Here is a 461,373-nt window from a genome sequence, read left to right on the forward strand (position 1 = left end):
CTCGGGGCCCGCGCGGGCGTCGGAGCGGGCGCGCGTCTTCGCGCCGACATCGGCTCCAAACGGCTCTCCGGCGGGCTCCGGACCAATATTGACTTAATGACCGGATTTGTCAAACTGGTCAGAGATGAATTTCGAGACCCTCGACGAGATCCGCGCGGTCCTCGTGGACGCGGTGGGTGACATCGACCCCGAGAGCAGCAAGGGCAAGAAGCGCCTGAAGATCGTCGAGGCCGCGATCGGCCTGTTCGTCGCCCACGGCTACCGCAAGACCAGCATCGACGACATCGCCCGCGCCGCCGGCATCGCCAAGGGCACCGTCTACCTCTACTTCGCGACCAAGCTCGACGTCCTCTACGTCGCCTGCGCCCACGAGAAGCTGCGGCTGTTCGCCCTGCTCGACGGCATCGACGCGCCGACGCTCGCCCCGCGCGAGCGCCTGCGCCAGTGGGTGCGCGCCTCGATCCTCATGGTCGCCGCCTCGCCGCTGCTCACCCGCGCCTCCGCCGGCGACCCCGACATGCTGGCCGCGCTGCTCGAGGCCATGCCCGAGCGCGTCGACCAGGCTCTGGCCGACGCCCGCAGCTTCATCGGCCACCTCCTCGACGCCGCCGTCGCGCCGGCGCAGTGGACCGACGAGGAGCGCCACGCCCGCTTCGTCGCCCTGCAAGCGCTCACCCGCTTCGCCCCGCTCGTGCGCGACGATCCGCTGCGCCAGGGCCTGACCATCGAGCAATTCGCCGACGTCGTCGCCGACATCTTCGTCGACGGCATGCGCGTCCCCGATCGCTCGCGCGCCTGAAGCTCACGCCCGGGGCGGCTCGTCCGTCCCCGCCGCGACCGCCGCGACCGCCGCGTCGGCGCGCCGACCGATCCGCCGCGCCTCGAACCCCAGCACGGCCAGGACCACCGCGAGCGTCGCCCCGAAGCCGCCGCCGAACACCCACACGACGATGCCGAACTCGCCGTAGTCCTTCAGGTCCTTGTCGAGCAACCCCGCGAGCGCGAACTGCAGCGTCAACCCGAACGCCGCCGCGCCGCTCCACAGAAACGGCTGGCTCTTGGGCCAGGCGAGACCGATCCGCAGCACCAGCAGCCACAACGTCAGCGTCGTCCCGCCGAACAGCCCCCAGAAGAGCGCCAGGCCGTCGAGCTTGGTCTTCGGCGCGGCCCACACCGCCAGCACGAACAACCCCGCGAACGTCACCCAGTGATGCTCTCGCCCGAACCGCAGCGCCGGGTCGGCGCGCGCCCACGGCCGGTACAGCGCGTAGACCACCGCCAGCCCGACGAGGTAGATGAACGGCGCGTGGAGCAGCGCCCCGGCCCAGACCCGCTCGTGATGCAGCCCGCAGCCCGCGAGCAGCAGTACCAGCGCGATCGCGTGGGGTCCCCGACGCATCGCCGGCGAGCCTACCACAGCTTCGCCGCCGATCCATCCGGGGCCCGGCTCCGCCGCACGACCGCCCTCGCGCGAGCAACCTGTCCTTCCGGACACTCACGGCCCGCCGTATCGACCTGTCCTCGCGGCCATCTCGACCGCCGGCCCGCTACATCGGGATCGGCACCAGCTCGGCCGCGAAGCGGAAGATCAGGTACTGGTGATCCGGGTTGCCCCCGCCGCCCGGCCACATGAACGGGCTCTGCGGCGGCTTCACGTTGGGCGGGTCCCAGTTGAACCACATCCACTTCGCCTCGGGCGGCATGTCCATCGGGCACACCAGCGGGAACTCGTTGCCGGCCATCGGCCCGCCGTTGTACGGCGTCGTGTTGTCTTCGCCGAACGCGACCGCCCCGTACGGCGTCCCGACGTCGTCGACCCAGCCGACGCTCGTCGTGTTGGGATCGAGCGCGCCTGCGTTGCACTTGCCGATGTGGTCGTTGATGACCTGCAGCGACGGCCCGCCGCTGCCCGGCTGGTAATCGACTCCGGTCGCGCACACCTCCCAGCCGTCGGTGCCGGTGAACACGTCCTCGCCGAAGTTGCCGCCCCCGTCCTTGCGGCGGAAACGGGCCAGCACCCCCTGGGTCGTCGACGAGTCGGCCCAGGCGATGATGTACAGGTAGCTGGCGTTGTCGGCCTCCTCGTAGGGCACCACGTACTTCTCCGGCCCCTCGCCGCAGTTGAAGATCTCCCCCGCCGTCGTGTTCTCGATCCCGCCCCAGTACATCGAGATGTTGTCGTCGGTGCCGTACGCGAACCCGTAGGCGTTGTCGGCGGTGATCACGATCTCGATGTCGCTGGCCGGCTCGCCGGTCGTCTCCGTCGTCTCGCCGGTCGTCGTCGTCGTCGACGTCGTCGTCGTCGACGTCGTGTCCTCGGTCGTGCTCGTCGACGTCTCCGGCTCGGTCGTGCTCGTCGTCGTCGTGTCCGAGGTCGTCGTGTCGACCCCCTGCGTCGTCGACGTCCCCTCGGTCGTCGTCGGCCCCGTCCCCTCGGTGCCGACCGTGCTCGTGCCGCCGGTCGGATCGTCGGTCGACTGCGTCGTCGACGTCGGATTCACGTTGCCGGTGGTCGGCGCGGTCGCCGTCGCCGTCGAGGTCGAAGTCTCGCTCGCCGACGCGCCGCTGGTGTCGCCCGAATCCGGGCACGCGGTGGTCAGCAGCGACAGCACCGCGATCGGGAGCGATGATCGAGCGAAATTCAAGGAACAGATTCTCAACATGGCGCCACCTTACCCGATCGCGGAAGGCGGCGGCGTTCGATCGACGAAGCCGGCCCGAGCGACCGTCACGCGAGCACGATCGCGCCGACTCGCGCCGGCCCGAGCGCCTCCGTGCCGCCCCGATTCGGGCGGTCCCCGGGGCCGTCGTCCTCTCCTGCGCCTGCGCGCCGCGCGGGTACATCCACGGGTCCGGCGACGAAAGCATCGCCGCCACCTCTCGCAGCGACGTCCACGAACAGCGAAGGATCGATCCGCGGTGCTGCGAATCGATCCTCCGTGTCACGTGGGGGCGGCCCCCGCTCGTCCGGCGCTGCTGTCGCCCGGCTCGAGCGGTGGGCCTCCCTTCGAGCAATCACGGGAGCGGCCGGCGTCCGGCCGCCTCACCCGTGTCGCCGCGTCGAGGCGGCTCGCGGGCCGCGCTCAGCGCCCGCCGCCGGCCGCCTGCATCAGCTGCTCGACCTCGCCGTAGTTGACCACGCCGGCCACCGTCGTGTTCTTCTTGGTCATCGGCCGCCACACGAAGTCGGGGTGGCGCCGCTTCGACCCGCCGATCCACTCGCCGCCGATGATACGGCCGACGCTGTCGAGCTCGAGGATGTAGTCGTAGCGCTCGGTGAACGTGAACGTCGCCACGTTGTCGACCAGCTGCTGGTTATAGCCGGGGCCCGCCTCGTTGATCCAGTACACCTCGGTGCGGACGCGCCGCAGCTCGGCGGCCTTCGGGTTGAAGCGGTACTTCGAGCCGCCGCGGCCGAGCATGCTGTTCGCGGTCGAGGCCGAGACCTGCTCGTCGCGCGTGACCTTGTAGCCGACCACCGGGTGGTTCCAGACCTCGCGGTCGTAGGTGCGGTCGAACACGAACGATTCGCCGCGGGAGCCGAGCAGGTTGGTCAGCGCGACGTGGAAGCTGCCGGCGTTGGTGTCCTTGCACGCCTGGCTGCCGGGCCAGCCGACCGAGTTGCAGCGCAGCGACATGAAGCGGACCGACAGGCCCTCGGTGTAGGCCAGGCTGATGAGCGCCTTGAGGTCGGAGATCTCGAAGCGCACCCCGTTGAAGGTGATGCCCTTCTTCGGCTCGCGCTCCATGATCGCCGCGGGCGCCCACGCGTGGCAGATGCCCATCCACGTCTCGATGCAGCGGCCCCGCGACTCCCCGCGCCGGCGGCCGCACATGCGCCCGCCCCCGCATTCGGAGTCGTACCGGCACCGCTTGGTGCCGCCGATGCTGCCGACGCCGAACCGGTTGGAGATCACCGTACCGACCCCCGAGCGGCCGAACGCCGCCCCGTACTTCTCGGCCGGCGAGCGGATGTTCGAGCCCGCCCAGCGGTAATTGATGCTGTCGTTGTAGGTCGGCCAGTAATAGCCCGGCCACGGCGTGCGGTCCGCCCAGCCCGAGCGCGGCAGCTCGTCGAGCTCGAAGTTGAAGTCCTTGCTGAGGAGTCGCGGGTCGTCCGCCTGCGACCAGCCCTCGCGGTACAGCAGCGCCTCCTCCTGCTCCTCGGTGAGCGCCGGCTCGTCTACTTCGTCGACGGCGACCTCGTCGATGTCGCTCTCGTCGAGCGGCTCGTCACAGCCGGGCAGCGCCGGGGCGAGCAGGCCGAGCAGCAGCGCGGCGCGGAGGGTGAGTCGGTCCGCGAGACGGCCCGCGGAGGATGAGGATGGAATCTTGAATGACATGAGACACCTCGAAAATGGTCTGACCGATTCGCACCTTCTCCCTCGTCGTCCGCGGCAGGATCGCCGCGGGGTCCTGGGGAGCAACATCGAGGCCAAGCGGTCGTCACGCAGCGTCGAGCGACAGCCTCGCATGATTCTCCTCTCGTCTCGTGGCGCCGGAGAGAGCCCGCCGGGGCGGCCTCCTGCGTGAGCGCGATTCACAGGACCGACGGATCGATCCCGACATTGACGGGCAGTGCGACGGTGACGAATCGGCTCACCGAGACGACAGGCGAGCGCGGCGCGGCGTGGGTCGCACGGAGGAGACCGGCGGGAGATCCATCGAGTCGAGGTCAGCGTGACGGTCGCCGGTTGGGTCTGGACGAACCGCGGGGAGGAGCCGTCGCGGGGTCGTCGCCGAGTCGGGGGGAGGGCCGCCCGATCTGCCGCTCGGGCGCTGCGCCGAGGTCGGCGCGGGGACTCGGTGGAATGGTCAGAGGTCCAGCGGCGAGGCGAGGGCCTCGCCGCTCGAAGCGGAGCGCTCGAGGGCCTCGAGCGCTCCGCCTCAGGCGGGCCGGCGGGCGCGATCCTCAGGCGATCGTCCGGCCGGCCCGCGTCGGCTCACTTGCCGACGTGCTTGCCGACGCCCTTGCCGACGCCCTGCTGCACGAGCATCGCGCACTCCGAGCCGACCACGTAGATCAGGTCCTGCTCGAACTGGCCCGGGGTGACCGGAGTCGGCTCCTTGCCGAAGCCCTGGTCCTTGCCGAAGCCCTGGTCCTTGCCGAAGCCCTTGCCCCAGCGCTTACCCCAGCTCGGCTTGCCGAACCCCGGCTTGCCGATGTCCTTGCCGATGCCCTGCTCCTTGCCGAAGCCCTGCTCCTTGCCGAAGCCCTGGTCGACGTCCTTGCCGTAGCCCTGGCCGTAGCCGTGCTGGCCGTAGCCCTGGCCGTAGCCCTGCTGGCCGTAGCCCTGCTGGCCGTAGCCCTGACCCCAGCGCTTGGTGAAGCCCGGCTTGCCGATCGTCTGCTCGAGCTCCTGCAGGATCTCCTGCTCGAGGTCCTGGTCGATGTTCTTGCCGACGTGCTTGCCGATCGTCTGGCCCAGCTCCTGCTCGATGTCCTGCAGGAGGTCCTGCTCGAGGTCCTGGCCGATGTTCTGGTCGAGGTCCTGGACGAGCTGCTGCACGAGCTCCTGCTCGACCGTCTTGCCGATGTTCTGCTCGAGGCCCTGCTCGAGCTGCTGCATGATGTCCTGCTCCAGGTCTTGCTCGAGCTTGCCGACGTTCTTGCCGATGTTCTTGCCGATGTCCTTGCCGATCGTCTGGTCGAGCTCCTGCAGCAGCTCCTCCTCGACCTTGCCGACGTCCTTGCCGAAGCCCTGGCCCATGTCGCCCTTGCCGAAGCCCTGGCCCATGTCGCCCTTGCCGAAGCCCTGGCCGGGGTTGAGGTCGATGCCCTGCCCGGTCGGTTTGCCCGGCATCACGCCCTGGTGCTGGCCGACGCCCTGGGTGCCGCCCCAGCGCTCGCAGACCGCCACGCCGGAATCGGCGCACGCGCTGCGGCACGAGCGGTTGGTGTCCTCGGAGTCTGCCGCCACGTCGCAGGCGGCGAGGCACTCGTCGGCGTCGAGGATCGTGCACGAACGGTTCTGGGTCAGCTGCTCCACCTCCGCCAGGCAGGTCTCGAGCTCGAGCAATTCGTTCTGACCATAGCCCTGATGGCTACCGCCCCAGCGAGCTTCCTCCGACGCCGTCGCCGTGACAGGCATCGAGAAGGCGAGCGCCGGGAACAACACAAGAATGGTACGCAACATGGGAGGGTTTCCTTTCTGTCTCGAAAGCAGCCGGCGGGTCAATCCCGCCTGAGCTCTTCCGGTCGAACTATTGGTTGGTAGTCCCGGGTAGGCAAAGCTACGGTGTGGTGAAGCGCAAACGATGACGCCGACCATCGCCGCGATACCCCCCTCCCAGAGCCGTTATAACCGCGAATTTCAGGGAATTGCCGGGTCCCCGCGGCCCCGGCGGGGCGCGCGGAGAACCGCTCGAACGGGCCTCGTTTCGGCCGCTGCGACCGCCTCGCCGACTCCTATCAATGTCGTCCGGTTGCCCGCGATCGTCGGCCGCGCCGGAGTCGCCCGCGCCAGCGCGATATCGTCGGTCGATCGGCGAATATGACAGTGTGTCGGCGCGGCGATGAATCTGACAGTCCCCTCCCATTCACGGCGCCGCCGCCCGCTCGCCCGCCACCGACCCAGCACCCAAAAGACATGTCCCCGACGACATGTCTCCTGAAAACATGCCCTCGAGGACATGACCCTTCGGCTGTGCCATCACGGCCCCGGCAGGCCGCGGCGCGAGAGCCGGTCCTCACGAAGGCCGCGGCCCGGGCTCCGCGACCGCCGTCGACGCGAGCGTCGCGCCCGCGCCAGCCACGGCAACGCCAGCAGCCAGGCCGCCCCGCCCGCGTTCGCGCTGCGGCAGCCGCAGCCCTCCGCCCCAGGGTCCTCCTGCGCCGCGGTCTCGCCCGCCGACGACCCGGCCTCGCCGCCCTCGTCCTCGCCGGACTCCCCTCCGTCGACGGCGCCTCCGGGCAGGTCGTCGGCGCCTCGCCCGAGCTCGCACCCGTCTCGCCCGTGCTCATGCCGGTCTCCCCGGACTCGCCCGTCGCGTCGGAGCTCTCCCCCGGATCCGGCTCCCCGGTCGTCCCGCCGCTGCCGTCGGTCTCCTCCCCCGGATCGAGCGCCTCCTCGACGTCGCTCGCGTACAGCCAGCCGTAAACGTCCTCGTCGGGTTGCCCCCCGATCACGGTGCTGACATACGCGGCTCGGCGAATACCAGCATGGGTTGGACGGTGGCATATCCGCCACGGGTCGAGGGTTTCCGAACGACACGACGCCAGGCGCGTGCCGTCGGCTCCGGCGAATGCGGTGCCCCTGGCGAGCTGTTCGACCCTCCATTCGCAGACCGAAGAGCGTTCCTGTACACCCATACTCGGCCCCGATCGAATTCCCGGTCGAACGCTGTGAGCGCATTAGCCTACGCGCCGATCGGGACGACCCACGAATTCGACTTCGGCTCCGTAGCTGCCACCTGCTTGCGGGGCCGTGCCGTCTCTTCGGGGTGCAAATCGGAGCGAGCCACCTCCGCAACTCCGTTCCGGCCTCCGAAGCGAAGGTTTCGACCGCGAGCGAAATCGACGAGTCATGGGCGAACGATTGCGTCGCTGCCCTCGGTCGACGCTTCTGCGGCCTCGAGTGAAGCAATGCCGAGTCCCCAGATTTCGAGCCGACGGCGCGAATCGGCGCGCCTCCGAACGCAGCGTTTACCCCTTGACAGGGCGTCGTCTCGCTATTCTTATGGCCATGGTTTGGCGGAGGGACGCTGCGACGCGAGTGCGCGCATCGGACCTCGCGCGCCGAGGATGAATGGGTAAAGAACATGAGTGAGACGTTGGATACGCTGCGGGTCAATTGGATGGGTCAGCTCTACGCAGAGGGTGACAAGTTCCTCCACCAGCTCACGATCCCCGGGACGCACGACTCCGGGACCTCGGGTCTACTCCGTGGAGGCGCCTCGAGGTGCCAGTCGATGACGATCCAGGAGCAGCTCGAGGCCGGGGTGCGCTTCCTCGACATCCGCCTCGTCCCCGAGGGCAACGACCTTCGGATCTGGCACGGTGATAGCAAGATCGGCAGCAAGACGAATGTCATGTTCTCGGAGGTCATCGATGTGTGCACGGGCTTTTTGGGCGCGCACGGCACCGAGTGCATCGTGATGTCGATCAAGAACGAGCACCACGTGTCTGCCGACGCGTTCGCAGCGGCCTTGCGACCTTTCTACGCCTCCGCGCTGAAGCAGGGCGGGACGGACCCGAATAACCCGGCGGACCGCCTGTTCTACACCGCCACTTCGATGCCCTCGCTCGGCCAGGTGCAAGGCCAAGTCGTCGTGTTCCGCCGCTACGGCTCCGTCGCCTCCGATCCCCCGTGCATCGACGGGGTGACCGGCTGGCCCAATGGCCCCGGCGGGGGCAAGACCTCGAACCCGACCCGCGGCGCGATCCCGCTGATGATCCAGGACCACTACAAGATCGGGATGGGCGACTGGAATAGCGTGAAGTGGCAGGAAGACATCCTTTCCTTTCTGACCCAGGCGCAGAACAACCCGCTCACCTTCGTCACGTGGTGGTTCAACTTCATCAGCGCCTCGGGCGGCGACCTCCCGTACAGATTCGCCGACGAGATCAACCCGCTGCTCACCGAATGGCTCGAGGCGGCGCTCGGCAACGCCACGGTGGTGAACCGGATCGGCACCATCCCGATGGACTTCCCGACCTCGCGCATGATCGACGCCCTGATCGCCACCAACTTCCCGCCCAGCGATCGCTTCATCGAGCTCAACGACCGCGACTTCGTGTTCTGCCTGGCAGGCAGCACCCGCTACCTCGCAGATTGCCACCAGACGCACGCCGGCGGCACCTACTACGGCTGGAGCGACGGCACCCCGTGCAATCACCGACTCACCACGCCCAGCGACCCCGCCGACCGGCTCCTCAGATCCGGCACGGTGGTCTGCATTCGGACCATGCAGGCGGACATGGGGGGCTACATGTACCTCGACGCCAGCTCGCAATTCAACCTGTACTACAATGACGACACCGGCGAGGACGAGCAGTGGGTCGTCGAACGGGCCGATCCCCAGGTCGAGGGTTACATCCAGCGGGGCGAGACGCTCCGCTTCCGGAGCGTGAAGCAGACGGCCAAGCAGGGCAAGTCGATGTACCTGTCGGCGGAGAGCGACGGTTACCTGGGCACCCGACCCGACCCGACCGACGGGGGCGACAAGAACCTCGGGATCGACTGGATCGTCAGTTGACTCGACGGTGCATGTCCTCAGGGACATGCGGGGAGCGCGGCGACGGAGCGCGCGCGGTCGTAGGCCCGACGCGGATTCGTCGCCGGCAAGGCCGAGCTCGCCCCGTCTCCGCTCGCGCGCAGCGCCGCCCATGAATATTCGGACATGCCTGAGAAGACATGCCCTGATCGCCATGTTATGATCATCCACCGAATCGGCGGATGACGCGAGGGCCGATTCGGGCGCCTCGACGGCTCGACGCGTCCGCCGGCCGCGGGGGTCGTGCTCGCGCACCGTCGGTGAGCGAAGTCCAGCCGAACCCTGCGCCTCGGCCGCTCGACTCGTTCACCGGCGGGTCGCAGTCGCGTCTCGCCGATGCGCGACAGGGGCCCCTCAACCCTCGTCCCCGCCGCGCCCCTCGTGCTCCCAGCGCACGATCGGCCGCCCGTGCAGCGGCAGCCGCGTCCCGGTGTTCCCGCACTGCGGGCAGCGGAGCGTCTCGAGCGTCGGCATCGGCGCGCACGCGCTGGCCCGGCCCGCGCTCACCTGCACTTCGGGACAGCCGCAGCGCGGGCACGCGAGCGCCTCGCTCACGACGACTCCGCGCGCTTGCGCAGGCGCTCGCGCAGCTCGACGGGCACCGACTCGTGGCGCCGCGGATCGGCCAGCGGCCGCACCAGGTCCTCGGGCGCGATCAGCCACGGTGGTTCGGGCGCCTCGTCGAGCTCGTAGAACCCGCCGCAGAAGCACGCGTGCGGGCACGACGCGCACACCGGCTTGCGGACCCGGCGCTCGGCCAGGTACTGCGCCAGGTTGACCGTCTCGTTGTTGACGAACGCCATGTGGCGCTCGAGCTTGCCGAGGTCGCCCTGCATCAGCGCCTCGTGGCCCGGCATGAAGCAGAACGGCAGGTTGATGACCTGCAGCTTCATCCGGCCCTGCCACGCCTCGATCACCGTCTGCAGGGTCGCCGCCGCGCGGGCGGTGTCGGGGGCCAGCATCGCCGTCGCCCGCCCGAACGGCGTCAGGAATTGATAGTTCACCCAGCGCAGGCCGAGCGACCACGCCAGCGCAGTGATCGCCTCCAGCTGCCCCTCGTTGTGCTTGGTGATCGTCAGGTTGAGGCCCAGCTCGACCCCGCGCGGGGCCAGGCGGACCGCGTTGCGCACCCCCGCGAGCGTCTGCTCGAAGGCCTCGGCGACCCCGACGTTCTGCGCGTGCGTGCGGGCGTCGGCCCCGTGCACGCTGAACAGCAGCGACGACAGCCCCGAGTTGACCAGGCGGGCCGCGAACGCCTCGTACGCGCACAGCCGGCCGTTCGTCGTCACGTTGATCGCGCGGTAGCCGAGCGCCCGCGCGTGGCGGATGAGACCCAGCAGGTCGGGGTGCAGAGTCGGCTCGCCGCCGTCGATGTCGAGCAGCTCGACCCCTTGCTTGCGGTAGTGGGCCAGCTGCTCGCGCAGGCGCTCCGCGTCGCCGTGCAGCTGCGTGCGCGTACCGACGGCGCAGAAGCTGCAGTGGTTGTTGCACGCGTAGGTCGCGTTCATCACCAGCTTGCGCGGCCCCTGCGACGCCCGCAGCCGCTGCTCGAACGTCCAGCGGAACTTCTCCAGCAGCGCCGCCGGCACCGTCGCCCCCGTCGGCGCCCGCTGGAACCGCGGCCCCCAGTCGTGATCCTCCGGCGGCGGCGCCAGCGGCAGCGAGCGAGCCAGGCGCGTGCCCGGCAGCGGGGTCGCGAACTGCACCGCCGGCCACGCCTTGAACCTGTCCCAGAGATCCAGCGCGAAGCTCAACGTCTGGTTGATCTCCGCCGCCGTCTCGCCCGGCTGACCGATGATGTAGTGGATCATCAGCGGCACCCCGGCCGCCGCCGCCGACTCGGCCGCGCGCACGATCGCCGCCAGCTCGAGCCGCTTGCCCACCACCTCGTCGACCACCCGCTGCACCCCGCTCTCGGCGCTCACGCTGAGCGTCGTCAGCCGCCCGCGCATCGCCTGCAGGTGGCGCGGCTCGAGGTAGTCCGCGCGCAGCCCGTTGGGCAGCTCGAAGCGCAGATCCAGCGCCCGGATGTCCTCGAGGACATGGTCGAAGTGATCCGGGTGGACGTTGATCAGCTCGTCGAGCACGAACACCCGCCCGGCCCCGTGCTCGCGCGCCAGCGCCGTCAGCAGCCGCGACAGCGCCGCCCGCGAGTGGCGCCGCTGCGTCTTCGGCCGGCCCGGCGCGACGTCGGGGTTCGAGCTGCAGTGCGCGCACTGGAACGGGCAGCCGCGGCTCGTCACCACCGGCAGCGTGCGCCCGTCGATCGGGAACGCCCAGCCGCCGCGGCCGAGCCCGCGGACCACCGCCGCGCGGAACTCGTGGTACGCCTCGAGGTCGACCTTCGACCATGCCGGAACGGGCAGGTCCTCGAGGACAGGTTGGTCCCCGCGGTGGAGCCCGCGCGGCGCCGGCCCGCCGTCCAGGTACCCCGCCAGCAGGGCCGGCACCGTCACCTCGGCCTCGAACTGCACGTACGCGTCGGCCTCCGGGTAGCTGGCGAGCAGCTGCGGCGCCGCCACGTAGTGCTGCCCCGACTGGTAGCAGTCGGCCAGCACGATCGGCACATCCGCCCCGAGGCGCGCCCGCAGGCCGGCGAGGAGCTCGCCGAGGAGGTCGTCGCGCGCCGGCGGCCGGTGGAACGGCGTGATCGCCACCACGATCGCCGCCGCGGACTGCGGACACGCGGCCAGCGTCGCCGCCACCGTCGCCCCCAGGTGCGCCCGCCCGTCGCTGCGCCAGTGCATCGCCGACGCCGCGTGCAGCACCTCGCCCGCGACCTCGCCGCCGGCGTCGTCGACCGCCGCCTCGCGCCTCGCCGGCAGCGCGTACGCATCGACCAGGTCGCACGCGATCCCACGCGCCTCGAGCACCGCCGCCAGCTGGACCGCCCCGAGATCGATGAAGTACGGGTAATCGATGAAGTCCCGCGCCACCGACACGGGCGGATGGACGACGAGGACGCGGCCGGGGCGCACGGCCGGCGACGTTAGCACGCTTGCGAGCGGCGCGGGGCGCCGGGTACATTGGCCCGGAATGGACGCTCTCCCCGCCACCGCGGTGCAGCACGAAGAGGCCGCGCACGAGCGGCGCAACTGGGTGCGGCTGACGTTCGACTGCAACGACCGCTGCGTGTTCTGCCTCGACGCGCACACCCACGACGGCACCAACCGCGACCGCGAGGAGATCAGGGCCCAGATCCTCGACGGCCGCCGGCGCGGCGCCACCCGCCTGATCCTCTCCGGCGGCGAGCCCACCATTCACCCCAACTTCGTCGACTTCGTGCGCCTCGGGCGGCGGGCCGGGTATCGCAAGATCCAGACCGTCACCAACGGCCGCATGTTCGCCTATCCCGCCTTCCTGCGGGCCGCCCTCGACGCCGGCCTCAGCGAGATCACGTTCTCGATCCACGGCCCCAACGCCCGCGTCCACGACGCCCTCGTCGGCACCCGGGGCGCCTTCGACGAGGAGGTCAAGGGCCTGCGGGGCGCGCTGGCCGACGGCCGGCCGGTCGTCAACATCGACGTCTGCGTCAACCGCGGCAACGTCAAGCAGCTGCCCGAGCTCATGGCCACCTTCACCGCCATGGGCGTGCGCGAGTTCGACCTCCTGCACGTCATCCCGTTCGGCCGCGCCTACAGCGAGGGCCGCGAGATCCTGTTCTACGACCTCGAGGCCATGCGGCCGTACCTGCTCGAGGCGTTCGCCTACGCCCGCAAGCCCGGCATCCACGTCTGGCTCAACCGGTTCCCGCCGCAGCACCTCGAGGGCTTCGAGGACCTGATCCAGGACCCCCACAAGCTCATCGAGGAGGTCCGCGGCCGCAAGGAAGAGTACGCGCTGCTGCTCGAGCACGACATCCCGCTCGACTGCCGCGCCCCCGAGCGCTGCAAGCACTGCTACCTGCAGCCCCTGTGCGATCGCCTCGACGAGGTCCGGGCCGCCCTCGCCGGGCAGACCTTCGAGGTCCTGCGCGTCGACGCCGCGGCCGACCACCACGCCCCCGTCGCCTACGGCGGCGACCCGGCCAGCCGCCAGCACGCGGCCGCCCGCCTGCGCCGGGTGCTGGCCGAGCGGGCCCTGGCGGCAGGTCTCTCGGGACATGTCCCCGAGGACAGCGAGGAGCCGCTCGACGGCACCGCCGACGAGGCCGCCGCCGGCATGGCCGAGGCCCGCGAGGCGCGCACGCGAGCCGACGAGCGGGTCGAGATCTCCGCCGACACCGGTGCTGCGGGACATGTCCCCGAGGACACCTCGCAGGACGACTCTGCAGGTCCCTCGGGACATGTCCCTCACGATATCTCGCCTACGCACCCCCCCGACGCCGACCGGCCGGCCGCCGCCTCGTCCATCCGCGACGCGGACCCCTCCGGGGTGACTGCAGCCACCAGTCTCTCGGGACATGTCCCTTCCGACCCGTCCACCAGCGGCCCCCGTAACACCTCGCGGCCGACCGCGGCCGCTCCGCGCCGCTTCCGCCTGCCCCTGCTCGGCGCCGGTCCCTCTGTCCCCGTCACCCCGTCGCGCCCGCGCCTCGACGCCCGCGCCCTCGCGGCCGCCGCCAGGCCGCGCGCGCTGTGGCTGGTCGCGCCCGACCTCGCCGCCGCCGAGGCGCTCGCCGCCGGCTTCCCCGACGTCCTCGAGCTCGAGCTCGAGCTCGCCGACCCGACCGCCCTGCTCGCCCGCCTTTCGGACATGTCCTCCACGCCCGGTCTCGAAGGCCAGCCGATCCTGCTCGCCAGCAAGCGGCTCACCCGCGTCGTCGTCGCCGACCCGACGGCCGCCGCCGCGCTCCTGGACCTCGCCCTCGACCTCGACGTCGTCCTCCTGCTGTCGCGCCCCGCCGAGGCCTGGCTGCTCGGCCTGGGCCACGCCCCTGCGCGCCTGGTCCTGCGTCAGCCCGCCCGCGAGCGCCTCACCGAGTCGGCCGAGCTCGACCTCGACCTGCCGGCCTTCTTCGCCGCCTTCCGCCTCCCCGTGCCCGTCGAGGCCGTCCCCGCCTGCGTCCTCGGCCGGTCCCCGCGCGAGCGCCCGCCCGTGTTCGACGCCGCCCAGCTCGGCCCCGACGGCGGCCTGGAGATCTTCCGCTACGCCCGCCGCTTCATCGACGACGGGTTCCACGTCAAGAGCCTGCGCTGCAAGACATGTTCGTTCGACCATGTCTGCAAGGGCATGCACATCAACTACGTGCGCGCCCACGGCTTCGCCGCGATGCGACCTGTCCCCTGAGCCATGCGCTCGCCGACCGCCCCACCCCGCTCCGTCCCGCGCGACAGGGCCGGCGCGCAGTCGACGATCGCCCAGCGCCGCCAGGCCCAGCGGTTCGCCGTCGATGCACGGACCGGCCGGCGAGAGCCGCGGCTGGTGACTCGCACCGTCGGACCTGCCTGGGTTCCGCCGAGCCGCCGACGAGTCGGCAGGAGCCGCCGCTCGTGACTCGCGCCGTCGGACCTGCCTGGGTTCCGCCGAGCCGCCGACGAGTCGGCAGGAGCCGCCGCTCGTGACTCGCACCGTCGGACCTGCCTGGGTTCCGCCGAGCCGCCGACGAGTCGGCAGGAGCCGCCGCTCGTGACGCGCGCCGCGAGCCCCGTGCTGGCCGCGCGTCTGCAAGCCGCCCTCGACGCCGGCGACCTCGACGCCGACGAGCCGCGCCTCGGGGCCCGCGGCACCCTCCTGCGCGCGGTGGCCCTCGCCCGCCATGGCCGCCTGGCGCGGGCCCGCGGCGCGGCCGAAGCTGCCCTCGAGGACAGGCCCGACGACGCCGCGGTGGCCCTCGCCGCCGCCGCCGTCCTGCGCGCCACCCACGACTATCAGCGCAGCCTCGACGCCCTCGCCACCGCCGCCCGGGCCGCCCCCGCGGCCACCCGCGCCGCGGCCACCCGCGCCGTCGGCTACGCCAGCGCGCTCGGCTGGGAGCGCGACGTCGCGGCCGCGATCGCCACCGGCCGCGCCGCCGACCCCACCGAGCCGCTCTGGGACGCCTTCGAGGCGCAGATGCACCTGCGCGGCGGCGACCTCGAGCTCGCGATCGCCGCCGCCCGCAGCGGCCTCCGGCGGGCCCCCGGATCGGCCAAGCTGCGCATGGAGCTGGCGGCCGCCCTGGCCCGCGCCGGCCACGATCACGACTGCGCCGTCGAGGTCGCCGAGGCCCTCCGCCTCGCCCCGCCCGACGACGCCGCCGCCTACCACCGCGCCGCCCTGTTCGCCCTGCTCGAGACCGGCGACCTCGCCGGCGCCGCCCGCCACGGCGAGGCCGCCCTGGGCCTCCAGCCCGCCGACCCGCCCGTCGCCCTCGCCCTCGCGGACATGTCCTTGTGGACAGGCGATCGCCGCGCCGCCCTGGCCCGCGCCGACGCCGTCACCGGCCCGCAGGGTCGCGCCGGCGCCCGGCGGATCCGCGGCCAGATCGCGCTCGCCGACGGCCACGTCGACCTCGCCCTCGAGGAGCTAGAGCTCGCCTGCCGTGTGCCCGATCCGTCCGCCGAGCTGTCGCGCGCCGAGGCCCTGATCCGCCGCGGCGCCTGGGATCCCGCGCACGCCGCCCTCACCCGCGCGACCGCGATCGGCGACGGCTACCTGTTCGCCGCCTGGATGCTCCGCTTCCTCGCCGCCGCCGGCGAACGCCCCGCCCCCGACGCCGCGGTCAACCCGCGCCAGATCGAGGAGTTCGCCGAGGCCCTCGCCGAGGTCTCGCCGCTCGGCCCCGCCGCCCTGGCCGACGATCGCCAGGGCCCGCTCGTCGAGGCCACGCGCGACGCTCTCGCGCGCATGGGCTGCAACCGCTCCGCGTTCGCCACCTATCACGACGGACATGTCCTGAAGCGCATGTCTACAAGGACAGGAGTTCGCCACGCCTCGCGCCAGGCCCTGCAGTCGATCCGCAGCGCCGACCCGGCCCGCGCCCTCGCCCTCCTCGACGCCGCCTGCGCCCGCTGGCCGCGCTCGTCCCTGCCGCTGGCCCACCGCGGCGAGCTGCGCCTGTGGCTCGGCGACGACGCCGGCGCCCGCGCCGACCTCGAGGCGTCGATCGCCATCAACCCGCGCACCCGCTGGGCCTACGTCGGCCTCACCCTCCTGGCCCATCGGACAGGTGACCCCGCCGGCGCCCTCGCAGCGTCGGCCGCGGGCATCACCCAGATGCGCGGCACCGTCGGCCCGGCCGTCTACGCCCACCGCGCCGGCGCCCGCGCGGCCACCGGCGACCTCGCGGGCGCGCTGGAGGACCTCGAGCACGCAGTCGCCAGTCACCCGGCCCGGATCGGCGCATGGGTCGAGCTCGGCCTCGTCCACGCCAGCGCCCGCGACCAGCCCGGCCTCGCCCGCGCCTTCGACCACCTGCGCGCCCACGCCCCCGGCCTGGTCTCCGACGCCGCCGCCGCCGTCGACCGACCTGCCTGGGGAGACATGTCCTTCACGCCATGCCCCGAGGACCAGACGGTCATCCTCGCCGAGGCCCTGGCGATGCTGCGCGGCAACCGCTCCTCGACCTGCGTCACCTACATCACCCGCGCCGGCCAGCTCCGCACCGTCCCCCACGGCCCCGCAGCCGCCCACCCGGCGACCCGCATCGACGCCGACCTCACCAGCGTCCGCGCCCTGCTCCTGCGCTCGCTCGGCGCCCGGTAGCGCGCGCGTCCGCGGATTCAGCCGTCGTCGGCTGCGATGGCGAATCGCGTCGAAGTCGATCCCTGCCGGATTGGAGCTGTGCGCTCGCGCCGGCGCGCGGGAGATAGAAATGGACGAAGCGCGAGGAGCCGAGCCGCCGATCGAGCTCGCCCGTGGTGCGACGAATCAGGCCGCCGCGCCGAGGCGCCAGATCGACCACGTGCCGGTCCGCGGAGACACATGATAGGCGAACGGGCGCGTGGGCGAGAAAGCGACCTGGCTGCCGCGGCGATCGCATGGATGTCCGAAAGAACATGTCACTACAATCCCCCGGCGGCTCGCCCTCCGCCGGGCACGCGCGTTCGCGCGCGGAGCGTCCCGGGAGCGAGCGACCTGCTATCCTCCCCCGGAGACATGCCGCGCTCTCGAACTCTGGTGCCCATGCTGGCCGCGGCAGTGCTGATCGGCTGCAAGGACCGTGAACCAACGCCTGCGCCGCTCGCCGCGGCCGCCCCCTCGTCGCCGGCACCCTCGTCGGCCGCACCGGCATCGGCCCCGCCTGCATCCGCACCCCCTGCTGCGCCTTCGTCCGCCGCGCTCCCGCCTCCGCCGGTCGAACCGGGGGTGCCCGATCCCTCGTCGACCTCCGAACCTCCCGTCGCGCCTCCCGGGACCGCCTCGGGACCCGAGCTCGAGGCGAGCGCGACCACCGGCGAAGCGTCGCCCGCCCACGAAGCCACGCCGGCCGGACTGATCGCCCCGTGGCCGACGGGCGCCTGCGACCCCTCCGGCACCTGGCGGGTCAAGCTCCACCCGCAGCGACCCTTCTGCGCCCCCGTGCCGCCGGAGACCTTCGACATCGCCATCGGCTTCGTCCGCAAGGGCGACCGCACCGTGCTCGCCGCCGTCGGTGAGCCCGTCGGCGAGCCGGGCAAGATCGGCGGGCGCATGCGGAGCATGCACGTCTCGCTGCTCGCCGGGCCCTACGTCGGCTGTGAAGTGCGGCTGCACTCGACGCTCGGGCGCGCCGACTGGGCCACTCATACCGAGCTCAAATTCAGGGTGTTCGAGCACAAGCTGGAGGGCGGCGGCGCGCAGTGGAACGCTCCGGCGCTGTGTAACGAGGTGTTTGCCCTGAGCGGCGAACGTACCGCGGCCGGGCCGGCCGAATGGGCGCAGCTCGGAGAACCGGCCCCGCCGCAAGTGCCCGCGCCTCCGCGTCCCGCGGACGAGGCGCTCGCGGCCGCCGTCGCCGGCATCTCCGCCGAGTCGCTCCTGGGGCCGGCCGTCAGCACCATCACCACCCTGGGGCTGTACGACGAGATCGAGGAGCGCGCTGCCCGTATCGCGCTGCGCGGCTCGATCGTCGAGTACGTCACCGCCGCCGTCGGCCAGGCGCGCGACATCTCGCTGCACGAGGTCCCGTGCAGCCTGCCCGACGCGGGCCGCTGCGTCGCCGTCGTCGGCGATCCATGCCGCCCGGAGTTCCTCGATCCCCAGGAGGATTGGGACTGCGAGGGCCTGTACCTGGTCGTGGTCGTCGACGTCGACCGCAAGCGCCTCGATCGTGCCAACACCGCCGGCTACCCCGTCCGCTCGCACGCCGACATCGCCGGCTGGGAGCTCATCGCCCCCTGAGCCAGGCGGCCGCGCCACGGCTCGCACATGTCCCCGGGGACATCTCCTCAATCTTCCCGGGGTCCGGCCGCATGTCCCCAAGGACAGGCGAATGTCTCGACCGCCGCCGCCGTCCTGCCTCTGGCCGTGCCCCTCGCCGCACGGGCCCCCGGGCCCTCGCGTCGGGGCGGAGCGTCCGCCCCGCCCCCTGCAGCCCGCGAATTCTCGCCCAGAACCCCGCCTCGCAGCAGCTTGCGCCATCCGCTGCCGGGCGGCGCGCGGGCGAGCGGCGGCGGGTTATAGTCGCGCCCGCATGCCGACCTCGCACCGCGTCTGCCTCCTCCTCCTCGCTGCTGCAGCTTGCGACGCCCCGCCGTCGAAGGACGCGCCCAAGGTCGCCACGATCCAGGCCAAGCGCGCCGAGTCGGGCAAGGCCGACGCTGCGGTCGCCGACGCCAAGGCTGCCGATGTCACCGCGCCCGCCACCAGGGCTGACGCCCCGCCCTCCGGCACCGTCCCGGGCGGTCCTGCGTCGGACAGCATCGTCACGATGCCCGACAGCTTGACGGCCGAGAACATCCCGCCGATCCCGCGGGAGATCGCCGACGGCGTCGGCACCTACTCGGAGACACGCTCGGCCGTCGCGCTCCAGTGGCACCCGCGCGATCATTCGCTGTTGATCCGCACGCGCTTCGCCGACACCGACCAGGTGCACGAGGTCAAGATGGCGGGCGGCGATCGGCGGCAGCTGACCTTCTTCAGCGATCGCGTCGGCGGCGCCGTCTATCCGCCGGTCGGCGACGGCGGCTTCCTCGTCCTCTCGAAGGACATCGGCGGCAACGAGTTCGCGCAGAACTGGCGCTTCGATCGCGCCGACGGCAAGCTCACCCTGCTCACCGACGGCGCCTCGAAGAACAGCCTCGGCCCGTGGACGCGCGCCGGCGACAAGTTCGCCTACACCTCGACCCGGCGTAACAAGAAGGACACCGACTTCTACGTCGTCGACCCGCGCGACCCGGGCACCGACAAGCTGATCGCCGAGGTCGACGGCGGCGGCTGGGCGCCCGAGGACTTCTCGGCCGACGGCAACCAGATCCTCGCGCAGCAGTACGTCTCGGTCAACGAGAGCTACCTGTGGCTGTTCGACCTGGTCACCGGCGATCGCACCAAGCTGACCGAAAAGACAGGTGATACCCCCGTCGCCTGGTCCGGCGCGTCCTTCACGGCCGACGGCAAGGGCGTCATCACCACCACCGACGGCGCCGGCGAGTTCCGTCAGCTCGTCACCCTCGACCTCGCCAGCAAGCAGACCAGCCCGCTCGGGCCGGCGGTGGACTGGGACGTCAGCGACTTCGCAGTCAGCCACGATCGCAAGCGCCTGGCCTCCGTCGTCAACGAGGGCGGCGTCGACCGGCTGCGGCTGCACGACCTGCCGAGCGGGCGCGAGCGACCGATCAAGACCCGCTTGCCGGCCGGCACGATCGGCGGCCTCCACTTCCACCCCGACGGCAAGCTGCTGGCCTTCACCCTGTCGTCGGCGCGCTCGCCCGCCGACACCTACGTGCTCGACGTCCAGTCCGGCGCGATCGAGCGCTGGACCGAGAGCGAGGTCGGCACCCTCAACCCCGCGACCTTCAGCGAGCCCGAGCTCGTCCAGTGGAAGAGCTTCGACGAGCGCGAGATCCCCGGGTTCTACTACCGCCCGCCGGCCCGCTTCACCGGCAAGCGCCCCGTCATCGTCATCGTCCACGGCGGGCCCGAGGGCCAGTCGCAGACCGGCTTCATCTACCGCAACAACTACTACCTCAACGAGCTCGGCGTCGCGGTCCTCTACCCCAACGTGCGCGGCTCCACCGGCTACGGCAAGACCTACGTGCGCCTCGACAACGGCGTCCAGCGCGAGGACTCCGTCAAGGACCTCGGCGCCGCGCTCGACTGGATCGCCAGCCGGCCCGAGCTCGACGCCGAGCGCGTCATGATCATGGGCGGCTCGTACGGCGGCTACATGACCCTCGCCGCCTCGGTCCACTTCGCCGACCGGATCCGCTGCGCCGTCGACATCGTCGGCATCAGCAACTTCGTCACCTTCCTCGAGAACACCGAGGCCTACCGCCGCGACCTCCGCCGCGCCGAGTACGGCGACGAGCGCGACCCCGAGATCCGCAAGAAGCTGCTCGAGATCTCGCCGCTCACCCGCGCCGCCGAGATCAAGAAGCCGCTGTTCGTCGTCCAGGGCAAGAACGACCCGCGCGTGCCCGCCAGCGAGGCGCACCAGATCGTCGCCAACCTCAAGGAGCGCGGCACGCCGGTGTGGTACCTCGAGGGCAAGGACGAGGGCCACGGCTTCTCCAAGAAGCGCAACCAGGACTACCAGATGTACGCCACCATCCTGTTCATGAAGAAGTTCTTGCTCGACGGGATGACCGAGTGACCGCCGACAACACCCTGATGATCGAGGACTGGAACGGCCGCGTCGGCGAGAGCTGGCGCGTCCACCAGGAGCGGCTCGACGACATGCTCGCCGCCTACGGCGAGGCCGTGCTGGGAGCCGCGGGCGCGCGCCCCGGCGAGCGCGTGCTCGACGTCGGCTGCGGCGCCGGGGCCACCTCGCTGGCCCTCGCCCGCGCGGTCCAGCCGGGCGGCGCGGTCGTCGGCGTCGACGTGTCCACGCCCTTGCTCGAGCGCGCGCGCGAGCGTGCCGCCGCCGCCGGCCTCGACGTCACGTTCCGCTGCGCCGACGCCGGCGCCGACGACCTCGGCCCCGGCGGCTACGACCTGCTCGTCTCGCGCTTCGGCGTGATGTTCTTCGCCGACCCCGTCGCCGCGTTCGTCCACGTGCGGGCCGCCGCGCGCCCCGGCGGGCGGCTCGCGTTCGTCTGCTGGCGCGCCGCGGTCGAGAACGAATGGGTCGTCTTGCCGCAGCGGGCGCTGCGAGACCTCGTGCCGGCGCCGCCGCCCCCCGATCCCGCCGCTCCCGGCCCGTTCTCGTTCGCCGCGCGCGAGCGGGTGCAGTCGATCCTCGACGGCGCCGGCTTCCGCGACGTCGCCATCACCCCGTTCGACGCCCCGCTCCGGTTCGGCCGCGGCGACACGCCCGAGGCCGCGCTCGACGACGCCCTCGCGCAGGCCGCCGACATCGGCCCCGTCTCGCGCCTGCTCGCCGGCCAGCCCGACGACGTGCGCGCGCGCGGCCTCGCGGCGGTGCGCGCCGCCTTCGCCGGGCGCGCCGGGCCCGACGGCGTGATCGTCCGCGGCGCCGCCTGGATCGTCACTGCCCGGGCCTGAGGAATGATGAGACATGTCCTCACGGACATGTCCAATCATTATCTCAGACGCACTGGTTGTTCTCGCAGTCCGACAGGTCCATGCAGTCCTTGGCGAACTCGCACGGGTCGAACTGGCTGCCGTCGTAGCACTTGCCGTACACGCAGTGCTTGGAGCCCTCGGCGCAGTCCGTGTCCGTGTTGCAGGGGTCGCCCTCGCTGCCGTCGTAGCAGACCATCATGATGCAGCGCTGCGCGGCGGGACTGCACTCGCCGTGGAACTCGCACGGGTCGCCCTCGCTGCCGTCGTGGCACTCGCCGAACACGCAGAACTGGACCGTGGCCGGGCAATCGTCCTTGAACTGGCACGCCTGCCCCTCGGTCTCCGCGGGCGGGGCGCCGGTGGTGGTCGTGCCGCTCGTCGTCTCCGGCGCGGTCGTACTCGCTTCGCCGCTGGTGGTCGTCGACGTCGTCGGCGCCGGGCTGGTCACCGACGGCGGGCCGTCGGTGGTCGTGGTCGTATCGGTGGTCGTGCCGGTCGTGTCCATGACCGGCACCATCGGCCCGGGGCCGGCGTCGGTGCCGGCCGCTCCTTGCTTCACCTTTTCACCGCAGGACGCCGTGAGCGCCACGGCGAGGTACAGAACGACGTTGGGACGCATGATCGGTTCGAAGCATGGCGACGGTCGGACGACCGGCACCTCAAAATCCATTGATGTGACTCGAACGACGTTCGTCCGGCAGGACCCGTCCAACAGCCATCGGCGCGTCATTTCGGGAAAATTCGGCCGGGGCGGCGAGCGGCGCCGCGCCGTGATCGCGGCCACCGACGCTGCCCACATTCTTCCTCAATGCATGCACTCGCCGCCGCCGCCCGCCCGCTGGCCACAACGTCCCCACGCCGCGCGCACCGGCGCGCCTCTCTGCCTCGGGGGGCGCATCGCGGCTCCAGGGGCGCGGAGCGCCGTGCACAGCGTGGGAGCTCGTCCCACTCGCTACGAGCCCGGTGCGGCCGCCGCGAGCTTCGCCGGTGCTGTCAGGATCCCGCCGAGGCAGTCAAAAGCGCCGGCACGGGCGCGACGCCACGGGCGCTCCCCAGGCGACGCCCAGCCGCCAATCGCCAGCTCCGGGTGCCACGCGAGGACCTCACGCGGTGCGGCCTCGTCGCCGCTCGAATCGCTCCGCCGCATGCGGCAAGCGCATCGCATCATTCGCGAGTCCGCCGTCCTCGCCGATCGCGCGTCGGTCGACTCGCCTGTCAGGATTCAGTCGGGCCGGGCAAGATCGCGGCTCGAAGCGCGAACCGCAGCGCCAGACCAGGCCCGGCGCTGCGGTCCGTCCCTGCGGACAGGCCCGCAGTCGCCGCGACGCACGATTGCGAGATCCGGGCGAATGCGATGGACACGACCTCACGCGGCGCCCGCCTCGGGACGGCTTGAATCGGGTCCCCTGCAGGAGCACCATCCTCGCATGATTGGATCGCGCGCGTGCCTGTGCGGGTTCTTGTTCGCCCTCGCCGCCTGCGGTTCCGAGTCGGCTGCGACGCCGACCGACGGCGACGCCGGCACCAGCAGCACCGCCACCGCTGCGGACAGCGGCAGCGAGACCGACGACAGCGAGACGCCACCCACGTCGACCACGGTCGACGGCTGCGGCGGCCCCCCCAGCACCACCGGCGGCGGCGATCCAACCCCGCTCACGACGGCGGCCGACACCGGCCTCGACGGCGAACCGTGCGTCCTCGCCGAGACCTTGCAAGACGTGCCGGAGCAGTGCCCGCCCGTCCGCTATCGCCGCGAGGAGTGCGGCCCCGAGACCTGGATCGAGGACGAGGCCGCTCTCGAGTGCGCCCTCACGGTCCTGCGCGAGCGGATCCCCGGACGCGTCGAGTTCGAGGACCACAGCTACGGTATTCCGACGCTCTATCGTCGGACAGTCATCAGCCTGGGCGACGGCGCCGCCCTCTCCGAATACTTCTACTCCTCGGGCGCCTGCAACGTGTTCGCGCCCACGGAGCACGTGCGCCTGAAGCCGCCGGGCTACTTCGTCGACTGCCTGGCCATGGCCGATCCGGGCGAGCGCTTCGAGTGCGCCTGGCTCTACGACGAGTCGACGCTCCTGGAGTGCACCGAGGGGAGCGAGGAGTGCTTCAACGTCTGAAGTTCTCTTGAATAAGATCTCGGGACCTATCCCTATCCACATGCTCGATGCGACATATCCTATAGAACATGGCGCATCGAGCATGCCCGAGCCGACGCGCCCCTGCCTCACTCGCCGGCGAAGTCCTCCGCCGAGCGCACGCACTCGACCGCCACCGCCGCGACCTGCGGCATCCCCGGCGGGCGCTTGGTCACCTTCACGCGCACCTGCACGCGCGGGTACAGGCGCACCACCTGGCGCGCGAGGTCGACCGCGAGCGCCTCGATGAGCGCGTAGCGGCGGCCCTGCACGTGGCGCTCGAGCTGCTGCACGACCACGAAGTAGTCGACCAGGCCGGTGAACTCGTCGCGCGCCGGGCCGCGGGTGAAGTCGCACGCGATCGCCAGGTCGACGACCACGGTCTGGTGGATGTCCAGCTCCGCCGCGTGGAAGCCGACGCCGACGGTCAACTGGAGCCCGTGACAGTAGACAGTGTCCTGCATGCTGCGCCCGGGCCGCCGCCCGCGGCGAAGCTACCACGCGTCGGCCGGGCGAGCTGCGGAGGCGCCAGGTCGCCGCGCGAACGTCGACCGCCGGCCGGCCCGCGCCCCTCCGCATCGGAGTGAGGGGTCGGCGCCGCCTCGCGGACAGAGGTCCGCCCCCGGCCGCGCCCTCTGTCCTCGAGGACAGCCTCCTCGTTCGCAGCCGCCCCCGCGGGCCTCCGACCACCTGCCCTGAAGGACAGGCTCAGCGCAATCGGTGCTCGAGCCGCTGGGCGGTGTCCTCGAGGACAGCCCGGTGCTCGGCCGGCACGAACTCGATCTGGCGGCGCAGGTACGGCAGCAGCTCCGAGTTGGGCAGCTCGCTGATGGCGGTGCTGGCGACCTTGACGAACGGCTGCTCGCCCTCGCGGAGGCGGTCGCACAGGAAGTCGAGCGCCTCGACGCTGCCTATCTTGCCGATGGCGGTCAGCGCCGCCTTGCGGGCGGCCTCGGGGTCGGGCAGGTCGCGGGCCTCGAAGATCCGGCGCAGCGGCTCGAACGCGTGCGGGAACACCAGCCGCTCGACCGAGGCCGCCGCGGCCTTGCGGACCGGCGCGCTCGGGTCACGCAGCGCCTGTGACACCAGGCCGAAGCTGCGCTTGAAGCGGAGGGCGCCCATGGCCGCGGCCACCGACTCGCGCAGCGACGCGTCGCCGTGGCGGTACATCGCCTCGAGGCCGGCGATCACCGGGTAGGCGCGGACGACCGCCAGGCTCTTGACGATCTCGAGCGGCGGCACCGACTGACCGCGGCGCTCGAGCTCGAGCACCAGCAGCAGCGCGTGGCGGCGCACGTAGTCGGGGAAGCGGCGGTCGGCCATCACGCCCGCGGCGACCAGCGCCGGATCGCCGCCGAGCTCCCACTCGGCCAGGTCGACGTACCAGACCTCCTCGTAGTCGGGCAGCTGGCGCAGGAACTCGGGCACGGGCATCGGCCGCGGCGCGTCCTGGGGCTGGTCGCCGAGGCGACGGATCAGCCGCAGCGCGCGCTCGCGGTTCTTGGCCGGCAGGTCGAGCGTGGTGATCTTGCGGTAGGCCTCGGCGACCTGGCGGAACGCCCGCACCGACGCGAACGCCTCGGCGGCGGCGAGGCAGGCGTTCTCGATGATCTGCGGCGGGTGGCCGGCCGCCAGCGCCTCGGTCGCCGCCTTGATCCACGCCTCGGCGCTGCGCCAGCGCAGGTCGTCGGCGTAGGGCAGGCCCGAGCGGGTGCAGTAGTCGGCGGCCTCGCGCAGGATCGACGCCACCGCGTGGAACTCGCCGGCCTCGCGGGCCATGGCGATGAACGTCTCGTACAGGCGCAGCGCGTCGAGCTTGAGCCCGTCGTCGCGGAGGATCCGGACGCTGTTGAGGTAGCCCTCGGCGACGTTCTCGAACGCCCGCGTCTCCGAGCCGAGGCGCGCGATCAGCTGGTAGCAGTCGAACGCGCGCTCGCGCAGGCCCTCGCTCTCGAACGCGTCGGCGACCTCCTCGACGCTGGTGGTCGCGTCGGCGATGGCCTGGCGGGCGCGCTCGTGGCCGAGGCGGCGCAGGCACAGCGCGTAGTTGATCTTCATCAGCGCGCGCTCGTAGTCGCGGTCGACCAGCGCGTCGCCGGCGAGCATGCGGGCCCACAGCTGCGAGGCCGCCGCGTCGTCGCCGGCGCGCTCGAGGGCGATCGCGCGGTGCACCGGCATCCCGCCGAGCTCGAACCACGAGGCCGCCGCGCGGTGCTGGCCGGCGCGCGACAGATAGATCGCGTACAGGCGCACGGTGCGGACCGCGTCGGCGTCGCCGGCCTGGGCCCGCTGCGCGTACAGCCGCATGATGTCGGGCCCCGGCATCTCGCGCGCGCCGAGGTACGACAGGCAGGCCATGCCCTCGCCCCAGTTGCCGGTCGCGCGCAGCGAGTCGACATAGGCGCGCAGCCACTCCTCGTACTCGAAGTCGATGCGGTCGACCACCTGGACCAGCTGGCGCAGGTAGATCTGGGCGTCGGCGTGGCGGCCGGCCCGCAGCGCCCCCTCGGCGCGGATCCACAGCACGTTGGTGTCGATCACCGCCGCCTCCGCGCCTGTCCCTTCAACCCTGTCCCGACGGACATGGTCTTCACGCCACCCGTCTTGCGCTTGATCGGCTGGGCCTGGCGCTGGCCGGCTTCGACGTCGCTGATGATCTGGCGGGCCCGCTGGGCCCGGCGGCCGTGGCTTATCGCCTGGTCGTCGATCACGTGCACGCGGTAGAACAGGTCGAGGTAGCCGAGGTCGAGCACGCCCGAGCTGGGCAGGATGAACACGCCGTAGATCGGCGCGCGCGCGGCCAGGGCGGCGACGTCGTCGGGCGGCAGCTGGCACTCGCCGTGGGTCAGCAGGTAGACCAGCACCTTGCCGCCGCCGCCGCCCGAGCGGCGCGGGGCCGACAGCTCGGCGTTGATCTGGCGGATCACGCGGGCGTAGTTGCGGCCGTGCTCGGCGCGGAACTGCAGCACGTAGGGCACCTCGGCGTGGCCCTGGGCGCCGACCTTGACGCCCTCGTACAGGCGGCTGTCGAAGAAGCGCAGGATCACGTGCTCGCCGAGCAGCGCCAGCCGCTTGCACAGCGCCAGCGCCAGGCCGCGGGCGAACACCTCCCGCACCCCGCGCATCGACGCCGAGCCGTCGACCAGCACGTAGTGGGTGCGGTGCTCGTTCTCCACCTGCTTCTCGTGGGTGAAGTAGAACAGCTCGTCGTCGATGAACTTCTGCTCGAAGATGTCCTCGTCGTAGGCCAGCTGCGACAGCTCGAGGTCGTCGACGCCGCCGAAGCGCTCGATGGACGCGTAGCCGTCGATCGAGAACACCTGCTGGCCGGCCTCGCGCTTGACCTCGAGGATCGACGGCAGGAGCTCCATCGAGAAGTCGATCACGTCGGCCAGCGCCGGGCTGACCATCACGTTGTAGAGGTCGGCCAGGTCGACGCCCGCGGCCGCCTCGCCGGGCCCGCCGCGGAACAGGCCGAACAGGCGCAGCGCGTCGACGTCGATCTGCTCGACCGCGAGCAGCGGCAAGAGCCGGTGCGTCGTCAGCGTCTGCAGCCACGCGATCGTCTGCCGCTGGTCGTAGCGGGTGTAGGCCGAGCTCGGCTCGACGCGCGCGTAGTGGATCGCGTCGACCGGCAGCTCGATCGGCCGCAGCACCCGCACGTCGTCGGGCAGCTGCGGGACCACCGGCGCGAACACCCGCGCCAGGACCACGCCGATCATCTGGTCGCGGTGCTTCCAGCCGGCCTGCGCGCGCACCAGGTCGCTCTCGCTGAGCTCGACCAGCAGGCCGCGCCACGCCTCGCACAGCTCCGACTCGGCGATGCCCTTGACCACCGGGCCCGGGCCGCCGAGGCCGGTGATCAAGCAGCCGAGGTCGTGCAGCACCACCAGCGGCGCGGCCACGCCGAGGCGCGCGAGGATCCCCTGCCACACCAGCGCGCGCATCATCGCCAGCGCGCCGGCGCCGTCGATCTGCGACAGCGCCAGGCTGCCGACCTGGCGCTCGAGCTCGGCCACGTTGGGCGTCACGCGCGGCGCCTGGGCCGGCGCGCCGGCGGCGGGCCGTGCGGTCCGCGGGGCCGGGGCCTGAGGCGGAGCGGCGCGCGGCGGGACCGGGGGCTTGCGGACGTCGGCCATGGAGGCGGGCACCTCTTACGCGAAGCGGCTCGAGGCGAACATCGTCTCGAGCAGCTTGTCGACCTCGCCGACCATGCGCTGGGCCGTCGGGCTGTCCTGCATGCGGAGGAGCGCCGCCTTGATGTCGCCGAGGTTGCGCAGCTGGCTGAACAGCTGCATGTCCGAGAGGACCTGGCTGCCGGTCAAGGTCTCGCGGATCACCCGCAGCTCCTCGAGCAGGTCCTGCAGGCTGGTGGGCGTGGCGCCGATCCGGCCGTGGTCGGGGTGCGACTCGTACCAGCGGTCGAGCACCGGGCCGACGATCTCTTGCAGAATCTCCTCCTGCTCCGGCGTGTTCCACACGTGGCGGAGGATGAACAGGTCGGCGTCGGTCACGTGGTCGCGGCCGTCGAACAGGGCCGAGCTGGCGAACAGCTTGAGCAGCTTGACCACGCGGCGGTCGGACAGGCCGATGCCCTCCGAGCGGATCTGGAACACCATGCCCTTGAAGGTGGTGAGGAACTCCTCGCTCATCTTCACGTGCGAGCCGAAGTCGCGCTGGACCGTCAGCAGCTCGGCCGCGGTCGCCACCTTGCGCCCGACCTGCACGTCGGCCATCTGCTGCACCTCGAGCTGGATGCCCTTCTGCAGCAGGCCGCGGAAGTGATAGCTGTCGAGGTAGTCGCAGCGGACGCGCAGGAGGAAGCGGTCGAAGATGGCCGACAGCGCCTCGTCGGTCGGCACCTCGTTGCTCGCGGCGAAGAGGCTGATGAGCGGCACCCGCACGGTGTTGGTGCCGTGGGTGAAGCGGCGCGCGTTGACCAGCGTGAGCAGGCTGTTCAAGATGGCGCTGTTGGCCTTGAAGATCTCGTCGAGGAACACGACCTCGGCCTCGGGCAGCATCTTCTCGATGCGCCGGCGGTACGAGCCCTGGCGGAACGCCTGGATGTCGACCGGGCCGAAGATCTCGTTGGGCTCGGTGAAGCGGGTCAGCAGGTAGTCGAAGAACCGGGCGTCGATCACCTGCGCGAACGCGCGGACGATCGCGCTCTTGGCGGTGCCCGGCGGCCCCACCATCACCATGTGTTCGCCGGCCAGGGCCGAGATGAAGAGGAGACGGATGATCTCCTCCTTGCCGAGGAACTGCTGCTCGAGCTGGCGCGCCCCGTCCTGCAGGCGGCGGGCGAGGTCGCTGATCGAGAAGGTGGCCGGGGTGGTGCTCATGGTTATGTTTCGGCTTTTACGACGCGCGGGACGAGCGTCGCCAGGAGATTTTCGACGACCGAGCGCGGGATGAGCTCGCCGAGGTGATCGATATACTCGATCCAGCGCCGCTCCACTTGCGCGTCGAAGCCGAGGCTGGCGGGCCCGCCGATCGGCGAGCCCAGCACCTCCCCCAGCGCGGGCAGCAGCAGCGGCAGCGCCAGGAACATCTGCACCGGCCGGTCGCGGCTGGTGGGCGCGACGCCGAGCCGGGCGCCGAGCTCGAGCACGCGGAGGAAGTGGACGTGGATGAGGGCCCCGACCAGGGCCGCGACGTCCTCGGGTCCGGCGCTGTCGACGGGGGCCGGCAGGGCCAGCATCGGCCGCGCGCCGGCGGTCTGCGCGCCCGCGGCGGTCGGGGTCGGACCCGACAGCGGGCGGCCCGTCAGCGAGAACAGCAGCGAGCCGAGGACCGTGCCGCCGATCTCGATCCAGTGCCGCGACGACGCCCACGCGTGGCAGACCGCGCGGGCGAACGCGCGGTGGCGCAGGAAGCCCGCGCCTTCGAGCGGGCTGTAGCCCGGCGGGGCCGACAGCGGGCGCAGGAGGCAGGTCACCGGGCTGGCCCAAAGGACATCTTGTTGCAGCGCCGAGACCTCGGCCACATGCGCGGCCGACCACCAGTTGAGGGTCTCCTCGCGGACCGACAGCGCGCCCGGCACCGTCCAGCGCAGGCGCCGGCGCGGGATCTCCTGGCCGACGAAGCGCAGCTCGCCCTCCGCCCCGCTCAGGATCTGATCGCGGCGCGACAGCTCCAAGAACGCCCCCACGGCCGCGTGGTTGGCCAGCGCCGCCGAGAAGCCCTCGGGCCGGCTGAACAGCAGCCAGTAGCGGGCCGCCGACTCGACCCGGCGCCAGGTCGCCTGGCGGGCCCACACGCGGCCGCGGTCGGGGTGGTCGAGCACGAGCAGGTTGTAGAGCGCGACCCACAGCGCCAGCTCCTCGGCGCCCGGGTCGTGCAGGTCGGGCTCGGCCACCAGCTGCTGCGCGCGCTGCAGGCGGAGCGCCGCCACCTCGCTGGTGCGCAGCGTCGCCAGCTCTCCGGACATCGCCCGGAAGTCGGCCGGACGCACCGGTGCGGTCACGTGCACCGTCCCGCCGCCGAGCAGGGGCGCCACGAAGCGCGCGCAGAACTCGCCGAGGTCCCGGGTCACGACTCTCGCCCCGGCGGCAGCTCCGGCGTCCCGCTCGCCTCCTCGACGGCCGGCCGACCCGCGCGCCCCGCCTCGCCGAAGCCCCACAGCGCGAAGCGACCGAGCCGCTCGTTGAGCAGCGTCGCCGGCCCCGACGGCGGCGAGTCCGACGGGCTCGCCTCGATCACCGCCAGCTCGAGCCGGCTCATCATCGCCGCGTCGAGCGGCGCCAGGTGGTCGGGCCGCAGGCGCAGCGGGCTCTGATCTGTCCCGAGGAACAGGGCGTGGTCGGCCGCCTCGAGCCCGAGCAGCTCGCGCACCAGCTGCGGCCGCACGTGCGGCCACAGCTCGAACCCGTCGGGCACCAGCACCCCGGGCGCGACCTCGACGATGCGCATCCCCAGCGGGATGATCGCCGCCGCGCCGACCCCGGCTGCCAGCCCGGCCGCGCCGCCGAGCGACGACCCGGTCAGCACCAGCATCCCCTGCGGCAGCACCGCCAGCCGCGCCGCCGCCAGCGCCATCGGCGGGATCAGATAAATCAATCGCCGCAGCAGGCCCGCCTGCTCCCACCGGATCAGCGCCCCGCGGGGCTCGCGGATCGACGCCGTCGGTCGCAGCCGCAGCTCGACCTTCAGCGCCTGCACCGCGGTGCCGCGGGCGTCGCCCGGGTCGTGGGCGCGCGCGGCCACGTCGCTGCGCACGAGGTGGGCCCCGTCGATGAACTGCGGCGCTCCGTCGAGCCGCTCGACCCGGCCGACGCGCCCGCGGAACAGGTACATCTCGTCGCCCGGCAGGCACGACGACGCCGACGCCAGGTGGATCGGGTGGCGGTACCCGATCTCGACCGCCGCCCGCTGCGACACCGGCGCGAGCAGCTCGACCCCCGGGATCCCGTGCAGCACGTCGAGCACCTGCCCGCTCGGCTGGCGCAGCCGCAGCAGCAGGCTGGCCCGCCGCTCGCCGGCCAGGGCCACGCGGACGCCCGCGAGCGGCACCTGGTTGCCCCACAAGTAACTCAGGATCCTGTCCGAAAGGCCAGGTGCCACCAGGACCAGGGCGATCTCGTGCAACCCGCACAGCTGCGGGTCGGTGGCGATGCCCGCGAGCGGCAGCGGGATCTGGCGCAGCGACAGCCGCTGGATCAGCTCGACCGGGTCGAGCCGATCGAGGGCGCGGTAGCGCGCGGCGATGTCGTGGTCGACCACCAGGACCTCTTCGGGGCTGGCCGCCGTGGCCGTCCCGCCGGCGAGGTCGTAGCCGAACGGGGCCATCCGGTCGCGGTAGCGGACGAACACGGTGCCGCTGCCGGTGAACAGCTGGCCGTGGACCGCCATCGAAAGCCGGCCCAGGCGGTCGAGCGCGTAGCTGTCGGCGCCGGCGCAGCGCATCAGCAGCGCATGGCCGCCGCCCTCGCGGCGGGCCCGCTCGATCGTCATCGTCGGGATCAGCTCGTCGAGGCTGCACTCCTCGCTGTACGCGCCGAGGAACGCCACCAGGCGGTCGAGCGAGGGGAAGGTCACCAGCGTCTCGCGCCCGCACGCCACCCCGCGAGCGTCCGGCGCCAGACCCTGGAGATGAAAGCGCGTCTGTCCGGCGGCGATCGGCTCGAGCAGGGCGGGCATCGGGACCGGGAGTGTAGCCGCTCCACTGCGGACCATCTACGGCGTCGTTTCGGCCGCCAGCCCGCGCACGCGGCGGGATCGCGCTCCCCGCCCGCGCGACGACCACCGCGACCACCGCGATCGCCGGGCCGCGCCCATCGCACCGCCGCCAGGCGCAACCCACGACCTCGAGGTCTCGCGGCCGATGGCGACGGATCGCCCTGGGTCCTCGCCGAGCGCCCGCTGCCCACGCGGCCCGCAACACCCGCGACGCGATCGCCACGTCCTGGCGTGGTTTCCTCGCAGCTGGACGCCCCGCCCCGTCCTCCTCGACACGCCGAGCGCCCGGCGTGTCCGCCTCGGGCGCCCCATCCGCGCGGTCCTCGTCGCCTCATCGCCTCGCCGAGCGTCCGACTCCCTGCCGGCGAAAGGGCGCGCCGATCGCCCGTGCGGCCGAAGCTCGCCATCCCGTGCCTCGGCCCCGCAGCGGCCGTCCCGCGGCGTCTCGGTCCCGCGGCGTGTTAGCATGGGCGCTGCTTGTCCCGCCCGAGCAAGCCGCGTCCGCCGCCGCCGCCGCCACCGCCTGCCTTGCGGCCGCCGGCAGCCGCGCTCGACACTCCGGCCCGTCCGGGCCCCGGCGACGGCCTCGCTCGCGCCCGGGCTCTCGAGCACACCGGCGACCACGCCCGGGCCGCCGCGCTGCGCCTCGAGTACGCCCACACCCTGTGCGGAACGGCCCAGCGGATCGCCCTCCTGCGCGAGGGCGCCGCGCGTCACTCCGGCGCCACCGAGGAGGGCCGCAGCCTCCACCAGGCGCTCGCCGAGACCCTCCTGCGCCACGCCGAATTCATGGAAGACGGCGCCCCGCGGCGGGCGATCCTCATGGAGGCCGCCCGCGCGCTCGAGGAGGCCGATCAGGGCGCCATCGCCGGCGAGATCTACGAGCGCCTCCACATGCTGCGGCGCGCCGCGGTCGCCTACGAGCGGGCCGGCGCCGTCACCCAGCTCGAGTACGTCCTCGGCCTCATCGATCGCATCGAGCACGCCGAGACCGTCCTGCAGCGGGCCAGCGACGAGATCGACGCCGCCCTGCGCGAGGGTCGGCGGTTCTTCGCCCACGGCCTGCTGCAGGAGCACTTGCAGGACGCGCGGACCACCCGCGGCCCGCTCGCGCACAGCGGCGCCCCGCTGCTGCGGGCCGCCCTCGCCCGCGTGCAGGCCGACCTCGGCGTCGCCCTCCCGCGCGGCCAGCGGGTCGACCTGCGCTGGGGGACAGGTCAGGTCACGCGCGTGGTCCTGCGCGCCGACCTGCGCCTCGGTCGCTCACCGGACGTCGAGCTCAGCCTCGGCGGCGCCAGCCTCTCGCGCGAGCACGCCGTCCTGCGGCTCGAGGCCATCGCCGCCGCGCTCGGCGGCGCCGGCACCGACGAGGTCGAGCTGGCCGTCGCCCTCGTCGATCTCGGCTCGCGCGCCGGCACCTTCTGGCGCGGCGAAGCCCTCGCGCCCGGCGAGCCCCTCGCCCTCGAGGGTCCCGGCGAGCTCGCCCTCGGCCTGTCCGCCGCCCGCCTCGAGGTCCATCCGCTCCCGCGCGAGCGCGGCGAGCTCGGCGCCCTCCTGCGCCCGCTCGGCCAGGGCCCCCCCGCCGCGCCGTGGACCCTCTACCTCCCCGGCGGCGGCCCGCTGTGGCTCGCGCCCGACCGCCCGATCCCCGCCGTCCTCGAGCTGCGCCCGCCCTTCATCGCCGTGCGGATCGCCGCCGGCGTGCGCGCCCAGCTCGGCCAGGAGCCGCTCGGCCCCGGCGCCAGCATCGAGCTCCTCCACGGCGACCGCCTCCACCTCGACCTGCCCGACGGCCGCCTGACGCTCGAGATCTCGATGAACTGACCCTTCGCACCTGCCCGATCGGCCCTGTCCCAACGCACCTGCCTCTTCGGCCCTGCCCCTTCGGCCCTGCCCCTTCGACCAGCCGATCCCGCTCCCGACCTGTCCTTTCGACCACCCCGGCGCGCCGTCCTCTGCCCGACGACCTCTCGATCACCTCCTCTCTCGACCAGCCCCCGGTTCGCCGTCCTCCGTCCCGCCTGTCCTCTCGACCACCCTGGCGCGCCGTCCTCTGCCCCCCCTGTCCTTTCGACCACTCCGGCGCCGTCTTCTGCCCGACGACCCTCTCGATCACCTGCCCTCTCGACCACCCGCCGGCTCGCCGTCCTCTGCCCGACCCTTCCCCTCGAGACTCGCCCGTCATGCCGATCGAGCCCCTCCGCGGCGACATCCGCGCCGATCCAGCCCTCGACCACCAGCTGCGGGCCGTGCTCGCGCGGCTGTCGGAGGGCGCCGAGCTGCCGCGGGAGCTGCCGGGGATCGCCGCGCTCGCCCGCCGGCTGGTCGAGGGCGCACCGGTCGCCGAGCTCGATCGCCTGATCCGCGACCTCAGCCACGCCGGCTACGTCCGCGGCGCGCTCGTCAGCGTCGCCGCGCACCTGCGCCTGCGGCCGCGGCCGGACCTCGTCCTCGTGCTCGCGCGCGAGCTGTGCGACGCCCTCGCCCCCGACCTCGGCGTCGAGCTCGCGCGGGCGGCACTCGCCTTGCCCGAGGTCGAGGACACCCGCTGGCAGCCGACCGGCCCGTACGCCGCCGCCAACCTCCTGCTCGGCGACACCCTGCTCGACCGCGGCGACCCGCTCGGCGCCCTGCGTCACTTCGAGGCCCTGCTCGCCGTCGACATCGACCACGCCCGCGCCCTCCGCGGCTGGAGCACCGCCCAGCGCCGCCTCGGCCGCGGGGGCGCCCACGCCAGCCGCGGCCTCGCCCTGCTCGAGGGACTCGACGCCACCGAGTTGGTCGCCGGCCTCGGCGTCGACCGCTACGAGCTCGGCCGCCCGCTCGGCCGCGGCCGCCACGCAGTCGTCTATCAGGCCTTCGACCGCCGCGTCGGCCGCGACGTCGCCATCAAGCGCCTGGTCGCCGAGGGCAGCGACGGCCGCCTCGTCAGCGCCCGCTTCTTCGCCGAGGCGCGCACCCTGGCCCGCGTCCGCAGCCCGCACGTGATCGCCCTGCTCGACGTCCAGCCGGCGCACCGCTTCGTCGCCCTGAGCCTGTGCCGCGGCGGCAACCTGCGCGTCGCCGTGCGCAAGCGCCTCTTGGGCCCGGCCGACCTGCCGCGGGTCGGCGTCCAGATCGTCAGCGCCCTGCGGGCCGTGCACGCCGCCGGCGCCGTCCACCGCGACATCAAGCCGGCCAACATCCTCGTCCGCGAGGCCCGCGAGGGCTCCGCGGTGGCCCTCGCCGACTTCGGCCTCGCCCTCGCCGACACGCGCTCCGGCAGCGGCCACGCCGGCACCCTGCGCTACCTCGCCCCCGAGCTGCGCAGCCCCGGCCCGGCCGCCCGCGCCACCCCGGCCTCCGACCTGTTCAGCGCCGGCGTCGTCCTGCTCGAGCTGGCCCTCCACCCGCAGCCGCTCCCCGCCGTGTTCGACCAGATCGGCGCCGCCGCCTTCGACCCCGAGGAACATGTCCCGAAGGACCTGCCGAGCGGCTGGACCGACCGCCTCGTCCGCATGCTCGGCCCCGACCCCGCCGCCCGCGGCTGATAGGGGCGCGATTGGCGTCCACCCGCTTTCCATCGTACCGTCCAGGCGCCCCATGACCGTCGACCGCAGTATCATCCGGCGCCTGATCGCGCAGTGCGACCCGCAGAAGCCGCTGGAAGCGGGTTCACCGCTCTACGTGCCGTTCGACAAGGATCCCTCGGTCCGCGGCGAGCAAGCCTGCATCGATTCGCTGCGGCGCACGATCTTCGACGCCGAATCGCCCACCTGCCAGCTCTTCACCGGCTTTCCCGGCACGGGCAAGACCTCCGAGCTCCTGCGTCTCGCCGGCCAGATCAACAACGCCCCCCCGCCCGACTGCGGGTACGTCCTCTATATCAACTGCGAGGAGTACATCCACCGCTTCTTCCCGGTCTCGGTGACCGACGTCCTCAGCGCCATCACCTACTGCGTCGCCCGTGAGGCCGACAGGCTCGAGAAGACCGCGACGCCGCCCGGTGAGACCTACCTGCGCCAGTTCTTCGACAGCATCCGCCGCTTCCTCCCGACCAGCGCGCATCTGCAGCCCAAGTTCGAGCTCTACGGCCTCAACCTCATGCTCGAGCTCCGCAACAACCGCACGATCCACGACGAGATCGAGGAGGCGCTGCGCAAGCGCTTCCAGGACTTCGTGCGCGAGTGCTACGAGGAGATCGGGCGCTCGCTGAAGCGGATCCGAAAAGCCATCGGCAGCCGCGCCGACCGTTTCATCGTCATCGCCGACGGCCTCGAGAAGATCGACGCGATGAACGAGTCGCAACGCGAATCGATCGAGAACTCGATCGAGGCGCTGTTCGTCGCGTACGGCGACTTTTTGCGCCTCCCGTCGTGTCACGTGATCTACACCTTCCCGGTCTGGCTGCGCTTCCGCACCGCTCAGCTCGGCTCGGTGTTCGCGCGCGAGCCCCTCACCTTGCCGATGGTCAAGATCCACGACCGCGACGGCAACGATTTCGCCGCCGGGCTCGACAAGATGTACAAGCTCGTCGCCTGTCGCCTGGAAGACCCCGAACGGATCTTCGGCAAGGATCCAGTCGCGGCCGTGCGCCCGATCCTCACCGCGACCGGCGGCTATCCCCGCGACGTGCTGCGGATCCTCCGCAACCTGCTGCAGAACGAGGAGCAGTTCCCGGTCGCTCCGGCCCGGATCGAGCGGGCGATCAAGAACGTCCGCCAGACCTATCACGACATCATCCTCCGTACCGACGCGGCGCTGCTGAAAGAGATCGCTGACACCCACCGTGTCCCGACCGCCGACCGCGACCGCCTGCGACAATTCGGCCAGCTCTTCGCCCGTTATTTGATCCTCGCCTACCGCAACGGCGACGAGTGGTTCGACCTCCATCCCATGGTCCGCGGAGCTCCAGCCCTGATGGACCAATTCGGAGACGCCGCCCCGTGACCGAGCTGGCGCCGGATCTGCCGCCGTGGGTCCACCCCTACGAGTCGGACTTCCGCGAGCTCCTGCGCCAGCTCGACCTCGTCCCCGGCTTCATCTTCCAGCCCGTCGTCCTCCCGAGCCCCGACCTCGCGCGCGCGCTCGCCGACTGGCTCGCCGGGCAGGGCGTCGAAGTGCGCGTCATCGACATGCGCCACGACCCCTGGGACGAGCTCGGCACCCGGCTCCGCACGCTGTCCTTCGATTCATCCTCCGAGCGCCGCGCCGTCGTCGTCATCACCCCGAGCCACCTCGACCGCGCTGCCGCCCGCGACGGCCTCGCCGCCTTCAACTTCTCGCGCGACAGCATCGCCAGCAACCTCCAGTGCCCTCTGCTCTGGTGCGGCGATGTCCACCTTCTGCGAACTACCGCCGAACTCGCCACCGACTTTTGGTCGATCGCGGCCACCGTCTACCGGATCCCGCTGCGCGCACTGTCGGATGTCCCGCGAGGTCCCATGCGATTGTTCTGGAGCGGGGCAACGCGAGAGAGCGCCGAAACTATAGCCTCCCGCCTCGAGCATTCGCGCCTGCGAGGAGACGTGCGAGCAATCGCCCAGGCCAGTCTCGATCTGGCTGAGGCACAACTCGCCGCTGGTCAGCGCAGTGAAGCCTCTAGAACGCTCGAGGCGGCCAGGGCAGTCGTCAAAGTCGACGTGCCCGCGCTGGAGCTTCGCCAGTGGTGTCTCGAGCGCACGCTTCGAGCGCCAGGCCTGGCAGAGGGCATTGACGACTTGCGGGCACAGCTCGCAGACGCGCACGCTCGGGGCGCCGTAACTTTCGAGGCGCTTCTTCATCAGAAGCTCGCGGAGCTGTACTCCAACGCAAACCGTCAGTCCGAGTCACTCGAGGCGCGTCTCGCCGCCCGAGCCCTCTATCTCGATACTGGTGATGATGCGGCAGCGATGGCTGTCGAATCGAATCTCGAACAATTCCTCGATCAACTCTCTCCCGACTTGACCAAGGAAATTCGGGCGCACGCTGAGCACATGATTAGCAAGGCTAATACGCCCGGCGTCCGCATAAATGCATGGTCGTTCCTCGCCGCCCTCGCATATCATCAGCAACGGTGGGATGAGGCTGAGGAGGCTGCCACGGCGATTCTACGCGAGACGCCCCCTAGCAATCCGTTTCGACTGCACGGACTGGTAACGCGTCAACAAGTCGCATTTGCCCGCGACGATTGGACGAGGGCTGTCGCTCATAGTTCCGAACTACGCGACTTCGCCTTGGCACACGATGCGCCACCGCTCGTATTCTTGGGCATGCAGGGTATGGGCTTGGCACAGATGATGCTCGGCGAGTACCGCTGCGCGGGCAAAAACCTCCTCTCGACTCTGGAATTGGCGGCAAAGCTCGGTATCCATGACGCCGAAGCTTCTCTCACTTTTCTGCTCGCTCTGGCTGCTGAGCATTTGGGAGCGCGCGAGATTTGCACAGCATTCCTCGCACGCTCTCTGGAGTCCACCCTTCGCGCTGGATTACCCGTACCTCTGCGCACTGCTGAAAGAACGCGCCAAACTGCCGATCGAGAGCTCATCGACATCTTGGATTCTCTCGCTGGCGAACCTGGTAATCGCAAACTTGCCCTCATGCGGCTCCATGCCCTCTCGGACGCCAAGGAGCGTGCCCTGCGTGGACAAGGCGTGGACATCTCCAACATCGATACATGGCAAGTCTCCGAGCCATCGCAATCAGGCTCAGAGTCGTGAGGGAAATGCGCCATTACCATCCGCGGAACCCCTCCCCGTCTCGTCTAACGACACTCCCTCAACCCATGCGCCGTCTCGCCGCCCTCGCCCTGTTCGTCCTCGCCTGCGAGGAGCTGCCGCGCACCTACAGCAGCGCCGGCCCGGCCCAGCTGCTGTTCGCCGACCGCTTCGACGGCCCCGAGCTCGGCCCCTCGTGGAAGTCGACCGGTCCGGGCGCGAAGGTCGAGAGCGGCGAGCTCGTGACCGAGGGCCTGCGCAACCACCCGCTGTGGCTGACCCTGCCGCTGCCCGACAACGTCCGGGTCGAGTTCGACGCCCGCGCCGCCACCGACGAGGGCGACATCAAGATCGAGCTCGCGGGCGACGGCAAGAGCTTCGCGCGCAGCGCCAGCTACACCGCCACCGGCTACGTCATCATCTTCGGCGGCTGGAACAACACCACCAGCGCGATCGTCCGCCGCGACGAGCACGGCGGCGATCGCAAGACCACCCAGTCGCTCAAGGTCGAGGCCGGCAAGCGCTACCACTTCGCCATCACCCGCCGCGACGGCGCGATCACCTGGGAGCTCGACGGCCAGGAGGCCCTCCGCTACGACGACCCCGAGCCGCTGACCGGCCCCGCCCAGCGCCACTTCGCCTTCGGCGGCTGGGAGGCCCGCGTCGCCTTCGACAACCTCGAGGTGTTCGCGCTGTGACGGACTCGCAGGTCACCGCGGCCGACCTCCTCGCCGACGGCGGCCACTTCGCCGAGCCCTACCCCGACGACCTCGACTGGGACGACCCCGAGGCGATGGAGCCGTGGGAGGACCAGGTCCACCACCGCTTCCTGTTCCACGACGGCGGCGCCCTCGAGTACCTCCATTACGCGACGAGCAACCATCACGCCGAGCTCGAGGTGTGGGGCGGGACCTATCGCCTCGACGGCGACCGCTTGCACCTCGTTCGCACGCACCTGTGGTCGTGGTCGTCTGGCGACTGGATGGACGAGAAGAGCTACGCGCGCATGGACTTCCACCCCAGGGCCATGTCCGTCACCCTCGCCCGCGACGGCGTCGGCCTCTACTTCGACTTCGACGGGTGCATCTTCCGCCCGCTCCGCGCCTGCCCCCATATCGAGCCGATGCTCGACGACGTGCGCTTCCGGATCGACGAATGCAAGGCCCGCGTGCGCTCGCACTTCGCCACGAGAACCGACGAATCGGCGTAGAACGCCCTCGCGTCCGGTCCTCGCGGCAGTCACCACTCGCGCTGCGAATCTCGACGACGCGAAGCTCGCCGCACCGGTCGTTTCGTCGATTCTACGTATTCGCGGACGGCCGAAAGCGCCCGGCGCTCCGGCCTCCGCGCTGTAGCGACGAACAGCGCCGCGGCCCGCCCGCGGAATCCCCGATCCCTCGGGAGGCCCCCGATTGTAGCGAAGATCACGGGCGGCGGCCCTGGCGTCCTCTACCGTCGAGGAGAGGTCATCATGGCGGTGTACACAATTCAATCGGCGGCGTTCAGTAACGTCTTCCTGCGAATGGACGGTCGAGGCGTCGTCCAGACCACGGCGTCTGGCGGCGGCGTCGTAAATTGTCAATATGGTGCCAGCGATTGGGAACGATTCAACCTCGTCGATCAGGGCGGCGGGCTGGTGGCGATCGGCTCGGTCGCCTTCTCCAACGTTTTTCTGCGCATGGACGGCAACGGGGTCACTCAGCCCGCGGCGGCGGGCGCCGGCGTGGTCAATTGTCAATACGGCGCCGACGCCTGGGAGCGATTCCGCGTCCTGCAACAGGGCGACGGTACCGTCACGGTCGCCTCGGCGCACTTCTCCAACGTATTTCTCAGGACGGACGGGCGAGGCGTCACGCAAAGCGTCGGCTCCGGCGCGGGTGTGGTCAATTGCCAGTACGGCGCCAGCACCTGGGAGCGTTTCAGGCTGTCCTTCGGCTGAGCGCCTTCGCCGGCGCCTCGCTCACGGCGATTCGAGCGCATGGCGAACCCCGCGTGGCCGGTTCTCCGCATCCCGGCGCAAACCGACCACGTCGACGCAGCCGCAGAATCACGACCTCGAGGTGTTTCGCCCCGGTTCCCTGCTCGGCCCGCGCGACCGCCGGCACCGCGCCCGGGTCCGCGCCGAGTCCGGCCCGGCCGCCGCGCCTGGTGCCTCCAAATCCCCCCAGGCCCGCTCTGCGTGCCTGCAGCCCTTGCCGATCCGGAACTCCGGCCGGCAAGCTTTGTCCGGTCCACATGCGTCCCCATCGCGCGCTTTTTGCCCTGGTCGCGACTTTCTCGGGTTTTCTCACCGCGGTCGAGTGCGCGCCGCCGCCGACCGAAACGACGCCCACGCCCCCGCCCCCCGTCGAACCTGCGCCACCTCCCGAAGCCGTCGAAGCCGCGCCGCCGCCGACGCCCTCCGACGCCCTCGAAGCCCCGCCTCCGCCGACACCCCCTGCCGAACCGGTGCCGACGCCCTCCGCCATCGAGGCCGCGCCGCCTGCTCTGCCCACCCCGGCGTCCGAGCCCTCGACCGAGCTCACCGTGATCGCCCGACTGGTCGAGCGGCACAGCGCCCCGGGTTGCGGGGTCCTGCACATCAAGCTCGTGATGCGCTACGAGATCCTCGAAGTGGTCGAAGGGACCTATACCGGGCGAGACCTGTACGTCGCGCACAGCTGCCCGGAGATGGGCGCGGACCGCTGCCGGGATGTGCCCGGCCAGGCCGTGCGTGGCTTCCGGAACGGCGATGTCCACCGAATGCGCGTGCAGCGGCGCAGGTGGGGATCGTACATGGACCTCTTCGCCGACAAGCAGTTGCCGCGATACTACGCCCGCTGCGCCAACCTCGTCCCGCCCGAATCGCCGTGATCGCGCGGCGGCCCGATCATCACACCCGGCGAAGCACCGGGCACGCCGAGCCCGGCCTCGCGACTTCGGCCGACTCGCATCGAGGCGCCCGGCCGTCGCCGCTCACCCCGCTTCGAAGCCGACCTCGTCGACGTAGCACCAGAACCACCGCTCGCCCGGCTCGAGCGAGCGCACGATCGCGTGCTGCGTCTCGTGAAAGTGGGCGGTCGCGTGCTTGTTCTTCGACGAGTCGCAGCAGCCGACCTTGCCGCAGGTCATGCACAGGCGCAGGTGGACCCATTCGTCGCCGAGCTTGAGGCACTCCTCGCAGCCGCGGGTGTGCGGGCGGACGTCGTGGATCTGATCGAGGTGGGAACAAATCTCTTTCGCCATGATCGAGCTCCTTCCTGGGATGCACGCGCTCATTCGGCCAGCGCGCGGTGGACCATCTGCACGCAGATCGAGCCCTCGCCGACGGCCGAGGCCACGCGCTTCACGTTCCCCGAGCGGACGTCGCCGACGGCGAACACGTTGGGCAGGCTCGTCTCGAGCAGGTACGGCGCGCGCCGCCACGGGCGCTGGGCCAGCTCCTCGGGCGTCAGGTCGGGGCCGGTCTTGACGAAGCCGGCCGGGTCGAGCGCCACACAGCCCTCGAGCCACGCGGTGTTGGGGCGCGCGCCGGCCATCGAGAACACGTGGCGGATCGGCCGCGTCTCGCTCGTCCCGTCCTTGCGGTTGACCCAGCGGACCTGCTCGAGGCTCGTCTCGCCGAGCATCTCGACGATCTCCGTGTACGGCCGCAGCGTGATCTTCTGGTGCTCCTCGATCCGGCGGATCAGGTAGCGCGACATGCTGTCGGCCAGGCCGCTCGAGCGGACCAGGATGTGCACGTGGCGGACCGACTCGGCCAGGAACACCGCCGCCTGGCCGGCCGAGTTGCCGCCGCCGACGACGATCACCTCCTCGCCGGAGCACAGCTGCGCCTCCATCTGCGTCGCCCCGTAGTAGACCCCGTCGCCCTCGAAGCGGTGCAGGTTCGGCAGCCCGAGCCGGCGGTACTCCGCCCCCGTGGCGAGGATGATCGACCGCGCGTGCACCGACCCCTGCGCCCCCAGCTCGATCACGTACGGCGTGCGCGAGCAGTCGAGCCGCGCCGCCGACATCGCCACCGCCACGTGGGCGCCGAACTTCTGCGCCTGCGTCAGCGCGCGGCCGGCCAACGCCTGTCCCGAGATACCTGTCGGAAAGCCCAGGTAGTTCTCGATCTTCGACGACGACCCGGCCTGCCCGCCGGGCGCGTTGCGCTCGATCACCAGCACGTCGAGCCCCTCCGACGCCGCGTACACGGCGGCCGCCAGCCCGGCCGGGCCGGCGCCGATGACCACCACGTCGCGCACCACGCTGCGGTCGACGTCGGCGTTGAAGCCGAGGCAGCGGGCGACCTCCTCGGTGGTCGGGTTGCGCAGCACCACGTTGCCGCGGCAGATGATCACCGGCACCTCGTCGACCTCGACCTGGAACTGCTCGAGCAGCCCGCAGACGCAGGAGTCGCGCTCGACGTCGATGTACGAGAACGGGTGGCCGTTGCGGGTCAGGAACTCCTTCAAGCGCAGCGTCGCCGGCGAGTGGACCGAGCCGACCAGGACCGCGTCGCTGGCGTTGTGGGCGATCAGGCTGACGCGGCGGAGGATGAACGCCCGCATGAGCAGCTCGCCGACCTCGGCCTCGACCTGGACGATGTGACGCAGCCCCTCGCGGTCGATCTCCAGCAGCTCGCCGGGCTCGCCGACCCGCCCGCGCACCAGGCTCGGGCGGCCGGACAGCATGTTGATCTCGCCGGTGAACTGGCCCGACTCGTGGATCACCACCGGGTGCTCGACGCCGTCGAAGCCGGGCTGCACCACCTCGAGCGTGCCCGACAGGACGATGAAGAAGTTCGTGTTCGTCTCGCCGTGCTCGAACACGACCTCGCCGGCATGCGTCGGCCGGCGCCGGCCGTAGCGGCACAGCCGGGCCTGCTGCGCCGGCGTGAGCCGCGGGAAGGTCGCCTCGCGCCGCTGCGCCGACGGATCGTTGGGGAGGGTCGTCATGCGTCGCGGAGTCTACCGCGAACGCGCGCGCTCGCCCGGACCGCGCGCGGTCGTTGCACCCGCACGCCGGACCCGACTTTGGTCGGGCCGCCGCGCCCGGCCCGCGACCGGGCGCATCGCCGATTCAGCGGCCTGCGCCGGCCTGCGCGGCCGGTGGTTGAAAGCCCCCGCTCCCCGCACTAGCCTGCCGGCGCCCGCATGAAGCTCTGGGCCCTCAGCGATCTCCACGTCGGTCACCGACGCAACCGCGAGCTCCTCGCCGACCTGTCCCCACGGACAGGTGACTGGCTGATCGTCGGCGGCGACGTCGGCGAGACCGGCGATCACCTGCAGTGGGCCTTCGACCTGCTGCAGCCCCGCTTCGCGCGGCTGTTGTGGGTGCCCGGCAACCACGAGCTGTGGACCTCCGAGGAGCGAGGCGTCCGCCTCGGCGGCGCCGACAAGCTGGCCGCGCTGTGCGAGCTGTGCCGCGCGCGCGGCGTCGTCAGCGTCGACGATCCGTGGCCGGTGTGGCCAGGAGACGGCGGCCCGCACACCCTCGCGCTGCTCGCCCTCCTCTACGACTACACCTTCGCCCCTGCCGGCCTCGATCGCGCGGGCGCGATCGCCTGGGCCGCCGACGACGGCGTCGTCGCCGCCGACGAGTCGCGCCTCGATCCGCACCCGTTCGCCGACATCGTCGCCTGGTCCGCCGACCGCGTGCGCGCCGCCGCGGCGCGCCTCGATCGCGAGCGGGCGCACCCGAAGATCCTCGTCAACCACTGGCCGCTGCGCGACGACTTGATCTTCATCCCCCGCGTGCCGCGGTACCGCCCGTGGTGCGGCACGCGAGCGACCCACGACTGGCACCGCCGTTACGACGCGCGCGTGGTCGTCAGCGGGCACCTTCACACGCGGCGCACCGACTGGATCGACGGCGTGCGCTTCGAGGAGGCCTCGCTCGGTTATCCGCGCGAGCAACGGCCCGGCATGACCGCCGACGCCTACCTGCGCCAGATCTTGCCGGAGCCGACGGCTTGCACTACCGCGCAGCGGTGAAACACGTCGCGACGCGGACGAGCGCCCGCAACCCGGCGCGCTCGCGCGAGCGTTGCCGCGGCCGCGCGGCGCGGGGTATCCTGCGCGCATGAGCCAGGCCGAGGTCTACGCCGAGTTCTTGCGCGCCGAGGGCTTCCGGCCCATCGTCGACGACGCCGGCGACCTCGTGTTCAAGTGCGAGGGTCGCTACTACTGCGTCACCGTCGACGACGACGACCCGCTGTACTTCCGCCTCGTGTTCCCCAACTTCTGGGGCCTCGAGAGCGAGGCGGAGCGCCACTGGGCGCGGATCGCCGCCGCCGAGGTGACTGCCGAGTTTAAGGTCGTCAAGCTCTACCCGCAGCACGACGACATGCAGGCCGCCACCGAGCTGTTCCTCGCCGCCGAGGGCGACTTCCGCCTGGTGTTCGAGCGCTGCATCGCCGCCCTCCAGGGCGCCGTCCGCCGCTTCTGCGAGCTGATGGAGCGCGGCCCCAGGCTGCGCCTGGTCGAAGAGACATAACGCATCCCGCCGCGCCGGCGTGTCCCTGCCGCGCCGCGCCGCCGTCCTCGCAACGCTCACCTCTTCGCCGGCCGCGAGCGCCTGCCCGCCGGCTCGCCCACGCCCCCCCGCACCCTGGCGCGCGCAGCTCCGCGTCCTGGTACCCTCGGCGCCACCCGTGACGCTCTTCGATCGCCTCCGCCGCCTCCGCGACGACCGCCGCTGGCGCCAGCAGTACCCCGACTTCGAACCTGGCTTTCGGGCCATCCACGACCGGGCCCGGCCGTACACCATGACCTCGACCGAGCGGATGTACGCGCTCTACCAGGCCGTGCGTCACGTCCACCGGGCCGGCATCGCCGGCGCCTTCGTCGAGTGCGGCGTGTGGAAGGGCGGCAGCGCCATGGTCGCCGCGCTGACCTTCCAGGAGCTCGGCGAGCGCGCGCGCGACCTCTACCTGTTCGACACCTACGAGGGCATGAGCGAGCCGACCGCGCGCGACGTCTCGTACAAGGACCAGGCCCCGCTCGGCGAGTGGGACAAGATCAAGGGCACCGACCACAAGGTCTTCTGCGCCAACAGCCTCGCCGACGCCACCGCCAGCCTCGCCACCACCGGCTACCCGCGCGAGCGCCTGCACTTCGTCAAGGGCAAGGTCGAGGACACCATCCCCGCCACCCTCCCCGACGCGATCGCCATCCTCCGCCTCGACACCGACTGGTTCGAGTCCACCCGCCACGAGCTCGTCCACCTCTACCCCCGCCTCGCCCCCGGCGGCGTCCTCATCGTCGACGACTACGGCCACTGGCGCGGCGCCCGCGAGGCCGTCGACGGCTACTTCGCCGAGCACGGCGGCGCCCCGCTGCTCCACCGCATCGACTACACCGGCCGGATCGCCGTCAAGCCGTGACGACATGGCCCTGACGACATGTCCGTGACGACATGTCCGTGACGACATGCCGCGGCGGCCATGTCCGATCGAGCCCGGGCCGCGGGGCCGGGGTCCCCGGTGGAGAACGTCGGCCCCGCCGACCGCAAGCGGCCTGCTCATGGGTGAGTGATGGTCATGCTGCCGCTCTTGGACTCGAAGAGGTCGCCGACGGCCTCGTCGAACTCGAGCGGGACACCGTCGATCGTCACCATCACCGTGATGTTCGCCTGTCGGAACTTGCCGTGGGTCTGCATGCGGATGATCGTGCCGCCGGAGTCGAACATGGTCTTGAACCGGTCGGGCAGGATGTCGCCGACGCCTGTCCACTCGACGGAGATCTGAACCTCCACCGGCTCGCTCACGCCGCCGCCGAACCGCTGCGCCTCGAACGTAATCGCGGCTGCGGCCCCGTCGAGCGACATCGAAAACCCCTCCACGGGCAATGACGCATTGCCGTCGATCTGGATGCCAGTGCACTGATTTTCGACGTGAATCTGGGCGACGAGGAAGGAGCCGTCGCTCGCGCCTTCACCGGGCACCTGCGTCCGGTTCTCGAAGGCGTTGAAGAGAAATGAGCGGGCCTCGCACTCGTCGTCGCCGACCCCGTCCGAATGAGCCAGACCGTCCCGGAAATGAAATACCTCCTTCTCGGGAGGGGCCGCCGTGGCGACACTCGCCGCGCCCGCGATTGCGAGCGCATTCGCCAGAATCATGATTGTCTTCTTCATGGCTTCTCCTGGCGACCGTTCTGACCCGGGCCGATCGAACCACGTGTGCGTCCCGCCACGAGTGTTTCGTGGCTGGTGTCCTCCTGCTCCCAATCGCCATACCTACGGCGATGCGGGCTGCACCGGGAGGGAACGACCTGCCCGCGCATTCTCCGCGCAGGCGCTCAGCCGCTCAAGGCCCGGACATCCCGCCTGCACGTCCGCTCACCGCCGGCAAATCCAGGCCAGCACAACGGAGGCGCCATGATGGACCTGCGGCGTCGCGCTCACCGCCGCCAGCGCAGCTGCAGCTCGAGCTCTTCCTCGTCGCCGGAGACCTCGTGCTCGATCGACAGCGCCGCGTCGCGCGGCACGCCGAAGCGGGCCCCCGCCACCTGGATTCGGAACGTCTCGCCGCGCTCGATCGCGTCCGCCAGGCGGCGCAGGGTCTCGACGAAGGACTCGGGGCTGCAATTGCGTTCGACGTCGCGGTCGGGCATCCCCGCCACCTTAGACCATCTCGCGGCCGCGATGACACCGCCCGCGCCCAACCGCCCACGCCTCCACGTGACGAATCACTGCCGACCGCCGGACCAGCTCCGAGGCCGTCCAGCCATAAAAACAGGTCGACCGCGCCAGTCGGCCGTGAACGACGGATGTTCGCTGGCCTTCGGGATCCCTTCGGAGCCCGGTCGACGCAGCGGGTGGAAGCGTGACGGCTCGCCGGCCGAGCCGGCGGCGTACCGTCGAGCCCTCGCGTCCGCGCCCCGCTATCATGGAGCGGTGGGACGCTTCGCCGTGGCTCTGACCGCCGCTCTTGCGACGACGCTCGTGCTCGGCGCCGCATCGACGTCCGCGGCCCCCGCGACCGCGCCTGGGCCTGCGACCGAGGGGGCTCCGCTCGCCGCCCGCCGCGAGACGATCGCCGCCCTCGTGGCCAGGCTCGGCGACGGTCAGCGCCCGGTCCTGCGGCGCGCGTGCAAGACCAACAGCGAGGGCGTGTGCGTGTACCAGCACCGCGCCCCGAGGCGTGAACAGCCGCTCCCCCTGACGGACGACGAGCGCGCCTTGCTCGCGGCCTACGAAGCGTTTCTCGCCGACGACGCCGGGGCGGCCGCGCCCGAGGCCGCCGCCTATCGCTACCACCTCGCGTGCCTCCTCGACCAGGTCAGCGAGACAGCCCTCGCTCGCCCTCACCTCGAGCACCTGACCTCCGGGGGCGACGCCGACCCGCGGACGATCTGGGCCGCGACCCTCCTCCTCGACGGTCACGTCCGCGAGTGGACCGCGGCGGGCAAGACGGACGCGGAGCGGTACGCGGCCGGCTTCGAGCTGAAGCGCCAGCTCGCGCGCCTGCGAGCGCTCCCGCTCTGGCGCGCGGACGCGGCGCAAGAGCTCCGTGCCACCGCGCTGACCATCGAGGCCGGGCTCCGCTGGGCGACGGCTGTCCACCATCGCGAACGCGGTCGCGTCGCCGCCGACCCGGACGCCGCGGCCGCCGCATTCGCCGCCTGTGGGCGCGAGTTCCAGGCGCTCTTCGCCGACTACGGCGCTCGCCACGACCGCGCCAGCACCCTCCTCTGGAACGCGGCGATGTGCTTCGAAGCGGCCCGCGATGTCGACGCGGCCCTCGCCCTTCGTGTCACCCTCGTCGACACCTTTCCGGCGAGCGAGCACTTCGCAGACGCGCACTTCGAGATCGCCCTGCTCCACGACAGCCTCGGACGATACGAGGAGGCGGCCGCGTGGTACGAGCGCTCCGCCGCGACCGCCTGGCGCGACCACCACGCCGTCAACGCCCTCGCCCGCGCCGTCGAACTCCGCCTGGCCCTCGGCCCCCGCGCTCGCCTCGTCGCCACCCTGGGCGCCTACGAGGAACTTTACAGGGGCCGCGATACGCCGCGCGCCGCCGAGATCCGGTGGACCGGCTACGCCGTCGTCCCGCAGGACGACCGGGCGCGGCGCGCCTACGCCGGGGCCTACCTCCGCGACTACGGGATGAAGGGCCCCCCGACCCGCGAGCTGGAGGCCAGCGTCGAACTCGCCCGCCTCCTCCTGCGATCGACATGTCCCCAGGGACATGTCATGGAAATGCTCTGCCTCGACCGTGTGGCCCTCGACCGCGCCCCGCGGAACCGTCACTCTCCGCCGGCGAGCGCGCGCTGGGCAGTCTCCCGCCGCCCCGGGGCCGACCACGACGAGGCGCTTCGCCTCGCCGCTCGGGCCCGCTCGCGGGCCAGGTATACGCGCTTGGAGATCCACATCGATTACCGGCAGGCGTTCGCGGACGCGGTCGCCACGGCCGCGCTGCTCGAGGCCGACGCCGCCTTCGAGGCGCTCCTCGACGATCGCCCGACGTCCCGCCCTCGCGTCCCCGTCCCCGGCCGTGCGCCGCGCCGCCTCTCGCCGGAGGAGCTCCCCCCGCGCGACCTGTCGGCGCCCACGCCCGTGCTCGCGCCGCTGGCCGCCATCGCCCCCGCCTTGACGGACGACATCGTCGCGCTCGACGATGCCTATGCGGCGATCGCCGAGCTCGTCCCGGACAGTCCCAGCGCGCTGCAGGCCCGCGGCCGGCAGGGCCTCCTCCGCGAGTGGCTCGCCGATCGTGCCGCGGCACCGGCCGCCGGCCTCCCACCGTCGAGCGATCGTTCACGCATCGACGCCCTCCGGGCCGCGGCGCTCGACGCCTATCGCCAGTGCCTCGCACCGACGGCCGCCGCCCTCGCCGCCGCCGAGAGCGTCCGCGCCTGCGAACGCCGCGTCGCAGCCCTCGCGCCCGGAGACTCGCGGGTCGTTCAAGAAATGTTCGGCCCCGTCGACCCCGCCGAATTCGGACACCCTGCCAGCCGACCCGACGTCGTGCCAGTGATCGCCGACGTCGAGGAGGCCCTCCGAATCGGCGCCCGACTGGTGCGAGCGGAGGCTCCGGACGCCGCCGCGTCGCAACCGTCAGGCCATTGAGGCGGCAAACCATGCGTGATGAGCGCATTCGCCCATCGCTGATTGTTTAAACGCATGGCGAGCCCGCCCACGAATAGCGAGATGATGTCGCATCAATTCCCCTGATTGCGACAGGGACCCACATTATGGATTGGAACCTCTCGGCCTATTGGGCGCTCCCTCGGCGATACTGCACCTCGTGGCTCGCCTCGGCCTTGAAACACCTGCATATGCAGAAAAGTCGACCGGTCCGGTCAAGCTGACGAAACTTCGTTCATGGAAAACGTAATATGCATGTACTGTCCGGGGTTGATGTCTCGCGGTGACACGGATATCCAGGGAAGATGCAAGGCGCTCATCCTGGACCTCGAGGCCGTGCCCGCCGAGAGAAATTGCATGCGTTGCTCTGCAATCTCCTGACCGAGCGGGACTTCCGCGAGCTGGCGCGCAATCTGGGCGAAAGCGGCGGTGACGAGCACATGGTCCATTCGCTCGGGCCCGGCAGCAGGAGCGAGATGGCCTATCAGCTCATCGAGCTGATCGAGTCGCGCGGCTTGATGCTCGAACTCTTCGCCGAACTCCTGCGGTTGCGACCGCGTCAGCGCGAACGGATAGCCCTCGTCGCCCGGCAATTCGACATGCCGCGCGCGGCCGTCCGTTCGCTATTCCCGGCGGCCAAGCCGCCACGAGCCCGCGGATGGGTCCCGCTGGTGATGCTCTCGCCGCTCCTGGCGCTGATCCGTTGCCCGACGGGCCAGCGAGACCAGCTCCCGCCGATCCAGACGGCGCGAGCCGACGTGCCCGCGACGGCACCAGTGGATGTGGAGCAACCGCCGGATTGCCCGCCCGTCGAGCCTCCCGTCGCCACCAAGACCCCGTGCCCCCACCCCGAGCTCCACGACGCACCGCCCGAGACCGCGCTCGAGCTTCTCATCGTATCGAACGAGTTCCCGAGTCACTCGGAGAGGGTCACCTATGACGCCTCGCTCGACGCTGGCGTCGCGGCCAAGCACTTCTTCCTGTACCACCTTCTCGCCATGAACGAGAAGCAGGCCGCAGTGTTCGACAAGCGCTCGTTCGAGCTCTGCGGCGCGAACGGATGTGCAGCCAAGGGAACACCGCTTTCGGCGGTGGTCTTCCACGGCGGCGCCGCTGCATCGGTCCGCGGCGTGCAGCGACCGAGATCGGCGTCCGCGACTCCTTCCACCCCCTCGCAATCCAGAGGCATGTCGGCTCCACCTGATGCGTCGACCTCCAAATTCAATCCGTCGATCCCCACCTTCAAGGCCCCTGAAATCGGCTTCGTGCGCCTCGACGGGTTCCTCTACTTCCGCTCGCTCGCGCCTGTCGCATTGCATTCGTGCGAGGAGTGGACTTCCTCATGCGCCGAGACCGTCGCACTGCCACGAGAGCTCGGGCGCGACGAATTCACCTTCGTGATCAACCTGCGCCTCGCCGCGGCCCCGCCGGCAGGGCTGAGCGCGGTCGAGCCGTACTCGGACGATTGCTGGTGGAGTGGAGAGCACCCACTCCTCGCGGCGCATGCCGACGAGTGCGATGAAACCGGCCGCTTTGCGCTGCTCCTCACCCAGGAGGCAGAGCTGCGCTGGCTCGTCGACGACGGCGCGGAGGTCGGTTTCGGAGGAGCGTGGTCGCTCGCCGTCGCCGGCGCAGGGCCGCGTGGGCTCGTCGACGCGAACTGGCACAGCATCGCGCTCGTCCGCCGCTTCCTCCCCGATGGCGACGCCCAGCTCGAGATCTGGCTCGACGGTGAGCTCGGAGCGCTCGAGACCTCGGATTCGCGGATGGATCTGCGGCCGCGATGGATGGATCGGGACGGACGACTCACGGAACCATGGGTGTGGTCTCTCCACGGCGATATCGGCAGCGGATACGTGTGGGATCAGGCGTTGACGAGCGAGGAGCTCGAGTCCCTCGCTCCCCGACAGATCGTCCGCGCGTCGCAATGATCCCGCATCGATGCGCACTGCCGCCAGACCTCGCCGCACCTTGCGGACAGAAATCGGGATCACGGTGTCGCCGCGCCGCGAGAAGCCCTCGCCATTCAGGCGCGGCCGGGCCCCGGATCTCGGCTCCGCCGACCCTCACCGCCCCAAGAAAGCTCCCGTGGACGGGGGCCGGGGCGCCCTGGGACCGAGTTGCGCAGACCGAGGAAACTCTCGCCGTGAAGCGCTGCAGGCCTCACGAAGGTCGAGCACCTGTTTGAGGGCACAGGGCGCCCCGGACACCGGCCTCGCGACCTTCGCCGCGTCTCATCCGGGGCCCGGCCGCGCCGTGCGACGTCCCATGCGCACATCGGTCGTCGCGCTGCGAGCCCGCGAGTTTCAGGCCTCGACTCAATCGACCCGCACCGGCAGCGCCTCGAGCCCGCGCAGCACCGACGTCTTCCGCCACTTCAGCTGCTCGCGCGGCACCGCCAGCCGCAGCCGCGGGAACCGCTGCAGCAACGCATCGAGCGCGATGCGTCCCTCGAGCCTCGCCAGCGGCGCCCCCACGCAGTAGTGCACCCCGTGGCCGAACGCCACGTGGCGGTTGGGAGTGCGCCGCAGGTCGAGCTCGTCCGCGCGCGGGAACGCCTCCTCGTCGCGGTTCGCCGACCCGATCAGCGCCGTCACGCGGGCCCCGCGGGGGATCGTCCGGCCGTGCAGCGTGATGTCTTCGCCGGCGAACCGCGGGCTCGGCATCTGCACCGGATTCGTGAACCGCAGCAATTCCTCCACCGCCGACGGCCCCAGCTCCGGCTGCGCGCGCAGCAGCGCCAGCTGTTCCGGGTGCTCGAGCAGCGCCAGCGTCCCGTTGCCGATCAGGTTCACCGTCGTCTCGTGGCCCGCGAGCAGCAGCACGAACAGCATCGCCGTCAGCTCGGCGTCGCTCAGCTTGTCGTCTTTCTCGCGCGCCCCGATCAGCGCCGTCGTCAGGTTGTCGCGCGGAGACAGCTTGTGCATCGCCACCAGCTTGTTGAAAAAGCGCGCCAGCTGGATCATCTCCGGCAGCTGCTTCAGCACGTTCACCGGCGACGGATCGCCGCCCTCGAGGATCCCCGCGATCCAGCCGTGGAAGCGGTGGCGGTCGCGGTCGTCGGGCACCCCCATCATCTCCGAGATGATCGTCAGCGGCAGCGGCAGCGCGAAGTCGGCGATCAGGTCGAACTGGCCGCGGGCCGCCGCGCGGGTCAGCAGCTCGTCGACCAGCTGTTCCACGCGGCGCGTCAGGTTCTCGACCATGCGGGGCGTGAACGCCTTGTGGACCAGCCCGCGCAGGCGGCGGTGGCCCTCGTCGTCCTGGCTCAGCATCGTCTCGCCGAACGCGCGCATGATCTTCGGCACGTACCAGCGATCCATGTCGGACTTGCCGCTCGCGGTGCGTTGATTGCAGAGCAGCCGCGGGTCACGGAGCCATTCGCTCACGTCCGAATAACGCGACACCGCCCACACCTCGCCGCCGAACGCGTCGACCGCCCGGGCCAGCGGCCGCTCGCGGCGCAGGCGCGCGTACGTCGGATATGGGTCCGCGCGGAACGCCGGCGACGTCAGGTCCACCTCGATCTCGAGGGGCTTCGCTCTCCACGACAGGCGCATGACGAATCGACTCCTCGCGATATGAAATCAGCTCAATCGAGCCCGCGCTTGCCCGGCGACCAGTAGGCCTTCACCTTTTGGCGGGCGTGCGGCGCGGGTGCGGCCTTGAGCGCCGCCCGCAGCGACTGGATCGACCGCGCATTCCCGCATAGCACCAGATCGGCGCCCGCGTGGCGGCCCAGGGCCGCTCGCAGCTCGCGCTCGACCTCGAGCAGGTGGCCCTCCCCGCGCCGCACCAGCGTCCGCGGCCCGACCTCGAGCTCCGCCAGCACCGCCTCCGACTCGGCCGGATCGGTCACCTCGAACACGAACGACAGCGGCGCCGCCGGCCCGCGCAGCTCCCGGAGCGCGCGCGCGGCCGCGAACGACGTCTCGTCGCCGAACAGCACCACCGGCCCCGTCAGCGACGGGAACGGCAGCGACCCGCGCGGCCCGAACACCCGCACCCGGTCGCCCACCGCCGCCTCGCGGCCCCACTGCGCCCCCGGCTCCTCGCCGTGCAGATACACCAGCAGCGACACCGCCGCGCGCTCCGGCTCGTGCGCGAAGGGCGTATACGTGCGCGGCCCGGCGCCCGAGATCATCACCTGCACCTTGTCGCCCGCGCCGTACTGCTTGCGCAGCGCCTCGCCGGTCAGCTCGATCCGGCGGAAATGCGGCGACACCTGCCGCGCCGCCGCGATCGTCCATTCGGGGAACAACAACTTCGCGACCGCCTCGCCGAGGACCGCCTTCACGGATGCCATGATTCACGTCCTTCCATGGTTCGCCCGCAGCTGCGCCGACGGATCGTCGCCGCGCCTCGCCGCAGCAGGCGTCGAGCCGAGTTCCTCGGCGAGCTCTTGGCGACGGACGACATCGCGGCAGACCGCAACTGCGAGTTGCAATATGGAAGACCGCCTCGCCCCGCGCAATCCATGTTTCCGCACGCTCCCGGCGCGATAATGCCCGACCGAGGCCCGCCGAGACCTGACCTTTCAGCCAGATCTGCCGCACGACCTCACGCGCCTCCGCAGTGAGCGGCAGGGTCGTGCTCGGGCCCCGCCGCCACGATGCAGCCTGCGGTCCGCGGGCCGCGTCCGTGGACCTGCGCCGCCCCGTGGCGCCCGCGCCTGCGCCCGCGCTACCGTCCTGCCATGCACGCCCGCCTCGCGCTCGTCGTCCTGCCCCTCGTCGCCTGCTCCACCGCCGCCGACGACAGCGCCCTGACCGACGGCAGCGCCACGCATGTCTCCACGGACATGTCCACGAGCACAGGTCCCAAAGACCCGACCACCACCGACGGCCCCGCCACCACCACCGACGAGCCGCCCGTCACCACCGGCCTCACCCCCGGCACCACCACCGACGAGCCGCCGGTCACCACCTCCCCGCCCGCAGGCCCGTGCGGCCAGCCGCCGCCGTTCACCGGCGTCATGGCGCAGACCCTCGACGTCGCCGGCGTGCAGCGCGACTACGACCTCGTCATCCCCGCCGACTACGACCCCGACACCGCCTATCCGCTGGTGTTCGCCTGGCACGGCCGCGGCGGCAACGGCGAGCTCGCGCGGCTGTACTTCAAGGTCGAGGAGGCCAGCGCCGGCCAGGCGATCTTCGTCTATCCGGACGGCCTCCCGCTCGCCGACATGGGCGGCCAGACCGGCTGGGACCTCGACCCCGCCAACGAAGACGTCGCCCTCTTCGACGCCATCCTCGCCGACGTCTCGGGCCGGCTCTGCATCGACGCCGCGCGCGTCTTCAGCACCGGCCACAGCTTCGGCGGCTACATGTCGAACACGCTCGGCTGCGCCCGCGGCGGCATCGTCCGCGCGATCGCCCCCGTCGCCGGCGGCGGCCCGTTCGGCGCATGCACCGGCCAGGTCGCCGCCTGGCTCGCCCACGGCACCGGCGACACCACAGTCCCCTTCTCGCAGGGCGAGGGCGCGCGCGACCACTGGTCGTCCGCCAATTCCTGCGGTGACACCAGCGCCCCCGTCGACCCCGCCCCCTGCGTCGCCTATGACGATTGCGAGGCCGGCTTCCCCGTGCATTGGTGCCAGCACGACGAGCCCGACCTCGGCGGCCACGGCTGGCCCGACTGGGCCGGGGGCGCGATCTGGAGCTTCTTCGCCGCGCTGTGACGGCGGGCGTCGGCGAGCCGCACATCGCCCGGGCAGTCGGCGGAGGAACGACCACACGGGCTCCCATTCCCATCGGCGTCTGCCCGCTCGCACCATCGCGGAGTCGCCACCTCGCCGTGGTAGCCTGGTGCGGTGCTCACTCTCGGCGTCGATCTCGCCAGCCAGCCGCCCAAGACCGGCGTCGCGCGGATCGTCTGGGACGCCGGCAAGGCCGTCGTCGCGGACGTGCGCCGCGGCGCCGACGACGACGAGATCGTCGCGCTCGCGGCAGAGGCCGGCGCGCTCGGCATCGACGCGCCGTTCGGCTGGCCGCGCCGCTTCCTCGAGTTCGTGGCGGCCCATCACGGCAGCGGGGTGCCGCCGACCCGGTGGTCCGACCCGCACCGCGACGCCCTGCGCTTCCGCCTCACCGATCATCACGTACGGGCCCGCACCGGTCGCTGGCCGCTGTCGGTCTCGTCGGACCTGATCGGCGTCCCGGCCATGCGCTGCGCCGCGCTGCTGACCCGCCTCGGCGTCCGCGACCGCGCCGGCGACGGCCGTGTCTACGAGGTCTACCCTGCGGCGGCCCTGCCGGGCTGGGGCCTGCCGGTCGCCAGCTACAAGGGCGATCGCCTGCCGACCCGCCTCGCCCTGCTGGACGCGCTGAAGCGCGCCGCTCCGTGGCTCGATCTCCCGGCCCCGCTGCGCGCCCGCTGCGAGGCCAGCGACGATTGCCTCGACGCCTTGCTCGCCGCCCTGGTCGCCCGTGCCGCCGCTCTCGGCCTGACTGCGCGCCCGCGCGACGAGGACCTGCCGCAGGCGCGCGAGGAGGGCTGGATCGCCCTGCCCGGACCGGGCTCGCTGGACCGCCTGCTCACCGGCGGATCGCCGGCATGAACGTCGCCTCTGGCATGTCGCCTCGGACATGCTCTCGAAGCCATGTTCTATAAAACATGCCCATATTGACATGTCCCATCAGCCATCCATACCGCCAGCAGGCCCCCGCCGGCACCACCAGCCCCGCCGCGTGCGACCGCAGCTCCAACGCGGCCGGACCTGCCTCTTCGGCCAGGGACGCCGCCACGCGCTCCATCCACGGCCTGAGCAGCCGCGGCCGCAGCGATGGCCGCTCCCGGGGGAGCCCCGCGTCCGCGGGCGCGAATTGTCTAAATCTTTAGCTGCGAGGCGAAGCGGCGTGTCTACCCTGAGTACGCTGAGGATGGGTGTGTCCGCGCCGAGCGGACCCGACAGTCATCTGCGGCAGGCGGGGAGAGGGCCCGGGCCCCGCCTCCTCCTGGACCTCGACGCATGAGTACGGGCATGCGAGCAAGGCCTTCGATGAGCGCCGTGAGAGGCTACGCGCTCCGCGAGAAGATCGAGGAAACGGCCACGTTCACCGTCTATCGTGCGCGCCGCGACAGCGACGGCGCGGCGGTCTTGCTGAAGTTCTTGCGCACGGAGGGCTCGACCGGCGCCGAGGTCGCGCGCTTCAAGCACGAGTACGAGCGCATCGCTCGCCTCGCCTCGCCTCGCCTCGTCGCAGCGTACGGCGTCGAGGAGCTCGCCGGCGCCTCGATCGTCGTCCTCGAGGACTTCTCGGGCACCGATCTGGCCCAGCTCCTCGCCGCGCGCCCGTCCCACCGCTTGTCCCTCCTCGAGGCCCTCGATCTGGCCGTCGCCCTCGCCGAGGGCCTCGCCGCCGTGCACGCGGCGGGGCTCATCCACCGCGACCTGCGCCCGCAGAACGTCCTCGTCGGCGCCCGCGGCGCGGTGAAGATCACGGGCTTCGGCGTCGACGCCGAGCTCACCCGCGCCCACGAGCAGCTCTACGCCCCGGCGGTGCTCGGCGACGTCCTGCCCTACGTCTCGCCCGAGCAGACCGGCCGCATGAACCGCGGCGTCGACTACCGGACCGACTTCTACGCGCTCGGCGTCCTCGTCTACCAGGCGCTCACCGGCAGGCGCCCCTTCGAGGCGCTGGACCCGATGGAGCTCATCCACGCCCACCTCGCCCTCGCCCCCACGCCGCTGACTCGGGTCGATTCGACGATCCCCGAGGCCGTCTCCGGCATCGTTCTCAAGCTGCTCGCCAAGAACGCCGAGGACCGCTATCAGAGCGCCGAGGGCTTGCTCGCCGACCTCGAGCGCTGCCGCGACGCGCTGCGCAGCACGGGGACGATCGAGCCCTTCGTCGCCGGCCAGCGCGATCGCCAGGATCTGTTCCGGATCCACCCGAAGCTCTACGGCCGCGAGCACGACATCGAGGCGCTCACCGCCGCCTTCGAGCGCTCGCTCGCGGGCAGCCGCGAGCTCGTCCTCGTCTCCGGCTACTCGGGGATCGGCAAGTCCGCGCTCGTGCACGAGGTCTTGAAGCCGCTCGCGCGCCAGAAGGGCTACTTCACCGGCGGCAAGTACGACCAACACCACCGCGACATGCCCTACAGCGGGGTGATCCAGGCCTTCGACGACCTCGTGCGGCAGATCCTCGCCGAGAGCGAGGCCCGCGTCCTCGGCTGGCGCCGCGCGATCCTCGAGGCGCTCGGCGCCAACGCGCAGGTCGTCTGCGACGTCGTCCCGTCGCTCTCGCACGTGATCGGCGCCCAGCCGCCGGTCCCCGCGCTCGGCCCGATCGAGGCGCAGAACCGCCTGAAGCGGTGCTTCCTGCGCTTCGTCGCCGTGTTCGCCCGCCGCGCTCACCCGCTCGTGCTGTTCCTCGACGACCTGCAGTGGATCGACGCCGCCAGCCTCGGCCTGCTGCGCGACCTCCTCGCCGACGACTCGCTCGAGGCGCTGTTCTTCTGCGGCGCGTATCGCGACAACGAGGTCTCGCCCGGGCACCCGTTCCTCCTGGCGCTGCGGGACGTCGGGGTCTGCGTGCGCAACATCGTCCTCGCCCCGCTCGCGCGCCCGCAGCTGATCGAGATGCTCTCGGACAGCCTGAGGCGCAGCGACGTCGGCCCGCTCGCCGACGCGGTGCTGACCCGGACCGGCGGCAACCCGTTCTTCGTCCAGGAGTTCGTCCGCTCGCTGTACGACCACGGCGTCCTCGCCTACGCCGCCGGCTCGGGCTGGCGCTGGGACCTCGCCGCCATCGACGCGCTCGGGTACACCGACAACGTCGTCGACCTCATGGTCCGCACCATCGCGCGCCTGCCCCCGGCGACGGTCCAGGCGCTCGAGCTCGCCGCGGCGATCGGCCACCGCTTCGACCTCGACGTGCTCGCCGCGGTCAGCGAGTGCTCGCCGGCGGACGCGTGCGCCCGCCTCGATCCCGCCGTCGGCGAGGGCCTCGTGATCGCCGGCCGCGACGGCTACCGCTTCGCCCACGACAAGGTCCAGGAGGGCGCCTACGCGATGGTCCCGGAGGCGGACCGACCCGGCTTCCACCTCCGGATCGGCCGGCTGCTCGCGGACAAGCTCGACCTCTCGGACAGCCAGAGCCTGTTCGACGTCGTCGGCCACCTGAACAGCGCCGGCGACCTCGTGTCGGACCCCGCCGAGCGCCTGCTCCTGGCGCGCAGGAGCCTCGAGGCCGCGCGCCGGGCCGAGGACGCCGCCGCCTTCGGCGCCGCCCTGCGCTACCTGCAGTCCGGCCTCCTGCGCCTCCCGCCCGACGCCTGGACCTCCCAGCACCCGCTCCGCCTCGAGTACGCCAAGCGGACCGCGCTCATGCTCTCGCTCTGCGGCCGGCACGACGACGCCCTCGCCGTCCTCTCGGATTCTCTCGAGCGGACCGCGAGCCGGCTCGAGCGCACCGACGTCCTGCGGCTCAAGATGAAGGTGCAGGTCCTCAAGAACGACCTGCCCGCCGCGCTCGCCGAGGGGCTCGCCGCCCTGCGCCCGTTCGGCATCGACCTGCCGCCGTTCCCCGACCAGGCCGCGCTCGACGCCCAGGTCGGCGCGACGATGGATCTGGTCCGCGAGCGGACGATCGAGGCGCTGCTGGGCCTGCCGCCGCTGCGGGACCCCGAGGTCGGCGCCCTCCAGGACGTCCTGCAGGAGCTGTTCGTCCCCTGCTACTTCCTGGCCACCCGCAACTTCGGCATCACCGTCGCCAAGGCGCTCGAGAACACGCTCCGCCACGGCCTGTCGCAGACAGCCCTCCACGCCTGCGTGTTCTTCGGGATGCTGCTGTGCGCGCGCGGGGACATCGAGCTCGGCGTCCGCGTCGGACGCACGGCCGTCGCCCTCCCCGAGCGCTACCCGGACAAGGGCTCCGAGTCGATGCTCTGCAACATGTGGGGCGCCTTCATCCAGCCGTGGCAGGAGGGCTACGCCGCCTGCAGGGAGCCGCTGCTGGTCGGCATGCACGCCGGCCTCGAGACCGGCCAGTACATCTGGGCCTTCTACAACACGGTCAACCTGATCACGAACAGCCTCCTGCGCGGCCTCCCGCTGTCCGACCTGATCGCCGAGGCGAGGAGCCTGCAGTCGGTCTGCAAGCTCGACGAGTTCAACACCATCACCTGGATCGTCGGCGCCGTCGGACAGCTCGCGCATCAGCTCTCGGTCGCGACCGCGTGCCCCGCCGCGCTCAAGGGCGAGTGGATCGACATCGACGAGGTCGTGGAGGAGGCGCGCCGGATCGACAACCAGGCGTCCCTCGTCTTCGCCCGCTTCTACATCGTGGTCCTCGACGTCTTCCAGGGCGCCTTCGAGGCCGCGGCCCGCATCGCGCTCGCGCTCAACCTCGAGATCCCGGCGGTGGCGGCCTGGCACGGCAACCCCGGGTTCCACTTCTACGGCGGCGTCGCGCTCACCCAGGCCGCGGACGTGGTCGCCCCGGACGAGCGCGCCCGCTTCCTCGCCCGCGCCGAGGCGTTCGCCGCCAGCCTCGCGCGCTGGGCCGAGCTCTGCCCGGACAACCTGGCGCACCGCAGCGCCCTGCTGAGCGCCGAGCTGCTGCGCGTCCGCGGCGACGCGCGCGCCGCGGGCGATCGCTACGACGAGGCCATCGCCCTCGCCCAGCGCGGCGGCTACCTCCACGACGAGGCGCTGGCCAACGAGCTCGCCGGCCTGTCCTTCCGCGCCCTCGGCAAGACCACCATCGCCCGCGCCTACCTCACCGAGGCCCACCGCGCCTACGGGCGCTGGGGCGCGACCGAGGCGATGCGCCGCCTCGAACGCTCGTACCCCGACCTCATCCCCGGCGAGCCCCTCGCCGCGCCCGCCCTCGACATCGGCTCGGTGCTCAAGGCCTCGCAGGCCATCTCCGGCGAGATCGTCCTCGACCGCCTGCTCGACGCCCTCATGCGGATCCTGGTCGAGAACGCCGGCGCGCGACGCGGCGTGCTGCTGCTGTCGCGCGACGAACGGCTCGTCGTCGAGGCCGAGCATCGCATCGGCGAGGCGGCCGTCCACGTCCTCGGCGCCGCGCCCCTCGACGGTCGCCCGGACCTGCCGCGCAGCGTCCTCACCTACGTGGCGCGGACCCGCGAGACCGTCCTCCTCGACGATCGCGCCATCGACGGGCCCTTCGGGCGCGACCCCTGCTTCGCCCGCGCCGCGCCGCGCTCCTCGCTCGCCGCCCCGATCGTCTGCAAGGGCCGCCTTATCGGCGTCCTCTACCTCGAGAACGACCTCGCCCGCTCCGCCTTCACCCCCGACCGCGTCGAGCTGCTCCGCCTGCTCTCGGCCCAGGCGGCCATCTCCATCGAGAACGCGCGCCTCTACGCCGACCTGCAGCAGGAGAACGCGGAGCGCCGGCACGCGGAGGCGGTCTTGCGCGACAACCAGGCGCTCCTCCAGTCCATCGTCGACAACACCACCGCCGTCGTGTTCGCCAAGGACCGGGCCGGCCGCTACATGCTCGTCAACCGCGGCTTCGAGGAGCTGTTCCACCTCCGCCGCAGGGATGTGATCGGCAAGACCGACCACGAGCTCTTCCCGCGCGTGCACGCCGACGTCTATCGCGCCAACGATCTGCGGGTGATGGCGCAGAACCGGCTGATGGAGATCGAGGAGGTCGCGCCGCGGGACGACGGCGTACGCACGTACATCTCCCTCAAGTTCCCGCTCCGCGATCCCACCGGCAAGCCCGACGGCGTCTGCGGGATCTCGACCGACGTCACCGCCCGCAAGCGCGCCGAGGAGGTCCTGCGCCGCTCCTACTCGCTCCTCGAGGCCACGCTCGAATCGACCGCGGACGGCATCCTCGTCGTCGACCCCTCGCAACGCATCATCCGCTACAACCGCAGGTTCGCGGAGATGTGGCACCTCCCCGCCGAGCTCCTCGCCACCGGCTCCGCCGAGGCGTGCCGCAAGTACGTCTGCGATCAGCTGTGCGATCCGGCGGGCTTCTTGCGCAGCTCCGAGGCCCTCTACACCACGCCCGAGGAGACCTGTATCACCAGCATCTCGTTCACCGACGGGCGGGTCTTCGAGCGTTACTCGCAGCCGCAGCGCCTCGGCGAGCGCGTGGTCGGGCGGGTCTGGAGCTTCCGCGACGTCACCGCGCGCGTGCACGCCGAGCGGCAGCGCGATCAACTCCTCATGGACGAGCGGCGCGCGCGGGCGGCGGCGGAGGAGGCCGTCCGCCAGCGGGACGACTTCATCTCGATCGCCTCGCACGAGCTCCGCACCCCGCTCACCAGCCTGCAGCTCGCCGTCGAATCACTGGAGAAGCGGCTCGCGCGGGGCCTCGACGTCGAGCGCGTCCGTTCGGTCGTCGTCCTCTCCAGCCGCCAGATCCAGCGCCTCGCCGACCTCGTCGACATGCTCCTCGACGTCTCGCGGATCCAGGCCGGGAGGCTCGAGCTGAACCGCGTGCCCGTCGATCTGCGCCAGCTCGTCGCCGAGACCGCCGCCCAGTTCGACGATCAGTTCGCGCAGTCGGGCAGCACCCTCATCATGCGCGCGGAGCAGCCGGTCGTCGGCCAGTGGGACCCGTACCGCCTGGAGCAGGTCGTCACCAACCTCATCGCCAACGCGCTCAAGTTCGGGGAACAGCGGCCGATCGAGATCGCGGTCAGCGCGGAAGCCGGGGTCGCCCGGCTGTCCGTCACGGACCACGGGATCGGCATCTCGACCGAGGTGCAGGCCCAGCTCTTCGAGCGATTCCGCCGCGGCGTCTCGTCGCGGCACTACGGGGGGCTCGGCCTCGGCCTCTACATCACGCGCTCGATCGTCGAGGCGCACGGCGGGCGCGTCCGCCTGTCGAGCGAGGTCGGTCGGGGCTCGACGTTCTGCGTCGAGCTGCCGCTCTCGACCGAAGACGCGGTGGCCGGCAACGCCCCGCCCTGTCCAGCCCCGAGCTCCACCGCGCCGCCGCTGTAGCGCCGCGGAGCGCGAGCGCCTCGCGCTGCGGACCGGCGCCCCTCATTCCTTATCGAACGAGGACCGCCCATTTCTTTCACGGCTCGCACGGTCGACGAGAACCCCGCCGGAGACTCGTCCTCGCGCACGCGCTCGCTCCCGTCCGCGCTGCCAACGGCTTGAACGCCCACCGGCGGCCCCGTTATCGTCGCCGCCGTGGATCGTCGCGCGCACCTCGTCCTGCTCGCCGCGCTGCTGCCGGCCTGCAGCGATCGCCGGGACGAGCCCCCGCGCCCCGTCGCCGCCGCCTGGCTCCCGCGCGAGGACGAGTGCGCCGCCTGCCACGTCGAGATCGCCGACGCCTGGGCGCGCTCGCGTCACCACGCCGCCTTCACCAACTCCGACTTCCAGCACGCCTACGAACGCGAGCCGACCCCGTTCTGCCGCGAGTGTCACGCCCCCGAGCACGCCCGCTTGCCCGCCGGTGAGGCCGAGGCGCTCGGCGTCGGCTGTCTCGCCTGTCACGGCGGTCCTGCGACCCTCGTCACCGCGGCGAGCCGCACCGGCAGCGACGCCCCGCACCTGCTCCGGCGCGACCCGGCCTTCGCCACCCGCACCTGCGCGCGCTGCCACGAGTTCGACTTCCCCGCCGACAGCGGCCGCGTCCCCGGCACCATGATGCAGACCACCCTGCGAGAGCACCGCGCCTCCGCGCACGCCGATCGCAGCTGCGCTGACTGTCACATGCCGGCGGCGGCCCACGACTTCGCCTCCACCCGCGATCCTTCGGCCATGCAGCGGGCCCTCGCAGTCGTCGCCCGCCGCGACGGCGACGCCCTCGAGCTCGAGCTGCGCACCCGCGACGTCGGCCACGCCTTCCCGACCGGCGATCTCTTCCGCCGCCTCGCGGTCCACGCCGAGCTCGTCGACGTCGACGGCCGCGAGCTCGCCCGCGGCGTCCGCTACCTCGCGCGCCACTTCGTCCCGCGGCATCACCCCGACGGCCGCCTGCGCCACGCCGCCACCCTCCCCGTCGTCGACGACCGCGTCCACGGGGCCGCCCGCGTGCGCCTCGACCTGCGTTCCGACGCGCCTGCCCCCGCCGCCGAGCTGGTGTGGCGAGTCGACCTCGAACGCGTCGACGCGCGCGATCCCGACCGCCCCGAAGCCTCGACGATCGCTGATACCATTCGCCTCGCCGAGGGGCGCCTGCCACCAATCACGCCTGCGAGCCGATGATGATCACGACCTACCGTGCCTCCATTCTCCTCGCGTGTCTCGCCGCCGCGTGCACCGCCAATCCTCCCACCGCCGCGCGCCCCACCGCCGAGGCCGCCCCCGCGCCCGCAGCCCCACCGACCGCTCCTGCGGCCCCGCCCGCGCCCGCGACCGCCACGCCTGCGCCCGCCGCTCCGCCCGCGCCCGCGACCCCGTCCGAGCCCGCGACGCCCCCGGTGGCCGCCGCCGAGCCGACGCCTCCGACCGACCCTGCCCTGCCCTCGCTCGCCGATCCCGATCCGGACGCCCCCGCCGCCGATCCTGCGCTCGATCCATCCGCCGCGCCGGCACCCACCGCCCCGATCGCCCTCGTCGCCGCCCCGATCGTCGCGGCCGAGCACACCGCCAATTGGCGCGACGTCGTCACCCTGTCCGCCGGCACCGTCGCCGGCGGCTTCCAGTACTTCGCCACCGGCGTGCTCGCCGGCGAGGCCCCGAATTTCTTCACCCTCGACGCCGGCGGCGCGTGGGGTCCCGTCGCCGTCCCTGCCCCGCCTGGCAAGCCGAGCGGTCACTGGCCCGACGAGACCTGGGCCGTAGAGACCGGCCATACCCGCGACCGCGCCGCAATACCGCGACTGCGACTGCATCGATTGCGCGGCCAGAGCCGGTGGGTCCCGCAATCACTCGGCGCCGATCAATGGGTCGAGACCGACCACCTCGGCCCCCTGCGCAAGAGCTGGAACGTCGGCTTCCTCGCCGTCCTCGACGGCAGCCTCGTGCGCGTCGCCGGCAACGGCACCCCCGATCCCGCCCTGCCCGTCGTGCGCGGCTCGATCTCCGACTTCGTCGAGAGCAAGGCCGGCGACCTCTACGTCCTCTCGAACGACGGCGCCTATCACGTCCAGATCGCCTGCGCCGACGAGGCCTGCGTCCAGACCAACTCGATCCCGCTGCCGCAGGGCGGCTGGGAATGGCAGCAGAGCATCCCGCGCCAGAAGCACAGCGTCTCGATCGGCCTGCACGACGCTACCAACAATCTCACCAACCACTTGCTGCATTACGAGACCGGCGGCTGGAAGCTCGAGGTCCTGCCCGCGGGCGGGCGCCTCGTCGCCCTCTGGCCGACCGCCGACGGCGGCATGTGGGCCCAGACCGAGACTGGCCTGCTGCACCGCGATCCCGCCGGCGCCTGGCGCAGCGTCGCCCTCCCGGCCGATCTTCGGCCCAGCGGCCCGGTATTCGCGGCCATGACCGGCAACATGAGCGAGCTCGTGGTCGTCGGCGTCCGCGACGGCGCCCAGGTCGTGCTGGCCACCGCCGCCAAGACGCAGGCCGCCGGCTGATTCGTCGCCGCGTCAGCGCGGCCGCTTGAAGCAGACGATGCCCTGAGTCATCGTCACCAGCTCCCAGCCCTCGTTGCCGGCCTTCGTCACGTCGTCGTTGATCCCGCTGACCGACGAGCTGGGCCCCAAGCACATGTGCTCGAAGCGCGGCGCCTGGGCGGGATAATCGGCGAGCGCGCGGCCTGCGGCTCCGCCGGCGCAGCCGATGAGGATTCCGGACAATACGAGGGCGAGATTCTTCCAGGTCATTGCCGGGCAACCTAACACCGCCGTCCGCGCGCGCCGAATTTCCCGCCCCTCGGCCGCCACGCCCGACGCAATCACGAATGCCACGACGCTCGTGCACCCCGCGATGGCGACCCCCGAGCTGCGCGTACAGGGTCGGTGAATGACCACAGTCCAATGTCGCGGCCGCCGGCGTGAGCGCGGCGAAGCGAGCGACGTCCTGCACGACACCCCTCGCTCGAGCGGCGCCGACCTCGCATCCTCGTCGCGCCCCTCGCTCGCCGTCCGTCCTCGTCGCGCACCCTGTCGCCGGCGCCCGCAGCCGGCGCGTGTCGGCGCTCACGACCTGCCCGTCCCGCCGCGAGCCCGCCGCGGCCCTGTATCGCCGTTTGCGCCGCGCCCGGCCGTATCTGGCGCGCGCCCGCCCGGCGTGCTAGGAGGCCCCGCCATGAGCGAGGAGCGCCGGCGCGTCCTGAACAACCTCGACCGCATCGAGGACCGCCTGCGCGACGCCCCCGACGGTCTGCACGACGCCGGCGCCCCGGCCAGCGAGCGCGACCTCGCCGCGTCGGGCCTCGATCCGGACGTGGCCCTGCTGTGGGGCACCTACGACGGCTTCGACCTCGGCGGCGGCGAGGCCCGCGTCTATCCCCTGGACGAGCACGCCGGCGCCACCGAGGCCGCCGAGGCCGACGGCCGGCTGCGCCCCGGCGACCGCGTCATCGGCGAGCGCGGGCGCGACCTGCTCGTCCTGGCCGCCGACCCGCACGCCGAGGGCGCCGACGTCGTCCTCGTCGAGGAGGACGGCGAGCGCCTGCCGTGCGCCTCCTCGGTCGACCGCATGGTCCTGGCCCTGCTCGGCGAGTTCTCGGTCCTGTTCGACGAGGACGGCGAGTACCAGGCCGACCTGTTCGGCGACGACGGCGAGCTCACCTCCGCGGCCGAACGACGGATCCTGCGGCGTCACCTCGACCTCGACCCCGACGCCCCGCTGGCCCGCTTCCGCCTGGCCCAGTCGCTGCGCCGCGCCGGCGAGCTGCGCGGCGCGGCCCAGGAGCTGCGCCAGCTGCTGCGCCGCGCCCCCGACTTCGTGTGGGGCCACCTCGAGCTCGGCCGCGTGCGCCTCGGCGAGGCCAAGCCGAACGACGCGGTCGCCGCCTTCCGCAAGGCCGCCGAGCTGGCCGCCGACCCCGGCCTGCGCGCCCACTGCCTGGCGCTCGCCTGCTTGGCCCTCTCGAACATGTCCGAGAAGCCAGGTCCTTCGGCGCAGGGCGCCAAGGCCATGCCCGAGAAGACAGGTCCTTCGGCACAGGGCTCCAAGGCCATGCCCGAAAAGACGGGCGCTTCCGCCCGGGACTCCGAGCGCGCCGCCCTGGCCGCCGCCGTCCTGGCCGCCAACCCGCAGTTCACCGCCGCCCAGGAGGCCGCGGTGCGCGACGCCCTCGAGCGCGGCGACGCGGCCGCGGCCGACGAGCAGCTCGCGCTCGGCCTCGCGGTCGTGCCGGGCCACCTCGGCCTGCTCAGCCTGCGCCCCGCGCTGGCCGAGCTGAAGGCCCAGCCGACCGACGAGGCCGACGACGAGGACGACGATCCCGACGCCGACGTCGACCCGGCCCTGCGCGACGACGACGCCGAGCGCGTGGCAGCCCGCGCCAGGCCGAAGCCGCCCCCGGCTAAAGCGGCCCGAGCGCCTGATACTGGCTCGGCGTCATCCCCATATGGCGGGCGAAAGCCCGCGAAAAGCTCGGGTGGTCGGCAAAGCCGGCGCCCAGCGCGATCTCGAGGATAGAGCGCCGCGACGACCGCAGCTCGCGGGCCGCCTGGCACAGCCGGAGCGTGCGCAGATAGGCCCCCGGCGTCATCCCGACCACCTGCGCGAACTGGCGCAGGAAGTGGTACTTCGACAGCTCAGCCACGCTCGCCAGCTCGTCGAGCGACAGCGTGGTCGGGTCGATGCGCGGGTCGAGGCTGCGGATGTAATCGACCACGCGGGCGATCTTGCGGTGGGCGATCCGGTTGGTCGAGCGGCGCAGCGGCTCGCGCAGGTTGGAGAACTCGGTGAAGGCGTGGCTGACGACGTTGTGCAGCGCGGCCTCGACCTCGAGCGTGCGCCCGGGCGCGCTGTCGCTGCGGACCAGGTCGTGCAGCGCAGTGATCGCCGACACCAGCTCGACGCGGCCGGCCACGCGCACGCTGGTGAACTCGGGCGCGCAGCGGGGCCCGGCGACGTCTTCGACCAGGCCGAGCGCCAGCCGGCGGTCGACGTAGAGCGTGATGTAATCGACGTCGCTGCTGCCGCGGGCGTTGCCGGTGTGGACCTGCTGCGGGTTCATCAGCACCACGTCGCCGGGCTCGAAGCTGAACAGCCGCCCGGCCACGTGGCACTCCTCGTGCCCGGCCAGCTGCGCGCAGATCAGGTACTCGTCGTGGAAGTGCGGCGTGAGCGGGCGGCTGCCGTGGGCGCCGGTGGCGTGGTAGAGCGTGAAGCCTCGTCCGCCGAAGAACGCCGTGTGAAGATCGGCCCGGGCCATGGAGCGAGCCTACCCCCGCGCCGACGTGCGGTCCACCACCTCGACCCGCGCCGGCCCGCGCCTGCGCGTGAATCGGCCCACGCGTGAGCGCGGCCTCCCCGCCCACCGCACGGACAGCACAGCGAGCATGCGACCTCGGCGATACACTTCGACACGTGTCTATTGAACCGGATTCAGGCCGTGATCTCGATCTCAACGCCCGGCTCGACGCCCTCGAGTCCAGTCAACGGGCCGAGGCGCCGCGCCCGCGGGCGATCTTCGAGCGCGAGACCCGGCGCGTACGGATCCCGCCGGGCGGCGAGCTGCCGGAGTCTGCCGCGCTGCTCGAGCGCTTCTACGGCGGCGGCTTCACCGTCCGCGAGAAGAAGCCGATGGTCGTCGACACCCGCCGCAGCTCGGGCCCCTACATGGTCTCGATCGACGCGCGGCCGCTCACCTTGCTGGACGCGTGCTCACAGATCGCCACCCTGACGCACGGCTTCTATCACCCGGGCATCGTCAAGGCGCTCTACACCGGCCGCTTCGAGCACTGCCTGTGGAGCAACCCCGACACCACGGTGCACCACGTGCCCGAGCTCGCCGCCTACGAGGAGGCGCTCGAGCGGCTCGCTCCGCCCGCGCTCGACCACGTCAGCTTCGTCTGCGCCGGGGGCGCCGAGGCCAACGAGAAGGCGCTGCGGATCGCCCGCCTGCACGCGCCGCCGCCGGTGAACGGCCCGCGCCGGCGCGTGCTCGCCTTCCGCGACGGCTTCCACGGCCGCACCCTCGCCACGCTCGCCGCCACCTGGAACCCGGAGAAGCGCGCGCCCTTCGAGTTCGCCGGCTACGAGGCCGTGTTCAGCCACGCCGAGCTCGGCGAGGTCGAGCGCCTGCTCGACGAACGCGGCCACGAGGTCTACGCCATCATCGTCGAGCCGATGCAGGCCGAGGGCGGCGACGTCTACCTGCGCCGCGAGTTCTTGCTCGGCCTGTGCAAGCTGGCCCGCGCCCGCAAGCTGCCGCTCATCGTCGACGAGGTGCAGACCGGCTTCGCCACCGGCGGCCCGTTCTTCTGGTGGACGCGGCTCGGCCTCGGCGGCGACGAGGCCACCGCGCCCGACATCCTGACCTGCGCCAAGAAGGCCAGCCTCGGCGTCGTCCTGTCGCGCTGGCCCGACCCCGAGAGCAACCAGGTCCACGTCGCCTCGGCCCTGCGCGGCCTCATCCAGCTCGAGACCTCGCGCGACCAGGCCACCCTCGAGCAGCTGCTGCGCCCGCGCGCCGAGGCCCTCGCAGAGGCCTTCCCCGGCCTCGTCGGCGACGTGCGCCTGGCCGGCACCGCCCTCGCCTTCGACCTGCCCGACACCGCCGCCCAGACCGCCTTCATCGACCAGCGCTACCAGCGGGGCCTGATGACCTACCCCGCGGGCGAGCGCACGATCCGCTTCCGCTTCAGCGCCGGCTGGGACGAGCGCGTCATCGACGACCTGTTCAAGCGGATCCACGAGTCGCTCGCGCGCCTGTCCGATAAGACAGCCAAGGACTGGGCCCCCGAGGGCCAGTCGGCCGACAGCGACCCGGCAGTGATCGTGCGGCCGATCGAGGAGCGCGACTGGCCGCAGATCATGGTCATCGAGAACGCCAGCTACGAGCCCGCCCGGCGCGACAGCGAGGCCTACCTGCGCCGCGCCGCCGCCACCGGCCTCGGCCTGTGCGCCGTCGACACCGCCACCGGCTCGATCCTCGGCTTCTGCTTCGGCGGCCCGCTCGAGGACTTCCGCGGCGTCTCGGGCGCCAGCCAGGACGAGCGCCTCGGCCTCGGCGACACCTTCTACTCGGCCGACGTCACCGTCGCCGAGGCCGCGCGGGCCCGCGGCGTCGGTCGCCTGCTCAAGCGCGCCCAGGTCCAGTGGGCCAAGGTCCACGGCTTCTCGTACGTCTCGGGCCGCAACCGCGTCGGCACCACCGACGCCATGGCCGCCCTCAACCGCTCGTACGGCGCCTTCCCGGTCGTCCGCCTGACGCACCAGTACGAGGGCAACGCGCTGGCCGACTACTACCGGATCCCGCTGGTCCCGCCGCCGGCCCCGCGCACCCCGCCGGACGAGGGCATCCTCGACCTCGCCAGCGGCCTGCAGCAGCCGTTCGGGGCCGCGCCCGCCTTCATGGCCGGCCACGAGCTCGTCGGCCCCACCGCCAGCCGGATCAACCTCAGCAACTACGCCACCATCGACACCGTCCACTACACCGAGCACCTGCGCCTGCTCGCCCCGCGCGGCACCGGCCACATGTACTTCACCTCGTCGCGCGACGAGACCGTCGACAAGGCGCTCCGCTGCCTCCGCCTCGGCCGCCCCGCGGGCCAGCTCGCCGTCGGCCTGGAGGGCGGCTACCTCGGCCACGTCACCGCCGCCGCCCGCAGCCTGTCCGACCCGGCCGGCTTCGGCGACGGCCTGGCGCTGTTCGACTTCCCGCGCCTGCCGCACCCCGCGGCCGACCTGGCCGGCTTCGAAGCTGGCCTCAAGGACCTGGTCGAACGGGAAGGTGCCAACAAGATCCTCGGCCTGTTCGTCGAGGTCGTCGGCGAGCGCTCGGGCCGGGTCCTCGCCGGCGAGCCCGCGCGGGCGCTCGCGGCCGCCTGCCGCGCCCACGACATCCCGCTCGTCCTCGTCGAGACCGCCAGCGGCGGCTACCGCGGCGGCGCCGCGGCCTGGGGCGTCGACGCCTTGCCGGCCGACGTCGTGCCCGACATGGTGCTCTGGTACCCGGGCGGCCAGATCGGCCACATCTTCGTCGGCGACCGCTACTTCATCAAGAAGCCGCTGGTCCTGATCTCCACCTGGGACGGCGACGAGCTGTCGGCGATCCGGGCCCACGAGCACCTGCGGGCCGCGCGGCGGCTCGACCTCGGCGAGGCCATCGCCGCCCTCGACGAGCTCCTGGAGCGCGACGTCCTGCCGGCCTGCCCCGGCGCGCGGCTCGGCGGCGCCGGCCTCTACCGCACCATCACCTTCCCCAGCCGGGAGCTGGCCGAGGCGGTCGACCAGGCCTGCCTGCACCGCGGCCTCTACCTCGGCAACGGCCTGCCGGACACCCTCGTGTTCGCCCCGCCGCTCACCATCTCGCCCGCGACCATCACCGGCGACCTGCGCCGGCGCGTGCTGGCCGCGATCGACGAGGCCCGGAGCCCCGCGTGACCGACTCATCCTCCAGCTTCGACGCCTTCCTGTTCGAGCAGGACGACCCGGCCCGCCGCGGCGAGGCCCACGGCGAGCAGTGGCGGGCCGAGATCCGCGAGCTCGCCGAGATCCGGTCCGAGCTCGCGCTCAAGAAGGGCTCGTTCACGGGTCGCGCCCAGCTCGACGCGGTCGCCCGCCTGCACCTGCCGCTGCTCGACAACTTCTCCGCGCCGCTGGCCGCCGAGCTGCGGGGCATCGCCCGCGGCGCCGGCGTCCCGCCCGAGGCGGTGGTCGTCCTCAACCACTACACCGACCTGCGCGACGTCCCGCCGAGCGTGCTCGAAGGGCCATGTCCGGAAGACCCTGTCGTTTCGGACAGCTTCCACGCCCTCAACACCAACGCCGACGACCCGGGCGGCTGCACCGCCGTGTACTTGCCGGGCCTCGACGCCCCGGTGCTCGGCCAGACCTGGGACATGCACGGCACCGCCGAGCCGTTCGTGCGGGCGATCCGCATCAAGCCGCGCGGCGGCGACGACGAGGTCGTCTGCTTCACCCTGACCGGCTGCCTCGGCATGACCGGCGTCAGCGCGCGCGGCGTGGCGGTCACCATCAACAACCTCTCGAGCACCGACGGCCAGGTCGGCGTGGTCTGGCCGGCGCTCGTGCGGGCCATGCTCGCCTGCGCCAGCGCCCGCGAGGCCCGCGACCTGCTGCTGCGCACCCGCCTGTCCTCCGGCCATCACTACATGATCGCCGACGGCCGCGAGTTCTACGGCGTCGAGACCTCCGGCAAGCTCAAGGTCGTCACCCAGACCGGCGCCCGCGCGGCCCACCTGCACACCAACCACTGCTTCGACCCGGTCCTGCGCCGCCACGAAGCTGTCCCGAAGGCCAGCACATCGTTCCGCCGCATGGAGCTGGCCACCACCCTCTACGTCCAGCAGCGCCCGCAGGACGCGCGCGCGCTGTGGACCATGCTCTCGAGCCACGACGGCTACCCGCGCTCGGTCTGCTCGCACATCGACGACGCCGGCGGCGACCCCTCGGCCTCGAAGACCTGCGGCCGCATGATCGTCGACCTCACCCGCGGCGAGGTCCTGGTCGGCCGCGGCTGCGGCCAGATCGAGCCGCCCACCGTCGTCAAGCTCGATCGCTGGCGCGGAGGACATGTCCCATGAGCCACATCTTCTACACCTGGTCCGCTCAGCGCCACGCCCACCCGCTCACCGTCGACGCCGCCGAGGGCGCCCGCTTCCGCACCCGCGAGCACGGCTGGCTGTGGGACCTCGAGAGCCAGACCTACAACGTCAACGCCGGCCACGGGGTGAAGCACATCCAGGAGCGGATGATCGCCCAGATCCGCGAGCTCCCGGTCGCCGGGCCCAACATGCGCCTCGACGTCCGCGAGGAGCTGACGGCCGCGCTGGCCGAGCGCACCGGCCTGGAGCGGGCCTTCCTCGCCTCCGGCGGCGCCGAGGCGGTCGAGAACGCGATCAAGATCGCCAGGCTCGTCACCGGCCGCAGCAAGATCGTCACCCGCCGCCGCAGCTACCACGGCGCCACTCTGGCCACCCTCGGCATCGGCGGCGACCCGCGCCGCGCCCCCTTCGCCGCCGACCTCCCGCCCGCGATCCACATCGACGACCCGTACCCCGTGCCCGCGGGCGAGCCCTCCGCGTGGGTGAAGAGCCTGCTCGAGGTCGTCGAGCGCGAGGGCCCCGAGACCATCGCCGCCATCGTCCTCGAGGGCTTCACCGGCACCAACGGCATGCAGCACCCGCCGCCCGACTTCTGGCCGGCGGTGCGGGCCGTCTGCGATCGCCACGGCATCCTGCTCGTCGACGACGAGATCTTCAGCGGCTTCGGCCGCACCGGCCGGTGGTTCGCGCGCGAGCACTGGGGCGTCACGCCCGACCTCATGGTCCTGGGCAAGGGCCTCACCAGCGGCTACGCCCCGCTGTCGGCCGTCATGGTCTCGGCGGCGGTCGCCGCTCACTTCGACGACCACAAGCTGTGGTGCGGCGTCACCCACTACGCCCACCCGGTCGGCTGCGCCGCCGCTCTCGGCGCCCTCGAGGTCTACGCCGCCGAGCGGCTGCCCGAGCGGGCCGACCAGGTCGGCGCGGTGCTCGCCGAGCGCTTTCAGGACATGTCCCAAAAGCCAGCCTTGCGCGGCGCCGTCCGCGACGCCCGCGGCCTCGGCCTGATGCGCTGCCTCGAGCTCGACCGCCCCGCCGCCCCGCTGGCCGCCCGCCTGCTCGAGCGCGGCGCCTACGTCCCGTACCGCGACAACCTCCTGTTCATCTGCCCGCCGCTGTGCCTCACGGCGGAAGAGGCCCACATCGTCGCCGACCTCATCGCCGACGTCGTTGCAGAAAGCAGCACTTTCCCGCGTGCCTGAGCGCCTCGCGGGGCCCGGTTTCACGCCGTGGCGCCCGCAGGAGGTGAGCTCGCCGTTCAGTTCGCACTGATCCGTCGCCCCCGAATTGGTAGCTACCCGATCGTGGTCACCCCACGGACCGCGCGGCGCGTCGAGCTCGCGCCCGCGCCGAGGTGACCGCCCCGCGAGTCATCCACGGCCGCGCGACGTGTTCGCGCCTCGCCGTGGCGAATCGCAACACATGTCCTTTCGGACATCCCCGGATCGGAACCACTACCATGGCCGCCACCGTCTCCCTCGCCCTCTCCGTCCTCCTCGCCGCCCAGCCCGCGGCGCCCGCTCCCCAGGCCGAGGGCCCCGCGCCTGCGCCCGCCGCCGACAGCAGCATCCCGGCCCCGACCTCCGCGCGCCCGCCCGAGCCGCGCTGGCGCGGCACCGGCCTGCTCGCCACCGCCGGCGTCCTCGGCGGCATCGGCTTCGGCGCCAACCTCGGCCGGGTGATCGCCGCCAGCCGCCTGTGCCGCGACCTCAGCTACGACAACGAGACCGGGAGCGCCGCCGGCTTCGAGGACTGCGCCTACGGCAGCGCCGCGCTCGGGATCCTCGCGCCCATCGGCCTCCTCTCCAACACCGCCGCCTTCGCCTTCGCCGCCGGCGGCGGCAGCATGCGCGGCCGCTGGGACGCCCACCGCACCGCCTTCTCCGGCGAACGCAAGCAGAACGCCGGCCTCCAGATCGGCCTCGGCGCCGGCCTCATGACCGCCGGCATCGTCACCTACCTCGGCGTCCGGATCGCCTCGTTCGCCGACGTCCTCGGCTTCGCCACCTGCAACGAGCGCAGCCCGATCCTCGCCATGAACGGCAGCGACCTCGGGGGCCCCGAGGTCGTCGAGGGCAACGTCCCCGAGTTCCGCCAGTGCATGGGCCGGCGCATGAGCGGCTACCTCGCGGGCATCGGCATCGGCCAGGCGATGAGCGTCGTCGGCGTCGGCCTGCTCACCCACGGCGCCGCCTACAACCGCAACCTCAAGCTGATGCGCTACATCACCCACAACCAGCTCCGGCTGCAGCCGACCCTGAGCTTCAATTATGCCGGCCTGACGCTGTCCGGCCGCTTCTGAGCGACCCCGACTCCCGCCGTCCGAGTCGCAGCGCCGATCGCGGATCCACTGCCCATTGGACCGACGATCGCGGCAGCGAGTGGCCCTGGTGATCGTCCTCCCACTGCGCGGCGGGCACTCGAGGCCCTGGACCTCGAGACGCTGAAGCGTCCCCGCCTGCACCAACGATCCCCGAGTCATCCAGGCGCAGCGTCCACGACCTCGGCGGTCCAGGTCGCCCAGGTCGACGAGACCCATGAGGAGGTGCTGCGGCCCTCGAACTCGGGGCAGCAAGCGTCGGCAAACTGCGCTGCACGCGGGTACTCGGGCGGTGCTAGGGTGCGTGGCGCACGGGGCTCGGCCCCGAGGGAATCGATCATGAAGCTCCTCGTCACCGGCAGCGCGGGTCATCTCGGAGAGGCGCTGGTGCGGACGCTCCGCGGCGACGGCCACGAGGTCGTCGGCCTCGACCGCCTCGCCTCGGCCTTCACCGACGTGGTGGGCTCGATCGTCGACCGCACCACGGTCGCGCGCGCGACCGCCGGCGTCGACGCGGTCGTGCATGCGGCGACGCTGCACAAGCCGCACGTCGCCACCCACACGCGCCGCGAATTCGTCGACACCAACATCACCGGCACCCTCAACCTGCTCGAGGCGGCGGCGGCGGCGGGGGTGCGGGCGTTCGTCTTCACCAGCACCACCAGCGCGTTCGGCCGCGCCCTCACGCCGCCCCCGGGCGCCCCGGCGGCGTGGATCACCGAGGCGGTCACGCCCGTGCCGCGCAACATCTACGGCGCCACCAAGGTCGCCGCCGAGGACCTGTGCGAGCTCGTGCACCGCGACACCGGCTTGCCGTGCCTGATCCTCCGCACCTCGCGCTTCTTCCCGGAGGAGGACGACGACGCGGCCACGCGGAGCGACTACCCCGGCGACAACGCCAAGACCAACGAGTACCTGTTCCGCCGCGTCGAGCTCGAGGACGTCGTCTCGGCCCACCTGCGGGCGCTCGAGCGGGCCCCGGCGATCGGCTTCGGCCGCTACATCGTCAGCGCGACGACCCCGTTCACCCCCGACGACCTCGCGGCCCTGCGCGAGGACGCTGCGGGCGTGGTCGGCCGGCTCTTCCCCGAATACGAGGCCGAGTACGCGCGCCGCGGCTGGCGGATGTTCCCCACCATCGATCGCGTCTACGTCAATCAGCGCGCGCGCGACGAGCTCGGCTGGCGGCCGCGGCACGACTTCGGCGCAGTCCTGAGCCGCCTGCGCGCCAACGAGGACCCCCGCAGCGCGCTCGCTCGCGCCGTCGGCTCCAAGGGCTACCACGAGCGCAGCTTCGCCGAGGGACCCTACCCCGTGCTGCCCCAGCGGCGCCCCGCCGCCGGCGAGTGAGCCTCGATCCGTCGCCTCGTCACGACGCAGCTCGTCGGACGCTCACCCCTGCGGAGTCACGGCGCCTCCGCGGGACGCGCTCGTGACTCCTCTCGTCATGCCTGACACTCTTCGAGCGCCGGCGGCTCCGCATGTGGCTCTCCTCGTGACACTGACGCGAAGGCGTCCGTGATCCGGGGCGGCCACGGCACGCGAGCCGGCCCGTGGCGATCTCGGCATGAAGATCCTCCTCGCGCGACCCTCGGCGATCGCCGCGACTCGTGCGCGTCGTCTGGCCGCTTCTCACCCCGCGCCTGCCCTCGCGTCGGCTTGAGAGACCTGCGCTTCGACCCTGCGCCTCGCCGACGTCCCGGTCGCGGCAACGACGGCCGGCGGCACGCCGATCCCCGCCGGGCGGCCGTGAGATCCGGCCTGCAGCGGTGCTACGTTTCGGGCATGCGAGCCGTTCAGTTCTCACGCTTCGGCGAACCCGGCGAGGTCGCCGAGGTCATCGACCTCCCCGCACCTCCACCGCCCGGCCCCGGGCAGGCCGCCGTCGATCTTCTGGCCGCGCCGATCAACCCGGCCGACCTGCTCAACCTGCGCGGTCAGTACGGCATCGTCCCGACGTTGCCGGCGATCGCCGGCCTCGAGGGCGTCGGGGTCGTCACTGCCATCGGCCCTGGCGTCGATCACGTCCGCGTCGGCGACCGCGTCCTCCTCGGCGGCGGCACCTGGCGTGAGCGCCAGGTCGTCTCGGCCGCCGGCCTGTTCGCCCTCCCGCCGGGGCTGCCGAGCGAGCAGCTGGCGATGCTCACAGTCAACCCGCTGACCGCCCGCGCCCTCATCCACGACGCTCAGCTGCAGCCGGGCCAGTGGGTCATCAAGAACGCCGCCAACTCGGGCGTCGGCCGGGCCTTCTTCACCCTGGCCAAGAAGGCCGGCGCGCGCGGGATCGCCGTCGTCCGTCGACCTGGCCTCGAGGACCTGTTGAAGAGCTGGGGCGCCGAGGTCGTGCTCGTCGACGGTCCCGACCTCGCCGAGCGCGTCAAGGCCGTCGTCGGCGACGGCACCCTGCGCTACGCCGTCGACGCCATCGGCGGCAGCGCCACCGCGCGCCTGGCCGCCACGCTCAGCCCGGGCGGCGTCGTCGTCAACTACGGCCTCCTGTCGGGCGAGGCCTGCCAGGTCTCCGGCGTCGACCTGGTGTTCCGCAACATCGTCCTGCGCGGCTTCTGGCTGGTGAACTGGTTCCAGCACACCCCGCGCGAGGGCGTCGCCAAGGCCTTCGGCGAGCTGATCGGCCTGCTCGCAGCCGGCGAGCTGACCACCCCGATCGAGGCCACCTACCCGCTCGAGCGCGTCGGCGAGGCCCTGCGCCACGCCGAGAAGCAGCACCGCGAGGGCAAGGTCCTGATCGTCATCGGCTCCTGACTCTTCTAATTAAGAACAGATGTCCCATCCGCCATGTCTCGAGTGACATGTCGGATGGGACATGCCAGCCGGGACAACTCCACGGCCTCGATCTGCCCGCGCCCCGCCCGGCCTGCGGCGTCGCTCGCTCGTCGACGAGGCCTTGCGCGTCCTCGGCTCCCGCGCGCTCTCCGGCCGTGCTCATCGCCATGTCCCGACAAACATGTCTGATTCGACATGGGTGATGCGTCGAGCCGCCGCCCGTGCACCCGCACGCCCCGCGCCGCTCGCTCGCCGCACCCCGCGAGCGACCAGCCGCGCGGCCGCGGCACCGCCCGGGTCGCTTGCCGCGCGCCGACCTCGGGGGACACTGAATCCACCGAGGAGGTGGAAATGCGTCGTCTCGTCATCGTCACCGCGGCCCTCGCCTGCGCCTGCAACGAGCCCGCAGGGCGCCCGGCCGGGGTCCTCCCCACCGGCACGACCGCCGCCGGCGCCGAGGGAGACGAGGGCACCACCGGCCCCGCCGAGACCGGCGACGAGGCCACGGCAGGTTCCCTCGCCACCGAGGGCACCACCGGCCCCGTCCAGACCGAAACCTGCATGGAGCTGACGCCGATCCGCGAGGAAGAGTTCGCCGCCCGCTTCGCCCACGCCGTGTGCGGCCAGAAGGCCGCCTGCGGCTGCGCCCTCCCCCCCGACTGCGTCGATCGCTTCGCCCGCCAGTTCGAGGCCGTGCGGACCTACGCCCGGATCCACGCCCCGCACTACGACGGCGCCTGCGCTGCGGCCGTGCTCGCCGACACGGTCGAGACGCGCGGCTGCAACGTCAAGTCGCAGTTCTACCAGCACGACTGGTGTCAGCTCGGCTGCGAGGTCTTCCGCGGCGACGTCCCGCACGGGCGCGGCTGCGGCGAGTCCGTATCGACCGACCTCGCCGCCTTCATCGACGTCTGCGCCGACCCCGGCGACGCCTGCGGCATCCTCGGCACCCGCACCTGCGAATCGCTCGACGCCATCCCCACAGTCGGCCGCGGCGACGAGTGCCTGTCCTCCGATAGCGCGACCCTCTCCAACTGCGAGGAGGGCCTGTGGTGCAACTACGACAGCCGCGTGTGCGTCCCCGAGGTCGGCATCGGCGAGAATTGCGGCGACTTCGCCGAATGCACCTACGACGCCTGGTGCGACGCCCAGGCGGTCTGCCAGCCAGCCCTCGCCCACGGCGAGCCCTGCGACGGCAATCGCCAGTGCCTCTCGCTCACCTGCACCGGCGGCCGCTGCGACGATTACGTGATCCTCTGCCGCGTCGACAGCCCCTCCGACCTGCTGTTCCCGTTCACGCTGTGAAGCCGGCGCGGCGCGCCGAGCGGCCCCCCACGGCATCGAGCCGCCCCGCCCCGCCCGCCGGGCGCCCCGTCATTCCTGACAGATCGTGACCTTCGAAGGTCGGCGCGTAGTAGCACGTGACGAGATAGTAAGAGCCGTCGCCGTTGACGACGTTGCCGACCCAATGCCGGCGAGACGCGCCGTTCGGCGCGCACAGCCAGAAGCCGTTCGAATGGAAGACCGTCCCGATCGAATAGTAGCCGGACAGGCAGCTGTCCCAGTGCCGCAGAGCGCGTCGAAACAGGGGAGAGCGCCGAAGCGTCGATTTCACAAGTACAACGTCGGGGAGCCGACCAGATTCGGCAGACATCGAGAGAAGAGGTTCGACTCCTGCCGCGGCTCCGCCGGCGTCGAACCGGCTCCGACCTCGCCGACCCGGTCGTGCTCGCGGAAGTCCGATCGGGCCTCGGCGGGGTGCAGCATCCCCTCCCTGCGAACGAGTACACCCTCGCAGGGAACTCTTCACCCCGGTCGAGCCCAGGACTTCTGCGCCGACGTGCGAGCAACAGCCATGGCGAGCTGCCGGGCGCGATCCGCCCTGGCCTCCACGTCGAAGTCGGGCGCCCCGAATCGAGTCATCACCTTCGACGGCTCGCCCGCGGGGTCACTCGCCAGCTGAGACCTCACCGCAGCCGCGGCCCGCCGCCCCGGAACCGGCCTCCGACGCCCCTGGAGCCCCCTGCAAGACCGTTGCGCGCCGCCGCGCCTCGTGTTACCCGGCATGCGCATGATCGCCTTCGATAGTACCGGTCGCAACCTCGTGCTCGCCGACGACGCCGAGTTCCTCGTCCACGACGGTCCGAGCGAGGGCCCGCGCTGGCGGCGGGACTGCAAGTCTCCGCTCATCGCGGTGGGTGCCACCGCCGACGCGGTCATCAGCGTCGACGAGGACGGCCAGGCCGTGTGGCACGATCCGCAGCGCGACGTCCAGCGAGCCACCGCCGAGGCCGGTGACCTCGCCCGCGCCGCCGCGATCTCGCCTTCGGGACATGTCCTCGTGGCCACCTCGGACGGCGCCGTCGAGCTGACCCCGAGCGGCCCGGGCCGGCGGCACGCCTGGCCCGACGCGACCGTGGTCGCCTGGGGCGTCGGCGGGCAGATCCTCGTCGCCGACCAGCAGGGCAAGGTCGGCGTGTTCGGCCCCGCCGGCCTCGTGCTCGAGGTCCAGCTCGAAGCGCCGCCGGTCGCAGCCACCTGGAACGCGCGCGGCTTCTGGATCGTCGCCACCGCCCGCAAGCTGCTGCGCATCGAGGGCGGCGCACTCCACCACCTCACCGGCGGCCCGGCCGACATGCCGATCCGCGCCGTCGCCAGCTCGCTCGGCGGCGACGCGATCGCCATGGTCCTCGGCGAGAGCCTCGTCATCGTGCTCTCGTGGCCGGGGCGCGACAACATCGGCCAGCTCCGCTACCTCGACCGCGTCGTCGACGGCGTGCAGTTCGGCCCCGAGCCGTGGCTGGCGGTCGGCCTCGACGGCGGCGACGGCAACAAGTTCGACCTCGGCAACGGCAACCTGAACCGCACCGACACCCACCCCGGCCGCGAGCATCGCCGCTGGATGGTCAGCGTCTCCGTCAACCCGCCCCAGCCCGCCGAGCCGTCCGCGCCGCCCCAGCCCGCCGCCGAGGCCCAGCCCGCCGCCAAGCCCAAGGCCTCGCTCCTCCTGTTCACCGTCGTCGCGCTCATCGTCCTCTACACGATCGTCCGCTTCGGCTCGTGAGCCCCGCCCGCCGGACGCGAACCACCGGGCCGAATCGACCGGTACGACGATAGGCCCATGGGACATGTCCTCTTCGACGTGTCCCATAAGCAAGAGGCGCGACTCACTGCGACTCGAAGCGCGTCGTGATGCGCTCGCCGTTCGACAGCTGGCACTCGCCCGTGCCGCCGCCCTTGATCCCGCGATCGGGGTCGTCGAGCGTGAAGCGACAGCGCATCTTCGTCCCGCGGTCGCCCTGGAGCGTGGCCACCACCTTGCCGGTGTTGTTGGTGATGAACTCCTCGACCGTATCGTAGTAGGGCCAGCTGCCGCCCCAGTACCAGCTCGGGCCCATCCACGGGTCGGCGTACCACGCGTTGTAGAAATCACCGTACTCGTCCACCGTCGCGGTCCTGGAGATCTCGTGGTACTTGCCCGTGAACGACTCCCCGTCGGGAAGCTTGGTCTTGATCCGGCCCGACAGCGAATCGTCGCCGGACGTCCAGTGGAACACCACATTCTCGTGCTTGACCGCCGGCGCGGCCGCGCCGGTCTGGGCGCCGCTCGTCTTGCCGGCCGGCTCGGGCGCGGCGGTGTCGGGGTTCGTCACCTCGCCCCCGAAGCTCCCGCGGGAGCAGGCGGATACCAGGAGCAGCAGGAGCCATTGTGGGGCGCGCGAGGTCGCAGCGCGGCGGAGTTCTCGTCGGTTCATGGGCGCGAGAAGTTGCCCGATCCGCCCTGCATGCAGCCGCCCGGCCTCGGCCGCGCCGCCAACGCCGGCCCCAGGCCCGGTTTCGCGCCGTTTTGCCCGCGCGCGCTGTGACCCGCGGCACCTTCATGATCGCGGCCGCCCGCTCCGGCGCGTCTTCCGCCTGTCCCTCCGGCCAGCTCGATGCAATCGTCGGACGCGCCCGCTCGACCCGACGGCGCCGCATTCACCGCACCATTCACCGCCGCAGCCCCGACCGCGCCTCGCTGGCCCATGGCATTCGCCCGACGCGCCCGCTCAACCCGACGGCGCTGCATTCACCGCACCATTCACCGCCGCAACCTCCGACCGCTCCGCCGAGCGCGCCTCGCAGGCGGTCACCATCGTCGCCAGCACCAGCGCCGCACCCACCAACCGCGGCACGCCCCAGCCCAGCGGGCCGGGCGCACCGCTGCGGATCCGCCGAACATCGAGCACCCCTCGCACGCGCGCGCGCAGGCCGTCGGCCGCGACCCGCCCGGCCCGCTCGAGCTGCGCGCGGGCCACTGCCACCAATTGCGCCGCGTAGCTCGAGCACGGGATCCCCGTGTGCAGCGCCGCGTCGTCGGCCGCGTCCTCCGCGTGAGCCCGCAGCCGCCGCAGCGCCCACCAGGCCAGCGGATTCGGCCAGTAGAGGGCTCGGGCCAGCCCGCCGGCCAGCAGCAGCAGGCCGTCCGCGCGGGCGACGTGCGCCAGCTCGTGAGCCAGCAGCGCCCGTCGTTCGGCCGGCGGCGCAGCGAGCATCCCCGTCGGCACCAGGACCACCGGCCGCAGCCACCCCACCACCATCGGCGTCCGCGCCGACCCGCACGCGCGCAGCTCCACCCGCGGACCCGCCGCGAGCTCGCCTGCGGTCTCGCGCCACGGACCTGCCGCGATCGACGTCGCCCGCCGCACCCGCCGGCGCGCCAGCACCTGGCCGCGGACCAGCCGCGCCAGCAGCCACGCCGTCCCGCTCGCCCACGCCGCCAGCAGCCCCACCGCCAGCGCCCCCGGCAGCCGCGACTCCGACGTCACCAGCGCCAGCCGCGGCAGCGGCAGCACCAGCGCCACCGCGATCGCCAGCGCCCAGATCTGCCGCCGCACCGCCGCGCTGCGCCCCCGCGCGCACATGTCCAAAAGGCCAGCCGATGCGAACACCAGCGCGCCCACCAGCTCGAGCGAGCCGAGCCACAGCGCCGCCGTCGACGCCTCGTTCACCTCAGCGGCCCTCCTTGCGCGCCTGCTCGATCATCGCCCCTAGCTCGTCGAGCTCGTCGCGCGACAGCTCGCGCCCGTCGAGGTCGAGCAACGCCGCCACCGCGTCGCTCGCCGAGCCGCCGAAGAACGTGTCGACCACGTGCGCCAGCGCGGACGTGGCCACGCGATCGCGCGGGCGCGTCGGCGAGTACACGTACGTCGGCCCGTCCTGCTTGTGGCGCAGGTGGCCCTTGTCCTCGAGCACCTTCACCAGCGCGCGCACGGCCGAGTACGTCGGCGGATCGGGCAGCTCGTCGAGCACCTCGCGGATGGTCGCCTGCCCGCGCCGGTAGACGATGTCCATGATCTGCCGCTCACGCCGGCTCAGCGGATCGAGGTCGGACTTGCGTCGCGTCATCCCGTGTGCTGTTTTTCTAGCACGATGCTAAAAAACCAGCAAGTCCCCGCCAGCCCGCGTCTGTGGGCTGTGCTCGCCCTCTCTGCCGCCGGCGCGCTCGCGCTCGACCTGGGGACCAAGCAGTGGGTCTGGGACCACTTGCGCCCGACCGGCCGGGCCGTCGTCCTGTGGGATCCGCTGCTCGAGCTCGCCTTCGCCTACAACCGGGGCAGCGCCTTCGGCCTCGTGCGGCGGCTCGACTACCCGCTCGTCCTGCTCGCCCTCACCCTGGCGATGATCGCCTGGATCGTCCTCACCACCCGCGCCGCGCACGGCACCCGCCTGCGCTTCATCGCCGGCGGCCTCATCGCCGGCGGCGCGCTCGGCAACCTCTACGACCGCCTCTTCCGCGTCGACCCGCTCGGCCACCGCGGCGTCGTCGACTTCATCAAGTTCAACTACCCCTGGGGCGGCAGCTGGCCGAGCTTCAACATCGCCGACGCCGCCCTGGTCGTCGGCGTCGTCCTCCTGATCTGGGACCTGCGCGCCCGCAAACCCGCCCCCGCATGAACGTGAGCCGCACCGCGGGCCTCGCTCTTCCGACCGGTCGTTCAACCTCCCTCGGCCAGCAACCTGTCCCTTCGACCAGCCCGCCGCGCGGCCTCGCCTCGACCTGTCCCTTCGACCAGCTCGTTCACTGCCGCGCCAGGAACGCCGCCGCTCGCGCCGCCGCGTTCGCCCGCAGATCCATCCAGAACAGCCCGTACTCGATCGCGTGATAGTTCCCCGCCCCGAGCGCGTGGTCGAGCAGTCGGCTCATGAAGTCGCGGGGCACCGGCCCGGACAGCTCCACGCGCAGCGTCCCTGCCTCGCAGCGCGCCCTCACGAAGTCCGCCTGCGGCCTCGGCCGAGCTCCGTGACTGTCCCAAAAGACAGCCCCGAGCCCCCCGCTCGCCGCCGCTTCATCGGCGCGCCAGGTCAGCGGATTCACGCACACCCGCCTCGGCGCCGGCGCATCCCTCGGCGGCGGCGGGTTCTCCACGAACTCGATCCCCTCGCTGTACTCCGGGCCGCGCGCGTTGAAGGCCACCACGCAACCCGTCTGTTCCGCCGACCCGCACACCGGCACCTCGCCGAGCCCCTCGAGCGTGATCGGCCCACCGATCAGGTACGCCGCCACCAGCCGCGCGCGCAGCGGTCCCGGCGCGATCACCTCGCGCAGCAGTCGCAGCCCCACGAACGACCCCTGGCTGTGGCCCGCGAGGATGAACGGCCGGCCCTGGTTGTCGTGCTCGAGGTAGTGGCGGAACGCCGCGATCACGTCGTCCCCGGCCAGCCCGATCGCCCCCGCCCCGTCGGCCGACGCCCTCGTGAAGGCGGTCATGTTGGCCTGGCGGTAGCGCGGCGCGAACACCCGGCAGCAGCCCGAGAACGCGCTCGCCTGGATCCGCGTCGACCCCAGGTCGGTCGCCTCGTTGACCGTCGCGTCGTCGAGCCGCGCGTTCCACGAGTCGCCGAGGAACGACGTAGGGTGGAGGTAAAACACATCGACCTCGGGGGCAGTCGCGACCGCCACGCCTTCCACCTCTGCATCCGCCGCGTCCGCCGTCTCGGGCCGGGCGCTCCACGCCGCGGGATCGTCGTAATTCGGCGCCGGCGGGGCATTCGCGCGATCGAACGGCACCCCCGGCGCCGCCATCGCCAGCACGATGTCGCCGAGGAACGCCCACCCGACCATCACGCACGCGACCAGCAGCGCCACGAACGCGAGCAGGGCCCATTGCAAACGGCGCCTCGTCACGCTCCCCGCCCCTCCGCGACCCGCTCCTCCTTGGATGCCCCAAAGGACAGGTTGCCCGTCTCCATCCCGACCCGACGTCTCGCGCCGGAGCCCGACCGCGCCGGCCGCCTCTGCGCATCGATGTCGGCCTCGAGTCGAGTCGTCACGAATGCTGGTTTTCTAGCACTATGCTAAAAAACCAGCAAGCCGCGGCCGGCGGAACCACGATCGGCGAGGTCGAATCAGCCCTCGCGGCTCGTATGCGCCACGGGCGGCGAGCTCGGTGAGCCTTGGAGACGCCCGCTCAAGCAGCTTGGGTTCGCTGCCGCTCCGTCGCTTCCTGGAATTCCCACCCGAACAGTGACAGCGACCCGATGGGCCGCACATTCAAGAGCAGGCCGCGGTCGACGTCCGCGACGCCTTGTTCACGCCCCTTGCGCCAGCGCCTGCGACAGCGCCTGCGCCAGAAGTTGCGGCGCCCCCGGTCGCACCAGCGTCGTCTCCGGATACAGGTCGCGCATCAGCTCCGGGATCCCGCCCACCGCGGTCGCCACCACCGGCAGCCCGTAGCGCTTCGCCTCCGCGATCACCAGCGGCGCCCCTTCGGACAGCCCCCCGATCTCGCGCGACGGCACGCACAGCAGGGCCGCCCGGCGGTACAGCGCCTCCTTCTGCGCCCCCTCGACGAACCCGTGGAAGCGCGCGTCGAGGCGCAGCCCCTCGGCCATCCCTTGCAGCCGGCGCCGCTCCGGCCCGTCGCCGGCGATCGCCAGGCGCGGGCGTCGGGGCATCAGCGCCGCCGCGCGCAGCAGGTCGTCGACCCCCTTCTGCTTGATCAGCCGGCCGAGGAACAGCACCTCGTCGGCTGCTCTCTCGGACATGTCTCTCACGACATGTCCTTCCGCACCTGCCCCTTCGGCCACGCTGCCGACCATCGTCTCGACCCGCAGCGGCGGCGGCCCCGGCCAGGCCGCGGCCACCCGGGCCAGCTTCTCGGCCGAGGGCAGCGCCACGCTCTCCGCCTGGCCCAACGCCGCCAGCGCCGCCTCGCGCAGCGGCCCGGGCAGGCGCAGCAGCAGGTCGACGTCGGTGCCGTGGCCGTACAGCTCGCACGGCACGCGGGCGGCGCGGGCCGCCTCGGCCGCCAGCCAGCCGCACGGCAGCAGCATGTGAGCGGCGACCTTGTCGGGCCGGAACGCCCGGATCTCGCGCTGCAGGGCCCGCTGCAGCGCGGCCACGAACGGCAGCACCAGCAGGGCGCGCCACGGCCGGTCGCGGATGTTCTCGAGGATCCCGAACTGCCCCGTCAGCGACGACATGCCGGCCGGCGCGTAGGCGAAGCGGACCACCTCGCACGGCGACGGCAGCGCGCCGCGGACCCACGCGGTCCGCGGGACCAGGAACCTGACCGTGTCGCCGGCCGTCGCGCGCGCCTCCCAGTGACGCAGGATGAAGCGACCACGCGGGTCGCCGGGCCACTGCGGGAAGGTCGTCGTGACGACCAGGACCCTCACAGCTTCTCCGCCACGAACACGTAGAACCCGGCCACCGCGGCCAGCGGGCTCTCCATCAGCGCCCACTCGACGCGGTCGTGGACCTTGCCGAGGACCGGCAGGCGGCAGATCACCGGGTGCGGCGTCGTGATGCGGATGCCCGCGCGGGCGACCACGCGGGTCCCGACCGGCAGCACACTCTCGGCCTCGGCCGGGCTGAGGAAGCGGGTCGAGATCGCCGCCTCGTCGTAGGTCTGCGACGTCTTGCGCGGGCCCCACAGCCGCTTGATGAGGTAGCGCAGCGAGTTGCGGTTGTAGATGTCGAAGATGATGTGGCCGCCCGGCCGGGTCACCCGCGCCATCTCCGCCAGGCAACGCTCCCAGCCCGGCACGTGGGCCAGCACCTTGAAGGAGTAGGTCACGTCGAAGCTGCCGTCGGCGAACGGCAGGTCGGTCGCGCTCGCCTCCTGCACGTCGAGCCCCCGGCTCCTGGCGTGCTCGAGCATCCCGGGCGACAGGTCGACGCCCTTGGCGCTGCGGGCCGCCGCCGCCACCCTCTGGAGGATCAGGCCGGTCCCGCAGCCGACCTCCAGCGCGTCCTTCCCCTGGGCGTAGCGGCTGACGATCGCCGCCGCCTGGTCGTCGATGAGCTTGTGGTATCCGCGATCGCGGCCGTCGTCGTAGCCGGCCGAGAAAGCGTCGTAATAGTTACGGTTCTGTGAAGAATCGGCGGTCGCCGCCATGGCCGGCACCATAGCCGCGGCCCTGGCGTGCGTCCAGGCACCCCCGGGGCGTTGACATTGAAAACCACTTTCAGTATCCCAGCCGAACGCCATCGCGCTTTTTGCCCTGGCGCGCCTCACGGACTGGAAGCCCACGCATGCGCCGCTCGCTCCTCGCCCTCTGCCTCCTCCCCGCCTGCACCAACTCCGCCGCCACCGGCTGGGACGACGAGTCCTTCCGCACCGAGGCGCAGAGCGTCGTCGATCGCTACGCCGAGCTCGTCTCCGCCGCCTACGAGAAGTCGAGCCGCGGCGCCGAGCAGATGGACAGCGCGCTGCAGGCGTTCGTCGCCGCCCCCTCGGCCGACACCCTCGAGGCCACCAAGACCGCGTGGCTCGGCGCGCGCGACGACTACGGCCTGACCGAGGTGTTCCGCTTCTACAACGGCCCGATCGACGCCGCGCCCGACGAGCTCGAGGGGCGGATCAACGCCTGGCCGATGGACGAGGCGTACATCGACTACGTCGAGGGCATGCCCGACGTCGGCATCATCAACGACCTCGCCGGCTACCCCGAGATCACGCGCGACGTGCTGATCGAGCGCAACGGCGCCGAGGGCGAGGACAGCATCTCGACCGGCTGGCACGCGATCGAGTTCCTGCTGTGGGGCCAGGACCTGAGCGCCACCGGCCCGGGCGAGCGGCCGTACACCGACTACGTCGACGCGCCGGACGGCACCGCCGCCAACCAGGACCGCCGCCGCCAGTACCTCACCCTGACGAGCGAGCTGCTGCTCGACGACCTCGCGCGCGTCGCCGACGCCTGGTCCGAAGGACAGGCCAACTACCGCGCCGACTTCGTCGCCCAGGACCCCAAGGACGCGATCGGCAAGATCCTGCTCGGCATGGCCAGCCTCAGCGGCGCCGAGCTCGCCGGCGAGCGCATGACCGTGGCCTACGACACGCGCGAGCAGGAGGACGAGCACTCCTGCTTCAGCGACAACACCCACAAGGACCTGCTGGCCAACATCCAGGGCATCGAGGACGTGTACCTCGGCCGCATCGGCGATCAGGCCGGCCCCAGCCTGTCGAGCCTGGTCGCCCGCATCGACGCCGACGTCGACGCCGTCGCCACCGCGAAGCTGCAGGCGGCCGTCGCCGCGGTCAAGGCCATCCCGGCGCCGTTCGACGCCGCCATCCAGGCGGCCGACGGCAGCCCGGAGCGCACCGCGGTCAAGGCCGCGATCGACAGCCTCAAGGAAGCGACCGACGCGCTGGTCGCGGTCGCCGACGCGCTCGAGATCGAGCTCAACCTGGAGTAGACTCGGACGTGCGCCGCCTGCCTGTCCTTTTGGTCCTGTTCCTCGGGTCATCTTGTGACGGTGACCCCGCGCCGGCGCTCGAGCCGGGCGAGGAGCTGGCCGGCGGCGACACCACGATCCGCGACGAGAGCCCCAACGCGTTCTCGTACAGCGCCCGCAACATGAGCTTCGAGCGGCGCCAGCGGTTCGTGGTCGGCAACTCGTTCTTCAACAAGAACTGGGTCATCGCCCCGGCCTCGACCACCGGGCGCGACGGCCTCGGGCCGACCTTCAACGCCCGCTCGTGCTCGGCCTGCCACTTCAAGGACGGCCGCGGCCGCCCGCCCGAGGGCGACGAGGCGTTCGCCAGCATGCTGATGCGCCTGTCGGTCCCGGGCGAGGGCCTGCACGGCGGCCCCCGCGACGTCCCCGGCTACGGCGACCAGCTGCAGCCGAACGGCATCGACGGGGTCCCCGGCGAAGCTGTCCCGAAGGTCACGTGGGTCGAGCAGCCGGGTTCCTTCGCCGACGGCGAGACGTACAGCCTGCGCGCCCCGACCTACACCCTCGAGGACCCGGCCTACGGCCCGCTCCCGCCCGACCTGCGGGTCTCGCCGCGGGTCGCCCCGGTGATGATCGGCATGGGCCTGCTCGAGGCCATCCCCGCGGCCGACATCCTCGCCCGCGAGGACCCGGACGACGCCGACGGCGACGGCGTCTCCGGCCGCGCCAACTATGTGTGGGACCTCGCCACCGACGCCGCGGTGCTCGGCCGCTTCGGCTGGAAGGCCAACCAGCCGACCGTCGCCCAGCAGACGGCCGGCGCCTTCCTCGGCGACATGGGCCTGACGACGGCGATGTTCCCGCTGGAGAACTGTCCCGAAGGCCAGCCGGACTGCGCCGCCGCCCCGAACGGCGGCGCGCCCGAGGTCGCCCCGGACCTGCTCGACGACGTCATCTTCTACGCCGCCACCCTCGCCGTGCCGGCCCGCCGCGACGCCGGCGCCCCCGAGGTCCTGCGCGGCAAGCAGGTGTTCGCCGACGCCGGCTGCGCCGACTGCCACGTGCCGCGCCACGTCACCGCCGAGGACGCCGCCATCGAGGAGGTCCGCGGCCAGACGATCTGGCCGTACACCGACCTCCTCCTGCACGACCTGGGCGACGCCCTCGCCGACGGCCGCCCCGACTACCTCGCCGACGGCAACGAGTGGCGCACCCCGCCGCTGTGGGGCATCGGCCTGGTCGAGACCGTCAACGGCCACACCACCTTCCTCCACGACGGCCGCGCCCGCTCGCTGATGGAGGCCGTCCTGTGGCACGGCGGCGAGGCCGAGCCGGCCCGCGAGGCCGTCCGCGCCCTCCCCCGCGACGAGCGCGACGCCCTGATCGCCTTCCTGGAGTCGCTGTGACCGCCACGGACACGGCGCCTGGCCGCTCGCACATGTTTCTTCAAACCGGTGCGAAAGGGCATGTCTTCCAGGACATGTCCCGAAGCGCGGCCGCGCCGACGCCTGAAGACGGCTCGCGCAACGACGAGCCCGCGCCGCCCGCATCCGCCCCGCCTCTCGCGCCGCCGTCGCTCGCGCCAACGCCCACTGAAAGGTCGCACGGCGACGAGCCCGCGCCGCGTGCGTCCGCGGCGGCGCACGCAGGCTCGTCCCGCGACGAGCCTGAACCCGCCGCCTCTCGCTCCGCCGTCCCGCCCCTCGAGGTCCCGATGATCCGCGCCGGTCTCTCTCGCCATGTCCTCACGGCCATGCTCTTCGGGGCAGGTGCCGGCACGCTCGTCGGCCTCGCCTGCGGCGGCGGCGGCGACGACTCACGCCCGGCAGTGCTCGAGCACGTCGCCCGCGAGGTCGCCGTGCCGGCCTTCACCGCCCTGCACGACCGGGCCGAGGAGATGGTCGCGACCATGGACTTCCTGTGCGCGGCCCCCGATCCCGGCGCCCTCGCGACCGCACAGACGGCCTGGTCGGCCGAGCGCGACGCGTGGTCGCGCGTGCTCCCGTTCGGCTTCGGGCCGCTGCCGGCCGAGCTCAACGCCCTCGACTTCTGGCCGGTGCGCATCGACACCATCGAGGACGCGGTCGCCGGCGCCCCCGAGGCGGCCGACGCCGCCTACCTCGGCACCCTGGGCGTCAGCGCCAAGGGCATGCCTGCGCTCGAGTACCTGTTGTGGGGCGAGACCTCGGGGGAAGCGCTCACGGCCCTCCAGGCCCCCGAGGGCGCCCGCCGCTGCGCCTACGCCCGCGCTCTCGCCGTCGACATCGCCGCCCGCACCGACGCCCTGGCGACCGCCTGGTCCGGCGGGTACGCCGACGAGCTGGCCTCCGCGGGCAGCGGCAGCACCGTCTACGGCTCGCTCAAGGCCGGCCTCGACGAGGTCGTCAACAAGTCGATCGACGCCTGCCTCACCATGGTCAAGGGCAAGCTCGACAACCCGCTCGGCAACCTCACCGGCGCCGCCGAAGATCCGTCCCTGATGGAGTCGCGCTTCTCCGGCCGCACCCGCGCCGACCTGCAGGCCAGCCTCGCCGGCGTGTGGGCCGTCTACCACGGCGCCGACCCGGACGCGCCCGCGGCCGGGATCTCGGTCCTCGTCCGCGAGCTCGACCCCAGCCTCGACGACCGCGTGCGAGCCCAGTACGCCCGCGCCGTCGAGGTCCTGGCCGCCGTCCCCGAGCCCATGACCTCCGCCCTCCTGGCCGATCGCACCGCCGTCCAGCTCGCGCGCGACGAGCTCGACACCTTCCGCCGCCTGCTCAAGCTCGACGTCGCCAGCACCCTCGGCGTCACCCTCGCCCTCAGCGACAACGACGGCGACTGACCCGAAGGACATGTCCGAGCAACGCCGCCCCGACCGCCGCCGGCCCGCTCCGGTCGCCGGGCCGGCCGATCCGCGTGCCCCGAACGACATGTCCTCGCGGACATCCGACCCGACCGCCGGGCTCTCGCATGCCCCTAACGACACGCCCTCACGGACATCCCCGGCCGACGACGACCTGTCCGCCACACCTACGCATGTCCCGAACGACATGCCCTCCCGGACAGCCTCGCCGACCTCCGCCGCCGACTCGTCATCGCATGTCCCTGGAGACATGTCTTCCAAGACCGCAACACCGACCTCCACCGCCGATCCCGCTCCCTCGTCTCAACAAGACCCGAGAGACATGTCCTCCAGGACATCCTCCCCTGCCGCGACCGCCGACCTCCCTGCGCCACCTGTCCCCGGCGCCCCGTCCTCGCGCCTCCTCCGCGCCCTCCTCGCCCCGGTCGACGCGGCCGGCCTGCACGCGTTCCGGATCGGCTTCGGCCTGCTGATGTTCGCCGGCACGATCCGCTTCGCCGCGCGCGGGTGGATCCACCAGCTCTACGTCGATCCGACCTGGCACTTCCACTACTGGGGCTTCGGCTGGCTCGCGCCCCTGCCCGAGGCCGGCATGATCGCAGTGTTTATCGCCCTCGGCGGCCTGTCGCTGCTGGTCGCCGCCGGCGTGTGGTACCGGCCGGCGATCGCCCTGTTCTTCGTCCTCTTCACCTACGTCGAGCTGCTCGACAAGGCCGCCTACCTCAACCACTACTACTTCGTCAGCGTCGTCGCCCTGCTGATGATCGCCCTGCCGCTGGACCGCCGCACGGCCGTCGCCCCCGCCTGGGCGCTGTGGGCCCTGCGGCTGCAGATCGGCCTCGTCTACTTCTTCGCCGGCCTGGCCAAGCTGCGCCCCGACTGGCTGCTCCACGCCCAGCCGCTCAAACTGTGGCTGGCCGCGCGGGCCGACTTCCCGCTGATCGGCCCGCTGCTGCGGCGACCCGAGGCCGCCCACCTCATGAGCTGGGGCGGCGCCGCCTTCGACCTCTCGGTCCCGTTCCTGCTGCTGCACCCGCGCACCCGCCCGTTCGCCTACGCCGGCGTGCTCGTGTTCCACGGCCTCACCGGCGCGCTGTTCCCCGCCATCGGCATGTTCCCGTGGCTGATGTCCGCCGCCGCCCTGGTGTTCTTCCCGCCCGACTGGCCGCGCCGGCTGCGGCGTCGCCTGTCTTCCAGGACATGTCTGATAAAACCTGTCCTTTCGAGCACGTCCTTCCCCGCCCGCCCGCTGCTGCTGGGCGCCCTCGGCCTCCACTTCGCCGTCCAGCTGACGCTGCCGCTGCGCCGCTTCGCCTACCCGGGCGACACCGCGTGGACCGAGGAGGGCTATCGGTTCGCCTGGCAGGTCATGCTGGTCGAGAAGGTCGGCAGCGTCGTCTATCGCGTGCGCGACCCGGCCGGCGGCCGCGAGCGCCTCGTCGATCCCGAGCCCGCCCTGACCGCCCAGCAGGCCAAACAGATGGCTTTCCAGCCCGACATGATCCTCGAGTACGCCCATCACCTGGCCGCCGAGAACCCCGGCGCCGAGGTCCGGGCCGACGTCTTCGTCACCTACAACGGCCGCCCCGCGGCCCGCCTCGTCGACCCCGACGTCGACCTCGCGCGCGAGCGCGACGGCCTCCGGCCCAAGCCGTGGATCTTGCCGGCCCCGCCGCGCCCGTGAGCGCGAGCGAACGGGCTCGCCCTCGCGGAGCCGCGGCCGTCGACCTCCTGCTCGTTCGACCCTCACCAGCGCGAGCGAGAGCGACTTTGGTCGCATCCCCGCTCGGCCTCGCGGAGCCTCCTCCTGACCATTCGACCAGCCTCTCGCATCACGCCCGCGAGCGAGAGCGACAGTGTTCGCAAGTGCGGCCCGATCACCCGCTCGGCCTCGCAACGCCGCCGCCCACCCAGCCCCTCCTGACCATTCGACCAGCCGCCGACATCACGCCCCGGAGCGCGAGGCGAGAGCGACTGTGCTCGCACGTGCGGCCCCATCCCCGCTCGGCCTCCCTCCTGACCTCCTGACCATTCGACCAGCCACCCGACATCACGCCCCTGTGCGCGAGCGACTGACCTATGGACCAGCCGCGCCCCGTCGCGCTCGATCGCCGGTCCGACGTGGTCTTTTCGCCAGATCCCGAGGCGCCCCAGGAGCCCTCCGCGAGCCCGCGCCACGACGTTCTGCGGCCTGCGAAGGCGGCGTCGGCCGCCCACCGACCTCGACGTCACCCACCACCACCGACCTCGGACCCGGCGACCCGCACGACCGACCGGACGCTCTCGTGCGCTTCTTCCGGCGTGGTCGGCCCGCGTAGTATCCTGGGCTCCGTGCCAGCCGTTCGTCTCCGCGCCGTCCTCACCGTCGCCGTCGCCGCCGGGTCCGCCTTCGCGTGTGACCGCTCTCCGCCCCGCGCGCCGGTGACGAACGAGCCCGCGCCCGTCTCGGACGACCCCGCGCTCCCGCCCGGCAGTCCCTCCTACAGCGCGCCGATCTGCAGCGCCGACCAGCTGCTCGCCGGCCTCGACCCGACCCACACCAACACCCGCTTCGAGCACGCCCTGCTGCGCGAGACGGTGCTGAAGCAGACCGACACCGGCCCGCGCCCGCAGCAGTCGCAGACCCTGGCCAGCGTCGGCCTCGCCTGTCAGACCGTCACCGACGTGCCCGCGTGCGCGCGCCTGCTGGCCAGCACCGTCGCCAGCACCTCGCTGTTCGCCGGCTCGAACCCCCAGGCGGTCCGCTACCTCGTGCTGCAGGCCGGCGCCAACGTGCGGCCCGTCGCCACCCGGTCCCAGCTGCTCACGCTGCTCGGCGCCATCGACACGCCCGGCGAGGCCCGCCTGCTCGCCGCCACCCTCGGCGTCCAGCCGCTGTGCGGCGAGGACAGCGTCCGCAACATCGACGGCGGCTACCGCGTGATCAGCAAGCGCAGCCACTCGCAGTGCACCAACCAGTACGAGGGCGTCGTGGTCGACGTCGTCCGCGGCCAGCCCACCGCGGTGTCCACCGCCGACCTCCGCGATCGCACCCTGACCTGCACGCCCCCCGCCGCCACCCCGTGAGCCGGTGCGAGGCAGGCAGGCCGTCCGCCACCTGCCCTTTGGGACATGCCCTGATGCACATGTCCTGAAGCGCCTTCCGCTGGCGCTCCCGCGCCGTCCGACGACCAACCGTGGGGGTCGTACACCGGCCGCGAGGTCGCATGTCGGCATCTTTGGACCGCCCGCCGCTCACCGGCCGACTAGCCACTGCAGCCGCGGACGCTCACCTGTCCGCGAGACCATCGCCTTCAGCGCCTGGTTGAGGGCAGCTGCCCTGCCCCGGCTCACCCGTCTCGCCACCTGGCCTCAAGGACATCCCGCCTGCCTGGCCGCCGCGCCGCGAATTCTCGCCTGTCCCGAAGGCCATCCCACCCCCGGACAGCGCCTCCCCGCGGATCGGTCGACCGCCGCCCGCGCATCGACCGCGCGCCGCTCGCCCGCCCGCCCGAATTCCTGCGAATTCGCCCCCTGCGGCCCTCCTCACGCCCGACGCGCGATAACGCACGGAGAGACTTGCAATCAGCAAGTCCGGTGCGTCAAGACAATTTGGGCTATTTTCGCCCCTGCATGGCCACCCGGAGCTACGGGAGTTACTGCGGGGTCGCCCGCGCGCTCGAGATCGTCGGCGAGCGGTGGGCCCTGCTCATCGTCCGCGACCTGCTCGTCGGCCCGCGGCGCTTCACCGACCTCCAGCGCGGCCTGCCGCGGATCCCCACCAACGTCCTCTCGACCCGGCTCAAGGAGCTCGAGCACGCCGACGTCGTCCGGCGGCGCCTCCTGCCGCGCCCGGGCGGCGCGATCGTCTACGAGCTCACCGATCGCGGCCGCGCGCTCGAGCCCGCGGTGCTGGCGCTCGGCCGCTGGGGCGCGCCGCTTTTGGGCGAGCCCGCCGCCGACGAGATCGTCACCGCCGACTCCCTGGTGATGGCGATCCGCACCACCTTCCACCCCGAGCTGGCGCGGGGCCTGCACCTCGGCTTCGAGCTGCGCGTGGGCGGCCTGGTGGTCCACGCCCGGATCGACGACGGGGCGCTCGCCACCGCCGCGGGCCCGCTCGCCGGCGCCGACCTGGTCCTCGAGACAGATCTGGCCCTGCGCGCGCTGATGGCCGGTGAGCTGGCCCCCGCCGACGCCGTTGCCGGCGGCGCGATCCGGATCCAGGGCGAGCCGGCGCTGCTGACGACGTTCGCCGCGCTGTTCCGGATCGAGCACGTACCCGCCGGCGCTACCTTCGAGGGATGACCCCTCGAAGGCTCCTCGCGGGCGCGCTCCTGCTGTGCGCCTGTCCGAACGAACAGATGAGCGGGGGCGCGACGGTCTCTGCCACCGACGCGACCACCACCGACGCGAACATCCCCGACGTACCGACCACCACCGCGACCACGACCTCGGGCAGCGCCACCGTCACCGCCTGCGAGAAGAAGGCCCTCGCCACCGAGGCGACAGCCGGGCTCCGCTGCCCCTGCGAGGTCGACCTCGGCGCGTACACCGACGTCGACGGCTGCATCGCCGACTTCATCGCCACCGCCAACGACCCGTGCCTGTGCGACATCGAGGAAGACCCTGCGCACGCGCCCTTCGTCGCCTGCCTGGCCGACGCCGCGGTCCAGTACCAGGGCTGCCTGGAGCCGCTCAAGTGCGCCGACCAGGACGCGTTCTACACCTGCAACGGCCGCTACGCCGACGCCATGGCCGCCTGCGAGGACGGCGCCAAGGCCAGCGTCGGCGCCATGGCGGTCGCGTGCAACGGCCAGCCCGCGTTCGCCTGCGACGGCGGCGGGCAGATCCTGGCCCAGTACGAGTGCGACGGAGAACCTGACTGCAAGGACATGTCCGACGAGGTCAAGGCGAACTGCACGTTCGTGTGCGACGACGGCCAGGAGATCCTCGTCTTCAACAAGTGCGACGGCGCCCCCGACTGCGACGACATGTCCGACGAGGCCACGGCCCTGTGCTACTTCTCGTGCGACGACGGCCTCGAGATCCCCAAGAGCTGGATCTGCGACGGCAACGAAGACTGCGCCGACAAGACCGACGAAGCCATGTGCCCGTGAGCCGGGCACGGCTCCCCGCCACGACGAGGACGAGCCGGAGACTCCGAGCCCGGCCGAGCGACTGCGGCCCCAGGCCGCGAGCGTTCGAGGTCGCCTCGTCGTCGCAGATGAGGCCGTTTCGTCGCCGGGGCGTCCCGTGCGCGTCGCCACGAACGGTCCTGCATCCCCGCACGAGAGACCGTCCTCGCGCGCAGCACCACGTGGCCCCCACACGCGCCGCGAACCGCCGACCCACTTCCGCCGCCGGCCTCGCCGGGCCATGCTCACGCCGTGCCTGACCCGCTCCCCTCGCGCCTCGCCCGCGCCGCGCGCGTGAGCTTCGGCGCCGGCCTGGCGATCGCTGTCTGTTCGGCCATGGCCTTGTGGACAGAGATGCCGTGGGTGTTCCCCTCGCTCGGGCCGACCGCCTTCCTCGCGTTCGTCGCCCCCGCGGCGCCGGCCAACCACCCGCGCCGCGTGCTCGTCGGCCACGCCATCGCCGTCGTGTCCGGGGCCGCGGCGGTGCGCCTGTTCGGCGTCGCCGACGTCCCGGCCGTGCTGGCCCAATTCGACCTCGCCCACCTCGGCGCCGTGACCTTCGCGATCGCGGCCACCGGCGGCCTCGCCGTCCTCCTCGACGCCGAGCACGCGCCCGCCGGCGCCACCACCTTGATCGTCGCCCTCGGCCTGATCCGCGACCCGCGCGACCTCGCCCTCATCGAGGCCGCAGTGCTCGTGCTCGTGCTCGTCTGCGCGGTCCTGCGGCGCCTCGGCCTCGGCCAGCCCCCGCCGCCCGCGACGGGTCCTTGAAAACATGTCCCATCGGACATATGAATCGCCGGCGGGGCCCTTGTCGGCGGCCGCGAGACCAGCCCATACTCGAGGCATGACATACGCCTCGCTCGTCCGCGCCGCCCTCGTCGCCGCCCTGCTCGCCGCCTGCTCGGAGCGGGACCCGCTCGACTCTGCCACCGACAGCGCCGGTCCGACCGGCGATCCGTCCGCCGGCCCGGGCAACATGTCTGAAGGGACAGACACGAGCACCGCCGAAAGCACCACCACCGACGACACCGCGCCGACCGGCACGCTCACCGACGCCACCGGTACCACCGACGCTCCCACCACCTTGCCGATGACGGTGCCGGCCACGGCGACCGGCACCACCGGCGCGGGGCTCAGCCACGCGGTCGACATCCAGCCGATCTGGGACGCCAACTGCGTCACGAGCTGTCACACCCCCGGAGGGACCTCCGCCGCGTGGTTCGTCATCTCCGAGGACGCCCTCGGAGCGCTCGTCGATCAGCCTGCCCTCGAGCTGCCGTCGATGATGCTGGTCGCCCCCGGCGATCCCGAGGGCAGCTACCTCTGGCACAAGATCAACAACAGCCACATCGACGTCGGCGGTAACGGCACCGCGATGCCGCCGCCTCCAGGGAGCCTCTCCGTGGGCGACATCGACACCATCGGCCAGTGGATCCTCGCCGGCTGCCCTCCGTGAGACCGGCCTCGGCCCGAGCGCCGAGGATGTCCCTGTCGCCCCTGGCGACTCGCCTGCGATGCGGCAGACAGGCCGCGGCGGCGTGGCCTCGACGCGGGGCCCCGGGCGTCGGGCGCGCTACGGGCCACCGCCCGTCCTCGGCCGCACGGCGCCGCGCGTGCGCAAGCGCTCGCTCCGCCCCCTGCCGCCGCGCCGCGCCCTTGTCTACACCTTCGGGGCCATGACCCGCGCCGCGCTCGTCCTCGGCCTCGTCCTGTGCGCCTGCAAGGAGCCCACGGGTTCGAACACGGGCGGGCTCGTGGTCGTGTCGGACACCTCGCCGACCGAGTTCGGTGACCCGCCCGAGTGCGGCACCACCGGCGGCGCGACCGACGGCACCGGCGGCGCGACCGACGGCACCGGCGACGCCGACCCGACCACGACTTCCGGACAGGTCCCCGAGGACATGTCCGAAGGGGAAGCCTTCTGCGCCGCCCTGACCTCGGCCCCGGCCTGCGACGGCGTCACCCACGGCGACGGCACCTGCCGCTGGCTCGACGTCGTCCCCGTCTACCCCGGCACCTGCGAGATCACCCAGCTGTTCCGCACCTGCGTGTTCGTGCCCGCCGAGAGCGAGTGCCCGGTCCCGACCTCGTGCGACCAGATCGGCCTCGGCGTGTACGGCCGCCGCGGCTGCGACGGCGCCGTCGAGCTGATCATGGCCGGCCCGAGCGAGGGCCTGTGCGGCACGCCCGTGGGCTGGCCGCTGTGCGCCGGCGACGACCCCCCGCCCGAGTGCACCTGCGCCTGCTCCTGAGCGGGGCCCGCCGCGGGGCGGCTCAGCACAACGCCACGGCTTCGTCAGGACCGTCAGCCTGTCCCATGGACCATGCCCTGGGGAACAGGCGGCTCCGCACGGCGCCGCGGCTTCGCCAGGGCTGTCCGCGCTTCCTGTCCCGCGGACCATGCCCTGCGGGACAGCCGGCTCAGGGCGACGGCGGCGCGGCCTCGGCGCCCTTCTTCGGCGCCTTCGCCGGCTTGGCCGGGGCCGTGGGGGCGCCCTTGTAGCGGGTCACCTTGATCGCGGTGCGGTTGTTCTTGGCCCGACCGGCGGCGGTCAGGTTGACCGCGACCGGGCTGTTGTCGCCGTAGCCGTTGGCGGTGACGCGCTCGGGGCTGACGCCCTTCGCCAGCAGCGCGCTGCGGACCGCGTCGGCGCGCTCGCTGCTGCGCTGCTTCGGGTTGCCGCGGTCGTCCGTGTGGACCCCGATCTCGATCTCCTCGTACTCGGGGTGCGTGTTGAGGAACGCCGCCAGCTGCTCGACGAGCGGCGCGCTCTTGTCGTCGACCCCGTTGGCCGAGGTGTACCTGATCGCCTTCTTGAGGCGCAGCTTCTTGCCCTTGCCGCTGACCAGCGGCGTCTCGACCGGCGTCGCCCGGCGCAGCGACTCCTTCACCGTCGTGAACTGCTCGCCCGGGGCCACCGTGAAGCGCAGCGACTTGTCCTCGAAGCCGGGCGCGCGGGCGATCGCGAAGTAATCGCCGGCCGGCAGCTCGAGGCGGATGAGGCCGCCCTCGGTGCTCGTGAACGGCTCGTCGACCCCGTTGCCCGAGACCGCCAGCGTGACCAGCACCGGCTGGCCCGCCTCGTCGGTGAACGCCCCGTCGAGGATCCCGACCGGCGGCGTGTTGGCGACGTCCATCGTGATCGTGATCTGCGTGTCCTCGCCGGCCTTGATGTCCGCGGTCGCGTCCTTGGTGGCCTTGTTGGCCAGCTCGACCTGGATCGCCACCTGGCCCTCGGGGAACCGGTAGCTGGTGAAGTTGCCCTGGTCGTCGGTGAGGATCGCGTTGCTGGCCGCGCCGGGGAACCGCACCTTGGCCCCGGGGACCGGCGCGCCGGTGCTGTCGAACACCTGGCCGACCACCCGACCCTCGACCACCGCGGGCGCGGGCAGCGGCTCGCTGGTGGCCGGAGCGGGCACCTCCTTGATCACCGGGTTGGGGTCGATCGACCAGCCGAGGCCGAGGATCACCTGCCACGGCGCCACCGGCGGGCCGTACTCGAAGTTGGGCGACACCATGCCGATGTCGACCGCCGCGTCGAGGTGCAGGCCGGCGATCACGTTGGCGCGCAGGCCGACGGTGCCCCACAGGCTCGAGCGCGGCAGCGGCGACGGCCTCGCGCCGGCCTGGAAGAACACCGGCATCTCGGCGGTGGCGACGTCCCACGCGAGCTCGACGATCGGGTCGAGGCCGAACTTGCCCTCCTTGCCGAGGCGGACCGGGAAGTCGAGGCCGTAGCGCATGCGCACGCGGCTCGGTGCCACGCCGAGGGCGAAGCGGGACACCTCGCGGCTGGTCGGGTCGGTGAACTTCTCGAAGTCGATCAGCTTGCTCGAGTTGTCGAGGATCCAGCCGATGTTGGTCGAGAACCGCACCGGCACCTGCTTCTTCGTCAGGTAGCGGACGTCGAGGGTGAACAGGAAGTCGATGTTGAAGTTGACCTTGTCGGTGAGCAGCCGGCTCGTGCCCGACAGCAGGCCGATGCCCATCTGACCGCCGAGGCCGATCGCGCCGCCCTTGACGAAGCGGTGCGCGCCCTTGATGCCGAAGTCGAGGTCGCCGAGCGCGAACTGGTTGACTTGATCCTGGCGGCCGGGCTGCGCGCGAGCGTTGCGCGAGGCCTGGCTGTGCACCGCCAGGTACACCTCGCCCCACTTGAACGGGCTGTAGCCGATGTTGACCGTGCCGCGCACGCGGCCCTGCTGGTCGGGCCCGTGCTCGTCGCTGTTGTAGATGAAACCTTCCTTGCGGAAGAAGTCAGTGTGAAGGCGGACGCGGACCGTGTGGCGCCCGCCGACGTCGGCCAGCGTGGTGTGATAGAGGCCGAGGCCGCCGCGCAGGCTGTTGACCGCCGGTTCGCGCCGCCCCTGGACATAGCCCGGCAGTTGCTCGCGGCTCAGCTCCTGCTTCGCGGCCGGGGCCGGCACCTCGACCTCGGGCCCGGGCGCCGGCGCCTCGGTCGTGGTGGTATTGGTACTTCCGGACAGGTCCCCGGAGACAGCCCCGCTCACCTCGCCACCGGCGGCCCCCTCGGCGCCTGCGGGCGGGGCGACGGCCCCTGGATCGCCGCTGGGCAACGTCGGCGGCGCGTCCCCTGGTGCGGCGGGCGGCGTCTCGCTGGCAGGTGGCGTCGTCGCGTCCGCGGGGAGCGGAGGCGGCTCCGCCGCGGAGGCGCGGAGGGGCAAGCCCAGGAAGATCCCCGAGAGCGCAAACAGCGAGGCGCGTCGCATACGAGAGAAGCGTCCTCCAAACGCGGCACACCTGTCAAACCTTTGTGGCGATCCGCCCCCGGGCGTGCGGACGCGAGCACGGGAGTTTGGCCGGTGCACCACCAACTATTTTCGGACCATGCCGCCAGACTGCGACGGAAAGCGACAAACGCGGCGATTGAAGACCGAGGCCCCACGGCGTGCGATCATGCAGTCATGTCGAACGCCTATCTCCCCGCCCGCGCGACGCGGCGCACGGCCCTGTGCCTTGGCCCCTGGCTCCTGATCGCCACCGCTTGCCCCTCGGACGGCACAACGACCACCGATTCGGCCACGAGCGATCCGACCACCACGACCTCGACCTCGGGCACGACCGAGCCGGACGCCACGACCACCACGACCTCGGACACGCCGACCGGAACCGACCCGACCAGCGAGCCCCCGACGTCGACGAGCACCGGCCCCGCTCCCGCCGTCTGCGGCGACGGCGTCGTCGCCGACAGCGAAGTCTGCGACGACGGCAACGACGAGCCCGACGACGGCTGCAACAAGAAGTGCGAGAAGACCGGCGCAGTCTTGTGGACCTATACCCACAACGGCGCGGCCGACGAGGACGACATCATGGGCGCAGTCGCCATCGACCCCACCGGCAAGATCATCATCGTCGGCAACGAGGGCGTCACGCCGGCCGACACGGACATGCTGCTCATCGCCCTCAACCCCGACGGCACCGAGCTGTGGAAGAAGACCTACCCGGACATGAACGGGCTGCCCAACTACTTCAACGCGGTGGTGCTCGGCGACGACGGCACCATCTACGCCGCCGGCGTCGAGCAGACGGTGAAGGACGTGGCGTCGCCCGTGGTGCGCTCGTTCGACCCCGACGGCAACGAGGGCTGGACGTTCATCGAGCCGCCCGCCGACATGCTCGACGCCTCGATCTCCGGCCTCTTGCTCGCCGACGGCGAGCTCTACTCTACCGGCGGCGAGGGCCTGACGGACAAGTCGGCGCAGCTGGTCGTGCGCCGCCACGACCTCGCCACCGGCGAGGCCGAGTGGAAGGCGGCGACGCAGGCCGGCTTCGCGTACGCGAACGGCAACGGCATCGTCAAGACGGCCGACGGCGTGCTCGTCGCCGGGCTCGTCCAGGACGACAAGTACCTGAGCCGGCCGCTGATCGTCGTCGTCGACGACGGGGGCACGATCGTCAGCGAGGAGGTCGAGGATCACCCCGGCGGCGCCTGGTTCGACGCCGAGGCCGTGGGCGCGGGCGGCGACATCGCCCTCGTCGGTCGCCGGATGCCGGAGGGCGTCACCGGCTACGACTTCGGCCTGCGGCGCGTCGGCCCCGACCTCACGGTGCAGTGGACCGACATCTACGACCACGAATTCCTCTACGGCACCGGCTTCGGCCTCGGCGTCGGCCCGGACGAGCGGATCTTCGCCGCCGGCTTCCACGTCGCCCCGGGGCAGTTCAACGACGTGTTCGGCGCCCTCTACGCCGGCGACGGCGCCCGGCTGTGGACCCACACCTACAACAACGACGACATCGACCTCTACGACGAGGGCCGCGACGCCGCCTGGGGCCCGGACTTCCTGATCCTCGCCGGCAACTCGGACGTCCTCGGCGAGGGCGCCAACCTCTGGGTCCGCGCCTTCAAGGCGGACTGATCTCGCTTTTTGCCGTATAATCTCGGCGACCCGACCGGTGGGCCGGGGCGCCGAATTTCCGGCCTTTCCACCGGCGCTTGTTCCGCCGCACATTGCCCGGGTAAAGTCACACCATGGCCAAAGAGCTCGTGTACAACGCCACTCTCGTCGAGCGCGAGGACCTCACCCCCGCCCTCGCGGTGTTCCGGATCCGCCCCGACGAAGCGCTGCCCGGTGAGGGTTCGTGGTTCGTGCCCGGGCAATATCTCACGATCGGCCTCAACAACACCGAGAAGCCCGAACTCGGCAGCGTGCGACGGCCGATGTCGATCGCCTCGGCCCCCGAGCGGCGCGACCTGGTCGAGTTCTACATCCGCTTCGTCGACAAGCCGGAGTCGGACAACCCGCTGACGCACCTGTTGTGGAAGACCCGCGTCGGCGACCGCATGTTCTTGCGCTCGCAGCCGGTCGGCAAGTTCACGGTCGAGGACACCATGGGCCACGACGCGCGGCTCAAGGTGTGCGTGGCCGCCGGCACCGGCCTGGCGCCATTCCTGTCGATGGTGCGCAGCAAGGTCAACCAGGACCCGGGCACGCGGCTCGACGACTGGGCGATCATCCACGGCGCCAGCTACAGCAAGGACCTCGGCTACCGCGACGAGCTCGAGCACCTGGCCGGCAAGCACGGCCTGCGCTACCTGCCCACCGTCAGCCGTCCGCGCGAGGAGACCCACTGGTCCGGCCACGTCGGCCGGGCCGAGGACTTCTTCCTGGCCGATCGCCTGCCTGGCCTCGAGGACAGCCTCGGCCTCGACCGCAACACCTTCCGCCCCGACCGCGTCGGCATCCTGATCTGCGGCCTCCAGGGCACCATCGGCGCCACCATCGAGCGCCTGCTCCACCGCGGCTTCGTGCCCGACAACCGCAAGATCCGCCGCGCCCTCGAGATCCCCGAGGACATGCGGGCGCACACCTTCTACGAGGCGTACGACACCATCCCGCCGATCGACCTCAACGACGTCCCGCGGGTCGCCGAGCTCAAGTCGACCTTCCACGGCGCCGGCCGCGGCTGAGCGCGCCGCGGCGCGGTGCCGACAATGGCCCGAAGGACAGGTTCCTTCGGGCCTCGTCGCTGCCCGCTCGCCGGGATCCGTCGCCCGAGAACGCCCCGGGCCGGCAGGACCAGTTGCCTTCGGGCCTTTTCGCTGCCCGCTCGCCGGGATCCGTCGCCCGAGAACGCCCCGGGCCCGCAGGACCAGTTGCCTTCGGGCCTTTTCGCTGCCCGCCTCGCCGGAATCCGTTGGCCGAGAACGTCTCGGGCCCGCAGGACCGGTTGCCTTCGGGCCTTTCGCTGCGCGCCTCGGCGTCGCCCCCGAGGCAGCCCTTCGGCCCGAAGGACGGGTCGCCTTGGTGCCTTTTCGCCGCGCGCATCGCTCGCGGTACCGGTCGCACCGGGCTCCGAGGACGGACGACCCGATTGGAGCGGCCCGGTCGCGGACGACGGGGCGCCGCGACCGCCGGGTCCGAGAAAGATCAATGGCCCGAAGGACATGTCCTTCGGGCCATTGAGCGGACCTCGCCGCGGCCGCCTATTCGCCGGTCACCGGCGCGACCGACGACGGGCGCCGGAGCGCGCGCAGCAGCGTCCACGGGATGGCGACGGTGAGGGCGGCCTGGACCAGGCCGAGCAGCGGGCTCAGCTCGGTGAACACGAACACGGACTGGTTGCGGAAGGCGAGCTCATCGCCGGAGCGGGCCCACACCGCCATCTCGCAGAACGCGACCGCCAGCATCGCCGTGCACACGCCGGCCCACAGGCGCGAGGCGAACGTCATCGGCGCCACCGCCACGCGCAGGGCCAGCAGCGCGGCGACGACCAGGAACCAGCCGGTGTAGAGCAGCGCGACGGGCTGCCACAGCAGCCACATGGACCCCTCGCGGAGCAGCATCGCGGCCAGCAGCAGGTAGAGGCCGGCCCAGCCGACGAACTCGCCGACCAGCGAGCCCACCGGCGTGCGGCGCATGGCCGGCGGGACGTCCCCGGTCGGGGCCCGCATCATCAGCAGGATCGCCAGCGGGATCGACAGCAGGCCGAGGTTGAGCAGGTAGAACTCCTCGGCGCGCCACGGGTGCGGCGGGTTGGCGGTGGTCACGAGCACCATCGCCACGACCGCCCCGACCAGCGCCTCGCCGCGGCGCAGCGACACCAGCGAGGTGTTGCCGACCCGGCGAGCCAGCGCGCGCAGGCCGAGGAGCGCCAGGGTCAGCATGCCGACGGCGCCGACGAGCACCGGCACGGTCGTGTCGTGCGCCAGGCCGAAGCCCCGGTCGCCGTCGCCGATCCCGAACGCCTGGGCCAGCGAGTGGCTGGCGGCCGCCTGCGGCAGCAGGGCCAGGGTGCCGGCTGTCCGTTCGGACAGCTCCGACGCGAGCGCCACGCCGACCCCGCCGAGGATGCCGAGGGTCGCCGCCAGCCCGCCGCCGACCAGCCCGGGCGAGCGGACCTTGCCGAGCGCGAGCCCGGCCAGCTGCCCGAGCATGACGAGGAACGCCCCGCCGGCCAGGACCACGGCGACCAGCGCCAGCGCGGCCCCGAGGTGACCGACCACCGCCGCCGCCCCCAGCAGGAGCAGCAGCTGCGGCGCCGCCAGCACCCCGACGATCGCCAGCGGCCCGGCGGTCAGCCCGAGCGCCAGCTCCTGGGCCCGCAGCGCGCTGCCGGCCAGCGGCTGCAGCGTGTTCTCGTGGGTCTCCTGGGCCATCTGCGTGCCCGCCAGCACCGGCGCGGCCAGCAGCAACAGCAGCAGCAGGGCCCCGCCGGCGAACACCCCCGTCAGGCGCAGCGCGTCGATCGGCGGCAGCGGCGAGGCGTACTGCTCGACCGCCGGCCGCATCCCTCGCATCACCACCGCCTGCAGCGCCGCGACCTCGTCGGCGTCGTACCAGTTGTACTCCGGCAGGCTGTGCTTGCTGAGCGGAGGGACATGCTCTTTCGACCATGTCTCGAGGGCCAGAATTGCATCGCCCTGGAGCTTGCGGTGGGCCCGCGGCGCCTCGCCGACGGCCGCCCGCTGCAGCCGCGACTCGGCCATGTCGATCGCGTTGCCGGCCCGGTAGCCGATTTCGTCGTAGCCCGGCGTCTGCCCGGTGAAGCGCCGCTCGAGCTCGCGGCGCAGCCCCGCGGCGTCCTCGGCCGAGTCGGCGATCAGGACGAAGCGCCGGTCCTCCTGGCGGTGGCGGCTCTCTTCGAGGTCGAAGCCGACCCGCAGCGCGCGCTCGAAATCACCTGTCCCGAGGGCCAGCCAGGTGCCGAGCACCGCCGACAGCGCGGCGAGCAGCACGGACAGCCCGAGCAGGCGGCGGCCGCGAGGGCCGCGGAGGGCCCGGGCGACGAAGGGCCGGGCGGCGGAGCGGATCGAGAGGGCACGAGGCATGGCGGGCTCCTGGCTAGTTGACGCGGTCTTCGGACAGGCGGTTATAGACGTCTTCGAGGCGGCTGCGGACGCGGCTGCAGGTGACCACGCGGACCCCTGCGCTCACCAGCGCGGCGAGGGCGTCGGCCATGCGGTCCTCGCCGCCGGGGATCTGGGCGGTGATGGTCTCGCAGCCGTCCTCGAACCCGCTGGCCTCGATCAGCGCCCGGTGCTGCACCAGCACCTCGCGCGCCCGCTCGCTGCCGGCCCCGTCCGCGCTCGTCGGCGGCAGCAGCCGCAGCTCGTAGACGAACCGGCGGACCTCGTAGCGCTCGATGATGTCGGCGACGTCGCCGGCGACCACCAGCTTGCCCTGCTGCAGGATCGCCAGCTGATCGCACAGGTCGTCGAGCTCGCGGAGGATGTGCGACGAGATCAGCACCGTCGCCCCGCGCTCGCGCGTGCGCTGCAGGATCGCCCGCAGCTCGCTGCGCCCGCGCGGGTCGAGGCCGTCGGCCGGCTCGTCGAGGATGAGCAGCCTCGGCCGGTGCAGCAGGCAGCGGGCGATCAGCAGCCGCTGGCGCATCCCCTTCGACAGCGAGCCCGCCGGCGCGTCGCGCTTGTCGACCAGGTCGAAGGTCACCAGCATGTCCTCGACCGCCGCGTCGAGCTCCTTGTCGGGCACGCGGAAGCACTCGCCGAAGAAGCGCAGGTACTCGGCCGGGCTCATGTGCTTGTAGAGCGGATTGCCGTCGCCGAGGAAGCCGATCGACCGCCGCAGCTCGGCGTCGTCGATCTCCGGGGCCCGGCCGTCGAACCGGATCTCGCCCTCGGTCGGCCGCATCACCGTCGCCAGCATGCGCAGGGTCGTCGACTTGCCGGCGCCGTTCGGACCGATGAGGCCGCAGATCGAGCCGCTGGGGACCGTCAGGTCGAGGCCGCGGATCGCCCAGCGGTCGCCGTCGTAGGTCTTGCCGAGGTTCCGCAGGTCGATCCGCATGCCGTTCGCGCGACGAACGCCGCCGCGCCCGCGATTATTTCACCGCATCCGTCCCCGCCCGTCGAGCGCCCGCGGCCGCGGGCACCTGTCCTTCGAGACATCTTCTCTCCAGGCCGCGGCCCTGCGGCCGGGCACCTCGGGCCCGCGCTCCCGTCGCCCGCCGGAGCCACCGCGGGATCCGGGCCGCGTCGCGCCCGATCGCCGGCCGCGGCCTTGCTCCGGCCCACCCCGGTCGGGTCCGCCCGCTCGCGGCGCGGACTTGCGTCACACGCTGCTGCGGCGCCCAGATGGCCTGGTATGCTGCGCCGCATGCGACGCCCGCTCATCGCCGCGCTCCTGCTCGCCGCCTGCGGTCCCTCCGCCCCAGCGCCCACCGAGGTCGCCAAGAGCGCTCCTGCCGAGGCCGCCAAGGCCCCCACCCCGAGCCCGGCGGCCGCGACCGCTTCCACCCCCACCCCCTCCCCCTCTCCCTCCCCCGCGCCCGGGCCCGTCCGCGCCGAGGAGAAGCTGGCGATCCCGAAAGAGCCGCCGCTCACTCCCGAAGAGATCGCGCTCATCGAGGCCGACCCGAAGACCCTCACCCCCGATCAGCGCCGCGCGCGGGCCCACGCCCTCCGCCGGAAGATCCTGCAGAACCCCGACAGTCCGCAGGCGCAGCAGCTCGAGAAGCTGCGCCGCGAGGTCGAGGCCGGCGTGGTCAAGCCGGAGCTCCCGCCCAAGTCCGGCGACTCCGGCAAGGGCCTCACCCTCCACGCCCCCGGCCCGGCCAACCCCGCGCCCGCGCCCGCACCCGCACCCGCGCCCGCGCCGTGAGCAGCGCCGGCGCTCGCCGCCAGCCCGTCTCCTCCGCCGCGCATGACTGTCCTCCGGACCAGGTGCCCGAGCGGTCGAGCCGGCGATGCACTCGCGCTCCGGACTGTCGCCCAGGCCCCGAGCACCTTCGCCTGTCCTTTCGACCAGGCAGACGAGACCGGCGGCCCACCTCTTCCTCCGAACGGACGCTCTCGTGGGGGAGACGGCATCCGACTGTCCCTTCGAGCAGACGCACTCGCCGAGACGCCGGCCGCCCGCCTGCCCTTTCGACCAGGTCACTCCCCCGCCCGCCTGACCTTTCGACCAGGTCGCTCCCCCGCCAGCGCACCCGCCTGCCCTTTCGACCAGGTCACTCCCCCGCCCGCATGTCCCCGCATGTCTCTTCGACCCGATCACACACCGGGGGCTGTCTCTTCGACCAGGCGTGATGGACACGGGCCGCGAGCCTCCGCCCATCCGCGCGTAGCTTCCCCATGACTGTCCTTTCGACCTCGCGCATGACCATCCTGTCGCTCCACCCCCTTCGCGCCGCCCCTCGCCCGCGCAGTTCGGCGCCGCACCTCTCCGGAGGTGCCCCGTGAGCGACGAGGGCCGCCTGATCGAGACCGTCCTGGCGCCGGGGCTCGTGCGCTGGACGATCAGCAACCCGCGCAAGCGCAACGCCCTCTCCCCCGTCATGCTCGCCGCCATCGAGGCCGGCGCGCGGGCGCTCCGCGGCGAGGTCGTCCTGCTCGACGCGGCCCCGGGGCCCTGCTTCTGCGCCGGCTTCGACCTCGACGCCTTGCCCGAAGGACAGGTCGACGCTCCGACCGCCGCGGCCCCCGACGCCCCGCTGATCACCGCCTCCGCTGCGCTGCAGGCCTGCGACGCCCTGGTCGTCGCCGTCGTCCACGGCGAGGTGTTCGGCGCCGGCGTCGAGCTGGTGGCGGCCTGCGACCTGCGCCTCGCCGCCCACGGCGTCCGCTTCACCGTCCCGGCCGCGCGCCTCGGCGTCGTCTACCACGCCGAGGGCGTCGCCCTGCTGCAGCGCGTGTTCGGCCCGGCGCTCGCGCGGCGGTTGCTGCTCGCGGCCGAGGCGATCGGCGCCGACGAGGCCCACCGCGCCGGGGCGCTGCTCGGCCTGCACCCGCCCGACGAGCTGGCCGGCGCCGCCGAGGCGTTCGCAGCCCGGCTGCGGCAGGGCGCCCCGCAGAGCCTCCGGGCCCACCGCGACCTGCTGCGCGCGCTCGACCGCGGCGGACCGACGGCCGAACAGCTCGCCGCCCACGAGCAGGCCCGCCGCCTCGCCTACACCAGCGAGGACTTCCGCGAGGGCCGGGCGGCCGCGCGGGAGCGCCGTGCCCCGCGCTTTCGCGGCAGCTGACGCACCTCCGGACCTGCTTCCCCACTCGGGGTTCGGCTCGCTCTGCTGCGAGCAAGGCTACGCCGCCTACCTCGCCGATCCCCGGGCAAGGGCCGCATGGGTCCGGGCTCCCGCTCACTCCGAGCGACGCCTGCATCGATGCGAGTTCGCACTTGGCCCTGCGCAAGCTGCATGGATGCGAGTCCGTGCCCGCTCCCGAGCACGTGGTTCGAGGACACCTCCGCGAACCATCGGTCCGCGCCCCGCGCCCCGCGCGTCGTGGTAGACGACCCCGCGTGGAGCCCCGAGCACACTGTCCGCAGTGCCGTCGCCCGCGGCAGGTGTGCTGGTGCGACGCTCTCGTGCCGGTGCCCAGCCGCACCCGGGTCGTGTTCCTGCAGCACCCGCGCGAGTTCAGGGTCGGCGTCGGCACCTGCCGCATGGCCCACCTCTCGCTGCCCGGCTCGCAGCTGCACGTCACCCACGATCCCGACCGCCAGCCTGCCCTCGCCGCGCTGCTCGCCGCGCCCGACACCCACCTGCTGTTCCCCTCGCCCGACGCCACCGACGTCGACGCCCTCACTCGCGCCCCGCGCACGCTCGTGGTCGTCGACGGCACGTGGGCCAACGCGCGCAAGCTCGTCGGCCGCAGCGCCCTGCTGCGCGCGCTCCCGCGGCTGTCCTTTCGCCCCGAGTTCGCCAGCAACTACCGGATCCGCCGCGAGCCCGAGGACCACTGTCTGTCCACCATCGAGGCCACCGCGCACGTGCTCGAGCGCCTCGAGCGGGCGCCCGGTCGTTACACCCCGATGCTGTCGGCCTTCGAGCGCATGGTCGACATGCAGCTCCAGTACGTCGCCACGCGCGCCGGCGCGGACCGCCACATCCGCCACAAGCCGCCGCCGAAGCCCCCGGTCGACCCGCTCGCCCCGCTGAAGGCCGCGCTGGACCGGCTGGTGCTGCTGCACGTCGAGCCCAACGCGTGGCCGTACGGCACCCCGGACTCGCCGCCCGTCGAGGCCATCGAGCTGCGGGCCCTGCGGATCGCCACCGGCGAGCGCTTCACCACCTTGCTGGCCCCGCGCCAGCGCCTGTCCCCGCGCGTCGCCCACAACCTCGACCTCCCGGAGGAAGCCATCCACGCCGGCGCCCCGCTGAGCGACACCCAGGCCGCGTGGCACCAGTTCCTCGGCCCCGACGCGGTGCTCGGCATCTGGGGCTACCACGCAGTGTCCCTCCTGCGCGGCGAGGCCGGCTGGATCCTCCCCCCCGTGCTCGACCTGCGGGCACTGTGGCAACGGGCGATCGGCCGGGCCGAGAATCTCCCTGACGGTCGCGGCCGTGCCCCGCGCCGCTTCGCCGCGATCGAGCAGTCCCTGCACGCGCTCATGACCGGCGCGTGCCAGTGACCCCGGCGGCGAAGGTCGACCCTCGCGTCCTCGGTGGCGCTCCAGTGTCGCCACGAGCGCGACGATCTTTCTTCGCAGCGTAACCTGCGCGGCCAGAGTTCGAGCCCAGCCTCAGGGCTTCGGGATATGCAGGGTCTTGCTGATCATCAGCGAGCCCGACAGCGCGAACATCAGGACCAGCGGGTGCAGCTGCCAGCCGAGGTCGATCACGCCGAACCACAGCGATTCGCCGAGGTGGCCCTGCCAGGCGGCGAGCGCCAGGACGACCACCAGCACGAGGCTGGTCGGAATCGGCGTCCCCTCGAAGTAGCGGACCTTGCCGTCGTCGCCCGAGAGCGACTCTGCGGTGACGTTGTAGCGGGCCAGGCGGCTCACGCCGCAGCACACGAAGTACGACAGGATGACCCAGTCCCAGCCGCCCTGCATGCCGCAGGCGTACGCCAACGCGGCCGGCGCCACGCCGAACGAGATCACGTCCGCGAGCGAGTCGAGCTCGCGGCCGAGCGCGGACGACTTGCGCCGCCAGCGGGCGATGCGTCCGTCGAGCGCGTCGAACAGGAACGCCAGGGGGATCAGGGCCATGCCGCGCAGCAGGCCGATCGGGCGCCCGTCCTGCAGGAAGCGCATCGCGGCGAAGACGGCCCCGGTGCCGCAGAAGGCGTTCGCCAGGGTGAACCAGTCGGCCAGGTGAAAGTCGCGGATCATGGAGAAGTGGCGCTTCATCGGGGTGCTCCTCGCGTGGTTCAGGGTGCCAAATGTCGGCGTGAATTGCAGAGCCGCCAGCGAGCTCGAGCGCAGAGGGTCACGAACGAGCCAGGGCCGGCGCGTCATCCTCCCGCGCCGGCCCCACGATCACGGGCAAGCTCGAGCCCACGTGGCGAGCTCCGCGGCCCTCACGGGCGTGCGCTGATTCGTCGAGGGGACCACGAGGTCGCTGCGCACTTCCGACGGCGCCGAGGCGAAAGCAGCGGCCCCAGTCGCGGCGACCTGCCTGCGCGCCCCGGTCGCTACTGTCGGCCGGCCGCGAAGAAAGCTCGTCGCGCTCCTGTAGGGTTCTCCTCGCCGGCGACACTGGATCGCAATGATTCGAGAATCGGCATTCACCGCGGTCTGGGCCCTCGCCTCCGCCCTCGGGTGCGCTCCGAAAGCCGGGCCTGCCCCGGCCGACCCGGCAGCGGCCCCGGGTCTCGCGTCGGCGGCATCTCCCGGGCCCCGCCCCGACACCACGCTCATCCCTCGCGCGGTGCTGTTCGGCAACCCCGAGCGCGAGGCCCCGGTGCTGAGCCCCGACGGCCAGCAGCTGCTGTATCTGGCGCCGGTGCAGGGCGTGCTCAACGTGTGGGTCGGCCCCGCCGATCGGCCGGACCAGGCCAGGCCGATCACGCGGGACGCGTCGCGGGGCATCCGGGTCGCGCTGTGGAGCGCCGGCGGCGAGCGCGTGCTCTACCTTCAGGACCGCGACGGCAAGGAGAACTGGCGGCTCTACGCCGTCGATCCGGCGACCGCGAAGGAGATCGATCTGTCGTCGGGCCCGAACGCGCGCACGCTCCCCGCGCAGCTCAGCTACCGCCGGCCGCACGAGGTCGTCGTCATCGCCAACGACCGCGACCCCGCGTGGCACGACGTCTACAGCATCGACGTGCGGACCGCGAAGCGCCGGCTGCTCTTCAAAAATGATCAGCGCCTGAGCTGGTTCCTGATCGACGACGACCTCGAGGTGAGAGGGGGCGTTCGCGGCACCGCCGACGGCGGCATGGAGATGCTCGCGCCGCGGGGCAAGCGATGGCAGCAGCTGCTCGCGGTCGGGCTCGTCGACGAGCGGACCACGGAGCCGGGGAGCATCGACGCCGACGGCCACACGCTGTACCTGAAGGACAGCCGCGGGCGCGAGACCGCGGCGCTGGTCGCCCGCGACCTCGAGACCGGCCAGGAGCGAGTGCTCGCCGAGCACCCGAAGGCCGGCATCAGCGACTGGATCGAGGACCACGAGACCCATCGTCCGCTGGCGGTCTCGTTCACGCATCTGCGGCAGGAGTGGCAGGCGCTCGACAAGACGATCGAGGCCGACCTGACGGAGCTGCGCGCGGTCGCCGACGGCGAGCTCGCGGTGGTCAGCCAGTCGCGGGACGGCAAGCGGTGGGTGGTGCAGTACCGCGTCGACGACGGGCCCGCCCGCTATTATTTGTACGATCGCAACGACCGGCGGGCGAAGCTGCTGTTCACCGCCGACGCCGAGCTGGCGGCGCACCAGCTGGCGAAGATGCGACCGGTGGTGATCCGCGCCCGCGACGGGCTCGAGCTGGTGTCGTACTACACCCTGCCCGTCGGGGCCGACCCGGACGGCGACGGCCTGCCGAACGCGCCGTTGCCGACGGTGCTGGTCGTGCACGGCGGGCCGTGGGAGCGCGACACCTGGGGCTTCTCGCCGCACCATCAATGGCTGGCGAGCCGCGGCTACGCGGTGCTGAGCGTCAACTTTCGCGGCTCGTCCGGGTTCACCAAGAGCTTCATCAACGCGGGCGACCACGAGATGGGCGGCAAGATGCACGACGACCTGCTCGACGCGGTCGCCTGGATGGTCGAGCAGCGGATCGCCGATCCCGAACGGGTGGCGATCATGGGCGGGAGCTACGGCGGCTACGCGACACTGGTCGGGCTGACTGTCACGCCGGAGACCTTCGCCTGCGGGGTCGACCTCGTCGGACCGTCGAACCTCGAGACGCTGCTCGCGTCGGTCCCGCCGTACTGGGTGGCGACCGGGTTGCGCTTCAAGGCGCGCTGGGGCGACCTCGACACCGAGGAGGGACGCGCCCTGCTGCGCGAGCGCTCGCCGCTGCACCGCGTCGAGGCGATCAAGCGGCCGCTGCTGATCGGCCAGGGGGCGAACGACCCCCGGGTCACGCAGCAGGAGTCGGACCAGATCGTCGCGGCGATGCAGGCCAGGGGCCTGCCTGTCACCTACGTGCTGTATCCCGACGAGGGCCACGGGTTCGGGCGGCCCGAGAACGCCATCTCGTTCAACGCGATCACCGAGGCGTTCCTGGCCCGCTGCCTCGGCGGGCCCTACCAGCCGATCGGCGACGACTTCAAGAACGCCAGCCTGATCGTCAAGACCGGGGCCGAGCACGTGCCGGGGCTCAACGACGCGCTGCGGGCCGCCGGCAAGCCGTGACGCGCGGACCGGCAGCGGCCCGGGGAAGCGCGGCGCCGAGTGGAGCGCCGGATGTCCTTTGCGACATCTCATGAGAACGCCGGAGGCGGCGGCGACGGACCGCCGACCACCGGCGGACCCCGGCGCGACGCGATCGCAGGAGCCCGGCGCATGCTCGCGGGCCTGGCTCCGCGCACCCCCGTACGGCCCCTTCGTGCCGGACGACCTCGACCGCGCCTCTTGCGCACCTGCGAGCGCGTGCGGACGCACTTTCGCCCCACCCTAACCTGGTGAAACCATTGGCTAACGTTGAGGCTGTCGACGATTGTTTGTTATCTTCCGCGGCCTCATGTCCGTCAAAGACCAGATCGAAGCCAAGCTCCGCGAGGCCCGCCTCGCCCGCGACGAGGCGACCAAGAACGTCATCGGCATGCTCAAGAGCAAGGTCCTGCTCGAGCTCAAGTCGGGCTCCGGCGCCGAGGACAACGACGCGCTGTGGCTCGACACCCTGAAGTCGTACGCCAAGCAGCTCAAGAAGACGATCGCCGAGTACGAGAACCTCGGCGAGCGCGGCCAGCAGCTGCTCGCCGAGTCCCAGTTCGAGCTCCGCTTCTGCGAGCAGTTCCTGCCGACCCGCCTCGACGAGGCCGCCACCGAGGTGCTCGTCCGCGAGGCCGCCGCGGCCAACAACATCACCGACCCCAAGCAGGTCGGCAAGCTCGTCGGCGCGGTGATGAAGAACCACAAGGACCAGGTCGACTCCGACCTGCTCAAGCAAGTCGCCACCCGCGTGCTCTCGGGCGGCTGACGCGGACGGGCGGGCGCCACCGCGAAGTCGCGGCATGCAGCGCCGCTCGTGTCACCGCGCGAGCGGGTGACAGGGCGACTCAACGGCCCGGCCGCGCCGCCTTGACCCGCGCGATCGCGGTGAGCAGCTGATCGAGCGTCGCCAGCCCCAACGTGCGCAACGCCACCGGCAGGTCGGCGCCGAGCCAGCGGACCTCGCGCTCGTACCACTGCAGCAGCGCCTCGCGCGACAGGCCGGTCTCCGACCACGCGACGTCCCCGGCCGCCGCCAGCTGCTCGCGCGCGCGTCCGAGTTCGCCGCGGCGCTGCAGCTCGAGCGTCACCAGGCTACGCACCGCCAGCGCGTGCTCGCGCCCGAGCGCGTCGACGATCGCCTCCGCCCGCAGCAGCGCCTGCGAGCCGGCCAGATCGAGGCCCTGTTCTTTGAGCCATGTGCTCATGGCCAGCTTGTCGCGCAGCCCCAGGGCGCGGCGGATCCGCTCGGCGGCCGCGCTCATCGCCGCCCCGTCGACCTCGAGCCCGCGCCGCTCGGCCTCGGCCAGCGCCAGCGCCAGCAGCAGCGCCCCGCGACCGCGCTCCTCGCCGCCGGGCGACAGCAACGCGTGCAGCGCCAGCGCCTCGTCGCGCGGCGCAGTCGCCTCGGCGCGCGAGGTCGTGGCGATCATCGCCTCCCAGAAGCTCGTCGCCTCGAACTCGAAGTTCGGCGCGTGCGGCGGCATCGCCTCGCCGCCGGCGTCGGTCATGGCCCGCAGCAGCGCGATCGCGTCGTCGCGCTTGCGGTTGGGCCGCACCCGGCCGACGAACGCCCGCAGCCCCGCCAGCTCGTCGTCGCCGACGCCGAGCCCCGGCGCGGCCCGAAACAGCGCCGGCCACGAGCGGTCGGCGTAGAAGGTGCCCTTGGCGTGCGCGAGCAGCCGGCCGGCCGTCGCCGCCGAGATCGAACCTGCCTTTTCGGCCATGTCGAGCCCGTGGCGGAGGTTGACCAGCGCCTCCGACAGCGGCCGATGGCCCGCCTCGGCCGCAGCGTGGGCCACCGCCACCTCGTCGTCGTCGGTCAGCTCGCCGCGCGCGAACGCCTCGAACACCGCGCCGACGCCTTCCATGCCGAACGGGTGCAGCTCCGCCGCCCGCAGCGCGCCCATGCTGGCCGCCCCGAACACCCGCACCCCGCGCGACAGCGCGAACAGGATCTCCTTGTGCCACACCGCCGGCACCGAGTTGAACAGCCCGTCGACGAGGCCGATCGCCCGCGCCCCCTGCCGCGTCACCGCGTCGTACACGTCGCCGAGCCGCGCCGGCGGCAGGAGGTTCGCCGTCGTGTGCAGCGACGCCTCGCCGCTCGTCAGCGTCGGCCCGAGGAACACCACCAGGCCGCTCATCCGAGCCTCCGCACCGAGGTCGAGCCGCCGCGAAGCATGGCCTCGAGAACATGTCCCATGCGACATGTCCCATCGCTCCACCATGCGACCCGCCCGGCTGTCGGGCCGGCGTGATACATGTCCCTTCGGACATGTCTTGATATGCCTGTCACTTCGCCCGCCGGCGCCCTCCGCTGCGCCGCGCCGACGTGGTGCATGTCCTTGCGGACATGCCTTGATATCCCTGTCACTTCGCTCACCGGCGCGCCGCGCCGCGCCGTGCCGGCGCTGCACATGTCCGTTCGGACATATCTTGATATCCCTGTCACTTCGCTCACCGGCGCCCTCCGCTGCGCCGCGCCGGCGCGATGCATGTCCCTGCGGACATGTCTTTGCCTCTCCGCCACACACGCAGGCTACCGCAAAACCGCGGCGAGCGGGGCGCTGGCGCTCGCTGCCGTCCCGGCCGCCGCAGCAGCCGTCGGCGACCTCGTGCCGCGGTCGAGACCCTGGCCCGCGGCGCTCCGAGCTCGGCCTGCTCGACGACAGTGCGACTCGCCCGCTCGGGCGTCACAGCGCCGCCGCCAGCGCCGCGATCCGCTCGCGCACCTCCTGCGGCGTCTCGCCGCCGAAGGCCGCCGCGCCGAGCAGCGTCCCCGGCCCGAGCGCGTCGCAGGCCCACATCGTGCCGTCGGCGGCGCGGCGGATCGGCGGGTTCGTCGACGCCCCGAGGTCCGGGTTCGGCGCCAGCGGCGACACCTCCCCTGCCCCGATGTCGATCATGAAGGGACCGCCCTGGAAGTCGACGCCGAGCGCCTCCGTCTCGCTGCGCATGGTGAACGACGCGAGCTCGGGCGCTGCGCTCCGGATCGTCGAGCGGCCGCCCTGGGCGACCAGCATCAGCGATTCGGAGCGATCGGTCACCGCCAGCCACGCGCCCGAGGGCGAGAACGCCAGCAGGTTGCGCGGCCGTCCCGGTCTGTCCTTCAGGACATGTCGTTCCAGCTCGCGCGGCGGCCCGGTCACGTCCCACCGCGTCAGCTCGAGCGAGCCCGCGAGCGGCTTCAGCACCGCCAGCTGGGCGCCGTCGCTGCTCCAGGCCAGCGCGACCGCCATCAGCTCGTCCTTCGCCAGGGGGCTCGCCTCGGCGACCACCGGCGTCACCGTGCCGCTGTCCAGCGCCAGCAGCTCGACGCCCATCTCGCTGCGCACCGCCAGCTGCGTCCCCGACGGGTTCGAGTGCAGCTCGATCACCCTACCCGCAGCGGTGAAGCGCTGCGCCCGCTGGTCCGGCCCCGTCCACACCTCGACCTCGGCCCCCTCGTACCGGGCCACGCCGCGCGGCAGCGCGGAGAACCAACCAGTCAGCGCCTGCGAGCCGAGGCGCGCCCCCTGTTGCTCGTCCCACCAGCAGTTGTAGCCGTCTTCCCCGATCACGGCGACTTGCCCCGCGTCGTCGACGAAGGTCGACAGGCCGTGGACCAGATAGGCGTTGGGCCCCGGCGTGGGGACGTTCGGGCAGCGGAGCGTCGTCGTCGTGTTCGTGGCCAGCTCGACGCGCGTGATCTCGCCGCTGGCCCAGTCATCCCGCGTCGACGCGGCCCAGCGGCCCGACGGCGCCAGCGCGCAGTACGGTCCGCGCCGGTTCGCAGTCACCGCCGCTGCTGCGGGCCGGTGGATCCGCAGCTCGTGGCGGTGCACCACCATCAGCTTCCCGTCGGCCGTCCACTGCGGGCTCCTGTCCTTCGGGACAGTCATGAACGATCGCAGCCCGCCCCGGCGCAGGTCGCCGACGGCCCAATCGTCGCCGAGCGGGATCACGAAGCGATCGCCGGCCGGCTCGACGATCACCCGCTCGTTGGTCGATCGGCCCGGGGCTCGCAGGGGCATCCGCCACAGGACCTCGCCGGTTGCCAGCGACTCGCGCCACAGCACGTAGGCCCCGTACTCCGGTCGTATGAACAGCGCGTCGCCCTCGCCGAGCGAGGTCGCCCAGTCGGCCTTGACCCGGCGGGACGCGCCCGTCGCGAGGTCGACCACGTCGATCCGCCCGTCGTCGTCGTCGTTCGGGGAGGCCAACGCGAACCGACCGTCGCGGGTCAGCGCGAACGGCCGGCCCGCGTACTTCAGCCGCGCCTCGCTGCCGTCGCCCGGCCGGATCACCCGCGTCCCGTCGCCGTCGGCGAACGCCACCAGCGACGCGTCGTCCGCCACCGCCGGCCACACTCCGCGCGGCAGCTGGATCGACCGCGGCGGCGCGTCCGGGCGCGACAGGTCCCACAGCCGCAACGAGAGGTTGCCCGAGCCGATCGAGGGCGGCCACGCGACCGCCACCAGAGTGCGCCCGTCGACCCCGAGCTGCCAGGCGTCGAGGCTCCCCTCCGACTCGCCGGGGAGGTCGATCGTCCGCGCCGCGCCGTCGCCGAACACCTGCACCGACGCCTCGCCGACGGCCGCCCACACGGGCGCGTCGCGGGCCGTCACCAGCGTCTTGGCCGCGCCCGGGGCGAGCACCTGCTCGCCTGTCCCATCGGACATATTCCAGCGCCACACCGCCCCGAGCTCGTCGCGAGCGATCAGCCCACCGTCCGCCAGCGGCAGCGCCTCGGACAGCGGCCGCTCGGCGCGCAGCACCTGCGACGGCAGCCCGCGCGCCAGCGCGGCCGCGGCGAAGAAGCGCGCCTCGTGCCACGTGCCCGGCTCGTCGCCGGACAGCTTCGCCAGCGCGCGGATCGTCTCCACCGGGTCGCGCGTCAACGCGGCGCGCGCCTCGGTCAAGCGGTTCGCGTCCTGCGTGCGCGTCACCTCGGCCCGCGCCGCGGCCACGTCCTCTTCCAGCGCCGCGGACGCGGGAGGCGGCGCGTTCGTCGACATGTAGAGCAGGCCGCCCATCAACAGCGCCGCCGTCGAGCCCACCGCCCACGCCCGCCGCCCGCGCAGCTCCGCCGGCTGCAGCGCCTGCAACAGCGCGTCCATCGACGGCCAGCGAGCAGCCGGATCGGGCTGCAGGCCGCGCAGCACCACGCGGTGGAGCCACGCCGGCACCTCCTGGCCCGACTTCGGCGGTCGCACCTGGCCGGTGGCCACCGCCGACGCCAGCGCCTGCACGTCCGCGCCGACGAACGGCCGCTGCCCGTACAGCGCCTCGTAGAGGGCCGCGCAGAAGCTGTACTGGTCCGTCTTCGCGTCGCCGCGCGCGCCCGCGAATTGCTCCGCCGCCATGTACGCCGGCGTCCCCAGCACCGCGCCGGTCTGCGTGAGCAGCACGTCGGTCACCTCGCCCGCCGACGGCAACGCCGGCGCCGCCTCGCTGTCGCTGTCGAAGTGCGCCAGGCCGAAGTCGACCACGCGCACGCGCCCGTCGTCGCCGAGGATCACGTTGGCCGGCTTGAAGTCGCGGTGCACCACGCCCTGGCGGTGGGCCGCCGCCAACCCCTCGCCGGCCTGGCGGAACACCGCCACCACCTCGCGCCACGACCGGGGCTGCGCCGCCAGCCACTCGCGCAGCGTCGGCCCGGTGAGGAACTCCATCGCCACGAACACCTCGTCGTCGACCTCGCCGACCTGGTACACGTGGACCACGTTGGGGTGCGACAGTCGGGCCAGCGCCCGGGCCTCGCGCAGCGTCCGCGCCCGCCCCTGCGGACGCGACAGCGCCGCCCCGCGCAGCAGCTTCAGCGCCACCTTGCGCTCGAGCTTGTCGTCGTAGGCCGCGTACACGACCCCCATCCCGCCCTCGCCGAGCAGCTTCAGCACCTGGTACGGCCCGATCGTCGGCGCCTCGCCCGATCCCTGGAACAGCGACGCCCGGATCATCGCCTTGGCCCGGCGCTGGGCCGCGTCGCCGAGCACCTCCGGACGCAGCCGCGGCGTCGCCTGCGTGTCGGCCTCGGCCGACAGGTCGGCCTCGCTCGGGTCGGGGTGGGTCTCGTCGACGTCGACGAGCTTCATGACGGACTCCTGGGACTGCGCGTGAACCATGCGAGGGCTCCTGCCCGCAGTGGTTCCACCCGGTCCGTTCTGGATCACTGCAATCGTCACTCCTTGCGCGGGCCCGCCGCCAGGCCCGCCCGGGCCCGCAGCGCGCCCGCCCACGTGTCGATCCCCAGCAGCGTGCTGGTCGCGAGGTCCGGGCTTCGGGCCAGCGCCTCGATCGCCTCGCGCAGCAGCGCGCGCCCGCGTCGCAGCCGTGACTTCACCGTGCCCTCGGGGATCTCGAGCACCGCCGCCATCTCGGCCGTGGTCAGCTGCTCCCAGTAGAGGAGCTCGAGCGCGACCTGGCAGTCGACGGGGATCCGTCGCAACCCGGCGAGCAGCAGCTTGAGCTCCTCGCCCTCGACCATGGCCTGGCTCGGCGACGGGTCCAGCGCCGCGACCGAGACCTCGGTGAAGTCGAGCCTGTCCCCCTTGCGGTCGCGGTAGTGCCGGCACAGCTGGCGGTAGGCGATGGCGAACACGAAGCTGCGGAAGCTGCCCTCGCCGCGGAACTTCGCCGCCCCCTCGACGCAGGCCAGAAATGTCTGCTGGATCAGCTCCGCCCCGGCGTCGGTCTTGTTGAAGAAGAAGCGCGCCACCGGCTCGTAGTAGCGCTCGAACAGCTGCTCCCCGGCCCGGCGCTCGCCCGCGCGCCAGGCCGCCAGCAGCTGCTCGTCGCTGCGCGTAGAGGTCACGACCGACAAGGTACCCGCTCCGCCGCTCGCGCGCACGCCCGAACCGCCGCGGCTCCGGAGCGTCGCCGGCGAACGCCGCGGATTTCGCTCTCGGCCGGCCCCCGTCGCCGCGGGCCTCCGCCCGGGTGGTTCCGACATGTCCCTTGAGACACCCGTGGACCGCCGCTCGCTCCGAGGATCACCCCCCCTCGGCCCCATCGCCGCGGGCTCGTCCCGACATGTCCCTTGAGACACTCTGTCGGGCTGCCGCTCGCTCCGACTCTCGCTCCATCGCCCGGCCTCATCGCCGCGGGGCCTCCGCCCGAGCGTCGTGCCGACATGTTCCTTGAGACACCTCGTCGACTGGCCGCTCGCTCCGAGGATCGCCCCCTCGCCTCAATCCCTAGCTGGAGCTTCGCTCCGACATGTCCCTCGAGACACTCGTCGACTCGTCGCTCGCTCGGAGGAGCGCCATCCGGTCCGAGCGCCTCGGCTCAGCCGGCCGCCAGCGCCCGCGGGCCCGGGGCCATGCCCGCAAACCTGCCCTCGAGGCCAGGTACTACCACCCGCGCCACCGGCACCCCGATCTCTTCGCGCGTCAGATCGACCACCACCGCGCTGCTGCACCCGGCCGCGCGCACCCGTGCGAGCAGCAGCTCGAGGTCCTCGTCGAAGCTGCCCGTCGCCAGGCTCGGGCCGAGCGCCCGCTGCGGCCGCGACCCGGCCAGCGCGGCGGCCTCGTCGGCGCCGGCCTGCGGATCGGTGAAGGCCTCGTATGTCTTCAGGGACAGGTCGTCGCGGCTGCCGGCGATCAGCGTCAAGCGGCTCTGCACCGCCTCGGTCAGCGCACGCAGCAGCGCCACCGCCGGGTCGAGGTGGGCCCCGTAGCCGCCGCAGCCCCCGCGCGCGGCCCAGCGCGGCGCGCCGGGGCGGTCGACGATCCGGCAGGCGTAGGTCGGCACCCCGAGATCGGACGTGATGTCGACGGCGCCGACCTCGATCTCCGCCGCGTGCAGCCGCGCGAGCACCTCGCGGCAGCTCGGGTCGCCGACCGCGGCGAGGTCGACGCGCCGCGCGTCGTCGACCTCGATCGGCGCCAGCGCGGTCGCGTCGCGCTCGATCAGCTCGCACAGCGCGTGGACCACCGCCTCGAGCAGGTGGTTGCCGGAGGCCAGCCCGCTCGTGCTCTCGATGAACGGCGGCAGCGGCTCGCGCGGGTCGCGGACGAAGTCGACGCTCACGCACGCGTGCGGCACCCACGTCGGTCGCCCGGCCAGCAGGTCCCAGCCGAGGCACCACAGCAGCGGCAGGTCGTCGCGCACCTCGGCGCCTTCGCGGCGCGGCAGCGCGTGCAGGTCGACGACCGCGTGGCCCTCGCGGCGCAGCGCCGCCGCCCGCTCCCAGCGAAGGGGCACCGCCACGCGCTCGCCGTGCCAGGCCTCGATCGCCTCCATCAACGCCGACGCGGCCGCGGCCTCGCGGTCGGCGCCCTTGCCCTGCGACACGCTGACCGAGCGCGCGTTCGGGCGGACCGCCTGGACCACCGGCACGCCGACGACGTCGAGCCCGGTGACGTCGGCGAGGCGGGTGATCCCGAGCCGCGGCATCAACGGGCGGTAGGCCGCCAGCGTCGCGGCCGGGCTGCGCGTGCGGTGCGTCCCGGCCGTGTGGCCCTTGGGCGCGGCGAGGTCGCGGTCGCCGATCCGTACGGGCATGTCCCCTGGTTCCTGTCCTTCGCGCCCTGTGCTTCGAGACCTGTCCGAACGGACACGGGCGACGGGCGCGCGGCCCGTCGCCCGGCGCGGCTCAGCCGGCGGCCTGGATCTCCCGGATCTTGTTGCCGAGCTCCGGGTGCTCCGGGTCCTCCTCGAGCCCGCGGCGGAGCATCGACAGCGCCTTCGACGTCTCCTTCAGCCCCAGGTGCGCGTTGGCGAGGCGGAGGTAGATGTCGCCGCGGCGGACCATGCCCGACTGGTCGACGTTCTGCAGCAGCATCGCGCGCGCCAGCTTGAGCGAGTCGTCCCACGAGTTCTGGTGGGCGTAGACGTCGGTGAGGAGCACCATGGTCTCGGCGTTGGTGGTGTCGATCTTGTAGGCGTCCTTGAGCTTGTCGAGGGCGGCCTTCATGTCGGGCGTCTCGCTGGCCAGGGCGATCCGGGCCATGCGAGTCAGGTAGTGCGCGAGCAGCTTGGTCTTCTTCGGCTGGGCCGAGGCGACCTGGACCAACCAGGCGTACATGCCGCCCGCGTCCTCGAAGCGGCCGCTGACGAACAGCGCGTCGGCGATCCGGCGGTTGATCTCGACGTCGTCCTGGACGACCTCGTAGACCGGGGCCAGCGCGCGCAGGGCCTCCTCGATGTCGCCGACCTTCTCGACCAGCAGGTCGACGCGCTCGATGATCAGCTTGCGCTGCTCGTCGCCGGCGGCGTAGCTGGCCAGGAGCGCCAGCAGGTACGCGACCTGCTCCCAGTAGCCCTCCTTGCGGCTGAGCTCGAGCAACGTCCGCGCCGCCTCGATGTTGGCCGGGTGCAGGTGGAGCGCCATCTCGAGGTGCTCGCGCTGCTTCTCCGGCGTCTCGGCCAGCCGCGCCAGGCGCAGCTGCAGGTCGGCGCCGACGGTCCCCTGCGGCTGCAGGGCCGCGGCGCGCTGCAGCAGCTCCTGCATCGCCGCGTCGTTGCCCTGCTGCTCCTCGACCGCGGCCAGGGCCATCAGCGCCGGGACCGAGTTGGGGTCGGTCTGCAGCAGCTCGTTCAGCAGCTCGCGCGCCTTCTCGGCCTCGCCGAGGCGCTCCGAGTACAGCTCGGCCAGCCGCAGGCCGACCTCGCGCCGCTGGTCGACGCCGCCGACCTCGCGCAGGACCGCCAGGAACTGCTCGAGCAGCTGCGAGAGGTCCTCCCACTTCTCGGCGCCCTCGTAGAGCCGCCACAAGGCGACCAGGCTCGGCGTGTGCCGCGGCGCCTCCAGCAACAGCCGGCGGTGACGCTCGATCGCCTCGTCGACGTCGTCGAGCTTCTCCTCCGACAGCACCGCCATCTCCTCGAGCACCGGCACGCGCTGGCCCGCCTGCAGCAGGTCGAGCTTGCGCTCGAGCACGTCCCGGACCTCGCGCCAGTTACCGAGCCGGCGCTGCAGGTTCTCGAGCTCCTGCATCGCCTGCAGGTCGTCGGGCCTGGCCCCGAGCATGTCGTTGTAGATGGTGACGGCCTCGTCGGTCTTGCCGACCTCGACCTGCAGGTGGGCCAGCTTGAGCCGCAGCGTGCGGCGCTCGGTGTCGTCGGCGGTGATGGTGATCCGCTGATCGAGCGCGGCGATCAGGCCGTCGACGTCCTGCGTCGCCTCGAGCAGCTGCAGCAGCCGCGTCCACGCCCACTCGTGGCTCTGGTCGAACTCGAGCAGCGCCCGCAGGTCTGCGATCGCCGTGATCGGCTCGGCCTGAGCCTCGGCGACGTTGGCCGCCTCCTGCAGCAGCGGGATCGACAGGTCCGGGTTGCTCGCCAGGCGGGCGTAGCGGACCAGCGAGTCGTGCAGCGTCGGCAGCTCGCCGGCCGCGCGCGAGGCCATGATCTGCAGCTCGAGCCCCTCGAGGCTGTCGGGGTTCTCGGCCAGCACCGGCGCCAGCGCGCGCAGGGCCGCGTTGTACTGGCGCAGGTCGCGGAGCAGGATCTTGGTCGTCTCGATGCAGAGCTGGCTGCACGAGCGCGAGTCCTCGCGGGCGGCGTCGATCGCCCCCGCCATGAACTGCACCGCCTTGATCAGCAGCTGCTTGTTGCCGGCCAGCGCGACCACCCGCTCGATCGCCAGCGGGTGCGCCGCGTCGAGCTGCAGCAGGTTGCCCCACGCCTCGAGCGCCTCGTCCGGCGACCCGCCGCCCTCGTCGACCAGGCGGCCGAGGTTCTCGAGCGCGGCGGCGCGGTCGGCCCCGGTCGCGCTCTGCAGGCGCAGCCGCGCCAGCTTGGCCAGGCCCGGCCGGTTGCCGGCCAGGTGGTACGAGTTCTCGAGCGGCTCGATGAGCGACGGACCGACCTCGGCGCCGGTCTTCTGCAGCCGGTCGAGCACGCGCTCGAGCCCGGCCACCGCGCCGGCGAAGCCGGGCCGCTCGTCGAGCGCGTCGCGGTAGGCCTCGGTCGCGCCGGTGAGCTCGCCGGTGTCGAACTCGGCGTCGCCGAGCCGCACCAGGATGTCGGCGCGGCCGGCTTGCCCGAGGGCCAGCTTGGCCGACTCGCGCAGGGCCCGGGCCAGCAGGCGCTTCTCGCCGCCGGCGCGGGCCAGGCGCTCGATGTGCCGCGCGGTCGCCTCGTCGGCGATCCCGGCGTCGAGCATCGCCGCCAGCAGGCCGAGCGCGCGCGCGCGGTCGCCGAGGATCTCCTCGGCCATGCCGGCCGCCGACTGGGCGACGAGCAGGCGCGCCGCCGGGTCGAGCGTCTCGACCGCGGCCCGCCGCGCCAGCGACTCGACGTGCTCCTCGGCCCTGTCCAAAAGGACAGACAGGCGCGCCGTGTACTCGAGGACAGGTCGCATCTCGTCGGCGGCGACGCGGTCGAGCAGCAGGTTGGAGGCCTCGAGGCTGCCCCGCGGATCGTTGAGCCGCTCGTAGCGGATCTTGGCCAGCTGGCGCAGCGCCTCGGCGGCCTCGGCCGGATCCTCGGTCAGCTCGGAGCGGGCCTTGTAGACCTCGGCGAGGTCGCCCCAGCGCCCGATCTGCTCGAGCTGCGGGATGACCAGCGCGGCCGCGGCGTCGGAGCTGGCCTTGTCGCGGACCAGCCGCATCAGGTCGCCGATCGCCTCGGAGTGCCCCGGCGTCACCTGGAACACCGACTCGTAGTGGGCCATCGCCCCGACCGAGTCGGCGATCGGGCCGATGTGCAGCCGCGCCACCTCGAGCAGCAGGCCGACCCGCCGCTCGCGGCTCGGCGCGATCGCGGCGCGCTCGAGGATCACGTCGCCGGCCTCGCGGTGGAGGTCCTGCGCCAGCAGGGCCGCGGCGAGCATCCCCAGCGCCTCGTCGTCCTCGGGCGCGTCGAGCAGCAGCTGCCGCAGCGCGTCGATCTCCGCCTCGCGGTCGGAGCGGGCCTCCCGATGGATCTTGGCCAGCTCCTTGCGCAGCGCGGTGCGGACCGCGGGGTCGTCGGCCGCGTCGATCTGGCGGCCGATGACCGCGATCAGCAGGTCGTAGGCGCCGCGGGCGGCGTACAGCCGGCGCAGGCGGTTCATCGCGTCGGTGCTGTTGGGCTCGATGTCGAGGATCCGCTGCCACACGCCCTCGGCGGCCTCCGGCTGGCCGAGGCCCTCCTCGACCAGGCGGGCCAGGCGGCGCAGCAGGACGATCCGGTCCTCGTCGTCCTCGGACACGGCGACGCGGCGCTCGAGCACCCCGCGCAGGCCCTCGAAGTCGGCCAGCCCGGCCAGCGCCTCGTCGAGGAGCGCGAGCACCTCTGGCTGATCGGGCATGACCTCGAGGGCATGTCGCAAAGTACCGGCGGCGCCGAAGTTGTCGCCGATGTCGATGGCGATCTGCGCGGCCTGCAGCTCGAGCGAGACCCGGCGGTCGGCGTCGGACTGCAGCGTCTCGGCCTCGGCGGCCATCAGCAGCGCCTGGCGCAGCTCGTCGAGCCAGCCGTGAGTGCGCGCGATCTGCTGGATCTCGGCGTCGAGCGACTCGAGCACCCCGGCCGGGCCGGGCTCGGCGAGCGCGCGCGCAAGGGTGCGGAACGCGTACGCCTGGCCCTGGTCGAGGCCGCCGTAGTAGGCCGCGATCTCGCGGTAGATCTGGTGGCGCTGCGCCGGGTCTTCGGTCTGCGTCAGCTGCCACTCGTCGACCGCGATGAGGCGCATCGTGTTGCCGGTCGCCTCGTAGATCGGGCGCAGGACCGCGAAGATCCGCACCCGCTGGGCGTCGTGGGCCTCGGCCATGCGCTCGAGCGCCCCGACCGCGCCGTAGTTGGCCGGCTGCTCGGTCAGCAGCGTCTCGACGGTGTCGAGCGCCGCGTCGACGCTGGCGAGCCGCCCCTCTTGCAGGTCGGCGATGTTGAGCAGGACCACCTCGCGCTCGCCGGGCGACTCGGTGCGGACCAGCCGCTCGCGCAGCAGCTCGATGAGGTCGTCCCAGCGCTCGCGCTCGGCGTAGACCCGCTCGAGCCGCGAGCGCGCGGCCTCGTGATCGGGCTGGGCCTCGAGCACGCGGCGGTAGGCGCGGATCGCCTGGTCCGCGTCGTCGAGGATCCCGAGCGACAGCTCGGCCAGGCGCTGCAGCACCTCGAGCTGCCGCTCCTCGTCGAGCGAGGTGTCGGCCTCGTGCCAGTAGGCAGTCGCCAGCTCGGGGTACATCTCGGCCTGCGTCAGCGCCACCTCGAGCGCCGGGAACACCGTGCGGTCGTCGGGGCGGGCCTCGATGAGGCGCTGGTACAGCGGCACCGCGCGGCGCGGCTGGCCGAGCGCCACCGACCACAGCTCGGCGGCCTCGCGCACGATCGCCAGCGTCTCGTCGCCCTCGTCGTCGGCGTTGTCCTCGGCGTACTTGGTGTAGAGCTGCGCCAGGTCCTCGACGCGGCCCAGCGCGTGGGCCAGGCGGTTCAGCAGCTCGCGGACGCTGCGGTCGGTCGGGGCCTCGGCGAAGGCGCGGCCGGCGGTGGTGAAGGCGCCCTCGAGGGCCTCGATCTGGTCCTCGTAGATCCGGGCGATCTTCAGGAGGATCGGGATCCGGGTGTGGAGGTCGTCGCCGGCCTCGAGCAGGCGCAGCTCCTGGATCTGGATCAGGCGCGGCCAGTCGCCGACGGCGGTAAACACCGGCTCGAGCTGAGCGATGACCTGCGGGCGGAGGTCTTCGTCGGCCATGTAGCGCCCCAGCTGCTCGGTGCCGACGACGTAGTCGGGGTCGGCCTTGAGCGCCTCGGCGAACTGCCGCAGGCCCTCGCTGAGGTCGCCGAGCTGCTCGCGGTAGAGCTGGGCCAGACGCAGGTGAGTGTCGACCAGCTCGCGCCCCGACAGACCCTCGAGCCGCCGGCGCAGGAACTCCGCCAGGTCGCCCCAGCGCTCGGTCTTCTCGTACAGCGGCCCGAGCACCGCCTGGACCTCGTCGCCGCGCTGCGCGGCGGCGGATGTCTTTTGGTACAGGTCGATCGCGTCCTCGAGGCGGTCGAGCTTGGTGCGGTGCAGCTCGGCCGCGCGGATCAGGAACGCGTCGCGCACCAGGTCGCTGTCGCTGCGGTCGGCCCGGCGGACCAGCAGCTCGGCCAGCGCGGAGAAGTCGCCCTCCTCGAGCAGCACCTGCTCGAGCGCCTCGGCCGCGGCGATGTCGGCCGGGCTGGCGTCGAACAGGCGCTCGTAGGCGCGGCGGGCCGAGTCGTTGCGGCCGAGCACGCGGGCGATGCGGCCGATCGAGCCGAGCATGCGGTGCGCGACCGTCGAGCTGCTGACGTTGTCGACGTGCTTGAGGTAGGCGTCATGGACCTCCTCGTGGCGGCCGAGCTCGTTGCCGAGGCGGTCGATGCGGTCGAGCACCTCGACGATCTCTTCCTGCTCGCCGGCCTCGGCCAGCGAGTCGACCAGCACCTCGAAGGACCGCCCGGGATCGCTGAGCCGCTCCTCGTGGGTGCGGGCGACCTGCAGCAGCGCGAGCATGCGGTTGCGACCGGCCGGCTGATGACGGGCCTGCCGCTCCTCGAGGTCGAGCAGCGCGCGCCAGTTCTGCTCCGACTCGTAGAGCGGATACAGCACCGCGATCACGCGGTCGCGGATCTCGTCGCGCGACAGGTACTCGGTCAGGGTGGCGCGGGCCCGCTGGTCGCGCGGGTCGAGGCGCAGCACCTCCTCGAGCAGGTCGGTGGCGTCGGCGTAGCGGCCGAGCTTCTCGCCGACGACCTCGGCGGCGCGGCCGAGCAGCTCGGCCTTGCGCTCGTCGTCGGTGGCGAGGGCGATCAGGCGGCGCAGGCCCTCCTCCGCGTCGGGCCAGCGCTCGAGCTCGATGTTGAGGCGGACGATCGCATCGAGCGCGGCCTGCGTCTCCTTCGGCGCGACGGCGAGGTCGACGATCCACTGGAACGCCTCGATCGCCTGGTGCGGATCGCTCAGGTGGTCGCGCTGGATCTCGCCGACCTTGCGCCACAGGCGGGCCTGCTCGAACGGGTCGTCGGTGCTCATCACGCGCTGGCGCAGCACGCGACACAGCGCCTCCCACTCGCCACCGTCGACGTAGATCCGCTCGAGGGCGTCGAGCGCCTGGAAGTTGCCGGGGTCGATGTCGAGGACCTCGACGTAGGTCGACGCGGCGCCCTTGAGGTCCTCGAGCTTGTCGGCGTGCAGCTCGGCGATCTCGAGCAGGATCCGGACCTGCTCGGCGTCCTTGTCGATGTAGCGCAGGAGGCCGCGCAGGCCCTCGACCAGCGCCTTCGCGTCGCCGGCCGCGCGGTGCAGCCGGGTCAGCGCCAGCGTGGCCCGCTTGGCCAGGTCGACGTCCGCCGGCTCGAGCGCGAGCAGGTCGGCGTAGGCCTTGCGCGCGCCGTCGCGGTCGTCGAGGTGAGCGTCGAGCACGACCGCGATCCGTGACAGCAGCTCGATCTTCGAGTTGTTGTCGGGCAGCTTGGCGAGCGCCTGCTGCCACACCTCGACGAGCTCGCGCTGCTTCTCGAGCTCGACGCCGAGGCGCTGCAGCTCGGTGCGCGCGTCGGCGCGGCGCGGGTCGAGCAAGTAGGCCTCGCGCACCGCCGCGAACGCGGCCTCGGCGTCGCCGAGCTCGTTCTCTTCGATGCGGGCGATCTCGAGGAGGTGCGCGGTGGCGGCGTCGGTCGAGCCGAGCGACTCGGCCTGGGCCCGGCGCACGCGCAGCACCCTCACCTGCGCGCCGTGGTCCTTGATCGCGGTGTAGATCGGCTCGAGCAGGTTGGCGACCTGGAGCTGGACCTCGGGGTGGTCGAGCAGGCGCTCGAGCAGCTTGCGCGCCGCCTCGTGGTTCGGGTCGGCGACGATCACTCCTTGCAGCAGATCGACCGCGCCGTAGGCGTCGCTCAGCTTGTCCATGCGCAGCCCGGCGCGCCGGGCGGCCAGGTCGTGGCGCTCGGCGTCGTCCTCGACGCGCTCGGCCCAGCGGCCGAGCAGCTCCTCGAGCGCGTAGTGGTCGTCCTGGCGCTCGCTGAACTCGTACATGCCGGCCACCGTCGCCATCGCGCCGAGGTCCTCGGGCACGAGGTCGAGCAGCTCCTCGGCGGTGCGGGTCGCGACCTCGCGGTCGTTCAGCACGTCGCGGGCGATGGCGATGATCTTCTCGAGCAGGCGCTTCTGCTCGGCGGCGTCGAGGACGATGTCGGCGCGGCGGCGGTAGAGCTTGAGCAGCTCGCCGTGGGCGCCGCGGCGGGTCAGCAGGTCGTCGAGCGCGTGGTAGGCCGTCTCGTGGCTCTCGTCGCGGTCGAGCAGCTCGGCGAACGCGGCCTCGGCCTCGTCGTACTGCTGGAGATCGTCGCGCAGGGCGACCGCGCGGGCCAGCAGCAGGTCCTTGTAGAGCGCCTGGTGCTCCTTCGACACCTGGCGCCCCTCGGCGTCGGCGGCCTCCTCGGCCCGGCGCATGTTCTGCAGGATCTGCCCGTACGCGCTGGCGACCAGGTCCATGCGCTGCAGCTCGCGGCCGGTCCGCTCGACCTCGCCGCGCAGCGCGGCGTCCTCGGGGTTCATCACGAACAGCTCGCGGCGGACCCGCAGCGCGTCGCCGCGGCGGCCCTCCATCTGGCCGTACAGCGTGGCCAGGCTGGCCAGCTGGTTCGCCCGCACGGCGGCGTCGGGCTCGGCCATGGTGATGACCTCCATCGCCTCGGCCTCGCGACCGTGGTCGTGGACGCTGCGGTAGTACGGCAGCAGGCCGCGCATGATGGCGAGCGCGCTCGACGGGTCGAAGCGGCGCAGCACCTCGAGGGCGTCGATCGTCGGCAAGTGATCGGGCTCGAAGTCGAGGATCTGCAGGAAGCCGGCGATCGCCTTCTGCGAGTTGAGCAGGCGGGTCGCGTGCAGCTGCGACAACTCGAACAGCACCGAGATCTGGTCGTTGCCGAGGTCGCCCGAGTCGAGCCGGCGCTGCAGCACCTCGGCCAGCTCGGCCCAGCGCCCGCGGGCGCGGTAGAGCCGGGTCAGCGCGTCGAGGGCCTCGTTGTCGCCGGCGGCGAGGCCGAGGATCTCGCGGTAGGTCTCGATCGCGGCGTCGAGGTCGCCGACCTTGTGCTCCTGCAGCGCGCCGACGCGGCGCAGCAGCGGCAGGCGCACGTTGTTCTCCTTGGTGACCGACAGCCGCGTGAGGAACACGCCGGCGAGGTCGGCCCAGCGCGAGGTCGCGGTGTAGATCTCCTCGAGCGCCGCGTGGGCCACCTTGTTGGCCGGATCGAGGTCGAGGATCTGGCGGAAGAACCGCTGCGCCTCGAGCGGCTCGCCCAGGCGCTCGCGGGCGATCGTCGCCAGCTTGTCGAGCAGCTCGAGCCGCTCGGCGTTGTCGCAGTCGGCCGCGGCGATCCGGCGCTCGTAGATCGCGCTCAGCTCGGACCAACCGTCGGCCCGCCCGGCCGCGGCCTCGAGCCCGGCGCGCAGCACCCCGTCGGTCGGGCGCAGCTCGTAGGCCCGCGCCGCCCACTGCAGCGCCTGCTTCGGGTCGTTCAGCTTCTGTAGGGCGATGTCGCGCATCACCGCGATCAGCTCGAGGCGGTCGTCGTCGTCGGCCGCGCCGGCCAGCAGCACCTCGTAGGCCGCCAGCATGCGGGTCCAGGCGCCCTGCTCGCGGTAGATCGGCAGCAGCTCGCGGGCCACCGCCAGGTCGGTCGGGCGCAGCGCGAGCACCCGCTCGAGCGCCGCGAGCCCGCGCTCGGGCGCGTTCAGGCGGTCGCGCGCGAGGCCGGCGATCCGCTGGTAGAGCGCGATCTTCGGCTCCTCGTCGGCGAGTTGGTCGGCCGCGGCGTAGAGCACGTCGAGCACCTCGCCGAGGCGGCCTTGCGCCTCGTACAGCGCCACCAGATCGTCCCAGCGGCCGGCGGACACGTAGGCCTCGCGCAGCGCGGTGCTGGCCTCGTGGTGGCTCGGGTCGAGGCGAGCGACCGCCGCCCAGGTCTCGATCGCCGCCTCGGGCTGGCCCAGCCGATCGGCCTGGAGATGCGCCAGACGGCCGAGCAGCTCGACCTTGCGGACCGGGGCCGCGGCGGCGTCGATCTGCCGCCGCAGGATGTCGGCCGCCTCGGACCACCGGCCCTCGCGCTCGTAGAGGTCGATCAGCGCGACGAAGGCCTCCTCGACGTCGCCGTGCTGCGCGAGCACCTCGCGCCAGCCTGCGATCGCCTCTGCGCGGTCGTTCAGCTTCTCCTCGGCGATCCGGGCCAGGGCGATCCGGAGCTCGCAGGCCCGCTCGCCGCTGGCGCTGGCCAGCTCGTCCTTCCGCAGGTCGATGAGCGCGCGCCAGTCCTTGCGCAGCTCGTGGATCCGGGCCAGCGCGTCGCGGGTCTCGCGGTCGTCCGGCGCGAGGCGCAGCGCCTCGTGCAGCGGCTCCATACCCTTGCTGGTGTTGTCGAGCTGGTCGACCCAGATGTTGGAGATCCGGCGCAGCATGTCGACCTGGCGCGGGACGTCCTTCTCGTTCCGCGCGGCGTCCAGCAGGCGGCCGTAGACGGTGAGCAGGTCGTTCCAGCGGCCGGACGCGCCGTAGGTGTCGGCCAGCGCCTTGATGGTGGCGGCGTGGCGCGGGTTGATCTCGAGGATCCGCTGCAGGGTCGCCAGCGCCATCGCGTCGAGGCGCAGCGCGTCGCGGTACAGCTCGGCGATCTCGAGCAGCCGCGTGATCCGCTCGTCGCGGTTCTCCGGCCGGTCGGCCACGCGGTCGAACTCTTCCTTCAGCAGCTCGACCAGCGCCGTCCACTTCTGGCCCTCGCGGTACAGCCGCTCGAGCGCCTTGGCGGCCCGCGGGTCGTAGCCGTCCTCCCGCAGCACCGAGCGCCAGACCTCGATCGCCCGGTCGATGCTGCCGAGCTTCTTCTCCGCGAGGTCGGCCATCTCGTGGGCCAGGGCGAAGCGCTGGTCGGTGTCTTCCTTCTTCAGCGAGCGACGCGCCTGTACCAGCACCTGCATGAGCTGGCTCGCGTCGGCGTCGGCCGAGAACATCTCGCGATAAAAGGCGAGGATCTGGGGGTTGGCGGGCTCGTTGCGGCGGACCCGGCGGAAGTAAGGCTCGGCCTGGGCCGACTGGCCGGACAGCCGCCACACCACCACGCCCGCGAGCAGGGCCACGTCGTTGCCCGCACCCTCGCGCGGAGCTTTCTGGGCCGCCAGCTTCGCGGCCTCGACGACCTCCTCGTTGCTGGCGCCGTCGAGGATCATGCGGCCCATCACCTTCGCGGCGGCGTCCCCGGAGCCGGGGTCCTGCTTGGCCTCGGCGCGCGCCGCCGCCAGGTCGACCGATGCCAGCGACGCGGCGAGTTCACTGCGCCGTGCCGGGTCAGACGGTTGGGTCAGGAACTGAAACAGGACGGAGCGGAGTTCGGACATAGAAAGCCTCAAGGGGCGACGCCACGGGGGGGCGTCCGCCGTGCGAGCGGCATGCGAAGGCTGCCATAGGGTGGCGAAGATTTGCGGCCTCCGCTAGGTCCTAATGCAGTCCCGCCGCGAGATCGCGGCGCGACTCGGACGCCCCCGGATTCACCCGCCGTCCCGCTCGATCGGGGTCTCGGCCGGAGCCGGCGTGCAGAGGGTCGCGAGCGCCACCGCGGCCGCAGCGGAGACGTTGAGCGACGCGACTCCGCCCGCGCCCGGGATGGTCGCAAGAAAATCACAGGAGTCGCGAGTCAACCGGCGCAGGCCCGCCCCCTCGCTGCCGAGCACGAGCACGAGTTGGTCCGGCATGCCGTCCGCGGCCAGGCGGCGCAGGTCCGCGCCGGCCTCGGCAACCGTGCCGACCACCCAGAAGCCGACCTCCTTCGCCCGCGCCAGCGCGCGCGCCAGGTTGGTCACCTGACACAGCGGCAACCTCTCGGTCGCCCCCGCCGACGCGCGCACCACCGTGGGCGTCACCGCCACCGACCGGTCGCGCGCCCAGAACACCCCGGTCGCCCCGAAGAATTCGGCGCTCCGGACGATCGCCCCGAGGTTGTGCGGATCCTGCACACCATCGAGCGCAACAATCAGTTGTTTCGCACCTTTGGGTGGTTTGACTTCGAGTAGTTCCTCAAGGTCCCAGGCGCGCGGCGGGCGGGCGATCGCCACCACCCCGCGCGCCAGCTCCGGCGAGATCACCGCGGCGATCGCGTCCGGTGTACAGACATCGATCGTGACGCCGGGCGAGATGTGCCGCCGCAGCTCGAGCTCGTGCCCCGGGAGCGCGAGGATCCGCCGGACCCGCCCAGGAGCGCCGCGCAAGAGCTCGACCACGGCTCGCTCACCCGGCACGAGGTAGTCGTCGCGGCTGACCGAAGGCCCGCGCCGGTCGCCGCCGGGCCCATCCCCTGCACGCGGCCCCCGCGAGCCCTCGCCGAGCCGCGCGTCGGCGTCCCGCGAGCCCGATGCACCCGTCGGACGACCCCCGGAGGCGCCTTCCGGGCGCCCGCCGCCTCGCTGTCGCGGCGACGAGCTTTGCGGGCCGCGCGGGCCTCGACCGGGCTCAGCCGGCGCGCCGTGGCGCCCGCGGGCCTCGCCGCCGCGCGAGGGCTCGGAACGGCCTGAAGAGCGCGCGTCAGCGGCCCTGGGGGCGCTCCGCGGGAGTGAGCGAGACGGCCGATTCGGTCGCGACAAAGCGACCGCTTTCTACCCTGAGCACGGCCGCCGCGGGAGGGGGCGCAGCCTCGGCGCCGGCCCAGGCCTGGGCGACGGCGCGGTAGACCAGCCAGGCCTGATCCGGCGGCGCCTCGCCTTCCATCGCCGTGTACGCCTCGGTGAACTCGGCCGCCTCCGGCGTCTCCCAGCCCACCGGCGCCACCAGGACGCCCTCCAGCACCTCGTGACCGGGGCCGATCGCCGCGGGCGAGCAGCCCTCCGCGGTCGACAGCACGGGCACGCCCGGTTGCTTGGGGCGGTCGATGACGACGCCGTCCCGGACCATCTGCCGCACCACCAGCTCGACCCGCCCGAGCTGATCGGGGATCAGGACGGCCGCGGTCTTGAGGCTCGAGCGGACCGGCTCCAGGACCTTGCTGAAGCTGGTCGTGTTGGCAGGATAATAGATTGTTTTCAACGATTTCACTCCCATTTTCGGAAGTGATTTCTCGAAGGCGGCCACGGCGCGTTTCCCGTACGCGTTGTCGGGTGCGAGGATCACCGCGGTGGTGCGGTTCGCGCGGCCCACCGCCTGGGCCAGCGCCGCGGCGCGGGCCTCGATCGTCGGCGCCACGCCGGAGACTTGGCCTGCGCCCTCGCCCGGGACTACCAGCCGGACCCGGCCGCCGCTGGCGGCGGCGACCTCGGCGGCGGCCTCGACGTTGCCGGGGCCGACCGGGCCGACCAGCACCGAGGCCCCGGACGCCAGCAGCGCCGCCGCCGCTTGCTTGGCCTCGGCCGGGCTCGAGCCGGCGTCCTCCCACGCCACCTGCAGGTTGCTGCCCGCCGGACCTGCGAGCACCCGCACCGCTGCGGTCGCGGCCGCCAGCTGGACATCGGCCAGCCCGGCGAACTTGCCCGAGCGCGGCAGGAGCAGCCCGATCCGCGGCGGCCCGCCGGTGCTCGCGACCTGGCAGCCGCTGACCCACGCCGGTGCACCCGCTGGCGCGCTCCGGCCCGCCCGCACGAGCAGGCACTGCGCGGCCGCGGTCCCGGCGGCCTTGCGCGCGGCCTCCTCGAGCGCGGTCGCGTCGAGGCCGCGCCACTGCTCGCGCATGCGGGCCTCGGCGAGAGCGGCGGCGGCGCTGCCGTCGGGCACGAGCTCGCGCCACTGCGCGTAGGCCAGCGTCGCGCCCGCCCGATCGCCGAGTCGCTCGCGCGCTCGCGCGGTGGCGGCGAGGAGATCTGGACCGCGGTCGCCCTTGGTCGCGGCGGAGATGGCCTGCAATGCGGCTTGAGGATCCCCGACCTCCGCTTCGGCGAGCGCACGCGTGCGGCCGAGGTCTTCGGCCAGCTCGCGCTCTGCCGGGGCGAGATCGATCCCCTGCGCGCGGGCCTTCGAGACATCGTCGAGGCCCGCGCGCGCCGACGCCAGCGCCGCCGCGTAGTCACCGCGCTCGAGGTTGGCGTTGGCCTTCAACTGTTGCGCGGCCAGGCGGAGGTTGAGCGGCGGATCGCGGGCGAGCAGACGATCGGCCGCTTCGACCACCGCGGGGCCGGACGGGTCTTTCTCGTGAGCGGCCTGCACGGCGTCCCACTCGCCCTGGAACGCCGGATCGACGCGGCCGGGATCGACGGCGCGGGTCGCCTGTCCCGCCGGACCGACGGCCTGCGATCCACGACAGGCGCCGAGCACGGCGACCACCACCGCAGTGTGAAGGAGCGCTCGCCCGAGCGGGCCTCCGAGCAACTTGTGGGGGCCAGGGCCCGGCGCACCCGGTCGCAATCGTGCGGGCAATCGGCTCATGGCTGGCGAGCATACGCCGGGCGCGTCGACGGGCCCAAGCAATCGGCCATGCGTCCGCGCCGAACTCGGCCGCGCGCGAGCGCCGTCCGAACCACGGCACGCCGTGCTATACGAAGCGGACCATGTCGATCGGCGACGGGGAAGACCTCGACGACTCCGGCTTCGGCGAGACCAGCCGTTACGCGGCCCACCTCGACCGCGGGTGGTCTCTGCTCGATCGCGCCGACTACGAGGCGGCGCGCCAGTCTGCGCTGCAGGCCCAGCGGATCCGCCCCGACGCCCCGGACGCCGCGGTGCTGCTCGGCGCGATCGCCCTCGCGGAGGGCGATCCCGTCGAGAGCCTGCGCTGGTACGACCAGGCCATCGAGCTCGATCCCGACTACTTCGAGCCGTACGCCGCCGCGGCCCAGATCGCCCTGTTCGACCTCGGCGACGCCGCCCGCGCGCTGCAGTTCTGCGACGACGGCCTCGGCGTCGAGGCGGTCAGCGCCATCGACGCCCTCGACCTCGAGCTGCTCGGCGCCGAGTGCCTGGTCTCGCTCGGGCGCGACGAGGAGGCGCGCGCGCGCCTCGACGCCCTGCGCGAGCACCCGCTGTTCGCCGCGATCCTGCGCGCCTCGATCGAGGCCGGCGACGCCGAACAGGGCGAAGAGGACATGTCCTTGAGTTCATCCGCGTCGCAGACCGAGACCGAGCTCGACGGCGGGGTCAAGCGTCGCCGCCGCCGGCCGACCGCGCGCGAGGACAGCGAGGAGCGCAACGACGCCGACGCGGACGCGGAGGAGACCGAGGCCGCGGAGGCCGCCGAGGCCGCCGAGGCCGCCGTCGCCGAGCTCGACGAGGACGAGGACGGCGAGCCGCTCGACGAGGAGGAGCGCAGCGCTCAGGTCCACCGGGTGCTGCAGTTCATCCTGCGCATGTGCCGGTTGTGGCTCGACCTCGGCGCGCCCGAGTCGGCGCTGCCGGCCCTGCGCGCCGCGGCCGAGCGCTTCCCCAACAACGGCGACGCCTGGCACCTGCTGAGCGAGGCCGAGTACGCCCGCGGCGACGCGCGCGCCGCCTGCCACGCGGCCTTGCGGGTGTACCGGCTCGACCAGCAGCACGCCCCGCCGAAGTGGTTGCCGAGCCCCGCGCAGCTCCACCGCAAGGTCGTGCAGATCCTCAGCAGCTGCCCCGACGAGACCCTGCGCGAGCTCGGTCAGCGGCGCGCCGCGCTGGTGCTCCTCGTCCACGAGGTGCCCTCGCTCGAGCTGGTGCTCGAGGGCGTCGATCCGCGGATCAGCGCGCTCAGCCTGGCGACCCGCGGCGGCGGCGACGACGAGCCGCCCGAGCTGACGGGCCTGGCGATCTACCGCCGCAACCTCGTGCGTCTGGCCCGCTCCGCCGAGCAGTTCGACCACGAGCTGCGCTTCGCCGTGCTCGAGGAGCTCGCCAACTTCTTCCAGCTCAGCGACGCCCGCCGCGAGCGCCTCGGCCTGCCCCCGCTCGCCAGCGACCTCGACTTCGCCGACGACGAACCGCCGCCACCGCCACCGCCCGCCGTCGAAGAGGACGAGCCCGCGGCCCCGCGTCGGCGCCGGCGCAAGAAGAAGCGCATGCACTCCTGAGCCCGCGTCGGCGCAAGGACGCGGCAGGCGCTCCTGAGCCCGCATCTGTGCGTGCTCTTGAGCCGGCGTCGGCCCATCGAGAACAGGCGCATGCAGCGACGCGGACGCTCGCCGCTCGCGTGGCGGTAGCGCCGGGCGCTGACAACGACATGTCCGTGAGGACATGTCCTGAGCACCAGCGGCGTCCCCACCATCCGTCACAAGGAAAGCGATCCCAGGACGTCGCTTGCGCGGTCTCCAGTCGCGGCGAGCCCTGCGAGCTCGCGCGTTCGGCGGAGGCCTCGTACCTGGCCGCGGGGCCAGGTCGATTGCTGCCCTGTCCCCTCCTCCCGCACTCCGCTCGCGCTGCGCGACCGCCCTCCCGCACTCGGGCATAAAGGTCCTCCCGCGCTCCGCTCGCGCTGCGCGACCGCCCTCCCGCACTCGGGCATAAAGGTCCTCCCGCGCTCCACTCGCTCTGCGCGACCGCCTCCCGCGCTCGGGCATAAAGGTCCTCCCGCACTCCGCTCGCGCTGCGCGACCGCCTCCCGCGCTCGGGCATAAAGATGCTCGGAGCTCCGAGCGGCGCGTCGATGTCGGGACTTGTCACGGGTCTCCAGTCGCGCCGAGTTCTGCTTACCGCATCACGCTCCATCTCGACGAAGGCCCATCAACATGGCCTCTCGGCCAGGTTGATGGCTCCGCCCCCCCTCGTCACCGCGCTCGCACTCTGCACGGCCGCCTCTCCCGAAGGCCCCCGCTGCAACCCGAAGTCTGCCCCGCCCGCTCGCAGTGCTCGCCGCAACTTCGACTGCTCGCACGTCACCGCCTCGCCACGCTCGTCGCAGCTTCGTCCGGCTCGTCCGCGATCCGTGAGATCCGGACCCTCGTCGCGTCGACGCACAACGCTCGATGCCAGCAGCACGAGCGCCCACGCAACGCACAGCTCACCCGCCAGACATCGAGCGAGCGAGCAGCAGGCTCAGGGCCCGCCGAACGCGTCGCTGAACTCGGCGATCGTCGACATCAGGCCGCGGGGCACGTCGACGCCGTCGCGAGCCATCTCTCGCAGCGTGCGCTCGTAGTCCTCGAGGCCGGTGCCGGGGATCCGGGTGATCCGATCGAGCGCGCCGCGGAGCTGCTCGATGATCTCGTCGGGCATGAGCCAGCCGTGGACGGCGTGCAGGCGGAACACGCGGTCGAGCCACACGCCCGAGGATGACTTTTGGGCCAGGGCGATCAGGCACACCACGCACGACTTCGCGGTGGGGTGGTCGACCGGCACGCTCGAGCCCATGAGCTGATTGGTCAGCGCGAGCGCGTAGCGCTCGGCCTCCTTGATCTTGCCCATGTTGAGGCTCTTCTGGACCAGCTGGCTGATCAGCGAGGGGAACTGGGTCTCCTCGTGCGGGCCGATGGTCTTGCGCAGGCTGTCCATCGGATCGTCGACCGGCGCCTGGCTGCCGTCGCTGATGATGGCGATGACCTCGCGGCCGATCTTGAGGTTGTCGCCGTGGACCAGCTGCGTCTTCACGCGACCCGGCAGGCGCTGGCCGTTGAGGAACGTGCCGTTGCTGCTGTCGAGATCCTCGACCTGCAGCTCGTTGGCGGACACGTGCAGGCGCGCGTGGTAGCGCGAGGTCAGGTCGTCGTCGAGCGTGAAGAAGCAGTCGCTCATGCGCCCGACCAGGTGGGACCCAGTGGGGAGGGACAAGGTGCGCCCCCCGAACTTGATCTTGAACTGCGGCACCGCGGCGCTGATGGTAACGCAAGTGCCGGGGCCCCCCCAAGCCTCACCGCGCTGCTGCATGCCCCCAGGCCCCGCCGGCCGAACGGCGGTACTCCCGCCCGGACGCGCCCGCGGGGACCGCCGGGCCGGCGTTCCTAGCGGACCAAGAACTTGACGTCGGGCTGAACCTGGCCGCCGGCGAGGGTCACGCGGACGACCTGCCCGCGGGTCGTGCCACCCGCGCTGTCGACCACGTACACGGTCGACAGCTCGGGCGCGTTTACGACCCGGGTCGGGCCGGTCAGCGTCACGCTGGCCGTGACCACGTTTGCGTCATAGGGCGCATACCCCGCCTTGGTCCCGAACGACTCACGGGCGCGGCCGGGGATCCGCGAGCGCTTGAACTCGGCGAACTCGGCCGGCCAGAGCGCGTCGTCGGTGCCCGGGATCGGCGCGGAGAGATCGAGCAGGCTCGTCAGGTCGAGCACCAGGCTCATCATCGGGTTGCTGTAGCGGATCGCCGGGACCGGGCGCTGGCCGTCGTCGGCCGGGCCGTACTTGAAGAAGTGGTAGATCGCGTTCGGCGTGTTGCTGTCCAGCGTGGCCGGCCGCTCGACGTCGATGAAGCAGGGGTTCGGCGCCGCCCCGTCCGGCTGCTCGCCGCCCGCGGGGCAGCTGGGGATCGGCCACAGCGAGTTCTGGCGCATGTCGGCCTCGTCCTCGCCGAGGCGGATCCGGCTCGTCAGCAGGTTCGAGACCTCCGGATCCTCGTAGCACTCGTTCGACTCCGGGTCGGCCTTCACCTTCTGCGGCAAGAAGTCGTACGGCCCGCGGACGATGAAGCTGTTGCGAGCCAGCACCTGGTAGCGGATGAGCTCGCGGAAGCACTCCGGCCCCGGCAACGCCGTCAGCCCGCAGTCCTCGTCGGGCCCGCACGGGCGCTTGCACAGGCCGTCGAGGCACAGCGGATAGTCGGGCGTCAGCGCCGCGCAGTCGGCGTGGGTGTTGCAGCCGTTGTCGGGCTGAGCTGGCCCGCAGGACAGGCGGCTCTCGCACTCGATGAAGCCGGGGTCGCCGATGAACCCGTAGTCCGGCGAGCAGCACGGGAGGGCCCCGTCCTGGCCGCAGTTCGGCTCCTCGGAGAGCCGCGCGCAGGTCGACTCGCCGTCGACGGTGCGACCCTCCACGTGGTCGCCGCGGCACAGCGCCTCGCGCTCCTCCTCGGTGACCGGCGACGACGCGCTCGTCCCCTCCGGCCGCATCATCACGTACGAGTCGACCGGTCGGTCGAGCACCTGCAGCCACAGCTCCTGCTGGAACGCCCGCGTGATCGCCCACTCGCGCCGCGCCGCGCCGCAGTCGTCGCGCAGGAATGGCCGGCAGATCTGCAGCAGCTCCTCGCGCGACGCGCCGTACGACACCTCGGACACGCACAGGCCGGGCGAGCCCGCCGGCGCCTGCGGATCGAGCAAGCAGTACTGGCCGGCGCCGCAGTCGGGGTCCTCGTTGCAGCCGAGGATGAACAGCTTGTCGCCGCCGAGCACGCCGCGCTCGCAGAACTGGGCCGTCTTGTCGACCAGGCGCGTGTCGCCGGCCGTGGTGCTGAGGCACGTGCCGCCGGCCCAGCCCGGCTCCTCGCACATCAGCTGACCGCTCGTGCTCGTGGTGCCGGGGATCTCGCCCTCCCAGAACAGATTCCAGGTGCCGCTCACCCAGGCCGCGTAGTCACGCACGACCGCGCGCACGACGTCGTTCTCGTAGAGGCCCGACGCCATGACGTCGTCGTCTTCTTCGGTCTTGGCCAGGCGGTCCTGCTCGCGCTCGGACACCGGTGGCGACAGGGCCGGGCCGATCTGCTCGCAGAAGCCGGAGTTCTCGCCCTCGCCCTTGAGGCAACGGACGTCGTCGCAGTCGTTGTCGTCGTCGCAGGCGACGCGCGTCTCGTAGGCGCGGTCGATCCGACGCAAGCTCGGCGACAGCGTGCGCGTCACCGTCGAGTCGGCGAGCCCGGTCGGCAGCAGGCGATCGGGGACCTTGTCCTCCATGCGCGGCAGCGACTCGATCGCGGTCGTCGGCAGCGTCGGGTCGACGTTCGGCCACAGCGAGTGCGGCGGCACGTAGGCGTCCATGATCCCGAGGAAGTCGTAGGTATCGCTGACGCCGCGACGGCCCTGGAACTGGTCGAACACGCCGAACACCAGGCGACCGAAGCTGGTCGACGCCACGCCGACCACGCCGGGGCCGGTGAACGGCGACGAGATCACGCGCCCCTCGGCCGACGCGTCGACGGTGTCGGCGCTGGCCGACGGGCAGCGATCGGCGCTGCCGCCGGCCGCGGTCACCTCGTTCGCCGAGTACCACTTCTGGAACGTCCAGTCGGTGATGAGCGAGCCGTTGGGCCCGCGGATCCCCGGCCCTCGCGCGAACGGCCGCCGGTCGGGCGGGTTCTCGCCGGGGAACTCCGCCGGATGGCACGCAGTGTTCGTCACCACCGTCGGGTCGACCTGCGTGTCGCACTCGCTGCCGAGCTCCGTGCGGTTGACGCTGAAGTCGCGCTGCACCACGCGGGTCGAGCCGTCGCCGGCGATCACGTAGAGGAACTGATACGGGTCGAACGTGTCCGGGCCGCTCGCCATCATCATCGGCGGCGTCGGGCGGATCGCCGAGATGCCCTGCGCGTCCGGCAACTCGAACTCGAGCGGGTCGTCGGTCCACGACTTGCCGTCGTAGCGGATCTCGTAAATGTTGTCGGACCCGAGCCCGCCGACGTACAGCGACACGTCCTGGATCTGCAGGTCGGCCTCGTCGACGCAGCCGGTCGCATCGCCGGGCGGGGTCACGAGCGCCATCGCCAGCGGGTACATGCCCTCCGGGTCGCCGGTGGGCGCGCTCGCCAGAGCGTCGGCGTAGTCGGGATCCTCGAACTGCTCGGCGCAGTCGATCGGGCACACCGGATCGGCGCCGGTGTCGACCACCGTGATCGCGTCGTTGTTCGGGTCGCGGACGAACTGACGGCTCTGGAGGATCCGCTGCGTCCGCAGGTCGACCTCCGCGATCAGCTGGCACGACGGGAACGTGACGTACACGCTGCCGGGGTTGGCCGGGTCGCAGCCCTGCCGCGGGTCGCCGCTGTTGCTCAGGTCGGGCGGCACCGACAGCACCTGGCCCGGTCGCGCCCCGAGCGGCGTGCCGTCGGCCCGGCGCGGAACCACCGTCGACACGTAGGCCGCCGGGTCGTCCTCGGGCGGCTCCTCGAACGCGTACGAGGCCAGGCCGGTGACGTCGAGCACGCTGAGGTCGCAGCTGCCGAGGTTGCCGGACACTGCGAAGCAGCCCGACTGCAGGCCGGTAGTCGCCGTCATGCTCGACGGCACCTCGCCGGCGCTGATGAGCTGCGGCCCCGGGGCGCCGATGTTCATGTCGATGACCGAGCCGGAGCAGCGGCTGAACATCGCAATGTCGTTGCGCTCCGAGTTGGCGACGAAGCCGACCAGCCGCAGGTCGCCGCACACCGACTCGGCCACCGCGTCGGAGCACTGCTCGAGCGACTGCGGGACGAGGTCCCCGTTGGTCTCCCTGCGGACGCACGCCAGCGCGACGTCCAGCGGACGGTCGAGCACGCGGTTGGGGATGACCTGGTTCTGGCGGTTGCCGCAGCTCGTCCCGCCCGCGGCGAGCACGACGAGCGCGGCGAGGGCCGTGAAGTTCACACGCGTGTGGGCGGGGCGGCGGGTCATCGAACTAGCGCTTGTAGGGCGTTTGCAGGCCGACGCGGGCGATCTCGGCGAAGCGCGTCGGGCGGTCGCGGGCGATGTCGATCACGCTGACGGTGGCGTCGAGGGTGTTGCCGACGTAGAGCAGCTGCCGCGCCCGGTCGACGACGACCGGGTGCGGGCCGGCGCCGGTGGCCACGTTGGCGACCACGCGGAAGCCGGACAGGTCGACGATGAACACCTCGCCCGGCGTCGGGCACGACACCGCCGCGTACTCGTTGGCGCCGTCCTCGAACAGCGCCATGCGACTCGGCCCGCTGCACAGCTCGACCAGACCGGCCGACTCGTCGCGCGTCTCGCCGCGCGCATCGACGCTGGTGTCGACGAACAGCAGCGCGCCCGGGCTGCTCTGCACCGCGAACAGCCGCCGGCCGTCGCGCGAGAAGGCGATGTCGCCCATCTGCCCCGAGCCCTGCGGCACCGTGAAGCCGACCGCCGACGTGAACCCGGCCGAGAAGATCTGCGGCGTGCACAGCAGCGCGCCCGGCTCGCCCTCCAGGACCGGCTCGGGCGCGTCGATGCGGTTGCCCTCGGCGTCGATCGGGTTGCCCTCGGCGTCGAGCCGCGGGTCGCCGATGCACACCTGGTCCTCGGTCGGCAGCGCCTCGTCCGGAGTGAGGCGGGCGAAGAACAGCCCGGTGCGGAAGCTGCTGTAGATCAGCGGGCGCCCGCAGTCGACCGGCTCGCCCTCGGCGTCGACCGGCACCTTCGTCACGTTCGGCACCTCCGCGCTGCCGGGCACACATGGCCTTTCGGCCATCCCCCAGCCGCCGCCGCCGAACGAGTCGCCGATCAGGAACACCGACCGCGCGTCGACGATCATCGGCTTCGTCCCCGGCGGCACCGGCTCGGGCTCGGGCGGCGCGCCGGTCGTCGACGTGCCGCTCGCGTCGGTCGTCGTCGCGTCCGTCGTCGTCGCGTCCGTCGTCGCGTCCGTCGTCGACGTGTCCCCGGTGCTCGACGTGCTCGACGTGCTCGACGTCGTCTCCTCGCCGCCGGTCGCGTCCGGGTTGGCCGGCAGCTGCCCGCCGACCGGGAACGCCAGGTCGATCAGCACCACCTCGGGCGTGGTCGCGAACGTCACGAACGCCCAGTGACGCAGCTTCGACACCAGGATGTTCGACGGCTCGGGCCCGATGCGGGCGTTGTCGCCGTCGTCGAAGGGGTAGCGCAGCGCGTGCGAGTCGTCGCCCGAGCGGGCGCAGCGGCCCGAGTCGAACAGGTCAGTGGTGCCCTGCCCGCACTCGAACGACAGGTCGGTCGGCGCCAGCGGTCGCTTCGGGTCGAACGGCTCGAGGCCGCCGCGCAGCTCGATCCACGTGACGCTCGGGTCGGCCTTGACCGTCGCCAGCAACAGCGCCTCCTTGGCGCTCCGGTTCCAGCCCGCCAGCGCCGTGATGAAGCTGCCCATGCGCACCGACAGCGGCTTGTCGGCCTCGTCGTCGCCGTCGACGTCGACGTGCGCGATCACCTGCGTGTCCTCGCACTCGATCACCTGCGGGCGGAACGCCGCGTGTCGACACGGCGTCTCGGCGTCGACGTCGGCGCCGATGTCCTGCACGCTGGCCCGGATCCCGCACGGATCCTCCTTGGCGGCCGCGCTGCACGTGCCGTCGTCGACCTTGTGCAGGCACAGCTTCGGGCAGTTCATCCACGCGTCGAAGAATCGGTCGAGATCGACGGCCACCAGCGAGCCGGCGTTGTAGGCCAGGTTGCTGTTGGCGTTGGCGACGAACAACCACCGCGCCGTCGCGTCCTCCGGGACCCGCGGGTCGAGCGTCAGCGCCGCCGGGAAGTAGATCCCGGCGTTCTCGGCCGAGATCCCCTGATTGCGCCGCTCACAAGCGCTCAGTGCGGCGAGCACCGCCAGCGCACACGCGAACGCAGACTTGGGGCGCGACATCGGCGGGACCCTAACACAGCCGCGCGGCACCTACACCCCCTCCGCGCCGGCGTCGCGCGGCAGCGCGGCGAAGAACGCCTGCGCGTGCAGCGGACGCCGCAGGTGTGAGCGGACGATCGACTGGATCGCGTCCCGCACCGCCCTGCGCAGCGACGCGGGGGCCGCGGCCAGAGCCGCCGGATCGCCGCCGGCCTCGAGGTGCTGGATCGCCGCCAACGCGCTCGTCGGCAGACGCGGCGCCCCGCGCTCGTGCTCCAGGCACAGCACCCCGCCGCGCGGCCCGTCGAACGCCGCGCTCTCGTCGCCCCCGACCTCCGAGCCGCACACGCAGCAGCACGTCAGCGCCGGCGACAGACCCAGGCAGCGCAGCAGCGCCAGCTCGTACTGGCGCAGGTGCAGCGCCTGCGGCGCCCCGCCGATGACCTGCTCGAGCGCCAGGCACAGGGCCGCGAACAGCTCCGGGTCGGGGTGCCGCGCGAGCACCAATTCGTCGGTCAGCTCGCACAGATAGGCCACATAGGCGAAGCGCGTCAGGTCGGCGCCCACCGGCGCGTGAGCGGCGGTCGCGTCGAAGCTCTCGAGCCGGAGCAGCGCCCCGCGCCCGCGGGCGATCGCCGCCACCCCGCGCATCCCCGGGGACAGCCCGCCGGCGAACCGCTTCTTCGAGTTCCGGGCCCGCGCCGCCGCCGTCTCGAGCTTGCCTTGCTCCGGCGTAAGCACGATCGCAATCAGGTCCGCCTCACCCAGCGGGCGCGTGCGGAGGATGACGGCGGGCGTGGACTGCGACTGCATGGCGCGGTGACGGGAGGACAACCACCTCGATCAGCCGGTGATTCCGAGCAGCACCGTCGCCAACCAGAAGTAGAAGAGGAGGCCCAGGATGTCGACCGACGTGGTCACGAACGGCCCCGTGGCCACCGCCGGGTCGATGTTGAGCCGGTTCATGAGCAGGGGCACGCTGGTGCCGACCGCGGCGGCGATCATCATGCTGCCCATCATCCCGAGGGTGATGACCGCGCCGAGGTGGACCGGGTCGCTGCTGGTCGCGCCGAGGAACGGCGCCGCGACCGCGATCCCGGTCCCGTAGAGCGCGCCGAGCGTCGCGCCGAGCGCCACCTCGCGGAGCACCAGCCTGCCGAGGCGATTGGTCTCGACGTACCCGACCGCGAGCCCGCGAACGACGATCGTCGAGCTCTGGGTGCCGACGTTGCCGCCCATGCCGGCCACCACCGGCATGAACAGCGCCAGCGCCGGCACCGCCTGCAGCGCCCCCTCGAAGCCCTGCAGCGACGCCGCCACCAGCAGCCCGCCGGCCGCGGCCGCCAGCAGCCAGGGCATGCGCGCGCGGAAGCTGGCCCCGAAGTTGCGGGTGTCGACGAGCATCTGTCCGGCGCCCGCCATCTTCAGGATGTCCTCGGTCGCCTCTTCGCGGACGACATCGAGGATGTCGTCGATGGTGACCACGCCGAGCAGCCGCCGCTGATCGTCGACCACCGGGATGCCGACCAGATCGTAGCGGCTGGCCAGCTCCGCCACTTTCTCCTGATCCGTCTCCGCCGTCACCGACACCAACTCGGTCGTCATGACCGCGTGGATCGGCATGTCCGGCTTGCTGCGCACCAGCTGCCGGAGCCCGATCACCCCGACCAGCCGATCATGTTCGTCGACCACATAGAGGTAGTGGACGTGCTGCGGCAGGTCGTCCGCGGTCTGCACCATCCGGGTCGCTTCCGCGATCGTAACGTCGTGGTGGATCGAGAAGACGTCGGGCGACATGATGCCGCCGGCGGTCCGCTCTCCGTACGCCAGCAGCTCCTCGAGCGCGTGCGCGTCCTCGACGTCGTAGTGGGCCAGGATCTCGCGCAGCCTGGCCTCGTCGACGCGACCCAGGATGTCGGCCGCGTCATCTTCCTGCAGGTCCCCGAGCAGCCCCGCCGCCTCTTCCGGCGCCCGCCGGCCGATCAGCTCCGCCGCCACCTCGTAGCGCATCGCCGCCAGCACCTGCGGCCGCCGCTCCGCCGGCAGCGCCTGGAACACCAGGTCCTGCTCGTGCGGCTCGAAGTTGTCGAGATACCCCGCGACCTGCACTGCATCGAGCCGCGCGAGCGCCCGTGCGACCCGCCGCGGATCACCCGCGTGGACCAGGCGCGCCAGATCGTTTTGGTTGAGCGCCGGCGTCATGCGGGCGCCACTATACGCGGCCGACCGCGAGCAGGCGCCAATCCGTGCCCAAACACCGCTCCGCAGCCCCCAACGTCGATTGTACCGTCATGTGCCGGAGTTCGCGCGACCCCCAGAGCCTCGTCCTCGTCTTCCTCTACTTCTTCTTCCTTTAAGAAGGAGGGCGCTCGAGGAGTTCGGGCCCGGAGTCGCGAGCTCCGAGCTTCAGGAGTGCGGTGGGGTCACCTGTCCGCCGGACAGCGCGAAGGCAGTCACCGCGATCACGGCGATCACCAGGCACACCGCGATCCACATCAGCGTGCGGCTCTGCGGGATCCGGTTGAGCGCGCGCAGCATGTCGAGCGACTGGGCGCCGACGCGATAGACCGCCTGCAACGCCGCGTTGGGGCTGGACTCCGCAGCCGCCGCCGGGGCCGCCGCCAGCGCCGCGGGCCGATTGACGGACTCGGTGGCCGGCTTCGACTTCGCCCCCTCCGCGCGAGCCGGCTTGCGCGGCCCGCCGACGGCCTGGACCGGCGCGGACGAGCGATTGGCCTGGTGTCCGCTCGGACGACGCGTCGCCCGCTGCGCGCCGGCCTTCTGGGCCTGAAGGTGGTCGTGGAGCAACCCTGCGACGGTGTCTGGATCAAGGCTCAACGAGCGCGCGCAGCAGCGGAAGAACCCGCGTACGAACACTGGACCGGGCAACGCGCTGAACCGATCTTCTTCGAGGGCCTCGAGGCTGGGGCGAGGGATCTTGGTCTCGAGCGCCAGTTGCTCGACGCTTATCCCCCGGCGCTGTCGCGCTTCCCGGATGTAACGGCCCGGCGACGGCGGTCCCTCATGCACCTCGGCCCCTTCGGTGGGTTGGGTGCTGACGATCCGGAGGCGGCCCGTGGGAACTCGCATGCGCGCACATTCTGAGATCAAGCCGCGTTCGGCGGCAACCCCCCGGGCAAGCATTTTCACACTGAGACCTACTTCCGAGCGATTTTCCGGCGCAATCGTCGCCAACAGCCCCAGCAGGCGAATTCGTGCCTATACGGGGCCGCGCCGGCCCATTCTCGCGGCGATTCAGGGTGTTTTTCCCGTCCACGACAGGCGATCTCGCCCTTGCCCCGCGTCACCCCGGCAGCGACCGAGCCGACGCTGCGAGAGTCCCCGCGGCGACCTCTGCAAAACCCTGCACGATCGCCCGTGCGCCGCCGATCGGCCTCTGCGCCGATTCATCTCCGCGCTCGCCGATGTGCTCGTGGTCCCGATGTGACGCGGACACATCGCCCTCGCACTGGTCGCCCCTCGCCCCCCTCGCTATGATCAGAACGTGGATAACGTAGCCCTGTTTGCGCTTGTGCACGGCAATGCGGACGGTCGTGGAGTCGCGGCGAATTGGCTGACCGGAGTGCTGTCGCGCTGCTGCGAAGGCCACGGCTTCGCGGCCGACGACGGGCCGCCGGTCGACCCGACGCTCGTCCGGGCGTGGAGCGTCGGCGGCGTGCAGGGCAGCGAGACCCTCGTACAGTCGCGCCCCGTCGTCCGCGAGCTGCGCGCCGACTTCATCGCCGATTTCTTGCGCGCGCCGAGCCAGACCACCCTCGCCGTCCACGCCGTCGCGCCTTCGGGACATGGCCAAGAGGACATCCCCGTGCCGCGGCTCGGCCTGGCCCGTTTCCAGCGCTGGCTGGGCGCGCGGGCCGAGGGCGCCCTGGCCGCCGACGACCGCGACGACGCCGTTCGGCAGCGCCTCAAGGCCGGCTTGCCCGACTTCCTGCAGCGGGCCCTCAGCCACTCCGGCGACCGCGAGTTGGTCGTGTTCGGCTTCCTCGCCGCCCTCCACGCCAACGGCGACCTCAACAAGCCGTACGTCGGTCCGGCCCAGATCCGCCGCGCCCTCGCCAGCCTCGACGAGATCCTCGGCCACCCCGCCCGGCTCAACCTGTTCGTCTGTGACGGCCGCACTCTCGGCGTGATCCACCGCGGCGGCCGCCTGCTCCTGGTCGACTCGCCCGCCCCCATCGGTTCGCGCCGAACCATGGCCCACGACCCCGAATCGCGGATCCAGGCGTCCTTGCTGATCCACGACGACGGCCCGGCGGACCTCCCGCCCGCCTTCGAGGGGGCCGAGTTGCGGCGGCTGCCCGAGGGGATCTTCACGCTCAGCGCGCGCCAGCCGGGCCAGGTCGAGCGCGACTAAAAGCCGCTTTGGAGACGGCGCCGGACGCCCCCGGTATAAGGACCGTCCGCATGGCGGTTCATATCCTCCATCACGGCTGGTGCTTCGACGGCGCCGCGTCGGCCGCCCTGTTCGCCGCCTTCGACCGCCAGCGCCACGGTCCCCGACCCTGCCGCCTGATCCCCAAGGACCACCGCCCCGGCGACCCCTACGATCCCGGGGACTTCGAGGCCGACGAGGTGGCCAGCGTCGACTTCCGCTACAGCCAGCACCCGCGCCTCGCCTGGTACTTCGACCACCACGCCAGCGCCTTCCAGCTGCCCGGCGACCGCGAACATTTCCTCGCCGACACCAGCGGCCAGAAGTTCCACGACCCGACCGCGAGCAGCTGCGCCGGCTACCTGGCGCGGATCCTCCGCGACCGGTTCGCCTGCGACCTCTCGGCCCACGGGGAGCTGATCCGCTGGGCCGAGATCATCGACAGCGCCGCCTTCCCCGACCCGCGCATGCCGGTCGAGCTGACCGAACCGGCGCTGCTGCTCATGACCTTCGTCGAGAACAACCACGACCGCGAGCTCGGCGAGCGCTTCATCCACGACCTCTTGACCTGCTCCCTCGCCGACCTCGCGGTCGCCGGCTACGTCCAGCGGCTGCTGCAGCCGCGCCTCGAGCAGAACCGCCACGACATCCGCCTGATCGGCGAGACCGCGATGGTCGAGGGCGACGTCCTTCATTACAGCCTGCTCGACCAGCCGGTCCGGGCTTACAACAAATTCATCCCCTACTATCACCACCCGAAGATCCGCTACGTCGTCGCCCTCACCCGCGGCCCCGACCGCCGGATCAAGCTCACCGCCGGCTACAACCCCTGGCTCCCGCGCGACGCTCGCGAGCACAGCATGGCCGCGCTGCTCGAGCCGCACGGCGGCGGCGGTCACCCGTACGTCGCCGGTTGCACCTTCGGCGCCGACGACGAGGACCGCGCAGTCGCCGTCCAGCGCGCCATCACCGCCGTCCTGCGCGGAAATCGGCCCGCCGGACCGTCCCTGGCCAGACGCACGCATTCCGACGCCTGAGCCCGCGGCGTCTGGTATCCCGTCGCCTGCGTGAGCGACCCCGACCGACCTGCCCTCGCGGCCATCCTCGTCCAGCTCCGCGGCCGCGTCGACGCCCACTTCGCCGCGGCCCAGGCCCGCACCCCGGATGCGTTCGCCTGTCGCGCGGGCTGCGACAGCTGCTGTCACCAGCGCTTCGGCGTCTACGCCGCCGAGGCCGAGCCGATCCGCCGCGCGCTCGCCGACCTGGCCGTCCGGACACCTGTCCTTCGCAACAGGATCCGAGAGCAAGCCGACGATCCGGCCCACCAGCACCACTGCGCCCTGCTCGTCGACGGCGCCTGCGCCGTCTACGCCGAGCGGCCGATGATCTGCCGCTCGCACGGCCTGCCGATCGCCGTCGCCGACCCCGCGCCGCGCGTCGATCACTGCCCACTGAACTTCACTTCAGGTCCGCCGCCGCGAGAGAGCGTCCTGCGCCTGGACGCCGTGAACCAGCCGCTGGCCGTCCTGGCGACCCTCTGGGACCGCGCCGAGGGCCAGGGAGATCGCTCTCCCGTCCGCGTCGACCTCGCCGACCTCGCCCGCGCGCCCGATCCGGCGAAAATCCGCTGATCTCGCGGCCGGAACCCCGCTCTCCCGCCCGGTCGCGCCTCGCGCCGCGCCCTCGTCGCTCCGTCGCCCCGAGAGAATCGTGCAGGGCCCTGCAGAATTTCGTTGACCCGCATTCGGGCCGGGAGTACAAGTCAGTCCCTCGCTGCGGGGTGGAGCAGCCAGGTAGCTCGCCGGGCTCATAACCCGGAGGTCATGGGTTCAAATCCCGTCCCCGCTACTCAAGAAGGGCCCGTTCGCAAGAACGGGCCCTTCGTTTTTTTACGCCTCGACGCCGCCGAACGCGACGCAGCGACGAAGCGCCGCGGCCTCGCGCAACGCTCGCGCCAGCTTGCACCGCGCGGCGCAGCCCGCTCGCGCGCTCGCGGCCGTGAAATTCGCAGCGCTCGCGCGGCGAGATTGGGCCACACTCGATCGGGCGTGGCGATCGAGTTCCTCACCGCGGCGCGGCAGATCGTCCTCGACGTGGCCGACATCGTCGCCGACGACGACGAGCTGCCGCCCACGCTGCTCGACGCAATACGCGCGGCCCGGTTGCCGATCGGTCAGAGCTGCCGTGGCGAGGGAGTCTGTCGCAGCTGCGCCGTCGACGTCGAGCTCGGGCTCGCGGCTCTGCCGCGGCCGACCCCCCTCGAGGCGCGATTCGGCTTCACGGGCTCGCGCCGGCTCGCGTGTCAGGTCGCGCTCCCTGCGGCCCAGGAGCTCGTCCGGCTCCATCATCCGGCCTGGGGCCGTCCGCCCGCGTCGTCCGGGGGCTCAACTTCTGCGCCGTCCTCCGGACCTGGTGGGGCTGCGGATGATAGGCTAGAGCCCTGAAACGTGGCCAGGGCCGGGGGAACGGGCAGCGCATGGCAGCGGGAGGCCGATCTCCTCGCTGACGGGCGGGTGCGCCTCGAACGGCTGTGCAACGCCCGGCGTTTCCGGCACCTCTTCCCTGGCGGACCGAGCCTCGCCCTCCTGCTCGACGCCTATCAAGATCTCCAGCGCCAGCGCCTCGTCGGGCGGATCGCCCCCGACGATCTGCGCGGGGCGCGCAGTTACCTGCGCAAGCAATTGCGGCGGCGGGTGCGGGAAGAGGCCGTCGAGCGGTCCTTGCGGCTCACCTACCGGATCCCCGTCGCCCGACCGCGGCCGCTGCGGGCCGAGCTGCCGCCGATCGTCGAGAAGGCGCTCGAGGCGGTCGACGACGACGTCGAGCCGCGGGTCCGCGCTCACGTCCTTGGGCGGGTCGACGGCGACATCCCCGGGCCCGACGTCGATCCGCGGCTGCACCACGGCTTCGGCCAGCTGCGCGAGGCCCTCGTCTTCCACGCGCTCGCGCACCCCGACGAGATCGGCGCGCTGCACCCCCAGATCCTGCGCTTCGCCGCCTCGCCGCAGCCGCTCCGGCGGCAGAACCCGCTGCTGCGGTTCCTCCTGATCAAGCTGCCGATCTCGTTCGTCCTCGGCTTCCTCGGCTTCTTCAGCGTCGTCTACGTCGTCGCCTACTTCTTCGTCAACGACGCCACTCTCGGCCGGATCCTGACCGTCGTCATCGACAAGCAGGTCAACGGCCGGCTCGAGCTCGGCAGCGTCCACTGGGGGCCCGACCTCATCATCGACCTCATCACCGGCCAGCCGCACCACGCCACGGTCACCGGCATCAAGCTGTGGGCCGGCTACATGAAGCAGGACAAGGCCGATCCCGACAGCCTCATCGCCGAGTGCGACGGCCCGGTCGACGCCGAGCTGATCCTGCACGAGATCATCCCGTGGAACCGCTTCCTCGTGCCGGCGGTGCTCGAGGTCCCGTGGGTCCTGCACTTCACCGACATCTGGACCGACGCGCCGATGCGGCTCAACGTGTCCGAGGTCAAGACCCGCTACGCCGACGGCACCGAGGCCTGGATCGTCGACCTCGTCGAGGCCTTCTCACCCGGCGTGGGCCCTTACCCGGAGCTCAGCACCCGCGCGCTGAGCATCCGCATCGACCACACCGACCTCGCCGACCTCGCGCTCGACCTCGACTTCCGCGGCCAGACCGGCTGGCAGACCGAGCTCGCGCTCAAGGATGTCGGCGCAGTCCTGGTGTTCGAGGGGCTTCATCCCAAGAAGCCGCCGCCGCTCAAGAAGCCGCTGCAGTTCGACCTCAACGCTCTGGCCACCACCGGCATCGCCCGGATCACCGCGCTCGGCTACGAGCTGCCGATCGAGAACCTCAAGCTCGAGGAGTTCGCGTCCGGCGGCGACGGCCCGCTGGGCGACATCCGGATCCGCGCGGAGGGCGAGATCGGCGGCTCGCACGGCATCCTGCGCGGCTGGTTGCGCGACATCTTCACCACCGGCAAGCGCAGCGTCGACGTCATCGCCCTGTTCGCCGACGCCGGCCCGATCGGTCGCCTGATCACCCGCGTGCACGGCCTCGCCGACCCGATGATCGACGCCTTCGGCGCGCCGGCGCAGCTGGCCTTCCGCGGCCCCTTCAACGACATCCGGATCGGCCTCGCCGCCTCCGGGGTGGGCCTCAACTTCTTCACCGACCCGAACGTCGACTGGGCGATCAAGGACGCCGCCATCGACGCCACCCTCGCCCGCGACCCAGTCCCCGACACCTGGTCGCAGTACATCCCGGCCGGCGAGGAGCGGTGGATCCTCGACATCGCCCGCTTCGAAGGACATGTCCTCGGGGGCAGGGTCCACCTGCGCGAGCACGAGGCCAGAAACCACCTCGTCCTCGGCGTCGGCCCCGAGCGGCGCATGCTGCTGGCCGCGCAGACCCAGCTGCAGGACATCGACCCGGGCGAGCTCGTGGCCGCCGGCGGCACCCGGGCCATGCTCGCCGGCACCGCCTCGGGCAAGCTCGACGTCCGCGAGTTCGCGCTCGACCTCGGCGCCCCCGCGCCGACGACCAGCGAGGAGGGACCTGTCCCTTCGGACACCCCGGCCGACGTCACCTACGCCCTGGCCCCCGAGTCACCGCCGGCGAAGAAGACCGGCAAGACGCGGCCGAAGACGCGGGGCGCCGCCGCCGAGCCGGTCGCCGACGTCCTGGCGGGCGCCGCCGAGGCCGCCGCGCCGCCCGAGGAGAAGTCGCCGCTCGATCGCATCGTCCTCGAGATCGGCGGCCTCAAGATCGAGCGCCGGCGCGGCAACGACGGCCTGCCGCGGCGGATCCGCCTCGACGGCGGCGTCGTCCTCGACCGCGACGACGGCCTCGACCTCGCCGACCTGCTCGTCACCGTCGACGGCGCCACCCTCAGCGTCGACGGCGGCCTCGACGCCAAGTTCGCCACCCTCAAGCCGACCGACATCAAGCTCAAGATCAGCGACGGCAAGGCCTTCTTCGCCAGCATCGGCCAGAGCCCGTTCGTCGAGCGGCTGCAGGCCGGCCTCACCGTCTACGGCCCGCTCGGGCGCCCGAGCGGCCGCAACGGCTCGCTGCAGCTGTCGGACGTCGGCCAGGGCCAGTTCGCGGTGCAGAACATCCGCGACGTCTCGCTCGGCCTGCACGACGGCGTGCTCAGCCTCAAGAGCCAGCGGGCCACGGTGCTCGGCGGCGCCGGCGTGCTCGACGTCGACGTCGGCCTGTTCGACGGCAAGGGCGTCAGCAGCGATCCGACCCTGCGCGCCACCATCGACCTCACCGGCGTCGAGCTCGACCGGATCGGCGGCGACAGCATCGGCGGCAAGGGCGACGTCCGGCTCGAGATCGGCGACGACGCCAAGCGGCCGGTCCCGCTGTCGAAGTTCCAGGCCCGCGGCGCGGTGTCGGTGCCCGAGCTCAAGGTCGGCCACGGCCAGCTGCGCGACACCGAGACCCGCTTCAGCCTCACCCGCGACGGCGTCAGCATCGACGAGTTCGTCGCCCGCCAGCACCGGCGCCCCAGCCCCTCGGCCGCGCCCGACCTCAGCATCCCGGTCGGCGACCTCAGCGGCAAGGGCTCGGTCAGCTTCGACAGCGACCCGCAGCTCGACCTGCGGATCACCGGCCGCCGCCTGCCGATCAGCACCTTCGCCGCGATCGCCGGCTTCACCGATCTGCCGGCCGGGGCGCAGATCGATCGCGGCACCGACCTCGAGATCACCGGCACCCTGTCGCGCCCGAGCATCCACGGCACCGTCGAGCTGACCGCCATCAACGCCGTCGGCATCCCGCTCGGCTCGGGCGAGCTGCAGCTCGACAGCAACGACCGCCCCGCCGGCGACGGCCTGGCCGCGCGGCGCGAGATCGTCGTCAAGGGTCGCTTCGGCGACGACGGCGGCCGAAGGCGGCGCGCCCCGTACGAGTGGGACGTCGACGCCGTCGTCGCCATCGGCGAGAAGCCGCGCGGCAGCAAGAGCCCGTCGTACGCCGCCGACCTCGCGGTCCACTTCGCCAACCTCCCGCTGCGCAACCTGCTCGGCGCCGCCGGCATCGAGCCCGGCGAGGGCCTGCACGGCCAGGCCGAGGGTCTCACGATCAGCGCGCGAACCTGTCCTCCGGGACAGCCGATGATCACCTCCTGCCTGTGGGGCGACGGCCAGGGCGACCGCGCGCTCCAGATCCTCGTCGAGCTCGATCGCCTGTGGGCCACCGGTCGGGCCCCGAGCTCGGGCGTCGGCGCCGGCAGCAACCAGCCCGGCGACCCCTGCCGCGACTCCGACTCGCTGTGCACCGCCAACCGCCTGGTCGCCACCCTGCAGGGCACGCGCCTCAGCCTGCGCGACGGCTGGGAGCTGCGCTCCGGCGGCAGCACCACCGGCAAGACCCTCACCGTCTCCGGCGACTTCGAGCTGTCGGGCTCGCCCGAGGCGCCGGTCAAGGACACCACCCGCGACTGCAGCGAGCCGCCCACCGCCGCGCGCACGCCCCCGCCCACCGGCGCCAGCGCGCGCGTGGCCGGCGAGCTCGACCTCGCCGGCCTCCACCCCTTCCTCGCCGGCACCGCCGTGTCCGGCATCGCCGGCAAGATCGGCCTCGACGTCAAGCTCGACGGCCACGTCGGCGACCCGATCATCACCGGCAGCTTCAGCGTCCCCGACCCGCGCCAGCCCGTCACCGCCAAGGCCGCGGGCACCACCTTCGCCGTGCCCAAGCTGTCGCTGCAGTGGGCCCAGGACGCCCTGCTCGCGTCCGGCGAGCTGTCGGTGCGCGGCCAGAACGTCCAGTTCGGCGACCTCAACGGTCACCGCACCTTCTACGTGCTCGGCGGCGAGTGCGGCGGCAGCTTCTCCGCCGCCGCGCGCGGCCGCCTCGACGGCCGCCTGTTCCGCGAGTTCCTGCCCGACACCTTCGCCTCCAGCTCGGGCGGCCTCCAGATCGCCGACGCGCACGTCGCCGGTCGCCTGGGGGACTCCCTCGATCTCAAGACCGTGCGCGCCCGGGTCACGCCCGCACCCGGCGGGCTGATGGTCGAGCTCGACGGCCTCGGCCTCGAGGCGATCGACGTCGATCAGGGCGTCATCGAGATCCAGCGCTGCAGCGAGTCCGACCCGTGCCCGGCCAGCAAGGACGGCTTCGGCGTGTTCGTCGGCGGCCGCTCGGCCTCGATCGACGAGCTCACCCCGCCCGAGGGCCACCTGCGGGCCCGCGTCGGCGATCGCGGCTCGCTCGTGTCGTGGGGCAACGTCGTGCTCGCGCCCGACTTCTCGCGCTTCGAGAGCAGCAGCCTGCGCGTCGACGTCGAAGACGTGCAGTACAAGATGTTCGACAACTCGGGCCGGCCGCAGCTGTACGCCGCGATCTCGGGCGAGAGCATCGTCCTCGAGGGGCGCGACGTGCAGACGCTGCGCGGCGACGTGCAGGTGGCCCGCGGCCGCTGGGTGCGCGACGCCCAGCAGGGCGTCAAGGTGCTATCCTTCGCCGATCCGTCCCCGGCGCCGTCGGCCCCGCCGCCCGAGATCCTGCGCGACATGAACCTCGACCTCCGGCTCCGCACGACCACGCCCTTCCGGGTCGACAACAACATCATGAAGGGCGTCGAGGGTCAGGTCTCGCTGGCGATCGGCGGCACGATCGCCGACCTCGAGATGTCGGGCCGCGTCGACGTCACCGCCGGCGTGCTCGACGTGGCGCTCCTCAACGGCGCCTACGACATCACCTTCGGCCGCGTCCTGCTCGAGAACAACCTGTCGTCGAGCAAGGTCGACGTCCGCGCCCAGCGGCAGGAGCCGGTCTACATCGACAACCAGCCGCGGCAGATGTCGCTGATCCTCGGCGGCACCCTCGACGCGATCACCTTCCGCTGCAGCGTCCTCGGCGACACGCGCGCGCGCAGCCGGACCCAGCGCGAGTGCGTCGACTACGCGATCCTCGGCAGCGGCAACCGCGAGGTCGCCGACGCCAACGTGCGCCGCTACGGCTCCGGCGGCCTGCTCGGCCGCCCGCTCGGCCTGGTCGGCAACCTCACCGAGATCAACCTCAACCGCTACGTCGAGAAGTCGGTCCCGCGCCTCGCCCCCTACCTGCCGCAGGTCGGCGCCCAGCTCGGCCAGCTCGGCGTCGAGGTCAACGCCGAGACCCCGCGCCCGTGGTTCCGCACCGACTGGGGCAACCTGACCATCGGCGCCGGCTACACCCGCGGCTACCCCGGCCTGCTCCTGCGCAACAGCTACGACTGGCGCGTCCGCTTCCGCCTGCTCGACTCCGCCGTCCTCGAGTTCCGCGACAACCGCCGCTCTTACTTCAACGAGCGCATCATCTTCGACCCTCTCCGCCAGCGTTCGCTCGAGCTGCGCCTTGAATACCAGCTTCCCAGCCTGCGCTGAGCGCCGCGCCGCGCGACTGCTCGCCGTCCTCGCGCTCGTGTGGGCGAGCGCCGCGCCGGCGTGGGCTGCCGCCCCTCCGGGGCCGCCGCCCGGCTCGCAAGCGCCGATCCCCGCACAACCTGCCCCGAAGGCCAGTACTCCTGCGCCAGGTCCCAAAGCACCTGCCCCTGGGGACAGCGCCCAAGAGCCAGGTCCCGAAGAACCTGCCCCCACGGACATCCAGACCCCGGTCGGCAAGCCCTCCGAGCCGAGCCTCAAGCCGCCGGCGAAGCCCGACCAGCCGGCCCCGCCGCCCGCGCCCGCCGGCATCACCGACGTGCCGGCCGCGGACGCCGAGCCGACCGAGCCGCCGGTCGAGGGCAGCGAGCTGGCCGCCCCGACCACCACCCAAGAGGCCCCCGAGGTCCCGCCCCCGAGCGTCGTCACCAGCGGCCCGACCTGCGCCCGCCTCGACGCCGGCGCCGACCCGTTCGGCCTCATCGACCGCGCCCTCGACAGCCTGCGCGACCGCGCCGGCTTCCAGGTCGGCGACCGCGAGCGCGGCACCACCCTGCGCGGCACCGCCTGCGTCGTCAGCCTCAGCGGCAAGGACTACGCCCTCCTCTACTACCAGCTCGAGCTCACCGCCGAGGAGGGCGGCTACATCATCGCCCTCGAGCCCAAGGCCGCCGGCGAGGTCGAGCTCAGCGTGCGCCCCGTGCTCGAGGGCGAGGACCCCGGCGTCGTGTTCGCCCGCATCGAGCGCGCCCGCGTCGTCGGCGACAAGTTCCTGCCCGGCGACGACGGCGTCCGCCTGCGCAAGATCCTCAACCTCGGCACCGGCTACCTGATCCCGGCCGCGATCTCGGCCCAGCTGCAGCAGCTCGGCTACCGCGCCCAGTTCGAGCCCGACGGGGCCAACCTGCTGACGATCCGCGTCGAGCCGGGCCAGAGCATCCGCCGCGTGCGGATCCGCGGCCACCTGCCGCTGTCGAAGACCGAGGTCCAGCGCGAGCTCAGCATCAACTCGCGCCCCGGCTCGCTGTCCCGCGGCGTGTGCGTCTCGCCGAAGAAGCTGCGCAAGGAGCGGCCGCAGGTGTGCGAGCCCGGCGACGCCGCCTGCACCAAGTGGGAGGCCGACGAGGTCGACCGCCTCAAGCGCTACCTCTACGACAAGGGCTACCTGCGCGGCAACGCCTCGCTCGGGCTCACCTGCGGGCGCGCCAGCGACGAGGTCGACCTGTGGGTGTTCCTCGAGAAGGGCCCCGCGTTCCGCGTGCCGATGCGCCAGGTGAAGGTCGTCGGCAAGGTCTCCGAGGACGACAAGGGGTGGATCCGGCGCGCCTTCTGGCCGCGCGTCAAGGCGACCCCGTTCCCGGCGCGGATCACCCGCGAGCGCGTCGAGGAGAGCCGCGAGCGCGTCGAGCGGCAGTTCGCCGAGCCGCGCGACGCCCTCATCCGCCGCACCGCGACCTCGCGGCTCGCCCTGCCCTACCCGCAGGTCCGCGTCGAGACCAGCTACGACGACCTCAAGCCCGAGGACATCCCGAAGACCGGCAGGCTCCCGCTCACCGTCAACGTCGACCTCGGCCCCGGCGTCAAGACGGCCTTCATCGGCCGCCGCAGCTACTCCGAGCAGCGCCTGCGCAACGAGCTGCAGCTGTTCTCCCGCCGCGAGGCCCCGAGCGAGCAGACGGCCCACCGCGAGGCCGCCAACCTGCGCTCCTTCTACCAGAGCAAGGGCTTCCTCCTGGCCCAGGTCGACGGCCGCTTCGACGACTACGGCAACGCCCCCGGCGCCCTCACCTTCCAGATCAAGGAGGGCCCGGTCGTGCGCATGAAGAAGCTCGACCTCGTGGTCGGCCGCGGCGTCCCTCGCGGCGTGCGCGAGCGGCTCGAGCGCGACTTCGCCGACGAGCGCGTCCTGCGGGCCCCCGGCACCTTCACCGAGGCCGCCGTCGTCGACCACCTCTCGGCCCTCCTCGCCAAGTTCGCCGAGGCCGGCTACCTGTGCGCCCAGGCCGGCGTGCGCGTCGCCTTCTGGCCCGACGGCCTCGACAAGAAGGGCGAGTACGCCGACGTCGACGTCGAGACCATCCTGCGCCGCGACTCCTTCCCCGCCTGGGCCGTCCGCGACCTCGACGCACGCGGCCTCGAGGCGCTGCGCAAGCAGTCGCGCGCCGAGCTCTACGTGCGCGTCACCGTCGAGCCGGGCCCGCGCGTGTTCACCTCGCGCAAGCCCGAGGTCGTCCGCTACCTCGACGGCCCGGTCCCCGGCGACCGCGAGGTCGAGGGCCAGCCGCACCACGAGCGCGGCGAGTGGGGCGCCACCCGCATGCTGCGCGGCACCTCCCTGCGCCACAAGGGCGACGACCGCCCCGGCAACATCCCGCTGACCACCTCGCTCGACCGCGACGCCGAGCAGGGCATCGTCGACAACTACCGCAACGACGGCTTCCCGGTCGCCGACGCCGAGCTGCGCTGGCTGTACACCGACCCGCGCACCAAGGAGGTCAAACCTGTCCCGAACGCCAGGCGCCTCATCGACCCCGAGATCGGTCTGTGCCAGGCCTACGCCAGCGGCAGCGCGGTCGAGGTCGACACCGAGATCAGCGTCTACGAGGGCCGCCCGGGCGTGTTCGGCGACACCGTCATCCGCGGCAACTTCAAGACCCACAACTGGATCTTGCGGCGCCAGTTCGCCCACAAGCCGGGCGGCGTGTACTCGCGGGCGCGGGCCGACGAGTCGCGGGCCAACGTCGACGGCCTCGACGTCGCCGAGAGCACCGAGCTCACCGCCTACCCGACCGGCTGCGACCTCGAGGACGACCCCAAGGAGCGCTGCACCGTCCACCAGGTGCTCGAGATGCGCGAGTCGAAGGACGTCTCGGTCAAGCTGCAGGGCGGCGTCGGCCTGGCCACGCTCGACCCGTTCTACGTGTTCCTCCACCCGATCTTCCCCAACCTGTTCGGCACCGCCTGGGACCTCGACGTCCTCGGCCACTACGGCTTCAACACCCAGCGGTTCTCCTCCAACGTGCCGTTCCTCGGCGACTGCGCCGGCCAGCCCTGCTACGAGCGCAGCGTCCGCGGCCGCCTGGCCCGCCCGCGGATCTTCGCCACCCCGCTGACGCTCGAGATCAACGGCCAGTACCAGCGCCGCGTCACCCCGGCGCGCGGCCCGATCGAGCTCGCCGTCGGCAACATCACCCTCAGCTACAGCCGCAGCCGCGCGCTCCAGCTCTACGTCGGCTACCTGATCCAGAAGAGCAACATCTCGCAGGACGTCGCCAAGCCGGCCTTCACCCCCGAGACCGAGCTCGGCCAGCCCAACGTCGTCAACCGCCGCGACGCCATCGTCTCCGACCGCACCGGCGCGCTGACTGCCGGCTTCACCTACAACAACACCGAGAACCCCTCGAACCCGGAGAAGGGCATCATCATCCAGGGCGACCTGCGCTTCGCCTCGCCCTACTTCGGCGGCCAGGACTGGTTCATCCGCACCGACCTCGCCTTCCAGCACTTCATCCCGATCCCGCGGACCGGTAACCGCCTCAACTTCCGCTACGCCCTGCGCTACGGCCACGCGATCCCGCTGCCGAACCTGCCGGGCGGCTCCGGGGCGGCCGGCGTGCCGGAGATCTGGCGCTACTGGGGCGGCGGCACGGCCGACCTCGGTCTGCGCGGCATCTTCCCCGAGACGATGCTCGTCGACATCGAGGAGATCGACACCGGCGACGGCTTCAAGCGCCTCCACTACACCGCCCAGGGCGGCCACATCCGCGCCCTCGCCAGCATCGCCCTCCAGGTCACCTCGCTGAACGACTTCCTCGGCGGCAAGATCCACCACTCGCTGTTCTTCGACCTCGGGATCCTGACCCAGCGCTGGTCGCAAGTGCAGCTCGCCCGCGACTTCCGCCGCAGCGTCGGCATCAACTTCATCAAGTGGGACATCAAGCTCGTCACCCTCGCCCTCGGCTACGCGATCCTGCTGCCCAACTCGATCGCCCCCGGCAACGTCAAGCCGATCGACGACCGCAACGGCCGCTTCATCTTCGACGTCGGCATCACATTCTGACCCGAGCGACATGTCCTCAGAGACATGCGCACGGCGGCGCACGCCCTGCCGATGCGCCCGGCGAACGCCTTTACATGACCCATGCGACATGTCCCTGAACACATACGCGTCGCGCTCCTGCTCGCCGTGACCGTCCCCGCCTGTCGGCCGCACGCGCCGCCGCCCGCGGCCGTCGAGCCCGCCTACGCCGCCGACCACGCCCGCTGGCACGCCGCGCGGATCGAGGCGCTGCGGGCCCCTCAGGGCTGGCTCGCGCTCGCCGGGCTCTACTGGCTGCGCGACGGCGAGTACCGGCTCGGCGCCGATCCCGGCGCCGACATCGTCTTCCCCGCGGGCGCGCCGCGAGACGTCGGGGTCCTCGCGCTCGCGGGCGGGCGCGTCCACCTGCGCCTCGCGCCCGGCGTGGACGCGCGGGTCCGCGGCGAGGCCGTCACCGACGTCGTCCTGCGCTCCGACGTCGATCCGGCCCAGCCGCCCGATCGCGTCGAGCTCGGCGACCGCTTCACCTTCCTCGTCATCGCCCGCGGCGAGCGCCTCGGCCTGCGCCTCTACGACACCCAGAGCAGCGAGCGGCGCGAGTTCACCGGCATCGCCACCTTCGCCCTCGATCCCGCGTGGGTGATCCGGGCCCGCTTCGAGCCGCTTGCGACCCCGCGGACCATCGAGCACCCCACCGTCCTCGGCACGGTCCAGCCGGCCCAGGTCCCCGGCACCGCCGTCTTCACCGTCGACGGCCAGGAGCACCGCCTGACCCCGATCCTCGAGCACGGCCCCGCCGGCGACTCCTTGCTGTTCGTCTTCGGCGATCGCACCAGCGGCCGCGAGACCTACCACGGCGGCCGCTTCCTCCTCGCCGACCTGCCACGCGACGGCGCCGTCCAGCTCGACTTCAACCGCGCCCACAACCCGCCGTGCGCCTTCACGGCCTACGCCACCTGCCCGATCCCGCTGGCCGAGAACCGCCTGCCGTTCGCGATCCCCGCCGGCGAAAAGACCCCGTAGCACCTCGCATCGACCGCTCGCCATCGCGGTCACTCGCGACGCCCCGATCGCTCGACCTCGCCTCGCACGCGCTCGAGCGCGACCCGGGCTCGCCGCGACCCTTGCGCGCGCCTGACCGCCCGCACGGGTGATGCACCGCGAGACCTGTCTGCGCCGCAACCTGTGAGTGACTGCATCCGTGGCCAAGCTCCGCGACGCACCGCGACGGAACGGCCGCGCTCTGGCGATCGCCCGCAGCGACGGAGCTTGCGCGCGCGCGTGCGGCGTTGCTCGCGGGCCCTGGTCACACGCCTCGCCCGGCGGGCTGCGGACGTGACGGGCGCTCTTCGTCCGGACTCGCTACCCTTGTCGCATGCCTCGCCTTGAACTCGCCCTATCCATGTTCGCCGTGATGGCGGTGGCCTGCGCCGACGACACCACCGCCGTCACGACCGGCAGCGAGACCTCCACCACGGCCACCACGGCCGGTCCGGACACCACCGGCCCCGACGACACTGCCGGCCCCGCCACCACCGTCACGCCGACCACCACGCCCGAGCCGACGGGCGCCAGCACGATCACCACCACCACGGGCACCACCGGCCCCGACACCGCCACCACCGTCGACCCCACCGCCACCGCGACGAGCACCACCGAGCCCGCGACCATCGGCACCACCGATCCGGAGACCACCAGCGGCGGCGGCATGTGCGGCGTCGAGGGCGACACGGTCGCCGCCGAGCTGGTGCAGATGGGCAAGCCCGCCCCGTGCGGCCCGCTCGAGTTCACCGGCACGCGGATCAGCGACCAGAAGGGCCCCGTGTGGCAGCTCGACGGCTGCGCCTGCGGCGACAGCTGCCTGATCCCCGACCCGTGGACCCTCACAGTCCAGGCGCCCGCCCCGTGGTTGCCGCTCCTGCCGGCCTGCCCGCGGATCGTCGTCGACCGCATCGAGGGCTTCGGCGGCTGTCAGTTCGCCGCCATCTCGGTGTGGGACCTCCAGGCGCCCGGCGAGCCCGCCGTCTACCACGCCGGCCACGGCCTCTCGCCCACCCAGGCCGGCGCGGCCGAGCTGTCGATCACCCCGCACACCGTCGAGAACTGCAACTGCATGGGCTGCTGTCAGCCCGCCGAGCTGTGGCACCTGGAATTCATGTTCGACGGCGCCGACCTCACCCTCGCCGAGGGCGAGAGCGCCCCGCTCGGCCAGCACAACGCCATCAACTTCGAGTCGCACCACAGCGGCCTGTGCGACGCCCCGCTCGACGCCCACTGGGCGATCCGCAAGCCGGCCTGATCGTCTGTCCTCCAGGACATTCTCCTCAGGACATGTCTCGAGGGACACCTTAAAGAGCGCCGCTCGTCCGCCCTCGTCTCGCCGTCTCGCCGCCGCTCGCGGACGAGTGGACAGCCGGCCGCGCACCCGCCTATCCTCGCGGCATGCTCGACGCCCTCGCCCTGGTCCTCGCCCTCTTCGCGCCCGCCGCAACCACCACGGGGGTCTTCCAGGACGAGGCCGAGCCGGCCTGGGGCACCTCGCCGACGATGGGACCGGTCACCGACACCGCCTCCTCGAGCACGACCGACGACACGACCGCCGGCGACTCCGCCGGCGACGCCACCGGTGACACCGCGACGATGCCCCCCGTCTACGAGGGGTGTGGTTGCAGCAGCGGGGGCGAGGCCGGCGGCTGGGCCGCCCTCGCCCTGCTGTTCACTGCGGGATCACTGTCCCGACGCCGGCGCCCCACCAGCTCACGCCCTTGTTGCCGAGCGGCGTGACCACCTTCGTCTGCGGGTCGACGCGGATCATCTGCCCGGTCGAGTCGAACGCCAGGATCAGGCCCTCCCAGCCGGCCAGGCCGTAGATCGTCGAGTACTGGGCGAGCGTCGCCAGCTCGCTCTGGACCGCGCCGGTGGCCGGGTCGACCTCGACGATCACCGTGCCGGCGACCCCGTTCTTGGTGACCGCGCCGTAGGTGCCGACGCCCTCGATCGAGAACGCGTCGCCGGTCGAGCTGTAGCCCGCGCCGTACTGACCGATCTGCTGGATGTTGAACATCCCGTTCTGCAGCGTCATCTTGTACCACTGGCCCGACTGGGCGATGCCGACCAGCGTGTCCTTGTTCGGGTCGAGGATGCCCTTCGGGATCATCGTCAGGCCGTTGAAGCTCTGCGGCAGCGTGCCGAGCTTGTACGCCTGCGCCGTCTGCGGGTTGACCACGTAGCCGCAGCCGAACGTGATCGCGTACAGCACGCCCCAGCGGTCGATCGCCACGTCGGTCACCGAGTGGTCGCAGGCGTCGTTGGAGAACTTGAAGTTGCTGACCATCGTCACCGCGTACGGGTCGGCGACGTCGACCGTGTACAGGTTGCCGGACGAGTGGGCGTAGATCTTGAAGGGCGTCGTCACCCCGGGCAGGTTGCCGTCGGTCGGGAACGGGTCGTCGGGGTTGGGGATTTCGTCGCCGTCGAGGTCGTCGTCGCAGGCGTCGCCCATCGCGTCCATGTCGGTGTTCTTCTGATCCTGGTTGGGGATCAGCGGGCAGTTGTCCATCTCGTCGGGGATGGTGTCGTCGTCGTCGTCCTCGTCGCAGGCGTCGCCCTGGCCGTCGCCGTCGGTGTCCTCCTGCATCGGGTTGGCGTCGGCCGGGCAGTTGTCGTCCGCGTCGGGCACCAGGTCGTCGTCGTCGTCGTCGTCGTCGACCGGATCGGTGGTCGACGTCGACGAGGTCTCCTCGAACGTGTCGCCCGCGGTCTCCGTTGCGTCGGAGGTCTCAGTGCTCGCGTCGGTCGAGGTCAGCGGCCCGGTCGTCTGGTCGGGCCCGCCGGTCGTCGTGTCGACGCCCATCGTCGCCTGGCTGGTGGTCCCGAGCGTGGTGCCGTCGTCCGTCGACGTGCCCGGGAACGTCTCGTTGGTGCTCCCCGTGGTGGTGGGCTGCGCGGTGTCGGAGCTCGGCTGACCGGTCGAGCCCGCCTCCGTCGTCGTGCTGCCGTCGGGCAGGCCGTCGGTCGACCCGCCCGTGCCGCTCGCGGCCGTCGAACAGCCGGCCAGCGCGAACACGATCGAACATGTACCAAGAGACAGGTGACGAAAGCCAGAGCGAAGGACCATGGCGCCACCCTATCCCATCGCCGACGGGAGCACCACTGCCGCCGGGGCGCCGACGGTGAGGACTTCCGCGTCCTGCACTCCAGCGCCGCCCGAGGGCCCCGGGCGGCGCCGGGTAGATCCCCCGCGGTCCGGCGCCCACGATCGCCGGCCGCCGGGTCAGGACCGGCCGCGGCGCGGAGGACATGTCCCGAAAGCCATCGCGCCGACGTTGACCTCAGCCGGCGGTGCAGCAGGCCGGGTGGCCCTCCGTGCCGCACAGGGGGTCGTCGAGCTCGTCGACGCACAGGCCGCAGCACTTCGGGTGGCCCTCCGTGCCGCACTGCGGATCGACCTCGAGCGGCACGCAGCCCTTGCAGTCCCAGCGCCAGTGATCGACGAGGGTCACGGTGGCCTTGCTGCTGTCGCCCATGTCCATGATGGCGAACGCGAACGTGAACGTCTCGCCTGGGACCACCTGGGCCTGGATCGTCACCCAGCCGGTGGTGCCGTGCGACTCGAAGCCGGTGCCGGCCAGCTCGGGCGCGTCGCCGACGTAGCCGGCGTTCTCCATCGCCTCGGCCAGCGACGTGACCGTGAACGGCTGGCCGTCGACGAACGTGACGTTGCCGGTGTACGCCTCGCTGGTCGACCAGCCGATGAACATGTCGTTGAACTTCTGGTCGACGAACTCCGGGTACTCCGACGAGAAGAACACCGCGTCGAACAGGAAGCCGTCGACGCCCGGCGGCACCTCGACCGCGAACGAGCCGAACAAGACGTCGTTGGGGTCGCCGTTGCCGAGCGTCCAGTTGGGCTCGATGCTGTCGGAGCAGTCGTTCGCGCCGTCGCACCCGGCGAACGGCGTCCCGCCCTGACCGCTGTTGGAACCGGCCAGGTGGCTCATCGGCGCCGGCAAGGCGTTCGGCATGTCGGGGTTGAAGTTGTTGTCGTTCTCGTACTGCGACTGCGTCTCGACCAGGTACCCCTCGCCGTCGAGGTTGGCGACCCGACCTGTACTCAAGACCAGGAACTTCTCGCCCTCGCGCGGGCGGAACAGCAGCTCGCCGGGCGCGTTCGGATCCTCGGCGGCGCCGAAGCCCCGCGCCGCCCGCCACGCGATCGGCTGCGACATGAACACCGGGTCGGTGATCGGGATGGTGTTCTCCTTGGCCCCCGGACAGCCGACACCGATCGCGTGGAACGGATCGACGTCGTCGTCCTTGTCGCACACCAGCAAGATGCCCGGCGCCCCGCACTCCTCCGTCCCGGTCGTCCCGGTGCTGTCGTTCGTCGTCGCCGTCGAGGTCGTCGTCGTCGACGACGTCGCGTCGGTCGTCTCGCCCGTCGACGTGCTCGTGGCGTCGGTCGGTGTCACCGGCTCGGTCGTCGTCGGCACCGAGGTCGACGTCGAGGTCGACGTCGACGACATCGAGGTCGACGTGGTCGTCGGTTCACCGCTCGTCGGCGCCGTCGTCGAGTCGTCGCTCGTCGACGTCGTCCCCGTCTCCGTCGCGAAGCCCGAGGCCCCGCCTTTCCCGTCGTCGCCGCACGCCCCCGATCCGGCAGCGACGAGCGACACGACCAACATGCGAGCGAGCGATAATGGAAGGCGCATGGCCAAGCTTCGCGAATTCACGGAGGCTCGCCCAGCCCCGCTTTTCGTGCGGCGCGGCGCGCGAGTATCGTCGACGACGATGGCTCGCTCGACCGCGCTCTTGCCTGTCCTCGCCGTCACGATCATGCTCGCTTGCGGCGAGTCCGCGGGACCCTCGGGGCTGTCGGCGGGGACGATCACGAGCGCGTCGCTCGCGACCAGCGAGAGCAGCGGCGCGAGCGATTCCGGCAGCACCGCCGGACCTACCACCAGCGACAGCGCGGCCACCGCTGCGCCGTGCGACGGGCTCACGCTGTGTCCGCCGACCACCGCGCCTGACGACTCCACGAGCAGCCACAGCAGCACCGACGCGACCACGCAGGGTCCGCTCACCACCGGCACGACGACGGATCCGAACACGCCTGCCGATCCGTGCGACGGCGCCGGCGACGGTGCGCACTGCGGCAGCGAGCTCGACGGTCTCGGCGAGCACAACAGCCTCTATCAATGCAGCGGCGGCCTGACCCAATCGGCGACGCCGTGCCCGGCGGGCTGCGAGGCCGGCGCGTGCAAGCCGATCGCGCAGGACCCGTGCGCCTCGGCGATGAGCGGCAACGGCCTCTACTGCGGCGGCACGCTGATGGGCGGCGACGCGACGGTCCTCTACAATTGCCAGGACGGCGTCACCGCGGCTCAGACCGTGTGCAACGCCGGCTGCAAGGTCAACCCGCCCGGCGTCGCCGACGCGTGCAACCCGGAGGTCGACCCGTGCCAGGGAGCGATGAGCGGCGACGGCCTCTACTGCGGCCAGAGCCTGCCCGCAGGTGACCCGAACGACCTGTATGATTGTGCAGGCGGCGAGACCGTCGGCAAGACCGTGTGCCCCGACGGCTGTCAGGTGAACCCGCCGGGCGTGCCCGACGCGTGCAAGGCGGTGCCGAACGGCGGCGAGTATTGCCTGCAGGTCCCGCCCGGCGTGGTCACGCAGGCCTTCTCCGCCTGCGGCAACGGCGGCTCGCACCACGGCATCGACTACGGCGTCGCGCTCGGCACCCCGATCTACGCCGGCATCGCCGGCACCGTGGTCGGCCAGCAGCTCGGCCTGCCCAACTGCTACGACAACGGCTGCAGCATGCAGTGCTGGAACGCCTTCAACTACGTCAAGCTGAAGTCCGACTGCGGCGATCCGAACGACCCGGCCAGCGACCTGTTCGTCTACTACCTGCACATCGACGGCCTCGGCCCGGGGATCCAGAACGGCAGCCACGTCGACCAGGGCCAGCTCGTCGCCTACAGCGGCAACTCCGGCTGCTCGTCGGGCCCGCACATCCACCTCGAGACCGTCCGCGTGCCCAAGGGCCAGAACGCCAGCCTCAACACCTGCAGCTCGGAGGACCCGCTCGGCGACTTCTGCCCGTGAGTGCGACCCGCCGCCGCAACCATGGTGGCCTGCGTGACGAGCATCGCCCTCGGCACGATCCTCGCGCCGACGGCCGCACGCGAGGTCTGGCTCGCAACGAACATCGCCCGCGAGTCACTCGGTCCGCCCTCGCACCGCCTGGGCGACGTGCCTCCACATCCTTTCGCCCGCGAGTCACTCGGTCCGCCTCGCGCCGCCTCCACGTGCCTCCACATCCTTCGCCCGCGAGTCACTCGGTCCGCCCTCGCACCGCCTGGGCGACGTGCCTCCACATCCTTTCGCCCGCGAGTCACTCGGTCCGCCCTCGCACCGCCTGGGCGATGTGCCTCCACATCGTTTCGCCCGCGAGCCACTCCTGTCCGTCCTCGCACCGCCTGGGCGATGTGCCTCCACATCCTTTCGCCCGCGAGTCACTCGGTCCGCCTCGCACCGCCTGGGCGATGTGCCTCCACATCCTTTCGCCCGCGAGTCACTCGGTCCGCCCTCGCACCGCCTGGGCGATGTGCCTCCACATCCTTTCGCCCGCGAGTCACTCGGTCCGCCCTCGCACCGCCTGGGCGATGTGCCTCCACATCCTTTCGCTCGCTAGCCACTCCTGTCCGTCCTCGCGCCACCTCCACGTGCCACCTGTCCGAGAAGCCAGAGAGCGCCGAACGGATCCTCGAGGCCCTGTCGAGGTACGTTCGAAGCACGACTTGCGCTCGGCGTTCGCGACCTCGGTAGCCGCTGCCCGGTTCACGACGGACCTCGCGGAGCACCCGAGCTGGTCGCTTCGCCTTGGTTTCGCCGACTGCCGCGAGCCCTGTTCGCGACAACATCCCCCGGATCGGTCCGCGTCCGCGAGCCGCCTCTCGAGCCCGGTTCGCGCCCGACCTCCTGTCGCGCCAGCCCGGTCGCCACCTCTACGAGCTCGTCGCGCCCTCGTGCCCGCGAGGGCGACGAGCACGCGCGTGAGACCTCCGGTGCGCTCGCGCCTGCGCGCCGCGGCATCCTCGCGGCGGCGCGGCGGCGCGCCCGACTTGTGACCTGTCCCACGAGCCAGCTGGTCGAGCGCGGCTCCGGACAGGTACACTGCGCGCGACGATGCTCGCGCTCCTCGTCCTCGCCGCCCTCGTGACCGCCGGTTCGCCGCTGCGGCGCGCGCTCGGCCTGTGCGTCGCCCTCCCGGCGTTCCTCGTCCCGTTCGACGCCGGCACCCCGTTCTGGCGGGCGCTCCTGGCCGCGGCGGCGTTCTGGGGCTTCGCCCGCCTCATCGACCTCGCCCGCGAGCCGCGCGAGTTCGGGCCGCTGCGCCGGGTCGTCCACGTGCTGGCGATCGTCGACAGCCGCCGCTGCGAGTGGGTGCCCCCGCGCTTCGACCTCGCGGTGTGGTCGCGGACCGCCGTCGCGGCTGCCTTCATGGTCATGTCCTTGTGGACAGCCGTGGTCCTGTCGCCGCACCACGGCGGGCTCCCGCTGCGCTGGCTGGCCGGCTGCGCCTTCCTCTACGGCTTCGCCGAGACCGCGGCCGGCCTGCTCGAGGGCGTCGGCCGCCTGCTCGGCGCCCGTGTCCCGCCGGTCCAGCGCCACCCGATCCTCGCCCGCAGCCTGCGCGACTTCTGGGGCGAGCGCTGGAACCTCGTCGTCAACCGCTGGCTGCGCCAGCACTGCTTCGTCCCGCTCGCCCGCCGCGGCCACCCCGGCGCCGGCCTCGCGCTCGCGTTCGCCGCCAGCGTCGCGCTGCACACGTGGATCGTCGCCGCCGCGCTCGACCTCGACATGGTCTTGCGGACAGCCGCCTTCTTCTCCTTGCAGGGCGTGCTGCTGGCGGTCGAGGGGCCGCTGGGTGTGCGTCGCTGGCCGCTGCCGCTGGCCCGCGCCTGGGCGCTCGGCGGCACGATCCTGCCGTCGCCGCTGTTCATCGAGCCGCTCCTGCGGATCTTCGCCGAGCTGGTGGCCTGAGCCTGCTCGCTGCGGTCGAGGACGCCACGCGGTCCCCGCGGCCGAGCCGGACCGCGGTCGCTCACGACGCGCCGTCGCGCCCGCGAAATGAGCCTCTCCAGCGAGCCCTGCCACACTCACGTACCAGTCGCGCGAGCTCATCGCACCGCCATCGCGGCTTCACGTCGGGGCGGCGCGCCCGCGATCGCCTGCGTCACTTGCCGCACCCGCCCTGCCGACCATGCTCCCGACGCCGAGCCCCGGACCGGGTGATGAACGCCCTGTCCCGAGGGACAGACACAGGAGACACAGCCATGACCAACCCGAATCAGAAGAATCCGCAGGACACTCGCCGCGATCGCGGCACGGGCCAGACGCAGGACGAGCGCCAGCGCAACCCGCAGCAGGGTGGCCGCCCGCAGCCCGACATGCCGGCCAGCACGCCGCGCACCGACCGTGACGTCCAGCAGGGCAACCCGAACCGCAACCGCACCGACATGGGCGATCGCCCCGACGTCGAGACCGAGCAACGCCGCGACGACCCGATGCGCAAGGGCGGCAAGCAGTCGCAGGATGTCTGAGCCCTGCGATGCGTGACGATGCCCGCGCCGGGCCGGCCTGTGCGAGGTCGGTCGCGGCGCGTCGTCGCGATCTGCGTCGGGGACGTTGCTGCACGGGGCGCCGCGGGACGTCGGCCGCGCATGAGAGGAAGATCGTCGGACTCGCGGCGGACAGCTTCGCCGTCCCATCCTCGACTGCATGAAGAGGGACGCTTGGCCGCACGAGGTCGTCACGGCCGTGCGGGACCCGAGTCCGCCGAATCAGGCACTCTCGAGGATCTCTGCCGCGACATCGCCCCTCTCTGAGACGCGCGCCGCGAAACACCGCATGTCCCCAAAGACATGTCGATGAAGCCTGCGGCGCGCGTGAACGGTGCGCTCAGAGGGTGTCGCCCTCGCCGCCGCCGTCGCCGGTGTCGCCCTCGCCCTTCGTGTCGCCCTCACCGCCGCCGTCGCCGGTGTCGCCCTCGCCCTTCGTGTCGCCCTCACCGCCGTCGCCGGTGTCGCCCTCGCCCTTCGTGTCGCCCTCATCGCCGCCGTCGCCGGTGTCGCCCTCGCCCTTCGTGTCGCCCTCACCGCCGCCGTCGCCTTGCGTGTCACCCTCGCCGCCGTCGCCTTGCGAGTCGCCCTGCGTGTCACCCTCGCCGCCGTCGCCTTGCGAGTCGCCCTGCGTGTCACCTTCGCCGCCGTCGCCTTGCGAGTCGCCCTGCGTGTCACCTTCGCCGCCGTCGCCTTGCGAGTCGCCCTGCGTGTCACCCTCGCCGCCGTCGCCTTGCGAGTCGCCCTGCGTGTCACCCTCGCCGCCGTCGCCTTGCGAGTCGCCCTGCGTGTCGCCCTCGCCCTCGCCGTCGCCCTGCGTGTCCTTCTCGCCGCCGTCGCCTTGCGAGTCGCCCTGCGTATCACCCTCGCCGTCGCCCTCGCCGCCGCCGTCGTCGTCGCCGTCGCCCTTACCACCGTCGTCACCGTTGCCGTCGCCCTCGCCGTCCTTCTCGTTGTCGGCCTGGTCGTCGGCGTTCTTGCCCTTCAACTCGATGTCACAGCCGAACAGGAACAGGGTCGTGGAAAAGGAAAGGAGGATCGCGGTGCCGAGGATGCGCATGAGTTTTGGTCTCCGCCCCCGAGTCCCCGGACCTGCGAGCTTGTTACAGGGTGTGGTCAAAAAATTTTTACCCCCTGACCGGGCGCGTTTTCGCACCGCATCGCGGGCTGTAACACCCCGGCTCGATCGGGTACCTGGGGGCTGAGTGGGTTCGATCCTGCAACTACTACGTCCGGGCTCGACGCCAAGCGCCTCCGAAGCGGAGGACCGCGAGGCCGAGCTCCTTCATCGCGCCCGCGGCGGCGACATCGAGGCCTGGTCGCGCCTCTATCAAGAGCACTTCGACCGGGTGTTCCGCCACGTCGCCTACCTCACCGGCGACACCGCGGCCGCCGAGGATCTGGTCCAGGAGACCTTCGCGCGGGCCTTCGTCGGCCTGGCGCAGTTCGAGGGCCGGGCCTCGTTCGCCGGGTGGCTGCGGGGGATCGCCGTCAACATCGTGCGCAAGCACTGGCGCTCGCGCTACCGTGGGGACCAAGCCATGGATCGCCTCGAGGTCGTCAGCGCCCAGCGCAGCGTCGGCACCGACGCCGACCCCGAGGGCGCGCACCTCCGGCAGCGCCGCGCCGAGGTCCTGCTCGCCGTGCTCGAGACCTTGCCGCCGCAGCTACGCGAGGCGTTCGTGCTGTGCGACCTGCAGGACATGCCGGTGCCCGCCGCCGCCGCCGAGCTCGGCATCTCGCCCGGCAACCTGCGCGTGCGCGCCACCCGGGCCCGCGCGCGGATCCGCAGCGAGCTCGTGCGCCTCGGCTGGCTCGCCGAAGACTCTCACGACAAGGAGCGCGACCATGACGACGCGTGACGACGACGGCCTCCCGCCCGAGCTGGCGCCGTTCGCCCGCGACGCCGCCGACCACCTCGATCGCCTGGTCGCCAGGGCCCGGCCCGCACCTGACTTTTCGGCCATGTTGGCTCGCGCCCGCGAGCTCGACCCGGACGCAGTCCCGGCCGACGCGGTCGCGCGCGCCGAGGCCCTGCCGCCGGTGGCCTCGCTCGCTCCGGGCGAGGGGCGCGGCGACGCCGAGGCCCTGGCGCCGTTCACCACCGCGCTGAAGGCCGAGCTCGACGGCAAGCTCGCCGAGCGCCGTCTGGCCGGCATCCCGCGGGCCCCGGTCCCCCGGCGTCGGCGCCTCGGCGTGGCCCTGGGCGTCGCCGTCGCCCTCGCCGCGGCCGTCCTGCTCGCCGTCGTCGGCCCCGACCTCATCTCGCAGCAGGCCGACCAGCGCGGCACCGCGGCGGCCCTCGAGGGCGCCGGCGGCCGGCACGACGAGGCGCGCTTCGGCGGCACCACCGAGGTCCACCTCGACGGCGTCGCCGAGCCGCGCTCGTCGGCTGTCCGCGAGGACATGCCCGAAAAATCATCCTCGAATGTCCTCGAGGACATGCCCGAGAAGCCAGAGTTGAATGTCCCCGAGGACATGCCCGAAGCGACAGGATCAGACGCGCCGGCGCCGGCCGTCGAAGCCCCGACGGAGGCGCGCCCGCGCAAGCCCGGCGCCAGGGACTCGCGCCGGCGCAGGCCCGACGAAGCCGCGCCCGCGCCGGCCGGCCCGTCGCTCGAGGACGAGGCGCAGCAGCTGTGGCAGCGCGGCGAGCTCGCGGCGGCCGAGCGCAAGTACCGGGAGATCCTCGCCCTCCCCGGCGCCGGCGCGCGCGCCGAGCTGGCCTACGGCGACCTGTTCGCGCTGACCCGCCAGCTGCGCGGAGGCGACGGCCAGGCCGCCGTGTGGCGCGAGTACCTCGATCGCTTCCCCGGCGGCCGCTTCGCCGACGACGCCCGCGCCGGCCTGTGCCGCCGCAGCCCGACCGCCGAGCGCGCCGCCTGCTGGCGCGACTACCTCGAACACCACCCGTCGGGGGCCCATCGCAAGCACGCCGAGGGCGCCCTCGCCGAGGCCGGCAGCGGGGAGGCGCCGTGACGCGCGAGGGCCTCGCCCTGGCCGCCGCGCTGGTCCTGGCGAGCGCCCCCGCGTGCCTGAAGGAGTACACGATCGGCGGCGCGGGCTCGACCGACGACAACAGCCACGACAGCGAGCACGACAGCGAGGACAGCGCGCACGAGTCCGAGACCTGCTCCGAGGGACAGTGCGACGACGCCGGCTCGACCTGCACGACCGCCTGCGGCGACCCGACCTGCCCCGAAGACCAGGTCTTCTGCGGCGGCGAATGCGTCGCCGAGGGCACCTGCTGCGACGGGGCCTGCGACCCGGCGCGGGAGCGCTGCGACGGCGGCGAGTGCCGCTGCCGCGACGGCCTGGTCCGCTGCGGCGAGGCGTGCGTCGACACCCGCAGCGATCCGCGCCACTGCGGCGAGTGCGACAACGACTGCGGCGATCAGGGCGTGTGCAACAACAGCAAGTGCGTCGAGGGCTGCGGCGACGGCCGCGTCGACTGCGACGGCGCCTGCGTCGTGCTCGCCGAGGACCCGCTGCACTGCGACGCCTGCGGCAGCCCGTGCGCCGGCGACCAGGTCTGTCTGGCCGGCGACTGCCGCCCCTACGCGTACGCCGGCGAGTGCCTGACCTGCCCCTGCCCGTCGGCGTGCACCGGCGACCTCGACGTCTGCTGCGACTCCGCCTACCTCGGCGCGGCCGTGTGCGTCGACTACGGCTGCGACTGAAACACGCTAGGCTCGCCCCGTGCTCCTCGCCTCGACATGCGCGCTGCTCGCCCTGCTGGTCGCCCCTGCGGCCGCCCCGGGTGTCGCATCGGACATGTCCCCAGGGACATACGACGCCCCGACCGGCGAGCCGCAGGAGTTCCGGGCCGCGCGGGCCGACATCACCGGCTTCGACGAGGCCGCGGTGCTGGCGGCCCTGCGCCTGCGCCTGCCGCGGCTGCCGATCGAGCGCCACGGCGGCCCCGTCCCGACCGAGACGCCGCACCTCTATCTCCAGCTCGGCCGCGCCGCCGACGAGCGCGGGACGATCCGCGTGATCACCTCCGACGGCCGCGCCTACGAGCGCAGCTTCGCGATCGAGATCGGGCAAGAGGTCCGCGTCGCCGCCAGCACCGCCGCCAACCTGATCTTCGCCGTCGAGCAGGGCGCCGTCGCCCCCGACCAGGAGGACGTGGCGATCCCGCCGCCCGTGGCCACCGCCGCGCCCGAGCCGACCCCGGCGCCCGAGCCCGCGCCCCCGCCCGTCGCGGAGCCCCCTCCGGACCGGACCGAAGCGACAGGCCCCAGCGAGCAGGTCCAAAAGGACATGTCCGACAAGCCACGCTGGGAGCTCGGCCTCGGCCTGCAGGCCGCGGTCGCGCTCGGCCTCGGCTCGCCCGCGTACGCCGGCCCGCTCGCGGGCGGCGGCGGCGGCCTCGGCCTCGAGGTCCGAAGCCCCCGAGGCTTCGCCGCGGCGCTCGAGACCCGCGCGATCGGCCAGACCGCGGCGGGCGTCGGCCTCGGCCGGCTGCGCGTGGCGATCGCGGCCGGCTACGCCCTGCGCCGCGGCCGCTTCGAGCTGCCGATCCTCGTCGGCCTGGCGATCGAGCCGTGGTGGATCACGCGCGAGGGCGAGCGGGCGCCGCTGTTCGCCGCCGGCGACGACGACAGGCTGGCCCGCCCGCCGCTGCTGGGCGGGTTCCTCCGCCTCTCGCCCGGCTTCCGCGCCCGGCCGTCGCCGTGGCTCGGCCTGCGTGTGGGCCCGCGGATCGAGCTCGGCGGCAGCTTCGTCGTCGACGACCACGACGGCGCGCGCGTGGTCGGCCTGGCCGACGTCGCCGGGGTCCCGCGCTTCCGCGTCGGCGGCCTCGAGCTCTCTCTCGGCCTGGAGCTGGCCCTGCAATTCGGCCTGCCGTCCCGCTGACGCGCTGCCCCGAAGGTCGCGAGCTCGCGCGCGCTGGCCCTCGCGGCGGCGATCGCGAGCTCGCGCGTCCCAGCGCTCGCCTTGCCGCCCCGCGGACGCCCGCTCCACGACCGCGGTCGCCGCTCTCGCCTCGCCACGCGGACGCCCGCCCCGCGACCGCGGTCGCCAGCTCTCGTCTCGCCGCGCCGCTCCGCCCCGCGGACGCCCGCCCCGCGACCGCGGTCGCCAGCTCTCGTCTCGCCACGCCGCTCCGCCCCGCGGGCGCCCGCCCCGCGACCGCGGTCGCCAGCTCTCGTCTCGCCGCGCCGCGGCTGCGCGAACGCCCGCCCCGCGACGGTGGTCGCCAGCTCTCGGCTTGCCGCGCCGCTCCGCCGCGCCGCCCGGCCCCGCTGACGCCGGGCCCGGGGCGGGTGTAAAACCGGCGGTGCCATGCGTCCCCTCGTCTCCCTGACCCTCGCGGCGGTCCTCCTCGGTTGCGCGCACAAGCCCGCCGGCGGCCCGATCTCCCTGCGCAGCGAGTCCGTCAAGGAGGACGCCGCCGACCTCCAGCTCGACCTCACCTACGAGCCCAAGGGTCCCCGCCAGGTCGAGCTCGTGCTCAAGATGCGCGTCGCAGGCATCGTCGAGACCAACAAGCTGGTCGCCGAGGTCTACATCCAGGGCTTCAACGTCGAGGGCGGCGCCACCCGCTGGGACGGCTTCGTCCCCCCGCGCACGCCGCAGACCTTCCGCGTCCTCCTGTCCGTCGCCGACGGCTTCGACGAGGCCACCGCCACCGTCATGCTCTCGCGCTCGCAGGACAGCAACCAGCTGCTGCGCGAGGAGCTGACGTTCACCGTCGACGACCAGGGCGTGGTCCACAAGCAGTAAGCGGAAGGACATGTCCCTTCGGGCATGTCCGCCATGACATCTCGCAGAAGACATGCCCCGAAGTGCATGTCCTCGAGACCATAGAGCTCGGCGCTCCGCAGCGCGCCGCGACCCGCTCCGGCCCGCGGAGCTCAGGTCTCGACGGTGATGGTCTGGATCCCGACCAGGTCGCCGTCGGCGGTCTCGCCGATCACGAACATGTCGATCGCGCCCGACAGCCAGTTGCCCGACTGCTCGCCGATCCGGAACATCTTGAGGTTGACGAGGTGGGCGTCGAGGGTGTCGTGGATCGCCTGGTACTGCTCCGCGCGCATGATCTCGTAGTCGGTCCACCAGTCCTGCGGCGTCGTCATCTTGTCGAAGATGTCCTCCCACGGCTCCTCTTCGATCGACTGGTCCTCGAGCGGCGCCTCGCCGTTCTCGACCACGACCAGCGGGCCGACCAGCTCCTTGAGGTTGTCGACGGTGACCGGCGCGGCGTCGGCCAGACCGAACACGATCCACGGGTAGTCCGACTCGCTCGGCCACAGCACGCCGTCGACCACCAGCTCGAGCGCGTCGATCGCCGCCTCGGCGTCGGGGCCGAGGCCCTCGTCGCCGGTGGTCTCGTCGCCGGTCGAGCTCGTGGTCGTGTCGCTCGTGGTCGTGTCGTCGCCGCTCGTCGTCGTCGTCTCGCCGGTCGTCGTCGTCTCGCCGGTCGTCGTCGTCGTCGTCTCGTCGCCGGTCGTCGTGTCGACGGGCGACGTGGTCGCGTCGGTCGTCGTGCTGTCGTCGCCGGTGGTCGCGTCGCTCGTGGTCGCGTCGCTCGTGGTCGCGTCGCTCGTGGTCGCGTCGGCCGTGGCGCTCGCGTCCCCGGTGGTCGGGGCGGTCGTGGTCGGCGTCGTCGTCGCGTCGGTCTCGCCGGTGCTGGTGGCGCCCGTCGACGCGTCGGTCGTGCCCGGGTCGCTGGGACTGCAGGCGAGGAGGACGGCGAAGGACATCAGGAGGTGCGCGGCAGGGCGTACGGACATGGCGGACCTCGTAGCGCGTCCTCTCGCCCGGGGGAAGCCCGCGCGGCATTTGCTGCAGTCGCGCGAGCGTTCCTCGCAACACGCGCGGCGCTCGAGGCAACCGCGCACGGGTCGGGTCCGCCCGCTCGTCGTCCTCGCGCGCGAGCTCGTGCCAGTCGCTCGCGCACGCTCCGCGGCGAACGTCGAGCTCGCTACCTCGCGGTGACGCACCCGTCACCCGCCCGACGCCTCGCTCGCGGCGCGCGGGAGCACCGCGGAGCGCCATCGCAGCGCGCGCACAAGGCGAGCGACGGCGAGGGGTGGCATGTGTCCTTCGAGAAATGTTCTGTTGGACATGTCTCGGAGGACATCTTTGCTTCGAGGGGTGACGCGGCGCTCCGCCTCGTCCCCCTCGACCAGGTCACGGACGCCGCGCCGAGCGACGCGAACGCGCGGCCCAGTCCTGGCCGATCACGCCCCGGCCCGACGTCGCCGGCTGGCGAGGACCAGCAGCGCGACGCTCACGAGCCCTGTCGGTGCTCGCTCGCCCGTCGCGCAGGCGCAGCCGTCGACGTCCTCGCTCGCGACCCCCTCCCCGTCCGCGCCCTCGGCCTCGCGGCTCGTGCTCTCGTCCTCCGGCGCGCCGGACGGCCACGGCGTGCAGCGCTCGAGGTCCCACGTCTTCACGGTCTGGCCGACCTCGACGACCTCGACGACCTCGCAGGTCTGGGCGGCGCCCGGGCACCACTCGCTCAGGGTCTCCAGCGGATCGATGTCGTGCGCGCCGAGGTCGGGGATGTCGACGCCGTGGCACAGGGTCTCGCTGGTCGCGGTGACGCCGGTGGCGAGGTTCTTCAGCACGACGCGCTGGCAGAACGACCTCGACTGGCGAGTCCGCACCTTCTCGTCCAGGGCGAGCGTGAACGGTCCGGGCTGGTCGTCGGTGACGACCTGGCGCGCGACCAGGGCTGCGGTCGCCGGCGGCAGGCCGTGCTGGACCGCGACCGCGACGTTGAGCAGCTTCGTCCCGAAGTACGGGGCGCAGTGGCCCGGGAACCACTCGACCTCGGCGGGCGCGCTGCCGTGCTCCGGCCGATCGACCGGCCGCGTGCCCTCGCAGCAGGCGATCGTGTCGAGCTCGAGCCACGGAGAGTCGTACGCACGCACGTCGGCGAGCAGCGCCGGCGGCACGAGCGGCGCCGACGGACCCGGCTCGACGATCATCGTGAACAGCCGCGTGAGCGTGTCCTCGGCGCAGGCCGCCGCGTCGGACTCCGGCGAATTGTCGAGGCTCGCCTCGACCACGTAATCCTCCCCGGGCTCGAGCGGTCCGGCCGGGCGCCACGCCAGCACGCCGGCGACGTCGGTGAGCTCCAGCGCGCCGGCGATCGCCGCGTCGTCGCGGCTCACCGCGAGGCTCGTGCGCGCGAGGGCGTCGGCGTCGCTGCCCTCCGTGTCCGAGTAGCCGCGCACCGAGAGCAGCAGGACGCCGTCGGTCGGCACGCCGTACGCGTTGCCCGGCTCGAGCCGCGTCCAGTGCTCGATGGCGTCGCACGGCCCGTCCGCGCGCGCCTCGCCCGCGAGCAAGAGCCCGAGCCCGAACGCCGCGACCCCGAGACCACGCACGCGACCATCCTCGCAGGAGACGCCCGCGGCCGGCAAGCGCGGCCCCGCGCGCTTGCCAGGCGTGACGCGCTCACGCTAACCTCGCGCGGCGAGGCGGCCACGTGGGCCCGGGCCATCAAAGTTGATCTCGGGAGAGATCACAGCCCAGTGCCGGACACACATCCGGTATACGGCGGTCGTAACTAAAACGGTCCTAAGGTAGAGAAGCTCGGGTCGGGCCCGCCTCGCTTTGCTCGCAGGAGGCCGACCGGACCCGCAGACGCCTGAAAGGTCCTGTCCTGCAGGACATTCAAATCTTGCTGCCCTCGAGGACATGTCCCCGAGGATAGCAAGCGACGAGGCGCCCTTCCGCTCGGCCGAGAAGGTCGGGGCGCCCGCCTCGCATTGCCCGCAGGAGATCGCCCGAGCCTGGAGATGCCTGAAGGGTCCTGTCCTGAAGGACATTCTTATCAATGTGTCCTCGAGGACATGCCCCCGAGGACAGCAATCTCCGGGGCCGCTGCGGCGCCCTTCCGCTCAGCCGTTGAGCTGCCGCATGCTGGCCGCTGCGTAGCGCTCGCCGGCCGCGGCCCCGCGCGGGGCGATGGCGTCGATCGCCTGCAGCTCCTCGGGAGTCAGCGCGATGTCGACGGCGCCGATGTTCTCGGCCAGGCGCTCCTCGCTGCGAGTGCCGGGGATCGGGACGACGTGAGGGGCGCGCGCGAGCAGCCAGGCGAGCGCGAGCTGGGCCGCGGTGACCTTGCGAGCGGCGGCGAGCCGCTCGATGTGGCCGACGAGGTCGAGGTTGCGCTGGAAGTTCTCGCCCTGGAAGCGCGGCGACGAGCGACGGAAGTCGTCGGCGGCGAGGTCGTCGATCGACTTGATCTGGCCGGTGAGGAAGCCGCGCCCGAGCGGGCTGTAGGCGACGAAGGTGATCCCGAGCTCGGCGCACAGGCCGAGCAGCTCGTCCTCGGGATCGCGGCTCCACAGCGAGTACTCGGTCTGCAGCGCGGCGATCGGGTGCACTTTGGTGGCGCGCCGGATCGTCGCCGGCGCGGCCTCGCTGAGCCCGAGGTGCCGCACCTTGCCCGCCTTCACCAGGTCGGCCATCGCCCCGACGGTCTCCTCGATCGGGACCTCGGGGTCGACGCGGTGCTGATAATAGAGGTCGATGACGTCGACGCCGAGCCGCTTCAGGCTGGCGTCGCAGGCCTCCTTGACGTACTCGGGCTTGCCCGAGACGCCGAGGAACTCGCCGTTCGGGCCGCGGCGAATGGCGAACTTGGTGGCCACGACGACGTCGCCGCGGCGCCCCTGGATCGCCTTGCCGACCAGCTGCTCGTTGCGGCCGGAGCCGTACATGTCGGCGGTGTCGAGGAAGTTGACGCCCTCGTCCAGCGCGCGGCGGATGACGGCGAGCGAGCGCTGCTCGTCGGCGGGGCCGTAGAAGTCGGACATGCCCATGCAGCCGAGGCCGATGGCGGACAGGTCGATGCCAGTGGTACCGAGCTTGCGTGTCTTCATGGCGTCTTCTTTAAGCGAGACCTCCGACGGAGGCCACGCCGGCCGCTGCGCTTCTCTTGCCCGATCCTGCGAGACCGTCGCCGACGGCCGCGACGGGCCCGTGGGACGAGGCCGGCGCGACCTGGCGGACGCTCGCTACGCGGTCTGCTGCGCCTCGGCGGGCCGGTCCGGCGCGGCGTGCAGGCGGCGGGCGTACTCGGCCGGCGGGACCCCGAAGTAACTCTTGAAGTCGCGGGTGAAGTGCGAGGCGCTGGCGTAGCCGACCTGACCCGCGACCTCGCCGGCCCGCGCGCCGCGGAGCAACAAGGTGCGCGCCTCATGCAGGCGGACGTGCTTGACGTAACGCATCGGGCTGACGCGCGCGACGGCGCGGAAGCGGTGGGCGTAGTGCGAGGGGCTCATGGCGGCGCGCCGCGCCAGATTCTCGACGGTGAGACGCTCGGCCGCGTGGGCGCGGATGAAGGCCATGGACTCCTGGATCCGCGCCTCGTCGCCGCGGCGAACCGCCCGCCGCAGCACGGCGGCGGCGTCCGAGCGCAGCAGGCGGAACACGATCTCCTCGACGATCAGCGGCGCCAGGACGGCCCGCTCGGCCGGATCGCCGACAGCCTCGAGCAGGCGGCACAGCGCGTCGACGATCGGTGCGTCGAGGCGCGAGACGTACGCCGGCGCCGGCTCGTCGACGCCGCCGAGGTCGCTGTCGGCCAGCGCGATCAAGGTGCGAGCGACGACGTCGGGCGGCACGCCGACGCTCATGGAGAGGTACGGCCGCTCGGCGCTGGCGTCGATGATGGTGCTCTCGTAGTCGGCCTCGCCGGTCAGCACGAGGTAATTGAAGGGATCGTAGGTGAAGGCGTGCTCGCCGAAGTTCACGGCCTTGCGCCCCTGGACGATCACGGCCAGCGACAGGGTCAACGCCTGCGACTTGCGCTTGGTGACCGGCTCGTCGCAGCGCCAGAACCACAGACCCGGGTACGGCGAGTCGGTCCGCCCCTTGACGTTGGCATGGCGGGCGACGAGGGCGAGCAGGTCGGCGTGTCCGCGCTTGGGCTGGTCCACGCGGGCCAGCATAGCGCAGCGGCCGGAGATCCTGACGGCGATCGCTCGCCGGCGGGCTTCGGCGCTCGGAGGGCCGAACGGTCGGGCGCGAGGAGCGTCGCACAGCGGCTCCCGGCCACGGATGGACCTGCAGGGAGGGTGTTCTTTTGAACATGTCTATCGAGACATGTTGAAGTTCTCGGCCGACGAGCTCGCGGCGGACTTCGGCGCGCGGAGGCTGGATTTCGGGCGCGAGGAGCGTCGCACGGCGGCTCCGGGCCCCGGATGGATCGGCGGCGAGGGTCGCGGGGCCGGTGTCCGGGGCGACCTGTCCCTCAGACAGGTGCTCGACCTTCGTGGCGACTGGCGTGCTTCACGGCGAAAATTGCCTCGGTCTGCGCAACTCGGTGCCAGGTCGCCCCGGCCCCTGTCCACGGGAGCTCTCTTGAAGGAGGAAAAAGTCGGCTCCGCCGAGATCCGGGGCCCGGAACCGCCTGAACGGCGGAGGTCGCAGCACGTCGAGCTTGGGCCGCGCGCACGACGAGCCTCGGCCGTGAGCGCAAATCGGCGCGCACGTGCCGCGCTCATGGCGTGTCGAGCTCGGCCGGGCGCGACGATCTCGGGCGTGAGCGCGTGCCGATCGAGCATGCCCCTCAGAACATGTCCGTTCGGACATGCTCGAAAGGGCCTGCTCTTGCGAGCAGGTCCGTCCGGACAGCTCAGCCGTGGTGGTAGGGGTGGCCGGCGAGCAGGCTCCCGGCGCGGTAGAGCTGCTCGAGCAGGATCAGGCGGACCAGGCGGTGCGGCAGGGTCAGGCGGGACACGGCGAGCAGGCGGTCGGCCTGGGTGCGGTCGGTGACCGTGAAGCCTTCGGCGTCGCCGATGTAGAGGGCGACGTCGCGGGCGTCGCGGCGCCAGCGGTCGATCCACTGCGCGAGCTCGCGGGTGGCGACCTGCTCGCCGCGCTCGTCGAGGAGGACGCGGGCGCCCTCGTGACGGGTCCAGTGGGCGCGGATGGCCGCGAGGTCGCGCACCTCGAGCATCTCGACGGTGACGAACGGCTGCACGCGCCGCAAATAGTCGGCGCACAACGCGACGAGCGCGGTGTCCTTGAGCTTGCCGGCGGCGACGACGCTGATCTTCACGGGCGAACGCTCACTTGCGCCGCGTGGGCGGCGGCGCCTCGGCGGGCACTGCCTCGTCGGCGCCGTCGTCGGCGACCAGGTCCTCGTCGTCCTCGTCGTCCTCGTCGCCGTAGGCGTAGTCGCCCTCGCCCTCGCCCTCCTCGGCGAAGTCGTCGGGCTCATCGTACTCGGCGACGTCCTCCTCGCCCTCGTCGAGGTCCTCGCCCTCGTCGTCGCCCTCGGGCAGCTCACCCGGCGCGCCCTCGAGCTCCTCCTCGCCCTCGAGCTCGCCAGGGAAGGCGCCGAAGCTACCGCCGCGGAACGGCGGCATGTCGACCGGCGGCGCCAGACCCTCGAGCGTCGAGGTGTCCATGACCTCCGCCGGCAGCCCGAGCTCGGCGCGCGGGGCGTCGCGCCACATGCTCTCGAGGTCGTAGTGCTTGCGCACCGGGTGATAAAACACGTGGACCAGGAAGTCGTCGTAATCGAGGAGGTCCCACAGGTGCTCCTCGAGGCCGTCGGAGCCGATCGGCGTGAGCTGGATGTCCTTCAGGCCAGCCATGATCGTCTCGGTGATACCGCCGACGTGGCGGTCCGACCGACCCGACACGACCAGCGCCCAGTCGGTATAGCCGGCCACGTCGGTGAGCTGGAGAACGACGGGCGCAGCGGCCTTGGCGTCGACCGCGAGGTCGAGGGCACGCTGGAGGGCGGGCGGCAGATCCGCGCGCGTAAGGGCAGGCTTCGTCACGCGTGGCCTTTTAGCGCGGGCGAGCGGCGCCGCAAAGGCCCCCGGCCCCCGCCCGGGCGCGTCAGCTCACGCGGAGGCGCTCGCTCGCCCGCTCCGGCGTCGACGATCGGCCCCCGCACGGGCGCCCGGGCTCGCTCCGCAGGGCCGCTTTGGGCTCCGCCGGAGTGCACTCGCGGCCGCAGGAGAGCGTGGCATCCTCGCAACCCGCTCCGCGCCCGCAGGCCTCCGCCGTGCCGGGGATCTGGAAGGCCACGAGACGCGCCATCCTGAGCCCCAGGGGCCGTGCACCGATCGACCCCCGTCGCAGCCGGACGCGGCCGATCGGGCCTCGCCCGTCGCAGCCGGCGCTCGTGCCCGCCTCTCGTAAGGTCGACCGGGACCAGGTCTGTCGAGGCCGAGCGACGGCCTCACCCATCGCCGCCGGCGAGGGTCCGGCCCGTCTCGTCGCCGCGAGGCCCGAGAGAGACGAGGCCCGTCGCGGCCGAGCTGCGGCCGATCCGGCCGCGCCGATCGCCGCCGCCGGTCCTCGGTCCGTGCGTCGGCACGGCACGACGCGGCCGGGATCGTCGCGGCCCCCGGCCGGCATCGATCGCAGTGCGGGGCCCGCTCAGGTGCCGGCGAGGCCGTCGAGCAGGCGCCGTCGCTCGCTCTCGTAGCGCACGCGCTCCGGCAGCGGCAGCACGTGCTCCGGCGCCTGGATCTGGAGCTCGGGGGCTCGCGCCGCGGTGCCGGTGAGGTGGGTCTCGCCGACCAGCGCCCGCTCGAGCTCGTCGCGCACGCCGTAACCGACGCGGATCTCCGCGGTCTGCCACAGGCCCGTGGCGCGCTCCAGGGTCAGCGTGCCCTCGACGGCCGTGATCTCGGCCTTCTCGCGCCACTCCCGGCCGGGCGCCGCGCTCGGGGTCACCGGCGTGCGCGCCGACGGATCGGCCAGCGACAGCGTCACCCGCACCGTGTCGCCCTCCTCGACGGCGGCCACGGCCAGCGCCGGCGCGGCCAGCTCGACCACGTCATGGACGCTGCGCTGGGCCTCGTCGAGCCAGCGCAGGTGGAGGTCGGCGTCGAGCGGGCGCACGTGCCAGCCGCGGTGCAGCATCCGCGTGTAGGCCTTCTCGTCGAGCACCATGACCTCGCGGCCGCGGTGCTGATCTGTATGTTGGGACAGGTAGAAACGGACAGGTTCTTCGGGACCGGCGGCCCACTGCAGCTCGAGCTCGTCGACGACCTTCTGCGCCAGCAGCACCGGCGCGTCGACCGCCGGGCGCACCGGCTCGACCGGCGTCAGGCTGAACTCGGCGGTGACCTTGAGGGTGTGGCGGCCGAGCAGCCCGCGGGCGACGAGGTGGCCCTGGCCGAGCACCGCCAGCAAGGTGGCCGGGCTGGGGGTCGCCAGCAGCGCGTCGACGCCGGCGCGGGCCGTCTCTTCCTGGCTCTGGCGGGCCGCCCCGGGACGGGGTGGCAGGGCGGCGGGCTCGGCGACCGGCAAATTGTCGTCGTCGTCGCCGCCGCAGGCGGGCCCGCCCGCGAGCACGAGCGCGAGGGCGAGGCCGCGGACCGGCCGGATCGAGGGCGCTGGCACGCGCGGAGGATAACAGGAACAAGCGCGGGCCGGATCGCGTAGGATCTGTCCGACCCGATGCTCGAGCCGCTGTTGACGCTCCAGGGCCCGGAAGCCCTCGAATTGGTCGAGACCAATCCGATCTTGGTAAAGGCCCTGATGGCCCCCTGGGCTCCCTGGCTGGCCTTTCTGTTCGGCACTCTGTGGGGCAGCTTCGCCAACGTGGCGATCTGGCGCCTGCCGCGCGGGCTGTCCGTCGTCCGTCCGGGCTCGGCGTGCCCCGCGTGCGAGACGCCGATCGCCTGGTACGACAACATCCCGGTCCTCTCGTACCTCCTGCTGCGCGGGCGCTGCCGCCGCTGCGGCGAGCCGTTCGCCCTGCGCTACCTCGTCGTCGAGCTGCTCGGCGGCGTGCTCAGCTTCACGCTGTACCTGCAGTTCGTGCTGCGGCCGATGGTCCAGGGCGGGCCGCCCGGCCTGCTCGAGTGGCTGCTGTGGTTCTGCTTCGGCCTCGGCCTGCTGATCGCCACTTACACCGACCTCGACCTGTGGCTGATCCCCGACGAGGTCGTCCTGCCGATCGCCGGCCTCGGCCTCGTGGCCGCCGCGGTCAGCCCGGCCACTCTCGGCGTCGGCGTCGTCGAGGCCGGGCTCGCGGCCGCGTGCGGTTACCTGCTGATCGCCGGCCTGCGCTGGGTCTACCTCCGCTACCGCGGCATCGAGGCGCTCGGCCTCGGCGACGGCAAGCTGCTCTGCATGATCGGCGCCTTCGGCGGCGCGCGCGGCCTGATGTGGACCCTCGCGGCCGGCGCGATCCAGGGCCTGCTCGTCGCGGTGCCGATGCTGCTCCTCGGCCGTCGCGTCGCCAACACCGCGCTCACCGAGGTCCACGGCGACGACCCCGAGCTCGGTGACGAGGATCCGGACGACGGCGTGCTCGGAGCGCGCGTCCCGTTCGGGCCCTTCCTGGCGCTCGCGGCCTTCGAGTATATGTTCCTCCGCGAGCACATCGAAGCCCTGTGGGCCGCGCTCGTTTCGCCGTGATCGAGATCCTGTCAGCCCCGATGGACGACGCGAGCTTCCCGTTGCCGCAGCTGCAATGGTTGGCGCTCGAGATCTTGCCCCGAGCCGCGCGCGGCTACGCCGACGTGGTGGCGGAGCTGGTGTTCGCGCTGCTGCTCGGGCTGCTGCTGCGGTTCGTGGTCTTGCCGCTGATGGTCCGCGCCAGCGCCAGCAACGACTGGGCGATCGACGACATCATCACCGCTCGCCTGCGCGACCGGGCCCTGCTCTGGTCGCTGCTCGCCGGCGTGGTCGCGGCGGTCCCCGACCTGCCGTGGAAGGCGCGCTCGATCGCCGTCGCCGAGAAGGTCGCCGCCGCGGCCCTGGCGCTGTCGGTGACGCTGACGCTGATGCGGATCGTGTCGGAGATCGTCGGCCGCAATCAATCGCCGGCCGGCGGCGGCACGACCCTCATCAAGTACATCATCAACTCGCTGCTGCTGCTGCTCGGCGGTGGCTCGATCCTCGGCCTGTTCGGGGTGTCGGTGTTCCCGGCCCTGACCGCCCTCGGCGTCGGCGGCCTCGCGGTCGCCCTGGCCTTCCAGGACACGCTGGCCAACGTGTTCGCCGGCGTCAACCTCAGCGCGTCGCGGCAGGTCCGCGTCGGCGACTTCATCAACGTCGACACCAAGATCGAGGGCTTCGTCACCGACATCGGCTGGCGCACCACCACCCTGCGCACCCTCGACGACCTCCTCATCTATATCCCCAACAAGCGCCTCGCCGAGGCGATGATGACCAACTTCAGCCGGCCCGACCCGACGATGTGGATCGAGGTGCCGATCCGGGTCGGGCTCGACGTCGACCCCGAGGTGCTCGAGGCGCTCCTGTTCGACGAGGTCCGGGTGGCGCGCGAGGTCGTGCCCGGCCTGCGCGACGCCCCCCCTGCCCTGCGCCTGCGCGTCGGCGAGTGGGCGCTCGAGGTCCGCCTGTTCGTGCCGATCCAGAACTTCGTCGACCGCAATCCCCTGACCACGACGATGGTCAAGCGCCTGCTGATCCGCCTGCGTCGCGAGGGCCTGGTGATCCCGCTGCCGCAGCGGGTGATCCACGTGCCCTCCGCGACCGCCGACACCTCCGCCGCGTCCGCAGAGTCACGCGACTGGCGGCCCTGATCGACCGCCCCGCCGACTGTCCGCACGATTGTCCGCGGCCGACGGCTGCATCACGCGCCGCGTCGCGCCGGTCGGACCCGACCGTCGGCCCGCAGGACCGCCCTGCGACCACGTCGGCGGCGATCCGGAGCGACGGCCGACGGCCTCGCGTAGACCCTGCGGCTGCAGATCGTAATTGCAGACCTGCGCCGGCGGAGCTCGCGTCGTCGACCGGCGCTGCGACGCGCCCTGAGCTGCAGCCGACGGCGTCGATCCGGAGCACTGCGCCATCGGGTCTGATCTGCAACACGGCGTGTCGTCGGCGAACTTGATTCGCGACGTCTTCGAGTCAGAATTGCGACAAGGCCCTCTGCACCCGTAATGGGGGCTTCGAGCGACATTTTGTTCGTGCAACTTCTTCGTGGCACGAACCCACGATCGTCGTGATCCGATCGACCCAGTGGCGTCGCTCACTGGACGACCCGGAGGATTGCTCGTGCCGAGACCCCAGCTCGCACACGGGAATGACCCCCTCCTGGCCATCGACCAACCGTAGACAAGTCGCCGGCGACTCCGGGCCCGGAGTCGCCGGTCTCGGGCGTCGGGCCGTAGACCGCCGGTCCGACGCCCGGGGCGGACCCAACTCCTGCACCCACGCCGGACCCTCCCTCCTCGCATGAAGTTCCCACGCGACGATCGATCACGGATGACGGCCGAGCTGGCGATCGAGGTGACGCTGCGTTATCCGCTGCCCTGGTTCTCACCCGGAGACCTCGGCCTGCAGGAGGTCCTGAGCCCGAGCCCGCGCCTGCTCGGAGCCACCGGCTTCCGCGGCCTGGCGGTGGCTCGCCTGGGCGGCTGGCCGAGCTTCGCCGCCGACCCGCAGCGCGCCACCACGGCCCTGCGATTTCTGACCTTCTGGGCGCTGCTCGGCGAGGACGGCGGCTTCTCCGAGGCCGACCTGCTGGCGGCGGTGCGCGGCAGCGAGGGTCTGCCCGAGAGCGTCCCCGCGGCCCTGCGCGCGTGGTGGGAGGTGGCCCGGCGCTGCCGGGCGGCGATGGGCCCGGCCTGGTGCGGCCGCCTGGCCGAGGACTTCGCCGACTGGCTCGACGCCAACCGCTGCGAGGCGCACTGGCGCGCCAAGATCGAGGCCGACGCCGCCTATCCGGCCCGCCAGGATCTGCTGCCGATCCGCGTCGCCAGCGTGGGGGTGGCCCCGGCGATCGACTTCCTCGAGTACGTCGGCGACTGCCCGCTGCCGCTGGCCGTGCGCAGCCACCCGGCCCACGCGGCGGTCCGCCGCTACGCCGCCCGCCTGGTCGCCGTCCAGGACGACCTCGTCGGCGTGGCCGAGGACCTCGCCTCGCACCGCCCCAACCTGCTCGGCTGCATGCTCCGCAACGAGGGCCTGAGCCCCGCCGCCGCCGCCGCCGAGGTCGAGGCGCTGCACGACGAGAGCCTGTGCGGCCTGACCGGCGCGTCGCAGCTGCTGCGCGCCGAATTCCCGCGCGTCGAGCCCGTGACCCGCTGGCTCCGCGCGGTCCAGACGCTCTGCCACGGCTTCGCCCGCTGGCACTCGACGTACCCGCTCGACCGCCACGTGACCCACCTGCCCTCGGGCCCGGGGCTGGCGATCGAGATCGAGTACGTGTGAGAGGATGCTTTCAAGGACATGTCCGCGAGGACATGCGCCGATGAGCATGCCATGACGGCCATGTCTTAATAAACATGTCTCATCGGCCACCCGTGATCGACCGAGACCGCGGAGCGGTCGCCGGCGAGCACGGGTCCTCCGGGCCGGCGCGTGCGCGGCCGCCCGACACGCCCGGTCGAACCCGCTCTCGAGCACGTCCTCGCGGGCTTCGTCGCGCCGCGTGAATGGGTCGCCGCCGCATCGCTCCGCCCCGGCTGCGAGCGCGCCGCGGCTCTCGCCTCGACGCCATTCATGCCCTTCTGGACATGCCCAATTCGACATGTCGCTCGGGGCATGTCCAGCCCGTCACGACGGCGGCCGCAGCCGTCGCGCCTGCATCCACTTCTCCAGCGTCGCGCGCTCCTCCTCCATGCGCTCGTCGCCGCGGATGTGCTCCCAGGCCTCGCGCAGCAGCGCGCGGGCGCGGGTGCGGTCGCGGCCGTCGTCGTACAGGGCGCGGGCCACGAGCGCGCGGGTCCAGGCGATCGTGCCCGGGTCGGCGTCGGGGCTCTGCAGCGCCAGCGACTGCTCGAGCAGCTCGGCCGAGCGGCCCGGGTGGCCGAGGCGGAACTCGATGTCGCCGAGGATCCGCAGCTCGTCGGCGCCGGCGTAGTCGTCGCCGCGGGCCTTGCGAATGATCGCCAGGCTCTCCGTGATCGATCGCCGGGCGTCCTCGAGGCGGCCGAGCTCGACCTCGAGCTCGCCGAGCCCGAACAGCGCGTCGCCGACCAGGTAGTGCCGGGGGCCGACGCGCTCGCGCAGGTTGGCGAGCACCCGGCGGAACATCGGCTCGGCCTCCGCGTACCGGCCGGCGCGCGACAGCGCCGACGCCAGCGCGGTGCGGATGTCGTCGGTCTTCGGGTGGTCCGGGCCGAGCTCGCGCTCGCTCAGGCTGGTCGCGCGGCGCAGGCGATCGATCGCGTCCTCGTCGCGCCCCTGCCACGCGTGCACCAGCGCGAGGTTGTGCAGCACCGTGGCGATCCGGTGGTGGTCGGGCCCGAGGTGGCGCTGCATCATCGCCAGGGCCCGCTCGTAGGCGGCCTCGGCCTCGTCGTAGCGGTGGACCGCGTACAGCGCCGCGCCCAGCGTCTCGACGGTGAACGCGACGTCCGGGTGGTCCTCGCCGAGGACCCGCTGCTGCCCGGCCAGCACCCGCTCGAGCAGCGGCAGCGCGCCCGCGCCGTCGGTCCGCTGCAGCGCGACGCCGGCGAGGAAGAACACGATCTCGAGCGTGCGCAGGTCGTCGGGGCCGAAGCGGCGCTCCACGATCGCCAGGGCGTTGCGCAGGTCGGCCTCGGCCGCGTCCAGCTCGCCGCGCTCGAGCGCGATCCGGCCGCGCATCGACAGGAAGGTCGCCTCGCGCGCGGGCGGGCGGCCGAGCCGCTCGAGCGCCGCGGTCAGCCGCGCCTCGAACACGGGCAGCTGATCGTAGCGGGCCTGCTCGAGCGCCGCGATCCACCACCAGTCGGTCAGCGCGTTGGCCATCGCCACGTCGTGGCGGCTGGCCTCCGCCTGCCACACCGCGGCCTCGAGCGAGCGGGCCGCGGCCTCGAACTCGCCGAGTTCGTCGGCCAGCACGCCCTCGAGGTGCAGCGCCTCGGCCACGAGCGGGCGGTAGCCCAGGGCCCGCGCCGCGGGGGTCAGGGTGCGCGCCTGGGCCAGCCCCTCGCGGTAGCGGCCGGCGTTCCAGAACGACTTGACCTCGGCGAGCCGGGCCCGCAGCGCCTCGACCTCGCGCCGGGTCTGCGGATCGGCGGGCGGCCGCACCGGGGCGGTGAGCGCCTCGACGTCGGCGCAGCTCGCCAGATCCGTCAGGCGATGCGCCGCGCGCACCGCCTGCTCCCCGGTCTCGCGATCGGCCGCCCGCAGGCGCTCGCCGAGGGCCTGCAGCTCGCGCAGGCGGGCGTCGAGGCACGAGGTCCGCAGGCCGAGCAGCGCCTCCGGCTGCTCGCCGTGGATCCACGTGGCCGCGCACGCCTCGGTGCGCATCGCCACCCACCGCGCGGCGTAGTCGTCGAGGGTCGCGGTGACCTCACGGACCGCCCCCGTCGACGCGCCTGCCTGCGTCAGCGCCAGAGTCACCTGCTCGCGCCGCTCGCCGTCCCACACCCCGGCCAGGTGCCGCGCCGCGCCGCGACACAGCCCGGGCTCGGCCGCGTAGGCATAGGCCGCCGTGCCCACCAGACCGGCGGCGATCACCGCCCCCGCCGCCGCGCGCAGGCGCCGGCCGGGCTCGCGCGCCAGGGCGACGAGCAGCGCGTCCATCGTCGGGAAGCGATCGGCGGGCGCGACCGACAGGCCGCGCAGCAGCGCCCGCCGGATGTGCCGCGGCACACGAGCGCCACGCGGCGGCGGCCGCAGCCGGCCCGCTCGCACCGCCGCCGCCAGCGACTCGACGGTGTCGCCGACGAACGGACGCGCGCCGTAGAGCGCGGCGTACAGCGCGACGCAGAAGCTGAATTGATCCGAGCGCGCCTCTGCCGGCCGCCCCGCGTGCTGCTCGGGCGCCATGTAGTTCGGCGTGCCGAGCACCGTCCCGGTCGCGGTCAGGTCGGCGAGCGCGGGCGTGCCGTCGCTCGAGATCGCGGTGCTCGCCAGCGGATCGTCGCCTGCCGCGCGCGCGAGCCCGAAGTCGACCACGCGGACCTGGCCGTCCTCGGTGACGAGCACGTTCTCCGGCTTGAAGTCGCGGTGCACCAGCCCGGCCGAGTGGGCCGCCGCCAGCCCGCGCCCCGCGAGCAGGAACCGCGCCAGGATCTCCCGCTGCGGCCGCGGCTCCGCCCGCAACCACGCCGCCAGAGTCTGGCCGCGGATGAACTCCATGGCGACGAAGATCCGGTCGCCGATCCGGCCGACGTCGTGGACCGCCGCGACGTTCGGGTGCATCAGCCGCGCCATCGCCTGGGCCTCGCGGAGCAGGCGCTCCTCGAGGTGGGGCCGGCGGCCGTACTGATGCGGCCGCAGCAGCTTGAGCGCCACCACGCGCCCGAGCTCCGGGTCGTGCGCCGCGTAGACCACCCCCATCGCCCCGGCCCCGAGCAGCGACGTGAGGACGTAGCGGCCCAGGCGCGCGCCGGGCTGCAGCGGGTCGTCGGCGCTCGTCCCCGGCTCCGGCTCACCGGGCGGGTCGGGCGTGCGCGCCAGCGCGCCGTCGCCGGACGGCACCTCGGTCGCGCCGCTCGCCAGCTCCGACAACAGCTCGCTGCAGGCCTCGCAGCGCGACGCGTGGGCCCAGGCGCGCTCGCGCGTGGCCGCAGTCGCCCGACCCTCGACCAGTTCGAGCAGCGTCTCCGTGCCCAGGCAGGGGCTCACCGGCGCAGACCGCATCGTTGCCCGTCCGTCTGGCTCACGATATCACCGCCGAGATGGCCACCGGGCGGGAAGGTCGAGACGAGAGCGCCGGCGCGAGCGACCTCGGCGATACGCGTCCGCACGACCCCCGCGGCGCAGTCGCTGGCGACGGTCCGCGTGGCAGCGACCCGCCCGACCCCGCCGAGGCTCGCCCCGCCACGACGGACCCTCGCGCTCCCGCTTCGCCTCGCACTCCCCCCGCGCTCGACCCTCGCACGTCCGCCGCGCCTGCCCCTCGCACTCCCGCCGCGAGCGACCCGCCCATCGCCGACCCTCGCAGCCCTGCCACCCTCGCCGCCGAGTTCGCGGCCGCGCGACCCGACCTCGCCGCGGGCGTCGACCTCGGCCGCGCGCTCGCCGACGCCCTCCTCGCCGCGGAACAGACCTGGCCGGGCGTCTCGCTGGCGCCGCGGCGCTTCTTCGCCTTCCTCGCCGACAAGGTGCAGCCCGGCCGGACCGTCGAAGCCGCCCTCGCCGAGCTCTGCGTCGCCGACCTGTGGCTCGCCTGCGCCTGCGTCGACCGCGACCCGCGGGCGCTGGCGGAGTTCGATCGCCTGCTCGTCCCGCTGGTCGAGCGCGCGGCCGGTCGTCGCGGCGCCACCGCGTCCGAGCGCGGCGACCTGCAGCAGATCGTCCGCGAGCGCCTGCTCATGCCGCGCACGAGCGAGCCGAGCGAGACGCGGATCGCCGAGTACTCCGGCCGCGGCAGCCTGCGCGCGTGGATCCGCGTGGTCGCCACGCGCGAGACCCTGCGCCTGCTGGCCCGCCCCCAGCGCGAGGTGGCGCTGGAGGACGACGCGGTCGAGGCGCTGATGCCCGCCGACGCCGGCCTCGAGGTCGAGCACCTCAAGCAGCTGTACCGCGAAGAATTCAGGCAGGCGTTCCGCGAGGCCGTCGCCGCCCTGACCGATCGCGAGCGCACGCTCCTGCGCCAGCACGCCCTCGACGGCCTCAGCATCGATCGCCTGGCCGACTTCTACGGCGTGCACCGGGCCACCACCGCCCGCTGGATCGACGCCGCCCGCAAGTCGATCCTCACGCGGACCCGCCGCGCCCTCGGCCAGCGCCTCCACGTGCCCGCCGCCGAGCTCGACAGCATCCTCCGCCTCATCGACAGCCGCCTCGACATCACCCTGCCGACCCTCCTGCGCGAGCCGGCCGGGGCCGAGCCGCCGCCCCGGCGCAAGTGAGCGCGAAGGACATGTCCCCCAGGACATGGCCGATCGCCGCCCGTCGCTCGTGACGTCTGTCCCCGGAGACATCTCGGCGCCGACCTCCTGCGCGAGCCGCCCCGTCGCAAGCGCTCGCGCAGGACATGTCCCCGAGGACATGGCCGATCGCCGCCGCGCGCCGCCCGGGGCGCCTGTCCCTGAAGACATCTCGACTCCGGCCGCCTGCGCGAGCCGCCCCGGCGCGAAAGACCGGGCAGGACATGTCCCCGCGGGCCCGTCGTCGCCCCTCGGCACTCCTCGTGACTCCTGTCCTTGAAGACGTGTCACGACCCGACCTCCGGCCGCGTGAGCTGCCCGGGCCCGTCGCGGGCCGTCCCCGACCCTCGTCGCGCCGCGCAATAAAATGTCCCGAGAGACAGGTTCATCCGAACCTCTGGCGACGGCGCGCACGCGCCCGTCTCTCGGGACAGACCTCGTGCCTGTCCCCGGGGCCACCTCGCTCCGCCCCTGCTCCATCGTGACGCCTGTCCCGGAAGACACCTCGAGCCGGACCTTCCGCGCGAGTCGCCCCGCGAAGGGCATGTCCACGAGGACCCGGCGTCGCCGCGCATCGCCCGTGGCACATGTCCCATGAGACATGCCACGACCCGACCTCCGGCTGCCTGAGCCGCCCGGGCCCGTCGCACGGCCGTGCTGGCCCTCGTCGCGCCGCACCAGGAAATGCTCACCCGAACTGCTGGCGACGGCGCGCACCCGCCTGTCTCTCGGGACAGACCTCGCGCACGTCCCCGGGGCCGTCCGTCCCCGCTCCGGCGAGCCGCCGGAGCTCGACCCTCCCGCCAGTGAGCGCATCGTCCCTCACCGCCTCCGCTTCGGCGGCCGCGGCGGCGGTCCCGGGCGCGGCGGCGGCGGCTGGGCGCGGGCGTCGGCGCGCAGGCGCAGGCCCGGGGGCAGCGCCGCGAACATCCGCGTCACGTCCTCGGCCCGCACCTCGCTGCGTCCGTTCCGCCCCCCGCTCTGCCCCTGGGGCCCGCCGCTGCCGCCGGGCCCGTCGGGTCCGGGAGGTGGCGTCTCGCACTTGCTGCACACGCTCGGCGGAGGCCCGCCCGGTCCGCCGTAGCCGCCGTCTCCGCCCGGCCCAGGAGGCCCGCCGGACACGTCGACCGCGACGACCCGCGCCAGCTCCGGGTAGCGCTCGTCGACCACCAGCAGCACCTCGCCCCCGGGTCCCCCCGGCCCGCCGGAGCCGCCGTTGCCGCCCGCGCCCCCCGCTCCGCGCGGATCGCTGCCCCGACCGCCCTGCCCGCCGGGACCGCCCGCGCCGCCCTCGCCGCCGCGAGCCACCACCGTCACGCCCTCGTCGAGGTCGAACAGGGTCATCGCCTCGTGATCGCCGGTCACCTTGATCAGCCCCGCCCGCTCGTACTTCGGCGTGCGCACGATCGTCACGAACGCGGTCAGCCGCGGCCCCGCCCCGCCGGGCCCGCCGGAGCCGCCGGCCCCGCCCGCGCCGCCGCGATCCTCGCCCCACTGGCCCTCCTGGCCGTGCGCGCCGACCTGTCCCGAGAGACCGACGGCGCGGATGCACGAGTACTCCGGATCGAAGTGACGCACCACCTCCTTGGTGCGGTCGAGGCGATAGGTCGCCTTGACGTCGAAGCCGAGCAGCGTGGCGAAGCTGTCCTCGCTGGCGCTGAACACCCCGTGCTCGATCGAGCCGCCGCGGGCCGCCATCGCGAACTCGGTCAGGTCCATCTTGCCGCGCGCCTCCCGGGCCTCGGCCGTCGGCGCCGCCGTCTCGAGCGTCAACGCCTCGTCGGGCTTCTTCTTGTCGATCGCCTCGGCGAGCACCTTGAACGGCCCGCTCTGGCCCGGGCACCACAGCTCGCCGGCGTCCGCGAACGCGAGGTCGATGCTGTGCACCTCGTACTTCTCCATGTTGACGGTGAAGGCCGACGCGTCGGCCCCGCCCGCGCTGGTCAGCCCGGCGAAGAACGCACAGCCGGTCGAGGACAGGCCGGCGAGCAACAACAACATGGCGCGGCGGATCACGGCTGCCCCTCCTCGTCCTGCTCGAGCACGCAGATCCGCCGGTCCGGGTCGCAGATCATGTTCGGGTACTCGACCTCGATCTTGGCCGCCGCGATCCCGCAGTCGGCATCGAAGTCCATCGGGTCGCACGCGCAGCCGAGCTGCTGGCCGCGGACGCAACCTGTCCCTTTGGGCAGGCACATCCCGGGTAGCTCGAGCGCCGCCTCCTCGGCAGTTTGCGCGCACTCCTGCGTGCGCCAGCAGTCCTCGGCGACCGCGCATGGTTCGCCGGCCAGCTGCTCGGACAGAGAGCAGCCGGCCAGGGCCAGCAGCGCCAGAGCGGAGCGGAAGAAGCTCGCGGGTCGCATCAGAACCTGACCTCCAGGTGCAGCCCTGCGCCGCCGCGCAGCGGCGCCGGGGCGAACGCCATCGACGTGCGCCGCTGCTCGCGCAGCTTCTTCAGGCGCGAGCGGGCGACCGCCGCAGTCACCACGCCGGCCACCAGCACCCCGATCCCGGCGGCCAGCACGAAGGTCGTCGCGTGGGCGTTGCGGATGATCTGCTGCCGCTTCGGATCGTCGACCGGTAGCGTGTAGTCGTTGTCCTGCTTGAGCTCCTTGAGCCGCTCGGGCGAGCCGAAGTAGAACAGGACGCCGCCGGCGATCGCGGTCGCTCCGCCGGCGATCGCCAGGCTCGCGCCGGCGATCGTGGTCGCGCCGGCGCGGCGGATCTTCTTGTTCACCGCCCGCGGGTCGGTCCCGCCGGCGCCGCCGCGCCCGCCTCCCTCGTGGTTCCACTCCGGCACCGGCGCCTCGGCCGTCAGCTCGGCGTCCCCGCCGGGCCCGGCCGCGACCGCCTGCCCCGGCAACCCCAGCGGCAGCACCGACGCGAGCAGCAGCGCGCGCCGGACCTTCGATCTCTGTCTCGACATGGCACCCCTTCCGCCCGGGGGACCCGCGCGCCCGGCCGGGGTCGCAGAAAAAATCGCGGCTGTTTTCGCGCGCGCCCGCTTCACGCGCGCCGGGGATTCACCTGCTCGTCGCCCGCGGGGCCCCGCCCGCCGCGCTCCGCAGGTTCACCCGGGCGCAGCCGGCCACCCGCGCCGGCTGGCATGTCCTCGTAAACATGCCCTTTTGAACATGCCCAAAGTCGCATGCCCTCAAGGACATGTCTTTTTAAACATACGCACTGGCGCCCCGCGCCGCCCTCACAGCCCGGCCGCGGCCGCCTTGGCCGCCGCGAGGTCGAGCAGGTCCTGCAGCGCGAAGTTGTAGTCGAGCACGTGCAGGCCGAGGAACCCGGGCGCGAACAGCGGCGCAGTGAAGTCGACCGGGTTGGTGCGGACGTCGTCCGCGTCGGGCTCGAGCGCGACCGCCAGGTAGTGCTCGCCGTCGACGTCGGCCTGGCACGACAGCCCGTAGAAGTCGCGCATGATCACGAACGGCGTGTCGATCGCCTGGCCGAAGTCGATCTTGGGGAACACCGCCTCCTGGTGCGTGAAGTTGGGAAAAAACGCCCCGCGGGCGCGGGCCGACCCGCCGCCGAGCGCGGCCGGGTTGGTGCACGCGACGTCGTTGCCGGCGATGTCGGGCGCCTGCGAGCCCGGCTCCGGCGGCAGCTCGGCCGCGTAGGTGCGGTAGGCCACCACGCAGCCGAGCTGTTCGGCGCTCTCGCACAGCGGGATCGTCGGCAGCGTCCCGCCGGCCTGCGTGTCGAACGGCACGCTGAACGACCCGCCGAGCAGGATCGCCGCCAGCAGCCGCTCGCGCAGGGCCGGGTCGGGCTCGACCACCTCCTGAAGCAGCCGCGTCGTCATGTACGTGCCCTGCGAGTGGCCGAAGATCAGCAGCGGCCGGCCGTCGGCGTGGCGCTCGAGGTAGCTCTCGAACGCGGCCAGCACGTCCTGGTACGCCGCGGTCAGCAGCGTCTCGAGCTCGGCGCTGCCGTAGGTCCCGATCGTCACCTGATGGTAGAGCGGCGCGAACATCCGGCACATCGAGGTGAAGCGGGCCGCCTGGTTGAGCAGCGGGTCGAGCTCTTGCTCGAGGTCGTCGAAGCTCTCTGTCTGGCCCGGCTGAAAGCGGATGTCGACCGTGGGATAGACGTAGAAGCAGTCGAACGCCGGCGCCGCGGCGATCGTGTGCTCGACGATCGCGGTGCCGCCGTCCGCCAGCAGCTCGGTCGCGGTCAGGTCGGCCGAGAGGCACGCGTCCGCCTCGACCGGCTTGTCCGGGTGACACAGCCACAGCGCCGGATCGTCGTAGCCCTCGAGCGGCGCCCCGGTCGTGCTCGCCTCGCCGCTCGTGCCGGTCGTCGGCGCGACCCCGGTCGTCGGGTCCGTCGTCCCGCTCGTCGTCGTGGTCGCCGCGCTCGCGGAGCCGTCGGTGCTGCCGGTCGAGGTCTCGCCGGCGGTGCCCCCACCGCCGCCGCCGCCGCAAGCGACGGCCGCGAGGAGGGCTACGACGACCAGGAGGCGAGAGGCGGAGGCGAGCATCGCCTCACGTAATGATCGGCGCGGGCCGCCTGTCAAGCGCCGCGGCAGGCGGGGCCGCGGGCCCTCGAGGCGCCCCGCGAGTCGACGAATCACCGCACTCGCCCCGCATTCACTGCACCCGCCCGCGGCCATTCACCGCAGCCCGCGAGCGGGCGCGGCCATCATTCGCACTTGCCGTGGATCAGCGGCGCCGCCTTCTTCTTGGTGACGATGTCCTGCGGATCACCGTCGGCCGAGTAATACCAATCCTTCGTCGGCTTGCCGGTGCCGAGATACGACGCCAGATCGCGGGCGACCTCCTCGGGCGTGGCCCACTGGGTGTTGTGGCCGATGTCGTCGACCTGCACCCCGTCGGGCCCGAGCGGGCGCTTGCCGTATTGCTTGAACCAGTACTCGAGCTTGCACTCGCCCACGGCCACGTCGAGCGCGGCGCGCAGCGCTTGCTGGTGCGGGTCGTCGTAGAAGAACCCGTCCTGGGTGGCCCACAGGATCAGCGTCGGTACGCCGAGGTCCTCCAGCCGCTGCGTATTGTCGGTCTGCAGCAGCGCCCGGGCCACGCCGATCCACGTGCCCATCCGCGTCGCCGCCGTCTCGGGCACGATCGAGGCCAGGAAGGCCGGATCGGCGGCAGGGTCGACCACCCACGCGCCCTCGATCCACGCCTGCGCGTCGGCGTCGGCGTCGAGCGGGCCGAGCGCGTAGACGTCGGCGGGGAACTGCAGGCCCTGGGCCTCGAAGCCGGCCTTCCACGCGCCCTCGACCGGCTCGGCGAGGATGTAGTCCTGCAGCACGACGTTGCCGACCACGCTCGCCGCCGTGCCGATCAGCACCAGCTTGTCGACGCGCTGCGGGTGCGACAGGCCCAGCTCCTGGGCGACGAAGCTGCCCATCGAGTGGCCGACGATCGACGCGCGGGTGATGCCCTTGGCGTCCATGAACGCGATCACGTCGTCGGCCATGTCGGCCGGCTCGAAGCAGTCGGCGGGGGCGGCCGCACATTCGGCCGCGGGCGGCATCGACGAGCCGCCGTGGCCGCGCTGGTCGAGCACGTACACGTGGTAGTCGTCGTCGAGCTGGTGGAACGCCAGCGCCGTCGGCATGAACGAGCGCGACGTATCGGTGTACCCGTGGAGGAAGATGACCACGTCGCCCTCGGGGTCCCCGAGCTCCTGGTAGGCCATGTCGATGCCGGTGGCCAGCGCGATCGTGTCCTGCTCGACCTTCGGCGGCTCGCCCCACGGATCGCAGCCCGCGGGAGCCACTGCCAGCGCTGCCAACAACGATGAATGACGAATCCCACGACGCATGAGCAGGTCCGGTCATAGGCCAGGACCGCAGGCCTCGCAACGGTGATTGCCCCGGCGTGAAATCAGGCCGATCGCGGCGACAACGTCCGGACAGCTGTGGCGAGCGCGACCCGCACGGCCTCGCGCGTGAACGGCTCGGCGAGTGCGGCCACGAAGCCCCGACTCGGCAACGCGTCGGCGATGGCGATGGCAACGGCGCCCTGCGGGACTTCGGCGTCCGCCTCGAGGATCCAGACATCGACGCGGACCCCGGCCGCCGTCGCGGTATCGCTCGCGCGCTCGACGGTGAGGCCGAGCTTCCGCAATGTAGCCACCAGTGCGTCGCGGGACGGAGAGCTCGCACCGACGATCCGCGCGTACAGGCCCGCGAACGGCGAGATCTCGGCCGCCGGCGCCTGCTCGACCAGCGGCAGCTCGAACCAGAACAGCGAGCCCTCGCCCTGCTCGCTGTGATAGCCGATCGAGCCGCCCATCAGCTCGACCAGCCGCTTGCACACGCTGAGCCCGAGGCCGGTGCCGCCGTGGCGGCGCGCGTAGGAGCCGTCGACCTGGGTGAACAGCTGGAACATCCGCTCGCGCGCCTGCTCGGGGATCCCGATCCCGGTGTCCTCGACCTCGACGCGCAGGCGCGACTCGCTCCGCCGCGCGCGCACCACCACGTCGCCGCGCGGGGTGAACTTGATCGCGTTGCCGACCAGGTTGAACAGCACCTGCCGCATGCGCCCCTGGTCGCCGACGATCGCCGCCGGCAGCCCCGGATCGACGACCACCGCCAGCCGGAGCCCGCGCGCCCGCGCCTGCGGCGTGAACAGCAGCACCACCGATTCGACCAGGCCCGCCGGGTCGAAGGGCGCCGTCGACAGCTCGATCTGCCCGGCCTCGATGCGCGACAGATCGAGGATGTCCTCGACGATTCGCAGCAGGTCGCGGCCGGCGCTGTCGATCGCGTCGGTGTAGCGGCGCTGCTCCGGATCGGCCACGTCCTCGCGCAGCAGCTCGTTCATGCCGATGACGATGTTGAGCGGCGTGCGCAGCTCGTGGCTCATCGTCGCCAGGAACTCCGACTTGAGCTGCGAGGCCCGCTGGGCCCCGTCGCGCGCGACCTCGGCCTCGTGATACGCGGCGCCGAGCTGGCGGCCCATCTCGACCACCGCGTGGGCGCTGGCGTCGAGCTCGGCGATCACGATCGGCGGCGGCTGGACCACGTACTCGCCGGCGCCGATCCGCCGCACCAGGCCGTCGATGGCGAGCAGCGGCGTGACGACCTCGGCGGAGATCTGGCGCGCGCGCCGGGCGATGAACCACAAGAACCCGCAATAGAACGCGACCAGGCCGAAGACCATCCAGCCGCCGATGCGGAACAGACGGTCGCCGAGGCTGGTGACCTGGGCGTAGATGTCGCGCTCGGGCGCGACGACGAGGAGCGTCCAGCCGGTCTGCGCCGCGGTGCCCCAGGCGACCACGTGCGGGCCCCGGAGGTCGAGCGCGGCCACGCCCTGCGGCGCGCCGCGGATCTTCTCGGCCAGCACCGCGAGGTCGGGGCGCTTGAACAGGTTGAAGTCGTCGGGCTTGAAGGTGTCCTGGGTGATCGCCTCGGTGTACGAGTGCTCGGTCAATTCATGCAGGCCCCAGTCGGCCTCGCCCGCCGGCGGCAATGCCAGCAGCGTGCCGTCCTTGCCGACCAGCACGCCGTAGCCGCTCCACGGCAGCTGCAGCTCGAGCACCTCGGCGATGATCGTCTTGGTCGTGATGTCGAGGCCGATCACGCCCTCGAGGAAGTCGCCGCGGTACACCGGGGCGATGCACGAGACCATCCAGCCCTGCCCCGCCGGATCGACGTACGCGTCGGTCCACACCGCCTCGCGCGCCGGGTTGTGCCTGGCGTCCGCCTCGTAATAAAAATTGTACGAGGGGATGTCCATCCGCGCGGCGTACTGCGCCAGGCTGTCGACCGCCGGCAGGATCCGGTTCAACGAGTCGAACGCGTTGAAGTACAGCTGGACGATCAGCGGATTGCTCGCCAGGATGTCGCGCATCACCGGATCGAGCTGGGCCGTGCGCGCGACCTTGTCGAGCTCGGCCGGCCCGATCGGCGTCGCCGCGCTGTAGTACACCGAGCTGCCGGGCGCGCCGGCCTCGGTGTAGAACACCCCGTCCGGCGAGGTCTTGTAGGTCGCGCGCTGCTCCGGCGTCAGCGCGTACGGCCGCGCCAGCGCCTCCTGCGTCTGCCGGGCGTAGAGCGTCGCCATCTGCCGCACGCCCGCGAGCTGGCCGTCGATGAGGGCCGCCTTGTGGACGGCGATCCGCGCCAGCTCGGCGTCGGCGATCTCGCGCACCGCCGCCAGGTTCTCGCGCGTGCCCGCGACGTTCGCCAGCAAGTAGACGGCGATCAGCGCGATCTCGACGAGCAACAACGGGAGCAGCGCGACCCGCAGGAAGGCGCGCCAGACGTGCTGTCGGAGCAGCAGTGGCGGGCGGACGGACAACTGCCCCTACGTATCACGAACCGACCGCCGCCGGGCCGTCCCGCGTGCGGGGCGCCAGGGCCGCCCCCGCAGGCTCGGAGCAGGCCCGATGAACCCGCGTGCGCCCGATTCACCGCAGGCGGGACGCCACGCCCGAGGACGGCCCGTGCGGCGATTGCGGGCGCCGCGGCGGACCGCGATCGATCGGCGCGGGTGCTGCCATTTCGGCCCACGGGGCCGGCGCGGACGCCTCCGCATCGGCGGTCCGCGTCATTTCGCGCGCGCCTCGCCGCGGCGGTCCCGCAGGGCCGCAGCCACGGCCTTGGCACCAGATGTCCCTTCGGACATCTCGCCACCGCCGCGCGCGGGCTACCATGACGACGGAGGAGACCATGGGCGTCCTGGCGATCTGGCGCTACCCCGTCAAGGCGATGCTCGGCGAGCCGCTCACCGAGGTCGAGGTCGATCACGCGGGCTGCACCGGCGATCGGCGCTACGTCGCCGTCGACGTCGACACCGGCGAGGCCATCGCCAACAAGCGCGGGCCGACGCACCCGGCGCTGCGGGCCTGCCGGGCCGCGCTGCTCGCCGATCGCGACGAGCCGGTGCCGCTGCGCGTGACCCTGCCCGACGGCGAGGTCGTCGAGGGCGCCGCGGTCGAGCCCGCCCTGTCGTCGCTGCTCGGCCGCCGCGTGCGCCTGCAGGCCGCCGGCGACGCCCCCGGCCGCTTCGCCGCGCCGGGCGGGCACCAGGACTTCGCCCCGGTGCACGTCCTCACCACCCGCACCCTCGCGCACCTGCGCGCGCTGCTGCCCGACGCGGCGTGGGACGTGCGCCGCTTCCGGCCCAACTTCCTGCTCGACGACGGCGACGAGCCGGGCGCCTTCTCCGAGGACGCGCTGCTCGGCCGTGACCTCCGCGGCCCCTCCGGCCTGGCGCTCGCGGTCGGCCTGCCCACCCCGCGCTGCGTCGTCGTCACGCGCGCGCACGAGGAGGTCCCCGCCGATCCACGCGTGCTGCGGACGATCGCCGACCACCACGAGTTCGACCTCGGCCCCTTCGGCCGCCACGCCTGCGCCGGCGCCTACGCCGAGACGCGCACGCCCGGCCGCGTCCGCGTCGGCGACGTCCTGGTCCCGACGGCCCCGCGACCTCCCCCGCGGCCGCGATCGCGGCCTCTCTGGCCCGCGTGCAGGCCCTGCTCGGCGCCGACGCGCCGTCCTGAGGGCTGGTCGTAGGGGCATGTCCTTCGAGACATGCCACGAAGTCCACCCTCACGGCGACCACCGACGCGAAGAGGTCGAGCTCGGCGGCCCTTCGCCAGAGCGAGGTCCGGCTTCCATGTCTTTTGAGACATGCCCTGACAGACATTCCCTAATAGACATTTTTATTCAGACATGTCCATCAAGACATCTGTATTGAATGACCGAAGCCCCTGCCGGCCCCAGCTCCCGCACCGCGCGGCCGGCCCGGGCGAACCACGTCAAGGCCGCGAGCGGCTCTCCGCGCGGCCGATGCAGTCCGCCAGGCGATTCAGGGCCGCGAGCGGCTCTCCGCGCGGCCGATGCAATCCGCCAGGCGATTCAAGGCCCCGAGCGGCTCTCCGCGCGGCCGATGCAATCCCCCAGGCGATTCAGGGCCGCGAGCGGCTCTCAGCGCGGCCGATGCAATCCGCCAGGCGATAGCCCGCCAGCGCCGCCCGGCGCATCGCCACCGCCCGCGAGGCCTGCAGATAGCGGCGGTCGAGCGCGATCGGGAACGCCGACGTCGCCCCTGCCGCGAGCGGGGCCAGCAGCGCGTCGCGCAGGCGGGCGTCGTACACGCTCGCGTCGGCGGCGCGGAAGCTCTCGTCGAGCCAGAGGTTCACCATCGCCTCCGCGCCCGTGGCGTCGGTCGACGCGGCCAGCTCCGCTTTCAGGATGCGGCGCGGGTTGGCGGCGACGATGCGGTTCTTGGCCGCCCGCTCGGTCTTCGGATCGTCGCCGAGCAGCTCGTCCCACACCGCGTGCAGCCGGGTCGGCGCGGCGCCGGGCGGCTGGACGAGGAAGGCGTTGCCGCCGAGGTCGCCCTGCGGCAGGTGTCGGGACGAGAACAGCGCCGCCGAGTGCAGCGGCTGGTGCGAGTCGCCGACCAGGTGGAGCACCCACGCCAGCGCGACCGCCCGCAGCTCGACCGGCAGGGTGCGATCGTCGAGCTCGCGCAGCGCGTTCGGCAGCGCCTGCTGCACCCCGACCGCGCGCATCGCCAGCGGCGGAGCCGCCGGCAGCGCATACGGGTCGATGTGGATCGGCTTGTTGTCGTAGTGCCACGTCGGGTTGTCGTGGCGCTTGACGTCGGCCAGGCGGCGCTCGAGCTCGGCCTTCTCCGGCCCGGCCGGCAGCGCCGCGCTCTGGTCCGCCAGCCGCTTCCCCTCGCCCTTCAGCAGGTCGGGCCAGGTCGCCGCGTGCATGAAGACCCACTGCTGCCGCGCGACGTCGTCGACCGGTCGGGCGGCGATCTCCGGCGGCATGCGGGCCGCGAAGTCCTCGGCGAAGCGAGGGTGACGGACGAGCAGCTCCGAGGCGTACACCTGCTGCGCCCGCGTCAGCTCGTCCCAGGCGATGCGCGCCACGATCCGGTGCCCGCTCTCGTTCCAGGCCCGCGCGGTGGCGGGCACGACGGCGATCGCCGCGGCGATCGCCCATCTCGCTGCAATCGCGTAGCGCATCCGTTCCTCCGAACATGAAGCGTACCGCAATTCCTTCAGGCTCTGCGCATTCCGTCGCGTCGGGATCCTCGCGATTCACCTGCGACCGTCGCTGCAGACGTCCCTCCATTCGCGGCTATCGTCGTTCTCCGCAGGCTCGACCGTTCGCCCGAGCGACGGGCGCAATGTCGCCCCACCACCCTTTCACGGTCGAGCGCGACGGGCATCGACCTGCACGGGTCCAGGGCGCAGCGCCCGCCTGCGCCCCGCGGGCTCGCTCAAGGACGGCCTCGCCCTGCGGCAGGCGTGGACCCGTGGTCGGCGGACGATCGCCGACTCGGCGCGACCGACCGTCGCGGACGTGGCCGCGGCCACGGGTCGCAGTAGAACCTGCGGATGACCGCCACGCCCCTGACCCCGTTCGCCGAAGGCCTCTGGCTGGACACCACGCCGGCGCGGATCCTCGGCATGCAGCTCACCGCCACCATGGCGGTGCTTCGTCTGGGTCAGGGCGAGCTGCTCCTCTACTCGCCGCTGGCGATGACCCGCGAGCGTCGAGCCGCCGTCGAGGCGCTCGGGCCCGTCGCCCACCTCTACGCCCCGAACACCTATCATCACCGCTGGATCGGCGAATGGGCGGCGGCCTTCCCCTTCGGCCCGGCTGCACGCCCCGAAGGGCCTGGCGAGCAAGCGCCGCGACCTCCGGATCGATCGCATCCACGGCGCGGAGCCCGAGCCGGCCTTCGTCGGCGTCGTCGACGAGGTGCCGATCGCGGGCTTCCGATTGGAGGAGAGCGTGCTCGTCTACCGGCCCGCACGCGCGCTGATCGTCGCCGACCTGGTCCACAACGTCGGCCGCCCGCCGGGCCGCTGGGCCGCCCTCTACACGCGAATGATGGGCTTTTACGATCGCGTCGCCCTGAGCCGCATGATCCGCTGGGCCTCCTTCCCCGACCGGGCCGGCGCGCGCGACAGCCTCGACCGATTGCTGGCGCTCCCGTTCGATCGCCTCGTCGTCGGCCACGGCGCCCCCCTCGCCGCGGGCGCGCACGAAGCCGTCGCTGCCGCCTATGCATGGTTGCCGGCCGTCGAGCGCTGAGGCGCCTGCACACCGCACGGTCCAGGTGACGGGCGCGGATCCCAGGAGCCCCTCACGGCGCGAGGGTCCTCGCCCCGCCGCGGGCCGGCTCGCGGCATCGCGATTGTATTAAGACAATTTTTGATCCTATCCTGGGACGCCGTGTCCGCCCGCCCCTGGACCCCCCGCCTGCGCCGCGCGAGCGGCCCGCTCTACGCCGCCATCGCCGACGCCATCGCCGCCGACATCACCCGCGGCAAGCTGCGCGCCGGCGAGCGCCTGCCGACGCACCGCGAGCTCGCAGAGGCCGTCGGCGCCTCGGTCGGGACCGTCACCCGCGCCTACGCCGAGGCCGAGCGGCGTGGCCTCGTGCGCGGTCAGGTCGGCAGCGGCACCTTCGTCCGCGACCTCACCGATCCGGCCTCGTACTCGCCGATGCTCGATCGCTCGCGCATCGATCTCGGCCCGACCGCGGCGCCGATCGTCGCCGGCGATCTCGGTCACTGCGCGCTGGCGGCCGCCCTCGCCGGCCTGGCCGCCCGCGCCGATCTCGGGGCCCTCGCCGGCTACCAGGCGCACGGCGGCAGCGAGGCCCAGCGGGCCGCCGGCGCGCGCTGGCTCGCCACCACCGGCGTCGACGCCGACCCCGACGAGATCACCGTGTGCAGCGGGGCCCAGCACGCCACCGTCCTCGCCCTGGCGGCCCTCGCCAGCCCGGCCGGCGTCCTGGTCGAGGAGCTCACCTACCCCGGCGCCCTCGCGGCCGCCGGATGGCTGCGCCTGCCGACCCACCCGGTCGCCCTGGACGAGCACGGCCTCGTGCCCGACGCGCTCGCGCGGGCCTGTCGAGACAGCGGCGCCAAGGTCCTCTACTGCACACCGACGCACCACAACCCGACCGCCGCGGTGATGCCGAAGGAGCGCCGCCTGGCGATCGTCGACATCTGCCGCGAGCACGGCGTCTCGATCGTCGAGAACGGCGCGCTCGCGCCGCTGGTCGCCGCTCCGCCGCCGCCCCTGGCCGCGCTCGCGCCCGAGCGCACCTATCACCTCTCCAGCCTGTCGAAGGCCACCATCCCCGCGCTCCGCGTCGGCTTCCTGCGCGCCCCCGCGGCGGCCCGGCGCGCGCTCGAGGTCGCCGCGGCGGCGACCGTGTGGTCGGGCTCGCCGCTGCTCGCCGAGATCGCCGCGCAGTGGATCACCGACGGCACCGCCGCCGCGATCCGCGACGCCCGGCGCGCCGAGGCGGCCGCGCGGCAGCAAGTCGCCGCCGCCCGGCTCGGACGCTGGCAGGTTCGATCGCACCCGACCGCGTACTTCCTGTGGCTCGAGCTCCCGCCGCAGCGCCGCGCCCTCGAGCTGGTCGAGCAGGCCCACGCGCGCGACCTGCTGATCGGCCCCTCGCACGTGTTCGCCGCCCGCCCCGGCAACGCCCCCAACGCGGTCCGCGTCTCGCTCGGCGCCGCCCGCTCGCGCGCCGAGCTCGATCGCGGCCTCACCATCCTCGCCGAGCTGCTCGACACCCCCGCCTGGAGCGCCCTGCAATGATTCACCGCGTCCTCGTCCTCGTCGCCGCGCTCGCCTCGATCGCCGCCTGCGACGCCCCCGCGCCCACGCGCCCCGAACCTGACGCGCCCGTCGCCGTCGAGCCGGTGGAGGCCCGCCTCGAGCGCGCCGAGCAATTCTTCCGCCTGCCCGAACTCGTCCGCGACAGCCTCAGCGGGCAGGTCTGGCTGCCGGACGACCGCTTCGTGCACTGGCCCGGCGTCGGTCCGAACCGCGGCACCTTCGAGGTCGTCGATCCGCGGGCCCGCACCACCACCCCGCTCCTGTCCCCCGCCGAGCTGCGCGCCGGACTGGCCGGCGTGGCGGTGCCCGAGGACTACCTGCGCTTCGCGCTCGCCCCGGACGGCACGCGGCTGGTGTTCCGGATCGGCGACAGGACCTTCGCGCTCGGCCTCGACGATCGCCGGATCGTCGCCCTCGCCGAGGACGACGTCGCGACCCACGTGCTCGCGCCCGACACGGTGCTCGCGGCCGATCGCGGCGCGCTCCTCGTCCGGCGCGGCGACGGCTTCGCGGTCCTGGCCGCCGACGGCCGCGTCCTCGTCGAACGCGACGGCCAGCCCGACGCGGCGTGGAAGCTCCAGCGGACCGCGTGGTCGCCCGACAGCCGGCACGTCGCGGTCTGGAGTCACGACGTCCACTCCGTCCACAAGGTCCCGCTCGTCGACTACACCAGCGCGATCGAGACGGTGACGCACGTGCCGTACGTGAAGACCGGCACGCCGCTGGTGCGCCGCGAGCTCCACCTCCTCGAGCCCGCGACCGGCCGCGTCGTGAAGGCCGCGCTCGGCGACGACGAATCGTACGACTGCCTGGCCGGCTGGCGCCCCGACGGCAGCGAGGCCCTCGTGCTGCGGCTCTCGCGGGACGGCAAGCGGCTCGATCTGCTCGCCGTCACGCCCGCGACCGGCGCCGCGCGCCTGCTCGTCCGCGAGGAGCGGCCCGAAAGTTTCGTCGCCGACGTCGGCTTCGACGAAGGCGGATGGCAACAGCAGGTCGTGCCGTTGCCGGACGGCCTGCTGTGGATCTCGGAGCGCGACGGCTGGCGCCACGTCTACCGCTATGATTACAGCGGCGAGCTCGCGGGCCGGATCACCCGCGGCGCGTTCCCTGTCCATCAGGTCCTCGCGGTCACGCCGCAGCGCGACGCGTTGCTCGTCGTCGCCTCCGCCGAGTCGGACGCGCCTTACGATCGCCTCGTCTATCGCGTGCCGATCGCCGGCGGCGACCTGACTCGCCTGTCCGCCGACGCCGGCCTGCATCGCCCGAGCCTCTCGCCGTCCCGCCGTTATTACGTCGACGGCCACTCCGCGCGCGCCCGGCCGCGCGCGTGGGACGTGATCGCGGTCGACGACGGCGCCGCGTTTCGCTACGCCGAGGCCGACGCGTCCGCCGTCGCCGCGCTCGGCTACCAGCCGCCCGAGGCGATCGTCGCCACCGCCGCCGACGGCGTCACTCGCCTTCACGGCGCCCTCTTCAAGCCCGCCGACTTCGATCCGCGCCGACGCTACGCGGTCCTCGACGTCATCTACGCCGGCCCGTTCGTCTCCGTCGTCCCGTGGTCCTACGTCGGCACCTCCGAGAGCCGGATCGCCGACGGCCTGGCCCAGATGGGCTTCGTCGTCATGGTCCTCGACGCGCGCGGCACCCCCGGGCGCGGCAAGGCGTTTCAGGACGCCACCTACGGCCGCCTCGGTCAGCTCGAGATCCCCGATCACCTCGCCGCCCTCGACCAGGCCGCCGCCACGCGCCCGTACATGGACCTCGAGCGGCTCGGCGTCTACGGCCACTCCTGGGGCGGCTACTTCGCGCTGCGGGCCATGCTCACCGCGCCCGATCGATTCGTCGCCGGCTACGCCGGCGCCCCCGGGGACCTCACCGAGGACGCCCTGTGCAACGAGCCCAACCTCGGCCTGCTCGCCGCCAATGCTGCCGGCTATCAGGCCGGTTCGAACCTCGCGCGCGCCGGCGACCTGCGCGGGGCCCTCAAGCTCATGCACGGCACCAGCGACGACCAGGCCCCGATGTCCACCACCATGCGCATGGCTGACGCCCTGATCCGCGCCGACAAGCGCTTCGAGCTCCTCATCATGCCCGGCACAGGCCACAACCCCGAGCCGCGCCGCTACTATTACGAAGACGTCCGGCGGTTCTTCGCCGACAAGCTCGGCCCGCCGCGGTAAGCTGACGGCGCGGCCCGGGGCCGCGCGCTGCACCCCACCTCGCCCACGAGCGCGTGAAATCACCGACAACCGCTCACGCACGCCGGCGATCGAGCCCTCGCGTGCACGCTGCATACGCTCGCCCGGGCGGACCTTTGCGACCATGAGAACCGTACGACGCGTCGTCGTTCACGCCCCCGATCCCGCCCGAGCCGCCGTCACCGACGCGGTCTGGCGCGCGGGCCTTGCCCCTTTGGACATGTCCTCCGGGACAGATCATCCTGCGGACGCGCTCGTCGTCCGCGTGGGCGGCGATCCGGGTCCGGCCGACCTGCGGCTCCCGGATGTCCCGCTCGCGGAGCTCGGCCCGGTCGCCTACGCCGAGCTGCGCCTGCTCGCCAGGCCCCCCGAGTCGACCTTCGACGACGTGGACGAGGACGATGAACCGGTCCCGGCCGCCCACGCGACCTCGTACGAGACGCCGACCCCGCCCGCGCCGCACCTCGTGCACCCGTACTTCCAGGCGAACGCCTTCGCCGGCCGCGACGCCGACCTCGCGGAGCTCGACGCCTGGCTCGCGCACGGCCAGCCCGCGCGGGTGATCACCGCGCCCGGCGGGCTCGGCAAGAGCGCGCTGGCGTGGGCGTGGGTCGAGCGGCGGCTCGCCGACGCGCCGCCGTGGGCCGGCTGCCTGTGGTTCAGCTTCTACGAGCGCGGCGCGGACTTCGACCAGCTGCTCCGTCGCCTCGCGGCCTACGCGGCCGGTGTGCCGCCCGCGGAGGCGTCCCACGCTCCGCGGGACGAGCTCGAGCGCCGGGTGCTCGCGGCCTTGCGGGCGCGACCGTTCCTGATCGTCGTCGACGGCCTCGAGCGGGCTCTGGTCGCGTACCACCGGCTCGGCGCGACCTCCCCGCCCGCCGAGGCCATCGACCTCCACGCGTGCACCGACCCGCGCGACGGCGAGTTCCTGCGCGCGCTCTGTCAGGCGAGCCCGTCGCGGCTGCTGGCGACCTCGCGGATCTTCCCGACCGACCTGCGCGACGGCGACGGCCTCGCCCCCGGCGTCGAGCTGCGCGCGCTCGAAGGCCTCGACCCCGCCGAGATCCCCACGCTGCTGCGCGAGCTCGGCCTCGAGCCGGACGTTCGATGGATCGGGCAAGCGACCCGGGCCATGGCGACGCTCGCTCACCACGCCTTGCTGTGGCGGCTGCTCGCAAGCTGCGGGCACGAAGGCCCCTGGCTCGTCGACGTCATCCTCCGCAGGGAGCCCGCCAGGTTGCGCGAGAGCATCCTCGAGGTCGCGTACGACGCCCTGCCGACTCGCGCCCGGCGCCTGCTGTCGCGGCTCGCCCCGCTGCACTACGCGGCCGAGCTCGACGACGTGCTCGGGCTCGTCGGCGCGCCGCTCGGACTGCGACGCCCGCCCCCGCCCCCGCGCGCCCGGCTGCGCGAGGTCGAGGGCAAGCTGGCCACCGAGCACTACTACGACCGACGGCGCAAGCTGCAGAATCGACGCGACGCGCTGCGTGACCGCTGCGCCGAGTGGGACATCTATCGCGCGCTCGCCGACACATACGAGCGCCACCCCGGGACTCGCGCCCACTACGCCGCCGTTCACGCCGACCTGTGCCTGCTCGAGACCCGCGGCTTCCTGGCGTGGGACCGCAGCAGCAACCGCTACGACCTCCATCCCGTCGTCCGCGCCTACGTGCTGGGGCGCCTCGACCGGGACGGCAACACCGCCCCGTCCCAGGCGATCGTCAACCACTTCGTCGAGGCCCCCCACGAGGTCGCCGAGGATGTCCGCTGCGTCGCCGACCTGCGGCGCTCGCTCGAGCTCTACCGCGCGTACGTCGGCATCGGCGACCTCGACGGCGCCTCGGAGGTCTACGAGGACCGCCTGAAGGACCCGCTCGACGCGCTCTCGGCGTACCCGGTGATGGTCGAGCTCCTGACCCCGCTGTTCCCGGACGGCCTGTTCGAGCCCCCGCACCTGGACAGCCATGACGCCAAGGTCCGGCGGATCTCCGACCTGGCGTACGCGCTCGGGCAGGTCGGGCGGGAACCCGACGCCGCGGCCATGCACGAGGTGGCGGTCCGCCTCGACCTCGAGCGCCGCCGAACCAGTCTGGTGCGCAGCCTCTGCGACCGCTCTCAGTCGCTCGCGGACGCCAACCGCACCCGCGCCGCGATGCACACCTTGAGCCTCGCCCGCCGATTGATGCTCGCCACGGACGGCAAGCAGACCGGCCCGCTCCACGACAACGTGACGCTGGCGACCGACCTCGGCCGCTGGGACGAGGCAGAGGCCGACATGGCGACCCTCGGCAAAGCACACGACACCGTCCGCCTCGACCTCTGCCGCGCCGCCATCGCGTTCGGCCGCGGCGAGGACCCGGCGCCGTTCCTCGCGGAAGCTTCGGTCTATCTCGGGAGAGACTGGTACGCGGAGATCGCCGCCGACTGGAATCTGCTCCACGGCCGCATCAAGGCCGCCAACGGCGAGTTCGCGGCGGCTCTGTCACACCTGTCGGAGGCGGTGCAGCTCGCCCACCGGATGGGCTCCGACAGCGCCCGCGCCCACGCCTGGCGCGCGGTCTGCCTCGCCAACCTCGACCGTCAGGCCGAGGCCCGCCAGGCGCTCGCCGACGCCCGCGCAGTCGCGACGCGCCGCGACAATCGCCTCGTCGCGGGCATCCTCGCGGCTGCCCACCTCGCGCTGGGCGAGCGCGACCTCGCCGGACCGCTGGCGCTCGCCGGCTACCGCGAGGCCTGGGCCGACGGCCCGCAGTTCTCGTGGTTCGACGACCTGCGCGTGTGCACCGGCGTGCTCGCCGAGCTCGGCCTGTCACCGCCCGAGCTGCCGAGCTTCGACCCGACCGGCGCGCCGCGGCTGTCCTTCGAGGACGAGATCGAGGCGCTCATCGCCGAGCTCGCGCCGCAACGCCCCGCCGGCGGCACCCCGCTCCTCCAGCTGGATCCGATGTTGTGCGAACCTCCCGCGAAGCCGGATCAGGGCCCGCCGCCCAGGCCCGGTCCGCCCGCGTTCGCGGTGAACGGGCGGGTGAAGATCGTCACCGACGCGCCGTGGCAAGCCGACGTGAACGACCAGGAAGGCGTCGTCTTCTGGCGCGAGCCGATGCAGGACCACACGGCCCGGGCCGAGACGCAGCGCTGGAAGTACGTCGTGTACGTGCCGGCGAAGAACGTGTACCGCACTGTGATCGAACGCCACCTCACCGCGCTCGAAGGCAGCGTCGAGCCCTCGTACTTTTTCGCCGAACGGGCCGAGATCTCGTTCGACGTCGTGGTGGACGACGACAGCTGGATCGCGGAGGGATGCCTGCGGCTCCCGGGCGAGACCTGGCGGACCTTCCACGCCGAGAAGGAGAACTACCTGCCCGAGGCCTGCCTAAAGACGTTCGACTGGGAGAACGGGATCCGCGGCCTGTCGCTGACGTTGCCCGGCGAGGTGACGATGAACAAGGCCGCGCTCGCGCAGGCGTTCGCCGCTCTCCTCGGTGTGGAGCAGATCGTCGAAGCCCCGGGCCCGGACTCGATGATGATGAGACCGTAGCGCGCTGGCACCCTTCGCGGTGCGTTCATTGTCCCGCGAGGAATTCGCCCCATCGGTCCGATTCGGCGATCTCGCGCAGCACCCGGTTGCGCTCGACCAGGAAGCCGCGCATGTAGCGGGTGAGGACCAGGGCGTCGGCGAGTCGACCGAGCGGGCCGAGCGGCGACGTGAAGTCGAAGCGGTCGCGCATGATCGTGCAGTCGCCGTCGGCCTCGAACAAATGATCGTGGTCGAAGCGGGCGAACGCGCCGCGCACCATCGAGTCGCGGAACCGACGCGGGCGCTCGAACAGCGTGATCCTGCTGGTGAGCGTCTGCCACACGCCGAAGTGACGGGCCCGCCAGGTGACCTCGTCGCCCGGGCCGAGGAGGCCGCGGACGACGCCGGCGACCGCTCGCTCGCCGGTCTCGCCCGCGCCGGCGAGGTGGACGTCCACGCTGCGGGCGAGGTCGAAGCAGCGCTCGATCGGGGCGCGGATGGGCGTGACGAGCTCGAGGATCGGCATCGGTGACGAACGCGTGGTTCACGGATCGAGCACGACGACGAAGCCGTCCCGGCCGCCCTTGGAGGCCCTGGCGCCCCCGCCGAGGTCGATCGCGCCGAGGAAGCCGCCGGTGACTGCGACGGTGCCCGCGGCGGAGCCGACGATGTCGCCGCTGAGTTGATCGTCGGCGCCTCCGAGGCTCCTGCTCCAGCCGTGCTCGCCCTTCGGGCTGAACTTGCCGACGAACACCTCGCCCTTGTCGAGCGCGACCAGCGGCGCGCCGCCGAGCTCGCACTGGTCCGCGTATTGGCCGGTGACGAGGATGTTGTCGAGGCCGTCGACCGCGACGTCCTGGCCCAGCGAGTAGACGAGGACGCAGAGCTTCCGGCTCCACAGGTGCGCGCCGTCGGCGTCGAACTGGGCCAGGTAGCTGAAGACCAGCGGCTCTTTGAGCAGGCCGCCGCCGAAGTCGACGCCGCCGTTGACCGCCCCCGTGATCGAGACGCGCCCCTTGCTGTCGACGGCCACTGCGTTGGCGCTCTGGCCGCCCACATCGCCGAAGCGCTTGCCCCACACGGTGCCGCCCGCGGGGTCGAGCTTGAACAGAAAGATGTCCTCGGAGCCGACTGCCATCAGCGGACCGCTGCCGGGGTCGATCGTGCCCCAGAACAGCCCCGTCACGTAGGCGTTGCCGGCCGCGTCGACGGCGATGCCGACGCCGTGCTGGGCCACCGAGTCGCCGATCGCCCGGCTCCACACGTGCGCGCCCGCGGCCGTGAACCGGGCGACGAAGATGTCGGCGTCGCCCTGCCCGTTCAGGGCCGCGTCGTCGAGATCCAACTTGCCGTAGAAGCCGCCGGTCAACAGGATGTCGCCGTTGTCCGCGATGGCCAGGTCCTGCACTGCGGTGTGCTCGCCGGCGTTGAACGACTTGCTCCACACGTGCGCGCCGTCGCCGTCCAGCTTGGCGAGGAAGATGTCGGCCGCCGGCGACGGGTTCTCCAGCGGACCGCCGCCGAAGTCGATCGCGCCGTGGAAGTAGCCGGCGAGCACGATGTCCCCGGCGGGCGTGACCGCGAACCCGAGCTCCGGCCCGCCCTGGTCGTCCGCGTCGCCGAAGCGCTCGCTCCACAGCAGCTCGCCGGTGGGCGAGAACTTGGCGAGGAACACATCGCGGCCGGCGTTGGTCAACACCCCGCCGCCGAAGTCGATCGGGCCGTTGCCCCACGCGGCGACCACGACGTTGCCGGCGCCGTCGAAGCCGACGCGCCGGCCCTGGTCGTCGCCGCCCTGGCCGAACGTCAGGCCCCACGCGAACGCGCCGTCGCCCACGCACGGGTCGTCGCCGTCGCAGTCCTCGTCGCCCGGTTCGTCGCAGGTCTCGGGCCCCGGCACGACCTCGCCGACGCACGGACCCCAGGTCTCGTCGGGGCCGCACTGCTGCTCGCCGGCCTGACACTGGCCGACCCCCTCGGTGCCGTCCGGGCCGCCGTAGCAGCTCCGCGAATCGCCCGCGACGCACTCGCCCAGACCGTCGGTCGTGCTCGTGACCGCGGTGGTGGCGCCCTGCGTCGCGCCGGAGGTCGTCGTGGTGCCGCTCGTCGTGGGGGCGTCCATCGTCGGGTCGACGCTCGTCGTGGTGCCCTGTGATTCGCTGGCCGCGGTCGTCGTCGTCGTCGCAGTCGTCGTGTCGGTCGCGGTCGGCTCGCCTGGAGTCCCGGAGCAGGCCGCGAGGAATGCAGAGAGCACAGCCCATGCGAGCCGTCGCGTGCGCCCCACGGCCATCCTCGACTTCGACTCGGGAGCGTTCACGCGACCAACCTCGGGGATCGAGTTCATGATGCGTCTTGCGCGCCGGCGATATTTCTCTTTAAAAAATCGTCGCGCGTGGTGACGATTTCTCTCATCGGCACCGAGCCAGCCGACCGCCTGAAGGGCAGAGTACCATGCACCCGGCCCTGCCCCGACAGCGCGCAGTGCGAAGCGCACGCCCGGCCGAGCGGCCGACCCGCGGCTCGGCGTCCGCGCGGCTCGCCTCCGTTCGTGGAAGTGCAGCTCGAGGCCTCGCGCAGCGAGGAATCCGTCGGGAGTCCTGGCCGCCTGCGACGGGTCCTTCCGCGGCAAGCGGTGAGACCGGCCAACTCCAGCCACGCCTGCAACTCGGCCGCCGGAAGGACCGCCGAGCATCCTCGGGACGCGCGTGACGCCCCGCTCCCGACGAGACGCCCGTCGGAACGCACGGCATCGGCGATACGTAGCTCCACCACCCTCAGGAAGATCCGTGTCGGAGCGGCTCGGCGTCGTGTCCTGTGATTCGCGACGATGCTCGACGGTCGAGCGACTCGCGCTCGAGCATCGGCATGGGTCTCGACGCAGCGCAGCGGGCGACGCCGCCGAGCGAGGCGGTCAAGCGCGGTCGCAGGTCACGACCGCGTTGCGCAGCTCGTAGCTCAGCAGCATCTCCGACCAGCCGACGTCGGGCGCGCGCTCGAGGCGGACCCCGGGGACGCGGAGCAGCGCGTCGAGGAACATGCGCGTCTCGTGCAGCGCGACCTGTTTGCCGGGGCAGTGATGCGCGCCGGCGCCGAAGCTGAGGAAGGCGCCGTTGGTGTTGAGCCGCTCGGCCCGATCGGGGTCGAGCGCGCGCGGGCACGGACCGACCGCGGCCTCGTCCTCGTGGATGGCCCGCAGGTCGAGCGCGTACTTCTCCGCGCGTGCGTCCGGCTGGTCGGCCTTGCGCCGGTAGAGCAGCGAGGCGATCGGCTCGAGCCGGAGGATCTCGTTCAAGATCGCGAACTGACGCGCCTCGTCGCCTGCGAGGAAATCTGCGCGCAGCTCCGGGCGATCGAACAGGTGCCAGGCGGCCATGACGATGAACTCGCGCGTCGTCACCATCCCGGCGGCGGCGTAGGTCATGCACTCGGTGAGGATCGCCCGCCGCGAGGCCCCCTTGGCGAGGAGCTCGGAGAGGAGGTCGTCCTGCGGCGATTGGCGGCGAACGCGGAGCGCCGGCGTGATGTCGTGGGCATAGAAGCTCAGCATCGCCTGCCCCTTCCGGAGGCCGGCGGACAGCCTGGCGAACAAGCTCTGCCGGTGGTGCCGGCCGGCCGACAGCATGACCGCCAGCCGCCGCGCCATCCGCGGGATGTCGCTGTCGGTGAGCCCGACGATGTTGGCCGCGACCGCCACGGTCAGCTCGAAGCTGATGACATCGAGCTGGGCCCGCCCGTCCCGCCGGAGCTGGGCGAGCAGCCGCGACGTCTCCCGCTCGATGATCGCGTGGTAGCGGCTGGTGATCGCCTTCGGGGTGAAGAAGCGGGCGATGCCCGTGCGCTTCTCCCGGTGCGGGGCGCCGTCGAGGAAGAACACCGGCGACTTGTCCGGATCGCTGGTGTCGACGTACTCCGCCCCGGCGCCCGCCTGCAGCAGCTCCTTGCTCAGCAAGATCTCCCGCGCCCGGTCGTACGCGCGGACGCGCTCGGCCCCGGGCTCGATCTTGAGCCGCTGCGCCACGACGGACGCGCTCTTGCTGTCGTCGCGGGTGGAGGTAAAAGGACATTTCGCCGCAGAATCCGCGCTCATCGCCGCCCAGCTCCCCGTCTCGGTCTATGAGACACTGTGTATCATAAATGGTCTCCGACCCCTCAGCAACCGACGCCCGGCAGGTGCGCACCCGCGCCAAGCTCCTGCGCGCGATGCTCACGCTGCTCGAGCAGGGGCCGTTCGAGGGCATCACGGTGCGCGCGCTCGCCGCGGAGGCGGGGGTCGGCTACGCGACCTTCTTCCGCCACTACCCGGACAAGGAGGCGCTGCTCGACGACCTCGCCGCCAACGAGATCGCCGGGCTGCTCGGCGAGGCGATGCCGCTGTTCTCCGCCGAGAACACGGGCCGGGCCTGCGTCGCGCTGTTCGAGTTCATCTCGCGGCGCCAGGCCCTGTGGCGCGCGCTGCTGACGGGCGGCGCGGCGCCGCGGCTGCGCGAGCAGTTCGTCGGCCAGGCGCGCAAACTGGCGGCAGGCTCCGTCACGACCCCCGCGTCCCTCTGCCCGATCGACCTGCGCGTCACCTTCGCGACGTCGGCGACGATCGAGATCATCGGCTGGTGGCTGAGAGAGCCCGAGGAGCTGCCGATCGAGACGATCGCGGGGATCCTCGATCGACTGGTGATCACGCCGACGGTCGCGGAGCGCTAGCAGTCGACGCGCGCGGCGAACCTGCCGCGGGTGCCGGTAACTCCGCCCCCACGACCCCTGTGCCGCACCTGCGAGGCGCTCGACGACATGTTCGGCGAGCGGCACAAGAACAACCCCAGTGGCGCGAATGGTGGCACCAGGCCTTCCGAACACTCGTTTCGCTGCAGCAAGCCCGGCCCTGGCGCTGTATGCCTACACACGATCCTGCTACGCCTCGAACATGCAGCTCCCGCTCGCCCAACTCCTCCGCGCCTACATCCGCGCTTTCTCGGCCCGACCCGACGTATCGATCATCGACGCCGCGTTCGCTCCCCCGCTCACCGCCGAGGAGCGGGCCGGTCTCCCGCTGCCTCCGGAGCTCGACGTGTTCGCGGAGACCCTCGGCGGCGTCGAGTTCACATGGAGGTTCGAGCAGGACCAGCACGACCCCGACCGGAGCAAGGGAGAAAACGGCGGACGCCTGGCGATCCCGTCGATCCGGAATTTCGCATGGCACCCGCGGCCGAGCGGTGTGCGCGGCAACTTCGCCGCGCGCGCTGTTCTCGACTCCATGACCCCCGAGGGCATCGGCTGGTGGATCCACCGCGCCAACGAGTCACCGAAGCAGGCCCGGACGGCCTTCGAGGACGCCAACGACTGCACGCTGAAGCCCATGGACTCGCTCCAGGCCTATCTCACCATGGGGGCCCGTTACGCCTTTGTATGGTACTGGCAAGCCGGGACCGGGGCAGGCCGGGGTTATTACGACCGCCTGCGCCGCGCGAGCGTCCCGTTGAACACGTCCACGGCCAAGATCGAGGCCCGCCTGGTCGCGGTCGGACTGCTACCGGAGGAGGCGGCCGGCCTCTACAAGTGGCTCGGCGCCAGCGTGGTGCTGCTCCTGCACCGCGAAGGCAGCCGAACGACGCCGAATACCACGTCGTCCTCCGAGAAGCCCCCGGCCGACACCGCCGAGAATTCGGCAGTGACCCACGCCGCCGCCGCGAAGGCGACCGGCGACAAGGCAGCCAAGAAACCCGCCGCCGCCACCAAGGCGACCGGCAAGAAGACAGCCAAGAAGCCCGCCGCCGGGAAGACTGGCAAGAAGACCGCGTGACGACGGGTGGCCCAGGTCCGGCACGTCCTCGCCGCCGCCCCCGCTCACCCACGAGCATCCTCGGATGAGACTGCACCCGGAGCGACTCGTCTGCTCAGGAACCGGCGCCCGCGCCCGGAGCCTGAATCATGGATTGGGCGAAGACCCCGTGAAGAAGACAGTGACCGGCTGCATTCCATGCATGGGAATGCCCCCAAGCTTCGGCCGAAGGCATTGTCTTCACTGCTCTTGAGTAGAGAGACTGACCGTGAGACCACTTGCTTGGTTCAGGTCCATATAGTTGGGCCTTCTCCTCGGGTGGCTTGACAGCCATTCCCCAGAGATTGGCGACCTCCGAGATTTCTTGGAATCGCAGGGGCCGCTCCGATCGCCCCATGGCATGAGGACCGCGCGAACCGACCCCGCGTCCCTGGACGATGCGCGAATTTTGACAGGCCTCCGACGGGAGCGCAATATCGCGCATGAAAGCGCTGCCGCAGCCCGATGATCGGGCCGGCGGATACGGACCACTCATCGAGCAGGGCTCGACGGGAGCAAGGGACAGTGCCGGACGTACTTGCCGCCAGATCTCGCCGTGACCCCAACTCGTCGTCCGAGGCCGAGCTCCGCGCGCAGCTCCACAAGTGCCTGCTCGTCGCCTTTCCGCCGGACGAGCTGCGCCGCGTGCTCGCGCCGGTGGTCCCGGCGCTGTTCTTTCACCATATCGATCCGGGCTCGCCGGCGTCCTTCACCGAACAGGTCATCCGGCGGCTCCACGAGGAGGGGCTGCTCCCGCACCACGCCGGCACGATCCTCGGCACGCTGCTCGCGGAGCGTCCGGCGCTGACGGAGCAGTTCCACGCGTTCGCGCGCATGTGGAACGTCGAGCTCCCGCACGCGGCGGCGGGTCCGACCCATGACAGCCCCGCCGATGTCTGCACGCTCGTCGAGCAGCTCGACCGCGACCTGCGTGCCCGCGAGAGCGCCGACCAGGCCGGGCTGCTGGCCCTAAACCGCCGCATTCATGGCCTGGCCGAGCAGATCCGGGCCCGCCTCGGCTTCCCGAAGATCGGCCAGCTGCGCGCCGGTTGCCGGCTCTTGCAGCCGATCGGCAGCGGCAGCTTCGGCAGCGTATGGCTGGCCGACGGCGGCAAGTTCCTGGCCGTCAAGGCGTTCCACCTCGACAAGCTCGAGACCGACGTGATGCTGTGCCGCTTCCTCCGCAGCATCACGGCGATGCGCCGCCTCCACGACGACCGACGGTGCCCCGATTCGATCATCCGGCTCCACGACGTCGACCTCTCGACCCTCTCCTTCGCGATGGAGCACGCCAGCCTCGGCACCCTCGAGGACCCGCGGGTGTTCCATTGGGGCTTCGACAAGAAGATCGACGTCGTCTACCGCCTGTGCCAGGCGATGGAGTTCGCGCACGGGCTCGGGGTGGTCCACCGCGATCTCAAGCCCAACAACATCCTGCTCGCCGATGGCGATCGGCCGATCATCACCGACTTCGACCTGGTCGCGTTCCGCCACAAGGACTCGACCGTCGGCGGCTCGTCGGCCGTGCTCGGCTCGCTGACCTTCGCGGCGCCCGAGCAGCTGCTCAACCCGCACGAGGCGACCGAGCAAGCCGACATCTACAGCCTCGGCCGGCTGATGTACTTCCTGCTGCTGAAGCGACTGCCGGCGCCTGCCCTGCGCGGTCCGACGGAGGTCGCAGAGATCGACGGGGTGCCGCGGCCGTACCTCGAGGTGATCCGCCGGGCGACGGAGCACGACATCCGCGATCGCTACCGCAGCGTCACGGAGATGCTGCTCGACATCCAGCGGGCGCAGACCGGCTGGGCGAAGATCACGACGATGTGGCGGCGGGGCGCCCGCTGGTCGCGGAACAACCGCGGTCCGCTGGGCTTCGCCTCGACGCTGGCGCTCGCCGGGCTCACGGTGGTCGGCATCCAGGAACACAACCGTCGGACCCTCGCGGAGCTCAACGTGCGCTTCGATCTCGCCAGCACGCAGATCGCGGAGACCCAGGGCCAGCGCGAGGCCAAGCTGCAGCAGCTGTTGGCGGAGAGGGAGGAGGTGTGCGCGCTCGACATCGAGATCGCCCGGATGACCGACAGCGACCCCGCGCTGCCGAGCAAGCTGACGCGCCGGCGCCAGCTCGACGAATCGCTCGCGCGCACCAGCCAGGAGCTGAGCGCGCTGAGCGAGGCGCTGCACGAGCAATGGGACCGGCTCGACGAGGTCCGCCGTGCGGCGCGCGAGCACGGCGGCCTCGCCGATGGGCCGCCCGCAGGCACGCTCGCCGTGATCGACCTCGACCTGTCCGTCGTGCCAGCGCGGCCCGAGCCCGCCCCGGCGCCGAGCATCTGCGACCCGATCGACGCACCGACCGCGCCCGCCGAACCGCCGACCCCGCCGGACAAGAAGCGGGTCCAGCCGAAGCCGCCGCCTGCGCCGAAGCTCCCGACCGAGAAGTCCGTCCACGGGGCGCTCGAGCTGGCGCTCGAGCGCGACTGCAGCGCCGATATCCAATTCCGACAGGACGTCACGTTGCAGCTGCGCCTGGTGGCGGGGCGCTTCCGGCTCGACAACCTCGAGACGCCGAATTCGCTGTGGCGCTGCATCTCCGGCGTCGTCGCGCGCTTCGAGGTGCCGTCGTTCGCCGGCAGCGAACGATATCGATCGACCGTGACGTTGCCGAGGATGACGCTCAATCACATCACCACGAGGTAATCATGCCGGTCCTATCGTTCATGCTATCGACGTTGCTCCTGCCGCCGCCCGAGGCGCCGCCGGTCACCGACCTGCCGGCCCTGCTCGACCGCGCCTACCGGGCCCAGGTCGCGGCTCAGGAGCGCGAGCGCGAGGCCGAGGGGCTCGCGTCGACCGACCCGCGGCGGGCCGCCGGGCTGCACGCGGCGATACGCCTTTGGGTGAGCTCCGCGGAAGACCTCGACCGCGCCGGCCGGGCCGCGACGCCGGAGACGGCGGGCTGGCGGTCCAAGCGGGCGAATCGCGCCATCGAGGCGACCCAGGTGATGTTCGAGGCGGAGCGGGTGCGGACGCTCATCTTCGACGCCCCGCAGTCGTGCCCGAGCCATCTGTCGAAGGCGAGGCAGGAATTCATAGCACCCGCGCTCGCCGCGGTCGGCGACGACGACGCCTCCACCGACCTGCGCGTCATGCTGGGGAACCTCGAGCGCCGTATCGCCGGCCGCTGCCCTGCGGAGCCGACGCCGCCCGAGCCGAAGGTCGCCGACGATGTGTTCCGCGCCTCGCGGGCGCGGCTCGCGGTGCTGGGGACCAGCGCGACCGCTGCCCTCGCCCTCGGGATCGTCGCCGTCGCGGAGTACGGCTGGATCCGCACCGACGGTCCGCTGCACCGGCAGATCCAGGCGGCGGCCCAGCAGACCGCGGGCTACGACCCCAATTCGCCCGATCTGTGCAAGGGCGACTGGGCCCGCGGCACCGCCGTCGAGCCCCTGTGCGAACGCCACCAGACCGGGCGGACCGCGATGCTCACCACCGCGGCGCTGTCCGGAGTGTTTCTGCTGACGACCGCCGTCGTCGCGGTCGTGCACGGGTGCGCGCGGCGGGGCGCGTGCGAGTCGAGGCGGTCGCAGCTGCGCGTCGCCGGCGAGTTCGCGCCCGGCGGCGCGCTCCTGCAGATCGGGGGACGATTCTGACTGCACTACGCCGGCCTTCGCGCCCTGCGAAGCGCCGCCCGACCCCGCCATGAATGGTTATCCTTCCTGCGATTCGGAGACGAGCATGTATATACCCCACATCGTGACAATGATGCTATCATCGACGCTGTTCACATTATCCGCGTGCAGCATCGCGCCCGCCGGCCACTGCTACCCCGAGGACCCCGCCGAGTGCGACTGGCCGCCCGACGACTCCGAGACGTCCGTCGAGAAAGCGGCGGAGGAGGCCGAGAAAGAGGCGGAGGAGGCCGAGTGCGGCGAAACACCGGGAATGGCCTGCGTCCCCGCCGGTGAATTCACGCGCGGCGGCCCGGGCTTCGACTGGAACTACCCGCAGCGAAAGGCGTGGATCAGCGAGTTCGAGATCGATGTCCGCGAGGTCTCGATCGCGGAGTACAAGCAGTGCGAGGCGGCCGGGGTGTGCGTCGCAGTCACGCAAGAGGCCCCCGACGATCGCCCGGTCGAAATCCAGTGGGGCCTGGCCGCGACGTACTGTGAGTGGCGACAGGCCCGTCTGCCGACCGAGGCCGAGTGGGAGAAGGCGGCCCGCGGCGCCCTCGACGTGCGCCACTACCCGTGGGGCGACGCGGAGCCCGATTGCGATCAGATGAATCATGCCCCGTGCCAGGACCCGCCCGCGCTGGTGGCGACGGGCGTGAACCCCGGCGGCGAGTCGCCGTACGGACTGCTCCACATGAGCGGGAACGCAGGAGAGTGGGTCGCCGATTGGACGACGGAATCGGGCCCGAGCCAGTTTCCCTACTATGATTATTACCTCACCGCGCCCTACGAGGACCCCCAGGGGCCCGCGTCCGGCGACCTGCGGGCCTGGAAAGGTGGAAGCTATCGGGACACCAGCCCCTTGGCCGGCCACATCGCCATGCACGCCCACGCGAATCCCCTCATCCGGGCCGGGTTCCGCTGCGCCCGCTCGCGCTGACGGACGGTGCGCGAGCGCCGGCCCGCCTCGGCCGGAGGTCCTCGCCCCGCGGCAGGGCGAGGTCGAGGGTTCAGGTTCCGATCGAGGACGCGCCCTCGCGCCGAGGAACCCTCGCCCGCTCGCGCCTCGAGGTGCCGGCGGAGGCGCCTGTGCTGCGTGAGCCAGGCGTCCACTTCGCGGAGCTCGCTCCGGGCTCCCCACCTTCGGGTTCGTGGGCGACGACCCTGCGCGGACGGCTCAGGGCGCGAGGAATTCGGCGATGTCCTGCTGGCGCTGTTCCACGTGGCCGAGCAGATCGTCGAGGGTCGCGGTGAACGCTGCCTCGGAGCCGATGAAGGTGTACCCCGGCTGCTCGCCTTCCGGGCCGACCACGTAGGGAGCGATCAACGCGTGCAAGCGCCAGGGTGCGCTGCTCGGAGGCGGCCGGGGCGCTGGCCGAGCTCGCCGCCGGCGCGGCGTCGGAGCAGGTGCACGCGGCGATCGACCAGTGCGAGACGGTCGCCGAGCGGCTCAAGCACCTGGCGGTGAAGCATGGCTGACGCGCTCGCGCTGGTGATCGTGGTGCTGGTCGTCGCGCTGCTCGTCCGCCGCCACCCGCGGCTGTTTCGCCGCCGACGAGCCCGACGTGGCCGTGACGCGGCTTGACCGGTAGCTCCCGAAGTCCTGAGGTCCCTCGCTCGGCGGTCTCCGGGCCCGAACAACTCCTGGCCGCACTTTCGGCGGATCGCGCGGCTTCGGCCTCGATCGGGTGACGGATCGTCGGGCCGAGCCCGCCGTCATGCATCGGGCCGCGCGCACCTCGCCTCGTGGAGATTCTCCAGGTCCCACGGCCGCGAGGTCGTCACTCTCCCTGGCCCCTCGGCCGTCACGCTCCCGTCACGCCCCCCCTCGTATAGACCCTCTTGCAAGGCAAATAACGCCTTGCACTTCTGGAAACTCTTACAGATGGCCGGGGCATGTCTCCGGTCGGCAAGGAACGATCATGCAGTCGAACAAGTACTCGGTGGGTGTGACATTCGGAGCGGGCCTGGTGGTGGCGCTGATCTCGATGGGGTGCGACGAGGCCCTGGAGCTGGAGGACACGGACAGCACGGGTGAGGAGCAGGCAGACCAGGTCGAGCCGCGGGCGATCTGCGAGACCTGCCCGCCTCCGACCGGCGGGGGTACGGGCGGCGGATCGCGCATCCAGTTCTGGGAGGGCAATAATGCGACCCAGGATGATCTGGGCTCCATCGGCGTGACGACGCAGAGTCATTTCTATGACCTGACGTCCGGCGGAAACCCGATCGACAACGACGAGGCCCGCTCGCTGACGCTTCACAACATCAAGAAGGGGACGACCATCATTCTGTGCGATGACCCGCACCCGTGGTTTCCACTGCCAGGCTATCAATGCGGGTACGACGACGACAAGGGCAACAGGGACGACGTCACGACCATCAACGTGAAACAGGACGTCCAGATGCGCACCATCGGGACCTTCGAGCAGAGCTCGAGCGACGCTTCCGTCGACGTGACCTGGGTGGGAGCACAGACCCCCTGCTATGACGGTCTCGACGGCAAGGTCTCGATGATCAAGATCTACCCGCCCGGCACGCAGCCGAACTGGGACTGCTCCGAGTAGCGGCCCCTGCCCGCCCGAGGAGCCGGGCCGATTCCCGCGGCGATCGCCGCGGGGTCATTCGCCCCGTCCCGGGTAGGGTCGGGCCTGCTTGATGTAGAGCGACGGCGGCGCCGACGGATCGGCGACGTCGTCGAACTTGAACTCGACGTCCATCGCGTACCAGCCGTGATTGCCGGCGGCGGGGCCGTAGGCCGGCGAGAAGCGGCGGTGGATGGCCGCGAGCGCCACCCCGAGCTGATGGACCTGCTGCAGCGAGAGGACCGCCTCGCCCGCGTCGATCAGGCTCGAGTGCGTGATGTACGACACCGGCTGGTTCGGCTGCGAGAAGAAGCAGAGGAACTGATCGCTGGTGACGCCTTTTCGCTTCCGGCAGGTCTAGCGGAGCGTGTGACCGAGGGGGTGTCGCGCTCGTGACGGGATTGTGTCGAAGTGTGTCGACCAACCTCCAGCCCTGTGCCCGCCGGCGAGGCCACGCTCCGGCCGGAGCGGCACGCGCCGAAACAGCGGACCCCGAGCGGCTCGCTCGCGCCGAGGTCCCTACGCGAGGACCGCCGCTGTCGCGACCCCGCAGGTCGAGGCGGCCGCCACGAGCGCGCCGCCCTCGTCTGCGAACGAGACGTCCTCGCCCCGGACCTCGATTATGAACATATCCCAAAGGACATGTCTATAGAAACATGTCCCTGGAAATCATCAGGGCGGGAGCTGGCTGCACTGGAAGGAGTCCTCGGCGATCGCCGTGCGGCCGAGCGCGTCGGTGAAGGTCGCCCGCACCCGCGCCTGCGTGTTCACCGTGCAGTTGCCGTAGGTCACCGCGGTGTTGGTGGCATAGGTCGGGTTGACCGCCGCGTTCTGCACGCCCTGCCACACGGCGGTCCACGGCCCGAGCCCGGTGTGCGACGGCAGGCACGAATAGCCGCCGCCGCCCGTCGACTCGCACGTGATCGACAGGGTGAGAGTCGACGCCTTCACCGCGCCGCTCGCGTTCAGCATGCCGGCGCCGCAGCCCACGCACGGGATGGCCTTCGCCGTCTTCACCAGGATCTTCTTGATCTGCGGCACCGTCAGCGAGGGGTTGCGGGCGCGCATCAGCCCGACCACGCCGCTCACGTGCGGCGCCGCCATCGACGTGCCGGCCCAGTGACGGTGGCACTGCGGCGTGGTCTGCCCGTACGGGATCCACGTGGACACGACGCCGTGGGTGCCGGTCTGGCTCGGATCGGGCGGGCAGCCGATGAGCGCCCCCTGGCCGGCCTGCCCGTTCACCGCCGAGCCGCCGGGCGCGGCGATCGTGATGCCGGCGTACTTGGCGACCGCGTTGTTCTGCAGGGCGTAGGGCTCGGCGTTCCCGAACTCGTCGACCGCGGTGACCACGATCAGGTCGGGGCTCTGGCACTTCGACCACAGGTAATGAGAAGCGTCGAAGTCGGGGCTCGGCGGCCAGGTGGTGCCCGAGTCGCCGTTCCCCGCCGCGGCCACCACCACGGTGCCGGCCGCCGAGGCCTCGTCGACGGCGTTGCGGAGATCGACCGGGCACGGCGACGGCAGGTTGCCGATGCTGATGTTGACGACATCGGCGCGCGAGCTCGCCTGCACGATCTGCCCGCGCCCGTTGTCGGTCGGCAGCCCGGCCGCGTAGCGGATCGCGCGGGCCAGCAGCGTCGACGTCGGCTCGTTCATCCCCGGGTCGCCGACCTGGGCGTTGCCCCCCGATTGCGCGACGCGGATCGGGCGGAGCTGGCAATTCCAGCAGATGCCCGCGCCGCCCACGCCGTTGTTGCCGATCGCCGCGATGGTGCCGGCCACGTGGATCCCGTGGTGGTAATCCCCCGGGTCGGTCGGGTCCGGATCTCCGGCGAAGAAGTCGTAGCCGCCCGCCCAGGTCAGCTCCGAATGCGGGAGCTTGCCGCTGTCGGCCACCGCGATGGTGACCGCCGGCGATCCGGTGGACAGCCACCACGCCTCGGGCAGGAGGATCGCGCCGTAGTGCCACTTCTGCCCCGACGTGTAGAGCGGATCGTTGGGCTCCAGAGTCAGCGACCGTACCTCGACCTCGTCGTCGGCCGGCGCTTCGAGCTCGTCGAGGTCGGCCTCGGATTCGCCGTCACAGGCCGCGCCGCACGCGACAATCAGCGGGAGCAGCAACGACCGCGCCTGCGTGGAGAGCGTCCAACGACCTCGACGGCGGCGCCGGAGGGTCGCGGAAGTCGAGGGGATGTCCGGAGCTCCGGGGGTGCAGGCGAGACCGAACCGGAGACGGGTGATCGAGCGCGTAGGAGAAGGCATGTCCGGGAGTTGCCCGGCCCGGCGGAATCCTGACAGACAGCGATCGGGCCCGTCGCACGCCGGCGACGGCCGGCGCGCCGGTGTTCGTCCGCGCGCGCACGGGGCGTCGCCCGGCGCGCGAGCGGGGCGATGCGGATGTCGCTCGCGAGCTCGCCTGGCGCGAGCGGACCTGGCCCGTCGCCGCGGACGCTGCTACGATTCATTCATCGATGACACGCTTCGATATCGTGCTCATGACCAGCATGGGGCTCCTCGGGCTGGTCACGGTCGGCCTCACGCTGTGGGTGCTCCGCCGCACGAGGGCGCTGCTCGTCACCGGCGAGCGAGTGCTCGGGCGGCCGGCCCGATCCCAGCACCGCGTGGGGACCGGTGACGGGGCGGCGCAATACGATGTGGTCGAATTCATGACGAAAGATGGGCAAAGCGGCCGGACGATGAGCCGGCTCGGTATGAAGTGGTCGACGCAGGACCTGTCGATCCCGGTGATCTACGACCCGTCGAACCCAAAGCACGCGGTCATCGATCACAAGTTCGAGCTGTGGGGCGCCCCGGTGCTGATGCTGTTCATGGGCGTAGTGGTGGTCCTGGTCCCTGTCGGCGTCGTGGTGACGTTGTACGCGATCGGTCGGATCCACTGACCGCTCGGCCGAGGTTGTTGCCTCGCCGAGCGCCGCGCACATCCCCTGGAGAACTTCGGAGCGGCCTAGGAGCCTGTCCAGGAAATCGCGCGCCCGAGGACGCGGGGCCGTGGGGATCTGGGTGACGGCGGGCACGGGGCGGCGGAGTGGGTCCCTCGCTCGACGGGACGAAGATCAAGGCGAACGCCGCGAAGCACAAGGCGATGAGCTACAAGATCCGCGCGGCGATGGCAGCGATCGAGACCGAGGCTGCCGCCGAAGCCGCTGCCCGTGAAGAAGACCGGCGCGCAGCCGATGAGGCCAGGGCGCGCGACGAGGCGCGTCCGGAGCCGACCGTACCGCGGCCTCGCCACATGGCTGATGGGACACCTGCCGACAAGGCTCAGCGCAATTTCACCGATCCGGAGAGCAAGCTGATGATGACAAAGGACGGCTTCGTGCAGGGCTACAACGCTCAGGCAGCCGTCGACAGCGCCTCGCAGGTGATCGTCGCCGAGATGGTGATGGCCGAGCAGAACGACGTGCAGACACTCGCGCCGATGCTCGCGCAGATCAAGGCGAACACGGGGCGCCTCGTCTGCACCGCTCACAACCTGCGCAAGCTGCTGTCCGCTGTCGGTCGCGCCGCACTCGCTGCCAGGCGGTGAACCTCGCACGGCGATTAGCGGGGCCGGCGACGCTCTCCGCAGGCGGGCACGGAGCGGCGGAGTGGGACGCAGGCGGGAGGGGCCGCAGGCAACCGCGCGCAGGCGCCATCGTCCGCGAAGCTCGAACGAACCTGTCCTCAACGATGGCTCACCATCGAAGCCCGAGGGCGCCGAGCACGTTGCCTGGGAGGGCCCCGCCGTAGCGAGGGACCCGCTCCGCCGCTCCGTGCCCGCCGTCACCCAGATCCCCATGGCCCCGCGCCTTCGGGCGCGCGTTTCTCAGGCAGGCTCCTAGCCGGGCGGCGGCGGCGGCGGGGTCTGCTCGAAGCAGACGCCGATCTCGAGGATCATGTAGAGCAGCACCAGCTCCTGCGGATTCAGGCCCGGGTGGTTGTCGCTCGAGTTCTCGAAGGTGCTGTACATCATCCGGCCGCAGCCGTACTGGCCGGTGATCGCCATCGGCCGCACCATCTGCGGGTTCGAGCAGCTCGCGCACGGGCCTTCGACCCACGTGTGGTGGCCGACGTCGACGTCCTTGCCCTCCATGTCCTGGACGATGACCGGCGAGATGACGTCGATGCCCGAGTAGTTGAGCCGCGTCAGGATGCCGGGCAGGTTGTTCAGCGTCGGGTTTCCGCCGCCGATGTCCTTGAGGGCAGGTGGCAGCGCCTGCAGCCAGGCCAGCATCTCGGGGTCGACCACGGTGCCGTTCGAGTCGTAGGCCGGCTGGATGTCCGGCATGGCCGGCGCGTGGAACTCCTGGTAGTCGGGGAACGGCTGTTCGATGTACTCGTTCGAGTGATCGGTGGCGTACCACTTGCCGCCGGCGGCGACGTAGGCCTTCACGTTCTCGCGGCGCGAGTCCGGGACGGTCGGCGCGCCCGGCCAGAACTTCGTCGTCGCGCAGGGCACGAAGATGATGTGGTACTTGTTCATCTCCGCCAGGTTCTCGAGGAACGCCGGCGTGTCGTCGCTGACGAGCGTGAAGTTCTCGGTCCCGCCGAGCAGGGCGCCGGTGCCGTCGACCTGGCCGAGGCCGAACTTGGCCAGCACGTTCTTCACCTTGTCGGGGTCGGTGTCGTAGACCGCGATGCGGGGGATCCACATCCCCGCGGCCGGATTCCACTGCCCCGGCAGATTCGTCTGGTCGGTGGGCAGCGCCGTCGGGCCGGGCGCGATCGAGAGGTCGACGACGCGCAGGAACTGCCCTTTCTGCACCACCAGCTTCTGGTTCGGGCCCGAGACCGCCGGCAGCGTGAAGCTCCCGTCCGGCCCCGTGAACGTGCTCGGCGTGTCGCAGTCCAGTTTGACGCACTCGGCGCAGTAGACCCCGTCGGCCGGCGGCTCCACGGGCCCGCTGGTGACGTAGACCAGCGCGCCGGAGATCGGCAGCTGGAGGTTCGGCGCGTAGACGGTGCCCGTGAGGTTGGCGTCGGGGCTGAAGTTGCAGCCGTCGGTGTCGCCGCCGCCGAGGTCCGCGCCGCCCACGTCGAACTTGGGGCCGGTGGGGTTCCCCGTCGTCGGCGCGTCGGTGGTGGTGAGCGTGTCCTCGCCGGTGCTGGTCGAGGAGGAGGACGTCGAGACGTCCGTCGAGGTACCTGTCGTGGGGCCCGTGGTGGTGCCATCCGACAGGGTACTCGGGAGGGCCGTCATGGTGCCCGGCGCGGTCGCCTGAGTCGCGGTCTGCCCCGTGCCGTCGTCGGAGCAGCCGGCGGACAGCGCCGAGACCAGCGAGAGCGCCGCCCAGACGGCCGCAGAACCCATGCGAAGCCGATCGTCACATCGATGCACGGCCCCACGGTACACCGCCCTGCGAGCTGCGAGAAGCGAAAACTGCGGGGCCGGGGGTCAGACGGACGCGGCCGTCTCTGGCCACCTCTGCGAGGAGCCTCGAGACCGGACGACGCCGACAATCGCCGCGTCCTCTCCAACGCGCCCCACGCGCCCACCGCCGTGAAGAGCCGTGGCGGGCCACGTCTCGGGCGAAGCTGAAAGCCGTGACCCGCAGCATCCTCGCGGGACGAACTCGTGCTCATCCGAACCGACATTCTCCGCGATCGGTCGCCCGACTCGCGCGATCACTCCAATCGACGAATTCGTCGCAGCGTCCCGGCTCCGCGGACATCGCCATTGAGCTCCGGATCCATCTCGCTGAATTCGGTGAAAGCTCGAGACCGCAGGTCGGCTCGACCTCCCCGCGACGCCCCGGCATCGGCGGCTCGAGCGACCGGGATCTTCGTCGACCTCGAGCGCCGCCCCGGAGCGGCATAGGACTGCCCCACGCGAGCACGAGCCACGCGTACGCCCGCGGGATCGACGGGGCCAGGACCGGCGGCGCTCGCCGAGCACGAGAGCTTCTCCGGCGTCGGCAGCGCTCGAGTCGCTCGCGGGTGCGGCCGTCGACGCTCGTCGCGGACCATGCCGGACGCCGGCACCGTCCGCAGCAGTCGCCTGTCGCCCCCGCGTGCCCGCGCCGGGCCGGCTCGCCGCCCGCACGCGTCCCCCCGGGCGACGAGGCGGGTGCCCTGGGTCGCGCGGGCCGGCGAGGCGCGGGCTCAGGGATCGCACGAGCGACGTGCGCTTCGCAGTGGACAAGGGAGGTTGCGCACCTTCGGCCGACGGGTGAAACCGCCGCCGGTCGCCGATCCTGCGCGCATGCACTTTGCGACGCGCGCCCTCATCCTCGCTCTCCTCGTCCCGGTCGCATGTGGCGACGACGCCACCGAGCCGACCGTCTCCGCGACGCAGGTGTCGACGGTGACCAACCCGACGACGACGCTCGGTACGACGGGCACGACGGACACGACCTCCGACGCGACGACCGACAACCCGACGACGGGGATGACCGGGACCTCGGCGTCGGGCACCGAGTCGACGACGACCAGCGCGACCACCACGGACGCGACCACCACCACGACCACCACCACCATGGGCCTGACGACCGACAGCGACACCGCCGTCGGCACCGACACCACCGACGGGAGCTGCGTGTGCCAGCCGGGCGAGACCCAGGGCTGCGACCCCGCCGGCCTCCTGACCTGCAAGGACGACTGCAGCGGCTTCGAGCCGGTGCCCTGTCCCCAAGGACAGTCGTGCGTCGGCGACCAGTGCACCTCGAAGCTGTGCAACCCCGGCCAGGTGGTGTGCGAGGGCCTCGAGGCCGAGAAGACCTGCAACGCCCAGGGCGACGGCTTCGAGCCGCCCGTCGCCTGCGGCGCGACGCAGGAGTGCTCGCTCGGCGGCTGCACCGAGCTGTGCGAGCTGATCAAGAGCGACCCGAGCAGCGTCGGCTGCGTGTTCCGCGGCAACAAGATGCAGAACTTCGCCGAGGAGCCGACCGCGATCGCCGTCGGCAACGTGTCGAAGACCAAGACCGCGACCGTGTCGATGTACTTCTTCTCCGGCGGCGCCGAGCAGATGGTCGCCGGCCCGATCCAGGTCCCGCCCGGCCAGAGCGCGAAGTTCGACCTGACGATGCCGCCGCAGCCGGGCACCGGCAGCATCCTCCGCGTCGACTCGACCTTCAAGGTCGTCAGCGACGTGCCGGTGGTCGCCTACCAGCACTCGCCGATCGAGGCCGAGGCGCACAACGACTCGTCGATGCTGCTGCCCGACCACGCGCAGCAGAAGAACTACATCATCGCCGCGTTCACCCCGAGCCTCGGCGCCGGCGAGCCGGCCTACTTCAACGTGGTCGGCGTCGAGGACGGCACTGTGGTGACGTGGACGCCGCCGGCCGCGACGCTGGCCGGCGGCGGCGTGCCGGCGGTCGCCGCCAACCAGACCGGGATGATCACCGTCAACGACTACGACCTGCTGCAGGTCAGCGGCGGCGCCAACGACGTGTCCGGCACGATCGTCACCCTGTCGAAGCCGGGCTGGGTGGTCGGCGCGGTCCAGTGCGTCAACATCCCGGCCAACGTGACGTACTGCGATCACATCGAGGAGCAGATGATCCCGATCGAGTACTGGGGCCTGAAGTACGTCGGCGCCCACGCGCCCAAGCGCGGCAGCGAGGACTACTGGTGGCGCGTGTACGCCAGCGAGGACAACACGACGATCACCACCGATCCGGTGCAGCCCGGCTTCCCGGTCACCCTCAACAAGGGCAAGTACCACCAATTCAGCACGCAGGCGAGCTTCATCTTCACCGGCGACAAGCCGTTCATGCCGGTGCAATACCTCGAGGGCCAGGACGGCGGCGCCGGCACCGGCGACCCGGCGTCGTATCAAATGGTGCCGGTCGAGCAGTTCCTCGACCGCTACGTGTTCGTCACCGGCATCGGCTACAACCCCAATTACGTGCAGGTGGTCCGCCCGGTCGGCGCGCCCGACGTGCTCGTCGACGGGGCGGCGGTGTCGGGCTATTACACGGTCGGCGACTACGAGGTGGCCGACTGGAAGATCGGCGAGGGCACCCACCTGGCCGAGAGCGACTCGCCGTTCGGCATCTACCAGGTCGGCTACACCGCGGTGACGTCCTACGCGTACCCCGGCGGGCTCCGCCTCAAGGTCATCAATCCGCAGTGACCGATCCGGCGCGGCCGCCCCGCGCCGCGCGTTCGTGCGACTGCACCCACGACGGCGCCCGCCCTCCTCGACAGGGGCCGGGCGCCGTCGTCCGCTCCGCGGTTCTTCGTGGCCTTCACGATTGCCACGACCTTCGACGGCGCGGCCTTTCGCGGCGACCCGGAGCGCCCGAGGGCGACGATCCCAATCACCACGATCGAGATTGATTCGCCGGCCTGCTGGCCTCGGTCGTCCGCGGACATGTCCTCGTCCACACCCGGGCCCGCCCGAGCGGCCGCGTCGCGGCTCACCCGTGCACTCGCCCTCGCACCGTTCCTCGCAGAGCCTGTTCCCGCCCGCGGCGGTCCTTCTAGCGCGCCGCCGCCTGCGGTACCCTGGGCCGCATGAAGGGGCACGCTCCCACTCTCCTCGCCGGCTGCCTCGCGCTCGTCGCCTGCGCCGGCGAGCTCCGCGAGCCGGGGCCAGCGGCGCCGCCAGCGAGCGCCGTCGCCACCGTCACCCCGGCCGCCTGCGAGCCGGCCCTCGCCCCCGCCCCCGCCCCCGCGCTCACCCCTCGCGAGCGACGTCGTCGCGAGCGCGGCCCGGTCGACGGCAACTTCGTGTTCTCGCACTTCAGCGCGGGCGTGTTCAGCACGATCCTCATCCAGCCCGCGACCTACTTCGTCGCCACCCGCGTCGGCGAGACCGGCCACGGCCTCGGCCCGGCGATCGGCGCCCTCGTGCTCGGCGCCTTCGTGCCGCCGATCCTCAACTACACGGTGCAGTGGGCGGTCGGGCGCTCGGTCGCCCCGGGCCGCGATCGCTTCTGGCCGGGCTTCCTCGTCAACCAGGTCTCGCACCTCGGGATCTTCATCGGCGCGGTCGTCGGCGGCGCCGACTTCCGCAACCTCGGCCACGCGACCGCGATCGTGCTCGGCGAGGCGTTCCTCAACAGCGGTCTGGCGACGATGACCGCCGAGCTGACCCGGCGGCCGCGCACCCCGGCGGCGGCCACTGCGACCACGGTGATCGTACCTGTCCTGGAGTTCAAGTTCTGATGCAGCGGCTGGTCCTGTCCTGTTGCACCGTCGCGTCCCTCCTCGCCGCCCGCGAGGCCGCCGCGGCCTGTCCGGCCGGCGTCCCCTGGCCCGCGGCCGACTGGCCCGAGGCGCTGATGAGCGGCCCGACCGTCGCCGCGGCGGACGAGTACCTGTTCACGCTGACCGGCCGCGACGAGGACCGCGAGGGCATCCGCACCGACGGCGTCGTCATGGTCCACCGCGGCCGCGTCGTCTACGAGCATTACGCCCGCGGCTACGCGCAGCACAACCGCCACCTCGCCTGGTCGGTGTCCAAGAGCTTCCTCAACGCGATGGTCGGCGTCGGCGTCGGCCGCGGCGCCCTCACCGTCGACGACTCGATCTGCGATCATTACGACGCCGGCGCCGAGCTGTGCGACGTGACCGTCGGCGACCTGCTCGACTGGGGCTCGGGGATCGACTGGAACGAGGGCTACGAGGACGAGCCCTATTATTTGTCGTCGGTGATCGCCATGCTGTACGGCATCGGCTCCGGCGACATGGCCGCATTCGTGGCCGCGCAGGGCCTCGCCGAGACCCCCGGCACGATCTATCGCTACAGCTCCGGCGACACCGTGCTGCTGTCCGCGGTGCTCGCCGGCGCCCTCGGCCCCGGCCTCGCCGCCGACTACCCGTGGGAGTTCATCTTCGACCCGATCGGCATGACGAGCGCGATGTTCGAGCGCGACCAGGCCGGCACCTACGTCGGCTCGTCCTACGTCTACGCGACCCCGCGCGACATGGCCCGCTTCGGCTACCTGTTCCTGCACGACGGTTGCTGGGACGGCGAGCAGATCGTCCCGGAGGGCTGGGTCGCCGCCAGCACGCAGCCGAACCCGTCGTTTCAGATGGGCAAGTCCTACGAACATTTCCTGCGCGACGGCGACGCAGTGCCCGGGCGCCACTGGTGGCTCAACCTGCCGGTCCCCGACCTGGCGCACGAGCGCCGGTGGCCCGCCGCGCCCCCCGACACCTTCGCCGGCCTCGGCCACTGGGGGCAGACGATCTTCGTCGTCCCCTCCGCCGACCTCGTCCTCGTCCGCGTCGCCGACGACCGCGAGTCGGGCTTCGACCAGAACCGCTACCTCGAATTGGCCCTCACCCTCGCCGCGGAGGACTCGCCGTGACCCGCCGCGCCCTGCCCGCCCTCCTCGCCCTCGCCCTCGCCGCCTGCAACGACGAGGCCTTCGACAACAACGACGCCGAGCTCGCCGTGCGCCAGAAGGCCAAGGAGATGTGCTCCTGCCTGTTCGTCATGGAGCTGACCGAGCAGGAGTGCGCCGCCTGGACCCGCGTGTCCCCCAACGTCGCCAGGGCGACGATCGACCGCGAGAACAAGCGCGTCCACGCGGTCGCCCTCGGCTTCTGGGCCGCCGACGCCCGCTTCGACGGCCGCCACGGCTGCGTCCACGACTGACTGCAGCGAGTGCCCCAGCCCGTCGAGGGTGAGCGCGCACCCGAGGGATGAAAATCTTCGGGCCCTTCGTACCGCCCGTCGCTTGCGCTACCGTCCGTGTCATGAGCTCCGTCGACCTGTCCGACGTCCTGTTCGCGGCCCTGTCGCAGGCGGCCGCGTTGCCGCAGCACCGCCTCGCCCCGTGGCCGCCCGCGAGCGCGCCCTCGCTCGACCGCGGCGAGCTCGCCGACGATCTCCGGCGCACGTGCAACCTCGGCCGCGGCTTCGAGCTGGCGATCGCCGCGCTGGCAGAGGCGGGCGACGACATCGACCCGGCGCTGCGGACCGAGCTCGCGGCGCACGTCCGCGACGAGTTCGCCGACATGTCCGAACGGCCAGGTAGCGTCGGCGCGGCGCTGCGGGGGCGGATGTTCGACGGCCTGCGCGTCGAGGACGGCACGCGAGCGCTGCAGGTCGACTGGCTCCGACCGCACGTCCGTCGCAGCGAGGGCCGGGTGTACTTCGCGCTGCGCCGCATCGACCGCGACGGCCTGCAGCGGGTGCGCGGAGAGGTCCGCCTGCCGTCCGCCGTCGCGCTCGCCCTCCCGCTCGCGCCCGACTGGCGCGCGCGGGCCGAGGCCGCGCTGCAGTCGGCGCTCGCCGAGTCGGAGGAGGGCTATCCCGCGGCGATCGTCGAGGCGCTCCTGCAGGCGCTGCTCCCCGAGACCGTCGGCGGGCGGGCCGGCTGGATGCTGACCCGCGGGCTCGAGCTGCTCGGCGCCGGCGGAGCTCCGCTCGCCGAGGCGAGCGCCGGCGACCGGCGCTACACGCTGCACCGGATGTCGGGTGAGCACGACGTCCGGGCCGCGTCGTACGGCACCCAGCGCTGGCTGCTGCGCGTCGTCACGTTCGCGGGCGACGAGGTGGTCGACATCCACGAGCGCGAGGTGTGGGCCGGCACGCTGGCGGCGGAGGACTACCTGGCACCCGCGCCGGCCGACGAGTCGGTCGCGCGCGCGGCCGTCGAGGCGTGGCGGACCGCCGCGCAGGAGTACCTCGAGCGCGACGACCTCGAGATCGACATCGAGTTCCTGTTCGGCGACTTCCTCGCCGCCTCGCGCCCGCTCGCCTTGCTCGCCACGTGGGTCGCCGAGGGCCCGCCGGGCTCGGCTCCCCTCCCGCCGCCGCGCGCGACGTTGACCGAGCAGCGCCTCGCCGCCGCCGCCGCGCGCGTACGCCTGCTCGACGAGGCCGAGGTCCACGAACTGCGCGAGCGCGTCGACGACCAGCTCCTCGCCGCGCTCGAGCTCGACGGCTGGACCGCGCTGTTCTGCCCGTGCCACCGCCCCGCGCCCGGCACCTTCCAGGAGGACCGGATCTCGCTGCGCCCGCCCGGCGGCGAGTTCCAGACGATCCTGATGAGCGACCCGTGGAACGGCCACGTGATGCCGATCGACGGCGACGCGGCGCTGTTCCGGATCGTCGCCCGCTTCTGGCGCGAGCTGCTCGACCGCAACGGCCTCGACGTCGCCTTCACACTCCCGCGCGACGCAGACGAGGACGAGGACGACGAGGACGAGGACGACGAGGACGAGGAGGACGAGGAGGACGAGGAGGACGACGCGAGCACCAGCCTGCGCGCGTGGCTCAAGTTCCCGCTGCCGCATTATGTCCCGCCGTTCCCCGCGATCGACTGGCGCGTCTACGACGGCGCCGGCGACTTCGTCGCCGACTTCACCTTCTGGGCCGACGGCCCGTTCGCCATGCCGCCTGAACTTCGAGCCAGGTACGAGACAGCGATCGCCACGCACTACCACGCCTACGTGCGCGCGCTGATCGACCCCGACCTCGGACCTCGCGTCGACACACCGAGCCGATGAGGCCGTAGCGACCCGAGAACCTCGACCAGGCCGGCGTCGAACACCGGTACCTCGCGGGGCTCGGCCACTGGGGACAGACGCTCTTCGTCGTCCCCTCCGGCGAAGCGACGCCGCGGATCGCCGCTGTCGCAGATGGAATGAACGCGGCCTGCTTTTCAGACAGGCGACAGCGCCGCCGCCGGCACCGGCGGCCTCCTGCGCGTGTTCTCGGCCGCGAATGACGACGTCACCGCTCTCATGCCTGGCCGAGCGCCGCCGCTCCGCCCGAGAGGATCAGCGGGAAGTCGCTCCACCAGAACCCCTCGCTCCCGACCGAGCGCAGCAGCACGAACTCGCCGGGGAAGTCGCCGTGGTTCCCCAGGCTGAATTCGTAGCGCAGATCGATCCACGGTTCGGGCTCATCGTCCTCGGGTTCGGCCGCGTCCGGCGGCTCCCCGTCGGCCTCGACGATCCATTCGCGATCGCGGACGCGGATGAGGTAATCGCCGGCCTCCTGCCATTCGAAAAAGAAGCGGAGCTCGCCCGAGCCGGACAGCCACTGGACCATCCCGGTGTGGTCGGGCCTGATGGTCCACACCTGGTTCATGATCATGGCGAACGTCCCGACCGCATGACTCCACACGCCGACCGGCGCGCTGCGGAAGCGCTGGCGGTACAGCTCCAGTCGGGTATCGCTCACCCGGCGACGATAGCGCCCGGCGGCCTCGACGTCGACCCCGCGGCGGCCGCTGGGCCGCCGTGGTGACGACGAGGGTCGCGTCGCGCCCCGGGGCCGGACACACCCGAGTGCGAGCGGTACGAGGATCGGGTGAACGAGCGGAGTCTCGGTAGGCACCGATGCTGTGTCGCCGGCGCGGCCTTCAAGGCCCGCGCCGATGGTGCGAGCGCGCGACCTGGCCCGCGCGACGAGCCTCGGGCTCCTCCGAATCACATGTCCCGAGAGGCAGCCCGCAAGGCGAGAACGCGCCGACCCAGCTGTGCTCGACGCCGTTCACCGGCGCGCCGGTCGAAAGGTTTCGTTCTCGCAGGGCATGTCGTCAGGGACACATCCATTGCAGCCATCGGTCTCTCACTCCTCGTCGCCGTGGAAGTACAGGTCAAAGCCCAACTCCGCCCCCGTCGCGGCGACCAGGTCGATCGCCGCCGGGCTCAGCCCGAACCCGCGATTCCATCCCCCGCTGTGCAACGCGACGAGCACACGCACCTGATACTTGGCGCGCAAGCGGGCCCAGAACTCGGGATCTCGCGGAAACCGGGCGAGGAGGGCGCGCAGCAGCCCGTCCGGTTCGGCCGGGCTTTCGCCCCGCAGTTCGAGGAACCACGCCCCGCCTACGTACGGCGGGCTGCGCGGGCCCCGTCGCTGCCCCTTGCGGTGGGTGCGGGTCGGCTCGCACCCGAGCTCGGCCGAGACGACGTCCGGCTCGAGGTCCTCGCCGAACAGCGCGAGCGCGACCCCCGTCTCGTCAGGGACGCCTCCGACCTCCGCGATGACGCGACCGGTGCGGAGCGGGAGCACGTTGTCGTCGTCGGCCATGCGGCGCTCGGTCCCGCTGTGAAAGATAACAGCGATCCGGCGTCGCCGACCCGACGACTGCGTCCGTCTCGACGGCACGACGGCGGGAGACCCGCGGCTCGTCCCCGGCGGGCCCCGACTGTCCAGAGCGTGCGTCCTGCAAGGACGGCCCAGCTCGACGCGCCCAAGATCACCGAACTCGCGGTCGGCGAGGCGCGAGCAGCTGCCGGCCTTTAACCTGTCCTTCGAGACACGTGACCCACACCATCAACCCGGCCAGGGCTGCTGCTTCCACGGGCTCTTCGCGTCGGTGAGCAGCCAATCGACGGCCTTGGCGAAGGCGGTGTCCGCCGGCGGGAGGCGCGAACGGTAACGAGCGCCGAAATCTTGCCAGTCGGCGAAGGCGAGGACGGCCGCGCCGCCGAGCGCGTCCATCTGCGCGTCGGCCGTCCGGGGGTCGAGGTATTGCGCGACGGCCGACCAGCGGACGAGGTTGGCGACTCTGGCGATGTCGAACGCCAGCGCGTCCGGCTCGGGCTGGCCGGAGGGCCCGTGGAGCAGCGCCTCGTCGACGGCGATCCCGAGCCCACGGAGCCGCTCCTGCGCCGTCTGCGGCGTCACCTGTCGGGCCGCGAGGTGCGCCCGGAGGTTCTCGCCCACCCTCGCCATGCCCTTTCGGATCGTCTCCGTCGCCGACGCGGCGTCGGTCACCCCCCACTCGCGCGCCAGCGAGGTCTTCAGGTTGCCGGGCGTCGAGGGCACCGCGTAGCCGAAGAAGATCTGTTCGGGCTTGACCGGGTTGCGAAGATCGACCTGGCCCGAGCGGGCCTCGACGCGGCCGTAGGGCGCCGTCAATGCCGAGGTGAAGCGCCGCCACGGATCGGTGGGCGCCGGGACCGAATAATGACCCGGGCCGTACGCGCCGGTGGCGATCTTGCGGCGACGGATGCGGGTGGCGACGATCAGGATCGTGACGCAAAAGACGAGGACCACGACGAAGGTCGTCACGACGATGGTTGTTTCCCGCGGACTCATGGCAGGCAGCATAGAGCCGTGGCACGTGCCTCACCATCGGTGACCGCGGATCCGAGGATCCGGGGCGACCCCGAGGCCTTCACGGCAATGCGGATCCCGTCATTGCTTGAACTCGCCGCCCGCCACGGGCCTCCCCATGACATTGGCCACACCCGATTCGGGCCCGTCCTTGACGGCCCGAGATCCTCGTCCATGGACGTTCACGGTCTCCGGAGCGAGACCCGAATTCGCCGCGCCGCCGCCGCTCGCCCGGCAGTTCAGCGGACGGCAGCGGCGCGCAGCCACCCGGAGCAGGCATCATGGCGACCAGGACTGTTGCGCATTTGTTCGTCGACACGCTCGTGGCGATGGGCGCGGCGAGGATCTTCGGGGTCGCCGGCGACTCCCTCAACGGGATCACGGACGCGATTCGGCCGCGCGACGACATCGAGTGGATCCCGGTGCGGCACGAAGAGACCGCCGCCTTCGCCGCCGGCGCCGAGGCGCACCTGACCGGGCGACTCGGCGTATGCGCGGGGAGCTGCGGGCCGGGCAACCTGCACCTCATCAACGGCCTGTACGATTGTCACCGAAGCCGCGTGCCGGTGCTGGCGCTCGCCGCGCAGATCTCGATCCGCGAGCTCGGCAGCGAATATTTCCAGGAGACCCACCCGGAGCTGCTGTTCCGCGAGTGCAGCCATTATTGCGGGCTCGTGTCCGAGGCGGAGCAGATGCCGCGGATCCTCGAGATCGCGGTGCAGACCGCCCTCTCTCGCCGCGGCGTCGCCGTCGTCGTGTTACCCGGAGACGTCGCCTTGCGGCCCGCGGCGCATGAATCGCCGCGCTCGCGTCGCCGCGCCCCCGAGCCGAGCATTCGGCCCTCCGACGCGGAGCTCGCCGAATTGGCGTCCATCCTGAACCGGGCAGCCAAGATCACGATCCTGGGCGGCGCCGGCTGTGCAGGGGCGCACGCGGAGCTGGTACGGACGGCCCAGGTGCTCGGGGCGCCGGTCGTCCACGCCCTGCGCGGAAAGGAGTTCATCGAGCACGACAATCCCCATGACGTGGGAATGACCGGCCTGCTCGGGTTCTCCTCGGGGTATCACGCCATGATGAACTGCGACACCCTGCTGATGCTCGGCACCGACTTTCCCTACCAGCAGTTCTACCCGCAGAAGGCGACCGTCCTCCAGGTCGACATCCGGGGCGAGCAGCTCGGCCGGCGGACGAAGGTCGATCTCGGGGTGGTCGGCGACGTGCGGGCGACCCTCTCGGCGTTGCTGCCCGCGCTCGCGCCGAAGACCGACCGCGACCACCTGGATCGCTGCCTCGAACATTATCGCCAGGCGCGTCGGGGCCTCGACGATCTCGCCGTCGGCGAGCCCGGGAAGAAGCCGATTCATCCGCAATACGTGGCGAAGCTGGTGAGCGAGGTCGCTGCCGAGGACGCCGTCTTCACCTGCGACGTCGGCACGCCGACCATCTGGGCCGCTCGCTACTTGAAGATGAACGGGCGACGGCGGCTGCTGGGCTCGTTCACCCATGGTTCGATGGCCAGCGCCTTGCCGCAGGCCATCGGCGCGCAGATCGCCGATCGGGGGCGCCAGGTGATCACGTTGTCCGGCGACGGCGGGCTGGCCATGCTCCTCGGCGACCTGCTGACGCTGCAGCAGCTCAGCCTGCCGGTGAAGCTCGTGATCTTCAACAACGGGGCGCTCGGGTTCGTCGAGCTGGAGATGAAGGCCGCCGGCTTCCTCGACTTCGCCACGGAGCTCCACAATCCGGACTTCGCGAAGATGGCCGAGGCCGCCGGCGTCCTGGGCCTCAGGGTCGAGACGCCGGAGCAGGTGCGCCCTGCCCTCGTGCGGGCCCTCGCGCACGACGGACCCGCGCTGCTCGATGTCGTGGTCGCCCGCCAGGAGCTGGCGATGCCGCCGTCTCTCGCGGCCGATCAGGTGCTCGGGTTCAGCCTCTTCATGGCCAAGGCCGTCCTCAACGGTCGAGCCGATCAGATCCTCGATCTGGCGAAGACCAACCTGCTGCGCTGAGCTCGCGTCCCTCGTCGCTCGGCAGCGCCGGATCGATCGACCTCTTGCGCGATTCGACTGTGGCGGTCGCGTGACCGCTGAATGGCGCCGACCGGATGCCGGCAGCGGTCGGGTGACGCGCGGCCCGTCGGCATCCCGGCGGAACCAGTCCGGGCTGTCCGGGCCTGGATTCGGGCGCGGCGAGCCGGCCCCTGGCACCCGCCCCGGCACTGTGCCAGGCCGTGCCGGCACGCTGCCGCGGGAGAACGGAGCGCGGCGGCCCATTGGCGGCGTCGCGACCTCGTGTGGCGCGCGGGAACGAATGCGACGGGGTGGCACGCGGATTGCTGAGTCTGCAGCAGGCGCGAGCGCCGGGATGGACCCGGCCGCGACCCCCGGAGTCTTTGCCATGACACTGTCCCGTCGTCTGATTTGTTTGTTCGTCCCCGCGGCCCTGCTCGGCGCTGCTGCCCCGCTGCAGGCGTTTCAGCTCGATCCGGGGACCAAGCTCTATTCCGTCTACGAGCTGACCTTCAGCGACGGGATCGTCAGTCACTCGGCGGCGACCCTGTCGGCGAAGACGGCCTTCTCGGGCTACCTCGGCGGCAAGGAGCACTGGAGCTTGCCCGCCGGCTTCATGGCCGCGATCGACGCCGCCTCACCGGGGGCGACGCTGCGGATCGACGGCTCGGCGGGCTCGCAGGAGCTGCCGTCGGGCGCGGTGCCGGGCTTCCCGGTGGCCGGGGCGCTGGCGGAGTTCACCATGCCGGCGCACCTCTCGAGCTGGATGTGGACGCCCGTCGACGCCGCGCCGCCCGCCGCCTTCTACCGCTCGAGCAGCGCCACCGACAACGTCGGCATCGCCTTCGACCTGTCGCCGCCGACCGGCACCCGGACCCACTGGACGGGGAGCATCACCTGGTACGTGCTGACCGGCTCGACGCCCTCGGGTTATCCGATCGCGGCCGGCTCCGACACCACCTTCACCCTGCGCAACGCCCCGGCGGCGGCGCGCGATCATGCGTGGTACAGCGTGACCCTGACGCCGACGACGCTGTGAGCATCACGGCCTTTCCCCTTCAATCCTGTGATTCGTCGAGCCGCCGGGCGAATGGCGGCGCGCGCGAATGTTCGCGCTCAAGATCCCCGCTGATCCGGCCATTGTCTCCGTGGAGACTCCAGAGATGAAACGATCCGTCCGCGCCCTGATTTCCGCGTCCTCCCTCGCCCTGCTGTTCGCCTGCAAGTCGCCCGGCGCCGACCCGACCACCACGACGACCGACGGCGACCCGAGCCCCGCCACGGGCACCACGAGCACGAGCACGAGCACGACGACCGCACAGCCGACGACGACCCCTGCCACCACCGACGCCACGAGCACCACCACCGGCGCCACCACCGACGTCCCGAGCACCACCACCGGCGCTCTGCCCGATCCCGGGTGCGCGTGCAGCGATCCGGCCATCGAGGAGTTCTCGTCGCTCGCCTGCGAGCCCGGCCCGTGCCCCGCAATCACCTCCCACTGTGAGAGCGCGGGCGACACCGGCGGTGTCCTCGGGCCCGACGATGCCCCGCGCGAGTTCATCGGCTGCATCTTCAACGAGTTCGTCCAGATCGACAGCCCCGACGCCCTCGCCTGCGCCCTCGAGCAACTGATCGCCGGCACGCCCGGCGTCATCACCTTCCAGCACGACCGCGACAGCCTCAACAAACTCGGCGGATTCATCGTCGTGCAGGCCGACCGCAAGGCGCTCGGCGAGACCTGGGAGCAGGTCGAGCCCGGGTTCGGCGAGCAGAGCGCAGCCATCGTCGCCGAGTTGCAGCCGCCCGCCTACTACCAAGCCTGCAAGGACGCCGGCGAAGGCGACGACCAACTGCGCTGCCTCTTCGAGTGGGCCGTCCCCGGCGATCCGCTGCAGGTGTGCAGCGACGGCGGGAATTGGTGATGCCTGTGCCGGCCGCCGTCCGGCGGTTCGGCCCGTGTCCTTCGCTTCGCCGAGCCCCCGGGGCGATGCGGTCAGGACGTTCGTTCCCGGCGCGGGATGGCTTTCACGAGCTCGCGATTGGATCGACCGCATCGGCGACCTCGCGTGCAGCCCCGGCCTCGCCCTCGCCGCGGCCGTGCGACGACGCGGCACCGATCGGCGGCGTATGAATCGCCCGAGGTCCGATCACGGGTCGACGAAGCGCCTGGGTTGTCCGGAGATCCGGGCGATCGCGTCCAGGATGTCGTCCTGCACGGGACGCTCGGCGCCCTGGATGGCCGCCTCGAGCAGCGGCAGCGCGTCGGCTGCAGCGGGGCCGAGGGTGGCCAGGCCATCGACCGCGGCCGTCCAGCGGCCGAACTCGGGATCGGGTTCGCTGCGGACGATCGCCAGCAGCTCGGAGAGCGCCTGCTCCATCGGCGCGGCTGCAGCCAGGCTGCGGGCGGCTATCGATTGAACGGCGCAGTCGCTGTCCTCCATCATGCGGCGGAGGAGCGGCAGCGCGGCGCTGCCGTACGCACGCAGCGCGTGAGCGACGACGTTGCGGACCTCGTGCTCACGGTCGTCGAGATGGGCAGACAACCAGTCGAACAGCCAGGGCAGCCGCGGCTCGACGCGGGTGAGCGCGAACAGTGCATGCCCACGCACGGCTCGAGCGCCGTGCTCGAGCGCGTGCCGGAGCTCCGGGACGAGGCTCCCCAGGTCGGCCGGGGCGGCGCTGTCCAGCACCCGTGCGACGGCGGAGCACGGGCCCTCTCCGCCGGCGCGCAAGACGTGGCCGAACGCCTCGAAGCCGGACGGGCCCATGCGCGCGAGGGCTGCTGCTACCGCGAGCCGGAGCTGATCGAGCGTACCGACCACGTGGAGCTCTTCGGACCACTCCTCCACCCACGCGCCGTCGTCGAGCAGCGCCGAGGACAGCGCGGGCACGGCCCACGCGGCGGCGTCGGGTCCGAGTTCGCCGATCCGCCCGGCGGCCCTCGCCCGCTGACAGGGCGGACCCCGGCGCAGGCCGTCCGTCAGGGTGTCGCGCGGATCGTCGGGTCGGTGCTCCTGCATCGTCGTCGCCAGTGTAAAGCGCCGCAGGCGTCCGCTCGAGGCCCGCGGTCGGCCAGGTGCCGTCTCGAGTCGTTCGCGGCGGCCGGTCGGCGGTTCGACGCCTCCTGCTCGCGGTCGACCACGGCCGCGAGTCTGCGCATTACGGCGGGACGGCGTCACCCACGACCGACTCGCCCGATTCATCTGCGGAAACAGATGGAGCGAGCGATGAAGGCTCACTCGTCGGAGGCGGCGGCGGACTCGCCGACGTCGATCGCGTGGTGGGCGATGAGCCGGCGCAGCTGGGTGCGGTGCAGGCCGAGCAGGCGGGCCGCGCCCGAGACGTTGCCGTTGCACTCGCGCAGGGCCGCCAGCAGGATCGGGCGGGCCTCCGGGGCGCGTGGGTCGGCGGGCAGCGGCGACGGGCGGGGGCTCGCCGGCTCGGGGCTCGCCGGCGAGGCCGGCGCGAAGGCCAGGCCGGCGCGCGGGCCGAGGTGGGGCGGGAGGACCTTCGTCGCCCCGGTGATCGCCGCCTCGTGGCCGGCGGCGCGGATCTCCGTGATCAGCTCGCGGATGTTGCCGGGCCACGGGCGGAGCAGGCAGGTCTCGACGAGCGACGGGTCGGGCCTGAGCCCGGGGCGCACGTGCTCCAGGGTCGCCGCGATCAGCCACGGCAGCTCCTCGAGGCGCTCGCGCAGCGGGGGGATGACGATCTCGGGCCGAGCGACGCGGAAGTACAGGTCCTCGCGCAGGCGACCGGCGGCGACCTGGGCCCGCAGATCCTTGTGCGTCGCCGAGCAGACGCGCAGCTCGACCGGGCGCGGCCGGGTGGCGCCGAGGGCCAGCACCTCCTTGCTCTCGAGCACGCGCAGCAGCTTGCCCTGGACCTGGAGGTCGAGGTCGCCGATCTCGTCGAGGAAGAGGGTGCCGCCGTGGGCGGCCTGCACGTAGCCCTCGGCGTCGCCGGCGGCCCCGGAGTAGGCGCCTCGCCGGGCGCCGAACAGCAGGCGCTCGGCGATGCCCTCGGGGATCGCGGCGCAGTTGACGGCGATGAAGGGGCCGCGCGCGTGCGGGCCGAGCTCGTGGAACGACCGCGCGGCGGCCTCCTTGCCGACGCCGCTCTCGCCCGAGATGTGCAAGGTGGCGCCGGCCTGGGCGGCGCGGCCGATCGCGGCGGCGATGGCCTGCGTGATCGGGCCCATCACGCGGCCGTCCGGAGTCTGCAGCACCTCGGCGCGGAGGAACGGCCGGACATCCGGGCTCACCAGGAACAGCGAGTCGCCGAGGCGCACGAGCCGGCGCGCAGGCACCCAGGTGCCCGGGCGCACCGGCTCGCCGTCGACCTGGCTGCCGTTGCGACTGCCGAGGTCCTGCACGCTGAAGCACTCGCCGTCGAAGCGCACCTCGGCGTGCTGGCGCGACATCCGGGCATCCGGGAGGGTGACCCCGAGCGAATCGCCGCGCCCGATCACCAGGCTGCCCGGAGCCAGCGGCAACGCGGCGAGCCGGGGCCGACGCTCGGAGAACACCAGCACGAGCCCGGGCAGCGGCTCTCCCGGCGCGTCGCCGGAGCCCCGGACCTCGCTGCGTTCGATCGTCGCGCCGTGGTGCACCCCGCGAGTATAAAATGCCGGCACCGGCGGTGGTCCGGCCCGCGATCGGTCCCTCGTGCGAGGCAGCGCTCATGGAGCGCCGCTCGCGCAAAGGCGTGAAGGCCCCGCTCGTGGCCATACAGCTGTGTTAGGGTGCGCCCCTGGTCGCGGCGGATGCTTTCGCCCTCGCAATTTTTCCGCGGCCTCCGGTTACTCCGGACCGCCGAATGACACCGCCATGCCGCCTGCCGAACTCGCTGGCACGATGATCCTGCACCGCTTCGAGCTCGAGACGCTCGCGGGCAGCGGCGGCATGGCGATGGTGTACCGCGCCCGCGACCACGCGACCGGCCGCACCGTCGCGCTGAAGCTGCTGCACGGCAGCGGCCGCGATCCGCGGGAGATGCAGCGGTTCGAGCGCGAGGGCCAGCTGCTGGCGGCGCTGCGTCACCCGGCGATCGTCGCTCACGTGGCGCACGGGCTCACGCCGGCGGGGCAGCCGTTCCTGGCGATGGAGTGGCTGCAGGGCGAGGACCTGGCGCGCCGCCTCGCCGCCGCGCCGCTCGGCCTGCGCGAGAGCCTGACGCTGGCGCATCGCGTCGCCGGGGCGCTGGCCGCGGCCCACCGGGCCGGGGTGATCCACCGCGACATCAAGCCGTCGAACCTGTTCCTCCGCGACGGCGACGTCGAGCGCGTGACGCTGCTCGACTTCGGGGTCGCGCACCTGTCGCTGTCGCCGCCGATGACGCGCACGGGCATCGCCATCGGCACGCCCGGCTACATGGCGCCCGAGCAGGCCCGCGGCGAGCGCGAGCTCGGGCCCGGCGCCGACGTCTTCTCGCTCGGCTGCGTGCTGTTCGAGTGCCTCACCGGCCAGCCGCCGTTCGTCGCCGACCACGTGGCCGCGCTGCTGGCCAAGATCCTGTTCGAGGACGCCCCCCTGCTGCGCACGCGGCGGCCCGAGCTGCCCGAGCCGCTCGAGGCGCTGCTGGCCCGCATGCTGGCCAAGGACCCGGCCCAGCGCCCCCGCGACGCCGCGCTGCTGGCGGTCGAGCTGGCCGAGCTGGCGGCCCTGCAGACCGCCGAGCCGAGGCCGGTCGAGCGCTCCCCCGCCGCGCCGGCGCTCGTCGGCGCGGAGCTGCAGTTCCTCAGCGTGGTCCTGGCCGTCTCCGACCACGCGCCGGTCGAGACGCAGGCCACCCTGACGGCCGAGCGCGCGCGCATCGACTACCTCGAGCTGCGCGCCGAGCTGCTGCCGCAAGGCTTCAAGATCGAGGGCCTGGCCGACGGCTCGATCGTCGCCACGCTGGCCCAGGTCGGCCACCGCACCGCGACCGATCAGGCGGTGCAGGCGGTCCGCTGCGCCCTGCTGATCAAGGAGCGCTGGCCGCACGCGATCATCGCCCTGGTGACCAGCCGCGGCACCCTGCGCGGCGCCCTGCCGGTCGGCGAGGCGCTGTCGCGCGCGGCCCGGCTGATCTCCGCGCCGCTGACGCCCGGCCCGGCCGCGCAGCTCGGCCTCCGCCTCGACGAGGTGACCGCCGGCCTGGTCGAGTCGGCCTACGCGATCGACCGGGTGGCGACCGGCTGCTACCTCCTGCTCGGCGAGCGCAGCAGCCTCGACGAGACCCGGCCGCTGCTCGGCAAGCCGACCCCGTGCGTGGGCCGCGAGCAGGAGCTGGCGCTGCTCGACATGCTGCTCGCCGGCTGCATCGAGGACCGGGCCGCGCGGGCGATGCTGATCACGGCGCCGCCCGGGGTCGGCAAGTCGCGCCTGCGCCACGAATTCCTGCGCCGGACGCGGATCCAGCGCCCGGAGCTGACGGTCCTGGTCGGCCGCGGCGACCCGATCAGCGCCGGCGCGCCGTACGGGCTGCTGGCCCGGGCCCTGCGCCAGCACTGCGACGTGCGCGACGGCCTGCCCGTCGAGGACAACCAGGCCCGACTGGAGCGCGGGCTCGGCCGCCACCTCCCGCCCGACGAGGCGCCGCGGGTGGTCCGCTTCCTCGGCGAGCTGTGCGGGGTGCCCTTCGCCGACCCCGACGACCTGCCGCTGCGCGCCGCCCGGCAGGCGCCCGAGCTGATGAGCGAGCAGATCCAGCGCGCCTTCCTCGACTTCCTGCGCGCCGAGTGTGCGGCGCAGCCGGTGGTGCTGGTGCTCGAGGACCTGCACTGGAGCGACCGCCTGACCGTGCGCCTGTGCGACGTGGCCCTGCGCGAGCTCGACGACCGGCCGCTGCTGGTGCTGGCGCTGGCGCGACCGGAGGTGCGCGAGCTGTTCCCGCGGCTGTGGGACGGCCGCGAGCGCCAGCAGCTCGAGCTCGGCGGTCTGCGCCGCCGCGCCTGCGAGCAGTTGATTCAGCGGGTGCTCGGCCCGGACGTGAGCCAGACCCTGCTGACCCGCGTGGTCGAGCAGGCCGGCGGCAACGCGCTGTTCCTCGAGGAGCTCATCCGCGCCGTCGCCGAGGACAAGGGCGAGGCGCTGCCCGAGACGGTGCTGGCGATGCTGCAGGTCCGCTTCCTCCGCCTCGACGCCGGCGCGCGCAGGGCCCTGCACGCGGCCAGCGTGTTCGGCGAGACGTTCTGGCGCGGCGGCGTGGCGGCGCTGGTCGGCGAGAGCGCGGCCGCCGAGCTCGACCATCAGCTCGCGGCGCTGCTCGACGCGGAGCTGCTCGAGCGGCGCAGCGACACCCGCCTGGCCGGCGAGGTCGAGTACGCGTTCCGCCACGCGCTGGTGCGCGACGCGGCCTACGCCCTCCTGACCGCGGAGGACCAGGTGCTCGGCCACCGCCTCGCCGCGAGCTACCTCGAGCGCGCCGGGGAGCGCGACCCGATGGTGATCGCCGAGCACTTCACCCGCGGGCACGACTCGGCGCGCGCGGGCCTCTACTACGTGCGCGCGGTCGAGCTGGCGCGCTACGCCGGCGACCCGGCGACCGCGATCGCCCTGGCGGAACGCGGCCTGCGCTGCGAGCTGCCCGACCCCGAGCGCGTGGCCCTGGAGGCGCTGATCGTCGAGGAGCACGGCTGGCGCGGCGACTTCGAGTCGGGGGCGATCGAACTGCTGGCCCGCTGCGTGCCGGGCAGCGTGGCCTGGACCGCGGCGCTGGCGTCCGGCTTCAGCGAGGCGCTGTTCGCCGGCGACCTCGAGCGGGCGCGGCAGCTCGGCGACCAGCTGGTGAGCGTCCGCGTCGAGCCGGCGGCGCTGGCCAACCTGTCGTTCACGATGATGGCGATCACGGTGCTGTTCACCTTCGCCGGCGAGCACCCGCGCGCGGCGCCGATCGTCCGCCGTCACGACGCGCTGCTCGAGCCGGTGGCCGCGGAAGAGCCACTGGCCGACGCCTGGCGCTGGCTGGCGCACGCGATCTTCGACGCCCACGACGTCGCCGGCCCGGAGACGGCCCTCGCCGCCGGTCGCCGCGCCGAGGCGGCGTTCGCCAGGATGCAGCACCGCCGCGGCGCCCTCGCCGGGCGGATCACCGTCGGCCTCAACCTGGTGTCGCTCGGCCAGTACGCCGCGGCCGAGCAGACCCTGCGCAGCACCTTCGTGGTCGGCGTCGACTACGGGCCCTACGCGGTCTACCGCACCGCGGCGGTGATCGCCGCGCGGGTCGGCCAGGGCGCGCTGGCCGAGGCGGTGCACGAGGCCGAGGCCTTCATCGCCCGCCGCGAGGGCGCCCACACGCTGGGGCCGATCGGGGCCGGCCTGCTGCGCCGCGAGCTCGCCGAGGCGCTGGCCCGCCAGGGCGACCTGGTCCGCGCCGAGGCCGAGGCCCGTGCCGCGTGCCACCTGCTGGCGTCGATGCCCGGCGACCGCCACCTCGCCGCCACCACCCTGGCCGCGATCCTCCTCCGCGCCGGACAGACCGCGGCGGCGCTCGAGCAGGTCGACGAGGTGCTGGCCGCCCGCGCCGCCCACGACCTGCGCCCGCCGCAGCAACCCGCCGCGCTGCTGGTCCGCGCCGAGGCCCTGCACGCGCTCGGCCGCGACGACGAGGCCCGCGCCGCGATCGCGGCGGCCCACGCCGACCTGTCCGCCCGCGCGGCCCGGATCGCCGCGCCCGAGCTGCGCGCGAGCTACCTGGCCGCGATCCCCGAGCACGCGCGGATCGCCGAGATCGCCGCCGCGTGGGCCGTGGTCGATCCATCGAATGCTCTCGGGGACAGGTCCTGAGGGACATGCCCTTCAGGACATTATCCATGGGACAGGCACTGCCTCGACGGCAGGCTCGCGGCGTCGGGGCGGCGAGCGACGAGTCCAATCATGCTTGTCCTCGCATTCGCCGCTCGCGGGCCGGCTCGACGCGACGTCACAGCGTCGTCGGCGTCAGGGTCACGCTGTACCAGGCATGATCGCGCGCCGCTGGCGGGGCGTTGCGCAGGGTGAAGGTCGTGTCGGAGCCGGCCGCGATCGGATAACCCGAGGGCGCCGAGCCGGTCAGCACGTACCAGGTGATGCTCCCCGTCCAGTGGGTCCGGGTGCCGGTCGGCGGCGACAGGTCGAAGGCGATGCCGACGTTGTCGGTGGTACTGCCGGAGCGGTAGAAGGCGGCGGGCGGCGCGGCGTTGACGGGCGCCCACGTCCAGCTCGAGAGGTAGGCCGGCATGGTGAACTCCGCCAGCGCCCCCGCCACCGGGAAGCCCGGCACCGCGCCCGACGGCAGCTCCTGCGAGCCCGCCGAGCCGTCGATCCGCAGCGTCGCCCCCGGTGAGGCGGCGTCGATCGCGGCGATGAAGCCGGCGGGCAAGCTCCAGTGCTCCTTGCCGCCGAGGTAGCCCGAGAAGGCGGTCTTCGCCGACAGGGTCGCCGCCGAGTGGCTGACGATCCCGTCGCTGACGGTCAGCTCGTAGACGGAATAGAGCTTGAACCCCGGATCGAGCTGAAACGCCTGCAGCGGGGCGGCAGCGGCGAGCAGGACCGCGGGGACGAACAAACAAACCAGACGGCGGGACAGTGTCATGGCAAAAGACTCCGAGGATCGCGGCCGGGTCCATCCCGTGCTCGCGCCTGCCCCCCACACCAGCAATCCGCGTGCCACTCGTCGGATTCGCTCGAGCGCGCGCCGCCCTCGATTTCTCGACGGCCACGAGGATGTCGCGAGCGCCGGTGCCGGCACGACGACGGCACCGTGCCGGCCCCGTGCCGGCCCAATCATCGGCCGCCTCACTCGCACGCGCTGGTCTCGAGCGCGGTGTCGGCATCGGCCTGCCGTACGTGTTCGGGCACCGCGATACGCGCCGAGAAGGTCGCTAACGGGCGCGTGGGCCCGAGTCGGTCATTACCCCGCGACGGAGACGCGGTCTCCGTGGCCCTCGGACTTGCGAGCGATCTCGTAGCGCAGCTCGAGGAACGGCAGGCCGAACACCATGAAGCGGTGGGAGGCCGCGATCGCGTCGCCTTCGACCTGCAGGCTCAGCTGTTCTTTCATCGTTCGCACCCAGCGGACCCACACTTCGCCGGGCTCGGCGAGCACGGTGAAGTAGAAGCCCGGATCGCCGAAGCGACGGCCGTCGCTGACGAGCGACAGCCCGGCGTTCGGGTCGACCCGTGGCCGCAGCACGATGATCGCGTTGCCGTTGGGCAGCGGAAAGACCACCTTGATGCACGGCCCCGCATGGCCGGGGATGGTCGTGGTGCCGTACTCGCCGACGAACGCGGGGCGGCCGGTCTCCACCGCCGTTCGTACCCACGCGGTGTGGCGCACCTGCCCCGTATCGTCGACGAGTCGCACGATCCGGCTCTCGAATCCGCCGCGGAGCTCGCGGTTCGACAGCGGCATGTTGAGCTGCGCGAGCCGGCGCGCGAACATCCGCGCGATCAACCAACCGACCGCGCGGAACGGACCCGACCAGCGGCTCTCGATCCGCAGGTCGTACGCCGCGGTATGGGTGTAGAAGTCGTGGATCTTCGGATCCACCGCCTGCGGATCGAAGCCTGGTCCCGCGAGCACGGCGAGCCCGTCGACGAGACCGTCGTCCGGACCGGGCGGCAGCACGCGCATGCCGTTCGACTCGCCCCATCGCGCGAAGAAGTCAGCGCCGATCCCGTTCACCGATCCCCACGGCCCCGCGAGCCACGGCGCGTCCGCGAGCGCGACGCGCCGCCCCGTGACTTGCACCCAGCGCTGGGTCACCCAGTCGACCAGGTCGCCGCGCCGCTCGCCGAGCCAGACCACGCGCCCACCTTAGCCGCCGACGGCGACGCTGTCACGAGGCGAGCCGCGCACTTGCCCGAGATTCGCGTCGCGCTACCGTGGGCCCATGGTCGTGCACACCTTCCACCTCGCGAAGCCGGGGCTCGTGACCACGGTGGCAGCCCTCGTCCGCCCGCCCACGTCGGCCACGGTCGCCGGGCTTCATCACGCCGAGTGCATGACGCCGATGCGCCTCGGCGCTCCGCTGTTCTCGCCCGCGAGGTGGCAGCTCCGTCGCCTTGCGATGATCGCCGCGTGGGAGGACGAGTCGGCGATCGACGAGTTCCTGCAGCGCACGCGCCTCGGTCGCGCGCTCGCGGCGGGCTGGCACGTACGCCTGCGGTTCCTCCGACGATGGGGTCACGTCGCCGCGTTCGACGACCTGCCCGCCGTCGCCGGCGAGACCGATCCCGACGCGCCGGTCGTCGCCGTGACCGTCGCGCGCATGAAGCTGCTGCAGGTCCCTCGCTTCATCCGCTGGGGCCTCCCGGTCGAGCGCCTGGTGCGGGATCACCCGGGGACCACGCTCGCGCTGGCGGCCACGCGACCGTGGCGGACGATCTCGACCTTCACCGTGTGGCACTCCGCGCGCGAGATGACCGACATGGTCCACGGCCGCGGCGCGATCGCGGCCCCCGAGCGCCACGCCACGGCGATGGTCGAGCGACGCCGCAAGGACTTCCACGTCGAGTTCACGACGCTGCGCTTCACCTGCATCGGCGAGTACGGCGCGTGGGAAGGCCGCACCTCGATCGTCCCGACAAAGGCGCGCGCCCCCACCGGGCACGCGTCGCGCTGATGGTGGCAGTTCGCTCGCATGAGTCGCCGCGCTCACCGGCTCACGGCACGAGCACCGCCCGGAACCGGGCGCGCCCCTCCATCATGCTGGCGAACGCCGCCTCCGCCTGCTCGAGCTTGTACGTCTCGACCCGCGGGCGCACGTTCGTCAGCGCGCTGAAGGCCATCGTATCCTCCGAGTCGATCGCGCTGCCGCTCGGCCAGCCCGCGATCGTCTTCCCGCTCAGCAGCCCCATCGCCGACACCTTCAACGGCTCGAACGCCGCCGCCACGATCAGCAGCTTGCCGCGCGGCTTGAGCCCGCCGACCGTGCCCTCCATCGCCGCGCTGCTCGGCGCGGTCGCCAGCACCAGGTCGGCCCCGCCGAGCTTCTGCAGCCCCTCCGCCGCGTCGACCGCCGCCGTATCGATGTACTCGTGCGCGCCCAGCTCGCGCGCCAGCGCGGCCTTGTCCGCGCCGCGCGAGATCGCCACGGTCCGAAAGCCCATGCGCGCCGCGTACTGGATCGCCAGGTGCCCGAGCCCGCCGATGCCCTGCACCGCCACCGTCGCCCCCGGACGCGCCCCGCTGTTGCGCAGCGAATTGTAGGTCGTCACCCCCGCGCACAGCAGCGGCCCCGCGTCGACCGCCGACAACTCCTCCGGGATGCGCGCCACCGACTCCGACGGCACCACCGCGTATTCCGCGTACCCGCCGTCGTGCGAGATGCCCGTGACCTTCGCCTTCACACAATTGATAAACAGCCCGCGCCGGCACGAATCGCACTCGAAGCAATGCCCGCCGTGCCAGCCCACCCCCACCCGGTCGCCGACCTTCCACGCAGTCACCTCGGCCCCGACCGCGTCGATCCGCCCCGCGATCTCGTGCCCCGGCACCCGCGGCAGCACCAGCCCCGGGTACCCCCCGCTGCGGGTGAACGCGTCGCTGTGGCACACACCGCACGCCTCGACCTTCACCCGGACCCAGCGCGGCCCCGGCGTCGGGATCTCCCGCTGCACGAGCTCGAGGGGACCGTTGGGCTTGCTGACCTGAAGGGCACGCATCGTCGACATGCCCGCGACGATCGTCGACCTCGCCGCTTCCCGCAAGGGGCGGGACATCCCCCGGCAGATCGTCCCGGACGCCCTCCGGCGCCCCCCGGATCCTCACCCGCCGCCGACGGGCCTCGCAAATCCTCGCGGATCGCCAGCCGCAGCGAGCCCAGCCTCTTGCTCGCGACGCGGCGGCTCGTTCGTCCGCCTGCGCGGCGTGCTCAGTGGTTCACGCGATACACCGTCTCGTTGGTGGCGAAGGCCACGATCAGGCGACCCTGGGGATCGATGCTGGTGTACGTGCCCGCCCACGACGACGGTTCGACGGCGTCCTCGAGCACGCTGGTCCAGCGCAGCGTGCCGTCGGCATGGACCGCGGTCACGACGTTCTGCTGGTCGCGGTGGGCGGCCACGTAGATCGTCCCGTCGCCGCCGATGACCGGCGCGTCCGTGCTGCTCGTCTCCAGCTCCCACGTCGCGTCGGGATCGTCGAGGTTCAGGCCGAACAGCGAGCCGACGTACGAGAAATGCACCCAGCCGTCCTTCGCCAGCGCAAACGCGCTCGGGGAGCATCCACCGCACATGACCGGGAACTTCGTGACCGGCGCGTACGCTCCGGTGGCGACGTCGACCTTGCCGATCTCGACGTAGCTGTAGTTCCCTTCCTGGATGCCTCGCCGGGTGACCAGGCGGCCGCCGGCCTCGTCGAGCGCCACCTCCGAGAACCTCTCCATCGTGCTCCACAGCGGCTCGTGCGTGGTCGCGTCGATGGCGAACAGCTGACCCAGGCGCGTGCGCACGTAGACCTCGTCGGTGCTCGAGGCGAGCAGCGAGCCGCGGTCGAGGATGTCGCCCGGACCGAACGAGTACGACCACACGTCGGCGCCGGTCGTCGGTTCGAGCGCCTGCAGCGCCAGATCGTCGGTCTCGCTGCGGTGGCCGAGAAACAGCAGGGTGCCGTCGGTGAGCACCATCGGCGGCCAGGGTGCGCCGGTCAGGTCGCGCATCCAGAGCACCGAGCCCTCCGGGTCGCGCGCGTGGACCTCGGGCATGGTGTCGTAGGTGCTTGTCAACGCGGTGTAGAACGTCCCGTCGGGCGCGACCACGGCGCTCACGTCGGTCTCCACGGTGAAGAGCTCGCTCCAATCCGGGGCGATGGCAGTGAGCCACACGTTGGTCACGTACGCGGTGCCGTCGGGCCCGAACACCGGCTGCGCCATCGCCGAGTCCGCCGCGAAGTCGGCGTCGATTCGCATGAGCTCGACGTCCTCGCCCGTCTGCGCGCTGAGCACGAGGCTACGGTTGGTGCGCGCGTTGCATCGTCCGAACGTGGTCCAGCTGCGGCCATCGCCGCCGACGCACGGCTCGTCCCCCTCCCCGAGCGTGCCGACCAGCGAGGGCTCCTCGGTTTCGCCCGACGACGAGCCGTCGCTCGAAGCGTCGCTGCTCGACGCGTCGCCGCTCGAAGCGTCGCCCGCCGACGAATCGGCGGTTCCGGTCGCGGTGCTCTCGGTGACGGCGCCGGTCTCGGTCGCGGCGTCGGTCTCGGTGGCAGTGACCGGGGTACCGGTGGTCGGTGATGTCTCGGTCGTCGTCCCGCCGTCCATGCCCATGCCCGTGGTCGACACATTCGTCGTCGTCGGCAGGCCATCGGTATCGCTGCCGTCCGGAGTGGCGGGACAGGCGGTCGTGCACAAGGTCGCCAAGATCGAGATCGCGTAGCGCATGAGCCTCCGAGGAGTCGCCGGCGGACGACGGCATCCGGTGCCTATTCACGAATCGGCGCGCCGCCTGCGTGCCGTGCCTCACTTCGCGGTGAACCGAGCTCGTCCATTGCCCGGGAGCGCCGATGGCCGGCCGAGCGGAAGCGACTCATGTCGACACCCATCTCCGCGATGATGGTCTGCGCGGCCTTCTGTCCAGGGATCGACGGACGCTGCGAGACCCCGGGGATACGCACAGGCTCGTCGTCGAGGCCGAGCCTGTCGAACCCAAGGACGCCAATGATAACACCGACGACCAGGACGATGGATTGATAGTACATGCTCCAAGAGACATGCAGCGAGCGCGCCTACTCCTCGCGCCCGGACCAGATCGCCAGCAACGCGAGAGCGACGGCCGGGACGAAAATCGTCAGCGCCAGGCGGGCCCCGGCGCGGACCCACACGAGCTCGCTGGACGCGCGGACCTCGAGCGTCTGCACGACCGCCGCGGCGATGACGAGGCCCGCGAACAGGAGCAGGCCGACGAGGCCGCGCCGGAACCGCGGGCGGCCCGACGTCGCGGTCAGGGTGGTGATCGCCGGCACGAACCACAGCGCCGCGAGGTACGACGCGCGACCGAGCGTGCTGCCGAGCCCCAGCACCCACGCGAGGCCGACGACCAGAGTCGTGACCGCCGCGCCTACCACCGCGATCGCACGCACGCGATTCACGAGCGTCGCGCCCCACAGCAGCGTCGCCGCCGCGCCGAGGCCGAGCGCGGTCGGACGGCCGAGGACCGGCGCGAAGGCCGGTGCGATCACGAACCGCTCCTCGACGGCGAGCGGCGCCGCGTGCTCCGCCAGCAGCGTGCGCGCGACCGCGTCGACGGTGGGCTCGTCGGTCAGCCCGGTGAAGCTCAGCCGGCAGCGATTGCCCGCCGTTTGCAGCTCGTACGCCAGGGCACCGTGCCGCGCCCGCATCACTGCGTCGACGGCTCGCGGATCGCAGCGGCCGTCGTCGTCGTTCGGCACCAACCCCAGCGTCGCGCCGCCCTCGAAGTCGAGCCCGATCGCGTAACCTCCGCGGGCGAGGCTGGCCAGCGCCGCCACGCTCAAGGTCAGCCACACGACCGCGGCGAGCCGGTGCACGTGTCTGGGACTCGGCGAGGAAGTCACGCTGCGGAGTATAGGCCGACCCGCCCGCCGGGCACCCGCTGCGAACGGGCACGCGGACCGACGCGGCTACGGCCGGCCTCCGCTCGCGCGCACCACCTCGCCGGTGACCGCAGTGTTCGCCGCGGAGCACAGGAACACGATCGTCGGCGCCACCTCTTCCGGCGGCAGAAGGCGCCCGACCGGGTACGCCTTCCCGCGCTGCTCCCGGACCTCGGGCGTCGTCAGGGCGCTCATCTTCTCCGTCACCGTGAACCCTGGCACGACCACGTTGATCAGCACCCCGTGCGGCCCGACTTCCCGCGCCAGGCAGGCCGTGAGGCCGTGGAACGCCGCCTTCGCCGCGCCGTAGGCCGCTGCGCCCACGACCCCGTCGAGCGCCACGCCGGACGACACGCTGACGATCCGGCCCCAGCCGCGTCCCCGCATCCCCGGCAGCACCGCCTGGATCGCCGCGATCGCCCCATCCACGTTCGCATGCACGATCCCCTGCCACTCGGCCTCGGCGACGTCCTCGAAGCGTGGCGCCTCCCACGGCAGCTTGTCGCTCCAGCGGACCGCGTTGTTGACCAGGATGTCGACGCTGCCGAACCGCTCGCGCGCGACGGCCACCGCCGCCCGCACCGAGTCGAGCGACGCCAGGTCCATCTCGATCGCCAGCGCCTCGCCGCCGGCCTGCTCGATCTCCCGCACCAACTGCTCCGCCCGCGCCCGCTCGCTGTGGAACGTCAGCGCCACCCGCACCCCCTCCGCTGCCAGCTGCAGCGCCACCGCCCGGCCGATCCCCTGCGAACCCCCGGTCACCAGCGCGACCCGTCGTGAAAGCCCCAGCTGCATGAGTCACCTCCGTCGCCGCTCAGGCTACTCGCGTTGGAATTTAATTCCACAATTATTGGAAAAAAATTCCACTCGATCCGGGACCTGGTCAAGCGCGGCCGGCTGGGCTACGACAGGGCCGCGATGGCCGTCACGCGACAGACCGGCGCGGCCCGCCGGGAGGCGCTGCTCGACGCGGCGCTGCGCTGCTTCGAGCAGCACGGCCTCATGCGCACGGGGATCGAGGACATCCGCAAGGCCGCCGGCGCCAGCCCTTCGAGCGTCTACCACCTGTTCAAGGATCTCCCGGCCCTGGTCGCGGCGCTGTTGGCCCGCACGTTCCAGCGCCTCCACGACTCGGTCGGTCCCCGCGTGCTCACGACTCGGACCCCGCGCACCGCCGTGCGGACGCTGGTCGAGGCGCACGTCGACTGGGTGCTGGGGCACGAGGCGGAGGCCCGGTTCATGTACCAGGCGCTCGCGCTCGAGCTGGACGGCGAGCACCGCGCGGCCCTCCGCGCCCACAAGGCCGCGCTCAAGGCCGACCTGACCGCCCACTTCACCGGGCTCGGCGTATTCCCCAGAGCGCGAGCTCCCGAGGTGATGCTCGACGTGGTCCTGCTCGGCCCGGTCCACCAGGCCTGTCGCCTCTACCTGTCGTCGCCCGGCAGCGTCGACCCCCGATGGATGCGCACCGCCCTCCCCGACCTCGCCTGGCGCAGCGTCCGCTGAGCACCGACCCGCAGTGACCGAGGGAGCCGCGGAGCGGGGTGGGTCGCTGCGATCGATCCCGGGTCAGCGCTCCGCGACGCGCTGTCGCTGCGCCCCGCGGATCTCTCGCATCCCCGCTCCTGCGGCAGCAGTGCAGAGAATCGCGAATGTCCTCAGTCCGCCTCCGGATAGCAGGCCATTTCGTCGCAGTCCCCGAGCAGCTCCGGCTCGGCCGGCTCCGGCCCGTCCTCCTGCTGATCCTTGGCCTTCTCCCCGACCACGTATTCCTTCGAGGGCCCCCAATATTTGGGGCGCTTGCGCTGGGCGTCGCTTTGATACCCCTCGTAGTCGAGTTGATGCATGTAGAGGCTGTAGAAGGTCAGGGTCGGCTTGGCGGGCGCGGCCGGCTGTGCGGGCGGAGGCGGCTTCTTCGCGGGGGCCGTGTTTTGTGCAGGCGGAGGCGGCTTGGCGGGGGCCTGGTTGGCGGGCGCGGGCGTGGGCGTGACGGGCCTGGGCGTGGGCGTGGGCGTGACGGGCGCGGAGGGCGGTGGGGCCTGGGCGGGGGTGGTCGTGGCAGGCGCGGTCGACTGGGCGGGCGGCGCCCCCGGACATTCGAGCTTGTGCCGGATCAACGTGAATCCGGACGAATACAGCGCCTTCTTGTCCTCCGCCGGGAACGCGATCTCCTTGTATTTCTGGTTGACGAGGTATGCGACGACCTCGCCGTCCTTGATGCAGCGGACGCCGTCGACCTGCTTGAGCTGGGTCCCCGTCCCGGCGTCGAAGTGGATCCCGCCGTGCCAGATGCCGCTCGCGCCGATCGGATAAAAGCCGTCGTCCGCCTTCGGGAGGGCCGCCGCGGTCAGCGACGGCGAGCCCATGTAGTAGCCGCCGTCCTGGACGTCCTTGCCTCCGTTGTCCGGGAACGGGAACACCCAGGCCGCGGTCGGGGCCGCGGCCTCCCCGTTCAACCAATCGCTGCGCGCGGTGATCCGCTGGTTGATGCTGCCGTCCTTCGCGTTCTTGAGGTTGGTGTTGTCCACCCAGTACTTGAGGTCCTGGATCACCGCGCGGAAGGCGGGGTAGTCGGCGGCGGTGATCGACGGCAACAGGCGGGGCTTGTGCCGATCGGAGAGGTCGCCGCGGAACCGCAGGTCGACCAGCACCTCTTTCATCTTCTGCGGGTAGGCGTCCCAGTTGCCGCCCCACGACTTGATGATGCTCTTCGTGTATCCGACGTACACCGGGTACACGTGGGTGAAGAGCGTCATCGACTGCTCGCGGGTCAGCAGCGGGACCTCGCTGGCGTGCGCGTTCACCCAGTCGCGGGCGTTCGTGCTGGTCTTGCCGGCGGCCCCCACGAGCTTGTCGATGCTGGTCTGCGGGAGGCCCGCGGCCTCGAGGTCCGCCCGGATCGACGCGGCGCTTCGCTGGCCCATGTCGTAGCCGGGGCCGATGGTCACGCCCGACACGCCTCCCGGCCAGTGCGCCTTGAGGACGGCCGCCGTCGGGCCGCCCTCGGTCCGGAATGTCAACTCGCAATAATCAGGGAACTCTTTGGTCGCCATCCCGCCACCCGCCGCCGATCGCTCGCGCCGCTCCGACGCGCGATCTCATGAGCGAGGATATCGACGCGCCCAGGGCGGCGCAAGGCGGCCGCTCCGTCGGCGGATGTCTCGCTCGACCCGCCGGACAGACGCCCGACGCTCGCGTGCGCACGCGCCCTGGCGACACGCACGGGAGCGAAGCGCACGACGTCCCACAACGATGACCTCGACCCCCGCACGAATCGACGTCGAGGGCGACGCACTCAGCGACGCATGGGCCTGCCCCGTAGAGCACCTCGCGGGCTGCGCCGGCGACGCCTCGCGCGCCCGCGAGCGAAGCAGTCGAGCCCGTCGACCCGACGTTCGTCAGCGCGAACTCTCGTTCGTCGGGCGTGCGCAGTCCGGTCGCGCGAGCGCCGAGGAGGTGATAGAAATGGAGGCTGACGCCCGGCAGCCATGCTCAAGTTCGTCAAGCAACAGATGTCCCAGCTCGCCGAGGCCGGCGCCCGTGACTTCCAGGCGACCATGGTACGGCGGCTGAGCGAGCAGCTCCCTTCCATCGCGGGCATGAACGGCGCGGAGCTCCTCGGCAAGGTCAAGGCGGGCATCGAGCGGGCGGCGGCGCATCAGATCACGTCCGAGAAAGACGTCAGCCGCTTCCTCGAGCTGGCCGCAGTGCTCGGCGACCAGTTCGACGTCGATCCGAAGCTCACGTGGGCCGCCGAGCTGCTCGCCAAGGTGAACTCCAAGAACGCCACCGAGGTGATGGATCGGCTGTGCGAGGAGGCCGCGGCGCAGGACTCCGGCGACGGCGAGAAGTCCCCTGCCCAGACGAAGGCGACCCCCGCGGCCGACGAGGAGTTCAGCAATCGAGCGCAGGTCGGCGACCCGATCGGGCGATGCCCGCGGGCCATCGCCCGCCGGCTCTACATGTTCTCGTCGTGAGCGCGGCGCCGGGTCGCTCCGCCGGACCTGGCCTTCAGGACATGGAATCGTCGTGAACGCGGCGCCCGCCGGACCTGGCCTTCGGGACATGCTCTTGTCGTGAGCGCGCCCGGATCGGTTCCCGGTCAGCGACCCGTGCGGCTCGTCGGACCTGCCCCTTGCGCCAGGTTCTCGTCGTGAGAACGGTGGCGGTCAGTTCCCGGTCAGCGACCAGTGCGGCTCGTCGGACTTGGACTTCGCGCCGTGGTAGGTCCAGTGGTAGACGCCGTAGGACGCGCCGACGTTGAGCAGGTCCTGCTTCGATTTGATCGCCACGGTCTTGCCGTTGGCGTCGACCACGCTCTTGCCGATGCCCCACCCCGGCGTGAAGCTGACGTCGATCGCCTGGCCCTTGTTGTGATTCGACCTGTAGGCCATGCCGATCGCGCCGGCGGCCCCGTACTTCGCGTCCATCTCCTTCGCCGCCTGCTTGGCGGCCGTGAGGTTCGGCTTGCCCGCGCTGTCGAGGTGCGCCCAGTCGATGTTGACCGGCGCGTCGCCGTCCTGGGGGACGAATGCGGGCACCTTGTCGGGCGCGATCCGCCCCGTCGAGACCTCGCGGGCGTAGTACATCAAATAGGAGCGCTGCGGCGGGCGCAGCGTCGTGTTGATGTTCCTCGCCACGCCCGCCGTGGCGAGGGCGTTGAAGAAGTTCGTGACGCTCGTGCGGAACGGATCCTTGAGGTCGGAGATGGCCGCGCTGGGCATGAAGCGGCTGACCCACTGCACGCCGCTCTTCTCCCGCGCCCCGCCGGTGTCCGTGCTGGCGGCGGTGCTGCTGGGCTGGGAGTAGAAGTTCTCGATGAGGCCGATCGGATGGATGTGGAAGGCCAGCGGGCTGCTCGGGAAGTCCTTCACCTTGGCGGCCACCTGCGGCCACCACCGCAGCCCCTTGATCCGCAGCTTCTCGGCCTGCCACTCCGGCTTGCCGTCGAGGACCAGCGGATCCAGGGCGTCCCACTTGGCGTCCTCGCCGCCCCACTCGCTCTCGTAGCGGCTGATGATCCGGCTCAGCGCCTGCGCCAGCAGCGGCTGCCGCATCGCCGCGCGCAGCTCGTGGGGCTCGAAGATCCAGTTCTTGTTGGTGTCGATCAGCTCGTAGAGCTTCTGCAGCAGCGCGCTCTTGTCGACCTTGTCGGCGCGCATCTTGAAGTCGGTCAGCTCCTCGTCGTTCGCCATGCCCATGCGGTAGAGCATCGTCGACCACTGATCGACCGGCTCGATCTCCCCCTCCTCGACGAATTCGAAGCCCGGCCAGGCCCACGGCGATTGCCACGACACCTTGTCGTGGCCCTTTTCACAGGCCCAGCCGACCGCCGTGGTGTTGCCGCTCGAGTCGGGGTCGCGCCGCGCCGAGACGCGCCACCAGCGGTTGCCGTCGGGGTCGGTGGCCCGTCCGTTCGCCGGCGTGCGCTCGAGCTCCGTCTTCGACATCACCCGGGTGAGGGTGACCGGCGGATCGCCGGCGTTGGCCACCCGCAGCGGATACTCGCTCCACGTCTTCAGCGGCACGCACGCCTTCGCGCGGGCGTCGAGCGCGGCGCGCTCCACCCACAGCGGCTGGCCCGACGGTATCATCACCTCGCGTCGCTGGTAGCCGAGGCGCTTCGACTCGGCCTCGTCCTGCGTCCGCTGGCCGTCCTGCGCGCCCACGAACCAGCCGGTGAAGACCGCGCCGCTCTTGTAGGTCTTGCTCGCGCTGTTGTAGTCGCCGAGCTTGCCGCGATCCATCACCTGGGTGGTCCCGCGCTTGACCTGCGCCCACGCGCCGGTGGCCTTGCTCTCGACCGGCACCACCCCGTCGTTCGCCCCGATCTCGCCGTTCGGCTGCGCGGGCTGGACCAGCTTCGCGCCCTTCTCGACGACGAACAGGGTCCCGCTGCCGGCCGGCAGCGTCTTCGCGTATTGCCGGCACTTCTCGATGAAGGCCGGGACGTCCTCGCCGGTGAAGACCTCGAGGTGGAGCAGCGGACGACGGCCACGGACCGGGGCCTGCAGCGCGTCGACGTGCTGTTGATATTCGCCGATGTATCCGACGAACTCGCCGGCCGACATCGCGACCGGCTTGGCCGGGGCGACGACCTCGTCGAACGCCTCGGGCTGGGCGGCGCCTTGATCGAGCTCGCCGATGAACACCCAGCCGGTGGCGGCCGCGGGATCGACGGCGCCGTTCTGCTGCACCGGGGCGATCTGGCCGGACACCACCTTCCCGATCCGCGCCCACTTGCCGTCCTTCGAGCGTTCGCCGAGCTCGATCCGTGCGCCGCGGGGCAGCAGGCCGAGCTTGGCGCTCCGGCCCGACGCCTCCTTGCGGATGTTCAACCCGATGACCTTTGCGGTGCTCAAGGTGGTCCCTCGCCTCGGTGGCCGCGCAGGAGCGGAAGCATCACCGAGTACACAGTGGCGCACTGTAACACGGTTGCCTCCGGCAAGGACGTCACGACGAGCCCGCGCGTCGCGTCGCCGGCGCGACCCCGGGGACGTTTGCGGCCGAACTGCCGTACGCGTGTCGGACGGCCGCTCGACGTCGGGGCGCCGCGTGAAACCCCTCGGATCGCCCGCGGGGCCCTCGCCTGCGCGCGGATCGAGGACTCATACGATTACCGACGCGTGGCCCGGCCCGCCCGGAGGCGCGGACGACGATGCACTGAACATAGCCGGTTCACGGGCCGGCATTCGTCCTTGCAGGCGTGTCACATCGCCCGGAGTCGCCGAGCGCTTGCGAGCATGCGCAGAGGTCCACGCAGCGACGCGCGAAGCCACTCGCCGGCGCCGCGCGCGGGGCGAGTCACGGGCGAGTCACCGCCTCATGTCGCGACGATCACGCCGACCAGGATGACCACTGCGAGCGCGACGTTGACGACGAGTAACTTGGTCCGAAGCGGCCATCCTGCGGCCGCGGCGAGCCGCGGTGCCTTCGGCGGGACGGGCTCCGGCGCGAGGATCATGGTCTGATCGTGCCGCGGCAGCTCCGGCTCGACCCGCGAGGGCAGCGGCTCCGCCTCGTCTTCAGGCGCGTCCGGCGGCCGCCAGATCACCGTGCGATCCGGCTCGCTCGGTCGCACGAGGAGCTCGGGCGCCTGCAGGATCATCGTCGAGTCGGCGACGGACCGCGGTCCGACGAATGTCGACATCGCGGGCGACGGGCTCGATCCACGCGCGGCCTGTTGGGTGACGCCATTCATGGCGGCCGGAGGCCGCGAGCTCGGCGGAGGCAGGGGTGAGCGCGCGACGACCGTCGAGTCGGTCGGCGGCTCGGCCGCGAACGACGGCTCCGGACGCGCGAGGGCCCGCTGCGACCCGGTGCCGGAGCGGGCGCCGGCGGCGGCGGCAGGGGCGCCGTTCACCGCTCGCCGCGAAGTCACTCCCGTCCTGTCGCTCGCTGCCGGGACGGGGGCCTGCGCGCCAGTCCTGTGCGTGCGCGCAGCCTGGGCCGCCTGCACGATCGAATCGAGCGCGACCACTTCGGTCCTGTCTCCCGCCGGGACGGGGACCTGCGCGCCCGTCCTCTGCTTGCGCGCTGCCGGTGCCTGCGCGACCGAATCGAGCGCGAGCACTTGCGTCCCGTCGCTCGCCGGAACAGCCACCTGCGCGCCCGTCTTCTGCTTGCGCGCTGCCGGGGCCTGCGCGACCGAATCGAGCGCGAGCACTTGCGTCCCGTCGCTCGCCGGAACAGGCACCTGCGCGCCCGTCTTCTGCTTGCGCCCTGCCGGGGCCGCCTGCGCGAGCGAATCGAGCGCGAGCACCTGCGTCCCGTCGCTCGCCGGAACAGGCACCTGCGCGCCCGTCCTGTGCGTGCGCCCGGCCGGTGCCTGCGCGAGCGAATCGAGCGCGAGCACTTGCGTCCCGTCGCTCGCCGGGACGGGCACCTGCGCGCCCGTCCTGTGCGTGCGCGCAGGTGCCTGCGCGACCGAATCGAGCGCGAGCACTTGCGTCCCCTCCAGTGGAGGCAGCAGGGGCGGCGGCGAGGCGGACGCAGGCATCGCTGAGCGAGGCGCAGGCGCCGACGGTGACGCGGGCGGCGGCATCGTCCGGCGCGCCGGCGGAGGCGCCGTGTCGCGCCGTACGTCGCGCTGCTTCGGCTCCGTCCCGCCGCCGTGCAACGGCGGCTCCGCGCCGGCGGGCGACGGGTCGACGCGCGCCGCCGCTTTCGGCGAACGCGAAGCCGGCGGCGCCGCGGGCTGGACCGCGACGTACTCGATCCCGAGCAGCCCGCACATCGCCGCCCGCATCGCCGCCAGATCGGCGTACCGCTGCCCAGGATCGGCGGCCAGCGCCTTGTGGACCAGGTCGCGGACGCCCTGGCGGAGGTCGGCGATCGCGTCCACCCGGGGCGGTTCATCGCCGGCGCGCTGGCCCGTGATCAGTTCACACAGCAACACCCCGATCGCCCAACCATCGCTCCGCAGATCGCCGCCGCCGCGCTGCTGCTCCGGTGCGCTGTACGGCGAGTCCTCGACGCCCGTCACCTCGATGACCCCGTAGTCGAGCACCCGCACCTCGTCGCGCCCGGTCACGACGCAGCGCCACGGCGTCAGCGCGCGGTGGGCCGCGCCCGTCGCCGCGTGCGCGCGCTCGACGATCGCCGCGACGCGCTCGCACAGGGTCAGCGCGCGCTCCCAGGGCGTGGGGCCGCGTTCGACCAGCCGCGCCAGGCTGGACGCGGCTTGCACGTCCGTCGCGCAATACGGCGGCACGGGGGCGGGCTCAGTCAAGCCTCGGGGCAACACCAGGCCCGGGATCTTGGCCGCGGCCGCCGCGCGGATCGCTCGAGCGAACGCGCTCCACGTGTCCGCCCGGACGCAGGCCGGGTCGAACAGCAGGAGCTCCACCTCGCGTCCGACCTGGTGATCGACGGCGAGGAACACCTGCGTCGGTCCGCCCTCGCGCAAGGGCGCCATCAGCTCGAAGCGTTCGCGGACGCGGTCACCGACGCGCGGGGAGAACGAACCGGACACGGCGTACCGGCCATCATGCCCGTGATGACCCGCGTCTGTCCATTGTCGCCGACGAAAGCGCGCACGCGCTCTCGTCGCGGGCGCATCCGCGGACCGCGGAACGCACGATGTGTCCCATGTCCACATCGCCGTTCGTATGTCGCCCTCCGCGTCTTCTGTTAGGCTGCCACGAACCCGCAGAAGTAGTTGCCATGCCCGAAGCTGCCCGGATCAGCGACTATCACAAGTGCCCGAAAGACGGGCCCGTCCCGCACGTCGGCGGGCCGATCTATTCGGGCAGCGCCGACGTGATCGTCGGCTTCCTCCCGGCGGCGCGGAAGGACGATCGCGTCGTGTGCTTCCCGGTCGGTCCGAGCGACAAGATCAAGCAGGGCTCGGCGACCGTGCTGATCAATCACCGCCAGGCCGCGCGCCGCACCGATCCCGCGGTGCACGCCTCCGGCGATTTGATCACGGCCGGCTGCCCGACCGTGATCATCGGCGACACCCCGCAGAGCTTCGCGCTCCGCGTCGCCGCCCGCCGCGGCACGCCCTTCTGCGAGGAGTGCGAGCGGCAACGCGTCGGCGTCGACACCTACGACGACTCCGCCGAGCCGGTCGCGTCCGAGCCGGGCAGCGCGACCCTCGACGACGACGAGCCGCCGCCCGGCGCCCGCAGCGGCCGCGACGCCTTCGCCGACCTCGACGTCTCGAAGCACGAGCTCGCCGGCCAGGAGGACGAGGGCGACGGCCTCGGGGAGCTGCGCGTGCAGGCCCGCTACGCCGTCGCCTATCAGTTCTACTCCGCGCACGCGCCCGCCAAGATCAAGCCGAGCCAGATCCTCTCGCACATCAAGGGCATCGATCTGAGCAAGCCCGTCTCGGTGCGCTCGTTCAGCAAGCAGACCCTGTTTCAACGCAGCATCCCGGGCGCCGGGACCGGCCAGTACTTCACGCTCGACCCGTCGATCACGCCCGAGGAGGTCGGCTGCTCGTCGACGGCCTATGCCCTCGTCGACGGTAAGCCGAGCCCGCCGCCCGTCGTCCGCGAGCCGCGCGAGGTCACGTTCGACGAGCCCGCCCTCGGCCTCCAGAGCACCGCCGCCGGCATCGTCGACGACTGGTCGCTCGCGGATCCCGTGTACTGCAAGGGCGGCGCCACGCAGGTCATGATCCCCAAGAGCTTTCACCCGCCGATGGGGGGCTGACGCGTGTCCGACCTGATGCGGATCACGTCCCGCGACGCCTTCGCGGAGGTGCTCGCCGAGGCCCGCGCCCACACCCGCGCGCTCGACCCATCGCGCTGGCCCGTGCTGCAGTCGATCGCCACCCAGCTCGAGTTCATGGCCCGGACCACCGCCCGCGGCCGCATCCCGCACCCCGACGATCGCACGCGCACCAACCTCGGTCCGCTCGGCCTCCGCGAGTTCGGCGAGCTCGACCCCGAATACGCCGACGCGCTCGGCGAGCTCGACTACACGTTCGCCCGCTATCACCTGCTCCCGCCCGGCCCCGCGGTGATGCGTCGCGGGATCTTGCAGGTGTGGTCGGGCCGCGAGAGCTACCACAAGCTGATCCTCGAGCCGGGAGTGCCGCGCACCGTGGGCACCGCGCGGGCCGACTTCGTGGTCTACGCCGATGCCGGCGGCTCGCCGCACTTCCAGATCGTGTGGGACGGCGTGTGCGCCCACGTGCAGGCCCTCGACCCGCACCGGATCACCGTCGACGGCGAGCCGTGCTTCGTCGGCGAGCTGGCCAACCGCGGGTGGATGACGGCCGGCCGCACGAGCTTCCGCTTCCTCGTCGAGGACTACACGCCGCCGCCCGGGCCGGTCACGCCGAGCGAGGCGGGCCTGGCCGCCCTCGCCCAGCTTCGCGTCCCGTGCGACGCGGGCACCCTCTACGCGGTCGTCGACGCCGCGCGCTCCGAGCGGGCTCTCCAGCTCATCGAGGAGAGCGTCGACCCCTACGCCTCGCTGTTCGACGGCGAACGCGGCCGCGCCTTCGACGACGTGGCGCCGTACCTGGTCCACCTGCGCAGCGACTCTCGACTGCTCGAGCGCGTCGTCCATGAGGGCTGGGGCGACGCGTGGGGCGTGTTCCTCGTCAGCAAGAAGCCGCTCGAGGCGGTGCGGCGCCACCTGCGACAGTTCTTGATGGTCGAGGTCGAGGGCGAGGCGGACCGCGTGTTCTTCCGCTTCTACGACCCCCGGGTCCTGAAGTCGCTCGAGCCGGTGTTCTCGCGCGAGCAGCGGGCCGCGCTGCTGCGGGCGCTCGACGCCGTCTACTACGAATCGTCGGACACGCTGGCCGTCCTCGCGGCTGGCTGATCGTCCATGTCCGAATAGACATGTGTCTCGCCTCGCCGGTCGCCACGATCACGGCGGGCGATCGCCGGTCAGCCGGGCTCGGGCGGATGCACGAAGTCGAGGCCCGCGTCGTGGCACCCGACGCAGCCGCGCTCGCCTGTCCCGGCGACCAGGGGCTTCGCGTCCGCGCCCGTCCCGAATTGCTCGTACCACAACCAGCCCTCGCCGCCCGGCCCCGACGCGCGCAGCTTGAGCATCACCGCGAAGCCGCGCAGCGTCGCCAGATCGGCCTCGTAGAGCTCGCGCACCGCCGCGGACCCGATCGGGTGCTCGCCCGCGCCCGCGCGCATCGACGCGGCCAGCACCTCGTTGAAGAACACCCGCGCGCCGCCGTGCTCGCTGGTCGCGTGCACGCCCGACTGCGCCGCCCAGCCGCGGTAGCCGGCCGCATGCAGCCAGCCGCCGATCGCGGCGGGCTCGGCCGGCACCTCCGCACGCCCGGGCTCGACGCGCTGCGCCGCCTCCACGTGCGCCGGCACGAGCTCTGCGCCGTCGCAAGCGAGCGCCGCGAGCCCGAGCGAGAGCGCCAGCCGCCTCACTCGAGCGCTCCCCCGGCGATCCAGTCGTGGACCAGCTGCGCGTCGGCCTCCCCGAGGCCCATCGAACCTGACGGCATCTTGGTCGCGCACATGTCGCCCTCGTCGAGGGCGATCGGCCGGACGCGGCGCCACAGGACGCTCTGCTCCGGCGCGCCGGGGACCACGCGCACGCTCAGGCCGCAGGCGGCCTGCGACGCCTCGACCTCGACCAGGTTGGCATACGCGGTGGCCTCGTCGGTCATCAACAGCTCGCCCGCCATGTTGCCGTGGCAGTACCCGGCGAGACAGCCGCTCGCCATGAAGATCGACTCGTAGACCTCGGTGAAGCTCGGCGCGGCGGCGCCGGTGTCCGTGGTGCTCGCGTCGGTGGTGGTGGAGGTCGGCGCGCCGGTCTCCGTGCTGTCCTGGCTCGACCCGCTCGTCGGTGCGCCCGTCCCCGTGGTGTCCTGGCTCGCTCCGCTCGTGGTCTGCCCGCCAGATTCGTCGGTCGACGAGCCCGGGGCCGCGGTCGAACTCTCGGTCGCGGTGGTGGACGGTTCGGGACTGTCACAGGCGAGCAGCCCGGTCACTGCGAGCGCGGCAGCCCGATGATATGCACGAAAGCGAAGGTTACCGAGATTCATCGTCAGTACTCCACCCGCGAGGGTAGAGTCCGCCCGCACTGCCGACAATTCGCCATTTCTTCACAGCGCTGGTTCGCCGGGCTGTACAATCGAGAACACCGAGAGACGCCGCTCGAGGTGTGCGCGTCCAGGCCGACGATCGCCAGCGACGGCGCGAACGGATCGTCGAGCTCGATGCGAGCGCGCGGCATGGCGGAGCTGTTCGCCCTCACGCAGATCGCCGCCCACGCCGGGTCGCGAGGACCGCGTGGGCCGAGCGGGCCCGAAGCCATGCGACTGGCGGGGATCGAGCGCGCTTTTGGCTCGTCGTCACGCTTGTGCGCGCGGCGCTCCGCGGCGACAATCCCGGGAGGTGGAGACGTCGGCGATCGAGCGGGCCGCGGCGGCTCGCAGCCGCGGCGAGCTCGCGGAGGCCGCCGAGGCTGCCGACGCCGCCGTCGCTGCAGCACCCGCCGATCCGCGCGCATGGGTGCTGTCGGGCTCGATCGACCACCTGCGCGGGGACCTCGAGCGCGCCGCTTCGCGTTACCGGCGAGCCCTGGCGCTCGCACCCCGCGACGCCGCGGCGCACGCGGCCCTGGCGGTCAACCTCGTGCAACGCGGGCAGCCGGCGGCCGCGCGCGCCCACTTCGCGGCAGCCACTGCCCCAGACGCCTCGCCGCCGCTCGACGACCTGCAGTGGCTGCAGGCGTTTCAGCAGGCGCGCGAGCTCGACGAGGCCGGAGCGGCCCTCTCGTGGTCGCGCTGCGCGACGCCGCTGCCGTCCCCGCGCACGCCCGTGGACCCGCCGAGGGGGCTCCCTCCCGCGTGCGGGCGCGTGACGTGGTCGATCGCGGAGCTGACCGCGGCGCTCCGCACGTCGTCGCGGATCGTCGCGCTGACCGGCGCCGGCATGTCGGCGGCGAGCGGGCTGCAGACCCGCAAGCAATTGTGGCAGCGATTCACGCGAGACGACGCGGTCAGCATCGCCCGCTTCCGCGAGGATCCAGCGACCCTGTGGGCGGTGATCCGCGCGTTCTGGGGCGACGACCCGCATCCCGCGAACGCCGGCCATCACGCGCTCGCGCGCCTCCCCGGCCTCGCCGCGATCGTCACGCAGAACGTCGACGACCTGCACCAGTCGGCGGCAGCCGCCGCCGGGCCGGCGACGCCGGTGATCGAGCTGCACGGGAGCCTGTCGCGGACGCGTTGCCTCGGCTGCGGGCGCGCGGGCGAGACGTCGCAGGCGCTCGCGGCCGCCGGCCGTCCCCTGCCCCCGCGCTGCGACTGCGGCGGCGTGTTCCGGCCGGAGGTCGTGCTGTTCGGCGAGCGCGTCCCGGCCGCGGCGATCGCAGCCGCGCGGGCGCAGGTGGCCGCGGCCGATCTGCTGCTCGTGATCGGCTGCGCCATGGACGTCTCACCGGCGCGCGAGCTGCCGCTCGTCGCCGCGCGGGCCGGGGCGCGGATCGTCGAGCTGAAGCGTCGACCGTCGCGCCTGGCCGCGGCCGTGCGCGTGCACCACGTCCCCGGCGCCGCGGAGGATCTCCTGCCGGAGGTCGCCCGGGCGCTCGAACCATCGGAGCGAGGACATGACGCAGGATCCTGAGGACCGACCGCTGCTCGTTCGCCTGCCCTCGCTCGAGCAAGACTCTTCGGGGCGGGTCCGCTTCCTCCGTCACACCGGCGACGTCGTCAAGGCCGATGAACCCATCCTCGAGGTCGAGCTCAGCAAGATCGTCGCCGAGCTGACCGTCCCCCGCGCCGGAGTGGTCGGGCGGCTGTTCGCGGCGGACGACGACGAGTTGCCGCCGGACGCGCCGCTGTACGAGCTGTGGCCGCTCCCGACGCCCGCATCGCAGCGCGACGCCCCGCAATTTCCGGCCTTCACCGGAGCGCAGCAGCCCTGCGACGTCGAGCACCTGCTCGCCCGCGCCCGCCGACTCGCCGAGGACCGCGCGGAGGTGCCTGCCGCCGAGATGGCGCTGCTGTGCGTCGCCGCCCTGCGCGCCCTGACCGCCACGCCGGCGCTGTTGGAGCGCACGCTCGCCCCCTTCCTCGCGGAGCCTGGCCTGCGGATCGCGTGCGGCGACGTCCAGGCTGGCGGCGTGCGCTGGGTGCAGATCGATGTCCCGCCCGACGCCTCGCCGGAGCAGGTCCTCGCCGCGCTGCGGACCGGAACGCGGATCGGCGACGGCGACGGCGCCCACGCGACGCTGCAGCTGGTCCGCATCGAGCCGCCCGCGCCGCCGCTCGTGCTGCCGGGCCCGCGCCTGCGTGCCGGGCTGACGATCTTCGCCGGCCCGCCGACGCCGCAGCCCTCGGTCGTCGGCGCCGCCGTGGCGGTGCGGCCGATCTCGACGCTGGCGATCACCGCAGACACGACCGTCGCTCTCGGCCCGCTGCTGCGCTTCTCGCACGTGCTCGCGGAGCAGGTCGGCGTGGTGTGATGACGGTCTCCGCGGCGATGCCGTCGTGATGCTCGCGCCGAAGCTCGAGCGGACCTGACAGCTCCGGAGCGAACCTCGCTGCGCGACGACCCGGAGACCGCACAGATCGCCGGCCCGGCGCGACCGGAACTGTGTCTGTGGCCGGCCGCGACCCGGTGGTAATTTTCCTGGCCGGGCGGTCGAATCGACATGAGTGACGTACAGATCATCGGTCGTAGCAGCTCACACTTCACCCGATTGACGCGGATCTTCGCGCACGAGCTCGGTGTCCCGTTCGAGCTGGTGCCGATCCACGACATGACAGTCGTCGACCCCGAGCTCTACGCCGGTAATCCTGCCCTGAAACTGCCGACGCTGCGCAGGGGCGGCTCGCTCGTCTTCGGCGCCGAGAACATCTGCCGCGCGCTCGCGGAGCTCGCCGACCCGGGCCGGCGCGTCGTGTGGCCCGAGGAGCTTCGCTCCGACCTCGCGCGCAACGCCCACGAGCTCGTCCGGCACTGCATGGCCGCGCAGGTGCAGCTCGTGTTCGGCCCTGTCGTGTGCGAGCTCCCGGTCGACAACCTCTACTTCACCAAGGCGCGGCAGGGCTTCGAGGGCGCGCTGCGCTGGCTCGACGACCGCCTGGCGATCGTTCTGGACGCGCTCCCCTCGCCGCGCGACCTGAGCCTGTTCGAGGCCTCGCTGTTCTGCGTCGTCGACCACCTCTCGTTCCGCAGCACCCTGCCCGTCGAGCCGTATCCCTCGCTCGCACGCTTCACGGAGGGCTTCGCGGCCCGGCCGTCCGCGCAGCGCACGGAGTATCGATTCGACGCTCCGCCGACATGACTCGCGAGCTCGTCGCGAGCCGCTCGCTACGACCTCACGACGCGCAACCCGTGGCCCACGCGTGCAGGCGGCGGAGCTGTCCCGGTCAGCAGGTGACCTCCCACAGGTGGCCGTTGGCGTCGTGGAAATAGAGGCGGCCCGCGCCGCCGAGGAGGTCGTCGGTCCTGTGGTTGTGGGTGTCGTCGTGATCGTTCCCGAACGCGACCCCACGCGCGCGCAGGCGGCCGACGATCGTTGCGAAGCGGGCCGCATCCACGCGGAACGCGACGTGTGAGAAGCGCGGCTCGCTCGCCGGCGAGAGCAGGACGAACACGCCGTGGTCGAGGTCGACGCGGTACATGTCGTCGTCCTCGCCCTCGGGCACCGGGTCCGCGAGGCCGAGGATGTCGGCCAGGAATCGCGCCGAGGCGGCGACGTCGCGCGCGTCGACGGCCAGGTGGTCGAGCTGAATCATCGCGGGGCTCCTTCTAATCGTTGGCGTCGTCGAGCTCGGTCAGCGCTCGAGCGAGCGCCGCGACGAGCTGCTTCTGGGTGGCAGGCGACAGCGCCGCCGCGCCGGCCGAGAACTCCTGCGAGCGGACCGCCTGCAGCTCGCGGAGGAACCGCCTGGCCTTCGGCGTGACCGCGATCGTCTTGCGGCGGCGGTCGGCGGGATCTTCGGTGCGCCGGAGCAGGCCGAGCCGCGCCAGCCGCTCGATCATCTGGCTGATCGAGGGCAGCGACAGGTTCATCCTCGCCGCCAGGCTGGTCGGGGTGCTGCCGGGCCAGGTCCGCGCGTGGTCCATGAGGATCGCCTGATCGACGGTGACCGACGACTTGTTCAAGAACGCCAGCGCGCGCCCGCGGGGATGGGCGACCCGGTTCATGAACGCCTCGAGCAGGGCACCCAGGCGGGCGTTGACGGGCTCCTCGGGGCTGGCCATGGTTTGCGTGAACACATGATTCACGCGCATGAACCATTTGTCAAGGTGACGCGCTCCCGGGCTGGTTCGACGCATCCTCGAACCCGGACCGGCCGGCGCGCTGTCTGCCCGCGCCCACGCGCCCGCCACGTGCTCGCGCTCGTCGTCTCGCCGCCGTTCGAGTTCGAGAGGCGCGCGCGCGGCCCGGGCCGACTGCCTCAGCGCGTCTCCACCGCGATGCCGCGGGCGAACAGGGCGGCGAGGACCATCGCGTTGTCGCCGAACGCCAGCGCGGACGGATTCGTGCCCTCGGCGAACGCCGTGCGCAGCAGCGCGAACGAGGTGAGCGCGGGCATGTCGAGCAGGGGCCGCAGATCGAGCGCCTGCGGATCGCCGTGGAGACGAAGCGTGGCCAGCTCCGGCAGCGCGCGCAGCGAGGCGAGGTCGCCGACGTTCTCGGCGTGCAGCAGCTCCAGCGTCCGCAGCCTGCACGCCGCGGCCAGCGTGGAGAGGTCGAGGGGCACACGGCAGTCCAGCGACGCTGCGGTCAGGTCGGCGCAACGCGCCACGACGGCGAGGTCGGCCTCGCGGCGGACCTCGACGAACAGCTCCGCGAGCGCGGGCAGGCGATCGAGGCCGGACAGATCGGTGACATCGAACTCGTCGCTCTCACCGTCGAAGTGCGGCCAGATCACGAACACGAGGTCCGCAGCCGGATCCGTGGGCAACCGCGTCACCTTCGCCAGCATCGCCTCGTCGACCGGCGTGCCGTCGATGTACGCCGCGATGTCCTCGTTGAATCGATGGCCGTACGCCGCCGAGTCGTCGTAGGGCTCGCCGCGCACCGCCGGGTACACCGCCTCGGCGGTGATCGGCTCGACCTCACCGGCGTCGATCAATTGCTGCAACACCATGAGGCGCAAGACCCGGTCGGGCATCCATTCGCGGAGCACGTTCGTCCCGGCGCGCCGGATCGACTCGGGTGGGGTCGTCATGGTCGGGATCTACCACGACGACTGGACCTCGCGGGGCGGCTCGGCAAGCGGTGGATGCAGGCGGGCGGGGGACCGACCGGGCCGTCGAAGGCGGCCGTGCGCTCGTCCTCGCCCGGGACTCGACGGCCTCGTCTCCGAATCGCCTGTCCTCGAGGACATGTCGATGATCGATTCGGCAGTACCCGAGGTCCTTCGCCCATGCGAGGAAGGCGGCGCGATGCATGCGCTGGCGAGCCTGTCGACCATGGCGAGACGAGGCGAAGCTGCGCGAGCTGCCCGTCACTCATCCGCGCGAGTGTGCCTCCGGTCGCGGAGGCGAGCCTGCAGCGCCTCGATCGCGTCGACCCGCCAGGCCAGGGCCGCGCCGCCGCGGCGGTAGAAGCTCTCGGCGCGGTCCGCGGCCGCACGGGCCTCGTCGCCCTGCCCCGCGGCCGCGAGCGCGCGCGCCAGCTCGTACGAGCGCTCGGCGGCGCCGAAGTCGAACGCGCGGCCCTCGTGGCCCTGCAGCGAGCGCGCCAGCAGCTCGCAGGCGGTCGTGATGTCGCCCCGGCGCAGCGCGAGCTCGCCGCGGAGGCCGAGCGACTCGAGCGCGGCCCTCTCGTCGCGGTCCACCCCCACGGCGCCGGCGCGCTCCAGGTGGCGCTCGGCGACGTCGAGCGCGCCGAGGTGGAGGGCCGCCTCGGCGAGCGCCAGCAAGGCCGGCCCGAGCTCCGGATGATCGGGGCCCAGCGACGACTCCTGGATCTTCAGCACGCGCTCGTGATACCGTCGCTGCCCCTCGAAGTCGCCGCGCAGCGCGGCCGCGTGGCCGAGGCCCGCCAGCGGCAGCACTGCCTGCGGGTGATCGCTCGCGGCCCGCTCGCTGATCGCCAGCGCGCGCGTGAACTGCCGCTCCGCCTCGTCGAGCTCGAGGCGGAACAGGTGCAGGCTGCCGAGGTTGGACAGCTCCACCACCAGTTCGGGATCGTCGGGGCCGAAGTGCCGCTCGTGCGTGGCGATCGCGCGACGCAGGTGCGGCTCGGCGGCGGCGAGGTCCTCGGGCCGCCCGCGGCTCAGCAGCGCCGCGGCGATGTTGCCGTGGGCCACGCCGACGTCGGGGTGGTCGGGCCCGTACGCGGCGCTCCAGGTCTCGAGCGCGCGCGAGAACCCGACCAGCGCCTCGTCCTCGCGCCCGACCTGGCGCAGGATCGCCGCGCGATTGTTGTGACACGTGGCGACGTTCGGGTGCGACGGCCCGAACACCGCGAGCTGGAGCTCGCAGAGCCGCTCGAGCTGCGCCAGCGAGGCCTCGGGCTCGCCGCGCTCCCAGAGCATCAGGGCGATCATGCCGCGCGCGAGCAGGGCCGGCTCGCTCCCCGGATCCATGTGCTGCTCGGCCTGCGCGAGGGCCCGCTCGTACCACGCTTGCGCCGCGGCGAACCGCCCCGCGTGGTGCTCCACGAGGCCGCTGGCGTACAGGGCCTCGAAGTGAGCGCGCCCGCCCGAGGCTGTCCTTTGGGTCATGCTGCGCCCCAGCCGGGCCAGGAGGCGCGCCTCGGACCAGCGGTCGCCCTGCAGCGCAACGACGTCGGCCAGCCCCCCCGCGACCCGGCCGAGGCGCTCGTCGTCGCCGATCTCGGCGGCGAGCCACAGCGCCCGCGTCAGCGCGGCCTCGGCCGCGGCCCGCTCCTCGCGCCGGCGGTGGAAGTTGCCGACGTGGTCGAGGGCCTGGGCGAGCAGCGGCGCGTGGCCGATCGCCTGGGCCCGCGCGAGCGCCTCCGCGGTGTGGCGCGTGGCGTCGTCGAGGCGCCCGAGCGACCACTCCGAGCGCGCCGCGTCGAGCTGAGACTGCACCGCCAGCACTGCCTGCGCCGTGGTCGGCTCGGCCGGCGGCGGGACCTCGGCCAGCAGGAGCTCGGCGTCGCGACAACGCGCGAGCTCCGGCAATCCCGGCACTGCGTCGGTCGCGCGCGCGAGCGCCCCGGCATCGATCGCCCCGAGCTGCGTCACGAGCCCTGCGAGCGCGCCGCGGTGGGTCGCGAGGCACAGCATGGTCCGATCGAACAGCGCGTCCGAGACGCGCCCGTCGCGATGCGCCTCGCAGGCGCTGCGATGGGTCGCGCGCCAGCCTTCGGCATAGGCCTCGAGCTGCGCCTCGACCTGCGCCGCGGTGTCGTCGGCGAACCCGAGGCCGGTGGCCGCGATGGCCGCGCGCACCTGCCGACGCTGCGACTCGCCCCACACCGCCTCGATCTGCGCCGCGCCGGCGTCACAGGTCGCCGCGCCGCCACCGGCCGCGAACCCGTAACCGACCCCTGCGAGCGCGCCGACCACGAGGCCGGCGGCCAGGCCCCAGCGCCAGCCTCGCGCGCCCAGCCGCGGCCTCGCGCACCGGGCCAGCTCGACGCGCAGCGCGGCCATCGAGGACCACCGTCGCTCCGGGTCGGGCTCGAGGCCGCGGGCGACGAGCCGGCCCAGCTCGGGCGGCGCGCCGGCGACCGCCAGCAGCGGCGGCGCCTGGCCCTGCAGCGAGCGCGCGCCGATCGGCGCCGCGCCGACGAAGGCGTCGAACTGCGCCGGCGCGAGCGCCTCGTAGAGCGCCGCGCAGAAGCCGTACTGGTCGCTGCGGGCGTCGGCGGCCCGCCCCGCGTGCTGCTCGGGCGCCATGTAGCGCGGCGTACCGCCGCCCATGCTGGTGCTCGTCGACGCGCCCTCGGAGCGGAGCTCCGGCGCGCGCACGCGTTCGACCGGCGAGGTCTCGAGCGCGTCGCTCTCGACGTGCACCAGGCCGAAGTCGCCGACGCGCGCGCGCCCGTCGCCGCCGATCAGCACGTTCTCGGGCTTGAAGTCGCAGTGCACGAGGCCGTGCGCGTGCGTCGCCGCCAGGCCGTCGGCGGCTTGCACGAACACCGCGACGATCTCTCGCCACGTACGCGGCGCCGCGGCGAGCCAGGCGCGCAGCGTCTGGCCGGCCACGAACTCCATGACCAGATAGACGTGGTCCTCGAGCTCGCCGACCTCGAACACCTGGACGACGTTGGGATGGGCGAGCCGCGCCATCGCTCGCGCCTCGCGGAGCAAGCGGCGACGCCCGCCGCCGGCCGTGGCCGCCGGGTGGAGCAGCTTGATGGCGACGCCGCGGTCGAGCTCCGGATCGTAGGCGTGATAGATGACCCCCATCCCGCCGGCGCCGACGCGGGCGAACACGACGAAGCGTCCGAGCCGGGCCAGCGACTGCGTCGTGCCCAGGAGCTCGAATTTGACGCGGCCCTCGTCGATGCGCTCGAGCAGGTTCAGCCGTTCGTCGGACACGTCGCGGAGCTCGAAGGGTACCGAGCGCGCGGACCTTCGTCCAGCGCCGCTCACACCGCGCGAGCGCGTCGAAGAGCGCCCGCGGGAGCGCGTCCTCGGGGACGTAGTGCGCCCCGGTGCCGCCTGGCGCCGCGAGCCGTGCGCGCTCCTGCAGCAGCTCGGGCCACCGCCACGCCGGAGCGCACGGCCTGGTCTCCGAGGATCGTTCACAGCACGTTCGTGCAATTCACGACAGTCAGCATTGTCGAGAATGCCTGGAGCACGAACCAATCAGCGCACTCTCACCGTCGTCCATGCAAAATGTCCGGTCCTTCCAATCCCGTAGCCGCGCTTGGGGATAGAAAGCTCGGCATGACTCACAAGCAGCATCCCATCGGCAGCGGGTTCAATGCAGCGTCGACTGCGGACGAGGTCCTCGCCGGCGTCGAGCTCGGCGGCAAGAACATCCTCGTCACGGGGGGCCACGCGGGGATCGGCCTCGAGACGACGCGCGCGCTGGCGAAGGCCGGCGCGTCCGTCACGGTGGGCGCGCGCGACCCGGAGCGGGCCGCCCGCGCGCTGGTGGGCCTCGAGCGGGTCGAGGTCCGCCAGCTCGACCTCGTCGATCCGGGGTCCATCGACGCCTTCACCAGCCGCTGGCTCGAGTCGCGCCGTCCGCTCCACGTCCTCGTGAACAATGCGGCGCCGCCGGCTCCCCGGACGATCCTCCGCGATTCGCGTGGCTACGAATTGCAGTTCGCCACCAGCCACCTCGGCCATTTCCAGCTCACGCGCGGGCTCTTGCCCGCCCTGCGGGCGGCGCAGGGCGCGAGGGTCGTCGTGGTGTCCTCCGGGGCGCAACGATTGGGCCAGATTCGCTGGGACGATCCCAACTTCTCGACGGGGTACGACTCTCGCCTCGCCTACGCGCAGGCGAAACTGGCCAACGTGCTGTTCGCGGTGGAGCTGGACCGGCGCTTCGCAAGGGACGGCATCCGCGGCTACGCGGTGCATCCCGGCGTCGTCGTCGGGACCAAGCTGAACAGCTCGGCGGGCGCGGACAAGCTGCGCGCGATGGGGCTCGTCGACGATTCGGGCCGACCCATCATCGATCCGGAGCGCGGGAAGAAGACGGTCCAGCAGGGCGCGAGCACGATCGTGTTCGCCGCGACGAGCCCTCTGCTCGCGGACATCGGCGGCGTCTACCTGAAGGACAACGACATCTCGCGCCTCGACGACGAACCGAGGCCGCTCACCGCCGACAGCATCCCGTCCGAGGTCGCGTCGCACTCCATCGATCCGGAGTCGGCGCGGCGACTCTGGGAGCTGAGCGAGCGATTGCTCGAGACCTGATCCCCGTCGTCGGTGCGCATGCGCTGGGCCAGGCGCGAGGTCGACTCGATCCTCGATCGGTCTCCGCCCCAACGCGATCGATCAGCCCGGCGATCGCGGGCCGTCAGCTTACTGAACACGTCGTCGAGCAACCTGTCGCCGGGCTCGTCCAGGAGGCTCGTGGAGCACCAAGCGGTCACCTTACGCCTCTTCAAGGTCGGCGCGGCGACCGCCACTTCCTGCGCGGCCAGAGCCACGGCCGAGCAGGATCCGCCGCGCCGCAATTTCTTCCGCCAGCACCTCCTGCTCGACGATCTTGCTCTCGAAGAGAAGGCGCTCTGCGAGCGCGACGGCGTCGACTGCGAGCTGTCGGAGTCGCGGGCTGAAGATGAAATTCCGGTAACCCGACGCGCATCACTTGCACCCTGAGCCGTGGTGCGGTACCTACGTGGTGCGCGGATGCTCATCCGCGTGAGGGTGTGGCGGAAGGGCCGTCACAGGTTCTGGAATGGTCGGGCCGCCATTCCGCAGATCGCAGGCGCGATCGCGGAAGACGATCCCGATGCAACCGAACCTGCTGGACTTCGTGTCCGCACCGACCCTCATCAACACTGTACTGGTTGAAGACGCGATCTGCCCGCTCGTGAAGCAGGCAGTCGTGATCCCCGTCTTTGTCGCGGTTCTGGCGCTCATCTTGCTCGCCGTGCGTGCGCGACACGGCGGCCGCCCTGTCTGGTTCGACAAGCTGGCAGTGGTGACGTTGCTCTTGTTGGCCGTGCTCACGAAGCCGGACCGCTCGCAGCATTTGACCGCGCTCCGCGAAGCTGACGCATTGAGCGACCCGGTGCTGATCCACGGGGACTACCTCTTCGTTTCGGCCACCACCGGGGACGCGACCGTCGCCGTCGGAGTATTCGGAAGAGTGTTCGTGTTTCAACTCGAACGAAGTCCGTGACGCTCTCGCCGAGAGGTGCCGGCGGTTCACGATCGACAAATCACATTACGGCTGCTGCAAGCGCCCATCAGCGGGCGCGCGGCTGTTCGTCCGAGCTGCGGGCCGGACGTGTCGCCGGAGGTCGCGATCGAGCAGGTGCCCGGCGGCCCGTGATGATGCGCGAGTTGAACCCTCGCCCGTCGGCGTTGTCGCGCGCGACGGCGACCAGGGCGACGGCACGGCTGGGGTCGGGAACTTCGTCCGCCGCGTTCGGTCCAGCCACGGATGCTCGCGCGCTTCTCCCCGCTCCTGCTGCTCCTCGGCTGCGCTGCAGCCCAACCGCCGGAGCTGCTCGCCCCCGCGACGACCCCCAGCGCCGCGTCCGCCGTACCGGCCGAGACCCCGCCGGCGCCTGCGGCCCCTCCCCCGGTCGAGGCTGCGTCCCCGCCCGCGACCGCGACCCCGCCGCCGAGCACTTGCGAGCTCCATCACAGCAACTGGGACAGCCCCACGGCGCGCACGCTCCGGAGCGCCTCGGGTCGCAGCTTCGGCGCCATCCGCAGCGCCGACGAGCTCCGATTCGTGGCCGACGGCGAGGCCACGGCCGAGTTCACCAGCTTCGGGCTGCGCCTGCGTACGACCCCCACGCCGGGCGATCTTCCGGTCTACACGCGCGGCGAGCTGGTGTTCGGCGGAGTGCTGCAGGCGGGCAACACGCCGCTGGTGTGGACGCCGATCGGCGGCCCGCGCCTGCGCGTCGCCCCGCCGACGGATCGGCGCGTCCGCTTCGTGGACGATCCGTCCGTCGACGTCGCCTGCGACGCGCTCGCGCTGGAAGAGAGCTACAGCGACCTCGCCGTGCCCGATCGCCGCCTGCGCCCGCGCGGCCCTGTCGCCGTGGCGGCGACGCCCGGCGGCCCTCCGGTCCTGCACCTCCACCTCAAGCGCGCTGCCCGAGTGAAGTGGCTCGCGGACGCCGGGTCGCAGGTGAAGATCGCCTGGCCGATCGCCGACGGGGCGCTCGTCGAATCCACGGTGAGCGGGTGGGTCGAGGCCCGTCTCGTCGAGCCCCTGAACAACTGGATCGCGGGCGAATTCCCGCCCGGCAGCTTCAGCCTCCAGGGCACCACCCACTGGGGCGGATGCAGCGCGGAGCACCCGCTGTACGTCGACACCGGCCGCGGAGCAGAGCCGGTGGGGGAGATCCTCGCGGGCACCCGCGTGCGCACGGGCCCGCGGCGCGGCGAGCTCGTCGTCGTCGAGGTCGAGGGGCCAGCAGTGCGCGAGTCGCCGCCGCCGCTGCGGCTGCGGCCGGAGGCGAGGTTCCTGCTCGCGCCCGCGGACGCCGCCGACTGCAGCGGATGATCGCGCGCAGCACTTCATGCATCCGCACCGGGCACCGACGCGGCCTGATGCGATTCGCGGAGCTGCGCATCGCGCCGCGGATGCGAGCGAATGTCGAGACCCGCCGCTCGACCGTGGGCTCTCTGGACTATGGACCCGGATCGTCATGCGCGCCGCGGCCGAGCAGATGCGCCGTCGAATGCCAGGCGTGATGCGCGATCCGGTCGAGCAGCCGGGCGGCATCGATTCGCGCGAACGCATCCGCGGCGGTCAGCTTTCCCGGCGCGACGGAGGCGAGGGTCGCGGCGCGATGCTCCCGCTGCAGGGCCTCGAGCCCCCGCGCTGCGCCCTCCACCTCGGCGAGCGCCGCAGCGACCTCGGACGAGACGCTCCAGCCGATGGGCGCCGCCTGCGGGCCCAGGGCCGATTCCGAGGTGATCGAGCCACCGACCACCTGCGCCGCGCGCATGGCCTGCGTGCACAGCCCGGCAGCGCGAGGGTCGTGGGGAGCTCCGCCCGGCTGCGCTCGGAGCCCACCCTCTGCCAGGGCTTCCACGAGCCGCGATGCATGCTCGAGCGCGTGCAACGTGCTCGTCATGCGGAGCCGCTCGGCCTCCGTCTCGGGCGGCTCCTTCAATTCGGACAGGAAATCCCGCACCGCCGCGAGCGCGGCGGCGGCCGACGCAATGTCCTGTGTCGCGGAGCCGGCCTCGCCCGCGAGCGCAGCCGAGACCGAGGCGGCGATTGTCGTGAGGACATCCGCCACGACGCGCCGGGCGGTCTCGACCGCGATCACCGGACTGGCGAGCGCGCTCGGATCGAGCGCGCGCTGCAGCGCCGTCTGCCTGGACGGCAGGAGCCGCTCCACGACGCGGGTGAACCACTGCGTGGCAGGGAGCAGCACCGCGACTCCCACGACGTTATAGGCCGTGTGGTAGGCGGCGAGGAGCGTCATCCCGTCGACCGACGCGGTGAGAGCTCGCATCAGCGGCGCCGTGAACGGAAAGGCGGCGATCGCGAGGAGCGCCGCGATCACCTTGACAGCACATACGCGAGCGCGAGGCGCTTGGCCGTCGCGCTGGCGCCGAGCGCCGCCAATGCCGAGCTCGTCGCCGTCCCGATGTTCTGGCCGATGATCAGCGCCGCTCCCTGCTCCAGACCCACCGCCCCGGCGTAGAACGCCGAAATGGTGACGGCAATGGCGGCCGTGGAGGACTGCATGACCGCGGTCATCACCAAGCCGACGACGATCAGGGTCATGAGCCCGACCAACCCTGAGACCCAGCCGACCCCCGGCGCGCCGAGCACCGCGGGCAGGTCCGAGGGACGCAGGCTCTCCGCGAGCCCTTCCATGCCCTGCTGGAGGGTCGTCAGCCCGTAGAGCACCAGCGCGAAGCCTGCGAGGGCGCTGCCCGCCGCGGCGATCCGTCCGCCCGCCAGCAACTTGGCCAGCGCGCCGACGAAGATCATCGGCAACGCGTAGGCCGACAGCGAGACGCGCACACCGATCCACGCCACGAGCCAGCCCGTGCCCGTCGTGCCGACATTGGCGCCGAACACGAGGCCGAGCCCCTGCGGAAAGGTCAGGAGCCCGGCGCTGACGAGGCCGATCGTCGTCATCGTCACCGCGCTCGACGACTGGACCAGCAGCGTGACGATCGCGCCCCAGAAGGCCCCCGAGAGCGGCGTGGCCGCCGCCTTGCCGAGGACGGTGCGCAAGGCGGAGCCCGCCAGCGCCTTCAGGCCGTCGGTCATGACGGCCATGCCGAGGAGAAACAGACCCACGCCGCCGAGAATGGCAATCGTTGTCGACATGGAGGTCTCCTCTCGCCTGCGCTCCGCCCTGAGCTTGAAGCTGGTCTTCGGGCTCGAGAAGTGAGCCGCACGACGCGCGTCTTCGGCGGCGGCGCCGGTCCCGAGTTCTCACCGGACGCCGGAGCGAGGCCGTCGCGGCGCGTCCGCACAGGACGCGCTCGCTACGACCGACCGAGCCGTCTCGACCGCTTCGCGGCGCCCATCGCCTCGTCCTCGTGGAACGCGTCGGCCGGCCGCCGGTCGATGGATCGTCGCCATGCTCCGGCGGGCTCGATCTCCCGCCCCGCGGGCAGATCCGCGCAGTGTGCCGGATCTTGTGTCGCCGCCTGTACCGGCCCAGCCGGCGGCCGTGGCCCGGACACGCCTCCGGGCAGCGATCGACGCGGCGCGCCTCGTCTTCTCGTTCGCACGCCACGTCCGCCTGCTCGACGTCGGCATCGAGTACCATGGCGACCGCGGCGGCGACTTCGACCTCGACGCGATCGCGGCGCTGCCTTCACCGCGAGGGCTGTCCTCACCGCAGCGCCCCATGACTCCGGCCGAGCGCAAAGTCGTCATCGCCTCCTCGCTCGGCACGCTGTTCGAGTGGTACGACTTCTTCCTGTACGGCGCGCTGGCGGCGGTCACCAGCAAGCACTTCTTCTCGGCGGTCAACGACACCGCCGCGCTGATCTTCGCCCTGCTCGCCTTCTCGGCCGGCTTCATCGTCCGACCGTTCGGGGCGATGGTGTTCGGGCGGTTGGGGGACCGTTCGGGGCGCAAGCGCACCTTCCTGATCACCATCGTCACCATGGGCCTGGCCACGGTGTTGGTCGGCTGCTTGCCTTCGTACGAGCAGATCGGGCTGGTCGCCCCCGTCTTGCTGATTCTGCTCCGCCTGCTTCAGGGCCTGGCGCTGGGCGGCGAATACGGCGGCGCCGCGATCTACGTCGCCGAGCACGCGCCGGCGGACCGCCGCGGCGAACACACCGGGTGGATCCAGACCATGGCGGCCGGCGGCCTGCTGCTGTCGCTCGGCGTGATCGTCACCACCCGCGCCTCGCTCGGTGAGGACGCCTTCGCCGAATGGGGCTGGCGCATCCCGTTTCTACTGTCGGCGCTACTCCTGGCGGTGTCGATCTGGGTGCGCATGTCGCTGGACGAGTCGCCGGTGTTCCGGCGCATGCAAGCCGAGGGTCGCCTGTCCAAGGCGCCGTTGCGCGAGGCTTACGGGCAATGGCGATACCTCAAGCTCGGCCTCGCCGCGCTGTTCGGGATCATCGCCGGCCAGGCCACGCTCTGGTACACGGGCCAGTTCTACACGCTGTACTTCCTCACCCAGACGCTCAAGGTCGACGGTCTCACCGCGAACCTCCTGGTCGGCGTGGCGGTGGCCGTGTCCGCGCCGTTCTACGTGCTGTTCGGCCGCCTGTCCGACCGCATCGGGCGCAAGCCGCTGATCGTCGGCGGCTGTCTGCTCGCCGCGCTGCTGTACCTGCCGCTCTTCAAGGCGATGACCCACCACGCCAACCCGGCGCTGGAAGCGGCACGCGACTCGGCGCCGGTGGAGGTGGTCGCCGACCCGGCGCGCTGCGCCTTCCAGTTCAACCCGATCGGCGCGGCGGACTTCATCAGCTCGTGCGACATCGCCAAGAGCGTGCTGGCGCGCAACGCGGCGAGCTACACCCTCGCGCCGGCTGCGTCCGGGAGCGTCGCCGTGGTGCGAATCGGGGACGTCGAGGTCCCCGCCTTCGAGGGCGACGGCATGGACAGGGCGGCGCGCGAGGCCGCGGTCGCCCGCTTCAACGCGCAGGTCGTCGCCGAATTGCGTGATGCGGGCTACCCCTCCGAAGCCGACCCGAAGTCGCTGAACCGGCCGATCGTGGTCCTGCTGCTGTTGGTCTTGAGCCTCCTCTCGGCGATGACCTACGCCCCGGTGGCAGCGACCCTGGTCGAGCTGTTCCCGGCGCGCATCCGCTACACCGCGATGTCGATCCCCTACCACGCCGGCAACGGCTGGATCGGCGGCCTGCTGCCGCCGATGGCCTTCGCGCTGGTGGCCGCGACCGGCGACCCGTACGCCGGCCTCTGGTATCCGCTCTTCTTCGCCGTGCTCACCGTCGTCGTCGGCGCCCTGCTGCTCCCCGAGACGCGGGGCGTCGACATCGACGCCGACCGTGACGCGGCGCCCGCCCCATCGATACCTCCCTGACGCGCCCGGCTCGCAACCCCGCGAGAGGTTCGCCGCAGGTCGCCAGGTTCATGGGTGCGTCGCCGCGGCGCGGGGGACGTAGACCAGGACGTCGAAGTCCGCGACGGGGACGACGCCCGTCCATCCGACCGGGAAGACCGCGAACGACGGCCGCCACGCGTACGTGAACGTGCGCGACCAGTGCTCGGCACGCAGGTAGTCGGCCAGGGGGCCCGCGCCGGCCGTCGCTTCGCCGACATCGAGAGCATAAGCCGTGGGCGCCCGCAGGGTCGCCTCGAGGGTGCCGCGGGGCGCCGAGCGGACGGAAAAGGCCCGCAGAGCGCGGGTCTTGAACTTCTCGGCGCCGACCCAGCCGAGGGTATGAAAGGCGAGGAACTCGCCGGCATCGAAGGTGCTGTAGACGACGGCGTAGTCGCTGCCGAGGCGGGCCGCCAGGTGTTCGCCCATCTGCGGGCTGTGCGACAGGCGGCCATTGGGCATGCGCGGGCGGGAGCGGCCGACGTGGCCGTTGTGGGCATGGAGGAGCACCCGTCCATGGTCCCCGAGTCGGTCGCGGATCCACGCGACCGTCTCGGCCATCGCCTGCTCGCGTTCGTGCGACACGGGGTTGTCGCCGCCCACGAGGGCGATGTCGACGCGGCGCTCGGCGAGCCACACGAGCCGCTGCACGAGCTCGTAGGTGTCGGATCCTTGCCGCTCGACGATGCGAGCGCGCCGCTCCACGAGCATGGTGCGGAGCTCGGCGAGGTCCTCGCGCGCGCGCGCGGCGAGGGCGGGCGAGCGGGTCCGTTCGAGATCGAAGCCCCGCAGCGGGACGACCAGGTCCCGCGCCCGCGGCTCGATGTCGGGATCGACGTCGCGGAGGTAGTCCACGATCTCGGCGCCACAGTGGAGGCTCATGCACACGTCGACGCCGAAGATCCGGATCTGCCGCTCCGGCGGGACTTCGCGGTTGAAGTCGCGGATCCAGGTGAAGAGCTCACGGCACTCTTGCACCGCGCCGAGCCAGTGGGTGCCGAGCAGCCTCGGATCGGAGAGGTCGCGCTCGCGGATCTCCGGGTCCGGGAACCAACCGTGGCCGGCCCAGGCGTCGAGCGCGAGCACCAGGTTGAACGGCAACTCGACTGCGAGCACCACCGGCTGCTGCTCGTGCGCCGCGTGGACGACGAGGCCGTGGAGCAGGCGCCGGAATTCGCGAGTACCGTGGGTACCCTCGCCGACACCGATCACGCGAGCATCGCGGACCATCGCCCACACGGGCGCGGCGCTCGGGACGTCGGCATCGAGCCCGGCGAGCGGGCGGGCGAGAGCCTCGAGCTCGCGGGTGATCGTGGGCTGCGCGGAGGCCCACGCGCGGGCGTCCGCTCGCCACGGCGCGCAGCCGGCGGTGAGCCCCAGGGCCGCGACGACCGCGGCGATCCGCATGCGCGGCGAAAACCGAGCCATCGGGCCGTTCATTGGTAGATCCTACTTTCCTTTCCGCGTGTAGCGGAAGCGTTGGGTAAGACCCCCGTTCAAACCGTGCGTGCGAATTTCCCGCACACGGCTTACCGGTGGTCTCTCGGGCCGCCGCATTACGCGGCCTCCGGGTACTGCACGGTCCCACGCAGACGGTGGAGACCGTGGTCATGGAAGAAGTCCTGCGTCCAGCGCTCGGCCTCGCCTGCGTGAAGGTTTCGACCTTTGCGTTTCACCATGAAACGCCGGAGACGCTCCTTCACGTAGCGATCGATCGCGTTGAACTTCACGGCGGCGTTCCCAGTGCGGAAGTAGTTGCCCCAGCCACGCAGCACCGGGTTGATGTCGCGGATGATCACCCGCACATCCTTGACCCCGTTGCGGCTGCTGCCGGTCAGCTCCTTCACGCGCTGCCGCACCCGCGTCATGCTGCGCTGTGAGGGCCAGCGCTGGAGGAAGTACACCCTTCGGCCTTCCTTCTCCCAGATCGGCCCGGACATGCGCTTGCGCAGGTGGCAGCCGAGGAAGTCGAAGCCTTGCCGTCCCCGGCTCAGCTCGACCCGCCTCGTCTTCTCGGGATGCAGATCCAACTTGAGCCGTCGCAGGATCTCGCGGACCCTGGCCTCGGCCGCCTCGCACGCCTTCGCGGTCCTGCAGAGGATCACGAAGTCATCGCAGTAGCGCACGAGCTCGCCCAGGTGGGCGTGTCGTCGCTGCCACAGCTTGTCGAGGACTGCGAGGTAGATGTTGGACAGCAGCGGTGAGATCACGCCGCCCTGGGGTGTCCCCGAGAGCATCGCCGTCACCTCTCCATCTTCCATCACACCGGCTTCGAGCCACTGCCGTACCAGCTTGAGGACCCGTCTGTCCGAGATCCGCATCTCGACGAGCTTCATCAGCCGCTCGTGATCGATGCTGCCGAAGTAGTCGCGGATGTCGGCGTCCAGCACGTGGTTTCCACCCCGCGCTCCCAGCACGCGCAAGCGCTCGAGCGCCTGCGTCGCGCTGCGCTTCGGCCGGAAACCGTACGAGCACGGAAGGAAGTCCGCCTCGAAGATCGGCTCCAGCACCAGCTTCGCCGCCATCTGCACCACTCGGTCCCGGACTGTCGGGATCCCCAGCGGCCGCTTCTTCCCGTCCGCCTTCGGGATGTACCGCCGCATGACCGCGCTCGGTCGGTACGTCCCGCCCTTGAGTTCGCCGGCGATCTCTTCGAGGAAGCGATCGACGCCGTACTGCTCCACCTCGGCCAGCGTCTGGGCGTCGACGCCCGCTGACCCCCTGTTCTTCTTCACCCGCCTCCATGCTTCCCTCAGGACGTCAGGCCTGAAGATGCGGTCGTACAGCGCATGGAAACGGCGACCCGGTTGCCGCTTGGCCGCGGCCCACAGTCGGCGTCGAAGTTCTCGCACTTTGTCACGCGGCCTGCGCCGCATGGGGTTGTTGGGACCTGTCCTGCAGGCCATGCCCTCGCGCTTACCTTCTTCTCCGACACGACCACCCCAGGGGCCCTTCCCTCCGGCGGCGTTGTTCTGCGCCGCCATCGCCGGTACTACGACCCCCTCGGACTCCCGCTGCACAGCGCTCGACTTCGCCTTCGGCTTATACGAGTCGCCTCGCCCCGACATGGGCCGTGCAGACGGGCCTCTCCTGTTCCGCATCGCTCCTTGAACGCGTGCTGCGCCCCATACCCCGGGTGGACCCGCCGCGCTTTCTGATCCGGACTCGTGCGCGGTGGACGTGGCCTTCGCCGTGACATGAGCGGCTCGGCTCCTCCATTGTTCATGTGTCGAGGCTGCAGGCTTCACTTGATGTTGCGGCCCGCGTTCTTGCTCCCTCCGTAGAGGCTCTTGACGCCCCGCTCGGGCTACGACGATCTCTCGCCGTACCTGGGGCCTGCTACCGGGCGCTCCGGCGCCTACCCGGACGGGACTCTCACCCGCTGGAACGGTGCAGCATGACGCGGCTCCGCCGCCCCCTTCGGGGTCGTGCTCATCCGCGCCTTCAGGACGCACCATGCCCCGCCATGATACCCGGCGCCGAAGGTCCGGACGAGCCGCCGTCGTCGACCGTCGATCGAGCCCTCGTCCGCGCGGTCGGCCTCACCGGCGCGACCCGGGCGTGAAGGCGATGGCGCGCCCGTCGCTCGACCACGCGGGCGATGCGTCGTCGCACGACCTCGCGTCCGTCCTCGGCGCGGGCAGTGAGTGTCCCATGAGACACCCCATGGGCGCATCGCCGACACGGCGCGCTGTCTCTCGGCGAGCGAGCGAGAACCACTGTCGAATCGAGGGTCCACGCCGCGGCACATCGCTTGCTCAAGCGACGGTCGTGACACGCGTCATCAACTCTCGTCATCCCGTGGCTGCTTTCCCCTCCTTCGTTCGCACGCTCTGCGCCTCCGCGCTGGTCCTCGGCGGCCTCACCGCCCCGCGGCCGGCGCTCGCCGATCCGTCTTGCCCCGGTTCTCCCGAACCGCCGGGGGTCCAGTGGGCGCTCGGCGACTACGACGACGTGGGCCTCGACCCCGGCCTCGAGAGCTCGCTGGACTTCCACCTCACGGACATCGTCACCCAATTGCCAGGAGAGGACTATCCTTCGATCACCCAGGGTGCGGTGCTCATGGTCGGCCGTTTCGGCAAGATCGTCTATCACAAGGCGATCGGCCTGCGGGACGGCGACACCGCCGCTGGCGGCGATCCCACCGCCCAGATGCACACGGACACGATCTTCGACCTCGAGTCGATGACCAAGCCGTTCACCGCCGCCGTGATCCTCGAGATGCACGCGCAGGGCGTGCTCGACATCGACGACCACGTCATCGACTACCTGCCCGATCTCGAGTTCATCCCCGACCTCAACAACCCGCCCGACTGGATCAGCGACCCCAACAAGGCCTCCCTCTCGATCCGCGACATGCTGCGCTACATGAGCGGCTTGCCCATCGACGGCGCCACCTCGGTCTGGGGCACCCTGGAGCCGTATTTGCGCATGCAGGCCGAGGTCTCGGCCGGCCCGCCGGGGCAGACCGTGATGTACAGCGACCTGACCTACCGCCTCCTCGGCCACCTCGCCGAGGTCGCCTACGCCGACGTCAACGTCACACCCAGGACCTTCCGCCAGTTGGTCTCGCATTACCTCACCGGCCCGCTCGGCATGACGGACACCGACTTCGAGCCGCTGCTCACCATGCCGGCCGACATCGGCCGCGTCGCCGGCACCAGCACCTTCGCTCATTACGGCGACCCGAACAGCCCCTTCGTCCCCGGCGGCTATCGCCACGGCGAGGTCCAGGACGACCAGGACTGGTGGACCCAGCGTCACAACACGATGTTCCCTTACGACGCCCCGGCCGGCACCGGCTGCGACGGCCTGTTCTCGACCGCGGCCGACCTCGCAGTGTTCGCCCAATTGCTGCTCGACGACGGCAAGTCGTGGGACCCCGTGAATTGTGAGTCGATCCAGTTCCTCGCGCCGGAGACCGTCGAGGGCTTGACCACCATCCAGACCCTCGACTCGAACGGCGACCCGGTCACCACGGTGGACCCACCGACCTTCACGGACCACCTGATCAGCGCCAACAAGGCGTTCGGCTTCGAGCTGATGAGCGGCTCCATGTCGGTCGGCGGCAGCCTGCTGTCCGGCGTGTTCAAGACCGGCGGGGCCGGCACCTTCCTGCTCATCGACCCGGCCAAGGAGCTGTTCATCATCGTCCTCACCAACCATGGCCTGCCGACGCCGGCGAACTTCGCCCCCGAGTTCGACGGCATGCTCGAGGAGATCGGGCCGCACCGGATCGCCGACTCGGTCGCGTCCGCGATCATTCCCTGATCCATGGCGGGACCACGCCGCGCGGCGTGGTCCCCCATTCGGGCTCGATGGCTTCCGCCGCGAGCCGCCCGGTGAGCGTGAACGCGCGCGCGTTCCTGTCGGCCCGGATGGACCTCCGGATCGTGTTCGAGCCAGGCAGCGGCTCGGCGTGCTCCCGGGCACGCCGAGCTCGGTCGCTACGGCGGTCCGGGAGCCGGTGAGAGCGAGAACCAGGAGGGTCGGAGGTTGGCGGGCAGGGTGTCCCTGAACGTCGTTGTACTGAAGCATCGACGCACCACAGAAGCGCTTCCGTGTCGCGTAGTCGCCCACTCGTCTCGTGGCGTACTCTACTCCTCGGACGACTTCCCCATGCAGACGGAACGACCTCCTCACCGAACACCGACCGTCTTCATCGCTCGCTCGATGTGCCTGCTGGCGTTCGCCGGTGTCAGCGTCGCCGCCACCGAGGCCTGGGCGAAGCCCACGGGCCCGCGTGCTTTCTGCGAGACCTACGCCGACGCGCCCGAGTGCATGGGTCGCAGCATCACGTGCAACAAGTGCCACCTGTCGACCCAGCCGGTCGCCTGGAACTCTTTCGGCGGCGCGCTGTTCGGCGCGCTGAACGGCGCCGCGTTCGACGACAACATCGCCTCGGCGCTCGCGTCGATCGAGGACGACGACAGCGACGGTGACGGCCTGAGCAACCGCGAGGAGATCGAGCTCGGCACCGATCCAGGCGATCCGCTGTCGCAATGGATGCCGCGGCCGACGCCCGAGGGGGCCGACAATCCGAGCTACGCGATCGGCGAGTACGATCCGAGCTACGCCCACAAGCGAGTGCGCCTGCTGTTCTGCGGCGCCTCCCCCTCGTACCAGGAGGCCAAGGCGTTCGCCGAGCTCGACGGCGGGGCCCAGATCGAGGCGATCCACGACGCGCTCGCCGAGTGCCTCGAGTCCGACTTCTGGATCGACGAAGCGCTCATGTCGCTCGCGCACCCGAAGATCCGCCCGGTCAAGGCCCTCGGCGCCGAAACCGACGTCCTCATCAGCGGCTACAAGATCACGCTCGCCGACTACCAGTGGGACTACCGCCTCTGGCAGTACCTCCTCTCCGGCGACCGCGACGCCCGCGAGCTGCTCACCGCGCAATACCACATCGGCCTCGACGACGCCGGCAACTGGAGGAAGATCGACGGCATCATCTCCAACCCGCCGATGGGGTTCGGCGGCGGCCAGCTGCTCGCGCCGGAGTATCGCGCCGGCATGCTGACGACCCAGTGGAACCTGCTGCTCAACATCATGTTCGCGGCGGTCCCCCGCGTCGCGGCCGGGCACGCCTACCGCGAATACCTCGGGCTCGACCTGTCGCTGAGCCAGGGCGTGAGGCCGGTCGCCGGCGAGCCGCTCGACATCGACGCCAAGGGTGTCGACGCCGCCGCTTGCGCGCAGTGTCACTCGACGCTCGACCCGCTCTCCTACGCCTTCGCCTACTACGAGGGCATCGACCTCAAGCACCTGAACCGCACCGGCCAGTACCTCCCCGAGCGCCCGAGCGAGCGGATCCCGGGGTGGGACGCGGCGCAGCCGGAGTTCGTCGTGCTCGATCGGAAGGTCGACAGCCTCGTCGAGCTCGCCCGAGAGATGTCCCAGTCGCGCGAGTTCCAGCGCAACCTCGCCCACATGTTCTTCGTCTACGCCGTCGGGCACGAGCCCCTGCCGGACGAGCTCGACGAATTCGACGCGATCTGGACCGCGATGCCCGCCGACGGCTACTCGGCCAACCGCCTACTGCACCGCCTCGTCGACACCGACGCCTTCGGGATCCCGTGAAAGGAGCACGACGATGATCATGCGCACTCTCCTTCGTTCCCTCCTGCCGGCGCTGGCGCTCGCGAGCGGCTGTCGCGACGGCGGCGCCGGCGGCACCGAGGACACCGGATCCGACGAGGTCCAACGCGCCCAGCGCGGCGAGCTGCAATGGAAGCGCAACGCGGCGCTCCAGCGGGACCTCATGCGCGCGCTCGAGCTCCCCGAGGACGGCGTGTGCAACGAGCTCGGCCGGGGCTCCTGCACCCGCGAGATCCATCATATCTCGCTCGGCGGCGCGGACCCGCTGCGCATCGGCCTCTACGAGCCCTTGCCCGACACCCTGGTGTCGACGCCGATCGTGCTCGAACGCGTGGTCATGAGCGCTTGCGTGAACCGGGCGAACCTCGATCGCGGCGGCTCCCCGGTCGTCTTCACCGAGCTCGACCTCGGCGCGGAGGCGCCGGCCCCCGACGACGAGGCCTTCACGGCCACGATCACGGCGCTGTATCGCCGCCTGCTGTCGCGCGACCCGGAGCCCCAGGAGCTGACGACCCTCGGCGGGCTCGCCGTCGATGACGCGGGCAAGCCGGTCTCGGCCCACGACTTCGCGGTGCTGACCTGCTTCGCCATCGGGACCTCGAGCGAATTCTTGTTCTTCTGAGTGACGGGAGTAAGGGCCATGATCAACAAAATCGGGCGACGACAGATGCTCCTGGCGATGGCCGGAGCGATGGGTACGACGGCCCTCGGCTCGGCCCTCGGCCGGGCCACGGAGCGCGAGGGCAGCACCGCCGACAAGGACCGCAAGCTGCTGTTCGTCCTGTGCGCCACGGGCGGGGCGAGCATCGTCGACAGCTTCCTCCCCGTGACCCGCACCGAGGTCGACGACGACGCGCTGGCCGACACCCTCAACGTCTACGACGACGCCAAGATCATCACCCCGACCGGGAGCAACATCCGCTGTCCCGGCTACGTCGAGCCGGCCGGACTGCTCGGGGGCCTCTACGAGCTGGGCTTCTCCCTCGACGGCTTCCTCGCCAAGCACTACCGATGGATGACGGTGCTGACGCAGGAGTGTACCAGCGTCAATCACAACGTCGGGCAGTACCGATCGGTGAACGGCGCCGGGATCAACCGCGGTCGGACGCTCATGGAGGCGATGGCGCTCCGCCACGGCGAGGATCTGATCATCCCGAACTGCAACATGGCCAACGACGGCTACATCCAGCCGGGCGTGGATCCCACGCTCCCCGCGTTCGCGCAGGCGGAGATCATCGCCTCGCCGCTCGGCTTCGCGGCGGCGATGGACGGCGTCAAGGGCGTGCTCGGGGCCCCCGACCGCGCGCTGGTGGAGCGCGCGCGTGGCCTCCGCGAGGAGCTCGACGACGCGTCGATGTTCGGCAAGACGTTCGCCGACAGCCCCCGCCGGCAGCGCTTCCTCACCAACCGTCGCGAGGTGCAGCCGCGCCTCGAGGCCGCGCAGATGATGGATCGGCTGACCCTCCTGCCGCCCGAGCTCCTCGACCCCAAGTACGGCGTGATGTCGAGCCCGCTGCTGCCGACGTTGACCGGCAAGTTCTCCAACTTGCTGGTCGATCCCTGGGAGTCCCAGGCGGCGCTGTCCGTGCTCCTGGCCTACTACGGCCTGTCGTGCGTCAGCACGATCGGCCTGCGCCAGGAGCCGACCTTCGGCAACGAGAAGTTGATCACCACCCCGATCGCCTTCGACTTCTCGCACAACGACCACCGCATGGCGCAGTACTTGATGTGGGGCCACGTCCTCAAGGCGGTCGACGCGCTGGTCGACCTCCTCCAGCAGCTCGACTACCTCGGCGATCCTGCGCTCGGGAAGATGTGGGACAGATCCATGATCTACGTCGCCACCGACTTCGGCCGCGACAAGACGCGACCCGCCGGCGCGGAGTCGTGGGGCACCGGCCATTCGCTCAACAACGGCACCCTGATCGTCTCGCCGCTGCTCAAGGGCAACCGCGTGTTCGGCGGCATCGATCCCATGACCTGCGAGACCTACGGCTTCGACGGCAGCACGGGTGACTCCGCCCCGAGCCTCAAGTGCTCCGAAGGCCACATCTACTCGGCGATCGCCCAGGCGCTCGACATCGAATTCCCCGAGCGCATCGACATGTCCGCGCTGCTCGCCTGATCTGCAGGGATCAGGGCCCGCTGTGCTCATCGCAGCGGGCCGTCGCGGTCGCACGCCGGGTGGACGGGCGTCGGCCGCGACACCTCGCGCCGTCGAGCCGCACTATGATCATAGGACTCCGGCCGCACACGCGCGCCCCCGCGCATGAGCGGCGCTCATGGTGGCATGGCCAGGAAGCGTTCGGCGAGCGCCCCGGCGTGCGTGTCATGTCGCCACCGCCGCGCCGCCGGGGCCGCGCGAGGACATGCACGTGACGCATGACCTCGCCGCGGCCGGGCGCGCGCGGCCACGAAAGTGGGCTTGTCATGCGCGTTCTTGCCCGTCACTCCCGTCCGCTCCTGCTCCTCTCCGCCCTGTTCGCCGCCTCGCTGACGACCGCCTGCGGCGACGACGTCGGCGACCGATGCGACGACGACCGCCGATCCCACGACCACCCCATCGACCACGACCGCGGCGACGACCGACGAGCCGACCACGGGGACCACCGGCGCGCCCGCCGACGGTCCGAGCGTGGTCTTCGCGTTCGACCCGCTGCAATTCCAGCTGCCCGAAGGGGCTCGACGTCCGCGACGGCCCCACCGGCGAATTACGGCCGGCGCGGACCGAGCGACGGCTCTTCCCGCCGGTCTTGACCGAGAGGGCCGTACACCGGTGAAGACGAGGCGCACATCGCCCCCACGGACGCCCGCGGGCGCCGATGGCGGGATCGCAGAAGCGATTGGCGGGATCGCAGAAGTCATTGCTGCGAGAGGCCTGCTACATTCACTGCAACGGGGAATCATCACAGCGCTCACGCGAGCCCCGTGATCGACGTGAGCGAGAAGTGCTCGCATTCATGAAGACCATTCGTACTGCTCTTGCCCTGATGCTCTCGGCCGCGTGTTTCACCGGCTGCGATTCGAACGCCGACATCGACGTCGAGGCCCTGCAGGCCGACCTCGACGACGAGGACATCGACAGCCTCGTCGCGGCCGAGGAGGCCCAGAGCGACGACGAGGACGGCGAAAGCGCCCCCTCCTTCGAGACCGAGATGGACCTGGTCGACAACAGCAGCCCCGCGCTGGCGCAAACCTGCTCGCAGTGGACCCCCACGCCGGCCCTGTGCAGCAAGGCCGATATCCTCTGTCTGGATTACGACGAGACGCCGTACTGGTGCACGGTCCTGACGCAATGCCTCAAGTGCAATGTGGAGTGGGGCGGCCTCGGTTAGGTCGACAAGCAGGCCTGAAGCTCGCTCCGAGACGAGCGACAACCGCCTCGTGGCCGGGGCGACCCGGACACGGGGCGTCTTGCGCTTCGAGAACCAAGCTCGAGCGAGGCCTTCGGGGTCCGCGGATCGGGCTCACGACGGCCGCAGCTTTTGCCCGTCTTGCATGGCCGGCGAATGGCCGCAGGCGCGGCGTCATGCGCCGCGTCCGCCGGCGCGGCCTCCGAGGCTGCCGACGCCTTCCATCAAGCCGGCACCTGCTTCGATTGCGCCCGCGGGCGCCGCTCTCGGGCCCGCGCCGGGGGCTCCGCGCAGGCGCCTTCGCCACTCGCTCGGCGCCTCGCCCGTCTGCCGCCGGTACATCGTGCTGAAGTTGGCGAGCGAGCTTGCCCCCACCTCGAGGGCGATCGTCGTCAGCGTCAGCGCGGGATCCCGCAGCAGCGCCTGCGCCGCACGCACCTGCGCTGCGGCGTGCTCCGCCTGGAAGCTCGTCCCCTCGTCTCGAAGCCGGCGCTGCAGCGTCCGCGTGGACAGTCCGAGCCGCCGCGCCGCGCTCTCCAACGTCACCTCGGACAGCGGCGGGACGAGCACCCGCCGCAGGCGCTGCACGGTCGTCCGCTCGCCCATGGCCGAGGCCACGATCTCTTCGAGCTCCTCGACCAGGTTCGACCGATCGCTGCGGCCGAGCCAGGCGAGCGCCTCGCCGAGGGACTCGTGGACCGCGAGCGGGTGTGAGAGGCGGGCGATCTTGTCGAAGCCAGCCACGATCGCGCACGTCACGAGCTCGCGGTAGAGCGGCGCACGCGCTTGCAGATAGTCGACGAACGCCACGAACGCCAGGGGATCGACGCTGTGGAGACGGCGCAGATCGACGAGCGAGGCGTGCGGCATGGCCTCCGGACGCACCTCCACGTCGAGGAACTGGCAGAGCCGCCGGATCTCCGGCTCGTCGGGGCGACCCCAGATGGCCATGCCGTGAAATCGAGGATCGGCGCACCAGACCACGAACGAGGTCGAGACCACGTACGAGCCGGTCGGTGAGCTTCGATACTCGGCGAGTCCCGTCGCTTGTTTCAAGCAGGCTTCCTTCCCGACCGGAGTCATACCCCGGCCATCTGTGAGAGTTTTCCTGCACTGCAATGCGTTGTTGCAGCGCGAGAGTCCCTATACGAAGGGGGGGGTGACGGGAGCGTGACGGCTGCGGGACGCGGGCCAGGGAGGCCGAAGGTGGTCAGGAGCGAATGGACAGCACGGGTGCTGGGGCTGGCGCGGCTGGAGGGCCCCGACCAGCAGCGAGCGAGGTTGGAGCGGCGGGCGGCGACGCTGCTGGCCTATCTGGGGCTGGAAGGGCCCTCGCCCAAGGCGTCCCTGACCAGCCTGCTGTGGCCCGACTCGCCCCACGCCACCGCCCGCAACAACATGCGCCAGCTCCTGCGCCGGCTGCGTCTGGCATGCGGAGGCACCGAGGTGGTGGAAGCGGACGCCGAACGTCTGGCGCTCGGCCCCTCGCTGCGGCTGGACGTCGCGCTCCTGAAGTCCGCCGCCCTGGCCCGCGACCACGCCCGGGCGCTCGCGGCCCTGCACCCCGATGGCGCGGGTCCCCTGCTGTCCGGCTTCGACTTCGATGACTGCCCCGAGCTGGCGCGGTGGCTGGACGGAGCCCGGGCCGCCGTGGAGGGCTGGGTACGCGAGGCCCGCGAGGCGGAGATCGAGCGACACACGACCCTGGGTGACTGGACGGCCGCCCTCACCCTGGCCCAGGCCTGGGTGCAGCAGGAGCCCGAGTCCGAGCAGGCCGGTCGTCACCTCATCCGCCTGCACTACCTCCAGGGCGATCGCGGCGCCGCCCTCACCGCCTTCGAGCGGCTGCGCTCGATCCTCTCCCGCGAGCTGGACGTCACCCCGATGGCCGAGACGCTCGCCCTGGTGCGGCAGATCGAGAAGGGCACCCAGCTCCCCGGTCCTCTGGCCGCGTCCCGCCCGTCCCTGCCCCTGTGCGTGCTACGGCCCTCGGTGCTCGTGGGCCGCGAGGCCACCTGGCGGCAGCTCGAGGACGGCTGGAAGGCGGGCCAGCTGCTCTTCATCACCGGCGATCCCGGCAGCGGCAAGTCCCGCCTCGCCGAGGAATTCGCGGCCTCCAAGGGGCCCTGGATGCGCATCGAGGGCCGCCTGGGCGACCAGGAGGTCCCCTTCGCCGCGCAGGCACGCGCCTACCGCAGCCACATGAGACAGAGGCCCGGCTTGACGCTGCCCGACTGGGTGCGCGCCGAGGTCTCACGCATCATGCCCGAGCTCGGCGACCCACGCGGGCTCCCTCCCCTCGTCTCCGAGGTCGACGAGCTGCGCTTCCAGGACGCGCAGGTGGAGGCGATGCGGCTGATGAACCTCGGGATGAGCGCGGTCGTGGTGGACGACGTGCAGTTCTGGGACAAGGCCAGCGCCAGGACCTTCACCTATGCATTCATGCGCATGCTGGACTCCCACACCGCCGACAGCCGGATGCCCTGCTACATCGACTGCTACCGCCGGGGAGAGCTCCCTCCCTACTCGGAGGTCCTCGTGCGGCGGCTCGTGGACTCGGGGTTGGCGCGCGTCATCGACATCGGTCCCCTCTCCCCCGAGGAGGTGCGCCAGATGGTCGCCAGCCTGGAGCTGCCCGGCGCGGAGAACCACGCCGACGCCCTGGCCCGCTACACCGGGGGCAACCCGCTCTACATCATCGAGACCCTCAAGCACCTCATCGAGACCGGCTCCCTCCACAAGGACTGGCCGCAGCGCCTGCCTCCCCCCGGCCGCGTCGGTCCCCTCATCCAGCGCCGCCTGGAGCGGCTCTCCCCGCTGGCCCTCCAGACCGCCCAGCTCGCCGCCCTGGCGGGGCCGCAATTCCGGGCCGCGCTCGTGCCCGGGGCGCTCGAGGTGACCACCACCGCCCTCCAGAGCGCCTTCGCCGAGCTCGAGGCCGCGCAAGTCCTGATCGGCGAGCGCTTCAGCCATGACCTGGTGCTGGAGGCGGTGCTGGCCAGCATCCCTCCCGCCGCCGCCCGGGTCCTGCACGTCCGCCTCGCCCACGCGCTCGAGCGGGACGGCGCCCCGCCCATCCACCTCGCCCACCACTGGATGGAGGCGGGCGAGGTGGAGCGCACACTGCCGTATCTGCTCGCGTCGGCGCAGGCGGATGAGCAGATGCTGCCGCCGGAGCAGGCGGCCGACCACTACGCGCGGGCGGCCGCCCTCATGGAGGCGACGGGCCGGCACGAGGAGGCCGCACGAGCGCGAGCGTCCGAGGCCCGGTGCCGCGCCCGGCAGCGGTGAGCCGGTGGTGGCGTATGCGGGCGCCCAGGACGCCCCGTCGTGCACCGACAGCGACGCCGAGAGCTCTCGCTACGTCGATTCGTCCTCGTCGGCGGGGAGGGCCGGCCGCGTGGGGTCGCGGGCGGCAGCGACGGCGACGATCTCGCTGAACACCCGGCGGAGCACCTCCTCGCGCGCGAGGGCGACGCGCTTCCAGGTCGCGCGGCCCACCAGCCAGCCGAGGATCGCGCCCATCAGCGCGAGCGGGCCCATGAGCAGCAGGAGCAACGATTTGGCGAGCAGCACCTTGAGCGGGACGAGGCTCATGAAGCCGAGGAAGCCGCCCAGAAAGGCGCCGACGCCGACAGTAGCCCCGGCGTCGACCGGCATGCGCTCCTCGACGCGCAGCGTCGTGCGGCCTGCGACCGGCACCACCGTGAAGTGGATGCGTCGCCCGCCCTCGCGGGTCGACCAGATCTGCGCCCCGCCCTCGCGCTCGAGCTTGCCGGGCTCGCCGAGGTGGCGGCGCAGCGCCTCGAGCATCCGGGTCAGCGTCGCCTCGTCGATCGTCCCCTCGACGACCTCCTCGAACATCAGGTCGGTCTTGCCGCCGAGGTGCCAGACCGAGCGATTGCGCAGGTCCTGCACCGAGAGCTCCGACACCGCCCGCGCCACGAGGGCCTTCGAGAACCCGAGCTCGCCGACCACCTGCTCGATCTCCGCCCGTGTCATCGCGCGCGCGTCGGCCCGGTCGCCCTCACCCGCCTGCAGCTCCGCGACCCGCTTGAGGATCAGCCCGACCTCGCGGTCGTCGTAGCGGCGGTCGTCGGCCACGGCGCACCTTACCACGCCCCTGCGACCCGGTCAGAACCCGCGCACGAGACCGCCGCAGCGGCCGCGCGTGCTCTCGACCCTCGGCCCGATCGCCTGCCCGCTGGCCTCGCACGCCGCGCTCCATGGGCGCACAGGACGGCGCCGACGGGGCGCCCGACCGGATCCTGGCGTCCTGACCTCGCGGTGCTCTGCGCCGGTTCGGCGCAGAGCCGGCGAGCCATCGCGTCCGCGGGCCACGGCCATTCAGGGCACTTCTCGACCGTGGTCGGGGAACGCGCGGCGCTGTTACCAGGCCGGGGAGTGAGCGGACCCCTCCACTTTTCAATACAATCAAAACGGGATGCATCGCCGCGCCGCAGGACCGGTCGCCTGGGTCGGGCCGTCGCTGACTCTCGCCGTGCTCGCCCACGCTTGCGCGCCCGGGGATGCTTGCGACAGTCCTGCGATCTGCCTCGCGGGGGACCAGGTCCGGGTCTGGGCCGGGTTCGTGCCCGACGTCCTGGTCGTCGAAGATCTCGACCGCGACGGCGCGCGCGACTTCATCGGCGCGAGCACCTCCGGCACTCTGACGGTCGTCTGGAGCGGCGCCGACGGCGTGGCGACCGATTACTCGACCTGGTCGATCGGCCAGGAAGCGACGGGGCTCGCGGTCGCCGACTTCGACGGAGACGGCCACCTCGATCTCGCCGCTGCGGTGCCGAGAGCCGACGCGGTCGCGGTGCTGCGAGGACGCGGAGCTCGCCGGTTCGCGGCGCCCGAGCACGCGCCCGTGGGCGTCAATCCGCGCGCGCTGCTGGCCGTCGACCTCGACGCCACCGCGCCGCCCGAGCTCGTGGTCGCCAACACCGGCGACGGCACCGTCACCGTCCTGCGCGGGCTCGTCGCCGCCCCGCCGGTCGTCGTCGGGCCCGAGCCGCGCGCGCTCGCGGCCGGCGATCTCGACGGCGACGGCGACGTCGACCTCGCGGCCGCGCTGGCCGACGCCGACGCGGTCCAGGTGTTGCTCGGCGACGGCGACGGCGGGCTGCGATCCGGCGAGCGCCACGCCGTCGGCCTCGCGCCGCACGCCCTCGTCGGCGCCGACTTCGACGCTGACGGCCGGCTCGACCTCGCCACCGCCGACGCGCTCGACGACACCGTCACGGTCCTGTGGGGCGACGGGCGCGGCGGGGTGCGCGAGCGGTCGACGTGGCCGACCGGCCCGCTGCCGCGCGTGCTGGCGCTGTTCGTCGGCCCCGGCGGGCTGCACGAGCTCGCGGTCCTGTCCGAGAGTACTTCTTCCGTGGAGCTGCTCGAGCCGCGCAAAGGATTGCGAGCGAGCGGCGCCCCCACGGTCTCGCCGCTCGCGCTCGCCGCCGATGGCGACGGCGCCCTGTATTACGCCGGCAGCGGGGCCGTCGGGGCGCTCCTGCACGACCAGGCGCTGACGCTGAAGCGGCTCGACCGGACGCCCGAGCTGTCGCGCTTCTGGGCCCTCGACCTCGAGGGCGACGGCCTCGACGAGATCGTCGCCATGCCGACCGGCGACGATTACGACCGGCTCGAGCTGTGGCGCGCGAAAAACCCGGACGACGGGTGGACGGGCCCGATCCCGACGGGGCTCGGATGGAACTTGCAGCACGTGGTCGCCGGCGATCTGGACGGCGACGGGCTCGGCGACCTCGTCGCCCACGAAAATGGCGAGTTGGCGGTCAGCATCCAGCAAGCCGACGAGACGTGGCCTGCCGCCGCGACTCACACCGAGCTCGGGCTCCACGACCTCGCGCTGGCCGACCTCGAAGGCGACGGGCGCGACGAGCTCCTGGCCGTCGCCGGCGATCGCCTGCTCGTGCTCGCGGGCGACAGCGAGGGCGCGCTCGAGCTGCGCGAGGAAGTGCCGCTCGATCCGCCGCGGTGGATGATTCGCGCCGTCGATCGCGGCGACGAGGCCGCCGGCCTGGTCCTGTCCGGCGACTCGTCCCTGCTGGTGTTCGAGCGCTTCGACCAACCTCCGCGCGAGGTCGAGGTCGGCGGCTCCGTCCGCGCCGTCCGCGTCGCCGAGCTCGACGCAGACGAGGGCCTCGACGCGATCGTCTGCGCCGCCGACCGCCTCGTCCTGGTCCCGGACGTGTTCGCGTCGACTCCCGGAGCGCCGCAGCTGCTCGACAAGACCGACTGCTGGGGCGTGGAGACGCTCGACATCGACGGCGACGACGCGCTCGACGTGCTGCTCGTCCAGTTCGCCGGCGACGGCCGGCGGATGGTCCCCTGGCTGCGGGAGGGCACGACCTGGTCGCCCCGCGGCGGCCAGCAGCGGACGGTCGACGAGGGCGAGCCCACGGTCCTCCGGCGTGCGGAGGGGAACTCTCTCCTCGCGTTGGCCCAGCACAACTTGCTCCGGTACGAGGTCGGCCTCGGCGAGGGGCTGAGCGATTCGCCGGTGGTGGCGCTCGACGCCGAGCCGGCGCTCGTGTTCGGGGACGTGGACGGCGACGGCGCGACCGACCTGCTCGCCGTCGGCGAGCAGCTGGCGATCGCGATGGCGGACGGTCGCGGCGGCCTCGGTCCGTTCGCGCGGCGCACGTTCGACTTCGAGGACGACCCGGACGTCTCCGAGATCCCGCGACGGGTCTGGCTCGCCGATTTCGACGACGACGGCGTCGACGAGTGGATCGTGGTGCGACGATTCGACGAGCACAGCGAGCTCCGCCTCGGGCGGCTGCGCGACGATCGCGTCGTCTCGGAATTGCTGGCGACGCTGCCGCAAGACCGCGTCGGCACGTACCCGGCCGACTTCGACGGCGACGGGGCGCTCGACCTGCTGGCGCTGTACTCGGACGAGGTCGTCCTGTTCTCGGGCCGCGGCGACGGCCGCTTCGCGGCGCCACGCAGCTCGACCGTCGAAGACAGCGCGTCGACCTCCGGGGTCTTCGACATGGACCGCGACGGCGCGCTCGACCTCCTCTCGCCCACCTTCGACGGCGTGCGCGTGAACCCCGGCCGGGGCGACGGCAGCTTCGACGCCGCGCGCGTGTGGACCGCGGTCGTGGCCATACAGCACGTGGCCGGCGACTTCGATCGCGACGGCCACCCCGACCTCGTCCTGCTCGACCTCGACAATGCCCTGCTCTTCGTGCCCGGCGACGGTCACGGGTACGGCGGCGCGCCGCGCCGGCTCGGCGAGAGCTTCACGGCGATCGCCGCCGGCGACCTCGATCACGACGCTCGTCCCGAGCTGCTGGCGGCCGAGAACCGCACGGGCGGCGCCAGCCTGCACGTCGGGCAGTCGATCGGCCAGGACCTGCGCCTCGTGCGGCACCCCTTGACGGCCGGGGCGACCGCGATCCAGGCCGTCGACCTCGGCGGCGACGCGCGCGGCGTGGCCGTGATCGACACCCTCGGCGCCGCGATCGTGAGGTTGGAACGATGAGGCGCGCGCTGCTGCTCGGGCTCCTGGCGGCGGCGTGCCGCGATCTCCCCGACGTCACGGCCGCAGGCGAACACGTCCTGATCGCGGCCGATCCCGAGCTCGAGATGTGCGGCGGGTCGATGGCCCACCTCGACGAGTTCATCGCCCGCCTGTGCGCGGAGTTCGGCATCGAGCCGCCGACCGGCGACGACCGGCCGCTCGGTTACTGGCTGCGAATCGAGGACTTCAAGGCGCGCACCCGTTGCGCGGAGGGGTCGGCCTGCATGCGCAACGGCACCTTCTACGCCTGGTGGATGCCGGCCACGCACGAGGTCGTGCACGCGGTCCTCTTCCCGTACGGGCGGACCTTGCCGCTGCTGGCCGAGGGGGTGGCCGTCGCCTATCAGGGCCTCGGTGCCGAGGTCGGCGAGGGCAACGTCAGCCTCGACCTCGACATCGCGCCGCTGATCGCTATCCGGCGCAGCCACGATCTCCTCCACACGAAAGACGGCTACATCCGCGCCGGCAACTACGTCGCGTTCCTCGTCGAGCGCTACGGGGCCGCCGCGGTGCTCCAGCTGATGACGCTCGTCGATCCGATGGCCGACGAAGCCGAGCTCGACCACGCGTTCCGCGTCGCCCTCGGGGTCTCGCTCGAGCAGACGATCGAGGGCTACCGCAGCCAACCGCGCTATTGCTCGCAGCTGTCGTACGACGCCAAGCTGATCGAGTGCGCCGCGCCCGAACTGACCTGGCAGGGCGGCCGGATCGCCGAGTACCGCGCGCTCGCCTGCGAGCAGGAGGACGTCGTCGGCCCCCTCGAAGGCGGCGCCGCCGCGGTGTTCCGGACCCTGCAGATCGACGAGGCGGGCTGGTACATCCTCGAGTTCTTCGGCGACGCGCCCTCGAACCGGCTCTCCTTGCGCCCGTGCGGCGGCTGCGACCACGAGGACGACATCGCGCTGCACGCCGGAGAGCCCGCTCGCAGAGAATGGCTCCCCGCCGGGGTCTACTCGGTGCGCTTGCTCGGTCCGACGAGCGCACGCACGAGCGTCGGCGTGCGCATCACACCAGACCCGTCCCAATAGCATCCATGTCCGATTGGACATGTCCTCGAGGACACTCACCATCGATCGGCGGGCGACCTGCCTTGTAGTCGCCCGTGCGTCGTTGCGCGTGAGTGATCGTGGCTCGGCCGGCGAGCTGGCGCGGCCGAGGTCTTCCACACGCGGCGGCTCCCGGCCTCTGCCATCGGCTGCGCCGAGCGCCGCGCGCGGATCGGCTCTACGCGCCGCTCTTCACGTACTGGAATTCCGGCACGCCGCCCGCGGCCCAGACCCCGACGATCTTCCTGGGGAGACTCCACATGCTCCCCAGATTCAGCGCATCGTCGCCCGCAAAGCCCTGCTCCAGAGCCGCGAGCAAGCTCGTGAAGCCGGTATTCAGCCGCTGCTGCGCGGCAGCGAGCCCGTCGCTGCCCGTCTGCGGGTAGATCTTCAGCGGCTCGCCGAACTTCAGCATCGCCTGGACCATGCGGAAGCGAGCGAAGTGGCTGAAGCGGTCCTCGAGATCCTTGAGGTCCTCCGGGCGCAGGTCCTGGTCGATGAACGGCCCCCTGCTGCCCTCGCCCTGGCCGATGATCGCCTGGATCATCTGGTCGGCGGTCTTCCGCGCCGACGCGCTGTCACCGGCGATCGTCGCGCTGAAGCCCGTGTAGTCGGCGCCCGGATACGCGGGGTCGGCGAACTCGCTCTTCTGCCGGTGGTCTGCCGCGGGGTCGTAGAGTCGGTCCCACAGCGCGTCGATCCCCTGCTCGATGGCCTTGTAGAACTGCCCGATCGAATCGTAGACCTGCTGCGGCCCGTTCGCCGGCCGATCGCTCTTCGGCTCGGGCGTCTCGATCGCGGCCAGCAGCCTCATCTGGGCGTCGTTCACCGGCCCGAGCTGCACGGGCACCGTCCCCGCGATCCACGGCGGGAACCCGTCGAAGCGCGGCGCCCACTCGCCCGTGAACTTCGGCGAGTACCCCTTGGCGGCGAACAGCGCGTTGAAGAGGTTCGAGGCCAGCTCGAGGTGCAGCATCTCCTGCATCGCGATCGAGTAGATGTTGTTGAACGCGAGCTGCTCGGGGCTGCGGTTGTTCGGGTTGCGCACCGACTCCAGCCCGGGGGGATTCATCGCGTCCGACCCCGGCACCTGCAGCGAGTAGGCCGCCGTCAGGTACAGCGGAATGGTCCACATCTCGAGGTACACGGCCTTCTGAAGGTGATCGGCGAGGGCTTCGGGCGTCCAATCCTGACTCTGCATACCCAGTCTCCACCGCTCGGCAATCGAGCGTCGAAGCCACGGATCTATCACGCTCGATCGCCGCGACCAAGCGCGATGATCGAGCATCTTTTTAAAGGATGCAATGCAATGCGCAGTCGGGCGCCCGCCCACCGCCCGCCCGGCGCCCGCTCCGCGACATCGAACATTCGACGCCAATCACACGACATTCTCTTAAAATGATATTCAATATCAACATGTATCATAAGACAGCTCGCGCATCGCCCGCGTCGCCGCCGCGCGGTAGCGAACCCGGGCCGCGCCGCGCTCACCCGTCGCGCCGGCGCGTCGGCCATTCGTCGTACAGCTCGTCGCGGGGCCCGCACTGCCGATCCTCGCGGCTCTGTTCGTGTTCGGCGCGAGTGCCCTCGCGGACGACCGGAAGCCCACCGGCACCGGGACCGCGGCGGCGAGCGGTCGTCGCAACCCGATCGTCGGTCGCTAGCGGGTCGCCAAGGTCGCCGACTTCTGGATCGCGGCCGGTGCCGCCCGAGGTGGCGCGCCCGATCGCGTCGCAGCACTGCGAGCCGGAGCTGTGCGTGCTCGCCGACGCGATGATGGTGTGACCTCAGGTCTCGACGCGGACGGTGAGCACGCCGACGTGCACGCCTGGGGCGCGACGGGCCAGGGTCAGCACGACCTTGCTGGCGCCGTCGTCGGTGCACAGCTGCACGCCGACGACGGGGCCGAGTGCGGCGAGCCGGTCGAGGGCGCGCGCGAGCGCCTGCTGGTCGTCCTCGACGATGTAGTCGCCGATCCGCAGCAGCTCGCCCTCGTTGAGGCGGGTGATCAGCGCGAGCGCGGGCCGGTCGCCCTCGCCGGCGCCGGCGCGCACGACCTCGAGTCTGGGGTTGTCCCAGCCGCTGACCTTCGCCCGCGCGTCGCGGGCGACGCCGAGCGCGGCGAAGAACTCGTCCCCGGTCGGATCGGGGCCGAGCAGCGCGCACGGGTAGTAGTCGCAGTCGACGTCGCTCGAGTGGACGACGCCCGCGAGCTCGCCGGCGACGGCGCACGCGGCCGCGAGGTCGCCGTCGTCGGCGGCGTCGACGAGCTCGGCGTAATCGGCGAGCGAGGCGAAGGTGTCCGGGAAGAACGCGGAGAGCTGGGTGCGGTGATCGGGGTGCAGGGAGAGGCGGGGGCGGCTCATCGGCGTCGGGCAACAACACCGGGCGGAGCGCGGCGCCAGCAGGTCCGGCGCGCGGCGCGTGGTACACGGTGTGCCGGGCTCCCCGAAGCCGCGGCGCGGACCGGATGTTCGAGCGGCTCGCCAGTCGTCCGGCGGCAATGACTTCATCGCCGCGTGATCGGCCGCGTGGTACCCGGCACGGAGCCCCGCCGCGGCACGTTCGTCCCGATCAGGAAGAACACCGCGAGCCGCGTGGCGTCGGCGCGTCGTGGCCCACGAGGCTCACCGAGCATCGCCGAAGCAGATATTCGTGGCCCCACCAGGTCGGAGCACGGGGTGTCCTCGAGCGAGTCGTGAGAATCCCGGCAGCTCAGCCCGTTCACGCAGGCGATCGGGCTCGCCGACGAATCGACGCAATCGTCGGTCGGGTCTTCGAAGACCGCGGCGCACCCGGCGACGCCCCCCGGAACGTCGAGATCCTCGGTCGCCGCGGATTGCAAGGACAGGACAACTCACAGTCTCACTCACTTCGCCGGTGAGCCCACGATCCGCCCGGACAGTCGCGTCGTGTTCGCCCCGGCTCGTCCTCACTCCGACGCACTACTTGAAGATCGACAGGGGCACCGCGTCGGCCATCGCCTGGTGACCGGCGTCGTTGGGATGCAGGTGATCGCCGCTGTCGAACGCGGCGAGGACCCTCGTGGGGTGCTCCGGGTCGCGCACGGCGGCCTCGAAATCGACCACGCCGTCGTATGCGTCGTTGTCGCGGATCCACGTGTTGACGGCCTGGCGAATCTCTTCGCCTTCGATCGTGTAATAAGGCGGAAAGGCGTCCTCGAACGGCATGATCGTGCCGACGAAGGCCTTGACCCCTTTCGCCCGCGCCTCGTCGGCGAGCGACTCGAGCCCGTCGATGAGCTCGTCCGCCGTCACTTTCTCGGAAGGCCCCGAGAATCCCGGCATTCCGATGTCGTTGATGCCGATCAGGACAATGGCGTGGGTGACTCCCGGCGTACCCAGGACATCACGCTCGAAGCGCGACAGCCCGCTCGGCCCGAGAGAGTCTCGCAGCAGCCTGTTGCCGCCGAGGCCGTGGTTCACGACCGCGACGGACCGGGTCTCCGGGTCCTCCTGCAAGCGCACGAACAGCCGATCGGGGTAGCTCTTGCGCGCGTCGACGGTCGAATTGGACCCGTCCGTGATCGAGTCGCCGAAGGTGACGACGACCCTGTCGGTCGCCGCCGACTCGACGTCGACGCCGGCGAGCCAGAAGCCGGACGAGAGCGAGCTCGGCCCCGTCAGGCTCTGGCTCGCCGCCTGGTTGCCCTTGGCGACGGCGTGCGTCGTGAACGAAAATGGGTGCCACGTGGCGAGCTCCGACGGCTCCGAGGCGTAGATGCTGACGATCAGGCGGTCGCCCGGGCTCACCTCGAGGTCCACGCCGTCGCTCAGGGCCTCTGCGGCCGCCGGGATCGTCGCGTCCAGCTTGCCGGCGAAGTGGACCGGGCGCTCGCTCTCCGGCGCCGTGACCTGGGGCTCGAGCTCCTTGGCCACCCGGACCTCGGCGAGCACGAGCGGCCGACTGCCGAAGAGGTTCGAGATCCGGAGCCGGACCCGATCGCCCGAGGCGGTGACGGTGATCGTCTGGCGCAGCGTCTCGTCGCTGAAACTGCGCGACTTCACCCCCTCGAGCACCTCCCCCGGCTCCATCATGCTCGTCCCCCAGGCGGCGACCCAGCGCGCGTCCGACCCGTCGCCCTCGTCGTCACCACCGTCGCAGCCGGCAGCGGCGAGCGTCAGAGCGAGCGCACCGATCGTCGCCCGGCGGTTGAATCGAGGCCCCATCGTTCCATACGTCATGAATTTCGCCATTGTCCGTGCTCCTGGTCGAGGAAGTGCCCTGGTTCCACCGACTCGTCGAACGACGGAGGGCCGGATCGACACGGCGAGCGGCGGATGGTCATTTTTCTCGGAAGCAGCGAGCGCAGCAGCGAATGGGCCGTCCGGGCGGGCAGACTCATCGGTCGTCCGCCGCCGCGTGGTCGCCGCGCAGGTGCGACCGATCCGGACCTCCGAGCCGAGCCGAGCCGAGCAGTTCGCAGCGGGCCCGACGGCAAGAGCACCCGGAAGGGCTCACCGACCGTGGAGGAGCCCAGGGCCGTGGCGAAGGACCCGGCGAGCAGCGCCTTCGCTCCCGGCCTACGTCTTCTTCGGTGCGGCCTTCTTCGACGCGGCCTTCTTCGACGCGGCCTTCTTCGACGCGGCCTTCTTCGACGCGGCCTTCTTCGACGCCGCCTTCTTCGACGCGGCCTTCTTCGGTGCGGGAGCCTGCGCCGCGTCCCTCTCGCGCATGCGGCGGCCGACGTCCGCCCAGAGGTCGAAGGGTGGCTTCACGGCGGCCGGCTTCTGGGCGGCCAGCCACTTGCGGAGCTGATCGGCGTCGGCGCTGGGCTGGGTGAGCTCGCAGAGCGTGGTGAGCGGTTTGATGAGCCGGCTCGGATCGCCGGCGGCCTGGATCGACAGCGCGAGATCGCGTAGCACCGCCTCGTGCTCGTCGAGCTCGCTGAAAGAGCGCTTCGAGTGGAGCACCGGACCCGCCGTGCTCTGCGACGAGCGCTCCGCGAGGAACAAGGCGTCGAGACCGGCCAGGGCCGACGTGATGTCACCACGACCAAGGCGCGCCGCGAGGCTCAGGCGCTCGGCGCGACGAGGGAAGGCGGGGTTGCGTTCGAACGGTCGCGCCTCCTCGGCCGTCACTTCCGCCTCGGCCCACAGGCCCTCCTCGAGGCAGCGCGCCGCGTGCACGAGGAGGGCGCGGTGCAGCAGCGCCGGATCGCCGTGTGCGCGCAGGTCGATCAGCAAGGCTCGCCCGTGCTCGACGACCTCCCAGACCGGCCGTCGCTCGATCGCGTCGAGGCGGGCAGAGAGGACCGCCGGGTCGTCGGCGGGCAACGAGATGAGGAGGCCGTTCCGGACCCAGGTCGTGAGGTGCTGCGCGGACCGCAGGCCCGAGTAGACGTACTCGGAGCGCATGCTGCTAGCGACATAGGCTGCTCGCTCCGACCACGCCGCCAGGTCGTCGCTCACCGCCACGAGCTCCTCGCAGAACGACGCGGGCGCCGCATCGCCGAGGACGCTCTTGGCGAGCCCCTCGAGCAGCGGCTCCCAGGCGGCCACCTCACCGTCCCACAGATCGTGCACCCGATCGAAGTCCGGGCTCAGCAGCTCCGGGTCGAAGAGATCCGCGCTGGCCACGTCGTGTTCCTTGACCAGCTGGCGGATCGTCTCGTCGACGAAGAACCCGTACACGAGATCCTGGTAGCTCGGCGACACGATCACACCCACCGCGCCCGACCGCATGCCCGCCACGATCGCGTCCCGCCCGGTGTTGTCGTTTTCGCCGTTGTCGACGAAGCGCGCCGCACCGGCACCATCGCCACCGAGCGCGGTCACGAACGCGCGCGCTTCTGCCTCTCGGGAGAGCGATGCGCCGCGGAAGTAGAGCACCACCGGACCGGCGCGCATCCGGTCAGGGAGGGAGCGAGGTGGGTGGCGATGCGGATCCGGCTTGATCATCTCGATGGCTCCGGCAGCGAGGGAGCATGATAACCGGGCCCGGTTGGAGCGACGAAGAGGTTTGAAGTGAGAATCTGGGCGCGAGGGTGAGGAGGAGTGGCCAGATGATCTGCGGAGAGCCCACGGGCTCGCTGCATAGCGAGGCGATACGTCTCGACTGGCTCCGCCTCGCCCGGGATTGCGCGTCGGCGCCGACGTGTGCGACGGCCGTGCAAGCCGCGAGGACGAAGTGCATCGATGGAGAACGTCGCGGTGCGAACACGGGGCGAGCATCCGCGAATCGCTGCGTCGTCGCGCTCCCGCCTCACGGACTTTGGTCGATCACGGGAATGGCCGACGCCGAGATCGCGCTCCCGCCGTCGGACACGTGACACCTTGTCCTCTGGAAGAGAAACCTGTCTCTCAGGCCAGACAAGCGGGCCGAAAAGTCGGTGCCTGGCGGTCGACGCAACCAGATCGTGCTGGCGACGCAAGGCGTTGCGTCTCCCGCGCCGGTGCCGTGCTCAGCGGTTGGTCATGCGCTGCAGGTGCTCCGGATAGCGGGCCCCCTGCACCGTCAGCTTCGCGGCGGCGCCGTCGATCTCGCGGAGATCGTCGGAGGTCAGCGTGACGTGGGCAGCACCGACGTTCTCCTCGAGGCGCGTCAGCTTGGTCGTCCCCGGGATCGGCACGATCCACGGCTTCTGCGCGAGCAGCCACGCGAGCGCGATCTGTGCCGGGCTCGCCCGCTTGCGCGCCGCGACCTCGCCGAGCAGGTCGACGAACGCCTGGTTCGCCTTGCGGGACTCCGGGGTGAAGCGCGGCAGGATGTTGCGGAAGTCGCTGCGGTCGAAGCTGGTGGTCTCGTCCATCTTGCCCGTCAAGAATCCCTTGCCCAGCGGGCTGAACGGCACGAAGCCGATGCCGAGCTCCTCGCACGTCGGCAGCACCTCCGCCTCCGGGTCCCGGGTCCACAGCGAGTATTCGCTCTGGACGGCCGCGACCGGCTGGACCGCGTGCGCCCGGCGGATAGTCCGTGCGCCCGCCTCCGAGAGGCCGAAGTGCTTGACCTTGCCCTGCTGGATCAGCTCCTTCACCGCGCCGGCGACGTCCTCGATCGGCACCTCCGGATCGACGCGGTGCTGGTAGAACAGGTCGATCGCGTCGACCTTGAGCCGCCGGAGCGAGGCCTCGGCGACCTCCTTGATGTGCTCGGGCCGGCTGTCGAGGAGGCTCCACCGCGCCTCCCCCTCGGCGGCGGGCCTGAACCCGAACTTGGTGGCGATCACCACCCGGCCGTGGAACGGCGCAAGCGCCTCGCCCACCAGCTCCTCGTTGACGAATGGACCGTAGACCTCGGCGGTGTCGAAGAAGGTGACGCCGAGCTCGACGGCCCGGCGCATCAGCCCGATCATCTCTCGCCTGTCCGCGGCCGGCCCGTAGCCGAAGCTCATGCCCATGCAGCCGAGCCCGATGGCCGACACCGCGAGGTCGCTGTTCCCGAGTCTTCGCGTCTGCATCTCGTACTCCTTCGCCAGGAAGCTCCCCGTCCTCGTGGGCCTGTCGGCGCGCGTTCGCCAGCGGGCGTGAGCACCGGCCGGTGCGCCCAACCCTTGCCGGAGCGCGAAGAATTATGCGCCCGGTGGTCGCCGCCGACCAGACCCCGCGCGGCTTACGGGCCGTCAAGCCATGCTTGACAGTCGGCCGGGGCTGCGAGCGGCCGGGCAGTGCGGGTCGTCCGCCGGGATGGCCGAGCGGGCAGCACAAGGCTGACCAGCAAACTCATGCCGAGAGCCCCCGAGAAGTTTCTCCGGCGGACGCCCATGGGCGTGCCGTGCGAGGCGTCGACACGCTTTGCATCGCGCACCCTGGTGCCGGTCACTCGACGGGGTCGAACGTCTCGACCGCGCCGACGACGTCGCGGTCGAATCGCACCTTCTCGTCGAACCATTCCAGCGTGTCCGTCAACACCGGTACGACGTGGGGGCCGAACTCGTGATCGACGTAGTGCGTCCCGAGCGTGAACTTCTGGTCCTCGGAGACCAGCGTATGGCAGCCCTCCCAGACGAACGCGTGGATCGTGCGCTGGGCGGCGAGCCGGTTCAGATGACCGTTGGCCTTCGAGCGGGTGCCGAACGCGTCCGCGAGCGCCGCGACGGTGACCGGGAGCATCGCCGTCACGCCCAGCTCGATCATCTCGTTCACGTGGCCGCGCAACATTCCGCCGGACACGATCTCGTCGACGTAGAGGAGGTGGTCGAAGCCCATCGGGCCGATGCACCAGTCGCGCAGCCGGCGGAGCTCGAGGATGTTGGCGTAGCGACCGCTGGCCCGACCGCAGCCCTTTCCGCGGATCTCGAGCGCGTCCGGGTACATCACGAAGCTCGACGTCACCGCGTGGTACTCGACCAGCCGCCCGGCGGGGATCTCGCGGAGGTACCGCTTCACGGCGCGCCAGATCGGCAGCGCCCCGCGGAGGGGCAGATAGACCAGACAGCGTCGGCTGCCCGCGATCGCGGTCTCGACCGCACGCGCGAGCTTCTCGGCGGCGGCGCGGTAGCTCTCGTGAATGGCGAGGTCGTAGGTGTAATGTCGCTCGTGCGGATGCGACCGCTTGTGGAGGTGGGGCCCCGCGAGCGGGATCCGGACGCCGGTCGGTTTCAGCACCGAGGTGATGATCCTGTCGCCGACTGCCTCGATCCTGGCCCTCCACTCGTCCTGGGAGCCGACCTCGAAGCAGTGGTCGAACTGGACGTGGTCGCGCCGGTCCCCCGGCTCCTGCGTGCGGATGTAGAGCTTCATGTCGACCCCTGCGCGGGAGAGTTCCAGGTCCGTTCGTTCACAGTTCGTGTCACCGCATCGCTCAGGGGCGAAGACGCCCGCCCTTGCAAGCCATCACCGCGGCTACGCACAGCACGATCGCCAAGGTCCCAGGGAGCGGCACGCCGATGACCCTACCTACCACATTCGCGGTCGCGGCTCCCGCCCGAAACCTCACTCGGCGCTCTGCCCATCGCCACTTCGTCCCCATGTCCGCCGGCTTCGAATGCGCGAACGAATGCGTCCGTGAGAGCCGACGCGCTCCTCGCCGGCGACTCCGCGATCCGGCCACGCAATCCCGACTCGCACACGGCGCCCCTGGCCTCAGCGCACCTTCGCCAGCAGCGCCGCGACCCAGTCGACGAACACCCGCAGCTTCGTGCTCAGGTGCTTGCTCGGCGGATACACGACGTAGATCGGCTGCGGCGCGCGCGGCCAGTCGCCGAGCACCCGCACCAGCGCCCGGCGGGTGATGTGCGGCCGGACCGTGAAGTCCAGCGTTTGAACCACCCCGAGCCCCGCCAGCGCCGCGGCCACGTGCGCGGTGTTCTCGTTGACGGTGACCTCCGGGCGCCGCTCGATCGTCACGGTCTCCTCGCCGCGCGTGAACACCAGCGACTGCGTGCGGCTCGTCCGCGCCGACGCGTACCCGACGATCGCGTGCTTCGCCTCGAGGTCGCGCGGATGCTCGACCTTTCCGCGGCGCCGCAGGTATCCGGGCGACGCGCAAGTCGTCCAGCCGACCGTCCCGACCTTGCGAGAGATCAGCGTCGAGTCCTCCGCGACGCCGCGCAGCGCACAGTCGACGTTCTCGCCGATCAGATCGACGATGCGGTCGGTGACCCCGAGGTCGATGTGCAGGTCCGGGTACCGCGCGCGAAACTCCGGCAGCGCGGGCAGCAAGATCCCGCTGGCGATCGCGCCGCCCGTGTCGATCCGCAGCCGCCCGCGCGGGCTCGCCTGGGCCCCGCGCAGCGTCGCGTCCAGCTCGGACAGCTCGGACATCAGCCGACTCGTGCGCTCGTAGTAGGCCGCACCGTCCGGCGTCACCGTCACGCGCCGGGTCGTGCGCAGCAGCAGCTTGACCTGCAGGTGCGCCTCGAGGCTCTGAACCAGCTTCGTCACCGTCGCCTTCGGCATCTGCAACGAGTCCGCCGCCCGCGTGAAGGTGCCCGCCTCGACGACCCGCGCGAACACTTTCATTGCCAGAAGTTGGTCCATCGCCCCGGCGCGCCTCCGCCCGGATTATTCCCCACGGTGAACAAAGAAGCCACCGGTCGCCCGCTTATCCACGGGCGTCCACGCCGTAGGTTGGCGGCCATGTCGACCCGCAACATTCACGCCACCAAACACGCCGGCAAAATCGCCCTGATCACCGGCGGCAGCACCGGCCTCGGCCTCGCCACTGCCCAGCGCTTCGTCGACGAGGGCGCCGCCCACGTCTATATCACCGGCCGCCGCCAGCCCGAGCTCGACGCCGCCGTCCGCCAGATCGGCCGCAACGTCACCGCGATCCGCGGCGACGTCAGCGTGCTCCCCGACCTCGATCGCGTGTTCGCCGAGATCAGCCGCGCGCACGGCCGCCTCGACATCCTGTTCGCCAACGCCGGCGGCGCCGCCTTCGAGCCGCTCGGCGCGGTCACCGAGGCCGTGTTCGACAAGTACTTCGGCATCAACGTCAAGGGCACCCTGTTCACCGTGCAGAAGGCCCTGCCGCTGATGTCCGCCGGCGCCGCGATCGTCGTCAACGGCTCGATGGTCTCACTCAAGGGCGTCGCCGCGTTCGGCGTGTACTCGGCGACCAAGGCGGCCCTGCGCTCGTTCGTCCGCACCTGGGCCGTCGACCTCGAGGGCCGCGGCATCCGCGTCAACGTCGTCGCCCCGGGCACCGTGGTCACGCCCGCCTACCGCTCCGAGCTCGGCATGAACGACGAACAGATCGAGCAGTTCGCCGCGCAGGCCGCCAAGGTCACCCCGCTCGGCCGCGTCGGCACCCCCGACGAGATCGCCAAGGCCGTGTCGTTCCTCGCGTCCGACGACGCCAGCTACATCACCGGCGTCGAGCTGTTCGTCGACGGCGGCCAGGCCCAGGTGTGAGCAGCGCGAACGACGGCTACGGCGTCGCAATTGGCAGGGCAGGTCCGGGCCGATTCCTTATCGTCCCTCGAACTCGAGCGACATCGCCTCGCCGTGGATGTTGACCACGAACGCGCGACCGTCGATGGCCAGCCCCGCGACGGCCGTACCGAACTCCGGTGGCAGCGGGGCAGAGGGAGTGGACCTCCCTCGTCGGAGGTCGACCACCTCGACCGTCTCGGCCAAGCCGCCGACGACGACGAGACGGCGGCGCGCGGGCAAGACGACGGCCACCGGTCCCAGGGAGCGCTCGTCGTGGAGCCGGCCCACGGTCGTCCATGCATTCGCCTGGGCGTCGAATCGTTCGATCTCGAGGATGCCCCACCCCTCGCGATAGTCGGCGTTTCCGCCGATCACGAGGCCGGTTGCGGCGAGGACCACCGCGACGTGCTCGTGCCGGGGCCGGACGTCGCCGGCGCGCCAGCGGTCCCGCCGTGGATCCCAGCGCTCGAAGCGAGAGACGAGGAATGCCTCGCCCGAGGTGTCGCGCCCGTCGCCGCCGTGCACGACGGCCCCCCCGCGCGTGAGCGGAAACGCGACGGCCCCGCGGCGAGCGTGCGTCAGATCGGCCGCCTGGGTCCAGCGGTCGGTGACCGGATCATAGACGTCGACGCGCGAGAGGGGGGCGCCCGTCGCGTCCACCCCGCCCGCGACGAGGACGCGGCCGTCCGCGAGGCGTGCGGTGGCTTGCTCGAGGCGGGCGACCGGCAGCGGAGCGGCGATGTCCCACGTGTCGCGGTCCGGATCGTAGCGCCAGGTCTCGCTCGTGCTCCGATCGTAGGTGCTGGCCTCGCCGCCACCCACGACGAGGATGTCGCCCCCAAGGAGGACGACGGCGTCGTAGCCGATCCGCGATCTCGGCAGGGAGGCGCGGGGCGCCCATGCGCCGGTCTCGGGATCGCGTTGCACGAGCCCTCGCGTCGTTTCGGTCGCCGCCAGCGCGAGGACGCGTTGCTTCGAGACGCGAACGAGCACGCCCGCCGCGTCGGCGCCGGGGCCCGGTTGTGACACCCAGGAAGCCTGCACGGCGAGAGCGGAGGCGGCGAGCAGGAGACGACCGACGAGGAGGAGAGAGAGCACAACTGGCATCCTGTCGAGTGACGGGGCGAGGCTTTCGGCCTATGGTACGAACCGTACCAAACCCGCCCCGCTCTCGCGCCCGTTCCACCGCTCTCTGCCCTCGTTCGACCTCCGATTCCGCGCGTCCTGGCCGTCCTGGCCGCCGACCGTCGCCGGCTCCCTGGAGAGCGTGACCATGTCCTCTCGCCGCCTCGTCACCGCTGTCGTCGTCCTGCTCGGCTGCGACCGTCACGAGCCCGCCGAGCTCGCGCACGCCGAGCTCATGTGCGCCGATCCCTCGCCCGCCTTCGGCTGCCCCGACCCTCGGGCTCAGCCTGTCGCTCCCTCGCCGATTGCGGCGCCCTCGTTCGCAGCGCCCGCCGCCCCCGCGGATCGACGCTGCGGTGAGGCCGGCGAGCTCCCGACCGAGCTTCCGCCCGACCTCGCCGCTGGCCGTACGCCCATCGGCAGCAGCATCCTGCACCCCGGAGACCAGCTCGACATCGGCGCGACCCACCTGCGCTACGACGCCTCGACGACGCACGGCACCCATCGCGTCAGCCGCCGCGGACCCGGCCTCCACATCGAGATCGACCGCGGCGAGGTCGGCCCGGACGCCCCCTGGGGCAACCTCGTGCCGCTCGACCCCGACGAGCGACAACCGGTCCGAGTCGGCCCCTATCGCTTCGACCTGAGCACATCCGCTGGCGATCCGCCCGCCGACCTCACCGTCACAGTCACCCGCGACCTCTGCCCTGCCACCGCCGTCGTCGAGCCCGCCGACGCCCCGCGCAGCCTGTGGCTCAGCACCGAGGGCATCCGCACCCATACCTACGACGTCTCGGGTCAGTTTCTCCAACTCGCCCTCCACGGTCACGGCGTCGCCCCGCACGTCTCCGTCACCGATCGCGGCTATTTCTACGGGCTCGAGCCCCGGCCCGGCGTCCCCCACCGGCTCCGCGTTGGCGCCCGCCTCGTCACCATCGAGCGCGTCGTCCCCGGCCCGAACACCCGCTTCGACGGCGCCTGGCAGGCCGACAACGACGCTCGCCTGCACGTCCGCGCCCGCATCGAGCCGCTTCCGCCCGGCCCCAAGATCGCACCCGCCGCGCCCACCGACCCCTGCACCCCGAGCGCCGAGCGCACCACCGTCCCCACCCAGCTCCAAACCGCGCCGAAGCTCCTCGCCGATCATCCCCTCGACCGCGGCAAGCACCTCGCCCTCGGCCCGTTCACCGTCGACTACGTCACCGTCGAGCTCCCCCCCCTCGGCGACGGCCCCTACCGCGAGAAGGCCCAAACCGTGTCCCACGTGCGGGTCCTCGCCGCCAAGCCCTACGAGTTCGTGCTCGACTTGCGCTCGGGCCCTCGATTCGTCCGCCACGGGGAGGACCTCGTGCGCATCGACCCGGACGACTCCGGCGACCGCGTCCGCGTCCGCCGGTTCGGCGCCGTCTGTCCCCACGAGCGCACGCTGCCCGCGTTCAAGGCTCCAACCTACGTGTGGCTCGGCACCTTCGGCCATACCGACGTCCGCGTCCCTGGTCGCGCCACGATCCCCCTGAGACTCGCGCTCCGCGTCGACATCGACGGCCCCAGGCTCGACCTCGGCAGCGCCGACGCCTCCTTCTCGTATCCCGTACGCCCCGACCAGATCGGCCTCGCCTTCACCCTCCGCGAGCACCTCGTCGAGATCGTCGACGTCGTCCCCGCCCTGGGCACCCGCCACGACGGCCAGCGCTGGCAGACCGACGGCGCCGTCCCCGTCGTCAACGTCCAGCTCGCCGTCACCCCGCTGCCGGCGCCCTGATTGCGCAGTGTCGTGCGGAGCATGTCGTGGCGACCGCCGGGGTTCGAGCCACGGGGTAGGCTGAGCCGGTCCGCACTCATGGGCTGGTTCAGGCCCTCGACGCGGTTGGCATCGGCGCGGGTCGCTCTCTGACGTCCCGGCGTCCGCGCCAGGGCCGCCGAGCACGAGCGCGTGAAGGCAATGCGCCAGCCGGAAGGCCCCGCCCAGCTCGGTCGACCTGTCCGGGCGGCCTCCGGCCACGGCGCTCGATCGGCGCTAGCGACCGCGCCGGCGCGCGAACCAGGCCGGGACCGTGGTGCCGGGCGGGACGTCGTCGCCGTCGAAGGCGAAGCGCCCGGCGAGGTCGTCGGGCGCGAACTCGGGGCTCGACCACGTCGCGCCGAAGTCGCTCGTGCGGTAGGTGTAGCGCCCGGGCGCGGTGCCGCTGATCGGCGCCGCCGGGTCGTCGTCCCAGCGCACGACCAGCGCGCCGCGGCCGGCGGCGTCCATCTGCAGCCCCTCGACGCCGGCCATGTAATACGGCTTGCGCACGTGGCCGCGGAGCCGCCAGCTGCGCCCGCCGTCCTCGCTGGTGACGATCGCCAGCGTCCACGACGGACCCTCGACGGCCGAGTCCGCGACCAGCCAGATCCGCCGGCGATCGTGCGATGTCTCGACGACGATCCACCGCGCCTGCGTGAGGTCGTCGACACGCTCGAGGTCGATCAGGTTCGGTCGCGCCTCGCTCGCCGGATCGAACCACACGATCGCGGGGCGGGTGGCGGTCGGCAGCGACGGGCCGTACGAGGCGAACACGACCCCGGGGAGCGTGTCCGTCGGTTGCAGCGAATCGACGGCGATCCACGGCTGCAGCTCCTCGACGCTCGCAGGACGGCTCGCCAGGGCGACGTCGGCGGCGACGAACCACGGCTCGACCTCGGGTGCTGGGGGAGTCGGCTGCGGCCGTCGCTCGGCGTCGACGGGAGGTTGCCCCGTACACGTCGCGAGGACGAGCGTCAGCAGGCATGCGCGCACGCGGGGACCGTATCGGGCCGCGCGTCGCCGGTCAAACCGCGAGGATCCGCGCACGCGCAGCCCTGGTACCCGCCTCGGGCGTCAGGTCCCGTGGACCGCAGGTCGGCTCGCAGAAGGCCGGCCCGCGGGTTGTTCGCCTCACTCCTCGTGGAGGGCCGTCCTGGCTAGCTCGCCCGTGGCTGGATCGACGACGGCGTAGTAGGTCCCCGGTCTCCGGCCCGCGACGGTCGGATCGACCTCGGTGACGACCGCCTCGCGGAGTACGCCGCGGACGATGACGGTGCGGTCGGAGAGCGCGTAGTCGCCATCGACGTCGACGCCGTGGACGGTCGGCTGCTTCGTGCGGGTCTGCGGGCCGATGATCGTGACCGTCTTGCCGACCGCGGCGGCCCGCTGCGAGCGATCGGTGATGACCGTCTCGCCGGGGTCCGTGGGCGCCGTCGGGGCCGCAGGCGGAGGGCTACCGGCCTGACCGCAGGCCGCGAGCAGGACGATCGGGAAGGCGAAGCTGCGCATGCGGGGATCTTAGTTCAACGGAGGGTGATCGTCGCCCGCTCGACCTCCGACTCGCCTGCCTGGAGAACACGCGCCCGGATCCGACTGCGCGCTGTAGAGCAGCGGCGCGGAGCAGCGGCGCGGCGATCGCCTCCCAGTCGCGACACCAGGAGGCGCGAGCACGAGCGGGAGCCGCACCCGCCGACCAGCCCGCCGACGAACGCGTCGCCGACCATCCCGCCAGCGTCGGCGTCCGAGCCCACCTCGAGCTCGCCGGGCACGGCGGTGCTTGCTGTGCTGCTCCTCGCCGTGCAGGCGACGGCCCACGCCGACCTCGCAGGCCGAGCACGAGGAGATGAGGACGGAGCTGGCGATCGCTGCGACTCGCGGCCCAGGCGTCGCCCGCCGTAGACAACCCGACGTCCGAGCGTCCCATGACGTGAGCGCGACCTCCATGCCGCGAGCGAATGGAGGTGGCTGTCATTCGCAGGCGACGCGCACGTCGACGACCTCGCCGGTGCGCTGCTGGCCGGCGGTGCGGTAGACGAAGCTGGCGCGCTCGAGGCCGCAGTTGCCGCGCGCGTCGCACTCGCGGCGGGTGGTGTAGCCGAGGTCGATCTCGACGATCTCGAAGCTCGCGAGCGGCAGCATCTCCCAGCCGCTCGAGCGCCGGTCGGCGTCGTGATCGGCCCACAGCACCAGCTCGCCCCAGCGCGCGTCCGCGGCGGTGATCTTGCCGTCGCGGTCGCTGTCGAGCTCGGCGAGGGCCCGGAAGCCGTTATGCACACCTGACCCGAAGGACAGGCGAGTGGCGGCGCCGAACAGCTCCTGGCCGCCGTCGATGCTGCCGTTGCCGTCGCGGTCGAGCGCGAGCCACGGGGTCGCGGCGGTCGGCCAGTCGGCGCGGGCGCAGCTGCCGGCGCCGCCGTGGATGTCGAAGTCGGCGGCCGAGGCGGAGGTCGGTGCGAACTCGATGGCGTCGCCGAAGCTCAGCACCAGCGGAGTGTTGCAGTCTTCCCAGTTCCACACGTGGCGGCCGGTCTCCTCGTCGACCATGCAGCCCATGTCGATGTCGAATTCGCCCTCGTCGAAGCCGCACGACTGCGACTCGCCCGGCTTGCACTCGTCGGCCTCGCCGCACTCGCCCCAGCGCGTCTCGCCGGTGTCGGGGGTCGCCTCGTAAGCGACGCAGTGCTGAGTGCCGCCCTCACAGGCACGCGAGTCGCCCTCCTCGGCGCACGTCTCCGTCAGACAGGCGGTCCAGATGTGGTTGTACTGATCGAGCGACCAGACGCAGAACTCGAGGCCGGCGACGCCGTCGATCTGACACTCGCTGGACAGCTGGGACTGGTCGCAGATCTCGCCCGCGCGGCCGAAATCCGCCTTGGGCTCCGGCTCGGGCTCGGGCTCGTCTTCGCCGACAATCTCGCCCTCGCTGTCGCCCTCGCCTGCTTCCGCGCCCTCGCTGTCGCCCTCGCCGGCCGAGGTGTCGCCGTCGTTCGCGTGGTGACCCTCGACCTTCGAGTCACACGCCGGCAGCGCGAGGAAGAGCGAGGACAAGGTGAGGAGGCGAGTCGTGGTCGTCATGCGGACGTGGCCTTAGCAGGGACCGTGCCAAGCCGCCCAGAGGACGTACAGGCGACGTGGGCGCCGTTTGGTGAAGCCCCTGCGACGAGGCTGGAGCCCACCGACGTCCTGGTCTGACGGGAGTGTCGTGCGATCTCGCCGGGGCGAGCCGCGCCAGCCGAGTCGGAGAACGGCCGGCGGGCGTCGCCCGGCATCGCGGCCGAGCGGGTCGAATCGCGGACGGGCGCGACCTCTTCGCGGGGCGACCTCTCCGTGCAGCGCTCGCCGAGCCGAGGGCGAGCGGGCACCAGCGCTGGCGACTTCGGGTTCTGCGCCCCCGTCCGCGGTCGGAGAGCCGGCCCCTGGCTGAGAGCGCGCAGGCGCCATCGAGCACCTCGCTCAGGTGCAAGTGCGCCTGCGCCGTATTAAAGCGCGGGCGCCGGAGCCCCTGCAGCCGCGCGCGACCTCGCCTTCATGCCCACCGCATCCTCGGGTCACTTGACCACGCTCCTCGTGCTCGCCTACCTCGGCTTTATCAGCCTCGGGCTGCCCGACGCGGTGCTCGGAGTGGCGTGGCCGTCGCTGCGCGCCGCCTTCTCGCTGCCCCAGGCGGCCCTCGGCGCGCCGCTGGCCGCTCTGGCGGTCTCGTACTTCCTCTCGGGGCTGGCGGCCGGCAGCCTCATGCGTCGCGTGGGGATCGGCGCGCTCCTGGCAGGCAGCACCGCGATCGTCACTCTGGCGGTCGCGGGGTTCGCTTCGGCGCCGAACCTCGGCGTCTTCCTCGCCGCTGCGTGCATCGGGGGCTTCGGCTCCGGCGCCATCGATGCCGCGCTCAACGCCTACGTCGCGCACAACTTCGGCGCGCGCCACATGACCTGGCTTCACGCGGCCTACAGCTTGGGCGCGGCGCTCGGGCCGGCGCTCATGACGGCAGTCCTCGCGCGCGAGGCGGGGTGGCGCACGGGATATGCGCTCCTCGCCGGGGCGCTCGGCGTGCTCGCGGTCGCCTTCACCCTCACCCGCCGGCGCTGGGACGAAGGCGCCGCCCCCACTGCCACGGACGCCGCGACCTCGGCCGCGAGCGCCGAGGAAGACGCCGGGCCCCACGTGCTGCGCCGCCCTCGCATGTGGCTGCAGCTCGGGTTCTTCTTCCTGTACGCGGGCCTCGAGATGTCCGCGGGTCAATGGGCCTTCACCGTGCTCACCGAGGCGCGGGGTCTCGACGAATTTCAGGCCGGTACCTGGGTCAGCCTCTACTGGGCGAGCCTGTTGGCCGGCCGCATCGTCCTCGGCTTCGTCGTCGAGCGCGTGGGCCCGGTGCTCCTCGTGCGCCTCGCCACCGCGCTCGCCGTGCTCGGCGCGATCGTGTTCGCTCGCCCCGGGCTGCCGCCGGTGGTGGCATTCGCCGGCCTCGCGCTCCTCGGCTTCGCCCTGGCCCCCATGTACCCGGTTCTGATGGCCGAGACGCCGCGCCGCATGGGGTCGCACGCGGCCCACGCCGTGGGCTTTCAGGTGAGCGCCGCGACCGCGGGCCTCGCCGCCATGCCCAGCCTCGCGGGTCTGCTCGGCCAACGGCTCGGGCTCGGCGCGATCCCGTGGTTCCTGGTGGGCAGCGCCGTGGGGCTCGCGCTCCTGCACGAGACGCTGGTGGCGACCGTGGACCGGCCAGGTCACCCTCGCTCGTCGCCTCGATGAGGGCCACGCGGCCGCGCAGCACGGCAGCGTGGGCGCGCTTCCTCGTGGCGCCCGCGCTCGAGCGCCGCCATCCCATCGCGACGCGCGCGCCCAATTCGGCGCCGGGGACGGTGCGGCCCAGGCGGGTGCCCCGTCGACGGCATCCTGGAGCGGACGAGGATCGCCTCGCTCTCGGGTCTAACGCGGCAGGACGGCGGCGACGTAGCCTCCGCTCATGTCGTGATGGACGAGAAGCCTCATGGACTCGAGGCGAGCCACGCGGGGATCACGGTGCGGAGCCTCTCCGCCTCGGCGAGATCGACTGGCATGCCGCCCTCGTGGTCCGCGCACAGCTCGACGAGGATGCCGTTCGGATCCCGGAGGTACACGGAATGACACCAGCCGTGGTCATGCTCCAGGACGACCTTGAGCTGCGCATCACGGGCCTTCGCCGCGAGTCGTTGCTGAGTCTCGCGGTCGACGCGGAACGCAACGTGGTTTACCCAGATCGGGTACCCGAGGTCGGTGGAGATCGCGGTCTTTTGCGGCGTGGGTTCGCCGACGTCGTGTAGCTCGAAGAATGCGATCGAGGAGTCGTTGCCGACATCGTAGAAGAAGTGGCGGAACCAACCCTTCCCGAATTGGCTGAGCTCAGTATGCACGAGGGGGAAGCCGAGCACTTCCGAGTAGAATCGATGCGTCGCCTCGGGATCGAGGCAGGCAAACGCCACGTGATGGATTCCTGAGGTCATGGTTGTTGGCCGTACGCTGCGCATCCTGCCGTGCTTGCCCCTTGCCGACGAGCCGCGTTGCTGCGGCGGAGCTCGGCATTGCGGGCGTCACTCTAGCGGAAGGAACCGTGCGACAGCACGCCCGGTGACACCAGTAGACGATTCCCGACGAGACGCGCTCGATGCGCCATGTCGAAACGTGAGCCGCGCGCTCACCGCCCCACGGTCCTCGTTTCCGTACACCGCGCAGGCGCCCTGTGGCGGCAAGTGCGGCCCATAGCTGCAGTTCGCGCTGGTGATGCGGGCCGTCGCCGCCTCGAGCCGGTACTTCGGGCTCGCGCAACGATCCGGGGAACCTCGGCCCGACTGAACACGGGGTTTGGAGAGGCCGAGGGAATTCCCACTTCGAACTTCATTACGCGCCCGGGAGCGGTCGTTCGCCGCGCGAGACGGCCGCGAGGTCGAGGCTGACCTTCAGGATAGGGTCGCCAGGGCCGAGCGCTCGAACACGCCGAGCTCGTCGTGGCGGCCGTCGCGGATCTTCCGGAGCCACTGCGGGTCGGCCAGCAGCGCGCGGCCCACGGCGACGAGGTCGAACTCCTCGGCCTCGAGCCGGCGGACCAATCCGTCGAGGGACGCCGGCCGCGACGACGCGCCGCCGAACGCGGCGATGAACTCGCCGTCGAGCCCGACCGAGCCGACGGTGATCGTCGGCTTGCCCGTGATCTTCTTGGCCCAGCCCGCGAAGTTGAGCTCCGAGTCGGCGAATTCGGGCTCCCAGAACCGCCGCTGCGAACAATGGAACACGTCGACCCCGGCCTCGGACAGCGGCGTCAACCACGCTTCGAGCTCGCGCGGGTTCGCGGCGTTCTTCACCTCGAAGTCCTGGGCCTTCCACTGCGACAGCCGGAGGATCACCGGGATGTCCTCGCCGACGCCGGCGCGCACCGCCCGAACCACCTCCGCGCCGAACGCCGCGCGCTCGCCGATGGTCGCGCCGCCCCAGCGGTCGGTCCGCACGTTGAGGCCGCCCCAGAAGAACTGGTCGATCAGATAACCGTGCGCTCCGTGGATCTCGACCGCGTCGAAGCCGAGCTCGCGCGCTGCCCGGGCCGAGCGTCCGAACGCCGCGATCGTGTCGGCGATGTCCTCCTCGGTCATCGGCTCGAGCACCCGCTTGCCCGGCGTGACCAGCCCCGACGGGCTGTCGACCCGACCCAACGGCCGCCAGTCCGCCCCTGTGCCGCGCGACGACCCGACGTGCCACAGCTGCGGCGCGATCCTCCCGCCCGCGGCGTGCACCTCGTCGGCCACGCGCTGCCACTGCGGCAGGGCGTCGCCGTGGAATACCGGCACGTTGGCGTCGTTGCGCGCCGCCGGGCGCTCGACCACCGTGCCCTCGGTGATGATGAGCCCGACCTCCCCCTGGGCGCGCCGGCGGTAGTACGCGGCGACCTCGGCCGTCGGGATGCCACCTGGCGAGAACGAGCGAGTCATGGGAGCCATGACGATGCGGTTGGGCAGGCGCAGCGAGCGGACCTGCAGCGGCCGGAACAGGGAGTCGATGCTCATGAGACCTCGTGGACAGCGACCGCGGTTTCGCGGTTCAGTGTACGGAAATTTAGTTCACTAGACTGGACGGTCAAGACGGCCCCGTTGCGGCCTCCTCGTGCGATAAATCCGAGCCAGGCCGGTCAGAACGCGGCCACTTTGTGCCACAGACCCGCGGCCCGCAGTCACCGGCCGAGTGGTCAGCTTCCCGCCACGGCAGAGTGATCAAAGAGGACCGCCCTGTTGATCTTCGCGGCCGGGTCCACCCGAGGTCGAGACCGGATGCTGGATTGGTACGACGAGCCGTATTGATACGACCCGTGACCAGCGACAACCTCGGCTTCATCGACTACTGCGTCGGGCAGGCCTGCGATATCACGATCGAGAATTTCGGCCTGCACTACGCGGAGTACACGGGCACCTTCTACGACGCGGTGGACGATCCGTACCCCTTCAGCGTGGACGGGATCTGGATCTCGCTCGCAGAGCCGGTCCGCGGCACGATGACTCCCTCCGTCTCCTCGCCCCCCGTCGTGTCCTTCCCCTCCGGGGTCTTCTGGGTCAGGCTCTCCACCGGCGCAGTCGCGCTCGATGGCACGCCGATCAGCACCTTCGGCTCGGCGACGGTGCCGGTCGATCAGGTGACCGGAATCTATGACGGAGGCGTACTGACGCTCTACATCGGCTACGAGACGGTGGACGCCACCACCATGAGTCTGACGCTCACCACGTTCTGAGAGGACGTGCAGCCTGGTGCCCGTCGCAGGCGGGGAAGTCGCCCTCCATCTCCCCCGCTTCAATTCCTTGCGCAGCCGGACGAGCTCGCCCCGCTCGTCCGTCGTCAGCGGTCCTCCCGGGCAGGGTTCTGCCCGCCTCGTCCAGTTCCTCGGCGCGCTCGGGCTCGCTTGGCCGCAGCACCGTCTCGATCCCCACCTTCGCCGTGGGAGCAACGGGGTGAGGGGCATCCTTGCGAGTCTACCCTGTCGGCGGTACTCTCGCGCAAATGCGACCCCTTCGGTATTCCATCAACGTCACACTGGACGGGTGCTGCGATCATCGTGGAATCCTCCCGGACGAGGAAATGCATCGCCACGCGGTCGAGAATCTCGACGCGGCCGATGCCCTCCTCTTTGGCCGGGTGACCTACGAAATGATGGAGACCGCGTTTCGGGCGCCGGTTCAGACGGGAGCGAGGCCAGGCTGGATGGACCCCTTCGCCCGGACGATCGATGCGGCCAAGAAGTACGTCGTGTCGAGCACCCTGGACCGGGTCGATTGGAACGCGGAGCTCGTGCGTGGAGATCTCGGGGAGGCCGTTCAGCAGCTCAAGCGAGAGTCGGGTAAGGGACTATTCGTGGGAGGCGTGAAGCTCCCGCTGGCGTTGGCGGAGTTGGGGTTGATCGACGAGTACGAGTTCGTGGTGCATCCAAGGCTGGCAGGCCATGGACCGACGTTGTTCGCGGGGCTGTCGAAGGCTATCGACTTGAGGCTCGTGAGCCGGCTGGAGTTCGGCTCGGGGGCGGTGGCGATGCGGTATGAGCCGAGAAGGTAGCCATCGGGCTTGTTCGCCCGAGTCGGCGCATCCGCGAGCAACTCGGGCCGCCTCCCTCCCCTGAAAGAAACAGGCTGACAGCCCCCCAGGGTGCGCGCAGGCTCGCGCTCGCGAGTTCACAGGACTTTTGGGACAGGTCGACGCGGCCTCCGCCTGCGAGCCCCGACGATCACGAGCAGCGCGAGGACCCCGTGCGGCCCCTCCGCGAGGCCGCAACCCGCACAGCCGGCCTTGTCGCCGCTGCCTCCGCCGCCCGTGTTGCTGCCCGCGCCGCCGCCCGTCGAGCTGCTCGTGCCGCTGCCCGTGGTCCCCGGCTGGCCACCGGTCGTCGGGGTCGCCTCGGTGCTGCCGTTGCTCGTGCTGGTGGTCGTACTGCTCGTGCTCCCGCTGGTCGTGCCACCGTTCGTGCTGCTCGTGCTCCCCGTGCTCGTGCTCCCCGTGCTCGTGCTCCCGCTGCTCGTGTCGCTGCCCGTGCTCCCGCCGCTCGTGCTACCGCTGCTCGTGCTGCCCGTGCTGCTGCCGGTGTCGCTCCCACCGGACGACGTCTCACCCGCCGGGAGGCACAGGTCGATGGTCTGGCAGGTCTCGCCGTCGCCGCGGCAGGTATCCTCGGGCGAGCACGCGCCGCCGTGGACGTGTTGTGGCTCTGGAAAACAATCGAGGACGCGGATGCACGCCTTCGCCGCCTGGCAGGTCGTGCCGTCGGGGCACTCGTCGTCGTTCGTACAGACCAGCGCGTAACACTCCGCGCCGCAATGGCCGGTGCCCCCCTCGCTGCCGGGCGGGCAGTCGTCCGGCGGCCGGCGAATGACATCGGCGCGCGCGGGGCCGGCGAGCAGCGCGAATGCGGCCGCGAGGGGCCAGACGAGGCGCACAGGGCGATACAGTTCCACGGTCTTCCTCATCGTCACGGTATCATCCGCCGATCGTGATGGACAGCCACCACCTCGCCGCGCTGCTGCTCGTGGCCGGCCTCGCGTGCGAGCCTCCGGCGCGGCCCTGTCCGGCGGGTACCGTCGCCCACGCCGAGCGCGCGCGTTCGCTGGTCGCCGCGGTCCGCGGATCGCGCGTCGAACCCGCGCTCGCTGGCGCGAGCCCGACGATCTGCTTCGGCGGCCATGCGCGCGGCACCGTGCGCCCAGACGGCGTCGTCGTGCTGGCGGACTCGCTCGACGACGCCGCCGCCACCGCCCGACTGGCGCACCAGTGGATGCACGTCGCCGACGGGCTGCACCACTTCCCCGCCTCCGACGTGCCGTGCGATCGTCAGCTCGCGGCGGCGCTGGCCGCCGAGGCGCGGGCGATCGTCGCCGAGATCGAGGTGTGCGACGAGCTCGCGTGCCCCGCGGCGCCCTTCACGTTCGCCGCCGAGGTGCGGGTCGCCGCGCCTGCCGAGCGTGCGGGCCTCGTCCTCGCGCGCTTACAGGCCGAACCCGAGGCCGACGGCCTCGCCGTGCTGGTCCGCGACTATCGCACGCGCTGCCCCGGCGGAAGTTGAACATTCGCGCTCGGCACCTGCGCCACCCAGTACAGCGAGATGATCGCGAACTCGGGCCCCAGCGACCAGGCGCAGCGGGTGAGGGAGAGAGGAAAGCATGGCCCTGGCGGTGCATGGCGCGCGACCGTTGCACGCGACGACGAACTTCCTCTACTGTCGCTGCCATGACGACCAGGTTGAAGACGCGCAAGGGGACCGAAGCCGATCTCGAGCGCATCAAGAACGAAGACATCGCCGACTGCGTGGACGAGGACGAGCTCCGCGTCGTCGAGGGTCCGGCCACCCTCGAAGGCTCGTACGATCCGTCCGGCAAGACCGTGCTGGTGCTCGGCGATCTGACCGTGAACGGCAACGTGAACATCGAAGAGACGGCGACGCTCGTCATTACCGGCACGTTGCGCTGCAGGAATCTGTACCTCGAAGGCAACCTCGAGGTTCAAGGTGCCACCGAGGTCGCGGAGACCATCTTCGGTTACTACGAGGGCGGCACCAGCGATCTGCGCGGCACGGTCACGACCAGGGTGCTCTTGATCGGCAATCACGATCTCGTCGTCAAGAAGAGCAAGCTCACCGCCCAGCATCGCTTCGAGTTCGACAACTTCCAGAAGCCGAAGCCGAAGAAGCTGCCCGAAGCCACCGTCCGCGAGGTCCTCTCCGACGACGCTTTCCGCCACCTCTCCGATCTGCTCGGCTTCACCGAGGACAAGAGCCCGGACATCGCGAAGGCGCAGCGACTGCTCTCCAGGCAAGGCTTCCTGCGCGCCGCGGGCTGAGCCCGGCAGCGGCGTCGAGGCGTCACACCTCGTCCGGCGTGGCCCACTGCGTATTGGGGCCCGATGCCGGCGATCTGCGCCCCGTCGGGGCCGAGCGGTCGCTTGCGATCCGCTCGGCCCCGACGTCGCTCGAGTCAACGTCACGGATCCGGCCCGCCATGCCGAACCGCGGCTCGCGAGCCGCGTCCCGAGCGCGATCCGCTCGCCCGTCCGTGGGCGATCACAGGCCGTTGGGGATCACGGTGAGCGTCGCGGAGCCCTTGTTGGTCAGGATGAGGTCGTCGTAGCCGTCGACGTTCAGGTCGGCGACGGCGATGGCGTTGAGGCCGGGCGAGACGCCGGTGGCGACGAGGGGGGCCGCGGTAAATTTGCCGGTGCCGGTGCCGGTCATGGGGAAGACTCCGCCGGCGGCCGTGGTGTACAGGATGTAGGCGTCGAGCTTGCCGTCGCCGTTGAAGTCGCTGGCCACGACCCCCAGCGCCGAGTTGGAGACCGGGTTCGCGCCGGTGGCGGTTTCCACGCCGCTCGCGAAGGTGCCGTCGCCGTTCCCCTTGAAGAAGAACAGGTAGGCGCCGGCGGCACCGTTGGCGAGGATGTCGAGCTTACCGTCGCCGTCGCCGTCGCCGAAGGCGAGGCCCGCGGTCTGGCCGTTTTTGGCGTTGGTGTAGCCGACCGGGGCAGCGAACGTGCCATCGCCTTGATTGACGAGGATCGACAGGCGCGCCGAGCTGGGGCTGGTCACCACGAGGTCGACGTCGGTGTCGCCGTCGACGTCGCGGCAGGCGATCGTCGACTGCACGCCGCCGGTCGCCAGGATGCCGATGAGTACGGGCGGGTCGAAGGTGCCGGTGCCGGTGCCGGGGATCACGCTCACCTGGTTCGAGGTCACGCTGGTGGTGGCGATGTCGATCGCGCCGTCCTTGTCGAAGTCGCCGGCGCAGAGGTGGACGGAGCCCGGGGCGCCGGTGGTGAACGGCGCCGGCGCTCCGAAGGTGCCGGGCATGTCCGGGCCGAGGTTGCGGTAGACGCTGAGGTTACCGTGGGTGGCGGGCAGGTTGGTCTGGCCGTCGACGGTGACTGCGTCGAGCCAGCCGTCGCCGTCGACGTCCGCCGCGACGACCGCGTTGCTCGACAGCGGCGCGCCGGGGTAGTGGACCTCCGCCTGCACTGTGGCGTCGCCGTTGCCGCGAAACACGGAGAGCGAGCCGGAGGGGGTCATCGCCGAGCCGGACTCGGCGTTGGCGACCAGGATGTCGAGCTTGCCGTCCTTGTCGATGTCGGCGACCGCGGGGGCCAGCGGGGTGTGCGTCGCGGCCACGTCGATCGGCACGCCGGGGACCTGGCCGTCCGGCGGCGGCTCACAGGCGGCGTTGGTGCAGATGTCGTTGTCCGTGCACGCGTTGCCGCAGGCGTTGCAGTGGTCGGCGCTGCTCTGGAGGTTGACCTCGCAGCCGTCGACCGGGTCCGCATTGCAGTCGGCGAGGGTGCCGGTGCAGGCGTCGCAGTTTTCGCCCGTGTAGGTGGGGGCGCACTCGCAGGTGTAGCCATTGATCGCGTCGGTGCAGACGCCGCCGTTCTGGCAGGGGTTCGGGGTGCAGTCGTCGATGTCGGTCTCGCAGGTCGGTCCGGTGAATCCAGGGGCGCACTCGCAGGTGAATCCGTCGACGGCGTCGGTGCAGGCGCCGCCGTTCTGGCAGGGCTCCGGGGCGCAGTCGTCGAAGTCGGTCTCGCAGTTCGGTCCGGTGAATCCGGGGGCGCACTCGCAGGTGTAACTGTCGACGCCTTCGATGCAGGCGCCGTCGTTGAGGCAGGGGTTCGGAGTGCAGACGTCGGTGCCGGTCTCGCTGGTGTCGTTCGAGTCCGTGACCATGGTCGTGCCGGTCGTCCCTGTCGTCGGGTCCACGGGCATGGTCGTGCTGGTGCTTTCACTCGAAGATGTGTCGTCGCTGCTGGACGTCGTCGGGCCGTCGCAGCCAGCGGTGCTGCAGGTGCTCGAGTCCGGTGCCGTGGATGAACCATCGGAGGTCTGCACGTCACCGGTGGTGGTCGTCGTGGCCCCCGTTTCGGTCTCGGTCAGAGAAGTGGCAGGGGTGTCGGCTCCGCAGGCCGCAGACCACAGGCCGAGCAGGAGGAGCAGGTGTTTGTCGAAGGCACGGCTTTTCGCTTCAATGCGACGCATGAGCTCGACAGGGTCACACCGGCGGTCTGCGGAGGATACGGGCAATCCCGCGCGACCGACGGAGTGAGGCCCCGACGGGCCGGCCGTCCGTCCGGCTCGGGTCCCTCACACGGACGACACGCGCGAGCAGATGCTCACCCAGCGCAATATGCACAAGGGTCGGCTGCAGGACTCGCCCAGGAAGGAATTCGGGGCAGTGCCGATCGCACCGGTGCTGATGCGGGCTCTGCGCGGGCTCTACGCTGAGTCGGATTCGCGGTGCCGCGTCGTCCTCTCGCGGTTCCGGGCCGATCGCTGGACGCACTGCAACGAGACCACGCTCGCCACCCGCGTCCAGGCGATCCAGCGACAGGCGGGGGTTGCGCCCAAGGCGCCCCTCCATGCACCGCACACGGCGCTTACACTGGCCGCGTGCGCTGGCGTTCCGCCGCTGGCGTTGCAGAAACTCGCGCGTCACTCCAGGCTGGAGACGACCATGCGCTCATACGTCCACATCCAGGACGTGGAAATGGCCGCGCTCGCCGTGGCTGCACTCGACCCCTCGCCCGCCGGCTCGCTTGAGCTGGCGACGTAGGCCCGAGCGAGAATTCCCATGAACACGCAGGACAAAGGCACGATCAAGGTCTTCACCTTCAAGGATGGTCTGCTCGCGCGGCTGGCCCACGACCTTCGGCTGTCGCTGGGCCGCTTCGAGATCCGGCGCGAGGGCACCGCGCTCAGCGGCCGCTTCTGGCCGGCCTCGCTGACGGTCGACGGCGTCGTCGGCAAGGACGGCCGGGTCGACCTCGAGGGCCTCGGCGCCGGCGACAAGGCCAAGATCCAGCGCAACATCACCGACGAGATCCTGCTGACCGCGCAGCACCCCGAGGTCACGTTCTCCGGCGCGCTGACCCCGGGCGGCGTGCTGGATGGCCGATTGGCCATGGCCGGAAGGACAGCCCCGGTGCGCGCCCCGGTGCGGGTCGAGGGCGACCGCCTGCGCGCCGAGTTCACCCTCGTGCCCTCCCAGTGGGGGATCGCGCCCTACAAGGCGCTGGCCGGGGCGATCAAGCTGCAGGACCGCGTGGTCGTCGCCCTGGACCTGCCCGCCGATCCGAACGCCGGCGGCGAGACCACGCCCGACCCGTGCACCTGGACGGCCCCCTGAGCGGGCCTTCGAGAGACACATACTTGAAAGGGCATGCCCTCTCGAGCATGCCCTCTCGAGCATGAAAAAAGGGACATGCTCCTGGGAGCATGTCCCTACGGACACCTGTGAAACTATCGCGTCACTGGGCGCGGGCCTTGCGGGCCGCCTCGCTGATCTTGCGCTGCTCCTCGGCGTCGATCACCCCGTCGGCCAGCGCCGCGTCGACCACCCCGCGGACCGCGGCAGCCGCGGCGCGGCCCGCCTCGGCCTTGTGACGGCCCTTCTCGGCGTGCCGCTCGGCCCGCTCACGCGCCCGCTCGGCCCGCTCGCGGTCCCGCTCGCTCCGCTCGCGCGCCCGGTCGGCCTGTTCGCGCACGCGGTCAGCCTGCTCCCGCACCCGGTCGGCGTGCTCCCGCGCCCGCTCCGCGCCGCGGAGCGAGGCCGCGACGCCGCGCTCGACGTCGGCCGCGATCTTGTCGAAGTCGATCCCCGCCAGCTCGCGCTCGATCTTCTCGTCGAGGCCCTCCAGCTCGCGCTCGACCTGGGCGGTGATCGCCTCGATCGCGTGCTCGTCGATCACCGGCACGTGGATCACGCGCGGGTGCACGGCCACGTTCGGGACCGCCATCGGCCGGACCATGACGTAATCGTCGTCGTCGTCGCAATCGTCGTCGTCGTCGTCGTCGTGATCGTGCGCCACCACCACCTTGTAGCTCGGCGGCGTCGGCGGGGTCGGAGGCGTCGGCGGCGTCGGCGGCGTCGGCGGCGTCACGTGCGACACGTGCGAGACCGGCACGTACACCGCGGCCGACGCCGGCACCGCGTAGAGCCCGCTCTTGGCCCGCAGCTTGGCCGCCTTGCGGGCGTGACGCTCGGCGCGACGCAGCAGCCGCTTCTGCTTGCGGGTCAGCCCCTGCGGCTGCTGCACGACGATGATGTCGTGACCGTGGCTCGCGTAGTGGTGCGGCCCGGTCACGGCCACCATCGGCGTCTCGGGCACGTGCACGAACGACAGGGTCGGCTGCGGCGCCGGCCCGTTGTCGGGCGAGGTCGGCCACTCCTGGGTCTCATGCGCCTCGGCCGCGATCGACAGCCCCGGCGCCCCGAAGGTCACCATCGCCAGCAGCGCCGCGCCCAGCGCGACCCGCCAGCGGCTGGCCCAGCGCCCGCGGTCGCGCAGCTGCACGTCGAGCAGGCGCTGCACCCGGCGCACCAGCTGCGAGGCGTGCCCCGCCATCGGGCTGGCGAACGCCGACATGTCCCGATGACCAGGCCACGCCGCGACCTCCTCCAGGCAGCGCGCCAGGTGCACCTCCGAGCCGGTGTTGCGCACCGCCCAGTCGTCGCACAGCTCCTCCGCCGCCTCCTGCATGCCCTTGCGGGCCACGCGGTTGAGCGGCTGGAAGAACAGCAGCGCCTCGATGAACGCCGCCAGCCGCTGCCACGCCGGATCGCGGCGCAGCACGTGGGCCAGCTCGTGGGCCAGCATCGCCTCCTGCTGCCGCGGCGCCAGCTCGCGCGCCAGCTCCGGCACCACGATCTCGCGGCCGGTCATGGCGATCGGCGAGCCGATGGCGTCCGACATGCTCAGGGCCACGCTCTCGCCCGGCAGCCGCGCCTGCGCCAGGAGCCGCGTCAGTCGCTCGCGCAGCGGCCCCGAGCCGAGCACCCGACGACCGCGGAGCCCGCGGCGCATGCGGGCGAGCGTCCCCCCGAGGCGACCCAGCGAGGCCGCGGCCCCGAACAGGAACAGCCCCGCGAACGCCCACACCGCCGCGCTCACGCCTCCGACCGGACCCGCAGTCGCGATCTGCATCGGCGCAGGCGGGGTCGTCGGCGCACCCAGTGGCGTCGGCACGACCGCCCACGTCGGCCCGTCGACGAACACCGGCGGCGAGGCGAACACCGCCGTGACGTCGTCGTCGCTGACCACCACCACGTGCGACTCGCAGCCGACGCACGCGCGGGTGAACGGCAGCATCAGCGTCGCCGGCTCCTCCGCGAGCGGCGGCGGCGGCGGGGCGGGCAGCGCCGGCGCCACCTCGACCGGCGAGGTCGCGGCCACGGTCACCCGACCGAACATCGGCTCCACGCCGAGCCCGGTCTGCAGCGTCGCCGTGAACAGCCCGCCGACCAGCGACATCTTCCACAGCAGGCTGCGGGTCAGCGCGTCGAGCGGCAGGAAGCGGCTGAACGCCCACACACCGCCGACCAGCACCGTGGAATGAACGAAGTAGGTGCCGAGCCAGCTCACGGTGGTGTGAGCGGCAGGCGCCGCGAGACCGGCGAGGCCGGCAGGATCGATCGCAAGATCAAGCATCGTCGTGTTCCTCAGCTCCGCCGGATCGTTCGGCCAATAGTTGTTGCAGGCGCGCGATGTCGTCCGGATCGACGTCGCGGCCCTCGACGAGGTGGCTGACCAGCGCCGACACGTCCCCGCCGAAGAAGTAATCGGTCACCCGACTCAGCATCGAGCGCCTCACGTCCACCTCGCGCACGAGCGCCCGGTAGATGAATTGCCGGCCCTCGGTGCGGTGGGTGATCGTCCCCTTCTTCTCCAGACGCGACAGCATCGTCGACACCGTCGTCGGCGCGAGCCCCCGATCCTGTTCGACCAGGACGGTGTGCACCTCGAGCGCCGTCGCCTCCTCGCGGTCCCACAAGATCCGCAGCAGGCCGAGCTGCAGATCGCTGAGCTGGAGTTCCTCACCCATGAACGACAAGCGTAGTACTACAGGTGTAGTAACCAGTCAAGCGAGAATTTCGCGTCCTGGCGGCCCTCCAGAGCATATGCGCGGATTCGCTCGGACCTGCACTTTCGACCAGGTCGAGAGCTGCATGCGCACGACGCGCCGACCGATTTTCCCCTTCCTTATAAGGCCCGGCCGTCGCTCTCATGCCTTAAAAGACAAGTTCAATCGAGCATGTTCTATTGCACATGCCTTTATCGACATGTCCCGAAGCTCATGCCGATTCCATCGCGCCGGGATTCACCTCGATCGGCTCACGCGCCGAACACTCGCGCGAACTTCTCGCGCTGCGCCGCGTCGTCGGGCGAGCGGCGCAGCAGCGCGAGCGCCTGCTCTCTCGCCTCCTCCGCGCGACCGAGTCGCAGCAGGCTGCCGACCAGCGCCCAGACGTATCGCGGCTCGTCCGGCGCGAGGGCGACCGATCGGGCCTCGTAGTCGGCCGCGGCCGCCACGTGACCGCAGCGGAACAGCGCCGCGCCGAGCGCGTGGGCGCGGGCGGCGGTCGGGGCCAGCGTGAACGCCTCCAGCAGCGCGTCCATCGCCTCGACCGGCTCGTCGTCGTGCAGCGCGAGCAAGCCGCCGACCTCCAGCGCGTGCGCCAGATCGGCCGGCGCCACCCGCTCCGCGGTGCCCACGATCACGCCATTGTTGTCCCGCACCACTCCGCCCGCCGCAAACGTCGCGCGGGCCGCGACGGTGGCCGTCGCCAGTCCGGCACGAGCCGCGGCGCGCTGCCCCAGTCGATCGCGCAGGACCGCCCGCGTGGCCGCGTACGTGACGCACGGATCGAGCTTCAGCGCCCGCTCGACGTCCTCCAGCGCCAGCGCCGGCTCGCCCGCGGCGGCTCTGCGGGTGGCCCGCTGGTGATACGCGCACGCCAGCGGCAGGGCCACGTACGCCGCGTTCTTGCGCGAGATCGACGGCAGCGTCGCCTCGCCGTCGCGGATGATCGCGTCCCAGTCGCGCTCGCGCTTCGGCACCGTGCGCACGACCGGCATCGCCTCGATCCGCGCCGCGCACTCGACCGGCTCGGCCACCAGCGGCAAGAACAGCCGCGCCAGCGCCGGCATGTCCGCGCACTCCGTCGCCTTGCGACGGATCCGCTCGAGCTCGTCCCTGCCCGCTCGCTCGTGCGGCCCGAGCAGCTCTGCGAACAGCTCGACCACGGCTCGCCGCGCGACCGTGATCGGCGAGTCCTCCGTCCTTCGCGGCGCGGGCCGTTTCTTCCCCGTGGGGTTGCGCGCGCGCTCGGCGAGCTGGCGGTCGAGCGAATCGAGGGCCCACTGCCCCGGCAGCAACCAGGCGATCCGCCACACCCCGTCGCGCTCGCTCAGGCGCAGGTGGCTCGGCCCGAAGTACGGCGCGGCCTCGCCGAGCGCGTGCATCTGCGCCACGACCTCGCACGCCTGCACCGCGCACGCGGCCGCGTCGGCCGCCCGCAGCTGCGGTCGTGGACGCGCCGGCGGCGGCTCGGCGTACACGATCCCCGGCCCCGCGTGCAGCACCGGGACGATGAACGGCGACCGCGACGCCATCACCGCGCGCGCCCGGACCTCGGTCTCCACGTTCGCCACCCACCCCACCGGATGGCCGCGCAGCGCGATCCACACCCGCTGCTTCGTCTCGATCTCGACGCCGTGCAGCCACAGCGACGCCTCCGGCACCGACCCCCGATCGAACGGCCCGATCTCCCACCGCGCCGCCTCTTGCTGCTGCGCGGCGCTTGCCGGGTCGCGTTCGACCGCGAACCGCTCCGCGTAGACGTGCGCGGCTCGCTTCATCCGCACACCTGCGCCGCCGGCTGGCGCAGACGCAGCGCCGAGGCCGTCGCCACCGCGACCGCCAGCAGCACCACGAGCGGCAGCGTCGGCAGCTCCTTCTCCGGCGGCGGCTCGGGCATCGGCGGCGGCGTCTCCTTCCACTCCGACGGTCGCCGCGGCTCAGGAATGATGTCGGCGCGCGCCTCCGCGGCCGTCAGCCCCAGCGCGCCGGCCATGACCACACGAATCAACCACCGCTCCGGGCGAGATCGAGGCATCACCCGGCGAGGATACTCGCCCGAGCCGCCCGCGCACAGACCCGCGGCTCCACGCGGTGCGCCGAGGCAGGCGCCAGCGAACGCGCGCGTGAAACCTTTTGGCCCCTTCGAAGCTCGGCACGCCTGGTTTCATCGCCCCACGCGCTCGGGCGACGCGTCCGTGTGCGGGTGTGCTCGCGTGACTCGGCGCCCCGCAGTGATCCGCTGCCCCGCCTCTCGCAGCTACTCCCTCGCGGCGCGGCGACGCGGACGGCCTTCGGGCCCGCGAATCGACGCACCGCGTAGGATTATCATGTCCACCCGAATCTTCGTATCCACCTTTGCGATGCTCCTGTTCACCGGCGCCTGCGGCGACGACGGCGACGGCCCGCAGGACACCACCGACGCGACCACGGACGCCTCGACCACCGACGCCTCGACCACCACCGACGCCGCGAGCACCACCGACGACACCGCGGAGCCGCCTCCCACCACCTCCAGCGCGAGCGCCACGGGCGACGGCGAGACCACCACGGCGGCGACCACCGGCGACCCGACCACCGACACCGGCGTCACCACCGACAAGCCCGAGCCCGATCCCGCCGTCCTCGCCGCCTGCCAGGCCTACTGCGAGCGCTGGGGCGAGTGCGGCTTCCAGCCCGACCTCGAGGGCTGCGTCGAGGGCTGCAACAGCAATCAATTCGGCCTCGTCGGCGAATGCAAGCAGGCCAACCTCGACCTCCTCGCCTGCACCGTCGCCCTGAGCTGCGAGGAGCTCCTGGCCTCGCTCGAGGAGGGCGGGGCGTGCGGCGAGCAGGAGGCCGCAGTGACCGACGCGTGTGCCGGGGACGAGTGCGCCCAGAGCGTGTTCGGGGGCGACGACGCGTGCGAGCTGCAGTTCGAGTGCCCCGACGCGCCGCTGCAGCAGATGATCTGCGACGGTCCGACCTGCACCTGCCTCGAGGGCGGCGAGAACATCGGCGAGTGCCCGGCCGAGGGCGTGTGCGCCTCCGGCGACGGCATCTTCGCCGCGGCCGCGCGCTGCTGCGGCTTCTGAGCCCTCGGGCCGCCAGCAGTCGCGCTCGGCGGGGCGCGTCCTCGCGCCGCACGACCGCTTGAGCCGCAGCTCGACCTCGCGTCACCATGGCGTCATGCCGACCGCCGACGCTGGCGTCCACCCGCATCGCCGACCTCCGTCGAGCCCGTCGTGCGCGCGCACGGGCTCGTACATCGCGGCGCTGCTGCTCGCCACGGCCTGTCCCGGCGGCGACGCGAGCACCACCGACGAACCGACGACCACCACCCTCGTCACGACCAGCCCCACGACGACCGCGACGCCCACCACCGACGCCGCACCGACGACCTCGACCTCCACCACCGACGCCGCTCCGACGACCTCGACCTCGACGACCTCCACCACCGGCGACGCTCCCACCACCACCGGTTTCGACCCGAGCACCACGCTCCCCGAAACATCTGCGAGCACCACCGGGGACGAGCCGCCGCCCAGCGTCGCGCTCGCGCTGATCACCGACGACAACCGCGCCTACGTCGAGATGCACGGCGGCTGGGGCCCGCACCTGCGCGGGCTCATGCGCGCGCCCGACGACAGCCTGTGGTTCCACGTCGACGCCGGCGAGGATGTCTACCACAACCGCACCATCCGCTACTTCCGCCGCGGCGCCGGCGAGCCCGCGTGGAGCCTCGTGGCCGAGCAGCCGCACACCGACGGCGTCCAGCAGAACGCCGCCAGCGTGCTGGTCGGCTCCACCATCCTCACCTACGGCGTCAACGTCCAGCAGCACTTCCTCGAGGAGTGCTACCTCGACACCGCCGATCCGTCGATTCACGCCTGCAACGCGGTGCTCGTCAGCGGCCAGGTCTACACCACCCCGCCCTCGTCGAATTACGTCGGCGCGGCCGTCCTCGGGCCCGGCGCGCGGGTCGTGTGGTTTACCGTCGTCGGCGACAACGGCGGCCCCGGTCAATGGCTGTACACCTACAACTTCGGCGGCGGCTGGAACGGCCCCGTCCAGGTCGACCTCGGCGGCGCCAACGACCTCGGCTACGTCCACGCCATGGCGACCCCCGGCGGCCAGCCGACGCTCGTCGGCCAGACCTTCACCGGCAAGTACCCCGACGGCACCTACGCCGCGGTGGTCGCCGATGTCACCCTGGGACAGGTCCCTGCGTTCCTGTCCCTCGAGCCACCCGATCCGGCCGCCCTGGTCCGCAGTGGCGCCGACCTGTACCACGACGCCGCCGGCGACACCCACGTCCTCGCGACCTTCGACGGCGCAGTCGCCTACTACCACCGCCCCGCGGGCGCCGGCTGGGCCGGCCACACCGCGCCGCTGCACGTGTTCGCCGACACCTACCGGGCCCGCTTCGCCCGGCCCGCCGGCGATCGCCTGTGGCTGATCCGCGGCAGCGCCGGCGGCCTGGGCGTCCAGCTGCTGCGCGCCCCTTCGCCGGACAGCGGGCCGGTCGACTGGGCCGCCGCCGAGGTAGTCGAGGTGCCGGAGGCCGGCCCGGGCTTCGGCGCGCCCTCGGCCATCTACGTCGAATCCCCGACCTACCAGGCCGGCCTCGCCGGCGCGCTCGAGTTCGCCATCTGCGGGTCGTACCAGGTCGGCGACCGGTCGATCTGGCACGGCCGACTCGAATGACATGTCCCTCCGGACATCTCTATAAAAAGATGCGCGATGCGATCGCGCCGACATCGAGCGGAGCCGCTCGAGGACCGGGTCGGTGACCGATCGATCTGGACACGGCCGCCTCGAATCACCCGTCTCGTCGGACATCTCCTCGAAATGGGCGCGAAGCAGCCCGCGCGACGCGAGCGGAGCCGCTCGGAGTCTCCGCAGGATGCACCGATGAGGCCGGTGGGGCTCGCTGGATCCGTCCATACCGACGATGGCGGCGAGCGCCTCACGGTGAACCCAGCGGGTCCCGCTCGCCCTCCCGCGACGCCTGTGCCGCAGCTCGCCGCCGCGAGTGTCGTGAGCTTTCGAGGCGGCCGACGATGGTTCTCCTGCAGGCGGACGAGCTGCGCCCTGGCCCGTGCCTTGCAAAATGCTCCTCGTGCGCACGCTCGGCCTCCTCGCAGCCCTCCTCTTCCTCGTCGACTGCGGTCCCAAGGCGCCCGGGGAGGACACCGGGGGCAGCGACACCGGCCCCTCGACGACGGTCGACGATCCGCCCGCGAGCACCAGCACGACCGCGACTTCCGGCACGGGCGTCACCACCGAGACGGGCCCCGACACGACCGGCGACACCTCCGTCGGAGGCCTGTGTTTCGGGCAAGAGGCCGGCCACGTCTGGACCTGCCAGTGCACCTCGGTGCTCGGGCCCTGGACCCCCTTCAACGACGCCTGCGACAAGTTCGAGGGCGGCGCCGTCGATTGGGCGGAGTGGCTCTGCGAGACCTACGCCGACGAAGAGCCGAGCACCGGCGCCGAGACGACCGATGGCACCACCGGGGGCGTCCTGCCCGACAACCCCACCACCGGCGATCCGACCGGCTCGCTCGGCTGCGATTGCACGTGCCGAATCACCGAAGAGTGCTGCGACGATTCGAAGCCCTGATCGCGCGATCGCGGCGCCCCGAAGGACGCACCCCGGCGCCGACCTGCCCGCACGACCGCGGCCGCTCGCGCAGCGGGCCTCGACCGAAGATTCACTCGCCGGCGCGAGAGCTCGCCACACGAAGTCCGGCGAATCGCCGATTGTGCAATCGGCCTGCCCGCCCCGCCGGCCCAATCGCGTTCGCGCGATGCCGACATACGACTCACCCGGATTGTGCAATCGGGCCCCGTCTCGCCGGCCCAATCGCGTTCGCGCGATGCCGAGATCCTGCTCGTACGGATCGTGCAATCGGTCTGCCGGCCCTGCCCAATCGCGTTCGCGCGATGCGGACACGGCTGCTCGCACGACGCGTCTCTGTCGGCTTCGCGCTCGCGGCTCGTCGCGATTCCCTCGCCCCGGCGCTCGTCGCCGGGGCGCAGGGTGGAAGTCCTCAACCGCCTCATCTCCGGCGCGGTCTCGAGCGCGGGTCCGACCGAGCTCGTCCTGCGCTCTTTCCCGACCCCCTCACGCCGGCCGCCCAGCCGTCCCCGCCTCACGGCCCTTCCGCGGCCCGTGGAGCGCCCCCGCGCTTGTCTCGATCGAGGGTTTCTGCTCTCATCTCGGGATGCGTGGTCCTACTCATCTTCGCCGAGATTTCAGCGCAATTACCCTCGCCATCGTCGCGGCGATTCACGGATGCGGCGACGCCGGCAGCGGCACGATGAGCGACGGCACGGCCACCCAGGGCACGAACCCGACCGGCACGGCAGGCACGATGACCGACCCCGGCACCGGCACCGCCACGCAGACCACGGACGAGCCGCCCACCGGCACCGGCACGCAGGGCGAGACGCAGGGCACCAGCACCACCGCGCCGACCACCACTGCGCCGACCACCACCACCACGCCGACCGGCACCACCACCGAGGGCGTCACCGCCACGGACGGCACCGCGAGCACCGACGGCACCGCGACGACTGCGACCACCACCACGACCGGCGGCATGAAGCTCGACATGGGCGGTCCGCCGGTCTGTCCGCCCGACGGTCAGGCCGTCACCTTCGATTACATTTGGATCGCCAACACCACCCAGGGCACCGTCTCGAAGATCAACACGATGACGGGCGTCGAGGAGGGCCGCTATTACACCAACCCGGTGCCCAACAGCGGCGAGCCCTCGCGCACCTCGGTCAATCAGTTCGGCGACGTCGCGGTCAGCAACCGCAACCCGGGCAGCGTCACCAAGGTCATGGCATTGCCGGAGAAGTGCGTCGACAACAACGGCAACGGCATGATCGACACCTCCACCGGGCCCAACGACATCCGCCCGTGGGGTCAAGACGAATGCGTGGTGTGGCACACCCCGCTGCCGCTGGCCGACGGCTATTACGGCGGCGCGCGGCCGACCGCGTGGGAGGGCGTGGCCCAGGACCCGGTCAGCTGCGAGACGCCGGTGCCGCGGCTGTGGGTCGGCTACAAGGACGTGACCGGCGTCGCCCACTTCGCCCGCCTCGCCGGCGACACCGGCGCGATCCTCGACGACGTCCAGCGCGCCGGCTGGACCACCAATTCGTTCGGCCCCTACGGCGGCGCGGTCAACTCCGCCGGCGACCTGTTCGTCATCGGCTACGACAACGAGGTCTCGATCCGCATCGACGCAGCCACCCTCGCCATCGAGGAGATCGGCCTCTCCCCCGGCCAGTACAAGTACGGCATGGGCGTCGACCAGAACGGCAACATGTGGGTCGGCAGCTTCTCCGGCACCGACCACATGTACTTCTACGACCCGGTCGCCAAGCAGTGGCAGGGCATGGGCAACGGCGGCAACAACGGCGGCGGCGCGCTCGGCATCGCCGTCGACGACGAGAACCGCGTCTGGGGCGCTGCCAACGGCCCCTGCCGCCTCATCGAGCTCGACGGCGACACCAAGACCTGGACCAATCAGAACATCGCCCTGCCCGACTGCGGCTCGCCCTGGGGCGTCAGCATCGACAACGAGGGCTACGTGTGGGTCGTCGACAAGGCCAACAAGGCCTACAAGGTCGACCCCGACACCTACGAGATCAAGCTGGTCGTCACCGGCCTCATCAACCCCTACACCTATTCGGACATGACCGGCCAGGGCCTCAAGCTGGTCCTCCCGCAGTGACGCGGGCCGCAGCCGAGCCCGGCTCGGGCGAGGCTCCTCGCCTCACGTCCGCGCGAGGATCCGTCGCGCCCTGCACTCGCTCACGCGCGAATCGCACGAGTTCGCGCGGCCTGGCGCGCGCGTGCGTGGCGGGGGCCGCGGTCGTACAGATGCGGACGGAAATGCTGATTCACGGCGAGGCGGTCTCGCCGTGATTTTGCCGCTCCAGGGCGCGCAGGCTCCTGTGCCCCGCGGGTGCGGTCCTACGAATTTTGGCGGCCCGCTGTGGAGCTCTTCGGCTTGGGCGGGACATTGTACGTCTTCGGGGTCTCTCCTCTCCGGAGAATGATCGGCGCGTCGTTTGCATCGTTCAAATAATAAATGTGAAGTTCTTCGCTCCCGACCGTCACGCTGCCGTACATCGGAAACCCGTCCGGGTAACCATATTCACGCGACCACGCCTCGAACGCACCGCCTCCGTCTGGACCCCTGTGCCAGTTTTTGCCGGGCTTCGCCTCGGGAAACGACTTGATGTTGAGCGCTTGAGCGATCTGCTCCGTGGTCACTGGAGAATCCTGGGCCGGCATTGTCATACGAAACCTCCTGAGGACATCGAATGGGTGGATCTTCGATTCGAGCGAATAGATCTTACCCAAAGACGCGACGAGTTCGTAGCGCCTTTCTCTTCGATTCAGCCGGAAATTTACGAGGGGAGGTCAGGCTCCGGGCGTCCACGGGAGTCTGCGCATTTCCGGCGAACGTCGTTTATGCGGGGAGAGCCATGGCCTGTATCAGCTCGTGCAGACGCCCTGTCGCCTCAATCCGCGCGGTAAAGTGCCTTGCGATTTCAGACCATGGTTAACAGGTGATCGCTGCGGCCGCCGGGCCCTCGACCGGTCGAGGACGCTCGGGACCTCGTATTCGTGACGCCCGGTCATCCGCAGTGACCCGGCCGCGGCGCGATTCCGCGTTCCGCGACGATCTTCGCCCAAATGCTTCGAGGTCGCGATTCGAGTCACGGCCGCGGCGCGAGCGTCTGTGCTCGCCCGTCGGCCTCGTGCCTCGCGGGCCGCGGCCCGCGGCCCCGCTCCCACGAAAGCGCTTCGCGGCGCGCAAGCACGAGGATCGGCCGCGGCCGCTCACCGGCGGCTCGCACGTGCTCGCGCGGTCGCACGCGCACGGTGGTAGCCGCGGCTGTACAGATCGGCCACGAGCGCGACCAGCTCGCCGTCGTGGTCCTCGCCCCACCATGCGCGACAGGGGCGGCCGTCGTGCGCCCTGAGCACCAGCAGCTCCGGACCGAGGTCGTCGTCGCCGAATCGCAGGACCTGGTCGGGCGCGCGCGCCGTCCGGTCGGCGGGGGCGCCCACCATGGCCTCCAGGACATCGCCTGGAAGGGCGTCCGCGTGCTCGCGGATCCACGTCCTCGCGTCCGCGTCGACGAGCGCTGCAAAGCCCCGGCACTCGTAGGCGAACGACTGTGTGGGCGGCGTGTTGAAGCGCGACGCGATCCGCAGATGATCCGCGGGGGCGACGCCGGCGACGCTCCAGCGCGCGACCGGTCGATCGGCGAAGCGCAGCTTCACCGCGCACACGTTCCCGGTGCCCCTGTCCACACATACCCACGACGGGTACAGGCCCGGTGCCACGGAGCGTTCGTAAGGCGCGTAGTCCTCGGCGAGAAACGCCGCGTTGGTCGGGTCGAAGCCGACGATCCGTCCGCTCGTCAGGCGCAGCGCGGGCCCCGGTCGGACCGTGACTGCGCCGGGTGGGCCGAAGACCGCGTCGGGCGAGGCGAACAGCAGCGCAGGGTCCCACGGCGGCATGGTCGCCCGGATCTGGACGGAGGGCGGCGGGGCTGGTTCGAGACCGAGGTGCACGCCGGACACCACGGTCTCGAAAGGCCGGTCGAGCATCACGATCCGCACGCGCCAGCCGTCCCCCTCCGGCGCGAGGAGCTCCGCCTCCATCCTTGCGAAGGGACCCCCCTGGACGACCCTTCGATCCTGCGGCCTGGCCATGAACGAGAAGCAGAGGAGCTGCATCTCCCGGGTATCACGGAGACAGGGAGCGCCGCAAGCCGAGCTCGCGGCGCTCCGGGCGTCCGCCCGCGCCTGGCGAATGCATCGACGAGCTCGGACACGTCGGCCAGCTGCGCCAGCAGTCGAGCACGTCGTCCATTCGAGCGACGTGCCCCTCGCCGAGGCTCACCACATTTTCTTGGCCGCCACGGCTCGAGCTCGTGCCATCGTGCCTCGCAGACCCGCTCAACGACGCGAGCGTCGCCGGCCGAGCCACGGCAGCAGCAGCGCCGCGAGGCCCCACCCGCTTTCCGCCGGCCCGGCCGCGCACGCGCAGCCGCCCTTGTCCGTATCCGTCCCGGCGGTGTCGGAGTCGCTGCCGCCGCCCTCGCTGCTCGCGCTGCTCTCGCTGCCCTCGCTGCTCGACGCGCTGCCGCCCGCGGACGAATCACTCTCGCCCGCCGAGCCCTCGCTGCCGGCGCTCGTCGTCGGCGCCGAGCCGTCCGGCCACGGCGTGCAGGCGTTCGGGTCCCAGCTCTCGTCGTTGTCGAGGAGCTCGCAGGTGTACGGCTGCCCGACGCAGGCCGCCAGCGCCGGCAGCGGATCGATCGCCTGCTCGCCCAACATGTCCTGAAGTTCCAGTCCGAAGCACACCTCGGATCCGACCGTCTCCTCCCCGGTCGCCAGCCGGGTCGCGCGCACCGTGCCGCAGATCGGCTGCGACGCAGTCACCGAGATCTGCGCCGTCCCGGCCGGGAAGGCGTAGTTGCCGGCGTCGGACTCGAAGGTGTAACCGACCTGGCCGCCCTCCGCCGCGACCGCGTCGGCGTCGAGCGTGAGCGTGGCCTCGAGCCAGCCGACGCCCGACAGCGAGGCGCAGATGCCCTCCGACCAGTCGAGGCCGATCCCGCAGTCGTCGACCATCGTCCAGGTCGGGAAGGCGCCGTCGCAGCAGACCAGAGTGTCGCCGCGGACGGAGTCGCTCACCCGCACGCTGGGCTCGCCCGTCAGCTCCGGCACCAGCAGCGGCGGCGCCGTCTCCGAGCCGGTCGCCACCGTGAACTGCCGGGTCAGCGTCGGCTCGAAGTCGCCGAAGCAGAACAGCTCGCTGTTGGCGAACGTGATCTCGACGTCGAAGCTCGTGTCCGCCGGCAGCGGCTCCGTCGGTCGCCACACGATCACCTCCACGCCCGCGACCCCGGACACCGTCCCCGGCACCTCGGGACCGCCGCCCATCGGCGTCACCACCACCGTCGTCACGCCGTCGGCCGTGAACGAGGCCGCCTCCGGAGTGACGAACACCGGCCGCCACACCAGGCCCCCGTCGAGCGGCAGCGGGCCCTCCGTCAACAGCTCGAGGTCGGCCAGACATTCGTCGAACACCGGGTCGCAGGCGCGCGCCTGCTTCGGCGCCAGCGCGCCGCCGATCAGCACCAACGAGGCGAGGCAAGTCGTAATCAAGGGGAAGAAGTGCTTGCGCGTCATGGGCCCGAGCTTCGCACGGATCGCCGCCCGCCACGTCGAGCCGATGCACGACCTCGCGTCGCGCACGACATCGAGCGGGGACCGCCCAGGACCCCCGCGAGGCCATCCCTCCGCGTCACCGCGGCAGCGAGGCCGACGCGCGTATCACTGCGGCCGCGAGCCCGGCGCGGTCGCGCTCGACGACCACCTGCCAGGCGCTCTCGCCTCGGCGGCGAGGCTCCGCCGCTCGGGACCCGGCCGCGAGCGCGCTACAATGGCGCGACACGCCGTCGGTCCCATGTCCACAGTCCGGTACTTCGACGAGCTCACTCCGTTCACCCGCCGGCGCGAACCCGTCGTCCTGGCCGACTGCGTGCTCGTGACCGGCGGCTGCAGCGTCGGGGCCGGGCGCGACATCCTGTTCTGCCTCGAGCGCACCAGCGGCAAGGTCCGCTGGGAGTATCCTCCTCCGTGGAAATATGCGCCGCGGCTGTCGCAGGCCGTGCACACGGGCGGGCTCGTGTTCGTGGTCGACAGCATCCACCGCGTTCACGCGCTCGACCTCGCGACCGGCGCGGTGCGCTGGCAGTCGGCGTATCGCGCCGAGCCCGGGTCCTTCGATCATTTTCTGGCCGGGGACCCCTGCGTCGTCGGCGACACCGTCGTGTTCGGCGATTCGCTCGGGTGGTTGCGCGCCTTCTGGCGGTACACCGGCGAGGCGCGGAAGGAGCAGCACTTCGACCGCTCGCTGCTCGCGGTCCAGCACGACCGCGACGACCTGTGGCTCTCGGGCCAGGAAGGGCTGGTCGCCGCCCTCGATCCGCACACCCTCGCGCCGCGCTGGCTGGCCCCGCTGCCGCGGCCGCTCGCGTGGCCCCTGGTGACCACGAGAGACCACGTCGTCGCCCGCTCGGAGGACCACGAGCTGTTCGCGCTGGCGCGGCGCGACGGCCGGCTCGCCTGGCGCCTCGATGCCATCGCCTGCACGGCGGAGCTGGCCTGGCGCGGCGCGTCCCTGTTCGCAGTGACGACCGCGGGCGAGCTGTGCCGGATCGACGCGGCGACCGGACAGCGCGAGATCTGTCTCCGAGGACAGATCCCGCAGATCGTCGGCAAGCCGGCGGTCGATGATGACTTCGTCTACGTCGAGACCGCGCAGGGACTGATGAAGCTCGCGCCGGCCGAGGCGCACGTGAGCCTGTGGCACCGCTGCTTTCCCACCCACAAGCCGGCGACGCTCGTCTGCGAGGGCGATGAACTCGTCGTCTACCGCGAGCGGGGCCTCCGGGGCTACTGCGCGCGGATCGTGCGCGGCCAGCAGGTGTGGGAAGCTCGAGTCGGCGACTACGGCCTCACGTGACAGGGCGGACGACGCCGCGGCCGCTCCTTCGTCGGCGTCGGCGCTTTGCACAATGAGGCCGACGACTATCGCCGGCCGCGAGGCTGGGCCGCTGCGATTCGTGAGCAGCGGCGCCCGTGGCGGTCTTGCGCGTGGCTCGGGCGCCTCGGCCCGGCTACTTTGACGGCGAGCGGTTCGCCGGGCTCATGTCGGGCCCGCCATCGCCGCTGTTTGGGAGTTACTCATGGCAAAGGACAAATGCTGCATCGAACCGGCCGACCTTCGGGTCCTCACCCTCGATACCGCGAGCGAGGGCGTGCACATCGTCTATACCGTGCCGGCCGGCAGGGTGTTCGTGGTGACGTCGTGGACGATGTCGCTCGACGGTCAGGCGACCGCCACCGCCCGCATGCTGCGATCGGGCTCGCGCGTCGCGGTCAACCGGATCTTCGAATCGCTGCGGCAGCTGCATCACCTCACCTTCCCGACCGGCATCGCCTTCGCCGCCGGCCAGGACATCGTGGTGCACAACACCTTCAACTGGGCCCAGCACACCCTCCACGGCTACGAAGTCGACGATTGAATCACCGCCCTCACCCGTCCGCCGGCGGCCCGCAGAAGCGGCTGACGAGCTGCAGCAGGTCGTCGATGTCGATCGGCTTGCTCAGCCCTTCCAGGCCCATCGCCATCGCCTTCTCGGCCACGCAGTGGTCGCCGGACACCACCACCACCGGCACCGCCGCGATCGCCGGGTCCTCGCGTTGTTCGTTGCGGAACTCGACCCCGTTCATCACCGGCATCATGAGGTCGAGCAGGACGAGGCACGGGCGGACCCCGCTGCGCAGCGTCTTCAGGGCCTCGCGGCCGTTGCCGGCGGCCGCCACGCGATAGCCCGACACCTCGAGCACCGTCTGCAGCGTCTCGCACACGTCCGGGTCGTCGTCCACGACCAGCACCAGACCGCAGGGCTTCTTCTCTGCAATCACGAGGAGCAACCTCCGTCATGGGTCTCGGCCGGCGTCGGCCGCGGGCACGGCAGCTCGACGGTGAAGGTCGAGCCCGCGCCCGGCGTGCTGGTGACGCGGATCGAGCCGCAGTGGCCCTCGACGATCCGGCGGGCGATGTAAAGGCCGAGGCCGAGCCCGCCGTAGTTCTGGGCCGAGACGCCGCGCTCGAAGCGGTCGAAGATCCGCGTCAGGCGGGCCGGATCGATGCCGATCCCGTGGTCCGTGATCGTCACTCGCGCGAGGTCGTCCGCGCGGCCGACCGCGATCTCGATCGGCGCTCCGGCGCCGAACTTGGCCGCGTTCGAGAGGATGTTGGACACCACCTGCTCGAGCCGCGACCGGTCCCAGCGGCCGACCACCGGGCCCTCGGCCGCGATCGACACGGAGCTGCCCGAGCGGGCCAGATCGGGCTGAAACCGGGCCACGACCTCGCGCACGAGCGCGGTCAGCTCGACCTCCGCGAGCGTGAGCGCGAGCTGCCAGGTCTCGATGCGCGACACGTCGAGCAGGTCGCCGATGAGGCGGTTCATCCGCCCCGACTGACGGATCGCCAGGTCGAGCAGCTTGCCGGCGATCTGCGGATCGAGCGGCTTGCCGCCCGGCGCCGCCTTGACGATCGTCTGCAGCGCCAGGGTCAGCGACGTCATCGGCGTGCGCAGCTCGTGCGAGGCGACCGACAGGAATTCGTCGCGCAGGCGCAGCGCGGCCTGGGCCTGGAGGTAGAGCCTGGCGTTGTCGATCGCGATGCCCGCGCGGCGAGCGAGCTCGACGAGCAGGTCGAGGTCGGCGGCCACGTAGCGGAACCCCGGCCGCCACGAGGCCAGCGTGATGGCGCCTAGGATCCGCGAGCCGGCCAGGAGCGGCGCCACGATCCCGGCCTCGGCCACGAGCGCGCGCAGCAGCCGGGCGTGGCCCTCGTCGACGGTGTAGCGGGCGACGTAGTCGTCGCTCATGTCGACGCGCAGCGGTGTGCCGGTCCGGATCACGTGGGCCGACGGGTGGTTCGAGTCCATGCGCGGGGGATAGCGCGTCCGCAGCTCCTCGAGCAGGGCCGCCTTCGTGGGATCGGGCGGCCTCGAGGTGAGGCGGCGGATCTCGCCGTCCTCGACGATGTCGATCGCGCACCAGTCGGCGAACGTGCGCACGCAGAGGTCGGCTAGGCGGTGCAGCACCTCCTCGTAGTCGAGCGACTCGCCGAGCAGCTTGCTCGCGTCGCCGAGGAACGCGGCGCGCCGGTGATCCTCCTCCGCGGCCTGGCGGGCCGCCTGCTCCTGGGCCAGCAGCGTCGCGTTCTCCAGCGAGATGGCCGCCTGCGACGCCAGCAGCTCGAGGACAGTCAGCTGCTCGCTGCGGAAGGCGCTCGTGACCAGGCTGTTCTCGAGGTAGAGGACGTCCTGCACCGCGCCGCGGCGACGGATCGGGACGCACAGCAGCGAGCGCGGGTGCACCGTGCGCACGTACTCGTCGAGCCCGAACCGGCCCGGGTCGGCGCGGGCGTCGTCGAGGAGGACGCGCTCGCCCGTGCGGTGCACGTATTGCACGATCGACGTCGGGACCAGCCGCGCCAGCGCCTCCGCGCCGCGCCGCTGCAGGTCCGCGCGCATCCCCGACTCGTCGAGCGTGGCGCTGGCCTCGAGCGACCATTCGCCGCCGCGGATCCGGATCAAGTGGGCCGTGTTCGCGCCGCTCTGCTCGAGCACCACGCCGAGCAGCCGGCGCAGGAGCTTCTCCTGCACGATCTCGCTCGAGATCGACTGCGAAGCCTTGGTCACCGCCAACAGATCGATGCGATCGGCCGTGACCGCGTCGGCCTCGTCGCCGGCGAGCGCCCTCCCCTCGCTCAGGCGCGGCTCGAGCTCGTCGAGCTGACGGACCTTGCCGTGCGCCCCCCATTGCACATAGCCGGCCCGCGCGGCCCGCAGGTGCGTCTCGGCCAGCATCAGGAGCCCCCGGTCGCGGTAGTAGCGGGCCAGGAGCTCGTCGGCGATCGCCTGATTTTGCCCGAAGCCGTGCTCGCGGGCCCCGCGGATCGCACGATCGTAATTGTGCAGCGCGTCGCGCTCGCGGCCCTCGAGGCGGGCGATCTCCGCCGAGACCAGCGCGTGCTTGTGGCTGAAGTTCTCCGGGCAGGTCGCCGCCCACTCCGCCAGCTTCGCCTGGTGCCGCGCCAGCACCCCGAGCGCCTCCAGCTGCCGCTCGGGCGGAGCGTGCGACACGTCGGCCGCCAGCGCGAGGGCATAATAATACCAGTACTCGGGCTCCTGAATGTGCGCCAGCGAGCACCACAAGATCGGCGCCGCCCGGTCGCCCGCGGCCAGCGCCGCCACGTAATCACCCGAGAGGAAGCGGGCCTGCAGCTTCATGATGTAATACCAGCACTTGACGACGGTCCACGGCGATTCGTCCATCTTCGCCTGATAAGCGGCGTCGTCGAAGCCGGCCTCGCTGAAGCTCGAGAAGCTCTCGGTCCGCCCCTGGAGGTTGCGGACCAGCCGCAGGATGCCGACGAGCACCTCGGAGGACCCGGCGAAGTTGGCGTTCCGGGTGAACTCCAGGCGGCTCTCCGTCTCCCGCTCGATCTGGTCGAGCGGCTCGCCGAGGACCAGCAGGTCGGCCACGTAATGATTGCAGCAGTAGCAGGCGAAGGTCAGATCGCCGGTCTGCAGCGCGGCCTGGAACGCGACCTCGAGGTAGCGCAGCGCGCCGCGGAGGTGCCTGGTCCAGAAGCAGATGCAATCGCCGAAGATGCAGTGCAGCTTCGCGCGATGGGCGATGAGCCCGCGCCGCTCGGCCAGATCGTAGCCGAGCTTGCCGAACTGATACCCCTCGCGATAGCGGCCGAACTGCGGCCCGAGCACCATCCCGAAGTACGCGTAGCCGAGCGCCGAGCCCTCGCCGTTGCCGTGGCGCAGGCTGATCTCGACCATGCGGCAGTAGCAGAGGAACGGCAGCTCGGGGTCGGTGTTGAGGGCCGGCGCGAACAGCACCGCGAGGATGCCGAGGGCGGCGCGCATGTCCGGCTCGGTGAGCGGGGGCAGATCGATGAGGTCCTCGATCCGCCGCCCCCCGACCTCGTCCCAGAGCGACTGCAGCTCGCGGCGCACCTCGGCCCGCGTCGGATGGGCCGACAGCTGGACGCCGAGCAGCCGCAGGCCGTCGATCCCGCGCTCCACCGCCGTGCTCAGCTCCTGCCGGCTCGTGAACAGGTCGACCTCCACCCGCCGGATCTCCGCCCGCTCGCGCCGGGTCTGCGCGTGCTCGAACAGCGCCGCGAATTGCGACTCCGACGCGTCGAAGTGGCCCTGCAAGTACTCGCATTCGGCCCGCCCGAACCCGAGCGAGAAGGCCAGCGAGTGCCGGGCCTCCCACACGTCGGGGCCGAGCAATCCGATCCCGGCCGAGAAGTACCGCGTCGCCGCGGCGTAGGCGGTCGAGGCCTTCGCCTTGCGCCCGGCCGCCAGGTGCAGCTCGGCGACCCGCACCTTCTCGTCCGCCCGCGCGAGCAGGTGCCCGCCCTGCTCGAAGTGGCTCGCCACCTCGAACACCCGCGCGTCCAGCTCCTCGCGCGACAGGCGGGCCAGCAACAGGCGACCGATCCGCAGGTGGACCTCCGCCTGCGCCTCCGCCGGGATGAGGGAGAACGCCGCCTCCTGCACGCGGTCGTGCGCGAACCTGTAGGCGTCGCCGTCGCGGAGCACCAGGCCCGAGCGGACCGCCGGACCCAGGTCCTGGTGCAGCTCCTCCTCGGGCCGGTCGGCGAGCGCCGCGAGCAGGCCGACCTCGGTGACGCCGCCGAGGCAGGCGGCGAGCTTGAGGGCCTCCCGCGCCGGTGTGGCCAATCGCCGCAAGGTCCGCACCATCAATTCGGCGACGTTGTTGGTCGACGCCTTGACGCGGATCCGCGGGATGTCCGCCGACCACCGCCCGGACGACACGTCGAGCGCGACGAGCCCCTCCTGGTGGAGCATGCTCAGGAACTGCAGGGCGAAGAACGGGTTGCCCGCGGTCTTGTCGTGGACGAGCCGGGCGAGCTGCCGCGCGTCCTGGACGCGGCCGCCGAAGGTCGCGGTCACGAGCGCCTCGACGTGCTCCTCGGACAGCGGCGCGAGCACGATGTCGCGGACCGACACCCCCGCCCTGCGCACCCGCGCGAGCGCCGACATCAACGGATGCGCCGCGCCCACCTCGTTGTCGCGGTACGCCCCGATCCACAAAAAGTGGTGGACGTCGGGGTGCGTGACCAGGTGAGCGAGCAATTCGAGGCTGGCGGGGTCCACCCATTGCAGGTCGTCGAGGAACAGCGCCACCGGGTGCTCGCGGGCCGCGAACACCCCGAGGAATTGACGAAACACCAGATGGAAGCGGCTCTGCGTCTCCGAGCCCGACAGCTCCGACACCGGCGGCTGCTCGCCGACGATGAGCGCCAGCTCGGGGATGACGTCGACGATCAGGCGCGCGTTGAGCCCGAGCGCCGCGGTCAGCCGCCCGCGCCACTCGGCGACCCGCGCCTCCGGCTCGGCCAGGATGTCGCGGACGAGCGCGCGGAACGCCTGCGAAATGGTGGCATAGGGGATCCCGCGCTGGTATTGATCGAACTTGCCGGAGAGGAAGAAGCCGCGCGCCTGGACGATCGGCCGCTGGAGCTTGTGGACCAGCGACGACTTGCCGACCCCCGAATAGCCGGACACCGCGACCACGCCCGGCGCGCCGGTCTCGACCACCGCGTCGAGGGCGGAGAGCAGCGCGGTCAGCTCGCGCTCGCGGCCGTAGAGCTCCTGCGGCACGCAGGGCCGCTCCGACAGGTCGTCCTCGCCGAGCGGAAACGACTCGATCCGGCCGCGGGTGCGCCAGGCCGCCAGGCACCGCTCGAGGTCGCAGCGGAGGCCCCGCGCGCTCTGGTAGCGGTCCTCCGCGACCTTGGCGAGCAGCTTGAGCACGATCGCCGAGAGCACCGCCGGCACCGACGGTCGCAACGATGCCGGCGGCGTGACGCGCCGCGCCACGTGACAGTGGATCCATTCGAGCGGGTCGCTGGCGCGAAACGGCAGGCGCCCGGTGAGCATGCGATAGAACGTGACGCCCAGCGAGTAGAGGTCGGTCCGGCAGTCGAGCGGGCGGTTCATCCGCCCGGTCTGCTCCGGCGACATGTACGGCAGCGAGCCCGCGTGGAACCACGGGGTCTCCGCGCTCCTCGGGTCGCGCTGCCGCTTCGAGGCGGCGCCGAGGTTGGCCAGCTTGACCTCGCTGCGGACGGGGTCGACGACGATGTTGTCCGGCTTGAGATCGCTGTGGACCAGGTCGCGCCGGTGGAGCTCCTCGACCGCGGCGGCGATGCCGATCGCCAGCGCGAGGAAGCGATCGATCGGCAGCGGCGTCGTGGTCAGCAGCTGCTCGAGGAACGTGCCGTCGAAATGCTCGAGCACCAGCGCGGGCATACCGCGATATGTGTCGAGCGCGAGCGGCTTGACCGTCCCCGGGATGTCGAGCGATCGCCCGAGCTCGTACTCCGCCCGCAATCGCTCGACCTCCCGCGCCGGACGCAGCCGCGGGTCCAGCGTCTTGATGACGACCGCGCGGTTGTCCTCCACCCGAATCGCGCGGTAGACGCCCGCGCCGGGGCTCTGACACAGCAGCCCGGTGGCGCGGTACTTGGCTGGGTCCGCTGTCCCTGCGTCGCCCACCGGATAACCGTGGCGTGCCCCACGGGCGAAATCCAAAAGGGTTGTCGTCCCCTCGGCTGCGCTCGGGCAGGCTCCTGCTACGGGTTTTTCCGCGTTCGTCCGCGTCACGCGCCGAACACGGAACACCGCGGGCGAGCCGGTCGCTTCATGGCGAGGCGCGCGCCGCTCGCCGCGACGTCCCCGGCGCTCATTCGCGGGCGCCGAACGCGTATGTCATCACCAGATTGGCCCAGCAATCTTCACTGCCGTGATTGACGTACGAATGCGGCACGTCGGCGACGAACGAGATCGCGTCGCCCTTGGCCAGCTCGTACCGCTCGCCGCCGATCTCGAGCTCGAGGCGACCCGCGGTGACGATCAGGATCTCCTTGGTGCCCGGCCGATGCGCCTCGGCGTCCTCGCGGCTGTGGGCGGCGAAGAACAGCTCGTAGAATTCGGCGGGGGTCTGCTCGTTGAGCGGATACAGGGCGCGCGACGAGAAGCGGCCGTCGGGGCTGACGAGCCGCCGCGCCTCGGCGCCGCGCATCACGCGAGTGATCGCCCGCTGCGGGCTGCTGAGCAGCGCGGAGAACGGCACGTCGAAGGCCTGGGCGATCTTCCACACCACGCCGACCGACGGCGAGACGCGGCCGTTCTCGATCTGCCCGAGCAGCGAGCGACCGAGGCCGGTCTGGCGCGCGAGCACGTCGAGCGAGAGGCCCTTGCGCGCCCGCAGCTCGCGCAGGTTGGCGCCGACGATCGCGTCGAGCGTCGGCTCGGGCACGCCGCAGCTCGAGCCCGCGTCGCCGTCTTCGGGCTCGTCCGCGGCCGCCGCGGGCTCGCGCGCCGGCGCCGGCGACCGCTCGATCGGCAGGCCCGCGTCGGCCCACGCGCTCGTCCCGCCGTCGAGCGAGTACACCTCGACGAGCCCCGCCTGCTCCGCCAGCTTCGCCGCGGTCAGGCTGCGCATGCCCCGGGCGCACACGAACAGCACGCGCTCGCCGCGGACCTTGTCGCGCGGCGCGTCGCGCAGCTCGGCCAGCGGCACCGAGCGCGCCCCGGGCACGTGACCCGAGACCCACTCGTCGGGCTCGCGGACATCGACGATGTCGAGGTCGCCAGCGGCGACGAGGGGCTCGGCGTCTCGGGGGGTCAGGATGCGCGGCACCGCCTCATTGTAGCGCAGCGGGCTGGCCGGGCCGACCGGACTGCAAGCGCCGGAGGGCGGCGACCAGCGCGTCGATGTCCTCGCAGGTGTTGTAGGGCGCCAGCGAGGCGCGCACCGTGGCCTCGACCCCGAAGCGGCGGAGGATCGGCTGCGCGCAGTGGTGGCCCGAGCGGACCGCGATCCCCTCGCGGTCGAGCAGGCCGCCGACCTCCTCCGTCTTCTGCCCGGCCAGCACGAACGACAGCACCCCGGCCTTGCCCGGCGCGGTGCCGATCATCGTCAGCCCCGGCACCGTCGCCAGTCGCTCGGTCGCGTAGACCAGCAGGTCGTGCTCGTGGCGCGCGACGTTGTCGAGGCCGACGGCGACGAGCCACTCGAGCGCGGCGCCGAGCCCGACGGCGTCGGCGATGTTGCCGGTGCCCGCCTCGAAGCGCGCCGGCGCCGGGTGATACGTGGTCCGCTCGAAGGTCACGTCCTGGATCATGTTGCCGCCGCCTTGCCACGGCGGCATCGCGTCGAGCAGCGCCTGCTTGCCGAACACCACGCCGATGCCGGTCGGCCCGAACACCTTGTGGCCGGAGAACACGTAGAAGTCGCAGTCCAGCTGTTGCACGTCGACGGCCATGTGCGAGACCGCCTGGGCCCCGTCGAGCAGGACCACCGCGCCGTGCCGGTGCGCCATCTCGATCATCGCCCGCGCCGGCGTCACCGTCCCGAGCGCGTTCGACACCTGCGGCAGCGCGACCAGCCGCGTCCGCGGGTTCAGCAGCTTCTCGTACTCCTCGAGGACGATCTGGCCGGTGTCGTCGACCGGCGCGACCCGCAGCCGCGCCCCTCGCTCGGCGCACAGCAGCTGCCACGGCACGATGTTGGCGTGGTGCTCGAGCCAGGTGATCACGACCTCGTCGCCGGCGCCGACGTTGCGCCGGCCCCAGCTCTGCGCCACCAGGTTGATGCCCTCGGACGCGCCGCGCACGAACACGACCTCGCGCGTCGACGACGCGTGGAGGAACCGCCGCACCGACTCGCGCGCGCTCTCGTAGGCGTCGGTCGCCCGCGCCGCGAGCGTGTGCGCCGCGCGGTGGATGTTCGAGTTCTCGCGCTCGTAGAAGCGCGCCAGGCGATCGATCACCGCCTGCGGCTTCTGCGTGGTCGCGGCGTTGTCGAGCCACACCAGCGGCTTGCCGTGGACCCGCTCCTGCAGGAGCGGGAACTCGCGGCGCAGCGCGTACGGATCGAACACCCCGGGCCCTCGCAGGGTCGGCCCCGCGAGCGGCGAGAACTCGTGCGCCTCGAAGCCGCCGAGATCGATCGCCGGCGCAGCCGCGGAGGTGGCGGGCAACCAGTAGAGCGCCGAGCCCTCGGGCGCGACCTCCGGGACCGCGACCACGCCGTCGAGCAGCGCCACCGATTCGAGCGCAGTCTCGGCCAGCGCCCCGAGCTCGACCTCGCCGAGCCCGTCGAAGCGCAGCGGCGCCGCGAACGGCGACTGCGACCACTCGCTCGGCGCCGCGTCGGCGAACGGCGATTGCGTCGCCGTCGGTGCGGACAATTGCGGCGACGGCGACAGGATCGGCGGTTGCGCCGACGCCGTCGATTGCGGCGACTTCGACGGCGCCTCCAGCGATTGCGCCGGGACCGGCGAGCTCGCCGGCCCTGCCGCGGGCACCGCAGCCGCCGGGCCGCGAGCGGCCGGCGCGGGCGTCGTCGTCGGCGCGCCCGGCAGCTCCGGGCTCGGCGGGTATTGGTGGTACTCGACGTCCGGACGCGCCCCCGGGCCGAGCTCGAGCTCGAGCTCGGCGGGAGCGGGCGGCGCGGCGAACATGTCGTTCGCCATCCGCCCGATCATCGTCGCCAGCGCGGCGGGATCGAAGTCCGGCACGGTCGGCGCCCCGGGCACGCGGGCGCCGGCGAGCGCGACGCCGGGGGTCGGCGCGGCGCTCGTGGGCGTCGCGGACGCGGTCGGCAGCAGCGACGTGAGGAGGCCCAGCTCCTTCGGATCAAGTGTAGTCATAGTAGTGATCGATGACGACGCCCTCGAGCATCCCCACCGCGTCGTGGGTCAGGATCGCGACGGAGCAGTACAGCGCCAGCAGGTAGTAGGCCGCGCCCGCCTGGTTGATCCCCATCAAACGCACCGACAGGCTCGGGCTGACCTCGCCGGGGATGCCGGGCTGGAACAGGCCGACCACGCCGCGCTTGCGCTCGCCGGTGCGCAGCAGCAGCATGTCCGTCTTGTTGCCCTTGATCGGCAGCTTGTCGCATGGCACGAGGGGCAGCCCGCGCCAGGTCATGAACTGCGACCCGAACAGCGTGACGATCGCCGGCGGCACGCCGCGGCGGGTGCACTCGCGGCCGAACGCGGCGATCGCCTTCGGGTGGGCGAGGAAGAACGCCGGCTCCTTCCACACCGTCGAGATCAGCTCGTCGAGGTCGTCCGGGGTCGGCCGGCCCTTGCGCGGCGCGATGCGCATGTCGGGATCGACGTTGTTGAGCAGGCCGTACGCGCGGTTGTTGAGCAGCTCGTTCTCCTGCTTCTCCTTGAGCTTCTCGACCGCGAGCGTCAACTGCTCCTTGACCTGATCCATCGGGCTGCGGAACAGGTCCGACACCCGCGTGTCGATCTCCACGGTGGTCGTGATCGACGTGAGCACGAACTCGCGGGGTTGCAGGTCGTAGTCGCTCAGCGCGCGCGGCAGCGGCTCACCGGACTCGGGGCTGCAACGGACCTCGAAGTCGTCGTCGAGCGCCTGATTGAGGCGATAGACGCCGGCCTCGACCGGCGTCCACGGCAACATCTGCGTCAGCCAACGCGGGGTCGCGCCGCGCCATTGCGGCGGAGTCTTGGTGGTGTTCGCGAGGTGCCGTGCGGCGCGCTCGCCGATCGAAGTTCGTCGTTCTGCCATGGTCGAGGGGCTCCGAGAGAGCGCCGCTCGCGAGCCGAAATGGGACGCTCACGCGGCGGCAGACCGCAGGCTAACAGAAAGGCCCGCTGCACAATCGCCATTCGTCGCTCGTGTCGCCGGGGCGACCCAATGCGTATAACGCCGTTCCTGCGGCGGAACGACGAGGGACCACCGAACCATCGCGTCTTTTGGGCGGCGCCGCGGTCGCCGTCGGCGTGCTCCGGAGATCTCGATCTCCAAATGCCCCGGAACCGCGTCCCGCCGCCGTCGACATTGTCGCGACGCCGTCACGAAATGCTTTTTGACGTCTAGAGCGCAACGACGCCGCGCCGGCCGTGCATTTTCGTCAGCCCCGCGGTCTGCGGGCGGATTCGAGCCTCCGGCGACCTTCGGGGGCGCGGGGCCTGGCCGCGCCGCACCTGCCGCGAACCACGACTCCCCACAATCTCGCGCCTGCGCTTCGCACTGCGATCAATCCTCGCGGTTCAGCGAACGGCCGATCGCAGCACGCGCCCACTGCGAGCATTCGCGACGCGGCCCACATTCGTCGCACTCGCCCCGTCCCCCTCGCCGAGCGCCGGGCGCCGCGGCCTCGTGCGCGACCGCCTCCGCCCGTCCGTGGTAGTCATGCGCATGGCGCTGACGGCCACGCTCTACCACCTGCAAGTCAACCTCTCCGACATCGACCGCGGCGTGTACGAGGACCTCGATCTGCGGATCGCCCGCCACCCGTCGGAGAGCCTGCGGTTCATGCTGACGCGCACGATCGCCTACTGCCTGAGCCACGCCGAGGGCATCGCCTTCAGCAAGGACGGCATCGCCTCGACCGACGACCCGCCGATCGCCGTGCGCGATCCGACCGGTCTCCTGCTCGAGTGGATCGACGTCGGCAGCCCCTCCTCCGAACGCCTGCACCGGGCCACCAAGGCCGCGCGACAGGTCTCGCTGTTCACCGCCACCTCGCTCACCCAGCTGCGCCGCGACGCCGCCGCCGGCGCCATCCACAAGGCCGACACCATCGCGGTGTGGCTGCTCGATCCCGCCTTCCTCGACGCCCTCGCCGACCGGCTCGACCGCAAGGTCCGGCTCGAGCTCGTGCGCACCGACGGGCGGCTCTACGTCACGATCGGCGGCGAGACCGTCGAGGGCCCGCTCACCCGCGACTCGCTGGTCGAGGCGTGAGCCTGCCCGTCAGCCGCCCACGCCGTGCAGGCGCAGGCGCAGGCGCACGAACCACGCGAACACCTTGAACCCGGGCGACCCCGGCGGCGGCACCGGCCGCACGCGCGTGTTGTGGAACGCGGCGATCGTCCAGCCCTCGCCCGCGCGGACCAGCACGTACGTCTGCCGCGACAGCCGGTCCGGCGGCAGCCCCTGCTGCCACGGCCACACCACCGCCCCGAGCGCGTGGGCGACCGCAGCGTCGGCGCCGACGAGGCGCACGTCCTCGACCTCCCCGCGCAGCGCGGTCGCCCGCAGCACCGTCGAGAACAGCGCGGCGTGGCCCCGCTCGACCTCCTCGCGCCCGCGGGCGATCGACCCGTCGAACGCCACGTAGTCGACCTCGGGCGCGAACAGGGCCGCGTAGGCCCGCGCGTCGCCGCGTCCCCACGCCTCCCAGGTCCGCAGCACGTGCTCCCGGATGTCCCGCGCGTCGTCATTCATGCTCGACGGAGTAGCCGCGGTCGGGGATGACGACCAGTGATAGTTCCTCATACAATCCATCACCCGCCGTGATATCCGTCGACCTCGCAGCGATCGACCTCAACCTCTTCCTCGTGCTCGAGGCGGTGCTCGCCGAGGGCAGCGCCACCGCGGCCGCGCGTCGCCTGCACGTCACCCAGTCGGCGGTCTCGAACGCCCTGGCGCGCCTGCGCGAGGTGGTCGGCGACCCGCTCGTCGTCCGCCGCGGCCGCGGCCTCGTGCCCACCCCGGTCGCGCTCGAGCTGGCGCCGCGCGTCGCCGCCGGCCTGTCCGAGCTGCGCGCCGCCCTCGCGCCGGGCCGCGGCTTCGACCCTGCGACCACCACCCGCCGCTTCACCATCGCCCTCACCGACAACCAGGAGGTGTCCGACCTGCCGCGGATCGTCGCCCGCTTCGAGCGCCAGCTGCCGCGCGCGTCGCTGCAGGTCGTCACCGTCGAGCGCCTGATCGCCAGCGACGGCCTCGCCGCCGGCCTCGTCGACGTCGCCCTCGCCCCCGCCGCGGTCACCGCCCCCGGCCTGCACCAGGCCCCGCTCTACAGCGAGAAGGGCGTCCTGGTGGTCCGCCGCGACAACCGCAAGGTCGGCCGCCGCCTCGACCGCGCGGCCTTCGAGGCGACGCCGTACGTCGACGTGCAGATCGTCGGCGAGGGCGGCCACGGCCACCGCGTCGCCCGCGACACCCTCGCGCGCGCCGGCCTGCGCCGCCGGGTCGTCCTGACCGTGCCGCACTTCATGGCCGCGGCGGTGGCAGTGTCGCGCACCGACTGGATGACCGGCCTGCCCCGCCGCTTCGCCGCCGAGGTGAGCCGCCGCCTGCCGCTGCGCACGGTGGGCGCCCCGCACGAGCTCGTCGACTTCCCGATCGCCCTGCACTGGCACGCGCGCACCGACGCCGACCCGGGGGCCCGCTGCTTTCGCGAGCTCGTGGTGGCCGCGATCGGGGCCCCGCGCGGGCGACGGGCTTGAGGCGGCTGCTGTCTCTCGGGACAGGCGCTCCGCTCTCGCCACGAATGCGCCCGAGCCCCGGGCGCGGCCGGGGCCTCGGGCGGCAGCGCGCGCCTCAGGTCAGGCTCGCGCGGGCGAAGTTCGTCAGCGACGCGAACGTCTCGAAGCGCTTCTGGATGGTCGCGGCGTCGAGGCCCTTGAGGCGGTCGTAGGAGAAGCCCTCGACGCAGAAGGACGCCATCACCGAGCCGTAGATCATCGCGGTGCGCAGCGACGCGCCGCCGGGCTCGACGCCGGGGCGGGCCAGATAGCCCATGAAGCCGCCGGCGAAGCTGTCGCCGGCGCCGGTCGGGTCGACCACGTCCTCGAGCGGCAGGGCCGGGGCGGAGAACACCTCGCCGTCGGCGTCGAACAGCAGCGCGCCGTACTCGCCGCGCTTGATGACCACGTTGCGGGGGCCGAGGGCCCGGATCGCGCGGGCGGCCTTGACGATGTTGTGCTCGCCGCTGAGCTGGCGGGCCTCCTCGTCGTTGAGGGTCAGGACGTCGACGTTCTTGAGGACCGCCTTGAGGTCGTCGTTGGCGATCGAGATCCACAGGTTCATGGTGTCGAGGCCGACCAGGCGCGGCCGCTGCATCTGCGCGAACACGTCGCTCTGCAGGCGCGGCTGGATGTTGGCCAGGAACAGGTACTCGCTGCCGCGGAACGCCTCCGGCAGGCGCGGCTGGAACTTCTCGAACACGTTGAGGTGCGTCTCGAGCGTGGTCCGGTCGTTCATGTTCTCGTGGTACTGGCCCTTCCAGCGGAAGGTCAGGCCGTCCTGCACGACCTCGAGGCCCGACACGTCGACGCCCGCGGCCTTGAGGTCGGCCACCGCGTAGTCGGGGAAGTCGCGGCCGACCACCCCGACCAGGCGCACCTGCGACAGGTACGACGCCGCCATCGCGAAGAAGGTCGCCGACCCGCCGACGCTCTCGGGCCGCTCGGCGCGGGGCGTGATGATCCAGTCGATGGCGACGCTGCCGACGACGACGAGGTGGGGCTTGTGCACGGTCATGGCTCTCTCTTCGTTGCTGTTCGTTCAGACATGCCTGATGAGACAGGCATCAAGGGACATGGGCACTGGCACATGTCCGGGTGGACATCTCACTCGGTCGGCAGCAGCAGGTGGCCCGCGATCAGGTCGAGCCGCTTCAGCGTCTCGGCCGGGATCCGGGTCCGGTCGGTGATGAGCGCGTGCTGCAGCGCGCGCGGGTACGGCAGCTCGGCGGTGCGCTCCGGCAGCCCGGCCGCGAGGCGGGCGATGAGCCGGCGCGACAGGGCCACGTTGGCCTTCAGCACCGCGATCACCGCCTCGACGCTGACCTCGACCTCGCTCTGGTGCCAGCAGTCGTAGTCGGTGGCCAGCGCGACCAGGGCGTAGGCGATCTCGGCCTCGCGGGCCAGCTTGGCCTCGGGCAGCGCGGTCATGCCGATCACGTGCGCGCCCCACGAGCGGTACAGGTTGGACTCGGCGCGGGTCGAGAACGCCGGGCCCTCCATCACCACGCACGTGCCGCCGACGTGGACCCGCGCGCCCTCGGCCTCGGCCGCGCCGGCGACGCGGCGCGAGAGGCCGGCGTCGACCGGGTCGCCCATCTGCACGTGCGCCACCAGCCCGCCGCCGAAGAAGGTCTGGGCGCGACCCGCGGTGCGGTCGATGAACTGATCGGGGATGACGACGTCGCCGGGCGCGATGTCCTCGCGCAGCGAGCCGACGGCCGACACGCTGAGCAGGTGGGTCACGCCGAGCTGCTTGAAGCCGTGGACGTTGGCGCGGAAGTTGATCTCCGACGGCAGCAGCACGTGGCCGCGCCCGTGCCGCGGCAGGAACACCGCGCGGATCGGCGGCAGGCCGCCCGACCGCGGCAGGAGCCCCACCGTGTAGAGGTCGGACGGTCGTCCGAAGGGCGTCTCGAGCGCGACCTGCTCGACCTCTTCGAGCCCGTCGATCTCGTAAAGCCCGGAGCCGCCGACGACTCCCAGCACCAGACGATCGCGGGCCTCGGGCGAAGCAGGATGCGGGGTCGACATGCGCGGCGAGGATACCGGCGGCCCCCGTACGCGCCAAGCGCCGTTGCGCGCGACCCCTCACGCACGTTACACACCGGTCACGCCACCCGAGTTCCATCACGACCGCCGCGGCTGCGTCGCTGCCGGTCACCCTGTCACCGCCGCGGCCGCCATGCACGCGCTCGCGGCCGGCGGCAACGCGTTCGACGCCGTGCTCGCCGCGCTGATGGCCGCGTGCGTCGCCGAGCCGGTGCTCGCCTCGCCCGGCGGCGGCGGCTTCATCCTCGCGCTGCCGGCCGGCAGGGAGCCGCGGCTCTACGACGCCTTCGTCCACACGCCGCGCGTGCGTCGGCCGCCGGCCGAGGCCTGCGCGCGCGAGGTGATCACCGACTGGGGCACCGCGCAGCAGGCGTTCCACATCGGGGTCGGCTGCGCCGCCACGCCCGGCCTCGTCGCCGGCATGTTCGCGGTCCACCGCGACCTCGCGCGCCTGCCGATGCCCGTCATCACCGCCCCGGCCGTGCAGGCCGCCCGCGAGGGCATCGCGGTGTCGCAGTTCATGGCCTACCTCATGACGCTGGTGGCGCCGATCTACCTCGAGCTGCCGGCCGCGCGCGCGATCTTCGGCGACCCCGCGGCCGTGGCGGGCGGCGCCCCCGTCCCGGTCAAGGCCGGCGGGCGCCTCGTCAACCCTGTCCTCGGGGACATGCTCGAGCAGCTCGCGCGCGAGGGCGAGGCGCTGTTCTACCGCGGCGACGTCGCCGCCGCGATCGTCCGCCAGAGCCGCGAGGCCGGCGGCCACCTCACCGCCGACGACCTCGCCGCCTACCGCGTCCAGGCCCGCGCCCCGCTGCGCCTGCGCTACCGCGACGCCGCCCTGCTGACCAACCCCCCGCCGGCCGCCGGCGGGCTGATGATCGCCTTCGCCCTCGCCTTGCTCTCCGGACATGACCTGAAGGCCATGGGCTTTCAGACAACCGAGCACATGGCCCTGCTGGCCCGCGCCCAGGCCGAGACGGTGCGCGCCCGCGCCACCGCCGGCCCGCCGCGCGAGGGCGTCGAGGCGGCCTGGCTCGGCGGCGACCTGCTGGCGGCCCACGCCGCCGCCCTGGCCGGCCCGCTGCGCAGCCGCGGCACCACCCACATCAGCGTCATCGACGCCGCCGGCAACGCCGCCTCGGCCACCGTCAGCAACGGCGAGGGCTGCGGCGAGATCGTCCCCGGCACCGGCATGATGCTCAACAACATGCTCGGCGAGGACGACGTCAACCCGCCCGGCCCGCACGCCTGGCCGCTCGACCGGCGCCTGGCGTCGATGATGTCGCCCACCGCGATCGTCGGCGACGACGGCAGCCTGCTCGTGTGCGGCAGCGGCGGCTCCAAGCGGATCCGCACCGCCGTCCTCCAGGTCGTCTCCAACGTCCTCGACTTCGGCCTGCCCCTGCCCGAGGCGATCGCCGCCCCCCGCGTCCACGTCGAGGACGACCACGTCAGCTTCGAGGCCGGCCTCAGCCCCGCCGCCGCCGAGGCCCTCGCCGGCCTGTTCGCGCGCACCACCGCCTGGCCCGGCCTCAACATGTTCTTCGGCGGCGTCCACTCGGTCCAGCGCGCCGGCGACGGCCGCCTGACCGGCTTCGGCGACCCCCGCCGCGACGGCGTCTGCCTCGGCGGCGAGTGACCGCGGCGGCTCGCCCTGTACGCACGCACATGTCTCAAAGATCATGCACTTCCGAGCATGACTGATCAGACATGTCCTTTTCATCACTCTTCCCCGGCCTCCGCCGCCCCGGCCGCACCAGCGACGCCGCGCACGGCAGCACCAGCAGCGTCAGGAGCAGCGTCGACACCAGCCCGCCGACCACCACGGTGGCCAGCGGGCGCTGCACGTCGGAGCCGATCCCGGTCGCGCGCGCGGCGGGGACCATGCCGAGCAGCGCCACCAGGATCATCAGCAGCAGCGGACGCACCGCCCGCGTCGCCCCCTGCACCGTGCGCTCGCGGACGTCGTCGCCGGCCCCCGCCGCGCGGATCGACTCGGCCAGGAGCACCCCGCTCATCACCGCGACCCCGAACAGCGACACCATCCCGACCGCCGCCGACACGCTCAGGTGGATCCCCCGCAGCCACAGCGCCAGCACCCCGCCGAGCAGCGAGAACGGCACGCACGCCAGCACCAGCAGCGCCCAGCGCAGCGAGCGGAACGCGAAGAACAGCAGCGACACGATGATCCCGAGGGTCAACGGCAGGATCACCACCAGCCGCCGGCGCGCGCGCTCGAGGTTCTCGAACTGCCCGCCCCACTCGACGTGGTAGCCGGGCGGCAGCTGCAGCGCCGCCCGCAGCCGCCGCTGCGCCTCGGCGACGAAGCCGCCCTGGTCGCGCCCGCGGATGTTGGTGCGCACCGTGATCTGGCGGTGGTTCTCGCGCCTGGCGATGATCGTCGCGCCCTCGACCACGTCGATGTCGGCGACCTCGGCCAGCGGCACTCGACCGCCCCGTCGCGGCGTGATCAGCAGGCGGCCGATCGCCTCACCGCTGGCGCGCGCCTCGGGGATGAAGCGCAGCGCCGCCGCGAACCGCCGCGAGCCCTCGTAGACCGTGGCGATCGGCCGCCCACCGATCGCCAGGCTCACCAGCTGCTGCACGTCGGTGACGTCGACCCCGTAGCGGGCCATGTCGGCCCGCCGCAGCCGCAGCCGCAGCTGCTCCTGCGGCGCCTCCTGCTCGATCGCCGTGTCGGCCGCGCCGGCGATCCCCGCCACGATCTCGCGGCTCTGCACCGCCAGCCGGCGCAGCTGGCCGAGGTCGGGTCCGCGGAGGATGATCGCCAGGTCGGCCGACGAGCCGGTGGCCGCCTCGGTCGCGTTGTCGAGGATCGGCTGGGTGAAGCTGAACGTCCCGCCGGGGATCGCCGCGCGCAGCCGGGTCGCCAGGGTCTCGACCAGGTCGGCCTTGACCTGCCCCTTCGGCCATGTGTCGTACGGCTGGAGGTCGACCAGGAACTCGTTGCGGTTGGGCCCGTACGGGTCGGTCCCCGAGTCGTTGCGCCCCGTCTGCGAGGCGACCAGGCGCACCTCGGGCGACTGCCGCACCAGCCCGCGGATGGTCGTCGCGATCTCGGCCGACTTGAACAGCGACAGGCCGCGCGGCAGGTTGCAGCGGATCCAGATCGAGCCCTCGTCGAGCTGCGGCAGGAACTCGGTGCCCACGCGGCGGCCGAGCAGCACCAGCGCCACCACCGTCCCCAGCGCCGCCCCCGCGACCACCAGCCCGGCGCGCCGCACCAGGCGCCGGATCAGCCACGCGTAGCCGCGGGTGATCGCCGCCATCACCCGGCTGCCGCGGCTCGCCACCCCGCCGCGGAACAGGTAGCTCGCCAGCACCGGCGTCAGCGTCAGGCACAGCAGCAGCGAGCCGAGCAGCGCCGCGCTGACGGTGAACGCCATCGGCGTGAACAACCGCCGCTCGACCCGCTGCAGCATGAACAGCGGCAGATAGGCGGAGATGATGATCGCCAGCGAGAACACGATCGGCCGCGCCACCCCGCAGGCCGCCTCGCCGATCAGCGCCGGGTCGGCCGGGGCCTGCGGCTCCGCGCGCTGCTGCAGGCGGTGCACGATCGCCTCGACCATCACCAGAGAGCCGTCGACGATGATGCCGAAGTCGAGCGCCCCCAGGCTCAGCAGGTTGGCCGGGATCCCCGCCAGCTTCATGCACGCGAACGCGAACAGCAGCGACAGCGGGATCGTCAGCGCCGTCAACAGCGCCGCGCGCACGCTGCCGAGCAGGAACACCAGCACCAGCACGACGATCGTCACGCCCTCCGCCAGAGTGCGCGCGACCGTCCGCAGCGTGCGGCCGACCAGCTCGCTGCGGTCGTAGAACGCCTCGATGCGGGCCCCGGTCAGCTCCTCGCCGGCGTTCAGCGCCTCCACGCGGGCGTGGATGCCCTTCAGCACCTCGCTGGGGTTCTCCCACCGGCGCATCAACACCACGCCCTCGACCCCGCCCTGCGCCTCGTCGAGGCCGAAGATGCCCGTCGGCGGCGCCGCCCCGATCTTCACCGTGGCGACGTCGCGGACGAAGATCGGCACCCCCTCGTCGACGCCGACCATCGTCGACGCGATGTCCTCGGCCGTCTGCAGCTGGCCGACGCTGCGCACCGCGATCGACTGCTGCCCGTTGTCGATCACCCCGCCGCCGGCGTTCTCGTTGTTGTCCTGGATCGCCGCGGCGATGTCGTCGATCGACAGGTGGAACTTCTCGAGCGCCAGCGGATCGAGCTCGACCTGGTACTGCCGGACCTCGCCGCCGAAGGTGACGACGTCGGCCACGCCCGGGGCCTGCAGCAGCCGCGGCGCGACCACCCAGTCCTGCAGCGTCCGCAGCTGCATCGTCGTGAGCGTGTCGCTGACCAGGTGGTAGCGGAGCATCTCGCCGATCGCCGTCGACATCGGCCCGAGCGACGAGTCGACCCCCGGCGGCAGGTCGGCGGCGCGCAGCTTCTCGAGCACGACCTGGCGCGCGACCAGGTCGTCGATCGCGTCGTCGAACGTCAGCTCGACCACCGACAGGCCGAAGATCGTCCGCGAGCGGCGGCCGATCACGTGCGGCACGCTGCCGAGCGCCCGCTCGATCGGCACCGTCACCAGCTGCTCGACCTCCTCCGCCGCGTAGCCCGGCAGCGTCGTGATCACCACCACCTGCGTGTCCGACACGTCCGGGTACGCCTCGATCTTCAGCGTCGCCAGCGAGTACGCCCCGACGGCGATCCACACCACCGCGACGAACAGCACCGCGAGGCGGAAGCGCAGGGCCAGGTGCGGCAGCCGTGTCAGCACCCCTCGCCTCACTCCGACGGCAGGAGTAAAAGGCCGCCGTCGATCACCACCCGCTCGCCGACCTTCGCGCCCTCGGCCAGCCCGAGCCACTCGCCGCTGCGCGCCCCGATCCTCACCGGCCGGACCTCGAAGCGCCCCGGGCCGCGCTCGACCAGCACCACGTCGCCGCCGTCGCGGTGCAGCACCGCCGACTGCGGCACCGCCGGCATCGACGTGGTCGCCCGCGAGTGACGCACGCGGCCGAACATCTCCGGGCGCAGGCGGCCGTCGGGGTTCGGCAGCAGCGCCTGGACCTTGATCGTCCGCGTCTTCGGATTGACGGTGTCGGCGATCCGCACCACCTCGGCCGCGAACGTCTCGCCCGGGTAGGCCGCCAGCTCGGTCTGCATCGACTCGCCGACCGCGACGAGGCGGATCAGGTTCTCGGGCACGTCGGCGGTCACCAGCACCGCGCTGAGGTCGGCGATCGTCATCAGCGGCTGCGCGGTGTCCGAGTGGAACTCGCCCGGCGCCACGTGCAGCTCGAGCACCTTGCCGGCGATCGGCGCGGGCACCGAGATCGTCCCGCGCGGGTCGCCGACTTTGAGCCCGAGGAGGCCGAGGCGCCGGCGCGCCTGCTTGCGATCGGCCTCGCTGCGCACCACCCCCGCGCGGGCCTCCACGTACGCCGCGTCGACGTTGTCGACCTCCTTGCGGGCCACCGCGTCGTGGGCGAAGAGGCCGTGCACGCGCTCGCGGTCGGCGGTCGCCTTGACCATCCCGGCCCGCGCCGCCAGCACGTCGGCCTCCGACTGCTCGAAGTGGGCGATCGCCGCGTCGGCCTCCGGGCTGTCGAGCACGAGCAGCACGTGGCCGGCCTCGACGCGGTCGCCGACGCGGACGTCGACCTCGCGCACGCGCCCGGTCACCGGCAGCAGCACGTGCGACAGCCGGCCCGGATCGATCTCGATCTGCGCCGGCGACACCACCTCGTCGGTCGACAGCTCGCGCGCCACGACCTCGCCGATCTTCAGGCTCGTCAGCATCGGCGAGTCGGCCGGCAGCTCGATCTGCGGCGCCCCGCCCGGCTGCACCGGCGCCGGCGCGGCCCCTCTCGGCTCGCGCTGCGGCGCCCGCGATCGACACGGCCCCAGCGAACCGACCACCCACATCGCCAGCCACCACCCGCGCGCGCTCACGGCGGGCTCCCGAGCGCGGTCACTGCGTCGATCTCGTACAGCGCCCTGGCGAAGTCCGCCCGCGCCTCGTTGTAGGTCCGGCGCGTGTCGTTGTGGGCCCGCTGCGCGTCGATCAGCTCGATCAGGCTGGCCTCGCCGCGCCGGTACGCGTACTCCGCGGTCGCCAGCACCTGCTCCGCCCGGACCAGCATCCCGCCCTCGAAGCTGGCCAGCAGGTCACGCGCCACCTCGTACGCCACGTGGGCGTTCTCCGCCTCGATCCGGATCGCCTGCTCGACCGCCAGCGCGCGCTGATCGGCCTGCGCCGCTTGTTGACGCGAGCGCTCGATCTGCCCCTGATTGCGGTCGAACAGCCGCAGCGGGATCACCACGAAGAACCCGAGCGAGTTGCCGGTGCCGGCCAGGCCCTGCTGGCGCCGGGCCTCGACGCCGACGCTGAGATCGACCTTGCCCTCGGCGATCTGGCGGCGGATGTCGAGCTGGGTGAAGCGCTGCTCGCTGTGCGCCGCCCGCAGATCGGGCCGCCGGCGTAGCGCCAGCGCCTGGATCTCGCCCAGCGATCGCGGCGCTGCGTCGGCCCGCATCTCGCCCGTGACGGAGATCGCAGCGGCGACCTGCGTGCGGCCGAGCAGCAGCGCCAGGTGGTTGGTAGCGATCCGTTGCGCCCCCTGCGCCTGGCGCAGCTCGTTGCGGGCCTGCAGCTCGGCGATCTGCGCGCGCGTCAGGTCGACCTTCGCCAGGTCGCCGTTGTCGACGCGGACCTCGTTGAGCGCGACCACGCGGGCGAACAAGTCGCGGTTGATCACGGCGAGCTCGACCGCCGCGGCCGCGGACTGCACGTCGACGCAGGCGCACTGGACGTCGCGCACCAGCCGGCGGACCGCGTCGCGCAGCTGCTGCTCGGCGACCACCACGCTCTCCTCCGCGACCTCGATCCGGCGCTTGCGCTTGCGGCCGGTGCGGAACAGCCAGTCGGTGCGGACGAAGAACTCCTCGGGGCCGGCGTGGTTCACGTCGTCGTAGTGCGTCCCGAGCAGGTCGAGGTGGTCGGCGCCGACGCTGAACGTCGGGTTCAGGCGCAGCCGCGCGGTCACGGTCTCCGCCCGCGCCAGCGGCACCTCGTAGGTCTGCGCCAGCAGCTGCAGGTTGTGCCGCAGCGCCTCGTCGACCGCCTCCTCCACGCTCATCGCCTCCACGCCCGCCGCCGCCGCCGGCGCGGAAGCCACCGGTGCCGCGGCCGCCTGTCCCGAGAGCCAGGCGATCACCAGCGCGGCCGCGCCGCCGACGCGGGACCTGCCGGAGCGGGGGCGCGAGCGAGACACGCGACGGTGTATGCGAGCGGCCCCGGCCGGCAAGCGAGCGCACGGCGGTCGAGGATGCCCGCGAGGACATGCTCATCCGGACATCATGGCCCCGCCGGCGCCCTGTGCTCCCATGTCCTTCGCGACATGCCCCATCGAGCATGTCCCGAAGACCGTGCTACCAGCGCTTCTTCCCCCCGCCCGCGACGACCGCGACGGACTCGACCGTCAGGTCGCGCAGCTTGTTCTGCTGGCAGTCGAGCACGCTCGCCACGTAGGCCTCCTCCTCCAGCGACTCCAGGTCCGGCTCGACGAGCAGGATGCAGGAGCCGTCCGGCTGCTCGCCGAACCGCACCGCCAGCTGCGGGCTCCGGCCGTACGGCTGGCCGACCGTGTTCGTCGCGTAGTCCAGGTCCCAGTAGCTGTCGATCTCGAAGGCCACCCCGTCGACCTCGCCCTCGGCCAGGACGGTGAAGCCGCCGCCGCGGGCCGGGCGCGTGTGGAACGACAGCTTCCCCTCGGCGAGGGTGACGTCGACGCGGTCGACCTCGACCTCCGTCGCCTCGCAGCGGGCGACCTGGGCTCGCCGCGGCGACTCACCGGGCGCGCTCCCGGGCACGAAGCCGATGACTTGCAGGTCTCCGTCGCGCTCGAGCGCCGCGACGGGCGCCAGCAAGAACTCGCGGGTGCCGGCCGGGTACGCCAGCTTCACGATCAGCAGCTCGCCGTGGGCCGTCGCCGCCTTCGGGTCGTCGACGTAGACGGCCGTCTCCCAGCCCTGCTTCGGGTCGAGGAAGCCCATCGAGCCCGGCACGCTGTCCGCCGCGAAGTAGACTGCGCCCTCGCCCTCGGTCCCGCGGACCTCGGGCCCGTCGGGCCCGGTCCGCAGCGTGAACGGCACCCACGCGTCGGCCATGACCTCCGCCTCGGCCGGCAGCGTAAACTCGCCGGCCTCGAGCCGCAGGACGCCGCGAAAGCGGAACAGCGCCTCCGACGTGGACGGCGTCACCAGGCACAGCTCGACGGACTCCGGGATCCGGAACACCCGCCCGCCGCTGTCGGTGTCGGAGCTCCCCTCGGCGCCGCACCCCGCGACCACGAGCGCGAGCAGCCAGGTCGCGGCGCGCCGCTTCGGCGCTGCGAATGAACCCCCACGATCGCTGGACGGCAGACAATGACCCATACCAGGCCACGATAGCCGGACCCGCCGCGCCCGTCCACCCCGAGCGCCGCCGCGCGAGGCGAGAGGCCTGCCCCCTGCACTAGACTACGAGCCGGCCTGCCCCATTGCACATGTCGGAGAGACCATGCCTCTTAAAACATGTTCTCTCCGACATGCCCTTTCAGACATGCCCCCGGGGACAGCCCTCAGAACGACCCGCGCAGGCTGAGCCCGACGAACCCGGGCGCCAGCGCCGGCGCGAACGCGGTCTTCGGCTGTGAGCGGCGCTTGAGCCCGACCACCAGCAGGGCCACGCCGGCGCCGGCGAGCAGCGGGGCCAGCACCGCGCCGGCGACGGTCATCGAGTTGGCCGCCTTGCCGCGGTCGAGCAGGTCCTGGCAGGCGGGCGACGGCATGCTGAGCACGCACATGTTGGCGGGGTCGTCGACCTGCGCCTCGAGCGACTTGCCGCGAGCGCCCCCGACCCCGGCGACCACCGCCGCGCCGACGCCGAGCCCGATCATCACCGCGCCGCCGGCCACCAGCCCCTTCCACGGCTTCGGCTCCGGCTGGTCGGTGACGGGCGGCGGCAGCTCCTCGGGCCCTTCGATCGGCGCCTCGACCTGCGGCGCCGCGGCGGCCGCCGCCGCCTCGGCCTCGGCCAGCCGTGCCTTGAAGTCGTCGCGCGCCGCCACGATCTTGGGGCTGATCGGCGTCTCGGTCCCGTACGCGCGGGTGAAGCCCTCGCAATACGCGTCGAGCGCCTGGGCCGCCTCGCGCAGCGCCTCCGGCCGCTTCTCGCCCTGCAGCCCGCGCGTGAACGCGTCGACCACGTACTCGTAGACCGCAGTGCGGTTGTCGCGATGCGCCGTCGTCTCCCGCAGGTTGGCGGCCGCCGCGATCCACGTGCGCGCCGCCTCGAGGTGCTGCCCGCGGTCGAACTCGGCCTGCCCCTCGTTGAACCCGGCCTCGAACGCCGCCAGCGCCTTCGAGTCCTCGGCGGGGGCCGCCAGCGCCGGCGGCGGCGCCAGCAACGCGAGCGCGGTGAGGAGAGACAGGACGCGGGAGGGACGCGTGGCGTGCTTCATGTCGTGGGGGGGAGGTGTCCGCAAGGACATGTCGGATCGGTCCGGTGAGCCGCGGCCCGAGGCCGAGGGGGGCGGCCCGGCTGGCCAGCACCTGCGCGGCCGACCTCGACGAGGGCGTGCTGCGGGTGGCGAGCGAAGCGGCGGCGCGGCATCCGGAAAAACCGGCGCGAGTGTACAACAACCCGGCCATCAGCCCCCGCCACGGCCCATCATCGGCGCCGGGGTCGCCTCGCTGCAAACCGGCGAGAAGTCGCCGCCGGAGACCCACATCACGGCCCGCCGTCGGGGAGGATCCCCGGACACCTGCACCCTCGCCGATCGATGCCGCGAGGCCATCCCGGCCGGCCGACGTTTTCGCCGCCAGCATCGCGCCAGACGCCGTTTCAGCGCAGATCCGCCCTCCCGGAGCAGGCGCGCCCGCCCACGCGTCGCTCCAGGACGGACTCCGTTCTAGCGTGCAGAACGGCGACGACTCGTGTAGGTAAGCGAGACCAGGCATGCCACTCGAGGCCCAGCAGGACGCGCTCGTCGGAACCGTGCTCGAAGGACGCTTCCAGGTCGAGCGTCTCCTCGGCGAAGGCGGCATGGGCCGCGTCTACGTGGCCGACGAGCTGCGCCTGCGTCGTCGCTGCGCCCTCAAGGTCCTGCTGCCCGAGCTCACCGAGGACAAGGCCTGCGTCGAGCGCTTCCTGCGTGAAGCCCAGGCGATCGCGCAGATCCACCACGAGCACGTCGTCGACATCTACCACCTCGGCGAGGACATGGACGCCAACGTGGTGTTCTTCGCCATGGAGCTCCTGGTCGGCAAGGACCTCGAGACGCGCCTGCTCGAGCGCAGCCGCAAGCCGGTCACCTGGCAGCAGGTCACGATCTGGATGGAGCAGGTCGCCAGCGCGATGTCTGCCGTGCACGCGGCCGGCATGATCCACCGCGACCTCAAGCCCTCGAACGTGTTCCTCACCGCTCGCCGCGGCGGCGAGCAGGTCAAGCTGCTCGACTTCGGCATCGCCAAGACCGCCAACCACGCCGCGCTGACCAGCACCGGCGCCGCTCTCGGCACGCCCTTCTACATGTCGCCGGAGCAGATCCTGGCGCAGGCCCTCGACTCGCGCACCGACATCTACTCGCTCGGCGTGCTGTTCTTCGAGGCGCTCGCCGGCCGCATGCCGTTCATCGGCGAGCCGATCCAGGTGGCGATGCAGCACTGCAACGTGCCGCCGCAGACCGTCCACGCCCTCAACCCCGACGCCGGCGTGCCGGCCGAGCTCGACGCCTACGTCCAGCGCATGCTGGCCAAGGACCGCGACGCTCGCCCGCAGACGATGGACGAGATCGAGGTCTTCCTCCACGACTTGCTGGCGGCCTACAGCGCCACCCCGCGGCCGAGCACCGGCCCGCTGCCGATCGCCGCCCCCGTGACCGGCGTCCCCGTGAGCGCCGGCCTCCAGGACTCCGCGCCCAATCACTTCGGCCCCGACTCCACCCTGCAGAGCACCCCGGGCCCCGCGGCGAAGACCGTGATCGCCGGCTCCACCCCGGCCTCGGGCCTGCCGCGCGTCGACACCCGCACCAGCCTCGACAACCAGCGCCCGCAGGCCGCCACCGTCGAGATCCACCTCGACGCCGGCGACGCAGTCCGCCCCGCCGCGCGCAACAAGCTGCTCGTGCCGGTGCTCGCCGGCGCCGCCGCGCTGGTCGCCCTGCTGGCCTTCGTCTTCAGCGGCGGCGAGGACCCGCCGGCCGAGCCGACCGTCCCCGTCGCCGCCCCGCCGCCGGCCAAGCTCGAGGTCGCGAAGCCGCCCGCGCCGCCGGTCAAGCCGCCCGACCCGCCCGTGCAGCCGAAGATCGAACCTGTCCCTTCGGACACCCCGGGCGACAGCGCCGGCGCCGACCCTGGCCCTTCGGACACCACCGGCGAGCCCAGGGTCGAGGACCCGAAGGGCAAGAAGAACCCGGTCGTCAAGACCGGCGACAAGGCCGGCGACAAGCCGCAGGACCCGATGGCCAAGCTGCGGCGCGCCGCCGACGGCTGCCGCAAGAAGCACAAGGCAGTCAAGGGCCCCAAGATCACCGTCGACTACGCCACCGGCAGCGACGGCTCGGTCACCCGCGCCGTGCCCTCGCAGCAGGACGCCCTCGGCAAGTGCCTCGCCGACGCCGTCAAGGCGACCAAGTTCGCGCCCCAGCTGAAGCTCGGCCTCAAGATCGACCTGTGAGCCCGCTGTCCTCCGGCCTGCGAGAAGGCGCCTGTCATGTCGACACGCTCGCGCGCTCCCGTCCTCGCCCGTGCGCTCGTCAGGTCGAGCCCGCTGCGTGCCGGTAGGCCAGGCGGCGCGACGACCCGCGGGGACACCGTCCCGACATGTCCGATGATCCATGTCCCAACGACCATGACCCCATGACCATGTCTCAAGGAGCATGACCGTGAAGACACCCCCCCTGTCCCTCGCGTCAACCCTCCTCCTCGCGGCCGCCTGCTTCAACCCGTCGGGCAGCGACCCGACCACCGGCACCACCGCCACCGGCGGCCCGGCCACGAGCGACGGCCCCGGCGGCCCCGGGTCCACGGCCAGCGGCGAGGGCGACACCCTCAGCAGCGGCGCGCCGACCTCCGGCGAGCCGGTCACCACCACCGCGGCCACCGGCGACACCTCGAGCGGCACCGGCACCACCGGCGAGCCCTGCGACGCCGACGTGTGCCCCTGCGACAGCGCGACCGAGTGCGCGGCCGGCCAGCAGTGCCTCGACGGCGCGTGCGTCGAGTGCATCGACAGCACCACCTGCAACGGCCGCGTGTGCGACCCGATCGCCCACGTCTGCCGCGACTGTCGCGAGCACTCCGAGTGCCCGAAGACCGCCTGCGAGCTCGACGACGGGGTCTGCTTCCCGGTCGTCGCCACCAGCCACGCCCACGTCGACCCCGGCCTCACCTGCGGCGATCAGCCCTGCACCGCCGACCAGCCGTGCTGCTCGATCGGCCAGGCGATGACCCAGTACATCGACGCCAGCCACCTCGTCGTCCACCTCGGCCCCGGGACCTACATGAGCGGCGTCAGGCTCGTCGAGGGCGGGCGCAAGGTCGCCGTCCTCGGCAGCGAGCTCACCGTCTTCGAGGTCAGCGGCGAACCGGCCGTCCGCCTCGGCGACGAGATGCAGGCCGACGCCATCGACAGCGAGCTCTACGTCGCGGACATCCGCATCGAGGGCGGGACGGGCGAGGCCGCGATCCGCTGCAAGTCCGCCGCCCAGCTGTGGCTCGACGACGTCCGGATCGAGAGCTACGTCGGCCGCGCCATCTCGACCTCCGAGTGCGTCGCCATGGTCCGCCGCAGCGAGCTCGCGCTCAACGTCCACGCCATCGCCATCGACCAGGGCAGCACGCTGCAGCTGGAGAACACCCTCGTCGCCCACTACAACATGGGCGCCGCGCTCGAGGTCGGCGTCACCAGCGGCGCGCACCTGCTCTACACCACCCTCGGCGACGCCACCCAGCACGCCGCCGGCCTGTTCGCCTGCGTCGACGGCACCGCCATGCTCAGCGCCCGCAACTCGGCCCTGCTCAGCCACGGCCTCGGCGGCACCTTCAGCTGCGCCTCCAGCTCGCTCCAGCTCACCGACTCCGTCGTCAGCGACTCGACGCTCGAGAACGTCGACACCAACGTCGCGGTCATCCAGCCGCAGCAGGTCGCGCCGCTGTTCCAGGGCTGGGGCGGCGGCGACCTGCACGTGCTCGGCGACGGCGGCCTCCTGGCCGGCAAGGCCCGCTGGAAGCAGGGCGACCCGGGGACCGACGTCGACGGCGATCCGCGACCGATGATGGACGGCGCGCCCGACGTCGCCGGCGGCGACCGTCCCCCGGGTTGAGCCCGTGACCTAACTCCGACCGGCCGACCGTCGCCGGCGCCCCGGCTCGCGGTCGACCGCGCCATCGCGCCCGCGCGCGCCGTCTATTGCCGCCCGGAGGTCATTCGCGCACCAGGCGCACATGCACTCGCATTGCAATTGCAGTCGGCTGACAACAGCGACTCGAGTGCGAGAGCGGTCCGCTCGCTTGACGGCCTCGGCCGGGATCTTTTAGTCGTTCGATCCCGGTGCCACGCGCTCGCGCCACGCTCTGCACCTGCCTCGCGGCGTGCCTGTGGGCCTCGCCGGGCCGGGCCGCGCCCGCGGTCGTCCCGCCGAGCCCCCGGACCCAGGTCGACGCCGTCTATCCGCTCGCCGAGGCGCGCAGCGAGACCGTCGCCGTCGAGCTCGCGGTCACCGTCGAGGTCGACGGGCGGGTCGGCGCGGTCGAGGTGCTGAAGAGCGGCGGCGCGGCCTTCGACGACGCCGCCGTGGCCGCCGTCCGGCAGTGGCGGTTCGAGCCGGCCCGCCGCGGCGCCGAGGCAGTGGCCGTCAAGATCCGCGTGCCCTTCAGCTTCGCCCCGCCGGCCCAGCCGGCCGAGGCCCCCGCGGCCGGCGGACCTGCCCCTTCGGCCAGCCCCGAGCAACCCGGTCCTGCGGCCAGCGAGCCTGCCCCTTCGACCAGCCCGGAACAACCTGCCCCTTCGACCAGCCAACCGGTCCCTTCGACCAGCCAACCGGCCCCTTCGACCAGCCAGCCGCCCGGCGCGCCACCTGCCCCTTCGGCCAGCCAGCCCGAGCCGGTGCTCGACGTCGCCGCGCGCAGCCGCCGGCCGCCGCCGCGGGCCGCCAGCGACTTCGTGGTCGAGCGCGACGTCCTGGCCGCCCCGCCGCGGCAGAGCGCCGCCGACATGCTGAGCAGCGCCCCCGGCGTCTACGTCGCGCGGGCCGAGGGCGAGGCCGTCGCTCACGAGATCACCCTGCGCGGCTTCAACGCCGCGCACGGCCAGGACATCGAGATCACCGCCGGCGCCCTGCCGCTCAACCAGGTCTCGCACCTGCACGGCCAGGGCTACGCCGACCTCAACTGGATCGTCCCCGAGACGGTGCGATCGATCCGCGTCACCGAGGGCGTCTACGACCCGCGGCAGGGCGACTTCGCGGTCGCCGGCAGCATCGACTTCGACCTCGCCGTCCCGCGCCGCGGCATCCAGCTGCGCAGCACCGGCGGCTCGTTCGCCACCTTCCGCCAGCTCGTCCTGTGGGCGCCCAAGGGCCAGGAGGACGAGACCTTCGCCGCCGCCGCCGTCCGCCGCACCCGCGGCTTCGGCATGAACCGCGGCGGCCTCTCGGGCATGGCCATGGGGCAGTTCGCCTTCTCGGCCGCGGGCGGCTGGCGCGGCAAGATCCACGTCGCCGCCTACGCCGCCCGGGCCGGGCTCGCCGGCGTCCTGCGCCGCGACGACGTCGCCGCCAGCGTCGTCGGCTTCTACGACAGCTACGGCGACCCCTCGGCCAACAGCCAGTCGGCCTCGGCCGCGCGCGGCCACCTCTCTCTCGAGCTCGAGCGTCGCGGCGAGCGCGGGGCCGTCACGCGCATGGCCGTGTGGACCGCCCTGGTCGACTTCCACAGCCGCGAGAACTTCACCGGCTACACCCAGCGCGGCGTCGTCATGCCCGAGTGGGTCGGCCGCGGCGACCTCATCGAGCAGCAGAACCGCGACTTCGGCGGCGGCATGCGCCTGTCCCATCGGACAGCCGGCTGGCGACCCGCCGCGTGGTTCAACGCCGCCCTCGAGGTCGGCGCCTCCGCCCGGATCCACAACATCCAGCAGGCGCAGAACCTGCTGCAGGCCCCGCAGAACGAGACCTGGGACCGGCGCGTCGACGCCACCGTCCTCGCCAGCGACGTCGGCCTCTACGGCGACCTCGACCTCCGCCTCGGCAAGCGCGTCCGCCTTCGCGGCGGCGGTCGGGCCGACGTCCTCCACTACGACATCGACGACCGCCTCGGCAACTTCATCGCCCCCTACCAGATCGAGAGCCACCTCGTCGGCCACCGCCGCACCGCCACCGGCGTGGCCGCCGGGCCGCGCGTCAGCCTCGAGGTCGCGCCTGTCCCCTGGGTCAGCCTGTTCGCCGCCTACGGCCAGGGCTACCGCTCGCCGCAGGCGCGCCAGCTCGACGAGGGCGAGCGGGCCCCGTTCGCCAAGGTCCACAGCACCGAGGGCGGCGTGCGCATGAGCCCCCTCGGCGGCCGCCTGCAGCTCAGCGCCGCCGGCTTCGCCACCTTCCTCTCGCAGGACCTCGCCTTCGACCCCGAGGAGGGCCGGCTCGAGAAGGTCGGCCCGACCCGCCGGGCCGGCGCCGCCGTCCAGCTCGTCGCCCGCCCGCTGCCGTGGCTGGTCACCTCCGGCAGCGTCACCTACGTCCACGCCGTCCTGCGCGCCCCGCCGCCCGCGACCGCCGAGAACCCGTCCCCGCCGTACGTCCCCGGCCAGCTGCTGCCCTACGTCCCGCCGGTGGTCGTGCGCGCCGACGTCGGCCTCGACAAGGACCTCGTCGAGCTCAAGGGCCGCCCGCTCGGCCTGCGCGTCGGCCTCGGCTACTCGTACCTGTCTCCGCGGCCATTGCCCTACGGACAGTTCGCCGACCCGGTCCACCTCCTCGACGCCAGCGCCGCGGTGCGCTGGTCGGTCGTCGAGGTCGGCGTCGAGGCCTTCAACCTGCTCGCGCGCCGCTGGGCCGCCACCGAGTACAACTTCGTCTCCGACTGGGGCACCCGCCCCGTCCCCTCCCTCCTGCCCGCGCGCCACTTCGCCGCCGGCCCCCCGCTCAGCGTCATGGGCACCCTCACCCTCCACTTCTAGCCGCCTGTCCCTTCACACCTGTCCCTTCGGACATCCACCGCTCTCGACCGCGCCCGTCGCACTCGCCGACTGTTCCGCCGCTCGAACTCTCCTCCCCACGCCATACCCGCCACGCCCATCACCGCCCCCGCCGCCTGTCCCTCATACCTGTCCCTTCGCACCGGTCCCTTCACCCATGTCCCTCCGACCAGCCATCCTCCTGCTGCTCTGCGCCGCCTGCGGCGCCACCGGCGAGCCGGCCTTCCAGGCCCCGCTGCGGGCGCGGGGGGCCGCCTCGGAGCTGACCGCGGGCGCCTGGACCGTGAGCCTCGCGCGCGCCGAGGTCGGCCTCGGCCCGCTCTACCTGTGCGCCACCGCGGCGGCCTCCTCCGAGCTGTGCGCCACCGCGGCCGCCGAGTACGCCGCCGTCGCGACCGTCGACCTCACCGACCCCGAGCCGCAGCCGCTCGGCGAGCTCGACGTCCTGCCCGGCCAGGTCCGCTCGGCCATGCTCGACTACGGCGTGACCTGGCTCAAGACGCAGGCCAAGCCGAAGGCCCAGGACGGCGCGCCCGGCGGCCGCGCGGCCCGGTTCGCCGGCATGGCTGTCTCTTCGGACATGTCCTTCGAGTTCACCGCCGACCTCGACGTCGCCCCCGTGCTCCGCGGCAGCCGCACCCTCGAGGGCCTGCGGATCGGCCCGTTCTCGCTCGACGAGGGCGGCGCGCTCGACGTCACGGTCGACGGCGCCGCCTGGTGGGCCGGCGTCGACTTCGACGCCCTCGCCGCGCTCGGCCCCGGCCCGCACGACCTCACCGCCCTCGCCGCCGCCGATCCGGCCTCCCCGGCCGCCGACGCCCTCGCCGCCGTCCGCTTCGCCATGATCGCAGTCCCCCCGCGGTTCGCCTGGACCGCCGAGCAATGATCCCATGACCCCGATCGACGCCCTCCAGCAGCTCTTCCTCCGCGCCGGCGCCGGCTGGGTGCTGTGGCTGCTCGGCCTGCTCTCGCTCGTCAGCGTCGCCCTCACCGTCGAGCGCTGGCTGGTCCTGCGCGCCCGCGGCGGCGACCTGCGCCTGCTCGCCGGCCGCGTCGGCGCCCTCCTGCACACCGGCGACCGCGACGGCGCCCTGCGCCTGCTCGCCGCCTCCCGCAGCGTCGCCGCGGCGATCGCCGCCGCCGGCCTGCGCCTCGCCGACCGCGGCCCCAAGGCCGCCGAGTACGCGATGCAGAGCGCCCTCGCGCTCGAGCGCGGCCAGCTCGAGCGCGGCCTTATCTTCCTCGGCACCCTCGGCAACAACGCCCCGTTCGTCGGCCTGCTCGGCACGGTCATCGGCGTCATCGCCGCCTTCGAGGAGCTCGGCCACGCCGCGCCCGGCCACGGCGGAGGCACCGGCGCCGCCTCCCAGGTCGCCTCCAACGCGGTCATGTCGAGCATCGCCGAGGCCCTGGTCGCCACCGCCGTCGGCCTCCTGGTGGCCCTCCCCGCCGTCGCCGCCTACAACGCCTTCCAGCGCCGGATCACCTCCCTGTGCCAGGGCAGCGAGGCCCTGACCAACCTCGTCCTCGCCTACATGGCCGATACGACAGGTCCCGAAGACCAGCCGGAGGCGCGCTGATGGCCGGCCACAGCTCCAGCGATCAGAACGGCCTCATCGTCGGCATCAACGTCACGCCGATGGTCGACGTCGTCCTGGTGCTGCTCATCATCTTCATCGTCACCGCCAAGATCATCGTCACCCCCGCGGTCGAGATGGACCTGCCGGAGGCCAGCACCGCCGGCGAGGTCCAGGTCGTGCTCTCGGTCATCGTCCCCGAGCGCGGCGCCACCCTCGTCGACGGCGAGCCGATCGCCGGCGAAGACGAACTGGTCGCCCGCGCCACCGCCGTGCGCGCCCGCAGCCCCCAGGTCCGCGCGGTCATCCACGCCGACGGCGAGGTCCCCCATCGCCGCGTGATCGCCACCATCGACGCCCTCCAGCGCGGCGGCGTCTACCGCGTCGCCTTCGCCACCCTGTCCCCTGCGCCGGGCCCCCAGGAGGCCGCGCCGTGACCTGCCCGCCCGCCTCGACACGCCACGCGCCCCCGAGGCCCGCGCGCCACCTGTCCCTCGGGCCGGCCGCGCCCGCAACTCACCTGTCCCTCGGGTCACCTTCCCACGCCTCCGCGCATCGCCGGTCCCTCGCCTCATCTTCTCTCGCCCCCGCGCACCGCCGGCCCCTCGCCTCATCTTCTCTCGCCCCCGCGCACCGCCGGCCCCTCGCCTCATCTTCCCGCGCCCTCGCGCGCCACCTGTCCCTCGGGACAGCCGTAAACCCGCCCGCGCATCGCCTGCCCCTCGGCTCATTTTCCCTCGCCCTCGCGCGCCACCTGTCCCTCGGGCTAGCCGTCAACCCGCCCGCGCATCGCCTCGGCCCATTTTCCCGCGCCCTCGCGCGCCACCTGTCCCTCGGGCCAGCCGTCAACCCACCCGCGCATCGCCTCGGCCCATTTTCCCGCGCCCTCGCGCGTCACATGTCCCTCGGGCCAGCCGTCAACCCGCCCCCGCACCGCCTGCCCCTCGGCTCATTTTCCCGCGCCCTCGCGCGTCACCTGCCCCTCGGGCCAGCCGTCAACCCGCCCCCGCACCGCCGGCCCCTCGCCTCATTTTCCCTCGCCCTCGCGCGCCACATGTCCCTCAGGACAGCCATAAACGCGCCCTCCCGTCACCTGTCAATCCAGCCGTTCGCCGAGACGCTCCCCCGTCACCTGTCCCTCGGGCCAGCCTCGCCCACGGAGGTCCGCGCGTGACCCGTCCGGGCATCGCCGCACAGGTGTTCGCCGCCGCCGCGCCGCCGGCCTCGCGGCGGCACCACGCGATCATCGTCGCAGTCCTCCTGCACCTCGGCGTCGCGGTCCTGATCTTGCGGGCCCAGCCGACGCTCGAGACCTGGAGCGCCACCATGGCCGCGCGCGTGCACGACGAGCTGACCCGCCTGCAGCTGGCCGACGTCGAGCGCACCGAGCCGCCCCCGCCCCCGCCCGAAGAGCCGCCCCCGCCCGAGCCCCCGCAGGCCGCCAGCGAGCCTGCGCCCGCCGTCGCCACCGCCCCGCCCGCCCCCGCGCGACCGGCCCGACCGACGCCCGCGCGCGCGGGTCGAGTCGTCGCCGCGCCCCCCGGAGCCCTCGACCTCACCGGCGACGTCGTCGTCGTCGGCAGCGCCAGCGCCTACGTCGGCGGCGCCACCAGCTCGACCGGCACCGGCACCAAACCTGTCCCGAACGCCAGCTCCCAGCCGGCCTCGCCCCCGGCCCCGGCCCCGACGAGCCCGCCTGCTCCGCCTCCGCCCGCCGACGATCGCTCGCGCCCGGTCGCCCTCGCCAGCGAGGAATGGAACTGCCCGTGGCCGGCCGAGGCCGAGGGCCTCGCGCTCGACGAGCAGATCGCAGTCATCCGCGTCCTCGTCGACGCCCGCGGCGTCGTCGAGTCGTCCGAGCTCGTCGCCGACCCGGGCGACGGCTTCGGCGCCGCCGCCCTCGCCTGCGCCCGCCGGACCCGCTTCACCCCCGCCCTGGACCGCGACGGCCGCCCAGTCCGCGCCCGCTCGCCCGCCATCCGCGTCCACTTCACGCGCAACCCCTGAGCTCTCTCCACGGCTTGCCTTCAGAACATGTCCGAAAGGACACTCTGAAACTCCGCCGATCCCGACCGCTCTCCCTTACGACCCATCCCGCCAGCGACATGTCCCCAAAGACATCCATGCCGTCCACGGCGGGTCGCCCTCGCGCCTGACCCTCGCCCATGCTCGCCCCGCAGCAGCCACCGCCGAAGCCGCGCCTCGCCCCGCTGGGTCTGGCGCTGCTGCTGCTCACCTGTCGTTCGGAGCGGGCCGGCGCCGACGACTGCGCGGTCATCCTCGACCGGATCGTCGCCCTCGAGCTCGCCGAGCAGGGCTACCGCGACCCCGAGCTGACGCGGCGCAAGCAGCAGGAGTTCGCGCGCCGATTCGCCCCCGAGCTGCAGCGCTGCGAGGGCCTCTCGCTCCCGCCGGGCGCGCGCGAGTGCATCGCGCGCGCCGCCTCGGCCGAGGAGATCAGCCACGTCTGCCTGCGCTGACGCGCGCTCGCGCGGGACCGCCTCGCCGCGCTCGTCCGCCCCGCGAAGTTCGCCTGTCCTTGCAGACAGGTCCCTGCGAACACCTCTGCGGCCCCCCGGCCCCACGCCCCTCGGTTGACAAGCCGATCCTGCGGGCAGCAGACTCGGATCGCCATGGGGAAGCTCGGAACCGCGCTCGTCGCCGCGCTCACGCTCGCCGCCTGCGGGACCGAGCCGGGTGACGAAAGCACCGCGACCGGCAGCACGACGACCACCGAAGCAGGCACGACGTCTGCGACCCCCGGCGAGCCCACCACCGCCGAGCCCACCACCGGCACCTCGACCGGCGACGCCTCGACCACGACCTCGACCACCGGCGTCGACGAGGCGCTGTGCGCCGACTACTGCGCCGACATCATGGCCCGTTGTACAGGCCCCGAGGCCCAGTACCCGAGCGCCGACAGCTGCGTGCGCGCCTGCACCAGCTTCCCCGCCGGCGCCCGCGGCGACGTCTCGGGCAACAGCTACGCCTGCCGCCGCTACCACATCGACGCCGCGGCCATGGACGCGCCGACCCACTGCGTCCACGCCGGCCCGGGCGGCGGCGGCGCGTGCGGCGACAATTGCGAGGGCTTCTGCGCCATCGCCGTGTCCGTCTGTCCCACCGAGCACCCGAGCGTCGACGCCTGCCTCGGCGCCTGCATGGGCTTCGTCGACGACGAGAAGTTCGACATCGGCGACGTCGCCGGCGACACCCTCGCCTGCCGCCTCTACCACCTCACAGTCGCCGCCGGCAGCGACGACGACGCCGCCGTCCACTGCCCGCACACGGTCCAGGCCTCCCCGCCCTGTATGTAAGGACATGTCCCTTCCACCATGTCGGTTCACCCCGCCACGCAAGGCCCACGCATGATCTCTCGCGCCCTCGTCCCCCTCCTCGGCACCCTCCTGTTCGCCGCCTGCTTCGACGACTCTCGCGGCGGCGACACCGGCTCGACCGCGGCCGACACCGTCATGACCACCTCCGCGACCCAGGTCAGCGGCGACGTCACGACGACAGCGACGACGACCACCACCACCACCACCACCGGCTGGACCACCGACGAGCCGACCTCCTCGACCTCGACCGGCGGCGTCGACCCGGTGACGAGCACCACCGACCCGACCACCGTCAGCACCTCCACCGGCGGCGACACGGACGCCGGCTGCCAGATGTACTGCGCGGCGATGATGGCCAGCTGCACCGGCACGAACGCCCAGTACCCGAGCAACGAGAGCTGCCTCGGCGCCTGCGGCGGCCTGCCGCCCGGCTCGCCGGGCGAGACCTCGGGCAACTCGCTGGCCTGCCGGGCCTATCACGCCGGCATGGCCTCGATCGATCCGGGCGTCCACTGCGTCCACGCCGGCCCGAGCGGCGCCGGCGCGTGCGGTCAGAACTGCGAGGGCTTCTGCGCCATCGCCACCTCGATCTGCCCGACCGAGCACCCGAGCCCTGGCGACTGCATGGCCACCTGCGCCAACTTCATGGACACCGAGCCGTACAACGCCGAGGACGCCGCCGGCAACACGCTCGCCTGCCGCCTCTATCACCTGACCATCGCCGCCACCGGCCCGGCCGAGGCCCAGGTCCACTGCGGCCACACGATCGAGGCCTCGCCGCCCTGCATGTGACCCGAGGGCCAGGTCTTCGGGGACATGCCCGAGCGGGCAGATAGCAAAGGGCATGTCCGGACGGACATGCCCTTCGAGTCATGCCGCCGGAGCAGCGGCCCTCAGCGCGCCGACGGCCAGGCGTCGGGCCCGGACGCCGGGGTGCGGCGCACGGGGTTGCGCGGCCGCTCGTAGCGCGAGCAGAACTTGTCCCACAGCGACACCACGCGGGTGACCTCGGGGTCGTTCATCCCCTGGGCCATGTCGCGCAGGTCGGCCTTGCCCTGCTCGCACTGCTGCCAGCCGTCGGCGTCGATCCACGCCCCCGCGACCGGCGCGGTGCCGATCGGCTGCGGCCGCGAGGCCATCAGCGCCAGCCGGTCGGCCCACGCGATCAGCAGCCGACCCTTGCGGATGTTGTAGGCCTCGCGCTCGATCTCCGCCAGCGAGAACGCCCGCTCCTCGACCATCTTCTGCCCCGACTCCGGGTCCTCGTACTCGATCGTCAGCATGATCTGGTCCTGCGGCCGCAGCTTCTTGCCGCGGGCCATGAGATCGGACAGGAACAGCTGCGAGGTGTTGGCGAAGTAGTGGATCGCCTGCACGTCCTCCTTCACCGCCGAGCTCTCCTCGCCGTAGAACACGTTCATGCGCAGCGACGGCGGCAGGTGCAGCTGGAAGTGGACGTCCATCGCCGTGGTCTCGAGCAGCGAGATGAAGCGCGGCCCGAACACCGCGTCGACCTCGGCCTCGGAGCCGAGGAACACGTAGGCCCCCTTGCCGCGCTCGGTCAGCTTGTCGAGCAGGGCGTCGTTGAACTCGGTGCCGACGCCGACGCCCGACAGGCGGATCTTCCGCTCGTCGTAGTACTTGGCGACCATCGCCATGGTCCGCGGGTCGGTGTTGCCGGTGTTGGCGAGCGCGTCGGTGACCAGCACCACGCGGTTGTTGTAGGTCGGCTGGTAGCCGCGGTCGGCCAGCTCGTAGCCGCGGGTCAGCCCCGCGTGCACGTCGGTCGACCCGCGCGGCATCATCTTGTCGATCGCCCGCTCGAGCGCCTCCGGCTTGTCGCGCCCGACCACGTAGTTTTCGACCGGCACGCACACCTCGTGGTCGAACAGCACCACGTTGACGAGGTCGCCGGTCTTGAGCTCGCCGATCATCTTCCGCATGCCGCGCTTGAGGTAGTCCATGCGGCCCTCGTCGCTCATCGAGCCCGAGCGGTCGACCACGAACGTCAGGTTGCCGTTGCGCCGCGCCTGCTTGTCGACCGGGCGCCCGCGGATCGCCAGCGCCAGGTTGTAGATGCCGTCCTGCTTTGGATCCTTGGCGATCTCGGGCAGCACCGAGAAGTCGTCGGTCGGCGCCACCTCGGCCGTCTCGAACGAGAAGTAATTGAGCAGCTCGTGCGGCCGGATGTGCTCGAGCGGCACCGGCAGGAACTTGTCGATGGCGAAGATCACCCGCTGCGCCGACGACAGGCTCATCGTGTCGTCGTTCGACAGGTACGTCGCCTGCCCCCAGTCGCTGTACTGCTCGACGTCGTCGACCTGCTGGACCGGCTCGTACGCAACGCTCTCGTCCGCCGCGTCGCCGCGGGCCACCTCGGCCTCCTCCATCGCCGGCGCGCTCGCGGCCGGGGCCTGCTCGGCCGCCTTGTCACGCGCGCGGCCGCTGTCCTTCTTCTGCTTCTCGGCCTTGCGCTCGGCCGGCGGCGTCCGGGGCCCCGCCGCGGCCTCGCCGTCCCCGGCCTGGGCGTTCGCCGACTTCGACGTCGTCACCGGCGGCGGCGGCGGCGAGCCCTGCGGGGCCGCACCGCCGGCATCGAACCCGCTGTTGCCGCGACCGAACGACCCTCCGCCGCCCTTGCCGAGCGTCCCGGCCGTCGGGGTGGTCTGGATCGGCGACGGCGCGGGCGGAGGCGACGGCTTGGCCGAGCCGCCCCCGCTGTAGGTCACCTGCTTGTACTTCGGCGGCGCCGGCTTCTTGGTCGGCTTGGCGAGCGACCCACCGGTCGCCACCGCCCCGCCGCTCGCCCCGTAGCACTGGTCGATCCGCGACACCATCTTCGGCAGCGCCGCCAGGTTCGGCGGCGGCGCGTCACCGCGGCTGCGCGGCGGGTGCGGACGCGGCGAGAACGTGTGCGGCGGCGCCTCGTAGGCCACGTCCCCTTGCCCGTGCGCCAGCATCACGTTGTCGTTGCCGCCCGGGGTCACGGTGCCGATGGGGGTGACCGAGCTCGAGCGGCACTGCGTCAGCGCGAGCGGGGTCGCCAGGAGGATCCACTTCATCCACGGGTTCATGCGCGTCTCCTTGGGCCGGGGCACGGGCCAGCTTGACAGCCTCGTGCCCCGGCGTGCAGCCCCACAACGCCGCCGCCCCGCCCGCGCTGACACCCCGCGAGCGCGCCCCTGCGGGCCTCGGCCGGGGCGGATCCGCCCGAGCTCGCGCGCTGCTCCGTCGAGGCCGACAATCACATGTCCCAAAAGACAGCTCGTCTCGCCGGCGCGGAACGCCCGACAAACTCACCGTCGCCCGCCGCAGCCCCCTGGCGTCCCGGCCGGGCTCGTGCGTACCATCCGAGGCTGCTGCGCTCATGCTCGGGTCGACCTCCGCGCTGCTCCTCCTGTCGCTGGCCGGACCGCCCGCGATCGAGTGGCGCGCCCCCGAGGGCTGTCCGACCCGCGACGACGTCCTCGACGCCCTGGCCGCGCTCACGCGTCCGCCGGACCTCGAGGGCGTGCGCGTGCGCGGCGTCGTCCGCCGGGTCGCCGGGCGCTACGAGCTGCGGCTCGACATCCACACCCGCCGCCTCACCCAGCGCCGGGTCGAGCGCGCCGACGCCTGCGAGTCGCTCGACGGCGCCGCCGCCCTGATCATCGCCATCGCCATCGACCCGCTCGAGTTCGCCAACCAGCTCGCGCCTCCGCCCCCCGAGCCGACGCCCGAGCCCGAGCCCGAGCCTGCGCCCCCGGTCCCGCCGCCGCCCGAGATCGTCGAGCCTGCCCCCGTCGGCCCCGAGCCCAAGCCCGCCGCCGATCCCCCGCCTCCGCCCACGCCCGAGCCCACGCCCACGCGCCCCCCCCTGCCCCCGCGCTCACGCGACCTCAGCGTGCTCGTCCGCGTCGACGGGGCGATCGACGCCGGTGCCACGCCCACGATCGCCGGCGACGTCGGCGGGGCGCTCGGCATCCTCTGGCGTCGCCTCCGGATGGAAGCCGTCGGCCATTACATGCCGCCGCGCCCCCTGACCTTCGGGGCCGAGGACGCCCGGGTCGGCACGGTCGCCCGCTGGGCGCTCGGGGTCCGCGGTTGCGGTCGGTTCATCCGCGGCGTCCTCGAGATCCCGGTGTGCCTCGGCCTCGAGGCGGGTCAGTTACTCGCCGAGGGCGCGGGCATCACCGTCGATCCGAGGCGAGCCCGCCCGCCCTGGTTCGCCGCCTCGCTCGGCCTCGGCCTCGTGTGGTCGCCGCACCCGCGTGTCGGCCTCGGAGTCCGCACGGACTTCCTGGTCACCCCGCTGCGCGCCCCCTTCACCGTCAGCGACGAGCTCGTGTTCATCACCCAGCCGGTCGGCGTTCGCTTCGCGGGCGGCCTCGAGATTCGTCTCGGTCCCGGCGCGCGACGAGACGGATCCAAGCCGGCCCGGCCAAAGAAATAAGTGACTGCCGTGCTGAAGGTTCAGCCATCCACACCCGGCCCCGAGGAGCACGCGCAGCGCGGGTTCGTCACCGTGTACTACGCTTACTTCGACCTCGTCTGGCGGATCCTTCGCCGCCTCGGGGTCCCTTATGACCAGCTCGAGGACGCCGCCCAGGACGTGTTCCTCGTGCTCCACCGCCGCCTCCCGGGCCTAGATCCGCAGATCTCCCTGCGGAGCTGGCTGTTCGGCACCGCGCGGCGGGTCGCCAGCGATTTCCGCCGCGGCCTGCGGCGCCATGAGCGCCGGATCCAGGCGTTCGCAGTCGTCCACACCCATCAACCGCGAGAGCGCGTCGCCGAGCGCGCCGAGGCCGCCGACTTCGTGCAGCGCTTCCTCGACACCCTCGACCAGGACAAGCGCATGGTCTTCATCCTCGCCGACCTCGAGGGCTTCACGGCGCCGGAGATCTCCCAGGCCCTCGACGTCAAATTGAACACCGTTTATTCGCGTCTGCGGGCCGCTCGGGCCGAGTTCGAGCGCGCCATCGCCGAGACCGAACGAGCGGATGGGAGGCAAGCAGCATGGAACCGCTGAGTTCGGAGGCGCGGGCGCGCCTGGCCGCATTCCGCAGCACCGAGTCGCCCGACCGCGCGATCGCCGACCGAGTGCTCTCGGCGCTCGAGCAACGCCTCGACGAGGGCGGCAGCGACGACCTCGACGACGAGGCCCCGCAACGCTCGCGCCTCGCCCCGCGCGTGTTCGCCGGCTTCGCTCTGGCCGCCGGCGTCCTCTTGGCCTTGACCTGGGCCGTCACGCGCGGCGGAGAGGCGCCGCAGGACCACGTCGCCGCCCCTTACCAGGTCCAGGGCGACGACGCCTCGCACACCGCCGAATCCGTCCATCGCCCCGGTCCGGCCCCTGCACCCGAGACCGCGCCCGAGGTCGTCGCCGACGACGTCCCGGTCGCCGACAAACCTGCCTCTTCGGACAGCTCCAAGGGTCGCCGCCCTGCACGTGAGGACACCGTCGCCGCCGAGGTCGACCTGCTGCGGCGGGCCAAGCTGGGCGCGCCCGATGAGCGGCTGCAGCTGATCGAAGAGCACGCGCGGCGCTTCCCCAGCGGCATCCTGGCCGCCGAGCGCGGCCTCCTGGAGATCGAAGCGCGCTGCGCCCTCGGGCAGCGCGACGTCGCGCGTGAGCTGGCGGCCAGCTACCCGCGACGATTCCCGGGCTCGCCTCTGGTCGACCGGGCGGCCACCCTTTGTACTGGATCGGCCGCGCAGCCCTGACCCCCCGCGGCGGGTGAGACGACCCGTGCCCACTTCACGACTGCACCGCAGCACCATCGCCTCCGCGGCGAGGGTCTGCCTCGCCGTGGTTCTCACCTGTCCTTTCGTACATCTCGGCTGCGTCCTCGAGCCCAGCCCGCTGGGCGAGTTCCCGAGCGACAGCGACACCGCGGGTCCAGGCGAGGGCGACACCCTCGTCGTCACCTCGCAGCACGTCGACGGCACCACCTTCGAACCGACGCCGACCACCACCTTCGACCCCGTCACCACCGGCGACCCGATCGACGAGACCACGGGCGAGCCCGCCACCACCGGCGACGACCCGCCGCCGGAGTCCGGCTGCATCGACGGCGGCGCCTGCGATCAGCTCGACGTCCTGTTCGTCATCGACAACTCGGGCACCATGGGCGAGGAGCAGAGCCAGCTCGCCGACAGCTTCCCGGCCTTCGTCAAGCTGCTGCGCGGCCTCAGCGACGCCAACGGCCAGCTCGTCGGCGCCGACGTGCACATCATGGTCACGACCACCGACGTGCCGCACCCGCTGTGCACCCCGTTCGAGAAGCCCGACTACGACGCCGCCGACGGCGAGCCGATCGAGACCCCGTGCACCGACCGTCTGGCGCGGTTTACCGGCCTCGGCGCCGATCCGCCGGTGATGTCCGAGATCTGCACCTCGCGCTGCTCGGAGGCCGCGCCGTCGGTCCCCACCGATCCGTTCATCCACTTCAACCCCACCACGCACAACGTCATCGATCCCGACGGCATGGGTGATCCCGCGGCCGACGCCCTCGCCTGCATCGGCCCGCAGGGCATCGATGGGTGCGGCATGGAGTCGCCGCTCGAGGCCATGCTGCGCGCGCTCGACCTCGAGGCGCGGTGGAACGGCGGCGAGCGGCCGTTCCTGCGCCCCGGCGCCCCGCTGGCGGTCGTCCTCGTCACCGACGAGACCGACTGCTCCACCCTCAACTTCGCCTACTTCGATCCCAAGCTCGCGGACGACCCCGAGTTCAGCAAGTACTGGCCGCGCGATCCCGACAGCGGCGACAAGAGCGAGCCGACCAGCGCGGTGTGCTGGAACGCCGGCATGACCTGCGCCGACGACGACAACGACGGCGTGTTCGAGTGGTGCATGTCCGAGGACAAGCAGGTCCTCCACCCCGTCGCGCGCTACACCCAGGCGCTCGCCGACCTCCGCCGGCTCCACGGCAAAGACGTCGTCATGCTCGTCCTCGGCGGCGTCCCGCGGGTCACCGCCCACAACGAGGCTCCCCCGTTCGAGCCGGTCGCGGGCGGCGTCGACGCCCTCGTCTACCGCCCCTGGCTCCCTGAGGACATCCTGCCCGGCGACACCGACACCCCCGCGCAGAAGCAGTTCGAGTTCGGCATCGGCCCCGGCTGCGTCGGCCCGGCCGGCCAGGCCGTCCCGCCCGGCCGGATCCAGGAAGTCTGCCAGTCCCTGGATCTCCCCGACGACCCCGACACCGCCTTCAACGAACGCGCCGTGCGCTGCTGCATCGAGTCCGTCTGCGACAGCGACTACACCGCCGCCCTCGGCTGCCTCGCCGGCATGCTTCAGCCGACCCTGCAAGCCATGCCCTGAAGAGCATGTTCTCAAGGGCATGTTCTTTCGAGCATGCCCTCATGAACACATCTCTTCAGGCGCGCCCGAAGATGCCGCTCGCCTCGACCGCGCGGTCGTTAGCACGGGGGCGGCGTGCCGTCCGGCAACGACGGCTGCGGCTCACACGGGCCGAAGCCTATCGGCGTGCAGCCGACGGTGTGGAAGGCGCGAGGTCCGGAGTCCGAGGCGGTGCAGACGAGCCGCGGGTTCGGCTTGCAGATCGTGAACGGCCGGCAGCCGAGGAACACCTGGACGGCCGGCTCCGGCATGCACCACTGCTCGCCGAGACACTCCGCGGGGACGCCGAAGAGCCCGACGCACGCGTCGCCCATGGCGGCGCACTCGGCTCGCTCATGAGCGCAAAGCAACCATCGGGATCGGGCTCGGGTGGCTCGTCGTGAGGCCCGACCGACACGAGACACACGCTGGCGCCGGTGGTCGCCGCCCCGGTGGCGCCGGACGGATCGACTGTGGCGTCACTGGTCGTCGGAGTGGCTGTCGTGGCCTCAGAAGCCCCGCCATCGGCGGCGTCCCCGGAGGGATCGACGGTCGAGGCGCCGGCAGTGGTGGTGGAAGACGTGGTGGTCCCGCCGTCGGTGGCGTCCCCAGGCGCCCGCGTCACGCAGGCGAGGGTGCTCAGCAGCGCGAGCCACGGGAGCGGCGATCGATGGCGGTGAACGGATCTACGCATGGCAAACTCCTCATCACAGGGACGCCGTTCGCCGCGGTAGCGAGTCGGCGTCGGGGTGTCTCTCTGCACGACCATCACCCCGGATCGCAGACCCCGTCGCAAGTATTCTCGACCACCCCCTCGAGCAAGAACTTCCCGAGGATCGCCTGCACCGCCGGGTCGTCGACTGCGGCCCCGTGCGCTCCGTTATCCCCCTCGGCCGGCAGGTTCTCGACCGGAGGCAGCGGCCCCTTCTTCGTATCGACCTGCAGCAGCGCCGACCCCGTGAACCCGGCGGGCGCGTCCTCGATCCCCCACACCGGGTACACCGACGGCGCAGCCATCGACATCCCGTACGAGCGGGCCATCGCCTCCGACGCGACGTTGGCCACCTGCGCGTCGCCGATCGACTCGATGAGCAGCAGCGCGTCGTCGGCCTCTGCGATCACCGAGCGGTACGTCACCGGGTCGGCCACGTCGAACACTGCCTGGTACAGCGCGAACAGGAACTCCCGGTTTTGCACGCTCGGCTGGGTCGCCGCCCACACCGAGTTCACCTGCTCGAACGCAGTCGAGCGCCACACCATCAGCGAGTAGTTCGACGCTCCGACCACCAGCACCCCGCGGTGCAGGTTGGGAGCCATCGCAGTCACCGTCGCCCCCATGATCCCGCCCTGAGAGCCCCCGAGGTAGTAGACCGTCGACGGGTCGATCAGCCCTTGCAGCGCAGGATCGTCGGCCAGCTCGCCCTGGACCAGGTATGCCAGCGTCGTGAAGTTCACCGTCGACTGCACCAGTCGTTCGCCGAGAGCGCGGCCGCCGACGAAGTTGTTGCCGAGCATCCCGATGACCGCCGCGATGTCGTCCTCCGACATCCCCCAGAAGTCCGTCCCCGCGATGATGAGCGACCCGTTCTTCTTCGCCACCGACTCCGCCTCCGAGCCGGAGCCGAGCAGGCCGTGGCCGTACACCGCCACTGGTGCCGGCGTTTTCGCCTCGAAGATCGCTTGCGGCACCGCGATCCAGAACTTCGCCGTCGCGGAGTTCGAGCAGTCGGGCAGGCCTGCCGGATCGCGGGCGAACACAGCGCCCGGCCCGCTGTCGCCTTCCAGGCAGCTCGGCACAGTGAACGTCCCGCGCACCACCAGCGGCACCGCCGTGCCCGGGAACTCGCTCACCTCCTCGATCGTGTAGCCGAGGTCGCCGGCTTCCGCGGTCGCCACGACCTGCGGCATGATCGCCGTGAAGTCGCGCTGCAGCTCCTCCTGCGTGTTCGTCGTGAAGTCCCACGCCAGCTGCAGCGCCGATCGATCGATCCCTGCGGCGGCCAGCGCCGCGAAGATCTCGTCGTAGCGTTCACGCTCGGCCTCGAGCTGCGGCACGTCGGTCGCGAGCTCGTCGCGGAGCGCGCGGAACAGCGGCGAGGCCGGGATCTCCTCGCCGTTTTTATCGCGCAGCCCGCGAACGGCGACGACATAGCGTTCGCCTGTCCGCGGCTGTCGCATCGGCCGCACGAAGATCGTCTGCGGCTCGCCTGCCACTGCCGTCGCATCGACCTCCGCGAAGTACGGCCAGCGTTCCCCCGAGCCGACCTCGAGTAGCACGATCGGCGCGTCGTCGGCCAGCGAGTGTCCGATGTCGGCGATCGGCGGCAGCGCGGCCCCGTCGATCGGCACCGGCGAGGCGAAGCGGATCTGCGCGTTGGGCGTGAACCCGGGCCGCCCGTTGAGGAATTCATCCGCGGGGAATTCGGTCTGCTGCGTGTTCTTCGGCAGCAGCCCCGCGGGCAGCGCGATCGCCAGGCCCGTCGGACTCTCCGGCGCGGGCGTCGTGTAGAAGTTCGACGGCCACGGGTACACGCACTGGCCGCGGCCTGCGGGATCGCCGAGCGGATGGCAGCCGGCCTCGATGTCCGCGCGACCGACGGCCTCGCAGATCCCACCGACGCACGCCTCGTCGGCGGCGCAGCCCTCGGGGCAGTCGTCCTGCGCGGCCGTGGATCCGGAGCTGCCCGAGGACGAGGTCGTTGGGACAGGTTCCATCGGACCTGTCGTAAGGGACATCTCGGAAGTCGCGTTCGTCGTCGACGCATCGTCCGTCGCGCTGCCGGCGGCCGGATCCTGGCAGGCCACGAGGCCTGCGGTGATGAGAGAGGCGAGGCTCGGTTTCCGCACGATCGACCGAGTACCCGAGCGCCGGCCCGGGCGGCAACCACCTTCTCGGGGCCTCGCGCCTGCGCGCTCGGGACGGCAGCGGCTCAGGAGCCGGCGAGCGGCCGCGACCACACCCGCACGATGCGATCGTCGGGCGTCCGCTGATACAGGACCAGCTCGGCGATCGTGAACTCGCCGGGCACGGTCAACGAGAACAGCGCGCTGATGTCCGCGTCGGTGAGCGGCCCTGCCATGCGGATCGTGCAGTGGGGGAAGAACGGGAACTGGCTCTCCTCGAACGCGATCCCCGAGTGTTTGAGCGCCTCGTGGAGGGCCATGAACGGCATCGGGTCCGACATGCTGAGGCAGAAGATGTCGGTGTCCGGGAAGCGGACCATCCCGCCGAGGCTCGCGCGGATCGGCGCCCACTCCTGCGCGATGGCCTCGAGCTTGGGTTCGACGCGGTCCCAGTGCAGCTGCGGCAGCATCGCGCCCACGCCGCTCGATCCCGTGATCGTGATCTCGGGCGGGAAGTCCTTGAGCCGCTGACAGTAGCGGCGGCGCAGCACCATCACTTCCGACGCCTGCGGCTCGGGCAGGTCGAGGCAGATGTACGTCGGCGAGACGAGGTTCATCGCTCCAAGATCGGTAATACAACGCTTTCACGGGCGCGTCACGGGCCGACCTCGCCGCGTGGGGTCTTCCGCGGACAGGGAACCTCAGCAGACAGGGCCCCTCACGGTGCGCGCCGTGGACGCAGATCTTGACCCCCTTTATGGTGGACGACCAGCAAGGAGCCGCCCATGCCCAGGCAGCGTCGTTTCGCCCGCGCACCATCCAGGCCGCAAGGTCCGGGAGGGATCGCGGTCCTCCTCACTCTCACGGCGAGCCTCGCCGGCGGTTGCTACCACGGCGCCGGCCAGGATCAGAGCGCCAGCAACCCGACGCTCACCGGCGGCGAGGATCCCACCGAGACCGGTGGGCCGAATCCCACCGGCACCGCGGGCGATCCGACCGAGGGATCCGACCCGACCGACGGCGGCGGTGAAGAGTTCGCCCCGGCCCCCGCCCGCCTGCGCCTCCTGCTCGCGCGCCAGTACCGGAGCTCCGTCGCCTATCTGCTCGGCGACGCCGCGGCCGCCAAGGTACAGACCCCGCCGGACAGCGCGCTCAACGGCTTCGAGTCGATCGGCGCCGCCCAGCTCGCGCTCAACGATCAGGCCGTCGACACCTACGAGAAGTCGGCGCGAGCGATCGCCGCCGCCGCCGACGACGCGATCCTCGCCAGCTACCACACCTGTGTCCCGACCGGGCCCGACGACGACGCCTGTCACAAGGAGTTCGTCGCCAACTTCGGGCGGGTCGCGTGGCGTCGCAGCCTGACGCAGGCCGAGATCGATCGCTACGGCGCGGTCGGCCGCGACGCCGCGCTCGCGTTCGGCAGCTGGGAGTCGGGCCGCGAGTACGCCCTCGCCGGTCTGCTGCAGTCGCCCTACTTCCTCTACCAGGTCGAGGTCGGCGAGCCCGATCCCGACGACCCGGCGCAGCGCGTCCTCACCGGCGTCGAGCTCGCCACGCGCATGAGCTTCTTCCTGCTCGACACCACCCCGACGCGCGAGCTCATCGACCTCGGCGAGGGTGACGGCCTCGTCACCGCCGACGACGTCCGGGCTGTCGCTTGGACCATGCTCGAAACGCCAGCCGCGCGCGCCGCTCTCGGCGGCTTCTTCGCCGAGGTCCTGCGCCTGCGCACCATCGAGAACCTGCCGAAGGATCCCGGCGTCTTCCCGGCCTGGTCGCCCGCGCTCGGCGTCAGCATGCGCGAGGAGGCGCTCAAGCTCATCGACGACATCGCCTTCACCCGCGAGGCCGACTTCCGCGACTTCCTCGACGCCCCGTACACCTTCGCCAACGGCCCGCTCGCCGCTCTCTACGGCCTCATCCCCGACGCCAACGTGCTCGGCGACACCTGGCAGAAGTTCGACCTCCCGGCCGAGGGCAAGCGCGGCGGTCTGCTCGGCCAGGGCGGCTTCCTCGCCGCCTACGCGCACATCAGCAGCACCTCGCCGACCCTGCGCGGCAAGTTCGTGCGCGAGGTGTTGATGTGCCAGGGCATCCCGGCGCCGCCGCCCGACGTCGTCACCGAGCTGCCGACCGGCGAGAACTACCCGACCATGCGCGAGCGCCTGGCCGAGCACCAGACCAACCCGTCGTGCTCCGGCTGCCACAAGCTCATGGACGACATCGGCTTCGGCCTCGAGAACTTCGACGGCATCGGCGCCTTCCGCCTGGTCGAGAACGGCGTCGACCTCGACACCGTCAGCTTCCTGGACGGCGGCGAGTTCGACGGCGCCCGCGAGCTCGGCACGCTGCTGCGCCAGAGCCCGGCGGTCACGCGCTGCCTGGTGCGCAACCTGTTCCGCCACGCCACCGGGCACCTCGAGGTGCCCGGCGAGGCCGAGGCGCTGAAGGACCTCGACCAGCAGTTCGAGGACAACGAGTACCGCATGAAGGAGCTCCTCGCCGAGCTCGTCGCCAGCCCCGCCTTCCTGCGCGTGGGGACCCCCGAGTGAAAGGAGCACGAGTCATGAAGCGCCATCAACTCAGCCGTCGCACCATGCTCCGCGGCGTCGCCGGCGGCACCACCGTCGCGCTCGCGCTCCCGCTGCTCGAGGCCATGCTCAACTCGAACGGCACCGCCCACGCCGACGGCACCGCCCTGCCGCGGCGCATGATCACCTGGCACTTCGGCAACGGCGTCGCCCTCGTCGACCCCGCCGACGTCGGCAAGGGCAACCGCTGGGCCCCCGCCGAGACCGGCCCCAACTACCCGCTGACCCCGCAGCTGGCCGCGCTCGAGGGCGTGCGCGAGTACTGCAACCTGCTGACCGGCTTCGACATCAAGGCCTCGTCGAAGCACCGCCGCGGCCACCACGACGGCTGCGCCGGCTTCTTCTCCGGCTACCCGTTCATCGAGCTGCCGCACGCCGAGAACAGCTACTCGTCGAAGTTCGGCGGCCCCTCGATCGACCAGGTCGCCGCCGCCGCGGTCGGCGGTCAGACCTTCATGCCGTCGCTGCAGCTTGCGGTGTCCAAGCGGGTCATCGGCGGCGAGGGGCCGACCCTGCAGTACCTGTCGCACAAGGGCCCGGACCAGCCGCTGCCGCCGTTCTTCAACCCGCAGGAGGCGTTCGCCGCCCTGTTCGAGAGCTTCGTCCCGCCGGACGACCCGACCAAGGGCCCGCGCGTCGACATCCTCGACGCCGTGCGCGAGGACGTGAAGGCGCTCAAGCTGCGGGTCGGCAGCGCCGACAAGCTCCGCCTCGACGCTCACCTCGCCAGCGTCGAGCAGATCAAGAAGCAGATCGAGACCCTGCCGCCGGCCTGCACCCTGCCGGGCATGCCGATCGAGACCAACATGGACATCGACGGCGTCGAGCCGATCGAGCTCGTCAACGCGGCGATGGTCGAGATCATCATCGAGGCGTTCCGCTGCGACCTCACCCGGATCGTCAGCGTCCAGTTCTCGGGCTCGGTCGGCTACCACATCTTCGCCAGCCTCGGCCACAGCAAGGGTCACCACGACATGACCCACGACACCGCCGACAACGAGGCGGTCGACCAGACCACGATCAAGACCGTCGAGTGCTTCGCCGTCCTGCTCAATCGCCTCAAGGAGACGGTCGAGGGCGACGGCAACCTGCTCGACAACTCGTGCGCGATCCTCGGCAGCGACGCCGCCTCGGGCTACACCCACAGCGTGTTCGACCAGCCGTGCATCGTCGCCGGCCGCGGCGGCGGCACCCTGCGCTACCCCGCCGAGCACTACCACTCGCCCTCGAGCGAGAACACGTCCGACATCCTGCTCGCGTGCCTCCAGTCGGTCGTGCCCGAGGCCACCGAGGTCGGCGCCACCAACGCCGACGGCGACGGCTACTCCAACACCCCGTGCGCCGCCCTCCTGGCCTGAGAGACAGCGCTCGCTGACGCGAAAGACAGCCCCCGCGGCGAGGTCGGCGCAGCCGGCCTCGCCGCAGTCGCGACGGACGACATGTCCTGCAAGACAGGCTGAAGCCCGGCCCCGCCACGCGTGTGACATGCCCGGAGGGACAGCCTCATCCTGCCCCCGCTCGCGCCTCGTCGTCACCGACCTGCCCCGAAGGACACCTCCACCTCCGACCTCGCGCCCGGCCTCGTCGCCTCCTACCTGCCCCGAAAGACAGCGCCACTCCGGCCTCGCGCGAGCGCCTGGCAGCCGCAGACCTGGCCCGAAGGACAGCTTTTCCGCGCCCGATCTGCCCCCGCGCCCCGTGCGGCGGCCTCGCACCGGCCCCGACACGACCTGGCTCCCGAGACAGCTCGCCGGCCGGGTCCGCCTCGAACCGGCCGGGGGGCGATCTACACCCCTCCGCCCGCCCAGGCTCTGGATCCCCCCAGGCGGAAGGGGATTTCTCGCCGTCTCGCGCTGCTCGCGCATCTCTGGAAGGCCGCCAAACGGCCGCCAGGGCCGGTTTACGGGCGTTTCGGCGTCGACCGTGCACGCGGCGTCGCGCTCGCACCCGGGGACGGCCGGCGCCGGTTTTTCGTCGTCGGCCTGCCGATCGAGCGAGCACTGGCCCCGGCTCCAGGTAGTGTGGTCGCCGCTCGCTGACCGCGGTCTGAGAGGCACACCGAGATGAACCTGAAAGACGTGAATTCGACCCTGACCGAGATCGAAGACGGCCTGATGGGCGGCCTCGCCACCATCGACGTCTTCAGCAAGACCTCCGGCATGTCGGTCGCCGGTATCCGCAGCTCGCCGAAGGCGTGCGCCCTCTTCAACATCCTGTGCGAACGGATCACCGAGGCGCTCAAGAAGTCCCAGCTGCCGGTGCCCGACTTCGTCTATCAGACGCTCCTTCGCCTCGGCGACGAGGGCAACGTCATGATCATCGTCGTCGACCTGACCGACAAGTACCGCATGGGCATGGCCGTCGACTGCCTCAAGGCCCCCCTCGGTATCCTCGTCAGCGTCGTCCTCCCCGACACCATCCCGCGGCTCCGCAACTCGCTGCGCTAGTCGGCCGCGGCTGCGCGCCCGCCCGGCGTCCCCAGCGACTCCGGGCGGTTTCGTCGCGACCGCACGTCGAGCCCGACGCGCCGTAACCGTCGCTCACCTGTCCCCAAGCACAGGCGCCGAGGCGCCGCCGTTCGATCTGTCCCCAAGTACAGGCGACCAGGCGCCGCCGTTCGACCTGTCCCCAAGTACAGGCGTCCAGGCGCCGCCGCATCACCTGCCCATCAGGACAGCCTCACCCTCGCCCGCTCCTCACTGGTTCCAGGCCGACGCCGCGTCGGCGAGCCCGGGGCACTTCTCCAGCAGGTCGGCGCACACGTCCTCGGTCGAGTCCGGCTGGTTCCGCTCGCACGCCTGCCACGCCTCGGCGCGCTCGATGCTGCGATCGGTGCGCAGCGTGAAGCAGCGTTCGACCTCCGCCACCATGGCTGCGCACGTCGACCCGCCCACGTCCTCGACGCAGCCCACGGGTCAATCCGCGACCGAGGCCTCCGACGCCCCCGAGAGCGCCGGCACGCGCCGCGCCGTCCACTGCAGCAGCGAATCGAGCGTCGGGCACAGCGACTGCCCCCATTCGGTCAGGCGGTATTCGACGCGCGGCGGCACCTCGCCGAACACCTCGCGACGCACCAATCCGTCGCTCTCCAGCCGGCGCAGCTGCTGCGCCAGCATCTTCTGCGACACCTCCGGAATGGCGCGTTCGAGCTCCGAATAGCGCAGCACCTTGCCGCCGAACAGGTTGAACAAGATCCGCAGCTTCCAGCGGCCCTCGAGCAGCGCCAGCGCCTCGCCGACCGCCTCCGCGGCCGCGTCCGGCGTCATCGGCTCGGACTTACCTGCGGGTGAGCGGCTCACTTTTTCGTGCGTACTTGTCACGTCACCAGACTAGTCCCATCTTCGCGGTCCGAGCAATCGGCGGCCGGCGAACGACGCGCCGCGCGTGCGCTCGCCCGGAGATCGATCCATGAGCCAGGCCACGCCCCTCTTCTACGATTCCCGCGAATTCACCGGCAAGCGCGTCCTCGTCACCGGGGGCACCCAGGGCATGGGCGCCGCCGTCGTCCGCCGCCTCGCTGCCGGCGGCGCCACGGTCGCCACCACCGCGCGCTCGAGCTTGCCCGAAGGACAGGAGCCCGCCCTGTTCGTACAGGCCGACATCTCCACCCGCGAGGGCGTCGATCGGGTCGTTCGCGCCGTGACCGACGCCTTCGGCGGCCTCGACATCCTCGTCGACAACGCCGGTGGTTCGACCGCCCCCGGCGGCGGCGCCCTCGCCCTCGACGACGATCACTGGCGCCACGACCTCGACCTCAACCTGCTCGCCGCCGTCCGCTTCGACCGCGCCTTCCTGCCCGGCATGGTCGCCCAGCGCCGCGGCATCATCCTCCACGTCTCGTCGATCCAGCGGCGACTGCCGCTCTACGAGTCCACGCTCGCCTACGCCGCCGCCAAGGCCGCCCTCACCACCTACAGCAAGGGTCTGGCCAAGGAGTTCGGCCCCCAGGGCGTCCGGATCAACAGCATCGCCCCCGGCTACGTCGAGACCGCCGCCGCCCACGCCCTCGTCGTCCGCCTGGCCGCCGAGGCCGGCACCGACGAGGCCACCGCCCGCAACGGCCTCATGACCTCGCTCGGCGGGATCCCCATCGGCCGCCCCGGCAAGCCCGAGGAGGTCGCCGAGCTGGTCGCCTTCCTCGTCTCCGACCGCGCCGCCTCGATCCACGGCAGCGAGACCACCATCGACGGCGGCACCGTCCCGGTGGTGTGAACCGCCCGGGCGCCGCGATTCATCACAGGACCTTTCGGGCATGTCCCTTTCGACATGCCCTTGCGGTCTCCTGTGATTCAGCGGACCACGAGCATCCGGATCTCCGACATGTCCTCGACGGCGAAGCGGAGCCCCTCGCGGCCGAGGCCGGAGTCCTTGACCCCGCCGTAGGGCATCGGGTCGGCGCGGAACGACGGCACGTCGTTGATGATCACGCCGCCGACCTCGAGCGAGTCCCAGGCCTGGTACATGCGGTCGATGTCGCGGGTGAACACGCCCGCCTGCAGGCCGAACTTGCTGTCGTTGACCTGCCACAGCGCCTCGTCGAACGAGGCGAACTCCTGCAGCAGCGCGACCGGCCCGAACGCCTCCTCGGCGGCGATCGGCTGGTCGCGCGGCACGTTCTCGAGCAGCGTCGGCGCGATCATCACCCCGTCGCGCTGGCCCCCGCACAGGAGGCGCGCGCCGGCCTTGACGGCGGCGTCGATCCACTCGGAGATCCGGCGCGCCTCCTTCTCGGAGATGATCGGGCCGATGAACGTCTCCTCGTCGCGCGGGTCGCCGGCGCGCAGCTTCATCGTCGCCGCCACCAGGCGCTCGCGCAATTCGGCGTAGATCGGCGTGTGGGCCAGGATCCGCTGCACGCTGATGCAGCTCTGGCCCGACTGATAGAACGCCCCGGTGACCAGCCGCGGCACCGCCTTCTCGAGGTCCGCGGTCTCGTCGACCACGCAGGCCGCGTTGCCGCCCAGCTCGAGCACCACCTTCTTCTTGCCGGCGCGGGCCTTGAGCGCCCAGCCGACCGCGGGCGAGCCGGTGAAGCTGAGCAGCTTGAGGCGGTCGTCGGTGGCCAGCGCGTCGGCGCCGGTGCGCGGGCACGGGACGATCGACCATGACCCTTCGGGCAGGTTCGTCTCGGCCAGCACCTCGCCGATCAGCAGCGCCGAGATCGGGGTCGCGCTGGCCGGCTTGAGCACGAACGGGCAGCCGGCCGCGATCGCCGGCGCGATCTTGTGGGCCGCCAGGTTGAGCGGGAAGTTGAACGGCGAGATCAGCGAGCAGGCCCCGATCGGCACCCGCTTCCACTGCCCGCGGGTGCCTTGCAGGCGCGGGCTGGTGGCCATCGGCAGCACCTCGCCGACCGGCCGCGTCACCTCGGCGGCGGCGGCCTTGAACGTCTCGATGAGGCGGCCAACCTCGCCGCGGGCGTCGCGGATCGGCTTGCCCGCCTCGATGCACAGCACCCGTGCCAGCTCGGCCGCGCGCTCCTCGAAGCGGCGAACGCAGTGCTCGAGCGCCGCCTGGCGGGCGTACGGCGGCAGCGCGGCCATCGCCCGCGTCGTCCCGGCGGCGGCGGCGATCGCCGCGTCGAGCGTGCCAGGGTCGGCCTGGGCCACGCGGGCCGCCTCCTCGCCGGAGAACTTGTCCAGGACGGGCAGGTCGAAGTTGGCCTGCACCGCGCGGCCGCCGAGGAACAGGGGGTATGTCTCGCGGAGCATGCCTCGGTTTACACCACCTCGGGACCGGCAGCGACCGCCCCGCGCAGCAACGCCCCGCGCACGAACACCGCGCGGGCGGGCGCCGCGTCGCGCCGGAACGCCAGCGCGTCGAACAACCCCTCGGCGGCCGCGATCTCCGGCGCGTCGATCACCGCCAGGTCGGCCGCGTGACCCGGCTGCAGGCAACCGAGCTCGGCCGCCATGCCGAGCGCGCAAGCTCCGCCCCGGGTCGCCAGCCACAACAGTTCCTCGGCCGTCGCGGGCGCCCCGGCGATGAGGCTCGCATCATAGGCGCCGGCGATCACCTGGCGCAGCGAGAAGCTGCGGCCCGCGCCGACGTCGGTGCCGAGGCCGACGCGGATGCCCCGCCCGGTGGCCGCGCGCAGGCGCATGCAGCCGCTGCCGAGGAAGAAGTTGCTGTCGGGGCAATGCGCCACCGCCCCGCCGGCGGCCGCCAATCGATCCCACTCGCCGTCCGACAAATGAATGCAGTGCGCGAACAACGAGCGCGGCCCCGACAACCCGTGCGATTCGTACACCTCGAGGTAATCGCGGGCCGCCGGGAACGCCGTCGCAGTGTGCAGCAGCTCGTCTGTATTTTCGGACAGGTGCGTCTGGACATGCAGCCCGTGCGCCTCGGCCAGCCGGCCCGCCGCGCGCAGCAGCTCGGGCGAGCAGCTGAGGGCGAACCGCGGCGTGACGCAGAACCCGAGCCGGCCGTCGTGGCCGTGCCAGCGGGCGATGAGCCGCTCGCAGGCGGCGATCGCCTCCTCGACGCCGACGAGCAGCCCGGGCGGCGCCCCGCGGTCCATCAGCGTCATGCCGACCAGCGCCCGCAGGCCGGACCGGCTCAGCTCCTGGAACAGCACGTCGGTGGCCGCCTCGTGGCTGGACCCGTAGATCGCCGCGCACGTGGTGCCGTGGCGGATCAGCGCCTCGCAGAACTCCCACGCCACCGCGGCCGCGTAGCGCACGCTGTGGAACCGCAGTTCCTCGGGGAACACGGTCCGCTCGAGCCAGCGCAGCAGCGGCCCGCTGGCGCTGCCGATCACGCGCGTCTGCGGGAAGTGCACGTGGGTGTCGACGAAGCCGGGCAAGATCACCGCCCCCGGGTACGACTGCGGTAGCGCGCAATCGTTCGGCGCCGGCGCGATCGAGGCGATCCGGCCGTCCTCGCCGATCGTCAGCAGCCCGTCGGCGATGCGCTCGATCTTCGCCTGTCGCGGATCGGGGCACAGCAGACGTCCCCGCAGGACGCGGGCGCGGGACGGGGTTTTCGCGGGGCCGTCGGTGATCGTCGACATCCGGCCGAAGGTGCCCGTTGCCGCCGCCGCGCGCAATCCGGTCCGGCGCCAAAATGCTCGCAGCACGGGTCTCCCGGCGCGCCGAGGACCCGTCTATCCTGCTGTCGTGACCTTCGTGTTCGCGCTCGCAGTCGGCCTCGCCGGCCTCGCGCCGGTGACGGAACCTCTCGATCCATCGCCCCCGCGGCCCGGGGTCTTCGCCGTCGCACCGCCCGATCCGGCGCCGCCCGCGAATCCATCGCCTCACGCGGACGGGATCGTCGGCCACGTGCCCGCAGTGCTGACGCCCACGCTCGTCGGCCTCGAACCGACCGCGCCGGACGCCGCGGCCTCGACGCCCGCGCCCGCGATCCCCTCGCCCACCGCCGTGCAGCTCACGCCGACCGCCCACGCGTCGCCGAAGCCCGCGCCGATGCGCGTCGTGATCGCCGCCCCATCGCCCGCGCGGACCCGCGTCGAGGCCGGTTTGCGGATCCCTCGCGGCTGGGCCTTCGACCTGTCCGCAGGGACATCCGTGCCGCTCGCCGTCGGCGCCGCGTTCCAGGTCGAGGCGCCCGCGCGGGTGCTCGCGCAGCTCGAGGTCGGCGGCTTGCTCGCGCGCTACGTCGACGTGCTCGACGCCACATCCGCGGCGGCGCGGCGCGAGCCGCCGGGCGCCGGGCTCGCGCGCGACGTCAGCCGCAACGCCATGGTCGTGCGCGCCGCGGTCGGCGTCCGGCCGCTGCGCCGCCGGGGCCTCGAGGTGCGCGGCGGCTACACCGTCGTCACGCACGGCCAGAGCCTCGTCGGCCTCGACACGATCGGCGCGCTCGCCGACAGCGAGCTCGGCGGCGACGAGCGCCCGGTGCCGGTGCGTGGCGCACTGCACAATGTGCACTTCGACATCGGCTGGCGATGGGTGATCCGCCGCCACTTCCTCGTGCGGGCCGCGATCGGCTATGTGCACAGTCTGGCCGCCAAAATGCTGGTATCCGACGTCTCAAGCGAGGCCCTCGAGTTGATCCGGCGCACAAACGAGGCGCTCGGACGGATCGCCGAGAACGGCGGCCAGGCCGCCTTGCGAGCGCCTCTGCTGGCGTTACACCTGGGCTACCGCTTTTAGAACTTTGGGACAGGTGATAGATAGCGCCCGCTGCGCGTCGCGGCTGAGCGGACACGCGCGAAGGGCCGGCGGCGCCGCTTGAACGCGCCGCATCGGCCTCGCGGCGCCGCGGTTGGGGCGTGTGTGCGGGTCGGTGCAAGACTGGTCGAGTCCCATGAGCGTCATCATTCCCGATACGGACGCGTCGGGGATCTCGGTGGACATCACGCAGTCGCTGCCTGGTGTCGCGATCATCCCTGCGACCCTGCCTCCGCGGCTCGGTCGGTTCACCATCCTCGAGCGCCTCGGCGGCGGAACGGCGGTCGTCTACGCCGCGTACGACGAGCTCCTCGACCGCAAGGTCGCCATCAAGGTCCTGCCGGACACCGGGTCGAAGGGCCAGATCCGGCTGCTGCGCGAGGCGCAGGCGATGGCGGGCGTGACCCATCCCAATGTCATCACCGTGCTCGAGGCCGGCGTCGTCAAGGGCCAGGTCTACGTCGCCATGGAGCTGATCCGCGGCGCCGCGCTGCCGGCCTGGCTGGCTGGCGGGCCGCGGACCTGGCGCGAGATCCACGACGTCTTCACCCAGGCCGCGCGGGGCCTCGCGGCCGCGCACGGCGTCGGACTCCTGCACCGCGACTTCAAGCCCGGCAACGTCATGATCGACGCCACGGGTCGCGCCTGCGTCCTCGACTTCGGCCTCGTGCGGGCCACGCCCGATCGGCCGGGCCTGCTCGATCTGTCCTCGGGCGCCAGCCAGAGCATGCGGATCCGCGTCGGCGACGACGGGGAGGACATCCTCGGCACGCCCGCCTATCTCGCCCCCGAGCGCTGGCGCGGCGGCGCGGCCGAACCAGCCTCCGATCAATTCAGCTTTTGCGTCGCCCTCTATGAGGCGCTATTCGGCCTGCCGCCGTTCGCCGGCAACGACATCCTCGCGCTCTCGCACGCGATCACCAACGGGCACCTGCGGCCGCCGCCGCGCAACCACGGCGTGCCCGCGTGGCTGGTCGCGGCGCTGATGCGCGGCCTCAAGACCGAGCCGCGCGACCGCTATCCGTCGATGGAGGCGCTGCTCGGCGCGCTCGCCCCGTCGCGCGGGCGGACCTGGCGGGTCATCGGCGCCGCCGTGGCGCTCGCCCTCACCGCCGGCGCCGCCGGCCTCGCCTTCGTGCCCGAGGCCTCCGCCGAGTCGCCGTGCGCCGACGCCGACGCCGACATCGCGCGCGTGTGGGGACCTGCCCAGCGCAACGCAGTCGCCACCGCCCTGCGCGACGCGGCCCCGAATTACGCCGCGGTGCTGTGGCCCAAGGTCGCCGACGAGCTCGACAGGTTCGCCGCCGGGTGGGCCGAGAACCACCGCGACACCTGCCTCGCCGAGCACCAGGGCCGCTACACCGAGGCCTTGCTCGATCGCCAGCGCCGCTGCCTCGACCGCCGGCGCGACGCCTTCGACGAGACCGTCAAGGCGCTGTCGATCGCCGACATGGACATGGCCCCGCGGGCGCTCGCCGCCGCCAGCGACCTCGTGCCGCCCTCGGCCTGCCACGACCTCGCCTTCCTCAAGGCCGAGCCGCCGGCGCCCGACGACGCCGAGCTCGGCGAGCGGGTCGCCGACCTGCGCAATCACATGGCGCGGGCCGAGGCGCAGGCCAAGCTCGGGCGGGTCCACGACGCCGTCGACGAGGCCGTCGACATCGAGACCGCGGCCGAGCAGATCGGCTACGCCCCGCTGCGGGCCGAGGTCGCGCTGCTGCGCGGGCGGCTCTCGCTCAACACGTCCGAAGAGACAGGTCAGGAGCTCGAGTGGCTCACCCGGGCGATGCGCAGCGGCATCGAGTCGCGCGGCGACGCGATCGCGGCCGAGGCCGTGGCCTTGCGGATCGTCGCTGCCAGTCGCCGGCCGGAGATGGTCGGCCGCGCCCTCGCCGACGAGCCGCTCGCCCTCGCCCTCGCCTCCCGCGGCGCCGCCCCCGAGGCTCTGCGCGGCCTCGTCCTGCACAACCTCGGCGTCGCCCACCTCGCCCAGCGCAACCCGACCGAGGCGCGGCGCTACTTCACCGAGGCCCTGAGCGTGCGCCAGGCGGCGCTGTCGGCCGGTCACCGCGACGTCGGCTACACCCTGCTCAACCTCGCCTCGGTCACCGAGCCCGGGGCCGCGCGCGACGACCTCCTCGCGCGCGCGCTCGAGATCTTCGACGCCGAGCTCGGCGTCGTCCACCCGGCTACGATCGAGGCGCGGATCACCGCCGCCCAGCTGGCCGAGCCCGGCGAGGCGTGGTCGATCCTCCAGACCGGCTGCGTCGCGCTCGAGCGGTTCTTGCCCGACGACCTCGTGCGGCGCACGCGTTGTCTGTTCCACCTCGGCCGCGCCGCCACCGAGATCGGCGACGACGACGACGCCGCCTCGGTCTTCCGCGCCGCCGCCGAGCTGTCGGAGATGTCCGGCACGCGCCTGTTCGGCCCCGAGGCCACGCTCCTCGCCGGCTACCGCGGCCTGGCCGGCCCGTTCGACGACGACACCCCCGTGCAGCACCTCCAGGCCACTCTCGGGCGCATGCCGGACAGCACCTGGTCGAGCGACGAGATCGCCGAGCTGCGCCTGGTCCTCGGCCAGAACCTGCTCGTGCGCGGCCGCCCCGTCGAGGCCCGCGCCCCGCTGGCCGCCGCCGTCGCCGAGCTCACCATCCTCGCCGCCGAGGACCCGCACTGGGCCCCGCGCCTGGCCCGGGCCCACCGCACCCTCGCCGAGGCCATGCTCACCGCCACGCCGCCGGCCGTCGCCGCCGCCCGCCCGCACCTCGGCGCCGCGATCAACTTCTACCGCGTCGCCGGCGCGAGCTTCTCCCGCCAGCTGGCCGCGAGCGAGCGCCTGCTGACGCGCGGCGCGCCCCGAGCCAAGCCGCCCGCGAAGCCATGACTCGATGGACATGCTCTTTAGAGCATGTCCTCACGAGAATGTCTCGATAGACATGTCTCCGACGACATGCCTTCTCGCGCGCATCGCACGACCTCCCTGTATTCAGCGGTCTCCTCGCCGAAACAATAAAGGCTAATATCTAGCCCTTTATCGAGCTTTTTTAGCCCATTGGGGTCAAAATACGATCCCTTCAACGGCACGGCTCACCGCCCCGCGCGCGCGAGCAGCTCGGCTCTCGCCCGCGCCTCGCCGCCGCGCCTACGCCGGATCGCAGCCGAACGGCGGCAGCGTCGCCGCCGGCGTCTCGGCGCCGCCCGCCACTCGCTCCGACGTCACGCGCGCCCCGCAGGCCCAGGTCAGGGTCGGGCTGAAGCAGCGCACGCAGGACACGTCGCGGACGATCGCCTCGACGCCCATGGCGACGTTGATGGCCCCCTCGCCGCCGGCGTTGCGCAGCTGCACGTGCTCGATGAGGTTGCCGCGGGCCTTCTCGTACAGGCGGATGGCGTCCCACGTGCCGCGGCGGTCGGTGTCGCCGAAGATCTGCACCGGCCGCTCGGCGGTGCCCTCGACGCGCAGGGTCGCTCCGCCGAATTCGCCGATCCCGAGCGAGAAGCCGTCGTGCACGCGGATCTTCGCGCCCGGGCGGATCGTCAGCGTCGCCCCGTTCTCGACGGAGATCGGGCGCTTCAGGTGGATCGGCACCCCGAAGTCGTGCCAGACCGCGTCCCTGGTGATCTCGCCGCCCTCGACCTGCACCGTCGTCTCGGCGTCGAGCTTGTTGTCGGCCGAGATCATCCCGTACATCTGCGGGCTCACGTCGAAGGCCGGGTGGGAGCGCTCGAACGTGTTGCCGCGGAAGTCGCCGAGGCGGACGTTCGCGCCCTGCAGGGTCACGCCGCCGCCGTTGTCGTGGAAGGTGCAGCCCTTCACGGACAGGCGCGCCTCGTTGTTGGCGTACACCACCCCGCGGTCGGAGCGCTGGCCGCCGTACTCGAACACCACGTTGCTGAAGCTCCCGGTGGCCGAGCGGTAGAGGTTGACCCCGCGCCACGCGTGCGACATCTGCCGCGTCGCCGACGTCAGGACGATCGGCTCCTTGCCCTCCGCCTCGGCGATGAGCGCCGCCGGGTGGTCGTAGCCGACGGTGAAGTACGCGTCGTCGTCGAACTTGAGGACTGTCCCCGGGGCCAGCTCGAGCACCGCCTCGTGCTTGTCGTCGGGGCCCTCGATCTCGATCACCCCGCCGATGACGAACGGCACCTTGGGCACGTCCCAGCGGGCGCGCTCGCGGATCATCCCGCCGAGCACGTGGATCACCGAGTCGGGCGGAAACGTGTTGTCGGGCGCGATCGACCCGGCCGAGCGGGCCGGCAGCAGCAGCGCCGGCGAGCTCACGCGCTCGAGCCGGTTGCCCTTGAAGCTGCTGAGGTGGCCCTTCGACGTGACGTGCACCGCCACGTTCTGGCTGTCGCGCACCGTCGAGCCGTCGATCTTCACGTCGCTCGCCTGCACGTAGATCGCCCCGCGCAGGTCGGTGCCGGCGAACTCGAGCACGAGGCCGGCGATCTCCGAGCCGTCGGCGTGGTCGTACAGCGCGATCCCCTTCCACGCCCCGGGCTTCGCCTGCTCGCCCGCGGCCGTGAAGCGGACCGGCGCCTCCGCCGTGCCGCGCACGTAGAGCGCGGCCGGCCGCTCGAACCCGACCGCCAGCTCGGCGCCGGGCATGAACTGCAGCGTGACCCCGGCCTCGAGCGTCAGCGATCCGTCCTCGACGCGGTAACCCGGGTGCACCGTCACCGACTTGCAGGCCGAGCCGATCACGCGGTCGACCTGCTCGGGCTCGCGGAGCGTCTCCGGGCAGTCGTGGACCTCCGGCCGGCGCGGCGCGGGCGCGGGCGCCTGCACCCGGTCGGGCATGTTCGGGTTCGCCTCGACCTTCTGCGCCTTCTGCTCGCCCGGCCCGCAAGCGAGCGCGACGGCCACGCACCCGAGCCCGAGGAGCGCGGCCGTGGAGCGCTGCCACGCGCTGCGACCGCGGCCACGCCGACGCGCGGGCCCGACAGCGGACGCAGCGGCGGGGGGATGCATCGGCCGAGCATGCCACGCGCGTGCGCGGGCCCGCAAGGCGGACGAGCGCCCCCCAGGCGGTGCTAAACTACGGCCGTGGCCTCCCGCAAGTCCGCGCCCGCCGTCACGGAGCCGACCATCCGTGTCCGCCGGATCCACCGCCGCGACCTCAACAAGGTGTGGGAGTTCCTCAAGCGCGTGTTCCGCTCGGTCAACCGCGAGACCGTCGAGTACCAGCGCCCCCGCACCAAGACCCGCTTCCTCGAGATCTACGAGGAGGAGGGCATCGAGCAGCTGCTGTTCGAGATCCACGAGGGCGAGGCCCCTGTGATCGTCGGCTACGCCGAGTGCGCCTACGAGGTCATCGGCTCCGACAATTGGATCAACGAGCGCTACTTCGAGAGCCGGGACATGCGCCCGCTGTTCGTCGAGGAGATCGCCATCCACCCCGACTACCAGGGCCGCGGGATCGGCAGCTTCGTCATCGAGCAGCTCGAGCACCTCGCGCGCGTGCGCGGCTGTACGCACCTCGTGCTCGAGGTCGCCGCCAACAACAAGCGCGCGCTCCAGTTCTACCGCGCCCGCAGCTTCTCCCAGATCGACGCCGCCATCTTCCTCGCCAAGAAGGTCGTCAGCGAGCCCGAGCTGCTGCCGCCCCGCACCCTCCGCAGCGGCGGCCTCGACCCGGGGCCCGCGGCCGAGGCCGAGGCCGAACCCGAGCCCGAGAGCGAGGAGCCGGAGGACGCGGAGGACCTGTCCGAAGCGACCGGTCCCGACGCACAGGAACCCGAGGACATGCCCGAAGAGGCAGCCGAGCCCGAGCCCGAGCCCGAGCCCGCTCCCGCCCTGGCCGCCAAGCCCGCCCGCGCCCGCCGCACGCGCCCCCGCAAGGCCTAGCGCAGCCCTCGCGGTCCTCGACGACGCTGGCCGCGTCGCTCGTCGGTTCGCTCGCATCGTCTCGCTCGACGATCGCTCGAAGCGCCCGACATGCTCTCGTCGCCCCGCCTGTCGAGGTCGCGCCAGCTCGCCCGCCTCACAGCGAGATCTTGCGACCGAGCACGATCTTCGGCGGGAAGCGAGCCGCCCGCACAGCGTCGGCCAGGCAGTCGCCGAGCGCACCCGGGGTCGCCGGCACCGCGCGCATGACCGCCCCGTTCGACCCGATGGCGTAGTCGACCTCGATCGCCGGCCCGCCCACGGCCTTGTGGATCCTGCGGCATTTCTTCGCCGCGAGCTCGATCTGCCGCAGCGGATCCGCCGGCCTCGACGGCTGCGTCGCGGACTGCACCGGCCGGGCGACCTCCGACGCGAGCGGCGGCAACTCCGGCTCCGGCGGCGGCGGCGAGCCAGGCGGCTCCGCTCGCACCTCCGGCACGGACGACGGCGGCGCGGCAGGCGGCGCCGTCACGACCGGCTCCGCCTGCTTCGTCGCGGGCACCATCGGCTCGCCCGTCACCGGGGCCGCGACCGCCTCGCCCGCGATCGTCGGGCCGGCCGCCTCCTCCCGGCCGCGCAGGACGATCGCCGCCACGAGCACGAGCAGCGTCACCACGCCGACGCCCGCCGACAGCCTCAACCAGCGCGACGACTGCGCTCGCTGCGACATCGCCGTCGCGCTGGTCTGCCGCGTCGAAGCGCCCGGCGTGAAGTCGTCCTGCCCGACGCCCTGCGCTCCCCGCCTCTCGATCGCGCTCGCGCTCGGCAGCGGCACGTTCACAGTCACGCTCGTCGCGGCCTGCAGCGCCGCCGCCAGCTCGGGCGCCTCCTCGCTCAGCACCACGCGCAGGGCGGCCGCCAGCGCCCGCATCGATTGAAACCGTTCGTCCGGCCGCTTGGCCAGGGCCGTCAGCACGATGTCCTCGAGGTTCGGCGAGATCCCCGGCGCCAGCGACGACGGCCGCGGCGGAGGCGTGTCGCACTGCGCCATCGCCACCTTCAGCGGCTCGCCGGTGAACGGCACCCGGCCGGTCAGCAGCTTGAAGAGCAACACCCCGAACGAGTACACGTCGCTGCGGCGATCGAGGTGCTCGTTGCGGACCTGCTCCGGCGACATGTAGCTCGGCGTCCCGAGAGTGATGCCGGTCCGCGTCAGGTCGGAGCCCTCCTCGACGCGGGCGATGCCGAAGTCCAGCAGCTTGCACCGCTCCTCGCCGTCGCGCCGCCGCGCCAGGAACACGTTCGCCGCCTTGAGGTCGCGGTGGATGAGCCCCGCGTCGTGCACCACCGCCACCGCCTCGGCGATCTGCAGCGCCCACAGGCAGCCGTGATGGACCCCGAACGGCCGCTTCTCGCGGGCCCGCAGGCGCGTGTCGAGGTCCTCGCCGTGCAGCAGCTCCATCACGAAGTACACCACCCCGGACGGATCTTCGCCGTACGAGTAGATGTCGACGATGTTCGGGTGGTCGAGCGACGCGATCATCTGCGCCTCGCGCAGGAAGCGTTCGACGTGCTCGCGCTCGGACGCCAGCCGCGGATGCAGCACCTTGAGCGCGCAGGCCCGCTTGAGCCGGAGATCCTCGCCCGCGAACACGCAGCCCATCCCGCCGTGGCCCAGCAGGCGCACCACCTGGTAGCGCCCCTCGAGCACGACCCCGGCGAGGTCCAGCGGCGCGTCGCTCGCCATCAGCCGACCCTCCGCGATCCGCTGCGCGACGACGGCGACATCGCGTCGGCGCCGCCTGCGAGTCTCCGCGTCCCCAGCGACGCCGAGGCATGGCCGCGGGGCGCAGCGGCTCTCTCGCCGATGTCGAAGCGGGCAGGTGCCATCAATCCATCGGTAGTTGTACCCGACGGCCGATCCGTTGCGGCGAATCCGATTTCGCCAGGCCCGCAGGCCGCACGGCCGGGATCCTCGGGTCCTGCCTGGCACCTCGCCTGCGCATCGCGGCTCGCCGGAGCACCGCGTCCGCCGCTGTGTTAGCGTCCGCCGCGTGCCCGAGCCGGACCCAGCCTCGCACATCGAAGCCCGCGGCCTCGGCGTGCGCTTCCCTGGCGGCGTGCAGGCCCTGAGCGGCCTCGACCTGGTCGTCCGCCGCGGCGAGCTGCTGGTCGTCATCGGCCCCTCGGGCTGCGGCAAGTCGACGTTCCTGCGCGTCGCGGCCGGACTCGCGCCCGCCAGCGAGGGCACCCTCACCGTCGCCGGCGAGGCCCCCGAGCGGGTCCGGGCCCGCCGCGCCGTCGCCTTCGTGTTTCAGGACCCGACCCTGCTCCCGTGGCGCAGCCTGCACGCCAACGTCCGGCTCCCGCTCGAGCTCGCGCGCGTCCCGTCGGCCGAGCAGAACCTCGCCGCCGACGCCGCGCTCGCGCTCGTCGGCCTGTCGGAGTTCGCCGCCGCCGGCCCGGCCGCGCTCTCGGGCGGCATGAAGATGCGCGCCTCGCTGGCCCGCGCCCTCGTCACCCGCCCCGAGCTGCTCCTCCTCGACGAGCCGTTCGGCGCCCTCGACGAGCTCACCCGCGAGCGCCTCAACGACGAGCTGCTGCGGCTGTGGGAGCGCGACCGCTTCACCGCCGTCGCGGTCACCCACAGCGTCGCCGAGGCCGTCCTGCTCGGCGACCGCGTCGTCGTCCTCTCGGCCCGCCCCGGCCGGATCGTCGCCGACATCCCCGTCCCGCTGCCGCGCCCGCGCCGGGCCGCCCTGGTCGGCGCCCCCGAGTTCGCCGCCGTCGCCGCCGAGGTCCGCGCCCGCCTCCGCGCCGCCGCCCCGCCTGACCCATCGGACCTGTCCGTTCGCACCTGACCGTTCCGCCCTGGTCGTTCGAACCTGTCCGTTCGAACCTGTCCTTTCGCCCCGTTCGCCCCTCGCCCTCCTCCCGCGCTTCCCTCCTGTCCGTTCGCACCTGTCCCCTCGCTCCGTTCGCCCCTCGCCCTCCTCCCGCGCTTCCTTCCTGTCCGTTCGCACCTGTCCCTTCGCCCCGTTCGCCCCTCGCCTCCGCACCTCTCGCGCATGTCCCTCGCATCGGCCGCTCGAGCCGCCTTCCCGCCGCTCCTCGTCTTCCTCGCCTTCCTCGGCCTGTGGCAGCTCGCCTGCGTCGCGCTGGCGCTGCCGGCCTACCTCGTGCCCGCCCCGGCCGAGGTCGCGCGCGAGGCCGCCGCCCACGCCGATGCCCTGGCCGAGGCCGCGCTCCTCACCGCCGTGGGCGCTCTCGGCGGGCTGGGGGCCAGCCTCGTCGTCGGCGGCCTCGTCGCGGTGCTGTTCTCGCAGTCGCAGACGGCCGCGCGCAGCCTCTATCCCTACGCGATCTTCCTGCAGACCGTCCCGATCGTCGCCGTCGCCCCGCTGATCGTCGTGTGGTTCGGCACCGGCCTGCAGAGCGTCGTGCTGACCGCCGCGATCCTGAGCGTCTTCCCGATCATCACCAACGGCACCACCGGCCTCGTGCGCGTCGACCCCCAGCTGCTCGAGCTGTTCGCCATGAGCGACGCCTCGCGCCTGCAGCTGCTGCTCAAGCTGCGCCTGCCCGGCTCGCTGCCCTACTTCGTCGCCGGCGCCAAGATCAGCGCCGGCCTGGCCGTCATCGGCGCCATCGTCGGCGAGTTCTTCGCCGGCTTCGGCGCCGACGACCTCGGCCTCGGCGCCCTGATCTTGCAGACCTCCGGCCGCCTGCAGACCGCCTACCTGTTCGCCGCGATCTTCAGCGCCACCCTGCTCGGCCTGGTCCTGTTCGGCGCCGTCGCCCTGCTCGGCGAGCTCGCCCTCCGCCGCTGGCGCGGCCGCGAGCTCGCCGTCCACTGAAATTTATCAAATGGTCCTCCAGGACATGTCCTCATGGACATGTCTTACAGTCCGTCGCGCAGGCCGCCCCCTCATCCAGGGGCGCGATCCCCCTCGCCTGCCGGCTCGCCGCCATTTGCGATCTCTGCCCCTCAGGACATGTCCTCCAGGGCATGTCCTCACGGTCATCGCCGCCGCACCACCTCGTTTCGCGGACGCCGTCCGCCTCGCTGCCGGCATCCTCGATCTGTCGGGCCGAACGACCCGCCCCCTTCTCGAACCAGACTCGTTCGCCGCCTCACTCGTCGCGGCGCGGCACCACCCGCCCGACCGCGCGCACGCGCAGGGCCGTCAGCGGCGCCCCGCTGACGCGGTCGACCAGCGTCGGCTCGATCGGCCGCCCCGTCGCCGCGTCTTCGAGGTGGGTCGGCGGTGGGTCGTCGCGGGCGAACTCGTCGCCCCACTGCATCAGCGTGATGATCACCGGCCGCAGCCCGCGGCCCTTCGCCGTCGGCACGTACTCCTCGCGCGGCGGGTGCTCGCGGTAGGCCCGGCGCTCGAGGATCCCCGCGTCGACCAGGTGCTCCAGCCGGGCCGTCAGCGTCGCCCGCGGGATCTGCAGCCGCGCCTGGAACGCCTCGAAGCGGGTCACCCCGAGCAGCGCGTCGCGCACGATCAGCAGCGTCCACGGATCGCCGACGACGTCGAGCGCCCGCGCGATCGAGCACTCCATCCGGTCGAGTCGCTTGCGCCGCACGGGGCCCGTTGTATCACGCCCGGGCCGGACCTGTCCGAAGGGGCAGCGAGCACAGCGCCGTCGCCAGGCCGCCGGCGATCATCACCCACCAGACCCGCTCGAACCGCACCAGCGCGTCGGCCGGCCCGCTCGCCCCGGCCGTCAGGCCGATCGCCAGCGCCACCCCGAGAGTGCCCGCGAACTGGCGCAGCGCCTGGTTGACCGCCCCGCCGACCCCGAGCCGGTTCGGCGGCAGCGCCTGGCCGACCACGCTCGACAGCTGCGGCAGGCACAGCGCCACCCCCGTCCCGGTCAGCAACATCGACGGCAGGTAGTCGATCGCGTAGTTCGCCTCGCCGGTCAGCATCGCCAGCCGCCACAGCCCACCGAGGGCGAACGCCAGGCCGCCGGCGATCAGCAGCGGGCGCTGGCCGATCCGCGCCGCCAGCCGGCCGAACCGGGCCGACGTCGCGGCCACCAGCAGCGGCCCGGGCGCGACGCCGAAGCCCGCCGCGAGGATCGACCAGCCCCACACCTGGGTGAGGAACAGGACGCTGGCCAGGAACATCGCCGTGAACGCCACGCCGAACGTCAGCGTCGCCGCGTTGGCCCAGCGGAAGTTGTTCGCCGCGAACAGCGACAGGTCGATCGTCGGCGCCGGCGTGCGCGCCTGATGGATCACGAACACCGCCAGAGTCGCCAGCCCGGCCACCAGCGCCGCGATCGTCTCCCGCGACGTCCAGCCCCACGACTCCCCGAGCACCAGCGCCAGAGTCACCAGCACCGCGCCGACCACCAGCAGCAGCACCCCCAGCGGCGCCGGCACCACGCTGTCCGGGTCGCGCGACTCCGCCAGCCGCCCGCGGCCGAGCCCCACCGTCACCAGCCCCACCGGCAGGTTGATGACGAACACCCACCGCCAGCCGCACGCCTCGATCAGCGCCGCGCCGAGCGTCGGCCCGACCGCCCCCGCCATCGCCCCCGTCGCGCCCCACACCGCCAGCGCCACCGGCAGCCGCTCGCGCGGCGTCGCCCGCATCACCAGCGCCAGCGACGACGGCACCAGGGCCGCGCCGCCGACCGCCTGCAGCACGCGCGCCGCCACCAGCAGCCACGGCGTCGGGGCCGCTGCGCACAGCAGCGACGCCAGCGTGAACGCCAGCGACCCGCCGAGGAACGTCGCCTTGTGACCCCAGCGATCGGCCAGGCGCCCGAGGGGCACCAGCGCCGCCGCGAACACGATCGTGTACGCGTTCAGCACCCACGACAGCTCGGCCGTCGGCACCGCCGGGAACGTCACCGCGATCGACGGGAACGCCACGAACAGCACAGTGGTGTCGAGGAACACCGCGAACACGGCGAGGCTGGCGACGAACAGCGGCGACAAGCGGACGACATCCATGCGTTCAATGATTGAACTAACTGTCGCCCGATCGCAACCACTCGCCGCGCGAATCCGAGCACCGCAAATCTACCGAACTCACGCGCTCGTCCCTTGCCGATTCCATATGACGACCATAATCTAAAAACCCATCAGGAGCACAACGATGCGGTACAGGACATTCGGTCGTCGCACAGGCCTACGCGTCTCCGAGCTCGCGCTCGGGACCGGCAACTTCGGCACTGGTTGGGGTCACGGCAGCCAGCCCGACGAGGCGCAGCGGATCTTCACCGCCTACGCCGAGGCCGGCGGCAACTTCATCGACACCGCCGACATCTATCAGTTCGGCCAGTCGGAGCAGCTGCTCGGCGACTTCCTCGCGGCCGAGCGCGACCGCTTCGTCGTCGCCAGCAAGTACACCCTCGGCACCGGTGGAGGCCTGCACGCCACCGGCAACAGCCGCAAGACCATGATCGCCGCGCTCGAGGCCAGCCTGCGCCGGCTCAAGACCGATCGCCTCGAGCTGTACTGGGTCCACTTCCCCGACGGCCTGACGCCGATCGAAGAGATCGTGCGCGGCCTCGACGACCTCGCGCGCGCCGGCAAGATCCTCTACGGCGGCCTGTCGAACTTCCCCGCCTGGCGCGTCGCGCGGGGCGATGCGCTCGCCGAGCTGCGCGGCTGGACGCCGCTCGCGGGCATCCAGATCGAGCACAGCCTGGTCGAGCGCACCGCCGAGCACGAGCTGCTGCCGATGGCCGACGCGCTCGGGCTCGGCGCGGCCCTGTGGTCGCCGCTCGGCGGCGGCTTCCTCACCGGCAAGTACCGCACCAGCGACGAGGGCCGCCTGAAGGGCCTCGGCATGCTGGTCCACACCGAGAAGACCGCCCGCGAGACCGCCGTCCTCGACGTCGTCGTCGCCGTCGCCGCCGAGGCCGGCGTCGCGCCGATCCAGGTCGCCCTGGCCTGGTCGCTGGCCCACGCCGCCGCCGCTCCGACCGCGCGGATCCCCATCCTCGGGCCCCGCACCCGCGAACAACTCGACGCCGCCCTCGCCGCCCTCACCCTCGAGCTCTCGCCGGCCCAGCTCGCGCGCCTCGACGCCGCCAGCGCGATCCCCCTCGGCACCCCGCACCGGCAGGTCCAGGACAACCAGGCGCGGATCACCGGCGGCAACCCCGAAAGCCTCGTCCCCCCGCCGATCCCGGTCGCGTGAGCTCGAGCCGCGACTCGCTCCGCCCCGTCGCACGCTCGACCTCCGAACGACGCGGCGGAGCGCGCACGCCCGCGCCGATGCAGCGCGGTCGCTGGGACGCGAGCGCCGTCCGTCGCGGCGATCGGGCAGCGCCCTTCAGGACAGGATCGCTAGCCCGGGCTCGCTCCGCCCGTCGGCCACGGGTGGCCGTGCCAGTGTCAGCCTTGTCGGTGGAACGCCGGTGTCGTCCGCCGATGCCAGCGATCCACCGCCTTCACATGCTCCTGAGGACATGTCTTTAAAAACATGTCCATACAGACATAGAAGCCCCTCGCCTCCACCCGCACGGCCGAGGCCGCTGGTGCGTCCATGGCGCTCCGGTGTACTCTTCGGGCATGCGCGCTCCGCTCCGATTGGCCCCGCCGCGCCCGTGGTTCGGCGCCCTCGCCCGTCTCGTCGTCGCCTGCCTCGCCCTCTTGCTCGTCACCTGCGCCCGCGAGCAGGACCCGCAGCGGGTGCGGATCGCCCTCAACTGGTTCCCCGAGGTCGAGCACGGCGGTTACTTCGCCGCCCTCGTCCACGGCTACTACAAGGAAGAGGGCCTCGACGTCGAGCTCGTCCCCGGGCGGCCGGAGGCGCCGGTGCTGCCGCAGGTCGCGGCCGGGCGGGTCGAGTTCGGCGTCGCCGACGGCAGCGAGATCCTGCTCGCACGGGGCCAGGGCGCCCCGGTCGTCGCCCTCGTCGCCGGCCTGCAGAAGAGCCCGCGCTGCATGATGGTCCACGAGGCCTCGGGCATCACCGACCTCAAGGATCTCCAGGGCGGCAGCGTGCACATGAGCGTGCGCGAGCCGTTCGCCAGCTTCCTGCGCGCCCAGTACCGCTGGCCCGAGAGCGTCCAGATCGTCCCCTACAGCGGCAGCGTCGCCCCGTTCTTGCTCGACCCCAGGGCCGTCCAGCAGGCCTACGTCTTCAGCGAGCCGATCATCGCCGAGTCCGAGGGCGCCAAGGTCCGCTGCATCCTCGTCGCCGACCTCGGCTTCAACCCCTACGCCAGCGTCCTCGTCACCTCCGAGTCGCTGCTGGCCAGCCGCCCCGAGTTGGTCTCGCGCATCACCGCCGCGACCCTGCGCGGCTGGGAGCAGTACCTCCGCGACCCGAGCGCCGCCAACGCCGAGATCCGCGCCCGCAACACCGAGCTCAGCCCCGAGATCCTGGCCAAGGGCGCCACCGCCCTCAAGCCACTGGCCGCCCCCCCGGGCGCCACCATCGGCGCCATGGACCCCGCTCGCTGGCAGGCCCTCGCCGACCAACTCGAGACCCTCGGCCTCCTCACCCCCGGCGCCGTCGACCCGAAGACCGCCTTCAACTCCGAGATCGGCCGCCAGAAGAAGTAGCGCGCCCGGGTCAGGCGCACTGAAGGCACTCGCCGGGCCGGCCCGGCTCTCTGGCGACAGAACGCCGTGCGACGGGCCTCGGCCCCGGAGTCCTTTCGGACATATCCGTAGGAACATGCCCTGAAAGACATTCCCTTGAAGACATGTCTCTTCGTGCCGCCGATGGTTCGCGCCACGGCTCACCGCAACGGCAGCATGTCTCAAAGACCAGGCGCTCGGCCGCGCGCCGCACGTGCCGATCGCCGCGACCGATCCACCCCGCACCTCGCCCGCCGCCTCGAGCTCGTCCGCGCCACGGCCGGCCCCGCAATCCCCCCGTCTGTCTCAAAGACCAGGCTTGCGGCGGCCGCGAGTTGCAGCGACCGGTCCCACCGACAGCGCGAACCGCACGGCCCACGCACACCGTGGCTCGCCCTGCGCGCGGGCGACCGTCCGAGGGTCGTCGGTTGACGACCCTCGCCCCCGCGGGCGACGATTGTCGGGGTCAGGACTCTCGCTTGCTCGCCCTCGCCGCGCTGGTGTTCGCCCGTCTCTCGTTCGCCGCGCCGCCGGTCGACTTGACCTGGCAGGCCCCGCGCGAGTGCCCGACCGCCGTCGTGGTGACCGACATGGTCGCCGGGCTGTTGCGGCAGCCTGCCGGCGACCTCGGGCCCGGCCGCGCCGTCGCCCGCGCGACCGTCACCCGCGGAGCGGCTGGCTGGGAGCTGCGGCTCGAGCTGCACGGGCGCGGCGGCGACTATCGCCGGACCGTCCGCGCCGAGACCTGCCAGCTGCTCGCGCGGGCCACCGCCCTCCTGATCGCCATCCACCTCGACCCCCTGGCCGTCACCCGCGGCCTGCCCGCCACCGTCGCGCCCGCGCCCCCGGACCTGTCCTCGAGGACATCCACGTTCCTCCCGCCGAGGACCGCCCCGCCGGCCGACCTGTCCCCGAAGACATCACCGGCCTCGCCGCCCGATCCGTCGCCGAGGCCGACCCCGCCGGTCCTGCCGCCCGACTCGCCCGGGCACCCCTGGCCCTCGCCCGACCTGTCCCCGCAGACAGCTGGCGCGTCGTCCTCCGACATGTCCCCGAGGACAGGCGCCGCGTCGTCCTCCGACCTGTCCTCGCAGACAGCCCGCGGGTCGCCGTCCGACCTGTCCTCGCAGACAGCCGCCGCGGTCCCCGCCCCGCCGGACCTGACCGCTGCGAGCGCCGCCATCGTCCCGGCTCCGTCCGACCTGTCCGCCTGGACAGACCCGCCCTCGCCCGCGCTCGCGGCCCCGCTCCAGCCGATCGGCCCCGCTAGCCCGCAGGTCCCCGAGGACATGTCCGAAGAGACAGCCTATCTCGAGGCCGCCCCTTCGCCGCGGCCCGCGACCCGGCCGCCCGTCCTCGGCCACCTCCGCCTCGAGGGCGGCCTCGACGTCGGCGTCCTCCCCGCGGCCGGAGCCCTCGCCGGAGTGTTCGGCGGCGTCACCTGGCCGCGCCTGCGCCTCGAGGTCGGCCTCGTCGGCGCACCGCTGCGGGTCCGCTCGGTCCAGGGCGACCGCCCCGGCGGCCGCTTCGACCGTCTCGCCGCGGTCGTGCGGATCTGCCCGACCTGGCACCCGCGCCCGCTCCTCGCCGTGCACCTGTGCGCCGGCGGCGAGGTCGGGGCGCTCCGCGGCGTGGGCCTCGGCGTCGACGTCCCGCGCCCCCAGTGGGCGCCCTGGGCCAGCCTCTTCCTCGGCCCGGCGCTGCGCTGGCGCGTCACCGGCGTGGTCGGCCTGTGGCTGGGCGTCGAGGCCCTGGTCGCCCTCAACCGCCCGATCTTCACCGTCCAGGCCGGCGAGGAAGAGGTGTTTCGCGGCGGCCGCGCGGGGGTGCGCGCCTCGTTCGGCCTCGACCTGCAATTCGGCGCACGGAATCGCTGACCCGCGGAGACAGACCCGATCGTGCCGCTCTCCCAGGCAGCTCCCCCCGACTTCGCCGCCGTCTACCGGGCGAACTACGGCTTCGTCTGGCGCACGGTGCGGCACCTCGGCGTCGATCCGGCCCGGGTCGACGACGCTGTCCAGGACACCTTCCTCGTCGTCTACCGGCGCCTGCCCGAGTTCGCCGGCCGGGCCGCCCTGCGCACCTGGTTGTTCGAGATCGCGCGGCGGATCGCCAGCCGCTACCGCCGCAGCGCTGCCCGCGAGGAGCCGCGGCGCTGCGCCCTGAGCGAGGCCGAGCTCGTCGCGTCGGCGGCCGAGGCTCCGCTCGCGCAGGCCGAGGCCGCCGCGATCCTCCAGGGCTTCCTCGACGGCCTCGACCGCGACCAGGCCGTCGTCTTCGTCATGACCGAGCTCGAGCAGTGGCAGGCCCCCGAGATCGCGGCCGAGCTCGGCGTCAACCTCAACACCGTCTACTCGCGGCTGCGCGCCGCTCGTCGCGAGCTCGACCGCATGGTCCGCCGCCTCGACGCCCGCGACCGCCGGGCCCGCCCGCGCCGCGGCGCCCAGGTGCTCGCGGCGCTGGTGATGGTCGGCCCGCCGTGGCCGCCACCGTGGCGCCTGGCCGCCCCGCGCGACGCACAGGTCGTCTCGGACATGTTCTCATGGACATGGCCGATCGATCCCAGCGCGACCCCGACTGTCCTCGCCGCCGGCAGCCCGGCCTTCGGCCTGTCGCTCGCCGGCGTCGGCCTCGGCGCCGTGCTGGTGTTCGGCCGCCCCGCGCCGCCCGAGCCCGTGCCTCCCGTAGCCGCCGCCGCCCGCGAGCCCGCGCCCGCGAGCGCACGCACCGGCGCCCTCCTCGCCGCCGAGCAGCCTTCGCCGCCGATCGAGGTCGCGGCCGCCGTTCTCGCCCCACGCGCCGCCGACCGAGCGCTCGACGGCATCGGCGCCCCGCACGGCCTGCCGACCACCCGCCCCGTCGGGCCCTCGCTGGCCGCCGAGGTCACGCTGCTCGAGTCGATCCGCGCCGCCCTCCTCGCCGCCGACGACCGCACCACCCTCGAGCTGGTCGCGCGTCACCAGCAGCGCTTCCCGGCCGGCGTGTTCGTCGAGGAGGCCGCCGCCGCCGCCATCGAGGCCCGCTGCCGCCTCGGCGAGCACGACCGCGCCCGCCGCGAGGCCGCCGCCTTCGTCGCCCGCTGGCCCGCCTCCGCCCTGGCCGCCCGGGTGAGCGCGCTGTGCCGCTCCTGATCGACGCCCGCAGGACCTCCGCCCAGCGACCCGGTCCAGAGCGACGTGAGCCCTTCAGGACATGTCGAATGGGAAATGTCTAATAAGACATGACCTATCAGACATATACAAAGCTCATGCCGCTCCTGAGCGAGGCCCGCAGGACCTCCGCCGAGCGACCCCGGCCCAGAGCGACATGAGCCCTTCAGGACATGTCGAATGGGAAATGTCCAATCGGACATGACCCATCAAACATGCCGCTACTCGACAAGACCTACTCGAGCAGCGCGAGCAGGTCGTTGCGGGTGATCGCCGCCGCGCCCGCTGCGTCCTCGAGGGCCGCCTGGGCGATCGCCCGCTTGCGGGCCTGGAGGGCCAGGATTCGCTCCTCCACCGTCTCCTCGGCGACCAGGCGGTGCACGATCACCGGGCGCTCCTGGCCGATCCGGTGGGCGCGGTCGGCGGCCTGGTCCTCGACGGCGGGGTTCCACCACGGGTCGAGCAGGAACACGTGGTCGGCCGCGGTCAGGTTCAGGCCGGTGCCGCCGGCCTTGAGCGAGATCAGCATCACCGGCGGCCCGTCCGGGTCCTGGAAGCGCGTCACCACCCCGGCGCGGTCGCGCGTCGAGCCGTCGAGGCGGCAGAACGAGAGCCCTGCCGCCCGCAGCCCCGGCTCGCACAGGTCGAGCAGGCTGGTCCACTGCGAGAACACCAGCGCCTTGTGGCCCTCGGCGATCGCCTCGGTCAGCGTCTCGAGCAGCAGCTCGAGCTTCGACGAGCGGCGGGCCGATTGGCCCGGCACCAGCGCCGAGTGACAGGCCGCCTGGCGCAGGCGCAGCAGCGCCTCGAGGGCCGCCAGCACCCCGCCGCCGGCCTGCAGCTGGGCCACCACTTCCTCGTGCGTGGCCGCGCGGACCGCCTCGTACACCGCCCGCTCGCGCGCGTCGAGCGTGCAGCGCAGCACCACCTCGGTGCGCGGCGGCAGCTCGCGCGCCACCTCTTGCTTGCGCCGGCGCAGCACGAACGGCGCGATCCGCCGCCGCAGCAGCCGGGCCGCCGCCTGGTCGCCGTCGCCGATCGGCCGGCCGAAGCGCTCCTGGAAGTCCGCGCGCCCGCCGAGCAGCCCCGGGTTGATGAAGTGGATCTGGCTCCACAGCTCGTCGAGGCGGTTCTCCACCGGCGTGCCCGTCATCGCCAGCCGCCAGCCGACCTGCAGGCCGAACGCCGCCCGCGCGACCTGGCTCTCGGGGTTCTTGATCGCCTGCGCCTCGTCGAGGATCACCGCGTCCCAGCGCTCGCCGGCCAGCGCCTCGGCGTCGAGCCGCAGCAGCGCGTAGCTGGTGAGCGTGAGGTCGGCCTGCGGATCGAGGCGCCGCTTGGGCCCGTGGTACACGCTGACCCGAAGGCCAGGTCGGAACTTCTCCGCCTCCGCGGCCCAGTTGTGCAGCACGCTGGTCGGCGCGACCACCAGCGTCCGCCCCCGCACCGCGCACAGCGCCTGCAGCGTCTTGCCGAGGCCCATGTCGTCGGCGAGCAGCGCCCCGAGCCCGGCCTCGCGGAGGAACGCCAGCCAGTCGACCCCGCGCCGCTGGTACGGCCGCAGCTCGACCTGCAGGTCGGCCGGCAGGCGCGACTCGGGGATCGCCTCGAAGCCCTCGACCAGCGCCGCCAGCCCGGCCAGCTCCGGCGGCGGCGGGTGGTCGAGCGCGCGGCACAGCTCGGCCAACGCCGGCCGGGTCCAGGCCGCCGGCTCGCCGCCCTGCTCGCGCGCGGCCAGCAGCAGCGCCACCTCCGACCCGAACCGCGACAACCAGTCGACCGGCAGCGGCGCCACCCCGCCGTCGTCGAGCACCACTTCGCTCGCGCCCGCCTGCCACGCCTCGAGCACCCGGCGCGCGTCCGCCTTCGAGACATGTTCCAAAGAACCTGTCTCGAAGGCAATGCCCAATCGGCCACCCTCGCCGGCGACCACGCGGGCGTGCAGCGGCCCCTTGCGCACGAACTCGCGGTGCGACTCGCCGACGACCTCGCCGCCGTCGAACCCGCGCATGGCCTCGGCCAGGCCGACCGCCAGCGGCCCGACGGCGCTGGTCGTGCGCCCGAACTGCAGCCCGAGCTCGGCGAGCCGGCGCACCAGCGACGCCTCGGCCAGGGCGTCGCGGCGCGGCACCTCGCGCCCGCGGATCACCAGCCGCCCGGCCTCGACCCGCGCCGCCTCGGGCGTCCCATAGACCAGGACCGGAAGGACAGACATCCCCGTGCCCGCGCGACCGACCTCGAACACCACCCGCGGGCGCGCGTCGGACAGCACCGGCAGGCGGTCGGTCTTCTCGCGGAAGCCCTTGACCCGCGCGCGCAGGGCCGGGATGGCCTCGGCCACCAGCTCGCCGGCGCGCTCGGGCGGGAAGTGCAGCCCGGTGCGCAGCTCGGCCGCCTCCTTGGGCCCGATCCCGCCGTTGTCGAAGCAGCGCAGCACGTCGCCGCACAGCACCACCCCGCTGGCCGCGAACACCTCGGTGATCGTCGGGTCGCGGACGATGTACAGGCGGAACCCCTTGCCGCCCTCGAACGCCGCGACCCGCCCGTGGTAGCCGGCCGGCTCGGCCCCGGCGGTGATCTTCTTGCCGTCGAGGGTGATGTCCTCGCAGCCGGCCAGCGCCGGCAGCAGCTTGCGCGTGATCACCGGCGCCAGCCCGCCGCGCTTGTAGATCCCCAGCGCCCCCTCGGCCTCGAGGTCGGCCGCGGTCGCCACGATCCCCGGGCCCTCGACCTTGCCGCCGGTGATCGCCCCCAGGCTGTGGCCGAGCGGCGTCTCCTTGCCTTCGGGACCTGTCCCTTCGGACACCCGCACTCGCACCAGCTCGAGCCCGCCCTCGGCCCGGCGGAAGCGGTAGCCGACCCGGCCCGCGCGCTCGCTGCCCCGCGGCATCGCCTCGCCGGCCTCGACCGCGCGCTGCAGGGCGATCGCCGCCGCCGCGACGTGGAAGCAGCACTCGCCGGCGTCGTCGCAGTCGCAGCTCCACTCGGCGTCGCCCGGGTACAGCGCGACCGTCGGGCTCTTGCCCGCGCCCTTGACCGCCACGCGCAGCACGACCTCGTCGCGGTCGCGCCGGACCCCCGCGACCGCCCCGGCGCGCGCGAGCTCGACCCCGCGCGACCAGTCCCGCGGCGTGCACGCGGCGCGCACCGCATCGAGGAGGGCTCGCACGCGCGGTCGCCTAGCACGACCGGGCTGCGCTGTCAGCCGCCCGCCCGTCCCTGGCCGCAGAAGCCGCGCCAGAGGCCCCGGCGGCGCCTCCGCTGCGGCCTGGCGCTCGCACCTGCCCCCGCGACCAGGCGCGAAGGGGGCGCGTTGCGCCGGGCGCGGCTCCGAATTTAACAGCGGCGAAAGGTGCCGCCTCGCGCGTCATCGACGAGTCTCATTCGCGGACGGCCGGACCTCGCCGACCCCCCGCGTCCCTCCTCCAGGGACCTCGCGCGCGCCGGTTCCTCTGCATCCCGCTCGCCGACCCGGCAGCGCGCCGCGCACGTGGGGCAACGCGGGCAACGGGAAGCTGCCGCGCTCGCATGGCCGCCGACCATCACCGCCATCCTCGACCCAGCGTAGGGGCAACGCGAAGCTGCCGCGCTCGCATGGCCGCCGGCCCATCACCGCCATCCTCGACCCCGCGTAGGGGCAACGCGAAGCTGCCGCGCTCGCATGGCCGCCGGACCATCACCGCCGAAGCCATCCTCGACCCCGCGTAGGGGCAACGCGAAGCTGCCGCGCTCGCATGGCCGCCGGCCCATCACCGCCGAAGCCATCCTCGACCCCGCGTAGGGGCAACGCGAAGCTGCCGCGCTCGCATGGCCGCCGGACCATCACCGCCGAAGCCATCTTCGACCCCGCGTAGGGGCAACGCGAAGCTGCCGCGCTCGTATGGCCGCCGGGCCTCGACGCCGCGTCGCTCGCCGGCGACGACCCTTCGCCTCTCACGTTCGCCCTCACTCGAGCAGCCGCCGACGACTCACCGCCGGCCCAAGGGCCCTTCGCCCGCGCGTCACACGCCGACACTCTGCGCTTCACGTCGGTCGCGGCTCGGGCAGCCCCGGCGGCAGGCGCCCCAGCGCGAGCGGCTGCAACGGCGACATCGGCGGCGTGCCCACGCGCTGACGCCACGCCTCCGGCCCGAGCGGCTGGATCACGTCCCCACGGGCGCGGCAAGCCGCCAGCGCCGCGTCGAGCGTGGCCGGCTCACACGGGTGCAGCACCACCAGCGGACCTATCGCCCCCGCGTGGGCCGGCGGCGGCTCGATCGGCGGCGCGCGCAGCAGCGCCGGCGCGAGGTACGTGCGCGGCTCGCCGGGGCGCTCGAGCTGTCCTCCGGGACAGAGCACCCTGGCCCCGGGGACAGCCGACCACGCGGCCAGGGCGACCTTGTACACCTCGGCCAGCGCCGGCTCGACCGGCCCGGCGAACATCTCCGGGTCGTCGGGCGGCCCGAACGCCGCCCCGACCCACAGCCGGTGCAGGTGCCGCTCGAGCCGCTCGAGCGGCCCGGCGACGAACGCCTGCACGATGCGCCGCGGATCGGCCCCGCCGCGGCGCAGCCCCGACAGCGCCAGCGCGTACGCGGCCAGCTCGCGGTCGGCGTCGGCGTGGACCGCAGCCACGCGCGGCCGCGCCGGCGTCACCCCGACCAACTCCCACCCGCGCGCCTCGTCCGGGCCCGCCTCGCCGGCCGCGCCGATCGTCAGCGCCTCGCCGGCCTGCTCGCGCGACAGCTCGTCGCGCAGCTCGGCCAGCAGCTCCGGCACCACCGCGCTCGCCCCGACCTCGACCTCGAGGTGCACGCGCCGGCCCTGGCGCAGCAGCGTGCTCACGATCAGCAGGCTCTCGAGCGGCTGGTCCTTGCGCTCGCACACCCGCGCGGGCGGCCCTCCGAGCCCGTGGAAGCGCCGCTCGCGGAGCGCCCACAGCCCGCGCTGGACCTTGCCGATCGCCTTGTGCCGGTCCCACGCGACCATCCCGTGGGTGCGCGCCAGCGCCTCGCCGATCGCGTCGGCCCGCGCCGCCAGGAGCCCCAGCAAGGCGACCTGGCGCGCCCGCGCTGCAGCGGCGATCCGCTCGGGCTTCAGGCTCACCAGCACCCGCTATACCACGCCGAGCCGGCCCGCGCGGGCTCACAGACGCGCTCGCGCCCACCGGCCGGCATGCGCCGACCTGCGTCGTCGCCCGGTGTCTTCCTCGGTCCGGACCTCGCGCTCGGCTCCGCCAGCGATCGGCCAGCGATCTTGCAGCGCCCATCACTCGGCGCCAACCTCATCGCTCGGTGTCTTGCGAAGTTCGGCTCGGCTCCGGCAGCCACCGACCTCGAGACATTCAGCCGTCGCATCGCTCGACGTCTGGCGAAGTTCGGCGCCCGCGCTGAGCTCCGGCTGCGACCGACCTCGAGATCTCCTGCGATCCATCGGCGCCCGTCGCGCTCAGCCTGCTCGAGCGGACAGGCCCCTTAAAACATGTCCCCAGGAGCATGCCCCTACGAGCATGCTTTTTAAAGCACCTGCCTCAAGGGCCAGGCGGCTCGGCCAGCAGCCCGCGCAGCAGGCTGGCCACCTGCGGCTTGGCCTCGCGGGTGCGGACCTGGACCTCGTCGTGGCTGAGGCCGACCTGGCTGGCGGCGTTGGTGACCACGCCGACGCCGCACACTGCAGCGCGGTGGGCCGCGGCGAGGATCGCCTCGTAGGTGGTCGACATGCCGACGACCTGGCCGCCGAGCGCGCGCAGGGCCGCGGTCTCGGCCGGGGTCTCGTACTGCGGGCCGCGGGCGTGGGCGTAGACCACCTCGGCCAGCTTGCTCGCGCCGAGGCCGGGGTCGATCGCCTGCAGGCGGGCGCGCAGGTGCGGGCTGTAGAGCTGGCTCATGTCGATGAAGCGGGCGCCGACCAGCGGGGTCGGGCCGAACAGGTTCATCTGGTCCTTGAGCAGCACCACCTGGCCGGTGCGCAGCGCCGGGTCGAGCCCGCCGACGGCGCAGGTCAGGCACACGCCGCGGGCCCCGTTGGCCAGCATCGCCCACAGCGGCGCGGTGACGACGTTGATCGGGTGGCCCTCGTAGGGGTGGATCCGGCCGGTCTGCACGCACACGCGCAGCTTGCCGATGGTGCCGAACACCAGCGCGTTGCCGTGGCCGGCGACGGTGGGCACCGGCAGGCCGAGGCCGCGCAGCGGGATCGAGCCCTCCACCGTCATGCCGAGGCCGTCGGGGCCGTCGCCGGCCATGCCGACGAAGCCGGAGCCGGACACCACGACCCAGTCGATCGAGGCGCCCTCGAGGCGCTCACGCAGGTGTTCGGCGGCGCGGTGGTAGTGCGGGTCTTCGGAGTGGAGCATGCGAGGCCAAGCTCTACAGGCTCATCACCGCCAGCACAACGCCGAGCGCGATGCCGATGGTCACGCCGATGCCGACCGCGATCATCGTCGTCCGCGTCGCCCCGCTCGGCGGCGAGCCGCCCGCGGCGCCCGTCGGCGTCTTCTTCTGCTCCTGCCGGATCTTCTCGTTGATCTCCTCCGGCGAGCGCAGCTCGACGTCCGCGTGACGCGGCGGCACCTGCCCGCCGAGGCGCTTCGAGATCTCGGTGAGGCCGACCTTGAGCTCCTCGAACGACGGGCGCACGTCGGGCCGGCGGCTCATCATCCGCCGGCACAGGTCGGACAGCGCCTCGTCGAAGCCCTTGATCTCGTACTTGAGCTCGGGCCGCTCCGAACGCAGGTGGCGGCGCACCACCGCGGTGTAGTGGTCGTCCTGGCCGCCCTTGCGGAACGGCGGGTGACCGCTGCACATGTGAAACAGCGAGCAGCCGAGCGCATAGACGTCGGCGCGCGCGTCGACCTCCTTGCCCATCGCCTGCTCGGGCGCGAGGTAGTCCGGCGTGCCGACGAACACGCCCGTGGCCGTGATCGACAGGTCCTCTTGCAGCGCCTTGGCCAGGCCGAAGTCGGTCACCTTGACGATGCCGGTCGACGTCACCACCAGGTTCGACGGCTTCACGTCGCGGTGCACGACGCCCACGCGCTGGGTCTCGGCGAGCCCGATCGCCGCCTGACGGATGACCTCCGCCGCGTCGCCCGGGTGCAGCGCGCCCCGCTTCTTCAGCATCGCGCCGATGTCCTCGCCGTCGAGGAACTCCATCGCCAGGAAGGGCCGGTCCTCGTGCTCGCCGATGAAGTACACCGCCACCACGTTGGGGTGATTCATCTGCGCCAGGGCCTTGCCCTCGCGGAGGAACCGCGTCTTGAACTCCTCGGACTCGCGGTGCTTCTTGCCGAGGATCTTGATCGCCACCCGCCGGCCGAGACCGGCGTCGACGCCCTCATAGACCTCCCCCATGGCCCCCTTGCCGACGAGGCCTTTGACCTTGTAGGGGCCGATCTGGGTCGGAACCGACGACATCGCCCGTCCAACCTAGCACGGACCGCGCCGGCGCCGCTACGTTGCGAACAAACGGCCCCTACCGGCGTTCCACGCGATCCCGCGGGCCTCGCGGCGCCCCTTCGGCGCCGGCGCAGTCTCCGGCCCGCGCACCCCGGCGACCGCCCTCACAGGCCCACGCGAGCCCCCAGGGCGCCGCAAGCCCCGCGACGGCCCGGCGCGCGGGTCGGCCGCACGCGCATCAATCGCGATGAAAGCCCGGCTCGGCCGGGTTTTCGAAGCGCGTCATGTGCTTGATGAACATCAGCGGGACCTCGCCGATCGGCCCGTTGCGCTGCTTGCCGATGATGATCTCGGCCTGGTTCTCGACCTTCTTCTTCTCATCCTCGGTGGCCGCGTAGCGCTCGGCGCGGTAGATGAACATGATGACGTCTGCATCCTGCTCGATGGCGCCGGACTCGCGCAGGTCCGACAGCTGCGGCCGGTGATCGGCGCGCGTGTCGACCGCGCGATTGAGCTGGGACAGCGCCAGGACGGGCATCCGCAGCTCTTTGGCCATGGCCTTGAGGCCGCGCGAGATCTCGCTGATCTCCTGCTCGCGCGAGTCGTAGCGAGCCTTGCCGCCGCGCGCGAGCTGCAGGTAGTCGACGATGATCATCCCGAACTGGCCTTCGATGCCCGGGAAGATGCTCTTGTCGTCCTTGAAGCGACGCGCGCGCGCGCGCATCTCGAGGATCGACGGCGCCGCCTGGTCGTCGATGTAGAACTTGCTCTGGGCGATCCGCGACGCCGCGCTGGTCATGCGGATCCACTCTTCCTCGAGATAGTTGCCGGTGCGCAGCTTGCCGGCGTCGACGCGGGCCTCGGCACACAGGACGCGCTCGACCAGCTGGCTCGCGCCCATCTCGAGCGAGAAGAACAGCACCGGGTGCATCACCGGCCTCTCGCCGTCGGGCAGGCCGTCGAAGCGCTGCGGCATGATGCAGGCGCTCTGCGCCAGGTTGAGCACGAACGCCGTCTTGCCCATCGACGGGCGGGCCGCGATGATCACGAGGTCGCCCGGCTGCAGCCCGCCGGTCATGTGGTCGAGCTGCGTGAAGCCGGTGGGCACGCCGGTGATCGGGTTCTTCCGCTTGGCGCGCTCGGAGATCTGGTTGAACACCTGGATCAGCAGGTCGCGCGACGACACGTAACCGGTCTTGCGCCCGCGCTCGTTGACCTCGAGGACCCGCTTCTCGGCCTGGTCGATGAACTCCTCGGGGCTCTCGAGGTCGCCCATCCCCTCCTCGGCGATCTCCTTGGTGATGACGACGAGGTTGCGGATCGTCGCCGTGCGCCGGACCATCTCCGCGTGGTGGGTGATGTTGCGGCTGGTCGCGTAGCGGTCCGCGAGCCGCGTCAGCGCCTCGATGCCGCCGACCAGCTTGAGCTCGTCGCTGGCCCGCAGCTGCGCCTCGAGCGTGACGGTGTCGATCGGCTCGCGCTTCTCCGACAGCGCCCGCATGGCCCGGAACACGGCCTGGTGCGCCGGGACGTAGAAGTCCTCCTCGCGCACCACGTCGAGCACGTCGAGCAGCGCCTGATCGCCGCGCAGGATGATGCCGCCGAGGATCGCCGCCTCGGCCTCGCTGTTGTGCGGGAGAGTGCGTCCAGCCATCGCCAGCCCCGGAGGATGCCCGAGCCGCGCACCTCCTGTCGAGGCCACGCGGGCAGCGCAACTAGTGCGACAGCGGGCCCGCCGGCAACCACGCGGCGGGCTTGCCGGCGAGGAAGCCCGGCATGCTCGAGCCGGGCGCGCCGAGCTTCAGCCCGAGCTCCGTCAGCACCTCGCGCACGCGCCGGGCGCTCGGATCGTTCGGCTTGTGGTGGCAGCGGAGATCGAGGAGGCCCGACAGGAAGGCGGCGGTGTCGTCGGCGAGGTAGACCAGCGCGTCCTCCTCGTGATCCCACATCACCCACGGCAGCCCGACCTTCAGGTCGACGTAGCGCCCGTACGCGCTGCCTCCGCCGTCCATCGCCACCACGAAGAACTTCGGCGCGTGACAGTCCAGATGCTCCGCGGGCATCGGCGCGAGCTCGAACATCAGCCGCTCGAGGTCGTCGTAGAACTGCGAGTCGGCGTCGGCCCGGGCGATCACGCGGCGCAGCGCCTCGTCGGGCGGCAGGCCGAGCGCGTCGTAGTCGGCGAGGTAGTGGCGATCCATCGGCCCAGACTTTCACGCCGCGGCCGGCCGTGGCAAGGTGACCGCATGCGCTTCGTCCTCGTCGCCCTCGCCGCCCTCGCGTTGCCCGCCTGCGCCGGCAAGCTGGAGAAAGCCACGCGCACCCAGGCCGCCGCCGACTTCAAGTGCGACGCCGACAAGCTGAAGGTCCGCGGCGACGAGGTCTACGGCAAGTACCACGTCGCCGGCTGCGGACAGAAAGGCGTCTACTCGGCCCAGTGCCTCATGGGCGACTGCAGCGCCCAGCGCCTCCAGGGCGAGTAGCGGCGCGCCGCCGAGAAAGCGACGAGGGGCCCGCATCGCGGACCCCTCGCCTTCGACTCACGCGACCGACCCGCGGCGGGCCGGCGCGGCGCTCACACGCCGACCACGTTGACGCGGATCGTCTCGGTGATGTCGCCGCTGAAGCGCACCGGCACCTCGTAGGTGCCGATGTTCTTGAACGGCTCGTCGAGCTTGATCAGCTTGCGGTCGATGGTGATGTTCTGGTTGGCCAGCGCCTCGGCGATGTCCTTGGTGGACACGGAGCCGAACAGCTTGCCCTCGGCGCCCTTCTTGCGGGCGATCGAGACCGACACGCCCTTGAGCTTCTGCGCCATCGCCTTGTGCTCGGCGAGCACGCGCGCCTGCTCGGCGGCGATCAGGCGCTTCTGGTGCTCGAGCTGGGCCATGTTGCCGCGGGTAGCGGCGAGCGCCAGCCCGCGCGGGATGAGGTAGTTGCGGCCGTAACCCGGGCGCACCTTGACCACCTCGCCGGCGCGGCCGAGGCCGGGGACGTCGCTGCGGAGGATGAGTTCCAACATGAGCGAAAAACCTTTCTGTCCTCGGAGATCAGGCCACCGTGTACGGCAGCAGCGCGAGCATGCGCGCGCGCTTGACCGCCTTGGTGATCTGGCGCTGCTGCTTGGCCGTCACGCCGGAGATCCGGGCGGGGACGATCTTGCCGCGATCGGTGAGGAAGGCGCGGAGCAGCTGCGGGTTCTTGTAGTCGATGACCAGGGTCTTGTCGCTGGCGAGCAGCGAAGCACGGCTGGCCTTGCTCGGGCGGGATGAAGTCTTCTCGTCGCTCATGGCTTAGCGCCTCCTCTCCTCGTCGTCGTCGCCGTCGTCGGAGACGAAGCGATCCTCTTCCTCGCGCACCGGCTCCGGCTGCGGCTCCGGCTCGGGCGGCGGCTCGGCCACCGCCTGCAGCAGGTCCTCGGTGATCTCCGAGGGCCGCGCGTCGGGGTCGACGTCGTCCTCGACCCGCACGGTGTAGTAGCGGAGCACGGACTCCGCGATCTGCAGGTTGCGCTCGAACTCGTGGACGATGTCGGAGCCGCCGAGGAAGCGCCAGTACAGGTAGATGCCGGTCGGCGAGCGCTTGATCGGGAAGGCCAGCGTACGGCTGCCCCAGTTCTCGATCTTGATCAGCCGCGCCGAGTACTTCTCGAACACGCCCTGCATCTTGTGGACGAGCTCGAGGATCCCGTTCTTGTTGACGTTGGGCCGAAGGATGATGACGGTCTCGTACTCGCGCTTGGTGCCCTTGCGCGACTGGACCGACACGACCTGGCCGACTGTGTTTTCGGACATGTAAGTCTCCTTGTGGACTTGCTGGCCCCCCACCATGGGGAGCAAGGAGAGGCCCCGCGGGGCCCTTGCCGTTCGCCGCGCCTCCGGGCCCGAAGACCCGACGGCAGAAAAAGCGAACGGCCCGCCCGGAACATCCGGACGGGCCGCGAGGTGTACCCCCGAACGCGTCCCCCTGCAAGAGGGCCGCGGGGCCTGAATCAGCTGCCCGAGGCCAGCTTGAGCAGGGTCGGGGCGATCACGACCGCGACGATGGTCATGAGCTTAATCAAGATGTTGAGGCTCGGGCCGGCGGTGTCCTTGAAGGGGTCGCCCACGGTGTCGCCGATGACGGCCGCCTTGTGCCGGTCGGAGCCCTTGCCGTTGTTGCCCTCCATCGACATGTCCTTCTTCTGGTCCTCGACCTGCTTCTTGGCGTTGTCCCAGGCGCCGCCGGCGTTCGACATGAAGATCGCCAGCATCACGCCCGACACCAGGGTGCCGGCGAGCAGGCCGCCGAGCGCGAAGCGCGACCACAGACCGACGACCACCGGCGAGATGAGCGCCAGGAGGCCCGGGGCGATCATGCGGCGGATCGACGCCTGGGTGCTGATGGCCACGCAGCGCTCGACCTCGGTCTTGCTGCCGGCCTCGAGCACCTGCTTCTCCTCCTCGGCGGTCAGGTCGCGGCCCTCGTGCTCGGCCTTGGTGACCAGGCTCAGCGCGGAGCGCAGCACCGGGATCTCGCGGAACTGCCGCCGGACCTCGGTGATCATGTCCATGGCGGCGTTGCCGACCGCCTTCATCGCCATCGCCGAGAACAGGAACGGCAGCATGCCGCCGACCAGCAGGCCGATGAGGACCTCGGGGTTGGTGAGCATCAGCTCCTCGCCCGGCTTGAACGCGACGTTGCGGTAGGCCGCGAACAGCGACAGGGCGGCCAGCGCGGCCGAGGCGATGGCGAAGCCCTTGCCGATCGCCGCGGTGGTGTTGCCGACCGCGTCGAGGTTGTCCGTGCGACCGCGCACCTCCGGCGGGAGGCCGCTCATCTCGGCGATGCCGCCGGCGTTGTCGGAGATCGGGCCGTAGGCGTCGACCGCCAGCTGGATGCCGGTGGTGGAGAGCATGCCGAGCGCCGCCAGAGCCACGCCGTAGAGGCCGGCGAAGTCGTTGGCGACGTAGATCGCCGCGGCGATCAGGAAGATCGGGATCGCGGTCGACTCGAAGCCGACGCCGATGCCGGCGATGATGTTGGTCGCCGGGCCGGTCTTCGACTGCGCGACGATGCTGTTCACCGGGCGCTTGCCCTTCGAGCAGTAGTAGCCGGTGATGAGGCCGATGAAGACGCCGGCCACCAGGCCCGCGACGATCGCCCACATCAGGGCCATGGTAGCGATCGGGGCCGCGCCGTGCTCGAGGATCATCGGCGTGCCGTTGGCCGCGGCCGACTTCACGCAGTAGTCGATGATCAGGTACGAGATCGGCAGCATCACGAAGGCCGCGCCGAACGAGCCGGTGTCGAGCGCCACCTGCGGGTTGCCGCCCTCCTTCGTGCGCACGAAGAAGGTGCCGAGGATCGAGACGACGATGCCCGCGCCGGCGATGAGCAGCGGCAGGATCGCGGCCTCGAGCTTGCCCGACACCGCGACCGCGCCCAGCACCATGGTGCCGAGGATCGCGCCGATGTACGACTCGAACAGGTCGGCGCCCATGCCCGCCACGTCGCCGACGTTGTCACCGACGTTGTCGGCGATGGTCGCCGGGTTGAGGAAGTGGTCCTCGGGGATGCCCGCCTCGACCTTGCCGACCAGGTCGGCGCCGACGTCGGCCGCCTTGGTGTAGATGCCGCCGCCCACGCGGGCGAACAGGGCGATCGACGAGGCGCCCATCGAGAAGCCCGCCAGCAGGTTGACGACGCGGGTCAGCTCGAGCGCCTTGCCGTCGACGTCCTGGAGCGCGTCGAAGTGGCCGAGGTAGAACAGGAACAGCGCGCCGAAGCCGACCAGGCCGAGGCCGACCACGCACATGCCCATCACCGCGCCGCCGCGGAACGCCACCGACAGCGCCGGCGACAGGCCCGTGCGCGCCGCGGCCGCGGTGCGCACGTTGGCGCGGGTCGCCACGCGCATGCCGAAGAAGCCGGCCAGCGCCGAACACAGCGCGCCCGACACGAACGACAGGCCGATCATCGGCGACGAGGTCGCCGGGTCGGCCGTCAGGATCAACAGGCCCGCGATGACGACGACGAAGATCGCGAGGACCTTGTACTCGGCGGCCAGGAAGGCCATCGCGCCGCGGAAGATCTGCTCGGCGATGCCCTTCATTCGCTGGTTGCCGGCGTCCTGGCGGGTGATCCAGGCCGTCGTGAAGAACGCGTACAGCAAGGCTAGAGCGCCGGCCGCCGGCACGGCGTACAGCAAGTTTTGGATCGGCGTGTCCACTGGGGGGAGTCCTTCCTCGGGCCCCAAGGGCCGGGAAACTGGTTCAGGCCCGGATGGGCCGGGAAATTTGTCCGGGCCGAGAGGACCGGGAGCTTGGGCTGGGAGAGCTGGCGGTAACCGCCAGGGTCAGGTGGTGTTGAACTTGTTCATCGCCGTGACCACGCCTTCGCGGGTCACGCTGGTGATCGCCGCGACGGCTCGTTCGAGCAGGTCGTCGACGATCGGCCCCTCGTCGGGGCGGAAGTCGGACAGCACGTGATCGGCGACCTCGCCGTGCACGGGCCTGCCGACGCCGAGACGGATCCGCAGGAAGTCGCCGTTGCCGAGCAGCTGCAGGATGTCACGCAGGCCATTGTGCCCCCCGTGACCCCCGCCCTTCTTGACCGCGAGGCGACCGAGCTGGAAGTCGACCTCGTCGTGGATGACGAGGATCTGCGCCGGCGGCACGCGCAGGAACTGAGCCGCCGGCACGACGCTCTGGCCGGACCGGTTCATGAAGGTCTGCGGCTTCAAGGCCACCACGCGCGAAGAGCCGGTGCCGAGAGTGGCGACTTGCGCCTTCCACTTCTCGGACCAGCTCGGCGAGCTCGTGGCCTTGTCGCACCAGGCGTCGACCGCCATGAAGCCGATGTTGTGGCGCGTGCGCGCGTACCGGGCCCCGGGGTTCCCGAGGCCCACGAGGAGCCATGGCGCCTGGTCGGCCATCTGCGCGCGCCCTCAACATCGGCGGTGGTGGCTCACTTCTTCTTGGCGTCCTTCGCCGGGGCGGCGGCCGCCTTGGCGGGCTCGGCCTTCTTCGCCGCCGCGGGCTTCTTGCCGGCAGCGGCGGCCTCGGCCCCCTCTTCCTTCTTGGCCTTGGCGGCCTCGACGGTGACGAGCGGGATGTTCGGGTTGTCGAGCAGGCGGCCCTGCGGGAACTTCACGTCGCGCACGCGCAGCGTCTGCCCGCCCTCGAGCGGCGTCACGTCGACGACGAAGCTGGTCGGGACGTCGGCCGGCTTGACGGCGACGCGGACCTGGCGAGCCATCGTCTTCAGCGTGCCGCCGACGGCCACGCCCGCGGCGCGGCCGGTGAACTCGAGCGGCAGCTTGACCTCGAGCTCGCGGTTCGGGTCGACGCGCAGGAAGTCGACGTGCAGGACGTTGTCGCGGACCAGGTCGAGCTGGCGGTCGACGATGACGCACGACTCGACGCGCTCGGGCTTGCCGTCCTCCTGGACGCGCACTGCGAACCAGGTGTTGCGCTTGCGGGCCGGGTCGACGGCCTTGCGCAGGGCCAGCGGGTCGAGGGCGATGGTCACGTGCTCGCCGCCGTGGCCGTAGATCACGCCGGGGATCTTGCCCGAGGCGCGGAGCTTGTGGGCTTCGCCCTTGCCGGTGCCGGTGCGGACCTGGACCGTGATTTCGCGTTGCTGATTCATGGTGATTGTCTCGCTTCTCTCGTCGGGTCCCCTGTGCGGGACCCTTGTCTCGCCGCCGGGTGGGAGCCACACCATCGGGCTCGCCGCCGGTTGGGCAGAGGTCGTGGTCGTCAGTAGAACAGGCTCGAGATCGAGTCTCCGTGGTGGATGCGCTTGACCGCCTCGGCGAGCAGCGGCCCCAGGCTGACGACCGTGAGGCGGTCGCAGCGGGCCAGCCGGTCCTCCTGCGGGCAGCTGTTGGTGACCCAGATCCGCTTGATGACGGACTTGTTGATGCGCTCCATCGCCGGGCCCGAGAACACGCCGTGGGTGGCGACCGCGTAGACCTCGGTCGCGCCGGCCTTGAGCACCGCCTCGGCCGCGTTGCACAGCGTCCCGGCGGTGTCGATGATGTCGTCGACGAGGATCGCCCGCTTGCCGGACACGTCGCCGATGAGGTGCATCACCTGGCTGACGTTCGGCCCGTCGCGCCGCTTGTCGATGATCGCCAGCGGGCAGTCGAGCAGCTTCGAGTACAGCCGAGCCCGCTCGACGCCGCCGGCGTCCGGCGAGACCACCACGACCTCCTGCCCCCGCAGACCCTCGAGCTTGAGCAGGTCGCGGAACACCGGCGTCGCCACCAGGTGGTCGAACGGGATGTTGAAGAAGCCCTGGATCTGGCCGGCGTGCAGGTCGACCGCCAGCACGCGGTCGGCCCCGGCGGCGGTCAGCAGGTCGGCGACCAGCTTGGCCGAGATCGGCGTGCGCGGCTTGACCTTGCGGTCCTGGCGGGCGTAGCCGAAGTACGGCATGAGCGCGACGATCGAACCGGCGCTCGCCCGCTTGAGCGCGTCGATCATGATGAGGAGCTCCATCAAGTTGCGATTCGGCGGCGAGCAGGTCGACTGCATGATGAAGCAGTTGACCCCGCGCACGTTCTCGCCGATCTCGACGAAGATCTCGCCGTCCGAGAAGCGCTCGGCGCGGGCCCTGCCCTGCGAGATGCCGAGGTGGTCGCACAGCTCGGCGGTGAGGGCCGTGTTCGAGTTGCCGCCGAAGATCGTGAAGGTCTTGTTCAAGCGCGGGTCCTCGTCGAAGGTCAGCGGAGAAGAATTGGGGCGGTAGGATTCGAACCTACGAATGGCGGAACCAAAAACCGCTGGCTTACCACTTGCCGACGCCCCAGTATTTGTTCAGCCCCGTGGGGCCGGAAGAACGGGTCCCGAAGGACCAGGTCGAGAGAATTGCCCGTGCTCTGAGGATCGCAGGAGCGCCCCCCAGGGCGCGCGCTTTATAGGATTAGCCCAAAGGCGCTGTCAACCGTCCCACCGGCGCCCAGCCCGACGCTCCCAGCCTCGGGCGACGTAGGCGGGGTCACACGAGCGGCCGAGTCCGTCGCGCCGCCTGCGCCTGCCCCTGACGACCTGGTCCGAGGGCCTCGCGGCGGGTGTTGTGAATTGGGGGCCCCCAGGCCGCGGTCTGCGTCGCGGACGCCCCGCGAATCACGTGAGTTCTCTTGCTCGGCAGCGGGGCACAAAGCGGGTGGGACCCGGGGTCTCCGCTGCATGCGAGGGTCCCGCTTTGTCCCACAGGCACCTTTACCCATGTGCTAGGTTGCGGGCCTCGCAGGAGACGACCAAATCCCATGTCGCCCACGCTGAAGTCTCACGGACGATCGCGCCGCCTCGCCGGCCGCGCCGGACGCACCCTCGCCCTGTTCACCCTCTGCGGCGGCCTGACGATCGCCCCGCTCGCCGCTGACGCCGCGCCGGCGGCGGATCCTGCGCCAGCCAAGACCGCGGCCAAGAAGCCGGGCAAGGGCGGTCTCGGCTTCGACCTCCCGGTCCAGGAGTTCACGCTCGCCAACGGCCTGCGCGTCTACGTGGTCGAGGACCACTCGACCCCGGCCTTCAACATGACCCTCCTGTACGACGTCGGCTCCCGCGACGAGGTCCAGGGCCGCACCGGCTTCGCCCACCTGTTCGAGCACATGATGTTCGAGGGCAGCAAGAACGTGCCGCCGATGGGCCACCTCACGTTCGTGCAGCGCGTCGGCGGCAACAACAACGCCGGCACCAACTACGACATGACCGTCTACTACAACAACCTGCCGAGCCAGTACCTCGAGCTCGGGTTGTGGCTGGAGGCGGATCGCCTGCGCTCGCTCGAGATCACCGACGCCAACTTCGAGAACCAGCGCTCGGCCGTGAAGGAAGAGAAGGCCATGCGCATGGACAACGTGCCCTACTCGGCCGCCGTGCAGAAGTGGCTGTCGGCCGCCTGGGCCGGCACCGGCTACGGCCACGAGGTCATCGGCAGCCTCGAGGACCTCAACGCCGCCAAGACCGCCGACGTGCAGGCGTTCTTCGACAAGTACTACGCGCCCAACAACGCGGTGCTGGTGTTCGTCGGCGACGTCGAGCTGAACGACCTCAAGGCCAAGGTCGAGAAGTACTTCGGCGACATCAAGAAGGGCCCGGACCGCACGCCCACCGCGGCCGGCCAGGTCGACCGCAGCAAGCCGATGGAGACGGTCGTCGAGGACCCCCTGGCCCAGCAGTCGCTGTTCCTGCTCGGCTGGCACACCGTCGGCGCCAACCACCCCGACCGCTACGCCCTCGACCTGCTCGGCAACATCCTGCTGGTCGGCGAGTCGGCGCGGATCCCGAAGATCCTGCAGGACGAGAAGAAGCTGACCGCCTTCAGCGGCGGCCAGCACTTCTCCCTGCGCGACACCGGCCTGGTGTTCATCCAGGCCATGCCGAACAAGGACGTCAAGTTCGACGCGATCAAGCAGGTCGTGCGCGACGAGGTCGCCAAGATCCAGAAGAGCGGCATCACCGCCAAGGAGCTGCAGAAGGCGATCAACAAGAAGGTGATGGACACGGTCGAGACCCTCGCCACCAACGCCGGCCGCGCCAGCGAGATCGCCCAGGGCGCGCTGTTCCACAACGACCCCAAGGCCATCCTCACCGACCTGGAGAAGTACCAGCAGGTCAAGCCCGCCGACATCAAGCGGGTCGCCACCGAGTACCTGGGCGCCAACTGGCTGACCCTCGAGATCAACCCCGGATCGACCGGCGCGCCGATGATGGGCCCGGGCTGAACAGCGCTGACCTCAAGGACAGGAGCCAAAGACCATGTTCACGCGCACCACGCATTCCTTCGCCACTGCCCTCGTCGTCGCCGCTCTCGCCGCCCCCGGCTGCGGCAAGCCCAAGGGCGAGACCACGCCGCCCACCGACACCAAGCCGGTCGAGGCGCCCCCGGTCGCCGACAAGCCGGCGCGGGTCTACCAGGACCCGCCGCCGCCGACCGAGCCGCGCGAGGTCCAGTTCCCCGACCTGCAGAAGATCCAGACCAAGAACGGCCTCGAGATCTACGTCGTCGAGAACCACGAGGTCCCGCTGATCACGGCCCAGCTGGTGGTCAAGGCCGGCACCATGGACGACGAGCAGCTGGCCGAGATGACGGCCAACATGCTCGGCGAGGGCACCAAGACCCGCACCAAGGCCAAGATCGACGAGGAGATCGAGTTCGTCGGCGGCAGCCTCGGCGCCGGCGCCGGCATCCACGACACCAGCGTCTTCACCCAGGTGCTGAAGCGCGACATCAAGCTGGCGCTGACGCTGATGGCCGACGAGGTCGTGAACCCGGCGTTCCCGCCGGCCGCGCTCGACAAGCTCAAGGAGAAGGCCAAGACCGGCCTCAAGGCGATGAAGGCCAACTCCGACGTGCTCGCCGACCAGCTGTTCGACATGGCAGCCTACCCGTCGGGCCACCCGTACGGCCGCCCGCTGCCGACCGAGGCGCAGATCGACGCGGTCACCGTCGACGCGGTCAAGAAGTTCCACGACACCTTCTACCGCTCGAACAACAGCTACCTGATCCTCTCGGGCGACATCACCCTCGCCGAGGCCGAGAAGCTCGGCAACGACGTGTTCGGCAAGTGGAAGCCGATCGAGGGCCAGGCGCCGACCAACCCGCTGAACGGCTTCAAGTCGTACAAGCACCCGCCCAAGCTGATCGTGCACCTGGTCAATCGGCCAGGTTCGGCGCAGTCCGACATCCGCGTCGGCAACCTCGCGCTCGCGCGCAAGAACCCCGAGTGGATCAAGCTCGACCTCGCCTCCGACATCCTCGGCGGCGGCTCGACCGGGCGCCTGTTCCTCGACGTGCGCGAGGAGAAGGGCCTCACCTACGGCATCTACACCAAGATGGAGCCGGGCGTCGCCCCGGGCACCTGGCGGATCTGGACCAAGACCAAGACCGCCACCACCGGCGAGATGCTCAAGGCCATCTTCGGCCACATCAACAAGATGCGCGACACCGACGTCACCCAGAAGGAGTTCGAGGACGTCACGCGCGAGGCGATCGGCAGCTTCCCGCTGAGCATCGAGACCGCCGACCAGGTCGCCGGCCGCGTGCGCACGATCCTCACCTACGGCCTCCCGAACGACTACTACAAGACCTACCGGGACGAGGTCCGCAAGGCCCAGATCGCCGACATGAAGGCGATGTCGCGCAAGTTCATGAACGACGTCCCCGTCGTGATCGTCGTCGGCCGCGCCGACAAGACCGAGCAGCAGATCAAGGACGCGCTGCCCGACGCCACCATCGTGCACTACGACACCGACCTCAAGTGCCTCGAGAAGGACACGACCTTCTGCGCCGCCAACAACGCCCTCGCGGCCGCGACCGCCGCGCCGGCACCCGCGCCCGCCCAGGCCAAGTAATCGACCGCAGCGGCGGCTCGTGATAACCCCAAGGGGGCCCCGCGGAAGCGCGAGGCCCCCTTCGTGCGTACGGGGCTCGCTCACGCCGCTGGCCCGAGCACCGGAGCTCCCCTCCGGGACTCGATTCACGGCCATCCGAGTACTCGTCACGGCCCTCCGGGCCTGCTCGCTTCACGGCCCCTCCGGCCCTGCTCGCTTCACGGCCCTCCGGCCCTGCTCGCTTCACGGCCCTCCGGGCCTGCTCGCTTCACGGCCCTCCGGGCCTGCTCGCTTCACGGCCCCTCTCGGCAGGAGACAACCATCATGTGCGGCATCATTGGTTACACCGGCGCTCGTTCCGCCGTCCCGCTCCTCCTCGGCGGTCTGCGTCGCCTCGAGTACCGCGGCTACGACTCCGCGGGCGTGGCCGTCCCCTCGCTCACCGGCGGCTCCGTCCAGCTCGCGCGCTGCGAGGGCAAGATCGCCGCTCTCGAGAACACGCTCGAGAAGAACCCGCTCTCCGGGCCGTGCGGCATCGGCCACACCCGCTGGGCCACCCACGGCCGCCCGTCCGAGCTCAACGCTCACCCGCACCGCGCCGGCGACGTCGCCGTCGTCCACAACGGCATCATCGAGAACCACGCCGAGCTGCGCGCGCGCCTGCAGGCGGCCGGCTACCAGTTCTCGAGCGAGACCGACACCGAGGTCATCGCCCACCTCGTCGCCCACGAGCTCAAGGAGGGCGGCGACCTCCTGCAGGCGGTCGTGCGCGCCACGACCCAGCTCGAGGGCGCGTGGGCGATCGCAGTCGTCCACCAGAAGCAGCCCGACACCATCGTCGCCGCGCGTCACAGCGCCCCGCTGCTGCTCGGCCTCGGCGGCCCCGGCGTCGGCGAGGACAGCCCGGCGGCCGAGAACTTCGTCGCCAGCGACGTCTCGGCGATCTTGCAGCACACGCGCGTGGTCGTCGACCTCGAGGACGGCGACCTCGCCCGCGTGACGCCGACCAGCTTCGAGATCGTCGACGCCCACGGCAAGCCGGTCCAGCGCCCGCGCCGGCGCGTCGAGTGGAGCCCGGCCGCGGCCGAGAAGCAGGGCTTCCGCCACTACATGGTCAAGGAGATCCACGAGCAGCCGCGGGCGATCCGCGACACCATGCTCGGCGCCGGCGTCGTCGCCGACGACGTGCGCTTCGACGGCCTCGACCTGCTCGGCGGCGACCTCGGCGCGTGCGCGCGGATCGTCATGCTCGCCTGCGGCACCAGCTTCCACGCGGCCCTCATCGGTCGCTCCTTGATCGAGAGCCTCGCGCGGATCCCCGTCGAGGTCGACATCGCCAGCGAGTTCCGCTACCGCGACCCGATCGTGCGCAGCACCGACCTCGCGCTGGCGATCACGCAGTCGGGCGAGACCGCCGACACCATCGCCGCGCTCAAGGAGGCCAAGCAGCGCGGCGCGCAGACCCTGGCGATCTGCAACGTCCTCGGCGCCAACATCAGCCGCGTCGCGGACAAGGTCCTCTACACCCACGCCGGCCCCGAGATCAGCGTCGCCTCGACCAAGGCGTTCACCACCCAGCTGACCATGATGGTGCTGCTGGCGATCCACCTGGGGCGGCGCACCGGCCACCTCGGGGCCGAGCGGGCGCGCGCGCTGCTCGACGGCCTGCAGGACCTGCCCGCGCACATCGACAACCTCCTGGCCGCCAGCGCCGCGATCCGGATCGTCGCCCGCCGCCATCAAGGCGCCCGCGACTGCCTCTTCCTCGGCCGCGGCCTGTGCTACCCGGTGGCCCTCGAGGGCGCGCTCAAGCTCAAGGAGATCAGCTACATCCACGCCGAGGGCTACGCCAGCGGCGAGATGAAGCACGGCCCGATCGCCCTGGTCGACCACACCATGCCGGTCGTCGTCCTCGCCCAGCGCGGCCCCGGCTACGGCAAGGTCCTGTCCAACCTCGAGGAGGTGCGGGCGCGCGGCGGCAAGATCATCGCCGTCGCCACGCTCGGCGACCACACCATCGGCGACCTCGCCGACGACCTGATCCTCGTCCCCGACGTCGCCGGCGAGCTGCAGCCGATCCTCGCCAGCATCCCGCTCCAGCTGCTCGCCTATCACTTCGCCGACCTGAAGGGCACCGACGTCGACCAGCCGCGCAACCTCGCCAAGTCGGTCACCGTCGAGTGACCGCGGCCCGGGGCCTCACCCGCGCGCCGGCGGCCGCTCCATCCGCCAGAACCGGACCCCGCCGAGGTTGGTGAGGTCGTGCTCGCCGACCACCTGGTAGCCGTGACGCATGTACAGCCGCTTGGCCGGCTCGCGGTCGGTCTCGAGGTAGCACGGCAGCCCGGCCGCGTCGGCGCGGGCCGACAGCGCGCCGAGCAGCGCCGAGCCGAGCTGGCGCCCCTGCAGGGCCGGTTCGACCCCGAGCACCGCGAGGAAGAAGTGCGGCGCGTGCGGGTGGTGGGTGCGCAAGAACTCGTCGAGCCGCAGCAGCCGGACCAGCGAGCGCGGCCCGGTGCTGAGGCCCGCGAGGATCATCGGCAGCTGCGCCCGCCCGCGCGGCTTCTGATCTGGCCCATAGGACAGGCTCACCGCCGCGATCGTGCCGTCGACGCGGATCGCCTCGACCGTCCCGCTCAGCTGCGCCATGCCGGCCAGGCCGCCCATCAGGCGGGTCGCCCGCGCCAGGCGCTTCGCGCGGTCCTCCCCGAGCGTGGCGATCATCCCCGGGTTGTCGCAGAACGCCCGCCCGAGCGGTCCTCGCAGCTCGGCCGCCGCGCCGGCGAAGGCCTCGACCCGCGGCTGGGTCACGGCGCGCCCCCGCGGGTCCACACGCCCGACTTTCCGCCTGACTTTTCGACCAGGTAGACCGACTCGATCGTCATCCCGCGATCGATCGCCTTGCACATGTCGTAGATCGTCAGCGCCGCGGCGGCCGCCGCCGTCATCGCCTCCATCTCGGGGCCGGTGCGGTCGACGGCGCTGACGCGGACGGTGGCGCGGACGCCGGGGAGGTCGGGCTCGAACACGAAGTCGACGTCGATCCCGGTCAGCCGCACCGGGTGGCACAGCGGGATGAGCTGCGGCGTCTGCTTCGCGCCCGCGATCGCGGCCAGGCGGGCCACCGCGAGCACGTCACCCTTGCCGATCTGGCCCTCGCGGATCCGCTCGAGCGTGGCCGGGGCCATGCGCACGCGGGCCTCGGCCACCGCGCCGCGCGCCGTCTCGGGCTTGTCGGTCACGGCGACCATGCGCGCCGCCCCGGAGGGGTCGAAGTGGGTCAGGGGCTCGGCCATGGCCGAGGCTAGCGCCCGCCGAGGCGAGGTCGTGCGTCGGTAGGTCCGCTCAAGCTCACACGCCTGTGGTCGGGCCCCGCGCGCCGAGATTTGCCGACTCCGGCGAGGAAACGGCTAGAGCCGCGAACGACCTCGTGATATCTCTCGGGCCGGCTGCCGCGGCCAGGTTTGGCCCGCCTCGCAAGCCCGCAAAGCTATGAAGATCGGCATTCCGAAGGAGATCTACCCTGGCGAGCGCCGGGTGGCTGCCACCCCAGACACCGCCAAGCGCCTGCAGAGTCAGGGCTTCTCCGTGGTGGTCGAGTCCGGCGCCGGTGCGGCCGCCGAATTCGGCGACGACGCCTATGCCAGCGTCGGCTGCGGGATCGCGGCCGATGCCGAAGGTCTTTGGGGACAGGTCGACATCGTCCTCAAGGTCCGCCCGCCGAGCGCCTTCGAGGTCGACCTCGCGCGCGAGGGCCAGGTGCTCATCAGCTTCATCTGGCCGGCGCAGAACCCCGACCTGGTCGAGCGCCTGCGCAGCCGCGGCGTCACCGTGCTCGGCATGGACGCGGTGCCGCGGATCTCCCGCGCGCAGAAGCTCGACGCCCTCTCGTCGATGGGCAACATCTCGGGCTACCGCGCCGTCATCGAGGCCGCCAACGTGTTCGGCCGCTTCTTCACCGGCCAGATCACGGCCGCGGGCAAGGTCCCGCCGGCCAAGCTGCTGGTCATCGGCGCCGGCGTGGCCGGCCTCGCCGTCATCGGCGTCGGTCGCGGCCTCGGTGCGATCGTCCGCGCCTTCGACACCCGCCCCGTCGTCAAGGAGCAGGTCGAGAGCATGGGCGCCGAGTTCCTCGAGGTCGACTTCCACGAGGACGGCACCGGCATCGGCGGCTACGCCAAGGAGATGAGCCCCGCCTTCATCGCCGCGGAGATGGACCTGTTCCGTCGCCAGGCCGAGGAGGTCGACATCATCGTCACGACCGCGCTGATCCCCGGCAAGCCGGCGCCCAAGCTGATCCTGCGCGACATGGTCGAGCGCATGAAGCCCGGCTCGGTCATCGTCGACCTGGCCGCCGAGACAGGTGGCAACTGCGAGCTCACCCAGCCGGGCGAGAAGGTCGTCCACGGCGGCGTCACCATCCTCGGCTACACCGACCTGCCGAGCCGCATGGCGGCGCAGTCGAGCCAGCTCTACGGCACCAACCTGTGCCACCTGCTCGACGACATGGGCAAGGCCGCCAACTTCCGCATCGACGAGAACGACGAGGTCGTGCGCGGCTGCCTCATCACCTACCAGGGCGAGCTCAAGTGGCCCCCGCCGCGGCCGGCCGCGCCCGCCCCCGCCGCTGCCCCCGCCGCCGCGCCCAAGCCGGCCGCCCCGATCGCCGCCGCCCCCGAGCCGCCGCGTCCCTCGGCCCCGCCGCCGAAGAGCCACGGCCACGGTCACGGTCCCCCGGCCGGCGAGTCGAGCCCGTGGCCGCTGCTGCTGGCCGGCGTCGCGCTGGTCGGCATCGGCTTCGGCGTCGACGACAAGTCGAGCTTCCTCAGCCACTTCACCGTGTTCGTGCTGGCCTGCTTCATCGGCTATCAGGTCGTCTGGAGCGTCTCGCCGGCGCTGCACACCCCGCTGATGAGCGTCACCAACGCGATCAGCGGCATCATCATCATCGGCGGCATGCTGCAGATCTCGGGCGCGCCCACCTCGGCGGCGACGTTGCTCGGCGCGGCCGCCATCTTGCTGGCGATGATCAACGTCGCCGGCGGCTTCCTCGTCACCCAGCGCATGCTGAAGATGTTCCGCAAGTAAGCGGCGGGGGACCTCCACGATGTCGTACAGCCTCCTCACCGTCATCTACATCGCCGCCAGCGCGCTGTTCATCCTCAGCCTGGGCGGCCTCTCCCGCCAGGACACCGCCCGCCGCGGCAACCTCTACGGCATCATCGGCATGCTGCTCGCGGTGGTCGCCACCGCCGTCGGCATGAACGCCGACAAGCTGATGAACATCAGCGGCAGCGGGTTCGCCATCCTCGCCGCGTCGATCATCCCCGGCGCGCTGATCGGCGCCGTCCTGGCCGCGCGCGTCGCCATGACCGCGATGCCCGAGCTGGTGGCCGTGCTGCACAGCTTCGTCGGCGCCGCCGCGGTGCTGGTCGGCCTGTCGTCGTACCTCGGCGCCACCAACCACGCCGACACGATCCACAACGTCGAGATCTACATCGGCGTGTTCATCGGCGCGATCACCTTCACCGGCTCGATCATCGCCTTCCTCAAGCTGCGCGGCAGCATCGGCGGCCGGCCGCTGACCCTGCCCGGCCGCCACCTGCTCAACCTGGCGATGGTGCTCGGCAGCCTGTTCCTCGGCTGGCAGTTCCTGGCCGACCCGCACCACGGCCTCACCCCGCTCCTCATCATGACCGGCATCGCCGGCGTGATCGGCGTGCACATGGTCATGGCGATCGGCGGCGCCGACATGCCCGTCGTGGTGTCGATGCTCAACAGCTACTCCGGCTGGGCCGCCGCCGCCGCCGGCTTCATGCTGAGCAACGACCTCCTGATCGTCACCGGCGCGCTGGTCGGCAGCAGCGGCGCGATCCTCTCGTACATCATGTGCCGGGCGATGAACCGCTCGTTCATCAGCGTCATCGCCGGCGGCTTCGGCTCCGACGGCGGCGCCCCGGCGCCGAAGGGCGCGGCCGCCCAGCCGGTCGGCGAGTGCCGCGAGGTCGACCTCGACGGCACCGTCGAGCTGATGCGTTCGGCCCGCAACATCATGGTCGTCCCCGGCTACGGCATGGCGGTCGCGCAGGCGCAGCACCCGGTGGCCGAGATCGCCAAGATCCTGCGCAAGGCCGGCGCCAACTTCCGCTTCGCCATCCACCCGGTGGCGGGCCGCCTGCCGGGCCACATGAACGTGCTGCTGGCCGAAGCCAACGTGCCCTACGACATCGTCCTCGAGATGGACGAGATCAACCACGACTGCCCCAACACCGACCTCGTGCTGGTCATCGGCGCCAACGACATCGTCAACCCCGGCGCCCAGGACGACCCGTCGAGCCCGATCGCCGGCATGCCCGTGATCGAGGTGTGGAAGGCCAAGACGGTGATCGTCATGAAGCGCGGCAAGGGCGTCGGCTACGCCGGCGTCGACAACCCGCTCTTCTACAAGGAGAACACCCGCATGCTCTACGGCGACGCCAAGAAGAACGTCGACGCCCTGCTCGGCAAGCTCCGCGGCTGACCTGCCCGCGCGGCGTTCCGCCCGCAGCGCCTGGCCCGCCCCCTCGCTCGAGGCGGCGGGCTTCGTCGCGCCGGCTCGGCGTATAAAAAGGGCAAAATTTTAGCCATAATCTCCTTCCTCAGCCCTCAAAAGCACATATACTACCTCTTATGCTCTTCACCGCCGAAGAGGTCGCGCGGCGCCTCGCGGGCCGCATGAAGGAGCTCCGGCTGGCGCGCGACTGGAGGCGCGAGACGCTGGCGGAGCGGGCGGGCATCAGCGCCGGCACGGTCAAGCGGTTCGAGACGACCGGCCAGATCGCGCTCGACAACCTGCTCAAGCTGGCGCTCGCGCTCGGCTGCCTCGATCAGTTCGAGGCGGTGTTCGCCCCGCCGCCCGCGCGCTCCCTGGCCGAGCTCGAGCGGCGCAGCGAGGCGCCCGCGCGGCAACGAGGTCGGCGATGACCGCCACGGGCCGCAAGCTCGAGGTCCGGCTCGAGCGCGCCGCCGACGACGTCGCGGTCGTCGGCCACCTGCTGCTGCACGAGCGCGCCATCTACTTCGAGTACGCCCCGACGTGGCTCGCCCGCGGCCCCTCGATCTCGCCGCTCAAGCTGGCCCTTCAGCCAGGTATCTTCAAGGCCCCTGCGACCACCCGCCTGCACGGCGTGTTCGCCGACGCCCTGCCCGACGGCTGGGGCCTGCTGCTGATGGACCGGCTGTTTCGCAAGCGGGGCCTCGTACCCGAGCAGCTGTCGCCCCTCGACCGCCTCGCGCACCTCGGCGCGCGCACCATGGGCGCCTTGACGTTTCACCCGTGCACCGACGCCGAGCCCGTCGCCGACCGATCGATCCCCCTCGACGAGCTCGCCGCCGCCGCGGAGGAGGTCTACCAGGGCCACCCCTCCGAGCTCCTGCCGGTGCTGCAGCACGCCGGCGGCTCGCCCGGCGGCGCGCGGCCGAAGGTGCTCGTGGCTGTCCGCGGGGACAGCATGGTCTATGGGACAGCCGTGCCGCCGCCGGGGCACGAGCCGTGGCTCGTCAAGTTCTGGGCGGGCGACGAGCAGCGCGACGCCGGGGCGATCGAGCACGTCTACGCCCGCCTGGCTCGCCACGCCGGGCTCGAGGTCCCCGACACGCGCCTGTTCGTGGCGGCGAGCGGCCAGCGCTTCTTCGGCGTGCGCCGGTTCGACCGCGACGAGGCGGGCGCGCGGGCCCACGTGCACACCCTCGCCGGCCTCCTCGACGCCGACTTCCGCGAGCCGAACCTCGACTACGACATGCTCCTGCGCGTCACCATGCACCTCGCGCGCGCGCAGCCGGAGGTGCGGCGGGCCTTCCGACAGCTGGTGTTCAACGTGCTCGCGCACAACCGTGACGACCACGGCAAGAACTTCTCCTTCGTCATGGACCGCGAGGGCGGCTGGCGCCTGTCGCCCGCCTACGACCTCAACTTCGTCGCCGGCCCCGGCGGCGAGCACACGATGACGGTCGACGGCGAGGGCCGCCGCCCGACCTGGCAGCACATGCTGCGCCTGGCCCGGCGGGCCTCGATCGACGAGAAGACCGCGCGGGCGATCGTCGACGAGGTGCGCGCCGGCCTGGCGCTCTGGCCGCGCGAGGCCCGGGCGGTCGACGTCGCCCCTGCGGCCGTCCGCGACATCGGCCGCCGCCTCGACGCCGTCGCGGCCGACGCCGAGCTGCCCGGCAGCGGCGCGGCCCGGCGACCCCGCCGCCGCTGACCTCGGCGCGCGCCGGCGCGTCGCTTTCCGAAGGTGTCTCGAAGGACATCTTCGTTCACATGTCCCTCGGGACAGGCCACCGACGCGCGGTTCCATCGCTCGTCCCCGCGCATCGCCGGTCTCGCCCGGAGGGTCTCCACGATGTCGCCGCCGCGGCCGTCCCGGCATACTGCGTCGCCATGGCCTCGCCCTCGCCGTCGTCCGCCCTCGCTGCCGCGCCCTGCTCGATCTGCCACGGTCGGGAGTTCTACTTCCTCTCGCCTTGGCGCAGCCTCGATCACGGCCCCAACGGCTGGTACGCCCAGGCCGTCCAGGCCTGCGCCCACGTCCCGGAGCGCGGCTTCCTCAGCCGGCCCGCGGAGTCGGACATCCTGCGCGCGCCGATGTCTCTGCGCGTGTGCGCCGGCTGTGGCGCCTCCGTCCTCTACACCGACCCGGCGGCGGTGCGGGCGATGCTGGCGGCCGGCCAGCCGGGCGTCTCCCACGTGAGCGGCGAGCCTGGCCGGGGATGACGGCGCGCCCCTCGCCGGAAACCGGGCGAGGACCCGCTTCAACCGGCCGGCGGCCTGGGTTATGAAAAGGAACCGAGTGCACGACATGCATCAGCAAGAGTCCTGTCTGGCGGTGCGCGACGTCTTGAGCCGCGTCGGCGACAAATGGAGTGTCCTCGTCGTCAGCATGCTGAGCGACCGGCCGCTGCGCTTCAGCGAGCTGCGGCGCACCATCGAGGGCATCTCGCAGCGCATGCTCACCTTGACCCTGCGCGGCCTCGAGCGCGACGGCCTGGTCACGCGCACGGTCACGCCGACGGTCCCGCCGCGCGTCGACTACGAGCTGACCGACCTCGGCCGCACCCTGCTCGACCCGGTCCAGGCGCTGGCCGCCTGGGCCGACGGCCACCGCGTCGAGATCGCCCGCGCCCGCGAGCGCTTCGACCGCAAGGACCCGCGCAAGCAGGACTGACGCCCGCGGCGCGAGTGTCGCCCGGGCCATGTCCCTTGCAACATGTTCATTCACACATGTCCTTGACGACATGCTCTGAGCGACATACCGCTCGACGCGGGCGGCCCCGGGCAGCCGTCGCCCGCTCCCGTGGCCTCACCGGACCTCGGCGGCCACCCGCAGCACGCCCGGAGTCGGGTAGCTGATCGACAGACCGGCCAGCTCCAGCCCGCCCTCCCGCAGCGCCCGCGTCCCGTCGCGCAGCAGCGCCCGCACCTCGATCCCGGGCAGCCCCGCCGCGCCGGGGGCCAGCAGCGCGTCGAGCCTGGCCTCGACGTCGCCCATCTCCAGCAGAGGGGCGAAGCACGGCCACAGCGCGCCGTCGCGGGCGCAGGACAGGCGCAGGCGGTCGATCGCGCCGGCCAGGGAGATCCGGCCGCGGCCGGCGTCGTAGTGCGGGCGGACGAACCCGCGCCCCGCGACCAGCACCTCGCCGGGGTCCTCGCCCTCGACCCCCGTCAGCCCCAGCCGCAGCCCGGCGATCGTCAGGGCCCAGCCGTCACCTGTCCCCGGGGACAGGGACGGCGGCAGCCGGACCTCGATCCCGCTCAGGCCGAGCGTCGTCCACTCGCCGAGCGCCTCGTCGACCCGCTCGACCCACTGCGCCCGCCCCATCAGGTCGCCGAGCAACCCGTTGGCGGTCCAGGCGTCGAGCAGCGCGTCGACGGCGTCGAGGCTCAGCTCGACCTCCGCGTCGGCGGTCGGCGCCACCGGTCGCAGCGGCGGCAGGGTCAGCCCATGGCGCGCGGGGCCCGGGATCGCCGCCAGGCGGGTGCGCACCCGGCTCGCCTCCTGGCTGGTCTTCGGGTCAGGTCTGTCTGGCCGTACGGACAGGTGCGCCGCGATCCCGCCCGACTCGATGGCGACCGCGCAGAACGCCAGGGTCGCCCGCGAGCGCGGCTCGCCGACGATCAGCTCGGCGCGCTCGGGGATCAGCGGGATCGCGCTGGCCACCGCCAGCGCCGCGGTCAGCTGCGTCTCGACCTCCTGCCGCGCGCGCCGGTCGATGTAGCCGTCGGCCAGAGCGTAGCCGGCCAGCGCCCCGAGCGGCGCCAGCGGCCCGGTGACGACCGCCCCCAGCGCCGCCGCCCCCAGCGTCGCCCGCGTGCGCAGCGTCCCCGTGAACTCCACCGGCCCGAGCGAGGCCAGGCGCACGCCCAGCTGGCGCGGCCCGGCCACCCGCACCTCGAGCTTGCCGGACACCGCGATCCGGTGCTCCCCCGCGAGCGCCACGCGGAACCACAGCGCGTCGCCCTGCAGGGTCACGCTCGCCTCCTCGAGCCTCGTCGCCGGCCCGAGCAACCCGATCGACGGCGCCGCCGCCAGCAGCTTCTCGCGCAGCGGCGGCAGCACCAGCCGGTCGATCGCCCCCGCCGCCACCCGCACCCCTGCCCCGCACCCGGGCGCGTCCTCGTAGCGCGCGCGGAACGGCCCGACCAGCGCCGCGTCGGTCGCCACCTCGCTGCCGCCCTGCCGCGGCAGCTCGACCTCGATCAGCCGCAGCCCCGGCGCGTCGCCCAGCCCGATCGACCATGTCCCATTTGACATGTCCTTTCGAACATGTCCATCGGGACCGCCAAGGACCCGCCCATCGACGCGCACCACCGTCCGGTCCGCCAGCTCCGGCGGCACCACCCGGCCCGACCAGCGCCCGTCCAGCGCCGGCGCGTGCGGCGTCGCCACCTCGACGCGGAACGGCTCCACCGCCGCCGCCTCGATCAGCGCCCCGCGGCCGGCCGCCAGCAGCGCGCCCGCCAGCGCCAGCCCGGCCAGGCCGGCCATCGACGCGAGTCGCCACTTATCCTGCGCGAGCGCCATACAGCACGACCAGCGACGCCAGCTCGAGCGCCACGATCCAGAGCGTACAGGCCATCACGCTGCGCACCATCGCCGCGGTCACTGCGTCGGCGCTGGCCTTGTCGCTGGCCCCCTTGGCGACGGCGTCGGCCGCGATCCCGCCGGCGTACAGCGCGACCAGCACGAGCGCGCGCGCGCGGAACGGCGCCCGCGCGGCGGGCGGGTCGAGCAGATCGGCGGTGACGACGGCCCACGGATCGGCGATCGCCGGCACCTGCAGCTTCAGGTAGAGCAGACCGCCCAGGACCATCCCGCCGGTGAACACCGCCGCCAGGACCACGTACGCGAGCGCCAGGCCGAGCACCGCCGGCAGCCACAGGTAGCGCGCCTCGGCGATCCCGAGCCCGCGCAGCGCCGCGGTCTGGCGCGTCAGCGACATCCCGCCGAGCCAGGCCGCGACCGCGCTGCCCGAGGTCGCCGCGAACAGGATCCCCGACAGCGGCGGCGCCAACGCGAGCACGTGCATCGACCCGATCAGCGCGAAGATCTTGTCCGGTCGCACCGGCACGCCCCCGCCCGAGAACGCGCGGTGGAAGATGTACAGCAGCGTGAACCCGACCAGCAGCGACACCGCGGCGATGAAGCCGGCCGGGCGCACGAGGCCCTGGGCGAACGTCACCCGCGCGACCTCGAAGAAGTCGCGCGGGCGGGCCAGCGCCGCCGGGGCGGCCGCCAGCGCGCGGGCCAGCACCGCGAACGGCGCCAACATGTCCCCGAGGACAGCTCTCACGCGCGCCCCCAGGCGCCGGCGCGCCCGCCCGCCCGGGTGACCTGTCTCTTTGGCCAGCCGCTCGCGCAGCGCCGAGCCGAGCGCCGTGACCGTCGCCGCCGGCGACTCCCCGCGGGCGATCGGCAGCTCGATCAGCCGCCCCGCCGCCGGGTCGAGGTAGAGGAAGCGGTCGGCGAAACCGGCCGCGAATTCGAGGTCGTGGGTGATCGCCAGCGCGGCCGCACCCTGACCGGAGATCTGGCCGCGCAGCGCCGCCGCCAGGCGATCGACGCGGAGCGGGTCGAGCCCGACCGACGGCTCGTCGAGCAGCAAGATCTGGCGCCCCCCGGCCAGAGTGCGCGCGACCGCCAGGCGCTGGGCCTCGCCGCCGCTGACGTGCGCGACCGCCTGCGCCGCGTCGCTCCAGCGCCGCGGCAGGTCGAGCGCGGCGATCCAGCGCTCGATCTCCGCGGGCGTGGCCGGCCCCGGCTTGTCGGCGTTGCGCAGGGCCAGGGCGATGTTGCCGGCCGCGCTCAGGTGGTCGAGCAGCGCCCCGCGCTGCGGCACGATGCCGACCGCGCCGGCCGCAGTGAACGTCGCCGCCCGGACCGTGAACCCGCGCGCGCGCAGGCCGTCCGCGTCGTGCAGCGCCGCCATCAGCGTCGACTTGCCGGCCCCGCTGGCCCCGAACACCGCCGCCGTCTCGCCCGCGCGCAGCGTCAGCGTCAGCGCCTCGACCAGCGGCGAGCCGTCGGGCCGCGCGATCGACAGGCCCTCGACGCGCAGCAGCGCCGGCCTGGCCTCGCCCTGCCGCTCCGCCTCGGTCTCGCCGGTCCCCGCGCTCACCTTCACCTGTCCCTTCGAACCTGTCTCGAAGACCTGCCGGCCGCGCTCGCCCTCTGTCCTTTCGGACCTGGCCCTTCAACCCTGTCGCAAAGTCCAGCTCGACGCCGCCGCGCGCGGACTCACTCCGTCAGCCACGCGTGCAGGCGCTCGGCGTGGCGCTCGGGCAGCTCGATCCCCGGCTGGCGGATCTCCGGCACCGCCGCCCCGTGGAAGTCCGACCCCCCGGTGACCACCAGCTCGCGCCGCTTGGCCACGTTGAGCCACAGGCCGCGCTCCTGCGCGCCGTAGCGGCCGTAGTAGGCCTCGATGCCCTCGAGCCCTGCCGATTTGTACTGGGTGAACATCTCGTCGACCAGCTGCGGCGAGCGCAGGGTGTGCGGATGCGCCAGGGACATCTTCGCCCCCGAGTTGCGGCCGAGCCGCAGGCCCTCGTCGAGCGACACCCGCTCGAGCGCGACGTCGGCCGGGCCGCCGTCATGGAGGTAGCGCTCGAACGCCTCCCGCTGCGAGCGGACCACCCCCGCCTCGACCAGCGCGCGGGCCACGTCGGGGCGCCCGGGCGTGTGGCCGTGGGTGGCGATCAGGATCTTCTCGCCGTCGAGGTGGACGCCGAGCCGGCGCAGGCGGGCGATGATCGCCTTGAGCCGCACGCGCCTGTCCTCGAGGACACTCTCGAGCCGGTCCTCCAGCGCCGTCATCCCTGCCCCCTCGCGCACCCCGTAGATCAGCAGGTGGACCGTCTTGCCGGCGTGGCGGCAGCTCAGCTCGACCCCGCGCAGCACCTTGGCGTTCGGCAGCGCCGCCGCGGTCGCCTCGTAGCCGGCGATCGAGTCGTGGTCGGTCAGGCAGAACAGCTGGACGCCCTCCGCCTGGGCCCGCGCCGCCACCTCGCTCGGCGACAGACTGCCGTCCGAGCACGTCGAGTGGCAGTGCAGGTCGACGCGCATCAGCCCCTCTCGATCAGCGCGTAACGCAGCCCGCGGTCGCGCACCGACAGCACCTGCGCCCCGCAGTGCTTCATCGCCGCGACCAGGATCGTCAGCCCGGCGACGATCACGTCGGCGCGCGCAGGGTCGAGCGCCGGCCAGATCCTGCACCGCTCCGCGGCGGTCACCTGAGCCGCGCGATCGCGGAGGTCGCGGACCTGCACATACGGGAACGCCTTGCAGTCGACCTCCTCGCGGTCGTAGGCCGGCAGCTCGCGCAGCATCGCCGCCGCCGTGGTGACCGTGCCCGCGAGCCCCGTGAGGATCGGGTACGGTTCGAGCGGCTGCCCGCGCTGGAACGTCTCCAGCGCCTCGATCTCGATCGCCGCCACCTCGCTCGGCTCCGGCGGGTCGTGGGCCACGAACCGCTCGTACAGCCGCACCGCGCCGATCGGGTGCGACACCGACGAGATCAGCCGCTCGCCCTCGCCGACGGCCAGCTCGGTCGAACCGCCGCCGATGTCGAGCACGCGCAGCGCCTCGGCCGAGCCGAGCTCCTGCGCCACCGAGCGGTACGACAGCTCGGCTTCCTCCGCGCCGCTGAGCAGCCGCACCGGCGCCCCGAGCACCTCGGCGGCGGGGCGCAGGAAGTCGTCGCGATTGTTGGCCAGGCGCACGCCCTCGGTCGTGACCGCCATTGGCGTCGCGCCGTACTGCGCCGCGGTCTCGCGGTACTGCCGGAGCACCGCGAGCGTGCGCGCGATCGACTCCGGCGCGAGCACGCCGGTCGCGGCCACGCCCTTGCCGAGGCGGGTGATCGTCGCCTGGTCGAGCGCGATCTCGAGGTCGCGGCCGTGCCAGCGCGCGATCAGCAGGAGGACGCTGTTGGTCCCGATATCGATGACCGCGCGCCAGGATCCGTTCGGATCCGCGGCGCGCGGCGTCGCAGGTTCACCTGGCTGTGAGGACATGTCCCGAAGGACCTACTCGCTGCGCGGGCCCCAGTCGGGCGTGGTGCCGGCCTTGGCGATGACCTGCTGGTTGTTGCCCTTCTCGTTGGCGACGACGATGCCGCCGACGGTCGACTGGAAGGCGATCATGCGGCCGTCGGGCGACCAGGTGGGGTCGAGGTTGCGGCCGGGGTTCTGGGTCAGGCGGGTCAGCTTGCTGCTGCCGACGTCGATGGCGAAGATGTCGTAGCGGTTGGAGTTGTCGCGGCCGGCGTAGGCGACGAGGTTGCCGCGGGCGCCCTGGCCGGGGTTCCAGTCGGGCGTCTGGTTGTAGCTGCCCTGCTTGGACAGGCGGGCCGCGCCGGCGCCGTTGGAGCCCATGCGGAACACCTGCGGGCCGCCCGAGCGGCTGGACACGAACGCGAGCTGATTCGCGCCCGGGCTCCACGTCGGCGAGCCGTCGATCGCGGCGTTGTTGGTGAGGCGGGCCTTGATCGTGCCGCCGGTGTCGATGAGGTAGATCTCGGAGTTGCCGTCCTTCGACAGCGTCAGGGCGATGCTCGAGCCGTCGGGGCTCATCACGCCGCCGAGGTTGAGGCCGCGCTGGGTGCTGATCCGGCTCAGCGAGCCGCCCGAGCTCATCCACAGGTCGGGGTTGCGCTTGGCGTACGAGGTGAAGAGCACCTGCCCGCCCGGGCCGATCGACGGCGAGATGTTGAGCGAGCGGTTGTTGGTGATCGAGGCCGGCGACTCGCCGTTCATCTCGATCGTGAACACGTTCTTGGTGACCGTGGGCGTGCGGTTGGTGCGGACGAACGCGATGCGCGAGCCGAACACGCCGGGGATCTTCGTGTAGTGCTCGATGACGTCGTTCATGAACCGGTTGGCGGCCTTGAGCGGGTCGTTGGCCGCGTAGCCGCGCGACAGGACCGGCTTGCCGCCGGCGCCCATGTCGAACAGGCGGAACTTGAACTGACCGCCGACCTCGTCGGCGAGGATCACGGCCTGGGCGCCGATGTCCTGCCAGCCCTTCTGGTCGAAGTCGTTGGCCTTGATCAGCGCGGCCGGGATGCTGCGCCGGTCGATCACCTCGAAGCCGCTCGAGATCAACGCGTTCTTGCGCAGGATGTCGCCGATTCGGCCGTCGGCCGGGACCGCGAGGCGCAGCAGCGTGAACCCGCCACCGAGGTCGACCTCCGAGCCCGCGGCCGGAGCCGCGTTGGCCAGTGCCGGCTGTTTGCCCGCGTAGAACGAGGTGGCGAGCAGGAGGGTGGCGAGGAAGGAAGTTCCGAGCAGGGTCCGCTTCATGGGCGATGGCACCTTCTGAGCGTGGCAACCATACCCGCCCGTCAAGTCCTGGGGAACCCCCCCGCGGGCCAATTCTGGCCTTCGCGCCCTGCGGCGGCCTGGGGGCTCGCTGCACCGGCCGGCCGCCGCAATCGGCCGAACGGCGGCTCGCCTGGCCGCTCGCGGACAAAATGTCACCGGACGCGACGAAGTGGCGAGTCGGACGACCTGGCCGCTCGGCGCGGTCTGGCTACTTGACCGAGCCGGCGCCCGCACCCTTGCCGCGCCACGTGAACTCGTACTGGATCTTCTTGCACTTGCCCTTGAGCAAGTCGGCAACGCCCGCCGGGACGCTGACCTTGAGCCCCTCGATGGTGCTCTTGATCCGCGCGTCGAGCGTGCTGTCGCCCGTGCCCTGCTTCTGCTGCGCCGACAGCTTGCCGTCGGGGCAGACCTCGAGGCGGAACTTGAAGGTCGCGTCCTTGCCCTCGGCGCCGAAGGTGCCGACCTTCATGCCGTTCAGCACCTTCATGACCTCGGTGGCCCACGGGTCGCCTTCCTTGAAGGTGTCGGACCAGCCGCCGGGATCGCCGAACGGATCGCCCGGCAGCTCCTTGACCGTCGGCAGATCCTTGTGCGGCGTGTTGGACTCCTGGTTCTTCTCCGCCTCTTTGGCGCCCTTCTTGTTCGGGTCGGGCTTCTCGATCGACTTGGTGTCGGTCTTCTTCGGCTCGTTCTTCTTCGGCTCGGTGGTCGGCTTCGCCTTCTCGTCGTTGGTCACCGTCGTCTCGGCGGCGGTCTCGGCGGCGACCGTCTCCTCGACGATGATCTTCTCCGGGATCTCCGTCGGGTCGAGCTTGGGCCCGAGCCGCACCAGCTCGCCCGGCATGAACTCCATCTCGAGCTCGTCGTCGTCCTCGTCGGCCGAGACCTCGAAGGTCGGCCCGAACATCACCAGCGCCGCCACGCCGCCGGTGAGCAGCGCCGAGCCCAGCAGGCTGCCGAAGAACGCCGTCGGGTTGCGCAGGATGTCGCCGAACTGGCGGCCCAGCTCGACGAACGGCGACAGCAGCATCGGCACGGTGCGGACTTTGATCTCGGACATGCTCGTTCCCTCTCAGGTGCGCGGCGGGACCTTCGGGTCGGTCAGGAAGCCGACCTTGGACACCCCGGCCGTTCGCAACGCGACGAGCACCTCGACGATCCGGCTGAACTCGATGTTCGAGTCGCCCTGGACGAAGGCGACCCCGTCCTCTTTGAGGCGCGCGTTGCTGCTGAGCTCGTTGGCCATGGTCGCGGGGTCGCGCGAGAGCGCGACCGTGCCCATGAAGACGTCGCCCTTGGCGTCGACCGAGACGGTCGCCAGCAGGAATTGCTCCTGCGCGATCGCCTGCGCCTTGGCCTTCGGCACCGCGATCTTCTGCGGCTGCTTCGGCGCCATCATCGGCGTCGACACCATGAAGATGATGAGCAGACACAACATCACGTCGACCAGCGGCGTGACGTTGATCGCCGAGACCGGGCCCTCGCCCTGAATCGCGTCGGCTGTGACCTTGTGGCTCATGCGTACCCCGTGAGCGTCGCAGGCGACCGACTAGAAGAAGTGGCGCTTGACGATGTTGGTGTAGTCGCTGCCGAAGGTCGTCATCTCGGCGCCGAGCACCTTGATGCGGCGATTGAAGTAATTGTACGCCATGACCGCCGGGATCGCGCTCATCAGCGAGGTCGCGGTCGCCACCAGCGCCTCGGCGATCGGGCCTGCGACGACGGCCAGGTCGGCCGAACCGGACGCGGCGATGGCCGAGAAGGCCTCCATGATGCCCCACACCGTGCCGAGCAGACCGACGAACGGCGCGGCCGAGCCGATGGTGGCCAGCAGCGGCATCAGGTTCTCGAGCTTGGTGGTCTCGCTGACCTTGGCGCGGGCCAGCGCGCGCTCGATGTTCTCGAGGCCGTCCATCTTCTCGTGCATCGAGCCGGTGGACTCGTTCTGGCCCTTCTTGACCTTCGACAGCTCGATGTAGCCGGCGCGGAACATCGCCGCCAGCGGGCTGTACTTGA

General features: G+C 72.2%; 341 protein-coding genes, 2 tRNA genes and 1 pseudogene (1 of these 344 only partly in view). 176 read left to right on the forward strand and 168 right to left on the reverse strand.

Features of this window, described 5'->3' with window-relative positions; translation table 11 throughout:
* Nucleotides 1-124 precede the first annotated feature (124 nt).
* Entirely contained in the window at nucleotides 125-799 is a 675-nt protein-coding gene (locus tag O0S08_RS26860; protein ID WP_269032139.1) for a TetR/AcrR family transcriptional regulator, read from the forward strand.
* A gap of 3 nt (nucleotides 800-802) precedes the next feature.
* Here the strand turns inward: O0S08_RS26860 and O0S08_RS26865 are convergent, their stop codons facing one another.
* From O0S08_RS26865 to O0S08_RS26880, 4 genes are all read right to left on the reverse strand, one after another.
* The gene (locus tag O0S08_RS26865) at nucleotides 803-1,399 is read right to left on the reverse strand and encodes a hypothetical protein (protein WP_269032140.1); all 597 of its coding nucleotides are present in this window, start codon (nucleotides 1,397-1,399) and stop codon (nucleotides 803-805) included.
* A 148-nt stretch (nucleotides 1,400-1,547) separates the two neighbouring features.
* Nucleotides 1,548-2,663, reverse strand: a complete 1,116-nt coding sequence (locus tag O0S08_RS26870; protein WP_269032141.1) for a hypothetical protein — start codon at nucleotides 2,661-2,663, stop codon at nucleotides 1,548-1,550.
* 420 nt (nucleotides 2,664-3,083) lie between these two features.
* Nucleotides 3,084-4,343: a hypothetical protein gene (locus O0S08_RS26875; protein ID WP_269032142.1), complete on the reverse strand. Its 1,260-nt coding sequence runs from the start codon at nucleotides 4,341-4,343 to the stop codon at nucleotides 3,084-3,086.
* 600 nt (nucleotides 4,344-4,943) lie between these two features.
* Nucleotides 4,944-6,137, reverse strand: coding sequence for a hypothetical protein (locus O0S08_RS26880; protein WP_269032143.1), 1,194 nt, complete (start codon nucleotides 6,135-6,137; stop codon nucleotides 4,944-4,946).
* A gap of 1,624 nt (nucleotides 6,138-7,761) precedes the next feature.
* On the opposite strand from O0S08_RS26880, the gene O0S08_RS26885 reads away from it, so the two are divergent.
* Nucleotides 7,762-9,198 (forward strand): phosphatidylinositol-specific phospholipase C, encoded by a 1,437-nt coding sequence (locus tag O0S08_RS26885; protein WP_269032144.1) that lies wholly within the window; start codon nucleotides 7,762-7,764, stop codon nucleotides 9,196-9,198.
* Between the two features lie 372 nt (nucleotides 9,199-9,570).
* On the opposite strand, the gene O0S08_RS26890 is transcribed toward O0S08_RS26885, so the two are convergent.
* Both O0S08_RS26890 and O0S08_RS26895 read right to left on the reverse strand, forming a co-directional pair.
* Nucleotides 9,571-9,771 carry a hypothetical protein gene (locus O0S08_RS26890; protein WP_269032145.1) on the reverse strand — a complete coding sequence of 67 codons (201 nt, stop codon included), beginning with the start codon at nucleotides 9,769-9,771 and terminating at the stop codon, nucleotides 9,571-9,573.
* Nucleotides 9,768-12,194, reverse strand: coding sequence for a radical SAM protein (locus O0S08_RS26895; protein WP_269032146.1), 2,427 nt, complete (start codon nucleotides 12,192-12,194; stop codon nucleotides 9,768-9,770). The genes O0S08_RS26890 and O0S08_RS26895 overlap by 4 nt, the downstream gene beginning before the upstream one ends.
* Nucleotides 12,195-12,252: 58 nt before the next feature.
* Between O0S08_RS26895 and O0S08_RS26900 the strand changes: the two genes are divergently transcribed.
* From O0S08_RS26900 to O0S08_RS26920, 5 genes are all read left to right on the forward strand, one after another.
* The gene (locus O0S08_RS26900) at nucleotides 12,253-14,445 is read left to right on the forward strand and encodes a radical SAM protein (protein ID WP_269032147.1); all 2,193 of its coding nucleotides are present in this window, start codon (nucleotides 12,253-12,255) and stop codon (nucleotides 14,443-14,445) included.
* 339 nt (nucleotides 14,446-14,784) lie between these two features.
* Nucleotides 14,785-16,842, forward strand: coding sequence for a tetratricopeptide repeat protein (locus O0S08_RS26905; RefSeq protein ID WP_269032148.1), 2,058 nt, complete (start codon nucleotides 14,785-14,787; stop codon nucleotides 16,840-16,842).
* Between the two features lie 603 nt (nucleotides 16,843-17,445).
* Nucleotides 17,446-18,459, forward strand: a complete 1,014-nt coding sequence (locus O0S08_RS26910) for a hypothetical protein (RefSeq protein ID WP_269032149.1) — start codon at nucleotides 17,446-17,448, stop codon at nucleotides 18,457-18,459.
* Between the two features lie 292 nt (nucleotides 18,460-18,751).
* A complete protein-coding gene (locus tag O0S08_RS26915; RefSeq protein ID WP_269032150.1) occupies nucleotides 18,752-20,869 on the forward strand; it encodes a S9 family peptidase in 2,118 nt (705 codons plus the stop codon).
* Nucleotides 20,866-21,723: a class I SAM-dependent methyltransferase gene (locus tag O0S08_RS26920; protein ID WP_269032151.1), complete on the forward strand. Its 858-nt coding sequence runs from the start codon at nucleotides 20,866-20,868 to the stop codon at nucleotides 21,721-21,723. The genes O0S08_RS26915 and O0S08_RS26920 overlap by 4 nt, the downstream gene beginning before the upstream one ends.
* 43 nt (nucleotides 21,724-21,766) lie before the next feature.
* On the opposite strand, the gene O0S08_RS26925 is transcribed toward O0S08_RS26920, so the two are convergent.
* Nucleotides 21,767-22,363: a hypothetical protein gene (locus tag O0S08_RS26925; protein WP_269032152.1), complete on the reverse strand. Its 597-nt coding sequence runs from the start codon at nucleotides 22,361-22,363 to the stop codon at nucleotides 21,767-21,769.
* Nucleotides 22,364-23,171: 808 nt separating this feature from the next.
* Between O0S08_RS26925 and O0S08_RS26930 the strand changes: the two genes are divergently transcribed.
* On the forward strand, nucleotides 23,172-23,861 hold the full coding sequence (locus O0S08_RS26930) for a hypothetical protein (protein WP_269032153.1): 690 nt from the start codon (nucleotides 23,172-23,174) through the stop codon (nucleotides 23,859-23,861).
* A 107-nt stretch (nucleotides 23,862-23,968) separates the two neighbouring features.
* Here the strand turns inward: O0S08_RS26930 and O0S08_RS26935 are convergent, their stop codons facing one another.
* From O0S08_RS26935 to O0S08_RS26960, 6 genes are all read right to left on the reverse strand, one after another.
* Nucleotides 23,969-24,343 carry a dihydroneopterin aldolase gene (locus O0S08_RS26935; RefSeq protein ID WP_269032154.1) on the reverse strand — a complete coding sequence of 125 codons (375 nt, stop codon included), beginning with the start codon at nucleotides 24,341-24,343 and terminating at the stop codon, nucleotides 23,969-23,971.
* A 244-nt stretch (nucleotides 24,344-24,587) separates the two neighbouring features.
* The gene (locus O0S08_RS26940; protein ID WP_269032155.1) at nucleotides 24,588-26,420 is read right to left on the reverse strand and encodes a HEAT repeat domain-containing protein; all 1,833 of its coding nucleotides are present in this window, start codon (nucleotides 26,418-26,420) and stop codon (nucleotides 24,588-24,590) included.
* Complete coding sequence (locus O0S08_RS26945) at nucleotides 26,417-28,018, reverse strand: hypothetical protein (RefSeq protein WP_269032156.1); 1,602 nt, start codon at nucleotides 28,016-28,018, stop codon at nucleotides 26,417-26,419. The genes O0S08_RS26940 and O0S08_RS26945 overlap by 4 nt, the downstream gene beginning before the upstream one ends.
* Before the next feature lie 15 nt (nucleotides 28,019-28,033).
* On the reverse strand, nucleotides 28,034-29,221 hold the full coding sequence (locus tag O0S08_RS26950; protein ID WP_269032157.1) for an AAA family ATPase: 1,188 nt from the start codon (nucleotides 29,219-29,221) through the stop codon (nucleotides 28,034-28,036).
* 2 nt (nucleotides 29,222-29,223) lie between these two features.
* Complete coding sequence (locus O0S08_RS26955; RefSeq protein ID WP_269032158.1) at nucleotides 29,224-30,414, reverse strand: hypothetical protein; 1,191 nt, start codon at nucleotides 30,412-30,414, stop codon at nucleotides 29,224-29,226.
* Complete coding sequence (locus O0S08_RS26960) at nucleotides 30,411-32,018, reverse strand: hypothetical protein (RefSeq protein WP_269032159.1); 1,608 nt, start codon at nucleotides 32,016-32,018, stop codon at nucleotides 30,411-30,413. Before O0S08_RS26960 ends, O0S08_RS26955 begins: the two co-directional genes overlap by 4 nt.
* Nucleotides 32,019-32,534: 516 nt before the next feature.
* Here O0S08_RS26960 and O0S08_RS26965 point away from each other — a divergent pair.
* The 8 genes from O0S08_RS26965 to O0S08_RS27000 all read left to right on the forward strand — a co-directional run bounded on the left by O0S08_RS26965 (nucleotide 32,535) and on the right by O0S08_RS27000 (nucleotide 41,584).
* Entirely contained in the window at nucleotides 32,535-33,881 is a 1,347-nt protein-coding gene (locus tag O0S08_RS26965; RefSeq protein ID WP_269032160.1) for an FHA domain-containing protein, read from the forward strand.
* A 359-nt stretch (nucleotides 33,882-34,240) separates the two neighbouring features.
* The gene (locus O0S08_RS26970) at nucleotides 34,241-35,587 is read left to right on the forward strand and encodes a serine/threonine-protein kinase (RefSeq protein ID WP_269032161.1); all 1,347 of its coding nucleotides are present in this window, start codon (nucleotides 34,241-34,243) and stop codon (nucleotides 35,585-35,587) included.
* A gap of 52 nt (nucleotides 35,588-35,639) precedes the next feature.
* On the forward strand, nucleotides 35,640-36,986 hold the full coding sequence (locus O0S08_RS26975) for a hypothetical protein (RefSeq protein WP_269032162.1): 1,347 nt from the start codon (nucleotides 35,640-35,642) through the stop codon (nucleotides 36,984-36,986).
* Nucleotides 36,983-38,734, forward strand: coding sequence for a hypothetical protein (locus O0S08_RS26980; protein WP_269032163.1), 1,752 nt, complete (start codon nucleotides 36,983-36,985; stop codon nucleotides 38,732-38,734). Before O0S08_RS26975 ends, O0S08_RS26980 begins: the two co-directional genes overlap by 4 nt.
* A 65-nt stretch (nucleotides 38,735-38,799) precedes the next feature.
* Nucleotides 38,800-39,429: a DUF6250 domain-containing protein gene (locus tag O0S08_RS26985; RefSeq protein WP_269032164.1), complete on the forward strand. Its 630-nt coding sequence runs from the start codon at nucleotides 38,800-38,802 to the stop codon at nucleotides 39,427-39,429.
* Nucleotides 39,426-39,941 (forward strand): hypothetical protein, encoded by a 516-nt coding sequence (locus tag O0S08_RS26990; RefSeq protein ID WP_269032165.1) that lies wholly within the window; start codon nucleotides 39,426-39,428, stop codon nucleotides 39,939-39,941. The genes O0S08_RS26985 and O0S08_RS26990 overlap by 4 nt, the downstream gene beginning before the upstream one ends.
* Nucleotides 39,942-40,202: 261 nt before the next feature.
* Complete coding sequence (locus tag O0S08_RS26995) at nucleotides 40,203-40,670, forward strand: fascin domain-containing protein (protein WP_269032166.1); 468 nt, start codon at nucleotides 40,203-40,205, stop codon at nucleotides 40,668-40,670.
* A gap of 509 nt (nucleotides 40,671-41,179) precedes the next feature.
* Entirely contained in the window at nucleotides 41,180-41,584 is a 405-nt protein-coding gene (locus O0S08_RS27000) for a hypothetical protein (RefSeq protein WP_269032167.1), read from the forward strand.
* A 102-nt stretch (nucleotides 41,585-41,686) separates the two neighbouring features.
* Here the strand turns inward: O0S08_RS27000 and O0S08_RS27005 are convergent, their stop codons facing one another.
* Both O0S08_RS27005 and O0S08_RS27010 read right to left on the reverse strand, forming a co-directional pair.
* Nucleotides 41,687-41,956 (reverse strand): UBP-type zinc finger domain-containing protein, encoded by a 270-nt coding sequence (locus tag O0S08_RS27005; RefSeq protein ID WP_269032168.1) that lies wholly within the window; start codon nucleotides 41,954-41,956, stop codon nucleotides 41,687-41,689.
* 29 nt (nucleotides 41,957-41,985) lie between these two features.
* Nucleotides 41,986-43,653 carry an FAD-dependent oxidoreductase gene (locus O0S08_RS27010; RefSeq protein ID WP_269032169.1) on the reverse strand — a complete coding sequence of 556 codons (1,668 nt, stop codon included), beginning with the start codon at nucleotides 43,651-43,653 and terminating at the stop codon, nucleotides 41,986-41,988.
* A gap of 198 nt (nucleotides 43,654-43,851) precedes the next feature.
* Between O0S08_RS27010 and O0S08_RS27015 the strand changes: the two genes are divergently transcribed.
* The 3 genes from O0S08_RS27015 (at nucleotide 43,852) to O0S08_RS27025 (ending at nucleotide 46,082) form a co-directional block, all read left to right on the forward strand.
* On the forward strand, nucleotides 43,852-44,691 hold the full coding sequence (locus O0S08_RS27015; protein ID WP_269032170.1) for a metallophosphoesterase family protein: 840 nt from the start codon (nucleotides 43,852-43,854) through the stop codon (nucleotides 44,689-44,691).
* Between the two features lie 88 nt (nucleotides 44,692-44,779).
* Nucleotides 44,780-45,193: a hypothetical protein gene (locus tag O0S08_RS27020; RefSeq protein ID WP_269032171.1), complete on the forward strand. Its 414-nt coding sequence runs from the start codon at nucleotides 44,780-44,782 to the stop codon at nucleotides 45,191-45,193.
* 157 nt (nucleotides 45,194-45,350) lie between these two features.
* A complete protein-coding gene (locus tag O0S08_RS27025) occupies nucleotides 45,351-46,082 on the forward strand; it encodes a TylF/MycF/NovP-related O-methyltransferase (RefSeq protein WP_269032172.1) in 732 nt (243 codons plus the stop codon).
* A 137-nt stretch (nucleotides 46,083-46,219) separates the two neighbouring features.
* Here the strand turns inward: O0S08_RS27025 and O0S08_RS27030 are convergent, their stop codons facing one another.
* Together O0S08_RS27030 and O0S08_RS27035 are read right to left on the reverse strand one after the other, a co-directional pair.
* Complete coding sequence (locus tag O0S08_RS27030; RefSeq protein ID WP_269032174.1) at nucleotides 46,220-46,831, reverse strand: hypothetical protein; 612 nt, start codon at nucleotides 46,829-46,831, stop codon at nucleotides 46,220-46,222.
* A 266-nt stretch (nucleotides 46,832-47,097) separates the two neighbouring features.
* Nucleotides 47,098-47,310, reverse strand: coding sequence for an amphi-Trp domain-containing protein (locus O0S08_RS27035; RefSeq protein WP_269032175.1), 213 nt, complete (start codon nucleotides 47,308-47,310; stop codon nucleotides 47,098-47,100).
* A 283-nt stretch (nucleotides 47,311-47,593) separates the two neighbouring features.
* Here O0S08_RS27035 and O0S08_RS27040 point away from each other — a divergent pair, with 283 nt between their 5' ends.
* Nucleotides 47,594-49,771, forward strand: coding sequence for a hypothetical protein (locus O0S08_RS27040; RefSeq protein WP_269032176.1), 2,178 nt, complete (start codon nucleotides 47,594-47,596; stop codon nucleotides 49,769-49,771).
* Nucleotides 49,772-50,142: 371 nt separating this feature from the next.
* Nucleotides 50,143-51,720, forward strand: a complete 1,578-nt coding sequence (locus O0S08_RS27045) for a hypothetical protein (protein WP_269032177.1) — start codon at nucleotides 50,143-50,145, stop codon at nucleotides 51,718-51,720.
* A 387-nt stretch (nucleotides 51,721-52,107) separates the two neighbouring features.
* Here O0S08_RS27045 and O0S08_RS27050 read toward each other — a convergent pair whose 3' ends face one another.
* Together O0S08_RS27050 and O0S08_RS27055 are read right to left on the reverse strand one after the other, a co-directional pair.
* The gene (locus tag O0S08_RS27050) at nucleotides 52,108-53,349 is read right to left on the reverse strand and encodes a cytochrome P450 family protein (RefSeq protein WP_269032178.1); all 1,242 of its coding nucleotides are present in this window, start codon (nucleotides 53,347-53,349) and stop codon (nucleotides 52,108-52,110) included.
* 32 nt (nucleotides 53,350-53,381) lie between these two features.
* A complete protein-coding gene (locus tag O0S08_RS27055; protein ID WP_269032179.1) occupies nucleotides 53,382-54,095 on the reverse strand; it encodes a siderophore-interacting protein in 714 nt (237 codons plus the stop codon).
* 390 nt (nucleotides 54,096-54,485) lie between these two features.
* Here O0S08_RS27055 and O0S08_RS27060 point away from each other — a divergent pair, with 390 nt between their 5' ends.
* From O0S08_RS27060 to O0S08_RS27080, 5 genes are all read left to right on the forward strand, one after another.
* Nucleotides 54,486-55,469 (forward strand): CE1 family esterase, encoded by a 984-nt coding sequence (locus O0S08_RS27060; RefSeq protein WP_269032180.1) that lies wholly within the window; start codon nucleotides 54,486-54,488, stop codon nucleotides 55,467-55,469.
* Nucleotides 55,470-55,601: 132 nt separating this feature from the next.
* Nucleotides 55,602-56,348, forward strand: a complete 747-nt coding sequence (locus O0S08_RS27065; protein ID WP_269032181.1) for a DUF429 domain-containing protein — start codon at nucleotides 55,602-55,604, stop codon at nucleotides 56,346-56,348.
* 441 nt (nucleotides 56,349-56,789) lie between these two features.
* Nucleotides 56,790-62,726 (forward strand): AAA family ATPase, encoded by a 5,937-nt coding sequence (locus O0S08_RS27070; RefSeq protein WP_269032182.1) that lies wholly within the window; start codon nucleotides 56,790-56,792, stop codon nucleotides 62,724-62,726.
* 195 nt (nucleotides 62,727-62,921) lie between these two features.
* Nucleotides 62,922-63,944 carry a multiheme c-type cytochrome gene (locus tag O0S08_RS27075; RefSeq protein WP_269032183.1) on the forward strand — a complete coding sequence of 341 codons (1,023 nt, stop codon included), beginning with the start codon at nucleotides 62,922-62,924 and terminating at the stop codon, nucleotides 63,942-63,944.
* Nucleotides 63,941-65,269: a hypothetical protein gene (locus tag O0S08_RS27080; RefSeq protein ID WP_269032184.1), complete on the forward strand. Its 1,329-nt coding sequence runs from the start codon at nucleotides 63,941-63,943 to the stop codon at nucleotides 65,267-65,269. The genes O0S08_RS27075 and O0S08_RS27080 overlap by 4 nt, the downstream gene beginning before the upstream one ends.
* A 12-nt stretch (nucleotides 65,270-65,281) precedes the next feature.
* On the opposite strand, the gene O0S08_RS27085 is transcribed toward O0S08_RS27080, so the two are convergent.
* Nucleotides 65,282-65,518, reverse strand: coding sequence for a hypothetical protein (locus O0S08_RS27085; protein WP_269032185.1), 237 nt, complete (start codon nucleotides 65,516-65,518; stop codon nucleotides 65,282-65,284).
* Between the two features lie 424 nt (nucleotides 65,519-65,942).
* Between O0S08_RS27085 and O0S08_RS27090 the strand changes: the two genes are divergently transcribed.
* Nucleotides 65,943-67,283 (forward strand): tetratricopeptide repeat protein, encoded by a 1,341-nt coding sequence (locus O0S08_RS27090; protein ID WP_269032186.1) that lies wholly within the window; start codon nucleotides 65,943-65,945, stop codon nucleotides 67,281-67,283.
* Here O0S08_RS27090 and O0S08_RS27095 read toward each other — a convergent pair.
* Nucleotides 67,168-68,025, reverse strand: coding sequence for an AraC family transcriptional regulator (locus O0S08_RS27095; RefSeq protein WP_269032187.1), 858 nt, complete (start codon nucleotides 68,023-68,025; stop codon nucleotides 67,168-67,170). The genes O0S08_RS27090 and O0S08_RS27095 overlap by 116 nt on opposite strands.
* 155 nt (nucleotides 68,026-68,180) lie before the next feature.
* On the opposite strand from O0S08_RS27095, the gene O0S08_RS27100 reads away from it, so the two are divergent.
* From O0S08_RS27100 to O0S08_RS27130, 7 genes are all read left to right on the forward strand, one after another.
* A complete protein-coding gene (locus O0S08_RS27100) occupies nucleotides 68,181-71,201 on the forward strand; it encodes an aminotransferase class III-fold pyridoxal phosphate-dependent enzyme (protein WP_269032188.1) in 3,021 nt (1,006 codons plus the stop codon).
* Nucleotides 71,198-72,364, forward strand: a complete 1,167-nt coding sequence (locus O0S08_RS27105) for a C45 family autoproteolytic acyltransferase/hydrolase (RefSeq protein WP_269032189.1) — start codon at nucleotides 71,198-71,200, stop codon at nucleotides 72,362-72,364. The genes O0S08_RS27100 and O0S08_RS27105 overlap by 4 nt, the downstream gene beginning before the upstream one ends.
* Nucleotides 72,361-73,587, forward strand: a complete 1,227-nt coding sequence (locus O0S08_RS27110) for an aminotransferase family protein (protein ID WP_269032190.1) — start codon at nucleotides 72,361-72,363, stop codon at nucleotides 73,585-73,587. Before O0S08_RS27105 ends, O0S08_RS27110 begins: the two co-directional genes overlap by 4 nt.
* A gap of 257 nt (nucleotides 73,588-73,844) precedes the next feature.
* A complete protein-coding gene (locus O0S08_RS27115) occupies nucleotides 73,845-74,687 on the forward strand; it encodes a hypothetical protein (protein ID WP_269032191.1) in 843 nt (280 codons plus the stop codon).
* 357 nt (nucleotides 74,688-75,044) lie between these two features.
* Nucleotides 75,045-76,055, forward strand: coding sequence for an NAD-dependent epimerase/dehydratase family protein (locus tag O0S08_RS27120; protein ID WP_269032192.1), 1,011 nt, complete (start codon nucleotides 75,045-75,047; stop codon nucleotides 76,053-76,055).
* Nucleotides 76,056-76,490: 435 nt separating this feature from the next.
* Nucleotides 76,491-77,468 carry a zinc-dependent alcohol dehydrogenase family protein gene (locus O0S08_RS27125; RefSeq protein WP_269032193.1) on the forward strand — a complete coding sequence of 326 codons (978 nt, stop codon included), beginning with the start codon at nucleotides 76,491-76,493 and terminating at the stop codon, nucleotides 77,466-77,468.
* A gap of 372 nt (nucleotides 77,469-77,840) precedes the next feature.
* Nucleotides 77,841-78,794 carry a hypothetical protein gene (locus tag O0S08_RS27130; RefSeq protein WP_269032194.1) on the forward strand — a complete coding sequence of 318 codons (954 nt, stop codon included), beginning with the start codon at nucleotides 77,841-77,843 and terminating at the stop codon, nucleotides 78,792-78,794.
* Here O0S08_RS27130 and O0S08_RS27135 read toward each other — a convergent pair.
* On the reverse strand, nucleotides 78,784-79,104 hold the full coding sequence (locus O0S08_RS27135; protein WP_269032195.1) for a hypothetical protein: 321 nt from the start codon (nucleotides 79,102-79,104) through the stop codon (nucleotides 78,784-78,786). The two genes, O0S08_RS27130 and O0S08_RS27135, sit on opposite strands and share 11 nt — an antisense overlap.
* A gap of 456 nt (nucleotides 79,105-79,560) precedes the next feature.
* On the opposite strand from O0S08_RS27135, the gene O0S08_RS27140 reads away from it, so the two are divergent.
* Nucleotides 79,561-80,553 (forward strand): WD40 repeat domain-containing protein, encoded by a 993-nt coding sequence (locus O0S08_RS27140; RefSeq protein WP_269032196.1) that lies wholly within the window; start codon nucleotides 79,561-79,563, stop codon nucleotides 80,551-80,553.
* Nucleotides 80,554-80,656: 103 nt separating this feature from the next.
* Here the strand turns inward: O0S08_RS27140 and O0S08_RS27145 are convergent, their stop codons facing one another.
* From O0S08_RS27145 to O0S08_RS27155, 3 genes are all read right to left on the reverse strand, one after another.
* Nucleotides 80,657-81,244, reverse strand: a complete 588-nt coding sequence (locus O0S08_RS27145) for a hypothetical protein (protein WP_269032197.1) — start codon at nucleotides 81,242-81,244, stop codon at nucleotides 80,657-80,659.
* A gap of 294 nt (nucleotides 81,245-81,538) precedes the next feature.
* Nucleotides 81,539-82,480 carry a M56 family metallopeptidase gene (locus O0S08_RS27150; protein WP_269032198.1) on the reverse strand — a complete coding sequence of 314 codons (942 nt, stop codon included), beginning with the start codon at nucleotides 82,478-82,480 and terminating at the stop codon, nucleotides 81,539-81,541.
* 1 nt (nucleotide 82,481) lies between these two features.
* The gene (locus O0S08_RS27155; protein ID WP_269032199.1) at nucleotides 82,482-82,877 is read right to left on the reverse strand and encodes a BlaI/MecI/CopY family transcriptional regulator; all 396 of its coding nucleotides are present in this window, start codon (nucleotides 82,875-82,877) and stop codon (nucleotides 82,482-82,484) included.
* A gap of 69 nt (nucleotides 82,878-82,946) precedes the next feature.
* On the opposite strand from O0S08_RS27155, the gene lspA reads away from it, so the two are divergent.
* Nucleotides 82,947-83,426 (forward strand): signal peptidase II, encoded by a 480-nt coding sequence (gene lspA, locus O0S08_RS27160; RefSeq protein ID WP_269032200.1) that lies wholly within the window; start codon nucleotides 82,947-82,949, stop codon nucleotides 83,424-83,426.
* Nucleotides 83,427-83,550: 124 nt separating this feature from the next.
* Here lspA and O0S08_RS27165 read toward each other — a convergent pair whose 3' ends face one another.
* The 3 genes from O0S08_RS27165 to O0S08_RS27175 form a co-directional block, all read right to left on the reverse strand.
* Nucleotides 83,551-84,657 (reverse strand): DUF3089 domain-containing protein, encoded by a 1,107-nt coding sequence (locus tag O0S08_RS27165; protein ID WP_269032201.1) that lies wholly within the window; start codon nucleotides 84,655-84,657, stop codon nucleotides 83,551-83,553.
* 404 nt (nucleotides 84,658-85,061) lie between these two features.
* Nucleotides 85,062-86,150, reverse strand: a complete 1,089-nt coding sequence (locus O0S08_RS27170; protein WP_269032202.1) for a glycosyltransferase — start codon at nucleotides 86,148-86,150, stop codon at nucleotides 85,062-85,064.
* Complete coding sequence (locus O0S08_RS27175) at nucleotides 86,147-86,872, reverse strand: class I SAM-dependent methyltransferase (protein WP_269032203.1); 726 nt, start codon at nucleotides 86,870-86,872, stop codon at nucleotides 86,147-86,149. The genes O0S08_RS27170 and O0S08_RS27175 overlap by 4 nt, the downstream gene beginning before the upstream one ends.
* A 137-nt stretch (nucleotides 86,873-87,009) precedes the next feature.
* On the opposite strand from O0S08_RS27175, the gene O0S08_RS27180 reads away from it, so the two are divergent.
* The 10 genes from O0S08_RS27180 to O0S08_RS27225 all read left to right on the forward strand — a co-directional run bounded on the left by O0S08_RS27180 (nucleotide 87,010) and on the right by O0S08_RS27225 (nucleotide 98,372).
* Nucleotides 87,010-88,173 carry an imelysin family protein gene (locus O0S08_RS27180; protein ID WP_269032204.1) on the forward strand — a complete coding sequence of 388 codons (1,164 nt, stop codon included), beginning with the start codon at nucleotides 87,010-87,012 and terminating at the stop codon, nucleotides 88,171-88,173.
* A gap of 8 nt (nucleotides 88,174-88,181) precedes the next feature.
* Nucleotides 88,182-89,561 (forward strand): di-heme oxidoreductase family protein, encoded by a 1,380-nt coding sequence (locus tag O0S08_RS27185; protein ID WP_269032206.1) that lies wholly within the window; start codon nucleotides 88,182-88,184, stop codon nucleotides 89,559-89,561.
* A 347-nt stretch (nucleotides 89,562-89,908) separates the two neighbouring features.
* Nucleotides 89,909-90,979: an imelysin family protein gene (locus O0S08_RS27190; RefSeq protein ID WP_269032207.1), complete on the forward strand. Its 1,071-nt coding sequence runs from the start codon at nucleotides 89,909-89,911 to the stop codon at nucleotides 90,977-90,979.
* A gap of 343 nt (nucleotides 90,980-91,322) precedes the next feature.
* Nucleotides 91,323-92,684 carry an HTTM domain-containing protein gene (locus O0S08_RS27195; RefSeq protein ID WP_269032208.1) on the forward strand — a complete coding sequence of 454 codons (1,362 nt, stop codon included), beginning with the start codon at nucleotides 91,323-91,325 and terminating at the stop codon, nucleotides 92,682-92,684.
* 647 nt (nucleotides 92,685-93,331) lie between these two features.
* On the forward strand, nucleotides 93,332-94,066 hold the full coding sequence (locus O0S08_RS27200; RefSeq protein WP_269032209.1) for a hypothetical protein: 735 nt from the start codon (nucleotides 93,332-93,334) through the stop codon (nucleotides 94,064-94,066).
* 546 nt (nucleotides 94,067-94,612) lie between these two features.
* Complete coding sequence (locus tag O0S08_RS27205) at nucleotides 94,613-95,287, forward strand: winged helix-turn-helix transcriptional regulator (protein WP_269032210.1); 675 nt, start codon at nucleotides 94,613-94,615, stop codon at nucleotides 95,285-95,287.
* The gene (locus O0S08_RS27210) at nucleotides 95,284-96,099 is read left to right on the forward strand and encodes a hypothetical protein (RefSeq protein ID WP_269032211.1); all 816 of its coding nucleotides are present in this window, start codon (nucleotides 95,284-95,286) and stop codon (nucleotides 96,097-96,099) included. Before O0S08_RS27205 ends, O0S08_RS27210 begins: the two co-directional genes overlap by 4 nt.
* Before the next feature lie 270 nt (nucleotides 96,100-96,369).
* Nucleotides 96,370-96,888, forward strand: coding sequence for an HPP family protein (locus O0S08_RS27215; RefSeq protein WP_443094080.1), 519 nt, complete (start codon nucleotides 96,370-96,372; stop codon nucleotides 96,886-96,888).
* A gap of 76 nt (nucleotides 96,889-96,964) precedes the next feature.
* The gene (locus O0S08_RS27220; RefSeq protein WP_269032214.1) at nucleotides 96,965-97,576 is read left to right on the forward strand and encodes a hypothetical protein; all 612 of its coding nucleotides are present in this window, start codon (nucleotides 96,965-96,967) and stop codon (nucleotides 97,574-97,576) included.
* Between the two features lie 220 nt (nucleotides 97,577-97,796).
* Entirely contained in the window at nucleotides 97,797-98,372 is a 576-nt protein-coding gene (locus tag O0S08_RS27225) for a hypothetical protein (protein WP_269032215.1), read from the forward strand.
* Between the two features lie 169 nt (nucleotides 98,373-98,541).
* Here the strand turns inward: O0S08_RS27225 and O0S08_RS27230 are convergent, their stop codons facing one another.
* Nucleotides 98,542-100,851 carry an OmpA family protein gene (locus O0S08_RS27230; protein WP_269032217.1) on the reverse strand — a complete coding sequence of 770 codons (2,310 nt, stop codon included), beginning with the start codon at nucleotides 100,849-100,851 and terminating at the stop codon, nucleotides 98,542-98,544.
* 195 nt (nucleotides 100,852-101,046) lie between these two features.
* Here O0S08_RS27230 and O0S08_RS27235 point away from each other — a divergent pair, with 195 nt between their 5' ends.
* Both O0S08_RS27235 and O0S08_RS27240 read left to right on the forward strand, forming a co-directional pair.
* Nucleotides 101,047-102,501 (forward strand): DUF4215 domain-containing protein, encoded by a 1,455-nt coding sequence (locus O0S08_RS27235; RefSeq protein ID WP_269032219.1) that lies wholly within the window; start codon nucleotides 101,047-101,049, stop codon nucleotides 102,499-102,501.
* A 113-nt stretch (nucleotides 102,502-102,614) separates the two neighbouring features.
* On the forward strand, nucleotides 102,615-103,553 hold the full coding sequence (locus tag O0S08_RS27240; protein ID WP_269032220.1) for a ferredoxin reductase domain-containing protein: 939 nt from the start codon (nucleotides 102,615-102,617) through the stop codon (nucleotides 103,551-103,553).
* Nucleotides 103,554-104,069: 516 nt separating this feature from the next.
* Here the strand turns inward: O0S08_RS27240 and O0S08_RS27245 are convergent.
* Together O0S08_RS27245 and O0S08_RS27250 are read right to left on the reverse strand one after the other, a co-directional pair.
* Nucleotides 104,070-105,914 (reverse strand): hypothetical protein, encoded by a 1,845-nt coding sequence (locus O0S08_RS27245; RefSeq protein ID WP_269032221.1) that lies wholly within the window; start codon nucleotides 105,912-105,914, stop codon nucleotides 104,070-104,072.
* A 13-nt stretch (nucleotides 105,915-105,927) separates the two neighbouring features.
* Complete coding sequence (locus O0S08_RS27250) at nucleotides 105,928-106,893, reverse strand: ABC transporter ATP-binding protein (RefSeq protein ID WP_269032222.1); 966 nt, start codon at nucleotides 106,891-106,893, stop codon at nucleotides 105,928-105,930.
* Between the two features lie 309 nt (nucleotides 106,894-107,202).
* Between O0S08_RS27250 and O0S08_RS27255 the strand changes: the two genes are divergently transcribed.
* From O0S08_RS27255 to O0S08_RS27265, 3 genes are all read left to right on the forward strand, one after another.
* Nucleotides 107,203-107,706 carry a hypothetical protein gene (locus tag O0S08_RS27255; protein WP_269032223.1) on the forward strand — a complete coding sequence of 168 codons (504 nt, stop codon included), beginning with the start codon at nucleotides 107,203-107,205 and terminating at the stop codon, nucleotides 107,704-107,706.
* Between the two features lie 577 nt (nucleotides 107,707-108,283).
* The gene (locus O0S08_RS27260; protein ID WP_269032224.1) at nucleotides 108,284-109,069 is read left to right on the forward strand and encodes an enoyl-CoA hydratase/isomerase family protein; all 786 of its coding nucleotides are present in this window, start codon (nucleotides 108,284-108,286) and stop codon (nucleotides 109,067-109,069) included.
* Between the two features lie 275 nt (nucleotides 109,070-109,344).
* Complete coding sequence (locus O0S08_RS27265; RefSeq protein ID WP_269032225.1) at nucleotides 109,345-110,457, forward strand: tRNA-uridine aminocarboxypropyltransferase; 1,113 nt, start codon at nucleotides 109,345-109,347, stop codon at nucleotides 110,455-110,457.
* 111 nt (nucleotides 110,458-110,568) lie between these two features.
* Here the strand turns inward: O0S08_RS27265 and pssA are convergent, their stop codons facing one another.
* Entirely contained in the window at nucleotides 110,569-111,180 is a 612-nt protein-coding gene (gene pssA / locus O0S08_RS27270) for a CDP-diacylglycerol--serine O-phosphatidyltransferase (RefSeq protein WP_269032226.1), read from the reverse strand.
* 520 nt (nucleotides 111,181-111,700) lie between these two features.
* Between pssA and O0S08_RS27275 the strand changes: the two genes are divergently transcribed.
* Nucleotides 111,701-113,629 (forward strand): S9 family peptidase, encoded by a 1,929-nt coding sequence (locus O0S08_RS27275; protein WP_269032227.1) that lies wholly within the window; start codon nucleotides 111,701-111,703, stop codon nucleotides 113,627-113,629.
* A 328-nt stretch (nucleotides 113,630-113,957) separates the two neighbouring features.
* The gene (locus tag O0S08_RS27280; RefSeq protein ID WP_269032228.1) at nucleotides 113,958-114,416 is read left to right on the forward strand and encodes a GatB/YqeY domain-containing protein; all 459 of its coding nucleotides are present in this window, start codon (nucleotides 113,958-113,960) and stop codon (nucleotides 114,414-114,416) included.
* Nucleotides 114,417-114,495: 79 nt separating this feature from the next.
* Here O0S08_RS27280 and O0S08_RS27285 read toward each other — a convergent pair whose 3' ends face one another.
* The 7 genes from O0S08_RS27285 to O0S08_RS27315 all read right to left on the reverse strand — a co-directional run bounded on the left by O0S08_RS27285 (nucleotide 114,496) and on the right by O0S08_RS27315 (nucleotide 135,927).
* Complete coding sequence (locus tag O0S08_RS27285; protein WP_269032230.1) at nucleotides 114,496-115,794, reverse strand: TfuA-like protein; 1,299 nt, start codon at nucleotides 115,792-115,794, stop codon at nucleotides 114,496-114,498.
* Between the two features lie 549 nt (nucleotides 115,795-116,343).
* Entirely contained in the window at nucleotides 116,344-119,724 is a 3,381-nt protein-coding gene (locus O0S08_RS27290) for a serine/threonine-protein kinase (protein WP_269032232.1), read from the reverse strand.
* Nucleotides 119,725-119,810: 86 nt separating this feature from the next.
* On the reverse strand, nucleotides 119,811-120,443 hold the full coding sequence (locus tag O0S08_RS27295; protein ID WP_269032233.1) for an RNA polymerase sigma factor: 633 nt from the start codon (nucleotides 120,441-120,443) through the stop codon (nucleotides 119,811-119,813).
* 473 nt (nucleotides 120,444-120,916) lie between these two features.
* Nucleotides 120,917-122,137: a YcaO-like family protein gene (locus tag O0S08_RS27300; protein ID WP_269032234.1), complete on the reverse strand. Its 1,221-nt coding sequence runs from the start codon at nucleotides 122,135-122,137 to the stop codon at nucleotides 120,917-120,919.
* 91 nt (nucleotides 122,138-122,228) lie between these two features.
* Nucleotides 122,229-132,920, reverse strand: coding sequence for a tetratricopeptide repeat protein (locus tag O0S08_RS27305; RefSeq protein ID WP_269032235.1), 10,692 nt, complete (start codon nucleotides 132,918-132,920; stop codon nucleotides 122,229-122,231).
* A gap of 150 nt (nucleotides 132,921-133,070) precedes the next feature.
* Nucleotides 133,071-133,799, reverse strand: a complete 729-nt coding sequence (gene rlmB, locus O0S08_RS27310) for a 23S rRNA (guanosine(2251)-2'-O)-methyltransferase RlmB (RefSeq protein WP_269032236.1) — start codon at nucleotides 133,797-133,799, stop codon at nucleotides 133,071-133,073.
* 301 nt (nucleotides 133,800-134,100) lie between these two features.
* Nucleotides 134,101-135,927: an ABC transporter substrate-binding protein gene (locus tag O0S08_RS27315; protein ID WP_269032237.1), complete on the reverse strand. Its 1,827-nt coding sequence runs from the start codon at nucleotides 135,925-135,927 to the stop codon at nucleotides 134,101-134,103.
* Nucleotides 135,928-136,049: 122 nt separating this feature from the next.
* On the opposite strand from O0S08_RS27315, the gene O0S08_RS27320 reads away from it, so the two are divergent.
* On the forward strand, nucleotides 136,050-137,534 hold the full coding sequence (locus tag O0S08_RS27320; protein ID WP_269032238.1) for a tetratricopeptide repeat protein: 1,485 nt from the start codon (nucleotides 136,050-136,052) through the stop codon (nucleotides 137,532-137,534).
* A gap of 961 nt (nucleotides 137,535-138,495) precedes the next feature.
* Here the strand turns inward: O0S08_RS27320 and O0S08_RS27325 are convergent.
* The 6 genes from O0S08_RS27325 to O0S08_RS27350 all read right to left on the reverse strand — a co-directional run bounded on the left by O0S08_RS27325 (nucleotide 138,496) and on the right by O0S08_RS27350 (nucleotide 148,092).
* Nucleotides 138,496-139,263: an FHA domain-containing protein gene (locus O0S08_RS27325; RefSeq protein ID WP_269032240.1), complete on the reverse strand. Its 768-nt coding sequence runs from the start codon at nucleotides 139,261-139,263 to the stop codon at nucleotides 138,496-138,498.
* 134 nt (nucleotides 139,264-139,397) lie between these two features.
* Nucleotides 139,398-142,979, reverse strand: a complete 3,582-nt coding sequence (locus O0S08_RS27330; protein WP_269032241.1) for a hypothetical protein — start codon at nucleotides 142,977-142,979, stop codon at nucleotides 139,398-139,400.
* Between the two features lie 4 nt (nucleotides 142,980-142,983).
* A complete protein-coding gene (locus tag O0S08_RS27335; protein WP_269032242.1) occupies nucleotides 142,984-144,918 on the reverse strand; it encodes a YncE family protein in 1,935 nt (644 codons plus the stop codon).
* Nucleotides 144,919-144,948: 30 nt separating this feature from the next.
* Nucleotides 144,949-145,710 carry a DNA repair protein RecO gene (recO, locus tag O0S08_RS27340; protein WP_269032243.1) on the reverse strand — a complete coding sequence of 254 codons (762 nt, stop codon included), beginning with the start codon at nucleotides 145,708-145,710 and terminating at the stop codon, nucleotides 144,949-144,951.
* A gap of 30 nt (nucleotides 145,711-145,740) precedes the next feature.
* Nucleotides 145,741-147,099, reverse strand: a complete 1,359-nt coding sequence (gene mgtE / locus O0S08_RS27345; RefSeq protein ID WP_269032244.1) for a magnesium transporter — start codon at nucleotides 147,097-147,099, stop codon at nucleotides 145,741-145,743.
* A gap of 204 nt (nucleotides 147,100-147,303) precedes the next feature.
* On the reverse strand, nucleotides 147,304-148,092 hold the full coding sequence (locus O0S08_RS27350; RefSeq protein WP_269032245.1) for a helix-turn-helix domain-containing protein: 789 nt from the start codon (nucleotides 148,090-148,092) through the stop codon (nucleotides 147,304-147,306).
* A gap of 310 nt (nucleotides 148,093-148,402) precedes the next feature.
* On the opposite strand from O0S08_RS27350, the gene O0S08_RS27355 reads away from it, so the two are divergent.
* The 10 genes from O0S08_RS27355 (at nucleotide 148,403) to O0S08_RS27400 (ending at nucleotide 164,464) form a co-directional block, all read left to right on the forward strand.
* Entirely contained in the window at nucleotides 148,403-149,272 is an 870-nt protein-coding gene (locus O0S08_RS27355) for a hypothetical protein (RefSeq protein WP_269032246.1), read from the forward strand.
* 50 nt (nucleotides 149,273-149,322) lie between these two features.
* On the forward strand, nucleotides 149,323-150,327 hold the full coding sequence (locus O0S08_RS27360) for a hypothetical protein (protein ID WP_269032247.1): 1,005 nt from the start codon (nucleotides 149,323-149,325) through the stop codon (nucleotides 150,325-150,327).
* A 30-nt stretch (nucleotides 150,328-150,357) separates the two neighbouring features.
* Nucleotides 150,358-150,921, forward strand: a complete 564-nt coding sequence (locus O0S08_RS27365; RefSeq protein ID WP_269032248.1) for a YkgJ family cysteine cluster protein — start codon at nucleotides 150,358-150,360, stop codon at nucleotides 150,919-150,921.
* A gap of 143 nt (nucleotides 150,922-151,064) precedes the next feature.
* Nucleotides 151,065-151,138: transfer RNA gene (locus O0S08_RS27370), tRNA-Met, on the forward strand.
* Complete coding sequence (locus O0S08_RS51320; RefSeq protein WP_371879499.1) at nucleotides 151,114-151,734, forward strand: 2Fe-2S iron-sulfur cluster binding domain-containing protein; 621 nt, start codon at nucleotides 151,114-151,116, stop codon at nucleotides 151,732-151,734. The genes O0S08_RS27370 and O0S08_RS51320 overlap by 25 nt, the downstream gene beginning before the upstream one ends.
* A gap of 69 nt (nucleotides 151,735-151,803) precedes the next feature.
* On the forward strand, nucleotides 151,804-157,644 hold the full coding sequence (locus O0S08_RS27380) for a translocation/assembly module TamB domain-containing protein (protein ID WP_269032250.1): 5,841 nt from the start codon (nucleotides 151,804-151,806) through the stop codon (nucleotides 157,642-157,644).
* Nucleotides 157,616-161,701 (forward strand): BamA/TamA family outer membrane protein, encoded by a 4,086-nt coding sequence (locus tag O0S08_RS27385; protein ID WP_269032251.1) that lies wholly within the window; start codon nucleotides 157,616-157,618, stop codon nucleotides 161,699-161,701. The genes O0S08_RS27380 and O0S08_RS27385 overlap by 29 nt, the downstream gene beginning before the upstream one ends.
* Nucleotides 161,702-161,827: 126 nt before the next feature.
* The gene (locus tag O0S08_RS27390) at nucleotides 161,828-162,703 is read left to right on the forward strand and encodes a DUF1684 domain-containing protein (protein ID WP_269032253.1); all 876 of its coding nucleotides are present in this window, start codon (nucleotides 161,828-161,830) and stop codon (nucleotides 162,701-162,703) included.
* A gap of 352 nt (nucleotides 162,704-163,055) precedes the next feature.
* Nucleotides 163,056-163,979, forward strand: a complete 924-nt coding sequence (locus tag O0S08_RS27395) for a hypothetical protein (RefSeq protein WP_269032254.1) — start codon at nucleotides 163,056-163,058, stop codon at nucleotides 163,977-163,979.
* A gap of 143 nt (nucleotides 163,980-164,122) precedes the next feature.
* Entirely contained in the window at nucleotides 164,123-164,464 is a 342-nt protein-coding gene (locus O0S08_RS27400) for an MYXO-CTERM sorting domain-containing protein (RefSeq protein WP_269032255.1), read from the forward strand.
* On the opposite strand, the gene O0S08_RS27405 is transcribed toward O0S08_RS27400, so the two are convergent.
* Together O0S08_RS27405 and O0S08_RS27410 are read right to left on the reverse strand one after the other, a co-directional pair.
* Nucleotides 164,397-165,797, reverse strand: a complete 1,401-nt coding sequence (locus tag O0S08_RS27405) for a thrombospondin type 3 repeat-containing protein (protein WP_269032256.1) — start codon at nucleotides 165,795-165,797, stop codon at nucleotides 164,397-164,399. The two genes, O0S08_RS27400 and O0S08_RS27405, sit on opposite strands and share 68 nt — an antisense overlap.
* A gap of 214 nt (nucleotides 165,798-166,011) precedes the next feature.
* Nucleotides 166,012-167,364 carry a choice-of-anchor L domain-containing protein gene (locus O0S08_RS27410; RefSeq protein WP_269032257.1) on the reverse strand — a complete coding sequence of 451 codons (1,353 nt, stop codon included), beginning with the start codon at nucleotides 167,362-167,364 and terminating at the stop codon, nucleotides 166,012-166,014.
* Nucleotides 167,365-167,470: 106 nt separating this feature from the next.
* Here O0S08_RS27410 and O0S08_RS27415 point away from each other — a divergent pair, with 106 nt between their 5' ends.
* The 3 genes from O0S08_RS27415 (at nucleotide 167,471) to O0S08_RS27425 (ending at nucleotide 171,291) form a co-directional block, all read left to right on the forward strand.
* On the forward strand, nucleotides 167,471-168,790 hold the full coding sequence (locus tag O0S08_RS27415; protein ID WP_269032258.1) for a M23 family metallopeptidase: 1,320 nt from the start codon (nucleotides 167,471-167,473) through the stop codon (nucleotides 168,788-168,790).
* A gap of 1,083 nt (nucleotides 168,791-169,873) precedes the next feature.
* Complete coding sequence (locus tag O0S08_RS27420; RefSeq protein ID WP_269032259.1) at nucleotides 169,874-170,731, forward strand: MBOAT family protein; 858 nt, start codon at nucleotides 169,874-169,876, stop codon at nucleotides 170,729-170,731.
* Nucleotides 170,732-171,024: 293 nt separating this feature from the next.
* Nucleotides 171,025-171,291: a hypothetical protein gene (locus O0S08_RS27425; RefSeq protein ID WP_269032260.1), complete on the forward strand. Its 267-nt coding sequence runs from the start codon at nucleotides 171,025-171,027 to the stop codon at nucleotides 171,289-171,291.
* 358 nt (nucleotides 171,292-171,649) lie between these two features.
* On the opposite strand, the gene O0S08_RS27430 is transcribed toward O0S08_RS27425, so the two are convergent.
* Complete coding sequence (locus O0S08_RS27430; protein ID WP_269032261.1) at nucleotides 171,650-172,369, reverse strand: hypothetical protein; 720 nt, start codon at nucleotides 172,367-172,369, stop codon at nucleotides 171,650-171,652.
* 145 nt (nucleotides 172,370-172,514) lie between these two features.
* On the opposite strand from O0S08_RS27430, the gene O0S08_RS27435 reads away from it, so the two are divergent.
* The 5 genes from O0S08_RS27435 (at nucleotide 172,515) to O0S08_RS27455 (ending at nucleotide 177,042) form a co-directional block, all read left to right on the forward strand.
* A complete protein-coding gene (locus O0S08_RS27435; RefSeq protein ID WP_269032262.1) occupies nucleotides 172,515-173,171 on the forward strand; it encodes an RNA polymerase sigma factor in 657 nt (218 codons plus the stop codon).
* Nucleotides 173,158-174,288, forward strand: coding sequence for a hypothetical protein (locus O0S08_RS27440; protein WP_269032263.1), 1,131 nt, complete (start codon nucleotides 173,158-173,160; stop codon nucleotides 174,286-174,288). Before O0S08_RS27435 ends, O0S08_RS27440 begins: the two co-directional genes overlap by 14 nt.
* Nucleotides 174,285-174,989 (forward strand): hypothetical protein, encoded by a 705-nt coding sequence (locus O0S08_RS27445; RefSeq protein ID WP_269032264.1) that lies wholly within the window; start codon nucleotides 174,285-174,287, stop codon nucleotides 174,987-174,989. Before O0S08_RS27440 ends, O0S08_RS27445 begins: the two co-directional genes overlap by 4 nt.
* Before the next feature lie 19 nt (nucleotides 174,990-175,008).
* Nucleotides 175,009-176,172: a hypothetical protein gene (locus tag O0S08_RS27450; protein WP_269032266.1), complete on the forward strand. Its 1,164-nt coding sequence runs from the start codon at nucleotides 175,009-175,011 to the stop codon at nucleotides 176,170-176,172.
* A 429-nt stretch (nucleotides 176,173-176,601) separates the two neighbouring features.
* Entirely contained in the window at nucleotides 176,602-177,042 is a 441-nt protein-coding gene (locus O0S08_RS27455) for a hypothetical protein (RefSeq protein WP_269032267.1), read from the forward strand.
* A 131-nt stretch (nucleotides 177,043-177,173) separates the two neighbouring features.
* On the opposite strand, the gene O0S08_RS27460 is transcribed toward O0S08_RS27455, so the two are convergent.
* The 7 genes from O0S08_RS27460 to O0S08_RS27490 all read right to left on the reverse strand — a co-directional run bounded on the left by O0S08_RS27460 (nucleotide 177,174) and on the right by O0S08_RS27490 (nucleotide 185,652).
* Nucleotides 177,174-178,052: a nuclease A inhibitor family protein gene (locus O0S08_RS27460; protein WP_269032269.1), complete on the reverse strand. Its 879-nt coding sequence runs from the start codon at nucleotides 178,050-178,052 to the stop codon at nucleotides 177,174-177,176.
* A gap of 450 nt (nucleotides 178,053-178,502) precedes the next feature.
* On the reverse strand, nucleotides 178,503-179,657 hold the full coding sequence (locus O0S08_RS27465; protein ID WP_269032271.1) for a hypothetical protein: 1,155 nt from the start codon (nucleotides 179,655-179,657) through the stop codon (nucleotides 178,503-178,505).
* A gap of 516 nt (nucleotides 179,658-180,173) precedes the next feature.
* Nucleotides 180,174-181,160 (reverse strand): aldo/keto reductase, encoded by a 987-nt coding sequence (locus tag O0S08_RS27470; protein WP_269032273.1) that lies wholly within the window; start codon nucleotides 181,158-181,160, stop codon nucleotides 180,174-180,176.
* Between the two features lie 135 nt (nucleotides 181,161-181,295).
* On the reverse strand, nucleotides 181,296-182,219 hold the full coding sequence (locus O0S08_RS27475; RefSeq protein ID WP_269032274.1) for an AraC family transcriptional regulator: 924 nt from the start codon (nucleotides 182,217-182,219) through the stop codon (nucleotides 181,296-181,298).
* Nucleotides 182,220-182,917: 698 nt separating this feature from the next.
* On the reverse strand, nucleotides 182,918-183,343 hold the full coding sequence (locus tag O0S08_RS27480) for a 23S rRNA (pseudouridine(1915)-N(3))-methyltransferase RlmH (protein WP_269032275.1): 426 nt from the start codon (nucleotides 183,341-183,343) through the stop codon (nucleotides 182,918-182,920).
* Nucleotides 183,344-183,353: 10 nt separating this feature from the next.
* Nucleotides 183,354-184,073 carry a ribosome silencing factor gene (rsfS, locus tag O0S08_RS27485; protein WP_269032276.1) on the reverse strand — a complete coding sequence of 240 codons (720 nt, stop codon included), beginning with the start codon at nucleotides 184,071-184,073 and terminating at the stop codon, nucleotides 183,354-183,356.
* 607 nt (nucleotides 184,074-184,680) lie between these two features.
* Nucleotides 184,681-185,652 carry a hypothetical protein gene (locus O0S08_RS27490; RefSeq protein WP_269032277.1) on the reverse strand — a complete coding sequence of 324 codons (972 nt, stop codon included), beginning with the start codon at nucleotides 185,650-185,652 and terminating at the stop codon, nucleotides 184,681-184,683.
* A 57-nt stretch (nucleotides 185,653-185,709) separates the two neighbouring features.
* Here O0S08_RS27490 and O0S08_RS27495 point away from each other — a divergent pair, with 57 nt between their 5' ends.
* From O0S08_RS27495 to O0S08_RS27505, 3 genes are all read left to right on the forward strand, one after another.
* Nucleotides 185,710-186,675: a prepilin peptidase gene (locus O0S08_RS27495; RefSeq protein ID WP_269032279.1), complete on the forward strand. Its 966-nt coding sequence runs from the start codon at nucleotides 185,710-185,712 to the stop codon at nucleotides 186,673-186,675.
* Nucleotides 186,672-187,808, forward strand: a complete 1,137-nt coding sequence (locus O0S08_RS27500) for a mechanosensitive ion channel family protein (RefSeq protein WP_269032280.1) — start codon at nucleotides 186,672-186,674, stop codon at nucleotides 187,806-187,808. The genes O0S08_RS27495 and O0S08_RS27500 overlap by 4 nt, the downstream gene beginning before the upstream one ends.
* A gap of 655 nt (nucleotides 187,809-188,463) precedes the next feature.
* A complete protein-coding gene (locus O0S08_RS27505) occupies nucleotides 188,464-189,441 on the forward strand; it encodes a terpene synthase family protein (RefSeq protein WP_269032281.1) in 978 nt (325 codons plus the stop codon).
* Between the two features lie 345 nt (nucleotides 189,442-189,786).
* On the opposite strand, the gene O0S08_RS27510 is transcribed toward O0S08_RS27505, so the two are convergent.
* On the reverse strand, nucleotides 189,787-192,792 hold the full coding sequence (locus O0S08_RS27510) for a serine/threonine-protein kinase (RefSeq protein WP_269032283.1): 3,006 nt from the start codon (nucleotides 192,790-192,792) through the stop codon (nucleotides 189,787-189,789).
* Between the two features lie 53 nt (nucleotides 192,793-192,845).
* Here O0S08_RS27510 and O0S08_RS27515 point away from each other — a divergent pair, with 53 nt between their 5' ends.
* On the forward strand, nucleotides 192,846-194,021 hold the full coding sequence (locus tag O0S08_RS27515) for a sigma-70 family RNA polymerase sigma factor (RefSeq protein ID WP_269032284.1): 1,176 nt from the start codon (nucleotides 192,846-192,848) through the stop codon (nucleotides 194,019-194,021).
* Between the two features lie 840 nt (nucleotides 194,022-194,861).
* Here O0S08_RS27515 and O0S08_RS27520 read toward each other — a convergent pair.
* The 6 genes from O0S08_RS27520 to O0S08_RS27545 form a co-directional block, all read right to left on the reverse strand.
* Entirely contained in the window at nucleotides 194,862-196,055 is a 1,194-nt protein-coding gene (locus tag O0S08_RS27520) for a hypothetical protein (protein WP_269032285.1), read from the reverse strand.
* Nucleotides 196,052-196,402, reverse strand: a complete 351-nt coding sequence (locus O0S08_RS27525) for a hypothetical protein (RefSeq protein ID WP_269032286.1) — start codon at nucleotides 196,400-196,402, stop codon at nucleotides 196,052-196,054. The genes O0S08_RS27520 and O0S08_RS27525 overlap by 4 nt, the downstream gene beginning before the upstream one ends.
* On the reverse strand, nucleotides 196,402-196,965 hold the full coding sequence (locus O0S08_RS27530) for a hypothetical protein (protein WP_269032287.1): 564 nt from the start codon (nucleotides 196,963-196,965) through the stop codon (nucleotides 196,402-196,404). The genes O0S08_RS27525 and O0S08_RS27530 overlap by 1 nt, the downstream gene beginning before the upstream one ends.
* Before the next feature lie 276 nt (nucleotides 196,966-197,241).
* Entirely contained in the window at nucleotides 197,242-198,528 is a 1,287-nt protein-coding gene (locus O0S08_RS27535) for a DUF3089 domain-containing protein (RefSeq protein WP_269032288.1), read from the reverse strand.
* Between the two features lie 161 nt (nucleotides 198,529-198,689).
* On the reverse strand, nucleotides 198,690-199,835 hold the full coding sequence (locus O0S08_RS27540; RefSeq protein ID WP_269032289.1) for an alpha/beta hydrolase: 1,146 nt from the start codon (nucleotides 199,833-199,835) through the stop codon (nucleotides 198,690-198,692).
* A gap of 62 nt (nucleotides 199,836-199,897) precedes the next feature.
* A complete protein-coding gene (locus O0S08_RS27545; protein ID WP_269032291.1) occupies nucleotides 199,898-202,321 on the reverse strand; it encodes a sensor histidine kinase in 2,424 nt (807 codons plus the stop codon).
* 353 nt (nucleotides 202,322-202,674) lie between these two features.
* On the opposite strand from O0S08_RS27545, the gene O0S08_RS27550 reads away from it, so the two are divergent.
* Entirely contained in the window at nucleotides 202,675-203,538 is an 864-nt protein-coding gene (locus tag O0S08_RS27550; RefSeq protein ID WP_269032292.1) for an MOSC domain-containing protein, read from the forward strand.
* Between the two features lie 395 nt (nucleotides 203,539-203,933).
* Here the strand turns inward: O0S08_RS27550 and O0S08_RS27555 are convergent, their stop codons facing one another.
* Nucleotides 203,934-205,007 (reverse strand): S1/P1 nuclease, encoded by a 1,074-nt coding sequence (locus O0S08_RS27555; protein WP_269032294.1) that lies wholly within the window; start codon nucleotides 205,005-205,007, stop codon nucleotides 203,934-203,936.
* A 775-nt stretch (nucleotides 205,008-205,782) separates the two neighbouring features.
* Here O0S08_RS27555 and O0S08_RS27560 point away from each other — a divergent pair.
* The 4 genes from O0S08_RS27560 to O0S08_RS27575 all read left to right on the forward strand — a co-directional run bounded on the left by O0S08_RS27560 (nucleotide 205,783) and on the right by O0S08_RS27575 (nucleotide 213,369).
* Complete coding sequence (locus tag O0S08_RS27560; protein WP_269032295.1) at nucleotides 205,783-206,085, forward strand: MBL fold metallo-hydrolase; 303 nt, start codon at nucleotides 205,783-205,785, stop codon at nucleotides 206,083-206,085.
* Between the two features lie 141 nt (nucleotides 206,086-206,226).
* Nucleotides 206,227-207,612: an aminotransferase-like domain-containing protein gene (locus O0S08_RS27565; RefSeq protein ID WP_269032296.1), complete on the forward strand. Its 1,386-nt coding sequence runs from the start codon at nucleotides 206,227-206,229 to the stop codon at nucleotides 207,610-207,612.
* Nucleotides 207,609-209,813, forward strand: coding sequence for a S9 family peptidase (locus O0S08_RS27570; protein ID WP_269032297.1), 2,205 nt, complete (start codon nucleotides 207,609-207,611; stop codon nucleotides 209,811-209,813). The genes O0S08_RS27565 and O0S08_RS27570 overlap by 4 nt, the downstream gene beginning before the upstream one ends.
* Before the next feature lie 238 nt (nucleotides 209,814-210,051).
* Nucleotides 210,052-213,369 (forward strand): hypothetical protein, encoded by a 3,318-nt coding sequence (locus O0S08_RS27575; RefSeq protein WP_269032298.1) that lies wholly within the window; start codon nucleotides 210,052-210,054, stop codon nucleotides 213,367-213,369.
* 25 nt (nucleotides 213,370-213,394) lie between these two features.
* On the opposite strand, the gene O0S08_RS27580 is transcribed toward O0S08_RS27575, so the two are convergent.
* From O0S08_RS27580 to O0S08_RS27590, 3 genes are all read right to left on the reverse strand, one after another.
* Complete coding sequence (locus tag O0S08_RS27580; RefSeq protein WP_269032300.1) at nucleotides 213,395-213,874, reverse strand: SRPBCC family protein; 480 nt, start codon at nucleotides 213,872-213,874, stop codon at nucleotides 213,395-213,397.
* Between the two features lie 18 nt (nucleotides 213,875-213,892).
* Entirely contained in the window at nucleotides 213,893-215,602 is a 1,710-nt protein-coding gene (locus O0S08_RS27585; protein ID WP_269032302.1) for a hypothetical protein, read from the reverse strand.
* A 657-nt stretch (nucleotides 215,603-216,259) separates the two neighbouring features.
* Complete coding sequence (locus O0S08_RS27590) at nucleotides 216,260-217,435, reverse strand: cytochrome P450 (RefSeq protein WP_269032303.1); 1,176 nt, start codon at nucleotides 217,433-217,435, stop codon at nucleotides 216,260-216,262.
* A gap of 47 nt (nucleotides 217,436-217,482) precedes the next feature.
* On the opposite strand from O0S08_RS27590, the gene O0S08_RS27595 reads away from it, so the two are divergent.
* The 5 genes from O0S08_RS27595 to O0S08_RS27615 all read left to right on the forward strand — a co-directional run bounded on the left by O0S08_RS27595 (nucleotide 217,483) and on the right by O0S08_RS27615 (nucleotide 223,774).
* On the forward strand, nucleotides 217,483-218,046 hold the full coding sequence (locus O0S08_RS27595; RefSeq protein WP_269032304.1) for a TetR/AcrR family transcriptional regulator: 564 nt from the start codon (nucleotides 217,483-217,485) through the stop codon (nucleotides 218,044-218,046).
* A gap of 220 nt (nucleotides 218,047-218,266) precedes the next feature.
* Nucleotides 218,267-219,142 (forward strand): hypothetical protein, encoded by an 876-nt coding sequence (locus O0S08_RS27600; protein ID WP_269032305.1) that lies wholly within the window; start codon nucleotides 218,267-218,269, stop codon nucleotides 219,140-219,142.
* Between the two features lie 543 nt (nucleotides 219,143-219,685).
* The gene (locus O0S08_RS27605; protein WP_269032306.1) at nucleotides 219,686-221,860 is read left to right on the forward strand and encodes a serine/threonine-protein kinase; all 2,175 of its coding nucleotides are present in this window, start codon (nucleotides 219,686-219,688) and stop codon (nucleotides 221,858-221,860) included.
* Nucleotides 221,861-221,880: 20 nt separating this feature from the next.
* A complete protein-coding gene (locus O0S08_RS27610; protein ID WP_269032307.1) occupies nucleotides 221,881-222,813 on the forward strand; it encodes a hypothetical protein in 933 nt (310 codons plus the stop codon).
* Between the two features lie 109 nt (nucleotides 222,814-222,922).
* The gene (locus O0S08_RS27615) at nucleotides 222,923-223,774 is read left to right on the forward strand and encodes a formylglycine-generating enzyme family protein (RefSeq protein WP_269032309.1); all 852 of its coding nucleotides are present in this window, start codon (nucleotides 222,923-222,925) and stop codon (nucleotides 223,772-223,774) included.
* A gap of 237 nt (nucleotides 223,775-224,011) precedes the next feature.
* Here O0S08_RS27615 and O0S08_RS27620 read toward each other — a convergent pair whose 3' ends face one another.
* Nucleotides 224,012-224,170, reverse strand: a complete 159-nt coding sequence (locus O0S08_RS27620; protein WP_269032310.1) for a hypothetical protein — start codon at nucleotides 224,168-224,170, stop codon at nucleotides 224,012-224,014.
* A gap of 8 nt (nucleotides 224,171-224,178) precedes the next feature.
* Between O0S08_RS27620 and O0S08_RS27625 the strand changes: the two genes are divergently transcribed.
* Together O0S08_RS27625 and O0S08_RS27630 are read left to right on the forward strand one after the other, a co-directional pair.
* Nucleotides 224,179-224,313, forward strand: coding sequence for a hypothetical protein (locus tag O0S08_RS27625; RefSeq protein WP_269032312.1), 135 nt, complete (start codon nucleotides 224,179-224,181; stop codon nucleotides 224,311-224,313).
* Between the two features lie 443 nt (nucleotides 224,314-224,756).
* Nucleotides 224,757-225,398, forward strand: a complete 642-nt coding sequence (locus tag O0S08_RS27630; protein ID WP_269032314.1) for a hypothetical protein — start codon at nucleotides 224,757-224,759, stop codon at nucleotides 225,396-225,398.
* 54 nt (nucleotides 225,399-225,452) lie between these two features.
* Here O0S08_RS27630 and O0S08_RS27635 read toward each other — a convergent pair whose 3' ends face one another.
* A complete protein-coding gene (locus O0S08_RS27635; protein ID WP_269032316.1) occupies nucleotides 225,453-225,704 on the reverse strand; it encodes a hypothetical protein in 252 nt (83 codons plus the stop codon).
* A 384-nt stretch (nucleotides 225,705-226,088) separates the two neighbouring features.
* Nucleotides 226,089-227,540, reverse strand: a complete 1,452-nt coding sequence (locus O0S08_RS27640; protein ID WP_269032318.1) for a S8 family serine peptidase — start codon at nucleotides 227,538-227,540, stop codon at nucleotides 226,089-226,091.
* A gap of 350 nt (nucleotides 227,541-227,890) precedes the next feature.
* Between O0S08_RS27640 and O0S08_RS27645 the strand changes: the two genes are divergently transcribed.
* Nucleotides 227,891-228,319, forward strand: coding sequence for a DUF3592 domain-containing protein (locus O0S08_RS27645; RefSeq protein ID WP_269032319.1), 429 nt, complete (start codon nucleotides 227,891-227,893; stop codon nucleotides 228,317-228,319).
* 203 nt (nucleotides 228,320-228,522) lie between these two features.
* The gene (locus tag O0S08_RS27650; protein WP_269032320.1) at nucleotides 228,523-228,966 is read left to right on the forward strand and encodes a hypothetical protein; all 444 of its coding nucleotides are present in this window, start codon (nucleotides 228,523-228,525) and stop codon (nucleotides 228,964-228,966) included.
* A gap of 291 nt (nucleotides 228,967-229,257) precedes the next feature.
* Here the strand turns inward: O0S08_RS27650 and O0S08_RS27655 are convergent, their stop codons facing one another.
* A complete protein-coding gene (locus O0S08_RS27655) occupies nucleotides 229,258-230,730 on the reverse strand; it encodes a hypothetical protein (RefSeq protein ID WP_269032321.1) in 1,473 nt (490 codons plus the stop codon).
* 891 nt (nucleotides 230,731-231,621) lie between these two features.
* Between O0S08_RS27655 and O0S08_RS27660 the strand changes: the two genes are divergently transcribed.
* From O0S08_RS27660 to O0S08_RS27680, 5 genes are all read left to right on the forward strand, one after another.
* Nucleotides 231,622-233,496 carry an IgGFc-binding protein gene (locus O0S08_RS27660; protein WP_269032322.1) on the forward strand — a complete coding sequence of 625 codons (1,875 nt, stop codon included), beginning with the start codon at nucleotides 231,622-231,624 and terminating at the stop codon, nucleotides 233,494-233,496.
* Nucleotides 233,497-233,879: 383 nt separating this feature from the next.
* Entirely contained in the window at nucleotides 233,880-234,533 is a 654-nt protein-coding gene (locus O0S08_RS27665; RefSeq protein ID WP_269032323.1) for a hypothetical protein, read from the forward strand.
* The gene (locus O0S08_RS27670) at nucleotides 234,533-235,681 is read left to right on the forward strand and encodes a serine hydrolase domain-containing protein (RefSeq protein WP_269032324.1); all 1,149 of its coding nucleotides are present in this window, start codon (nucleotides 234,533-234,535) and stop codon (nucleotides 235,679-235,681) included. The genes O0S08_RS27665 and O0S08_RS27670 overlap by 1 nt, the downstream gene beginning before the upstream one ends.
* The gene (locus tag O0S08_RS27675; protein ID WP_269032325.1) at nucleotides 235,678-235,971 is read left to right on the forward strand and encodes a hypothetical protein; all 294 of its coding nucleotides are present in this window, start codon (nucleotides 235,678-235,680) and stop codon (nucleotides 235,969-235,971) included. Before O0S08_RS27670 ends, O0S08_RS27675 begins: the two co-directional genes overlap by 4 nt.
* Before the next feature lie 101 nt (nucleotides 235,972-236,072).
* Nucleotides 236,073-237,830 (forward strand): hypothetical protein, encoded by a 1,758-nt coding sequence (locus O0S08_RS27680; protein ID WP_269032326.1) that lies wholly within the window; start codon nucleotides 236,073-236,075, stop codon nucleotides 237,828-237,830.
* A 235-nt stretch (nucleotides 237,831-238,065) separates the two neighbouring features.
* Here O0S08_RS27680 and O0S08_RS27685 read toward each other — a convergent pair whose 3' ends face one another.
* The 3 genes from O0S08_RS27685 to O0S08_RS27695 all read right to left on the reverse strand — a co-directional run bounded on the left by O0S08_RS27685 (nucleotide 238,066) and on the right by O0S08_RS27695 (nucleotide 240,378).
* Nucleotides 238,066-238,509 carry a hypothetical protein gene (locus O0S08_RS27685; RefSeq protein WP_269032327.1) on the reverse strand — a complete coding sequence of 148 codons (444 nt, stop codon included), beginning with the start codon at nucleotides 238,507-238,509 and terminating at the stop codon, nucleotides 238,066-238,068.
* A gap of 390 nt (nucleotides 238,510-238,899) precedes the next feature.
* Nucleotides 238,900-239,364, reverse strand: coding sequence for a DUF4279 domain-containing protein (locus tag O0S08_RS27690; RefSeq protein ID WP_269032328.1), 465 nt, complete (start codon nucleotides 239,362-239,364; stop codon nucleotides 238,900-238,902).
* Between the two features lie 246 nt (nucleotides 239,365-239,610).
* A complete protein-coding gene (locus O0S08_RS27695) occupies nucleotides 239,611-240,378 on the reverse strand; it encodes a DUF1266 domain-containing protein (RefSeq protein WP_269032329.1) in 768 nt (255 codons plus the stop codon).
* Nucleotides 240,379-240,677: 299 nt separating this feature from the next.
* On the opposite strand from O0S08_RS27695, the gene poxB reads away from it, so the two are divergent.
* The 3 genes from poxB (at nucleotide 240,678) to O0S08_RS27710 (ending at nucleotide 244,330) form a co-directional block, all read left to right on the forward strand.
* A complete protein-coding gene (gene poxB / locus O0S08_RS27700; RefSeq protein WP_269032330.1) occupies nucleotides 240,678-242,405 on the forward strand; it encodes a ubiquinone-dependent pyruvate dehydrogenase in 1,728 nt (575 codons plus the stop codon).
* 388 nt (nucleotides 242,406-242,793) lie between these two features.
* Nucleotides 242,794-243,444 carry a hypothetical protein gene (locus O0S08_RS27705; protein ID WP_269032331.1) on the forward strand — a complete coding sequence of 217 codons (651 nt, stop codon included), beginning with the start codon at nucleotides 242,794-242,796 and terminating at the stop codon, nucleotides 243,442-243,444.
* A gap of 124 nt (nucleotides 243,445-243,568) precedes the next feature.
* Complete coding sequence (locus O0S08_RS27710) at nucleotides 243,569-244,330, forward strand: hypothetical protein (protein ID WP_269032332.1); 762 nt, start codon at nucleotides 243,569-243,571, stop codon at nucleotides 244,328-244,330.
* A gap of 225 nt (nucleotides 244,331-244,555) precedes the next feature.
* Here O0S08_RS27710 and O0S08_RS27715 read toward each other — a convergent pair whose 3' ends face one another.
* A complete protein-coding gene (locus O0S08_RS27715; protein ID WP_269032333.1) occupies nucleotides 244,556-245,428 on the reverse strand; it encodes a HEAT repeat domain-containing protein in 873 nt (290 codons plus the stop codon).
* 215 nt (nucleotides 245,429-245,643) lie between these two features.
* Entirely contained in the window at nucleotides 245,644-247,020 is a 1,377-nt protein-coding gene (locus O0S08_RS27720) for a sigma 54-interacting transcriptional regulator (RefSeq protein ID WP_269032334.1), read from the reverse strand.
* 217 nt (nucleotides 247,021-247,237) lie between these two features.
* Here O0S08_RS27720 and O0S08_RS27725 point away from each other — a divergent pair, with 217 nt between their 5' ends.
* A complete protein-coding gene (locus O0S08_RS27725) occupies nucleotides 247,238-251,176 on the forward strand; it encodes a serine/threonine-protein kinase (protein ID WP_269032335.1) in 3,939 nt (1,312 codons plus the stop codon).
* A 136-nt stretch (nucleotides 251,177-251,312) separates the two neighbouring features.
* Here the strand turns inward: O0S08_RS27725 and O0S08_RS27730 are convergent, their stop codons facing one another.
* Nucleotides 251,313-251,963, reverse strand: a complete 651-nt coding sequence (locus O0S08_RS27730) for a hypothetical protein (RefSeq protein WP_269032336.1) — start codon at nucleotides 251,961-251,963, stop codon at nucleotides 251,313-251,315.
* 318 nt (nucleotides 251,964-252,281) lie between these two features.
* The gene (locus O0S08_RS27735; RefSeq protein ID WP_269032337.1) at nucleotides 252,282-253,178 is read right to left on the reverse strand and encodes a hypothetical protein; all 897 of its coding nucleotides are present in this window, start codon (nucleotides 253,176-253,178) and stop codon (nucleotides 252,282-252,284) included.
* Nucleotides 253,179-253,263: 85 nt separating this feature from the next.
* On the opposite strand from O0S08_RS27735, the gene O0S08_RS27740 reads away from it, so the two are divergent.
* Nucleotides 253,264-253,995 (forward strand): hypothetical protein, encoded by a 732-nt coding sequence (locus O0S08_RS27740; RefSeq protein WP_269032338.1) that lies wholly within the window; start codon nucleotides 253,264-253,266, stop codon nucleotides 253,993-253,995.
* A gap of 40 nt (nucleotides 253,996-254,035) precedes the next feature.
* On the opposite strand, the gene O0S08_RS27745 is transcribed toward O0S08_RS27740, so the two are convergent.
* Nucleotides 254,036-255,046 (reverse strand): alcohol dehydrogenase, encoded by a 1,011-nt coding sequence (locus O0S08_RS27745; protein WP_269032339.1) that lies wholly within the window; start codon nucleotides 255,044-255,046, stop codon nucleotides 254,036-254,038.
* A gap of 200 nt (nucleotides 255,047-255,246) precedes the next feature.
* Nucleotides 255,247-256,317, reverse strand: a complete 1,071-nt coding sequence (locus tag O0S08_RS27750; RefSeq protein WP_269032340.1) for an outer membrane protein assembly factor BamB family protein — start codon at nucleotides 256,315-256,317, stop codon at nucleotides 255,247-255,249.
* A 91-nt stretch (nucleotides 256,318-256,408) separates the two neighbouring features.
* On the opposite strand from O0S08_RS27750, the gene O0S08_RS27755 reads away from it, so the two are divergent.
* Nucleotides 256,409-256,747 (forward strand): hypothetical protein, encoded by a 339-nt coding sequence (locus O0S08_RS27755; RefSeq protein WP_269032341.1) that lies wholly within the window; start codon nucleotides 256,409-256,411, stop codon nucleotides 256,745-256,747.
* A 46-nt stretch (nucleotides 256,748-256,793) separates the two neighbouring features.
* Here the strand turns inward: O0S08_RS27755 and O0S08_RS27760 are convergent, their stop codons facing one another.
* The 3 genes from O0S08_RS27760 to O0S08_RS27770 all read right to left on the reverse strand — a co-directional run bounded on the left by O0S08_RS27760 (nucleotide 256,794) and on the right by O0S08_RS27770 (nucleotide 258,737).
* Nucleotides 256,794-257,069, reverse strand: a complete 276-nt coding sequence (locus O0S08_RS27760; protein WP_269032342.1) for a hypothetical protein — start codon at nucleotides 257,067-257,069, stop codon at nucleotides 256,794-256,796.
* A 27-nt stretch (nucleotides 257,070-257,096) separates the two neighbouring features.
* Nucleotides 257,097-257,903 (reverse strand): hypothetical protein, encoded by an 807-nt coding sequence (locus O0S08_RS27765; protein ID WP_269032343.1) that lies wholly within the window; start codon nucleotides 257,901-257,903, stop codon nucleotides 257,097-257,099.
* Between the two features lie 66 nt (nucleotides 257,904-257,969).
* On the reverse strand, nucleotides 257,970-258,737 hold the full coding sequence (locus O0S08_RS27770) for an SDR family NAD(P)-dependent oxidoreductase (RefSeq protein ID WP_269032344.1): 768 nt from the start codon (nucleotides 258,735-258,737) through the stop codon (nucleotides 257,970-257,972).
* A gap of 33 nt (nucleotides 258,738-258,770) precedes the next feature.
* Between O0S08_RS27770 and O0S08_RS27775 the strand changes: the two genes are divergently transcribed.
* Nucleotides 258,771-259,448, forward strand: a complete 678-nt coding sequence (locus tag O0S08_RS27775; protein ID WP_269032345.1) for a TetR/AcrR family transcriptional regulator — start codon at nucleotides 258,771-258,773, stop codon at nucleotides 259,446-259,448.
* Nucleotides 259,449-259,600: 152 nt separating this feature from the next.
* Here the strand turns inward: O0S08_RS27775 and O0S08_RS27780 are convergent, their stop codons facing one another.
* Nucleotides 259,601-260,962, reverse strand: a complete 1,362-nt coding sequence (locus O0S08_RS27780) for a pesticin C-terminus-like muramidase (RefSeq protein WP_269032346.1) — start codon at nucleotides 260,960-260,962, stop codon at nucleotides 259,601-259,603.
* Between the two features lie 468 nt (nucleotides 260,963-261,430).
* Here O0S08_RS27780 and O0S08_RS27785 point away from each other — a divergent pair, with 468 nt between their 5' ends.
* Nucleotides 261,431-261,919 (forward strand): hypothetical protein, encoded by a 489-nt coding sequence (locus O0S08_RS27785; RefSeq protein ID WP_269032347.1) that lies wholly within the window; start codon nucleotides 261,431-261,433, stop codon nucleotides 261,917-261,919.
* 192 nt (nucleotides 261,920-262,111) lie between these two features.
* Here O0S08_RS27785 and O0S08_RS27790 read toward each other — a convergent pair whose 3' ends face one another.
* Entirely contained in the window at nucleotides 262,112-264,304 is a 2,193-nt protein-coding gene (locus tag O0S08_RS27790; protein ID WP_269032348.1) for a hypothetical protein, read from the reverse strand.
* 461 nt (nucleotides 264,305-264,765) lie between these two features.
* Nucleotides 264,766-266,475: a serine/threonine-protein kinase gene (locus O0S08_RS27795; RefSeq protein ID WP_269032349.1), complete on the reverse strand. Its 1,710-nt coding sequence runs from the start codon at nucleotides 266,473-266,475 to the stop codon at nucleotides 264,766-264,768.
* A gap of 632 nt (nucleotides 266,476-267,107) precedes the next feature.
* Here O0S08_RS27795 and O0S08_RS27800 point away from each other — a divergent pair.
* A complete protein-coding gene (locus tag O0S08_RS27800; RefSeq protein WP_269032350.1) occupies nucleotides 267,108-268,103 on the forward strand; it encodes a PAAR domain-containing protein in 996 nt (331 codons plus the stop codon).
* 3 nt (nucleotides 268,104-268,106) lie between these two features.
* On the forward strand, nucleotides 268,107-269,225 hold the full coding sequence (locus O0S08_RS27805; protein WP_269032351.1) for an immunity protein Tsi6 family protein: 1,119 nt from the start codon (nucleotides 268,107-268,109) through the stop codon (nucleotides 269,223-269,225).
* 68 nt (nucleotides 269,226-269,293) lie between these two features.
* Here the strand turns inward: O0S08_RS27805 and O0S08_RS27810 are convergent, their stop codons facing one another.
* Together O0S08_RS27810 and O0S08_RS27815 are read right to left on the reverse strand one after the other, a co-directional pair.
* Nucleotides 269,294-269,803, reverse strand: a complete 510-nt coding sequence (locus O0S08_RS27810) for a hypothetical protein (protein ID WP_269032352.1) — start codon at nucleotides 269,801-269,803, stop codon at nucleotides 269,294-269,296.
* On the reverse strand, nucleotides 269,800-270,426 hold the full coding sequence (locus tag O0S08_RS27815) for a hypothetical protein (RefSeq protein WP_269032353.1): 627 nt from the start codon (nucleotides 270,424-270,426) through the stop codon (nucleotides 269,800-269,802). The genes O0S08_RS27810 and O0S08_RS27815 overlap by 4 nt, the downstream gene beginning before the upstream one ends.
* 352 nt (nucleotides 270,427-270,778) lie before the next feature.
* Here O0S08_RS27815 and O0S08_RS27820 point away from each other — a divergent pair, with 352 nt between their 5' ends.
* The 3 genes from O0S08_RS27820 (at nucleotide 270,779) to O0S08_RS27830 (ending at nucleotide 273,677) form a co-directional block, all read left to right on the forward strand.
* Nucleotides 270,779-272,011, forward strand: a complete 1,233-nt coding sequence (locus O0S08_RS27820) for an SIR2 family NAD-dependent protein deacylase (protein ID WP_269032354.1) — start codon at nucleotides 270,779-270,781, stop codon at nucleotides 272,009-272,011.
* A complete protein-coding gene (locus tag O0S08_RS27825) occupies nucleotides 271,995-272,852 on the forward strand; it encodes a lipoyl domain-containing protein (protein ID WP_269032355.1) in 858 nt (285 codons plus the stop codon). Before O0S08_RS27820 ends, O0S08_RS27825 begins: the two co-directional genes overlap by 17 nt.
* A gap of 189 nt (nucleotides 272,853-273,041) precedes the next feature.
* A complete protein-coding gene (locus tag O0S08_RS27830; RefSeq protein WP_269032356.1) occupies nucleotides 273,042-273,677 on the forward strand; it encodes a glutathione S-transferase family protein in 636 nt (211 codons plus the stop codon).
* 85 nt (nucleotides 273,678-273,762) lie between these two features.
* Here the strand turns inward: O0S08_RS27830 and O0S08_RS27835 are convergent, their stop codons facing one another.
* The 4 genes from O0S08_RS27835 to O0S08_RS27850 all read right to left on the reverse strand — a co-directional run bounded on the left by O0S08_RS27835 (nucleotide 273,763) and on the right by O0S08_RS27850 (nucleotide 278,865).
* Complete coding sequence (locus O0S08_RS27835) at nucleotides 273,763-274,131, reverse strand: VOC family protein (protein WP_269032357.1); 369 nt, start codon at nucleotides 274,129-274,131, stop codon at nucleotides 273,763-273,765.
* A gap of 13 nt (nucleotides 274,132-274,144) precedes the next feature.
* Nucleotides 274,145-274,630 (reverse strand): MarR family winged helix-turn-helix transcriptional regulator, encoded by a 486-nt coding sequence (locus O0S08_RS27840; protein WP_269032358.1) that lies wholly within the window; start codon nucleotides 274,628-274,630, stop codon nucleotides 274,145-274,147.
* 167 nt (nucleotides 274,631-274,797) lie between these two features.
* The gene (locus O0S08_RS27845; RefSeq protein WP_269032359.1) at nucleotides 274,798-275,574 is read right to left on the reverse strand and encodes a DUF6892 domain-containing protein; all 777 of its coding nucleotides are present in this window, start codon (nucleotides 275,572-275,574) and stop codon (nucleotides 274,798-274,800) included.
* Nucleotides 275,575-275,853: 279 nt separating this feature from the next.
* Complete coding sequence (locus O0S08_RS27850) at nucleotides 275,854-278,865, reverse strand: serine/threonine-protein kinase (protein ID WP_269032360.1); 3,012 nt, start codon at nucleotides 278,863-278,865, stop codon at nucleotides 275,854-275,856.
* A gap of 351 nt (nucleotides 278,866-279,216) precedes the next feature.
* Here O0S08_RS27850 and O0S08_RS27855 point away from each other — a divergent pair, with 351 nt between their 5' ends.
* The 4 genes from O0S08_RS27855 to O0S08_RS27870 all read left to right on the forward strand — a co-directional run bounded on the left by O0S08_RS27855 (nucleotide 279,217) and on the right by O0S08_RS27870 (nucleotide 282,475).
* Nucleotides 279,217-280,197: an SDR family NAD(P)-dependent oxidoreductase gene (locus O0S08_RS27855; protein ID WP_371879556.1), complete on the forward strand. Its 981-nt coding sequence runs from the start codon at nucleotides 279,217-279,219 to the stop codon at nucleotides 280,195-280,197.
* 159 nt (nucleotides 280,198-280,356) lie between these two features.
* A complete protein-coding gene (locus O0S08_RS27860) occupies nucleotides 280,357-280,605 on the forward strand; it encodes a hypothetical protein (RefSeq protein WP_269032362.1) in 249 nt (82 codons plus the stop codon).
* 133 nt (nucleotides 280,606-280,738) lie between these two features.
* On the forward strand, nucleotides 280,739-281,131 hold the full coding sequence (locus O0S08_RS27865) for a hypothetical protein (RefSeq protein WP_269032363.1): 393 nt from the start codon (nucleotides 280,739-280,741) through the stop codon (nucleotides 281,129-281,131).
* A 264-nt stretch (nucleotides 281,132-281,395) separates the two neighbouring features.
* Nucleotides 281,396-282,475: a hypothetical protein gene (locus O0S08_RS27870; protein WP_269032364.1), complete on the forward strand. Its 1,080-nt coding sequence runs from the start codon at nucleotides 281,396-281,398 to the stop codon at nucleotides 282,473-282,475.
* Between the two features lie 127 nt (nucleotides 282,476-282,602).
* On the opposite strand, the pseudogene O0S08_RS51325 reads toward O0S08_RS27870, so the two are convergent.
* Nucleotides 282,603-284,269, reverse strand: a pseudogene (locus O0S08_RS51325) (Na/Pi cotransporter family protein).
* Nucleotides 284,270-284,798: 529 nt separating this feature from the next.
* Here O0S08_RS51325 and O0S08_RS27885 point away from each other — a divergent pair.
* The gene (locus O0S08_RS27885; RefSeq protein ID WP_371879557.1) at nucleotides 284,799-286,460 is read left to right on the forward strand and encodes an MFS transporter; all 1,662 of its coding nucleotides are present in this window, start codon (nucleotides 284,799-284,801) and stop codon (nucleotides 286,458-286,460) included.
* Nucleotides 286,461-286,508: 48 nt separating this feature from the next.
* Here O0S08_RS27885 and O0S08_RS27890 read toward each other — a convergent pair whose 3' ends face one another.
* The gene (locus O0S08_RS27890; protein ID WP_269032368.1) at nucleotides 286,509-287,906 is read right to left on the reverse strand and encodes an erythromycin esterase family protein; all 1,398 of its coding nucleotides are present in this window, start codon (nucleotides 287,904-287,906) and stop codon (nucleotides 286,509-286,511) included.
* Between the two features lie 128 nt (nucleotides 287,907-288,034).
* Entirely contained in the window at nucleotides 288,035-289,936 is a 1,902-nt protein-coding gene (gene ltrA / locus O0S08_RS51540; RefSeq protein ID WP_308477857.1) for a group II intron reverse transcriptase/maturase, read from the reverse strand.
* Between the two features lie 343 nt (nucleotides 289,937-290,279).
* On the opposite strand from ltrA, the gene O0S08_RS27900 reads away from it, so the two are divergent.
* From O0S08_RS27900 to O0S08_RS27915, 4 genes are all read left to right on the forward strand, one after another.
* Entirely contained in the window at nucleotides 290,280-291,749 is a 1,470-nt protein-coding gene (locus O0S08_RS27900) for a serine hydrolase domain-containing protein (protein ID WP_269032369.1), read from the forward strand.
* Between the two features lie 348 nt (nucleotides 291,750-292,097).
* Nucleotides 292,098-293,558 carry a DUF1585 domain-containing protein gene (locus O0S08_RS27905; protein ID WP_269032370.1) on the forward strand — a complete coding sequence of 487 codons (1,461 nt, stop codon included), beginning with the start codon at nucleotides 292,098-292,100 and terminating at the stop codon, nucleotides 293,556-293,558.
* A gap of 13 nt (nucleotides 293,559-293,571) precedes the next feature.
* A complete protein-coding gene (locus tag O0S08_RS27910; RefSeq protein WP_269032371.1) occupies nucleotides 293,572-294,198 on the forward strand; it encodes a hypothetical protein in 627 nt (208 codons plus the stop codon).
* Between the two features lie 18 nt (nucleotides 294,199-294,216).
* Nucleotides 294,217-295,701: a DUF1501 domain-containing protein gene (locus O0S08_RS27915; RefSeq protein WP_269032372.1), complete on the forward strand. Its 1,485-nt coding sequence runs from the start codon at nucleotides 294,217-294,219 to the stop codon at nucleotides 295,699-295,701.
* Nucleotides 295,702-295,856: 155 nt separating this feature from the next.
* Here the strand turns inward: O0S08_RS27915 and O0S08_RS27920 are convergent, their stop codons facing one another.
* Nucleotides 295,857-296,177 carry a hypothetical protein gene (locus tag O0S08_RS27920; RefSeq protein ID WP_269032373.1) on the reverse strand — a complete coding sequence of 107 codons (321 nt, stop codon included), beginning with the start codon at nucleotides 296,175-296,177 and terminating at the stop codon, nucleotides 295,857-295,859.
* A 359-nt stretch (nucleotides 296,178-296,536) separates the two neighbouring features.
* On the opposite strand from O0S08_RS27920, the gene O0S08_RS27925 reads away from it, so the two are divergent.
* Entirely contained in the window at nucleotides 296,537-296,911 is a 375-nt protein-coding gene (locus O0S08_RS27925) for a hypothetical protein (RefSeq protein WP_269032374.1), read from the forward strand.
* A 192-nt stretch (nucleotides 296,912-297,103) separates the two neighbouring features.
* Here O0S08_RS27925 and O0S08_RS27930 read toward each other — a convergent pair whose 3' ends face one another.
* Complete coding sequence (locus O0S08_RS27930) at nucleotides 297,104-297,985, reverse strand: AraC family transcriptional regulator (RefSeq protein WP_269032375.1); 882 nt, start codon at nucleotides 297,983-297,985, stop codon at nucleotides 297,104-297,106.
* A 150-nt stretch (nucleotides 297,986-298,135) separates the two neighbouring features.
* On the opposite strand from O0S08_RS27930, the gene O0S08_RS27935 reads away from it, so the two are divergent.
* Complete coding sequence (locus O0S08_RS27935; protein WP_269032376.1) at nucleotides 298,136-300,220, forward strand: ATP-binding protein; 2,085 nt, start codon at nucleotides 298,136-298,138, stop codon at nucleotides 300,218-300,220.
* A 69-nt stretch (nucleotides 300,221-300,289) separates the two neighbouring features.
* Here O0S08_RS27935 and O0S08_RS27940 read toward each other — a convergent pair whose 3' ends face one another.
* Nucleotides 300,290-301,033 carry a hypothetical protein gene (locus O0S08_RS27940; protein ID WP_269032377.1) on the reverse strand — a complete coding sequence of 248 codons (744 nt, stop codon included), beginning with the start codon at nucleotides 301,031-301,033 and terminating at the stop codon, nucleotides 300,290-300,292.
* A gap of 340 nt (nucleotides 301,034-301,373) precedes the next feature.
* Between O0S08_RS27940 and O0S08_RS27945 the strand changes: the two genes are divergently transcribed.
* Together O0S08_RS27945 and O0S08_RS27950 are read left to right on the forward strand one after the other, a co-directional pair.
* Complete coding sequence (locus O0S08_RS27945; protein WP_269032378.1) at nucleotides 301,374-304,442, forward strand: FG-GAP repeat domain-containing protein; 3,069 nt, start codon at nucleotides 301,374-301,376, stop codon at nucleotides 304,440-304,442.
* Nucleotides 304,439-305,509 (forward strand): hypothetical protein, encoded by a 1,071-nt coding sequence (locus O0S08_RS27950; RefSeq protein WP_269032379.1) that lies wholly within the window; start codon nucleotides 304,439-304,441, stop codon nucleotides 305,507-305,509. The genes O0S08_RS27945 and O0S08_RS27950 overlap by 4 nt, the downstream gene beginning before the upstream one ends.
* A 196-nt stretch (nucleotides 305,510-305,705) precedes the next feature.
* On the opposite strand, the gene O0S08_RS27955 is transcribed toward O0S08_RS27950, so the two are convergent.
* From O0S08_RS27955 to O0S08_RS27985, 7 genes are all read right to left on the reverse strand, one after another.
* Nucleotides 305,706-306,728 (reverse strand): ferritin-like domain-containing protein, encoded by a 1,023-nt coding sequence (locus tag O0S08_RS27955; protein WP_269032380.1) that lies wholly within the window; start codon nucleotides 306,726-306,728, stop codon nucleotides 305,706-305,708.
* A gap of 586 nt (nucleotides 306,729-307,314) precedes the next feature.
* On the reverse strand, nucleotides 307,315-307,893 hold the full coding sequence (locus O0S08_RS27960) for a hypothetical protein (RefSeq protein ID WP_269032381.1): 579 nt from the start codon (nucleotides 307,891-307,893) through the stop codon (nucleotides 307,315-307,317).
* A gap of 579 nt (nucleotides 307,894-308,472) precedes the next feature.
* Entirely contained in the window at nucleotides 308,473-309,732 is a 1,260-nt protein-coding gene (locus tag O0S08_RS27965; RefSeq protein ID WP_269032382.1) for an SGNH/GDSL hydrolase family protein, read from the reverse strand.
* A 339-nt stretch (nucleotides 309,733-310,071) separates the two neighbouring features.
* The gene (locus tag O0S08_RS27970; protein ID WP_269032383.1) at nucleotides 310,072-311,448 is read right to left on the reverse strand and encodes a hypothetical protein; all 1,377 of its coding nucleotides are present in this window, start codon (nucleotides 311,446-311,448) and stop codon (nucleotides 310,072-310,074) included.
* A 503-nt stretch (nucleotides 311,449-311,951) separates the two neighbouring features.
* Nucleotides 311,952-312,947, reverse strand: a complete 996-nt coding sequence (locus O0S08_RS27975; RefSeq protein ID WP_269032384.1) for an aldo/keto reductase — start codon at nucleotides 312,945-312,947, stop codon at nucleotides 311,952-311,954.
* Between the two features lie 358 nt (nucleotides 312,948-313,305).
* Nucleotides 313,306-314,229, reverse strand: a complete 924-nt coding sequence (locus tag O0S08_RS27980; RefSeq protein ID WP_269032385.1) for a hypothetical protein — start codon at nucleotides 314,227-314,229, stop codon at nucleotides 313,306-313,308.
* A gap of 342 nt (nucleotides 314,230-314,571) precedes the next feature.
* Nucleotides 314,572-315,468 (reverse strand): LysR family transcriptional regulator, encoded by an 897-nt coding sequence (locus O0S08_RS27985; RefSeq protein WP_371879500.1) that lies wholly within the window; start codon nucleotides 315,466-315,468, stop codon nucleotides 314,572-314,574.
* A gap of 99 nt (nucleotides 315,469-315,567) precedes the next feature.
* Between O0S08_RS27985 and O0S08_RS27990 the strand changes: the two genes are divergently transcribed.
* On the forward strand, nucleotides 315,568-316,344 hold the full coding sequence (locus tag O0S08_RS27990) for an SDR family oxidoreductase (RefSeq protein ID WP_269032387.1): 777 nt from the start codon (nucleotides 315,568-315,570) through the stop codon (nucleotides 316,342-316,344).
* 57 nt (nucleotides 316,345-316,401) lie between these two features.
* On the opposite strand, the gene O0S08_RS27995 is transcribed toward O0S08_RS27990, so the two are convergent.
* Entirely contained in the window at nucleotides 316,402-317,292 is an 891-nt protein-coding gene (locus O0S08_RS27995) for a Kelch repeat-containing protein (RefSeq protein ID WP_269032388.1), read from the reverse strand.
* Nucleotides 317,293-317,638: 346 nt separating this feature from the next.
* Between O0S08_RS27995 and O0S08_RS28000 the strand changes: the two genes are divergently transcribed.
* The gene (locus O0S08_RS28000) at nucleotides 317,639-319,252 is read left to right on the forward strand and encodes a hypothetical protein (RefSeq protein ID WP_269032389.1); all 1,614 of its coding nucleotides are present in this window, start codon (nucleotides 317,639-317,641) and stop codon (nucleotides 319,250-319,252) included.
* Between the two features lie 255 nt (nucleotides 319,253-319,507).
* Here the strand turns inward: O0S08_RS28000 and O0S08_RS28005 are convergent, their stop codons facing one another.
* The 3 genes from O0S08_RS28005 to O0S08_RS28015 form a co-directional block, all read right to left on the reverse strand.
* Entirely contained in the window at nucleotides 319,508-320,266 is a 759-nt protein-coding gene (locus O0S08_RS28005) for a hypothetical protein (protein ID WP_269032390.1), read from the reverse strand.
* Between the two features lie 138 nt (nucleotides 320,267-320,404).
* Nucleotides 320,405-320,782, reverse strand: a complete 378-nt coding sequence (locus O0S08_RS28010; protein ID WP_269032391.1) for a hypothetical protein — start codon at nucleotides 320,780-320,782, stop codon at nucleotides 320,405-320,407.
* Nucleotides 320,783-321,241: 459 nt separating this feature from the next.
* The gene (locus O0S08_RS28015; RefSeq protein ID WP_269032392.1) at nucleotides 321,242-322,348 is read right to left on the reverse strand and encodes an SPM autocatalytic domain-containing protein; all 1,107 of its coding nucleotides are present in this window, start codon (nucleotides 322,346-322,348) and stop codon (nucleotides 321,242-321,244) included.
* A gap of 477 nt (nucleotides 322,349-322,825) precedes the next feature.
* Here O0S08_RS28015 and O0S08_RS28020 point away from each other — a divergent pair, with 477 nt between their 5' ends.
* Complete coding sequence (locus O0S08_RS28020) at nucleotides 322,826-324,022, forward strand: MFS transporter (protein ID WP_269032393.1); 1,197 nt, start codon at nucleotides 322,826-322,828, stop codon at nucleotides 324,020-324,022.
* Between the two features lie 236 nt (nucleotides 324,023-324,258).
* Here the strand turns inward: O0S08_RS28020 and O0S08_RS28025 are convergent, their stop codons facing one another.
* Complete coding sequence (locus O0S08_RS28025; RefSeq protein ID WP_269032394.1) at nucleotides 324,259-324,753, reverse strand: VOC family protein; 495 nt, start codon at nucleotides 324,751-324,753, stop codon at nucleotides 324,259-324,261.
* A 453-nt stretch (nucleotides 324,754-325,206) separates the two neighbouring features.
* Nucleotides 325,207-326,304 (reverse strand): NADH:flavin oxidoreductase, encoded by a 1,098-nt coding sequence (locus O0S08_RS28030; protein WP_269032395.1) that lies wholly within the window; start codon nucleotides 326,302-326,304, stop codon nucleotides 325,207-325,209.
* Nucleotides 326,305-326,603: 299 nt separating this feature from the next.
* Here O0S08_RS28030 and O0S08_RS28035 point away from each other — a divergent pair, with 299 nt between their 5' ends.
* Together O0S08_RS28035 and O0S08_RS28040 are read left to right on the forward strand one after the other, a co-directional pair.
* Nucleotides 326,604-327,020, forward strand: a complete 417-nt coding sequence (locus O0S08_RS28035) for a hypothetical protein (protein WP_269032396.1) — start codon at nucleotides 326,604-326,606, stop codon at nucleotides 327,018-327,020.
* A 266-nt stretch (nucleotides 327,021-327,286) separates the two neighbouring features.
* A complete protein-coding gene (locus tag O0S08_RS28040) occupies nucleotides 327,287-327,835 on the forward strand; it encodes a dihydrofolate reductase family protein (protein WP_269032397.1) in 549 nt (182 codons plus the stop codon).
* Nucleotides 327,836-327,951: 116 nt separating this feature from the next.
* Here O0S08_RS28040 and O0S08_RS28045 read toward each other — a convergent pair whose 3' ends face one another.
* A complete protein-coding gene (locus O0S08_RS28045) occupies nucleotides 327,952-328,728 on the reverse strand; it encodes a hypothetical protein (protein WP_269032398.1) in 777 nt (258 codons plus the stop codon).
* Nucleotides 328,729-328,763: 35 nt separating this feature from the next.
* Between O0S08_RS28045 and O0S08_RS28050 the strand changes: the two genes are divergently transcribed.
* Together O0S08_RS28050 and O0S08_RS28055 are read left to right on the forward strand one after the other, a co-directional pair.
* Entirely contained in the window at nucleotides 328,764-329,333 is a 570-nt protein-coding gene (locus tag O0S08_RS28050; RefSeq protein WP_269032399.1) for a hypothetical protein, read from the forward strand.
* 176 nt (nucleotides 329,334-329,509) lie between these two features.
* On the forward strand, nucleotides 329,510-330,106 hold the full coding sequence (locus O0S08_RS28055) for a polymer-forming cytoskeletal protein (protein ID WP_269032400.1): 597 nt from the start codon (nucleotides 329,510-329,512) through the stop codon (nucleotides 330,104-330,106).
* A gap of 220 nt (nucleotides 330,107-330,326) precedes the next feature.
* Here the strand turns inward: O0S08_RS28055 and O0S08_RS28060 are convergent, their stop codons facing one another.
* The gene (locus tag O0S08_RS28060; protein WP_269032401.1) at nucleotides 330,327-332,009 is read right to left on the reverse strand and encodes an FG-GAP-like repeat-containing protein; all 1,683 of its coding nucleotides are present in this window, start codon (nucleotides 332,007-332,009) and stop codon (nucleotides 330,327-330,329) included.
* A 406-nt stretch (nucleotides 332,010-332,415) separates the two neighbouring features.
* Between O0S08_RS28060 and O0S08_RS28065 the strand changes: the two genes are divergently transcribed.
* Nucleotides 332,416-332,859, forward strand: coding sequence for a site-specific integrase (locus O0S08_RS28065; RefSeq protein ID WP_269032402.1), 444 nt, complete (start codon nucleotides 332,416-332,418; stop codon nucleotides 332,857-332,859).
* A gap of 18 nt (nucleotides 332,860-332,877) precedes the next feature.
* Entirely contained in the window at nucleotides 332,878-333,432 is a 555-nt protein-coding gene (locus tag O0S08_RS28070) for a YceI family protein (RefSeq protein ID WP_269032403.1), read from the forward strand.
* A gap of 121 nt (nucleotides 333,433-333,553) precedes the next feature.
* Here O0S08_RS28070 and O0S08_RS28075 read toward each other — a convergent pair whose 3' ends face one another.
* The 4 genes from O0S08_RS28075 to O0S08_RS28090 form a co-directional block, all read right to left on the reverse strand.
* Entirely contained in the window at nucleotides 333,554-335,734 is a 2,181-nt protein-coding gene (locus tag O0S08_RS28075; RefSeq protein WP_269032404.1) for a M56 family metallopeptidase, read from the reverse strand.
* Entirely contained in the window at nucleotides 335,727-336,128 is a 402-nt protein-coding gene (locus tag O0S08_RS28080; protein WP_269032405.1) for a BlaI/MecI/CopY family transcriptional regulator, read from the reverse strand. The genes O0S08_RS28075 and O0S08_RS28080 overlap by 8 nt, the downstream gene beginning before the upstream one ends.
* Before the next feature lie 290 nt (nucleotides 336,129-336,418).
* Nucleotides 336,419-337,945, reverse strand: coding sequence for a hypothetical protein (locus tag O0S08_RS28085; RefSeq protein ID WP_269032406.1), 1,527 nt, complete (start codon nucleotides 337,943-337,945; stop codon nucleotides 336,419-336,421).
* On the reverse strand, nucleotides 337,942-338,202 hold the full coding sequence (locus O0S08_RS28090; protein ID WP_269032407.1) for a hypothetical protein: 261 nt from the start codon (nucleotides 338,200-338,202) through the stop codon (nucleotides 337,942-337,944). Before O0S08_RS28090 ends, O0S08_RS28085 begins: the two co-directional genes overlap by 4 nt.
* Nucleotides 338,203-338,494: 292 nt before the next feature.
* Here O0S08_RS28090 and O0S08_RS28095 point away from each other — a divergent pair, with 292 nt between their 5' ends.
* From O0S08_RS28095 to O0S08_RS28110, 4 genes are all read left to right on the forward strand, one after another.
* Entirely contained in the window at nucleotides 338,495-339,238 is a 744-nt protein-coding gene (locus O0S08_RS28095) for a hypothetical protein (RefSeq protein ID WP_269032408.1), read from the forward strand.
* Between the two features lie 94 nt (nucleotides 339,239-339,332).
* A complete protein-coding gene (locus O0S08_RS28100) occupies nucleotides 339,333-340,850 on the forward strand; it encodes a hypothetical protein (RefSeq protein ID WP_269032409.1) in 1,518 nt (505 codons plus the stop codon).
* A 415-nt stretch (nucleotides 340,851-341,265) separates the two neighbouring features.
* Nucleotides 341,266-341,769 carry a hypothetical protein gene (locus O0S08_RS28105; protein ID WP_269032410.1) on the forward strand — a complete coding sequence of 168 codons (504 nt, stop codon included), beginning with the start codon at nucleotides 341,266-341,268 and terminating at the stop codon, nucleotides 341,767-341,769.
* 700 nt (nucleotides 341,770-342,469) lie between these two features.
* On the forward strand, nucleotides 342,470-343,897 hold the full coding sequence (locus tag O0S08_RS28110) for an NHL repeat-containing protein (RefSeq protein ID WP_269032411.1): 1,428 nt from the start codon (nucleotides 342,470-342,472) through the stop codon (nucleotides 343,895-343,897).
* 242 nt (nucleotides 343,898-344,139) lie between these two features.
* Here O0S08_RS28110 and O0S08_RS28115 read toward each other — a convergent pair whose 3' ends face one another.
* The 3 genes from O0S08_RS28115 to O0S08_RS28125 all read right to left on the reverse strand — a co-directional run bounded on the left by O0S08_RS28115 (nucleotide 344,140) and on the right by O0S08_RS28125 (nucleotide 347,382).
* Nucleotides 344,140-344,442: a hypothetical protein gene (locus O0S08_RS28115; RefSeq protein ID WP_269032412.1), complete on the reverse strand. Its 303-nt coding sequence runs from the start codon at nucleotides 344,440-344,442 to the stop codon at nucleotides 344,140-344,142.
* A 573-nt stretch (nucleotides 344,443-345,015) separates the two neighbouring features.
* Nucleotides 345,016-345,921, reverse strand: a complete 906-nt coding sequence (locus tag O0S08_RS28120; protein WP_269032413.1) for a DUF4241 domain-containing protein — start codon at nucleotides 345,919-345,921, stop codon at nucleotides 345,016-345,018.
* A 222-nt stretch (nucleotides 345,922-346,143) separates the two neighbouring features.
* The gene (locus tag O0S08_RS28125) at nucleotides 346,144-347,382 is read right to left on the reverse strand and encodes an MYXO-CTERM sorting domain-containing protein (protein WP_269032414.1); all 1,239 of its coding nucleotides are present in this window, start codon (nucleotides 347,380-347,382) and stop codon (nucleotides 346,144-346,146) included.
* A gap of 277 nt (nucleotides 347,383-347,659) precedes the next feature.
* Between O0S08_RS28125 and O0S08_RS28130 the strand changes: the two genes are divergently transcribed.
* Complete coding sequence (locus O0S08_RS28130) at nucleotides 347,660-348,721, forward strand: outer membrane protein assembly factor BamB family protein (protein ID WP_269032415.1); 1,062 nt, start codon at nucleotides 347,660-347,662, stop codon at nucleotides 348,719-348,721.
* A 223-nt stretch (nucleotides 348,722-348,944) separates the two neighbouring features.
* Nucleotides 348,945-349,283, forward strand: a complete 339-nt coding sequence (locus O0S08_RS28135; protein WP_269032416.1) for a hypothetical protein — start codon at nucleotides 348,945-348,947, stop codon at nucleotides 349,281-349,283.
* Between the two features lie 10 nt (nucleotides 349,284-349,293).
* On the opposite strand, the gene O0S08_RS28140 is transcribed toward O0S08_RS28135, so the two are convergent.
* From O0S08_RS28140 to O0S08_RS28160, 5 genes are all read right to left on the reverse strand, one after another.
* On the reverse strand, nucleotides 349,294-349,686 hold the full coding sequence (locus O0S08_RS28140) for a response regulator (protein ID WP_269032417.1): 393 nt from the start codon (nucleotides 349,684-349,686) through the stop codon (nucleotides 349,294-349,296).
* Nucleotides 349,683-355,424 (reverse strand): ATP-binding sensor histidine kinase, encoded by a 5,742-nt coding sequence (locus tag O0S08_RS28145; RefSeq protein ID WP_269032418.1) that lies wholly within the window; start codon nucleotides 355,422-355,424, stop codon nucleotides 349,683-349,685. Before O0S08_RS28145 ends, O0S08_RS28140 begins: the two co-directional genes overlap by 4 nt.
* A gap of 151 nt (nucleotides 355,425-355,575) precedes the next feature.
* Nucleotides 355,576-356,535 carry a rhodanese-like domain-containing protein gene (locus O0S08_RS28150; RefSeq protein WP_269032419.1) on the reverse strand — a complete coding sequence of 320 codons (960 nt, stop codon included), beginning with the start codon at nucleotides 356,533-356,535 and terminating at the stop codon, nucleotides 355,576-355,578.
* A gap of 4 nt (nucleotides 356,536-356,539) precedes the next feature.
* On the reverse strand, nucleotides 356,540-358,549 hold the full coding sequence (locus O0S08_RS28155; RefSeq protein WP_276082549.1) for a family 2A encapsulin nanocompartment cargo protein cysteine desulfurase: 2,010 nt from the start codon (nucleotides 358,547-358,549) through the stop codon (nucleotides 356,540-356,542).
* Nucleotides 358,536-359,441 carry a family 2A encapsulin nanocompartment shell protein gene (locus O0S08_RS28160; protein WP_269032420.1) on the reverse strand — a complete coding sequence of 302 codons (906 nt, stop codon included), beginning with the start codon at nucleotides 359,439-359,441 and terminating at the stop codon, nucleotides 358,536-358,538. The genes O0S08_RS28155 and O0S08_RS28160 overlap by 14 nt, the downstream gene beginning before the upstream one ends.
* A 633-nt stretch (nucleotides 359,442-360,074) precedes the next feature.
* On the opposite strand from O0S08_RS28160, the gene O0S08_RS28165 reads away from it, so the two are divergent.
* The gene (locus tag O0S08_RS28165) at nucleotides 360,075-360,623 is read left to right on the forward strand and encodes a YaeQ family protein (RefSeq protein ID WP_269032421.1); all 549 of its coding nucleotides are present in this window, start codon (nucleotides 360,075-360,077) and stop codon (nucleotides 360,621-360,623) included.
* A 9-nt stretch (nucleotides 360,624-360,632) separates the two neighbouring features.
* On the opposite strand, the gene O0S08_RS28170 is transcribed toward O0S08_RS28165, so the two are convergent.
* On the reverse strand, nucleotides 360,633-361,106 hold the full coding sequence (locus O0S08_RS28170; protein WP_269032422.1) for an SgcJ/EcaC family oxidoreductase: 474 nt from the start codon (nucleotides 361,104-361,106) through the stop codon (nucleotides 360,633-360,635).
* A gap of 68 nt (nucleotides 361,107-361,174) precedes the next feature.
* On the opposite strand from O0S08_RS28170, the gene O0S08_RS28175 reads away from it, so the two are divergent.
* Nucleotides 361,175-362,113 carry a LysR family transcriptional regulator gene (locus tag O0S08_RS28175; RefSeq protein ID WP_269032423.1) on the forward strand — a complete coding sequence of 313 codons (939 nt, stop codon included), beginning with the start codon at nucleotides 361,175-361,177 and terminating at the stop codon, nucleotides 362,111-362,113.
* A 94-nt stretch (nucleotides 362,114-362,207) separates the two neighbouring features.
* Here the strand turns inward: O0S08_RS28175 and O0S08_RS28180 are convergent, their stop codons facing one another.
* Both O0S08_RS28180 and mtnP read right to left on the reverse strand, forming a co-directional pair.
* The gene (locus O0S08_RS28180) at nucleotides 362,208-363,149 is read right to left on the reverse strand and encodes a PfkB family carbohydrate kinase (RefSeq protein ID WP_269032424.1); all 942 of its coding nucleotides are present in this window, start codon (nucleotides 363,147-363,149) and stop codon (nucleotides 362,208-362,210) included.
* Nucleotides 363,150-363,238: 89 nt separating this feature from the next.
* The gene (mtnP, locus tag O0S08_RS28185) at nucleotides 363,239-364,165 is read right to left on the reverse strand and encodes an S-methyl-5'-thioadenosine phosphorylase (RefSeq protein ID WP_269032425.1); all 927 of its coding nucleotides are present in this window, start codon (nucleotides 364,163-364,165) and stop codon (nucleotides 363,239-363,241) included.
* Nucleotides 364,166-364,316: 151 nt separating this feature from the next.
* Here mtnP and O0S08_RS28190 point away from each other — a divergent pair, with 151 nt between their 5' ends.
* Nucleotides 364,317-365,822, forward strand: a complete 1,506-nt coding sequence (locus tag O0S08_RS28190) for a gamma-glutamyltransferase family protein (RefSeq protein WP_269032426.1) — start codon at nucleotides 364,317-364,319, stop codon at nucleotides 365,820-365,822.
* Nucleotides 365,823-365,856: 34 nt separating this feature from the next.
* Here the strand turns inward: O0S08_RS28190 and O0S08_RS28195 are convergent, their stop codons facing one another.
* The 5 genes from O0S08_RS28195 to O0S08_RS28215 form a co-directional block, all read right to left on the reverse strand.
* Nucleotides 365,857-368,985 carry an efflux RND transporter permease subunit gene (locus O0S08_RS28195; protein WP_269032427.1) on the reverse strand — a complete coding sequence of 1,043 codons (3,129 nt, stop codon included), beginning with the start codon at nucleotides 368,983-368,985 and terminating at the stop codon, nucleotides 365,857-365,859.
* An 8-nt stretch (nucleotides 368,986-368,993) separates the two neighbouring features.
* Complete coding sequence (locus O0S08_RS28200) at nucleotides 368,994-370,163, reverse strand: efflux RND transporter periplasmic adaptor subunit (RefSeq protein WP_269032428.1); 1,170 nt, start codon at nucleotides 370,161-370,163, stop codon at nucleotides 368,994-368,996.
* The gene (locus tag O0S08_RS28205) at nucleotides 370,160-371,485 is read right to left on the reverse strand and encodes a TolC family protein (RefSeq protein ID WP_269032429.1); all 1,326 of its coding nucleotides are present in this window, start codon (nucleotides 371,483-371,485) and stop codon (nucleotides 370,160-370,162) included. The genes O0S08_RS28200 and O0S08_RS28205 overlap by 4 nt, the downstream gene beginning before the upstream one ends.
* Before the next feature lie 157 nt (nucleotides 371,486-371,642).
* Complete coding sequence (locus tag O0S08_RS28210; protein ID WP_269032430.1) at nucleotides 371,643-372,563, reverse strand: hypothetical protein; 921 nt, start codon at nucleotides 372,561-372,563, stop codon at nucleotides 371,643-371,645.
* Nucleotides 372,564-372,832: 269 nt separating this feature from the next.
* Nucleotides 372,833-373,714, reverse strand: coding sequence for a hypothetical protein (locus tag O0S08_RS28215; RefSeq protein WP_269032431.1), 882 nt, complete (start codon nucleotides 373,712-373,714; stop codon nucleotides 372,833-372,835).
* 497 nt (nucleotides 373,715-374,211) lie between these two features.
* Between O0S08_RS28215 and O0S08_RS28220 the strand changes: the two genes are divergently transcribed.
* The 10 genes from O0S08_RS28220 (at nucleotide 374,212) to O0S08_RS28265 (ending at nucleotide 386,152) form a co-directional block, all read left to right on the forward strand.
* The gene (locus tag O0S08_RS28220; RefSeq protein ID WP_269032432.1) at nucleotides 374,212-375,930 is read left to right on the forward strand and encodes a serine/threonine-protein kinase; all 1,719 of its coding nucleotides are present in this window, start codon (nucleotides 374,212-374,214) and stop codon (nucleotides 375,928-375,930) included.
* A 208-nt stretch (nucleotides 375,931-376,138) separates the two neighbouring features.
* A complete protein-coding gene (locus O0S08_RS28225) occupies nucleotides 376,139-377,578 on the forward strand; it encodes a hypothetical protein (RefSeq protein WP_269032433.1) in 1,440 nt (479 codons plus the stop codon).
* A gap of 227 nt (nucleotides 377,579-377,805) precedes the next feature.
* Nucleotides 377,806-380,427: a TonB-dependent receptor domain-containing protein gene (locus O0S08_RS28230; RefSeq protein ID WP_269032434.1), complete on the forward strand. Its 2,622-nt coding sequence runs from the start codon at nucleotides 377,806-377,808 to the stop codon at nucleotides 380,425-380,427.
* A 175-nt stretch (nucleotides 380,428-380,602) separates the two neighbouring features.
* Nucleotides 380,603-381,331: a hypothetical protein gene (locus O0S08_RS28235; protein WP_269032435.1), complete on the forward strand. Its 729-nt coding sequence runs from the start codon at nucleotides 380,603-380,605 to the stop codon at nucleotides 381,329-381,331.
* A 4-nt stretch (nucleotides 381,332-381,335) separates the two neighbouring features.
* A complete protein-coding gene (locus tag O0S08_RS28240) occupies nucleotides 381,336-382,025 on the forward strand; it encodes a MotA/TolQ/ExbB proton channel family protein (RefSeq protein WP_269032436.1) in 690 nt (229 codons plus the stop codon).
* Nucleotides 382,025-382,459 (forward strand): ExbD/TolR family protein, encoded by a 435-nt coding sequence (locus tag O0S08_RS28245; protein ID WP_269032437.1) that lies wholly within the window; start codon nucleotides 382,025-382,027, stop codon nucleotides 382,457-382,459. The genes O0S08_RS28240 and O0S08_RS28245 overlap by 1 nt, the downstream gene beginning before the upstream one ends.
* A gap of 733 nt (nucleotides 382,460-383,192) precedes the next feature.
* Nucleotides 383,193-384,029 carry an energy transducer TonB gene (locus O0S08_RS28250; protein ID WP_269032438.1) on the forward strand — a complete coding sequence of 279 codons (837 nt, stop codon included), beginning with the start codon at nucleotides 383,193-383,195 and terminating at the stop codon, nucleotides 384,027-384,029.
* Nucleotides 384,030-384,187: 158 nt separating this feature from the next.
* Nucleotides 384,188-384,502 (forward strand): hypothetical protein, encoded by a 315-nt coding sequence (locus O0S08_RS28255; RefSeq protein ID WP_269032439.1) that lies wholly within the window; start codon nucleotides 384,188-384,190, stop codon nucleotides 384,500-384,502.
* Between the two features lie 153 nt (nucleotides 384,503-384,655).
* Nucleotides 384,656-385,339 carry a hypothetical protein gene (locus O0S08_RS28260; RefSeq protein ID WP_269032440.1) on the forward strand — a complete coding sequence of 228 codons (684 nt, stop codon included), beginning with the start codon at nucleotides 384,656-384,658 and terminating at the stop codon, nucleotides 385,337-385,339.
* A 51-nt stretch (nucleotides 385,340-385,390) separates the two neighbouring features.
* Nucleotides 385,391-386,152: a hypothetical protein gene (locus O0S08_RS28265; protein ID WP_269032441.1), complete on the forward strand. Its 762-nt coding sequence runs from the start codon at nucleotides 385,391-385,393 to the stop codon at nucleotides 386,150-386,152.
* 101 nt (nucleotides 386,153-386,253) lie between these two features.
* Here O0S08_RS28265 and O0S08_RS28270 read toward each other — a convergent pair whose 3' ends face one another.
* Nucleotides 386,254-388,434 carry a vWA domain-containing protein gene (locus tag O0S08_RS28270; protein ID WP_269032442.1) on the reverse strand — a complete coding sequence of 727 codons (2,181 nt, stop codon included), beginning with the start codon at nucleotides 388,432-388,434 and terminating at the stop codon, nucleotides 386,254-386,256.
* A 293-nt stretch (nucleotides 388,435-388,727) separates the two neighbouring features.
* On the opposite strand from O0S08_RS28270, the gene O0S08_RS28275 reads away from it, so the two are divergent.
* From O0S08_RS28275 to O0S08_RS28290, 4 genes are read left to right on the forward strand one after another with little or no spacing between them, the layout of a single operon-like run.
* Nucleotides 388,728-389,792, forward strand: coding sequence for a hypothetical protein (locus O0S08_RS28275; protein ID WP_269032443.1), 1,065 nt, complete (start codon nucleotides 388,728-388,730; stop codon nucleotides 389,790-389,792).
* 9 nt (nucleotides 389,793-389,801) lie between these two features.
* A complete protein-coding gene (locus O0S08_RS28280; protein WP_269032444.1) occupies nucleotides 389,802-390,368 on the forward strand; it encodes an RNA polymerase sigma factor in 567 nt (188 codons plus the stop codon).
* The gene (locus O0S08_RS28285; RefSeq protein WP_269032445.1) at nucleotides 390,356-391,063 is read left to right on the forward strand and encodes a hypothetical protein; all 708 of its coding nucleotides are present in this window, start codon (nucleotides 390,356-390,358) and stop codon (nucleotides 391,061-391,063) included. Before O0S08_RS28280 ends, O0S08_RS28285 begins: the two co-directional genes overlap by 13 nt.
* A gap of 25 nt (nucleotides 391,064-391,088) precedes the next feature.
* Nucleotides 391,089-392,663 carry a hypothetical protein gene (locus tag O0S08_RS28290; protein ID WP_269032446.1) on the forward strand — a complete coding sequence of 525 codons (1,575 nt, stop codon included), beginning with the start codon at nucleotides 391,089-391,091 and terminating at the stop codon, nucleotides 392,661-392,663.
* Between the two features lie 98 nt (nucleotides 392,664-392,761).
* Here the strand turns inward: O0S08_RS28290 and O0S08_RS28295 are convergent, their stop codons facing one another.
* The 3 genes from O0S08_RS28295 to O0S08_RS28305 form a co-directional block, all read right to left on the reverse strand.
* A complete protein-coding gene (locus O0S08_RS28295) occupies nucleotides 392,762-393,016 on the reverse strand; it encodes a hypothetical protein (RefSeq protein WP_269032447.1) in 255 nt (84 codons plus the stop codon).
* 433 nt (nucleotides 393,017-393,449) lie between these two features.
* Nucleotides 393,450-395,396 (reverse strand): hypothetical protein, encoded by a 1,947-nt coding sequence (locus tag O0S08_RS28300; RefSeq protein ID WP_269032448.1) that lies wholly within the window; start codon nucleotides 395,394-395,396, stop codon nucleotides 393,450-393,452.
* A 215-nt stretch (nucleotides 395,397-395,611) separates the two neighbouring features.
* Complete coding sequence (locus O0S08_RS28305) at nucleotides 395,612-396,142, reverse strand: 2'-5' RNA ligase family protein (protein ID WP_269032449.1); 531 nt, start codon at nucleotides 396,140-396,142, stop codon at nucleotides 395,612-395,614.
* A gap of 168 nt (nucleotides 396,143-396,310) precedes the next feature.
* Here O0S08_RS28305 and O0S08_RS28310 point away from each other — a divergent pair, with 168 nt between their 5' ends.
* The 3 genes from O0S08_RS28310 (at nucleotide 396,311) to O0S08_RS28320 (ending at nucleotide 400,566) form a co-directional block, all read left to right on the forward strand.
* Entirely contained in the window at nucleotides 396,311-398,080 is a 1,770-nt protein-coding gene (locus O0S08_RS28310) for a DUF1588 domain-containing protein (protein WP_269032450.1), read from the forward strand.
* Between the two features lie 14 nt (nucleotides 398,081-398,094).
* On the forward strand, nucleotides 398,095-399,477 hold the full coding sequence (locus O0S08_RS28315; protein WP_269032451.1) for a DUF1552 domain-containing protein: 1,383 nt from the start codon (nucleotides 398,095-398,097) through the stop codon (nucleotides 399,475-399,477).
* A 705-nt stretch (nucleotides 399,478-400,182) separates the two neighbouring features.
* Entirely contained in the window at nucleotides 400,183-400,566 is a 384-nt protein-coding gene (locus tag O0S08_RS28320) for a hypothetical protein (protein ID WP_269032452.1), read from the forward strand.
* Between the two features lie 249 nt (nucleotides 400,567-400,815).
* Here the strand turns inward: O0S08_RS28320 and O0S08_RS28325 are convergent, their stop codons facing one another.
* Nucleotides 400,816-400,989 carry a hypothetical protein gene (locus O0S08_RS28325; RefSeq protein WP_269032453.1) on the reverse strand — a complete coding sequence of 58 codons (174 nt, stop codon included), beginning with the start codon at nucleotides 400,987-400,989 and terminating at the stop codon, nucleotides 400,816-400,818.
* A 45-nt stretch (nucleotides 400,990-401,034) separates the two neighbouring features.
* Nucleotides 401,035-401,439, reverse strand: coding sequence for a winged helix-turn-helix transcriptional regulator (locus O0S08_RS28330; protein WP_371879501.1), 405 nt, complete (start codon nucleotides 401,437-401,439; stop codon nucleotides 401,035-401,037).
* 88 nt (nucleotides 401,440-401,527) lie between these two features.
* Here O0S08_RS28330 and O0S08_RS28335 point away from each other — a divergent pair, with 88 nt between their 5' ends.
* Complete coding sequence (locus O0S08_RS28335; protein WP_269032455.1) at nucleotides 401,528-402,331, forward strand: SDR family oxidoreductase; 804 nt, start codon at nucleotides 401,528-401,530, stop codon at nucleotides 402,329-402,331.
* A gap of 77 nt (nucleotides 402,332-402,408) precedes the next feature.
* Here the strand turns inward: O0S08_RS28335 and O0S08_RS28340 are convergent, their stop codons facing one another.
* Nucleotides 402,409-403,830 carry an aldehyde dehydrogenase family protein gene (locus O0S08_RS28340; RefSeq protein WP_269032456.1) on the reverse strand — a complete coding sequence of 474 codons (1,422 nt, stop codon included), beginning with the start codon at nucleotides 403,828-403,830 and terminating at the stop codon, nucleotides 402,409-402,411.
* 8 nt (nucleotides 403,831-403,838) lie between these two features.
* Complete coding sequence (gene guaD / locus O0S08_RS28345) at nucleotides 403,839-405,134, reverse strand: guanine deaminase (protein WP_269032457.1); 1,296 nt, start codon at nucleotides 405,132-405,134, stop codon at nucleotides 403,839-403,841.
* Nucleotides 405,135-405,240: 106 nt separating this feature from the next.
* Here guaD and O0S08_RS28350 point away from each other — a divergent pair, with 106 nt between their 5' ends.
* Both O0S08_RS28350 and O0S08_RS28355 read left to right on the forward strand, forming a co-directional pair.
* On the forward strand, nucleotides 405,241-406,236 hold the full coding sequence (locus tag O0S08_RS28350; protein WP_269032458.1) for a hypothetical protein: 996 nt from the start codon (nucleotides 405,241-405,243) through the stop codon (nucleotides 406,234-406,236).
* A 154-nt stretch (nucleotides 406,237-406,390) separates the two neighbouring features.
* On the forward strand, nucleotides 406,391-409,138 hold the full coding sequence (locus O0S08_RS28355; RefSeq protein ID WP_269032459.1) for a serine/threonine-protein kinase: 2,748 nt from the start codon (nucleotides 406,391-406,393) through the stop codon (nucleotides 409,136-409,138).
* A gap of 258 nt (nucleotides 409,139-409,396) precedes the next feature.
* Here O0S08_RS28355 and O0S08_RS28360 read toward each other — a convergent pair whose 3' ends face one another.
* Nucleotides 409,397-411,124 (reverse strand): right-handed parallel beta-helix repeat-containing protein, encoded by a 1,728-nt coding sequence (locus O0S08_RS28360; protein WP_269032460.1) that lies wholly within the window; start codon nucleotides 411,122-411,124, stop codon nucleotides 409,397-409,399.
* A 180-nt stretch (nucleotides 411,125-411,304) separates the two neighbouring features.
* Between O0S08_RS28360 and O0S08_RS28365 the strand changes: the two genes are divergently transcribed.
* Nucleotides 411,305-412,105 carry a GNAT family N-acetyltransferase gene (locus tag O0S08_RS28365; protein ID WP_269032461.1) on the forward strand — a complete coding sequence of 267 codons (801 nt, stop codon included), beginning with the start codon at nucleotides 411,305-411,307 and terminating at the stop codon, nucleotides 412,103-412,105.
* A 136-nt stretch (nucleotides 412,106-412,241) separates the two neighbouring features.
* On the opposite strand, the gene O0S08_RS28370 is transcribed toward O0S08_RS28365, so the two are convergent.
* Entirely contained in the window at nucleotides 412,242-413,831 is a 1,590-nt protein-coding gene (locus O0S08_RS28370; RefSeq protein ID WP_269032462.1) for a serine/threonine-protein kinase, read from the reverse strand.
* Nucleotides 413,832-414,138: 307 nt separating this feature from the next.
* On the opposite strand from O0S08_RS28370, the gene O0S08_RS28375 reads away from it, so the two are divergent.
* Both O0S08_RS28375 and O0S08_RS28380 read left to right on the forward strand, forming a co-directional pair.
* Complete coding sequence (locus O0S08_RS28375; protein WP_269032463.1) at nucleotides 414,139-414,945, forward strand: ABC transporter ATP-binding protein; 807 nt, start codon at nucleotides 414,139-414,141, stop codon at nucleotides 414,943-414,945.
* Nucleotides 414,946-415,152: 207 nt separating this feature from the next.
* A complete protein-coding gene (locus O0S08_RS28380; protein ID WP_269032464.1) occupies nucleotides 415,153-415,941 on the forward strand; it encodes an ABC transporter permease in 789 nt (262 codons plus the stop codon).
* 277 nt (nucleotides 415,942-416,218) lie between these two features.
* Here O0S08_RS28380 and O0S08_RS28385 read toward each other — a convergent pair whose 3' ends face one another.
* Both O0S08_RS28385 and O0S08_RS28390 read right to left on the reverse strand, forming a co-directional pair.
* Nucleotides 416,219-416,677: a winged helix-turn-helix transcriptional regulator gene (locus O0S08_RS28385; protein WP_269032465.1), complete on the reverse strand. Its 459-nt coding sequence runs from the start codon at nucleotides 416,675-416,677 to the stop codon at nucleotides 416,219-416,221.
* A 13-nt stretch (nucleotides 416,678-416,690) separates the two neighbouring features.
* A complete protein-coding gene (locus O0S08_RS28390) occupies nucleotides 416,691-418,058 on the reverse strand; it encodes an MFS transporter (protein ID WP_269032466.1) in 1,368 nt (455 codons plus the stop codon).
* A 145-nt stretch (nucleotides 418,059-418,203) separates the two neighbouring features.
* On the opposite strand from O0S08_RS28390, the gene O0S08_RS28395 reads away from it, so the two are divergent.
* The 4 genes from O0S08_RS28395 to O0S08_RS28410 all read left to right on the forward strand — a co-directional run bounded on the left by O0S08_RS28395 (nucleotide 418,204) and on the right by O0S08_RS28410 (nucleotide 423,775).
* Nucleotides 418,204-419,253 (forward strand): aldo/keto reductase, encoded by a 1,050-nt coding sequence (locus O0S08_RS28395; RefSeq protein ID WP_269032467.1) that lies wholly within the window; start codon nucleotides 418,204-418,206, stop codon nucleotides 419,251-419,253.
* A gap of 374 nt (nucleotides 419,254-419,627) precedes the next feature.
* Nucleotides 419,628-420,626, forward strand: a complete 999-nt coding sequence (locus O0S08_RS28400) for an ABC transporter substrate-binding protein (RefSeq protein WP_269032468.1) — start codon at nucleotides 419,628-419,630, stop codon at nucleotides 420,624-420,626.
* A gap of 446 nt (nucleotides 420,627-421,072) precedes the next feature.
* Nucleotides 421,073-422,521 carry a hypothetical protein gene (locus O0S08_RS28405; protein ID WP_269032469.1) on the forward strand — a complete coding sequence of 483 codons (1,449 nt, stop codon included), beginning with the start codon at nucleotides 421,073-421,075 and terminating at the stop codon, nucleotides 422,519-422,521.
* A gap of 21 nt (nucleotides 422,522-422,542) precedes the next feature.
* On the forward strand, nucleotides 422,543-423,775 hold the full coding sequence (locus O0S08_RS28410) for an RNA polymerase sigma factor (RefSeq protein ID WP_269032470.1): 1,233 nt from the start codon (nucleotides 422,543-422,545) through the stop codon (nucleotides 423,773-423,775).
* A gap of 253 nt (nucleotides 423,776-424,028) precedes the next feature.
* On the opposite strand, the gene O0S08_RS28415 is transcribed toward O0S08_RS28410, so the two are convergent.
* The 6 genes from O0S08_RS28415 to O0S08_RS28440 all read right to left on the reverse strand — a co-directional run bounded on the left by O0S08_RS28415 (nucleotide 424,029) and on the right by O0S08_RS28440 (nucleotide 433,370).
* Complete coding sequence (locus tag O0S08_RS28415; RefSeq protein WP_269032471.1) at nucleotides 424,029-426,962, reverse strand: DEAD/DEAH box helicase; 2,934 nt, start codon at nucleotides 426,960-426,962, stop codon at nucleotides 424,029-424,031.
* Nucleotides 426,963-427,816: 854 nt separating this feature from the next.
* Entirely contained in the window at nucleotides 427,817-428,878 is a 1,062-nt protein-coding gene (locus O0S08_RS28420) for an aldehyde dehydrogenase family protein (protein ID WP_269032472.1), read from the reverse strand.
* A gap of 424 nt (nucleotides 428,879-429,302) precedes the next feature.
* Nucleotides 429,303-430,127, reverse strand: a complete 825-nt coding sequence (locus O0S08_RS28425) for a purine-nucleoside phosphorylase (protein ID WP_269032473.1) — start codon at nucleotides 430,125-430,127, stop codon at nucleotides 429,303-429,305.
* A 13-nt stretch (nucleotides 430,128-430,140) separates the two neighbouring features.
* A complete protein-coding gene (locus O0S08_RS28430; RefSeq protein WP_269032474.1) occupies nucleotides 430,141-431,187 on the reverse strand; it encodes a serine/threonine-protein kinase in 1,047 nt (348 codons plus the stop codon).
* Nucleotides 431,188-431,407: 220 nt separating this feature from the next.
* Nucleotides 431,408-432,823 carry a replicative DNA helicase gene (gene dnaB / locus O0S08_RS28435; protein ID WP_269032475.1) on the reverse strand — a complete coding sequence of 472 codons (1,416 nt, stop codon included), beginning with the start codon at nucleotides 432,821-432,823 and terminating at the stop codon, nucleotides 431,408-431,410.
* A 61-nt stretch (nucleotides 432,824-432,884) separates the two neighbouring features.
* A complete protein-coding gene (locus O0S08_RS28440) occupies nucleotides 432,885-433,370 on the reverse strand; it encodes a hypothetical protein (RefSeq protein WP_269032476.1) in 486 nt (161 codons plus the stop codon).
* Nucleotides 433,371-433,415: 45 nt separating this feature from the next.
* On the opposite strand from O0S08_RS28440, the gene O0S08_RS28445 reads away from it, so the two are divergent.
* Nucleotides 433,416-433,652: a hypothetical protein gene (locus O0S08_RS28445; protein WP_269032477.1), complete on the forward strand. Its 237-nt coding sequence runs from the start codon at nucleotides 433,416-433,418 to the stop codon at nucleotides 433,650-433,652.
* A gap of 92 nt (nucleotides 433,653-433,744) precedes the next feature.
* Here the strand turns inward: O0S08_RS28445 and rplI are convergent, their stop codons facing one another.
* The 8 genes from rplI to O0S08_RS28485 form a co-directional block, all read right to left on the reverse strand.
* Entirely contained in the window at nucleotides 433,745-434,191 is a 447-nt protein-coding gene (gene rplI / locus O0S08_RS28450) for a 50S ribosomal protein L9 (protein WP_224193273.1), read from the reverse strand.
* 28 nt (nucleotides 434,192-434,219) lie between these two features.
* Complete coding sequence (rpsR, locus tag O0S08_RS28455) at nucleotides 434,220-434,459, reverse strand: 30S ribosomal protein S18 (RefSeq protein WP_096332290.1); 240 nt, start codon at nucleotides 434,457-434,459, stop codon at nucleotides 434,220-434,222.
* Nucleotides 434,460-434,462: 3 nt separating this feature from the next.
* The gene (rpsF, locus tag O0S08_RS28460) at nucleotides 434,463-434,963 is read right to left on the reverse strand and encodes a 30S ribosomal protein S6 (RefSeq protein WP_269032478.1); all 501 of its coding nucleotides are present in this window, start codon (nucleotides 434,961-434,963) and stop codon (nucleotides 434,463-434,465) included.
* Between the two features lie 197 nt (nucleotides 434,964-435,160).
* Nucleotides 435,161-437,380, reverse strand: a complete 2,220-nt coding sequence (locus tag O0S08_RS28465) for a sodium-translocating pyrophosphatase (protein ID WP_269032479.1) — start codon at nucleotides 437,378-437,380, stop codon at nucleotides 435,161-435,163.
* Nucleotides 437,381-437,506: 126 nt separating this feature from the next.
* Entirely contained in the window at nucleotides 437,507-438,085 is a 579-nt protein-coding gene (gene pth / locus O0S08_RS28470) for an aminoacyl-tRNA hydrolase (RefSeq protein WP_269032480.1), read from the reverse strand.
* 32 nt (nucleotides 438,086-438,117) lie between these two features.
* The gene (locus tag O0S08_RS28475) at nucleotides 438,118-438,801 is read right to left on the reverse strand and encodes a 50S ribosomal protein L25 (protein WP_269032481.1); all 684 of its coding nucleotides are present in this window, start codon (nucleotides 438,799-438,801) and stop codon (nucleotides 438,118-438,120) included.
* A gap of 110 nt (nucleotides 438,802-438,911) precedes the next feature.
* Entirely contained in the window at nucleotides 438,912-439,859 is a 948-nt protein-coding gene (locus tag O0S08_RS28480; protein ID WP_224193268.1) for a ribose-phosphate diphosphokinase, read from the reverse strand.
* Nucleotides 439,860-439,893: 34 nt separating this feature from the next.
* Nucleotides 439,894-439,965, reverse strand: a tRNA-Gln gene (locus O0S08_RS28485).
* 460 nt (nucleotides 439,966-440,425) lie between these two features.
* Here O0S08_RS28485 and O0S08_RS28490 point away from each other — a divergent pair.
* From O0S08_RS28490 to glmS, 3 genes are all read left to right on the forward strand, one after another.
* Complete coding sequence (locus O0S08_RS28490; protein ID WP_269032482.1) at nucleotides 440,426-441,886, forward strand: M16 family metallopeptidase; 1,461 nt, start codon at nucleotides 440,426-440,428, stop codon at nucleotides 441,884-441,886.
* Between the two features lie 34 nt (nucleotides 441,887-441,920).
* Entirely contained in the window at nucleotides 441,921-443,516 is a 1,596-nt protein-coding gene (locus O0S08_RS28495) for a M16 family metallopeptidase (protein ID WP_269032483.1), read from the forward strand.
* A gap of 303 nt (nucleotides 443,517-443,819) precedes the next feature.
* Nucleotides 443,820-445,679: a glutamine--fructose-6-phosphate transaminase (isomerizing) gene (gene glmS, locus O0S08_RS28500; RefSeq protein ID WP_269032484.1), complete on the forward strand. Its 1,860-nt coding sequence runs from the start codon at nucleotides 443,820-443,822 to the stop codon at nucleotides 445,677-445,679.
* Nucleotides 445,680-445,694: 15 nt separating this feature from the next.
* Here the strand turns inward: glmS and O0S08_RS28505 are convergent, their stop codons facing one another.
* Nucleotides 445,695-446,306, reverse strand: coding sequence for a GNAT family N-acetyltransferase (locus O0S08_RS28505; RefSeq protein ID WP_269032485.1), 612 nt, complete (start codon nucleotides 446,304-446,306; stop codon nucleotides 445,695-445,697).
* Complete coding sequence (gene moaC / locus O0S08_RS28510; protein ID WP_269032486.1) at nucleotides 446,303-446,791, reverse strand: cyclic pyranopterin monophosphate synthase MoaC; 489 nt, start codon at nucleotides 446,789-446,791, stop codon at nucleotides 446,303-446,305. The genes O0S08_RS28505 and moaC overlap by 4 nt, the downstream gene beginning before the upstream one ends.
* Before the next feature lie 196 nt (nucleotides 446,792-446,987).
* On the opposite strand from moaC, the gene pntA reads away from it, so the two are divergent.
* From pntA to O0S08_RS28540, 6 genes are all read left to right on the forward strand, one after another.
* Nucleotides 446,988-448,583: a Re/Si-specific NAD(P)(+) transhydrogenase subunit alpha gene (gene pntA, locus O0S08_RS28515; protein ID WP_269032487.1), complete on the forward strand. Its 1,596-nt coding sequence runs from the start codon at nucleotides 446,988-446,990 to the stop codon at nucleotides 448,581-448,583.
* Between the two features lie 19 nt (nucleotides 448,584-448,602).
* The gene (locus O0S08_RS28520; RefSeq protein ID WP_269032488.1) at nucleotides 448,603-450,015 is read left to right on the forward strand and encodes an NAD(P)(+) transhydrogenase (Re/Si-specific) subunit beta; all 1,413 of its coding nucleotides are present in this window, start codon (nucleotides 448,603-448,605) and stop codon (nucleotides 450,013-450,015) included.
* 149 nt (nucleotides 450,016-450,164) lie between these two features.
* Nucleotides 450,165-450,458, forward strand: coding sequence for a helix-turn-helix domain-containing protein (locus O0S08_RS28525; RefSeq protein ID WP_269032489.1), 294 nt, complete (start codon nucleotides 450,165-450,167; stop codon nucleotides 450,456-450,458).
* Nucleotides 450,455-451,735: a type II toxin-antitoxin system HipA family toxin gene (locus tag O0S08_RS28530; RefSeq protein ID WP_269032490.1), complete on the forward strand. Its 1,281-nt coding sequence runs from the start codon at nucleotides 450,455-450,457 to the stop codon at nucleotides 451,733-451,735. Before O0S08_RS28525 ends, O0S08_RS28530 begins: the two co-directional genes overlap by 4 nt.
* 179 nt (nucleotides 451,736-451,914) lie before the next feature.
* Nucleotides 451,915-452,247, forward strand: a complete 333-nt coding sequence (locus O0S08_RS28535) for a hypothetical protein (protein WP_269032491.1) — start codon at nucleotides 451,915-451,917, stop codon at nucleotides 452,245-452,247.
* Between the two features lie 85 nt (nucleotides 452,248-452,332).
* Nucleotides 452,333-452,698: a winged helix-turn-helix transcriptional regulator gene (locus O0S08_RS28540; protein WP_269032492.1), complete on the forward strand. Its 366-nt coding sequence runs from the start codon at nucleotides 452,333-452,335 to the stop codon at nucleotides 452,696-452,698.
* A gap of 135 nt (nucleotides 452,699-452,833) precedes the next feature.
* Here the strand turns inward: O0S08_RS28540 and O0S08_RS28545 are convergent, their stop codons facing one another.
* The 8 genes from O0S08_RS28545 to O0S08_RS28580 form a co-directional block, all read right to left on the reverse strand.
* A complete protein-coding gene (locus O0S08_RS28545) occupies nucleotides 452,834-454,555 on the reverse strand; it encodes a hypothetical protein (protein WP_269032493.1) in 1,722 nt (573 codons plus the stop codon).
* The gene (locus O0S08_RS28550; protein ID WP_269032494.1) at nucleotides 454,536-456,149 is read right to left on the reverse strand and encodes an ATP-binding cassette domain-containing protein; all 1,614 of its coding nucleotides are present in this window, start codon (nucleotides 456,147-456,149) and stop codon (nucleotides 454,536-454,538) included. The genes O0S08_RS28545 and O0S08_RS28550 overlap by 20 nt, the downstream gene beginning before the upstream one ends.
* Nucleotides 456,150-456,268: 119 nt before the next feature.
* Entirely contained in the window at nucleotides 456,269-457,096 is an 828-nt protein-coding gene (locus O0S08_RS28555) for a PHP domain-containing protein (protein WP_269032495.1), read from the reverse strand.
* Entirely contained in the window at nucleotides 457,096-458,046 is a 951-nt protein-coding gene (locus tag O0S08_RS28560) for a Ppx/GppA phosphatase family protein (protein ID WP_269032496.1), read from the reverse strand. The genes O0S08_RS28555 and O0S08_RS28560 overlap by 1 nt, the downstream gene beginning before the upstream one ends.
* Before the next feature lie 12 nt (nucleotides 458,047-458,058).
* Complete coding sequence (locus tag O0S08_RS28565) at nucleotides 458,059-459,333, reverse strand: beta-propeller domain-containing protein (protein ID WP_269032497.1); 1,275 nt, start codon at nucleotides 459,331-459,333, stop codon at nucleotides 458,059-458,061.
* Between the two features lie 229 nt (nucleotides 459,334-459,562).
* Nucleotides 459,563-460,417 (reverse strand): hypothetical protein, encoded by an 855-nt coding sequence (locus O0S08_RS28570; RefSeq protein ID WP_269032498.1) that lies wholly within the window; start codon nucleotides 460,415-460,417, stop codon nucleotides 459,563-459,565.
* A gap of 12 nt (nucleotides 460,418-460,429) precedes the next feature.
* Nucleotides 460,430-460,876: a biopolymer transporter ExbD gene (locus tag O0S08_RS28575; protein WP_269032499.1), complete on the reverse strand. Its 447-nt coding sequence runs from the start codon at nucleotides 460,874-460,876 to the stop codon at nucleotides 460,430-460,432.
* 30 nt (nucleotides 460,877-460,906) lie between these two features.
* A protein-coding gene (locus O0S08_RS28580) for a MotA/TolQ/ExbB proton channel family protein (RefSeq protein ID WP_269032500.1) crosses the window boundary here: on the reverse strand, nucleotides 460,907-461,373 show its 3' portion. 238 nt of this gene lie beyond the right edge of the window; 467 of the gene's 705 nt are visible here — the last part of the coding sequence; the start codon falls outside the window, past its right edge — the gene reads right to left on this strand; its stop codon occupies nucleotides 460,907-460,909.

Source organism: Nannocystis punicea (genome assembly GCF_026965555.1).
GTDB lineage: Bacteria > Myxococcota_A > Polyangia > Nannocystales > Nannocystaceae > Nannocystis > Nannocystis punicea.

Excerpts from the sequence above, each read along its gene's own strand:
- O0S08_RS27525 (WP_269032286.1), bottom strand. The coding sequence starts at position 196,402 with ATGCGACCCGCGAGCTTCTTCCGCTCCGCTCTGGCGCTGCTGGCCCTG.
- O0S08_RS27725 (WP_269032335.1), top strand. The coding sequence starts at position 247,238 with ATGCCGCCTGCCGAACTCGCTGGCACGATGATCCTGCACCGCTTCGAG.
- O0S08_RS27005 (WP_269032168.1), bottom strand. The coding sequence starts at position 41,956 with ATGGCGAAAGAGATTTGTTCCCACCTCGATCAGATCCACGACGTCCGC.
- O0S08_RS28100 (WP_269032409.1), top strand. The coding sequence starts at position 339,333 with ATGCCGACCGCCGACGCTGGCGTCCACCCGCATCGCCGACCTCCGTCG.
- O0S08_RS28525 (WP_269032489.1), top strand. The coding sequence starts at position 450,165 with ATGCTCTTCACCGCCGAAGAGGTCGCGCGGCGCCTCGCGGGCCGCATG.
- O0S08_RS27245 (WP_269032221.1), bottom strand. The coding sequence starts at position 105,914 with ATGCCTCGTGCCCTCTCGATCCGCTCCGCCGCCCGGCCCTTCGTCGCC.
- O0S08_RS27515 (WP_269032284.1), top strand. The coding sequence starts at position 192,846 with ATGGCCACCGGGCGGGAAGGTCGAGACGAGAGCGCCGGCGCGAGCGAC.
- O0S08_RS26945 (WP_269032156.1), bottom strand. The coding sequence starts at position 28,018 with ATGGCCGACGTCCGCAAGCCCCCGGTCCCGCCGCGCGCCGCTCCGCCT.
- O0S08_RS27890 (WP_269032368.1), bottom strand. The coding sequence starts at position 287,906 with ATGGCTCGGTTTTCGCCGCGCATGCGGATCGCCGCGGTCGTCGCGGCC.
- O0S08_RS27460 (WP_269032269.1), bottom strand. The coding sequence starts at position 178,052 with ATGTCCGTACGCCCTGCCGCGCACCTCCTGATGTCCTTCGCCGTCCTC.
- O0S08_RS27540 (WP_269032289.1), bottom strand. The coding sequence starts at position 199,835 with ATGCGTCGTGGGATTCGTCATTCATCGTTGTTGGCAGCGCTGGCAGTG.
- O0S08_RS51320 (WP_371879499.1), top strand. The coding sequence starts at position 151,114 with ATGGGTTCAAATCCCGTCCCCGCTACTCAAGAAGGGCCCGTTCGCAAG.
- O0S08_RS27715 (WP_269032333.1), bottom strand. The coding sequence starts at position 245,428 with ATGCAGGAGCACCGACCCGACGATCCGCGCGACACCCTGACGGACGGC.
- O0S08_RS28575 (WP_269032499.1), bottom strand. The coding sequence starts at position 460,876 with ATGAGCCACAAGGTCACAGCCGACGCGATTCAGGGCGAGGGCCCGGTC.
- O0S08_RS27130 (WP_269032194.1), top strand. The coding sequence starts at position 77,841 with ATGCGTCGTCTCGTCATCGTCACCGCGGCCCTCGCCTGCGCCTGCAAC.
- O0S08_RS27205 (WP_269032210.1), top strand. The coding sequence starts at position 94,613 with ATGGCCACCCGGAGCTACGGGAGTTACTGCGGGGTCGCCCGCGCGCTC.
- O0S08_RS26930 (WP_269032153.1), top strand. The coding sequence starts at position 23,172 with ATGATTGGATCGCGCGCGTGCCTGTGCGGGTTCTTGTTCGCCCTCGCC.
- O0S08_RS27740 (WP_269032338.1), top strand. The coding sequence starts at position 253,264 with ATGGTCGTGCACACCTTCCACCTCGCGAAGCCGGGGCTCGTGACCACG.
- O0S08_RS27405 (WP_269032256.1), bottom strand. The coding sequence starts at position 165,797 with ATGGTCCTTCGCTCTGGCTTTCGTCACCTGTCTCTTGGTACATGTTCG.
- O0S08_RS27650 (WP_269032320.1), top strand. The coding sequence starts at position 228,523 with ATGAGCTACAAGATCCGCGCGGCGATGGCAGCGATCGAGACCGAGGCT.
- O0S08_RS27905 (WP_269032370.1), top strand. The coding sequence starts at position 292,098 with ATGCAGACGGAACGACCTCCTCACCGAACACCGACCGTCTTCATCGCT.
- O0S08_RS27660 (WP_269032322.1), top strand. The coding sequence starts at position 231,622 with ATGCACTTTGCGACGCGCGCCCTCATCCTCGCTCTCCTCGTCCCGGTC.
- recO (WP_269032243.1), bottom strand. The coding sequence starts at position 145,710 with ATGCAGTCGCAGTCCACGCCCGCCGTCATCCTCCGCACGCGCCCGCTG.
- O0S08_RS28015 (WP_269032392.1), bottom strand. The coding sequence starts at position 322,348 with ATGACGACCACGACTCGCCTCCTCACCTTGTCCTCGCTCTTCCTCGCG.
- O0S08_RS27960 (WP_269032381.1), bottom strand. The coding sequence starts at position 307,893 with ATGAGCCGCCCCCGCCTCTCCCTGCACCCCGATCACCGCACCCAGCTC.
- O0S08_RS27800 (WP_269032350.1), top strand. The coding sequence starts at position 267,108 with ATGCCCGAAGCTGCCCGGATCAGCGACTATCACAAGTGCCCGAAAGAC.
- O0S08_RS28090 (WP_269032407.1), bottom strand. The coding sequence starts at position 338,202 with ATGCCTCGATCTCGCCCGGAGCGGTGGTTGATTCGTGTGGTCATGGCC.
- O0S08_RS27285 (WP_269032230.1), bottom strand. The coding sequence starts at position 115,794 with ATGAGCGGCCTGGTGGTGTTCCTCGGGCCGACGCTGACGAGCGGCGAG.
- O0S08_RS28240 (WP_269032436.1), top strand. The coding sequence starts at position 381,336 with ATGACCCCGATCGACGCCCTCCAGCAGCTCTTCCTCCGCGCCGGCGCC.
- pth (WP_269032480.1), bottom strand. The coding sequence starts at position 438,085 with ATGGCCGACCAGGCGCCATGGCTCCTCGTGGGCCTCGGGAACCCCGGG.
- O0S08_RS28315 (WP_269032451.1), top strand. The coding sequence starts at position 398,095 with ATGAAGCGCCATCAACTCAGCCGTCGCACCATGCTCCGCGGCGTCGCC.
- O0S08_RS27495 (WP_269032279.1), top strand. The coding sequence starts at position 185,710 with ATGCTCGAGCCGCTGTTGACGCTCCAGGGCCCGGAAGCCCTCGAATTG.
- O0S08_RS28160 (WP_269032420.1), bottom strand. The coding sequence starts at position 359,441 with ATGGCAGAACGACGAACTTCGATCGGCGAGCGCGCCGCACGGCACCTC.
- O0S08_RS27410 (WP_269032257.1), bottom strand. The coding sequence starts at position 167,364 with ATGTTGGTCGTGTCGCTCGTCGCTGCCGGATCGGGGGCGTGCGGCGAC.
- O0S08_RS27050 (WP_269032178.1), bottom strand. The coding sequence starts at position 53,349 with ATGCGCCTGTCGTGGAGAGCGAAGCCCCTCGAGATCGAGGTGGACCTG.
- O0S08_RS27420 (WP_269032259.1), top strand. The coding sequence starts at position 169,874 with ATGCTCGCGCTCCTCGTCCTCGCCGCCCTCGTGACCGCCGGTTCGCCG.
- O0S08_RS27580 (WP_269032300.1), bottom strand. The coding sequence starts at position 213,874 with ATGCCGATCCTCGAGCTCGTCACGCCCATCCGCGCCCCGATCGAGCGC.
- ltrA (WP_308477857.1), bottom strand. The coding sequence starts at position 289,936 with ATGGTGCGTCCTGAAGGCGCGGATGAGCACGACCCCGAAGGGGGCGGC.
- O0S08_RS27670 (WP_269032324.1), top strand. The coding sequence starts at position 234,533 with ATGCAGCGGCTGGTCCTGTCCTGTTGCACCGTCGCGTCCCTCCTCGCC.
- O0S08_RS27440 (WP_269032263.1), top strand. The coding sequence starts at position 173,158 with ATGACGACGCGTGACGACGACGGCCTCCCGCCCGAGCTGGCGCCGTTC.
- O0S08_RS28085 (WP_269032406.1), bottom strand. The coding sequence starts at position 337,945 with ATGAAGCGAGCCGCGCACGTCTACGCGGAGCGGTTCGCGGTCGAACGC.
- O0S08_RS27335 (WP_269032242.1), bottom strand. The coding sequence starts at position 144,918 with ATGTCGCGCCCCAAGTCTGCGTTCGCGTGTGCGCTGGCGGTGCTCGCC.
- O0S08_RS27975 (WP_269032384.1), bottom strand. The coding sequence starts at position 312,947 with ATGCAGACGCGAAGACTCGGGAACAGCGACCTCGCGGTGTCGGCCATC.
- O0S08_RS27180 (WP_269032204.1), top strand. The coding sequence starts at position 87,010 with ATGCGCCGCTCGCTCCTCGCCCTCTGCCTCCTCCCCGCCTGCACCAAC.
- O0S08_RS28275 (WP_269032443.1), top strand. The coding sequence starts at position 388,728 with ATGCTCGGGTCGACCTCCGCGCTGCTCCTCCTGTCGCTGGCCGGACCG.
- O0S08_RS28390 (WP_269032466.1), bottom strand. The coding sequence starts at position 418,058 with ATGGATGTCGTCCGCTTGTCGCCGCTGTTCGTCGCCAGCCTCGCCGTG.
- O0S08_RS28545 (WP_269032493.1), bottom strand. The coding sequence starts at position 454,555 with ATGGCGCTCGCGCAGGATAAGTGGCGACTCGCGTCGATGGCCGGCCTG.
- O0S08_RS28555 (WP_269032495.1), bottom strand. The coding sequence starts at position 457,096 with ATGCGCGTCGACCTGCACTGCCACTCGACGTGCTCGGACGGCAGTCTG.
- O0S08_RS28165 (WP_269032421.1), top strand. The coding sequence starts at position 360,075 with ATGGCGCTGACGGCCACGCTCTACCACCTGCAAGTCAACCTCTCCGAC.
- O0S08_RS27255 (WP_269032223.1), top strand. The coding sequence starts at position 107,203 with ATGCGACGCCCGCTCATCGCCGCGCTCCTGCTCGCCGCCTGCGGTCCC.
- O0S08_RS28325 (WP_269032453.1), bottom strand. The coding sequence starts at position 400,989 with ATGGTGGCGGAGGTCGAACGCTGCTTCACGCTGCGCACCGATCGCAGC.
- O0S08_RS28320 (WP_269032452.1), top strand. The coding sequence starts at position 400,183 with ATGAACCTGAAAGACGTGAATTCGACCCTGACCGAGATCGAAGACGGC.
- O0S08_RS28535 (WP_269032491.1), top strand. The coding sequence starts at position 451,915 with ATGGCCTCGCCCTCGCCGTCGTCCGCCCTCGCTGCCGCGCCCTGCTCG.
- O0S08_RS28560 (WP_269032496.1), bottom strand. The coding sequence starts at position 458,046 with ATGTCCTCACAGCCAGGTGAACCTGCGACGCCGCGCGCCGCGGATCCG.
- O0S08_RS27190 (WP_269032207.1), top strand. The coding sequence starts at position 89,909 with ATGCTCTTCGGGGCAGGTGCCGGCACGCTCGTCGGCCTCGCCTGCGGC.
- O0S08_RS27845 (WP_269032359.1), bottom strand. The coding sequence starts at position 275,574 with ATGACGACCCCACCCGAGTCGATCCGGCGCGCCGGGACGAACGTGCTC.
- O0S08_RS26915 (WP_269032150.1), top strand. The coding sequence starts at position 18,752 with ATGCCGACCTCGCACCGCGTCTGCCTCCTCCTCCTCGCTGCTGCAGCT.
- O0S08_RS28120 (WP_269032413.1), bottom strand. The coding sequence starts at position 345,921 with ATGCAGCTCCTCTGCTTCTCGTTCATGGCCAGGCCGCAGGATCGAAGG.
- O0S08_RS28110 (WP_269032411.1), top strand. The coding sequence starts at position 342,470 with ATGAGCGACGGCACGGCCACCCAGGGCACGAACCCGACCGGCACGGCA.
- O0S08_RS28135 (WP_269032416.1), top strand. The coding sequence starts at position 348,945 with ATGGCAAAGGACAAATGCTGCATCGAACCGGCCGACCTTCGGGTCCTC.
- O0S08_RS27840 (WP_269032358.1), bottom strand. The coding sequence starts at position 274,630 with ATGCGCGTGAATCATGTGTTCACGCAAACCATGGCCAGCCCCGAGGAG.
- O0S08_RS28180 (WP_269032424.1), bottom strand. The coding sequence starts at position 363,149 with ATGACCGTGCACAAGCCCCACCTCGTCGTCGTCGGCAGCGTCGCCATC.
- O0S08_RS27710 (WP_269032332.1), top strand. The coding sequence starts at position 243,569 with ATGAAACGATCCGTCCGCGCCCTGATTTCCGCGTCCTCCCTCGCCCTG.
- O0S08_RS28215 (WP_269032431.1), bottom strand. The coding sequence starts at position 373,714 with ATGAAGCACGCCACGCGTCCCTCCCGCGTCCTGTCTCTCCTCACCGCG.
- O0S08_RS27080 (WP_269032184.1), top strand. The coding sequence starts at position 63,941 with ATGATGATCACGACCTACCGTGCCTCCATTCTCCTCGCGTGTCTCGCC.
- O0S08_RS26960 (WP_269032159.1), bottom strand. The coding sequence starts at position 32,018 with ATGCCCGCCCTGCTCGAGCCGATCGCCGCCGGACAGACGCGCTTTCAT.
- O0S08_RS27575 (WP_269032298.1), top strand. The coding sequence starts at position 210,052 with ATGTCCTCCGGGACAGATCATCCTGCGGACGCGCTCGTCGTCCGCGTG.
- O0S08_RS27360 (WP_269032247.1), top strand. The coding sequence starts at position 149,323 with ATGGCGGTTCATATCCTCCATCACGGCTGGTGCTTCGACGGCGCCGCG.
- O0S08_RS27595 (WP_269032304.1), top strand. The coding sequence starts at position 217,483 with ATGGTCTCCGACCCCTCAGCAACCGACGCCCGGCAGGTGCGCACCCGC.
- O0S08_RS28355 (WP_269032459.1), top strand. The coding sequence starts at position 406,391 with ATGAGCGTCATCATTCCCGATACGGACGCGTCGGGGATCTCGGTGGAC.
- O0S08_RS27125 (WP_269032193.1), top strand. The coding sequence starts at position 76,491 with ATGCGAGCCGTTCAGTTCTCACGCTTCGGCGAACCCGGCGAGGTCGCC.
- O0S08_RS28340 (WP_269032456.1), bottom strand. The coding sequence starts at position 403,830 with ATGCTCCGCGAGACATACCCCCTGTTCCTCGGCGGCCGCGCGGTGCAG.
- O0S08_RS28490 (WP_269032482.1), top strand. The coding sequence starts at position 440,426 with ATGTCGCCCACGCTGAAGTCTCACGGACGATCGCGCCGCCTCGCCGGC.
- O0S08_RS27535 (WP_269032288.1), bottom strand. The coding sequence starts at position 198,528 with ATGCTCGCCTCCGCCTCTCGCCTCCTGGTCGTCGTAGCCCTCCTCGCG.
- O0S08_RS27630 (WP_269032314.1), top strand. The coding sequence starts at position 224,757 with ATGCAGTCGAACAAGTACTCGGTGGGTGTGACATTCGGAGCGGGCCTG.
- O0S08_RS27600 (WP_269032305.1), top strand. The coding sequence starts at position 218,267 with ATGCAGCTCCCGCTCGCCCAACTCCTCCGCGCCTACATCCGCGCTTTC.
- O0S08_RS27115 (WP_269032191.1), top strand. The coding sequence starts at position 73,845 with ATGGCCGCCACCGTCTCCCTCGCCCTCTCCGTCCTCCTCGCCGCCCAG.
- O0S08_RS27945 (WP_269032378.1), top strand. The coding sequence starts at position 301,374 with ATGCATCGCCGCGCCGCAGGACCGGTCGCCTGGGTCGGGCCGTCGCTG.
- O0S08_RS27835 (WP_269032357.1), bottom strand. The coding sequence starts at position 274,131 with ATGATTCAGCTCGACCACCTGGCCGTCGACGCGCGCGACGTCGCCGCC.
- O0S08_RS28395 (WP_269032467.1), top strand. The coding sequence starts at position 418,204 with ATGCGGTACAGGACATTCGGTCGTCGCACAGGCCTACGCGTCTCCGAG.
- O0S08_RS27220 (WP_269032214.1), top strand. The coding sequence starts at position 96,965 with ATGACATACGCCTCGCTCGTCCGCGCCGCCCTCGTCGCCGCCCTGCTC.
- O0S08_RS27590 (WP_269032303.1), bottom strand. The coding sequence starts at position 217,435 with ATGAGCGCGGATTCTGCGGCGAAATGTCCTTTTACCTCCACCCGCGAC.
- O0S08_RS28080 (WP_269032405.1), bottom strand. The coding sequence starts at position 336,128 with ATGGGTGAGGAACTCCAGCTCAGCGATCTGCAGCTCGGCCTGCTGCGG.
- O0S08_RS27330 (WP_269032241.1), bottom strand. The coding sequence starts at position 142,979 with ATGACCCGCCGCCCCGCCCACACGCGTGTGAACTTCACGGCCCTCGCC.
- O0S08_RS27695 (WP_269032329.1), bottom strand. The coding sequence starts at position 240,378 with ATGAGTCCGCGGGAAACAACCATCGTCGTGACGACCTTCGTCGTGGTC.
- O0S08_RS27865 (WP_269032363.1), top strand. The coding sequence starts at position 280,739 with ATGCAACCGAACCTGCTGGACTTCGTGTCCGCACCGACCCTCATCAAC.
- O0S08_RS28445 (WP_269032477.1), top strand. The coding sequence starts at position 433,416 with ATGCGCTTCGTCCTCGTCGCCCTCGCCGCCCTCGCGTTGCCCGCCTGC.
- O0S08_RS27240 (WP_269032220.1), top strand. The coding sequence starts at position 102,615 with ATGGCCAAAGAGCTCGTGTACAACGCCACTCTCGTCGAGCGCGAGGAC.
- O0S08_RS28260 (WP_269032440.1), top strand. The coding sequence starts at position 384,656 with ATGGGGAAGCTCGGAACCGCGCTCGTCGCCGCGCTCACGCTCGCCGCC.
- O0S08_RS27120 (WP_269032192.1), top strand. The coding sequence starts at position 75,045 with ATGAAGCTCCTCGTCACCGGCAGCGCGGGTCATCTCGGAGAGGCGCTG.
- rpsR (WP_096332290.1), bottom strand. The coding sequence starts at position 434,459 with ATGAGCGACGAGAAGACTTCATCCCGCCCGAGCAAGGCCAGCCGTGCT.
- O0S08_RS27210 (WP_269032211.1), top strand. The coding sequence starts at position 95,284 with ATGACCCCTCGAAGGCTCCTCGCGGGCGCGCTCCTGCTGTGCGCCTGT.
- O0S08_RS27280 (WP_269032228.1), top strand. The coding sequence starts at position 113,958 with ATGTCCGTCAAAGACCAGATCGAAGCCAAGCTCCGCGAGGCCCGCCTC.
- O0S08_RS26970 (WP_269032161.1), top strand. The coding sequence starts at position 34,241 with ATGCCGATCGAGCCCCTCCGCGGCGACATCCGCGCCGATCCAGCCCTC.
- O0S08_RS27230 (WP_269032217.1), bottom strand. The coding sequence starts at position 100,851 with ATGCGACGCGCCTCGCTGTTTGCGCTCTCGGGGATCTTCCTGGGCTTG.
- O0S08_RS28285 (WP_269032445.1), top strand. The coding sequence starts at position 390,356 with ATGGAACCGCTGAGTTCGGAGGCGCGGGCGCGCCTGGCCGCATTCCGC.
- O0S08_RS27550 (WP_269032292.1), top strand. The coding sequence starts at position 202,675 with ATGACGACGGAGGAGACCATGGGCGTCCTGGCGATCTGGCGCTACCCC.
- O0S08_RS28030 (WP_269032395.1), bottom strand. The coding sequence starts at position 326,304 with ATGAGCATCGACTCCCTGTTCCGGCCGCTGCAGGTCCGCTCGCTGCGC.
- mtnP (WP_269032425.1), bottom strand. The coding sequence starts at position 364,165 with ATGTCGACCCCGCATCCTGCTTCGCCCGAGGCCCGCGATCGTCTGGTG.
- O0S08_RS27980 (WP_269032385.1), bottom strand. The coding sequence starts at position 314,229 with ATGAAGCTCTACATCCGCACGCAGGAGCCGGGGGACCGGCGCGACCAC.
- O0S08_RS28220 (WP_269032432.1), top strand. The coding sequence starts at position 374,212 with ATGCCACTCGAGGCCCAGCAGGACGCGCTCGTCGGAACCGTGCTCGAA.
- O0S08_RS28255 (WP_269032439.1), top strand. The coding sequence starts at position 384,188 with ATGCTCGCCCCGCAGCAGCCACCGCCGAAGCCGCGCCTCGCCCCGCTG.
- O0S08_RS27195 (WP_269032208.1), top strand. The coding sequence starts at position 91,323 with ATGTCCTCCAGGACATCCTCCCCTGCCGCGACCGCCGACCTCCCTGCG.
- O0S08_RS27555 (WP_269032294.1), bottom strand. The coding sequence starts at position 205,007 with ATGCGCTACGCGATTGCAGCGAGATGGGCGATCGCCGCGGCGATCGCC.
- O0S08_RS27925 (WP_269032374.1), top strand. The coding sequence starts at position 296,537 with ATGAAGACCATTCGTACTGCTCTTGCCCTGATGCTCTCGGCCGCGTGT.
- O0S08_RS27430 (WP_269032261.1), bottom strand. The coding sequence starts at position 172,369 with ATGCGCATCCTCGGCACCGCGATCCTCCTTTCCTTTTCCACGACCCTG.
- pssA (WP_269032226.1), bottom strand. The coding sequence starts at position 111,180 with ATGAAGCGCCACTTCTCCATGATCCGCGACTTTCACCTGGCCGACTGG.
- O0S08_RS28565 (WP_269032497.1), bottom strand. The coding sequence starts at position 459,333 with ATGAAGCGGACCCTGCTCGGAACTTCCTTCCTCGCCACCCTCCTGCTC.
- O0S08_RS27425 (WP_269032260.1), top strand. The coding sequence starts at position 171,025 with ATGACCAACCCGAATCAGAAGAATCCGCAGGACACTCGCCGCGATCGC.
- O0S08_RS26935 (WP_269032154.1), bottom strand. The coding sequence starts at position 24,343 with ATGCAGGACACTGTCTACTGTCACGGGCTCCAGTTGACCGTCGGCGTC.
- O0S08_RS27470 (WP_269032273.1), bottom strand. The coding sequence starts at position 181,160 with ATGAAGACACGCAAGCTCGGTACCACTGGCATCGACCTGTCCGCCATC.
- O0S08_RS27085 (WP_269032185.1), bottom strand. The coding sequence starts at position 65,518 with ATGACCTGGAAGAATCTCGCCCTCGTATTGTCCGGAATCCTCATCGGC.
- O0S08_RS28495 (WP_269032483.1), top strand. The coding sequence starts at position 441,921 with ATGTTCACGCGCACCACGCATTCCTTCGCCACTGCCCTCGTCGTCGCC.
- O0S08_RS28310 (WP_269032450.1), top strand. The coding sequence starts at position 396,311 with ATGCCCAGGCAGCGTCGTTTCGCCCGCGCACCATCCAGGCCGCAAGGT.
- O0S08_RS27315 (WP_269032237.1), bottom strand. The coding sequence starts at position 135,927 with ATGAGCCGATTGCCCGCACGATTGCGACCGGGTGCGCCGGGCCCTGGC.
- O0S08_RS28570 (WP_269032498.1), bottom strand. The coding sequence starts at position 460,417 with ATGTCCGAGATCAAAGTCCGCACCGTGCCGATGCTGCTGTCGCCGTTC.
- O0S08_RS28270 (WP_269032442.1), bottom strand. The coding sequence starts at position 388,434 with ATGAACCCGTGGATGAAGTGGATCCTCCTGGCGACCCCGCTCGCGCTG.
- O0S08_RS28300 (WP_269032448.1), bottom strand. The coding sequence starts at position 395,396 with ATGGAACCTGTCCCAACGACCTCGTCCTCGGGCAGCTCCGGATCCACG.
- O0S08_RS26975 (WP_269032162.1), top strand. The coding sequence starts at position 35,640 with ATGACCGTCGACCGCAGTATCATCCGGCGCCTGATCGCGCAGTGCGAC.
- O0S08_RS28475 (WP_269032481.1), bottom strand. The coding sequence starts at position 438,801 with ATGAATCAGCAACGCGAAATCACGGTCCAGGTCCGCACCGGCACCGGC.
- O0S08_RS27030 (WP_269032174.1), bottom strand. The coding sequence starts at position 46,831 with ATGAAGAAGACAATCATGATTCTGGCGAATGCGCTCGCAATCGCGGGC.
- O0S08_RS27870 (WP_269032364.1), top strand. The coding sequence starts at position 281,396 with ATGCTCGCGCGCTTCTCCCCGCTCCTGCTGCTCCTCGGCTGCGCTGCA.
- O0S08_RS27950 (WP_269032379.1), top strand. The coding sequence starts at position 304,439 with ATGAGGCGCGCGCTGCTGCTCGGGCTCCTGGCGGCGGCGTGCCGCGAT.
- O0S08_RS27090 (WP_269032186.1), top strand. The coding sequence starts at position 65,943 with ATGAGCGAGGAGCGCCGGCGCGTCCTGAACAACCTCGACCGCATCGAG.
- O0S08_RS28065 (WP_269032402.1), top strand. The coding sequence starts at position 332,416 with ATGCTCACCCAGCGCAATATGCACAAGGGTCGGCTGCAGGACTCGCCC.
- O0S08_RS28235 (WP_269032435.1), top strand. The coding sequence starts at position 380,603 with ATGTCCCTCCGACCAGCCATCCTCCTGCTGCTCTGCGCCGCCTGCGGC.
- O0S08_RS26860 (WP_269032139.1), top strand. The coding sequence starts at position 125 with ATGAATTTCGAGACCCTCGACGAGATCCGCGCGGTCCTCGTGGACGCG.
- O0S08_RS28000 (WP_269032389.1), top strand. The coding sequence starts at position 317,639 with ATGTCCTCTCGCCGCCTCGTCACCGCTGTCGTCGTCCTGCTCGGCTGC.
- O0S08_RS27225 (WP_269032215.1), top strand. The coding sequence starts at position 97,797 with ATGACCCGCGCCGCGCTCGTCCTCGGCCTCGTCCTGTGCGCCTGCAAG.
- O0S08_RS28040 (WP_269032397.1), top strand. The coding sequence starts at position 327,287 with ATGCGACCCCTTCGGTATTCCATCAACGTCACACTGGACGGGTGCTGC.
- O0S08_RS27010 (WP_269032169.1), bottom strand. The coding sequence starts at position 43,653 with ATGACGACCCTCCCCAACGATCCGTCGGCGCAGCGGCGCGAGGCGACC.
- O0S08_RS27290 (WP_269032232.1), bottom strand. The coding sequence starts at position 119,724 with ATGAAGCTCGTCGACGTCGACGAGACCCACCCCGACCCGAGCGAGGCC.
- O0S08_RS27570 (WP_269032297.1), top strand. The coding sequence starts at position 207,609 with ATGATTCACCGCGTCCTCGTCCTCGTCGCCGCGCTCGCCTCGATCGCC.
- O0S08_RS28025 (WP_269032394.1), bottom strand. The coding sequence starts at position 324,753 with ATGACCTCAGGAATCCATCACGTGGCGTTTGCCTGCCTCGATCCCGAG.
- O0S08_RS27400 (WP_269032255.1), top strand. The coding sequence starts at position 164,123 with ATGCTCGACGCCCTCGCCCTGGTCCTCGCCCTCTTCGCGCCCGCCGCA.
- O0S08_RS27825 (WP_269032355.1), top strand. The coding sequence starts at position 271,995 with ATGACGCAGGATCCTGAGGACCGACCGCTGCTCGTTCGCCTGCCCTCG.
- O0S08_RS27035 (WP_269032175.1), bottom strand. The coding sequence starts at position 47,310 with ATGCCCGACCGCGACGTCGAACGCAATTGCAGCCCCGAGTCCTTCGTC.
- O0S08_RS28155 (WP_276082549.1), bottom strand. The coding sequence starts at position 358,549 with ATGACTACACTTGATCCGAAGGAGCTGGGCCTCCTCACGTCGCTGCTG.
- dnaB (WP_269032475.1), bottom strand. The coding sequence starts at position 432,823 with ATGGCTGGACGCACTCTCCCGCACAACAGCGAGGCCGAGGCGGCGATC.
- O0S08_RS27110 (WP_269032190.1), top strand. The coding sequence starts at position 72,361 with ATGAGCCACATCTTCTACACCTGGTCCGCTCAGCGCCACGCCCACCCG.
- O0S08_RS27070 (WP_269032182.1), top strand. The coding sequence starts at position 56,790 with ATGAGCGCCGTGAGAGGCTACGCGCTCCGCGAGAAGATCGAGGAAACG.
- O0S08_RS27680 (WP_269032326.1), top strand. The coding sequence starts at position 236,073 with ATGAGCTCCGTCGACCTGTCCGACGTCCTGTTCGCGGCCCTGTCGCAG.
- O0S08_RS27455 (WP_269032267.1), top strand. The coding sequence starts at position 176,602 with ATGCGTCCCCTCGTCTCCCTGACCCTCGCGGCGGTCCTCCTCGGTTGC.
- O0S08_RS27250 (WP_269032222.1), bottom strand. The coding sequence starts at position 106,893 with ATGCGGATCGACCTGCGGAACCTCGGCAAGACCTACGACGGCGACCGC.
- O0S08_RS27615 (WP_269032309.1), top strand. The coding sequence starts at position 222,923 with ATGATGCTATCATCGACGCTGTTCACATTATCCGCGTGCAGCATCGCG.
- O0S08_RS27785 (WP_269032347.1), top strand. The coding sequence starts at position 261,431 with ATGCTCAAGTTCGTCAAGCAACAGATGTCCCAGCTCGCCGAGGCCGGC.
- O0S08_RS27665 (WP_269032323.1), top strand. The coding sequence starts at position 233,880 with ATGAAGGGGCACGCTCCCACTCTCCTCGCCGGCTGCCTCGCGCTCGTC.
- O0S08_RS28190 (WP_269032426.1), top strand. The coding sequence starts at position 364,317 with ATGCACGCGCTCGCGGCCGGCGGCAACGCGTTCGACGCCGTGCTCGCC.
- guaD (WP_269032457.1), bottom strand. The coding sequence starts at position 405,134 with ATGTCGACGATCACCGACGGCCCCGCGAAAACCCCGTCCCGCGCCCGC.
- O0S08_RS27770 (WP_269032344.1), bottom strand. The coding sequence starts at position 258,737 with ATGCAGCTGGGGCTTTCACGACGGGTCGCGCTGGTGACCGGGGGTTCG.
- rplI (WP_224193273.1), bottom strand. The coding sequence starts at position 434,191 with ATGTTGGAACTCATCCTCCGCAGCGACGTCCCCGGCCTCGGCCGCGCC.
- O0S08_RS27300 (WP_269032234.1), bottom strand. The coding sequence starts at position 122,137 with ATGCCCGTACGGATCGGCGACCGCGACCTCGCCGCGCCCAAGGGCCAC.
- O0S08_RS28305 (WP_269032449.1), bottom strand. The coding sequence starts at position 396,142 with ATGAACCTCGTCTCGCCGACGTACATCTGCCTCGACCTGCCCGAGCCG.
- O0S08_RS27060 (WP_269032180.1), top strand. The coding sequence starts at position 54,486 with ATGCACGCCCGCCTCGCGCTCGTCGTCCTGCCCCTCGTCGCCTGCTCC.
- O0S08_RS26900 (WP_269032147.1), top strand. The coding sequence starts at position 12,253 with ATGGACGCTCTCCCCGCCACCGCGGTGCAGCACGAAGAGGCCGCGCAC.
- O0S08_RS27055 (WP_269032179.1), bottom strand. The coding sequence starts at position 54,095 with ATGGCATCCGTGAAGGCGGTCCTCGGCGAGGCGGTCGCGAAGTTGTTG.
- O0S08_RS27655 (WP_269032321.1), bottom strand. The coding sequence starts at position 230,730 with ATGGGTTCTGCGGCCGTCTGGGCGGCGCTCTCGCTGGTCTCGGCGCTG.
- O0S08_RS28070 (WP_269032403.1), top strand. The coding sequence starts at position 332,878 with ATGAACACGCAGGACAAAGGCACGATCAAGGTCTTCACCTTCAAGGAT.
- pntA (WP_269032487.1), top strand. The coding sequence starts at position 446,988 with ATGAAGATCGGCATTCCGAAGGAGATCTACCCTGGCGAGCGCCGGGTG.
- O0S08_RS26870 (WP_269032141.1), bottom strand. The coding sequence starts at position 2,663 with ATGTTGAGAATCTGTTCCTTGAATTTCGCTCGATCATCGCTCCCGATC.
- moaC (WP_269032486.1), bottom strand. The coding sequence starts at position 446,791 with ATGGCCGAGCCCCTGACCCACTTCGACCCCTCCGGGGCGGCGCGCATG.
- O0S08_RS27015 (WP_269032170.1), top strand. The coding sequence starts at position 43,852 with ATGAAGCTCTGGGCCCTCAGCGATCTCCACGTCGGTCACCGACGCAAC.
- O0S08_RS27830 (WP_269032356.1), top strand. The coding sequence starts at position 273,042 with ATGAGTGACGTACAGATCATCGGTCGTAGCAGCTCACACTTCACCCGA.
- O0S08_RS28540 (WP_269032492.1), top strand. The coding sequence starts at position 452,333 with ATGCATCAGCAAGAGTCCTGTCTGGCGGTGCGCGACGTCTTGAGCCGC.
- mgtE (WP_269032244.1), bottom strand. The coding sequence starts at position 147,099 with ATGACGCCGGCGCTCAACCAAAACGATCTGGCGCGCCTGGTCCACGCG.
- O0S08_RS27020 (WP_269032171.1), top strand. The coding sequence starts at position 44,780 with ATGAGCCAGGCCGAGGTCTACGCCGAGTTCTTGCGCGCCGAGGGCTTC.
- O0S08_RS27760 (WP_269032342.1), bottom strand. The coding sequence starts at position 257,069 with ATGTACTATCAATCCATCGTCCTGGTCGTCGGTGTTATCATTGGCGTC.
- O0S08_RS28335 (WP_269032455.1), top strand. The coding sequence starts at position 401,528 with ATGAGCCAGGCCACGCCCCTCTTCTACGATTCCCGCGAATTCACCGGC.
- O0S08_RS27855 (WP_371879556.1), top strand. The coding sequence starts at position 279,217 with ATGACTCACAAGCAGCATCCCATCGGCAGCGGGTTCAATGCAGCGTCG.
- O0S08_RS28380 (WP_269032464.1), top strand. The coding sequence starts at position 415,153 with ATGTCCCTCGCATCGGCCGCTCGAGCCGCCTTCCCGCCGCTCCTCGTC.
- O0S08_RS28530 (WP_269032490.1), top strand. The coding sequence starts at position 450,455 with ATGACCGCCACGGGCCGCAAGCTCGAGGTCCGGCTCGAGCGCGCCGCC.
- O0S08_RS27745 (WP_269032339.1), bottom strand. The coding sequence starts at position 255,046 with ATGTCGACGATGCGTGCCCTTCAGGTCAGCAAGCCCAACGGTCCCCTC.
- O0S08_RS28245 (WP_269032437.1), top strand. The coding sequence starts at position 382,025 with ATGGCCGGCCACAGCTCCAGCGATCAGAACGGCCTCATCGTCGGCATC.
- O0S08_RS27320 (WP_269032238.1), top strand. The coding sequence starts at position 136,050 with ATGTCGATCGGCGACGGGGAAGACCTCGACGACTCCGGCTTCGGCGAG.
- O0S08_RS27095 (WP_269032187.1), bottom strand. The coding sequence starts at position 68,025 with ATGGCCCGGGCCGATCTTCACACGGCGTTCTTCGGCGGACGAGGCTTC.
- O0S08_RS27395 (WP_269032254.1), top strand. The coding sequence starts at position 163,056 with ATGCCTCGCCTTGAACTCGCCCTATCCATGTTCGCCGTGATGGCGGTG.
- O0S08_RS27955 (WP_269032380.1), bottom strand. The coding sequence starts at position 306,728 with ATGCAGAGTCAGGATTGGACGCCCGAAGCCCTCGCCGATCACCTTCAG.
- O0S08_RS26985 (WP_269032164.1), top strand. The coding sequence starts at position 38,800 with ATGCGCCGTCTCGCCGCCCTCGCCCTGTTCGTCCTCGCCTGCGAGGAG.
- O0S08_RS28425 (WP_269032473.1), bottom strand. The coding sequence starts at position 430,127 with ATGCTCCACTCCGAAGACCCGCACTACCACCGCGCCGCCGAACACCTG.
- O0S08_RS27730 (WP_269032336.1), bottom strand. The coding sequence starts at position 251,963 with ATGACACTGTCCCGCCGTCTGGTTTGTTTGTTCGTCCCCGCGGTCCTG.
- O0S08_RS27415 (WP_269032258.1), top strand. The coding sequence starts at position 167,471 with ATGGCTCGCTCGACCGCGCTCTTGCCTGTCCTCGCCGTCACGATCATG.
- O0S08_RS28075 (WP_269032404.1), bottom strand. The coding sequence starts at position 335,734 with ATGCTTGATCTTGCGATCGATCCTGCCGGCCTCGCCGGTCTCGCGGCG.
- O0S08_RS26880 (WP_269032143.1), bottom strand. The coding sequence starts at position 6,137 with ATGTTGCGTACCATTCTTGTGTTGTTCCCGGCGCTCGCCTTCTCGATG.
- O0S08_RS27145 (WP_269032197.1), bottom strand. The coding sequence starts at position 81,244 with ATGAACCGACGAGAACTCCGCCGCGCTGCGACCTCGCGCGCCCCACAA.
- O0S08_RS28430 (WP_269032474.1), bottom strand. The coding sequence starts at position 431,187 with ATGTCGTCGGTTCCGACCCAGATCGGCCCCTACAAGGTCAAAGGCCTC.
- O0S08_RS27985 (WP_371879500.1), bottom strand. The coding sequence starts at position 315,468 with ATGGACCAACTTCTGGCAATGAAAGTGTTCGCGCGGGTCGTCGAGGCG.
- O0S08_RS28400 (WP_269032468.1), top strand. The coding sequence starts at position 419,628 with ATGCGCGCTCCGCTCCGATTGGCCCCGCCGCGCCCGTGGTTCGGCGCC.
- O0S08_RS28130 (WP_269032415.1), top strand. The coding sequence starts at position 347,660 with ATGTCCACAGTCCGGTACTTCGACGAGCTCACTCCGTTCACCCGCCGG.
- O0S08_RS27705 (WP_269032331.1), top strand. The coding sequence starts at position 242,794 with ATGACACTGTCCCGTCGTCTGATTTGTTTGTTCGTCCCCGCGGCCCTG.
- O0S08_RS27885 (WP_371879557.1), top strand. The coding sequence starts at position 284,799 with ATGACTCCGGCCGAGCGCAAAGTCGTCATCGCCTCCTCGCTCGGCACG.
- O0S08_RS27530 (WP_269032287.1), bottom strand. The coding sequence starts at position 196,965 with ATGTCGAGACAGAGATCGAAGGTCCGGCGCGCGCTGCTGCTCGCGTCG.
- O0S08_RS28520 (WP_269032488.1), top strand. The coding sequence starts at position 448,603 with ATGTCGTACAGCCTCCTCACCGTCATCTACATCGCCGCCAGCGCGCTG.
- O0S08_RS28265 (WP_269032441.1), top strand. The coding sequence starts at position 385,391 with ATGATCTCTCGCGCCCTCGTCCCCCTCCTCGGCACCCTCCTGTTCGCC.
- glmS (WP_269032484.1), top strand. The coding sequence starts at position 443,820 with ATGTGCGGCATCATTGGTTACACCGGCGCTCGTTCCGCCGTCCCGCTC.
- O0S08_RS27235 (WP_269032219.1), top strand. The coding sequence starts at position 101,047 with ATGTCGAACGCCTATCTCCCCGCCCGCGCGACGCGGCGCACGGCCCTG.
- O0S08_RS27140 (WP_269032196.1), top strand. The coding sequence starts at position 79,561 with ATGATCGCCTTCGATAGTACCGGTCGCAACCTCGTGCTCGCCGACGAC.
- O0S08_RS26875 (WP_269032142.1), bottom strand. The coding sequence starts at position 4,343 with ATGTCATTCAAGATTCCATCCTCATCCTCCGCGGGCCGTCTCGCGGAC.
- O0S08_RS27690 (WP_269032328.1), bottom strand. The coding sequence starts at position 239,364 with ATGGCCGACGACGACAACGTGCTCCCGCTCCGCACCGGTCGCGTCATC.
- O0S08_RS27965 (WP_269032382.1), bottom strand. The coding sequence starts at position 309,732 with ATGACGTATGGAACGATGGGGCCTCGATTCAACCGCCGGGCGACGATC.
- O0S08_RS27155 (WP_269032199.1), bottom strand. The coding sequence starts at position 82,877 with ATGACGCGACGCAAGTCCGACCTCGATCCGCTGAGCCGGCGTGAGCGG.
- O0S08_RS26950 (WP_269032157.1), bottom strand. The coding sequence starts at position 29,221 with ATGAGCACCACCCCGGCCACCTTCTCGATCAGCGACCTCGCCCGCCGC.
- O0S08_RS27645 (WP_269032319.1), top strand. The coding sequence starts at position 227,891 with ATGACACGCTTCGATATCGTGCTCATGACCAGCATGGGGCTCCTCGGG.
- O0S08_RS28125 (WP_269032414.1), bottom strand. The coding sequence starts at position 347,382 with ATGACGCGCAAGCACTTCTTCCCCTTGATTACGACTTGCCTCGCCTCG.
- rpsF (WP_269032478.1), bottom strand. The coding sequence starts at position 434,963 with ATGTCCGAAAACACAGTCGGCCAGGTCGTGTCGGTCCAGTCGCGCAAG.
- O0S08_RS27915 (WP_269032372.1), top strand. The coding sequence starts at position 294,217 with ATGATCAACAAAATCGGGCGACGACAGATGCTCCTGGCGATGGCCGGA.
- O0S08_RS28010 (WP_269032391.1), bottom strand. The coding sequence starts at position 320,782 with ATGCGCAGCTTCGCCTTCCCGATCGTCCTGCTCGCGGCCTGCGGTCAG.
- O0S08_RS27990 (WP_269032387.1), top strand. The coding sequence starts at position 315,568 with ATGTCGACCCGCAACATTCACGCCACCAAACACGCCGGCAAAATCGCC.
- O0S08_RS27970 (WP_269032383.1), bottom strand. The coding sequence starts at position 311,448 with ATGATCAAGCCGGATCCGCATCGCCACCCACCTCGCTCCCTCCCTGAC.
- O0S08_RS28170 (WP_269032422.1), bottom strand. The coding sequence starts at position 361,106 with ATGAATGACGACGCGCGGGACATCCGGGAGCACGTGCTGCGGACCTGG.
- O0S08_RS27815 (WP_269032353.1), bottom strand. The coding sequence starts at position 270,426 with ATGAATCTCGGTAACCTTCGCTTTCGTGCATATCATCGGGCTGCCGCG.
- O0S08_RS28440 (WP_269032476.1), bottom strand. The coding sequence starts at position 433,370 with ATGGATCGCCACTACCTCGCCGACTACGACGCGCTCGGCCTGCCGCCC.
- O0S08_RS28295 (WP_269032447.1), bottom strand. The coding sequence starts at position 393,016 with ATGGGCGACGCGTGCGTCGGGCTCTTCGGCGTCCCCGCGGAGTGTCTC.
- O0S08_RS26885 (WP_269032144.1), top strand. The coding sequence starts at position 7,762 with ATGAGTGAGACGTTGGATACGCTGCGGGTCAATTGGATGGGTCAGCTC.
- O0S08_RS26865 (WP_269032140.1), bottom strand. The coding sequence starts at position 1,399 with ATGCGTCGGGGACCCCACGCGATCGCGCTGGTACTGCTGCTCGCGGGC.
- O0S08_RS27910 (WP_269032371.1), top strand. The coding sequence starts at position 293,572 with ATGATCATGCGCACTCTCCTTCGTTCCCTCCTGCCGGCGCTGGCGCTC.
- O0S08_RS27505 (WP_269032281.1), top strand. The coding sequence starts at position 188,464 with ATGAAGTTCCCACGCGACGATCGATCACGGATGACGGCCGAGCTGGCG.
- poxB (WP_269032330.1), top strand. The coding sequence starts at position 240,678 with ATGGCGACCAGGACTGTTGCGCATTTGTTCGTCGACACGCTCGTGGCG.
- O0S08_RS27610 (WP_269032307.1), top strand. The coding sequence starts at position 221,881 with ATGCTATCGACGTTGCTCCTGCCGCCGCCCGAGGCGCCGCCGGTCACC.
- O0S08_RS26995 (WP_269032166.1), top strand. The coding sequence starts at position 40,203 with ATGGCGGTGTACACAATTCAATCGGCGGCGTTCAGTAACGTCTTCCTG.
- O0S08_RS26925 (WP_269032152.1), bottom strand. The coding sequence starts at position 22,363 with ATGCGTCCCAACGTCGTTCTGTACCTCGCCGTGGCGCTCACGGCGTCC.
- O0S08_RS28095 (WP_269032408.1), top strand. The coding sequence starts at position 338,495 with ATGTCCACCCGAATCTTCGTATCCACCTTTGCGATGCTCCTGTTCACC.
- O0S08_RS27305 (WP_269032235.1), bottom strand. The coding sequence starts at position 132,920 with ATGTCCGAACTCCGCTCCGTCCTGTTTCAGTTCCTGACCCAACCGTCT.
- O0S08_RS27175 (WP_269032203.1), bottom strand. The coding sequence starts at position 86,872 with ATGGCGGCGACCGCCGATTCTTCACAGAACCGTAACTATTACGACGCT.
- O0S08_RS28370 (WP_269032462.1), bottom strand. The coding sequence starts at position 413,831 with ATGGCGAGCGACGCGCCGCTGGACCTCGCCGGGGTCGTGCTCGAGGGG.